The sequence below is a fragment of the Microbacterium sorbitolivorans genome (assembly GCF_003327285.1).
In the GTDB taxonomy this organism is placed as follows: Bacteria; Actinomycetota; Actinomycetes; order Actinomycetales; family Microbacteriaceae; genus Microbacterium; species Microbacterium sorbitolivorans.
The window spans coordinates 287,376-704,118 of record NZ_KZ848474.1 but is presented as its reverse complement, the minus strand read 5'-3'; the positions used below and the strand labels follow the sequence as shown (position 1 = coordinate 704,118).

Here is a 416,743-nt window from a genome sequence, read left to right as displayed (position 1 = left end):
TCTTTCGGATGGGCGAGTGTAGGAACTTCCATCTTCGGAAGACCTCGACCTCATTGCGGCGACCGCCACGCCGCCCGCGCATCCAGCCTCGCGCTACACCCTCAAACGCGAAGAGCCGCAAAACAGCCGATCGCGGGCGGGCGGGCGAAGACATCAATGAGACGTCTCGTAACCCTAGGGATTCAAGACATTGAGATGCCGCGATCTCCCGACGACTCGCAGAGGACACCGGCAAACGATATACACAAGACTTGTCACCAAATCCTGCATCAGACCCGGGTGTTACGCCCTCACCTGAACCGCTTGGAGCACAGCTTGAAATACGGGCGGGACTGGTCCCTCAGAACGAAGGGTCACAGTACGGTAGGCTTCCTGGTTCTTTCGTGCAGAAATCCCTGTGGAAGTTTCCAGCTCCTGCAGCGATGCTGTCCACGAGGGCCAGTTTTTATGCAGGTGGTCTTCAAGGTGGTCTTCCAAGATCGCTACCTGATTGCCGACTTTCTCCATCGGGAAATCCGCTTCTGGGTATCCAAAGTAGCGTAGGAGTTTTCTGTTCGAACTGATGTGTCCTTTTCGCTCCTCTTCAATCTTTTCGCTGGACTTTCCTGCGGAGCTTGCACGATCCTCAAAACCTAAGTCTGCATCAAACATGGCGTATACGGGAACTCCGAGCGTGCTGAGTATTGCGTGAGCCAAGGGGATGTTCATTTTCCCGGACACTGGAACGATGGAAATGCCGGCAGCTTCCAGGCTCCCTACGCCCTCGCGGTCTCCGAGACCGTAGAATACGGCGCACTCTGTTGTACCCTCGACGAGAAATACGCGATCGGCGAAGACCGCAATCGAAAGCTGATTCGAGATGGTGCCATCGAGTTGGCTTTCCACTGAGCTCGGCTTGATTATGCCGTTCAGGCGTGACTTGACTTCCTCCAGCGTGGCGGCGTGAATTGATACCTCAGGCTGTATGTCGCTGGATCGGGTTAGGCGACGCACCTGGTGGAACTTCTGCGCCTCAATAAAATATGGGCTGTGCGTGGCGTACATTACCTGGATCTGATTTGATTCGTCTTCTGTCAGTGTTCGAAGCACTTTAGCGAAAGCCTGGGCTTGGATTGGATGTTGGTATAGCTCCGGCTCCTCGATGGCGAGGCAGATCGCTCCTTCATCGCCGGCGGTTCCGGACTGCGCGAGCATCTGGAGCGCCGATATAAGAAGCGTGCGCTGAAAGCCGTGACCTTGGCGATCGATACTGGTTTCCGTCTCGCCGTCAACGATTGACAGTTGGAAGGTTGTTCGCGGAGCTTTAAGTTCTACGTCGGCTGGTCTTACAGAGACGGAGCGTCCAGGCGTATAACCTTTTACAACCCTGTTGAGCTCATTAGTGATTTTGCCAAGCTGTTCTCCGAATGCCCGATCATAGATAGCCTGCTGCTCGGCGCGGCTGCTCTCAACGATTTCTGCGACTTCTGCGTCGACAGTAGAGCGATCAATGGACCGCTCCAGAATCCTCCCAATCACGGTCGACTTCGCGTCTTGGGCCTCTTCGCTTGCGCGGAGGTCTGCGGTGACGAGTACAAAATCGAATAGGCCACTCATTTTCGAGTTGCTGTTAAACCCGAAGAAGTTTGTTTGAACCTCAGGAACGTTCTCGAGCTGATCGGGATGAGTTGACTCCCATGTCGTCATCGCATCATCGACCGCGGTCCCTGTGTTAGCAGATGGTAGGTCAAGTTCAGGGGAAGAGGCGCGGAGCTTCTTGTATGCGTCCCTCTTCGCAGTTGCGTTGGGAGTGTTGCGTATTTCGGTGAACGGTGCGTATCCCTTCGCGTTCGCGGAAAGCGTCTCGACCCCGTCAGGAGTGCGGGTCTTCCACGCGGTGAAGGTTTCCATATCCGTTGTGACATACTTTCCCAGAGCCTGCCGGTCGGTGGCTGTCAGTTCGGTAAAGACGACACGTACTTCGATCGCTGTATTGACTGCGCCGTACGAGCAGTCCTCTTCACTGAGGGACCCCGCCTTCGCCCCGTTGAAGAACCAATCTAGTGCTCGAAGGACAGTAGACTTCCCGGCGCCGTTGGGGCCGATGAACGTGGTGATGTCATCGAAGTCGATCTCAACATCCTTGAGGGATCGGAAGTTCTTGATGGTTACGTTTTTTATCTTCATCGCGCCTTATTATGGCGTAGCGCTAGACTTTTTGACTACGGCACGGGCCTGTGGCATCTGACCTGGATCGTGTCACTTTGGCGTGATTTAGTGCGTTGGGGCCTCGTGTTCGTTGATTTTCCGCGGGAGTTGGTGTGTGCGTTACGCACTAACAGCGTGGTCTCTATTCTGGGCCTTGACCCTCGATCGTGGACACGGTGTCGGTCCGGTTATGCGGCTCTTCTGGCTTCAGGTGGGGGTGACGGGGTCGAGGCCGCCGGCGACCAGGAGCATTCGGAGTCGGTAGTTGTCGTAGTTGGTGAAGCCGCGGGCAACGCGGCGGGCGAGTTCGATGAGGCCGTTCACGGCCTCGGTACCACCGTTGGATGATCTGTTCGTGGTCCAGTAGGCCAGGAACGCGGTCCGCCACTGGGTCAGGGTGCGGCCCAGGCGTGCGCTCTCGGGGATCGGGCAGGACGGGACCGAGTCGAGGGCGTGCTCGGCGAGCTGGCGCCCCTCGGCGAGGTCAGCGTGCCGGTAGGCGTCGCGGAGCTGCTGTGCGCACTGCCAGGCGACTTCGACCTCGACGTGTTCCTCTCTCACCGCGAACGCGTCCGCGAGTCGCTGCTTCTGCCGATCGGTGAGGTTCTCCCGTCCGGCGCGGAGGATGTTGCGGATCCCGTAGAGCGGGTCGCCTCGTCGTCCCCGGCGTTCGAGGGTGTTCTGTTGGGCGCGGCGGACCTCGTCCACGGCCTGCGTGCCGAGCTTGACGACGTGGAACACGTCCAGCACCGCGGTAGCGTCGTCGAGTTCGTCATCGAGTGCCTTTTTGTAGCCGGCGAACGGGGCCAATGTCGCGATCTGCACTGCGTCGCGGAACTGCTGACCGCGTTGTTGCAGCCAGTCGGCGTAGGCCTTCGCTGAGCGACCCGGCACCAGATCAAGCAGGCGCGCTCTCACTCGCCCTGACGCGTCGCGGGTCAGATCGACCATCCCGGTCAGCTCCTTCGGGCCCCGCCCGCCGTCTTCGACGGGCTTGGTGGAGACGTGATGCCAGAGGTGCTCATCGACGCCGAGGGTGCTCACACCCTGGAAGCGAGACTCGTCCGCCGCCCGCTTTTCCAGCACCGGCTTGACGTGCCGCCACAGGGTCTTCCACGACACCCCGAGCTGCCGGGCGATGCCCTGCACCGACGCGTTCTCCCGCCGCATCTGACCCACCGCCCACGAGATGGTTCGGGCCGTGAGCTGCGCACGGGTGCGGCAACAATCGCGTCTTGCTCGGTGAACGACTTCCGCGCGCACGCGTCATCGACGCACCGGAACCGGCGCTTGCGCCACCGGATACGCACCGGGACGGCGCCCATCGGCGCGTCGATCAACGTGAGCGTCTTGCGTCCGCGGGACTCAGCGACCTGCCCGCACCTCACACACCCGGCAACATCCGGCGGGGACTCGGCATCGATCATGAGCACCCCGTCACCGCAGCGCTCGACACCGGTAACGTGCAGCCCGCCGAGACCAGCGAGAAGATCGCAACGATCGCAATAGACAGCAGGAGATGGGCACGCAGCGGCGCACCCCGTAACATCAGACACGGGTCGAGGTCTCCGAACGGACAGGAAGCTTGGTCGCTACCAATCCTCGGGGCCTCGACTCACCTCACGCCGTCACACCACCGCCCGGCGCGTCGCCCCAGCCCCCCACCTGAAGTCAGGAGAGCCAGTTTAACCTATGAATAATCTGTTTATCGGATTTTCTGGACCTGTTGGATATAACTATAACAAGGGTGATCGGGCGGTGCGGCCTGAAGCTCCTAATGCCATTTTGGAAGACGTCATAGGGCTGTTGATTTGCTACGACAATCTATATTTTCTAAGTCGCGACTTCTGTCCGCGGGACATGTGGGATCTGCCTTACGTGAAATTCCTATCTGATGACAGTTCGTATCTTGATCGCGCAATAATCGCCTACGGACAAGGGGTCGAAATTCGGAATGAATTCGGTCGCATAGGGTGGGGTGATATCAGTGGGAAGTGGGCGGGTATTGTCAACAAAATGACGGGCGGAGACCTCTCGTACATTGATAACCATGCTGTGGGAGTGAAGCATGTCGAAGGGTTTCCGGGAGCAAATGGAAACTCGGCAGATGGTGACAATATTCTTTTCGATAAATTGATCGCCGAGTCGCTCGAGATTAAAAACCTGGATATCCTGACAAACACCATTGCTGCAGAGGCGGCGCACAAAAAAATTGATCCGAAGTTGACGGAGAATAAATTCTCCGACTGGCATGTTGGCGTAACGGGTGCGCTTGCGTCCTTAAAGGTGAGGAACTCTCTTGGAGTGGAGGGTGGATACGACGAGCGAATCGAAGAATTGAGGGGTGATTCGCATGTCAAAGAATTTCGCAAGTATATAAAGCAAGAAGTTGATGAAAATGTTGACGTTCAGGCTAAAGCTAAAGAAATTTCACTACATGCCCAAGAAATTGCAAACGAAGCGTTCTTGAAAAGCCGAAAGAAAACTCCTATCTACGAGACTGTAGGAAAAGCATCAATTGGTCTTTTAGGGAACATGATTGTCCCGGGCGTGGGAAGTCTTGTTTCCGGTAGTATAAAAGTTCGGGAAAGTTATGAAAAGTTTCTAACTAAGAGGAACACTGCCTGGGCATCGTTCGTAATCAACTTGGGCCGTAGTTCTTAGGAATTTCAACTCAATCGCTATGCCGGCTCTTCGGACATTCGGTGGGGTGAGGGTGGCCGCGTGATTGGCGCGTAGGGGTCGAGGTCCCCGAGGATCAGAAGCGCTAACCACCTGATCCACCACGAGGACCTCGACGTGCTTCACCCAAATTCGGGATGTGCTGACGCGCGCGCCGCTTCCTGCCCGTGTCCCCGCTGCGAGCTGCTGCTGGACCTCGACGGTGTCCACGTCGAGCACGTCGGCCGTCGTGACGGGCTGCTGATCGTGACGGTCTCGAGCCTGGTCGCGCCGACGGGGTGCCCGGCGCGAGCCGGGTGCGGGTCGTGTGGCGGCAGAGGGTCTGGCGGTGTGGCGACGAGCAGTGCGCGCGGAAGACGTTCGTGGAGCAGATCCCGTCCCTGGTCGCTCGGCGCGGGTCAATCACCCAGCGCGCTGTCTCTGGGCGGTCGGGCAGCTTCGCCGTGAGCACGCCACGATCCACGGGCTGGCCCGTCAGCTGGGGACATCGTGGAAGACCGTGTGGCGGGCCGTCGAACCCGAGCTTGTGAAGCTCGCCGCGGACGAGTCCCGCTTCGATGGCGTCACGGGCGATCTCACGTTTCCGTCTGCCGTCTCACGGCGGGCCACCTATCTCGCGACGTTCGAGCGACTCGGGCTCGAGTCGCTGGGCGGCGTTCCCGGCAGCTGGGCCGCCGCCTCGGGCTTCGACGCGGTCGCCGCCCTCCCCGACGACACCCCGCCCTTCGCCCTCATCGCCGCGAACGACATCGTCGCCACCGGCGCTCTTCGCGCAGCCCTCGTCCGGGGCTGGTCGGTACCGGGCCACATGAGCCTGACGGGCTGGGACGACAACGAGCAGAGCGCCTACCTCGTGCCCTCGCTCACGAGCGTCGTGCTCGACCGCGAGGAGCTCGACAAGAACTCGATGCGCCGGCTCATCGCCGCGGTCCGCGGGGAGAGCCCGCCCGCACCCGCGACAGGGCTGCAACGCGTCATCTGGCGCGAGTCGATCGGGGCACCGAGCGGCGTAGCAGACCTGGGATTTTCTACGTAAAGTAGAAGTATGTCCACCCTGCACACAATCGTTGTTATCGTCCACCTGATTGGCTTCGCCACTCTCTTCGGAGGGTGGGTCGTCGAGGCATTCAGCCAGCGTGGCATCACCAAGGTCATGCAGTGGGGCCTCGTGATCGCGCTCGTCGCGGGCCTCGCGCTCTCGGCACCGTGGGATCTCGGCTACGAGCCCAACTACATGAAGATCGGCGTCAAGCTGCTCGTCGTCATCGTCATCGGCGCCCTGCTCGGCATCGGCGGCGCCCGCCAGAAGCGCAACGGATCGGTGCCCGCCGGCCTCTTCTGGCCGATCGGTATTCTCACCGTGCTCAACGTGTGCCTCGCACTGCTGTGGCATTGATTACCACATAGCCGATTCACTGAGCGTTCTGCTCAGCATTGGATGCACAGGGAGCCCGCCGAACCGGCCCATACACCCGGTTCGCGCGGGCTCCCTGTGCATTTTGCTTAACCGTCAGGTATCGTTTAACGGTACGCACCGGCAGCCGCCGGTGTTTTTTTGATTCGGTTTTCAGGTTTTTTCATGTCTTCAGCTACGAGCACACAGCCGCTGAACTCACGCTCACGCGTGATCGCGGCGAGCCTGGTCGGCACCACCGTCGAGTTCTACGACTTCTACGTCTACGCGACGGCAGCGGTTCTGGTCTTCCCCACCCTCTTCTTCCCGAGCGCCAGCGAGACGGCCGGGCTCCTCGCGTCGTTCGCCGTCTTCGGTGCGGCGATGGTCGCGCGGCCCATCGGCGCCGCGGTATTCGGACACTTCGGCGACAAGATCGGCCGCAAGGCGACCCTCGTGGCGTCGCTTCTCACGATGGGTATCGCGACGTTCCTCATCGGCGTGCTCCCGACCTACGACATGATCGGCCTCGTCGCCCCGCTGCTCCTCCTGATCCTGCGCCTCGCGCAGGGCTTCGCCCTCGGCGGCGAGTGGTCGGGCGCCGCGCTCGTCGCGACCGAGAACGCCCCGGCCGGCAAGCGCGCCCTCTACGGCACGTTCCCGCAGCTCGGCGCCCCCATCGGTTTCATCATCGCGAACACGCTGTTCCTCGCGCTCAACGTCCTGCTCCCCTCGGGCGAGGGCGGCGCGAGCGACGCGTTCATGACGTGGGGCTGGCGCGTGCCGTTCCTGTTCTCGGCCGTCATGGTCATCGTGGGCCTCTGGGTGCGCCTGAAGCTCGTCGAGTCCGACGCGTTCAAGAAGGCGGAGAAGAAGGGCGAGATCAAGAAGGCCCCGCTCGGCTACGTGTTCAAGAAGTACTGGTGGCAGCTGATCCTCGGCACGTTCTTCATGCTGGCGACCTACGTGCTGTTCTACCTGATGACGAACTTCACGCTCACCTACGGCACCGCAGCCGCCGACGCCGCGACGCCGGGACTCGGCTTCAGCTACACGCACTTCGTGCTCATGCAGGTCTTCGGCGTGGTGTTCTTCGGCATCTTCACGCTCGTGTCGGGCCCGCTCGCCGACTCGATTGGCCGCCGCAAGCTACTCATCTGGGTCACCGCCGCGATCATCGTGCTCGGCCTCGTCTACACCGTCTTCCTGCTCCCCCGCGAGTCCGAGGCGTTCATGGGCGCGCTCGTCCAGGCGTTCCTCGTCTTCGGCTTCTCGCTCATGGGCATGACGTTCGGCCCGATGGGCGCCCTGCTGCCCGAGCTGTTCCCGACCTCGGTTCGCTACACCGGATCCGCGATCGCCTACAACGTCTCGTCGATCCTCGGTGCCGCCCTCGCCCCGATCATCGCGCTCGAGCTGTGGAAGGCCGCGGGCGGCAACCCGTGGCTCGTCGGCCTCTACATGTCGGGCGCCGGCGTGCTGACGCTCATCGCCCTTCTGCTCGGTAAAGAGACGAAGGACGTCGACCTCGACGCCAGCTAGTCTCACTAGTCGATCTGAGGGCCGGAGCAACCGCTCCGGCCCTCAGTCATTTCCTCACCAAACACGCGAGAATACCAAACGATGTCCGATACACGCCGCCGCTCCCCCTTCTCCCGTCCCCGCAAGGATGACGGGCCCCGCGCCACCTTCCGGCAGCTCCTGCCGTACCTCCTGGAGCATCGCGGCGTGATGATCGGCGTCGCCGTGCTCTCGGTCGTCGCGGCGGTCTTCACGCTCGTGCAGCCGCTGATGATCGGGCAGGTCATCGCGCGCGTCGAGTCGCAGGATCCCCTCGGCTGGCTCATCGTGCTGCTCGTCGTCTTCGTGCTGCTGCAGTCGGCGACGAGCGCCTACCAGCACTACCTGCTGCAGCGCGCCGGCACCGCCGTCGTGCTCTCGAGCCGCCGGCGGCTCATCCGGCGGATCCTGCACCTGCCCATTAGCGAGTTCGACGCCCGCCGCACGGGCGACCTCGTCAGCCGCGTCGGAACCGACACGACGCTGCTCTACGCCGTGCTCACGCAGGGCCTCGCCGACTCGGTCGGCAACCTGCTGATCTTCGTGGGCGCGCTCATCGCGATGCTCGTGATCGACCCGATCCTGCTTCTGACGATCGCCGTCGTGCTCGTCGCCGCGGTCGGCGCCGTGACGGCGTTCGCGGGCCGGATCCGCTCCGCGACCGCCGTGCAACAGACCCGCGTCGGCGAGCTCGCGAGCGGCATCGAGCGCGCCATCGGATCCATCCGCACCATCCGCGCGTCCGGCGCGACAGCGCGCGAGGAGGAGGCCGTCGCCGACAACGCCCAGGCCGCCTACCGCGCCGGCCTCGACGTCGCGAAGGCATCGGCCTTCGTCGTGCCCGTCGCAGGGCTCGCGATGAACGTCTCGCTACTCGTCGTGCTCGGCGTCGGCGGCCTGCGCGTCGCGACGGGTGCCGTCTCGGTCGCCTCGCTCGTGACGTTCGCGATGTTCCTCTTCCTCATGATCATGCCCCTCGGATCCGCCTTCGGCGCCCTCTCAAGCGTCGGCCAGGCGCTCGGCGCCCTCGGCCGGATCCAGGAGGTGCTCGACCTGCCGGAGGAGGACGCGAACGACACCGTCCGCACCGGATCCGCCGTCCCCGTCCTCGGATCCGGCGAGCCCGCGATCGCCTTCGAAGACGTGCGCTTCCGGTACCCGCAGAACGTCGTCGAGGCGCGGCGGGAGGCCGCCGCCGAAGTGCAGTCGTCGGCCGACGACGCGCACCTGGCATCGGATCTCGCGTCCGCGAGCGACGGCGACGTGCTCCGCGGTGTTAGTTTCGCCGTACCGGTCGGCTCGCGCATCGCGCTCGTCGGGCCGTCGGGCGCCGGAAAATCGACCATCCTGGCGCTCATCGAACGGTTCTATGACGCCACCGGCGGATCCATTCTGTTGCACGGCAACGACGTGCGCGACCTCCCGCGCGAGGCGCTTCGCGCGCAGTTCGGCTACGTCGAGCAGGATGCGCCGACGCTCGCCGGATCCCTCGCCGACAACCTGCGCCTCGCCTCGCCGAACGCGACCGACGCCGACTGCGAGCGCGCGCTGCGGGCGGTGAACCTCGGCCATGTGATTGACCGCGACCAGCGCGGCGTCGACACCCCGGTCGGCGAAGACGGCGTCATGCTCTCCGGAGGCGAGCGCCAGCGCCTCGCCATCGCGCGCGCACTGCTGTCGGCCCCGCCGATCCTGCTGCTCGACGAGTCGACGTCGTCGCTCGACGGCCTCAACGAACAGCGTATGCGCGAGGCGATCGACGCCGTCGCCCAGGGCCGCACCCTCATCGTCATCGCCCACCGCCTCTCGACCGTGATCGATAGCGACAAGATCGTGGTGCTCGAGAGCGGCCGCGTCGTCGGCGAGGGCACCCATGCAGAGCTCGTCGAGTCGACCCCGCTCTACCGCGAGCTCGCGGAGCACCAGCTACTGGTGTGAGGACCCCCAACTCATCAACTCTCCGACAAGTCTCACGTTGCCGTGGGCAGATTTGTCGGAGAGTTGATGAGGGGTGGGGGACGTGAGGAATTGCGGCCCCGATAGGCTCGCCTCATGAAGCGCACGCGAGGCCGCATCGTCACCATCGAGTCGGTGACCGAGCTGACAAGACGTCTCGACAGCGGCGTCGTTCGGCTGACGGGATGGCGGATCGTCGGGCTCGACCTGCGCCCCTTCTCCCGCCAGCTCGCGGCATGCGATACGTCGCGCACGACCTTCGCGGGCTGCACGATGAGCGCCGACGACGAGCAGCTCCACGCGATGCGTGGAGCACTGCTGCTGCCGAGTGTCGATGGCACGCCGATCGATCCGCATCGCGACCGGCTCTATCGACCCGACGAGCTGTTCGACACGGCCACATGGGCGACGTCGCTCGACGGCCGTGCGTATGCGTGGCGGCAGACGGCGACGGATCCGGATGCCGTTCTCGCCCGCGCGATGCACGACGAGGGCATCGACCAGGCACTCACCGAGTGGGTCGCGGGCCGGCAGATCGTCGGCGTCATGGGCGGGCACGACATGAGGCGCGGCGAGGATCGGTTCCGCGACGCGGCCATCCTTGGGCGCTCGCTCGGGCGCCACTTCACTGTCGCGACGGGCGGGGGTCCGGGTGCGATGGAGGCGGCAAATCTCGGCGCCGCCTTCGCGCGCGAGGACGGATCCGCGCTCGACGAGGCTCTCCGGATCCTCGCCGCCGCGCCCGGTTTCCGGCCGTCGGTTGACGAGTGGATCCGCGCGGCGCGGGACGCGCGCGACCTGCTCGCGGATCCCGTGCAGTCGCTCGGTGTGCCGACGTGGCACTACGGCCACGAGCCGCCAAACCTGTTTGCGACGACGATCGCAAAGTACTTCCGCAACGCGTTGCGCGAGTCTGTGTTGCTCGAGATCTGTAACCGCGGGATCGTCTTTCTGCCGGGTGCTGGCGGCACCGTGCAGGAGGTCTTCCAGGACGCGTGCGAGAACTACTACGCGGCTGACGAACGAGCCGTCGCGCCGATGGTGCTCGTGGGCCACGAGTATTGGACGCAGACGCTGCCCGCCTGGCCGCTACTTCGCGCGCTCGCGAAGGGCCGACCGATGGAAGCGCACGTTCACCTCGTCGAGAGCGTCGACGAGGTGGCTGAGGTCATCGGGGCGGCGTAGCGGTTCGCGCTACATCTCCTCGTGGGTGTTCGGGTCCGCGTCCCAGAGGCGACCGCGCTCGAGGGCCGACAGGCGCTCGATGTCGGCATCCGAGATCGCAAAGCCAAACACGTCGGCGTTCTCGAGCTGGCGGCCGGGATCGGCCGACTTCGGGATCGGCGTGGCCCCGAGCTGCACGTGCCAGCGCACGACAAGCTGCGTCGGCGTCACGCCATAGGCCTCGGCGAGCTCGCCGACGACAGGCTCGGCGAACAGCTCGCCGCGACGGGCGAGGGGGCTCCAGCTCTCGGTGCGGATCCCGTGTTCGGCGTGGAAGGCGCGCAACGGCGCCTGCGGGAAGAAGGGGTGGAGCTCGACCTGGTTGACAGCCGGCGCGACGCCGGTCTCGTCGATGAGTTCAGTCAGCATCGCCTCGGTGAAGTTCGAGACGCCGACCGAGCGCACGAGCCCCTCCTCGCGCAGCGCGAGCAGCGCGCGGTAGGTGTCGAGGTACTTGCCGACGCTCGGGTTCGGCCAGTGGATGAGGTGCAGGTCGATGCGGTCGAGCCCGAGCGTCTCGAGCGATTCGCGGGTCGAGGCGATGGCCTCGTCGTAGCCGTGGTGGCGCCCCGGGATCTTCGAGGTGACGATGATCTCGCCGCGGTCGATCGACGAGCGGCGCACGGCCTCGCCGACCTCGCGCTCGTTGCCGTAGTTGACGGCGGTATCAAGCACGCGGTATCCGTTGTCGAGGGCCGCCCCGATTGCGGCGATGCCCTCATCGTCATTCAGGTTGTACGTGCCGAAACCCACCTCGTCGAAGGGCTGCCCGTCGTTGAGAGTGATCTGCGGGATGGTGAGGCTCATCATCGTCCTTTCGGAAGGCTTAGTTCGTCCTTCGACTCTAAAGCCCCGGCGCACTTGCGCTCCCCACCTCGCGACATCAATGCTGTGAGGAGCGCTCCACGGCCTCACTCGTGACGCGCCTCCGAGACGGGCTCGTCGGATCCGGTTGTCGCGATCACACGCAGCCAAGCGACACGACGTCCCTCAATCGCCATCACTCGGATCATCGCGCCAGGCACCTGCACCGTGTCGCCAACGACGGCAAGGCGTCCCAGACGCTCGATCACGAGCCCCGCGATGGTGTCCGACGCGCCGCGCGGGAGCTCGAGGTTCGTCAGTTCCTCGACATCTTGCAGGTTCAGGCGGCCGTCGATCAGACCGTCCTCCGCGCTCGCGAGGCTGTCGGTGTCGTATTCGTCGAAGATCTCGCCGACAACCTCTTCCACGAGATCCTCGAGCGTGACGATGCCATCGGTGCCGCCGTACTCGTCCACCACAACGGCAATCTGGTCATTCTCGGCGCGCATACGAGTCAGGGTCGGCAAGACGCGCGCGGTCGATGGGAGATAGGGAAGCGCGCGCATCACCGAACTCAGTGGGCGCCCCGTGTCCCCCTGCTCGAACAGGTCGCGCACATGGACAAACCCGACGATGTCATCGATGGACGCCTCGAACACGGGGTACCGAGAGAAGGGGAGCGCTCGCACCGTCTCGATCGCTTCCGCGATCGACGACCCCACGGCCAGCCCGGTGATCTCCGGCCTCGGCCGCATGACCTCGCTGATCTGCCGCCCGCGCATCGAGAGCACGTCGTCGAGGATCCGTCTCTCGTCTTCCGGCAGCCCCTGGTGGCTCGAGACGATGTCGCGGATCTCTTCCTCGCTCATCTCGTCGGCCGTCTTGTTCGGATCCCCACCGAGCAAACGCACGAGCACGTTCGTACACACGGAGAGGAGCCAGATCACGGGCCGCATGATCGTCGCGAAGCCACCGAGAACGGGCGCGACCGCGTACGAGAACGACGCATTCCGCTGGATGGCGAGCCGCTTGGGCACGAGCTCGCCGAGCACGAGCGAGAGGAACGCAATAATCAGCGTCAAGACAACCGTCGATACGGTCCCCGCGAGCTGCTCGCCCATCCCCCACGACTCGAGCAGGGGCACGACAGACGGCGATATTGATGTTGCTCCGTACGCGGACGATGCGAAGCCCGCAACGGTCACACCGATCTGGACGGCGGAGAGGAAGGTGTTCGGGTTGCGCGCGAGCTCGGCGACCCGCTCACCGCGCCGCCCGCGGGCGGCGATCGCGGTGATCTGGCTCTCGCGAAGCGTCACGAGCGCCATCTCGGTGGCGGCGAAGACGCCGCCGATGAGCACAAAGATGACGACGAGCGCGATGTTCCAGAGCAGGTCGGTCATCGTGCGGCCGCCTGCCCGGGTCTATCGGGGTGAGACATGACGGGGCCCTCAGACGCTCTCGTCGACGCGCCGACGGTCGGCGCGGGTCTTGACGAGGCTCGCGATCGTCGCAACGGCGATGGTCGCGCCGATGAACGTCAGCGAGAACCAGATGGGGATCTCGGGGGCCCACTCGACGCCCTGGCCGCCGTTGATGAACGGCACCTCGTTGACGTGGAGCGCGTGCAGCACGAGCTTCACGCCGATGAAGGCGAGGATTACGGCGAGGCCCTGCGCGAGGTAGACGAGGCGCTCGAGCAGACCGCCGATGAGGAAGTACAGCTGTCGCAGACCCATCAGCGCGAACGCGTTGGCCACGAACACGATGTACGCCTCTTCCGTGAGGCCGTAGATGGCGGGGATGGAGTCGATCGCGAACACGAGGTCGATGAAGCCGATCGCGACGATCGTGAGCAGCATCGGCGTCACCCAGCGGCGCCCGTCCTTGCGGACGGTGAGCTTGTCTTCGTGGAACTCGTCGGTGACGGGCAGGATCCGGCGGACGAGGCGCATGAACGCGCTGTCTGCCGGGTTCGACTCGTGCCCGCCGCGCGCCTGGCGATACGCCAGGAACAGCAGGAACGCACCGAATACGTAGAAGATCCAGGAGAGGTTCGCGATGAGCGCGGCGCCCACTGCGATGAAGGCACCGCGCAGGATCAGCGCGATGACGATGCCGATCATCAGCACCTTCTGCTGATACGCGCGCGGCACCGCAAACCCCGTCATGATGATGAGGAATACGAAGAGGTTGTCGATCGACAGCGCCTTCTCGGTGAGGTAGCCGGCGAAGTACTCGCCGCCGAAGTCCCACCCGGATACGATGCCGAGCCCGACGCCGAACACGACCGCTAGGCCGATGTAGAAGGCCGACCAGCGCGCGGATTCGCCGATCGTCGGCTCGTGCGGCTTACGGACGTGTGCGAAGAATTCGTAGACGAAGAAAGCGATCGTGACGGCGATCGTGATGCCCCACGCGAGAGGGGTAACGTTCATGAAGGTCTCCTGAACCATGGCGTGCAAAACGTGACGTCAAGGTCTTCTCCATTCCCTGAAACGGGAACCGGTGACCCGGAGTGCGAATGCACTCGTAGTGACGAGCCGGCCGTATCGGAGTACTCCCCCTGCTGTCGCCCAGAATACACGACGCGACTTATGGGTCGGGCCGCGGGCGGCTCCTGCACCCGCCGATACTCCCGTGAGGTGAGCGACACAACAGAAGCATAGGTGACATTCTTACGCTGTCATCTTGCAAGGGGAGTACTCCCGACGCGACGTACCCGTCATCACGAGTCCACGGTCGGATTCCGGGTAGGTCGGCCCGTACGGGTGGAGGAGACCTTGACGTTCTGGCCGCGTGCCGCCCGTCGAGAGGTGTCTCCATGGTGTCGTTCTCCCGTCTCTTCGATCTCGCCTCAAGAGGTGCCGGGAAGGCATCGTCTTCGTCGCAGCGTCCTGCTCATGGTTCGAGCGGTAAGGATTGGCGCGACATGGTCCGCTCCGCAGCAGACGCTGTCACGGTTGATCGCCGCGCAGCCACCCCGTCGGCGGATGAATCGAGCCGTCCCCACGCGTCACCCGCGTCGACGGATCGGTACGCTCCTCCGGCGGCATCTCGCGTTTCATCCGAGATGTCGGGGCTGCTCGCCAAGGCCGGCAGGGGCGGACTCATCGCAACGGGCGTCGCAGGTGCGGGTGGTCTGCTCGCCGCTGTGGCTGGTGGGGCAATCATCAGCAGCGTCGCGGGCCCCTTGCTGGAGGCAGCCGGGCAGATGGGCGTCGACTTCGCAGGGCTCGCGGAAGGTGTGGATCTGGAGGCGATGGCGTCCGGTATCGACCTCGCTTCCCTCGCGGACAACTCCGGTGTTGGCGAATGGGCAGGCGGTGCCCAGGATGCCATCACGGGTGCGGGTGAGCAGATCAGCGGCTTCGGTGAAGGACTGTCGAATCTCGGCATCCCCGGATTCGGTGACCTCTTTGAGCGTTGACACGGTTCGTGTGGGTTCTCACCGATCCACAACGCACCGCGCTCGAGTCACTGATAGCCCAGGGGCACCACCGACAACAGCACTACCCCGAACACATCCAGATCTGACGTCGTAGAAGTTGACGTAGGCCATACCGTTCACGCGGTGGAGCGTTCTGCCCTGGCGTAGACGGTTCGTCATGTCTTGTTGGAGCGCACACAGGAGATCCGGGCGGGAGCGGTGGTTGGGCGCTGAAAAGGTTGCTACTCACATGCACCGCAAGCACGTTACGGCAGACCGCTTCAGCCGCGCCTTTGTCAACAGGCTCTAAATCGCATCGAGCCAGCCGATCACACGGTCATCGAACCAATCGGGGCGTTGCAACGGAATGCCGTGTCCGCATCCAGGGACAACAGAGAGCGTGCTGCTCGGAAGGGCCGCGTGGATGATGTGGGCCGAGTCGCGCATGAGACGGCGTTCACGCTCCCCGACCATGACAAGGGCTCGTCCGTGAAACTTCGACCATGCGGCTGGCAGCTCGAACCGTATGTTGGCTCCGACCGCGGCGAGGAGCGTCGTTTTCGTGATGTCAGAGCTGGTGCTGATGTAGTCCTCCATCAGATGAGGAGGGATGAAGAGCTCGCGGGCTTGCAGTTTTGCAAACCACCGTTGGCGGGCCAGGGGTGCGCTGACACCGAGCGCGGCGAGCGTGGCATTCGCAAACGGCATGGCCTTCGCCTGAGCGCTCACGACGATCGCTTGACTAACGAGGTCGGGGCGCGCTGAGGCCAGTTGGATGGCGAGCTGAGCTCCAAGTGAGAACCCGATGACGGTGACGGGCCGGTCGGGAACAGCGGTAGTTAACAACGTGGTGATCGCGGAAAGAGCGTGCGGGTGAGAGACGTACGGCTCAGCGGCCGACTTCCCGTGTCCCGGTAGGTCGGGAACAAGAACGGTGTAGTTCGATTCAAGCCGCTTCCGGAGGGAACCCCACATCCATCCGGCAACGCCACCACCGTGGAGGAGAAGCACGGGCGACGCGCCGTCAGGGCCAGATGACGTGAAGAACATGGTGCTCTCACCTTGCCAGAGGCCCGAGCGCACTTCGATCTCGGTGCCCTGCCGGAGACGATCGATCTCGGCGGGCTTGCTCTACTCGCGGATACAGTTTCAACATGGCCAGGATTCTCGTCACCGGAATGTCCGGCACAGGTAAGTCCACCGTGCTAGCCGAACTCGCAACGCGAGGCTGGCGCACGATCGACACCGACTACGACGATTGGACCGACGGTGATGGCGGCTTGTGGGATGAGGCTCGAATGCTAGACCTGCTGACGCAGGAACCGGATGTTGTGGTGTCAGGCACCAGCGAAAATCAGGGGCAGTTCTATGACCGCTTCGAACACGTGGTGTTGCTCAGTGCACCTGCCGATGTGTTGATTGATCGAGTACGTCGAAGGACGAACAACCCGTACGGGCGATCGGAAGAAGAACAGCAGCAGATCCGATCTCATGTGGTCGAGGTTGAGCCACTTCTCCGCCGCGGAGCAACGGCCGAGCTAGACGCCCGGCTCCCCGTCGAGAACCTCGCGGACGCGATCGAGAACTTGTGACGATTCGTGGTCGCGGCGGCGCGTCATCGCGACCGATCCGGCTTCTGGCCGGGACCGGACGCGATCGTATGGGTCTATACGGCACGTCGTTTAGGTCGGTCGACGCGATTTCGGTTCCCTCGATGCCGATAACGATGGCAGTCTCAACCGGTCAACGCATCACCAAACCTCGATGCGGAGACCATACCTTGTCCACTCGCGACCTTCGATACGCTCACCTTGTGCAGAGCCTTCCCGATGATCTGATCGCCCTCCCAGCCGGAAAGGTAACGCTTCACGATGCGCGACGCTCCGAGCATCGCACCGTGGCGCTGGAGGCGTTCTCTCTCGGCCGTACTCCCGTCACGGTCGACACCTGCGATCTGCCGCTCAGCGGGATCACGTGGAAGCAAGCCGTGAGTATCTGCAACGAGCTTTCCGAGGCGCATGGACTGTCGACGGCATATCGCATCTCAGGCGATGAGGTGCAGTGGAAGCTCGAGTCTGACGGCTTCCGCCTGCCCACAGAGGCCGAGTGGGAGTACGGGTGCCGCGCGGGCACGAAGGGTCCACACTACGGCCCGCTTTCCGGCGTCGCCTGGACCACTCTGGACGCGGGGGAGGGACCGCACCGCGTCGCCCTGAAGGAGCCCAACGCCTTCGGCCTGTACGACACTCTCGGCAACGTCTGGGAGTGGTGCTGGGACTACCTCGATCCCGCGCGCTATGGGAACTACCGGGTCTTTCGTGGCGGAAGCTGGGCTGACAAACCGTGGAGTGTCCGCGCGTCGGTCAGGCGAGGCAGCGCCCCGGATGCACTGCTGGAAGGCAGCGGGTTGCGACTCGCCCGAGGCGCCCTTCGCTCCGGTCGGGAAGTCCAGGGGTGGTCCGAAGCGAGAGATCGCGAACGAGCGGCAGTGTCTGGTCCTTTACCGCTCGGCTGGACGCCCTTGTCCCTGCCTGGTTCGCGCTAGGAAGATTTGGAATCCTGATACCGCCGTCGTTAACGACGCTCCGGGCCGTGCTGCTGAGGTATATCCAGTGCGACAGATGTGTCGCAAAAGTGCGCACTCGGGTCCTATTGGGAACCGTAAACGACGGTCCGGTAACTGTCCTGCTGTGGTGCCCCAGATTGGTACCTACCTCGCGACGGCGCGAGTGACTCCTTCCCGCGCATCAGTCCCTACTGCCACAACTAGAGCTACGGGATTAGCTCATTCTTTTCCAAAATCCCTGACATAGGTTTCGTGCCGAACCATCACGGTACCGTGCTTATGGTTGGAAGTGCGCTCTAGTCGATAGGTGGACGGGATGGGGTCGAGGAATGTGTCGCACCCATAGTGTCCTGGAATATTGCTTATTAGCAATGTATCCGGGAGGGCGGCAGCGAGTGCCTGGGAATAGATTTCCGCACCACCAAACACGAAGATCGACTCGACGTCTGACATCTCTCCGCACACCCTCAGTGCTTCATCGACGGAGGTGGCAACACCAACTGGCTCCCCAATGCTCCGAGAAGTAATTACGAGGCTGTGGCGGCCTGGGAGGGGGCGCCGATGAGGGGGTAGGGACTCATATGTCTTTCGCCCCATAATGAGCGCATTGATCATGTCCGGAGAAGATGTTCTAAGCGTGCGCTGCGCTGTGTATTTAGCCTCCCCTGGGATCTTCCAGGGCATTGAACCTCTTAGGCCGATGCCACGATCGTTATCGATCGCGGCGATCAGGATTACTGGCTTCATGTGACGAGCATACCGTCTGGTTCCCGTTCGTCTCCTTCAAATCCATCCTACTCGGGACCAGACGCTTCCAGAAGTGTGCGGTGCATGGGCGCTGGGAGCTTGCTCGCATGGTGTCGGAGGAGGAGTGGACGCCCGAGGTGATCGCGCAAGCAGAAGCGCATCGCGATTCCAACGTAATCTGATTCGGCAGCTGCAAGTTCACGCCGCTGAGAGGTCGATCGTCGACCGAGTCTCGGGTGTCAGGCGATGAGGACATCGCGGAGTCGGTCCTGGCTGGTGTCCCATCCGAGAACGTCGCGCGGGCGTGTGTTGATCTTCTCTGCGATCCGGTCGAGGTCGACCTGGGTGTACCGAGACAAGTCTGCTTGTTTTGGAAGGTACTGGCGCAGGAGCCGGTTAGTGTTCTCGTTCGAGCCCCGTTGCCAGGGTGAGCGGGGGTCGCAGAAGTAAACCTGGATGCCGAGCTCATGGGCGATTCGCTCGTGCTCGGACATCTCTCTTCCGCGGTCCCAGGTGAGCGACCGCAAGAGCCACGGCGGAAGATTCTGAAGGTTCCGGATCAGAGCGTCGCGTACGTCCGGGCCTTTGATCCCCGGTAGCTTCACTAAGCGAACTGCACGGGTGGAGCGCTCGACAAGCGTCGCTACGGCGCTGGGCCGGCGGCCCATCACGAGGTCACCTTCCCAGTGTCCGACCTCGTCACGTGTCTCAATGCGTGTCGGGCGATCATGGATCGAGACCATGTTCCGCAAGCGACCGCGTCCGTGTCCGGTGCGGCGCGACTGGCGCGACGTGCGGAGTCGACGGCCGGAGCGCAGGTGGACGCTCATCTCGGAGGGTAGGGCCGGGCAGGTGGCGGTGTAGAGGGTCCGATAGATCGCCTCGTGAGAGATCTGCATCGTCGGGTCGTCAGAGAAGTCCCGTCGTAGCCAGGCCGCGATTTGTTCCGGCGACCAGTCCTCATGCAGTTTCTGCTTCACGGCGGTGCGCAGCTCATCGTTCGCATCGAGCTTGCTGAGTTTGGGGCGTTGCGCGAGCTGCCAAGCGCGCTCATCTGCCTTGGCAGCCCTGTACTGGTCACGGCCGCCGTTCCGGGAGATCTCCCGCGAGATCGAGGAGTCTGACCGTCCGAGTCGAGCAGCGATCGTTCGAGCGGAATCACCGGCCGCGATTCCCCGGGAAATCTCCTCCCTCTGCGCCAGTGACAACCGCAGAGCAGCGCGACGGCGCGGTGCTGGGCGGATCCCACCAGAGTTTGCCAGGCGTCTCCGTACCGCTTCGCGGCTGCAGCGCACCGTTCTGGCAATCACGCGCATCGGCTCGCCCGCTCGCCATCTCTCCCACACGGCATCTTGCTCTTCCATGCTCAATGCCATCCCAACCGTCTCCTTCCGTCCAAGCGCATACTGCCATCACGGGTGATGCCTTGATCGGTTGAGACTGCCATCATTCATGGCCGGTGCTTCTTCCCGCCTGCGAAGCTGAACCGCCTCGTCCGCATCTCCGGATACAGAAGCGAAGCCCTGCGCGCGCCCACCCCGGCCGCGTGGCGCGGGCGGGCCCCGACCAGGGCGCGCAGGCCCGCGAATCCGAGCCCCCCTTATGCATTCCCGATGAATAACAGAAACATAACGGAACAGGCTTGCACCTCGTTACCTCGTCGTTATATGGTTCTTGCACGGTGATCGTTTTGCTGTGGCGGTCACCGGCATGTGATTGCAGGAACTCTTGGTGCAAGGGACAGGAGCCCGGTCGGGGCACACTCCGACCGGGCTCTTCCGCGTTTTCGAGACGGTATACGCATACACTTGAATGCATGTCTGATCGTCGTCTTGCCGTGGAGGCGTGGGAGAGCCTCTTTCGAGCGCAACACGAGATCTTCGAACGCTTCGCCAGTGACTTCACGCACGGCCCTCTCCACCAAGGCGAGTACGACGTGCTCCTCACTGTCACCCGCGCCCCCGAGCGCACGGCGCGGCTGCGCGACATCACGTCGAACCTCCTCATCAGCCAACCGAGCGTCTCGCGGCTCGTCGACCGCATGGTCGTGCGCGGGCTGGTGACGAAGTGTCCGGACCCGAACGACGGTCGCGGATCCCTCGTCACCGCAACCGAGATGGGTGCCCGCACGTTCCGCGAGGTCGCGCTCGCGCACGGCCGCCACATCGCCGAGCGCATGTCGGTGCTGTCGAACGACGAGCTCGACCAGCTCGTCGCGCTGACGCGGAAGCTCCGCGAGGGCCAGTAACGCCACGAGGGCCCCTGGGAATCCCAGGGGCCCTCGGCGCGCACGCAAGGCGTAACCGCGAAGCGTCAGCGCAAAGCGCAACCAGTATGCGTCAGCCCGTGTTCTGCAGACCGGCGGCGACGCCCGAGACGGCGAGCAGGAGCAGGCGCTGCACGTCGGGATCCACCGGGGTGTCCTTCGGGTTGTCACGCAAGGTACGCAGGGCGCGGAGCTGCAGGAGCGACAGCGCGTCAACGTAGGGGCTGCGCAGCTTGACGGCGCGCTGCAACACGGGCTTGTTCGAGATCAGCCCGTCGCCGCCCACGATCTTGACGACCCACTCGCGCGTAAGCGCGAGCTCGTCGGTGACGAGCGCGGCGAGGTCGTCGCGGTCGCCGAGGGCGAGGTACTCGCGGGCGATACGGTCGTCGGTCTTCGCGAGGCTCATGCCGACGTTGTCGATCATGGTGCGGAACAGCGGCCACTCGGCGTACGCCTTCTGCAGCTGGGCAAGGTCGCCGATGTCGGCAAGTGCCGTGCCGAGGCCATACCAACCGGCGAGGTTGATGCGGGCCTGCGTCCATGCGAACACCCACGGAATCGCGCGGAGGTCTTCGAGCGACTCGACCGACAGGCCGCGGCGCGCGGGTCGCGAGCCGAGAGCCAGCAGACCGATCTCTTCCATCGGCGTGACGGTCGCGAACCACGGCGCGAAGCCATCGGCCTTCACGAGCTCGAAGAAGCGGGCACGCGAGGTCGTTTCCATGCGCGCCGCGATGTCGGCGAAACGCTCGGCGGCACCGCGGTTGGTGTCCTCGTTCGAGGGCGCCGACGCGGTCAGGATCGCCGCGGCGACCTGGTCGATGTGGCGCTGAGCGATATCCGGGTCACCGTAGCGGGCGAAGATCACCTCACCCTGCTCCGTGAGCTTGAAGCGGCCGTCGACCGAGTGCGGCGGCTGCGCGAGGATCGCACTATTCGCCGGTCCGCCACCGCGTCCCAGGGCTCCGCCGCGACCGTGGAAGAGGGTCAGCTCGATGTGCTGCTCCTGCGCCCACTCGGCGATCTTCGCCTGCGCCTCGTAGAGCGCGAGGGTCGCGGCAACGGGGCCGACGTCCTTCGACGAGTCGGAGTAACCGAGCATGACCTCGAGCTTGCGTCCGGTAGCGGCGAGCCGCTCGGCGAACGCGGGGTGCTCGACGATCTCGGCGAGGATCCCGGGGGCCGCCTGCAGGTCATCGAACGTCTCGAAGAGCGGAACGACGTCGAGGACGGGCGGCGTGCCCTCCTCACCGACGGCGTAACGCGCGAGGCGATGCACGTTGGCAAGGTCATCGGCCGACTGCGTGAACGACACAACGTAGCGGCCTGCGGCGCGTGCGCCGAAGCGCTCCTGAAGGTGCGCGATCGAGCGGAACACGTCGAGCACCTCGACGGTCTGCTCGCTCTGCGGCTCACCGGCGTCGAGCTCGGCGAGGACCTTACGGTGTACCGCCGAGTGCTGGCGAACCTCGAGCTCTGCGAGGTGGAATCCGAAAGTCTTCACCTGCCAGATGAAGTCCTGCAGGGCGCCGTATGCGTGACGGGCGGCCCCCGCCTCGACCAGCGAGGTCTGCACGACCGCGAGGTCGTGGAGGAGTTCCTCCGGCGCGCTGTATGCGAGGTCGGCATTGCGCGTGCGCGTGGCCTCGATCTTGCGAGCGAGCATGAGCACGACGGCGCGGTGCAGCTCGTTCGGCGAGCGCTTCTCGATCTCGGCGGCAGCGTCTTCATCATTGCTGCGCAGGCGCGTCCAGAGCTGCTGGAGGGCGTCGCTCGGCGGGGTGGATTCGCGACCGAGAGTGAGGCCTCGGCCGACCTCGACGGCTGCGCCCTCGAGGCGCGTCAGGACGTGCTCGCTCGCGATGCCGGCGGCCTTGCGGGTGACCTTCGCGGTGACGAACGGGTTGCCGTCGCGGTCGCCGCCGACCCAGGTGCCAACGCGCACGAAGGGCTTCACGACCGGCTCTTCGAGGCCCGCGGTGCGGCGCTGAAGCGCGTCATCGATGTTGCGGTAGACCTCGGGAACCGAGGTGAAGAGCGTGTCGTCGAAGACCGCCATGATGTTGCGCACCTCGTCGACCGGGGTGGGCTTGTCGCGGCGGATCGGCGAGGTGCGCCACAGCGCATCAATCTCTTCGAGCATGTGGCGCTGGGTGCGGCGCTCTGCGGCACCGCCGCGAGGTCCGGCCGCGAGCTCGTCGACGAGGCCCGTCAGGCGACGGATGCTCGTCGAGATCGCGCGGCGGCGAGCCTCGGTCGGGTGCGCCGTGAAGACGGGGTGGAACACGAGGCCGTCGAGGCGGTCCTTCGCGTCGTCGACGCCAATCTCCTCGATCAACGCCGCGTATGCGCCCGCGACCGTGCCACGGGGGTCGCGCGACGGCACACCGTCGCGCTCGCGCAGGGTGCGCACACGCTGGCGTTCCTCGGCAAGATTCACGAGGTGGAAGTAGACGGTGAAGGCGCGGGCGACCTCGTCGGCGCGCTGAAGGTCGAACGAATCGACGATCTGGACGGCGCGGTCAAATGCGTCGGAGGCGGGGCTCGTATAGGCCTCGATCGTCGCGGCGCGCAGGCGCTCGACATCTTCGAACAGACCCTCGGATCCGCTCTCCATCAGGACGTGACCGAGCAACCGACCGAGCAAGCGCACGTCTGCGCGCATTGCGTCGGGGATCTCCTGCTCGGCCTCGAGACGGCCGACGACGTCGAGAACCTCGGTGGGAGTGGGGTTGTGCATGGTTCCACGGTAGTCCTCAGAGGCCCAATCACCGAACTCGAGACGTCAGATTTCGTCGCGTAAGGGTTTCGCCCCGGTACTCGCCCGCGCCTCGAGCTCCGGGGTGAAAACCGTTGCCTCGCGCCGAGCGATCCCCTCGATTTCCTGCTTGAGGTCGCGCCAGGCGCTCGCCCCAACTTCGCCAAGATCGACCGCCATGGTCGTGAGCGCGGGGCTCGAGTAGCGCGCGAACGGGATGTTGTCGAAGCCCGCGACGGAGATGTCATCGGGCACGCGCACGCCCTCCTCGGTCAGGCGACCGATGAGACCGAGCGCAACCAGGTCGTTGAACGCCATGACGGCCGTCGCGCCGAACTCCCGCACCGCCTCCCACGAGCGGTGCCCGTCGTCGAAGCCGCTGCCCGTGGGGATGTCGACGATCTCGACCTCGGGGTGCGCCGCGCGATACGTCTCGAGGCCGCGCTGCCGATCGTGGTTCGAGCGGGAGTGCTCGGGGCCCGAGAGGAACGCGATGCGGGTGTGCCCGAGCCCGCGCAGGTGATCCGCGAGGGTCTGGATCCCCGCCTCGTAATCGACGCGCGCGACCACCGCGTTCTCGCCCGTCGTGCGATTGATGACGGCCGCGGGGTGCACGCGCATGAGCAGCGCGAGCAGCTCGGGGCGGGTCATGCGCGGCGCGATCAGCACGAGCGCGTCGGTGCGATGGCGAATGTCGAGGGCGACGGCCGCCTCACCCTGCGTCTCCTCGAGGGTGTCGGCCACGAGCACGCGATACCCGTCGGCCGCGGCGGCACGGTGCACGCCGCGGAGCACGGCGTGATACATCGGGTTCGACAGATCGGGCACCACCACGCCGATCGTCTGGCTCGCGCCGAGCGACAGCGACCTCGCGGTCTGGCTGGGCACGTACCCGACCTCTTTGATGATGTCGCGCACGCGCTGCGCGATGTCTTCGTTCACGCTCGAGAAGCCGTTGATCACGCGCGAGACGGTCGCGTTCGAGACGCCGGCGAGCTCGGCGATGTCCGAAATCCGCATCGGCCGCACGGGGTTCTTCCGTATTCGCTTGTTTCCCATGCCTGTGCCTCCCGTGCAACTCGATCACATCGATTGCACCATGCCCCGCCGCCGATCTTCGGCGCGTCGACACGGATCGATGCATCATCATATAAGAAACCGATTACTTAGCTGGAGAACCCATGTCTCACACCCTCGAGGTCGGTAACGACGCCGACCTCCTGCCGTCGCTCACACTCGCGCTCGAAGACGAGGCGGCGACCGAGATCGTCCTCAACCCCGGCACGTACGTCGAGCACGTCGTGATCGCCCCGCGGCGAGCGCCCCTCGTCATCCGCTCGGCGACGGGAAACCCGGCCGACGTCGTGATCTCGTTCGGCCTGCGCCAGGGCGATCGCGACCGCACGGGCATGCCGTTCGTACAGGAGTGCGCGACGCTGACGATCGCCGCCGATAACGTCACGCTCCGCGACATCACGATCGAGAACACGTTCGATAAGCGCGTGGATCCGTCCCTCCCCGACCAGCAGGCGCTCGCGCTGCGCACGCTCGGTGACCGGATCCTCGTCGAGGGGTGCCACCTCCTCGGGCAGCAAGACACCGTGCTGCTCGACGCGCCGAGCTTCGCGGCGGTGCGCCGCGTGCACCTGCGCGATTGCCTCATCACGGGCGACGTCGACTTCGTGTACGGCCGGGCGACCGCGCTCATCGAGGGCGGCGAGATCCGCAGCGTCGCACCGGGCTACGTTGCGGCGCCGTCGACCGCGATAGAGAACGAGCGCGGCTTCCTCTTCTGGGGCGTGCGGCTCACGAGCGAGGCCCTCGAGCCCGGATCCGCACACCTCGGCCGCCCCTGGCACCCCGGCGGCAAGCCCGACGCGATCGGGCAGGCGATCTTCGCGCGCTGCGAGATCGGCGATCACATCTCGCCGGATCCGTGGACCGAGATGGGCGGGTTTGCGTGGGAGGACGCCCGGCTGGCCGAGTTCGAGAACACCGGCCCGGGCGCGCACGGCACCGGCCCGCAGCTCGATACCGCCCCGGATCCGGCCCGCTGGCTCGCGGATCCGGAACCCGCGGGCGCGGGCCGCGTCATCGTGATCTCGGATTCGACGGCGAGCCCGTACCCCGCCGAGCGCGCCCCGCGCGCCGGGTGGGCCGATCACCTGAGCGAGCTCACGGGCCGCGAGACGATCAACCGGGCGATCTCGGGCGCGAGCACGAAGAGCTTCATCGACGAAGGCTGGTGGGATCTCGCGCTCGCCGACCTGCGTGCGGGCGACGTCCTCGCAATCGGCTTCGGGCACAACGATCCGAAGCCGGATCATCGATTCGCGGATCCGTTCACGGCCCACCCCGCGAATCTGCGGCGGTTTATCGTCGCCGCGCGCTCGCGCGGCGCGACCCCCGTGCTCCTCACGCCGGTCGAGCGCCGCACCTTCGATGGCGGACGCCTGCGCTCATCCCACGGCGGCTACCCGCAGGCGGTGCGCGACGTGGCGCGTGCGGAGGGCGTCGCCCTCGTCGATCTCGGACGCGCGTCGGCGGCCCGCTGGCAGGAGCTCGGCGAAGAGAGTACAAAGGAGCTGTTCATGTGGGTCGAGCCGGGCGCCTACCCGTACTACCCCGACGGCGAGCGCGACGACACCCACTTCTCAGAAGTCGGCGCCCGCGTCGTCGCCGGAATGGTCGCCGAAGGCCTGCGCGACATCGGCGTCATCGACTAAAAGACGGAGGGGCGGACGCTCCATGCGTCCGCCCCACCCTTCACCCGACGAGCTCCCGATACGCCTCGAAATAGTTGATTCCGAGGAGCCGCTGCCCCTCCGCGGTCAGGTGCGTGGATCCGTCGTTGACGTGTCCAAGCGGGGGCGCGTCCGCGAAGCCCGTGTTCGGGATCCGCTCGGGGAGCCGGCGCAGGGCGTCGCAGACACCCTGGTGATCCGGGAACGCGCGCAGCCTGTCGCGCGGGAGCTGCCCGACGATGAAGGGCGCCCCCGCCGCGTCCGGGATCCGCCGGCGCAGCTCGGTCACGACGAGGTCGAGATCGGCGGCATACTCTCCCTCGCTCCGACCCCCGTCGCTCTCGCCCTGGTGCCACAGCACCGCGGCGATGCGGGGCTCGTTGATCACGGCGACGCGCGGATCGTCCGCCGCTTCGAGCACCTCCGAGATCTGCGCAAGAGCAATCTCAAAGAGGTTCGGCGCCCCCTCCTTCGTGAATCCCGGAAGCCACACGCCCGCATAACTGCCGTGCGAGCGCATGCCCGTGCCGCCCATGGTGATGGGCACGATCACGATGCGGTCGTCCGGTGGCAACATCTCGACGAGGCGGGAGGCGAACGGGCCCGCGGGCCCCATCCCCCCAGGCGGGTGCGCGCCGATCGGGGCGAGGGGCTCGCGTGCGGGCACGATCCGCCCCGCATCGGGCCCGGATCCGGGAAAGACGAGGATCCGCGGGTCGCGGGCGTCGCGACCGTCGGGTTCGTAATCGGTGTTGGATCCGTTGGCGTTCGACTGCCCGAGCAGAACGACGATGTGGGTCGTCACTTCATGCCCGTCGTCGCGATGCCGTTCACGAGGTACTTCTGCCCGATGAAGAAGAAAGCCACGACCGGCAGCAGCGAGACGACCGACATCGCGAACATCGGGCCCCACGAGCTGGATCCGGACGAGGACACGAATTCCTTGAGGGCGAGCGGCACCGTGAAGAGCTTCGGGTCCGTCAGGTACAGCAGCGGGCCGAAGAAGTCGCCCCAGCTCGAGATCGCGGTGAAGATGGCGACCGTCGCCATCGCAGGCACAGTCAGCGGCATGATCACGCTCCAGTAGGTGCGGAAGGCGCCAGCCCCGTCGATCTTCGCCGCATCCTGCAACTCCATCGGCAGGTTGCGCATGAACTGCACGAGCAGGAACACGAAGAACGCGTTGGTCGCAAAGAACGCCGGCACGGTCAGCGGCAGGTAGGTGTTGATCCAACCGAGCTGCGCGAAGATCACGTACTGCGGGATCAGTACCACCTGGCCCGGCAGGAGCATCGTCCCGAGCATCGCCGTGAAGAAGACTTTGCGACCGCGGAACCGTAGCCGGGCGAAGGCGTAAGCCGCCATCGAGCACGACAGCAGGTTTCCCACGACGTTGAAGAACGCGATGACGAGCGAGTTCCACAGGTACACGTGGAACGGCTGCGAGAGCGCGGTCCACCCCGTCGAGTAGTTGTCGACCTGCCAGATCGCGGGGATGAGGCCGGTGTCCGAGAAGACATCGGTGCTCGGCTTGAACGACGCCGAGATCATCCACAGCAGCGGGTAGAGCATGACGAGACCGAGACCGACGAGGATCACGTGGCGGGTGAAGCGGCTGCGCGGGGTTCCGGAGAGCTCCTCCTCGTATCCGCCGAGGCGCAGCTTCTGCGCGGCTCCGCGCAGGCCGGTGCGAATGAGCGAGGTGTCAGTCATCGTAAAAGACCCAATACTTGGAGACGAGGAAGTTCAGCGCGGTGAACGCCGCGATGACGACGAACATGATCCAGGCCATCGCCGAGGCGTAGCCCATATCGAAGCGCTGGAACCCCTGCTGGTAGAGGTAGAGGTTGTAGAACAGCGTCGAGTCGGCCGGTCCGCCCGAGCCACCGCTGAAGACGTAGCCCTGAGTGAAGACCTGTAGCGAACCGATGAGGCCGAGCACGAGGTTGAAGAACACGACGGGGCTCAGCAGCGGCGCCGTGATCGAGCGGAACTGGCGCCACGCGCCCGCGCCGTCGATCGACGCCGCCTCGTAGTAGCTGCGGGGGATCTGCCGGAGTCCGGCGAGGAAGATCACCATGGATCCACCGAAGCCCCAGATGCTGAGCGTGATGAGGGTGACCATCGACCAGTCGGGGTCGGTCACCCAGCCCGGGCCCTTGATACCGAAGACCGCGAGGGCCTTGTTGACGATGCCCTCGTATCCGAAGATCGCGCGCCACAGCATGACGACGGCGACGGATCCGCCGATGAGCGACGGCAGGTAGAACACCGAGCGGTAGATCGGCAGGCCGCGCACGCCGCGGTTCAGCAGCATCGCGACGCCGAGCGCCGCGATCAGGCCGAGCGGCACCGCGAACAGCGTGTAGAGCAGCGTGACCTGGGCCGACTTGACGATCTTCGGATCCTCGAACAGCCGGATAAAGTTCTCGAACCCGGTGAAATTCGGTACCTGCAGCAGGTTGTAGTCGGTGAACGCGAGATAGAGCGAGACACCGAACGGAATCACGGTGAAGAGCATGCCGATGAACCACGGCACGAGGAAGAGGTATCCGGCGATACCGTCGTCGTCGAGGCGCCGGCGCTTGCGGGTGCCCGTCACGGGCGGAACGGGTGCCGTCTCCTCGGCGGTCCGTTCGATGGCAGGAGCGACTGCGCTCATCGCCATCTCCTTTCTGGAAGGGTGCGGGCGCCGGAGCGCCCGCACGGAGAGGTCAGCCCGCCTGCGCGAGGGCGTCGGCGGCCTGCGTCATGAAGGCCTTCGCGGCGTCCTCGGGCGAGGTGCGACCGAAGGTGACCTCGGTCGTGATGGTTGCGAGGAGGTCGGATACGACGCTCGCACCGGCCGGCTCGAGGTAGAGCGGGTCGTGCTCTTCGGCGCTCAAGTCGGCGACGTACTCGACGAACTGCTGATCGGCGTCGCCCAGGGTCTCGCCGAGCTGCTTCGCGACCTCGGTATTGATCGGCACGCCGAGAAACGCGTCGCGCCCCGTGTACGAGTCGATGTCGTTCGTCAGGAAGTCGATGAGCGATGCTGCCTCCTCCGGGTTCTTCGAACCTGCGGCGGCCGCCCACACGAGAACCGGCGTCACCGACAGACCGGGGCGCACGCCCTCGGTCTCGCCCGGCAGGCGCACGAGCACGGCCTTGCCGTCGAGCACCTCGGAATACGACGAGAGCTGGTTCGCGGGCACGAGCGTCGCCGCGATCTTGCCCGATCCGAGGGGCGACTGCGCGGGCGAGAACGCACCCGTGTCGTCGGCGAGCTCGGCCGGTGCGAACACGCCGGTCTCGTTGTAGTCGACGACCTTCTCGAACCACGCCAGCATCGTCGCCTCCGAGACGGCGAGTTCGCCGTCCTGCGTGTACAGATCCTCGCCCTGCTGGCGCGCGAACGTCGTGACGATCGGCGGCCATCCCATGTTCAACAGGGATCCGTACACCTCTCCCCCGGATGCCTCGGTGATCGAGCGCGACCAGTCGGCGAAGTCGTCCCACGTCCACGTCTTGTCGTCGGGCAGCGGGATGTCGTACTCGTCGAGGATCGCGGTGTTCACGGCGATGCCGACCGCCCCTGCGCCCGTCGGCACGGCGTAGGTGTTGCCGTTCACGCGGTTCGCTTCGAGCAGGCTCTGGTCCATCGAGTCGAAGTCGATCTCATCGGCGTAATCGTCGAGGTTCAGCAGCGCATCGCGGGCGGTGTATTCGCCGAGATTGCGGCCGACGAGGAACATGACGTCGGGCGGGCTACCGGCGGCGTACTTGGTGTTGAGCTTGTCGAAGTAGCTGCCGACGTCTGAGTACTCGAGGTTCACGATGACGCCCGGGTTCTTCTCCTCGAAGACGTCGAATGCGGCCTCGTAGTTCGCGGCCTCCTCGGAATTGGCCCACGCCATGACGGTGAGCGTGACGTCGCCATCGGCGTCGCCTCCGCTTCCTCCTGCGGGGTTAACGGCGCAGCCCGTCATCGCCAGCGCCGCGACGGCGACTGACGAGACCGCTGCGATGCGGATCTTGGTGGGAGTCTTCATTGACCTGTCCTGTCTTCTGGCGGGGATGCCAACCATAAGTAACCGGTTACTCATGAACCGTGCGCTCATCGTAACCGCACTTTCACTCCGAGCGGAAGGGCTTTCGCGAAATTCGAGTAACCGGTTACTCTAAATCGAGAATCACGACCGAGAGGCACCCATGAGCGACGGATATCCGTTCAGCGGCGACGCGCGCCTGCGCTGGATCGATCTCCCCGGTGACGGCACGCCCGCGGTGTTCGTGCACGGTCTCGGGTGCCACGGCGCGGCAAGCTGGGCCGCATCCGCACAGCGCCTCGGCCGCCCCGCGCGCATCATCGATCTGCCCGGACACGGGCGATCCGATGCGCCCGAATACTTCGGATACACGCTCCCCGAGCTCGCCGACGCGGTCGCGGGAGGGATCCGCGATCTCGGCGAGCCCGCTGACATCGTCGGGCACAGCCTCGGCGGATCCGTCGCGGTCGCGCTCGCGCACCGGCACCCGGAGCTCGTGCGGCGCTCGGTGCTCGTCGAACCGGCAATCGACATCTACCCGGCAACGCCCGGCGACATCGCATCGACACCAGAAGACACGCTCGCCTCGGGCGGGTGGCGCGAGCTCCTGGCCCGCGAGGATCCCTGGCGCCGCGCCGACGTGAAGCTCACGGATCCGATCGCGCTCGTGCGCTGCGCCCGCGCGCTCGGCGACGAGCACGCCTCACGACTGCATGAGCAGCTCGCGAGCATGCCCGTGCCGACGACGCTCGTGCGCGGCGAGCTGCGCGACTACGCGGCGCTCGGCGAGATCACGGCGAGCGGGGTGCGTGACGTACGCATCGCCGGCGCGCAGCACTTCGTGATGAACGACCAGCCCGAGGCGTTCGCCGAGGTTCTGAGAGCGGCGCTGTCGTAAGGCCCGCTACCGTCGTCCCGCCGCGCGTTCGAAGGGGCCGGGAAGTTCTCGCAGCCTCATGAAGACGTCGATCTCGTCCTCGCTCTCGACGACGAACCCGAGTCTCTCGTAGAGACGACGAGCGGCGCTCCCCTGCAAGACGTTGAGCCGGGTGGCGCCGTGATGAGGCTCGTCGAGCACCGTCCGAAGAACAATGGTGCCGATCCCCCTGCTCTGCGCCTCCGGCGCAAGATAGAAGTGCTCGATCCAGCGGGCTTCGCCGTCCGGTCGGGTCGTGATCGACCCCACCTCTGCTCCATCCGCCATGACGATCCGGGTCCATGCGGGAACAAAGCTGGCGCGCATCCGCTCCCGAACCCGCACGTCGTCGTATCGACCGAGTCGTTCAAGATCGTGTCGCAGGACGACGGCGCGCAGCTCCACGAGCCAGTCGATATCGCCGGGGACACTCGGTCGCAAAGTCACATCCATCGGGTGCCAGCCTAGGGCGGTGCGGCGACGCGAACATGAGGACGGCGTTACGCTGAGCCAACTCGGGGGCTCAGGCACGGTCAAGACTGGTCGTACTCCCGAATCACAACGACCTCTCCCGCGTTGGCCGCGCCCAACGCGGTAAGGAGGGGCTCGAAATGTGCCTGACGTTCGTCGCCACCTCTGCGATCCCACGGAGAGATGTGAAGGGCATCCCGTGAGAACAGTTCTGCCTGCAGGTGTGCATGAATCATCGCGAGCAGCGGCCCCACCCGAGTGACCGTCTCAAACGGGTACCCGTCGCCATGAGCGAGCAGCACTTCTCCCGGGGGCAGGAGCCCCCACAGGTCATCGTTCGGACCGAACGAGACAGACCTCGTGCAAAACCACCCCCCGACACGGGCGTCGCCGAGAAAGACACTCGCTTCGTACCCAATCACAGCACCATCATCCTCCACCTGCAGGTGGCCTCCAAAGCATCCGGACTCACTTTGCGGACTGCCACCGGCGCATTCCGCAGTCGAGCAGGATTCCTCAGCGGAACATCATCGAACTCCTCGTCATGAGGCCCGCGCGTGCGCCATGGATCGCAGACCATGCAGTCTTGGCCAGTTCATAAATTGCATGAATGCCCCGGTTATGCCGGGCTGGTTCGCTGGTTCTCATGACCCCATCCGAATCCTCACGCAAGCACTTCCTGACGCCGGCCCGCGCGCCCCGCGTCACCGCCGTCACCGCCAGCCTCGCGGCTGTCGCCCTTGTCGCCGCAGGTTGCACGACCATCGGAGAGTCGGCGTCCGCCTCCGGCACCGAATCGGCGTTCTTCTCGGCGGACGAAGTGCACACCGTCTCGGTGGAGTTCGACGATGCCGACTACCGGGCGATGCTCGCGACCTACGCCGAGAGCGGGGATAAGGACTGGATGAGCGCGACCGTCACGATCGACGGCGAGACCTTCGAGAACGTGGGCCTGCGCCTCAAGGGCAACTCGAGTCTGCGCGGCATCGGGGGCACGACCGGTGGCCAGGACGCACCGGCCACATCGACCACCGACGACGAGGCGACGTCTGAAGACGACACCGCGACGGAAGACGACACCACGTCGGAAGACGACACCGCCGAGAGCGCGGCCCCGGACGAGCCGACGTTCGACGAGGGTGACGGCGACGGAACCGCCGATGACCCGGCCTCGCTCCCGTGGCTGATCCGCCTCGACAAGTATGTCGACGGGCAGCAGTACTCCGGCCGCTCCGACTTCGTCGTGCGCGGCAACAACACCGAGTCGTCGCTCAACGAGGCCGTCGCTCTTCAGGTGCTCGACGAGGCGGGTGTCGCCGCCGAGGAGGCCGCATACGTGCGGCTCAGTGTCAACGGTGGCGACGAGCAGCTTCGCCTCGTGCTCGATCTACCCGACGACGACGCGTGGAACGAAGACGAGTTCGGCGGCACCGGCATCACCTACAAGGCCGATGCGTCGGGCGACTACTCGTACCGCGGCGACGACTACACCGAGTACACCGACGCGTTTGACGTCAAGTACGACGCCGACGGCCTCTCCGAAGATGAGGAGTATGCGCCGCTCATCGAGTTCCTCGACTTCATCAACAACTCGACCGACGAGGAGTTCGCCGAGCAGCTCTCCGATTACCTCGACGTCGACTCGTTCGCCGACTACCTCGCGGTGCAGGACCTCGTCGCCAACACCGACGACATCGACGGCCCCGGCAATAACTCGTACCTCCACTACGACCCCGACACCGGCCTCATGACGGTCGTCGCGTGGGATCAGAACCTGTCATACGGCGGCATGGGCGGCGGCGGAGGCTTCGCCCCCGGTGGCGGCGGCGGAGACTTCGGCCAGCAGGGCGACGGAAACGCCCCCGAAATGCCCGAGGGCATGGAGCTACCGGACGGTGCGGAGATGCCCGAGGGCATGGATTTCCCCGAGGGCATGGAAATGCCCGACGACATGCCGCAGGGCGACACCGAGACGAATGGCGACGGCCAGACGACCCGCGGCCCCGGCGGCATGGGCCAGGGCAATATGGGCCAGGGCGGCGGCATGATGGGCGGCAACAACACGCTGTCGTCGCGCTTCCTCGAGAACGACGACTTCACGCAGCTGTACAACGACTCGCTCGCCGACCTCACCGAGTCGATCTACGACAGCGGCGACGCACAGGCATACCTCGACGAGCTCGTCGACCTGCTCTCCGAGCAGGCGAGCGACCTGATCGACGCCGACACGCTCCAGAGCGAGGCCGACTCGATCTCGCAGACGCTCTCGGGTGACACGGCGACAACTCGAGCGCCCGGCGCCGAAGTGACCGCGTCCCCCGAGGCCGACGAGTCGTAAACCCGTTCGGTGGCGCGGGGCTCCCCCGCCCGCGCCACCGTTCGCTTAGCCCCCCGCGTCGTACGTGGCGGTCCGCGTGACGGTCGCGTCACCGCCCGTCACCGTGACGGTGACCTCGCCCGCGGGGATCGCCGTCAGGCGCGAGTTGACCGACACGCTCGCCGTGTCTCCCGGCTGAACGCCCGCGAAGGTCTTGGATCCGTATGCCGTGTCGACCACGACGTCCACGGCGACGGCCGCATCGTTCGTGACGCGCACCGAGACGTACTGCTTGCCCGCGACCGTGCGCGTGGCGGCCTCGACCGTGACGTTGAGCCCCGGATCCTCGGGGCCGCCGAGCGCGTCGAGCGCCGCCTCCAGCGCGCCCGCCGCCTCGGCGAACTGCTCGTAGCTCGCGTCGGATCCGACGGCGCGGGCCGCGTCGAGCGCCGCGTTCACGGCCGCGACATCGTCGGCGGGGTAGGCATCCGGATCCACGGCCTCGGCACGCGCGATGAGCAGCGGCAGCTGGCGGGCGGGCCGCCACTCGAGCTGCGCGGTCGCGAGGTCGAGCACCCGCTGGGCCTCGTCGGCACGTTCCTGCGTGACGTCGCCCGCCGCGGCGACGGCGACCGCCCGGTCGAGCGCCTGGACGAAGACGGCGAAGTCGAACGAGACGTACCGTTCCTCGTCGGCGCGCAGGGCCTCGGCGGCCGCGATGGCGTCGCGGAGCGGCGTCAGGTCGACGTCGCCCTCGGGCGCGGGGTCGGGGCCGAACTCGAACCACTGCAGGTTCGAGACGTAGGCGTACTCCTGGCCCTCGACGGCGTCGGTGCGCATGACGACGATGAGGGTGTGGTCGTCTGACACCGGCTGGTCGAGCGCGGCCGTCGTCTCGACGTATCGGTCCCAGCCGCCGGTCTTCGGCAACTCGACGGATCCGATCCGCGACGCGTCGCTCACCTCGTCGAGGTAGAACTCGAGTCGGCGGTTATCGCCCACGCGCTCGTCGCGCGTCGAGGTGCTGACGGTCACGTGCGTGAGCGGCTCGGATCCGAATTGGCGGTCGCGGTACTCGAGCGTTCCGCCGTCCCACGTGCCGCCGACGTTTCCGGCGGGGGCGTCGCCGCCCTCCTTCTTCAGGCCACCGCCGTTGTCGGCATCGTAGGTTTCGGCCTCGACCCGCACGCGCGGCGAGATCGACTCGATCTCGAGCGCGCCGGCCGTGCGCTCGAGCGCCACGAACGCCGCGCGCAGCTCATCGTCGGTCGCGGCGGCGTTCGAGAGAACGTCTGCGGCGGATCCGCGGGCCGCGTCGAACGCGTCGAAGGACGCGGCCGAATAGGATCCGCGCACGACGAGAGCCGCCTCGGCGGCGAGCGCCTCGAGCTGCTGGCGCCAGCGCTGGTCGCGCTCGATCACGAACGAACCGAGCCCGGAGATGCCGTCGCCGCGCACGGCCGTGGCCGCCGCGCCGTCGAAGGCCGCGTCGGTGAAGTTCAGCGCGAACGAGGCGCGGCGGGCGTCGCCGATCGAACCGCCGAGGCTCAGCACGAGCGTCGAGGCGTCCTGCACGACCGCGGAGGACGTCACGGTCTCCGGCAGGCCCGCGAGCGCCAGCGCGCCGTCGGCGATGAGGTCGCGGCCCGCGGCGCCCGCGAAGCCGGCGCCCCTCACGGTGAGCGTCACCGAGGCGTCGAGCGCGCCGTCGTCCGCGGCCTTCAGCCGCGTCACGTCGGCGGTGACCGCGGCGTCGTCGAAGCTCACCTTGAGGGCGAACTCGCGCGTGCCGTTCGACGGCTTTCGCGAGAACGCGTCGTCCGAGATTGTCAGCGCGAGGTCGTCGATGCTGTCGAGCGGGGCGGATGCCTCGGCGGTGCCGGCGAGCTCGAGCGCCACGGTGCGGGATCCGGTGCGGGTCGCCACGAGGCTGAGGCCCGCGGGGAGGTGCTCGGCCGTGATGGCCGCCGAGAGATCGCCGCCGTCGGATCCGGCGAACGTGCCGTTCGCGATCCGCAGCTCGATGGTGTTGTCGATCGTGCCGTCGCCCGCGCCCGCCTCGCGGAACTCGCGAGACGACACCGAGATCGCGCTGATCGGGTCGTATACCGAGCTCGGCAGCTCGTCGCTCAGCGACGAGGAGGCGACCGAATCGGCCGCCCACTCCGAGGGATCCGTGCCCATCACGAAGGCCAGCTCGCCGCCCGCGGTGAGCTGGTCATACGTGACCCACGTGCGGTCGAACGGCTCGCCGTTCAGCGTCGCCGACTGCACGTAGAACGCGTCGGGCGCTACCCCGTCGGCCGAGATGTCGAGCGTGCGGCCCGTCGGGTAGCTGATGCGCACGTTCTCGAAGAACGGCGTGCCGATCTGGTACTCGTCGGATCCGGCGAGCACCGGGAAGAGACCGAGCGCCGCCGACACGAAGGTCGACGACATCGTGCCAGTGTCGTTGTCCATCGTGGGCAGGAAGCCCTGCGGGGTGTTCGTGAACACCTTCGTCTTGATCGGCGGGGTGAACTCGCCGCCGCCCGAGGGGTACTCGTGCGTAGATCCGGTCGCGATGTAGCGGTTCCAGGTTTCCTTCGTGTAGATGTTGCGCACCCAGTACTGCGTCTTCGACGGGGCGCCGACGTAGTTGAACAGGTACGGCGCCTGCAGATCGATCTCGTTCGCGTTGGCGTGCAGCATGCGCGAGCCGTCGTCGGGGGCCTGCTCGCCGAACATGAAGCTCAGCGCGCTCAGGGTCGTCTCCTCGCCACCCATCTTCTCGATGAGGCCGCCCATGTCGGGGGCGGCGTACCAGTGATACTGCCAGAGCGTGCCCTGGTAGACGTTGCCGGCCTCGAAACGCTCCGGATCCGCGGAGATCCAGGATCCGTTCGCGTCCTTCGGGAAGATCAGGCCCGTCTTCTCGCCATCAGCGAGGGTGACCGCGTCGTCCTTATAGATGTTCGTCCAGTTGGCGGCGCGCAGGCGATAGGCGCCGGCCTCGTCGGACTTGCCGAGCGCGTCGGCGATCGTCGCCATGGCCCAGTCGTCGTAGGCGGTGCCGAGGGTGTCGTCGACCTCGTTCGCGACATAGCCGCGGCGCTCGTTGTCTTCGTTCGCGTATCCGCCCTGAGACTGCGACACGAGGCCGGGCCACGCCTCCGCCAGACCGTCGAGGTGCGCGCCCTTGGCGATCGCGTCGGCGACGACGACGGCGGCGCGCTCGAAGCGCACCGTCGGAACCGAATGGGTGACTCCCGACAGCGACGAGGCGCCGCTGTTCGCGAAGGTCGCATACAGGTCGACGATCGACTGCGCCATGTCTCCGAAGACGTCGTGGTAGGCGATCGCGAGCACCTCGTACTTGCGGAAGTCGTCCCAGAAACCCCAGCCGTCGTAGTGCACGTAACCGTCGGCGTCGTGCACCTCGCCGTCAAGGCCGCGGTAGGTGCCGCTCGTGCTCGTCGCGTTCATGGGCGAGCCGAACATGCGGTACAGGTGCGTGTAGAACAGCTCCTGGAGCTCGCCGTCGGGGTCGCTCGTCGCAGACGCCGTCACGTCGACGCGGCCGAGCAGCTCGTTCCAGTCGGCGCGCGTCTCGTCGCGCACCTCGTCGAAACTGCGCTCGCCCATCTCGGCGGCCAGGTCGATCCGCGCCTGCTCGACGCTGATCGGCGAGACGGCGACCGTCAGGCCTACCTGCTCGCCCGCCGCCACATCGACGTCGATGACCGCGCCGATGTCGGTGCCGTCACGGTGTGCCGCGTCGCCGAGCGCGCCGTCACCGCCCCACGTGCGCACGCCGTCGACCTCGTCGGTTGTCTCGACGTAGTAATACATCTTGTAGTCGTAGCCATTGAAGTGCCCCGTGAAGTCGCCCGCGAGCGACGCCCGGCCGTCGTCGAGCATCACCACGTCGAGCGAGGCGCCCTTGCGACTCGTGAAGTTATTGCGCAGGTCGACGACGAGCGAAGCGGATCCGGCTGCCGGGAAGGTGAAGCGGTCCTGTCCCGTGCGCACGTCGGTCGTCGCCTCGGCGCGAATCGCGCCCTCGCCCGTCTGTAGGTCGACCGAGTAATAGCCGGGCGATGCCTCTTCGGCGTCGTGGCTGAACGTCTTGGCGTAACTGTCGGTCGCCGGGCGGCTCGAGTACGTCTCGTACGTCGGCACCACGAGCAGGTCGCCGCCGCCACCGGATCCGCCCACGCCGTTGAGGTTCGTGTGCGTGAAGCCCGCGATCTGGTCTTCGGCATAGTCGTAGCCCGAGTGCGAGCGGCCCGACACCGTCATCGGGTTGATCTTGACGATCGAGTTCGGCGCCTCGGCGCCGACGAGATCCTGCCCGAAGTCATCTTCGGTCGAGACGAAGGTATTGACGAGGGCGGCGTAATCGGTCGAGCCTTCGGCCACGGCCGGCGGCACCGCGGCGGTCAGCCCACCGCCGATGATGGCGGCCACGGCGCCTGCGGCGAGCAGGGAGCGGGAGCGGAGTGCAAGAGACATGGATCGGGGGAGTCCTCAATATCAGTGTGCTGGGGCGGGAATGTCCGACGCGCTCGCCTCGGCGAGGGCGTCTTCGCGCGCCTGCGCGATGAGTCGGGCGACCCTCTCGCGCTCGCGGCGGCGGTGTGCGATGCCCCAGAGAATGAGGGCGATCGCGAGGGCGATGACGACGAGCTGCGGCCAGGGCATGGCGGCGACCGAGATCTCCGCGCGGGCGGCCTCGGCGCGGTCGAAAGCGAGCTCGTCCGACACGGCCTCCGGCTCGGCCTCGACGATCACGTCGTAGGTGAAGAGCGGCCAGGCAGACCGGATCCGCACGGTGCCGCGGCGGGTCTCGCCTGGTGCGATCTCGGCGATCGCCTCGGCCTCGATGGTCTGGGATCCGAGCCCGAAGGGGCCCGAGACGGTCGCGGACGGCTGCGTCTGCAGCCGCGTGTTTCCGGTGTTCTCGATCTCGTATGCAACCTCGATGGTGCCGGGCGAGAAGGGGTTGATGTCGCCGTCGTACGTCGCGGTCGCGGCGGCGGCGAGCGCCGGGGCGAGCTCGCCCTCGACGCGGGTCATCACGCGGAAGCCGACGCGCGACTCGACCCCGATGGTGCCGGATCCATCGGAGAGCACGCTCGCGGCGACGCCCGCGGGGTGGTCGCCTGGGGTCGCGTCTTCCGGCACCGTGACGGTGAACGGTACGATCTCGGATCCGCCCGCGGCGACGACGACGCTCTCTGGCAGGTCGATCCACGTGCCCGCGTCGACCGACTCAGTGTCGGAGGGGAGCATGTTGAACCGGCCGGTGTCGGTGAAGTAGCCGTCGGCTGCCGAGAGCTGGAACTCGACGTCGGTCGAGCCGTGGTTCGTGACGACCATGTGCTCGGTGAGGGCCTCCCCCGGATCCGCGTCCCACTCGACCCACGCGCGCCCGTCTTCGCCGGCGTCGTCGCCGGGGCGCACCGACCAGGTGATCGGCTCGTCCTCCGTTGTCGCGGCGGCGGGGCTCGCGCCCAGGAGGGCGATGAATGATGCGGCCGCGAGCGCGGCGGCGATCGATATGGATCTCATGGGGACCTCCGAAGTGATGGGCGGGGCGGGCGCATGCCCGCCCCGCCCATCGGGTGACTTACTCGAACAGCGACAGCGTGATGGTCGACGAGTACGTGCCCGCGGGCACGTCCGCCGGCACGACGAGGTCGAGGTTCGCGGTCGCGCTGAACACGCCACCGCCGGCGTTCGCCTCGCTCGACTCGGCGAGGTACAGCAGCTCCTGGTCGACGAGACCCGGGTCCGACGGGGTGACGTCGCCACCGACCTCAACGTAGGCCTCACCCTCGCCCTCACCGGCGACGAGCTGCGGCGACCAGCCGAGGTGGCTCGCGGCGATCGTCTGGTCGTTGACGTCGTCGTAGAAGTCGCTCGCCGTGCCGACGACGTACCAGGCCGCGTCGGCGGGAACCTCATCGGCGGCGCGGGTGTCGGTGACCGTGACGGTGGGGAGCGTGCCGGTGAACACGCGCTCGAGCTCGGTCGAGCCGTTCTCCTCGAGGCTCGTCGAGGAGGCGGCGACCGTCATCGCGAGGGCGCCCTGGCCCTCGATCGGGTCGATCTGCACCTCGACGTCGACGCCCTGCGACTCGCCCTGCTCGGTCTCGGCCGCGAGCGCGGCGGATCCGGCGGAAACGAGCAGCGCGGCGCCGAAAGCGATTGCGCTTCCGCGCAGTACAACAGACTTCTTCATGTCTTTATCTCCTTGAAAGGGGTGCCCGCGGCGTCAGCCGCGGGCACCGAAAGTGGGTGTTAGCCAGCGGCCGAGTAGGGGGCCGTCTTGGTGACGGTCTGCTGCTCGCCATCGACGTCGGCGGTCGCGGTCACCGTCGCCTCGCCCGCCTCGATGGCGGTCGCGCGCGAGTTGATCGACGCGTTCGCCGAGGCGCCGGGCTGGACGTTCGTGAACGTTTTCGAGCCGAACTCGGTCTCGACGACGATGTCCACGGCGACCTCAGCGTTGTTGGTCACCTTCACCGACACGTACTGCTTGCCGGCGATCGAGCGGGTGCTCGCCGCGGCCTCGATGTCGAGCTCGTCGGCGGCCTCGTCGGCGCGGCTGAGAACGACCTCGTCGACCACGCTGTTGACCGGGCTGGCGGTGCCGTTGGCCTGGCTGCGCAGCGTGCGGACCGTGAGGGTGTCGTCGGTGACCTCGATCGCCGAGTAGTTGCGCACCTTCTCCTGGTTGCGCACCGACGACCACCACAGGTCGGTACCCGTGTTGACGTTGTAGTACTTCGAGCCACTGGCCGAGTTCGCGGTGACGTAGAGCACGTCGCCGGGGCCGGCCACGACGCTCTCGGAGGCCGCCTGCTCCTCCGGGTCGGCGATCTGACCGTCGTTGATGAGGTAGCTGCGCGTGTAGTGGTGGTCGTGACCCATCAGCACCATGTCGATGCCGAGTTCCGAGATCTTCTCGGGCATCGAGTTACGGCGGTCGATGATGTCGCTATCGGTGGCGTGCACGGCGGCCGAGTAGATCGAGTGGTGGAAGGCGAGGACCTTCCACTTGGCCTTGTCGCCCTGCTCGGCGACGACCTTTTCCATGAAGGCGTTGTGCGAGGCGTAGTCGCGGCTGTTCGAGTTGATGTTGATGAACAGCACGTCCTTGTAGATGAACCAGTAGTCGCCGCCCGAGGCGCTCGAGCTGCCGGCCGCACCCGACTCGAGGTCTTCGTTCGGGATGTTGAAGTGCTGCAGGTACGCCTTCGATCCGACGTCGTGGTTACCGTTCGTGGCGACGAGCGGGATCTCACGGATCTGCGTCGGGGCGAGGAACGAGGTGTACTCCGACTCGCTGCTGGCGGTGTTGACCTGGTCGCCCGCCGAGAAGAGCAGCTCGGCGTCGGGGTAGGTCTGCGTCGCGACGTTCACGGTATCGACCCAGCCGGCCTCGTCCGAGGCGAGGTTGCCCGATGCGCCCACCTGCGGGTCACCGAAGAAGAGGAACTCGAAGTCGCCCTCGAAGTCCTGCGTCCGGAAGTTCGACACCGTCGACCAGCCGGTCTCGTCGCTACCGACGCGGTAGGCGTACTCGGTGTTCGGCTCGAGGCCCGAGAAGTCGGCGTCGCGGAAGTACTCGCCGCTCGTCGTCTGGCCACCGTCGGTCGTCTCGACCGTGACGGCCGCCTCCGGGAAGACACCGTCCTGCACGTCGGCGGCCTTCGCGATCTGCGCCGTCTGCGGCACGTCGATGTCGGAGTACCAGGCGATGTTGCGGTCGGCCTCGGTGGAGCCGACGCCCAGCACGATGTCGGTGATCTCGGCCTGGCGGTCGGGCTGGTCTTCCACCGGGGCGAGCGACTGCCAGTCGAAGTAGATGTCGCTGCTCGTCTCGCGGTCCTGGTAGAGCGAGACGGCGATCTGGTTCTCGCCGGCGACGAGCGCCTCGGCGGGAATCTGGAACGTGCTCGTCACCGGGTTGCCGGCGCTCTCGCCCGCGTAGGTGAGGTTCTGGTTCTCGGCCTCGTCGACGCGGCCGTCCGCGAACCCGGCGACCATCTCGCCGTTGACGTAGACGCGCACGGCGTCGTCGTACGTCACGGTCGCCTCGAGCGACTCGAGGCGGGCGAGGTCGTCGGCCTCGAGGTCGACATCCGTGCGGAAGTGGTACGTCGGCACCGTGTTGGTCGAGCCCTCGAGCAGGTACTGCAGCAGCGTGTTCGCGACGAAGCCGCTTCCGAGGTCTGCCTCCCCGCGCTTGGATCCGAACGGACCCGCCGCCTGCTTCCAGTCGGCGAAGTCGGCCGTCGTCCACGCCAGCGAACCGTCGCCCGACGGATCCGTGCCGTTGTCGGAGTAGCTCCACGAGCTCTCGCTCGTCAGGTAGGTGTCGGGCAGCGGCGCGAGGCCGAACTCGAGGTAGTCGAGGTTGCCGACGTAGTTGGGGTAGCCGTCGGCCTCGCCCGTCTTCGGGTCGGCGTGCATGACGACGATGACCGTGTGCTGGCCCGAGACCTCGCGCAGCAGGTCGACCGTCGTCTCGCCGTATGCCTCCCAGTCGTTGCCCGTCGAGGGCAGCGCGACCGTGGCGACCTTGTTCTCGTCGGTCTTCTCGTCGAGGTACACGTCGATCGACGAGTTCAGGCCGCTGCGGCCCTCGTTGACGACGTAGCGCACCGTCAGCGTCGAGAGCGCCGACGAACCGAAGTCGACGTTGTCGTACGAGATCTCGGCGCCGTCGAAGGTGTTCTTGACGCGCGAGCCGCCCGAGGCGGCCCCGCTCGTCTCGACGCCGGTGTCGATCACGCGGCCGTTGATCTCGGTGCCGTTGTTCGTGCCGGTGTAGCTCTCGGCCTCGATGCGCACGGGCTCGGCCGCGGCGGCGATCGACGAGGATCCCTCCGGCGTCTCGGCCGCGGCGGCGGGGAGGGAGACTGCGGCGAAGGATCCGGCGGTCAGCGAAAAGAGAATCGCGCCGGTGACGGTGCGCCGAAGGACGCGGCGCTGTGGTGCCGCGGCGGGGGGACGCGGCATGCTGTCAGTGATCAGCAAGGGGGAGCTCCGATCTGAGCGTGAGAGGGATTGGTACGTTACAAAAACGCACCCGCAACACGTTGGAGAGGTCAGATGACCCCCACCCGACCCCCTCATGAACAACGAGTGTCGTTCACCTAACGACGAGGCGAAGTCGTCACTCTGCGAGGTTCAGGACGACGCCCGTCGTGCCGTCGGCGACGGATCCGAGACCCGCCGCGATCGCGCCCGCGACGCGCGCCGGCGTCGTCCCGGCGGCGTCGAGATCCCCGTCGGCCGGGGCCCCGGATCCGCGCGACGTCGCGCCCTCCCAGATGACGGCGGTCACGTTATCGGTCGGTTCTGGCAGCTGCGCGCCGACGATGAGGAACTGCTGGTCGAGCCACTGCGCCGTCAGGTACGAGAACACGTCGGACGTGCGCTCCCCCAGCCCGATCACGACGTCGGGCTCCACGGCGAGCGCGTCGTCGAACGCCGACTCGACGGTGATCGCTCCCCCGTCAGCCACGAACTCCTCGACGAGCGCGCCCTCGCGCTCGGCCGCCTCCCGCGCGGCGTCGGTCAGTGAGCGCGACTCGGCGTCGTCGCTCGACACGACAAGCGCGACGACCCAGCCCGCGAGATCCCGCGCCTCCGCGGGCGGATCCGCCTCGATTGTGCGGCCCGGCTCGGGAACCGGCGCGTACGGATCCACGGTCGGGGTTTGCTGGGCCGGGCTCGCGGTTGCCGGCGCCGGATCCGCCGTGTCCGGCGCCGTGCAGCCGGCGAGCAGCGCGACCACCGCGACTGCGATCGAACCGATGAAAACGCGAGACCTTAAACCCATCGCGCCAGTGAACACGCGGATCCGTCACGCGCGGTGTCGCGCGGGTGTCCGGAGGGTGAACGGGGCGGCCTCCTGCATGAAAAGGCGAGAGCACCCTCGGCAGCATCGAGGGTGCTCTCGCGGTCTGAGGGGAGCGGGTTACTCGGTCGCCGTGGCGTCGTCCGCCGGCGCGTCCGTCGGCATCTCGCCGTCGCCAGGGGCGGCGCCGTCGGGGAGGTCGCCGCCCGGGAAGCCGCCATCCGAGGATCCGTCCGCGGGGCCGCCGGACATGCCGGACGCGGCCTGCTGCGTCACGCTGTTCGCGTAGTCGTTGCTCGGGTCGCGGTAGATGGTGTGCACGTGACCCCATCCGGAGGTCGAGACGCCGTCGACGTCCGCACCCGCGGATCCCTGCTGCGCCTGGAAGGCGATGTAGACGTTCGGGCCCGAGATCGAGAACGAGATGCCGTCGCCCGTGCTCATGTCGTAGCTCGTCTCCCCGGACCACGCGATGACGGTGTCTTCGAGGGTCGCCTCGATCTTCGCGAGGGCGTCGGCCGTGGTCTCCTCGTCGGCCATTCCGGCCCAGTTCGCGATGAGATCGAGCAGGAGCTCGCGCTGCTCGTCGGTGAGGTCGGCGCCCGTCAGGCCGTCGCCCGTGCTGAAGTCGCACGTGTCGCCGGGAGCGCACATGCTGACGTCGCCCGAGGTCAGGGTCGCCTGTTGCTCGTCGGTCAGGCTGTCGAAGAACGCGAAGGCGTCGGTGTAGATGCCGTCGAAGGGCTGCACCTCGTTGCCCTCGGAGTCGGTGTAGACCGCGGGCTGCACGCCGAGGTGCGTCGGGGCGAAGGTGATCGCGTTCTCGGTGACCTCGAGGGTCGCGTTGATGCCGAGGTGGTGTCCGCCGAACTGCACCTCGAAGGCGTCGTCGCTCGTCGGGTCGCCGAAGAACGCGATGTAGTACTGGCCGAGCGAGGTCTCGGTGCTGCTCGAGTTCTCGAGCAGGTACTCGTCGCCGCCCATGATGCCGGTGATGGTCTCGTACGCCTCGTCGCTCAGGAGCGCCTCGAGCACCGCCATCGCCGCGGCGCGCTGCTCCGAGGTGAGGTCGTTGAGGTTCAGGCCCGCGCGCTCGACGAAGGTGGCGGGGAAGTTCGACCAGGACGTCGTCTTCGTCTCGTCGTCGTAGGCATAGAGCACGGTCTCGCGCTGCTCGTCGCTCAGGGTCGCGAGGAACGACTCGACCGCCGTCGAGACGCTCGAGATCGTCTCGCTCGTCGTCGCCGCGTCGTCGCTGTCACTCGAGTAGCTCGAGGCGGCCGTGCTGCTCGAGGTGCTCGTCGTGGTCGTCGTCGTCGCTCCCCCGGACGCCGCGGCGCACCCGGTGAGGATCATGCTGGCCGCGAGCGCGAGGCTTGCGGCGCCGAGGGTCAGCTTCTTCGTCTTTGCAGTCAGCATGGCGTTCTCCTTCGTCGGTTGCTGTCTGGATCCCATACAACGGGCCCGATATTCACGAACGATATGAAGCCCGCTAAGTGTCGATAAGACTTGCCGCGTCCCGCCACTCGAAGCCTCCGGGATGCGCGACACTTAAGCCATGACTAGTGCGGCGTCTCCCCAGGCCTTCACGCGAATCGACGGCAGCCCCGTGAGGGCCGTGGTCGTCGACGATGAGCGCAACCTCGCCGAGCTCCTCACCATGGCACTGCAGAACGAGGGGTGGCAGGTCGAGTCGGCGAACAACGGGCAAGACGGCCTCAACACCGTGCGCGAGTTCGCGCCCGACGTCGTGATTCTCGACATGATGATGCCCGGCATCGATGGCCTCGAGGTGCTGCGGCGCCTGCGCACCACCGGCAACGACGTTCCCGTGCTGTTCCTCACAGCGAAGGATGGCGTCGACGACCGCATCGAGGCGATCACCGCCGGCGGCGACGACTACGTCACGAAGCCCTTTAACCTGCAGGAGGTCGTGGCGCGCGTACGCGGAATGGCGCGGCGCTATGTGGGCGCGCGCAACGAAGACGAGCCCCTGGTCGTCGGCGACCTCGTGCTCGACGAGCGCAGCTACGAGGTGCAGCGCGGCGGGGTGCCCATCACGCTCACCGCGAAAGAGTTCGACCTGCTGCGCTACCTCATGCAGAACCAGCGCCAGGTGCTCACCCGCGCCCAGATCCTCGACAACGTCTGGAGCTACGACTTCGGCGGCAAGTCGGGCGTCGTCGAAATCTATATCTCGTATCTGCGCAAGAAGATCGACTCGCTCGGCCCCGCGATGATCCACACGGTGCGCAGCGTCGGCTACACGATCAAGCCGGCCACGCCGTGAGCCTGGCGGGCGCGATCCGCCGCTGGCCGCTGCGCCGCCGGCTCATCGTCGGCGTCACCCTGCTCGTGCTCGTCACGCTGCTGCTCTCGGCGGCCGCGACGGTCTTCGCGCTACGCGCCTCGCTCGACGAACGCCTCAACCAAGACGTGCAGGTGGGGCTCGACCTCGCGGTCAAACCCGGCCCCGGAGGTCCCGGCTCCGACGCACCCTCCGGATCCGGTCCCCGGCCCCGCATCGATACGCTGAGCGTCGTGTTCGGCAGCGACGGATCCGTCATCAGCTCGTCGTACGTCGGCCCCGACGGCGACGCCGTCTCGCTCACCGCGACGCAGCATCAGACGCTCTGGGACGCCGTCGAATCGACGACCGAGCCCGTTACCGTCGACCTCGGCGGCACCATCGGATCCTTCCGCGTCGCCGACCGCACCGTCGACGACAGCGTCGTGGTGTCGGGAAAGTCGACGCGCGACGTCACGGCGACCCTCACCTCGCTCGGCGCGATTCTCGGCGCCGTCACCCTCACCGCGATCATCATCGCCGCCGCCGGAATCGCGCTGCTCGTCAGCACGCTGACCCACCCGCTGCGGCGCATCGCCGACACCGCCGAGCGCGTCTCGCAGCGCTCGCTCGCCGAGGGTGCCGTGACGCTCCCCGAGCGCGTCGAGCTCGCCGATGATCCGCGCACGGAGGTCGGGCGGGTGGGCGCCGCGCTCGACGCCCTGCTCACCAACGTCGAAGACGCGCTCGGCGCGCGCCAGGAGAGCGAGGATCGCCTGCGCGCGTTCATCGCCGACGCCAGCCACGAGCTACGCACGCCGCTCGCGTCGATCCGCGGATACGCGCAGCTCGCGCTCGCCGACGGCGCGGATCCGGCACGGTCGCTCGACCGCATCGAGTCGGAGGCCGAACGTATGGGCCGCCTCGTCGACGACCTGCTGCTGCTCGCCCGCCTCGACGCCGGCCAGGAGCTGCGGCACGAACCCGTCGACCTCGCGCTCATCGCGATCGAGAGCGTCGACGACGCGCACGCCGCGGATCCAACCCGCGAGTGGCTCGTCGAGGTCGACGAGGCCGTCGAGATCGTCGGCGACCCGGGGCGGATCCGTCAGGTCGTCATCAACCTCCTCGGCAACGCGCGCATGCACACCCCGCCCGGAACCCGCGTGACGACGAGCGTCACCCACGACGACACCCACGCCCGCATCACCGTCGCCGACGAGGGCCCCGGCATCGCGCCCGACGTGCTGCCGCGCCTGTTCGACCGCTTCGCACGCGGCGGATCCGCCCGCGACCGCGCCTCCGGCGGCGCCGGCCTCGGCCTCTCGATCGTCTCCGCGATCGTGCAGGCCCACGGCGGCACCGTCGAGGTGTCGAGCGACACCGGCGGGGCTAGCTTCACGGTGGCGCTGCCGCTGTCCACCCCCTAGTTCCGGTCGCTCAATCTGCTGCTCCGGGGGTGCCGGAATGACCGATTGGGCGGCCGGAACCGGACGCGAGACGCTCCCGTCGCGCAAACGGCTGCTCCCGGGGTACCGGAACGACCGATTGCGCGACCGGAACCCGGGCAGCCAAGGTTCCCATTCGAAAAACTGCTCTTCCCCAGCCGGCAAAGGACCGATTCTCAAACCGGAACCGGACACCCCACGCTCCCGTTCGGATAACTGCTGCTCCCACACCAACGAACAGCAGATTTCCAAACCGGAACCCGGCCGCCCAAGGTTCCCGTTTGGGAAACTGCTCCTCCCCAGCCGATAAGGGACCGATTCTCAAACCGGAACGGGGCGCTCACCCGTGCCGCGCTCGACGATCCAGGTGGGCATCGTGATTTGCTGGCTGAAGCCCGATGGATCCGCGATGCGGGCGAGGGCGAGGCGGGCCGCGCGGCGGCCCACCTCTACCGGGTCGTAGGTGATCGCGGTGACGCCGATGACGTCGGCGGTGTCGAAGTCGTCGAATCCGACGAGTGCGGTGTGGTCGTCGTGGCGCCCGCGGAGGGCGCGGAGCGCCCCGATCGTCATGCGGTTGTTGCCGCAGATGAGGGCGGTCGGCGGCTCGGGCGCGTCCAGGAGCGATCCGACGATGCGCTCGAGCGACACCGTGCGGTCATCCTCGAGGCGCTCCCACGCCGAGGTGTCGGTCACGCCGGCCGACGCCATCGCGGCGCGATAGCCCGCGATGCGCTCGGCCTGCGAGTAGACCGACGCGGGGCTGCAGGCGTAGGCGATGCGCCGATGGCCGCGGGCGAGCAGGCGCCGCGTGGCCTCCTCGGTGCCGAACCTGTTGTCGAGCACGATCGAGTCGGCGACGACGTTTCGCGCCGGCCGGTCGATCGCGATGATCGGGGTGCCGAGTTGGCGCTCGCCCTCGAGGTGCGACTGGTCGGGCGACGCGGGCACGAGCACGAGGGCTCCGATCCGCTGGGCGAGCAGCGCGTCGGCGACCCGCTGTTCGCCCTCGGCGGTGTCGTCGGTTGTCGCGACGATGAGGGCGTACCCGTGTCCGGCGAGCTCGCGCTCCATGCCCTCGGCGATCTTGTAATAGAACGGGTTGCCGAGCTCGCCCATCATGAAGCCGACGGTGTTGGTGCCGCCGCGGCGCAGCCCGCGCGCGAGCGTGTTCGGCCGGAACCGCAGGCGCTTCGCCGCCGCGAGCACGATTTCGACGGTCTCGGGCGCGACCTGGTCGCGGTGATTGAAGACGCGCGAGACGGTCTTCGGGCTCACTCCGGCGAGCCGTCCGACGTCCTGCAACGTCGCGCGTTGGTGGATGGTCACGAGCAACTCCCTTGTGTACTAAAAGATACTTTAGTCGACGAAGGACATTAGTTCACCACGGGCTCCCGCCTTCCGCGTAATCACGGGCGTCGCCTGAAAAAACGGGAGGACACGATCGGACAGAAATTACTGAAGCGCTTTACAAAAGCGGATCAATTGTCCTACGCTGACATCACTCCGCCGCGGCCCTGAGCGTCGGTGCGATACCCCGTCATCAATGAGGAGACATCACATGGCTACACGCAAGGCAATGATTGCCCTGGCTGGAACGGCGGCGCTGGCGCTGACGCTCACGTCGTGCTCTGGCGGCTCGTCCGACCAGTCCGGCGACGACGGCGACTTCTCGGGCGACATCACGTTCCTGACCAACCGCACGGACCTCGAGGCCGACGGCACCTGGGACGCGTACGTCGCGGAGTTCCAGAAGACCTACCCCGACATCAACGTCACGGTCGAGGCGATCACCAACTACGCCGACGACGTCCGCACCCGCATGAGCAGCCCCAACGGCTACGGCGACGTGCTGCTGATCCCCGAGGTTCCCGCCGACCAATTCCCCGACTTCTTCGAGCCGCTCGGCACCGTCGACGAGCTGACGGACGACTACCGCTTCGTCTCGGAGAAGGCCTACGGCGGCGACGTCTACGGCCTCGCGCTCGGCGGCACCGCCAACGGCGTGATCTACAACAAGGACGTCTTCGAGGCCGCCGGCATCACCGAGCTGCCCACGACGGAAGACGAGTTCCTCGACGCGCTCGAGAAGATCGCCTCCGAGACCGACGCGACGCCCTTCTACACGAACTACAAGGACGGCTGGCCGCTCGGCGGCCAGTGGACGTCGAACATCGACGCGATCACGGGTAACTCCGGCGCGCAGAACGAGATGGCCCACGACAAGGCGCCCTGGACCGAGGGCACCGACATCTACGCGATCGACTCGCTGCTGTACGACGTCGTGGCCGCCGGCCTCAACGAGGCCGACCCGCTCACGACCAACTGGGAGCAGTCGAAGACCGACCTCGCGACCGGCAAGATCGGATCGATGGTGCTCGGCTCGTGGGCGATCTCGCAGCTGCAGACCGCCGCGACCGATGCCGGCGCGTCCGAGGACGTCATCGGATTCATGGCTTTCCCGTCGTCGAAGGACGGCGAGCAGTTCTCGACGATCGGCGGCGATTACAAGCTCGCGATCAACAAGAACTCGTCGCACAAGACCGCGGCCCACGCGTGGCTCGACTGGCTCATCGAAGACTCGGGCTTCACCGACTCGCAGGGCATGATCTCGGCCGTGAAGTCGGCCGACCTGCCCGATAACCTCTCCTCGCTCGAGGACGCGGGCGTGCAACTCATCGAGAACGACCCGGCGCCCGAGGGCGAAGAGGGGCTGCTGAGCTCGGTCGCCGACGCGTCGCAGGTCGACATCTGGGGCAACATCTACCGCCAGCAGCTCGTCGATGTCGCCCGCGGCCAGGCCGATGGCGACAAGGATTCCTTCTTCGCCGACCTCAACGAGCGCTGGGGATCCGCGGTCGACCAGCTCGCCGGCTAACGCCGCCAGCGGATCCAAAACCGGATCCCGCAAACGGATCCGGAAAACGGATCCCGAAAAACCTGCGGCCGGCGGGCGCCCCCAAGCCCGCCGGCCGCACCAGCCGTGCGCGAAAGAACCCAGGAGACGCAACATGAGCACACCCCCAGCCGTGAGCGAAGACGCCACGGTCACCCTCACGACGGGCGGTCGCGGCCGACGACCCCACCGGGGCACGGCCTCGGGGCGCCAGCTGCTGACGGCCCTCACGCCGTACCTCTTCGTGGCGGTCGCGGTCGGTCTGCTCATGCTGCTGACCTACGCGCCGGCCGCCAACATGATCTGGTACAGCCTCAACAACTGGACCGGTTTCGGCAAGGTCGACGACTTCGTCGGCCTCGATAACTACATCGAGGTCTTCACGAACCCGAAGATCTTCGCGGTGTTCGGGGTGAGCCTGTACTACTTCGTCGCCTCGTTCGTGCAGATGGCGATCGCGCTCTACTTCGCGGCGCTCCTCAGCTTCTCGACGCGCTTTTCGAACTTCTTCCGCGGAATCCTCTTCTTCCCGTACCTCATCAACGGCGTCGCCATCGGCTTCGTCTTCCTCTACCTGTTCCAGCCCGGCGGCACGCTCGACACCGTGCTCGGCTGGTTCGGGCTCGCGGATCCGCCGCAGTGGCTCGGCGACTCGTCGATCGCGAACTTCTCGCTCGCGTCGACGTCGGTCTGGCGCTACACGGGCCTCAACTTCGTGCTGTTCCTGGGCGCGATCCAGTCGATCCCGTCCGAGCTGTATGAGGCGGCCGAGCTCGACGGCGCCGGCAAGTGGGCGCAGTTCCGCTTCATCATCTTCCCGGGCATCCGCCGCATCATCGGGCTCTCGTTCATCCTCGCGATCTCGGGCAGCCTGTCGGTCTTCGAGATCCCCTACATCATGACGTCGGGCGCCAACGGCACGTCGACCTTCGTGATCCAGACGGTGCAGACGGCGTTCCAGTTCCGGCAGGTCGGGCTCGCGTCGGCGATGGCCGTCATCCTCCTCGCCATCGTACTGATCGTCACGTGGCTCCAGCGCAAGTTCTTCCCCGACGAGAAGGTCGACCTGACATGAAACGTGCACTCGCCCCCACCCTCAAGTACGCGTCGCTCATCATCGCCGCGGTGCTCGTGCTGCTCCCGCTCTCCGTCGTCCTCTTCGCCAGCCTCAAGACGAGCGAGGAATACAGCAACACCGGCCCGCTCACGCCGCCCGAGAACTGGTTCAACTTCTCGAACTTCGTGACGGCGATCGACAAGGCCGACATGCTGCAGGGTTTCGTCAACACGACGATCGTGCTGGCGATCTCGCTCACCGGAACGATCCTTATCGGCACCATGGCGGCATACGCCGTCGACCGCTTCGAGTTCCGCGGGCGCAAGCTCATCATGGGCCTGTTCCTCATCGCGACGCTCATCCCGAGCGTGACCAGCCAGGTCGCCACGTTCCAGATCATCAACGGCCTGGGCCTGTACAACACGAAGGCCGCGCTCGTGCTGCTCTTCATGGGCACCGACATCATCGCGATCTACATCTTCATCCAGTTCATGCAGTCGATCCCCGTCTCGCTCGACGAGGCGGCGCTGCTCGACGGCGCGAACCGCTGGACGATCTACTGGCGAATCATCCTGCCCCTGCTGAAGCCCGCCATCGCGACGGTCGTCATCATCAAGGGCATCGCGATCTACAACGAGTTCTACCTGCCGTTCCTCTACCTGCAGTCGGAGCCGCTCATCTCGACAGCGCTGTTCCGCTTCAAGGGCCCCTTCGGCGCGCAGTGGGAGCTCATCGCCGCCGCCACCATCGTCGTCATCATCCCAACCGTCATCGCCTTCATGTTCCTCCAGAAGTGGATTTACAAGGGCCTCGTTGCAGGAGCCGTCAAGTGACCGCCGTTTACCCCTCTCTCACCCGCCGCCCGCTCTCGGACGGCTGGCAGGTCCGCGCGGCGCGCGGGCCCGCCGAGGTTCCCGGATCCGCCGTGCCGGCAACCGTGCCGGGGGTCATTCACCTCGACCTCCTCGCGGCCGGGCTCATCCCGGATCCGTACCTCGACGACAACGAGTCGCGCCTCGCCTGGATCGGCCTCGTCGACTGGAGCTACGAGACGACCTTCGACGTCTCGGCCGCGCAGCTGGCGGCATCGGACCGCCACGAGATCGTATTCGAGGGAGTCGACACCGTCGCGACCATCAGCCTCAACGGCCGGGTGCTCGCCGAGGTCGCGAACCAGCACCGCCAGTGGCGCCTCGACGTGACGGACATCCTCGCCGAGGGCGCGAACACCCTCGCCGTCGACTTCCGCAGCCCCATCCGATACGCGAACGAGCAGAGCGTGATCCTCGGTTCGCGCGAGCGGCCCTACCCGCTGCCGTACGAGGCGATCCGCAAGTCGGCCTGCAGCTTCGGCTGGGACTGGGGCATCTCGACCGCAACGAGCGGCATCTGGCGCCCCGTGCGGTTGGAGTCGTGGTCGGCCGCGCGCCTGGATCGCGTGCTCGTGCGCGCCGAACCCGACGGATCCGGCGGGCTCGTCCGCGTGGACGCCGACCTCGTCCGCGCCAGCGCCGGCGCGCTCACGCTCGCCGTCTCGGTCGCGGGCGTCGAGCGCACCGTCGAGATCGCCGAGGGAGACGACGCCGTCTCGCTGACGGTCGAGCTCGAGCACGCCGAGCGCTGGTGGCCCGCGGGCCACGGCGAGCAGCCGCTCTACGACGTCGACATCGAGCTGCGCGCGGGCACGGATCCGATCGATTCCGCGTCGCGGAAGGTCGGCTTCCGCAGCCTGCGCTGGGACACCGAACCCGACGAGGCCGGCGCGCCCTTCCAGCTCGTCGTCAACGACCGCCCGATCTTCGTGAAGGGCGTCAACTGGATCCCCGATGACGCGTTCCCGACGCGCGTCGACCGCGACCGTTACCGCCGGCGCCTCGAGCAGGCGAAGGCCGCGAACGTCAACCTGATCCGCGTGTGGGGCGGCGGCATCTACGAGGCCGACGACTTCTTCGAGCTCTCCGACGAGCTGGGCCTGCTGACCTGGCAAGACTTCCTCTTCGCCTGCGCGGCCTACCCGGAGGAGGAGCCGCTGCGCGGCGAGATCGAGGCCGAGGCGCGCGACAACGTCGCCCGCATCGCGCACCACGCGTCGCTCGTGCTCTTGACCGGCAACAACGAGAACCTGTGGGGCTTCGAAGACTGGGGCTGGAACGAGCGCCTCGACGGCAAGACCTGGGGCGCGCACTACTACTACGAGCTGCTGCCTAAAACGATCGCCGAGATCGCCCCGCACGTGCCCTACGCGCCCGGCAGCCCGTTCAGCCCCGGCATGGGGTGGGACGGCGAGGCCCAGACCGGGCCGCACCCCAACGCCGAGACGCACGGCACCATGCACCTCTGGGAGCAGTGGAACCGCCTCGACTGGAGCACCTACCGCAACCACCGCCCGCGCTTCGTCGCCGAGTTCGGCTGGCAGGGTCCGCCCGCGTGGAGCACCCTGACGCGGTCGATCAGTGACGCCCCGCTGACGCCCGAGTCGCCCGGCATGATCGTGCACCAGAAGGCGATCGACGGCAACGCGAAGCTCACGGGCGGCCTCGTGCCGCACTACCGCAAGCCCGAAGACATGGAGACGTGGCACTGGGCGATGCAGCTCAACCAGGCCGACGCCGTGCTCTGCGCGCTCGAGTGGTTCCGCTCGCACGCGCCGTACACCGCGGGCGCCGTGGTCTGGCAGCTCAACGACTGCTGGCCCGTCACCTCGTGGGCGGCGATCGACGGCGATGGCCGCGAGAAGCCCCTGCTCTTCGCGCTGAGGAAGGCGTTCGCGCCCCGCGCCGTGTCGGTGCAGCCGTCGGGCGACGGCCTCGTCGTCGCGCTGACGAACGAGACGGCCGAGGCGTGGTCGGGCGACGTCGTGCTGCGGCGCGTGGGCTTCGACGGCACGGTCGCGGCATCGGTTTCGGTGCCCGCGTCGATCGACGCCTGGTCGACCGTGCGGGTCGACGTACCGGCCGAGCTCGCCGAGACCGACGCGGCCGTGGCGCTCACGGCCGAGGCGCTTGGCCAGCGCGGCGTGTGGTGGTTCGACGAGCCGCGCGACAGCGCGCTGCAGGATCCGTCGCTCTCGGCGACCGTGACCCGCGCGGGCGACGACGCGTTCGACGTCGCGATCACCGCCGGGGCACTCGCGCGCGACATCACGCTGCTCGTCGACAAGATCGCCCCGGACGCGGCGGTCGACCGCGGCCTCGTCACCCTCCTGCCGGGCGAGACGGGCGTGTTCCGGGTGTCCGGGATCCGCGAGCTCGCCGTCGAGCAGATCCTGCGCGCCGAGGTCACCCGCACCGCGAACCAGCTGGTGGTCGGTCGGTGAGCGCGGGCCTGCGCCTCGCCATCGACGCGGGCCAGACCGGCATCAAGGCGCGGGGCGCCGGCGCGGCCGATCGCCTCTTCCCCGGGGTGCGCACGCACGAGCCGCTCATCCCGCAGCTCGTCGCGGTCGTCGAGGCGCTCGCGGGCGATGACCCGATCGACAGCCTGTCGTTCGGGGTGTCCGGGCTGACCTCGGCGGAGGCCGACGCGGCCGCGCTGCTGGCCGCGCTTCCCGGATCCCGCCCCCGGCGGATCCTGCTCGCCCACGACTCGATCACCTCCTACCTCGGGGCGCTCGGCGACCGCACCGGAGCCGTCATCGCCTCGGGAACCGGCGCCGTCGCCCTCGCCGTCGGCGCGACGCGCATCGCGCGCGTCGACGGCTGGGGCAATATCATGGGCGACGCCGGCAGTGCCTACTGGATCGGCCGCGAGGCCCTCGACGCCGTCATGCGCGCGCACGACGGCCGAGGGCCCGCGACGGCGCTCGTGGGCGTCGTGCGCGAGCGATGGCCCGATCTCGAAGACGCCTACATCGATCTGCAGAGCGACCCCAACCGCGTGAGCGTCGTCGCGTCGCTCGCGGCGGCCGTCGACGCCCACGCCGGCACCGACGAGGTCGCGGCGCGCATCGCATGGCGCGCGGGCGCCGAGCTCGCCGCGTCCGTGATCGCGGGTCTCGCGCGGGTTGATGGCGGATCCGGCGCGGGGGTCGGACCTGCTTCCGGATCCGGCGCGGGGTTGAGCGCGGGGCACGGCGCCGCGGACCTCGATCGCGCGAGCGAGCCGACTTCCGGATCCGGCGCGGCTCGCTCGGGCGCGGCCGCGCCGTCGCGCGGTGAGCGCGCGGGATCCGGCGTCGCGGGGCGCGGGACGTCCGCGGGATCCGCTGACGAACCCGTCGCAGCGATCGGCGGGGTGTTCCGCTCGGAGCTGATCCGCGGATCCTTCGAGCGCGCGCTCGCGCACGGGCGGCCCAGCGCGCGGGTGGTCGCCGCAGACGGCGACGGGCTCGACGGCGCCGAGCGCCTCGCGGAGCTGCCGAGCGGGCACGCGCTGCACGCGGGCGCGTCGATCGCGGTCTCCGGATCCTGATGGTGCGCGCCCCGCGGCGCCGCTCGGCGTAGGGTTTTGACGTGCCCTCCTCAGTTCCCCACCTCAAGCGCGTCACGATCAACGACGTCGCGGAGCGTGCCGGCCTGTCGATCAGCGCCGTCTCGTTCGCGCTGAACGGGCGCAAGGGGGTCTCCGAGGAGACGCGCGAGCGGGTGCTCGCAATCGCCGACGAGATGGGCTGGCGTCCGACGAGCGCCGCGCGATCGCTCGCCGGGGCGTCGACGAGCGTCGTGGGCATGGTGCTGGCGCGCGACCCGCGGGCGCTTGGTATCGAGTCGTTCTATATGCGCTTCCTCTTCGGTCTCGAGGAGGAGCTCTCCAAGCGCGGATACGGCCTGCTGCTGCAGGTGGTGCCGTCGCCCGAAGAGGAGATCGCGACGCTCGACCGGTGGCGCCGATCGCGCCGGGTCGACGGCGTCGTTCTCGTCGACGTGCGCGACAACGACCCGCGGATCCGCATGTTCGAGGAAGACTCGTCGCTTCCGGTGCTCGTGGTGGGGGATCCGTCGGTCGCCGGCGGGCTGCCGAACGTCTGGACCGACGACGCCACCTCGATGCGCGAGTCGGTGCGATACCTGGCGGCGCTCGGGCACCGCCGCATCGCGCGCATCGCGGGAGCCGAGGGGCTCGCGCACACGCGGATCCGTGACGATGCCTACGCCGTCGAGATGCAAGAGCTCGGCCTCGAGGGGCTCATGCTGCGCACCGACTACACGGCGCAGGCGGGTGCGGCGGCCTTCCGGTCGGCGCTCACCTCGCCCGAACCGCCGACCGCCTTCGTCTCGGACAACGACATCATGGCCGTCGCGGGGCTCACCGTCGCGATGGAGCTCGGGCTGCGCGTGCCCGACGACGTGTCGATCATCGCGTGGGACGACTCGGTGCTTTGCGAGCACACCTTCCCCCGCCTGACCGCGCTGAGCCACGACGTCATCGGCTTCGGATCCCACGTCGGCCGCCGCCTCTTCGATGCGATCGACGGCCGCGCCGCCGGAGCCTTCCTAGATTCAACCCCGCGCCTGGTAACGAGGGCGTCAACGGGCCCGGCGAGGTCGCTCTAGCTGTTTCCCGTTCGGAAATCTGCTCCTCCCGGCCATTTCTAGAGCAGATTCCCGAACCGGAACCACGGCCTTGGCTGCTCCAGTCGCTCAAACTGCTCCTCCCGGCCCGCGGAGGGACAGATTGTGCGACCGGAAGCTACGCCCGCTTCCGCCCCAGCGCGAGGCCCAGCAGGGCGATGATCGCCGAGGCGAGCATCGTGAGGGCAAGGGGCAGGGTGGATCCGTCGCCGACGAGGGCGGCAACGATGCCGGCGAGCACGAACTGCAGCAGCCCGAGGAAGGCGGAGGCGGCTCCCGTCGCCGCGGGCGGAACGGCCGAGAGGGCGAGGGCCGTGGCGTTGCCGAACACGAGGCCCAGCGGCGCGATCGCGAGGAAGAGGGGAAGCATCAGCCACGCCGCGGGCGCGCCGGTAAGCGTCAGGACGAGGATCACGACCACCGCCGCGAGGCTGATCACGAGGCCCGCGGCCGTGAGCGCGCGGATCGAGAACCGGCGGGTCAGGCGCGACGAGATCGCCGTCGCGACGATGAGGCCGATCGCGTTGACCGCGAACGCCAGGCCGTACATCGGCGTCGAGAGCCCGATCATGTCCTGATAGACGAACGGCGAGGCCGAGATGTAGGCCATCATGACCGCCATGCTGAAACCGAAGGCGACCACGGGGCCGACGTATCCGCGACTGAGCAGCCCGGACCAGGATCCGCCGGTGCCGGCGACCCGCACCGCCTTCGGTCGCGATTCGCGCACGAAGGCGAGCGTTGCGGCGAGCGAGAGCACGCCGAGGGCTCCGACGATCGCGAGCAGGCCGCGCCACCCGATCGCGTCGGCCAGGAGGCTTCCGGTGAGGGGCGCGATGACGGGTGCGACGCCGCCGATCATCATCATGAGGTTGAGCGCACGGGCGGCGGCCGGGCCGGATTCGCGGTCGAGGATCATGGCGCGGCCGATCACCATCCCGGCGGCGCCACCGAGGCCCTGCGCGAGGCGGGCGATGACGAGAACCTCGATGCTCCCGGCCGCCACGGCAACAACGCTGGCGGCGATGAAGACCACGAGCCCGGTGAGCAGCGGCGTCATGCGCCCGATGCGGTCCGACCAAGGCCCGAAAAGCACCTGGCCGACACCCGCGCCCACGAGGAACGCGGTCAGCGAGAGCTGCACGCCGGTGGCGCTCGTCGCGAGGTCGCTCGTCATGGCGGGGAAGGCGGAGAGATAGAGGTCGGTGCCGAATGGGGCAACGGCCGCGAGCAACGCGAGTGCGATCAGGGTCGCTGTGCCGATCCCTCCGCCCTGCGATGGCGTGGTGGTTGTGCGCACGGGTTCGGTCGTCGTCATATAATTATGACAACATAACTATGTTTCTAAAGTCAAGTGAACGTAGGATGGACGCATGACCTCCTCCCGCGACGAAGACTTGATCGAGCTGGCCGACCGCATCGTGCACGTCGCCCGCAAGCTCAACGTGCGCATGCAGCAGGATCCGCAGATCATCACACTGACACCGCTCGAGGCACACGTCATGCGGCACATCGATCACAATCCCGGGATCACCTCGTCGCACCTCGCGGCCGACCTCGACCTGCGCACGAGCAACGCGAGCACGGTACTCCGCTCGCTCGTCGAGAAGGAGCTCCTGCGGCGCGAGAGCAGCACCGAGGATCGCCGCGTCGTGAGGTACGTGCTGACCGACACCGCGGCCGAGACCATCAGACGCCTCCATGAGCACTGGGTCGCGGGGCTCGGATCCGCCATCCCGGACTCGGTCGACCCGGGCGCCGCGCTCGAGATCCTGCGCCTGCTCGAAGACGCGCTCGAGTAAGGGGATCAATTATGTCGTCGCGTGAACGGGGCATTCCGTTCGCGCCCGAGCCCCCGCATAGGGTGGTCAGAGCACCGCATCCCCACCCCGAAACCAGAGGCCATGACGACAACGCATCCCTTCGACGCCATCACGAGGGCGAGCCTCGACCGTCCCGAGAGCCGAAAGTGGAGTCTGCATCCGGGCACCATCGGCGCGTGGGTTGCCGAGATGGACTTTGGGGTCGCGCCTCCCGTCGCCGAGGCGCTGCACCGCGCGGTCGACGACGGCACGCTCGGCTACCTGTCGCCGCCGCTCGCGGCCGAGCTGGGCGAGGCCACCGCGGGGTGGATGGCGTCCGAGTACGGCTGGTCGGTGGATCCGGATCGCGTGCACGCGGTCTCCGACGTCATGGCCGCGCTCGGCGTGGTGATGGCCGAGTACGCGCCGGCCGGATCCGCCGTGATCGTGCCGACGCCCGCCTACATGCCGTTCCTCAGCTTCCTGCCGTCGATCGGCCACCCCGTCATCGAGGTGCCGGGCGTCGAGGTCGACGGCCGGTGGAGCTACGACCTCGAGCGCATCGACGAGGCCTTCGCGTCGGGCGCCCGCACGCTGATCCTCTGTAACCCGCACAACCCGACCGGCACCGTGACGGGCCGCGACGAGCTCCTGGCGATCTCCGAGGTGGTCGAGCGCCACGGCGGCCGGGTCTTCGCCGACGAGATCCACGCCCCGCTGCGCTTCGACGGGCGTGAGTTCGTGCCGTACGCGTCGGTCTCCGAGGCCGCGGCCGCCCACACGATCACGGGCACGAGCGCATCGAAGGCCTGGAACCTGCCGGGCCTCAAGACGGCCCAGCTCATCACCTCGAACGACGCAGACCAGGCCACCTACGCCAAGCTCGGCTTCTCGGTGCCGCACGGCGCGGCGACGCTCGGCGTCGTCGCCTCGACGGCCGCCTACCGCCACGGCAAGCCGTGGCTTGACGAGGTCGTCGCCTACCTCGACGGCAACCGCCGCGCGCTCGCGACCCTCCTCGCCGAGAACCTTCCCGGATCCGTTTACCGCGCCCCCGAGGCGACCTACATCGGGTGGATCGACGTGGCCGCGCTCGGCCTGCCCGAGGCTCCCGCAGAGTTCTTCCGCGAGAAGGCCGGGGTGACCCTCACCGAGGGGCGCCTGCTCGGCCGCGGGTACGAAGATTTCGTGAGGATCGTGTTCGCGACGCCGCGGCCGATCCTGGCGGAGGCACTGACGGCGATGGGCGAGGCGGTAGCACGATGACGAACGAGCAGTACGGTTTCGAGACCCGCCAGGTGCACGCGGGCGAGATCATCGACGCCGAGGCGTCGGCCCGCATCACGCCGATCTACCAGACGGCGGGCTACCAGTTCGACAGCTTCGAAGACGGCGTCGAGCGGTTCGCGGGGCGCAGCACGCGCCGCGCATACTCGCGCAACGACAACCCGACCAACGTCGTCGCGGCCCGGCGGCTCGCAGACCTCGAGGGCGGCACCGACGCGGTGCTCGTCGCGAGCGGGCAGGCGGCCATCGCGGCGGCGCTCTTCGCCCTCGCGTCTGCGGGCGACCACATCCTCACGACGAAGAAGCTCTACGAGGGCACGCGCGAGATGTTCCGCGGGGCGCTCGTGCGCCAGGGCCTCTCGTTCGAGGCGATCGACGAATCGGCGACGGTCGACGAGTGGCTCGCGCGGGTGCGGCCGAACACCAAGGCGATCTACACCGAGTCGATTCCGAACCCGCTCGGCGAGGTCGTCGATCTCAAGAAGCTGGCCGAGGTCGCCGACCGCGCCGGCATCCCGCTCGTCGTCGACAACACCGTGGCGACGCCCTACCTGCAGCGCCCCTTCGAGTTCGGCGCGCACATCGTCATCCACTCGACGTCGAAGTGGCTCGCGGGCCACGGCGCCGTGATCGGCGGCGCGATCGTCGACGGCGGCCGCTTCGACTGGGCCGCGCACGCCGACCGCTTCCCGCAGCTGACCCAGCCCGGATCCCGCGGTGAACAGTCGTTCACCGATCGGTACGGATCCGGCGCGTACGGCGCCTACCTGCGCTCGGTGATCGTGCTCGAGTACGGCCCGACGGTGCCGCCGACGAGCACCTTCCTGTTGCTCCACGGCATCGAGACGCTCTCGCTGCGCATGGAGCGCCACGTGCAGAACGCGCAGCGCATCGCCGAGGCGCTCGAGGGCCACCCGGCGCTCACGGCCGTGCACTACCCCGGTCTCGCGGGCAGCCCGTACCGCGCGCTCTCCGACAAGTACCTGCCGGACGGCGCCGGATCCATCATCTCGATTGACCTCGCCGGCGGCCGCGAGGCCGCGCGCACGTTCGTCGACTCGCTCGAGCTCGTGAGCCACATGACCCACATCGGCGACGTGCGCACCCTCGCGATCCACACGGGCAGCACGATTCACGCGAAGCTCACCGAGCCCGAGCGCCTCGATCTCGGCATCACGCCGGGGCTCGTGCGCCTCTCGATCGGAATCGAGAGGGCCGACGACCTCATCCGCGACCTCACGCGAGCCCTCGACGCGACGCTCTGATACGTAGGGGTTCCGCCTGTGCACCCTGAGGGCGCGGTCGATGGGTGAGAGGCCTCCGAGCGCCATATGGAATCGCTCGGCGACGCGGCCCTGACCAGTCATCGACGATGGCGCCAACCATCTCAAGACGATTTGCAGCGGTGAGCTTCGCGCTGGCATGGGCGACGTAATGCCTCAGGACTCCGCGGAACCAATCCTGTGTGGTGACCCAGATCGATGCCGGGGCCCTCATCTCATCGCATCAGTCCACGCTGCGGACCCGCAAACGTCCCCTCACCCCGCCGCGACGATCTCCGGGTGTGCCTCGAGCAGCGCAACCTGCTCGGTCCAGGGCACGCCGACGATGCTCAGCACGACACGAACAACCGTGGAGGCGCCATCCTTCGACGTCAGCCGGCGCTCGCGGAGCGTCGCGCGCGCCGTCTCCTCCACAAGAAACGCGAGCACCCTGTCTGACATGTCACCGCGGAACGCGCCAGACTCGATACCGGCCTTGACGAGCGCGCGCACGCGACGGCGCAGCGGCGCCAGCGCCCGCACGGTGCCGAGAACGTGCGCGTTCTCGAGCGCGATGTTCGCGGCCGCCCGCACGGCGGAAGCCTCGCGCCACAGCCGCGCCGCGAGCCCCGCGATCGCAACCCGCGGATCCGGATCGTCGGTCTCTTCCGCCACCGCGTTGAACCGCTGGGCGCCGCGCGCGATCACCTCGTCGAGCAGGCTCTCGCGGTCGGGGAAATGCCCGTAGAGCGCGCGGCGCGACAGCTTTGCGGCCTGCGCGATCGCGTCGAGCGAGGCGTTCGGGTCGACCGCGAGCAGCGACTGCGCCGCGCCGATGAGCGCCTCGCGGTTGGCGGTCGCGTCGCTGCGGCGCGGCCGCACGGAGGCCGGCTTCGTCTCTGTATCGGTCATGACGGTGACATCAGCTTCGTCGACTCGATGGCCTTCGACAGGCCCTGCGTGAACGACATCAGCGGGCGCCGCAGCACGAGTCCCACGAGCAGCGCGGGGACAACGAAGAGCGCGAGCGTGCCGAGCGAGATCCAGAAGTCGCTCGCGTAGACGCCGGCGATGGCCGAGCGCATCGCGGCGACGGCGTGCGTCGCGGGCAGGAACGGCGAGATGTTCTGGAACCACTCCGGTAGCAGCTGCAGCGGGTACGCGCCACCGGATCCGGAGACCTGGATGACGAGCACCAGCACCGCGAGCGCCTTGCCCGCGTTTCCGAGCGCGACGACCGCCGTGTAGATCAGCAGCGTGAACACGAGCGATGTGACCCAGCCGGCGAGGATCAGCAGGAACGCGTTCGCCGGCTCGACCTGGATGAACAGGATGAGGCCGAGCGTCACGAGCGTGCTCTGCGCGAGCCCGATCAGGCCGAAGATGCCGTAGCGGCCGAGGTACTTCTTCGTCGGCGAGAGCTCCGGCCGGTCCGGCAGGGTGTCGGCGTTCACGTCGACGCGGATCGCGACCGTCATGAGCAGCGCACCGACCCAGAGCGCGAGCGCCATGTAGAGCGGCGCCATTCCCGCGCCGAAGCTGACGATCGGGAACACGGCCGTGCGGTCGACGCGCAGGGGCTGCGCGAGCGAGGTCGCCAGCACGCTCGGATCCGAACCGATGATGTCGTTCAGCGCGCTGAGGTCGCCGGTCTTGGCGGCGTCGGCGAGGGCCGCCTCGACCTTGTCGAACGTCTCGGCCGTCTCGGTGAGCGACTCCGAGATCCGCTGCGTGGATTCCTGCGCGCCCGTCAGGGTGTCGCGGAGGCCGCCGGCCGAGCCGGCCAGCCTGTCGGCCGCGGCCGACAGGTCGTCGCCGATCGACGAGACGTCCGCCCCGATCACCGAAAGCGTCGCGGCGAGCTCGTCGAGCTTCGGCTGTAGCGAGCCCGTGTACGAATCCTGCGCGCTCTGCAGCGCCTGCTTCGCGGCGTCGATCGACGCGGTGATCTCGTCGTGCTTCGCCTGGCGCTCCGCCGAGCCGTCGGCGATGTCCTGCCCCGCCTGGGCGACGCGGTCGTGCGCCGACTGCTGGGCGGCGATCGCGGCATCGATGCGCTCGAGCACCGCGCTGAAGGCGTCCTGCGCCTCGTCCGGCAGGATCGGGCGGATCTCGTTCTCGAGCCGGTTACGCAGCTCGGTGTAGTGGTCGATCTGGTCCTGCATGCGGCCTGCCAGCGTGTCGATCACCTGCACCTGGCTATCGCTGAGCTGCGCGCCCTGCGCGAAGAGCTCGTCGATGCGCGCGCCGACAGCGTCGTAGCCGGCGGCCGTGCGCGAGATCGCGTCGGAGAGCGCCTGCGTCGACGACGCGAGCACGTCGCCGAGCTCGTCGACCGCGGCCGCTCCGCCGCCCACCGCGCTCGACGCGTCCTCGAACGCGGATCCGGACGAGGTGATGAGCGACGAGGCCCCGTCGACGAGCGGGATCGTCGACTCGAGCAGGCTCGTGAACATGTCGGCCGTCTGCGCGCCGCCGCGCAGCTGCGTGGCCACGCCGCCGATGCGGGCCTCGAGGCGGGTGAGCGCCGCCTGCGTGTCGACGTCGGTGAGGTAGTCGGAGAGCGACGAGACGACGCTGAGCGCGATGTCGCTGAGCGTCTCGGTGAAGACCTCGTTGATCTGCTGCGAGACGCCGTCGGCGCCCTGATCGGTGATCTTCGGCGCGAGCGCGTTCTTCTTCTCGTTCGTGTAATACGCGAGGCTCGTGTGCTCGACGTCGTCCGAGTAGAACGTCATCATGTCGGTGCTGAACGATGCCGGCAACACGAGGGCGGCGTAGTACTCGCCCGACTTCGTGCCGTCGATCGCGTCGTCTTCCGTCGTGATGACCCAGTCGAGGTCGTCGTTGGCGCGAAGCTCAGAAAGAACCTTGTCGCCGATGTTGATGCGAATCGGGACGAGGTCGTTCAGGTAGCCCTCGTCGGCGCTCGCGACGGCGACCTTGAGGTTCTTCGTGTTCGAGAACGGATCCCAGCTGGCGATCACGTTGAACCACGTGAACAGCGACGGGATCACGACGAGGCCGAAGATGACGATCACGGCCATCACGCTCGAGGTGGCGCGCCGGATGTCGCGGCGGGTCAGGTGCAGGATGTCCCTCATGCGCGGTCTCCTCCGTCTGTGGCCGTCTCGGGTATGACGGATCCGTCGGCGCCCGCGGCAACGCGAGTGCGGGATCCTTCGCTCACCACCGCGCGGCGGAGCTCGTCGTCGCCGAGCGACGCGACCTCTCCCGCACGGGCGAAGCTCTGCTTGAAGTATTCGAGGGTCACGAGCACGCCGATCACGAGCAGGGTCCACAGCAGCCACACACCGAGCAGGCTCGCCTTGCCGCCCGGTACGAGCCAGGCGATGACGCCGATCACGACGAGGCCCGCGATGCCGGCGATCACGGTCGTGCGCAGCATCGCGGGATACCGGCGCGTGAACGGCTCGGATCGGCGGGCCAGCTCGTCGCGGTACTCCTCGCGGTCGGAAAGCGCGCGGATCAGGTCGGGCAGGCGGTAGCCGCCGCCGACGATCTGCACCTTCTCGCCGACCAGCAAATCGGTGGCGACGACCTCGCGGTTGAAGACCGCGTTGAGGCTGGCAAAGCGGCGGCGCACCACGAGGCCGACGATAAAGGCGCCGAGCACGAACACGGCGAGCACGCCGAGGAACTGCCAGTAGTCGCTGCCGTAGAAGCCGGCGATGGTCTCGCGCATCGCGTCGATACCGTAGGTGAAGGGCAGGAACGGGTAGATGGCGCGGAAGAACCCGGGCATCATCTCGATCGGGTACAGACCCGAGGCGCCCGGGATCTGCATGATCACGAACAGGATGCAGAGGCCGCGGCCGACGTGGCCGAACGCGACGCAGAGGGCGTAGACGATGCTGACGTAGGCGAGGGCGACGAGCACGCCCGTGCCGACGAACGCCGCCGCGCTCACCACCTGGATCCCGATGACGAGGTTTCCGATGCAGACGATCAGCGCCTGAATCACCGCAAAGATCGCGAAGAGGAAGAAACGACCGAAGTAGGCCTGCCGCACCGTGATGCCCTCGATGCCCTCGGTATCGACCTCCGTGCGGAAGATGACCATGAGCACGAACGCGCCGATCCACAGCGACAGGTTGGTGAAGAGCGCGGCCATGGCAGAGCCATAGGTCGCGATCGGGAAGACAACGTGTGTGGACACCTCGACGGGCGAGGCGACGAACTGCGCGATCTGGGCCGAGTCGAGGCCGGTGATCGTGCTGAGAGCGCTCCACTCCGACGCCGCGCTGAGGGCGGAGATGTCGGTGCGGGCCAGCTGCAGCTCGTCCTGGATCCCCGCGAGGTTGCCGTCGAGGGCCGTGAGCGCCTCGGAGGTCGAGACGAGCTGGGTGTCGAGCTCGGCCAGCAGCTGCTGCGCCTGGACGAGCTGGTCGCGCTGGCCGTCGATCGCGGCGGAGAACTCTCCCGCGCTCGTCGAGAGCGACGACATCGCGCTGTTGAGCGCCGGCACCGTCGAGGTGAGGGCCGAACGGAGGTCGGTCGCGGCGCCCTGCGCCTCGTTGACCGCCTGGGTGACGGAGTCGGCAGACGCCTGGATCGCGTCGGCCATGCCGCCCGCCGAGTCGTTGAGGTTCTGGAGGTCGGCGAGGAGCTGCTGATCGGTCTCGTTGCGCTGCTGGAGCGTGTCGATGACCTCGGTCAGCCGCTGGGTCGTGGCCTCATCGAGCTCGGCCGTGTCGACGATCTCCTGCAGGCGCGCGATCGCGGTGGCGTTCGCCTCGACGACGGCGCTGACCTGCTCGATGGCGCCGTCGACGCGGAGGCCCACCTTGTCGGCGACCTCGCCGAGGTCGGTCACGACGAGGTTCGCCGCGGCCGCGGCATCGGCGAGCTGCGTCGTGCCGTCGACGTAGGCCGAGGTCGCGGCGTCGGTGAACGCGATCACCTGATCCTGCGCCTCGGCGATGAGCGACTTCGCCTGCTCGATCGCGACCTGCACGTCGCCGAGCGTCGTGTCGACGTCGGAGAGCGTGGAAGACGCCGAGGCCAGCGAACCGCGGGATTCGTCGAGCGAGGCGGCCTGCCCGGTGAGTTCTTCGCGCGCCGAATCGATCGTCTGCGTCGCCTCGTCGAAGGCGTTGAGGGAGTCGGTCTTCGCGCCCTCCAGGCGCCCCTCGGTGTCGTCGCCGGCCTCCTTCAGCGCGTCGGAGACGGCCTCGGCGACCTGCTCGGTAAACGAGCTCGTGATCTGCGCGTCGAGCTGCGAGGCGCCGACGTCGGTGATCTTCGGCGCGATCGCGCTCGCCTTCTCGTTCACGTAGTACTGCAGCGCGGGCTGCGTGAACTCGTCGGTCGTAATGCTCACGAGGTCGGCGCTGAAGTCTGACGGGATGACGATCGTGGCGTAGACGTCGCCGCGCTTGACTGCGTCCTGCGCCTCGCCCTCATCCATAAAGACCCAGCCGAGCTCGTCGTTGTCCTTGAGCTTGGCGACGACCTCCTCGCCGACATCGAGCGGGCCGGTGAGGTCAGAATCGGCGCCCTCGTCGAGGTTGACGACGGCGACGTTTACGCTCGAGGTGTTCGAGTACGGATCCCAGAACGCGTTGATGTTGAACCACGCGTACAGCGCAGGCGTGATGAGCACACCGATGACGATGACCCACACCCTGCGCTGACGGACGAGTCGCATCGCGTCGCGCCCCAAGACCTGCAAACTCTTTCTCACGCGAACGAGTATACGCACAAGGTGCACATCGATGTGCAAGTTACTTTCAGGGTTGCGCCGCAGGGCGCGAGTTGGCCGATGTTCTATTTACAGCACATCGGGACGGTGGTACATTTTTCGAACAACACAACCATGTGTCATTTTTCGAACAAGATTGGGGTGGCCGACGTGAAGCTACAAACACCATCGGATCTCGCCCGCCTGGTCAAGAATGCCCGTGTCCAGCGCGACCTCACCCAGCAGGACGTCGCTGGCGCGGTCGGCATCACCCGCCAGTCTCTCGCCCGCCTCGAGCGCGGCGACGGCGGCACCTCTTTCAACACGGTGCTGCTCATCCTCGACTACCTCGGCATCCGCTTGGACGCCCTCACCGAACGCCGTACCAACGTTCCCGCCGCTGCCGCCACGGGGAGCGCCGCCGAGGCCGCGGCCGACGCGCTCGCGAAGCGCATAGCCTCCCGCGGACTCTCCGGGCACCTCACTATCCCCGGATCCGTCGTCGTTCCGCCGGGAGCGACGGAAGTCGGGCCCCCAGCCAATGCAAGAGGTGGCGAATGACCCGCGCCCTAGATGTGTACCTCTACGACATCCATGTCGCCACGATCACTCGACGAGGCGAGAACCTCCAACTTCGATACCTGCCTGCGTACGTCGAGTCGAAGAACCCCGTACCCATCTCCGTGACACTCCCCGTCCTCCTGGCGCCATTCGGAACCAGCGACGCCAAGAGGTTCCTCGACAACCTCCTACCCGATCGCGCCGACGTACGTTCCCGGTGGGCGCGAGAAGCAAAGCTATCCAGCGACAACACCTTCGACCTGCTCTCCGTCTACGGGGCCGATGTTGCCGGCGCACTTGAGTTTTATCCCGCAGGCGGGTTGCCGAGGCGCAAGGAAACCCTGACACCACTCACCGAGAACGAGATCGGCGACCGAATTCGGCAGATCCGCCGCGACGACACCGACTGGCTGCAACACCGCGCCATCGAAGAAGGCTTCTCGCTCGGCGGCGCGCAGGGGAAATTCGCGCTCGCTCTCCGCGATGGCCGGTGGTTCGAGCCCTCCGGAAGGCAGCCGTCGACACACATCTTCAAGCCTGGAATCCAGCCGCTGCCGGGCTCCGACGTTACCGAGCACATCACGCTTCAAGTCGCGCGCCTACTCGGAATCGACGCGGCCGCGTCCGTCATCGCCGAGTTCGACGGAGAGCACGTCCTCGTCGTAGAACGCTTCGACCGATTTGACTCCGGCGGCGCGATCGGCCGACTCCACCAGGAAGACCTTGCGCAGGCCACCGGAACTTCGCATATCCAGAAGTACGAGTCCGACGGCGGCCCCGGCTATCGCGAATTCTTCACAGTCTTCGACCGCAACCTCAACGCCGCCGATGCAAAGGATGCAAAGGAGCGGTTCGCAGAGCTACACGTGTTCTCTTGGATCGTCGGCCACAACGATGGCCATGCCAAAAACTACTCGCTCACCCACGTGCCCGGCCGAAGCGTGCTCTCCCCGTTCTACGACCTCAACAGCGCGCTCCCCTTTAAGCCGCGGGATCAAATCCTCACCCACGACCCCGCCTTCTTCGACAACATTGAACTCGCCTTCGGCGTCGACGGAGCGAACACGGTCGGCACGTTCAACGCCGACAGCATCCGGCGACTCGAGGCTGACGCTGGGCTCACCGAAGGACACCTGCGGGAGTTCGCCAGCCAAATCGCCGCAGACCTCCAGGCTGCCGTCGCGGTAGCGATCGATTCGCTCCCGGAACGCCTCAAAGAGCTCCCAGCGGTCGAGCTCTACCCGCACGCCACATACGCGCAGACGCGCCGAGTAGTCGACGTACTCAGGTAGCACGCCGAGGCATACGGAAGACAGTCCCCAGAAACGACGAAAACCCGCGGGATTCCGCGGGTTTTCGTTTTAGTTACTGTCTCAACACAGTGTGCGCCCGAAGGGACTCGAACCCCTAACCTTCTGATCCGTAGTCAGATGCTCTATCCATTGAGCTACGGGCGCCCGTTGCCGTGGCAACTCATATAACTTACCGCGATCCGCGGGGAAAAGCGAAATCGTTCCCCGCCGTCGGGCGTGTCTGAGCGTCAGCTGGAGCTATGCTTCTTTGCTCGCGCCTTCGTCTCACTCGAGAGCTTCTGCAGGTCGACGCTCATGAGCGCCTGCATGCGCGCCTCGCGCATCTTCTCGTAGTCGGGGTCGTCGTCGGGCCGCATGGCCTCGATGCGCAGGCGGTTGTCGATGTTGTTTTCGACATCGTGCCAGGCGGCGTCGCGCGCCTCCTCGACGATCTTGGTGATCTGTTCGTCGTCGACCGCGATGGCGCGCAGCTTCTTCGCGACGCCGGCGTACTGCTTGGCGCGGCGGCGCAGGTTGCGCACGTCGCGATCGCGGTAGTCGTGCGTGCCGTGGGGGTCGCTGTGCTTGCCCCAGGCCTTCGCGCGGGCCTTGCTCATCGTCGCGGCGGCCTCGTCCTGCTCCGAGGCGAGCGCCAGCAGCGCCTCCCGGGCGTCGCCACCGAAGACCTCGCGCGCAAAGTCGTCGCCGTCGACGATCGTGTCGACGAGGATGCGGTTCTTGACCTGGAGGCGCACGGCAGCGAGGGCGATCGATACGCCCTCGTCGACTGCGTCAGCGTTGCGCCACACGGCCCCTCCTCTTGGTCATGAATCAATCTTAGTGTCGCGCACCGCATTCACTTCGCGTTCATCGAATGAATGGAAACCGGTCACCCAAGTGGGGTTTCGTCGCCACACGTGACTTCTGCACTTCTCGACCCTGCAGGCGCCGCGACCTCCGTCGGCACGAGGATCGCCATTGATGGGCTCTCCCGCGTCTTCGGCGACGGCACGGGCCTGCAGCCCACGAGCATCGTCCTCGAGCCGGGCGAGTTCGTGAGCGTGCTCGGCCCCTCGGGCTGCGGAAAGTCGACCCTGCTGCGCTGCATCGCGGGCCTCGAGACCCCGCAGGCCGGATCCCTACGCTTCGACGACCGCGTCATCTTCGATGCCGCCGCCGGCGTCGACGTCCCCGCACGCAAGCGCCAGCTCGGCATGGTGTTTCAGGATCTCGCGCTGTGGCCGCACCTCAGCGCGTTCGAAAACGTCGCCTTTCCGCTACGCGTCGCCCGCGAACAGGGCGTCGCCGAGAAGGTCGACCGCGCCCTCGCGCTCGTCGGCCTGACCTCGTTCGGCGAGAAGATGCCCCACCAGCTGTCGGGCGGACAGCAGCAGCGCGTCGCCGTCGCCCGCGCCCTCGTGGCGCGCCCCGACGTGCTCCTCATGGACGAGCCGTTCTCGGCCCTCGACGCCGCCCTCAAGGTGCAGCTCCGCGAGGAGCTCTCGGATCTCGTGCGCGCCCTCGGTGTCACGACGATCTTCGTCACGCACGATCAGGAGGAGGCGATGAGCATCTCCGATCGCATCGTCGTTCTCGAGAGCGGATCCGTGCGGCAGGCGGCCTCGCCGCAGGAGGTCTACGAGACCCCCGCGGATCTCTTCGTCGCGAACTTCATCGGCACCTTCAACGCCCTCCCGCTCGGCCCCGTGTCGACGACCGGCCGCGTCGGCGTGCGCCCCGAGCGCGTGCGCGAGGGATCCGAGCCCGGCCGGATCCACATCGAGGCGACCGTCCTCTCGTCGACCTACCGCGGCGGATCCCACCACGTGCGCGCCGCCGTCGCCGGCGTCGACACCCCCTGGTCCTTTCCTTCCTTCCAGCCCCACAGCACGGGCGAAAAGGTCACCCTCAGCGTTCACGCCGACGACCTGATCTCCCTCCCTTAATTTCAAGGAAAACACCATGCTCCGTCGTACCCTGATCGCCGTTTCCGGCGTCGCCCTCGCCGCCGTCGCCCTCGCGGGTTGCGGATCCGTTGAAGAGACCACCTCCGCCTCGACGCCCGCCCCCGCGGCGGACGACTCGTCGCTCTTCTGGGAGGCCTCGGAGGGCCTCGAGGGCGAGGTCACCATCTACTCGGCCAACCCGCAGGGCCTGACCGACAACCTCGTCGCCGAGTTCGAGGCCGAGACGGGCGTCACCGTCAACGTCTTCGCCGGCGAGACGGGCAAGATCACCGCGAAACTCGACGCCGAGTGGGACAACCCGCAGGCCGACCTCGTCTACCTCGCCTCGTGGGCTCCGGCCGCGAAGTACGCCGACGCGGGCCGCACCCTCTCGTACCAGCCCTTCGGCTACGACACGATCATCCCCGAGTGGATCGGCCCGGACGACGCCTTCATCGGCCGCGACGGATCCGCCCTCACGCTCGTCGTCAACACGAACGTCATTGACGAGGTCCCGGCCGACTGGGCCGACCTGACGGAACCGGCCTACAAGGATCAGGTCATCATGCCCGACCCCCGCGAGTCGGGCACCGCCCGCGACCTCATCGCGGCGCTCGTCTCGTCGCAGGGCGAGGACGCGACGTGGGACCTTTTCGACGGCCTCTTCGAGAACGGCATGGTCGTGCAGGGCGCGAACGGCCCGGCTCTCGACGACGTGACCGCCGGATCCCACGGCGTCGTGTTCGGTGGCGTCGACTACTCGGCCTACTCGGCGATCGCCAAGGGCGAGTCGCTCGAGGTCGTGCTCCCCTCGTCGGGCACCACCGTCTCGCCGCGCCCCCTCTTCATCCTGAAGGACGCGCAGAACGTCGACAACGCGAAGGCGTTCGAAGACTTCATGTTCTCGCAGCAGGGCCAGGCCATCTCGTCCGCGGCCAACATGATCCCCTCGCAGTCCGAGGTCGCCGTCGCCGACGGCGCGAAGGCCCTGAGCGACATCACGCTGCTCGACTACACCCTCGACGACGTCGCCGCGAACGGCGCCGACGTGCTCGAGACCTTCGTCGAGCGCTACTTGAACTCGTGACCCTCAGCGTCACCAGGCCCGCCGCCCCGGCTCGTTCGGGGCGGCGGCGCCGCGTCGCGGGCTCGTCGCTCGGCCTCCTGCTGATCCTGCTCGTCGGCGTCGCTGCACCGCTCGTGGCGGTGCTCGTGCGCGCCGTCACCGGCTACGACGGCCAGCCATCCGCGCTAGGCGAGCTCGCGGATCCGGCGAACCTGCGGATCCTCACCAACACCGTCCTCCTCGGCGTGATGGTCGTCGCGTTCTCGACCCTGCTCGCGGCGCCGCTCGCGTTCGTCATGTCGTGGACGACGATGCGCGACCACCGCTGGATCGACGTCGCCATCATGATCCCGTTCATGACGCCGCCGTACGTCGCCTCGCTCGCCTGGCTCGACTTCACGCGCGTGAACGGACTCGCCGAGCAGCTCTTCGGATCCGTCGGCACCGCGATCAGCCGCGGCATCCAGACGCCCGCGGGCATGGCGCTCATCATGGCGTGCGAGGTGTTCCCCTTCCTCTACCTGATCCTGCGCAACCACCTCGACACGCTCCCGGCGAGCTCCGACGAGATGGCCCGCATCGCGGGTGCCTCCGCCTGGCAACGCTTCACGCGGATCCTCGCCCCGCTCACGTCGTCGAGCTTCTCGCTCGGAGCCCTGATCGTGTTCATCCGCGCGGCCGGCGAGTTCGGCGCGCCCGTCACGATCGGAAACCAGATCGGCTTCCCCGTCCTCGTGTCGAAGGTGTACGCCGACGTCACGATCGACCCGCTCGACTTCCCGAGCGCCGCCGCGTTCTCGAGCGTTCTGCTCGCCCTCGGCGTCACGGTGTGGGGCCTGCAGCAGTGGATCGGACGGAACCCCACCCCGTTCGGCGGCCGCGCCTCGCGCCGCACGACGGTCTCGCTCGGCCCCGCCCGCGTGGCCGGCTGGGCCTGGTTCGGCGTCGTCGCGCTGCTCGCGATCGTCATCCCCTACGTCTCGGTTGTGCTCGGTGCCATGACGATGCTGCGGTCGCAGTCGCTCTCGCTCAGCAACCTCACCTTCGACTACTTCGGCATCGTGTTGCGCCCGGGCGGCGGGCTCGAGGCGCTGCTCAACAGCGCCGGCTTCTCGCTCGTCTCGGCGACGCTCTCGACCGTGATCGGCGTCGCCGTCGCCCTCGTGATCGCGCGGCGCCGCACCGCGACCTCGCGTGTCATCGACATGCTCGCCGTCGCGCCCGACACCGTCCCGGCGATCGTTCTCGCGATCGGCTTCATCTTCTTCTGGAACGCCCGCTGGCTGCCGGCGACGCCCTACAACACGGGGTGGATGCTCGTCATCGCCTACACGATCATCTTCCTGCCGATGGTCGTGCAGAACGTGAAGTCGGCGCGCTCGGGCATCGACAACCGCCTCCTCGAGGCGGCCACGATGTCGGGCGCCGGGCCGTGGTCGAGCTTCCGCAGAATCACCCTGCCGTTGCTCGTCCCCGGCATCGTCTCGGGATGGCTCCTCGCCTTCCTGATCGGGATCCGCGAGGTGGTACTGTCGTCCCTCGTGCGCCCCGCGTCGATGGACCTGCTCTCGCCCTGGATCATCAGCGAGTTCGACCAGGGCCACCGCGCCGAGGCGATGGCAATGACCGTGATCGGCGTCGTCGGATCGACGATCGTGCTCGTCGTCATCGAGGCGTGGCGCCGGCGCCAGTCGGAGAAGCGCTTCGGATGATCCGCATCGCCCACGTCTCCGACCTGCACATCGGCGCCGAGCTCAAGGGCGCGGAGCTCTTCGACCCCGTCGAGGCGCCCTACGACGCGATCGAGGAGATGGTGGCCAGCATCGAGGACGGCGGATACGACGCGGTCATCATCGCGGGCGACGTGTACGACCGCGCCGCCGCCGGCAAGCGCCCCGTGCGCACCTTCCGGCGGATCCTCGAACGCTTCGAGGCCGCCGAGCTGCCGGTTGCGCTCATCTCGGGTAACCACGACGCGGAGGACAAGCTCTTCACCCGCACCGAGACGACGCCCAACACGTGGGTCGCGCGGGCGAAGGCCCCAACGACGCTCGTCTGGCACGACCTCGGCGTCGCGGTGCACGCGCAGTCGATCAAGGACCCGAACGAGCCGCGCGACCTCGCCGCCGGCTACCCCAAGCCCCTCGCGGGGCTGCGCAACATCGGCGTGCTGCACACGAGCCTCACGGGCGAGCACAGCCGCCGCGACATCGCGCCGACGACGCTCGAGGTGCTCGAGGCCAGGGGCTACGACTACTGGGCCCTCGGCCACGTGCACAACCGCATGCTCTTCGGCAACGCCGCCTACAGCGGCAGCCCCTACGGTCGCCGCAAGTCGGAGGCGGGGCCCCACGGCTACAACGAGGTGCGCCTGCGCTCCTCGGGCGTCAAGGTCGTGCCGGTCGACACGGCCCCGTTCACCTACTGAGGCGTGGGGGTGGAGGGGTGGGTCGCCAAGAAATGCCGCCTCGAGGCGGCATTTCTTGGCGACCCACCCCTTACTTCACACCAGCGCGGCCTCCGCGTGGACCGGCACGCGGTGCGGCAGGATCGCCGGGTGCACGCCCGCCATGCGCTCGAGCACCCGCACGACCTGGCCCGAGTAGCCGAACTCGTTGTCGTACCAGACGTAAAGAATCGCGCGGTTGTCGCCCGACGCGAGCGTCGCGAGCCCGTCGACGATGCCCGCCCGGTTCGTGCCCACGAAATCGCTCGAGACGGCGTCGGGGTTCTCGCTGAAATCGATCTGCTGGCGAAGCGGCGACGTCAGTGCCGTCTGACGCAGGTAGGCGTTGAGCTCGTCACGGGTCACGTCGCGACCCAGCTCGAGATTGAGGATCGCGAGCGACACGTTGGGCGTCGGCACCCGGATGGCGCTGCCCGTGAGCCGACCCTCGAGCTGCGGCAGCGCCTTCGCGACGGCCTTCGCCGCGCCCGTCTCGGTGATCACCATGTTGAGCGTCGCCGCGCGGCCGCGGCGCGCGCCCTTGTGGAAGTTATCGATGAGGTTCTGGTCGTTCGTGAACGAGTGCACCGTCTCGACGTGGCCCCGCTCGACACCGTAGGCCGCGTCGAGCGCCGCGAGCACGGGCGTGATCGCGTTGGTCGTGCACGAGGCCGCCGACACGATCGAGTCGTCCTCATCGATCCGGTCGCTGTTCACGCCGAAGACGATGTTCTTGATGTCGCCCTTGCCGGGCGCCGTCAGCAGCACGCGCGAGGCGCCCGGCGCGAGCAGGTGCCGCGAGAGGCCCTCCTCGTCGCGCCAGCGGCCGGTGTTGTCGACGACGATCGCGTCGTGGATCCCGTACCGCGTGTAGTCGACCGACGCCGGGTCGTCGGAGTAGATCACCTGGATCAGCGTGCCGTTCGCGAGGATCGTCTCGCGCTCGGCGTCGACCTCGATCGTGCCCGCGAAGGGCCCGTGCACGCTGTCGCGGCGCAGCAGTTCGGCGCGCTTCACGAGGTCGTCGGCGGATCCGCGGCGCACGACGATCGCGCGCAGGCGCAGCCCGTCGCCCGCCCCCTGGTGCGCGATGAGCAGCCGGGCGACGAGGCGCCCGATGCGGCCGAAACCGTAGAGCACGACGTCGGTCGGATCCGCGCGGGTCGCCTCGATCGCCTCCGCGAGCCGCTCACGGAGGAAGCCCGCGAGCGCGGCCGCATCCCAGGATCCGTTCTCGGCGTCGAACTCGCGCACGAGGCGTGCGACGTCGAGCGAGGCGGGCCCGCAGGGCACGCCCTCGAGCGCGGCGAGCATCGCGTACGTCTTTTCGGGATCCAGTATCTCGTCGCCCGTCTCGCGCGTGAAGCGATGCGCCTGCAGGATCTCGGCCGGCGAGCAGTTGATGATGCGGCGGCCGAGGAGGTTCGTCACGAGGCCATCCGCGCGGTAGAGCCGGCCGATCAGCGGGATCATCCGCTCCGCGATCTCCTCCTGCCGGTTCCATTCGATGCGGTTGGTGTCGTAGAGGGTGCTCACGCGATGGCTCTCTTCTTTGGGGGCAAGCGGAATACTTTCGACAATAGCGAAGGTAGTTTGCTCTTTAAGATCACACGCGATGGCAAGAATCATGTTTTTTGCGTAGAAGGTAAGACGCGCGACGTGGTCGCCACCGCGGTCATATTGCGACCGGATGGATAGGCTGGAAACTCCACACATGCCCGAAGGGACGCCATGCGCGACAGCTCTAACGACGACGGCCTCAATGCAACGATCCACCCCGACGGATCCGCAGTCCTCGTCGTCGACGAGACCCCCCACGCCATCTCGACGACCTCCGCAGAAGACGCGCGGCGCGAGATCGTGCACCTCACGGCGCAGATTGCCCGGCAGCTCGATACGCCCATCCGCGTGATCGTCACCGAGCCCGACGGAACCTGGCCGCTCGTCGTCGACGGCGACGAGCACGTCGAGTTCGCCGCCCCGGCCGGCGGATCCCCGAACGCGTACGGATCCGCGCCCGCGCGCCCCGCGGCGGCGGCACCGGCGGCACCGACCGAGCCCGCCCCGGCGCGCTCCGCGGCCGGCCCTGTTCGCGGATCCGCGAACCCGCGCCCCGCGCACGACGCCCGCGTCGTGCGGGCCGAGCGCGAGACGTTCCTGACGAGCGCGCACGACAACGACAACCGCGAGGATCCGGCGACGCGCGGCTTCCGCGGCGCGATGACCCGCATGGGCATCCGCATGGCGCCCGGCGCGGAGGAGCGCTCGGAGCGCACCGACCAGATGGACGTCGCACACCACTGGCCTGGCCCGCGCACGATCGCGGTCGTGAACGGTAAGGGCGGCAGCGGCAAGACGCCGACGACGATCCTGCTCGCGGCCGTTTTCGCGCGCTTCGGTGGCGCCGGCGTGCTCGCGTGGGACAACAACCAGACGCGCGGAACGCTCGGCTGGCGCACCGAGCAGGGCCCCCACGAGGCGACCCTGCACGACATGCTGGGCGCGTCGGACCACCTGCTGTCGGCGGACGCGCAGGCCGCTGACGTCGCCAACTTCGTACACCACCAGCGCCAGGACCGCTTCGACGTGCTGCGCTCGCAGCCCATCGCGCTCGCGTCGGAGCAGCGCGTGTCGGCCGAGGACGTCGACCGCATCTACTCGGTCGCGGCCCGCTACTACCGACTCGTGGTCATGGACTCGGGCAACGACGAGTCGGATCCGCTGTGGCAGCGCATGATCGACCACACCGACCAGCTCGTCGTCGCGACGACGACGCGCGACGAGCACGCCGAGGCCGGCGCCCTGCTGCTCGACGCCCTCACCGAGCGCGACGAGCGCTCGGCGGCGCTGGCGCGCAACGCGGTCGCGGTCGTGAGCCAGGCCGACCAGCGCTCGACGGCATCCGAGGTGCGCCGCATCGTCGACGGGTACAAGCAGCTGACGCGCGACGTCGTGCAGGTTCCCTTCGACCCGGCGATGATCGACGGACACCTGCACTACAGCGCGCTGCGCCCCGCGACCCAGCGTGCCTGGCTCGCGGCCGCGGCGTCGGTGGCGCGGGGCTTCCAGGGCGCCTAACCCCTAACTCTGCAATTCTCCGCGCGGTCATCTGTGATTCGCAGATGAACGCGCGGAGAATTGATGATCTGTTAGAGGCGCACGACCTCGGTCACCCGCAGCACGGCCTCGCCCTCGTCAGCACCCGCAGGACGCACCGATAACGAGCGACGCGGTCATGATGCGGTTCCTCATCTGGCTTGAGGTGTCGAGGAGGGCGTCGACGGCTGCCTCCGCCATCTCAGCAACGGGCTGCGCGACGCTCGTCAGCGTCGGCCAGCTGTAGACCGCGTCGATCGATCCGTCGAACGACACGATCGCGAGGTCTTCGGGCACCCGGATGCCGGCCTCGTGTGCCGCTTTGAGGACGCCCCGCGCCATCTGATCCGAGCTCACAAAAAGCGCCGGCGGCACATCGCCCGACCGCATCAGCCAGCGCATCGCCTCGTATCCGCCGTCGGGAGAGAACTCGCCGCGGCCGATCGGCCCCGGCGGCAGGGCGAGCCGCTCGAGCGTGCGTCGCCATCCCGTCTCGCGGCCGTCCTCCTCTGTGCCCGTCGCGCGCCCCACGACGAGACCGATCCTCTCGTGCCCGTGACCGACGAGGTGCTCGACAGCGATGCGTGCGCCGTCGACCAGATCGGGACCGACCGCGTCGCGCGATGGCGATGCGGCGCTGTGGTTGAGCAAGACGATCGGGATCCCCTGCAGATCGACATCGCGCAGATCCGGATCGTGTGTCGAGCTACAGAGGAAAATGCCGTCGACGAGCCGCGCCGAGAGGTACTCGAGGTGACGCCGCTCGGCGGCGAGCGACCCGTCCGCGTTGGCGGTCAGTAACGCATACCCGCGCTTCGCGGCCGCGAGCTCGACCTCGTGCGCGAGGTGGGAGAAGTACGGGTTCATCACGCTCGGCACGATCATGCCGAGCGTCTCCGTCGAGCCGAGCCGTAGCGCGCGGGCGGACGGATTCGGTCGGTATCCGAGCCGCGCGACGGCGTCGCGCACGCGCGCCTCGGTGTCGGGACCGACGCGCTTGGTGCCGTTGACGACGTAGCTAACCACCGCGGGGCTCACCCCGGCGAGCCGCGCGACATCGCTACGGGTCGCACGGCCGGACGGCGCCTGTGGTGGACTGGACACGAATGTCATTCTAGGTTCGCGAGCGGTGCCTCCGTCGCAATCGCTTCCGAGCTGGGAGCATCGCCGAGATCGGGGATCTCGAGCCGCTCTCCTCCGCGGAGCGCCGATTGATGCGCGATAATGCCTGGCAGCGTGTACCGCGCCGCCTCCCAGGCATGGACGGGCGGCAGCGTGCGCGTCGCCACCGCACGAGCAAAGTCGTCGACGAGGAAGTGGTGGCTGCCCTCGTGGCCGCTCGGGAGCCGTCGGAGCTCCTCCGGGAGCCGCGAGGCGTCGTGCACGGGCGCGAGCCCGGAGATGAACGCGTCCCGCAGGGCGGGATCCACGCCCGCCAGCGACGGGTCGTCGGGAGACATGGTCGGCTTCGTCTCCAACTTGTCGCTGACGTCCTCGTACCCTTCCTTGTTCTGCCAGACGGCAGCGTGTACGAGCTGTTCGAAACTCCCCTCCGTGCCGAAGTAGCGGAACCGCGACTCGCGGAGGTGTGACGGATAGCCGATGCGACGGAACTCGTTGATGCGCATGCTGCCGCCGCCGTCGAGCTCGAACAGAGCCGTCGCGTTGGAGAAATCGTTGTCGAACATGCTGATCTCCCGGTCAAAGACGCCGTCGCCGCGCTCGTCGCGCACGCCGATACAGCTCACGCTGGTCGCACGGCCACCGATCGCACCGAGCACGCCGCCGACCGAGTGGGTCGGGTAAAGCATCGGAGGGTAACTCGCGGTGCGCTTCCACTCCTCACCACCCGAATACTGGTATGCGGCATAGAAGCCGAGGTCCATGTCGTGCACATAATCGCCCTCGGCGTAGAAGATCCGCCCGAAGGATCCGTCGCGCCGACGCGCGCGAGCGTAGACGGTCGCCGGGTTGTAGTAGCTCGTCTCGCCCATCATGTAGGTCAGACCCGTCGCGCGGACCGCGTCGATGATCGCGCGGATCTCCTCCTCGGAGATCGCCATCGGAACGGCCGAGTAGACGTGCTTGCCCGCTTCGAGCGCGCGCACGACGAGGGGGCCGTGCGTCCAGCGCTGCGTGAAGATCGCGACGGCGTCGACGTCGCTGGCGAGCATCTCGTCGAAGCTCTCCATGGTTCCATCGAGTCGCTCTCGCTCGGCGAGCTCGCGTGCGCGCTCGGGTACGACATCGGTTACCCACACGCTCGAGACGAGCGGGTGGGCGCGGAAGAGCTTCGCGAACTGGCCGGAGAACTGTCCCGCGCCGACGATGCCTAGGGAGAAGGTCGTGAATGTCATACGCGGCAGTTTGTCACGGCTAGTTACACGAGTCAAGCATCATACTTTGCGTTAAATTCATCGATTAATCAGAGCTTATTTCACTACTTGTGCCAGAGTGGTGACTCGTGTAACTTAACGGTCATCCACCGACCATCGCATCACGACGGAGTATGAAGATGGCAACTACGACGATCGTCGTGGGCCGCGCTCGCGCACAGCGCGACGGCGGCGCACGACTCAGACGAGACCGGAGCGACTTCAAGGTCGCGCTGTTCTTCATCGCCCCCGCGTTCGTGGGGCTCATCGCGTTCTACGTCTTCCCCACGTTGCGCGGCCTCTACCTCAGCTTCACCGAGTACAGCATCCTCGGCTCCCCCGAGTGGGTCGGCACCGACAACTACGAGCGGCTCTTCGCGGATCCGCTGTTCTGGAACGCCCTCGTCGTCACTCTTCAGTACGTGTTCATCAACATCGTGCTGCAGACGACGCTCGCCCTCGGCCTCGCGCTGCTCATGCACCGCGTCGCCAGATCGACCTTGGTCCGCGGCATGCTCCTCATGCCCTACCTGATGGCCAACGTCATCGCGGCACTGCTGTGGTTCTGGATGCTCGACTACAACATCGGCATCGTCAACCAGGTCATCGACTGGCTCGGCATGCCCCGCGTCGCCTTCTTCGGGTCGCAGGAGTGGGCGATCCCGACCCAGGCCGTCATCAACACCTGGCGGCACATGGGCTACGTCGCGCTTCTCATCTTCGCCGGCCTGCAATCGATCCCGAACACCGTGTACGAGGCCGCGAGCCTCGACGGCGCGAATCCGTTCCAACAGTTCAGCCGTATCACGCTGCCCCTGCTGCGTCCGGTCCTCGCGCTCGTCCTCATCCTCACGATGACGGGGTCGTTCCAGGTGTTCGACACCGTCGCGGTCACGACGCAGGGCGGCCCCGTCAACGCGAGCCGCGTGCTGCAGTACTACATCTGGCAGAAGGCGTTCTCCGAGCAGGAGTTCGGATACGGATCCGCCATCGCCGTCATCCTCTTCCTCATCCTCGCCGCCGTCGCATTCATCCAGATGCGGGTGCTTCGCGGCAACGAGTCGGATCTGGCCTAAGGAGCTCCCGATGTCTGAAACCCGCGCTCTCGTCACCGGCTCCCGACGCCGCCCCCGCCGCTTCTCCCCGCGACAGATCGTCCCTTGGACTCTGCTCGTCCTCGCGATCGCCGTCAGTGTGCTTCCGTTCTACTGGGTACTGCGCACGGCGCTCTCGACGAACGGCGCCCTCGCAGCGAACTCAGCGAGCCTCCTCCCCGCCGACTTCAACGTCGGATCCTTCCTGCGCGTGTTCGGCCTCCAGTCGCCGGCCGAGGCGCTCGCAGAGGGCGGATCCGGTGCGTCGATCAACTTCTGGATCTACCTGCGAAACTCGGCGATCTTCGCGACCGTGACGACCGCATCCGCCGTGTTCTTCAGCTCCATGGCGGCGTATGCGTTCTCGCGCCTCAGGTGGCGCGGGCGCGACAAGGTCTTCGGCTTGTTCCTCGCGACGGTGCTGGTCCCGCCAATCTTCACGGCACTGCCGAACTTCCTCCTCGTACGCAACCTCGGCCTGCTCAACACCATGACGGGTCTCGTACTGCCGTTCCTGTTCATGACGCCCTTCGCGATCTTCTTCATGCGACAGTTCTTCCTGAGCATGTCGCGCGAGGTCGAAGAGGCCGCGATGCTCGACGGCGCGCGTCATTGGCGGATCTTCTTCCAGATCGTCCTCCCGAATGCCGCGGCCCCGCTCGCGACGCTCGCGCTGCTCACGTTCATGACGCAGTGGAACGAGTACTTCTGGCCGCTCCTCGTAGCGTCCGACGACAGCACCCGCGTGCTCACCGTCGGGCTCGGCGTCTTCAAATCTCAGTCCCCGCAGGGCGCGCCCGACTGGTCCGGCCTCATGGCCGCAACGCTGGTATCCGCCTTGCCCGTCCTGATCCTCTTCGCCATCTTCGGCAAGCGGATCGTCAACTCCATCGGATTCAACGGCACCAAGTGATGCCCGAAAGGAAGAACATCATGAAGAAGACACTCGGAGCGACGGTGCTCCTCGGAGCTTCGGCCCTCGCCCTCACGGCATGCGGCGGCGGGTCGGGCGGCGACGAGGGCGTCGTCGACTACTGGCTGTGGGACGCGAACCAGCTGCCCGCCTATCAGCAGTGTGCGGACGACTTCAACGCCTCGCAGGAAGACGTCACCGTCAAGGTCACGCAGACCGGCTGGGACGACTACTGGAGCAAGATCACGAATGGAATGGCCGCCGGGACCGCACCCGACGTGTTCACCGATCACCTCAGCAAGTACCCCGACTTCGTCAAGACCGAGCAGCTTCTCTCGCTCGACGAACTGGACGCCGACACATCGATCTACAACGACGGTCTTGCGGACCTCTGGGTGGGCCAGGACGGTAGCCGCTACGGTCTACCGAAGGACTGGGACACCGTCGCGCTGTTCTACAACAAGGAGATGGTCGCCGACGCCGGGCTCACCCAGGAGGACATGGCGAGCCTCGACTGGAACCCCGACGACGGCGGATCCTACGAGAAGGTCATCGCCCGCCTCACCGTCGACGAGAACGGCGTGCGCGGCGACGAGGCGGGCTTCGACAAGGACAACGTGGCCGTGTACGGCCTCGGCCTCAACGGCTCCGGCGAAGGCATGGGCCAGACCGAGTGGTCGTTCCTCACCGCCACGCTCGGCTGGACCCACACCGACCAGAACCCGTGGGGCACCCACTACAACTACGACCAGCCCGAGTTCCAGGAGACCTTCGAGTGGTGGGCGTCGCTCGCCGAGAAGGGCTACATGCCGCCGCTCGAGACGACGATCGGCGCGTCGATGGCCGACAACTTCGGTGCCGGCAAGAACGCGATCAACACCAACGGATCCTGGATGATCGGCCAGTACGCGGGTTACGAGGGCATCGATCTCGGCATCGCGCCGACACCCGTCGGCCCATCGGGCGAGCGCGCCTCGATGTTCAACGGCCTCGCCGACTCGATCTGGGCCGGCACCGAGAACCCCGAGGGGTCGCTCGCGTGGGTCGAGTACCTCGCCTCAACCGCCTGCCAGGACGTCGTCGCGGGGCACGCGGTCGTGTTCCCGGCGATCACGAGTTCGAGCGAGCTCGCGGCACAGGCCTTCGCCGAGAAGGGCGTCGACGTGTCGGCGTTCACGACCCACATCGACGACGGCACGACGTTCCTGTTCCCCATCGCCGAGAACGCCGCGAAGGTGGTCGGCATCATGAAGCCGGCATCGGATGCCGTGCTCACGGGCGACTCCCCCGCGAGCTCGTTCGACGACGCGAACGACCAGGTTAACGCCCTCTTCGAATGATCCCCGATGGGTGGCGCGGACCTCGTCCGCGCCACCCATCTCACCCGCCACGAAAGCGAGACCATGACCCCTCTCCACCTGCGCGCCGCCGGCGTCAGCGTCCTCGTCGCTGTCCACACGGGCGAGGCCGAGATCGTCCACTGGGGTGCCGACCTCGGCGACGATCTTCCCGCCCTGGATGCCCTCGCGGATCCCGTCGCCCACTCAGCCTTCGACGTCCCCGTCGTCGCCGGCATCGTGCCACAGGCATCGTCAGGCTGGCTCGGCCGCCCCGGCCTCCGAGGCAGCCGCGTCATCGACGGTCGCGCCGGGCGCGACTTCTCGCCCGCGCTACGTGTGACGTCGGCGGCGTGCGACGGCAGCACCGCCGAGATCGTACAGGCCGACGAGGCTGCAGGCATCGAAGTCACGTCACGCCTCACCCTGCATCCGTCGGGTCTGCTGGAGACACGCAACCAACTGCGCAACATCGGGGCCGCGCCGTACCAGCTCGACGAGCTCGCGGTCGCGCTGCCGGTGCCGAACGACGCGGCGGAGCTGCTCGATCTCACGGGACGCTGGTGCCGTGAGAACCATCCACAACGAAATGACATCCGTCGCGGGACGTGGGTGCGCTCGGGACGCCACGGACGCACGGGACACGATTCGTCGATCCTCGTCGCGGCAGGCTCCGCGGGCTTCGCCAATCGCACGGGGCGCGTCTGGGCGACACACCTCGCATGGTCGGGCAACCACGAGCAATTCTTCGACGCGCTCTCAGACGGACGCCACATGACCGGTGCCGCCGAGCTGCTCGGATCCGGCGAGGTGGTACTCGAGCCGGGCGAGGTGTACGAGACACCGTCGCTGTTCGCCGCGTTCTCGTCAGACGGGCTCGACGGTGCGACCGCGCGTTTCCACGACTGGATCCGCTCCCGTCCGCATCACGTCGCGGTCTCCGGAGACCGGCCGCGCCCCGTGATCCTCAACACGTGGGAGGCGGTGTACTTCGATCACCGGATCGAGCCGCTCATCGAGCTCGCGGAAGAGGCCGCCGACATCGGCGTCGAGCGCTTCGTGCTGGACGACGGCTGGTTCCGTGGCCGCACCGATGACCGCGCCGGCCTCGGCGACTGGTACGTCGACGAGGAGCGGTGGCCGGACGGCCTCACGCCCCTCATCGATGCCGTCACCTCGCGCGGTATGGAGTTCGGTCTCTGGGTCGAGCCCGAGATGATCAACCTCGATTCGGATGCGGCCCGCGCCCACCCGGAGTGGATCGTGGGACCGGATCGGCCGGATGGTCGTCGTCCACTCGAATGGCGGCATCAGCACATCATCGATCTCGTCGACCCGGCCGCGTGGCAGTACGTGTACGACCGGATCGACGCGCTCCTGCGCGAGAACGAGATCTCGTACCTGAAATGGGATCAAAATCGCGACCTGCCCGAGCATGGGCACGACGGGCGGCCGTCGACGCACGCGCAGACACGTGCCGCGTATCGGCTGTTCGCCGCGCTGAAGGAGGCGCACCCGAAGGTCGAGATCGAATCGTGCTCGTCGGGCGGTGCCCGCGCGGATCTCGGCGTGCTCGCGCACACCGATCGCGTGTGGGCTTCCGACTGCAACGACGCGCTCGAGCGGCAGACGATTCAGCGCTGGACGGGTGCCGTGCTGCCGCCGGAGCTCGTCGGTTCGCATGTCGGCCCCACGCACGCACACACGACGGGGCGCACGCACGACATCACGTTCCGTGTGATCACGGCGTTGTTCGGGCATTTCGGGATCGAGTGGGACATCCGCAAGGCGACCGCGCACGAGCGCGAGATCCTGCAACGCGGGATCCAGCTATACAAGCGGTTCCGGGGGCTCATACACTCCGGACGACGCGTGCACGCCGACGTCACCGAGCCGGCCCTCGCCGTGCATGGCGTCGTGGGCAACGACGAGGCGCTGTTCGCGGCGGTCATGCTGCGGTCACCCGTCGCCGAGATCCCCGGGCGTGTGCGGCTGCCCGGTCTGGACCCAGAACGCCGGTATCGCCTCGCCCCGCTCCTACCGACGACCGCGGACTTCCCGCGCACGACGGAGGGCGACGCCGAGAGCCCGTTCGTGCAGATCACGGGCCCGGCCTGGTTCGACGCCGGATTCGAGGCGACGGGACGCTTCCTGTCCGAGGTAGGCGTTCCCCTGCCCGTACTGCGCCCCGAACACGCGGTGCTCCTGCACGCCGAGGCAATTTAATCCGGGCCGGGCGGTGTAGTCCCGGATTCCCGGCACCTTAACTCCACTTTTCTCCCACAATTCTCCCCTCGTGGGCGTAGGAATTGTGGGAGAAAAGTGGAGCCGTTAGAGGCGCACGACCTCGGTCACGCGCAGGACGGCCTCGCCCTCGTCGGCTGACGCCTCGAGGTCGACCTCCGCGCGGATCCGCCAATCGTGGTTACCGGCGGGGTCGTCGATCGTCTGCTCGACGCGCCACACGTCGCGGCCCTCGGTGATCTCGCACAGCTGCGGCGAGCGCGCCGCGGCACCCGTGAGGATGTCTTCGTGCTCGTCGTAGTAGTCGTCGAGCGCGCCGGGCCAATCGGCGTCCGGATCCAGCTGCTCGAGCTCGTCGTCGTTCTCAAGCGCGGCGAGCTGCACGCGGCGGAACATCGCGTTGCGCACCAGCACCGTGAAGGCGCGCTTGTTCATGACGACCGACGGCGGCGCGGGCGGCACGACGGGCGTTCCGTCGTCGTCGAGGCCCGCCATGAGTGTCTCCCACTCGTCGACGAGGCTCGAGTCGACCTGTCGCACCATCTCGCCGAGCCACTCGACGATGTCGTCGAGCTCGGGCGTGCGCGCCTCCGGCGGCACCGTCTGGCGGATCGTGCGGTAGGCGTCGGACAGGTAGCGCAGCACGAGGCCCTCGCTCCGGCCCAGCTGGTACCACTGCACGAACTCGGCGAAGCTCATCGCGCGCTCGTACATGTCGCGGACGACCGACTTCGGCGCGAGGGCGAAGTCGCGGATCCACGGCTGCGAGCTCGCGAAGGTCTCGTATGCCTGCGTGAGCAGCTCTTCGAGCGGCTTCGGGTGCGTGATCGCCTCGAGCAGCTCCATGCGCTCGTCGTACTCGATGCCATCGCGCTTCATGGCCCCGACCGCCTCGCCACGCGCCTTGAACTGCTGCTGGCTGAGGATCTGGCGCGGGTCGTCGAGCGTCGACTCGATGACGCTGACGACGTCGAGCGCGTAGTGGCCGGTTCCGGCTCCGCCCTCGCCGTCTTCCGGATCCAAGAGCTCGAGCGCCGCGAGCGCGAAGGGGGACAGCGGCTGGTTAAGCGCGAAGTTCGGCTGCAGGTCGAGGAAGAGGCGGATCTCGCCCGCGGGCGTCACCTCGATCAGCTCGGCGTCGCGCAGGGTGCGGAAGATCGCGAGGGCACGGCGGGCGAGCGCGTACTGCTCCTTCTTCGGCTGGTGGTTGTCGAAGACGAGCGAGCGCACATTCTCGAACACGTCGCCGCCGCGGGCGATGATGTTGATGAGCATGGCCGACGTCATCTGCATGCGCGGGCTGAGCGCCTCGGGCTCGGCGGCGATGATGTTCTCGAAGCTCTGCTCGCTCCAGCTGACAAAGCCCTTCGGCGCCTGCTTCTTCTTGACTTTCTTGAGCTTCTTCGGGTCGTCGCCCGCCTTCGCGAGCGCCTGCGCGTTCTCGATCTCGTGCTCGGGCGCGAGCACGACGACGTTGCCGTAGGGGTCGTAGCCGGCGCGGCCCGCGCGGCCCGCGATCTGGTGAAACTCGCGCGCGCCGAGCCGCCGCATCCGGGATCCGTCGTACTTCGAGAGCTCCGTGATGAGGACGGTGCGGATCGGCACGTTGATGCCGACGCCCAGGGTGTCGGTGCCGCAGATGACGCGCAGCAGCCCTTTCTGGGCGAGCGTCTCGACGAGGCGGCGGTAGCGCGGCAGCATGCCCGCGTGGTGCACGCCGATACCCGCACGCACGAGGCGCGAGAGAGTCTTGCCGAAGTTGGTCGTGAAGCGGAAGTCGCCGAGCGCCGCGGCGATCTCGTCGCGCTGCTCGCGGGTCGTGATGTTGATGCTCGCGAGCGCCTGGGCGCGCTCCATGGCCGCGGCCTGGCTGAAGTGCACGACGTAGACGGGCACCTCCCTGTCCTGTAGCAGCTCCTCGACGACCTCGTGGGCGGGCTTCTTCTCGTAGCTGAAGTGCAGCGGAACGGGGCGCTCGGCGCCCGCCACGAGGCTCGTCGTTCGGCCGGTGCGGCGCGTGAGGTCGTCCTGGATATCCGTGGTGTCGCCGAGGGTCGCCGACATCAGCAGGAACTGCGCCCGCGGCAGAAGAAGCAGCGGGATCTGCCAGGCCCAGCCGCGGTCGCGGTCGCCGTAGTAGTGGAACTCGTCCATGACGACCTGGTCGACGTCGGCGTCCTCACCCTCGCGCAGGGCGAGGTTCGCGAGGATCTCGGCCGTGCAGCAGACGATCGGGGCGTCGGAGTTGACCGAGCTATCGCCCGTGACCATGCCGACGTTCTCGGCGCCGAACGTTTCGACGAGCGAGAAGAACTTCTCGCTCACGAGCGCCTTGATGGGCGCGGTGTAATAGGTGCGCCCGCCGCGGCCGATCGCGATGGCGTGCGCCGCAAGCGCGACGAGCGACTTGCCCGTGCCCGTGGGGGTCGCGAGGATCACGTTATTGCCGGCCGCGAGCTCCATCGCCGCCTCGTCCTGCGCCGGGTACAGCGAGATTCCCTGATCCGTCGCCCACTCGAGGAAGGCGTCGTAAAGGGCATCGGCATCGTCACCGGCCGACTGTGCGGCCTCAAGGAGAGAAGACATCACCCCCAGTCTGCCGCACGGGGCTGACCCGCGCCCGGGATCAGGAGGTGGGGTCGAGCTCCTGGTGCTCGACGATCCACTTCTGCAGGCGCGGGTAGACCCAGAAGCTATAGATGCCGAGCGTCACGATGCAGAGCAGGAACCACTTGATCCACATCCCGAACAGCCCGACCGCGGATCCGGTGAACCGCAGGCGCTGCCCGTTGATCCAGGTGTGCTTGGTCTTCCAGCGGTACGTCATGACGACCGCCCACGGATAGCAAATGCCGAGCGTCAACACCGTGACGAGAAACCCGCCGATGCCGACGCCGAGCCACCCGGCGGCGCCGCCGGTGAAACCGAACTGCAGGTATGGCAGGCGCTGGTTGTAGTTCATCGTGCTCCCCCTATTTCTTAGACGGTGTTGAGCATATCGGTATCGGGTAGCGGGCTCCGGTCGCCCAACCTGTCGTTCTTCCCGGGGCGGAGCGGCACCCCGTCGCTCAGGTCGCCCAGAATGCGCTTCGGGCGGCCCCGGAAGAGCAGATTGCGCGACCGGAAGCGGTCACGCAGCGATGTCGACCACGCGGGTCTCACCGAAAACTGGCGCGAGGGATCCCTGCGACCACGTCGCGACATCGGCCGTCAGGGCCGCGAGCTGGTCGGCGGGGATCCACGCCTCGAACACCGCGTGTTGGCCGTAGGCCGTCTCGCCGAGGGTCGCGTCATGGTGGGTGACCCACTCGCGCAACAGGTTTTCGAAGCGCCCCGCGTCGGCGTGGGCCACCTCGATCGTTGCCTGCGTGAGCGAGCGGCGGTAGACGAGCTGCGCGTGGTCGAGCGCCTCCGACACGGCATTGCCGTATGCGCGCACAAGCCCACCGGCGCCCAGCTTGATCCCCCCGAAATAGCGCGTAACGACCGCGACGAGGTCGGTCATGCCGCGGCGCTTCAGCACCTCCATCATCGGAACTCCGGCGGTGCCCGACGGCTCACCATCATCCGATGAGCGAGCCTGGTCACCCGTCGCCCCGGTGATCATCGCGACACAGTTGTGTCGCGCGTCCCAGAACCGTTTACGGATCTCGGCGATGAACTCGTCCGCTTCCGCGACGGATCCGACCGGCTCGAGGTGCGTGATGAAACGCGACTTCTTGATCTCAATCTCGTGCTCCACGCGGCGGGCGATCGTCGCGGGATAGTCGGCCATCTCCCCAGGGTATCGAACCGGAGCCCCCACCCCGCCAGCGATACACTCGACTTACAACGTTATAAGTGGCGAGGAAGGGGATCCACCGTGGCGGTCACACTGCATGACGTGGCGAGGCTCGCGGAGGTCTCGATCAAGACGGTCTCAAACGTCATCAACGACTACCCCCACATCCGCCCCGCGACCAGGCAGAAGGTCGAAAACGCCATCGCGGAGTTGGGTTACACCCCGAACCTCACCGCGCGAAATCTGCGCTCTGGTCGCACGGGCGCGATCGCCCTAGCGTTGCCGGATCTCGGGCTCGCGTACTTCGCCGAGCTTGCGGCGCAGGTCATCCAGGAGGCGGAGGCCGCCGGCGTCGCCGTGCTCGTCGAACAGACGGGCGCCGACCGCGACCGCGAGCTCGAGCTGCTGCGTGGGCCGCGGCGCAAGCTCACCGATGGGCTCATCTTCAGCCCGCTCGGAATGTCAGACGAAGACGTCGCAGCGCTCCGCGTCGACTATCCGCTCGTGCTCCTCGGCGAGCGCATCTTCGATGGCCCGACCGACCACGTCACGATGCGCAACGTCGATGCGGCCCGGGCCGCGACCGAGCACCTCATCGCGTCGGGCCATCGGCGCATCGCCGTCGTCGGCGCGCACGCGGGCGAGCTCGTCGGATCTGCGGCGCTGCGCATGAAGGGATATCGCGAGGCGCTCGAGGGCGCCGGGATCCCCTATGACGACGACATCGTCGGCTACACGACGCTCTGGCATCGCGCGAACGGCGCCGACTCGATGCGCGAATTGCTCGATCGCGGCGCGCACTTCGACGCCGTCTTCGGGCTGAACGACACCCTCGCCCTCGGCGCCATGCGCGTGCTGCAGGAGGCGGGCCGGCACGTGCCCGACGACGTCGCCGTCATCGGCTTCGATGGCCTCGACGAGGCAAAGTACTCGATCCCGTCGCTCACGACGGTGGATCCTGGTCGCGAGTGGATCGCCCGCACCGCCGTCTCGACGCTGCTCGAGCGCATCGCCGGCACCCCGGATCCGGAACCGCGCACCATGTTCGCCGACTTCCGGATCCTGGACCGCGAGTCCGCGCCGGCGTAGCCGCGCGCTGCGCCCTCCCGAACTGCGGAAATGACCCCCAACTGCGGAAGAATCCAAGGAATCCTTCCGCAGTACCGGGCCAACTCCGCAGCACGGGATCCGGGGAAGCGCGCCCGCGCCGGGTGCGCCACCCGCGCCACGCGCCCCCTCCCGCGGAAGCGACCCACAACTACGGAGGAATCCGCGAAGTTCCTCCGCAGATCGGGGCCATCCCCGCAGCACGGGATCCCACCGCGAGGCCAGGCCCGTACCCAGCCCATCGCGCCCGAACTCAAACTGCGGAAATGACCCCCAACTGCGGAAGACTCCGCGAGGTTCTTCCGCGGCACGGGGCTACCTCCGCAGTTGCGGCCCAGCAAGCGCCCCTCGCCCACGAAAACCAGTTGACACCGCACCCCTTCCCGCGCAACAATAACTTCTACAACGTTTACTACAACGTTGTAAACCTCGGATGATCCGGCCCTCCGGGACCGGTCTCGACATCGTGGTCACCCATTCCCGAGAGGACACAGCACAATGAAGTCACGGATCCTGGCCGTTGCGGGCGTCTCCGCCCTGGCCGTCAGCGCACTCGTCGGATGCTCGAGCGGAGGCAGCGACGGCGACGGATCGACGCTCACGTTCATGTTCCGCGGCAGCGACGCCGAGAAGGCGGCATACACGGAGGCGATCGAGGCGTTCGAGGCGGCGCACGAGGGCGTCGACGTCAAGATCATCATGACGACGGCCGACGAGTACGCGACGAAGCTCAAGGCCGCGATCGCCGGCAAGCAGGTCCCCGACGTGTTCTACGTCGACCCGGGCAGCATCCAGTCGTTCGTCGGCAGCGGCATCATCGCCGACATCACCGACGCCGTCGAGTCGTCCGACGCGATCGACCTCGACAACGTGTGGCCCTACGGCATCGACAGCTACCGCTTCGACGGCACCACCCAGGGAACCGGCGCGATCTACGCGCTGCCGAAGGACATCGGCCCGTTCTCGTTCGGCTACAACAAGACCATGTTCGAGGAGGCGGGCATCCCGCTCCCCGACGAAGACACGCCCTACACCTGGGACGAGTTCATCGACGTCGCGAAGCAGCTGACGAAGGACACCGACGGCGACGGCCAGCTCGACCAGTGGGGCACGGGCCTCAACGTCACCTGGAACCTGCAGGCGTTCGTGTGGTCGAACGGCGGCGACTGGCTGAACGAGGATCGCACGAAGGTCACCGTCAACGAGCCCGAGTTCGTCGAGGCGCTGCAGTACTTCGCCGACATGCAGAACGTCCACGGCGTCACGCCGTCGGCGGGCGACGCGCAGACGCTCGACACCTACCAGCGCTGGATGCAGGGCCAGATCGGCTTCTTCCCCGTCGGCCCGTGGGATGTCCCGACGTACGAGACCCTCGACTTCGATTGGGACCTCATCCCCTACCCTGCCGGATCCACGGGCGAGAGCGCGACCTGGACCGGCACGCTCGGCATCGCCGTCTCGGCGTCGACGTCGGCACCCGACCTCGCGGCGGAGCTCGCGATGTACCTGAGCGTCGACGCAGACGCCCAGCAGGCCCTCGTCGACGCGGGCGTGCAGATCCCGAACCTCATGGACATGGCCGACGAGTGGGTCACGTCGTCGACGCTTCCCCCGGCGAACAAGCAGGAGTTCCTCGACATCGCGAAGGACTACGGTCGCGCGCTGCCGGCGAACAACACCTACAGCGCCGAGTGGTACGACGAGCTGTTCAAGAACATCCAGCCCGTCCTCGACGGCGAGCAGACGGCGCAGGAGTACCTCGACGACGTCCAGCCCCGCATGCAGGAGCTCCTCGACAAGGCGAACGCCCAGGCCGGAATCGGTTGATCGCGACGGGCGCCGCCGTCCGCGGCGGCGCCCCCACCCGCTTCCTCGAACAGAGTTAGGTCCAGACGCATGACGACCCCCACCTCCCGCCGATCGCGGCTCCACCGCAAGGAGCACCTCGCGGCCCTCGCCTTCGTGGCAGCGCCCGTCATCGGCTTCATCGCCTTCATCGGCTACCCGCTGGTGTACTCGCTCTACACGTCGTTCACGTCGTGGAACGGCCTCGGCGCCCCCGTGCCCAACGGCCTCGACAACTTCGTCGAGATGATGGGCGACCGCTACTTCTGGCAGTCGCTCGGCAACACCGTGTTCTACATGATCGGCATCCCGATCGGCCTCGTCATCTCGCTGCTGCTCGCGCTCGCGCTCAACCGTCGCATGCGCGGACTCACCTTCTTCCGCACGGTCTACTACATCCCGGTCGTCTCGTCGCTCGCCGCCGTCGCGATCCTGTGGCAGTGGGCCTACAACGGCGACTTCGGCCTCGTGAACCAGGTGCTCGCGATCTTCGGCATCGACGGCCCGAACTGGCTGCAGAACGCCGCGACCGCGAAGCCCGCGATCATCATCATGGCGGTCTGGAAGGGCATCGGCTACTCGATGCTGCTGTACCTCGCGGCGCTCCAGTCGGTGCCGTCGCACCTGTACGAGGCGGCGTCGCTCGACGGCGCGGGCCCCTTCACGAAGTTCCGCTACATCACGATCCCGATGCTGAGCCCCGTGACGTTCTTCCTCGTCGTCACGAACATCATCGGTGGCGCGCAGATCTTCATCGAGATCAACATCATGACGCCGAACGGCGGCCCCGAGTTCTCGACGGCGTCGATCGTTTGGTACATCTGGCAGAAGGCCTTCAACTACCTCCAGATGGGCTACGCGACCGCGATGGCCCTCGTGCTCGGAGTGATGGTGTTCATCGTCACCGCCATCCAGTTCCGCATTAACCGTCGATTCCAGTTCTCGATCGACTGAGGCCCGCCATGACTCTTCACACTCCCGTTCAGCAGGATCCGACCGGCTCGACGATCGCGCAGGTCCTCCCCCGTGTTCCGAAGGATCGCCGCCGCGTCACCGGCCCGCGCCTCTCGCGCTCGTACCGCACGGTCAACGCGATCCTCATCGCCGTGCTCTCGCTCGGCGGCATCATCATGGTCGCGCCGCTCGTGTGGACCTTCAGCACGTCGCTCAAGACGAAGGAGGGCGTCTTCGCCCTCCCGCCCCAGTGGATCCCGGATCCGGTGGTCTGGGACAACTACGTTCGCGTGTGGAGCGCGGCTCCCCTCGCGAGCGGTATCTGGAACAGCATCATCGTGTCGGCGAGTGTCACGATCCTCGGCACGATTGCGTCGATGCTCGCGGCGTTCGCGTTCGCGAAGCTGCGCCTGCCGTTCAAGAACGTGCTGTTCCTCGTGCTGCTCGGCGCGATCATGATCCCGTTCCCGACGATCATGATCCCGCAGTTCTCGATGTTCGCCTCGGCGGGCCTCGTCGACACGCTCTGGCCACTGATCCTGCCCGGCATCTTCGGCAACATCGTGATGGTCTTCTTCCTGCGCCAGTACCTCGCGTCGGTTCCCGACTCGATCATCGAGGCGGCGAAGATCGACGGCGCGGGCTACCTGCGCATCTTCTTCCAGCTGATCTTCCCCGTGATCCGCCCCGCGGTCGCGGCGCAGTTCATCCTCTGGTTCATGGGCGTCTGGAACGACTACCTCGGCCCGATCATCTACCTGAACTCCCCCGAGAAGCAGACCCTGCAGCTCGTCATCGCGAGCCTCAACATGACGTACGCGAGCCAGACCGATTACCCGCTGATCATGGCCGGATCGTTTATCGCGCTGATCCCGGTTCTCGTCATGTTCGCCGTGTTCCAGAAGCAGATCATCGAGTCGATCGCGCTGACGGGATCCAAGGCATGAGCACCGCGATCGGGGCGCACGACCCCACCGTCGTGCGCGGCGACGACGGCCTCTGGTACATGTTCTCGACCGACGCCGCGGTGGACGACCGCGAGATCCCGGCGGGCGCGCACGTGCGCACCTCCGCCGATCTCGTGCACTGGGATCCGGCCGGCACGGCGCTCCCCGGCGTCCCCGCCGCGGTGCTCGCGCACACGGGCGCCGTCGGCCTGTGGGCGCCCGAGGTCGTGCGCTGGCCGGTCGGCGGCGACGACCGCCGCTGGCGCATGTACTACTCGGCATCGTCGTTCGGATCCCGCACCTCGGCGATCGGCCTGGCGACCGCGGCGAGCGCCGCGGGCCCCTGGACCGACGAGGGCATCGTCGTCTCGACCACGCAGGGCGTCGACGCCCACAACGCGATCGACGCCGCGATCGTCTTCGACCGCGACGGATCCCCGTGGCTCACCTACGGATCCTTCTTCGACGGGATCCGCACCCTGCCGCTCGACGCGGAAACGGGCCTGCCACGGGGCGGCGACGAGGTGCTCATCGCGCGCCGCTCGGCCGCGGTCGACGGCGCCGTCGAGGGCGCGTACATCGACTACCGCCCCGAGCACGACGACTACGTGCTCTATGTCTCGTACGACTCGCTCTTCGACAGCTACAGCATCCGCGTCGGCGTCGCCCGCGAGGTCACGGGCCCGTACCTCGACGCCGCGGGTCGCCCGTTGCTCGATGCCCCCGAGGGCGTCGAGGGGTCCGCCGGCACGAAGGTGCTCGGCGGCCTGAGGTTCCCCGGCCAGGTCGGCTGGAGCGCCCCCGGACACAACTCGATCTTCTTCGACGGCGACGCGCGCTTCCTCGTGCACCACGTGCGCCGCGCCGACGACGCGCGGGTGCACGAGGCGCAGATCCGCCGCGTTCACACGACGCGCGGCGGCTGGCCGATCGTCTCGCCGCACCCGTTCGCGGGCTACGAGGCCGAGCGCCTCGCGGCCCCCGAGGGCCTCGAGGGCGCGTGGAACGTCGTGCGCCTGAATCCGGAGCGCACCGGCGTGATCGATTCCGAGACCCTGCGGGTCAGCGGATCCCTGCGCACCGCGGCGGATCCGGTGGCCGGCGAGATCGTCCTCCACGCGGGCACCGACGTCGCGCTCGACGCGGTCGTGTTCGGCGCGACCGACGAGCGCACGGGCCGCGCCGTGCTCGCCTTCGGCGGCATCGACGGCGACGGCGTCGTCTGGATCGGATCGAAGGAGGCGGCGTCGTGATCGTCGAGGACGGCTGGGTCGACCGCATCATGACGTGGCTGCGGGCGCTGTCGGCGCTCATCGTCGTCAACTTCTTGATCATCGCCGGCACACTCGCAGGCGCGGTCGTGCTCGGCGCCCTCCCGGCGCTCGCGGCCGGATCCGTGTGCCTGACGCAGCTGCGAGACGGCGACGGATCCGGGATCGTGCGCCGCTTCGCCGCCGAGTACCGCGCCCGCTTCTGGCGCGCGAACGCGCTAGGCGCGCCCTTCGTGCTCGTCGGCGCGCTGCTCGTCGCCGACACGCTCGTGCTGCCTGCGCTGCCGCAGGCCGCCGCGACCGCGCTCGCGGTCTTCACCTGGGTCGCCGGCGCCTACACCGCAATCTCCCTCGTCGCGGCGCTCGCGATCGACGTGCGCTATCGCGACCGCATCGCGCCGACGCTGCGCTTCGCCGTGGGCCTGTCGCTCGCGTCGCCCCTCATGGCGCTCGTGCTCGCGGGATCTCTCGCCGTGATTATCGCGTCGCTCCTCGCGCTGCCGATGTTCATCCCGCTCCTCGGCCTCTCGATCCCGCTCTTCGTCGGCGGCTGGTTCGTCGACCACCGCCTCGCGCAGCTCGACGCGCACCACCCGCGCGCCGCCGCGCTCGCCCGCTAGCTCTTTTTCTCCACCGCCATGGCGCTTCCGCGCGCCCAAAAAGAAGGAACACCATGACTACCGCACAGATCACCGTCCACAGGGACGCCGTCGTTGCCCCGCTGAACCGCCGCATCTTCGGATCCTTTGTCGAGCACCTCGGGCGATGCGTCTACAACGGCATCTACGAACCCGAGCACCCCACCGCCAACGAGGACGGCTTCCGCCTCGACGTCGTCGACCTCGTGCGCGAGCTCGGATCCACGACGATCCGCTACCCCGGCGGCAACTTCGTCTCGGGTTTCCGCTGGGAAGACTCGGTCGGTCCGCGCGAGGAGCGCCCCGTGCGCCGCGACCTCGCCTGGCACTCGCTCGAGACGAACCAGGTCGGCGTCGACGAGTTCTCGCGCTGGCTGAAGCTCACCGGATCCGAGCTGATGATGGCGGTGAACCTCGGCACCCGCGGCATCGAGGCCGCGCTCGACCTGCTCGAGTACTGCAACCACCCGTCGGGCACGGCGCTCAGCGAGCAGCGCATCGCGAACGGCACCGTCGAGCCGCACGGCGTGAAGATGTGGTGCCTCGGCAACGAGATGGACGGCCCGTGGCAGACGGGCTACATGACGGCCGACGACTACGGCAAGCTCGCCGCCCGCACGGCGCAGGCGATGAAGGCCGCCGAGCGCGACCTCGAGCTCGTCGTGTGCGGCTCGTCCGGATCCGGGATGCCCACCTTCGGCGACTGGGAGCGCACCGTCCTCGAGCACTCGTACGAGCACGTCGACTACATCTCGTGCCACGCGTACTACCAGGAGCGCGGCGGCGACCTCGACTCGTACCTCGCCTCGTCGCTCGATATGCAGTACTTCATCGAGACCGTCGTGTCGACGGCCGACCACGTCGGCAACAAGCTGAAGTCGAAGAAGAAGATCAAGCTCTCGTTCGACGAGTGGAACATCTGGTACCTCGACGAGCACCGCGAGTCTGACGAGGTCAACGACGAGTGGCGCTACGCGCCGCGCCAGCTCGAGGACGTCTACTCGGTCGCCGACGCCGTCGTGCTCGGCAACCTGCTCATCACGCTGCTCGGTAACCACGACCGCGTCGCGAGCGCCTCGCTCGCGCAGCTCGTCAACGTCATCGCGCCGATCATGACCGAGCCGGGCGGCGCCGCGTGGCGCCAGACGACATTCTTCCCGTTCTCGGTGACGTCGCGCCTCGCGTCGGGCGAGGTGCTGCGCCCGCGCATCACGGTGCCGACGTACGAGACGGCCGCCCACGGATCCGCCCCGCTCGTCGACGCCATCGTCACCGCCGACGACGACCGCTCGGCCGTGTTCCTCGTCAACCGCAGCCAGACCGAGGCGATCACCGTCACGATCGACGTCTCGGAGCTCGCGGGCGCGGCCATCACCGAGGCCGTGACGCTGTGGGACGACGACGTGTACGCCAAGAACACGCTCGACAACCAGGAGCGCGTCGGCCTGAAGACCCTCGAGGGCGCGACCCTCGAGGACGGCACCCTCACCGTCGTGCTGCCGCCCGTGTCGTGGTCGGCCGTGGCGCTCGGGAATTGAGCCCCGCATGCGTTCCCGGATCCGCCGGATCCTGATTGGTGCCGTCGTCGCCTTCGCGGCGGCGGCACCGGCCGCATGCGCCCAGGCGCCAGCAGCGCCGGAGCTCTCGGGCGACGTGTTCGTGCACGATCCCGCGTACATCCGCGGCGACAGCGACGAGCCGAGCTGGATCTACTCGACCGGCAACGGACAGGTCGGCGACGGCAACATCCAGATCCGCCGCTCAGACGACGACGCCGAATGGGAGTACGTCGGCGAGGTGTGGAGCGAGAAACCCAAGTGGCTCACCGAGCAGGTCGAGGGCCTCGACAACCTGTGGGCGCCCGAGCTCTACGAGCACGACGGCACCTGGTACCTCTACTACGCCGCCTCCACCTTCGGAAGCGGTAGCTCGGTCATCGCACTCGCGACGAACACGACGCTCGATCCCGAGGATCCTGCGTACGAGTGGATCGACCAAGGTGAGGTCATTTCCAGCGCCGGCAAGCCCTACAACGCGATCGACCCGAACATCGTCGAGGATGCCGACGGAGAGCCGTGGCTCTCCTTCGGATCCTTCTCGAGCGGGCTCCAGATCGTCCCGCTCGAGTGGCCGAGCGGGCTGCTCTCCGGATCCGCGGATCCGGTAACGATCGCCGACCGCGGCCTGCTCGAGAACGCGATCGAGGCCCCAACAATCGTCGCCCACGACGACGCCTACTACCTGTTCGCGTCGCGCGGTTTCTGCTGCCGCGGCGTCGACAGCACCTACGAGATCATCGTCGGCCGCGCCGACAAGGTGACGGGCCCGTATCTCGACCAGGCCGGTTCCCCGCTACTCGAAGATGGCGGCACGGTCGTGCTCACGAGCGAAGGCGACAACATCGGCCCCGGCGGCCAGTCGCTCTCGGGCGACATGCTCGCCTTCCACTGGTACGACGGCGCGCAGGACGGCATGTTCCGGCTGGGCCTCCTGCCGGTGGAGTGGCAGGACGGCTGGCCGGCGGTCGCCTGGCCGGCCGTGCCCTAAGCGTCACGCCCGTTCTTCGGAGATGAGCCGCAATTGCGCCGGATCCACATGCTCCGGTCCGCAGCTGCGGCTCATCTCCGCAGATACGGCTCAGTCGTCGATCGCGCGCCGCAGGAAGTCGAGCCCTGCGTCCTTGAACTGGCGGGCACCGGGGGCGTTGAAGTGGTGGCGCTTCGGGATCTCGACGAAAGATCCGTCGGTCAGCAGGCTCGCGAGGTACCTCGCGTCCTCAAAGATGGAGTCGTCGGTTCCCGCCGCGACGAGGGTCGGCTGTTGCGGGGCGTCGCCCATATCGGGGTTCTCATCGCCGAAGCGCATCCCCTGCGCGAGCGCGACGAGCGCGCGCAGGTCGTTGCCCTCGACGCGCTCGGCGAGGCGCACGTAGTTCTGCGTCGCCGGATCCGTCACCGGGGTGCCGTCGGCGATGTAGGCGCGGGCCTGGTCGAGGTCGAGGCGGCCGAGCGGCCGCCCATCGGGGATCCCGCCGAGCACTGCCCGCTCGACGCGGTTCGACAGCTCGGCCGCGACGTGCCAGCCGACGCGGGCACCTAGCGAGTACCCGAGATAAAGAACCGGATCCACCATATAGACGTCGAGGATCGCCTCGACGTCGGCGACGAGCGACGGCATCGTGTAATCCTCGGCGTCGTGCGGCTTCTCGCTCTGGCCATGTCCGCGCTGGTCAACGGCGAGCACGCGGAAGCCCGCGTTCACGAGGCGGCTGACCCAGCCGGTGTTGACCCAGTTGTCCTGCGCACTCGAGGCAAAGCCGTGCACGGCAAGAACGACCGGCGCGTCCTCGTCACCCCAGGTGTAGGTCGCGAGGCGAAACCCCTCCTGGGACATGACGTATTGCGGTTTCGGCATCTCGGGAATCAGCGGGGTCTGCATATCTCCATTGTGCTCCTCGATTCTGTATTCACGCGCATGAATTCCCGCAAACGGCCCTCACGCCCTCTTCGCCGCGTACGGTAGTTCGGACGAGCCCCCAAACGAGAGGACGCCCATGGCTACTATCGAGCTCACCGACGACACCTTCGAGAAGGCCGTCACCTCCGACGGCATCACGCTCGTCGACTTCTGGGCCGAATGGTGCGGCCCGTGCCGCCAGTTCGGCCCCATCTTCGAGGAATCGTCGGAGCAGAACCCCGACGTCGTGCACGCCAAGGTCGACACCGAGGCCGCTCGCGGCATCGCTGCCGCAGCACAGATCACGTCGATTCCGACGCTCATGGCGTTCCGCGACGGCGTCCTGGTTTTCCGCCAGGCCGGCGCGCTCCCCAAGCCCGCACTCGAGCAGGTCGTCACGGCCGTCAAGGAGCTCGACATGGACAAGGTGCGCGCGCAGATCGCTGAGCAGGCCGACTGATCTCGGATCCCGCGCAGGGGCGTCCTCCAATTCGGAGGGCGCCCCTTTGCTCGCTCTCTCCAACACCTGTCGTGCCCGCCGCGCCGTACGATAATCGAGCGCCCATCCCGCTCAAGGAGGATCGATGACCGCACAGGACACCACGCAGGCATACGACGCCCTGCTCGCCGCACGCGACGTGATCGTGGCGACACGCACCGACTACGCGCGCGCTTCTGCGGAGTTCCGTTGGCCCGACGTCGGCGAGCGCTTCAACTGGGCGATCGACTGGTTCGACCGCATCGCGCGCGGCAACGAGCGCACGGCCCTCTGGATCGTCGAGGAAGACGGATCCGAGGCCAAGTACAGCTTCGCTGAGCTCGCGACCCGCTCGGATCGCCTGGCCCACTGGTTGCAGGCACAGGGGATCGGCGCCGGCGACACCGTCCTTCTCATGCTCGACAACCAGGTCGAGCTGTGGGAATCGATGCTCGCGATCATGAAGCTCGGCGCGATCGTCGTCCCGGCGACGACGGCGCTCGGATCCGCGGATCTCGGTGAGCGCGTCGCTCGCATCGCCGCGAGCGCGGTCATCACGGGCGCATCAGATACGGTGAAGTTCGCGGATCTCACGGGCGACTTCCTCCACATCGCCGTCGGCGGCGCCGACGGCTGGCTCGATTTCGCCGCCGCCCGCGAGCACGAGAACGCGGATCCGTTCGAGACGCAGACCGCACCGACGGATCCGCTGCTCATGTACTTCACATCGGGAACGACGTCGTCACCGAAGCTCGTGCAGCACACGCAGTACTCATACCCCGTCGGGCATCTATCGACGCTCTACTTCCTCGGACTCATGCCGGGTGACGTACATCTCAACGTGAGCTCGCCCGGATGGGCGAAGCACGCGTGGAGCAGCTTCTTCTCGCCGTGGCTCGCCGAGGCGACGATCTTCGTCTACAACTACACGCGCTTCGAGCCGGAGGCGCTCCTCGCCCAGATCGAGCGTGCCGGAGTCACGACGCTCTGCGCCCCGCCGACCGCGTGGCGCATGCTCGTGCAGCACGACCTTTCGGGCCGCGGCGGATCCTTGCGCGAGCTCGTCGGCGCGGGCGAGCCCCTCAACCCCGAGGTCATCACGCACGTGCAGCGCGAGTGGGGCCTGACGATCCGCGATGGATACGGGCAGACCGAGACGACCGCGCAGGTCGGGAACACCCCCGGATCCGATGTGCACTTCGGATCGATGGGGCGGCCACTGCCCGGCGTACCGGTCGTGCTGGTGGATCCGGCCACGGGCGAGACCGCCGACGAGGGCGAGGTCTGCCTCGATCTCTCGCAGAACCCCCGCAACCTCATGGCCGGCTACCGGGCCGACGCGGAGCGCACCGCCGCCGTCTTGGCCGACGGCTACTTCCACACGGGAGACATCGCCTCGCGCGACGCCGACGGTTACCTCACCTACGTCGGCCGGACCGACGACGTGTTCAAGTCGTCGGGTTACAAGGTGTCGCCGTTCGAGCTCGAGAGCGCGCTCATCGAGCATCCCGCCGTCGCCGAGGCGGCCGTCGTGCCCGCTCCCGATGAGACGCGCTTCACGGTGCCGAAGGCCTACATCGCCCTCGCCGCCGGGTGGGAGGAGAACGAGGCGACCGCCCTCGAGATTCTCGCCCACGCGAAGGCCACGCTCGCGCCGTACTTGCGGGTGCGACGCGTTGAGTTCGCGGAGCTCCCGAAGACCATCTCGGGCAAGATCCGTCGCGCCGAGCTGCGCGCCCGGGAGAACGGGTCCCGCCCCGAGGGCGAGTTCCGCTACGAGGACTTCGACGAGCTGCGCGCGGCGCGGGGCTGATCCGCCCGGGAAGACCTCCGGCGCGGTCAACATCCGGGGCATCGAAAGCCGTAGCAAGGGCCCCTCGCATAGACCGAAGCTAGGCGGCGGTCGCGACCCTCTCGAGCTCGTCGAACTCGCCCGCCCAATCGATCCCGTTCCCGTCGGGCAGGACGATCCGTGCTGTCCAGGCACGACCCTGCTCCGCGACGAAGTCGAGCGTCTCCCCCGGCACCACGACGTGCGCGCCGCCGAACCGGCGCGCATCGGCTGCGAAGACCCCGGGGCGTCAGCCCTCGGCGAGCCCCGGTTCGATGCCCTCGGCGGCCTGGGTGAGCGCGTCGAAGAAGCGCAGCACGGCGGCCCGGTCCTCGGGCGCCAACGACGCTATCGCGTCGAATCGTCGCGCGTGGCTGCGCCCGACCGACGCCCGGGCGGAGGCGCTCGTCGTCTCGGTCACCTCGATGGCGATACGGCGACGGTCCCCCGGGTGCGGCAGCCGTCGAATGTGGCCGCCCGTCTCGAGCCGGTCGGTGAGCTTCGTCGTGGCGGCGGGGCTGATCCGCAGGTGCGCCGCGATCATGCCCGGCGTCGCGATGATGCCCTGCCGCTGGGCCGCGATGAGGTAGCGCAGCGCGCGCATGTCGGTGTCGCCGAGACGCATGTATTCGCGCGCCTTCGCGCTCAGTTCCCGCTCCAGGCGGCTCCACGCACCCATCGCCTCGAGAACGGCGACGACCTGATCGAGATCATCGGGCGCGAGGTGAGCGCGCGCTACGATCTCGCCGTCGGGATCCATCAATCTCGGATCCACGAGGCTTCGCACCCTCTCGTCATCCCGCTCCACCCTTAAATCCTAATCCATGTTGTAATTACACCAAGAATACTATTTACTATGTGAAAGAAGCGAAAGGGGAAGGGACGTGACAACTCACGAGCGAGTCGTGCTGCTGAACGACGACGGTGCCAGCATCGGCGCGGCCGACAAAGGGGGTGTACATCATGCGGAAACTCCGCTACATCTCGCGTTCTCCTGCTACGTGTTCGATCCGTCGGGCGAGCGGATCCTCGTGACCCGTCGCGCCCTGACGAAACGCACCTGGCCCGGCACGTGGACGAACTCGTTCTGCGGCCACCCGCAGCCGTTCGAACCGATCGGCGACGCGGTGGTGCGGCGCGCATCCCACGAGCTCGGCATGGAGCTGACCGGCCTACGGCTCGCGCTGCCCGAGTTCCGCTATCGAGCCATCGACGCCTCCGGCATCGTCGAGAACGAGATCTGTCCCGTGTACATCGCGACGGCGGCAAGCGATCCGCTTGCGAATCCCGACGAAGTCATGGACCTGACCTGGGTGCGGACCGCCGATCTCCTCACCGCTGCGCGCGCCACCCCGTGGGCGTTCAGTCCCTGGCTGGTGGAGCAGCTCGAGCTCCTCAGCCTCGTCGCGCCGGAGTTCGCTTCCGTGCCCGAGTTCGCGCCCTTGCCGGCCCTGGAGGCACAGCCATGATCATCGCCGACCGGCAGAGCCTGACCGACGTCGACGAGCGCCTCGAGGCACTGCTCGCCGAGCGCATCGAACGTGCGGAATCGGCGGGCCACGCATACGGACGGCTCTGGACGCGGATTCGCGACGCGATCCGCGGCGGCAAGCGGATCCGCCCCCAGCTGCTCCTGCGCGCCCACGCCGCCCTCGGTGGCGGGGAGCCCCGCGGCGCCGTCACTGCCGCGGCCGCCTTCGAGCTGCTGCACACGGCGTTGCTGGTGCACGACGACATGCTCGACGGCGACCTGGTGCGCCGCGGCGAGACGAATCTGCAGGGCGCGTTCGTCGCCGAGGCGCTCGATGGCGGTTCCTCCGTCGAGGCCTCTACGGCCTGGGGCGGTGCCGCGGGCCTCCTGGCGGGCGACCTGCTCATCAGCGCCGTCCACTCGCTGCTCGCAGAGATCCCCGCTCCCCAATCGAGAGGGATCCAGACGCTCGTCGACGAGTGCCTCTTCGCGACCGCGGCGGGCGAGTTCGCCGATATCGGCCTCTCGGTCGGCACGCTGGAACCGACACCCGACGAGATCTCGCGCATGATGCGCAATAAGACCGCCGCCTACTCCTTCGCCGCTCCGCTGCGCGCCGGGGCTGTCCTGGCGGGTGCGGACGCCCGTATCGACGCCGAACTCGATGAGATCGGCACCCTGCTCGGCTTCGTCTACCAGTTGCGCGACGACCTGCTGGGCGTCTTCGGATCCGAGGAGCTGCTGGGAAAGTCCGTCGACGGCGATCTGCGGGAGGGCAAGCGCACACTGCTCATCGCGTACGCCGAGGGCACGGACGCGTGGGAAGAGGTGCGCCACTTGTTCGGCCGGCGATCGCTCGACGCCGACGATGCGCAGCGGATGCGCGCGGCGCTTATCGAGAGCGGCGCACGGTCGCGAGCCGAGCTGCTGCTCGCGCGGGAATGCGATGCCGCCATCCGTCGTATCGAGCGCTCGGCGCTTCCGGCGCCGCTCCGCGACGAGCTGGCACAGCTCGCGCGCCGCTGTGCGGAGCGGGAATCGTGACCGGGCTCGACCTCTACACCGGCACGGCACGCGTTTCGTCGGCGCGCGTGATCGGGGCGTACTCGACGTCGTTCGGCCTCGCGAGCCGCCTGCTCACGCGCCGCGTGCGCGCCGCGATCGCCGACATCTACGCGCTGGTGCGCGTCGCCGACGAGGTCGTCGACGGCCCGGCCGCCGAGGCCGGCGTCGACGCGGAGGAACGGCGGCGGATCCTCGACGAGCTCGAACGCGAAACGCTCACCGCGATGCGGCGCGGCTTCAGCGCCAACCTCACGGTGCACGCGTTCGCCGTCACGGCTCGCGAGACGGGTATCGCGGAGGAGCTCGTCGCCGCTTTCTTCTCGTCGATGCGCACGGATATCGATCCTCCGGCTGCGTTCGATGACGAGGCCTACCGCCGGTACATCCACGGGTCCGCGGAGGTCGTCGGCAGCATGTGCCTGCGAGCCTTCATGCTCGAGCGCGGCGCGACGACCGAGCGCCGCCCCGACGTCGAGGAGGGTGCCCGCCGACTGGGCTCGGCCTTCCAGAAGGTCAATTTCCTCCGCGACCTCGCCGATGACTGCGATCGGCTCGGCCGCTGCTACTTCCCCGGCGTCGATCCCGCCCGGTTCTCCGAGGAGGAGAAGCGCGCCATCGTCGCCGACATCGAAGCCGACCTCGCGGCCGCCCGCCGCGCACTCCCGCACCTCCCGCGCCGCGCACGCAGCGCGACGGGCGCGGCCCTCGGCCTCTTCGCCGAGCTCAACCGCCTGCTGGCGGCGGCGCCCGCCGAACGGATCCGTCGCGAGCGCCTCTCGGTGCCGCGCCGCACGAAGGCCGCGATCGTCCTGCGGGCGATCGCCGGAAGGGATCCGCGATGACCGCGCGGCGAATCGTCGTCATCGGCGGCGGCATCTCCGGTCTCGCGAGCGCCGCCCTGCTCGCGCGCGACGGTCACGATGTCACCCTGCTGGAGTCGCGCGACGAGCTCGGCGGACGCGCGGGGACCTGGCGCGAGGCGGGCTTTACCTTCGACACGGGCCCTTCCTGGTACCTCATGCCCGAGGTCTTCGACCACTTCTTCCGCCTGATGGGCACATCGTCGGCCGAGCAGCTCGACCTCGCGCGCCTCGACCCCGGCTACCGCGTCTACTTCGAGAACGACCCCGCGCCGTTCGATCTGCCCGCCGAGAACGCGCGGGAGGCGATCATCGGCTTGGATCCCGGCGCTCGCGACGGCCTCACGCGCTATTTCGACTCGGCCGCCGACACCTACGAGATGGCGACGAGCCGCTTCCTCTACACGAACTTCAATACGCTCGACGGCATCGCAGACCGCGAGACCCTGCGTCGCCTGCCGAGGCTCGCGCGCCTGCTCGCCCAGCCGCTCGACCGCTTCATCGCGGCGCACTCCGAGTCGCGGCGCGTACAGCAGGTGCTCGGCTACCTCTCGGTCTTCCTCGGCACCTCGCCCGCCGAAGCACCGAGCATGTACCACCTCATGAGCCACCTCGATGTCGACCAGGGCGTGCTGTACCCGCGCGGCGGTTTCGGCGAGATCATCGCCGCGATCACCCGGCTCGCGGAGCAGAACGGCGTGACGATCCTCACAGGACACCGCGCCGCGCGGATCCTCGTCGACGGGCGTCGGGCACGCGGCGTCGAAGCGCGCACTCCCGGCGGCGAGCGCAAGGTGTTTCCCGCCGACACCGTCGTCTCGACGACCGACGTGCGCGTGACCGAGCAGCTCCTGCCGCACCGCGCGCCGCGCCGCAGCGCTCGCTGGTGGCGGCAGCGAAATCCCGGCCCGGGCGCGGTCCTGGCGCTCCTGGGTGTCGAGGGTGAGCTCCCTCAACTCGCCCATCACACGCTGTTCTTCACGAACGCGTGGGAGGAGGGCTTCGACGCAATCTACGGCTCCGAACCCCGGATACCGGACCCGGCGTCGCTCTACGTGTGCCGGCCGAGCGCGACCGACGACTCCGTCGCGCCCGCGGGCCACGAGAACCTCTTCGTGCTCGTTCCCGTCCCGGCCGACACGAGCATCGGTGCGGGCGGCGACGCGCGCGTCGAGGCCGCAGCCGACACCGCGGTCCGACAGATCTCAGAGTGGGCGGGCGTCCCCGACCTCGCCGAGCGCATCGTCGTGCGGCGCACGATCGGGCCGGCCGATTTCGAACGCGAGTACGGATCCTGGCGCGGCGGCGCGATCGGCCCCGCGCACACGCTCCGGCAGAGCGCGATCTTCCGCGGCAGCACGAGGGCGCGGGGAGTGCGAGGGCTGCTGCTCGCCGGCGCGACGACGGTGCCCGGCGTGGGGCTGCCCATGTGCCTCATCAGCGCCGAGCTCGTGCTCAAGCGCGTGCGCGGCGACCGTTCCGCGGGACCGATCGGGGTGCGCGCATGAACTTCGTCTACCTGGCCGCGCTGCTCGTCAGCCTGGCCTGCGTCGTGCTCGTCGACGTGCGGTTCCGCCTGTTCCTCGGAAGCGATTGGCGGCGCGCGCTCGTCGTGCTCGCGATCGGGGTGGCGTTCTTCCTGGCCTGGGATCTCGCCGGTATCGGCCTCGGGATCTTCGTGCGCGGCGATGGACCGTTCATGACGGGTGTCCTGCTCGCGCCCGAGCTGCCCCTCGAGGAGCCCGTGTTCCTGCTGTTCCTCTGCGAGGTGACGATGGTGCTCGTGCTGGGGGCGGCGCGCCTGCTGGAGAGGAAAGGGGACCGGCCGTGACCTACCTCGTCCTCTCGTCGGTGTTCCTCGCGATCGCGGTCGCGCTCGGGGTGTTCGCGGCACGCCGCGGCGAGCGCGTGCCCTTCCTCGCGCTCGTCGCGGGCGGCCTCGCGATCCTCGCGCTGACGGCCGTCTTCGACACCGTCATGATCGCGGCGGGCCTGTTCACCTACGCCGACGCGCATCTGCTGGGCCCGCGCATCGGCCTGGCGCCGATAGAAGACTTCGCGTATCCGCTGGCTGCAGTCATCCTGTTGCCCACCCTCTGGTTCCGATGGGGTGGGAATGATGATCGCTGACCTCGTGTCCGTCTCGCGCCCGCTGAGCTGGATCAATACGGCCTTCCCGTTCGCGGCCGCGTACCTGCTCATGACGGGCAGCGTCGACGCGGCGCTCGTGATCGGAGCCGTCTTCTTCCTGATCCCCTATAACGTCGCGATGTACGGGATCAACGACGTCTTCGACTACGCCTCCGATGTCGCGAACCCGCGCAAGGGCGGGGTCGAGGGCGCGCTCCTGGATCCGGCCCGGCACCGTTCGGTCCTGGTCGGCGCAGCGCTCGCATGCCTGCCGTTCGTCGTCGCGCTCGTGGTGCTGGGGCCGCCTCTGTCCTGGCCCGTGCTCGCGGCGAGCCTCTTCGCCGTGGTCGCGTACTCGGCACCGCCCTTCCGGTTCAAAGAGATTCCCGTGCTCGACTCGATCACGTCGAGCGTGCACTTCTGCTCGCCCGCGCTGTACGGCATCGTGCTGGCGGGCGAGCTGCCCGGGCTGCGCTCGGGAACGATCCTCCTCGCCTTCTTCCTCTGGGGTATGGCGAGCCACGCGTTCGGCGCGGTGCAGGACGTCGTGCCCGACCGCGAGGGCGGGATCGCGTCGATCGCGACCGTGCTGGGTGCCGCCCGCACGGTGCGGCTGGCCCTCGCCCTCTGGACGGTAGCGGGGCTGCTCATGCTCACGACCGGGTCGCCCGGCGCATGGGCGTCTCTGCTCGCCATTCCCTATCTGCTCGCCGCGGGGCCCTTCGCGCGTGTCTCCGACGACGACTCGGGCCGCGCGAACCGCGGCTGGCGCCACTTCCTGTGGATCAACTACCTCTGCGGCTTCCTGGTGACAATGCTTCTCATCTGGTACGCCGCCACGACCGCCTCACCCTGGAGAACATCATGACCACCGTTCCCTACGCCTCCCCCGCATCGTCCTCCGGCGCCCCCTACGCCACCGCGCGCCAGCCGTACGACGCGATCCTGCTCGCCGGCTTCGGCGGCCCCGAGGGCCAGGACGACGTGATCCCGTTCCTGCGCAACGTCACGCGGGGCCGCGGCATCCCCGACGAGCGCCTCGAGGAGGTTGCCCATCACTACCGGCACTTCGGCGGCATCAGCCCCATCAACGCGCAGAACCGCGAACTGAAGGCAGCGATCGAGGCCGAGCTGGCCGCACGCGGTATCGACCTGCCGGTCTACTGGGGCAACCGGAACTGGGATCCGTACCTCGACGACGCCGTTCGCGCGGCGGCCGAGGCGGGCGACACCCGCCTCCTGGCCCTCGCCACGAGCGCCTACAGCTCGTTCTCGAGCTGCCGCCAGTACCGCGAGGACTTCGCCCGCGTGCTGGAGGAGACCGAACTCGCCGGCACCGTCACGATCGACAAGATCCGCCAGTTCTTCGACCACCCGGGCTTCGTCGACTCCTTCGTCGCGTCGATCGTGCGCGCGCTGGCCGAGTTCGCCGTCGACGGCGCCGAGAACCCACGGGTGCTGTTCACGACGCATTCGATCCCCACGGCCGACGCCCAGCGCTCCGGCCCCCGCGACCGCGACTTCGGCCCCGGCGGCGCCTATGAGGCGCAGCACCTCGCCGTCGCCGCGGAGGTCATGCGGCGGGTGGCCGCCCGGGACGACCGCTTCGCCGACGTCGCGTGGGAGCTCGTCTACCAGTCGCGGTCCGGCCCCGCCTCGCAGCCGTGGCTCGAACCCGACATCTGCGATCGCATTGCAGAGCTGCCCGCCGAGGGCGTCGGCGCGATCGCGATCTCGCCGATCGGCTTCGTCAGCGACCACATGGAGGTGAAGTGGGATCTCGACACGGAGGCCCTCGACGCCGCCGCCGAGCACGGGATCCGCGCGGTGCGCACCGCGACCCCCGGCACGGATCCCCTCTTCGTCGCCGGCATCGTCGACCTCATCGAGGAGCGGATCGCCGCCGTGGCGCCCGAGGAGCGCCCCGCCGCAACGCGACTCGGGCCGTGGTTCGACGTGTGCCGGCCGGGCTGCTGCGAAAACGTCCGCGCAGGCTTCAAGCCGGCCGCCGCGGGCGTGGCGCCCTGATGACGAGCATCGTGTGGTTCCGCGACGACCTGCGCGTCGCGGACAACCCCGCGCTCTCGGCCGCGATCGCCCGAGGCGGACCCGTCGTGGCGCTCTTCGTGTTCGACGAAGAATCTCCTGGGATCCGACCGCTCGGAGCGGCCGCGCGATGGTGGCTACACCACAGCCTCACCGCGCTCGCGGATAGTCTGCGTGAGCTGCGGGTTCCGCTCGTGCTCCGCCACGGCGGATCTGAGAGGATCGTCGCGGACCTCGCCGGCGAGACGGGCGCAGGCGCAGTGTTCTGGAACCGCCGCTACGGTAGGCCGGAGCGCGAGCTCGATGCCCGCATCAAGAAGAGCCTTCGGTCATCGGGGCGCGAAGCAACGTCGTTCGCTGCATCGCTTCTTTTCGAGCCGTGGACGATAGCGACGGGATCCGGTACGCCCTACCGCGTCTTCACCCCGTTCTGGAAGGCATGCCAGCGCGCGCCCGTGCCGCGGCGCCCGATGCCGGTGCCACCCGCGGCTTCGTCCCGCGCCGGCGACATCGATTCCGACCGCATCGCCGACCTGCTACCGCTTCCGCAGGGGCCCGACTGGTCTGGTGGCCTGGGCGCGACATGGCAGCCCGGCGAGCTTCACGCCCGACGCGCGCTCAACGCCTTCGCCAGCACAAGCCTTCGCGATTACGAGCGTTCTCGCGATGAGCCCGCGGCCGCCTCGACATCCCTGCTCTCCCCGCGCCTGCGCTGGGGAGAGCTGAGCCCTTTCGAGATCTGGCATGCGGTCGCGGGCGAACCGGATGCAGGCGCTTTTCTGTCGGAGCTCGGGTGGCGCGAGTTCGCCTGGCACACGCTGTTCTCGTTCCCCGAGCTCGCGAGCCGCAATCTCCGCCCGGAGTTCGATCATTTCCCCTGGCGATCTCGCGAGGATCCCGCGGTCCGCTCCTGGCAGCGAGGGCGCACGGGCGTGCCGCTTGTCGATGCAGGCATGAACGAACTCTGGCACACCGGCTACATGCACAATCGGGTGCGCATGGTCGCGGCGTCCTTCCTCGTCAAGAATCTGCTGATCGACTGGCGCGTGGGCGAGGCGTGGTTCTGGGACACCCTCGTCGACGCCGATGCGGCCAACAACCCCTTCAACTGGCAGTGGGTTGCCGGATCCAGTGCCGACGCGGCCCCCTATTTCCGCATCTTCAACCCGCTCGTGCAGCAGAAACGGTTTGACCCGCAGGGCCTCTATACGAGCCGGTGGGCACCCGATAGCGGCGCGGATCCGATCGTCGACATCGCGGAGAGCCGACGCGCGGCGCTGAGCGCGCTACAGGAGATGACGTCGATCGCAGGCTTATGCGATCGCGACGCCGATACCGAGCACGATCACTGAGAGCAGCGGGAACACACCCTGCTTGATCGATGCGGGGCGCTTGTCGGGCGCCGAGAGGAAGAGCACGAGGGCGGCACCGAGCATGGATCCGACGCCCGCGAACACGAGCGCGTAACCGACGGCGGTGTTGTCGCTCGCGAAGCTCACGATCACGCCGATCGCGGCGACGATCGCGAGGAACAGGTTGTAGAAGCCCTGGTTGAACGCGAGCGACTTCGTAACGACCGCCTCTTCCTCGGTCGTGCCAAACGTCTTCCGGCCCTGCGGCGCCGTCCAGAGGAAGACCTCGAGCACGAAGATGTACACGTGCAGCAGCGTGGCGAGGGCCGCGAGAACGAGTCCGGCGATGATCATGAGGGTTCAGCTTTCTGCGGGGGTGACTGTTCGCTATGCATATCGTTGCACGGAGCTATGACAAAGAACCGCCCCCTCGCGTATTCGCGAGGAGGCGGAGGTCGAAGTTCGCGGGTCTCAGAGCCCGAGCAACGAAAGCAGGTCAGTCACGAGACCGCCGAGCGAGCCGAGCAGGGACGAGAGAGGACCAGAAAGCATGTGTATCTCCATTCGATGATTCACCGTTCTCTTCGGAGCGGGTGCCCCGAGACCACAACTTCGTGCGGTGAGATCACGCTATGAAGCGCGCGTAACTCCGGTGTGTGTCGCGCGAGTCGAACGCGTGACGGCTCGCGGCCGCGCGACGCATGGAAGAAACACGCTCCCTGCGAAGCGCAGATCAACCGCGCGCGGGCGCCGGATCCGCCGGGCACGCGACCGGTTCAGGGTCGGCGGCACAGGCGACCGGATCCGGATCCGCCGCGCACGCCTCGTCGGCGGGCGCGCCGTCGGCCGTGACGCCGAGCTTGCGGTCGGGATCGAGCTTCACGAGGATCTCGTAGACGAGGCTCGCGAGCCGTTCGGCGCCGCCCTCGCCAAGCCCGGCGAGGACCTTCGTCTGCACAGCCTCGGTGTGGAGCGGAAGGGCCTCGCGATAGGCGGCGACGCCCTCCTCGGTGAGGATCGCGTTGGTCGCGCGCTTGTCGCCGGCACACGACGACCGCACGACGAGGCCCTTGCGCTCGAGGCTATTCACGACGCGGGAGAGGCGCGGGAGGGTGGCGTTCGTGCGCGCGGCGAGCTGGCTCAGCCGCAGCGTGTGGTCGGGCGCCTCGGCGAGCGCCTCGAGCAGCGTGAACTCGAACGATGTGATGCCCGAGTCGGCGAGCTGGCGATCGAGCTCGACGGGCAGGAGCTCGCCGAGCGCGCGGAGGCGCGCAATCGCCACCCGCTCGTCGTACCTCAGCTCCGCCATGCCCCGATTCTATCATTGGTTGTAGGTGCAAGTTTTATGTGATAGTTTCATCTACAACCAATCGATTCGGCGGGCAGCCGCCACACACAGGAAGAGTCACTCATGGCAACTTTCAGCATCATCGGCACCGGCAACATGGGCTCCGCGATCGGCGGCCTCCTCGCCGCGGGCGGCGCATCGGTTCAGCAGATCTCGCACGCCGACCTCGCACAGACCACCATCGAGGGTGACGTCGTCGTCCTCGCCGTTCCGTTCCCCGCCTTCGGCAACATCGTCGAGACGGTTGGCGCGCAGCTCGAGGGCAAGACGGTCGTCGACATCACGAACCCGCTGAACTTCGAGACCTTCGACTCGCTCGTCGTGCCGGCCGGCAGCTCCGCCGCCGCCGAACTCCAGAAGCTCCTCCCGAACAGCACCGTGCTCAAGGCGTTCAACACGAACTTTGCCGCGACGCTCGCGAGCAAGCAGCTCGCGGGTCAGACCACGACCGTTCTGGTCGCGGGCGACAACGCCGACGCGAAGGCCGCGTTCGTCGCCGCCGTCACCGCCGGTGGCGTCGTCGCGATCGACGCCGGATCCCTCTCGCGCGCCCACGAGCTCGAGGCCATCGGCTTCCTGCAGCTGGCCCTCGCCGCCTCGGAGAAGATCTCCTGGACCGGCGGCTTCAACGTGTCGAAGTAACGCCCACGCGAAGCAGAAGGCCCCGGGTGCTCCGATCGGGAGCATCCGGGGCCTTCTGCGCGCCCCGCGGATCCCTCAGTACGTCTCGATAGACGCCAGGATCGCGTCGAACTCGTCTTCGTGCGCGTCGAACTCCTCAGGGACGTCGGAGAAGACGATCGTGACGGGCCGATCGGAGTCGAGCACGAGGCCATACGTGTGCTGCCGCACGAGGCCCTGGCCATAGTCGGTCTCCGACGCGAAGCCGACGACCTCCGCCCCGTCGATCAATGCTGCCGGGAGCTCCTCGAACGTCGCCTCGTACCCCTGGTCCTCGGTGCCGGACTTGAGGGATTCGAGGAAGGACTCGGGATCGTCCGGATAGTTCTCAACCGGCGCGTTGACCATGATGGTCACGTTGCGAGGAGTGCTGGCCGTGCTCTCCGGGTCGGTGTAGATCAGCGCCTCATCGACGAACGGCAGCGACTCGGAAGACTCGATCAAGTTTGCCTGCGCTTCCCAGCCTTCCGGGACAGAGAAGGAGACGAACTCGCCGACGCGATCCGCGTCGTCCGCGTCGTCCGCGTCGTCATCATCCGCGGCGTCGCCCGCCGCCTCCTCCGCCGCCGGGGTCTCAGCCTCCTCGGCGGCACCGTCCGGCACCGACTCGCTCTCTTCCTGTGCGCTGCACCCGGTCAGGGTAAGGCCCGCAATGAGCGCGAGGAACGCGAGCTGGCCGGCGACGTGAGTGGGTCGCATACGCACAGCCTAGCCATGTGCGGGGGACCGGTTCGGCGCACCAGCAGACCGAAAGCTCATACCCGCACGTCCGGGCGCCCGCCCGGGTCTTTGCATGCTGGGGCGCCCGATCAGTGGGAAGCGTCGACTACCGCGATCCACTTGTTTAGTTCATCGACGGCACCGTTAAGGCTGAAGTCGAGCGCCGCAGACACTGCGGCCCGCTTGTAGCTACCAACCCAATGTAGGTATGCAGTGACGACAGGGGGCCACGAGCGGCTTGGCCCACCCACCCGCTCGGATTCTGCCGCCCGTGCTTCGAACACGGCTACGGCTGCGCTTCGCACGTCGGCGAGCGACGGATGGCCGGGGCGCTGATGTTCTCCGCGCGCACCGCATCAATGCCCTGCATGACGCTCACCACGACGACCCGACATTCGGATACCGATACCTCGCCGACGAGCCTCGGCGGGCCGGATGGCGGATGAGCCGGCGGACGGCGTGGAAGCTGTGCTCGCAGGCGGGGATCGTCTCGTCCGCGCAGCGCGGGCGGCGCGGGAGGGGCAAGAAGGCCGGCCCGCCGGTGTTCGATGATCACGTGCAACGCGTGTTCCGCGCCGATGCCCCGAATCGGCTGTGGCTCCCAGATATCACGGAGCATTGGACGGGCGAAGGCAAGCTTTACTGCTGCGCGATCAAGGATGGCCGCTGTCGGCGCCCCGCCAGAACGGCGAGTTCGAGCTGAGGGCGAGCAGGGTCGGTAGCCAGGCGCGAATACGGTCGAGCACCGCAACGCCCTCCTCGGGCGAATCGATCGCGACGTGCACGTGCATGCCACAGACAAGCGCCTGGCTCACGGGACGACCGTACTCCTCCACGATCGTCTCGATGCGCGTCGCCGGCGACACGTGCGGCGTGACCGGCACGGGCGAGCTCGCGAACGCGGCCGCCCGCGCGCCGGCGCCGCGCGCGGCGATGTCGGCACGGATCCGTCCCCGGGCGATCGCGTCGGCGATTTCATCGATCGTCTCGCAGGGCGGCGTGACGATCTCCAGCATCTCCTGCTGAAGCTCCTGTTCGAGAACGGGGCGCTCCCACCCCGATTGCCACTCGAGGATTTCCGGGGCGACGGCGGCGGGCCTTCCCGACTCATCGACCAGCAACAGTTCCTCTTCGACTCCGAGAGTTCTCATGGGTCCATTCCCGCACATCGCATCTGATTGTCCCGGGGGTCTTGACAACGGCGCCGTCGTCGATGTTTCAATGGACGCCTCGGGCCAGGAGGACACCATGACAGAACGATTCGCGGTCGGCGATCACGTCACGTGGAACTCCGAGGCGGGCCGGGTCTCGGGCACCGTCACGAAGGTTCACACCCGTGATTTCACGTACAAGGGTCATCCCCGTCGGGCGAGTTCCGACGAACCGCAGTACGAGATCAAGAGCGACAAGACCGATCACGTCGCCGCTCACAAGGGAAGCGCGTTGCGCCGCAGCGATGGCTGAACCGGTCTTCACGATCGGCCACTCCACGAGGCCCCTCGACAACTTCCTGTCCTTGCTCGGCGAACACAGGATCGATCTCGTCGTGGATGTGAGAAAGCTTCCCGGGTCGCGTCGATACCCGCACTTCGATGCCGACGGGCTCGCAGGGTCCCTTGGGGAGGCGGGTATCGGGTATGAGCGGGTCGAGTCGCTGACAGGCCGGCGGCCCGTCAGCCGTGACGTGCCGTTCGAGACGAACGCATGGTGGCAGAACCGCAGCTTCCACAACTACGCCGATCACGCCCTCTCGTCCGAGTTCCGCCAGGGACTGTCCGGGCTTCTCGAGGCGAGCATCGAGCACCGGCTCGCGCTGATGTGCTCCGAGGCGGTGTGGTGGCGATGTCACCGCAGGATCATCGCCGACCACCTCCTATCGCACGGTGTCGACGTCCAGCACATCCTGGGCGAGGATCACGCCGATCCCGCGACGCTCAGCACGGGCGCTGTCATCGGATCCGGCCGACGGGTCACGTACCCGGCGGTCACATAGAGGCCATACTCCCCGCACTCGCCACTGTCAACGCCCCTGCCCCGATGCTGCGAACGCACCATCATCGACAGGAGCCGGCCCGGTCCCGGGCGCGGCGCAACGACTGGAAGGACGCATCATGGGCATCGGATCGGGAATTGCACTCATCGCGATCGGCGCGATCGTGGCCTTCGCCGTGAACGTGGACCTGGGCGGCACGGTCGATCTCGACCTCATCGGCTACATCCTGATGATCGCAGGAGCGGTCGTCTTCCTCATCAGCCTCGTCCTCGTCCTGCGACGCCGAAGCACCGTCACGCAGCAACGCGTCAGCACGGATCCCGCGAGCGGCGACCAGATCGCGACGCGGCGCTCCACCGACAACGGCGACCCCCTGGTCTGATCCGGCGCCGCGGTCAGCCGAGGGCGACCCCGGCGCCGAGGATCACGACGGCGAGCAGCGGGAAGAACCCCTGCTTGACGGCCGCCGCACGCTTGTCTGCCGCCGAGAGGACGAGCACGAGCGCCGCGGCGAGCATGGAACCGGTGCCTGCGAAGACGAGCGCGTAACCGGGCACCGCATTCTCGCCGGCGAGCGCCGCGAGAACGAGCCCGGCGACGATCATGCGCGGTCCCGCCACGAGTGCTTCGGCTCGTACCCGAGTAGGCGACGCGCCTTGTCGATCGACAGCAGGGTCTCGTGGTCTCCGACGGCCTTCTTCAGCGGGACATCGGGGAAGACCTCGGCGAGAAGCTCGGAGTTGGGGCGCGTCATGACGGTATCGGCTGCCGCGATGATGAACTGGTCGAACCCCGCCGGCGCCACCTCGAGCGCGCGTTCCACGGCCTGTGCGCCGTCGCGGGCGTCGATGTAGCCCCAGAGGTTCCACTTGCGCTTCGTCGCATCATCGTCGAAGGAGCCGAACGCCTCGTAGTCCTCGGGGACCATCACGTTGGAGAAGCGCAGTGCCGTGATCGACAGATCGGGATACCAGCGCACGAGTTCGTCGGCCATGCGCTCCTCGAGCGTCTTCACGAGCGAGTAGACGCTCTCGGGGCGGGGCGCGTACTCCTCGTCGACGGGCGCGTAGGGCGGGTCGATGTCGAAGGGCAGTCCGAGGACCGTCTCACTCGAGGCGTAGACGATCTTCCGGATCCCGAGTCGCACCGCGGCCCAGAACACATTGAAGGTCGCGGTCATGTTGTTGTGGAACGTGGCAACCTCGCTGCGGATCCCCGGGGCGGGGATGGCGCCCAGGTGGACGACGGCGTCGACCGGTTCGCCGCGATCACCGCCGCTTCCGAAGGCATCGATGACCTGACCGTAGTCGGTCAGCTCAACCTGCAGGAAGCCGCTTCCGCGGGCCCCGATGGCGTCCAATCCCAGGACCTCGTGCCCGGCAGCGCGCAACTCGCGCGCTACGACCGTGCCGAGCTTGCCGCTGTATCCCGTCAGTGCGATTCGCATGTGTCAAGAATGACACGAACGCGGGGCGGCATGGCGTCCGTGGCGGGACCGCGACCTGAAGTCGTGGCAGCCTGCACCGGATGCTCCGCTTCCCAGGAGGCGAGCAGGACAAGGCGCTCGGCGGATGCCGACCCGGGCTCGGCCGTATATATGAGCATCCTCGCCCCGGGATCGGCGGTGATGGCGAACTCTTCGTAGACGAGTGTGAGCTCCCCCACGATCGGATGGCGGAAGCGCTTGGTACCTGCGCCGTGGGTGCGGACGTTATGCGCGCCCCAGAGCGTGCGGAACGTGTCGCTGCGCGTGGAGAGCTCGCCCACCAGATCTTGCAGGGCGCGGTTGTGCGGGTCAGCATGACGCCCGGTACCGTCGTGCGCGTGCCGGGCGGCACGAAGCGCTGGCACGGGGCGAAAGCCGACTCGTGGTTCAGCCACCTCGCGTTCATCACGCCCGGCGCATGGTCATCCTGCTCACCGCGGGGATCGTCCCCGCCGCGGTCCTCGGATCCGCCCTCAACTCGCGCATCCCTGATGCGATCGCCATGGTCCCCCTCGCGCTCCTCGCGCTCGCGGCGGGCGGATACCAGCTTCTCTCACGGCGGCCGCGTGGGGCCACCGACCGGCGCCTGCCCGCCGCCGGCCTGGTGTGCATCGGCGCCGCGGTGGGCCTCGCGTCGTCGGCGACCGGCACGGGCGGTCCGCTCATCCTGGTGCCGATTCTGCTGTTCCTCGGCGTGCCCGTGGTCACCTCCGTCGCCGCCGCGCAGGTGATCCAGGTGCCCCTCGTGATCTTCGCGACGGCCGGGTACGCGCTGCACGGAGACGTGGACTTCGCGGCCCGTACCCTCTTGGGCATCGTCGCCGTCGTCGGCGTGTATCTCGGCAGCCGGGTCGCGACGCGCGCGCCCGCGAACCGGATCCGTCTCTTCGCCGGCTCGAGCCTGCTCGTGATCGGCGCCGCCCTCCTGATCGTGAACGGCATCGGCCTCTTCACGGGCTAGCGAGAGCGCTGGCGCGGCATCAGCGCGCACCAACGGGATCCGTTCACCCGTGGTCGATCTCGATGTGCGAGATCGTGCATCGACGGCATCCGCAGGGTCGAGGGCCCGCCGGGCCCGGAGCCTGCCAGTGGGGCTCCGGGCCCGTTCTCATGGTGACCAGTCCTGCCGGATGCGTCAGGCGTTGATGCTCTTCTGCGGCTCCTGCTCGCGGATCGCCTCGCGTGAGGTGACGCTGATCTTGCGTGGCTTCGCCTTCTCCGCGATCGGGATCCGCAGGCATAGCACGCCGGCTGTGTAGTCGGCATCGACCTTCTCGGTGTCGAGCGAGTCGCCGAGCACGAGCTGGCGGCTGAAGACACCCCAAGGCCGCTCTGATGCGACCGCGTCGACCGCATCGGGAATGCGGCTGAGTCGTTCCGCCTTAATGGTCAGGACGTTACGTTCCACGTCGATGTCGAGCTTGTCCGGATCGATGCCGGGGAGGTCGAGTTCGACGACGAACTCGTCGGAGTAGGTGAGCAGACGCTGCGACTGTACGAGCGCAAGGGACTGCTCGCGCCCAGTCGCACGGCGGGCGGTACGCGCCGGTACAGTGAGGAAGACCTCTCGACCGTGCGACGAGTCATCGAGCTCGTGGAGGTCGGAGTGAATCTCGTGGGGATCCGCCACGTCCTCGAGCTGGAGGCTGCCAATCAGGCTCTGAGAGCCCGATTGGACGAGCTCACCGACTGAACGGCGCGAGGTATTCGCCTGAGACGAGATGTGGACCGTAGTACGAGGTGCCTCCGGAAACCTAGCTGGCGGTCCGATGTGCTCTGCCCACAGCGTTCGTAGCGTGGTCCTCGAACGAAAGGCGGACGCATGATCCGAGTCAGTGGGTTGACGAAGCAATACGGCAAGAAAGCCGCGGTGAAAGGCATCGACTTCACGGTCGAGCCGGGGCAGGTGACCGGGTTCCTCGGGCCGAACGGAGCGGGGAAGTCAACGACGATGCGCATGATGGTCGGCCTCGACCGCCCCACCGCGGGTTTCGCGGAAGTCAACGGACGCAACTATCGTGATCTCACCGCACCCCTGCGCGAGGCGGGCGTACTGCTCGATGCGCGGGCCGCGCACCGCCGCCGCACGGCGTACAAGCATCTGCTCGCCGTCGCCGCGACACACGGCATCGACAAGCGACGCGTGCACGAGGTCATGGGGATCACGGGAATCGAGCCTGTCGCCCACAAGCGCGTCGGCGGCTTCTCGCTCGGCATGGGTCAGCGGCTCGGAATCGCGACGGCGCTGCTGGGCGATCCGCCGACGATCATCCTCGACGAGCCGGTGAACGGGCTCGACCCCGACGGAATCCTCTGGATCCGCGAGTTGCTGCGGCGTCTCGCGGCCGAGGGCCGGACGGTACTGCTGTCGTCGCACCTGATGAGCGAAATGACGCAGACCGCCGACCATCTCGTGGTCATCGGACAGGGCCGGATCCTCGCGGACGGCCCCCTGCAGGAGGTCATTTCGAGCGTGACGCGGCCGAAGGTCCGCGCACGGACCCGCGAGCCGCAGCGGCTGGCGACCGCGCTTGTCGAGCTGGCCACCGGGCCGGGCGCCGCCGTCTCCGTCGTTGCGGACGGCACGGTCGAGATCGAAGGATTGAGCGCGGAGGATGTCGCCCGCGCCGCGGCGTGGCACGGCATCGTGTTCCACGAGCTCACGACCGTCGAGGGGTCCCTCGAAGAGGCGTACCTCGCCCTGACCGCGCACGACACCGAGTATCGCTCGGCCGCGATCGACTCGCAGACGAACGGAGCCACCCGATGAGCCCTCAGACCAGCCCTGCCCATAACCCCACCCGGCATGCCGACTCGGTCTTCGAGCGCGCACGCTTCAGCGGTCTGATTCGTTCGGAATGGGTGAAGACGGCGAGCCTCCCGTCGACGGTTCTCCTTCTCATCGGGATCCTCGCGGCGGGGCTCGGTGGCAGCATGTTCCTCGCGGTCACGCTCGAGTCGTCCGGTGTGCCCTCTGTGGCGTCACTGGAACAGACGGTGAATGACGTGCTTTCGCCGATGGTCATCCTGGGTCAGATCATTGCGGGTATCGTCGGCGTCATGTCGATCGGCGCCGAGTACTCGTCCGGCTCGATCCAGCCCACGCTGATCGCAAGCCCGCGGCGCCTTCCCGTGCTCGGCGCGAAGACCCTCGTGGTGTTCTCGATAGTCACCGTGGTGGGGCTCGTGACGGCCTTCGCATCGTGGACGGCGACCTATCCGTTCTATGCCGAGCATGGATTGGAGGCACGCCTCGATGCACCCGGCGTGCTGGTCGCGCTGCTCGGATCGGCCGCGTACCTCGGGCTCTGCGCCGTGTTCGGAGTGGGCATCGGCACTCTCCTGCGTTCGACGACGATCGGTGCGGTCATCGTGTTTGTCGTGACGCTGCTCGGCCCCATCCTGGCCTCCGTGCTGCCGTACGGCCTGTTCTCCCGCGTCGTGCGGGTGCTGATGCTCGGCAACGCCGGCGATGCGATGTCGCGTGTGCGTGATGCGCCGGGGCCGTTCCTCGATATCTGGACGGGCCACATCAGCGCCGGAGCCGGATGGATGATCGCCCTGGCGTGGACGGCGCTCGCGCTTACCGCGGGTGCCCTTGCTCTCATGAAACGCGACGCATGATCTCGCCCAGGGTCGAACTCGCGACCTACCTGGTGTTCGCCGCCGGGTTCGGATACTTGTCGGTCGAATCCGAGCTCGTGACGCCACCCTGGGCCATCGCACTGCTGTGTCTCGGCGGGGTCGCGACGGTACGCTTGCGCCGCCGCGACCCCACTGCCGCACTCGGTGTCGCGCTGATCCTCTTGCTCCTGTCCGCGGCCGGGGGAACGGGCGCGGAAGCGATTCTCGTCGGCTTCGCCCTGCTCGGCGCTGGGGCGATTCGCAGCGTCCGCTGGACCTGGACGGCCTACGGGTTCGCTGCGGCCACGGGAACGCTCGCCGCGCTGATCCTCTCCTTGCGCGTACGCTCCGGCCCGCCGATTCTCGGGCTCGCGCCACGGGTCGATCAGACGGCGTGGGCGACCGACTGGCTCAGTCTCAGCGCCGTCTTCATGGGAATCACGCTGATCACGACCCTCGCCGGGCTCAACATCGGCCATCGGCGCAGGCACATCGCCTCACTCATCGAACGCGCGGAGCAGATGCGGCGCGAGCGCGATCAGCAGGCGGACATCGCCCGCGCTCTCGAACGGGAGCGCATCGCGCGCGAAATGCACGACGTGATCGCCCACAGCCTCTCGGTGATGATCTCGCTCGCGGATGGCGCCAAGGCCGCTGCTCCGGGAAAGCCGGAGGAGGCCCGCCGGGTGATCGGACAGGTGGCCGATACGGGCCGGCGAACCCTCGGCGAGGTCCGCCGGCTGCTCGGGCAGGTGCGAAACGGGGCCGAGCCACAGGCCGATACGCCCTTGCTCGGCCCGGAACAGTTGCCTGAGCTTGTCGCGGACTTCGCCACCGCGGGTCTGCCAGTGCGCCTGGAACGGGAAGGACGGCTGCGCAGCGACACCGCTGTGGAACTCACCGTGTATCGGATTGTGCAGGAGTCTCTGACCAACGTGTTGCGCCATGCACGACAGGTGCGCAACGTTCTCGTCAGAATCGACGCGGGCGACGAAACGGAAGCCGATGAGGTCACGATCCTGGTGGAGGATCAATCGGCTCCCGTCCAGGGCCTGGAGTCACGGGTCGTGGGCACGAACGTCCCTGGCCGGGGCCTGCTCGGCATTCGGGAGCGCGCCGCGCTCTACGATGGCTTGGTGGAGGCAGGGCCGAGGGACGGCGGCGGGTGGCGAGTATTTGTGCGCCTGCGAACGGAGGAGAGATGACGGAGAGCGGCCCTGCGGCGCCTCCGCGGATCCGGGTGCTGCTGACAGATGACCAGGATCTCGTCCGGTACGGTCTCCGACTCGTGCTCGAGGCGGAACCCGACATCGCTGTCGTTGGCGAGGCCTCCGACGGGGCCGAGGCCGTGCGCGCGGTGGCGCGGCTCGCGCCGGATGTGGTGCTGATGGATGTCCGCATGCCGGGCGAGGGAGGCATCGAGGCCACCGAGCGGATCGCGCGGGAGTATCCCGACGTGCGCGTGCTCGTGCTGACGACGTACGACCTCGATGAGTTTGCATTCGGCGCATTGCGGGCCGGAGCAGCGGGTTTCTTGCTGAAGAACACCCGGCCAGAGGAACTCGTCGCCGCGGTGCGCACCGTACACGCCGGTGACGCCGTCGTCGCGCCGCGGATCACCGCGAAGCTGATCGATGTGGCGATTCCGCACCTGGCGGATCCCGATGCCGCGGCGGCAAACAGCGACGCCGAGAACGCCCTCTCGGAGCTGACCGCCCGCGAGCGCGAGGTGTTCGTGCTCATCGGAAAGGGACTGAGCAACGCCGAGATCGCCGACTCGCTCTATGTGAGCGAGTCGACGGTCAAGGCGCACATCGGCCGGATCCTCGCGAAGCTCCATCTCGCCGGCCGCGTTCAGGCGGTCATCCTCGCGTACGAACTGGGCGTCGTCGTCCCCCGTGGCTAGGACATCTCGCCCGGATCCGTCGTCGGCCGTCCCGTTTCACTACTTCGCGAGGAAGCTCGTCAGCGCGGCGTTCACCTCGTCGGCGTGGGTCCACAGCAGACCGTGCGGGGCGCCCTCCACCTCGACGTAGTCGGCCTCGGGCACCGCCTGATGGAAGCGGCGCGCGGTCGCGTCGATCGGGAGGATGTTGTCCTTCGTGCCGTGCAGGATGAGCGTGGGCTTCGCGGCGGCGCGCACAGCCTTCACATCGTCGCGGAAGTCCTCGAGCCACGCCGGCACGACCGCGTACGCGGCAACGGGTGCGCTGGTTACCGAGAGATTCCAATTGGCCTCGACGACGTGCTGGCTGATGCGAGTGCCGAGGTTCTCGTCGAGGTTGTAGAAGCCGCTGTAGAACTCGGTGAACCATGCATAGCGGTCGTTCTTCGCGGCCGCTGAGATGCCGTCAAAGACCTCCTGCGGCACGCCCTCGGGGTTGTCGTCTCGTTCGACGAGGAAGGGCTCGAGCGACGCGAGGAAGGCGAGCTTCGCCACTCGCTCGTGACCGTAGTTCGCAACGTAGCGCGCCAGCTCGCCGGTACCCATCGAGAACCCGACCAGGACCACCTCACGCAGGTCGAGCGTTTCGAGCACCGTGTTGAGGTCGGCGGCGAAGGTGTCGTAGTCGTACCCCGTGCCGACCTTCGACGACTGCCCGAAGCCGCGACGGTCGTATGTGATGACGCGGTAACCCTGCGCCAGCAGTTCGCGGGTCTGCCGCTCCCAACTGTGGCCGTTCAGAGGGTAACCGTGGATCAGGACGACCGGCTGCCCCTGGCCCTGGTCTTCGTAGTAGAGCTCGATGGGGGTCGTGTTCTCGGCGCCGACGGTGATGTAGCCCATGATGCTGTTCCTTTTCGCTCCCGGCGAGAACGGTCGTTCTCACTCGATGCCCCCACCATATGAGAACGATCGTTCTCATGTCAAGTAGACTGAATGCATGACCGAGTCGGAAGCACGCGAGAAGATCCTCGCCGCAGCAGAAGATCTCTATTACCGCAAGGGATACGCCGCCGTCGGAATGGACGAGCTGCGCACTGCCGCCGGCGTGTCGCTTCGACGCCTCTACGCACTTTTCCCGTCGAAGACCGACATCATCGCCGCCGTCCTACGACGCAAGCACGACGAGTGGGGATCAGGGTTGGCCGCCGCCGTACGCGCGGCCGGCGACGAGCCCCGTGCCCGGCTCCTCGCCGTCTACGGGCACCTCGAAGAATGGTTCTGCGCTGACGACTTCCGCGGCTGCGCGTTCATCAATGCCTTCGGAGAGCTCGGGGGCACCCACCCCGATGTCGCGCAGATCGTGCGCGAGCACAAGGCGTCGTTTCAAGAGCAGATGGCGACGCTCGCAACCGACGCCGGCGCGCAACCCGCGCTCGCATCCCAGCTCTCGATCCTCGCCGAAGGCGCTCAGACCACCGCGGCGATCTCCGGCGACCCGCAGGTCGCGGTGCAGGCGAGGAAAGCGGCGGAGACACTGATCGACGCATCGCTTCCACGGCCTTGAGTCGCAGGAGCGGCGACGATGAGGTCTGCGTGTTCGGCGGTGCGATCGTCTCCCTGCCACAGGTCCTCGCGGGACAGCGCGCTACCGATGTCCTCCACCCCGTCGATGCCGGGGACGAGCCCCGTGGCGAGTTCGATCTGATCCGCCGTCAGCGTGAAGACGCTCTTGTATGAGTCCTCGTAGGCGACGGTGAGCCAGTCGCCCTCCGCGGGCGTCCGGCCGTCCGCTGGGGGAGCGTCCGGTGACGGTTCCGTGCCCGGGGAGGCCGTCTGCGGCTGCACCGCCGCCGGTGTCGAGGTCGGGTCCGTGCTGGACGCGGGTTTCTCCGCGGTGCAGCCGGTCAGTGCGAGGAGCGCGACGATACCCGCCGCGGCGACGGTGAGGGGCTTCTTCATGACGCGTGTCCTCTCTGCTCTGTCGGCGCGGATCGCTCTTCGCGCCGGCATCGATCGCGCGTGCGGCTGCGGCTGCGTCGGTCGCGTCGACCGCCTCCCAGAGCTGGGACGTGGCATCGGAATTCATGTCGTCATTCTCCGTGTCGGTCATGGTGCATGCGGCGAGCGCATCAGCGCGTCCTGTGCGTTCTGCGCGTCGAGGAGGACGACGTCGGCGCGGGCGCCGGCGACGATATCGTGCGCGTCCGCGCCGACGAAGCCCGCGGCGCGGCTGGTCGCCAGTTCGACGGCGTAGCGCAGGTCGTCGTCTCGGCGCAGCCCGTGAAGCTGGGCGAAGGTGTTCGCGACCCCCGAGGATGTCGCCGTCGCCGTATGGCGACCGCAGGTCGCGGATGCCATCGGTGCCGAGCCCGATCCGCAGACCGTTCTCACGGATCCGGTCCAGGGGCAGCGGGGCGGAGCGCACCGGGGCGACGGTCGTCCAGCTGATGCCGAGCGTGCCGCCGTCGTGCAGGTGGATGTCGATGCCGCAGTCGCGTTTCGCCGCGATGCGGAACAGGCCATCGAGCTGGCCGAGCGGATCCCGGTCGATCGCGTCCGCGCTCGGGATGCCGTACTTCTCGCGCTCCGCGCGCTCGTGCGCGATGCGCCCCTGCGTCGTCGCCTCGCCGCCGTACAGGGCCCACGGCATGCCCCACCAGCTCTTGTCGATGTGAGCGTGCGTGTTGACGAGGCCGGGCAGGGCGAGCAGCCCACGGCCGTCGATCCTCTCCGCCGCTACCCCCGTGCCCGCCGGCACCACGCCCGTGATCTGATCGCCGTCGATCAGGATGTCTGCGGGGGCTCCGCCCCAGGGGCGCACGTTCTCGACCACGATCGTTATGGGAATTTGGTATACCAAATGCTGCGCGTTCCGTGCTCCCGAGATCCCTAGCGCACCGAGGGCATCAGGTTCAAGGGGATCCGCGCGGCGCGTCGAGGGATGCAGGATGGGTGGACGCATTCGCCGAATCGAAAGGACACACTATGCGCGCACTCGTCATCACGACCAACTACGGCACGGAGCAGGACGAGCTCCTCAGCCCGGCGAAGGCCCTCAAGGATGCCGGCGCCGAGGTCACCGTCGCCGCAACCGAGGACGCTCCGATCAAGACTCTGGTCTCGGACCAGGACCCCGGCGAGACCCTCACCCCGGACGCCGCGATCGGAGCCGTCTCGCATCGCGACTTCGACCTGCTCGTCATCCCCGGCGGAACCATCAACGCCGATTCGCTTCGCCTGAACGAGCCCGCGCAGGAGCTCGTGAAGGCATTCGCCGCGGACGGCAAGACGATCGCGGCGATCTGCCACGGCCCGTGGCTGCTCGTGGAGACCGGCTTGGTCTCGGGCAAGCAACTCACCTCGTATGCCAGCGTCGCCACGGACATCCGCAACGCCGGTGGACTCTGGCACGACCGTGGGCTGGTGACCTGCGACCACAACGGCTGGACGCTCATCACGTCCCGCTCCCCGCAAGACCTGCCGGCGTTCAACGCCGCACTCACCGCGCTGGCGCAGGCCTGACACGCAGCGAGCCCCGGAGCTGCACGGGGTGCAGTTCCGGGGCTCGTACGCGCCGTTTCGGCGGTCAGCGGTTCTGGGGGCTAGAAGTCCCAGTCGTCGTCCTCGGTGGCCTCAGCCTTACCGATGACGTAACTGGATCCGGATCCCGAGAAGAAGTCGTGGTTCTCGTCTGCGTTGGGCGAGAGGGCCGACAGGATCGCCGGGTTCACGTTCGTCGTCTCGGCCGGGAACATGGCCTCGTAGCCGAGGTTCATGAGGGCCTTGTTGGCGTTGTAGTGCAGGAACTTCTTGACATCCTCGGTCAGGCCGACCGAGTCGTAGAGGTCCTGCGTGTACTGCACCTCGTTCTCGTAGAGCTCGAAGAGCAGGTTGAACGTGTAGTCCTTCAGCTCCTGGCGGCGCTCCTCGGTCTCGTTCTCGAGACCCTTCTGGAACTTGTAGCCGATGTAGTAGCCGTGCACGGCCTCGTCACGGATGATGAGGCGGATCATGTCGGCCGTGTTCGTCAGCTTCGCGTGGCTCGACCAGTACATGGGCAGGTAGAAGCCTGAGTAGAAGAGGAACGACTCGAGCAGCGTCGAGGCAACCTTGCGCTTCAGCGGGTCGTCACCACGGTAGTAATCCATGATGATCTTCGCCTTCTTCTGAAGGTTCGGGTTCTCGATCGACCAGCGGAACGCGGCGTCGATCTCGGGCGTCGACGCGAGCGTCGAGAAGATGCTCGAGTACGACTTCGCGTGCACCGACTCCATGAACGCGATGTTCGTATAGACGGCCTCCTCGTGCGGGGTGAGCGCATCGGGGATCAGCGACACGGCGCCGACGGTGCCCTGGATCGTGTCGAGCAGCGTCAGACCCGTGAAGACACGCATCGTCAGCTTCTTCTCGTCCTCGGTCAGCGTCGCCCACGACTGGATGTCGTTCGAGAGCGGCACCTTCTCGGGCAGCCAGAAGTTGCTCGTGAGGCGGTTCCACACCTCAACGTCCTTGTCATCCTGGATACGGTTCCAGTTGATGGCCTGAACGTGATCCAGAAGCTGAAGCTTCTCAGTCATTCTTTTTCCTTTGTGTCTCAGGTCAGGGCGTTACAGCGTGCAGGAAACGCAGCCCTCGACCTCAGTACCCTCGAGGGCCATCTGGCGCAGGCGGATGTAGTAGATCGTCTTGATGCCCTTGCGCCACGCGTAGATCTGCGCGCGGTTGATGTCGCGCGTCGTCGCCGTGTCGGGGAAGAAGAGCGTCAGCGAGAGGCCCTGGTCGACGTGCTGCGTCGCCGCGGCGTAGGTGTCGATGACCTTCTCGTAGCCGATCTCGTACGCGTCCTGGTAGTAGTCCAGGTTGTCGTTCGTCATGAACGGCGCCGGGTAGTAGACGCGGCCGAGCTTGCCTTCCTTGCGGATCTCGATCTTCGACGCGATCGGGTGGATCGAGCTCGTCGAGTTGTTGATGTACGAGATGGATCCGGTCGGCGGAACCGCCTGCAGGTTCTGGTTGTAGATACCGTGCGCCTGGATCGACGCCTTCAGCTCGCGCCAGTCGTCCTGCGTCGGGATGTGGTGGCCCTCGAACAGCTCGACAACGCGAGCCGTCGCCGGCTTCCACTCCTGCTCGGTGTACTTGTCGAAGAACTCACCCGACGCGTACGTCGAGTTCTCGAAGCCCTCGAAGGTCACGCCGCGCTCGATCGCGATCTTGTTCGACGCCTGGAGGGCGTGGAACAGCACGGTGTAGAAGTAGATGTTCGTGAAGTCGATACCCTCTTCGGATCCGTAGAAGATGCGCTCGCGCGACAGGTAGCCGTGCAGGTTCATCTGACCGAGGCCGATGGCGTGCGACTTGTCGTTGCCGTCCTCGATCGAACGCACCGACTTGATGTGGCTCTGGTCGCTCACGGCGGTCAGGGCGCGGATCGAGGTCTCGACCGTCTGGCCGAAGTTCGGCGAGTCCATCGCGAGGGCGATGTTCAGCGAACCGAGGTTGCAGCTGATGTCCTTACCGATCTGGTCGTACGACAGGTCGGTGTTCAGCGTCGTCGGTGTGTTCACCTGCAGGATCTCGCTGCAGAGGTTCGACATGTTGATGCGGCCCTGGATCGGGTTCGCGTTGTTCACCGTGTCTTCGAACATCACGTACGGGTAGCCCGACTCGAACTGGATCTCGGCGACCGTCTGGAAGAAGGTGCGCGCGTTGATCTTCGTCTTCTTGATGCGCGGGTCGTCGACCATCTCGCGGTACTTCTCGGTGACCGAGATGTCGCCGAAGGGCACGCCGTAGACGCGCTCGACGTCGTAGGGCGAGAAGAGGTACATGTCCTCGTTGTTCTTCGCGAGCTCGAACGTGATGTCCGGGATCACGACGCCGAGCGACAGCGTCTTGATGCGGATCTTCTCGTCGGCGTTCTCGCGCTTGGTGTCGAGGAACTTCATGATGTCGGGGTGGTGCGCGTTGAGGTACACGGCACCCGCACCCTGACGCGCACCGAGCTGGTTCGCGTAGCTGAACGAGTCTTCGAGCAGCTTCATGACCGGCAGGATGCCGCTCGACTGGTTCTCGATCTTCTTGATCGGGGCGCCGGCCTCGCGGATGTTGCTGAGCAGCAGGGCCACGCCGCCGCCGCGCTTCGAGAGCTGCAGCGCCGAGTTGATGCTGCGGGCGATCGACTCCATGTTGTCTTCGATGCGCAGGAGGAAGCAGCTGACGAGCTCGCCGCGCTGCGCCTTACCGGCGTTGAGGAAGGTCGGGGTCGCGGGCTGGAAGCGGCCCGACAGGATCTCGTCGGTGAGCTTCAGCGCGAGGTCTTCGTCGCCGTCGGCGAGAGCGAGGGCGGTCATGACGACGCGGTCCTCGAAGCGCTCGAGGTATCGCTTGCCATCGAACGTCTTCAGCGTGTAGCTCGTGTAGTACTTGAACGCGCCGAGGAAGGTCTCGAAGCGGAACTTCTTCGCGTAGGCGAACTCGTTGAGCTTCTCAACGAACGAGAAGTCATACTTCTCGATGACGGCGCCTTCGTAGTACTGCTTCTCGACGAGGTAGTCGAGGCGCTCGCGCAGCGAGTGGAAGAAGACGGTGTTCTGGTTGACGTGCTGCAGGAAGTACTCCCGGGCGGCACGCTTGTCAGCCTCAAACTGAATCTTGCCGTCGGCGTCGTACAGGTTCAGCATCGCGTTCAACGCGTGATAGTCGAGACCCTCGAACGCGGGATTGTGCTTGAAGTCGACCTCGGTCGTCACTGCTGCTTCCACCATTTTTCCAATCCACGATTTACCCGAGCAACATCCTCGGCTGTGCCAAATAGCTCTACGCGATCCAAGTGCGGCACCCTGCACTTGCGACTGATGATGTCTCCACCAATGCAGTACGCCGAACCAAAGTTTGTGTTTCCGGTCGAGATGACCCCGCGGATCCACTTCCGGTTACCCTCGTCGTTCAGGAACCGGATGACCTGCTTGGGAACCGCGCCCTCACCGTTTCCCCCACCGTAGGTGGGAGAGATGAGAACGTACGGTTCGTGTACTTCAAGCGCCTCGTCGCGCTTGTACAACGGGATCCGCTTCGCTCGCATTCCCAGCTTCTCGACGAAGCGTTCCGTGTTTCCCGAAACACTCGAGAAGTACACGATGAGCGGCTCGGCCGGGGCCGAGCCACTCTGTGTAGAAGGAGCAAGACTCACTGTCGCGGTCATCAGCATCCATCCCCTCGCCGCAACAGCGGCATGATTACGCCAGGCGTGCGGCGAGTTCGTCAATCTTGTCGGGACGGAAGCCCGACCAGTGGTCGCCGTCGGTGACGACGACGGGGGCCTGCAGGTAGCCCAGCGACTTGACGTGCTCGAGCGCGTCAGCGTCCTCCGAAACGTCGGTCACCGAGTACTCGATGCCCTTCGCGTCGAGAGCGCGGTAGGTCGCGTTGCACTGCACGCAGGACGGCTTGCTGTAGACGGTAATCGCCATGAGTTCCCCTCCGAATGATCTGGTTACGCGGCAACTCGTGCCGTGCCTTCAATACTACATATAGAGGTCGATCGCGGGCTAGACCACAACCCATAGTAGTTACACGCGTGTCGTTTTCCACCGCGATGTCCACAGGTTATGCACTGAGTTGTGCACAGGCACCCCCCTCTCGAAACGCTCTCGGGACCCCCGAGATCATGCGCTTCGCGGCACTTCGCCGCGAAGTTGTCCACAGCTCGAACGCTACCTATGACCACTGACAAACGAAGGCCTGAGAAAGACCGTAGAGGGTGTGTCGCCGAGGGGCCGACCCCTAGATGTTGTGACGCTCCTAGGCTGGCCTACATGAGTGCAATCTTCGACCCCTCGCTCGCCCTCCCGAGCGACCTCCTCGAGCGGATCCGCGAGCGCGCCCCCGAGTTCGACCGCGACAACGTCTTCCCCGAGAAGGACCTCGCGGAGCTCGCGGACGCCGGCTACCTGCGGATCCTTCTCCCCACCGATCGTGGCGGATCCGGTGCCACCCTCGAACAGGCGAGCGCGGCACAGCAGCGGCTCGCGACGGCGGCGCCGGCGACGGCGCTCGCGATCAACATGCACCTGGTCTGGACGGCGGTCGCCCGGATCCTCCACGAGCGCGGCGACGACGCGCTCGGCCTCGTCGTCGAGGGCGCGGCGCGAGGCGAGGTCTTCGCCTTCGGCGTGAGCGAGGCCGGCAACGACGCGGTGATGTTCGACAGCCGCACGACCGCCGAGCGCACCGATGACGGCTATGCCTTTACCGGCACCAAGATCTTCACGTCGCTCGCGCCCGTGTGGACGCTGCTCGGCGTTCACGGCCGCGACGATAGCGACCCCGAGAACCCGAAGATCGTGTTCGGCTTCGTTGGCCGCGACGAGAACGTCGTCACGCGCGACGACTGGGACGCCCTCGGCATGCGCGGATCCCAGAGCCGCACCACAGAGCTCCACGGCGCCCTGGCGCCCGCCGACCGCGTGGTGAAGGTCATCGACATGGTCGATATCCCCGACGGCCTGCAGTTCGCGATCTTCGCCGCCTTCGAGCTCCTCGTCGCCTCCGTCTATACGGGCATCGCGCGACGGGCGATCGAGCTCGCGGCGGCGGCCGTGGCTGCGCGCGTGAGCAGCGCATCGGGCACCCCGCGCAGCGAGGATCCGGTCGTGCGCGACCGCATTGGAGACATGGCGCTGGCGTACGACGGCATCGTCCTCGAGCTGCGCGCCCTCACGCGCGACGTCGACGAGCAGGTCGATCACGGCGCCGCGTGGTTCCCGCTGCTGTCGGGAATGAAGGATCGCGCGACCGCGACGGCGCAGCGCATCGTCGACGACGCCCTCGCTCTGGCCGGCGGCGGATCCTTCCGCAACGCCAGCGAGCTCTCCCGCCTCGCCCGCGACGTGCGCGCCGGGGTGTTCCACCCGACCTCGCCCCGCGCCACCCGGCAGCAGGCAGCGGCCGCCTGGCTCGACGCGTAAGCGCAAAAAGGGCCGCCCCTCGCGGGGCGGCCCAAAAAGACACGTAAAACCACGAAAAGGTCACCCAACAGTTAAGTCCGGCGGTGTCCTACTCTCCCACAAGGTCCCCCTTGCAGTACCATCGGCGCTGAGAGGCTTAGCTTCCGGGTTCGGAATGTGACCGGGCGTTTCCCTCTCGCTAAAACCACCGAAACAACCAGCAACCAGCACGCGGTGCGTACGGTAAACCTGTTTCAGATAGCGAATATTCAACTATCAACAACCCCGCTAGCGGGATCAAGCTCTCGAAGAGATGAGATCATCCCCCGAGAACCACAAAGTGGACGCGAAACAACATACAGAAGATAAGTGTTTATCAAGTCATCGGCCTATTAGTACCAGTCAGCTACACACATTACTGTGCTTCCACATCTGGCCTATCAACCCAGTAGTCTGCTGGGAGCCTCTCGGACCGAAGTCCATGGAAGTCTCATCTCAAGGCCGGCTTCCCGCTTAGATGCTTTCAGCGGTTATCCATCCCGAACGTAGCCAACCAGCCATGCCCTTGGCAGGACAACTGGCACACCAGAGGTTCGTCCACCCCGGTCCTCTCGTACTAGGGGCAGATCCTTTCAAACTTCCTACGCGCGCAGCGGATAGGGACCGAACTGTCTCACGACGTTCTAAACCCAGCTCGCGTACCGCTTTAATGGGCGAACAGCCCAACCCTTGGGACCAACTCCAGCCCCAGGATGCGACGAGCCGACATCGAGGTGCCAAACCATGCCGTCGATATGGACTCTTGGGCAAGATCAGCCTGTTATCCCCGAGGTACCTTTTATCCGTTGAGCGACAGCGCTTCCACAAGCCACTGCCGGATCACTAGTCCCGACTTTCGTCCCTGCTCGACCTGTCAGTCTCACAGTCAAGCTCCCTTGTGCACTTACACTCGCCATCTGATTACCAACCAGATTGAGGGAACCTTTGGGCGCCTCCGTTACTCTTTGGGAGGCAACCGCCCCAGTTAAACTACCCACCAGGCACTGTCCCTGAACCGGATCACGGTTCGAAGTTAGATGTCCCAAATGACCAGAGTGGTATTTCAACAACGACTCCACCACCACTAGCGTGATAGCTTCACAGTCTCCCACCTATCCTACACAAGCCATACAGAACACCAATACCAAGCTATAGTAAAGGTCACGGGGTCTTTCCGTCCTGCTGCGCGAAACGAGCATCTTTACTCGTACTGCAATTTCGCCGAGTTCGTGGTTGAGACAGTTGGGGAATCGTTACGCCATTCGTGCAGGTCGGAACTTACCCGACAAGGAATTTCGCTACCTTAGGATGGTTATAGTTACCACCGCCGTTTACTGGGGCTTAAATTCTGAGCTTCACACCAAAGTGTTAACCCGTCCTCTTAACCTTCCAGCACCGGGCAGGCGTCAGTCCGTATACATCGTCTTACAACTTCGCACGGACCTGTGTTTTTAGTAAACAGTCGTTCCCCACTGGTCTCTGCGGCCCACACACCCTTTCAGCAGCAAGTGCCTATAAGTGCTGGGCGCCCCTTCTCCCGAAGTTACGGGGCCATTTTGCCGAGTTCCTTAACCACGATTATCTCGATCTCCTTGGTATTCTCTACCTAACCACCTGAGTCGGTTTGGGGTACGGGCGGCTAGAACCTCGCGTCGATGCTTTTCTCGGCAGCATAGGATCACCCACTTGATACGCATCACGTCTCAGCCTATATGACTCCCGGATTTGCCTAAGAGTCGGCCTACACGCTTACACTGGACACCATCTGCCAGCTGGGCTACCTTCCTGCGTCACACCTGTTAATACGCTAACCGCACCAGCATGGGGTCATGCGCTCCACCACCCGGCGACACCCGAAGGTATCAATGAATGGCTTTGGGCACTTAGCACCACTGGATTAGCTTGGGCGGTTCTTCGCCGGTACGGGAATATCAACCCGTTGTCCATCGACTACGCCTGTCGGCCTCGCCTTAGGTCCCGACTTACCCAGGGAAGATTAGCTTAACCCTGGAACCCTTGGTTATTCGGAGGACACGTTTCTCACGTGTCATTCGCTACTCATGCCTGCATTCTCACTCGTGTGGCGTCCACGGCTGGATCACTCCGCCGCTTCACCCACCACACGACGCTCTCCTACCCATCAACACGACTGGCCCGAAGGCAATCGCATGTGTCAATGCCACAACTTCGGTGGCGTGCTTGAGCCCCGCTACATTGTCGGCGCGGAATCACTTGACCAGTGAGCTATTACGCACTCTTTCAAGGGTGGCTGCTTCTAAGCCAACCTCCTGGTTGTCACAGCAACTCCACATCCTTTCCCACTTAGCACGCGCTTAGGGACCTTAGATGGTGGTCTGGGTTGTTTCCCTCTCGACGATGAAGCTTATCCCCCACCGTCTCACTGCTGCGCTCTCACTTACCGGCATTCGGAGTTTGGCTGACGTCAGTAACCTGTTGAGGCCCATCGGCCATCCAGTAGCTCTACCTCCGGCAAGAAACACGCAACGCTGCACCTAAATGCATTTCGGAGAGAACCAGCTATCACGAAGTTTGATTGGCCTTTCACCCCTATCCACAGCTCATCCCCTCAGTTTTCAACCTAAGTGGGTTCGGCCCTCCACGACGTCTTACCGTCGCTTCAGCCTGGCCATGGATAGATCACTTCGCTTCGGGTCTAGGACACGCGACTGAATCGCCCTATTCAGACTCGCTTTCGCTACGGCTACCCCACCCGGGTTAACCTCGCCACGTATCACTAACTCGCAGGCTCATTCTTCAAAAGGCACGCTGTCACCCCTCTAGGAGGCTCCAACGGTTTGTAAGCAAACGGTTTCAGGTACTATTTCACTCCCCTCCCGGGGTACTTTTCACCTTTCCCTCACGGTACTAGTCCGCTATCGGTCATCTGGAAGTATTTAGGCTTATCAGGTGGTCCTGACAGATTCACACAGGATTTCACGGGCCCCGTGCTACTTGGGATCCCCACAACCGCAGAACACGCATGTCGACTACGAGACTGGCACTCTCTCTGGTCCCGCTTTCAAACGGGTTCGTCTATACGCTTCTGTACGGCTAGAAGTTCGGCAGAACTTCTGAGTAGGTCCCACAACCCCGCACGTGCAACGCCTGCCGGCTTGAACACACGCACGGTTTAGCCTCATCCGCTTTCGCTCGCCACTACTCACGGAATCACTATTGTTTTCTCTTCCTGTGGGTACTGAGATGTTTCACTTCCCCACGTTCCCTCTACCCGCCCTATATATTCAGGCGGGAGTCACCAGAACACTCGCGCGTCTGGCGGGGTTTCCCCATTCGGAGACCCTGGGATCACAGCCCGCTTATCGGCTCCCCCAGGATTATCGCAGATTGCTACGTCCTTCTTCGGCTCCAGATGCCAAGGCATCCACCGTTTGCTCTTAAAGACTTGAAATCACATGAGCCACAGAATCGAAATATTCTATCTGTGTTCGCTTCTTTAAGATGCTCGCGTCCACTGTGTAGTTCTCAAAGTACAATCGCACCCCACCCGCCACAGGAAAACCTGTCTTGGCATGAGAGCGAGAAAGCTGCAACCCGAACCAGAACTCTAAGGAGCCCTCGTCCGTCGGCTGAGCCTTCAGGACCCAACAACGTGCATGCACCCCGACCCGAAAGCTTCCCCGTTCCAACCAAGCAAGCTTGGCGTACTAACAGAAACCCTCGTCTCGAGGTGCCTTGTCAAATGTTCTACCCATGAGCCCCAGAGCAACACATTCGGTCACTGACTGGGTTCTGAACATCCGAAGATGTTAGATGCTCCTTAGAAAGGAGGTGATCCAGCCGCACCTTCCGGTACGGCTACCTTGTTACGACTTAGTCCTAATTACCGATCCCACCTTCGACAGCTCCCTCCCACAAGGGGTTAGGCCACCGGCTTCAGGTGTTACCGACTTTCATGACTTGACGGGCGGTGTGTACAAGACCCGGGAACGTATTCACCGCAGCGTTGCTGATCTGCGATTACTAGCGACTCCGACTTCATGTAGTCGAGTTGCAGACTACAATCCGAACTGGGACCGGCTTTTTGGGATTCGCTCCACCTCGCGGTATCGCAGCCCATTGTACCGGCCATTGTAGCATGCGTGAAGCCCAAGACATAAGGGGCATGATGATTTGACGTCATCCCCACCTTCCTCCGAGTTGACCCCGGCAGTATTCCATGAGTTCCCACCATAACGTGCTGGCAACATAGAACGAGGGTTGCGCTCGTTGCGGGACTTAACCCAACATCTCACGACACGAGCTGACGACAACCATGCACCACCTGTATACCGACCACAAGGGGGCGACTGTTTCCAGCCGTTTCCGGTATATGTCAAGCCTTGGTAAGGTTCTTCGCGTTGCATCGAATTAATCCGCATGCTCCGCCGCTTGTGCGGGTCCCCGTCAATTCCTTTGAGTTTTAGCCTTGCGGCCGTACTCCCCAGGCGGGGAACTTAATGCGTTAGCTGCGTCACGGAGACCGTAGAAAGGCCCCCACAACTAGTTCCCAACGTTTACGGAGTGGACTACCAGGGTATCTAAGCCTGTTTGCTCCCCACTCTTTCGCTCCTCAGCGTCAGTTACGGCCCAGAGATCTGCCTTCGCCATCGGTGTTCCTCCTGATATCTGCGCATTCCACCGCTACACCAGGAATTCCAATCTCCCCTACCGCACTCTAGTCTGCCCGTACCCACTGCAAGCTAGAGGTTGAGCCTCTAGTTTTCACAGCAGACGCGACAAACCGCCTACGAGCTCTTTACGCCCAATAATTCCGGATAACGCTTGCACCCTACGTATTACCGCGGCTGCTGGCACGTAGTTAGCCGGTGCTTTTTCTGCAGGTACCGTCACTTTCGCTTCTTCCCTACTAAAAGAGGTTTACAACCCGAAGGCCGTCATCCCTCACGCGGCGTTGCTGCATCAGGCTTGCGCCCATTGTGCAATATTCCCCACTGCTGCCTCCCGTAGGAGTCTGGGCCGTGTCTCAGTCCCAGTGTGGCCGGTCACCCTCTCAGGCCGGCTACCCGTCGACGCCTTGGTGAGCCATTACCTCACCAACAAGCTGATAGGCCGCGAGCCCCTCCCGAACCGAAAAATCTTTCCCACCATTGACGATGCCGTCATGGTGCGTATTCGGTATTAGACGCCGTTTCCAGCGCTTATCCCAAAGTTCGGGGCAGGTTGCTCACGTGTTACTCACCCGTTCGCCACTAATCCACCTAGCAAGCTAGGCTTCATCGTTCGACTTGCATGTGTTAAGCACGCCGCCAGCGTTCATCCTGAGCCAGGATCAAACTCTCCAAAAAGAAAAAATGCACACCCACACGGGAAAACGTGTGAGCTGCGAGTTTGAAACTGACCAAAAGTAATGTCAACTGACATCAAATTGATCCAAAGGAATCTCTCAAAACTAGGGTTACCCCTAGCCCGAGGACATATTGGCATTTGACAAGTGCACGCTGTTGAGTTCTCAAGGATCAGACGCACCCGGCCCTCACCAATCAAGGTGAGCCCTCCGGGGCAACTTCACTAGTTTATCACCGTCCGTATTTCTGTCAAGTCCGACACGCCGCACTCGATGATCCGAGCGGGCTGTCAGCCTTAAAAACAACTTCAGGCGACAAGCTACTAACCTAATCACTCAAGCTGAGTGAAGCCTGTGAGCGTTGGATTCGAGAATCCTTCACCTTCGGGCTGCTAGGCATCAGATCGTAAGACCTGATCTGTAGCTTTTGTCGCCGTCTTGGGATGGGAGCCTAGTGGCTCAACCTCACCGCTTGGCGGCGACAAGGGATTACATTACGCGGATCCCGGGGGCCCAGCAAACGGACCCCGGGCCGGGCGTGTCGGGACCACCCCGGGTACGCGAAAGGGCCGGGGAGATCCCCGGCCCTTCGTCGCTGCTACATCACGCGCCGCGGAGGCGCTCCGCAAGGTAGCCGTACAGGTTGTCTAGCGAGACGCGCTCCTGGCCCATGGTGTCGCGGTCGCGGATCGTCACCGCGTTGTCCTCGAGCGAGTCGAAGTCGATCGTGACGCAGAACGGTGTACCGATCTCATCCTGGCGACGGTAGCGACGGCCGATCGCGCCGGCGTCGTCGAAGTCGACGTTCCAGGATCCGCGGAGCTCTTCTGCCACCTTGCGGGCAAGGGGCGAGAGCTTCTCGTTGCGGCTGAGCGGCAGCACGGCGATCTTGACGGGCGCGAGGCGCGGGTCGAGCTTCAGCACGGTGCGGGTGTCGGTGCCGCCCTTGGCGTTCGGCACTTCCTCCTCCTCGTACGCGTCGACGAGGAACGCCATCATCGAGCGGGTGAGGCCGAACGACGGCTCGATCACGTAGGGCACGTACTTCTCGCCCGACGCCTGGTCGAAGTAGGCGAGGTTCGAGCCCGAGTGCTCGATGTGGTTCTTCAGGTCGAAGTCGGTGCGGTTCGCCACACCCATCAGCTCGCCCCAGCCCTTGCCCTGGAAGCCGAAGTTGTACTCGAAGTCGATCGTGCGGTCCGAGTAGTGGGCGCGCTCGTCCTCGGGCACGTCGAACTGACGCATGTTCTCGGGGTCGACACCGAGGTCGATGAACCAGTTCCAGCAGGCCTCGACCCAGTGGTCGAACCACTCGGCGGCCTCGGCCGGCGGCACGAAGAACTCGATCTCCATCTGCTCAAACTCGCGCGTGCGGAAGATGAAGTTACCGGGCGTGATTTCGTTGCGGAACGCCTTACCGACCTGGCCGATACCGAACGGCGGCTTCTTGCGCGCCGCGGTGACGACGTTGGCGAAGTTCGTGAAGATGCCCTGCGCCGTCTCGGGGCGGAGGTAGTGCAGGCCGCTCTCGTCGTCGACGACGCCGAGGTAGCTCTTGACGAGGCCCGAGAACGACTTGGGCTCGGTCCACTGGCCGCGGGTACCGCAGTCGGGGCAGGCGATGTCGGCGAGGCCGTTCTCGGGCGCGCGGCCCTTCTTTGCCTCGAACGCCTCAATCAGGTGGTCCTCACGGTGGCGCTTGTGGCACTGCAGGCACTCGACCAGCGGATCCGTGAAGGTCGCGACGTGACCCGACGCCTCCCACACCTTCGACGGCAGGATCACCGAGCTGTCGAGGCCGACCATGTCGCCGCGTCCGCGCACGAAGGTCTGCCACCACTGACGGCGGATGTTTTCCTTGAGCTCGGTACCGAGGGGGCCGTAGTCCCATGCCGAACGAGAACCGCCGTAGATCTCACCCGCTTGGAACACGAACCCGCGGTGACGGGCAAGGGCGATAACTTTGTCGAGGCGAGACTGCTCGGCCACGGTGGCTCCAATGGTCGTCGGGGATGTCGTACGGCCAGACCGGCCGCCGCTACGCGTCACATCCTATCTGGGGCGCCTGCGTGACGTCGCTGGATTCACCGCCAGGGAAGCTCGCTATCGCCATCGGTGAGCGGACGCAGCTCGGGCGGTGGCGGCCACGGGAGGTCGAAGAGCTCATACGGCACATCGATCGCGCCGAAGTCGTCGGTCTTCACGACGATTCGACCGGGATGCCCGTCGAGGTCGGGACGAAACTCGACGAGCCGCACGCGGATCCCGCGACCCTCGCGCTCGAGGATCCACGGCTCGGCCATCCACGACAGGCTGGTGTTCTCAAGCGCGTCCTCCGCGAGATCCCAGTCGTCCGGATCCGTGAGCGGCGTCGCAAAAAGCGACATCGCCTGCCAGGCGTCGCCTCTCGGGCGGATCCAGCCGACGAGCTCGCCATCCGAGCTGCGGCGGTGCGGGATCCAGTCGTCGTCGATCGTCGTCATGTCGCCTTCTCCTGCGCGGCCGCGGCCGCGCGCTCGAGCCAGGCCGGGGTCTTGCCGGGGCGCGCGAGGGGGATCAGCTCGCCCGCCTCGCAGCACTCCACGAGCTGCCGGGCGCGGCGCTCGCGCGTGGGCTGCTGCTTCGCCGACGAGATCCAGTGGCGCACCGTCTTGCGATACCCCGGCGTCGCGGCGCCGAGAAACGCGACCGCCGCGGGCGACGCGTCGATAATCGCCTGCAGGTCTGCGGCGAACGCGGCGTCGTCTCGCTCGAAGCTATAGATGCCCGAATTGTCGTCGGTGCGGCGCTCGTAGGCGGCGAGGCCGGCGGGGTGCATACGGCCTTCTGCCAGAAGCCGCTCGACGTGCGCGATGTTGATCTTCGACCAGGTGCTCCGAGCCTTGCGCGGAGTCCACCGCTGGCGGCGCGATCCGTTGCCGTAGGGGTACGAGACCGAGTCGATCCACCCGAAGCACAGCGCCTCGGGCACTGCCTCGGCCCAGGTGAGGCCGCGCTCGGGCGCATCCCGACCCCTGAGCTCGATCCACAGCTCCGTCTCCGACGCGTGGTGTTCTTCGAGCCAGGCCCGGAACTCGCCCGCGTCGCGGAAGAACACGGGGGTCACGTCGTCAGCTCCCATGCGACGGCCTATTCGTCGGCGCCGAGGGGCTCGCGTCGCGCGGGGATCGGCTCCGTGTGCTCGCGACCCACGAGCCGGGCGCCGCGGAGGCGCTTCGCGAGGGCACCGGATCCGGCGACCGCCCACTCTCCCACGCGCACATTTCCGTCCTGGCCCTCGGTCGCGACGCCCGAGACGGTGAAGAGGCCGTAGGGCACCTGCTCGATGTCGACCGAGACGAGGTCGCCGTGTGCGAAGGCCAGCGGATCCGCGATCTCGCCGTGCAGCTGCGCCGGATCCGCCACGAGGGTGCGGAGCTCGGAGATCGGGGCGCGGGACGCGGATCCGTCCTTCGCCTTCGTCTGCGGGCCGGCGATCAGCCGGCCGCCGAGCCACAGATCGCCCGTCGGCGAGCTGAACACCCGACCGCTCACCTCGATGGCCCCGTACCGCGCCGTGGCCAGCACGACGGTGACGTGGTCGCCATCCTCGAGAGCGCCGAGCGCGGCCTTCAGGCCTGCGACGTCGCGGCGAGCGGGGAAGGTGAGAAACGATTCCATGTCACCGAGGGTACCGACCGCGCGCGTTACTCGGCCACAAGCACGAGCTTGCCGACGGTGCGGTTCGTCTCGCCGAGTTCGTGTGCCCGCGTAGCCTCGACGAGTGGGAAGGTGCCCGCGATGTGCGCCCTCAGTGCTCCCTGCCGCACGAGCTCGGCGATCATGAGCATGTCGCTCTCCGACGAGTCGACGAGCATGCGGGTCGCCTTTCGTCCGAGCCGCTCGGCATCGGCCGCAAACGACTTGGATCCGATCGGCAGCGTCGAGACGACGACGCCGCCCTCGCGCAGCACGCGGAGTGACCGATTCGAGTAGTCGTGTCCCACGGTGTCGAGCACCACGTCGATGTCGCGCGCCACGTCTTCGAACGGCTGCGCGTGGTAATCGATGCACTCGTCCGCGCCGATCTCGGTAAGGAAGGCGTGGTTCTTCGCGCTCGCGGTTGCGATCACATGGGCGCCCGCCCACTTCGCGATCTGCACGGCGACGTGACCGACGCCGCCCGCGCCCGCATGGATGAGAACGCGCTGGCCCGCGGTAAGGCCCGCGTACTTCGTGAGCGCCTGCCACGCCGTGAGCGAGACGAGCGGCAGCGCGGCCGCCTCGACGTGGCTGATCTCATCGGGCTTCTTCACGAGCACCCGAGCCGGAACGGCGACGTACTCGGCGTGCGTGCCGTGGCCGAAGGGGTACGACACCATGCCAAACACCTCATCTCCCACCTCGAAGCGCGCAACACCGACGCCCGTCTCGATGATCACGCCCGACAGATCCCAGCCGAGCGTAAAGGGAGGCTCGCCAATGAAGCCGCCCGTCGCGCGGTGCTTCCAATCGGTGGGGTTCACGCTCGCGGCGTGAACCCGGACGAGAACCTCGTTCGTCCGAGGCCGTGGAATCTCCCGCTCGACGGCCTCGAGAACCTCGGGCCCGCCGAGGCGAGACTGGGTGATCGCGATCATGGTGTCTGTGCTCATGCCTCCACAATGCGCGAGTAGGCCCACTCTCACCATGGCCTAAATAGCAAATAACGATAAGATCAGGCCATGCCCGTTACTCGCGTTGCTGTGCTCGCTCTCGACGGTGTGTATCCGTTCGAGCTGGGGATCCCGAGCCGCCTGTTCGGGGCCGCCGAGGGCCGATACACGGTCGCGACATGCAGCGTCGATGGCAACCCCGTTGCGACGCAGTCCGACTTCGACATCGCTGTCACCCATGGGCCGGAGCTCCTCGACACCGCCGACATCGTCGTGATCGCCTCGATCGCGCCACGACGGCTCCCCGCCGAGCTTCCCGAGGCGACACGCGCCGCGCTCGCCCGGATCCCCGACACCGCAAGAATTGTGTCCATCTGTACGGGCGCCTTCATTCTTGCGGCGGCGGGCCTGCTCGACGGGCGTCGGGCGACCACGCACTGGGAGCTCGCGTCCTACTTCTCTGCGCGCTACCCGGAGGTCGGGCTCGACGCAGACGTGCTCTTCGTCGAGGACGGCCGGATCCTCACCTCGGCCGGCGCCGCCTCCGGAATCGACGCGTGCCTCCACGTGATCCGGCAGGAGCACGGCTCGGACGTCGCGAGCCGGGTCGCGCGACAGTGCGTCGTGCCGCCCTTCCGCGAGGGCGGCCAGGCGCAGTACATCGAGCGACCGTTGCCGAAGCTCGAGGGAACGGGGCTCAGCGACGCACGCGCGTGGGCGCTGAGCAACATTGGAGAACCGTTCGGCGTCAAGGAGCTCGCCGCCGTCGCCGGGCAGAGCGTGCGATCGTTCACGCGCCACTTCACGGCCGAGGCCGGGGTGAGCCCCGGGCAGTGGGTCTTGCAGCAGCGGATCCTGGAGGCCCAGCGGCTGCTGGAGACGAGCGATCAATCGGTCGATCAGGTCGCCGCGAACGTCGGCTTTTCAACCGGCACGTCGCTCCGAAAGCACTTCCGGAATGCCCTCAGCACCACTCCGCGGGCGTACCGCAACGCGTTTCGCCCCGTCGGCGGCTAGCCCTCGAAGCGGTACGCGGCGCCCGCGTGGTCGTCGGCAAGGTGCGCGCCCTTGCCGCCGATGCGCTCGCGGAGCGTGAGCGCCGCGTCGTCCTCCGCGAGCAGGCCACGGCGGCGCAGCTCGGGCGAGACGAAGCGCGTAAAGCGCTCGAGGTCGGCGGGGCGCACGGCGGCCGAAATGTTGAAGCCGTCGACGCCCGACTCGTCCATCCAGCGCTCGAGCTCGTCGACGACGGTCGCGGGGGATCCGACGATGACGGGGCCGCGTCCGCCGATCGCGACGAACTCAGCGAGGTCACGCACCGTCCATTTCTTGCCGTCGGCGAGGGTCGTGAACGACGCGAGCGCCGACTGGTTGGCGTCGGTGACGATGTGCTCGAGCTCCTGCTCGGGGCGGGCCCCGGCGAAGTCGACGCCCGTCCACCCGCTGAAGAGCGCGAGGGCCGACTCGGTGTCGACATAGGAGGTGTACTCGTCGAGGCGCGCCTGCGCGGCCTCATCGGTCTCGTCGACGACGATCGTCGCGAGCGTGAAGATCTTGATCGCGTCGCGCGGGCGGCCGGCGGCCTCGAGGCCATCGCGCACGCCGTCGACCCACTTCTTCACGAGCTGCGTCGTGCCGCCCGAGAAGAAGATCGCCTCGGCGTGGTCGACCGCGAACTGCTGGCCGCGCTTCGACGCGCCCGCCTGGAACAGGAACGGGGTGCGCTGCGGGCCGGGGGCGGCGAGCGCCTCGCCCGGCACCCGGAAGTAGGTGCCATCGTGCGCGATCGGGCGCACCTTGTTCGGATCCACGAACACGTTCGCGTCGCGGTCTGCGACGACCGCGCCCTCGGCGAACGACCCCTCCCACAGCTTGTACATGACCTCCATGTACTCGTCGGCGCGGTCGTAGCGCTCGTCGTGCGGGATCTGCGCCTCGGTGCCGACGATGTTGCGCGCGGCCGAATCCTGGTAGCTCGTGACGATGTTCCACGCGACGCGACCGTTCGTGAAGTGGTCGAGCGTCGTCAGCGTGCGCGCGAGCAGGTAGGGCCGCTCGTACGACACCGACGCCGTGACGCCGAAGCCGAGCCGCTCGGTGACCGCGGCCATCGCCGGCACGGCGACGATCGGATCCAGGAGCGGGTACTGCACGCCGCCGCGCGCGGTCTGCGCGATGTCGCCGCCGTACACGTCGTACGCGCCGACGATGTCGGCGAGGAAGAGCGAGGCGAACCCGCCCTCCTCGAGCGTCTGGGCGAGCGAGGTCCAGTAGTCGAGGCGCTGGAAGTCGGCCACGCCCGAGTCGGGGTGGCGCCAGAGACCGGGCGACTGGTGCACGGGCACCAGCATGTCGAACGCGTTGAGCAGGATGGGGCGGGGCATCGGTTCTCCGGAGGTCTTAGGCGGCGCGCTCGGCGCGGATTTCGGCGCCGCGCGGATCCTTGGCCACGATCGTCGCCGTCAGCGAGATCGCCGCGATGAAGGTGAGGTAGCCGCAGATGAGCCACGGGGTGTTGCCGCCGAGCTCGAACAGCAGCGCGGCAATCATCGGCATGATGCCGCCGCCGATCACGGATCCGAGCTGGTAGCCCAGGTTCACGCCCGAGTACCGCACCTCGACGGGGAACTGCTCGGCGAACCACGCCGCCTGCGGTCCGTAGACCGCGTCGTGCGCGACGTTCATGCCGAGGATCATCAGCACGGGCAGGAGCGCGAGCGCGCCCGTCGACAGGTAACCGAAGAAGATCCAGCCGAACGCCGCGATGCCGATGAAGCCGAAGATCGTGACGGGCTTGCGGCCGACGCGATCCGACAGCCAGCCCCAGAACGGCGTCGTGAGAAGGCCGACGGCGGATCCGATCATCACCGCGTTGACGCCGGCCTCCTTGTCTCCGTGCGTATCGGCGAGATAACTCAGCACATAGACCGTGATGAGGAAGTAGACGCTGTTCTGCGCGATGCGCTGGGCGATCGTGACGAGCAGCGGGCGCCAGTGCGAACGGAACACGGTGACGACCGGAACGCGGTCGGTCGCGCCCGAGTCCTTCAGCTGCTGGAACTCCGGCGCGTCGCGGACGCCGAGGCGGATCCACAGACCGAGGACGACGAGGAACGCCGACAGGAGGAAGGGGATGCGCCAACCGAACGCCTCGAACTGCTCGTCCGTCGTGAACGCCTGCACGATCACGAACATGCCGGTCGCGAGCAGCATGCCCGCGGCCGATCCGATCTGCGTGAAGGATCCGAAGAAACCGCGTCGGCTCGACGGCGCGTGCTCGACCGATAGCAGGGCGGATCCGCCCCACTCGGCGCCGGCGGCGAGGCCCTGCACGAGTCGCAGCGCGACGAGTGCGATGGCGGCCCACCAGCCGATCGCGTTGAAGTTCGGCACGAGGCCGATGAGGGTGGATCCGATGCCCATCAGCAGCAGCGACGCGACGAGCAGCGACTTGCGGCCGATGCGGTCGCCGAGGTGACCCGCGACGATGCCGCCGAGCGGGCGGGCGAGGAAGCCCACCGCGAGCGACGCGAACGACGCCATGGTGCTCGCGAACGCGCTATCGGTCGGGAAGTACTGCTCGTTGAAGATGAGCGCGGCGGCGGTGCCGTAGAGGTAGAAGTCGTACCACTCGATCGTGGTGCCCGACAGCGCGGCGAGGAGGACCCGCCGCTTCTCGCGCGCCGTCGAGGTGGGCGCGGTGGCGGCGGCGGTCATGCCTTCGATCCCTTCGTGGCGTCGCCGATGGCGTTGAGGCCCTCGGGCAGCGTGCCGTTGATCCAGTAGTCACCGATCGCCCGCGCGCGGAACGAGATCGGGTTGTGCGTCGCGACCGTCTGCGCGTTGCGCCAGTGCCGGTCGAGGTTCTTCGAGGTGCTCGTGGCCGAGGCGCCGACCGTCAAGAACAGGTCCTGCGCCGCGCCGAGCGCGAGCTCGGGAACGCTGATCTGGGCGTGCTCGACCGCGACCTCCGACTGCACGATCTCGTCGGTCGCGGGGCCGTTGCCCCCGGCCGATGCGACGCCCTCGTCGAGCACGCGCGCGGCGTGTAGCACGACCGCCTCGGCGCTGAACGCCTTCGCGGCGATGCGGCCGATCGCCTCCTGAATCAGCGGATCCTCGCGGAAGGGCAGGCCGGATCCGGTGTTGAAGGTGCGCGCGCGGCCCGCGACGAGCGCGGCCGCGTCGCGGCGGGCCGCGTGCGCGATGCCCGCGAGCACCGCGAGGAGGATGAGCTGGAAGTAGGCGGCCTCGTGAACCGCGTCGCTGGATCCGGCAATGCGGTCGATGAGACCCGCCGGCTCGACGGCGACGTCGTCGAAGATCGTCGTGCCGGTGCCGGTGAGCTTCTGTCCGAACCCGTCCCAATCGTCCTCGATCGTGACGCCGGCAGCGTCCGTCGCGACGACGGCGAAGCAGCGGCCGTCCTCGCCCTCGAGGCCGGCCGAAACGCGCGTGTAGTCGGCGAAGATCGTGCCCGTCGAGTAGAACTTGCGGCCGTTGAGCACGGCACCGTCGGCCGTGCGGGTGAGCACGGTGTTGAGGCGGCCGAGGGCGTTGCCACCCTTCTCGGTGGAGGCGTTGCCGACGGTCGCGCCGGCGAGGACGCGCGGGTACCAGACGTCCTGGATCTCGCGCGGCTGGAAGCGCAACGAGTCGAGGAAGCCGAGGTGTGAGCGGTACTGGTGGGCGATGCTCGGATCCGCCTGCGCGAGGTCGATCAGCAACCGCATCGTCGTCTCGATGCTGACGCCGGGGCCGCCGTGCTCGCGCGGGACGCGCAGCGTGCCGAAGCCGACCTCGTTGAGGCGGCGGATCTCGGCGAACGGCATGACCCGCTCCTGCTCGCGCAGCGAGGATCCCTCGGCCAGCTCATCGAAGATCGGCTGGAACAGGGCGCTGAGCGACGCGTAGTCGTCGGGGATGACGTCGGTCTGGGTGCTGTGAGGCATGGCGAATCCTTCCACGGATGTCGTTTATTGTCATCGCGCGCACCGATTGTGACGACTTAGACCGTCACGAACTGTCATGTTCTGTCACGCGGCGTCACACAGCCACGAAACGCAACCGCTACACCCGTCGGATATCCTGCTCGGACATGAGTAAATCCCCGGAGTCCCGCGACAGACTGACCCGTCGCACACCAGGATGGGCCATCGTCGCCGCCCTGGCCTTCGCCGGCCTCAGCTCGGCCTTTATGTTCACGCTCGTCGTTCCGCTACAGGCAGAGTTGCCCGCGCTGCTCGACGCCCCGCGCGAGGAGACGACCTGGGTCGTCACCATCACGCTGCTTGTCGCGGCCGTCGCGACGCCCATCTCGGGCCGCCTCGGGGATATGTACGGCAAGCGGCGCATCATCCTCGCCCTGCTCGTCGCGCTCATGGTCGGCTCGCTCGTCGCCGCGCTGTCGCACTCGATCGTCGGCCTCATCATCGGCCGTGGCCTGCAGGGTCTCACGACGGGCGTCATCCCGCTCGGCATCGCCATCATGCGCGACGTGCTTAACCCCGCGCGCCTCGGAACGGCCGTCGCGTTCATGAGCGCGACCATGGGCGTCGGCGGCGCGATCGGTATGCCCGTAGCGGCATACGTCGCCGAAAACTTCGACTGGCACATGTTGTTCTGGCTCGCGCTCGCCCTCGGCGTGCTCGGCTTCATCGCCGTCGCCCTGCTGGTGCCGGGCGATACCCTGCTCTCGTCCGGGCGGCTCGACATCATGGGCGTCATCGGGCTCGCGGCCGGCCTCACGGGCCTGCTGCTCTTCGTGTCGCGCGGCGCCGATTGGGGCTGGGGGTCCCCCGCCGCGATCGGATCTGTCGCCGGCGGCGTTGTCGCCCTCGCGCTCTGGGGCTGGTACCAGCTGAAGACGACGGATCCGCTCGTCGACCTGCGGGTCGCCGCGCGCCCCGCGGTGCTGCTCACGAACCTCGCCGCAATCGGCATGGGCTTCGCGCTCTTCGGCTCGAACGTCTCGTTCCCCCAGATGCTCGAGCTGCCGGCCGAGACGGGCCACGGCTTCGGCCTCACGATGATGCAAGCGGCCCTCGTGATCATGCCGTCCGGACTCATCATGATGGTGCTGTCGCCGCTGTCGGGCCAGCTCGAGAAGATCTTCGGCCCTCGCCCGCTCTTCACGATCGGCACGGCGGCGATCGTCGTCGCCTATGTGTTCGTGCTGATCTTCCAGACCGAGGTCTGGCACATCGTCGTCGTCAACTGCATCATCGGCGTGGGCATCGCGTTCTCGTTCGCGGCGATGCCGATGATCATCATGCGCGCCGTGCCGGCGAACGAGACGGGCGTCTCGAACGGCCTCAACGCGCTCTTCCGCTCCGTCGGCACGTCGAGCGCCTCGGCCGTCATGGGCGGCGTGCTCGCGGCGATGACGACCGAGGTCGACGGGCACCCGCTGCCGACGAACGACGCCTTCCAGGTGTGTTTCTGGATCGCGATCGTCGCGGCCGTCGCCGCCACGATCCTGACGTTCTTCATCCCGAAGCAGAATCCCGAGGCTCACGCCTCGATTCCGCCGCGCGAGGGTTAAACGGCGGTAAAGAGGTAGCCGCGCTCGGCGTCAAAGCCGGAGATCGTGAGGCCGCGGTTCATCAGAACGGCGATCTCGCGGCGCAGGTTCATGCGCCACGCGTGCGCCTCGCGCGGGTCGTCGATGCGCATCTGCTCGACGTCGGTGGGGATCCGCAGGGTCTCGACGACGTCGTCGTCGGCCGGCTGCGGCGCGAGGTCGGCGAGCGCCCACTTCACGTCGAGGCGGTCGGACTCGTCGCCCGCGTCGCCGCCGCCGAAGATGCCGTACTGGTTGACGGCGTAGTTCGTGACGCGCGCGCCCAGAACCGTGAGGAAGAAGTGAGCGTTGCGCGCCACGAGCGGGTCGAAGGTCCACGTGACGTTGCCCACGCCGCGCGACAGCGCCCACTGGCGCTGGTGTTCCTTCAGCTCGCGGCCCCAGCCGCGCCCGCGGAACTCGGGCAGCAGCGCCGTGATGTGCGAGTGCATCGACCGCTTCGCCGGCTCGCCAAAGAACGCGACCGAGGCGCCGACCATGCGGCCGTCGTCGAAGAAGCCGACGGCGTAGTTGCCCGATTGCTGCAGCGCGCGCAGGGTTCCGGCATCGACGACCCGCTGGGATCCGCGGATCGCGTCGAGCACCCCCTGTGCCTCGAGGATCAGTTCAACGCTGTCTAGGTCGCGGATCTCACGCATGAACCCCAGCGTAGACCCCGCGGGCGCTTGCGCGCCTCGCGAGGGAGCCCTCCGCGCCGAATAGACTGAGTCGGGAGCGCCCACGAGAGGACCCCCATGACCGCTTCCACGATCCCCCACCTTGTCGACCACGCCAGCGTCATCGTGCATGGACCCGACCAGCCGGGAATCGTCGGCCAGGTCGCCGCGCTCGTCGCCCGTAACGGCGGAAACATCATCTCGCTCGACCAGTACTCGTCGAACGAGTCGGGCGGCGACTTCTTCCAGCGCATCGTGATGCACCGCGATAACCTCGCCGGCGCCCTGCCCGACATCGAGGACGACCTCGCTCGCACGCTCGAGCCCATGGGCCTGTCGTGGCGCCTGCGCGACATGTCGCAGCCCCTGCGCATGGCCGTGCTCGCGTCGAAGAGCGACCACTGCCTGCTCGACCTGCTGTGGCGCCACCGCCGCGGCGAACTGCCTGTCTCGATCCCGATGACGATCTCGAACCACACCGACGTCGCGGAAGACGTGCGCTCGTTCGGCATCCCCTTCATTCACGTACCCTCGCAGGTCGGCCCCGACAAGTCGAAATCCGAGGCCGAGATCCTCGCACTGCTGAAGGGCAACGTCGACTTCGTCGTGCTCGCCCGCTACATGCAGGTCATCTCGAGCGACTTCCTCGAGAAGCTCGGCGTGCCCGTGATCAACATCCACCACTCGTTCCTGCCCGCCTTCATCGGCGCCGCCCCGTACCGCAAGGCGAAGGAGCGCGGCGTGAAGCTCATCGGCGCGACCGCGCACTACGTGACGGAAGACCTCGACGAGGGCCCGATCATCGAGCAGGACGTCGTGCGCGTCACCCATGCCGACACCGCCACGACGCTCCAGCGCCGCGGCGCCGACGTCGAGCGCGCCGTGCTCAGCCGCGCCGTGACCTGGCACGCGGAAGACCGCGTGATCCGCCACGGCAACCACACGATCGTCTTCAACTAGGCGCGCCCAGGGGTCGTGTGACGGCGCGTACGTGGTTCGGCATCACGAGGCTCGTGATGGCGGCCGCCTGCGCGGTATCGCTCGTGCACCGGCAGCTGTGGGGCCTCAGCTCGCAGACCATCGCGGGGCAGAACTTCTTCGCATACCTGACGATTCAGTCGAACATCGCGTTCCTCGCGCTCGCGATCGTCGGCGGCGTGGTCGCGCTCCGGCGCGAGGAGGATCCGGGGTGGCTGACCGACATCCGCACCGCCGTGCTCAGCTGGACGATCACGGCCGGGCTCGTCTTCGCGATCCTCGTCTGGCAGGCGGGGCTGCGCGGCGTGCCCATGACGGTGCCGTGGTCTGACGTCGTCCTGCACTTTATTCTTCCCGTGCTCGCCATCGTCGGCTGGATCATCGGGCCCGGCCGACACCCGGCGCGCTGGCGCCTCGTGATCCTCGTCGTCGCCTACCCCATCGTGTGGGGAATCTTCACGCTGTGGCGCGGCTCGCGCATCGGCTGGTACCCGTACTACTTCCTCGACCTGCGCCAGGTCTCGGGCTTCGCCGAGTTCGCCCTCACGTGCCTCTTCGCGCTCGCGGTCTTCGCGGGCGTCGCGTCCGGGCTCATCGGGCTCAGCCGCTTCCACACGGTGAGGCCGCGCGAGCCGATCCATCACAACCAGCGCAAGCTGGATATGTAGCTCGGGTCAGCTTTCTTCCGGCACCGGCTCGGCGAAGATCGCGAGCGAGGTGCGCGCGATCTCGTGCACCTCGTCGTCCGCGAGGTCCGCGAGCGCGCGGGCATCGGATCCGCCGACGAGGCCGACGAGGATCGGCTGGCCGGTCACCGGCAGCAGGTTGATCCACGTGCGGATCACGGGCGGCCCGGCCGGGGCCTCGTCGCCCGATTCCGGATCCACGGGCTCGGGCGTCTCGGTCTCGTCGCCGATCGCGCCCGTCACCTGCCAGATGCCCGCCGTCGTGTCCCAGAACGGGGTCTCGTAGCGCAGCCACACCGACTCCATCTGCCCCATCTCGAGCGACGAGATGGATCCGCGGAGCTCGAACGGCAGCGGCGGGTCGAACTCGATCGCCTCGGACTGCAGCACGCCGAGCGGCACCGTGAGGATGACGCGGTCGACCGTGATCGACTCGCCCGAGGCGAATCGCACGCTCACGCCCTCGTCGTCGTAGCTGACGTTCGACACGACCGTCGAGAGCGTGACGTCGACCTCGCCAAGGGCGTCGTCGATGATCGGGGCGACGTCGCTCACGAGCGCCGTCAGCTGGTCGCCCGGGGCCGTCTGCGCGTACCATGCAGACGCCGTCTCGGGGTCGATGCCGGTAAAGGCGACGACCCCCGCGAGGGCCGCGCTCAGCTCGTCCGACACGTCGTCGCCCAGGGCCTCGGCGAGCGTCACGTCGGCGTCGGCATCGCGCGCCTTCGCGATCGCGTCGGCGATCGGATCCGTGCTCGGGGCCTCGCCCTCGCCTGCGGCGGTGATGCCCACGCGGGTGGCGACGTCGACGGATCCGACGCCCACGAGCGCGAGCTTCGCGGCGGCCTGGTCGTCGGGCGCGAACAGCCACGCGCCACGCTGCGGCGGCACGGGCCAGTCGCCGTCGACCTCGGTCGCGAGGCGGCCGCCCGTGCGGTCGCGCGCCTCGATCACCGTCACGGCGTAACCGGCCTCCGCGAGCGCGCCCGCGGCGGCGGATCCGGCGATGCCCGCGCCGACGACCGCGATGCGGTCGCCCTCGAACGCGATCTCGGCGACCTGCGCGCCGACGCGGCGGCCCTCGTCGGCGGCGCCGGCGACGGTGCCGGGCTTGTCGGTGCTCGTCGCCTCGCCGGCGAAGAACACGCGGTCGATGAGGGGCATCGCGAGCGCCGTGCGCGCGGTGCTCGTGACGCCGACGGGCGTAACGCTGCGGGCGCCGAAGGCGTACGGATCCGCCGCCCACTCGGTGCGGAACATCGCCGCGGCCTCGGGAATCTCGCCGACCGGGGTGGGATCGACCGTCGGCTCGGGGGTCTTCGTCGGCTGGACGGGAACCGGCTCGTGCTTGTCGGGCGTGCACGACGCAAGCAGGATGGCGAGGGCGCCGGCCCCGGCACCCGCGAACAGCGTGCGGCGTGTAATCCTCATCACCCGCAAGGCTACCCGGGCCGCGCCCCGCGCGCGCGAAACGATGTCGCGGCGCGGCCGAACATCCGATCCATCGTGGTGTTTATCCCGCGATGTTTGAGGGATTCTGTCGATTGACGCGCCATACATCGGATGTCTACCCTGGGGGTATCGACCCCAGGAGCGCCACGTGAGCACCATTGTCAACGCCGACACCATCGACATCCGCTTCCCGACGTCCGAGCACCTCGACGGCTCGGACGCGATGAACCCCGACCCCGACTATTCCGCCGCGTATCTGCGCGTCGAAACCGACGCCGGCGACGGCCTCGAGGGGCATGGCTTCGTCTTCACGATCGGGCGCGGCAACGACGTGCAGGCCGCGGCGATCCGCGCGCTCACACCGCACCTCGTCGGGCGAGACGTTGAGGGGATCCTCGACGACATGGGCGGCTTCTGGCGCGAACTGGTGTGGGATTCGCAGCTGCGCTGGCTCGGGCCCGAGAAGGGAGTCATGCACATGGCGATCGGAGCCGTCGTCAACGCGATGTGGGATCTGAAGGCCAAGCGCGCGGGCCTGCCGCTGTGGCAGCTGCTCGCCCGCATGACGCCGGAGGAGATCGTCGACCTCGTCGACTTCCGCTACCTCAGCGACGCGCTGACGCGCGAGGACGCGCTCCGGATCCTGCGGGCCGCCGAGCCCGGACGCGGCGAGCGCGAGGCGCGCCTGCTCGCGGGCGGCTACCCCGCCTACACGACGACGCCGGGCTGGCTCGGCTACTCCGACGAGAAGCTCGTGCGGCTCTGCCGCGAGGCGGTCGCCGACGGCTTCGGCATGATCAAGCTCAAGGTCGGCGGCAACGTCGAGGATGACGTGCGCCGCATGCGCCTCGCGCGCGAGGCTGTCGGATCCGGGATCCGCATCGCCGTCGACGCCAACCAGCGCTGGGACGTCGACGAGGCGATCGCCTGGATGGGCCGCCTCGCCGAGTTCGACGTCGCCTGGATCGAGGAGCCCACGAGCCCTGACGACGTGCTCGGCCACGCGGCGATCGCCCGCGGCATCGCGCCGATCCCCGTCGCGACCGGCGAACACTCGGGCGGCCGCGTGATGTTCAAGCAGATGCTGCAGGCCGGATCCCTCAGCGTGCTGCAGATCGACGCCGCGCGGGTCGCGGGCGTCAACGAGAACATCGCGATCCTGCTGCTCGCCGCGAAGTTCGGCGTGCCCGTCTGCCCGCACGCGGGCGGCGTCGGGCTCTGCGAGGCCGTGCAGCACCTGGCGATGTTCGATTTCGTCGCGGTCAGCGGATCCGCGGAGGGCCGCGTCATCGAATACGTCGACCACCTGCACGAGCACTTCGTGACCCCCACGAGCGTGTCGGACGGCGTCTACCATGCGCCCACGACCCCCGGAAACGGCATGGAGATGCTCGCCTCCAGCCGCAAGGAGTACACCTTCCATGACTGACGCGCTCTCGCTCCCCGCCCTCGGATACGGCGCCGCGAACCTCGGCAATCTGCACCGCGAGATCACCGACGACCAGGCGCACGAGGTTCTCGAGGCGGCGTGGGACGCCGGGATCCGGTACTTCGATACCGCCCCGCACTACGGCATCGGCACGTCGGAGCGCCGCCTCGGCGCGTTCCTCGCGACGAAGCCGCGGGACGAATACGTCGTCTCGACGAAGGCCGGGCGCCTGCTCGTGCCGAACGAGGAATACGCGGGCGAGCTCGACACGGCGCACGACTTCTTCGTGCCCGCGACCGTGCGGCGCCAGTGGGATGCCTCGGCCGACGGGATCCGCCGCTCGCTCGAGCAGTCGCTCGAGCGCATGGGGATCGACCGCATCGACCTGCTCTACCTGCACGACCCCGACCGCACCGAGGATCCGGATCGCGAGCTGGCCTCCGGATCCGACGGCATCAACGCCCTGAAGGCCGAGGGCCTCGTGCGCGCCTCGGGCGTCGGATCCATGTCGGCGGCGACGCTCGCGCGCGCGGCCGCGTCGGGCGAGCTCGACGTGCTGATGGTCGCGGGGCGGCTGACGCTTCTGGAGCAGCCGGCGCTCACCGACACGATCCCGGCGTGCGAGGCGACCGGGACCGGCATCGTCGCGGCGTCGGTGTTCAACTCGGGGCTTCTCGCCCGCGATAACCCCGCCGACAACCCGCGCTACGAGTACGGAGAGGCGCCCGCGGGGATCCTCGCCAAGGCTGTGCGCATCGCCGACGTCTGCCGCGCACACGGCGTACCCCTGCCCGCCGCGGCACTGCAGTACACGCTGCGCTTCGCGCCCGTGCGGTCGGTCGTCGCCGGATCCAGCCGCCCCGAGCAGATCCGCCAGAACGCGGAGTGGATGAACCTCGCGATCCCGGAGGATCTGTGGGCGGAACTCACCGCGGAGGGGTTGACGCCGTAGTAGCGCCCCCAAATCGTCAATTCTCCGCGCGGTCATCTGCGATTCGCAGATGACCGCGCGGAGAATTGCAGGGTTGGCGGGGAAGTGATGAATTGCGGCCACCCGGCGCGGCCACATCGGCCCGGTGCGGGTGCCGGCGGGGCGCTATGCCGCCGGGCGGAGGCGCAGGCCCTGCATGCCGCCGTCGACGGCGAGGGAGGTTCCGGTCGTGGATCCGGCGCGGGGGCTCGCGAGGTAGGCGACCGCGTCGGCGACCTCCTCAGCCGTGACGAGGCGCCCGTGAGGCTGGCGCGCGTTCAGCGCCGCGCGCTCGGCGGCCGGATCCTCGGCCGAGTCGAGCAGGCGCGCAACCCAGGGGGTGTCGGCAGTGCCGGGATTCACGCAGTTGACGCGGATGCCCTCGCGCAGATGATCGGCGGCCATTTGCAGCGTCAGCGACAGCACGGCGCCCTTCGTCGCGCCGTAGATCGCGCGCGCGGGGAGGCCCGCCGTCGCGGCGACCGAGCAGGTGTTGACGATCGCGGCGGCGTTCGACTCCCGCAGGAACGGCAACGCGGCGCGCGAGACCCGCACCGCGCCCACGACGTTCACGTCGAAGACGCGGTGCCACTCCTCGTCGTCGCCGTCCTCGATCGTGCCCTGGGCACCGATGCCGGCGTTGTTGACGACGATGTCGAGGCCGCGGAAGTCGGCGGCGGCCGCCGCGACGCCGGCGCGCACGCTCGCATCGTCGGTGACGTCGACCCGGTAGGCGTCGACGAGATTGTCCGTGATCGCGCGGTCGAAGATCGCCACGCGGGCTCCGTCCTCGCGCAGGCGTTGGGCGATCGCCGCGCCGATGCCGCTCGCGCCGCCCGTGACGACCGCCTTCAGCCCGGCGAAGACGTCGCTCATGCGAAAACCTGTTTCTGGGCGCCGAGGCCCTCGATGTCGAGCTCGACGACGTCGCCAGCCTTCAGGTACGGGAAGCGGCCCGACAACGCGACGCCCTCGGGCGTTCCCGTCATGATGACGTCGCCCGGCTCGAGCATGAGGAACTGCGACAGGTGCCACACGATGTAGTCCACGTCGAAGATGAGGTCCGACGTCGACGAGTCCTGCCTCGGCTCGCCGTTGACGAAGCTGCGCAGCCGCAGCTTCGCGGCGTCAACCTCGTCGGGCGTCACGAGCCATGGCCCGAGGGGCGAGAAGCCCGGGCCCGACTTCCCCTTGCACCACTGGCCGCCCGAGATCTCGATCTGCCACTCGCGCTCCGAGAGGTCGTTCGCGATCGTGAAGCCGGCGATGTGCTCGGCCGAACGCTCGGGGCCATCGAGGTAGCTCGCGCGCTTGCCGATGACGATCGCGAGCTCGACCTCCCAGTCGGTCTTCGAGCTATTCCGCGGGATCGCGACCTCGTCGTTCGGGCCGGCGATCGTGTTGGGCGCCTTCATGAACATGACGAGGTTCTCGGGCGGGGCGGATCCGGATTCCGCGGCGTGCGCCGCGTAGTTCATCCCGACGCAGTAGATCGCGCTGGGGCGCGCGATCGGGGCGCCGAAGCGCTCGCCCTCCGGATCCACGACGGGCAGGGATCCGGAATCGATCGCCTCCGAGACGCGGGCGCGGACGTCGGTCTCGAGGAAGGATCCGTCGATATCGGCCGTCAGCGGGCGGAGGTCGTAGGTGGTGTTATCGACGACGACAACAGGCTTTTCCGCGCCCGCTGCGCCACGTCGCGCAAATCGCATGAGTTCTCCGAACATCCGAGGTTTCGATCCGCTTCGCGCGGTTCACCCCAGAGATTACCACCAGAGGCGCCCTAAAGGTCAGATGTATTTAGCCCGTAGAACGCGCGGGCGGTGTCGCCAGCGAGCCCCCGCCACTCCGCCTCGCTCGAGGCGGCGCGGAGCGCGTCGACCGCGCGCGCGACGGGAACCCCGAACCCCACCTCGCCCGACACCGGCCAGTCGCTGCCGAACATCGCACGCTCCGCGCCAAAGGCGTCGAGCACCACGCGGTCAAAGACGCCGGCGACCTCGCCGAACGCGTCGCCCGCCTCGGCCGGAACGCCCGAGCACTTCACGAAGACGTTCGGCAGGCCTGCGAGACGCTCGATGCCTCGGCGCCAGGCGGATCCCTGCGCGCTATCCAGACCCTCGAGCACGGGCGGCTTACCGAGGTGCTCGACGACGACGCGCGTCTCCTCCGCGCGCGACGCCGCCTCGGCGAGCGCGTCGAGCTGGTGCCAGCGCACGCACGCGTCGAACGCAAGCCCGCGGGATCCGATCTCGCGGAGGTCGGCCGCGAACTCCGCCGACGCGATGATGTCGGTCGGGCCGTTCTGCAGCGACGGGCGCACGCCCACGAGCAGGCGCGCGCCCTGCAGCTCGTCGAGCTGGGCCTCGAGGTCGCCTCGGGCCATCTCGGCGTGGGCGACGATGCCGACGAGGCCCGGCCAGTCGAGGCTCGCGACCCAGTCGGCCTCGGCCCGGGCGAAGGCCGGGATCGCGTCGGTCTCGACGAAGATCCACTCGCCGATCCGCCCGCCAGCGGTGTCGATGTTGCCGGGCAGGAAGGCCCGATTAAGCGATGGCACCGCATCGAGCCATGGGTGTGGGATCTGCTCCGGATCCCAGACGTGCACGTGCGAGTCGAGAATCGTCATGCCTTGGCCTCCCTCAGCCATGCCTCCACGCCGGCGACGTGGGCGACGGTCAGTGCGTGGGCGAGCTTCGCGTCGCGATCCCTCAGCGCTCGGGCGATCGCGCGGTGCTCATCGATGGTGCGGGCGACGGCGCCCGCCTGGGTGGCGCCGCGCCAGATGCGCGCGCGTACGGTCGGGCCCGATATCGACTCGATGAGGCCCGCGAGGTAGGCGTTGCCCGATGCCCGGGCGATGCGGCGATGGAACTCGAGATCGTGCGCGACGAGCGCGTCGATATCCGGATCCGCCGGCACGGCGTCTATCAGGGCGTCGAGTTCGGCGAGTTGCTCGTCGCTCGCCGCGCGGGCCGCCTCCTCGGTCGCGGCGGGTTCCAGGATCCGCCGGACGGCGAAGATCTCGAGCACCGAATCGTCCCGGTGCAGGTCAACGACGAAGCTCATCGCCTCGAGGAGCAGGTTCGGCTCGAGGCTCGTCACGTAGGTGCCATCGCCGCGGCGCACGTCAAGCACGCGGATGACCTCGAGGGCCTTCACCGCCTCGCGGAGGGAGCTGCGCGAGAGCCCCAGCTCCTCGCTCAATTCCTTCTCGGGCGGGAGCTTGTCGCCGGGCACGAGCCTGCCCGTCACGATCATGTCTTTGATGCCCGCGATCGCCTGGTCTGTCACCGCCATGGTCGCGAGTCTAATCAGAGATCGGATGTTTCTGGCGACACGCTCGATTTCCGATCGCACCGCAACGCCGCTATCCTCGAACGCCTGGTGTCCGATTGTTTCATTGTCAACAATCGCCGTGATGCTGACCGACACAGACGATACGAAACGGGAGATGGTCGATGAACCGCTCAAGCCGAGCAGAGAAGAACACGACGAGGGGCGCCAACGAGCCGCGGCGCCTGCGCGTCGGCGATGTCCTGGTCGTGAAGCGCTCTCGCATCCGCACCGCCATCTCGGGAACCGTCGTCGGTAACTTCATGGAGTGGTTCGACTTCGGCATCTACGGCTACCTCGCCGTGACGATGACCGCCGTCTTCACCGAGGGCCTCCCCCGCGAGGCCGGCCTGCTCGTGACACTGCTCGGATTCGCGGTCTCGTTCCTCGTCCGCCCCCTCGGCGGCATGGTGCTCGGCCCGATCGGTGACCGCATCGGCCGCCAGAAGGTGCTGTTCTTCACGATGGCGATGATGGCCGCCGCGACCGCCCTCATCGGCGTGCTGCCGACCGCGGCACAGATCGGCCTGTGGGCGATCGTGCCGCTGTACCTGCTGAAGATGATCCAGGGCTTCTCGACCGGTGGCGAGTACGCAGGCGCGACGACCTACGTCGCCGAGTTCTCGTCCGACCGCCGCCGCGGCTTCTGGTCGTCGCTGCTCGACCTCGGATCCTACGTCGGCTTCGCGGCCGGTGCCGCGACCGTCGCCGTCACGACCCTCATCACCGAGGCGATCTCGGGCCCCGGAGCCATGCTCGACTACGGCTGGCGCATCCCGTTCCTGCTCGCGCTGCCCCTCGGCATCGTCGCGATCTGGTTCCGCATGCGGATCCCGGAGACCCCCGCGTACGAGGTCGCCGAGGAATCGGGCGAGACGACGAAGCAGGACAGCTCGGATCCGATGGCCCGCCACGGCATCGTCGGCATCATGCGCCACTACTGGCGCGAGATCCTCATCGCCATGGCGATCGTCGCCGCGACGAACACGTCGAGCTACGCCCTCACGAGCTACATGCCCGCCTACCTCGAGAACACCGTCGGCGTGAGCAACCTCATGGCCGCCATGGCGACCGTGCCCGTGCTGCTGGTTCTCGCGGTCGCCATCCCGCTCGTCGGCCGCCTCTCGGACCGCGTCGGCCGCAAGCCCGTATACATCGCCGCGTCGGTCACGACGCTCATCGTCATGGTGCCCGCCTTCGCCATCATGCAGATCGGGCAGGAGTGGGCCATCTTCATCGCCCTCGCGATGAACGCCGTGCCGCTCGCCCTGTGGGTCGGCCCCTCGGCCTCGGCGCTCCCGGCGCTGTTCCCGACGGCGTCGCGCTTCGGCGCGATGGCGATCGCATACAACCTGTCGGTGTCGCTCTTCGGTGGCACGACGCCGCTGTTCAGTGAGTGGCTGATTCAGATCACCGGCAACGCCTTCATGCCCGCGTTCTACGTCATGTTCTTCGGCGTCATCGGCGGTATCGCCGCGATCGGGATGACCGAGTCGGCCCGCCGCCCGCTCGTCGGATCCATGCCCAGCGTCGAGACGAAGCAGGAGGCGATCGAGCTCGTCGCGGGCCAGGACGACAACCCGCTTATCGACACGAGCACGATGCCGCTCGACCTCATTCCGACGCCCGGGGACAAGAAAGACGAACTCGCGAAGGCGTAGGCCCGCCGCAAAGACGGCTCGGATAGCGTGGACGCCATGAGCGAATACAAGGTCACCGAACTCGGCAGCATCGACCAGTGGGCCGGTAAGAACTTCGTCCAGGGCGAGCTCGGCGCCGACACCGTCGGCATCTCGGTCAACGCGACCGAGCCGGGCGACTCGTCGCCGTTCTGGCACTCGCACGCCGACACGGAAGAGATCTACATCGTGCTCGACGGGCAGGGCGAGATCTCGGTCGGCGACGACACCGTCGCCCTGAAGGCCGGCACCGTCGTGCGCGTCGCCCCGAACAGCAAGCTCGCGCTGCGGGCCCTCCCCGAGAGCGCCACGCCGCTCAAGTGGCTCTGCGTCCGCTCCGGCGCGAACACGATCGAGGCCATCGGAAACGACGCGACCCTCGACCGCGAGACCCCCTTCCCCTGGGCGAAGTAGTCACCACACGAGTAACGCGGGTCCCCCTCGGGGCCCGCGTTCTGCTCTTAGAAGGCACGAGTAAGGCGGGCCCTTTCCGACCCCGCCTTACGACCCGAGAAGCCCGTCGATCTCGGCGGCGGTCGGGATGCTCGGCGCCGCGCCCTCCCGCGTGACCGCGAGCGCGCCGGCCGCCATCGCGCGGCGCACCGCCGGATCCAGCCCGAGCCCGCCCGCGAGGCCCGCGGCCAGGGCGCCCGCGAACGCGTCGCCGGCGGCGGTCGTGTCGACGGCGTCGACGGGGAAGGGCTCGTGGATCCGCGACCCCTCGGCGGTCACGACGCTCGCGCCCGCGCCCGCGAGGGTGAGGATGGCGGCGCCGACGCCGCGCTCCAGGAACCAGCGGCTCGCGGCCGCCGGATCCGCCTCGCCCGTGAGCACGCGCGCCTCGCCCTCGTTGGGCGTGACGATGTCGACCGACGCCCAGATCTCCTCGGGCAGCGGCTGCGCGGGCGCGGGGTCGAGGATCACCGTCATGCCCCTCGCGTGCGCGGCGCGCGCCGCGTGCACCGCGACGTCGATGGGCGTCTCGAGCTGCAGCAGCATCACGCCGCCCGCTTCGCCCTCGGCCTCGAGCGCGCGATCGACGTCGGCCGTCGTGAGGCGTGCGTTCGCGCGCGGTACCACGACGATGTCGTTCTCGCCTCGGGCATCGACGCGGATGTGCGCGATACCCGTCCCCTCGCCCGGCACCTCGCGCAGAAACCGCGTGTCGACGCCCTCGAGCCCCTCGCGGATGAGGTTGGCAAACGGATCCGCGCCGACGCACCCGACGAAGACGCACCGCGCGCCCGCGCGGGAAACGGCGATCGCCTGGTTCGCGCCCTTGCCGCCGGCGGCCATCGAGAAGTCGGATCCGATGAGCGTCTCGCCGCGCTCGGGCGCACGCTCGACGAAGGAGGTCAGGTCGGCGTTCGCGCTGCCGACGACGATGACGGGGTGAGAGTCCATGCCCCGACAGTACGGTAGTCAGCCGCCCTACGGCGCGAGCCGCCGGAAGCGGTCGACCTGCCGGTTGCGCCCACCCGGGGATCCCCCACCCTCGACGCGGCCGACCTGCAGGATCGCGCGGGCGAGCACGTCGTCGGGCTGGGTGCGGCGCGCCTGGTCGTCGGCGAGCATCTCAACGAGCGCCTCGACCTCGCCCTCGGCGAGCGCGGCCATCGGGAACCACGGCAGCGCGGAATGCCACGCCTTGAACGACACGAGGAGTACCTCGTGGCGCTGCTCGACGTGGGCACGCTCGTGGGCGATGACGGCGTCGAGCTCGGCCGGGCCGAGCGAGTCGAAGAGGCCCCGCGAGAGCACGGTCACGGATCCGATGCCGCGCGGCAGGCAGTAGGCGACCGGCGCGTTGTCATCGAGCACGAGGGTGCCCTTGCGGTTCGGATCCGGCGAGCTCAGCAGCAGCAGGAGCTGCAGGTGGCGGCGGCGCTGCCGCTCGAAGCGCACGACCGTCACGACGAGGTGCGCGACGAGGTAGAGCGCGAGGAGCATCGCGGGGATCCCCGTGAGGATCGGGTACCCGGGGAAGAACGCGTCGCCGAGAAGCCACAGCGCGCCGATCATCGACAGCCCACCGGCGAGGGCGATGACCTGCCAGAGGAGGAGGGCGCGGGCGGGCGCGTGCGCGGGCCATTCGGCACGCGAGAGCACCATCGGCGCCGGCCAGGCCAGGAAAATGGCCACGAGCGCCAGCGCAACGGCAGAGCTCAGGGCCGGGACGGTCATAGGTTCAAGGTTACGCGCGCCGGAACTTCGGAGATGACCCCGAAATGCGGATCAGATTACGGTTCGCATCCGCAGTTGCGGCTCATCTCCGCAGAGACGGGCCGGGCCGGGACTACTTCGTGAGCAGCTCGCGCAGGTACTCGGCCTCTTCGGCCGAGACGCCGCCGACGAAGCGGGCGAGCACGGCGGTGCGGTCGCCGGATCCGACGAGCACCTCGTGCATGAGTTCGGCCTGGTGTTCGGCGCGGGAGGCGACGGCGCGGTAGCGGTGGGGGCGCACCGACTTATCCGGCGCGACGAGGCCCTTTTTCTCGAGGCGGGAGAGCACGGTGAGCACCGTCGTCGCGGCCATTTCGCGGCCGCGGCCTTCCTCAATCGCGTCCTTGATGTCGTACGCGGTCAGCGCCTCATCGGCGTCCCACAGCACGTCCATCACGCTGCGTTCCAGGTCTCCGAGCTTTCCCAAGCGCTCCCCCTCGTATCAGTGATGAACTCTCATTCTACCGCGTGTCGAAGTAAGATCTACACAACGTCGAAATAGTTCTACAAGCCGTAGAAAATGTCGTACGCTGGTGTCGACCACTTCTACACGTCGTAGAAAAGGAGTCCCGCGTGGATCCCCTAGACATTGCCCGCTGGCAGTTCGGCATCACGACCGTCTACCACTTCCTCATGGTGCCGCTCACCCTGGGCCTCGGCATGACCGTCGCCATCATGCACAGCATGTGGGTGAAGACGGGGCAGGATCGATTCCTGCGAGCCACCAAGTTCTGGGGCAAGCTCTACCTCATCAACTTCATCGTCGGCGTCGCCACGGGCCTCGTGCAGGAGTTCCAATTCGGCATGGCGTGGAGCGAATACTCCCGCTTCGTCGGCGACGTGTTCGGTGCCCCGCTCGCGATGGAGGGCCTGCTCGCGTTCTTCGTCGAGTCGTCGTTCCTCGGCGTGTGGATCTTCGGGTGGGGCCGGATCCGCAAGGGCCTGCACCTCGCGGCCCTCTGGTGTGCGGTCATCGGATCGTGGCTCAGCGCCTACTTCATCATCGTCGCGAACTCGTGGATGCAGCACCCCGTCGGCGTCGAGATGGGCGACGACGGCCGCCCCGTCATGACCGACGTCTGGGCCGTGCTCACCAACAACACCGCGATCGCGGCCTACACGCACACGATCTTCGGCGCGCTCGTCGTCGCCGGCATGTTCCTGCTCGGCATCAGCTGGTACCACCTGTGGCGCCGCCGCCACGACGGCGTCGACACCGTCGACGAGAACGGCCGTGTGATCGTCGGCGACGGAACCGCCCAGGGGCTCGACAAGAAGGGCCGCGACAAGGCCGATCACGGCCTGTGGATCTGGTCGCTTCGCCTCGGCGCGGTCGTCGCGATACTCGGCTTCGCCGGCACCGTCATCACGGGCGACGTGCAGGGCAAGCTCATGTACGAGCAGCAGCCCATGAAGATGGCGGCCGCGGAGGCCGCCTGCCACACCGGCGGATCCTTCTCGGTGCTCTCGATCGGCGACCCCGGCGGCACCTGCGACGACGTGACGGCGCTCATCGAGATCCCCGGCGTGCTCGGCTTCCTCGGCACGGGCGAGTGGGGCGCCGACATGCCCGGCATCAACGACCTCGAGCCCGAGTACATCGAGCAGTACGGCGCGACGCTGCCCGACAACCCCGTCTATGGCGAGCGCGCCGGCCAGACGATCGACTACGTGCCGACGATGTGGGTGACCTACTGGGGCTTCCGCCTCATGATCGGCCTCGGCGGCATCGTCGCGGGCGCAGCCGTCATCGCGCTGTGGCTGACCCGCAAGGGCACCGTGCCGCGGTCGCCGTGGATCATGCGCCTCGCGATCCTCGGCATCATCGCCCCGTTCGCAGCGAACATCGCGGGCTGGATCTTCACCGAGATGGGCCGCCAGCCGTTCGTCGTCGCTCCCAACCCCGACGCGACGGGCATCGACCAGGTGTTCATGTACACCGCCGCCGCGGTCTCCCCCGGTGTGACGGCCGGAGAGCTGCTCTTCTCGGTCATCGCCCTGACCCTTGTCTACGCCGTGATTCTCGTCTTCGAGCTGTTCCTGCTCGTGAAGTACGTGCGCGGCGGCGCGGCGAGCGCCATGCCCGAGCTGACCCACGACGATCACCACGACGACAAGACCGATCGCGACGACGTGCTCGCGTTCGCGTACTAAGGAAGGCCCGACATGGATATCCTCCCCATCATCTGGTTCGTCGCGATCGGCGTGCTCTGGATCGGCTTCCTCGCGCTCGAGGGCTTCGACTTCGGCGTCGGCATGCGCGTGCTCTTCGCGACGAAGAGCGAGAAGGAGCGTCGCACGATGCTCAACACCATCGGCCCCGTCTGGGACGGCAACGAGGTGTGGCTCATCACGGCGGGCGCCGCGATCTTCGCGGCCTTCCCCGCCTGGTACGCGTCGCTCTTCTCGGCCCTCTACGTGCCGCTGACGATCACCCTGCTGGCGCTGATCGCCCGCGCCGTTGCGATCGAGTTCCGCGGCAAGGTGCACGACCCGCGCTGGGCGCGCTTTTGGACGTGGTGCCTGGGTCTCGGATCCGCCGTGAGCGCCTTCTGCATCGGCGCGGCCCTCGCACTGACCTCGACCGGCCTGCCGATCGATGCCAACGGCGACCGCGTGGGCGGCCCGTTCGTCTGGCTCTCGTTCCCCGCGATCCTCGGCGGCGTCGCCGTCGTGTGCTTCGCGTTCGCGCACGGATCCGCGTTCCTCGCCCTCAAGACCGACGGCGAGATCCGCGAGCGCACGGCCCGGTTCAGCGCGACCTGGGGCCCCGTGCTGCTCATCCCCGCCGCGGGCTGGGCGCTGTGGGTGCAGTTCGCGCACGGCGGCGGCTGGTGGCTGTCGTGGGCGCTCGTCGTGCTCGCCGTCGCGAGCGCCGTGCACGCCTGGTTCTATGCGCGCAAGCGCCGCGAGGGCATGTCGTTCGCGGGCTACGTGGGCTTCATCGTCTTCGGTGCCGGCTCGATCTTCGCGGGCATGTTCCCGCAGGTGCTGCCGTCGACGATCGACGACGCGTTCAGCCTGACGCTGACGAACGCCTCGAACAGCCCCTACACGCTGACGGTCATGTCGGTCGTCGCCGCCATCGGCCTGCCGCTCGTGATCGCGTACCAGTCGTGGTCGTACTGGGTGTTCCGGAAGCGCCTCACGCCCGGCATGATTCCCGAGCCGCACATCGTGGTTCCCGCCATCCTGCGCGCAAAGTGACCCCGGATCCGGCATAGTCACACCATGGAGTCTCCTCGCCCGGACCTCGGTCCGGTACCGAAACCCGCCCTCGCGGCGCTCGGCATCCTCGCGGCCCTCAAGGCGCTCGGCCTCGTGCTCGTCGCGGGCGCGATCGCCGCGGGCATCGCGGGGCTCGCCGACGGCGACCTCGACGCCGGCTTCGTCGCGGCCCTTGGATCCGCGGGCGCGATCGTGCGCGCGCTCGCGGGCTGGGGCACGAAGGTCGTGGCGGCGCGCGTCGCGATCGCCGTGAAGCAGGACCTGCGCGGGCAGCTGTGGGACCGCATCGTCGGCGGCGACGCGGAGGGCGCCGAGGGCGCCGACTCCGACGCCGACCGGCCCGTGGATCCGGCCCGCATCTCCGAGGGCAGCGAGCGCGAGGGATCCGTCGCGGTGCTCGCGACCGACGGCCTCGACGACCTCGACGACTACTTCTCGCAGAGCCTGCCGGCCATGATCCAGGCGGTCGTCGTGCCGCTTCTCGTGGGCGCGCGGATCCTCGGCGCCGACTGGCTGAGCGCCCTCATTATCGTGCTGACGATTCCGCTCGTGCCGCTGTTCATGATCCTCATCGGCAAGCACACGCAGGAGAAGACCGACGAGGCCACGGGCTCGCTCGCGCGCCTCGCGAACCACCTGACCGAGCTCGCCCGCGGCCTGCCGGTGCTCGTCGGCCTCGGCCGGGTCGAGGAGCAGTCGCGCGCCCTCGGCGACATCCAGGGCGAGTACCGCCGCCGCACCCAGATCACCCTGCGCACCGCCTTCCTCTCGGCGCTCGCGCTCGAGCTCATCTCGACGATCTCGGTCGCGCTCGTCGCCGTCGTGCTCGGCCTGCGCCTCATGAACGGCACCGTCGGGCTCGAGGCCGCACTCCTCGCCCTCATCCTCGCGCCTGAATGCTTCCAGGCGATGCGCGAGCTCGGATCCGCCTTCCACTCCTCGCAGAACGGCGCGAGCGCGCTCGCGCGCGTCAAACGGATCCTCGGCGGCGCCCGCCGCGGCGACGTGCGCGGGGCGCGCCTGAACGTCGTCGCCCGGCAGGGCGGATCCGCCGTGCGGGCGCTCACACGGCCCGTTCCGGTCACGAGGCTCCCGGAGGGGTTCCCCTCGCTCTCCGAGGTCGTCGCCCAGCTCGCCGAGCCGGGCGAGCGCACCGCCGAGCACGCGCCGACGACGATCGTCGTGCACGAGCTGTGGGTGCGCCACGAGGGGCGCGAGAGCCCCACGCTCGAGCGCTTCTCGGCGCAGATCGGCGGCATCACGGCCGTTTCCGGGCCCAGCGGATCCGGCAAGTCGACGCTGCTGAAGGCCCTCGCGGGCGCGCTGCCCTCGTCGGCGCACGCGTCCGGCTGGATCGTCGGAGTCGACGCCGAGCGCACCGCCTACGCGCCGCAGACCCCGCGCGCGTTCACGGCGACGCCGTGGGACGAGCTCGCGCTGTACGGCGCCGAGGATCCGGGTGCCCTGCTCGCCGAGGTCGGCCTCGAACGCCGCGCCGACGCCGCGACCGCCGAGCTGAGCCCCGGCGAGCAGCGCCGCCTCGCGGTCGCCCGCGCCCTCGCGCGCGTCGACGACGGCGCGACCCTGCTGATCCTCGACGAGCCGACGGCGCACCTCGACCGCGAGTCGGCCGAGCTCGTGCGAGACGCGATCCGGTGCCGCGCGAAGCGCGCGACCGTCGTCCTCGCGACGCACGAGCCCGAGACGCTCGCGCTCGCCGACCGCATCGTCGGCGTCGCGCCCCTCGCCGACGAAGTGCTCGCCCCGATCGCGCCCGCACCCGTCGGGGTTCCACTATCGACCGGCCCCATCAAGATCGCCGGCGGCCCCGAGTCCCAGGCCATCGAGCTGCCGAAGTTGCGCGGCCCCGGCCACCGCGCCCTCTCGCGCGAGGGAGCCCGCGCCCGCCGCGAGATCGCATCCCTTTTGAGGCCCGACGCGCTCCGCTGGGCGCTCGGCGCGCTGCTCGCCTTCGTCACGACCGGAATGGGCCTCGCCCTCACGGCCGTCTCGGGCTGGCTCATCGTGCGCTCGAGCATCGAAGAGTTCATCATGTACCTGCTCGTCGCGATCGTCGGCGTGCGATTCTTCGGCATCGGCCGCGCCGTCAGCCGCTACGCCGAGCGCCTCGCGACGCACGCCGCGTCGTTCTCGACCGTCGACCGCCTGCGCCTGAAGCTGTGGCGCGGGGTCGCGGCCCGCGGCGCCGGATCCCGCCGCCTGCTCGAGGGCGGATCGCCCGTCGACTACCTCGTCACGATCGCCGACGACCTCCGCGACCAGCTGCCGCGCATCATCCCGGCGCTCGTCGCGGGGCTGCTCGCGATCGTCGGCATCGTCGTGACGACGGCGCTCGTCGCGCCCGGCCTCGCGGTTCCGGTCGCCCTCGCGCTGGTCTTCGCGACCGCGCTCGGCAGCGCGATCGCGGTGTGGGCCGCCCGCGGATCCATGCGCACCCGCGTCAAGGAGCGCTCGGCGCTCGCCCGCGGCACCGCGTCGCTCGCCCTCGCGGCCGACGACCTCCGCGCCAACGGGCGCGCCGTGCCCGCGATCGCGCGGCTCGATCGCGCGGCCGACCGGCTCGCGCGTGCGGAGCGCGGATCCGCCTGGTGTGCCGGGCTCGCCGACGCCGTCGTCGTGCTCGCCTGCTCGGCGCTCGCGGCCGGCGCTCCCCTGCTCGCGGGCGGGCTCGCGGCGGAGTTCGCGTGCGTCGTCGCGCTGCTCGCGCTCGCGGCCGTCGAGCCGCTGACGGGGCTCGTCGGCGCCTGCCACCGCCTGCCCGCGCTGCGCGAACTCGCCCTGCGCATCGCGCCGCTCGCCGAGGATCCGACCCCCGTCATGACGGGCGAGACGCCCATCCCGCGGCCCGTGTCGTCGGTCGTGCTCGACGACGTCGCCGCCGCGTATCCGGGCCAGGCGGTGCCCGTCTTCCGGCACGTGTCGGGCGAGGTCGCGCCCGGCGAATGGCTCGTCGTTTCCGGCCCCAGCGGATCCGGAAAATCGACCCTGCTGTCGGTGCTCATGGGCTCGCTCGCCGCCGCCGAGGGCGCCGTCTACGCCTCGGGCATCTCGCTCGCCCGCGCGGAGGCGGACAGCTGGCGGGACGCCGTCGCGTGGTGCCCGCAGGACGCGTACGTGTTCGACTCGCGGATCCGCGCGAACCTCGCGATCGCGCGATCGCGCGAGAACGCCCCCACAGACGACGAGATGACCGACGCGCTCGCACGCGTCGGCCTCTCGCTCGGGCTCGACACCCGGGTCGGTGCCGGCGGATCCGCGCTCTCGGGCGGCGAACGCCAGCGGCTCGCGGTCGCCCGCGCCCTGCTCACGAGCGCCGAGGTGATCCTGCTCGACGAGCCCGCCGCCCACCTCGACCGGCCCACCGCCGAGGCGATGATGGCCGACATCCGCCGCGCCACCGCCGACCGCATCGTGGTGCTGGTGTCGCACCGCCCCGACGCGCAGGCGCCGGAGGGTGCGACGGTGATTTCGTTGGGGTGAGTTACCCCAACACCTCGCGTCAGTCGCGCGTTGACACGCGCTTCGCGGCGACGACGACGTGGCTGACGGTGATCCCTCGCGCGGCGAGCGCCTCGTCGGCGGGTGCGGAAAGGCCGAACTCGTCGATGCCAACGATCTCGCCCGCAGGGCCCGCAATGTCGTGCCAACCGAACGAGGACGCGGCCTCGACGACGACGCGTGCGCTCAGGGACGCGGGCAGGATCAACTCGCGATACTCGGCGGACTGAGCGGTGAACCACTCGCGGCTCGGCATGGAGATGACGCGTGCCTCGATTCCCTCGGCGGCCAGCTCGTCTGCAGCGACCAACGCGACCGCAACCTCGCTGCCCGTCGCGATGAGCACGACGTCGGGCGTCGCGGTGTTCCGCACGATGTAGGCGCCGCGGCGCACTCCCTCGGCAACCTCTGCTGCTGGGATATCGAGCACGGGCACGCCCTGGCGGCCGAGCACAAGGCCCACGGGTTGCTCCTTCTCCAGAACCGCGGCCCAGGCGGCAACCGTCTCATTGGCATCGGCGGGCCGTACGACGGTAAAACCGGGGATCGCGCGCAACGAGGCGAGGTGCTCGATGGGCTGGTGCGTCGGGCCGTCCTGTCCCAGTGCAACCGAGTCGTGCGACCAGATGTACGTCACGGGCAGTTGCATGAGCGAAGCCAAGCGGATGGAGGGGCGCTGGTAGTCGCTGAACACGAGGAACGTGCCCGCGAAAACGCGCCAACCGCCGGCGAGGGCGATGCCGTTCATCGCGGCCGCCATGCCGTGTTCGCGCACGCCCCAGTGAATGTTCCGACCGCGCAGGGTGCCGAGCGAGGTCGACTCGGGCAGGAAGGATCCGCCACCTGTGATCGCCGTGCGGTTGGGCTCGGCCAGGTCGGCGGATCCGCCCCAGAGGCCGGGAACCTGGGCCGCGATGGCCTGGATCGCCGCGCCGGAAGCATCGCGCGTCGAGACTGATGCCCCGGGCTCGTACGTGGGCATCGCCGCCGCGAGACCGGAGGGGACTTCGCGCCGCAGGAAGGCCGCGTGGCGGTCTGCCCTTACGGGATCCGCCTCGCGCCATGCGCTGACGCGGGCGTCCCACTCGCGCCGCAGCTCAGCGCCCCGGGATACGACATCGTCGATGCCCGCGTGGACCGATTCCGGCACCTCGAAGGGTTCAAGATCGGAGCCGAGTGCCGTGCGCAGGTTCGCAACCTCGGCGCCGCCGAGGGGTGCACCGTGCGAGCCAGCCGTACCCACTGCGTTCGGGGCGGGGAACGCAATCTGCGACTTCAGGATCACGAGGCGAGGCTTATCGAGGGGGCGCTCGGCGCGGAGCGCGGCATCGAGACCCGCGACGTCGATGTCGCCGTCCGCCGCGAGGCCGACGGTGAGAACATGCCATCCCTGCGCCTCAAAGCGCTGGGCCACGTTTTCCGAGCTCGTGAGGCGGGTGTCGCCCTCGATCTGGATGTCGTTGTCGTCGTATACGACGGTGAGGTTTCCGAGGCTCATGCGGCCGGCGATCGCGCCGGCCTCATAGGAGAGACCTTCCTGCAGATCTCCGTCCGAGGCGAGCACCCAGACGTGCCGGTCGAAGGGTGAGCTCACGCCGTCCTCGTCGAACTCGGCGCGCTCGTGAGCGAATGCCATCGCGGTTCCCACGGCAGTGGCGAGGCCCTGACCGAGCGGGCCCGTCGTGGTCTCCACGCCCGCAGTGTGGCCGTACTCGGGATGACCGGGCGTTCGTGAGCCGAGGGTGCGGAAGGCCTTCAGGTCGTCGATCGTGACGTCGTAGCCGCTCAGGTGAAGCTGCGTGTAGAGCAGGATGCTCGCGTGACCGCAGGACAGCACAAAGCGATCGCGGCCGGCCCACTCCGGATCGCGCGGATCGTGGCGGATGTGGTTGCGGAAGAGCAGGGTGGCGACCGGCGCGAGAGCGATCGCGGTGCCGGGGTGACCCGAGGCGGCCTTCTCGACCGCGTCCGCCGAGAGTAGGCGGGCCGTCGTGACAGTCAGAGGGTCGATGAGTCCGCCCCATGCGGTCGAGGAATCGGTGGGAGCGTGCGTCGTTGTCATGAGCTTCCTTTCGTCCAAGTGATTATGACGTCATGATCTCTTGGGATGCAAGTCTCCCGTTTTTACGAAGATTCAACGAACCCTTGCGGTTTACCTCTGATTCATGTCATCATGTCGTCATAATCACTTTCTACCCGTGACGACGCGGTAGGGCAGCGAGGAGGCAGCCTTGGACAGTTCAACCGGCACGAGCAAGTACCGTGCCGTGCGTGACCACCTGGTCGAACGCATCGGCACGATGCGCGTCGGCGACCGGCTTCCGTCGGAGAAGGAACTCTGCGAGGAGCTCGGCGTGAGCCGCATCACCCTGCGGCACGCCGTCGACGGCCTCGTACAAGACGGTCGGCTCGCCCGCGAGCACGGACGCGGCACCTTCGTCAGCGCGCCCAAGCCGGGGATCCACTACCCCGAACGGTTCGCCGACATCGTCACCGGCTTCCACCGCCAGCAAACAAGCGCCGGGCACACGGTAGCAACCCGGGTGCTTCGCCAGGAGCTCGTGGCGGCCGACAACGAGATTGCGCGCTTGCTCGATGTGCCGTCGGGTGCACGGGTCGTCGAGCTTGTCCGCCTGCGCTTCGTCAACGGGCAGCTCCACCAGCACGTGGTCACGTACCTGCCCCACGACCGCTTCCCCGAGTGCGCCTCCGCCGACTTCACGACGGGATCGCTCTTCGACTACCTACACGAGAGATACGGAGTCGTGCTGTCGCGCAACGACATGCGAGTCGGGGTCGAGGAAGCAACGGCAGACGTCGCGCTCAACCTCGAGGTCGCGCCCTCTCTGCGGCTCCTCGCCGTCGCATCGACGGTGTATGACCAGGATGGTCACCCGGTCGCCCACGGAGTCGCCCGACACACTCCCCTCAATAGCGAGATCGAACTCAGCCTGCGCGTCGCGGGCCCGACGCCCCAGGAGGCATGACCCGAATGCTCACTTCTCACCTCAACGAGAGCACCCTCCTCTTCGCGGAAGAGCTCCCGGGCTGGCGCGACGCCATCGAACTCGTTAGCACGCCGCTGCTCGAGCAGGGCCGCATAAGCCGCGACTATGTCGACGCGATGCTCGAGTCGATCGCCGCGGGTGGAACGTACATCGATCTGGGATACGGCATCGCGCTGGCCCACGCCCGCCCCGAGCGCGGCGTGATCGAAACCGGCATGTCAGCGCTCTGGGTGCGCCCCGAGGTGTTGCTGAACGACGAAGAAGCACACCCCATTTCACTATTTGTATGCCTCGCTGCCGCCGACTCCACGAGTCACCTGGCGACGATGGCCGCCCTGGGAGAACTGCTCTCAGATGACGCCGCGCGGGATTCCCTCCTCGCGGCAACCACCACCGCCGATGCACTGGCGGTCCTCACGGCAGGAGAAAACCGATGACAAAGAAGTTCCTCGCAGTCTGCAGCACCGGCCTCGGCTCGAGCTTTATGGTCCACATGAACATCGAGAAGGTCCTTAAGGAGCTGGAGATCTCCGGTGTCACCGTCGATCACGCAGACCTCGGCTCGGTCGCAAACGGCGACGCAGACGCGGTATTCGTCGGCCGCGACATCGCCGATGCCGCCCAGCACCTCGGGGACGTCGTCGTCCTCGACAGCATCATCGACCTCGGCGAACTGCGCGAGAAGGTTGCCGCAGCAGCCCAGCGCCACGGCCTCAGCGCCTAGTCCCGCGGACACCTGACAAGGAAAGGAAGCATCTGACATGGATGCGCTCGTCGATGTCCTCCTAGACATCTTCACTCAGCCCTCGGTCATCGTCGCGCTGATCGCCCTCGTCGGCCTCGCCGTACAGGGCAAGTCATTCAGCGATGTGCTGAAGGGCACGATCCGCACGCTCGTAGGATTCCTCGTACTCGCGGCCGGAGCAGGCGTCGTCGTTGACGCCCTGGATCCGTTCGGCGTCATGTTCCAGCACGCGTTCAACGTGCAGGGAACAGTGCCGAACAACGAGGCGATCATCGCGCAGGTGCTCCTCGACTACGGCTCGGCAGCGGCGCTGATCTTCTTCTTCGGAATGATCGTCAACATCGTGCTCGCTGCGACCACGCGATTCAAGTACGTTTACCTCTCTGGGCACGTCGCGTTCTATATCGCCGGTATGTTCGCCGTGATCCTGGGCGTCGCTGGCTTCGAACCGTGGGCCGTCGTGCTGTGGGGCTCGCTCGCTCAGGGCATCTACATGGTCGTGTCGCCCGCCCTCGTGCAGCCCTTCATGCGCCGCGTGACCGGCAGCGACGACGTTGCGCTCGGTCACACCGGCGGCCTCGGCATCGCGCTCGGCGGCCTCGTCGCCTTGCTCACCCGCGGCAAGGGCGGTTCGAAGTCGACTGAGGACCTGAACTTCCCGAAGGGGCTCAGCTTCCTCCGCGACACGACGGTGATCGTGGCGCTCTCGATGGCCGTGATCTACATCATCGTGGGATTCTTCGCCGGCGCCTCGTTCATCGAGAACGAGCTGTCGGGCGGCCAGAACTTCACCGTCTACCTGTTCCTGCGCGCTGCGACGTTCTCGGCCGGAGTCTTCATTATCCTCGCGGGCGTCCGCGTCGTGCTCGCCGAGATCGTGCCCGCGTTCAAGGGCGTCTCCGAGAAGCTCGTAAAGAACGCAAAGCCCGCACTCGACGTGCCGATCGTGTTCACGTTCGCGCCGAACGCCGTGCTCGTCGGCTTCCTCGCCAGTTTCGTCGGCGGTATCGTCGGCATGCTCGGCATGGTCGCGCTCGGCACGACGATCGTCGTCCCCGGTGTCGTCGCGCACTTCATGACGGGTGCCGCCGCCGGTGTCATCGGCAACGCGGCCGGCGGTCGCCGCGGTGCCGTAATCGGCGCGTTTGTGAACGGACTCGCGATCACCTTCCTGCCGCTGTTCCTGCTCCCGGTCCTCGGCGAGATCGGGTTCTCCAACGCGACGTTCTCCGACTCCGACTACGGCGTGTTCGGCCTCCTCCTCGGCGGCCTCTCGCTCGCCGGCGGCCAGGTCGCGATCATCGTGGGCATCGTCGTCGCCATCGTGGCGCTCTACGTGATCAGCTTCGCGATGCGTAAGCGCGCGGTCGCCACCGTCCCGACGGCACAGAGCTAAGCGGGATCCCGCATACACACCACCCCGCGGGGCGCCTCCGGGCGTCCCGCGGCTTTTCTCGGAACAACCATGACTTCGCTACGTTTCCCGGTCAACGGGATCCTTTTCGACTGTGACGGCGTCCTCGTCGATTCGCTCGAGCCAGCCGCTGTCGCATGGGACCGATGGGCAGCTACTTACTCGCCTGGATACGACTTCCGCACGCAGGTAAGCCACGGGGTCCGCGCGGCCGACACTGTCGCTGAACTTGTCGCCCCCGACGTTTTGAGTGCCGCGATCGCCGCGCTGGAAGAAGAGGAGGTTCGCGGTGCCGACCTCACGAAGCCGATCGCGGGATCCGTGGCCCTCACCAGGTCGCTGCCCGCGCACGTCTGGGCGGTCGTCACCTCGGCGGCGCGACGCCTCGCCGTCGCGCGCCTGGCGGCCTCCGGGCATCCTATCCCCAAGGAGCTCGTCGCCGCCGAGGACGTCGAGGCCGGCAAACCATCACCTGATCCGTATCTGCTCGGGGCGCGCCTTCTCGGCCTGGATCCGGATACATGCGTGGTCTTCGAAGATGCCCCGGCCGGCGTGCTCGCTGCACGCCGCGCCGGGGTCCGCTTCGTTATCGGCGTCGGCGATCACTTGGAGGACGCCGAGGTGGACGCGCGCGTCGAGGATCTCAGCACCGTCCGATACCTCGACGGCGCAATCCACCTCGGCTAGGCTCTAATCGCGCTCGGCCAGGAAGAGGTCGACCTCGATGCTGCCGGTGTCTTCGACCGACACGAAGCCGAGGTCGGGGGCGGTCACGCCGAAGTCTTCGAAGGTGATCGGGATGCTGCCGACGATCTCGACCTGGTCGTCGTCCATCGCGACCTGCGCGTCGAACGTGACCGCCTGGGTGACGCCGTGAACCGTGATGTCGCCCGACAGGGTCGCGGTCGTCATGCCCGCCTCGAGCTCGACGGGGGTCGTCAACACGAAGGTCGCGGTGGGGTAGGTGTCGGTCTCGAGCGCGGTGTCGCGGAAGTAGCTGTCGCGATTGCTCGAATCGGTCTCAACACTCGCCATGTCGACCGTGATCTCTGCCGACTCGAGCGTGCCCGACTCGATATCCAGCGTTCCGGTCACCTGATCCGTGGATCCGCGAACCGTCACGTCCTGCCCCTGCAACACCTCGTCGACCTGGTACCCGGCCGTGGATCCGTCGGTCACCGTAATCGTGCCCGTGTATGACGCCATCTCGTCGGTCACCTCGCCCGTCGCCGACAGCGTCGGGGCAGGCGCGGTGTTGCTATTGGCCCACTGCGCATACACGCGCGGGCCGATCAACAACACCGCCACCGCGATCACGATGAATGCGATCGCCACGCCGATCCAGATCTTCGCTCGTTTTGCCATGCCTGCCTCCTGGGTCGATATCCAAACGTAGGGACAGAGTAAAAGAGCGTGTCTATCCCCGCGCGGGCAATATCCCCGGAGATCCCTATCACTTCGCTCTGGCGTGGCGGGGTGCGTTCCGGGGGCGCCGGTGCGCCCCCCGGGGCGCTGAGATTCTGACAATCGGGCGAGATTCGCCGGATCCGCAATAATCGTCAGAATCTCGACGGATCGTCAGAACCTCGCCGCACCACGTACGGCCCGGCGCCGTGCCTCGGGCGCAATACGGGCACGCGAGTGAGGCGTGCGCGCGGGCGCACGGCGCCGCGAGGTTCTGACAATCGCGCCAGATTCGCCGGATTCGTGGAAATCGTCAGAATCTCGACTCATTGTCAGAACCTCAGCGCGCAATGTGCGGCCCAGCACCGTGCGCGGGCCCGAAGTGGTGTGGGCGTGACGCGAAGCCCAGGCGCGGGACGCGCGCGGGCGCAGGGCGTCGCGAGGTTCTGACGATCGCGCGAGAATCGCCCAATCCACCAGAATCGTCAGAATCTCGGCCGATCGTCAGAACCTCGGCGCGCCGCGCGAGCGCGGCCGCGCCGCCCCTACAGCAGCCCGCGCAGTTCGTTCGCGTCGGACTCCCGGCCCTGGCCATCGAGCATGGTGGCGAGGCGCATGACGGCGCCGACGTACACTCCCGTGCCCTCCTCGCCGTTGGCGAGCGAGGTACGGTAGCGGGCCTCGGCGCGGGCGATCTCGCCGAGCTCCTCGAGAGCGACGGCCGCGTGCATGTTCGCGACCGCCGCGAGGCCGCCGCCGAACTCAGCGGCGCGATCCGCAGCTCCCTCGAAGACGGCGGCAGCTCCCGCGACGTCCTCCATCTGGCGCAGGCCGATGCCCCGCGAGATCTCGATGTCGACGCCCGCGCCGGCGTTACCGGCCGCGACCGCGATGGACTGCGCCTCGTCGAGATCCTCGGCGCCCTCGGCGTCGCCGAACTGCATGCGCGTCGCGCCCAGGTTGTGCAGGGCCTCGACGAGCGTCCACGGCTCTTCGTCGTCGAGCTTGCGGGCCGCCTCGACGGCCTCCTCGAAGGCCTCGACGGCGTCGGGGTCGCCGTGCTCGCGCTCGAGGTTGCCGAGCGCCGACTGCACGCTGACGATCGCGCGCGGCTGGCCGAGCTCGTCGGCGAGGCCGACGGCCTCCATGTACGAGCGGTAGGCGAGGCCGGGGTCTCCCGCCTCCTGCGCGACCTCGGCGAGCTTCATGAGCGTCGGCAGGATCTCGGCCGGCGCCGCCTCGGCGGCCGACTCGGCGCGGTAGATGTCCTCAAACGTCTCGAGCGCGGCCTGTGCGTACCCGGCGGCGTGCTGCGCGGATCCGAGCTGCCACGTGAGCGACGGGTCCGGTTCGCCCGAGCGCTCCGAGGCGCGCACCGCGAACTCGAGGCGCGCGACCGACTCGTCGAAGCGCCCCGTCTCGGCGAGCATGAGGCCGGCCGTGCGGGCGACCTCGGCGGCGTAGTCGGCCTTGCCCTCGGCCTGCGCCACGTCGGTCAGCAGGCCGTCGAGCAGCTCGATCGCCTCGTCGCGGCGGTCGGCGTGCGCGAGCCCAATCGCGCCGAGACGGCGAAGCTCGCTGGCCGGCTGACCTTCGGCACGCGGATCCTTCAGTGCGGCGAGCGCCGCCTCCCCCGCCTCCGGGCCGCGCTGCGAGTTCAGCAGCGTGACGATGCGGAGGGTCGAGAGGCGCACGAACAGCAGGAACGGATCCTCCTCCGTGAGCGACTCGAGAGCCGCGTCGACGGCGTTGAGGCGGCCGTCGGGGTCGTCGGCGTCGGGCTGTGCGCCGACGGTGAGGAAGGCCGAGAGCAGCCAGGCCCACGCGTCAGGTTCGTCGGCGCCACGGTCTAGCTCGTCAGAAATGGCGGCCGCAGCGCCCTCCTCGGCGCCCGGCGCGGCGAAGCGCCCGAGGCGCTCCTGCGCGTCGGCGAGCTCGCCCCAGCCGGCGGCGCGAAGCGCGTCGATCCGCCGGGCGAGGAGCTCGGCCACGCCGGCCTCGTCGCCGCGCTCGACGGCCGAGTCGATCCGGTCGCTCCAGACGACGGGCGCGAAGCGCGGATCCGTCAGCGCCTTCTCGCGCGCCTCCTCGACCGACACCGCGGAGGCTCCCCACATTTCGCGGCGGCGCGCGAGCGAGGCCCAGCCGCGGGCGTCGCTCGGGAGCGCCTCGTCCGCGACGGCCGCGGGCGTGTAGCCCTCGCCGCCGAAGGGGGCGGGGATCCGCTCGCCGCGCAGCGCCTTGCGGCTCGCGACCTTCGAGGCGGATCCGGTGGTCTGGTCGCGCTCGTCGAGCCGGGTCGCGAGCGCGTCGGCGGTTGCCCACGCGCGCTCGGCGAACTGAGCGGCCGTCAGCACGCCCTCGTGGCCGAGGAGGCGGCGGAGGCCGGCGTCGTCGGATCCGCGGACGGGCACGTCGCCGCGGCCCGCGTCGACCAGCGCGTCGAGCAGCACGGCGACGCGGCTGAGCGTGTGCATCGTGTTGCGCTCGTTGAAGGGCGCGGCGCCGATCGACGGCATGTGGCGCTCGATCATGTCGAGGCCGCGGGTGAGGTTGCCCGAGACGGCGAGGAACGGCAGGTGCTGCGAGAACATCATGCCGTCGGCGTGGTACTGGCGCACGAGGCGGTAAGCCGACGCGTGCATCGCGAGCGCCTCGTCGGTGCGGCCGGCGCGCAGCATCGGCAGGAGCATGGTCGCGTCGACGCGCTCGGGCTCCTCGCCACACGAATAGTTGCCCTCGTGGATCTCCTGCCACAGCGCCATCGCGCGCTCGGGGTCGCCCGAGGCGAGGGCCAAGTCGACGTCGCTCGAGCGCACGCAGGCGTCGCAGTGCGAGTGGTCGTCCTTCGGGTGCAGGTCGCGCTCGGTCGTGACGCGCTGCGCGAGCTCGATGTCGCCGGAGCTCAGCGCCAGGTCGCGGCGCACCTGCAACAGGCCGTGCATGCTGAGGCCCGCCTCGCGGAAGCGGCGCTCGAGGTCGTCGACGACGTTCTCGATCTGCGCGAGCGGGAAGCCCGAGTTCTGCGCGAGGTCGCTCGCCATCCACTTGCCCTGGAAGAGCAGGTCGGCTCCGTCTTCTTCGCCGAAGGGGTCGATCGGGAAGCGCGCCGGATCCGAGTCGTGCTTCGCGACGCACCACCCGTACGACGGAATCATGATCTCGGTGTCGTCGAGCCAGCTCGCCGCCGACGTCAGGCGCATGCGCGCCTTGTAGGCGAGATCCTCGTCGCCCTCCTCGTCGGCGAGGCGCACCGCGAGCTGGGCCGCGGCGAGGCGCTCGGGGCCCATGAAGATGTTGTCGAGGGCCTCAAGGGCCTCGGTTGCAGTCGTCGGCTCGCTCACAGCGCGCCCCCTTCGTGGTCGGTAAAGCCTGCGCTGAGCGACACCATGTCGCCGAGTGCCTGGGTGAGAATGCGTCGGTCGTTGGCCTGCAGCGGGCGCTGCGAGGCGAGGAGGGCCTGCACGTAGAGCAGGCGCACGGTGCGGCTCAGCACGAGCTCGTCGCCGAGGTGGGCGAGGCGCTTCACGAGCGGGCTGCGCCAGTTCAGGCACAGCTGCGCGGCCTGCGCCGCGGCCGGATCCGCCGAGCGGCGCTTGTCGATCAGGTCGCCGACGGATCCGACGATGCCGCCCCAGAGGCCGCCGCCGATATCGCCCTTCACCTGCTCGCGATCGATGCGGCGCTGCACTTCGGGATCCACGACGACGAGCGCCGGGAGCTCTTCGGGCGCGAATTGGCGCGTCGTGACGGCGCACCCGACGTCCGCCAGGGCGGTCGTCGCGCGGGTCTCGAGGTCGACCGCGCGGGCGCGATCATCGAGCGGCACGGGCGCGAGGTCGTCGAGGATGTCGTTGACGCTCGCGCGGCTGACGGGGAGGTCGAGCAGCACGGGCAGGCGGCGCATGATCGCGGCCTGGTGCACGTAACCGCCGTTGACGACGGGGTATCCGTCGCGCGCGACCGCCGCGATCTGGCGGAACTCGTCGACCGACTCGGTGTAGCGCGCCCCGCCGTAGCGCTCGGCGAGCTCGCCGATCGTCATGTCACCCGCCGACGTCTCGACGGGCAGCCACGGCAGCACGGTGCGGGCGAACTCGTCGTCGCCGAGGGTCATCGCCTTGAGCGCGAGGTGGTGCACGCCGAGGAAGCGCTGGAAGACCCACGGCTTCGCGCGCGCCTGCTCGAGGATCCAGGCGCGCACGGCGGATCCGATCTCCTCGCGCGTGTGCTCGAGCGCCGGGGAGTCGACGAACGACTCGCGCGACGCCGTCGGGGCGAGGCCCGTCGTGTCGAGCACGGCGCGGACGAAGAACGCCCACTCGGGCAGCATGTCGTCAACGTGCTCGCTCACGAGCATGCGGCCGAGGTAGACGGTGTTGGCCTGGCGCGCGCCGGGCGGCGGCGCGTAGGGCAAGACGTAGGCGACGCCGCGGGTCGCGGTGCCCTCGATGTTCAGCCGGATGGCGTCGAGGGGGCGCGCGCCCAGCACCTGCTCGCCGAAGGCGAGGAGCTGCTCGCGGTCGTCGGTCAGGAACTCGGGCTCGCGCGACACGCGCCGCCAGGATCCGGTCTCCTCCTGCACGCGCACCGCGACCGGCAGGTAGCGGCCGAAGTGATCGGCGAGCGCCGTCACCTGCTCGCGCGCGAGCATCGCCGCGTCGTCGGGGCGCGGCGCCAGCACGATCTCGGTGCCGATCGGCAGGGCGGCCGTCTCGGCCTCGCCGAGCTCGCGGATCCGGAACTCGCCGGAGGCGTCGCCGACCCACTCAATCGCGGGGGCGCCCTTCGCCGAACGGCTCGTGACGTGGATCCGGTCGCTCACCATGAAGCAGCTGAGCAGCCCGATGCCGAACTGGCCGAGGTAGCCCTCGCGGCGCTCGCCCAGCACGTCGTCGCGCTTCGAGCTGCGGCCCACGGTCGAGAGCAGCTCGGCCGCCTCGTCGGCCGTCAGGCCCACGCCGTCGTCGCGGAAGCGGAACTCCCCCGGCCCCGCCGGGACGATGTCGAGCGTGCCGGCCGGGGCCGACGGATCCAGGTCGTGCCGGGCGCGGATCGCATCGCGGCCGTTCTGCAACAGCTCGCGCAGGAACACCTGCGGGCTGGAGTAGATGTGGCGGCCGAGCAGATCGACCACGCCCCGAAGATCAACCTGGAAAGGACGTGCGGTCGTATCGGTCACTCGTCGATTATGCCGCGGATCCTTTTGCTCCCGGTAACAAACCCGGGCGGCGCGGGGGCGTGCATCGCAAGGCGGAGGAGGGAAGGCGCACCGAGGTGCGTCGACCGATCGACAACGCCGCGAGGCGCGCTCCCGCGCCGTTCGGTCACCAGATGGAGACGCGCTGGTCTGCTGGGAGCCAGAGCTCGTCGGACTCGGTCACGCCGAACGCCTCGTAGAAGGCGTCGATGTTGCGCGAGATCTGGTTGCAGCGGAACTCGTTGGGCGAGTGCGGGTCAACCGTCAGCAGGCGGATCGCCTCGGCGTCGCGGATCGCGAGCTGCCACACCTGCGCGAACGAGAAGAACACGCGCTGCGTGCCGGTGTAGCCGTCGATGACGGGCGACTCGGCGCCGGCGAGCGAGCGCTCGTAGGCCTTCAGCGCGATCGACAGGCCGCCGAGGTCGCCGATGTTCTCGCCGATCGTGAGGGCGCCGTTGACCGTGTGGCTGTCGTCGAGGGCCTTCGGCGAGAGCACGTTGTACTGCTCGATGAGGGCGCGGGTGCGCTCCTCGAACGCCGCGCGGTCGGCGTCGGTCCACCAGTTGTTGAGGGCACCGGATCCGTCGTACTGCGAACCCTGGTCGTCGAAACCGTGACCGATCTCGTGGCCGATGACCGCGCCGATGCCGCCGTAGTTCGCGGCCGCGTCGCGGTTCGGGTCGAAGAACGGGTACTGCAGGATCGCCGCCGGGAACACGATCTCGTTCATGAGCGGGTTGTAGTAGGCGTTGACCGTCTGCGGGCTCATGAACCACTCGTCGCGGTCGATCGGCTTACCGATCTTGCTGAGCTCGCGGTTGTGGCTGAACGCCGACGCGCGGCGCACGTTGCCGACGAGGTCGGCGGGGTCGATCTCGAGGGTCGCGTAGTCGATCCACTTCACGGGGTAGCCGATCTTCGGCACGAAGGTGTCGAGCTTCGCGAGGGCCTTTTCGCGGGTCTCGGGGGTCATCCACTCGAGGCTCGTGATCGACTCGCGGTAGGCCTCGACGACGTTCTGCACGAGCTCGTCCATCTGAGCCTTCGCCGCCGGCGGGAAGTGGCGCTCGACGTAGGCCTTGCCGATGACGTCGCCCAGGGCGCCCTCGGCGAGGCTCACGCCGCGCTTCCAGCGGGCACGCATCTCGGGAACGCCCTGCAGCGTCGTGCCGACGAACGCGAAGTTCTCCTCGATCAGGTCGTCGGTGAGGTACGGGGCGGCCGAGCGCACGATCTTCCAGCGCAGCCACGTCTTCCAATCGGCGAGGTTCTCCTCCGTGAGGAGCCCGCCGAGGCCCGTGAGATAGGAGGGCTGCATGACGTTGACCTCGGCGAAGGCGGCCTCGTCGAGGTCGCCGAGGAGCGCCTTGCGCCACGGCGCCAGGTCGATGCCGGCGAGCTCGACGGCGGCGTCCCAGCTCATGAGGTTGTAACCGGCGACGGCGTCGCGGCTCTTCACGTTGTCCCAGTGGTGGCTCGCGACGAGCGTTTCGAGGGCGAGGATCCGCTTCGCCGCCTCGGCGGGCTCGGCGATCTTCGCGAGCGCGAGCATGCGCTCGACGTGGGCGACGAACGCCTCGCGGATCGGCGCGAAGGAGTCTTCGCGGTAGTACTGCTCGTCGGGCAGCGAGATGCCCGCCTGCGTGAGGAACGGCACGTAGCGCTCGGGGTTGCCCGGATCCGGCTCGATGAAGACGCCGATGACGTTCGTCACGCCCTGGCGGTCGAGCTCGCTGACCGTGCGGAGGAACGCGCTCACGCTGTCGATGCCGTCGACGGCGGCCAGCTGATCCTGGATCGGCTCGAGGCCGAGCGCCGCGATGCGCTCGGTGTCCATGAAGCTCGAGAACACGTCGCCAACCTTGCGGGCCTCGGTGCCCTCGGCGGCCTGCTGCGCCTCCTCGACGATGACCCGCACGTCCTTCTCGGCCTGCTCGGCGAGCTCCATGAAGGATCCCCAGCGAGCCTTGTCGGAGGGGATCTCGGTGCGGTCGAGCCACGCGCCGTTCACGTGGCGGTAGAGGTCGTCTTGTGGACGGATGTCTGCGGAGAAGTCGTCGGATGCGATTCCGGAGGGAAGAGTCATGCCTCCACCCTAAGAGCGGCGCGGGCGGTGTGTCCCACTTGGTGTCATTCCCGCACAAAGTGGGACACGCCTCGGGGCATGTCCCAGTTGTGGCCGGAATGGCCCGCAGTAACGGGGGCACGCCACCATAGAGTGGCTGTGTGACCCGATCCCTCAACCGCTCGATCCTCGCGCTCGCGATTCCCGCCTTCGGGTCGCTCGTCGTCGAGCCGATCTTCCTCGCGGTCGACACCGCGATGGTCGGGCACCTCGGCGTCACGGAGCTCGCGGGCATCGGCATCGCGTCGAGCATCCTGCAGACCCTCGTCGGCCTCATGGTGTTCCTCGCCTATTCGACGACGCCCGCGGTCGCGCGGCTCTTCGGATCCGGAAACACCGCCGGCGCGATCTCGCGCGGTATCGACGGAATGTGGCTCGCGGTCGGGATCGGCGCGGCGCTCGCCGTGGTCGGCTATCTGCTCACGCCGTGGGCCGTCACGATGTTCCGGCCGAGCGGCGACGTGTTCGATCAGGCCGCGATCTACCTGCAGCTGAGCATGTGGGGTCTGCCCGCCATGCTCGTCGTCTTCGCCGCGACCGGCCTGCTGCGCGGCCTGCAGGACACCGTGACGCCGCTGTGGATCGCGGGCCTCGGCTTCGCCGGTAACGCGCTGCTCAACTGGGCGTTCATCTACGGTGCCGGGTGGGGCATCGCCGGATCCGCCGCCGGCACGATCGTCGCCCAGTGGGGGATGGTCGTGGCCTACGTCATCGTCATCGCGCGGCTCGCGAAGAAACACGGCGCGTCGTCGGCGCCGTCGCGCGGCGGGATCGGCGGCACGGCGAAGACCGGTGGCTGGCTGTTCCTGCGCACCGTCGCGCTGCGCGTCGGCCTACTGCTCACGGTCGGCGCCGCCACGGCCCTCGGCACGGAAGAGCTCGCGGGCTGGCAGATCGTGTTCACGGTGTCGTCGTTCGCGGCGTTCGCGCTCGACTCGCTCGCGATCGCCGCGCAGGCGCTGATCGGCAAACATCTCGGATCCGGCGAGGAGGATTCGGTGCGCTTCGTGCTGCGCCGGACGGTCGCGTGGGGCGGCGCGGGCGGCATCGTGCTCGGGGCGCTGATCGCGGCCCTCTCCCCCGTGCTCGGCGTCGCGTTCACGGGCGAGTGGTCGATGTCGTGGATGACCCTGCCTGCGCTCGTCCTCATGGGCGCGCTCATGCCGATCGCGGGCATCGTCTACGTGCTCGACGGCGTGCTCATGGGGGCGAACGACTCGCGCTACCTCGCGCTCGCGGGCGCCGTGAACCTCGTGCCGTTCGTGATCTACCTCGCGATCCTGCTGATGGCCGAGCCCCGCGGATCCTGGGGGCTGCTCTTCGTCGCCCTCGGCTTCTTCGGCGTGCTGATGGGCATGCGGTGGTGGACGCTAGGGCGCCGCGTCAAGGGATCCGCGTGGCTGGAGAACGCGGCGTAAACGGTTTCGATCCCGAGCAGGGTGAGGCCGTCGAGCGATCCGGAGTTGGCGTGCAGTGAAGAGACCTATCCTCGGCACATGGCTGAGACGTCACAGCAGTTCCGGCAGGGCAAGAGCTCCTGGCGTGAGCGGTGGGGAGACTGGGGAGCCGCATCGTCGCTCATGGCGATAGCGCTGTTGCTCGTCAGTACGTTGATGTACATACTGCCGGTGGATCTCGGCATGCCTCTTGTGAGCGCCGAAAGTTGGGTGATTATTGACCCTGGGTATCTCGTTCTCATGGGGTCACTTGTCGCGTTTTTGCTTTGTCACGCATCGCTCATTTCGCCGAGCAGGTCTCCCCAAGTTCTTCTTTGGGTGTCGGTCGTTTTCGGCGTTTTCGCCTTGATTCTCTCGTTCGCGACGACATCGATTTCAATGGTCGTCGCAAACACTGACTGGAGGATCGCGGCCTCCTGGTCCCGGCTGATCATATATATCCTGCCCTTTGGGATGACATTCGCCGCAGGATGGTTGTTGGTCAAACTGCGCCATAGCTCGACGCGGGTACGCCTCGTGGGGGTCGGAATTTGCGTAGTCGTGACCACCCTCCTGGTCGCGATCGTAGCTTTCGCACCTTCGCTGGCCGGCGACAACGTCTACGACGTCATATAAATGTGCCGGTCCGATCAGAAGGAGGGCGACATCACGAACTCATTGCGTCCGCGGCTTTACCATCGGGCGGCGCTGTTCACGTACATCGCCGGTTGGCTCGCGATCGTGTCCATGCTGCTGGTGTACCTCAGCACGGCAGAACGTTTCCGCACCCACGACCTTGCGCCAGTCCTCATCGGGCCATTGTTCGTCAAGCCCAGCGACTGGTTGCTCGGCGGCTTCCTCGTCGCAATCGCATGCTTCATCGCCACACCGATAATGAGAGCTCGCAGCGCTAGCGTTGCGCCGGACCGGCAACAACGAGGTGGTCCGGCTCTCCTGGGACGGGTCTTGTTGCACGTCGCATCCACAGCGATCATGCTTGTCGCGCTCTTCTACCTCGTTGTTGCACTCGCCTTTCCCGTCAGCTTCGAGCGGCTTACGCCAGGCAGCGAAAACGGCTGCACGGTCGTCGTAGAGAATCGGGATGGAATGGCGAGCAAATCAGGCCACCTTTTCCTGATTCCGGCGCAGTCGCATCGACTGATCGACACGGAACAGCATTGGTACTACGACGACCCAATGTTCGCCGATGGCGAGTGGTCGATCACCTGGGCTGGTGACACGGCGATCGTGGTCGCGCCCGACGACTCTGTCAGTTTCAACAGCAAGGGAAACTCGACGACACGAATCACATGCGAATAGAACGTGGGACCGCATAGATACTCCGCCGCCTCACGACACCACCGCCGGCGCGTGAGAAGAACCTTGCGCCCCCGTAACACAGCCGATGTCGGGGCGAAATCGCGGATCGACAGGGTGGGAGAAAGTCCACCACTCCATCCGTCATCGGAGGCACCATGTCGTATGTGAAACCCGCCGACCTCGCGCAGAGCATGATCGAGGCCGGCCAGTCGAAGGTCCTGATGTCGACGCGCGATACGCTCATCCGCGGGTACATGGGCGGCGCGATCCTGACCCTCGGCGCCGCGTTCGCCGTCACGGTCTCGACGCAGACCGGCGAGCCTCTCCTCGGCGCGATCCTCTTCCCCGTCGGCTTCATCCTGCTCTACCTGATGGGCTTCGAGCTTCTGACGGGCTTCTTCACGCTGACGCCGCTGGCGCTCATCGACAAGCGGCCCGGCGTCAACTTCGCCGGCATCATGCGCAGCTGGGGCCTCGTCTTCGTCGGTAACTTCGCCGGCGCCTTCACCGTGGCGGTCGCGATGGCGATCTACTTCACCTACGGATTCACCTCGGAGCCCAGCGCCGTGGGTGTCGCGCTGAGCGAGATCGGCCACGGCCGCACCGTCGGCTACGCCGAGCACGGCGCGGGCGGCATGCTCACCCTCTTCACCCGAGGCGTGCTCTGCAACTGGATGGTCTCGACCGGCGTCATCGCCGCGATGATGGCGAAGGACGTCGTCAGCAAGGCCCTCGTCATGTGGATGCCCGTCATGCTCTTCTTCTACATGGGCTTCGAGCACTCGGTCGTCAACATGTTCCTCTTCCCGACGGGACTGCTGCTGGGCGCCGACTTCACGATCAGCGACTACCTGATCTGGAACGAGATCCCCACCGTGCTCGGCAACATCGTCGGCGGCATCACCTTCGTCGGCCTCACGATCTACGCGACGCACGCCCGCACCGCCCCGAAGCGGGTCGCCCTCACGCGCCCCAACGGCAAGCGCTTCGCGGCACACCACACCCGGATCCCCGCCGGGCTCCTCGAGGAGCACACGCACTGAGACCGCGAAAAGGTGCGGCGGGCCGTAAAGCCCGCCGCACCTTTTGCGTGTGTCACACCCCCGCGTACCGCGCCGCGACGATCTGGGCGATGCGGGGCTCTGCGGATCCGTCGGGGGCGAGGCCCAGCGGATCCGTCACCACGTCGGCGCCCGCGGCCGCGACGAGGTTCGCGAAGTGGCCGGGGGCGAGCACGTAACTCGCAACGACGACGCGGCCATCGCCGCGCGCCTCGGCGACCGCGTCGGCGACCTTCGGCGTCGCACCGTAGGCGTAGCCGACGGTCACGGGCTGCGGGATCCGCGCCGCGAGCGCCGCGCGCACCTCCTCCACACGCGCGGCGGCCTCGGGCCGCGAGGATCCGGAGGCCGCGAGGACGACCCGGTCGCCGTCGCGGAGGCCCGCGGCCGCGAGGCGGTCGACGAGGATGTCGACGAGCAGCGGATCCGGCCCCAGCGTTCCGGTCGCGACGAGCCCCTCGCGCGAGGAGGCCGCGCGGCCGATGTCGACCGAAGTGTGGAAGCCGGGCGAGAGCAAGAGCGGCACGATGACGGCGGGGCCGTCGAACGAGGCCACGACCTCGTCGATCTGCGGGTATTGCACGTCGACGTAGGTCTCGTAGGTCGGCACGCCAACAAGCGACGCGGCGGCGCCGACGATCGCCGAGATCACGGCGCGGCCCTCGGGCGAATCGGTGCCGTGCGAGCAGCACACCAGGGCGGGTCGGGTCATACTTCCTCCTGCACATCGAGTCGATATCCACGCTTGACGACCGTGTGGATCAGCTTCGCAGCCCCGAGCGCCTCGCGCAGCCGCGCGATCGTCATCTCGAGCGCGTGCGCGTTGGGTGCCGACGCCGGGAGGGCGTCGAGCAGCGTGCGGCGCGAGACGACGGCCCCGCGAGCCTCGAACAGCACGCGCAACACCGCGACGCCGCCCGGCGAGAGCGGCACCAGGCGTCCGCCAATCACGGCGCCGGCGCTACGGATCGACAGCTCGCCCGCCGCGGTCGCGACGCGGGGGCTGCCGTCGCCGAGGTGCACGACGACGCCGCGGATGAGGGATCCGAGCCGCCCGCGCTCGGCGATGTACGCCGCAACCGACTGGTCGCGCAGCGGCTCCGCGGTCGCGGGGCCGACGGCGGCCATCATGAGCTCCCCGCGCCCGGCGCGCTCCCGGATCCGGTCGAGCGCGCCGCACTCGCGCGCCGACTGGATCCACTCGTATGCGGCCGGGCCCGACGTGAATACGACTGCGTCGACGGATCCGGCGGCCGCGGCGAGCGCCGAGGCGCGCACGGCCTGCGGATCCGCGGGCGGGCCCCAGCGGTAGACCGTGAGGCTCACGACCGAGGCGCCGTTCGCGAGGAAGAGTTCGTCGAGGCCGTCGGCCCCGGATCCGTGGTGCTGTACCGCGACGCGGCAGCCGGTGACGCCCTCGTCGACGAGGCGGTCGCCCAGCTCGGCCGCCGTCTCGGTCTGCGGAACCCAGGCGACCGCGAAACCCGCCTGTTGCACGGCGCCGCGGGCCTTCGCGCCGCGGGCGATGATCCGTGCCCCCGCGAGCACCCGCTCGAGGTCGTGAACGAGGCCGGCCTCGTCGGCGACCTCCATCCACGCGCGAAACCCGATGCCCGTCGTAGCGACGATGACATCGGGTGGGTTCGCGATCAGATCGCGGGTGCGGGCGAGGAGGGTGTCGTCGTCGGCATGGGGCACGATCGTGAGCGCCGGCGCCTTCATGACGCTCGCGCCGTGGCGTTCGAAGGCCGCGGTGATCTCGGCCGTGCGCCGGTCGGCGGTCAGCACGATGCGGCAGCCCTCGAGGGCTGCCGACAATCGCTCACCCGTCACGTCGATACCCTCCCCGTCTCCGCGGCGATCGTCGGGACCGCCGCCGGAAGCAGCAGGCCCGCGGCCGCCACCTCGCCGATGACGATCACGGCGGGGTTGCGCACGCCGGCGCTCTCGGCATCGTCGGCCGCCCGCGCGAGAGTCGTGCGGGTCGTGCGCTGGCGCTCGGTGTGCCCGTTCTCGACGAACGCGACGGGGCGATCGGCCGGCACGCCCGCGGCGAGCGCCTGCCCCGCGAGCGAGCGGAAGGCCGCGACACCCATGAGCAGAACCGTCGTCACCTCGTCGTCGGCGAGGGCGGCGCGGGTCGCGTCGGTGAGGTCGTGCTGGCCGTTGATGATGTGCACGCTCGAGGCGGTGCCGCGGTGGGTGACGGGGATTCCCGCGGCCTGCGGCACCGCGACGGCGCTCGTCGGCGCGGGAACGACCTCGACGGGAACGCCCGCGGCGAGGCACGCCGTGACCTCCTCGCCTCCGCGGCCGAAGACGAACGGATCCCCGCCCTTCAGCCGCACGACGCGGCGGCCCGCGCTCGCGCGGTCGACGATGAGGGCGTTGATCTCGTCCTGCGTCGCCGAGTGGTGGCCGGGCGCCTTGCCCACGTGGATGACCTCGACGTCGGGGTCGAGCTCGTCGAGCACCGCGACGGGACCGAGCCGGTCGGCGATCACGACGTCTGCCTCGGCGAGCAGGCGCCGGGCGCGGAGCGTCATGAGATCGACGGGGCCGGGGCCGCCGCCGACGAGCGCGACGCCGCCCGGGGCCGACTCGCGCACGCGGCGGAGATCCGCACCCCCGCGCTCGAGCAGCTCGCGGATCCGCGTGGAGACGCGCGCGGAGCGGCGCGGGTCGACGCCCGAGTCGCCGACGACACCGACGATGACGTCGCCGGCGCGCACCTCGGCCGTCATGCGGGCGCTGCCGTGGGATCCGTCGGAGGCGTTGACGCACAGGATCCGCTCGGTCTCGCACCACGCGGCGACCTGCGCGTCGACCTCGCGGTCGCCCGTCGCGGTGTGCACGAACCAGGCGCGGTCGACGTCTTCGCGCCGCACGCGGCGGGCGCGCCACGAGAGGCCGTGATCGTCGATCATTGTGCGCACCTCGGGGCTCAGCTCGGGCGCGACGACGACCACGTGCGCGCCCTCCGCGACGAGCCGCGTCAGGCGGCGGGCGGTGACGGATCCGCCACCCACGAGCACGGTCCGTCGGCCCGCGAGCGTTACTCCCAGCGTCATCGTCATGATGTCTCCTTCCACCGGATGAGGATGCGATCGCCGTCGACCCCGACGGGGAAGACGGGGATCGACCGGTCATCCTTGCCCTGCGTCTCGAGCACGACGCCCGTGCGCAGATCCCACGCCTGCTTGTGCAGGGGCGACGAGATCGTCGGCGCCTCGGTGCCGTCGACGAGGGTGCGCGAGCCGACGATGCCGCGCGAGAGCACGTGCGCGCCCGAGTACGGGTCGAGGTTCGAGACGGCCCTCACGGATCCGTCGCTCAGGAGGAACAGCGCCAGCTGCTCCCCCTCGATGAGGGCGGCGCGGCCGCGCTCGACCTCGAGGTCTGCCATCGTGCAGACGGGAATCCAGGTAGCGCTCATCGCCGCACCTCCAGTGTCGTTCCGGCAATCAGGACCGCACCCGACTCGCGCTCCTCCGCCGACGCGGGGCGCATCTGCCCGCGCTCGGCGACGTACGCGAGCGACGGATCCGGGGTCGCGGGGGCGTTGACGAACGAGTGGAAGCGGCGCAGCTTCTCCGGATCCTTGAGCGTCGCCGCCCACTCGTCCTCGTAGCTATCGACGTGGCGCGCCATCGCCGCGTCGAGGTCGTCGCAGATGCCGAGCGAGTCATCGAAGATGACCTCGCGCAGGCCGTCCATGCCGCCCTCGAGGTCGACGACCCACGGCGCCGTGCGCTGCAGGCGGTCGGCCGTGCGGATGTAGTACATGAAGAAGCGGTCGATCGCGCGGATGAGCTCGTCGTCGCTCAACCCCTCGGCGAGCAGGTCAGCGTGGCGGGGCGTGAAGCCGCCGTTGCCGCCGACGTACATGTTCCAGCCGTTCTCGCTCGCGATCACGCCGACGTCCTTGCCGCGGGCCTCCGCGCACTCGCGGGCGCAGCCCGAGACGCCGACCTTGAGCTTGTGCGGCGAGCGCAGGCCACGGTAGCGCAGCTCGAGGCGGATCGCCATCCCCACCGCGTCTTGCACGCCGAACCGGCACCAGGTGGATCCGACGCACGACTTCACGGTGCGGAGCGACTTGCCGTAGGCCTGGCCCGACTCGAAGCCGGCGTCGACGAGGCGCTCCCAGATGAGCGGGAGCTGCTCGAGGCGAGCACCGAACATGTCGATGCGCTGCGCGCCCGTGAGCTTCGTGTAGAGGCCGTAGTCGCGGGCGATCTCGCCGATCGCGACGAGCCCCTCCGGGGTCACCTCGCCGCCCGGCATGCGCGGCACGACCGAGTACGAGCCGTCCTTCTGCATGTTCGCCATGACGTGGTCGTTCGTGTCCTGCAGCGTCGCGTTCTCGCCGTCGAGCACGTGCGTGCCGACGAGACCAGACAGGATGCTCGCGACCGTCGGCTTGCACACGTCGCAACCGCGGCCGCGGCCGAAGCGCTCGATGGTGTCGCTGAAGGTCGTGATCTCCGCGACGCGGATGGCGTCGAACAGCTGCCGGCGCGACATGTCGAAGTGCTCGCAGAGCGCGTTCGACAGCGTCTTTCCCTGCGCGAGCAGCTCCTTGCCGACGAGCTTCTTCACCATCGGGATGCAGGATCCGCAGGTCGCGCCCGCGCGGGTGCACACCTTCACCGCGTCGGCGTCCGCGCACCCCTCGTCGCGGACCGCCTCGCGGATCCGCCCCGCCGACACCGACGAGCACGAGCACACGATCGCCTCGTCGGGCAGGTCGCCCGTGGGCGGCTCGACGCCGCCCGCCGGCACGAGGTACGCGGCCGGATCCGCACCGAGGGCGCCGCCGACGAGCGGGCGCAGGGATCCGTACGCGCTCGCGTCGCCGACGAGAACGCCGCCGAGCAGGGTCGAGGCGTCGTCCGAGAGGACGAGCTTCTTGTAGACGCCGCCGATCGGGTCGGCGTAGACGACGTCGAGCGCGTTCGGCGTCGACGCCATCGCGTCGCCGAAGCTCGCGACGTCGACGCCCGAGAGCTTGAGCTTCGTCGACTCGTCGTAGCCGGGGAAGACCGCCGCGCCGCCGCTCAGGCGGTCGGCGAGCACCTCGGCCATCGCGTAGCCGGGGGCGACGAGGCCGACGCTGCGGCCGTCGTAGTTCGCGACCTCGCCGATCGCGTAGACGAACGGATCCGCCGTCGCGCACGCGTCGTCGATGAGCACGCCGCCGTGCGCGTGCGAATCGATGCCCGCCTCGCGCGCCAGGGCGTCGTTCGGGCGGACGCCGACCGTGAAGATCACGACGTCGGCCTCCTCGTAGGATCCGTCGGGGAACTCGAGCGCCGCGACCTGTCCCGTGGCGGTCGGCGCGATGCGCGTCGTGCGCGACTCGCACCGCACGCCGATGCCGCGGGCCCGGATCAGGCGGCCCAGAACCTCGCCGCCCGAGCGGTCGATCTGCGCCGACAGCAGGTGCGTGCCCGAGTGGATGACCGTGCAGTCGGCGCCGAGGCCCTGCAGCGCGCCCGCCGCCTCGAGGCCGAGGAGGCCACCGCCGACGACGGTTCCGCGCACCGGACGCCCGAGCTCGGCCGCGCGGCTCTCGACGAACGACTCGATCGCCTCGAGATCCTCGATCGTGCGGTAGACGAAGCAGCCGTCGAGGCGCGCGCCGTCGATCGCGGGGCGGGCGGCGTAAGATCCGGTCGCCAGCACGAGCGCGTCGTAGTCGTACGAGGCGCGCGACTGGGTCCAGACCTTGCGGCCGTCGCGGTCGATGAAGGTGACGCGATCGCCCGTGACGAGCTCGACCCGCGGATCCGCGAACGGCGCCGCGTCGAGCTCGAGGTCATCGGCGCTCTTGCCGGCGAAGTACGAGGTCAGGCCGACGCGGTCGTACGGGCCGCGGGGCTCGTCGCCCAGCACCGTGATCTGCCAGGGGGTGTCCTGCCGCGCGAGCAGGCTCTCGACGAAGCGGTGCGCGACCATGCCCGCGCCGACGACGACGATCCGCCGGGCGGAGGTGGGGGTGACAGGTGCAGGGCTCATGTGGGCCAGATTAGAGACGGCGTGTTTCCTGGCCGCGGCCCAAATGTTTCGTCACGTAAACGGATGTCTCACAGTGGGGTTGGGTGGGTGTGAGGCCCCCAAACCTGCAATTCTCCGCGGCGTCGTCTGCGATTCGCAGACGACCGCGCGGAGAATTGCAGAGTTGTCGTCAGCCCGCGAAGGTCAGCCAGAGCAGCAGCGCGTTCAGCACGATGAGGAACACAGCGAAGATCGCGCCCAGCAGGGTCGTCCACCAGCGGTTGCGGTAGCTGCCAAGCACGCCCTCGCGCGCGGTCAGCCAGACGAGCGGCACGAGCGCGAACGGGATCCCGAACGACAGCGCCACCTGGCTGAGGATCAGCGCCTGCGTCGGATCGAACCCCACGCCCAGCACCACCAGCGCCGGAATCAGCGTCACCACCCGCCGCGCAATCAGCGGCACGCGCACGTGCAGCAGGCCGTGCATGATCTCGGATCCGGCGTACGCCCCTACCGCCGTCGACGCGAGCCCCGACGCGAGCAGGCCGACCGCGAAAACGGTGGCGACGGATCCGCCTAGGACCGCGGCGAGCGCCGCGTACGCCCCCTCGAGGCTGTCGGTTCCGGGCATGCCGGGCAGGTTCGCGGCGCCGAGCAGCAGGATCGCGAGGTTCACGGATCCGGCGATCGCCAGCGCGATCGTGACGTCCCACCGTGTCGCCCGGAGGAGGCGGGGGATGGTGTGGGTGCGGGTGCTGGCGCTGTTCCGGTCGCGCAAACTGCTGTTCGTTGGCGCGGGAAGGACAGATAGGGCGACCGGAGCGGCGGTGGCCGGCGCGAAGCGGTCGCGCGCCAGCGCCGAGTGGGCGTAGATCGCGTGGGGCATGACGGTCGCGCCGAGGATCGAGGCGGCGAGGAGGACGGAATCGGATCCGTCGAAGCGCGGCACGAGGCCCGCGATCACGGATCCGCCGTCGGGCGGCCCGAGGAAGACCCCGACCGTGAACCCGACGCAGATGATCGCAAGCAGCGCGATCACGACGAACTCGAAGGGCTTGGCGCCGCGGTGCGACTGGATCCAGAGGAGCAGCATCGAGATCACCCCCGTGATGACGCCGCCCGCGAGCAGCGGGATGTCGAACAGCAGCCACAGCGCGACGGCGCCGCCGATGATCTCGGCGATATCGGTCGCCATCGCGACGAGCTCGGCCTGCAGCCAATACGCGCGGCGCCCCGTCTTCGACGTGATGCGCTCGCCCAGCGTCTCGGCGAGGCTCTTGCCGGTGACGACGCCGAGCTTCGCGGAGAGGTACTGGATCAGCCACGCCATCCCGTTGCCGAGCACCACGACCCACACCAGCAGATACCCAAATCGCGCTCCGGCCGACATGTTCGTCGCGACGTTACCGGGGTCGAGATAGGCCACGCCCGCGACGAGGGCGGGTCCGAGCAGCCAGGCGCGTTTGGTGTTCATGCCACCCATGATGGCAGATTTTTAGGTGCACCGAAATTTATGACGCGAAACCCCGCACCTGGTTCCCACGGGGCGGGTGGGACGATGGATCCGTGACCGATGAACCGACCCACGGCGTGGGGCCCTGGCAGGGCGAGTGGCCGACCGACGAGCGCTACGACCCCGAGCTGCTCGCGAACGGCGACACCCGCAACGTCGTCGACGAGTACCGCTACTGGACGATGGACGCTATCGTCGCCGACCTCGATTCCAAGCGCCACGGATTCCACGTGGCGATCGAGAACTGGCAGCACGACATGAACATCGGATCCATCGTTCGCTCCGCGAACGCGTTCCTCGCCGAGGCGGTGCACATCGTCGGCCGCCGGCGCTGGAACCGCCGCGGCGCGATGGTCACCGACCGGTACCAGCACGTGATCCACCACCCGGACGTGGCGTCGTTCCGTGCCTGGATGGACGAGCGCGGGATCCCCATCATCGCCGTCGACAACGTCGGCGAGGCGCAGCCGGTCAACAAGGCCGAACTGCCGGAACGCTGCGTCTTCCTCTTCGGCCAGGAGGGCCCCGGCCTCACCGACGAGGCCCTCGAGGCCGCGTCATCGCACATCGAGATCACGCAATACGGATCCACCCGCTCGATGAACGCCTCGGCCGCCGGCGCGGTCGTCATGTACGAGTGGTGCCGCAGGTGGGCGTAGCCCGGCTGCGGCACGCGCCGAAGGCGCCAACAGGCACTGCGCCCCGCGTCACCCGCGCGAGCGGGGGACGCCGCAGGTGGGCGTAGCCCGGCTGCGGCACGCGCCGAAGGCGCCAACAGGCACTGCGCCCCGCGTCACCCGCGCGAGCGGGGGACGCCGCAGGTGGGCGTAGCCCGGCTGCAACTCATCAACTCTCCGACAAATCTGCCCTGGGTAACGGCAGAGTCGTAGGAGAGTTGATGAATTAGGCGGTCAGCCAGACCGCCGACGGGGCGCCGTCCGGGATTTCCACCGTGGATCCCGCAAGCTCCAGGCCCTCGACGCGCACGATCACGCGGGTGCCCACGTCGATTCCGCAGGCGGTGATGGCCTGCAGCAGCAGCGGATCCCGATCGAGCACCCGCAGCACCCGACCGTCGTGCCCCTCGGGCGCCTCGTCGAGGCGCACGAACGCAGGGCGGGTGACGGATCCGTCGGGTTGCGGGATCAGGTCGCCGTGCGGGTCGACCTCGGGATGCCCGAGTCGCGCGTCGACCTTCGCGAGCATGCGGTCGCTGATGGCGTGCTCGAGGACCTCGGCCTCGTCGTGCACCTCGTCCCATGTGTAGTCGAACTCGCGCACGAGCCACGTCTCGATGAGGCGGTGGCGGCGCGTCATCGCGACGGCGCGGGCGCGGCCGGTATCCGTGAGCGTCACGGCGCGGTAGGGCTCGTGGTGCACGAGACCGCTGGCGGCGAGCTTCTTGACCATCTCGGTCACGCTCGACGGCGCGACGCCGAGCTTGGCGGCGAGAACCGACGAGGTGATGGGGCGATCCTGCCACTCGGTGTGGGCGTAGATCGTCTTGAGGTAGTCGTCGGCGGCGGGGCTGGAGGGCATGCCTCCCAAACTACCTGCGTCCGCGGGCCGCCTTCGCGAACGGCCAGGTCTCGCCGGAGAGCTGCTCGCAACGCTCCCAGATCTCGGTACGCAGTTCCGGATCCAGGGAGGTTGCGGACGGTCGCTGGCGCTCCGTGCCGCCGCCGAACATGCGCGGCCCCCAGTACTCGCCGCCGCTGATCTCCGGATCCACGAGGGCGCGGACGATCGCCTCGGCGCCGGTCTCCTTGCTCGTCGCGATCGGCGCCTGCAGGCTGTCACGGAATCGCTTCCAGCGGCTCGGCTCGTTGACGCCCGTGATGGTCTCGGTGCGCCCGCCGATCGCGTAGCCCGGGTGGGCGACGACGCTCTCGACGGGAACCTCGGCGTCGCGCAGCCGCGCGTCGGCCTCGAACCCGAGGGCCTGCACGGCGACCTTCGACTGCACGTAGGCCTTCCAGGCCGAGTACTTCTCCTCGAGCTGCACGTCGGTGGGGCGGTACGCGCCCATCCGCGTCGACATGCTGCCGAGCCACACCATTCGCGGGGTGTGGCGCGGCGTCGCCGAGCGAGCGAGCGACACGAGCAGCTCGGCGCCGAGCACAAAGTGTCCGAGCGCGTTCGTCGAGAACACGAGCTCGCGCCCGTCGCGCGTGAGGGTGCGCTCGCGCGGCGTGTGCACGATGCCGGCGTTGAAGATCACGCCGTCGAGGCGGCGGCGATCGAAGAGCCCGCCGCGCAAGCTGGCGGCGGCCGACCGCACGGATCCGGGGTTTGCGACGTCGAGGATGAGCGTCTCGACGCTCGCTCCGGGCACGCGCGCCTCGAGCGCGTCGTGGGCGGCGGCGAGGCGGTTCGGGTGCCGGCCGCTCATGATGATGTGGGCTCCGGCGCGGGCGAGCTTCTCGGAGGCGAAGTAGCCGAGGCCCGCGTTCGAGCCCGTGATGAGGTAGGTCCGCCCGTCCTGAGGCGGAACCTCGAAGTGATCCCCCGCGTGTATGCCCACGGTGCAGAGCCTATTCCAGCGCCGCCCCGAGTGGGAGCGGCGCGCTGGCGGGAGGCACTCGCAGATATTCCCGAAGCGGCATACGCTGGCCTCATGCAGAATCGCGGCGATATCGAGTGCTGGCTGACCGACATGGATGGCGTTCTCGTCCACGAGAACCGCGCGATCCCGGGCGCCTCCGAGCTCCTGGCCCAGTGGGCGGCAAATGAGACGCCGTTCCTGGTGCTCACCAACAACTCGATCTTCACGCCGCGCGACCTGTCGGCGCGGCTCTCGGCGAGCGGCATCGAGGTGCCGGAGGAGCGTATCTGGACCTCCGCGCTCGCGACCGCCGCGTTCCTCAAGAGCCAGTCGCCCGGCGGCACGGCCTACGTCGTCGGCGAAGCCGGGATCCTGACCGCCATGCACGAGGCGGGCTTCATCATGACCGAAACGGATCCGGAATACGTCGTCATCGGCGAGACGCGCAACTACTCGTTCGAGGCGATCACCAAGGCGATCCGCCTCATCAACGGCGGCGCGCGGTTCATCTCGACGAACCCCGACGCGACGGGGCCCTCTGCCGAGGGTCCTCTGCCGGCGACGGGCGCGATCAACGCGCTCATCACGAAGGCGACGGGCAAGGAGCCCTACGTCGTCGGCAAGCCCAACCCGATGATGTTCCGCTCGGCGCTTAACCGCATCGGCGCGCACAGCGAGAACACCGGCATGATCGGCGACCGCATGGACACCGATATCGTCGCCGGAATCGAGGCCGGGCTGCACACCGTGCTCGTGATGACCGGCATCAGCGACGAGCGCGAGATCGACCGCTACCCGTTCCGTCCGAGCGAGATTCTCGGATCGGTCGCGGAACTCATCGAGCAATGACCGTGCTCTATATCGTGCTCGCGCTGAGCTGCGTCAGCGTCATCGTGATGGGCATCCGCGCCGTCAGCCGCATGAACAAGTCGGGCCGCGACGACGACGACATGTTCGGCCCGCGGCGCTAGGGCATGTCCCAGTTGAGGTGGGAATAGCAGCCTCATTCCCACACAAACTGGGACACGGGTCGGGGCATGTCCCACTTGAGGTGGGAATAGCGGGGCCATTCCCGCACAAACTGGGACACGCTCCGGGGCATGTCCCACTTGAGGTGGGAATAGCGGCCCCATTCCCGCACAAACTGGGACATGCCCCGAGGCGTGTCCCACATAGCGCCGGAACTCAGAGCAGCGCGAGCGCCGCGGCGCCGATGAGCGGGCCGTCGGCCCCGAGACCGCTGCGCACGACGCGCGTCGCCTGCGAGTAGGGCAGCTCGGCCCAGTTCGCGAGCGACGCCGCGACGAGCTCGACGTAATCGTCGGAGACGAAGCTGAAGCCACCCGAGATCGCGATGACCTCGAGGTCGAGAAGTGTCGATGCGTCGGCAAGCGCGCGGCCCACGGCCGCGGCCGAGCGCTCGATCGCGGCGCGCGCCGTGCGATCGCCCCGCGCGGCATCGGCCGAGAGCTGCTCGCCGGTCGTTCCCTGCCATCCGTTCAGCTGAGCCCAGCGCACGCTCGACGGCCCGGAGGCCACCTCCTCGAGCGTCAGCTCGCCACCCTGTTCGGCGGCGTGCGTCTGTCCGAGGTGGCCGGCGTTTCCGGTGAACCCGCCGATCGGTTGGCCGCCGATAACGATGCCTCCACCGACGCCCGTCGACACGACGATCGACAGCGACGCGGCCGTGCCGCGGGCGGCGCCCAGCCACGACTCGGCCATCGCGAGCGCCCCGCCGTCGTGGCGCAGCGTCACGTCGACCTCGCTCGCGCCCAGGTCGACGATGACGGCGTCGCGCACGGCCTCGACGAGGCCGAAGCCCGAGACGCCGCGCATGTTGACGGGGTCGATGGTCCCGGTCGCGAGGTTCACGGGCCCGGCGGATCCGATACCTGCGCCCGCGAACTCGGCGCCCTGGGGCAGGTGGTCGAGCGCGCGAGCGACGACCGTCGAGACGGCCCGCGACATGACTTCGGGCGTGATGTCGCGCCCCGTGGGAACGCGGTTGCGGCTCGCGTCAACCACCGAACCCGCGTCAGAGACGAGCCCGGCTTCGATCTTCGTGCCACCGAGGTCGATGGCGAGGGCGAAGCGGGTCACTGCGGGTCGAGCCCGAGGTCGCCGAGGTCGATGGCGGCGCGCCACTCGAGGCCCTCGGCCTCGATCGCGGCCTGCGCACCCGTGAGGCGGTCGACGATGACGGCGACGGCGACGATCTCGGCGCCGGCCTTGCGCAGGGCCTCGACGGCCTTGAGCGCCGACTGGCCCGTGGTCGAGGTGTCCTCGAGCACGACGACACGCTTGCCCTCAACCTCGGCGCCCTCGATCTGGCGACCGCGACCGTGGTCCTTCGGCTCCTTGCGCACGACGAACGCGTCGAGCGGCTTCTCCGAGGCGGCGGTCGCGTGCATGACGGCGTTGGCGATGGGATCCGCGCCGAGCGTCAGACCGCCGACGGCGACGACGCCATCGATGTCGCCGATGAGGTCGGCCATGATGCGGCCGATCGCGGGAGCCGCGCGGTGGTCGAGCGTGAGCTTGCGCATGTCGACGTAGTAGGTGGCCTTCTTGCCGCTCGAGAGCGTGAAGTCACCGTGGAACACCGCCTCATCCTTGATGAGGGCGATGAGCTTCTGGCGGTCGTTTTCGAGCGCGGGCGTGGATGCGATGGCCATGCGACCCAGTCTATTCTTTTCGCCCCGTAGGCTTGTGGCATGGCAAAGAAGGCACGTCAGCCGCTCGAGGAGTGGCTCGCATCGCACCCGTTGAGGAAGCCGGGCCTGTTCGGTGGCGAGGGCTATTCGCGCCGCGCCGTCGACGAGGTGACCGACAAGATCGTCGATCGCCTGCGGGCGGATCGTCAGTATATGGACCTCATCAAGAAGCTCGACTTCCCCCGTGCCCCACGCGCCGAGGCGTACGATATCGCGGCCGTCGACGACCTGTTCGACAACCTGAAGTGGGGCTCAGACCCCCGCCACTAGGCTTTTGGGCATGCGCATCGCCACCTGGAATGTGAACTCCGTCCGCGCCCGCGTCGAGCGCGTCGTCGCCTTCGCCCAGCGCGAGGGCATCGACGTCCTGCTGATGCAGGAGATCAAGTGCAAGCCCGAGCAGTTCCCGTTCCAGCCCTTCGAAGACGCGGGATACACGGTCGAGGCGCACGGCCTCAACCAGTGGAACGGCGTGGCGATCGCCAGCCGCCTGCCGATGGAGGACGTGCAGACGTCGTTCCCCGGCATGCCCGGTTTCAAGAAGGGCTACGAGGGCGATGACGCCCCCCTCGAGGCCCGCGCGATCTCGGCGCTCATCGAGGGCACGCGCCTCTGGAGCCTGTACGTGCCGAACGGCCGCGGGCTCGAGGATCCGCACTACGCCTACAAGCTGCGCTTCTACGCGGCGCTCGAGCAGTACGTGCGCGACGAGCTCTCGAAGGATCCGCAGCTGCCGCTCGCGTTGACGGGCGACTTCAACGTCGCCCCGTTCGACGCCGACAACGCGGATCCGTCGATCGTCGAGGGCGTGACGACGCACGTCTCGCCGGAGGAGCGCGCCGCGTTCTTCGCGCTCGGCGACGCGGGCCTCACCGACGTCGTGCGCCCGCTCGTACCCGAGGGCTTTACGTTCTGGGACTACAAGCAGCTGCGCTTCCCCCGTAATGAGGGCCTGCGCATCGACTTCATCCTGGGCTCGCCAGCGTTCGCCGACGCCGTCGAGGGCGCGTCGATCGAGCGCGACGAGCGCAAGGGCGAGGGCCCGAGCGATCACGTGCCGGTCGTCGTTGACCTGAACTTCGACGAGGATGACGACGACGATCTGCCGATGATCTTCGGCTAGGCCTCCGCGAAAGTACAAGATTTGCCCGAGCGCCTACGTTATTTCGTAGGCGCTCGGGCATTTCTTGTGCGCTCGGCTACGCGAGCCCGTTCTGGTACGCCCACACGACCGCGGCGACGCGGTCGCGGGATCCGGTCTTCATCAGGATGTTCGACACGTGCGTCTTCACGGTCGCGTCGCCGATGAAGAGCTCCTTCGCGATCTCGGCGTTGCTCATCGCGCGCGCGAGTAGGCGCAGGATCTCGGTCTCGCGCTCCGTGAAGGCGTCGAAGGTCGCGGATCCGGTAGCCGGCGCGGATCCGTGCCGCTCGATCACGCGGCGGGTCACCTCGGGCGCGAGCATCGCGTCGCCGGAGGCGGCGACGCGCGCCGCGTTCACGAGCTCCTCGGGGCCGGCGTTCTTCAGCAGGAACCCGCTCGCGCCGGCGTCGAGAGCTGCGAAGAGGTAGTCGTCGCGGTCGAAGGTCGTGACGATGACGACGCTCGCGCGGTGCCCGGCCTCGACGATCTGGCGGGTCGCCTCGATGCCGTCCATGTCGGGCATCTGCACGTCCATGAACACGACGTCCGGATCCGCGTCGGCGACGCGCTCGACGGCCTCGCGGCCGGTCGAGGCCTCCCCCGCGACCCGCACCCCGGATGCCTCGAGGATCATGCGGAAACCGGCCCGCATCGTGGCGTGGTCGTCGACGAGCAGAACGCTGGGTGAGGTCATGTCCCCCATCATTCCAGCGGCACCTTCACCCGCACGAGATATCCGCCGGAGTCGCGCGGGCCGGTCTCGAGGTGCGCGCCCATGGCGGTCGCGCGCTCGCGCATCCCGAGGGTGCCGAGCCCGGTGCGCGAGGCGAGCACGATGCGGCCCGTATTCGTCACCTCGAGCTCGACGAAGTCGGAGCCGTAGCGCAGCCGTACATCGGCCGTCACCCCGGGGCCCGCGTGGCGGCGGGCGTTCGTCAGCGCCTCCTGCGCGATGCGGTACAGGTTGATCTGCGCGAAGGCGGGCACGGGCCGCGGATCCCCGACGATCCGGAACGACGTCGGGGTGCCGGCGGCCTGCGACGACCGCACCAGCGGATCCAGCGATTCGAGCCCGATCGTCGACGGCGCCTCCTCGTCTTCATCGGTCGAGCGGAGGGTATCGAGCAGATGCCGCAGCTCACCGATGACCTGGCGCGACGACTCCTCGACGACCTCGAGCGCGCCCTTAGCGGCCTCGGGGTTCGCGTCGAGCACCGTACGTGCGGCGCCAGCCTGCACGCCCATCGCCGAGACGTGGTGGGCGACAACATCGTGCAGCTCGCGGGCGATGCGCACGCGATCGAGCGACACGGCCTGCGCGGCGGTGATCTCTTGCTGTTCCTCGAGCTCGCGCGTGCGCTCGCGCAGCGCGCGGCGAGCAAGCGCCGCCTCGTATGCGCGGTCGCCCATGACGTAGGCCGCCCCGAAGAAGACGAGGTTAATGAGCCACTGGATCATCATGTATGCCACGAGCGGCGACATCGCACCGATCGCGTTCGGCACGTCGTCGGACACGGGCTGGGTCGCCGAGCGGAAGGTCGCGATCAAGAGCCACACGAACATGACGGCGATGATGCCAAGGCGCACGATCTGGGCGCGGCGACGATCATCGACCCACGCCCCGACGGTGTACATCGCCAGGAACAGGGCTATCTGTCCGACATACATCTCGGTAGCGCCGGCTTCCATGCCGACGATGTAGACGACGTTGACGGCGATCGCGACGAGGATCGGGCGGCTCCTCCGCACGATGAACGGCAGCGAGAGAGCCGCGGCGTAGAGCAGACCCCATCGAATATCGAGGGCGGCGGTTCCGAACATCTGCGCGAAGAAGCCCAGGATGACGCTGACGATCGCGCCGACGAACAGGCCGAGCCCCGCCCAGATATCGCCGCGGCGCTCCGCCGCGGTCAGCGGATCCCGGGAGTAGGTCGCGGGCGCCGCCGCAGGCGCGACCGGCCGATCGAGCGTCGTTGTCATGCGACCTACGCTATGCGGATCCGCGGGCTCCCGCCTCCCCCGCGCGGCGGATCCGGTGCCGGGCACAGCAGAGCGCCCCACGGATCCGGGTTTTGGGGGAGAAAGTGGATCCGTGGGGCGCTGGTCTGTGGGGATGCTTAGGCGTGTGCCTTCTGCATGCGGGCGACATGACCGAGGAAAGCCGCGAGGTAGCCCTCGAGGAACGCCTTGGTGCCCTCGTTGGTGACGTCACCGTTCTCGATGAGGCCGGGGGTGACCTGGACGAAGCCCTCGGGCTGGCCCATGACGATCGCGTTGACGTGGCTCAGCACGGCCTTGAGGTGCTGCTGCGCCGCGGCGGTACCGATGCCACCGGGCGAGGCGCCGATGACGGCGACGGGGGTGCCACCGAACGAGAAGTCGCCGTAGGGGCGGCTGGCCCACTCGATCGCGTTCTTGAGAACACCCGGGATCGAGCGGTTGTACTCGGGGGTGAGGATGATGATGCCGTCGGCCGACTCGATCTGGTTCTTGAAGTCGCGCGCGACCTGCGGGAAGTCGGCCTCGAGGTCGGTCGAGAAGAAGGGCAGGTCCTTGATCGAGATCTCGAACGCCTCGACATCGGCGGGGAGAAGCTTCACGAGGGCTTCGGCGAGCTGGCGGTTGATCGAGGTCGAGCCGATGGATCCGACGATGTAGCCGATCTTCGTCACAGGGGTTCTCCTTGGGAGGTCTCAGGTAGTGCGGCGCGTGCGCGCCGTGGAGATGGAACCACGATAACGCGGCCTGTATTCCCATGAATCTATTTTTCCTGTGCGTCTCCCCCACGCGGGGGATGCACCGATCTCCCCCACGCGGCGGATGCGCGCCGCCCGCGGGATCCGTAGCGTCGTAGACAGATCACGACGAAAGGGATCCGAGATGCTCGAGATCAGTGGAATCACGAAGCGATACGGCGAGCGCACCGTGCTCGACAACGTGTCGTTCACCGTCGGCCGCGGCCGGCTGACGGGCTTCGTCGGCGGCAACGGCGCCGGCAAGACCACGACGATGCGCATCGCGCTCGGCCTGTTGTCGAAGGACGCCGGAACCGTGCGCCTCGACGGCGCCGAGCTCACGACCGAGCGTCGCCGCGGCTTCGGATACATGCCCGAGGAGCGCGGCCTCTACCCGAAGATGAAGGTGCTCGAGCAGATCACCTACCTCGCCCGCCTGCACGGCTTCGACAAGCGCGAGGCCACCGCGCGGGCCACCGACATCCTCACCCAGCTGGGCCTCGAGGAGCGCCTGAACGACGCCATCGAGGCGCTCTCGCTCGGCAACCAGCAGCGCGCCCAGATCGCCGCCGCGATCGTGCACGACCCCGACGTTCTCATCCTCGACGAGCCGTTCAGCGGACTGGATCCGATGGCCGTCGAGACCGTCGTCGGCGTGCTGCAGGAGCGCGCGCAGAGCGGCGCGGCCGTGCTTTTCTCGTCGCACCAGCTCGACGTCGTCGAGCGCCTCTGCGACGACCTCGTGATCATCGCGGGCGGCACCGTGCGCGCCTCCGGCGAGCGCGAGGCGCTCCGCCGCGAGCACTCGAGCAACCGCTACGAGCTGATCTCGTCGGGCGATGCCGGCTGGATCCGCGAGGAGCCCGGCGTCGACGTCGTCGAGTTCGACACCGGCCACGCCGTCTTCGATGTCGACGGCGACGAGACCGCCCAGCGCGTGCTGCGCCGCGCGGTCGCCGAAGGATCCGTTTCTACGTTCGCGCCCCAGCAGCCCTCGCTCGCGCAGATCTTCAAGGAGGTCGTCCGTTGAACGCCCAGCCCCTCTCCCTGCCCCAGGCCACGTACCTCGTCGCGGAGCGCGAGGTCACGACCCGCGTGCGCAGCAAGGCCTTCATCATCTCGACGCTGATCCTGCTGATCGGTATCGTCGTCGGCATCGTCGCGATGAACTTCTTCGCGAACCGTGACGAGAGCACCACTGTCGCGGCGCCCGCCGAGATCGCCGCGACGCTCGGATCCCTGCCCGGCGTCGAGGTCACCGAGGTGTCGACGGCGGCCGACGCCCGCGACCTCGTCGAGTCGGAGGAGGTCGACGCGGCGATCATCTCGGACGCCGACTCCCCCACCGGCACCGCGATCGTCGCGCTGACGGAGGCTCCGAGCGGCCTGGTCGAGGCGCTCTCGCAGCCGCCCGCGGTCGAGCTGCTGGATCCGAACGGCGGGCCGTCGCCGATGCGCTACATCCTCGCGATCGCCTTCGGCGTGGTGTTCATGATGTCGGCGATGTCGTTCGGCATGCCCGTCGCGACGAGCGTGGTCGAGGAGAAGCAGACGCGCGTGATCGAGATCCTCATCACGTCGATCCCGGCGCGGGCCCTGCTCGCCGGCAAGGTGATCGGCAACACGCTCCTCGCCCTCGCCCAGATCGTGTTGATCGTCGCGGCCGTCGCGGTGTCGCTCGTGGTGACGGGCCAGACTGACATCCTCGCGGGGCTCGGAAGCCCGCTGCTCTGGTTCGCGCTGTTCTTCGTGACGGGCTTCCTGCTGATCGCGACTCTGTTCGCCGCGACCGGCGCGATGGTGTCGCGTCAGGAAGACCTCAGCCAGTCGATCACGCCGATCATGTACATCGTGATGATCCCGTACTTCCTCGTCATCTTCTTCAACGACAACCCGCTGGTGATGACGATCATGTCGTACGTGCCATTCTCGTCGCCGGTGTCGATGCCGATCCGCCTCTTCTTCGGCGAGGCCGGCTGGTGGGAGCCGCTCATCTCGATCGTCATCTCGCTCCTCGCCTTCGCCGCCGTCATCGGCATCTCGGCGAAGATCTACGAGAACTCGCTGCTGCGGATGGGTTCCAAGGTGAAGTGGCGCGAGGCGCTTCGGGCATAGGACCCGCCAAGTCGTCAATTCTCCGCGCCGTCGTATGCGATTCGCATACGACGGCGCGGAGAATTGCAGTGTTGTGGGGATTGTGATGAATTGCGGCCCCAGGGTGAGCTGCGGGGGCGGCGGCGCTACGCCGCCGGATCCGTCACCGCGAGGCTGTCGCCCGCCGCCGCGACGTCGACGCGCACGGTGTCGCCGTCGTGGATCCGGCCCGCCAGAATCCCCTTCGCCAGCTGATCCTGCACCTGCTTCTGGATGAGGCGGCGCAGGGGCCGCGCGCCGAACGCCGGGTCGTAACCGCGCTCGGCGAGCCACGTGCGCGCGTCGGGCGTAACCGCCAGGGTGAGCCGGCGATCGGCCAGCCGCCGCTGCAGCAGGTCGATCTGTAGCTCGACGATCTGCGCCAGCTCGCCCTCGCCGAGGGCCGTGAACACCACGATGTCGTCGAGGCGGTTCACGAACTCGGGCTTGAACGAGCGCTGCACGAGCTCGAGCACCTGGGTGCGCTTGATGTCCATCGAGATCGTCGGATCGATGAGGATCGGCGAGCCGATGTTGCTCGTGAGGATCAGAATGACGTTCTTGAAGTCGACCGTGCGGCCCTGGCCGTCGGTCAGGCGACCGTCGTCCATGACCTGCAGCAGCACGTCGAACACCTCGGGGTGCGCCTTCTCGACCTCGTCGAGCAGCACGACCGAGTACGGCCGGCGCCGCACGGCCTCGGTCAGCTGGCCGCCCTGGTCGTAGCCGACGTATCCGGGAGGGGCACCGACGAGGCGCGAGACCGAGTGCTTCTCGCCGTACTCCGACATGTCGATGCGGATCATCGCCTGCTCGTCGTCGAAGAGGAACTCCGCGAGCGCCTTCGCGAGCTCCGTCTTACCGACGCCCGTCGGGCCGAGGAACATGAAGGATCCGGTAGGCCGGTTGGGATCCGACAGCCCGGCGCGCGAGCGACGGACGGCGTCGGAGACGGCCGCGACCGCCTCGCGCTGGCCGATGAGCCGCTTGCCGAGCTCGGCCTCGAGGTGCAGGAGCTTCTCGCTCTCCCCCTGCAGCAGGCGCCCGACGGGGATCCCCGTCCACGCCGCGATGACGCTCGCGATGTCTTCGTCGGTCACCTGGTCGCCGACCATGCGCTCGCCCTGCTGCTCCTCGGCCTCGGCCGCGGCGAGCTCGCGCTCGAGCGACGGGATCTCGGCGTAGAGCAGGCGCGACGCCTTCTCGAGCTGGCCCTCGCGCTGGGCTCGCTCGGCCTGGATCCGTGCCTCGTCGAGGCGGGTCTTCAGGTCGCCGACGCGGTTGAGCGACGCGCGCTCGGCCTCCCACCGCGCCTGCATCTCGTCGAGCACCTTCTGCTGCTCGGCCATCGTCTCGCGGAGGGTCGCGAGACGCTCCTTCGAGGCCGCGTCCTTCTCCTTCTTGAGCGCGAGCTCCTCGAGCTTCAGGCGGTCGACGTGGCGGCGCAGCTCATCGATCTCGAGCGGCGCCGAGTCGATCTCCATGCGCAGGCGGCTCGCGGCCTCGTCGATCAGGTCGATGGCCTTGTCGGGCAGCTGCCGGCTCGGGATGTAGCGGTGCGAGAGCGAGGCCGCGGCGATGAGGGCGCCATCGGCGATCGACACCTTGTGGTGCGCCTCGTAGCGCTGCTTGAGGCCGCGGAGGATCGCGATGGTGTCCTCGACCGTCGGCTCCCCCACGTACACCTGCTGGAAACGACGCTCGAGCGCCGCGTCCTTCTCGATGAACTCGCGGTACTCGTTGAGCGTGGTCGCGCCGATGAGGCGCAGCTCGCCGCGCGCCAGCATGGGCTTCAGCATGTTCGCGGCCGCGACGGATCCCTCGCCGCCGCCCGCCCCCATGAGCACGTGCAGCTCGTCGATGAAGGTGACGACGCGCCCCTCCGACTCGGTGATCTCCTGCAGCACGCTCTTCAGGCGCTCCTCGAACTGGCCGCGGTACATCGCGCCGGCCACGAGCGCCGAGATGTCGAGCGCGATGAGCTCCTTGCCCTTCAGTGACTCGGCGACGTCGCCCGCGACGATGCGCTGTGCGAGGCCCTCGACGACGGCGGTCTTGCCGACGCCGGGCTCACCGATCAGCACGGGATTGTTCTTCGTGCGACGGGTCAGCACCTGGCTCACGCGGCGGATCTCGCTATCGCGTCCGATCACCGGATCGAGCTTGCCGCTGCGGGCACGCTCGGTGAGGTTGATGCCGAACTGCTCGAGTGCGCTCTTCTGCTCTTCTTCTTGTGCCGCCATGTTTTACCTCCTGGGTGATCAAACTTGAGTAGGGTTGACTCAAGTTTAGCACCCGCGAGGTGTCAGTGTTAGATCCAGCCCTTTTCTTCCGCGAGCAACACCGCCTGCTGGCGGGTCTCGACGCCGAGCTTGCCGAGCACCACCGAGACGTGGTTGCGCACGGTGCCGGGCGCGAGCGAGAGCGTGCGGGCGATCTGACCGGTCGTCTCGCCGCGACGGCCGACGCGCAGCACGTCGAGCTCTCGGGGCGTGAGCGGGCAGCGCTCATCCGTCAGGGCGTCCGCCGCGATCTCCGGATCCACATAGCGGCCGCCCGCAGCGACCTTCCGCACGACCTGCGCGACCTCGTCGGCGCCGCGCGACTTGGGAAGGAAGCCCGCCACCCCCGAAGACAGGGCGCGCCGCAGCACGCCGGGGCGCGCGTGACGCGTGACGACGACGAAACGCGACGCGATGCGGCGGCTCAGCTGCGCCGCGACGTCGACGCCGTCGGCGCCCGGCATCTCGAGATCGAGCACGCACACGTCGGGCTCGAGCTCGACGGCCCTGGCGATCGCCTCGGTGCCGTCGGCGCACTCGGCGACGACATCGATGTCATCCTCAAGGCGCAGCAGCGCGGCGAGCGCCGATCGAATCATGACCTCGTCATCAGCCAGCAATACGCGAATCATCGTTCCTGCTCCCCCGGCACTCGCACCACGACGGCGAACTCGTGCGCGTCTCGACGAACGTCGAGGGTGCCGCCCGCCTCCGCGACACGGCGGCCGATCCCCTCCAGGCCGGATCCATCGGCGCCGTCCGCGTCGTCTCCCGTGCGATCGTTGACGATCTCGTAGCGCCAGCCGTCGGGCCTCGCCTCGAGCGCGAGACGCGCACGCCGTCCGCCGCCGTGCTTCAGCACGTTCGTCGTGGTCTCGCGGATGACGGGCCCGAGCACATCGGCGGGTGCCCCGTCCGCATCGACCGGTGCGTCGGCGGTCGCCGCGATCCCCGCCGCCTGCAGCAGATCGCGGGCATTCGCGATCTCGTCCGATAGCGGCACCGTGCGGAATCGGGTCGCCAGGTCCCTCGTGCCCTGCGTCGCCTCCCCCACGCTCACGCGCGCCGCCCGGATCTGCTCGAGCGCCGCGTCCGGATCCCGCCCCATGAGCTTCTCGGCGAGCTCGAGCTGCAGCGCGATCACCTGCAGGTGATGCCCCTGCAGGTCGTGCACATCGGTCGCCACGCGCAGACGCTCCTGGGTCGCCGCGAGGCGCGATTCGACGCCCCTCGCCCGATCAAACGCGACAAGCACATCCCACCACCACAGCGACGTGACGCTGGCCAGCGGCAGGATGACCGAGAAAGTCGCGCCCACCGCCCACGCCGCGGGATCCAGCGAGGTCGCCGCATTCGCCCGCTCGATGAAGGCGACCGCGAGGAGCACCGCAGTCGCGGCAACCACCACCCGCAGTCGCACGCCGCGCGGCCAGTTGAGAATCACGAGGGGCTGGAGCGCGAACGCGGCGCCCGCGAGCCAGCTCCCCGTTGTGATCAGCATCGCCACGGCAACGGCGGCGCAGACCGCAAGGGCGGGAAGGTATCGGCGCGGCAGGAGCGGACCCTGTTCCTCGCGGCGTCGGTAGGCGGTAAGGATCCAGAATGTGGCGGCGAGCCACACCACACCCAGGATGAGGGCGATCGGATCGACCTCGGTAGCGCCGGCCGGAGTGCCCCATGCGCTCGCCCATGCCGCGATGAGAAACACCTCGAACAGGAGCACCGCCGAGACGGTGTACCACCACGTCGCCCAGATACCCCGGGCCAGCTCGAATGACCCGCGACGGCGGGGATGGGGTTTGTTACGCACGCACCCCAGCGTATGCGCATGACACATGTCACGGGAGGCGCGTGAAGACCTCCCCGCATCGGGTGACAGCGCGACACTGTCGCGGGCCGCGGAGGCCAGGTGGACTGGAGTCATACACCGCGGGATAGCCCGCACCGCCGACCAGGAGCAGCATCATGAACCTCATCGCCACCTTCCAGGACCTCGTTTCTCGCGTTCCCGAACTCGTGCAGCCGCTCATCGTGGCGCTCGCCGGCGCCGTGCCCTTCGTCGAGGGCGAGGGGGCCGCCGCGATCGGCGTGATCGGCGGCCTCAACCCCGTCATTGCCGCCTTCGCCGCCGCGATCGGCAACTTCGCCTGCGTCGCGATCCTCGTCGTGCTCGGTGCGGGCACGCGCCGCGCGATCATCGAGCGTCGCGCGGCGGCGGTCACCGTTGGCGGCGGATCCGTTCCCGCGCCCGAGCCGGTGTCGCCCCGCAAGGAAAAGTTCCAGCGCGCGCTCGTTCGCTACGGCGTCCCGGGTGTGAGCCTGCTCGGCCCGCTGCTCCTCCCCACCCAGTTCACGGCCACGATGCTCGCGGCCGCCGGTGTGACGCGCGCTCGGATTCTCTTTTGGCAGGGCCTCGCGATTGCGCTGTGGACGACGGCGGTCACCCTCGTCATCACCGGCGTGATCTCGGTCGCGCAGTAGTCGCCCTCAGAGCACGGAGCGGTAGACCTCGAGCATGGCCGCCGTGCGCGACGATTGCAGGAACTCGCGACGCACCTTCTCGGTGGGTTCGGGCACGGATCCGCGGGCCGCATCGCGCTCGACGGCGCGGAGCGCGTGGGCGAGGGCCGCGATCCGGCCACGCTCGCTGTCGGCATGCTCGACGCGCCAGATGCCGCCGCCCATCTCGTCGGCGATATCGGGGTCGCTGATGACCGAGGGCGTGCCGAGCTGCGCGGCCTCGAAGGGCGTCATGCCCTGGGCCTCGAAGTCGATCGACGTCTGCACGAGCGCCGTCGCCGACGCGATGCGGGCGAGGGTATCGCCGTACGACATGCGCCCACGGAAGATGACCCGGTCGCGAAGCCCGCAGTCGCGGGCGAAGCGCTCGGCCTCGTCGCGCTGGAATCCGCTACCGATGATCTCCACCGGCAGGCGTATGCCGCTCTCGGCATACGCCTCGAGGAACGGCATGAGGCGTTTCTCGGGGCTCATGCGTCCGACCCAGACGAGGGCACCCGAGGGCGCGGATCCGCCGAGGCGCGCGAGCTGGTCGTCGTCGATGCCGTTCCACACGACGTGGACGCTCCGCGCGACGCCGTGCTCCTCGAGGCGGCGGGCGAAGTGCGACGACGGCGCCGTCACCGCGGCGGCCCCCGAGGCGAGCCCGCGGAGGTGGGCCCAACCGTCCCAGCCGCCACCGGATCCGGGGAGCTCGATGCGGCGCCACAGGTTGATCGCCGCGAGCACGGCGCGCGGGAACGGCGCGGTCGCGGCGATGCCGGCGTCGACACGGTTGTGCATCGTGTGAACGACGGGGATCCGCGCCCGCTCGGCGAAGCGGTAGCCGAGGAACGCGCCCCAGTAGTCGGCCTGCACGTGCACGAGGTCGGGCAGCGGCAGGCCGTCGTGGGTCGTGCGGCGCACGACGCCGCGATCGACCGCGCGTTCGACCGTCTTCCCGGGCCAAACGGCCGAGTATTCCCAGTCCGGCGGCACCCCGATCGCCGGCACATCGACACATACGTTGCCCGGCATATGTTGCTGGTTGAACCCATGCCGCCGCGGCGACACGATCGTGACGGCATGGCCGGCACGCTCGAGGTACTTCATCTGCAGACGCATCGCGACCTGCGCTCCGCCGCTTGTGGCGGGGTGCTGGTCGCCGAACATGACGACGTGCAGCGGGCGGATCATGCCGGGATCTGCTCTCCCCGATAGAGCGCCTCGAAGGTGTCGAGGGTGCGCGTGATGTCGTGGGCCGAGACCATCTCGAGCGACGCGCGCTGCATCGCCTCGTAAGCGGCGTCGTCCGCGCCCAGAACCCGGTCGAGCTTCTCGACGAGCTCGTCGATGTTCTCGGGCTCGAAGAGGTAGCCGTTCTCGCCCTCGGACACGAGGTGCGGCAGGGCCACGGCGTCCGCCGCGACGATCGGCAGCCCCGAGGCCATCGCCTCCATCGTCGCGATCGACTGCAGCTCGGCGATCGACGCGATCGCGAATACGCTCGCGCGCGTGAGCGCCGCGCGCAGCTCCTCGTCGCTCACGCGACCGTGGAAGACCACGCGGTCGCGGATCCCGAGCTCGTCCGCGAGCTTCGCGAGCGCATCGCGCTGGTCGCCGTCGCCGACGAGATCGAGGGTCGCGTCCGGGATCCGTGCGGTCGCGCGCACGAGATCCTCGACCCGCTTCTCGGCCGTCAGGCGGCCGACGAAGACGATGCGCTTCGCGTCGCGCGGCCCGATAACCGCGGTGTATTGGTGCATGTCGATGCCGCAGCTGATCGGGATCACGCCCGAGATGCCGAGCGTCGTCTCGAGGAAGTCGGCGGCCTTGCGCGTCGGGGTCGTGAGGGCCGAGACCATGTTGAAGGTGCGGCGGGCGTCGTCCCACGCGAGCTTCACGAAGAGCTTGTTGCCCCACTCGGGCAGGCGCGTCGAGTCGAGAATGTTCTCGGCCATCGTGTGGTTCGTCGCGATCACCGGAATGCCGCGCTTGCGCGCCTCGCGCGTCAGGCCGCGGCCGATGACGATGTGCGACTGGATGTGCACGACGTCGGGCCGCACCTCGTCGAGGACCTTGCGGGCGTAGTGCTTCGAGCGCCACGGCCAGATGAAGCGCAGCCACTCGTGGCCGATCCACAGCACCGAGGGCAGGCGGTGCAGCACGAGATCCTCGCCCTCGATCTTCTCGATGCGCGGCTTCTCGAGGGCATAGCGAACATTGGGGGCGCTCACGTGCACCGCGTGGCCGCGCTGCACGAGTCCGGCGGAGAGCCGCTCCGCGAAACGCGCCGCGCCGTTGATGTTGGGCGCGAACGTGTCGCAGCCCATAAGGATCCGGAGGGGTCGACGATCAGGCACGTGTCGACGCTACACGGTGCAGGTTAAGACTGCTCCGACCACCAGAGCAGAAGGCGCTTCTCGGCCTCCTCCTCGCCCAGCGGGCCCTCGTCGAGGCGCAGCTCGAGCAGAAACTTGTAGGCCTTGCCGACCTCGGGGCCGGGCGTGATGCCAAGCACCTGCTGGATCTGGTTGCCGTCGAGGTCGGGGCGGATCGCGTCGACCTCCTCGCGCTCGCGCAGCTCGGCGATGCGCGCCTCGATGTCGTCGTACGCGGTCGCGAGACGGCGGGCCTTGCGCTGATTGCGCGTCGTGACGTCGGCGCGCGTGAGGATGTGCAGGCGCTCGAGCTCGTCGCCCGCGTCGCGCACGTAGCGGCGCACGGCCGAGTCGGTCCAGGCACCCTCGGCGTAGCCGAAGAACCGCAGGTGCAGCTCGATGAGCTTGCCGACGGTCTGGATCGTCGCCGTGTCGAACTTCAGCTTCTGCAGGCGCTTCTTCGCCATGCGGGATCCGACGACGTCGTGGTGGTAGAAGCTCACGGCGCCGCCCGGCTCGAGCTTGCGGGTGCGGGGCTTGCCGATGTCGTGCAGCAGCGCCGCGATGCGCAGGGCCACGTCGGGCTCGGCGTCCGGATGGCGCTGGCGCTCGAGGTCGATCGCCTGCTGTAGCACCGTGAGCGAGTGCTCGAAGACGTCCTTGTGGTGGTGATGCTCGTCGACCTCGAGCTTCATCGCCGCGATCTCGGGCAGGAACTCGTCCGACAGGCCCGTATCGACGAGCACGCGGATGCCGCGTACCGGATCCGTCGTCTGCATCATGCGCACGATCTCGGACTGCACGCGCTCGGCGCTGACGATCTCGAGCGTGCCGCGCAGCTTCTCGATCGCGGCGCGCGTGCCCTCCTCGACGTCGAAGCCGAGCTGCGCCGCGAAGCGCGCCGCGCGCAGCATGCGCAGCGGGTCGTCGCCGAAGCTGACGGCCGGGTCGATCGGCGTGCGCAGGATCCCCGCGACGAGATCCTCGACCCCGCCCGTCGGATCCACGAGCCTCACCTCGGGAACGCGCAGCGCCATCGCGTTGACGGTGAAGTCGCGGCGCGTGAGGTCGCCCTCGAGGCTGTCGCCGAACGCGACGACGGGCTTGCGCGTGACGCCGTCGTAGCTGTCGGCGCGGTAGGTCGTGATCTCGACCTGCTCGCCCTGCACGCGCGCCCCGATCGTGCCGAACGCGCGGCCGATGTCCCACTGCGTCGACGACACCGGCGTGACGATCGCGAGGATCTCGTCGGGCTGAGCGTCGGTCGTGAAGTCGAGGTCGTGCGTCGCCCGGCCGAGGAGAGCATCGCGCACGGGCCCGCCGACAACCGCGAGATCGCGACCGGCATCGGCGAAGGCCTTCGCGAGGGTTGCGACGACCGGGTGCTGCGCGAGGTCACCGAGGCGGGCGAGTCCGGCGGCCATATTGAGCATGATTCCCAGGGTAATGGCGATGCCTGGGGGGAGACCCCCTGGGGCATGTCCCAGTTTGTGCGGGAATGACGGGGCTATTCCCGCCACAACTGGGACACGGGTTGGGGCATGTCCCACTTAGTGCGGGAATGAGAGGGCTATTCCCGCCACAACTGGGACACGCCTCGGGGTGTGTCCCACTTTGTGCGGGAATGACGGGGCTATTCCCGCACAAAGTGGGACACGCTTCGGGGTTACGCCGCCGACCAGCCGCCGTCCGAGGGGAGGATGACGCCGTTGAGGTTCGTCGAGTCGTCGCTCAGCAGGAACGAGATGCTCGCGGCGAGCTGCGTCGCCTGCGCGATCGAGGGGATCGCGGCCATGCCGCGCTGGATCCGCTCTGCGCCGAGCGCCGACGCGAAGCTGCTCTCGATTCCGGTGGCGACGGCTCCGGGGGCGACGGCGTTGACCCGCAGGCCCTTGAGGGCGTAGAGATACGCGGAACTCTTGGTCATGCCGACAACGGCATGTTTTGACGCCGTATATGCCGTACCGGCGGCGGATCCGCGGAGCCCCGCCTCGCTCGCGACGTTCACGATGTTTCCGGCGCCGCGCTCGAGCATGCCGGGGATGACGGCCTTCATGAGCTTGAAGGATCCGGTGACGTTGACCGCGAACACCCGATCCCACAGGTCCTGCTCGATCTCGTGCGCGGGCTGCATGCGGTCCATGATTCCGGCGACGTTGGCGAGACCATCGATCTGCTCGCCGGCCGCCTCGACGATCTGCGCGATCGCGGCGTCGTCGGTGATGTTGGCGGTGACCGTGACGATCTGCTGATCGGTGTGCTCGGCCGCGAACTCGCCGAGGCCCTTCTCGTTCATGTCGACGGCGATCACGCGACCGCCCTCGCGGGCGATACGACTGGCCGTCGCGCGACCGATGCCGCTGCCGGCGCCCGTCACGATGATCGTCTTGCCGTCGAAACGGCCGGGCAGAATCTTCTCGTCCCACTCCTGAAGCTGGGGACCCTGTGCGGCGTCAGCCATGACTTTTCCCTTCCTTGGAAACAACCGGACAAGCATGTCCGGTATTAGGCTACTCGTATGGCGAGCACAGGGGAAGTCCCGAAGAAAAACCGCGGGCCGGCCGCCGCGGCCGAGAATCGCCGCGCCCTCATCGACGCCGCCCGCACGCTGTTCGCGGAGCAGGGATTCTCGGTGCCCTTCAGCGCCATCGCGCGCCGCGCGGGCGTCGGCCAGGCGAGCCTCTACCGCCACTTTCCCGACAAGGAAACCCTCGGGATCGCGATCTTCGAGGAAAACCTCGGGCTACTCGAGGAGCGCTCCATCGGGCTGCACGAACTACTTGTCGCCGTCGCCGAGCAGGCGAAAGTCTCGGCGTCGCTGCTCGAGGTGCTCCTGACGTCGCGGTCGCCCCTCGCCGAGGAGCTCGCCGTGCGCCTCGCCTCGATCGTCACCAACGTCATCGCCCGCGAGAACCTGCGCGACGGCGTCACGCCCGTCGATATCCAGACCGGCGTGAGCATGGTCGCGTTCCACGCGGCGGCGGCCCCAACACCCGACGCCGCCGAGCGCGCGATCGCGATCGTCGAGCGCGGGCTGCGCGGATCCTGAGCCCCGCAGGCGCGGGATCCCTCGCGCCCGAGCCCGCGGATCCGTCGTGTGGGGCCCCGATTCCCGCACTATGCGGGACACGGTCCGGGGCATGTCCCACTTCGTGCGGGAATGAGGGCGCGATTCCCACCACAACTGGGACACGCCCCACAGCATGTCCCACTTAATGCGGGAATGAGCCCGCCATTCCCACCTCAACTGGGACACGCCCCACAGCATGTCCCACTTCGTGCGGGAAAAACCCCGCCATTCCCACCACAACTGGGACACGCCCCGAAGCGTGTCCCACAAAGTGCCAGAACTCAGCGCCCGAAGACAGCGACAATGGGGGAGTGCTGAACCCCGATCCCGCCCTGTGCCGCAGTCTCGCCGCCGACCTCGCCGCCGCCCGATTCCGCTCCGAACCGATGCGGGCCCGCTGGGGCGTCGAGGCCGACGATGCCATCGGTCGCACCCTGCGCACCCCGGCGCTCCGCGGGCTCGGCGACGCCACAGACGCGCAGGCCGTGCTCGCGCGACTGCTCATCTTCGGCATCACGCAGCCGACCATCGACGTCGATAACGCGCTACCACGCGTGAGCGCACAGGGCCTCGTCGACCTCGGCCTCGCCCGGCTCGACGGCGACGACACCGTGCCGACGGCGATCGTGCGGCCCCAGTCGTTCCACGACGACCGCGGCCCGGGCGAGTGGATCATCGCCGCCGACCTCGACGAGATCGCGACCGGCGGGGGAGCCCTCGCCGAGGATCACGTGCTCGGCGTCGGCGGCGCCTCCCTCACGCTCGCGGGGTTGCAGCTGCCGACGGCGGCGGGGCGGATCCTCGACCTCGGTACCGGCTGCGGCGTGCAGGCCCTGCGCGCCCGCCGATACGCCGACGAGGTCGTCGCGACCGACATCTCGTCGCGCGCCCTGCGCTTCACCGAGATGAACGCCGTCATCAACGACACGACGGGCCTCGACGTGCGCGGCGGATCGCTCTTCGAGCCGGTTGCGGGGGAGACGTTCGACCGCATCGTGTCGAACCCGCCGTTCGTCATCACCCCGCGCGTCAAGGGCGTGCCCGAGTACGAGTACCGCGACGGCGGGCTCGTCGGCGACGCGCTCGTCGAGCAGGTCGTCGCGGGCGTGGGGGAGCACCTCGTGCCCGGCGGCACGGCGCAGTTCCTCGCGAACTGGGAGACGAAGGGCGCGTCGGCGGGGCTCGACCGCGTGCGCGAGTGGGTCGAGGCGTCGCCCGTTCCGCTCGACGCCTGGGTCATCGAGCGCGAGTCGCTGAACCCGATCGAGTACGCCGAGATGTGGATCCGCGACGGCGGCACCGCGCCCGGATCCCCCGAACACGACGTTCTCCTGAACGCTTGGCTCGATGACTTCGCGGCGCGCGGCGTCACCGAGATCGGCTTCGGGTACGTGCTGCTGCGGCGCGCGGCGGCGGATCCGACCCTCGCGCGATACGAGCGCGTTCCGCAACCGATCCCGTCGGAGGGCGCCCTCGGATCCCACCTCGCCGAGGTGCTCGCGGCCCACGACGCCCAGGCGGCGCTGAGCGATGCGGAACTCCTGAGCAGGCACCTGACCGCCGCGTCCGACGTGACCGAGACGCGCCACTACCTGCCGGGCGCCGAGAATCCGACGGTGATCGAGCTGCGCCAGGGCGGCGGCTTCGGCCGGTCGGTTCAGGCGGATCCGGCCCTCGCGGGCCTCGTCGGCGCGAGCGATGGCGACCTCTCGGTCGGCCAGATCCTCGGCGCGCTCGCTCAGCTGCTCGAGGTCGACGAGCGGGCGCTCACCGACTCGGTGCTGCCGGCCGTGCGCGCCCTGATCGACGACGGTTTCCTCAGGCTCTAGCGAGGGTCGCCAAAAAATGCCGGTGCGCGACAGCGCAACCCGGCATTTTTTGGCGACCCTCACGAAGAATGACGCCCACACGGAGGACGGCGCCGCGGTTGTGGCGGCCCCGAGGAGTGGCAGTTATGCGTCGCGCAGCAACCCGTGCGACGGGGTGACCGTGAACTGGTGCGGCTCGACGAAGCCGGCGCGCGCGAAGGCCGAGGCGACGGCCTCCTTCGTCGCGGCGAGCTTGTCGGCCTCGACGACGGCGATCGCGGCGCCGCCGAAGCCACCACCGGTCATGCGGGCACCGATGGCGCCGGCCTCGAGGGCGGCGGTCACGGCGGTGTCGAGCTCGGGCACCGAGATCTCGAAGTCGTCGCGCATCGACACGTGCGAGGCGACGAGCAGGCCGCCGATCGCGCGCGGGCCCTCGGCCCGCAGGGTGTCGACGGTGTCGAGCACGCGCTGGTTCTCGGTGACGATGTGGGCGACGCGGCGGAAGGTGACGTCGTCGAGCACGCTGCGGGCGCGGTCGAGGTCGCCGACCGTGATGTCGCGCAGCGAGCTGACGCCGAGCTCGCGGGCGCCCTTCTCGCACGACTCGCGGCGCTCGCGGTAGCCGCCGGTCGAGTGGGCGTGCTTGACCTTCGTGTCGATCACGAGAATCTTCAGGCCCTCGCGCGCGAAGCCGAGCTCGACCTCCTGCGTCTCGAGCGTGCGGCAGTCGAGGAACGTCGCGGCGTCGGTCTCGCCCATGAGCGAGGAGACCTGGTCCATGATGCCCGTCGGGGCGCCGACGGCGTGGTTCTCGGCGGTGCGGCCGATCTTCGCCATGTCGAGGAGCGTGAGGCCGAGGCCCCACACGTCGTCGATCGCGCCGGCGGTCGCGCCCTCGATCGCCGCGGACGACGACAGGCCGGCGCCGACGGGCACCTCGGAGTTGATCGCGATGTCGAGGCCCGCGACGTCGTCGTGCTTCGCGTCGGCGCGCGCAAGCGCCGCCCACGCGACGCCCAGCGGGTAGGCGGCCCACTCGGGCACGGCACCGCTCGAGACGGCCTCACCGGGAGCGCCGCCGAACAGGGCGGGAAGCTCGACGAGGGCGACCTCGACGGGGTTCGGGTCGAACGTGCTGGCGACGCGGATGATGTTGTCGGAACGGCGCCCGACGGCCGCGTGGGTGCGGTGCTCGATCGCGAACGGGAGCACGAAGCCCTCGTTGTAGTCGGTGTGCTCGCCGATGAGGTTCGCGCGCCCGGGCGCGGACCAGACGCGCTCCGGCGCGGATCCGGTGAGCTGCTGGAAAAGTTCGGTCGCGTTCATCATCCGATGGCCTCCCGGAGTCGTTCTGCGCCCACCTCGGGCGGGATCTCGGCGGTCCAGGCGCCCATGGCGGCCTCGGATCCGGCGAGGAACTTGAGCTTGTCGGCGGCGCGGCGGGGCGACGTGAGCTGCAGGTGCATGCGCACGGTGTCGCGGCCCACGTTCACGGGCGCCTGGTGCCACGCCGCGATATACGGCGTGGGGGTGTCGTAGAGGCGGTCGACGCCGCCCAGGATCCGCAGGTAGACCTCCGCGAGCTCGTCGCGCTCGGCGGAGTTCAGCTCGGTGAAGTCGGCGGCGTGACGGCGGGGGACGAGGTGCACCTCGACGGGCCAGCGCGCCGCGAACGGCACGTACGCGAGCCAGTTCTCGGCCTCGAGCACGACGCGGGGGCCGGCCTGCTCGAAGTCGACGATCTGCTGGAAGAGGTCGTCGCCCTGCTTCTCGATCTGCTGCAGGAGCGTCGTCGTGCGCGGCGTGACGTAGGGGTACGAGTAGATCTGGCCGTGCGGGTGGTGCAGGGTCACGCCGATCTGCTCGCCGCGGTTCTCGAACGGGAACACCTGCTCGACGCCGGGGAGCGCCGAGAGCGCGGCGGTACGGTCGGCCCACGCCTCGATGACGGTGCGGGCGCGCGTGACGGTCTGGGTGCCGAAGCTACCGGTGCGCTCGGGGCTGAAGCACACGACCTCGCAGCGGCCGATGGCCGTGCGGGTGCGGCCGAGGCCGGGGGCCGCGAGGTCGTCGAGGCTCTGCGGGGCGTCGTCGCCCTGGGGCACGTCGCCGGTCGCGAGCGCGAGGGCAGGGCCGAGCGACGGCGACTTGTTCTCGAAGACGGCGACGTCGTACTGGCTGGGCACCTCGGACGGGTTGGTCTCGCTCTGCGGGGCCAACGGATCCAGCTCCGCGGGCGGCAGCATGGCGCGGTTCTGCCGGTTGGCGGCGACCGTGATCCACTCGCCCGTGAGGACGTCGCGGCGCATGTTCGCCGTCTCGGGGCGCGGGGCGAGGTCTCGCTCGTCGATCCGTCGCTCCGGGGGAAGCGTCGTATCGGGGTCGTCGAAGTAGATCAGCTCGCGGCCGTCAGCGAGGCGCGAGCTTCGCTTGACGACACCGCCGGTCAGTTCGATAACAGCGTCGATGGCGTTCGCAGTCACTTTTTCGCGCTTCCCTCGTTCTCAGCGAAGTTGGTGTCCTGACACTGATCCTATCGGCCCCGCGGCCCCCCAGATTCCACCGCGTGGGGCGCTTCCCAGCCGCGCGGCACCCGCGTCCGTAGAATCGTCTACGACGCCGCCCCCGCGGCACAGTGTTCACACCGCGCTTATGAATTCGTCATCTCTTTCCCCGTCCCCGGGCCGCCCCCGCCGCATCGCCTGCGTGCTGGCCGCCGCCGCGGCGCTCGTCGCGCTCGCGGATCCGGCGATCGCCGCCGACGGCAAACCCGCGGCCGGCGGATCCATCGAGATGACGCTCGCCGCAGGCGGCGTCGCGACCGCCGGATCCGTGAACGCGAGCTTCGTCCTCTCGGGCGACGACGACAGCGTCGTCGTGACCCGCGGATCCGCGCTCGGCTCGGCCGACGAGGTGCGCGCGTGGCTCACGGGCTCCGGATCCGCGCAGACGGCCGTCGACGAGGTCGACGTCGCGAGCGGGGAGACGAGCGCGACCGCGACGCTGGCGTTCGACGGGCTCACGGCCGGCGTCTACCCCGTCGCGGCGAAGTGGGACGACGCCGAGCAGCGCGCCGTCGTCTACGTGCCCGAGGAGGGCCAGGCCGGGGTCGCCCTCGTCGTCCCGATCACGGCGCCCGCGATCACGGCGGGGATCCTGTCGTCCGACGCGCTCGCCGAGCTGACGGCGGCCGACGGATCGCTCACCGCGCAACTCGACGCCGTCGACGGCACGGGCGCGATCCTCGCGATCGACCCCGCGATCCCGGCGGCCATCCGCGCGCTCGGCGAGAACGCCCCCGCTGCGGCAACCGAGTGGCTTGACCGCCTCATGGCGCTGCCCAACGACCGCTTCGCCCTGCAGTACGGCGACGCCGACGTGACGCCGCAGGTCGACGCGGGCCTCGACTCGCTCCTCCTGCCCTCGCACCTCGGCAACTTCCTCGACGCGTCCGCGGCGAGCGCGACGCTCAGCTCGCTGCTCGACATCGGCGATGCGCCGGAGAAGCTGTTCTGGCCGAGCCCCGGATCCGCCGACGACGACACCGTCGCGGCCCTCACGGGCGACTCCGACGCGCACGTGCTCGCCCCGGCGTCGAGCACGACGAACGACGAGCCCGCGCTCGGCGACTCCGTGCTCGCGTACGACGACGAGCTCGCGGCGGCGCTGCTGGCGGCGGCGCGCGAGGAGGATCCGGATCTGCAGGCCCTCGAGACCGAGACCGCGCGCGCCCAACTGTGGCTCGCGGAGCTCGACGCCGACGGCCCGCTCCTCGTGGCGTTCGACCGCGGCGAGACCGACGGCCTTGCCGCCGCGATCGAGACGGCAACGTCGCTCGCGGGCCAGCGCCCCGTGAGCCTCGAGGCGACGCTCGACGCGGCCGACGGATCCGTCGCCCTCGACGACACCGAGCCCGACACGTCGCGCATCGCGGCGATCGCGGGATACCTCGACGACCAGCCGGGCCTCACGACGATCTCGACGGCGCTGGCCGAGCCCGCGGCGTTCCTCGGTGAGACGCGCGCCGAGATGCAGCAGCTGCTCTCGGTGGCGTGGCAGGACGACGCCGAGGGGTGGAGCGAACGGGCCGAGGCCCTCGCCGTGCTGAACGACGACCGCGCCCACGCGATCGAGCTGCAGCAGCAGCAGCCCGTGCAGCTGCTCAGCGGATCCGCACCCATGCCGGTCTGGATCCGCAACGACCTGCCGTACCCGGCCGAGGTGACGATCGTCGCGGTATCGGACGACCCGCGCCTCGTGATCGAGCAGCGCACCGTCGTGACGGCGCAGGCCGACAGCGTCACGCGCGCGAAGATCGACGTCAAGGCGCGCGTCGGCTCGGGCGACGTCACGGTGCACTACACGCTCGAGTCGGCCTCGGGCACGCAGATCGGCCCGACGCGCGACGCCCCGGTGACGGTGCGGGCGAGCTGGGAGCGCGTCGGCCTCGGCGTTCTCGGCACGATCATCGTGCTGTTCCTCGGCATCGGCGCCGTGCGCCAGGTGCGCCGTCGCCGCCGCGACCGCACGGACGAGCCGGCCCCCACCGAGGCGTAGGCGGGGTCATTTACGGCCCCGGGATCTCTCCCGGGGCCGTTCGCTTAGTAGCTGGTGTAGAAGCCCGCCGCCACGATGCAGGTGTCGCCGAGCGCGTCGGTCGTGACGACCGAGGCCTGGCCCACGGCGAAGCCGTCCTCGCCCGTCACGACGACGTCGTGGTGCACGAGAATGTCGTCGTCATCGCGCGAGCTCTTGTCGCTCGAGCGCGTCTTGTAGGGCTCTGCCTTCACGAACTTGGCCGCGTCGCGGTCGGCCTTCTTCAGGTCGTCCCAGTTCTCGTTGCTGTACTCGACGGTGTCGTCGAACGAGCCCTTGCTGCTGAACATGAACGAGTTGTAGGCGTAGTCGAAGTCGTCGAGCTTGCCGTCGGAGCAGACCGCACCCGCCGGAATCAGGTCGGCGTCGTTCTCCTGAACCGCCTTCAGAAAGTCGTCGGTCAGTTCGTCGCCCGATGCCGAGCCGCAGCCCGTGAGCGCCGCAACGCTCAGTAGCACGATTGAACCGACGCCAAGAATGCGCTTCATAGAAATCTCTCCCCCTCAGGGGGCGTGCGAGTAAGGCACAACCCCCGATGTGTCTTAGAGCGCGCGAAAACTCGCGAGCCGCCGCAAAGATATACCGATCACTTCGGCCCCGTCAATTGCGTATTCATCTCAATAGACTGGCCGCGACGAACGCCGCGCGAGCACGGCGGAGCGGCCGGCCTCGCTCGACTAACTCGCCCTCAGATCGGCGAGGAACCCCGCGAGCTCTGCGGCCATATCGGTCGACGGATCCAGCAGGAATTGCGCCTGCAGGCCGTCGGTCGCGGCGATGATGAGCGTCGCGGTGCGCTCGGGATCGAGCGCGGCCCGCAGGGATCCGTCGGCCTGCCCCGCGCGGATCCGCTCGGTCAGCGTCTCGCGGAGGAACGCGTAGCGGTCGCGGAAGAAGTCGTGCGCGGGGTGCTGCGGATCCGCCGCCTCGAGCGAGAGCTGGGCGAAGAGGCGAACGAGCCCGGGAACCTCGGCGTTGTGGGCGACGACGCGCACGAGGTCGTCGAGGAAGTCGCCCGTGTTTCCGGCGTAATCGACCTCGTCGCGCTTCTCGAGGATCGCCGTGAACAGCTCGCCCTTGCTGTCGAAGTAGTGCAGGAGGCCGGCCTGACTGAGCCCCACGGCCTCGGCGATCTCGCGCACCGAGGCTCCGGCGTATCCGCGGCGGGCGACAACGTCGAGCGCAACCGAGAGAATTTCCTCGCGCTTCGCGACGCCTTTTGCGTATGAACCCCGTCGTGTCATGCCTCGATGATACAAACCAAGTGACGGTTGTTTTTCAAAACCAACCGGCGTATGGTTTTCGCAACACCCCTTCGACGCGATGGAGCATCACATGCCCGACATTTCGGACCTCACCCTCGAGGAAAAGGCCGCGCTCACGAGCGGCCTCGACTTCTGGCGCCTCGAGGCGATCGAGCGCCTCGGCATCCAGAGCATCATGGTCACCGATGGCCCCCACGGCCTGCGCAAGCAGGCCGGCGATAGCGACCACCTGGGCCTCAATGCCTCGGTGCCGGCCACCTGCTTCCCGCCGGCCGTCGGGCTCGGCGCGAGCTGGGATCCGGAGCTCGCCGCCCGCGTCGGCGCCGCGATCGGCACAGAGGCCGCGATCGAAGACGTCGCCGTCGTGCTCGGCCCCGGCGTCAACATCAAGCGCAGCGTGCTCTGCGGCCGCAACTTCGAGTACTTCTCGGAGGACCCGATTCACGCCTCCGACATGGGATCCGGCATTGTGCGCGGCATCCAGTCGCAGGGCGTCGGCACCTCGCTGAAGCACTTCGCCGCCAACAACCAGGAGACCGACCGCATGCGCGTGTCGAGCGACGTGGATCCGCGCCCGCTGCGCGAGATCTACCTGCGCGCGTTCCAGGGCGTCGTCGAGGACGAGCAGCCGTGGACGGTCATGTGCTCGTACAACCGCGTCAACGGCGTGTACGCGTCGGAGGATCCGTTCCTCCTCACCGAGGTCCTCCGCGACGAGTGGGGCTTCGAGGGCCTCGTCGTCAGCGACTGGGGCGCATCGAACGTGCGCATCGAGGGCATCAAGGCTGGCATGGACCTCGAGATGCCGTCGTCGGGCGGCCTCAGCGACCGCCAGCTCGTCGCCGCCGTCAAGGCCGGCGAGCTCGACGAGGCCGACCTCGACCGCTCGGCCGAGCGCGTCCTGAACCTCATCCGCCGCGCCACCGAGCGCGCCGCGGCCGCCGGATCCCTCGACGTCGACGCGCACCACGCCCTCGCCCGCGAGGCCGCCGGCCGCTCGATCGTCCTCCTCAAGAACGAGAACGGGATCCTGCCCCTCTCGCCCTCGCAGAAGGTCGCCGTGATCGGCGAGTTCGCCGAGAAGCCGCGCTACCAGGGCGGCGGATCCAGCCACATCAACCCGACCCGCGTCGACACCGCGCTGGAGCAGATCCGCGAGGTCGCGGGCGACGTTACCTACGCGCCGGGCTACGTGCTGCCGGAGGCCCCCGAGGGCATCGGCATGTCGGGCGGCAAGGCCCCGAAGCAGCCCGAGTCGGTTCTCGCCGAGCTGCGCGAGGCCGCCGTCGCCGCCGCGAAGGATGCCGAGATCGCACTCGTTTTCGTGGGCCTCCCCGACGAGGACGAGTCGGAGGGCTTCGACCGCGACCACATCAACCTGCCGGACGAGCACCTCGCGCTCGTCGACGCCGTCGCCGCCGCGAACCCGAACACCGTCGTGGTGCTGTCGAACGGCGGCGTCGTGGCGCTGCCCTTCGCCGACCGCGTCCCCGCGATCGTCGAGAGCTGGCTGCTCGGCCAGGCCGGCGGATCCGGCGTCGCCGACGTGCTCTACGGCGCCGTCAACCCGTCGGGCCGTCTCGCCGAGTCGTTCCCGTACCGCCTCGAGGACACCGCCGCGTTCACGTCGTTCCCCGGCGAGGGCCAGCACGTGCGCTACGGCGAGGGCATCTACGTCGGCTACCGCTGGTACGACGCCCGCAAGATCGACGTCGCCTACCCCTTCGGCCACGGCCTGAGCTACACGAGCTTCGCCTACGGCGACGCCACGGCCCGCTGGACCGACGAGGGCATCGCGATCTCGGTCGACGTGACCAACACGGGCGACCGCGCGGGCCGCGAGGTCGTGCAGGCGTACGTGTCGCTCCCCGGATCCGCCGTCGACCGCGCGCCGCGCGAGCTCAAGGCGTTCCAGAGCGTCGAGATCCAGCCGGGCGAGACCGTGACGGTCGAGCTGCTGGCCCGCAAGCGCGACCTGCGCTACTGGGAGGAGCGCGTCTCGAGCTGGATCCTCGAGTCGGGCGACTACGTCGTCGAGGTCGGATCCTCGAGCCGCGAGCTGCACGCCTCGGCAACCGTGTCGGTCTCGGGCGACGCCCTCGTGATCCCGGTCACGCGCGACTCGTCGGTGGGCGACGCGTTCGCGCACCCCGTCGCGGGCCCGATCGCCCGCGCCGAGATCTCGGCGAGCCCCTTCGGAGCCATCATGATGACTGACGGCGAGCTCAACCCCATGGGTAACGACATGCCGCTCAGCCGCCTCGTGAGCTTCGGCGTTCCCGCCGAGCTCGTGACGCGGATCCTGGCGGCGGGGGCGTAACTCCTCATTCCGGCCACAAGTGGGACACGCCTCGGGGCGTGTCCCACTTAGTGCGGGAATGAGGCCGCCATTCCCACCACAACTGGGACACACCCCAGGGCATGTCCCACTTAGTGCGGTTATGGCGGCGCTATTCCCACCACAACTGGGACACACCCCAGGGCATGTCCCACTTAGTGCGGTTATGGCGGCGCTATTCCCACCACAACTGGGACACACCCCAGGGCATGTCCCACTTCGTGCGGGAATGAGGCCGCCATTCCCACCACAACTGGGACACGCACCAAAGCGTGTCCCAGTTGTGGCCGGAATTACGCCGCCGTCACCAGCGACTCGTAGCGCACGGGGTGGGCAAGGGCCTCGCCCCGGGCGATGCGGTCGAGCTCGGCGATCTGCTGGTCGATCATGCGGTCGACCTCGGTGCCGACGGATCCGGCGATGTGCGGCGTGAGGAACGCGTTCGGGTGGTCGTAGAGCGGGTGATCCGCCGGCAGCGACCACGGCACCGTCACGTCTAGGTAGGCGTAGAGGTCGCCGCGCAGCACGCGTGCGGTCAGCGCTTCCTGGTCAATCACGTCGCCGCGCGAGGTGTTGATGAGGGCGGATCCGGCCGGCATCGAGTCGATGAGCGCGGCCGAAATCATCCCGCGGGTCGCCGGGAGCGACGGCGCGTGCACCGTCACGACGTCGCTCGTCGCGCACAGCTCCTCGAGCGTGACCGAATGCGCGCCGATGGCCTCGACTTCCGCGGAAGACAGGGTCGGGTCGAACAGCACGACCTCGAGGTCGAACGGGCGCAGCAGCTCCACGACGCGGCGTCCGATACGCGATGCGCCGACGACTCCGACACGGCGGCGATAGCTGCCGACGACGCCAAGCCCGGCTTGGTCGATGAGGCGGCGTTGCTCGCGGTAGTCGCGCGCGATCTGGACGACCCGCTTGTTCGCCATGAGGATCGCCGCGAGCGTGAACTCGGCGACGGGCACGGCGTTGGCGTCGACGGCCGAGCTGACCTCGATGCCGCGCTCCCAGATCTCGGGGGTGAACTGCTCCTTCACGGATCCGGCGATGTGCAGGATCCGGGTGAGGTTCGGGGCCGCGTCGAGAACCGCCGCGTCGATGAGGGGCGTGCGCCAGCCGGTCACGAGCACCTCGGCGACCTTGAGGGCTGCTCGCGCCTCGTCGGTGTCGAAGCTGTCGATGGTCGCGATCAGCTCGCCGTGGGCCGCGAGTTCGCGGGCGAGGTGCGCCTCGGACTCGGGCGTGAAGGCGCCGGATCCGACGGCGCTGAGCACGCGGGGCAGGGTGGACATGAGCGGTCCTTACGGGGTAACGGGGCGCAGGGCGGGGCGCAGCGAGTAGCGCGATCCGGCCCAGACGACGTAGAGGCAGGCGGCGGCCGTGAGGCCGATCCCGAGGGCGGGGGCCTGCGTGATGACGGCGGCCTGCACGGCGATGACGGCGAACGAGGCGAGCGTGAACGGCCAGCGGCGCACCGCGATCAGTAGCGAGATCCGCACCACATCGCGGATCCGCGCCTTCGGATCCTCGGCGATCGCGGCGAAGCCGACGATGCCGGTCGCGAGCGCGAGCAGAGCGACGATCACGAGCAGGGGAGCGGCGATGGCGCCGGGGCCGGTCGGCACGAGCACGAACACGTCGACGGCCGCGACCACGACGATCGCGACGACGAGCGCCGAGAGCGCGAGCGACTGCTTCCACGTGCGGCCGAGCTGGCGGAAGAAGGTGCGGAACACCGAGGGCTCGCCGTCGGCGTGCTCGCGGAACGTGCCGAAGGCCGCCGCGATCCCCATGCCGGCCGGCACCGCCGCGAGGGCGAGCACCGGCCAGGCAAGCGAGGGATCCGTCGTCACGAGCAGCACCAGGAACGGCAGCGCCACGAGAGCGAGCGAGAAGTTGATGCCGAGCGCGAGGTGCACGACGCCGAAGAGCGTCGAGTACACGCTGTGCGGGATGCGCTTCATCGTCAGCCCTTCATGCCGCTCGTCGCGATGCCCTCGACGAAGAACCGCTGGCCGAGCAGGAAGATCACGGCGATCGGCACGACCGAGATCACGAGGCCCGCGAAGAGCACGCCGTAGTCGGTGTCGTAGAGGCTCGAGACGAAGTTCTTCAGACCCAGCTGCATCGTCCACAGGCTCGAGTCGCGCAGGTAAATCAGGGGGCCGAGGTAGTCGTTCCACGTGTTGACGAACGTCAACAGCGACAGGCTCGCGATCGCGGGAACCGACAGCGGCAGCATGATGCGCCACCAGATGCCGTACTCGCTGAGGCCGTCGAGGCGCGCGGCCTCGGACAGGTCCTCCGGCACGGTCTCGTAGAACTGCTTCATGAGGAAGACGCCGAACGCGCCGAACGCCTGCAGCAGGATGATCGACCAGAGCGTGTTCGCGACGCCCGCGTTCGACAGCAGGATGAACTGCGGGATCATGTACGACTGCCACGGCACCGCGATGGTCGCGACGTAGAGCAGGAAGAGCAGGTTGCGGCCGGGGAAGGTGATGCGCGAGAAGCCGTAGGCGGCGAAGGATCCGGTGAGCACCTGCAGGGCCGTGACCGTCACCGAGAGGATCAGGGTGTTGCGGATCCAGGTGCCGATGTCGCTTCGCGTCCAGATCTCGACGTAGTTCTCCCAGACGAAGACTTCGGGGATCCATCGCACCGGAACCGAGAACACCGAGTTGGCGTCCTTGAGCGAGCTCATCACCATCCAGAAGAACGGGGTGAGCATCGCGGCGGCGGCGACGATGAGGACGGTGTAGAGCACGACGCGTCCGGCGATCCGACCACCGGATCCGGCGGGGCGCGGGCGGTGGCCCGGCTCGACCGAGAGCCGCGCGCGCCTGGGCTGCGGGCTGACGAGGGTCATCGTTTCACTCATCGCGCACTCTTCCTCTGGTTCCACATGAACTGCACGATCGTGACGATGATGCAGAGCAGGAACAGCACCACGGACGCCGCCGAGGCGTAGCCGAAGTCGTTCTCTTCAAAGCCCTTGCGGTAGATGAACTGGCTGATCACCATGGTCGACTGGCCGGGGCCGCCGTTCGTGAGCACGAGGATCAGGTCAAAGATCTTGAACGAGTTGATCGTCAGCATGACGGTGACGAAGAACATCGTGGGGCGCAGGCTCGGCAGGGTGACGTTCCAGAAGCGCTCGAAGACGTTCGCGCCGTCCATGCGGGCCGCCTCGTGCAGCTCGCGCGGCACCGTCTGCAGCGCGGCGAGGAAGAGCACCATGTAATAGCCCATGTCGCGCCACGTGCTGATGATGACGACGGCGGGCATCGACCAGTTCGCCGAGGTGAGCCACCCGGGCGGGTTCGAGATGCCGATGGCGCGCAGGATCTCGTTGATGGGGCCGTAGTCGGGGCTGAACAGCAGGTTCCACACGAGCGCGATCGCGACGATCGACGTGATGTAGGGGAAGAAGGCGGCGGTGCGGAAGAAGGCGACGCCGCGCAGCTTGTTGTTCAGCAGCAGCGCCAGCCCGAGCGAGACGACGATCGTCAGCGGGATGTGCATCACCGAGTAGTAGAGGGTGTTGACGAACGACGTGCGGAAGCTCGCGTCCTTGGCGAGGCGCACGAAGTTGTCGATGCCGATGAACTGGCTGGATCCGAAGATGTTCCAGCTCGTCAGCGACATGTAGAACAGCACGATCACGGGCACGACCGTGAGCGTGGCGAAGCCGAGGAAGTTCGGCAGGATGAAACTCCACCCGAGAAGGGTGTTCCGCATCCTCAGGCGGGATCGCCGGCGCGTGGCACGCTGTGGCGTCGCGGTGGTGGTCATGGTGCTCCTCGAGGGGGATCCCGGGCCCCCTCGTCGCGAGGGGGCCCGGGGAAAGGGGTGTTAGCCGACCTCGCTCGCCACGCGGCTCTCGGCCTCGGCGATTGCGTCGTCAACGGACGTCGACTCGGAGAGGATCGCCGAGTGCATGTCGTTCAGGATGTTCTGGACCGCGGCGGTCTTGTTCGATGCCGGGTTCTCGGGGAGCGTCTCGTGGGTCTGCACGGCGAACTTCGACAGCTCGTCCTGCGGGGCGCCCTCCGTGGCGAAGTAGGCGTCGACGACCGGGTCGGTCAGCAGCGCCGGGGTGATACCGATCTCGGCGAGGGCCGTCGCGGCCTCCTCGCTCGCGGCGAAGGCGAGGAATTCCTTGGCCGCGTCGACCTTGTCCTCGTTGATGTTCGCGTTGATGCCGAAGCCGGTCGGGTCGCCGAAGGTGACGGGGGTCGCGTCGGTTCCGGTCGTCGAGGCGTCGAGCTGCGGCGCGGGAGCGATGCCCCACTCGAAGTCGTCGGCGTCGCCCGAGGCCTGCTGCGCGATGAGGGTCGCGACGAACCACGAACCCATGGGCAGCATGGCCGTCTTCTGCTTGCCGAACTCGCCCTGGTAGGTCAGCTGGTTCGCGGTGACGGTGTTGAACGACTCCTGCGCGCCGTCGTCCTGCAGCTTGAGCACGCGCTCGTAGAACGGCTTCATGTAGCCGTAGTCGCCGGCGAGGATGTCGGCGCCGTTCTGCGCGTTGGCGAAGCCCTGCAGGGTCGACTGCCAGCTGTGCTCGTAGGCACCCTTGGCGCCGTCGAGGTTCGCGGTGAGCTCCTCGGCCGCGGCGTCGTAGTCGTCCCAGGTCCAGGATCCGTCGGGGGCGTCGACGCCCGCCTGCTCGAAGAGGTCCTTGTTGTAGAAGAGAACCCACGAGTCCTGGCGGTAGGGGGTCGCGTACGCGGTGCCGTCGACGGTGTACGAGTCGGCGCCGCCGATGCCGTCGGGCAGGGCAACGTCGGACACGTCGAGCAGCTGGCCACCCTCCTGGAAGGTGGTCAGGAACTTGACCTCCTTCTGCGTGATGATGTCCGGGCCCTTGCCGGCCGCGAGGTCGGTCGTGAGGAGGGTGTTGTACTCGGCGGGGTCGTAGTCCTTGACCTCGACGGTGACGTTCGGGTTCTTCTCGTGGAACGCGTCGGCGAGAAGCTGGAACTCGGGGGTCGTCGCGACGCTCCACGCCGAGAGCGTCAGGGTGAGGGATCCGTCCTCGGCGACGCCGTCGCTCGAGTTTCCGCCGCCGCTCGAACATCCGGCGAGGGCGAGGGCGCCGATCGTGAGACCGGCGGTAACGGTGATGATGCGCTTCATGGTGCTGCTCCTTCGCTGCAGGGAATTGCTGGGGGAAACTGCTGTGGGTTCAGGGGAGGGTGACGTGGGTGGTGTGGCCGTCGGGCCACGTGATGACCACGGCGTCGTGGTCGATCGAACAGCTCGCCTCGGCGGGTGTGCCGGTCGCGAGCACGAGCTCGGTGGCGAGCCAGCCGGCGCCGAGGGGTTCCTCGATCACCGGAACGGCGGTGGCGGATCCGAGCGGGCTCGCGCCGTCGCGGCGCACGACGCTCGCGTCGGCCGCGCGGCCGATCGGGCGGATCCGGCTGGTGAGCCCCGCGGCGCGGGCCCCGGATCCGACGGTTTCGGATCCGGGGGTCTCGATCTCGGCGCCGGCGACCGGCCAGCCGCCCCAGCGGATCCGCAGCTCGCCCGCCGCGTCGTCGACGCGCGCGAGGCGGATCTCGTGGGTTCCGCGCGAGACCGTGACGGCGGTCACGCGGCCGAGGACCTCCGCGTCGCCCGCGAGGCCGGATCCGTGGCGGACCTGGCTGTCGTCGAAGGCGATCGTGTGGGCGCGCCAGGTCGAGACGCCGATCGCGGCGCCCTCCTCGACGCGGGTGCCGATGAGCTCCATCGCGGCGCGGTGCGTGGCGCGCCCGGCGGCGTCGACGAGGGCGATCGACTGCTCGAGCGGCTCGCGCCAGCCGCGCTCGTCGAGGAGCGGGCTCGTCGCGGTCGAATAGGCCATGCGCGCGTAGAGCGGCGAGTCGGCGATGAGGACGCCCTCGTAGGCGTGGTCGGTGCCGTGGTTGGCGACGCGCACGATGCCGTCACCCGCGCTCACGGCCCAGCCGGGCGCCGCGATCGCGCGGACGAAGTCGCCCCGCTCGGCGGGGAGGGGCTCGGCGGGGGCCGCCCACACGGGGTGATCGGCGGGGAGGGCGAGGCCGAGGAGGCCCTTCGAGGCCCAATAGGGCGAGCCGGGGCCCGAGTATGCCTGCGCGAGCTGGCGCCACTCGTCGTGCCAGCCCATCGTCAAAACGCCGTCGACGATCGCGCCGCGCTCGTCGAAGTGGCGCACGATCTTCTCGGCCGCGTGGCGCAGGGCGCCGGCCGAGACCGAGGGAACCTCGGCGAAGACGCCGGCCCAGAAGGGCGCCGCGGCGGCGAAGCGGTAGATGAGGCTGCGGCCCTCGAGGAGGGGGGATCCGTCGGCGCCGACGAGGTGGATCGCGTCCTGCAGGAAGCGGTCGAGTGCCGCGGCGTCGCGGACGACGCGGTCGCCGGCGAGCTCGGCGGCGCCCGTCATGCGCGCCCACAGCACGGGGTAGAGGTGCAGCGCCCAGCCGACATAGTGGTCGTAGCTGCGCTCGTCGCCGTCGGACATCCAGCCGCCCTCGCGGCCGAAGCTGTCGTGCAGCGCGAGGTCGGCCTCGACGTCTTCCGGCGACCACGGGCCGCCGACCGAGCGCAGGAAGGTCTGCACGACGAGGCGGAACCACAGCCAGTTGGTGCGGGGGTAGGTGTCGTCGCCGACGGCGGGGGAGAGGTAGTCGATGACGCGGGCCTGCGTGGTCTCGTCGAGGCGGTCCCAGATCCAGGGGCGCGTCATGTCGAGGATGAGGGCGAGAGAGGCCGCCTCGACCTTCGCCTGTCCGTGCTCCTCGAGGCGCACCCAGCGATCGGGGGCCTCGGGGTCGACGCCCGAGCGGATGCCCTCGGAGTAGAAGTCGATGAGGTGGTCGACGCCCTCGCCGCGCTCGCCCGCGATGCGGAAGCCCGCGAGGAGGAAGGTGCGGGCGAAGCCCTCGAGGCCGTCGATGTCGTGGCCGTAGCCGCCCTCGGCGCCGGGAGGTGTGATGCGTCCGCGGCCCGTCGAGGCGTGCGCCATCGCGCCCTCGAGCAGGCGATCGGCGAACGCGGCCCAATCGGCGCGGGTCCAGCTGGCGGTCTCGGAAGCCACGGAATTCTCCTTTGAATGCGAGGTGTTCCCTGAGCGTATCAATCAGATTCGATCCACGTGACGCTTCTCTGAATCGTTATGAGCGTTTATGATCACTTTCATGACTCGTCCCCTCACGCGCGCCCTCGCCGCGCTCGCCCGCGTCAACGACGACGCCCTGCCCGACGCCCTCGCGGGGCTCGTCCGCGGCGGACTGCCCACCGGATCCCTCGCCGACGCCGACCCCACGACGCTCGCCGCCTTCCGCGGCCGGGCCGAGGCCGAGCTCGGCACGCCGTGGCCGCAGCCCCTCGCGCGCAACGCGGCGCGCTTCCACCTCGACGGCAACCGCATCGACTGGGAGCACCCGGCCTTCGCGCGCCAGCACCGCCTCACGCGCGTCGCCGTGCTCGCGGCCGCGACGGGCGAGGAGCAGTGGATCGACGAGACGCTCGACGGCGCGATCGCGCTCTGCGAGCAGTCGTCGTGGTGTTGGCCGGCGCACGACGACACCCTCGCGCGGCACGGATCCGTGCTCGCGACCGTGACCGATCCCTACGTCGACCTCGGCGCGGGCGAGGCCGTCGGCCAGCTCGCCTGGCTCGACGCGATCGCGGGCGAGCTCGTCGAGCGGCGCTACCCCGGCTTCCGCGCGCGGCTCGCGCACGAGGCGCGCACGCGGGTGCTGGATCCGTTCGTCGCCCGCCGCGATTGGCGCTGGATCGGCGAGCCGGGGCACGTCAACAACTGGAACCCGTGGATCCACGGCAACGTCATCGCCGCCGCGCTGCAGTTTCTCGACGGCGGCGAGCGCGCGCACGTGCTCTCGCTCGCGATCGAGGGCATGGACCACTACGTCGCGGCTCTGCCCGACGACGGCGCGATCGACGAGGGCTACGCCTATTGGTGGAACGGCGCGTGCCGCCTCGTCGAGGCGCTCGACCTGATCGCGCACGCGACGGGCCTCGACGCGACCGGCGCGCTCACGAACGTGCGCGAGACCCTCGCCTTCCCGCACCGCATGCACCTCGGGGGCGAGTGGTTCATCAACGTCTCGGACGCGCAGGCGCGGCAGACGGATCCGCAGCCCTGGCACGCGCTCTACCGCGCCGCGGCGCGCATCGGCGCGCGGGACGCGGCCGAATTCGCGGCGCTGCACCGGGATCCGGCCCGCCCCGCCGTCGCGGAGGTCGACGGGCTCGGGCGCGCGGTGCGCGGCATCGCGGATCCGGCCTGGCTCGCGGCCGGCCCCGGCGCGGATCCGCAACCGGCGCGCGTCTGGCTGCCGTCGACGCAGATGCTGGTGGTGCGCGACGACGATCTCGCGGTCGCGACGAAGGGCGGGCACAACGCCGAGAGCCACAACCACAACGACGTCGGCTCGGTCATCGTCGCCTCGGGCGGCGTGCCCGTCGTCGTCGACGCCGGCCGCCCCACCTACGACGCGCGCACCTTCAGCGACGCCAGGTACGAGCTGTGGATGATGCAGAGCGAGTGGCACGGCGTGCCCTTCGTGAACGGGCGCGGGCAGCTGCCGGGCGCCTCGTACGCCGCGCGCGACGTCGCCGTCGGCGAGCGCTCGATCACGATGGACCTCGTGGGCGCGTATGACGTGCCGGGGTTGGCGTCGTGGATCCGCACCGTCACGCACGACGGATCCATCACGATCGCCGACTCGTGGGAGCTCGAGGGCGGGGCGGCCGAGTTCCGGCTGCTGCTGGCCGGATCCGTCGAGCTCGGTGCCGGATCCTGCACCGTCACGCCCGTCGACGGGGCGCCGTCCGTCGTGATCGAATGGGACGGCGCGGCGCCCGCCCGGCTCGTCGAGCAGGCGCTCGAGGATCCGATGCTCACCCGCTCGTGGGGCGCGCGGCTCACGCGCCTCGACATCGATGTGACCGGGCTCTCTGCCCTGACGGTGCGCATCGCGAAGGACCCCTCATGACCGACCAGAACGCCCCCCTCGCGGCCTCGCGCCGCGACCTGATCCTCGACCTGCTTGCCCGCACCGGATCCGTGCGCGTGAAGCAGCTGCAGGACGAGTTCGGCGTCGCGCCCGTGACGCTGCGGCGCGACCTGCAGCAGCTCGAGGAGGAGGGGCTGCTCGTTCGCGTGCACGGCGGGGCGGTGCCGCCGGCGGGAGGGATGGCGCCGCGCGCGCTGCCCACGACCGCGACAATCGGCGTGCTGGTGCCGTCGCTCGACTTCTACTGGCCGCAGATCGTGCGGTCGATCGAGGCCGCGGCGCGCGAGAAGGGCATGTCGATCCTGCTGCGCGGTGCCTCGTACGAGCTGCAGGACGAGCGGCCCGCGCTATCGCGCATGCTCGAGCAGCAGGAGCTCTCGGGACTCATCGTCGCGCCCAACACCGACACGGAGTTTTCGCCCGACGTTATCGACTGGCTCACGGCGAGCGGCGTGCCGTTCGTGCTCGCGGAGCGCGACGCCGTGCGCCGCCCGACGGGCGAACCCGTCGAGTCGGTCACCACGGATCACGCGCTGGGCGCCGTCCTCGCGGCTCGCCACCTCGCGCAGCTCGGGCACCGCAAGGTGGGGCTGCTGATCTCGCGCAACTCGCCCACCTCGCGCAAGATCATCGCGGGCTGGACCAACGCGTGCCGCGAGCTCGGGCTCACCCCCGCCGAGCACGTCGAGCGGATCCTGCCCGCCCGCACCGACCCCGGCTTCTCGGCGGCGGTCGACGGGATCCTCGACGCCGTTCTCGCGGCCGGCGTCACGGCGCTGCTCGTGCACTCCGACCGCGAGGCGATGGCGATCGTCGACCTGGCGCTCGCGAAGGGGCTCTCGGTTCCGGGTGACCTCTCGGTGATCGCCTACGACGACGAGTTCGCCGAGCTCTTCACCCCGGCGCTGACGGGCGTGGCGCCGCCGCGCGCGGCGCTCGGGCGCGCGGCGCTCGACCTGCTGCTGGCCCGCATCGCGGATCCGGCCCGCCCCGCCCACCGCATCACGCTGAGCCCGGCGCTGAACGTGCGCGAGTCGACGGCCCCGCCCTCGCCCCTCCTCCGCTGAGCGTGTCCCAGTTTGTGCGGGAATAGCGGCCCTATTCCGGCCACAAGTGGGACACGCTTCAGGGCGTGTCCCAGTTAGTGCGGGAATAGCGACCCTATTCCCACCTCAAGTGGGACACGCTTCGGGGTGTGTCCCACTTAGTGCGGGAATGACCGCCCTATTCCCACCACAAGTGGGACACGCTTCAGGGCGTGTCCCAGTTCGTGCGGGAATGACGGTCCCATTCCCACCTCAAGTGGGACACGCCCCGGGGTGTGTCCCACTTTGTGCACGCTGGAAAGATCGTTTGTGATCGCTATGCGATAAATGTTCCTTGACGATCGTTTCGATCTATCGGTTGACTGAGTCGCGCAACGTCCGGTTGCCGCGCCCATTGTCGGGCGCTCAGGTTGAGCGGCAGTGGTGCCGCTTTCCACACGGAGAGATGCGACATGACATCGATCAGACGATCACACACGCGTGCCCACGCTTGGCACACACGACAGCTACCGGCAATAGGCGCGGCGACCGCGCTCGTGCTGCTCGGCTGCGTCGTCCCGCCAGCTGCGGCGGCCGACCCGGCGGATCCCGTCAGCGTCACAGTGTCGGGATCCGACATCGCCGCCGCCGCGGAGAACCGCAACGGACTCACGTTCAAGGGCTTCGGAGTGCTGTCGGCAAACTCGACGAGCGCACTGCTCATGGACTACAAGGCGGAGCACCCGGAGAAGTACTGGGAGCTGCTGACGACGCTCTACGGCGGCGACCACCCCATCATGAACACGGTCAAGATCGAGATGGGCAACGACCGCAATACCTCGACGGGGCCGAACGCGGGCACGATGCGCACCCGCGACGAGTATCCGAATGTCGCGCGCGAACCGGGTTTCCAGCTCGCCGCCGACGCGCAGCTCGTTGCCGAGGGCGACATCCACCTCAGCATCCTGCGGTGGGCAACCCCGACCTGGGTGAAAGACAAGAACGACGAGTACACCTGGTTCAAGAACACGGCGCTGGCCGCGTACCGCGAGTACGGCATCATGGTCGACTCGATCAACCCCGACTACAACGAGACCCACGATCCCAACGAGGGCGTGTTCATCGACTTCTCGCAGAAGCTCGCCGATGACGAGACCGGGTACGACGGGGCAACGGCAGACGACCCGAACAACGGGTTTGCGTCGGAGGAAGAACGAGACCTCTTCCACGCGATCCGCACGATCGCGGGCGACACGGTCGGAACCCCGCCCGTCGACTTCGGCAACCAGCTCACGGATCCGGACGACTCCACGCTCCGCGATGCCGTCGACATCGTGGGTTTCCACTACAGCAGCGCCGACGACGCGAACGGCAACATGACGCGCGCCGCCGACGAGCTCGACATGGAGGTATGGAACTCCGAGGGGCAGGCGACCTTCTCGAACTCCGCAGATCGCCCGAACAACACGAACACCGACGGCGTCGGCGGATCCGGAACCGGGCTCGGCGGCACCGGCGGACCGCTCGAAATGGGCAACTGGATTACGACGGGCTTCGACGCCGCCCGACGGACGATGACGATCTACCAGCCGGCGATCGGCTCGTTCTACGACGGCTTCCAGTACTCGTCGAAGGAGCTCGTGAGCGCCCGCGACCCGTGGTCGGGATGGCTGTACTACGACGCGGGCCTTGCCGTCCTCCAGCACTTCACCCAGTTCGCCGATCTCGGATGGGAGAGCCAGGAGGGGGAACCCGATGCCGCGGGGATCTGGCGCGCGATCCCCCAGGCGTCGGCGAGCGAGCTCGGCCGCGGCAACCCGCCGAGTGGTGCCGGGGCCGGCGGCGCGTCGTACACGACGCTCGCGGCTCCCGACGCGTCGGACTTCTCGACCGTCATCATCAACGACAGCTCGTTCCCGCGAACCTACGAGATCTCCGCCGACGATCTGAACCTGGGCGACGACGAGACGATGGAGGTGTGGGAAACCCGCGCCGCAGACGCCGGCCAGGCATACGACGCCAACTACGTCGCGCCGATCGCCGAGCTCGCACCGAGCGCTGACGGCGTGTACACCGTCGAGGTCGCACCCTGGTCTGCCGTGACCGCCACGACGCTCGATCTGGCAGAGGAATCCGGCGGCGCCCTCCAGCCTCGCGACGGTGCGGGTAACCGCCTGCCGCACACCGACGAGTACACGAACGACGGCGGCCGCGACGTGCTCGACACCGACGCAACGGGCAAGAACAACGGCGTCACCGACGACGATGTGATCTACGCCGACGACTTCGACTATGACGACGAGGGGTCGATCCTGACGTACGACCCCGCGTCCGGAACACTCGTCGATTCGGGGCGGAGCTACCTCGAATCGCGAGGCGGTGCGGCAAAGCCGGAAGGCACGCCCGCCACGGCGAACGAGCGAGACGGCGCGACGCCGCGATACTCCAACGACACGAATGGTGCGTTCGAGTCCGTCGCCACCGACGATCCCGAGCACGGCCGCGTGCTGCGCCAGCAGATCGGATCCGGGATGGCCGGATCCGCGTGGAACGGCGGCGACCCCAAGACGACGATCGGCGACTTCCGATGGGCGAACTACACGGCCTCGGTCGATGTGCTCTTCGAGCAGGGATCCGGCCGGTACGCGTCGATCGGCGCCCGCGAGCAGGGCGGCACCGCGAACGGACAGAACGTGTCGGCCGCGGAGCTGCGCATCGATCCCGACGGCGCGTGGTCGCTCATGCGATACGGATCCACCGTCGCGAGCGGCAAGGCCGCCGACGTTCCCGAGACCAACTTCCAGACCGGGTCGGACGTGTGGAACACGCTCGCCGTGCGCGTGGCAGACGACACCTACTCCGCGTTTATCAACGGCGTGCAGGTGGCAGAGTACGTGGATCCGGCGCCGCAGGCGACGGGACGGGTTCAGCTCGGGTCCGGTTTCACGTTCACCCAGTTCGACAACCTGCAGGTCACCCCGATCGACGGATACACGCCGTATTACGCCGATGTCATCGATGGCATGCACCAGACCAGCTGGGACAACGTCTCGGATCCGGTCATCGCCTTCAACGACCAGTGGATCCACGAGAACGGCCAGGGCATGTTCGAGTGGCAGCGTACGCGATCGGTGAGCACCGGCGCCGGCGCCACGATGAGCTACACGTTCACGGGTACCGGCATCGATATCCTCGGCGGCGGCAACGCCGAGGCGCGCCTCGACGTCACCGTCGACGGCACGCGGGTACTGAGCGATGCGCCAACCATGGCGTCCGGGTCGGAGCGCACCGCGTTCCGCCTACGCGGGCTGAGCAACGCCGAGCACACGGTCACCTTCGAGGTCGCAAGCGACGAGGCGTTCAACGTCGATGCCGTCGGCGTGATCACGCACGCCAGCGACTCGTCGCAGGTCGATACCGCGGCGCTCTCCGACGCGCTCGACAGGGCTGAGAACGTCGATCTCACCGACTACTCGGACGAGAAGCGGGCCATCGTCGAGGCCGCAATCTCGGCCGCGCAGGCGGCACTCGGGGATCCGGTCGCGTACGGGCTCGACGCCGAGGGCGCTTCCGCGCTCGCCGACCGGCTGGATCGCGCCCTGGAGCAGCTCATCGATGTCGAACGGATCGGCCTGGCCGGTGCAATCGGCGTGGAGAAGGGGCTGCCCGAGACCGTCACGGTATCGGGAGTGGAGTACAGCGTCGAGTGGGACGAGGAGTCGCTCGAGACGCCCCGCACGCCGTACGAGCAGGTCTCGGTGCGCGGCATGATCGACGAGCGCACCGCCGTCGAGGCCTCCTACGAGGTCGTCCCGGACGGGATCCGCTACTTCATCGACTCCGGCGCAGGGGAGCACTCGCCGCAGTACGACGCCGTCTCGTCGTCGTACTCCGAGCTGCTCAATGGTGTCGCCGACAGGGCATCGGGGAACGCTGAGGAGTGGGGCTACCTCGCGGACGGTGTCACGGTAAAGACCGGTGTGGACGCGAACGACAAGTACTCGACCGGCCTCTGGCAGGCGGGGACAGACCTGGGCTATCGTCTGCCGCTCGAGGCTGGCGAGTACACGCTGACGGCCGGATTCACGGAGTGGTGGGGCGTCACCCGCCCCATGATCCAGTCGGTGTCGGTGAACGGCGAGGAACTTGCGTCGAGCGCGATTGATCTCTCCGGTTCGCACAACCGCACCTCCGGCGAGCTCACGTTCACCCTGACGGAGCCCGCCGTGGTCGACTATGTCGTCACGAGCCGCGGCGCCGGCAACTCGGATCCGGTCATCTCGTGGCTCGCGGTCGCGGGCGCCGTGCCGGAACCCGAGAACACCCTCACGCTCGAGCCGTCGATCACCACGCGCACCCTGGGCAAGAGCATCGCCCTCGTGTCGACGGTGCGCAACGGCGCCGACGTCTATGCCGACATCACGGTCGATACCCCCTACGGGAGCCGGACCTTCAAGCACGTGAAGCCCGGCAAGAGCGTCTCGGTGAGCTTCAACACCCACTCGGCGCAGATGCCGGCGGGCACGGTCGAGGTCTCCGGGGTGGGTGAGGACGGCACGGAGTACACCGACTCAGTCGCCTACGACGCCGTCGGCTAGCCCGCCGCGCCCCTTCGAAGCGTGTCCCACTTAGTGCGGGAATAGCGACGCTATTCCGACCACAAGTGGGACACGCTCCAGGGCATGTCCCACTTTGTGCGGGAATAGCGGCCCCATTCCCTCCACAAGTGGGACACGCTCCGCGGCATGTCCCACTTTGTGCGGCAATCACGGCCCCATTCCGGCCACAACTGGGACACGCTTCGGGGTGTGTCCCAGTTAATGCAGGAATAGCAGCGCTATTTCCTCCACAAGTGGGACACGCCCCGGCAGCACCTAGCCCCGGCGCACCGCGACACCGCGCGGGGCGAGGGTCGCGGATCCGTAGAGGTAGTCGCCGTCCGGCAGGTCGACGAACGAGTCGGTGCGGTTGATATAGAACTCGAATCGCCCGTTCTCGCCCTCGCGGGCGACGAGCTCGACCTTGCCGCGCAGGGCCGCGGGCAGCTCCGACGCGACGCCGGCGCCCTCGAGCAGCGTCGGAAGCAGGTGCACGAGGCCGGCGACGCCGAGGCGCGTCGAGACGTAGGCCGCGGATCCGGATCCGACCGGCCGGCGGGTCACCGCCGCGCCCAGCTCCTCCTCGTCCTCGTAGCTCGCGAGGATCTCGACGTCGTCGGCGACGATGTCGATCGGCTCGCTCCAGAGGGATCCGGTGGTGCCGTTCGAGAGCGAAACGGTCTCGTCTTCCCAGAGCGGGCGGAACTCCTCCACGCGGATGCCGAGCATCTCGCGGAAGGCTCCGGGGTAGCCGCCGAGCCAGACGTGGTCGTTCTCGTCGGCGATGCCCGAGAAGTAGGTCGTGACGAGGTGTCCGCCGCCCTCGACGAACGCGGTGAGGCGATCGCGCAGCTCGGTCGTCACGGCGTACAGCACCGGCGCGATCGCGAGCTTGTAGCCGTCGAGGTCCATCGCGGAGGGCACGACGTCGACGCGCAGGCCGAGCTCCGTCAGGGCCTTCCACCACTCGAGCGCCTCGCGGCGGTAGTTGAGCTTCTCGCTCGGGTGCGAGTCGAGCTCGGCCGCGCGCCACGCCTCCCAGTCGAAGACGATGGCGACATCGGCCTTCGCGCGATCGGATCCGACGACGTCACCGAGGCTCTGCAGGATCCCGCCGAGCTTGACGACGTCGCGGAAGACTCGGGTGTCCTCGCCGCCGTGGGGCACCATCGACGAGTGGAACTTCTCGGCGCCCGCCGCCGACTGGCGCCACTGGAAGTAGCAGACCGCGTCGGCGCCGTGGGCGACGTGCGTGAGCGAATCGCGGATCAACTCGCCGGGTCGCTTCGGGCGGTTGATGGGCTGCCAGTTGACGGCGCTCGTCGAGTGCTCCATGAGGAACCACGGGCGGTGCCGCGCGAAGCCGCTCGTGAGCGCAGCCGAGAAGGCGAGCTCGTCGCGGCCCTCGACGACGTAGTGGTCGTTCGAGACGAAGTCGATCTCGCGCGCCATCTTGTCGTAGTCGAGGTGGCGGGTCTCGCCGACGACCATGAAGTTGGTGGTGACGGGGATGTCGGGCGTCAGCTCGTTCAGGACCTCGCGCTCGGCGACGAGGTGGGCGATGAGGGCGTCGGACGAGAAGCGTAGGAAGTCGATCTGCTGCGTCGGGTTGGGGAAACTCGCGGCGAGGCGCGGCGGGAGGACCTCGTCGAAGGATCCATACCTCTGCGACCAGAACGCAGTGCCCCAGGCGTGGTTGAGGCCGTCGATCGCCTCGTAGCGCTCGATGAGCCAGGCGCGGAAGGCGTTCGCGGCGTCGTCCGAGAAGTCGTATGCGTTGTGACAGCCGAGCTCGTTGTTGACGTGCCAGGCGACGACGCCGGGGTGGGATCCGTAACGCTCGGCGAGTTTCGTCACGAGCGTGAGCGCGTGTTCACGGAAGATGGGCGAGGTGGGGCGCCAGTGCTGGCGCGCCCCCTGCGAGAGCACATTGCCCTCGGCCGTCACCGGCAGCACCTCGGGGTGCGCCGTCGTGAGCCACGGTGGCGGCGAGGCCGTCGCGGTCGCGAGGTCGACACCGATGCCGTTCGCGTGCATCAGGTCGATGACGTCATCGAGCCACTCGAAGTCCCACGTGTCGGGGCCCGGCTGCAGCCTCGCCCACGAGAAGATCGCGACGGAAACCACGTCGACTCCGGCCTGCTTCATGAGGCGCACATCTTCGTCCCACACCTCCCGCGGCCACTGGTCGGGGTTGTAGTCGGCACCGAACGAGATGCGAGGGGTCGTTCCCTCGGGGGTGCGGAGCCAGCGGTGGTTCTGCATAGGGTCCCTTTCCACACTGATGGGTCGCCAGAAAATGCGGGTCGCGCGTGCGCGACATCCGCATTTTCTGGCGACCCTAGGGCGTAGCTCCTACTTAATCGCACCTGTGATGCCCTGCGCAAAGGCGCGCTGCAGCACAAGGAACACGATGATCGTCGGGAGGGAGGTCAGCAGCACCGCGAGCATCAGTACGCCATAATCGGTGACGTATCCGGCGGTGAGGTTGGCGATCAGCATCGGCATCGTCTGCACGGCGTTGTCGAGCAGGATCACGCGCGGCCACAGGAAATTGTTCCACGAGGTCATGAACGTGATGACGGCCGCGGCCGCGAAGGTCGACTTCATGGTCGGCACATAGATGCGGAAGAAGATCGACAGCTCGTGCAGGCCGTCGATGCGCGCGGCCTCGATGATCTCGTGCGGGAACGACCTCGACGCCTGCCGGAACAGCAGGATCAGCAGGGGAGTCGAGATCGCAGGCACGATGACGGCGAAGAGCGAGTTCACCATGCCCACGTTCGCGAACAGCCGGAACAGCGGGATCATCACGGCGGCGAACGGAATCATCATCGCGAGCATGATGATCGCCATCACGATGTCCTTGCCGCGCGAGTGATAGACCTCGAAGCCATAGCCCGCGACGGAACACACCACGAGGGCGAGCACCGTCGTGCCGATCGCGATGAGGGCCGAGCTCGTCATCGCCGCGCCCACGTCCTGCGTCCCGAAGAGCGACGAGAAGTTCGCGAAGAGGTGGGATCCCGGGATCAGACGGGATCCCAACACGTCCTTCGTCGTGTTGGTCGCCGACACCAGCATGAAATACAGCGGGAAGAGCGAGAACAGGGCGAAGAGCGAGAGGAACACGTAGCCCGGCACGCGACGCCAGCTAAACCGCGCCTTCCGCGCGGTTGGTACAGAAGCGGTCGGTACAGAAGTGGTCGAGACAGAGCCGGTCGGCAAAGAAGCACTAGTCACGCTTGTCACCCACCCTCATCTGAATGAACGCGAGCACGGCGACCATGATGAGGATCACGTACGAGATCGCGGCACCGTATCCGACGTTGGGGTTCTTGAGGAACGACAGCTCGTAGAGGTAGTGCGACATCGACATCGACTGGTAGGCGGGACCGCCGTTCGTCAGCGACCACGACTCGTCGAAGAGCTGCAGGGTTCCGTTGATCGACATGATCGCCGTCAGCACGATCATGGGCTTTAGCTGCGGCACCGTGACGAACCAGAAGGTCTTGAACGAGCTGGCGCCGTCGACGCGGGCCGCCTCGAGCGTCGAATAGTCGACGTTCTGCAGGGCCGCGAGGAAGAAGATCATGTTGTAGCCGGTCCAGCGCCACAACAGGCCGATGATGATGACGAAGCGTGCGGTCCAGCCGTCGCCGAGCCAGTTGAGCGGCTGCTCCATGAGCCCGAGCGACATGAGGGTGTCGTTGACGAAACCGTCGGTCGCGAACAGCGTGCGGAACACGAGGGAATACGACACGAGCGACACGGCGCACGGCAGGAAGATGGCGGTGCGCCAGAACGCCTTGAACTTCAGCTTCGGGTCGTTCAGCAGGTTCGCGAGGATCATCGCGAGCACGAGCATGATCGGCACCTGGATCACCAAGTAGAAGAACGTGTTGAACACCGTGAGCTTGAAGATCTCGTCGCTCAGGAGGCGTTCGAAGTTCAACCAGAACGGATCCGCCCACGTCAGCCGCGACCCGCGCCCGGTCTGGAACGAGAGGAACAGCGCCTGGATCATCGGCACGAAGCTCATCAGGGTGATGAGCGCCGCGGCGGGGAGCAGGAAACCCCAGCCAGTGAGGTTCCAGCGCCGCTGGGTGTGAAGCCAGGGCCGCTTGCGCCCCTGGTAGGAATTGCGCGGGGATCCGCGCATCCGGCGCTTGCCGCCGGTCACGATCGCTTCAGTGGCCACGACCTACACTCGCTTTCGTTCGGAGGGAAAGAGAACATGCGGGGCTGGGCGGATCCGCGGATCCGCCCAGCCCCGGGCACGTTCGTCAGCCCATCGCGAACTCGACGTTCTTCTGCGCCTCTTCGAGCGCCGCGTCGACGTCTTCGCCGCCGATCACGTTGGTGATCGCCGTGCTGACGGCGTCGCGACCCTCGTAGTAGTAGGCGCCGGTGTTGTTGCTCGGCACCTGCTCGCCGTACTCGACGACCTGCTGGAAGATCGGCTGGCCGCCGAAGAACTCGCTCGGCTCGGCGTAGACATCGCTGCCGGCTGCGGGGATCCAGTTCGCGACCGCGCCCGCCTTCGGAAGGATCGTGTCGTAGAGCTCGGTGGATCCGGCGAAGGTCGCGCTGAGGAAGTCGGCGGCGAGCTCAGAGTTACCGGACGAGCTCAGCGCCCACGAGGATCCGCCGTTTGCAGAGTAGTTCGTCGCGCCCGCGACGTCGTCGAGGCGGGGGAGGTTCGTGATGCCCCACTTGCCCGACTGATCCTCGGCGCCCTGGATCGAACCGATGATCCAGATGCCGTTGATTGTGCCGGCGACGTTTTCGTTGACGAGGGTGCCGATGTACTCGTCCCACGAGTTGACCTCGGTGATGAGGCCCTGGTCGACGAGATCCTTGTAGACATTCACGACGTCGCGCAGGGCGTCGTTGTCGGCGATCGTCGGGTTGCCGTCGGCGTCGAAGAGACTCTCACCCGCCGACTGCAGCAGCATCATCGGGATGTCGGCCTCGCCGGCGATGCCGGAGAGGAGCGGCTTGCCGGTCTTGTCGAGCACCGTCTTGGCGTTGGCCATCCACTCGCTCCACGTGATGTCGGTGAAATCATCGATCGTGAGGCCGGCCTCCTCGAGGATGTCGGTACGCAGCGCCGTGATGGCGGTTCCGCTGTCGAAGGGCACGCCGTAGTTGACGCCGTCGTAGGTCGAGAACGCCGTCACGCTGTCCGGAAACTCCGAGAAGTCGATATCGGATCCGGAATAGTCGGCGAAGAGGTCGGGGTAGTTGATGAGGTTCTTCTGGAATGCGTTGTTCTGCATCAGGAAGAAGTCGGGCAGCTCGTCGGTCTGCTGCGCCTGCGCGATCGTCGTGAGCTTCGCCTGCAGGTCCTCCCACGGTGTCTCGATGATCTCGAGCTCGAAGTCGGGGTGATCCTGCTGGTAGATCTTCTCGGCCTCTTGCAGCGAATAGATGTTGAAGGCCGGATCCCAGGCCCACACCGTGAGCTTGTTGTCCTCACCGGATCCGCCACCGCCGTTGCCGCCATCGCCACCCGAGCAGCCCGCCATCGCGAGCGCGGGAACGACCGCCAATCCCACGACGGCCGCAATCCTGGTCGTTGTCTTCTTCATGGGAACGTGCCTTTCCAAGAGTTTCGATCGCACGGGCGAGACCGCAGACCGAAGCGGCCTCCTTGCCGCTTTGACTCGAGATTGGCGCAGTTCGCGATGTGCCCACAAGGCTCGTTACGCAATCGTGACAGCGCTTACCCGAGGCCCCGTGTGTCGAAACAACCAGGGCCGGGGAATACCCGCGCCGTACCATGGGTTAGAGCACTCAGACACACGCCCAAGGGAGGCTCTTCACGTGCGAGACGTCATCATCATCGGATCAGGCCCGGCTGCATGGACCGCCGCGATCTACACCGCGCGCGCGAGCCTCAAGCCCGTGGTCATTGCGAGCCAGGTCGAGGTCGGCGGTGAGCTGATGAATACGACCGAGGTCGAGAACTTCCCCGGCTTCCCCGAGGGCGTCATGGGCCCCGACCTCATGGCCAAGATGCAGCAGCAGGCCGAGAAGTTCGAGACCGAGGTCGTCTACGACGACGCGACCGAGCTCGACCTGTCGGGCGAGGTCAAGAAGGTCACGCTCAGCTCGGGTGACGTGCTCGAGGCGCGCAGCGTGATCTTCGCGACCGGATCCGCGTACCGCAAGCTCGGTATCGCGCGCGAGGACGAGCTGTCCGGACACGGCATCTCGTGGTGCGCGACCTGCGACGGCTTCTTCTTCCGCGAGAAGGAGATCATCGTCGTCGGTGGCGGCGACTCGGCGATGGAGGAGGCCAACTTCCTCACGAAGTTCGCCTCGAAGGTTCACCTGGTCCACCGCCGCGACGAGTTCCGTGCGTCGAAGATCATGCAGCAGCGCGTCTTCGACAACGAGAAGATCGAGGTGCACTGGAACAGCGAGATCGCCGAGCTTCAGGGCGCCAGCGGCCTGACCGGCGTCGTGCTGAACGACACCGTCACGGGCGAGAAGACCGAGCTCGCCGTCGACGGCCTGTTCATCGCGATCGGTAACGACCCGCGCACGCACCTCGTGCACGACAAGCTTGAGCTGACCGAGGAGGGCACCATCGCCGTCCAGGGTCGCAGCTCGCGCACGTCCGTTGCCGGTGTCTTCGCCGCGGGCGACGTCATCGACCCGACCTACCGTCAGGCCATCACGGCGGCCGCCAGCGGCACCGTCGCGGCCCTCGACGCCGAGCACTACCTCACGGCCCTCGACGACGTCGAGCCGGCCCTCGCAGCAGCCTAAATAAGGAGATCATCATGGCAGCTCAGGTCACTACCTCCGCCACGTTCGAAGAGGACGTTCTCAAGGCCGACGGCCCCGTGCTCGTCGACTTCTGGGCCGAATGGTGCGGTCCGTGCCGCATGGTCGCGCCCGTCCTCGACCAGATTCAGGCCGAGAACGCCGACAAGATCAAGATCGTCAAGCTCAACGTTGACGAGAACCCCGACCTCGCGATGAAGTACCAGATCACGTCGATCCCGGCGATGAAGGTTTTCTCGGGCGGCGAGGTTGCCACCACGATCATCGGCGCGAAGCCGAAGCAGGCCCTCGAGCAGGACCTCGCCGAGTTCCTCGCGTAAGCCTCTCCCAGAAGTGCCCGTCCCTCTCAGGGGGCGGGCACTTCTGCATTGCGGCTAATACCAGAACGACAAGTGCGCCGCGCGGTCCGTGCGCAGCGCCTCAGACAGCTCGCGGATCTTCGCACTCTCGCCCGTGACCCGGCCGGCTGCGGCGAGTTCCTCGAGCCGCACATCACCGAGATAGGCCGCCGATAGCGCGCCGATGTCGATCGTCACCTGAGCGCTCTCGCCGTCGCTGAGCGGCGCGACCTGCAGCCCCTGCCCGCCGAGCTGCAGCAGCGTCCACGCACCGCCCGCGAGCCCCAGCGGATCCGTGACCTCAAGCCGCACCCCGACCGGCCCCGCAAGCGGCCGCCGCGCGAGTGCCTCGGGCACATCGAGGATCCGGATCCAGCCGTGATCGCGCACCGTCCGCCTGATCGCGCGGCGGTCGGCGACGAGCCAGGGGAGCGGCTCGTCGAGGGGCTGCAACTCGGCCGTGACGGTGCCGACGAGGTCGTAGCTCAGCGCGAAGCGCCAGAGCGCTGCACGCGCATCGGCGGTCGCGGCAACGAGGTGGATGACGCGCAGCACGTGGGACGAGTGGTCCGGCCCGTCGCCAATCGAGAACGCCATCGCCCCGACGAGGGTGCCGTCGACGTCGACCGCGCGCGCTCCGCGGATGTCGCGCGGCTTCTCGGCGTCGGGCTCAAGGCCGGCCGCGTCCCACCAGTGTCCCTCCCACACGTCGGTGTCGCCGATGCGGTCTGCGCGGGTGCCCTCGTGGAGGTCCGCGAGGTCGCGCGCGAGCTGCTCGCGGTCGACGAACAGGATCCGGGCCGCGGGATCCGTATGTCCCCACCCGGCGCGCCGGGTGTCGATCGAGTAGCTCTGCACCGACGCGGCCGGCCCGAAGCCGTAGCGGCCGTAGATTGTGGCCTCCGTCACCGTGAGGCCCGCGAGAGCGTATCCGGCGCCCTGGGCGGCACGGAGCTCTCCCTCGAGCATGTTTCGAGCGATGCCTCGTCGACGATGCGTGGCGGCGACCGTCACGCTCGTGATCGCCCACATCGGCGTCTGCCCGCCGGGGATCGTCATCGAGGTCTCCCACGACCTCGCGGTCGCGACGGGGTAGGGCTGCGCGGCGGTCTCGTCATAGACGGCAACTGCGCGACACCTGTCGAGAAGGTTTCGCTCGGCGTCGATCGCCTCGTTCGTCGGCTCGGGTCCGAGGAAGCCGCGCTGTTTCGCGCGCAGATAGTCGGCGAGGTCCTCCTCGCCGACGGCGCGATAGGTCAGGCCCTGAGCCGCGAGGTTCTCGCGCGCCGTCACGTCGATGGGAACGTTTTGTGCGTTGTTCTGGCTCACCCTACGAGGGTACGCGCCAGCGCGACCGTCGGGTCGCTAGATCTCGCGAACGACCGAATCCCAGCGGCGGTGCGTGTTCTCCGAACTCAGCATCCCGATGACGGCGCGATTGAGCTCGGGATATTGCTCCGCAATCATGCGCAGGATCCGCTGGTTGCGCGCGTGGGTCGGGCGCAGGCCGCCGTCGGCGACGATGTGCTCGGCACGCAGCGTGAACACCACGAGCTCATCGATCGTCGGGAGCTCCTCCATGAAGTCCCACGGATCCTCGCCGGCGCGCAGACGCTCGAGCTGAAGCGACTTCAGCTCGTCGGCGGCCTCGGCGCGCAACACCTCGACGCTCGCGCGGCGGGGGAGGAGGGGGTCGGGGTTCGTCACCCCTCCAGGCTACGCGCTGTTACTGCTCGTAGCCCGATTCTCCGAGCTCGCTCAGGATGCGGTTCAGATCCTGAATCGTGGCGAAGCTGATCTTGATCGAGCCCTGGCGGGCCGTCAGATCGATCTTGACCTTGGTGTCGAGGCGGTCGCCGAGCTTGTCGGAGACCTCGTCGAGGTAGGCGCGGCGGGCGCCCTGCTTCGGCTTGGCCTGCTTCTTGGGCTTCGCGCCGGTCTCGAGGATGCGCTTCGCGACGGCCTCGGTCGAGCGCACCGAGAGCTCTTCGTTGACGATCTTGTCGGCGAGCTTCGCCATGGCCTCGGAGTCGCCATCGAGCGAGAGAATCGCGCGCGCGTGGCCCGCGGTGAGGACACCGGCCGCAACGCGCTCCTGGACGCCCTCGGGAAGGCGCAGGAGGCGGATCGTGTTGGAGATCTGCGGGCGCGAGCGGCCGATGCGGTCGGCCAGCTGATCTTGCGTGATGCCGAAGTCGTTGATGAGCTGCTGGTAGGCCGAGGCCTCTTCCAGCGGGTTCAGCTGCGCGCGGTGGATGTTTTCGAGCAGCGCGTCGCGCAGCAGGTCTTCGTCGGCGGTGTCGCGGACGATCGCGGGGATGGCCTCGAGGCCCGCCTCGCGCGATGCGCGGGTACGGCGCTCACCCATGATGAGCTCGTAGGTGCCGTCCTTCTTGTCGCGCACAACGACGGGCTGCAGCACGCCGAACTCGCGCACCGAGTGGACGAGCTCGGCGAGGTCGTCGGCATCGAAGAGCGTGCGCGGCTGGCGCGGGTTCGGAACGATCTTGTGCGGGTCGACCTGGATCAGGTGGATCCCGGGCACCTCGGCGAGCTGCGGATCCGGTTCGGCGGCGGGCTTCTTGGCGGCGGGCTTCCGTGCCGCGGGCTTCTTCGCGGCCGGCTTGCGCACCGGCTCGGCCTTCGCGACGGGCTCTTCGCTCGCCGGAACGGGAAGCGGGCTAACGGTTCGCGAGAAGAAGACGTCGGCGGGACGTTCCTTAGATTCCGTACCGGTTGGGATGAGCGCGCCGATCCCTCGGCCCAGCCCCGTGCGCTTCGCCATCAGAATTAACCCTTCCTGCGCGGCGCACCGCGCCCTACGATTTCGACCGCAGCTTCCTTGTATGCGATCGCACCTGCGGATGATTCATCGTACGAGATGACGGTCTGCCCGAAGCTCGGCGCCTCGGAGACGCGCACAGATCGGGGGATGACGGTCTTCAGAACTTCCTTAGGGAAGTGCTCGCGCACCTCGTCGGCGACCTGGTGCGACAGGCGCGTGCGGGCGTCGAACATCGTCAGCAGGATCGTCGAGACGCGCAGGCGCGGGTTGAGGTGCTTCTGGATCATCTTGACGTTGCCCAGGAGCTGGCTCAGACCCTCGAGGGCGTAGTACTCGGCCTGGATCGGCAGGAAGACCTCGTGGGCCGCACTGAAGGCGTTAATCGTGAGCAGGCCCAGCGAGGGCGGGCAGTCGATGAAGACGAAGTCGAGCGGCTCGTCTAGGCTTTCGAGGTATTCCTCGAGCGCGGTGTCGAGGCGCTTCTCGCGGGCGACCTGCGAGACGAGCTCGATCTCGGCGCCGGCGAGGTGAATAGTGCTCGGCACGCAGAAGAGGCGCTCATTCTCGGGGCTCTGCTGCACGGCATCGGCGATGGCGACGTCGTTAATGAGGACGTCGTAGATGCTCGTCACCTCGGCGGTGTGGGGTACGCCGAGGGCGGTCGAGGCGTTGCCCTGCGGGTCGAGGTCGATCACGAGCACGCGGCCGCCGAGCGCGGCGATCGCGGCGGCGATGTTGACGGTGCTGGTCGTCTTGCCGACGCCGCCCTTCTGGTTCGACACCGTGAGCACGCGGGTCTTGCCCGAGAACTCGATCTCGACGTCGTCGAGCTGACGGCGACGCGAGCTCAGATCCTGCAGCTGGCGCATGATCGGGCTGTCATCGAAGGCGGCGGCGATGCCGCTGGAGTTTTGGCTCACGCGCATCCTCTCGGTTCCCAGGTCAACTCTTCCAGCCTAACCGTTACCCCCAATTTTCCGCGGGAAATCGCGGAGAATCTCGGCGCATGTTTCACGTGAAACGGTCACTGCTCCGCATTGGGCGATGTTTCACGTGAAACATCGTCGTCAGCGGGCGGGATCGGCGACGATCTCCGCTTTGAAGCCGGCGGCGTTCTCGAGCCAGCCGGCGTAATGGTCCGGCCCGCCGGCGTGCGGGTAGCGGTCGACGTAGAGCGGGCTCCACCCGTGCTCGGTGGCGGATTTCATAATCTCGTCGACGCGTGCCGCGGTTCCGCCGAGGAACGCGAGGTGATTGAGCCCGGGTCGCCGGCGATCGTGCTCGGTCGAACTGAGGTTGGGGGAGAGGGTGAGCGTGAGGTAGGCACCGCCGGCCGACCATGACTCCCCCTCGGGCCAGCGCTGCGTGCGCTCGAATCCGAGCTCGGTCAGGAGCCAGCCCCACTCGGCCAGCGCCTCGTCGAGGTCTGCGACCCAGAGTTCGATGTGGTGGATACCCGGCATGTGGTTCAGTCTTGCAGAGTGTGCTGGTGGTGGCGAGGGCGATGTTTCACGTGAAACATCCCTCGGCTCGATGTGATGATGTGCCGGTGGCCGGAAACGTCGCGGGGCTGCAGGTGTTCTTCCACCCCACACGGCCTCTTTGCTCCACGCCGCAGCCATCCCGGCTTATCGACGCGCAACTCACATAGACGCTCGAGGTCGGCCAGGTTTGGCGCTTCACCTGAAACACCAAACCTGCCGTTGCGATGGCGCGCCAGTAGTCGCTACATCGAGGGGCGCGCCTCGGCGGAGCCTTCCGCTCAACTAATCTCTAGCTCGACGCCACGGCCATCGCGACACATCAACGCGCAGATCGTATAGGCGTTGGAGACCCATCAGGCTCGGTGTTTCACGTGAAACATCCTCGCCCACAACCGCGCCACCACTGCTCACATTGCCATCGATCCTTAGTACTGCCGTGCGCCGAGAGCGCCCGCTTACGCTCCACACGATCGCTTCACACCATACCCCTCACCATGCGCCACTTCGCCTCAGACTTCGCGTCGGACTTGATGGTCACACTTGCCGTGCTTGGCGACTGCCGTTTCCGTGGGCCCGGTGCGGTTACGCTCCGCATGGTCGCTCCACCACATTCCTCACCGTGTGCGACTGCGCGCCAGACGTCGCGTCGGCCTCAAGGGTCGCGCACGTCGGGCTTGGCTACTACCGTTGCCAAGTGCTCGCTGCGATTCACACTCCACACCGCCGCTCCACCACGCACCTCACCGTGCGCGACTTCGCGCCGGACTTAGCAGTCACGCGCACGCCGGCCCAGGCAACTGCCGCTTCCTTGTACCCACCGTGATTCGCACGCAAGGAGCACCTTCACTGGCCATATACCGGAAAGGCGACGCCCTCACCTACGCTTTTTTACTAGTCACTTGGGTGGTGACACGGGTCCGGGTTCCTCCATCCAAGCCGCCGACGTCCCGCCGCCTAACGACAGCGAAGCCGCACTCGGCGCGACGCGCTCAGTGCTGACACGTGGAATAGCTGCATGCGGTTCCTTGCTCCCTTCCGCCCAGACCACCACTCACACCGCCATGCACCGCCGCCTGCGCTGACGCCTGCACTGGCACCACGCGCGTCGGCGCCTCCTCCCGCTCGTGGGCGATCCGCCAATGACGCCACCTATGGTGGCCGTGGCCCGCTTCTTCTACGCCCAGGCTCCCATTTGCGCGATGGTGCCTCGTGCCAAGCATCCATGCCACCAACTCCAACGTCCCACCGCACCGACTTCGCCGAGTCGATGCGTGACGCTCCTGGTCGTACACGGGGGGCTACGTCGGCCCGAGCACGTACGTCACCGCGTACCGGAGGAGGAGGAGGAGCAGGCCTAGCCACACGTGCGGGTGACTCCTTCCGGTCACGCGAAGTGGAAACGACGAGGCATGATGAGTAGGCGCAGCCGTGGGCGGCGCGGGGTATCGGCGGCGCCCACGTTCGCTCCGCCGCGAGCCGGGACACTGTTCAAGCGTCAGTGGCAGGCGGCCGCGGACGCGCCGAGTGATCCTCGCTGGGAAGTGGGACGGACTTTTAGCCGCTATAGGCTCGAGCCAAACGCGTGCCATGTTTCACGTGAAACATCGGCCGAGCCAAGCCTGTTCCACCCGGCGCGTGACACCGAGCACGACCATCATGAAGGAGGAAGGTCCACGACTTCGCGCGGCGCGTATGGCACACCTCGTGAGCCGCGACGTGCGTAAACCTCGAGGGTCACCGTGGACCTGCGAGCCTCGCCACATGGAGCATAGTTTTCGGACGACCGGCTTGCGCACAACGAATCTCACCCCGATCACAGCGCGCCCGTGTCCCAAGTCAGCGAGAGGCGCCCCGTTCCCGCACCACGCATCCCGCGGGCGAGCGCCCGACAATTCCGGGGTCGTCCCGACGCGCGTAGGCCCCTGACCGCCAATCGTCATGATCCGGCTACTGCTCCAGCGCGATGTTTCACGTGAAACGTTGCGGTCAACGAAGCCTCCTGGGTACGCTCCACCTCCCACAGAATGCGATTCCGCACCAAAGGCAGCGGGGGCGAGACCCGCTGGCGAGCGAGACGTGCGTCCAAGCTCGTAGCCTCTGCGCAGTGCGGCAAGTTCGCGATTCACCACAACTTTGCTGCGGAGTCGTCGCACACGTCTGTCTAGCCGCACGGAGACGGCGCCAACGAGCAGACGTTGATGAGGAGGGCCCGCGCGTCTGACGGACGAGTAAACGCGGGAACGAGCTCCGAGCACCCGTGGCGGGATCTGACTCCAGATAGGCGATGATCACGGATGTGCGCGCGGCGAATTGCAGCCTCCAGACGCAGACTGACGAGGGCGCGGCTGTTGCTAGCGATGCGCTCAAAAGGCTCGATTCCGTCGGCAGTCATGCGGGGCGCCCGATCGCGTCTGATGCCGGCATCAGTTCGGGAGCGAGCAACGACCTGCCGTGCGCGTCATGCGATACACCTCCAAATGGGTGGCCCTCACGTGTGTGCGTGCGATCGACCGCGGGCCAACGCAGAGCGATAGCGGTGCGGCTGCCGCTCACTCTGCCCGGCTCTGAGCCAGCCCCGCCGGCCACTACAGAGCACCCGCTCGTGACCGACCGACCGTTGGGGCGGTCGCACTCACCGCCCCCGTCCTTGCATGAATGAGGCGATGTGGATCTCGCAGCGCGGTCACCCGGGTGCGTGGCAGCCACCGGCCGCGCTCTACGACGACCGACATCGTCGCGGCCCGCGGAAGTGGGGGAGTGGTCGTGAAGTCCCGGCCGCACAATTGCGCGGCGCACCGACGGACTCTGGTGTCTGCCGAATAGCGCCCCGATCGAGAGTTGGCCAGGTGAGAGAGGTCACCGGACTGCGACAACCAGAGCCATCCACCCACTGCAAGCGAACCCGGACCACATGTCGATAGACGGCGTAGATGTCAACGCAGCACGTGCCCAGCCTTGCGCCCAATCACGCCGCGAGCATGATCGACACCTCCCCATCCGACACACCGTGACCCCCGGCGTCTTGCCGGGTGGGACTACCTGCCGAGCTCCGATAGCCAGAGCGCCGATACGCCGCAAGCTACCCGGACCGCGACTCGGTCCACGGCGCCGATGCAAGTGCGGGGATCGCGAGCCTCGGATCGCGCGGCATGCAAGACTCACGACGATGGTGCGCCGGATCGATCGGTGCACCATTGATGCGGCCGATCCGCGATACGGTCCGCTCTACCTCGCAACGACATCGACCCCGCACGAGGGAGGGAAGCCTCGTGTGTTTCACGTGAAACATCGCGTCAAGCGAATGCACGACCGTAGCCGCTCGCCGGAGCGCGACACCGACACGAGCACCCGCACAGCATGCAACACATCCTGGCTCACGTCGACGGATCCGCCCCGATGTTTCACGTGAAACGCACCGCGCGAGCGGACGCCGGGTGCTCACGCCTCCCCAATGTCACCCGGCTAGTTTAACGACATGACCTACCGCGCGCTCGAGCAGTACCTTGCTGCCCTCGGTCTGGGCGCAGCTTCCGTCACACCCGAGGATCAGAGTGGCGACTACGAGTCTGGCCGGGTTCATCTGCCGGACGGGGAGTGGCACATCCGCACGGCACGCATCACCCCGAAGAAGCCCGGAGCCTTTGTCGCGTTCTGGCACCGTGCCATGAGCGGCACCACGAGACCCTTCCGCGGCGATGAGGTCGGCGCGGGACTCCTCGTATTCGTGACGGACGGCGATCACCGCGGAGCGTTCCGCTTCACGGCGGCTCATCTCGCCGAGCTCGGTGTGACTGCCGGGCGAACCGCGGGGAAGCGCGGCTTCCGCGTCTACCCCGAGTGGTGCGCAGAGCTGAATCGTCAGGCAGAACGCACGCAGCGGGCGCAGGCGCCGGCGTTCCACCCCTATTGAGCGGTGGCCTGCCGCGCAGGAGCCGATCCACGCGTTTCACGTGAAACATTCGAGGCAACCGCGCATCTCTCGCTCCAGCACCGCGACGGGCTGTGCCGATCGCACACTGCTAGCGACACCGAGTGCCACTCAGCTACCTAAGCGCGGCGCGCTTCATGTGGGGACGCTCGCCAGTTACATCGCCAACGCATACCGACACCACAAGCGGCGCGTAGCCACACCACAGCACGCCCATAGCGTCGAAGCAATCTCCCGGAGGCACCCACAGACGCCGCTAAGGAGCCTCCGCGGCCCAGAGACGCACTTGCACGCAGGACGGCCGCGCACGACGCCCACAAAACCATCCCCAGCGCCGCATACGCCCCCTGAGCCCCACAGGCCCCGCAATCGCCTCCACGAGCGCTACAAGGGCATCAAAGCGCGCTCAGGCGCCCCAGAGGGCGCCCCAAGGCCCGCAAACGGATACACAGCCCCCTGCGCCACCCCGCAACAACAACGGCGCCCCTCCACCCGAACCCGGGGGAGGGGCACCGAGGCCACCCCGCACCGCCTACTCGAAGTAGGCCCGCAGCGCGTCGCGCACGAAGGCGGCGCCGGCGGATCCGCCGTAGTTCGCCGCGAAGCGCTCGTCGGCCACGTACATCTCGCCGAGCCCGAGCACGTACGCGCGCAGGTCGCCGCCCTCGTGCGCCGGGGTACCCGGCACCGAGCTCAGCCACTCCACGTGACGCGACGCGAGCTCCTGCGCGGCGGGCGAGGACGGATCCTCGCCGCGCTCGGCGGCGGCGACCCAGTCGGCGGAGAGTCGCCCAACGCGCTCCTGCCACTCCTTCTGCCCGTCGGATCCGAGCCCGCGCCACCAGGCATCGCTCCGTGCGTATGCATCCTTGCCCCATCGGTCCTCGACCTCGTCGCGGTAGCGCGTGTGGTCAAAGCCCTCGAAGACGTTCTCTTCCATGAGATCCCTCTCTGCTCCGTCCATCGCCGCGCCCTCGAGCGCTGCGATGGTGCGTTCGACGGCACCGATCTGATCCGTGATCCGACGTCGCTCGCTCCGCAGCACCGCGAGGTGATCCGAGAGGATCCGTGCCTCGCCGGCCGATTGCTCGTCCTGTGCGTCGAGCACGGCGCGAATCGCGTCGAGTCCGAGGCCCAGCTGTCGCAGCAGGAGAACCCGCTGCAGCCGCACGAGCGCGGCGTTGTCGTAGTAGCGGTAGCCGTTGTGGCCGACGCGACTGGGGGAGACGAGGCCGATGCTGTCGTAGTGGCGCAGGGTGCGAGACGTCGTCCCGACCGCCCGCGCCACGTCGTGAATCGTGTACTCCACGACTTCTCCCTTCGATACCGTGTCGCACCACTGCGGTGCGACGTCACTCACGCTAGGCGTTGACGCAGCGTCAAGGTCAAATCAATGTTCCACGTGAAACATCACTGCCCGCCCGCGTATGCCACACACCAGCTCGGCACGATGCGGAACATGCGGATGTCGTCGCCCCAGCTGCGCGGGTCGCTGTCGTAGTGGCGCGTCCAGTGTGCGATGATCTCGTCGAAGAGCGGATCCGATTCGTCGAGCCGCTCGACGGATCCGTGGGTGAAGAACCCCAGCCGCTCGCCGTCTATGTACGCGGCGCTCACCGCGGGGCGTGCGGCGAGGTGCCGCGCCTTCGCGGAGCGGCCGTCGGTGCCGAAGGTCCAGGATCCGTGAATGAAGTGACCGTCGACCGCGCTCACGCGCGGCTCGCCCTTCGCGGTCACGGTCGCGAGGCTCAACACGCGCATGCCCTCGAGCTGGGGGAGGAGCTCGCTTGCCGCGAGCGAATGGTCGTCGGAGATGATCTCCTGGAGGTGGCTCGTGCCGCCCTCTCGCGACGCCGTCAGAAGCGCCTGCAGCCGTTCGATCTCGCCGGGTGTTTCGTACATGGATCCGTGCCCTTCGCCAGTGTCGTTTCGCCGCCGCACGCGCAGGTGTCACGCGCATGAACGGCGCATAGCCTCTTGGGTTCAGGCTACTCGCGAACGAAAGATACCCACAGGTCTTCCCACAGGTACCCACACCCCGTTTACACGCGTGTTTATGCGGATATCTCGAGATCGACCGTTCACGATCCACAAAGTTATCCACAGGCGCGCGGCCCACCTGTGGATGATTGAATATCCAATACTCTGTTCACCTTTGCGCCCCCTTTAGCAACCATGGTTGACACGATCGTTTAAGCAACGTAGGTTGACAGTATGGAATCGACACGAACGGCCCGGGCGGCCGCCGACACGACGGATCCGCGAGCCGGCCTTCGCGCGGTCGCATCGCTCCGCACGCTCGCCGATTCGCTCGAGCTGCGCCAGGTCGAGGCGGCGCTGCGCGCGGGCATGACATGGCAGCAGATCGCCGACGCCCTGGGCGTCACGCGCCAGGCGGTGCACAAGAAGTACTCCAAGAGAATCGACCCGACGATCGAGGTACCCCGGAGGTCATCATGAGCAAGCTCACCCAGATACTCGCGACGACGTACAGCGTGACGATCAACGCGAGCGAGGAGGCGTCGCGCTTCGGCGTGCACGCCGCCGACATCGACCACATCTTCCTCGCGCTCGTGATCGACGAGGGCACCGCCGGGCAGGTCCTGCGCCGCGCCGGCATCACGCTCGACGCCGCCCGCGGGGCAGTAGCGGCCCAGCATCGCGAGCACCTCGAGAGCCTCGGCGTGCAGGCCGAGTTGCCGGGAGACGGGAAGATTCGCCTGCTCGAGCAGGGTGGCATCGAGTGGACGGAGCGCGCGACGGCCCTCATTTCCCGCGCCAGCGGGAAGGGCAAGGCGGGCGACGCCATGGCGATCCTGCGCGAGGTGCTGACCGAGCCCAGCGGCACGATCGAGGACGTCCTCGCGCGCCTCGGCACCGCGCCCGACGATCTCCTCCGTCTGCTCGATGATGCGTCGGGGATCCGGGAGCGCGATGCGGATCCGGCGCGGCGCCTCGGGCGAACGCACCGCGTTTTCGTGCCGGCGACGCCCGCCGACGCGTGGGCGCTCGTTTCCGACGCCGCGCGGCTACCCGAATGGGACGCGACCCTCGTGAGCGTGACCGAAGAGGAGGGCTCGTGGGTGGGCACGTCGATCAGCACGCGCGCCGACGGAAAGCCGCTGAAGGTGAGGCCCGGCACGGAACGCCAGCTCATCGAACGAGTCTCCGCCGTCGATCACCGCGTTGAGTGGCTTTTCACGTATCCGGATGCCCCCACCGCGAACCAGCGCTCGATCATCGTCGCTCTCGAGGAGGCCGCCGGCGGCACGCAGGTGACCGTCGACGCCGCATGGATCCGCGGATCCGGCCCGCGGGGGATCCGGCGCGCCATCGCGCCCGTGACACGTTTCGTTGCCCGCCCGCTCGTGCGCCTCGCCCTGTGGTTCCAGGTCACGCATCTCACGGGTGGAATCAGCCGCGCACTGCGCTGACCCCGCACGCAAAAGTGCCCCTCACGCTCGTTCGAGCGGAGGGGCACCTAAGCGCAAAAACTAGGCGCGCACGAGCGCCCGGAACACGCGGGTCGGCTCGTCGATGACGCCCTCGCCGATGACCTCGACGCGGGTCTCGGAGAGCTTGTACTTGCGGATCACCTTCGACGCCTTCTCGATCTCGGCCTCGACGCTCTGACCCTTCAGCAGGATCAGCTCGCCGCCGTCGCGCGCGAGCGGCGCGGTCCAGGGGATCAGCGTGCGCAGGGCCGAAACGGCGCGGGCCGTCACGGCGTCGAGGTACTCGTCGTAGCGACCGGCATCCTCGGCACGGGCGCGCTCGACGTGCACGTTGTCGAGCCCCAGATCGGCGACCTGCTCGTTGAGCCAGGCGCAGCGGCGCTCCATCGGCTCGATGAGGATCCACTCGATGTCGGGGCGCGCAATCGCGAGCACGATACCGGGCAGCCCGCCACCGGATCCGACGTCGCCCACGCGGCCGCCGGCGGGGAACAGCGGCGCCGCGATGGCCGAGTTGAGGATGTGCCGGTTCCAGAGCCGCGGGAGCTCCTGCGGCCCGATCAGGCCCCGCTCCTCGCCGTGCTCGGCGAGGTTCGCGGCAAACTTCCGCGCGAGATCGATGCGGTCGCCGAACAGCGGTGCTGCCGACGAGGGCTCGAGTTCGAGGGTCATGCCTTGCGCACCACCGTGTGGCGGTCGTTGCGGTCGCCGTACGACTCCGAAACGTATCCGCGCTCGGCGACGATGTCGTGCACGACCTTGCGCTCGTACGAGCTCATCGCGGGCAGCGAGGCCTGCGATGCGCCCTCGTCGAGGCGCGCGATGGCCTGGTCGACGAGCTGCGCGAGCTGCGTGCGGCGCACGTCGCGGGATCCGCCGATGTCGAGGATCAGGCGCGAGAACTCGCCCGTCTCGCGCTGCACGGCGATGCGGGTGAGCTCCTGCAGGGCCTGCACGACATCCGGATCCGTGAGCGGCTTGAGCGACTCGTCATCGCTCTCAATCGACACGTAGGCGCGGCCCTGGCGCACGTCGAGCTCGAGGTCACCGTCGACATCGGCGATGTCGAGAAGACCCTCGATGTAGTCGGCGGCGATGTCGCCCTCGCGCTCGAGCTGCGAGACGGTGGGCTCGTCGTTGTGCACGGTCACTTCGCGGCCTCCCCGGAGTCATCCGCCGGTGCGTCTTCCGCGCGGGCTGCGTTGTTCTTCGCGGCCTGCTGCTTACGGCGCTCGGCCGCCAGCTGCGCGTCGCGCTTGGCGCGCTTGGCGCTCTTCGGCTGTACGCGCTTGGCGCGCTCCTTGCGCTCGAGCTCGGCCTTGCGGGCGAGCTCTTCCTGCTCGATCTCGTACTCGGCGATCGTGACGACCTTGCCGTGCGAGTTGACGGCCTTGCCGCGCTTCGCGAGGCGCTCGTCGCGCGCGATGGCGGCGGGGGATCCGGGGGTCGGGTTCTCGCGGATGATGTAGAACTGCTGTCCCATCGTCCAGAGGTTGTTGAAGAACCAGTAGCTGACGACACCGAGCGGGAAGAAGACACCCGAGAAGATCATCGCGAAGGGGATGATGTAGAGCATGATGCGCTGCATCTGGTACGCCTGACCCTGGCGGGCCTCGGGCGAGAGGTTCTTCGACACGATCTGCAGCTGCGTGATGAACTGCGTCGCGATCATCATCGCGACGAGCACGACCATGAGGATGACGGGTCCAACGAGGCCGTCGTTGAAGTTGTCGATGAGAGTCTTCGACAGCGGCGCACCGAAGAGCGTGGCCTGCTCGAACTGGGCGACCTTGTCGGCCGTGAAGAGCCACTCGTTCTTACCGCTGGATCCGTTCGCGTACCAGGTCGCGATGTCGCGAAGGGTCCAGAACAGCGAGAGGAAGATCGGCATCTGCACGAGCAGCGGCAGGCAGCCGGAGACGGGCGAGGTGCCGTGCTTCTTGTACAGCTCCTGCGTCTCGCGCATCTGCGCCTCGCGCGAGAACTGGTCCTTCTTGCCGCGGTACTTCTCCTGGATCTTCTTCATCTGAGGACCCAGCTCCATCATCTTTCGCTGGCTCTTGATCTGCTTGACGAAGAGCGGGAAGATGCAGAGTCGCACGACGACGACGACGCCGAGAATAGACAGAACCCAGGCCAGGCCGCTGTCCACCGGCATGCCGAGAGACGTCCAGAGCCAGTGCCAGCCGACGAGGATGGCCTCGATCACCCAACGAATGGGGAAGAGGATCCACCCGAAGAAATCACCCACGGAAAGTCAGTCCTTTCGGCGCGGCATCACAAAGCCACGCGGAGTCAGGTCATACGAAAAGTCTGGATGAGGACGGACGTCGTCCTCGCCACCCGCTGCCCACGGGTGGCAGCGTGCGATGCGTGCGAGCGCAAGCCCCGTGCCCTTGACGAGGCCGTGTTGTTGCACGGCCGTCAAGCCATAGGCGGAACACGAGGGGTAGTACCGGCACACATCGCCGTAAAGCTTCGAGATTGTCGCCCGGTAACCGATGAGGAACGCGACCCCGAGGTTACGAGGAACGCACACGGCTCCGGATATGCGAAACCGCGCCGACCCCATGGCCGACGCGGGCAGAACACTCACGCCGCGGCCTTGCGCTCAAGACCACGAACGACGTCGTGCCGCAGGTCGGCATACGCCGCCTCGGCACTCGCGGGAAAGGCTCGGATCACCACGTCGGCTCCCGGACGCAACCGCGGCGTCGCCTCAAGACAGATGGCCTTGAGGCGACGCCGAACGGTGTTGCGCGTCACGGCGTTGCCGACCGCCTTGCTGACAATGAAGCCGAAGCGAGGCGGGCGAGACTCACCCGTGTCGATCACGTGCACCACATGAAGCGCGCCCGCACGTCGCGAACCCCGGCGGACGATCGATCGATAATCGATCCCGCGGGTGATTCGCTGAGTACGGGCGAGCACTCTGGGCGCTCCGTGTAGGAAATTACGCCGAAAGCTCGGTGCGGCCCTTGCTGCGGCGCGCGTTCAGGATCGCGCGGCCGGCGCGGGTACGCATGCGGGCGCGGAAGCCGTGCTTCTTGGCGCGGCGGCGGTTGTTGGGCTGGAAAGTGCGCTTGCTCATCGCTGATCACTCCGGGGATCGGGGTCACCGGAACGTGGTTTGCCGGAGACGTCTTACAGAAATGCCCACACGGGGCACAAGTCAACCGAATAAGACTACGTCGACACGCACGTCGGGCGCAAACTGCACCAGCAAGCTGTCAGTATCCCCACAGCCGCGCCGCACGGATGCGTTGTTAACAACGAAAATTCTTCCTGGCGTTTGCACAGACGGCCCGGTATGGCTAGCGTATTCGAAGTTATCCACAGGCTGTGAGTTAAGGGGAAAGACGGATGCTCGACGTCCCGGACGTACCGATCTGGCGCCTCGTGCTCGCCGAGCTCGAGAGCGATGATCGCATCACTCCGCAGCTGGAGGGCTTCCTCAATCTCGCTGTCGCGCAGGGCGTTATGGGCGGTGCCCTGTACCTCGATGTTCCGAACGATCTGACGGCCGGGCAGTTCACCAAGCGCATGCGCGAGCCGATCATGGACGCGCTCGCGAAGCTCGGCGACGACGTGACGAGCTTCCGCGTCGTCACGAACCCCGAGCTCGCCGACCAGCCCTTCGTGCCCGAGCCGCACCCCCTCGCGGAGCAGCCGGCCGAGCCGGCCCGCACCTCGGAGCGCGGCCCCCGCCCGTTCGAGCAGCCCCAGGCGCAGCCGCGCAGCGAGACGCGCCTGAACCCGAAGTACACCTTCGACAACTTCGTCATCGGCCAGTCGAACCGGTTCGCCCACGCGGCGGCCGTCGCCGTCGCCGAGGCGCCCGCGAAGGCATACAACCCACTCTTCATCTACGGTGACTCGGGCCTCGGCAAGACGCACCTCCTGCACGCGATCGGCGACTACGCGCAGAACCTCTTCCCCGGGGTGCGCGTTCGCTACGTGTCGAGCGAGGAGTTCACGAACGACTTCATCAACTCGATCGCGAACAACCGCGGCGCCGCGTTCAACGCCCGCTACCGCGATCTCGACATCCTGCTGATCGACGACATCCAGTTCCTGCAGGGCAAGGCCGAGACGCAGGAGTCCTTCTTCCACACCTTCAACACGCTCCACGACCACGACAAGCAGGTCGTGATCACGAGTGATGTCGCGCCCCGCCTGCTGACGGGCTTCGAGGACCGCATGCGATCGCGCTTCGAGTGGGGCCTCATCACCGATGTGCAGGCACCCGACCTCGAGACCCGTATCGCGATCCTCCGTAAGAAGGCGTCGAGCGAGCGCATCTACATCCCCGAGGATGTCATCGAGTACATCGCCTCGCGCGTCTCGACCAACATCCGCGAGCTCGAGGGCGCCCTGATCCGCGTCTCGGCCTTCGCGAGCCTCAACCGCTCCGAGGTGACGAAGGAGCTCGCCGAGGGCGTGCTGCGCGACATCGTCGACAAGCCCACCGACACGGTCGTCTCGCCGAGCGACATCATCCAGGCCACGGCCGCCTACTTCAAGCTCTCGGTCGACGACCTCTCGGGCCCCGGGCGCGCGCAGGCGGTCGCCCAGGCGCGACAGATCGCAATGTACCTGTGCCGCGAGCGCACCAACCTTTCCCTCCCCAAGATCGGCCAGCTCTTCGGCGGTCGCGACCACACCACGGTCATGTACGCGACGAAGAAGATCACCGAATTAATGAAGGAGAAGCGCCAGGTCTACAACCAGGTGCAGGAGATCACGGCGCAGCTCAGCCGCCGCTGATCCGTTAAGGAAGGAAACTTCTCCACAAGTTATCCACAGAACCCCCGGGTTAACTCCCGGGGGTTTTTGGCGTCTTTCCGTGGATCCGGGGGCCTGGATCCACGGGCGCGGTCAAAATCTCTCCACATAAAGTGGTTGACAACGCCCCGTCGCGGTATTAACGGCGACGATGGGTGTGGATAAGTTGTGGATAACTGTGGAAACATGCCGCGTTAACTGTGGGGGACACGCCCTGAGTTTGTGAACAGTGCTGTGAAGGCCGCTTCGGCACCCTCTCGAGGTTCCACGATTCATCCGCAGCCCGTCCACAGATCACAACGGTGTAGTTTCCTACTCCCTCGAGGGATCCACAGAGTTATCCACAGTCTCCACAGGTGTTAACGACGTTAAGAGATTTATTTCTCTGTTAAGGGCGATCCGATCACCACAGGCCTGACCGGCCATGCGGGTGTCAGCGGAAACCACTAGCATTGGATCCCCGCGTACCCGCATCTTGAGAGGGAGATTTCCGTGAAGTTCCACGTGAACCGTGACGTCTTCAGCGAGGCTGTCTCGTTCGTCGTCAAGCTGCTTCCGCAGCGCAACCCGCAGCCGATCCTGGCGGGTGTGCTGATCGAAGCAACAGCCGACGGTGCCCTCTCGCTGTCCGCCTTCGACTACGAGGCCTCGGCCCGTACGACGATCGAGGCGCAGATCGACGAGCCCGGCACGATCCTGGTTCACGGCCGACTCCTGAACGACATCGCGAGCCGCCTCCCGAGCGCGCCGATCGAGATCTTCACCGAAGACGACGGCAACGTCGCGGTCGTCTGCGGCCCCGCCCGCTTCGCCCTCGCGTCTATGCCGGTTGAGGAATATCCCGCGATCCCCGAGGTCACGGGCGAATCCGGGCTCGTCCCCGGCGAGGACTTCGCGACGGCCATCTCGCAGGTCGCCTTCGCCGCCTCGCGCGACGACGTCACCCCGGTGCTCACGGGCGTGCAGCTCGCGGTCGCGAACAACTCGCTCACCCTCGTCGCCACCGACCGCTACCGCGTCGCGACGCGTGCGATCGACTGGGACGGCGGCCAGGCCGAGGCCCAGGCGCTCGTGCCGGCCCGCACGCTGAACGAGGTCGGCAAGACCTTCTCGCACGGCGGCAACATCTCGATCGCCTTTTCGGGCGAGGCAGACCGCGAGATCATCGCGTTCACGGCGGGCAACAAGACGGTGACGTCGCTGCTCATCAAGGGCAACTTCCCGCCCGTGCAGCGCCTGTTCCCCGAGCAGACGGGCCACTACTCGGTCGTCTCGACGAGCGAGCTCACCGAGGCCATCCGCCGCGTCGCGCTCGTGCTCGACCGCTCGGCCCCGCTGCGCTTCACCTTCGGCCCGACCGAGGTCACGATGGACGCCGCGGGCGGTGACCAGGCCCGCGCGACGGAGTCGGTCGACGCGACCCTCACGGGAGGCGACGAGGTGACGCTGGGCCTCAACCCCCAGTACCTCCTTGAGGCTCTCGGCGCGGTCAAGAGCGAGTTCACTCGCATCACGTTCACGTCGAGCGACAACGCGAACAAGCTCAGCCCCATCCTCGTGACCGCGCAGACGTCGGTCGAGGAAGCGGCTCACGACAGCTTCAAGTACCTGCTCCAGCCCAACCTGTTGCTGCGGTAATTGCGTTGATCGTCGAGCACCTCAGCCTCGTCGACTTCCGCAACTACGCCGAGGCCGAGCTCGAGCTCCGAGCGGGCATGAACCTGCTGGTCGGCCGCAACGGCCAGGGCAAGACGAACCTGGCCGAAGCGGTCGCCTACCTCGCGACCCTCGGATCCCACCGCGTTTCCGCCGACGCACCCCTGGTGCGCGACGGCAAGAACGCCGCGTTCGTCCGCGCGCGCCTCGCGCACGGATCCCGCCGGGTGATGCTCGAGCTGCAGATCAACAAGCAGGGGTCGAACAAGGCGCGCGTCTCGGGCAACCCCGTGCGCACGAACGAGCTGCCGCGCTACGCGCAGGTCGTGTTGTTCGCGCCGGAAGACCTGACGATTGTGCGCGGGGACCCGTCGGCCCGCCGGCGCTTCGCCGACCAGCTTCTCGTGCAGCGCACCCCGCGCATGGCGGGCGTGCTCGCCGACTACGACCGAACGCTGCGCCAGCGCACGACGCTGTTGAAGTCGGCGCGCGCCCGCGGCATGAAGGTCGAGCAACTGACGACGCTCGAGGTCTGGGATGACAAGCTCATCTCCCTCGGCGCCCAGATCATCGACGCGCGCGACCGGCTCGCGAATGACCTCACGGATCCGCTGAAGGCCGCGTACGCGGCGATCGCCGGCGACGACCACGCGCCAGAGATCGCGTGGGCGACGACGATCGCGGGCGCGGACCCGGAAGAAGACGAGATCGACGGGCACGCGGGCTCCGGATCCACGGAGGAGCAGTTCCGGCAGGCGCTGCTCGCGAAGCGCGCGCAGGAGATCGACCGCGGGCTGACGCTCGTGGGCCCGCACCGCGACGACCTCGTGCTGCGGCTGCGGGGCCTGCCCGTCAAGGGATACGCCTCGCACGGCGAGAGCTGGTCGGTCGCGCTGAGCCTGCGGCTCGCGGCGGCCGAGTTGCTGCGCGCCGAGTCGCCGGGCGGCGACCCGATCCTCATCCTCGACGACGTCTTCGCCGAGCTCGACGCCGCGCGCCGGTCGCGCCTCGCGAGCGTCGTCTCGGGCTACGAGCAGGTCATCGTGACGGCCGCGGTCGCGGGCGACATCCCGGATCCGCTGCGCGAGAACGCCGTGCGCATCGAGGCCGGCCGCGTGCTCGGCCTGCTCGCGGATCACCCGCTCGAGGAGGGCGCGGCGTGAGCGACGAGCGCCCCGCGGGGGTTCCCGAGACGATCGCGACGTACCTGCGGTTGCGCGGGCTGCCGCTCAGCAAGGCCGCGCGCCGCAAGCGCCAGCGCCGCGGGGATCCGGACGGGTCGCAGCCGTTCACGAAGGGGCGGGATCCGGGAACGATCGGCGACGCGATCTCGGCGCTGACGACCTCGAGCGGCTGGACGCCGCAGCTCGAGCGCGAGGAATTGGCGCTGAACTGGGAGACGATCGCGGGCCCGGAGAGCGCGGATCACTCGCACATCGAGACGTTCGCGCAGGGCCTCGTGGTGGTGCGATGCGACTCGACGGCGCGGGCGACGCAGATGCGGATGATGCGCGCGGCGTTCCTCACGCGCATCCTCGAGCTGTACCCCGAGGCGGGCGTCAAGGAGATCCGCTTCTTTGGGCCGGACGTGCCCACCTGGAAACATGGCTTCAGACGCGTTCAGGGGCGCGGTCCGCGCGATACCTACGGTTGAGATGGGATCCGACCCGTGCGGAGGGTTTTTCTCGCGCTAACGGGCCGTCTACGCCGGTTTTCTCGCCTGCAGAGGGTAGACTAAGGGAGTCTGTCCAGACGTGAAGGAGCGACCCCTCTATGACCAGCGAGACCCCTCAGAACGAGCCCGAAATCGGCGTCGAAGAGGCATCCGGTGGCTCCCACAGGGTTGAAGGCGAATATAGCGCCGATGCCATTCAGGTTCTTGAGGGTCTCGAGGCGGTGCGCAAGCGCCCCGGCATGTACATCGGATCCACGGGTCCGCGCGGTCTGCACCACCTCGTCTACGAGATCGTCGACAACTCCGTCGACGAGGCGCTCGCCGGCTACTGCGACACCATCACGGTGACCCTGCTCGCCGACGGCGGCGTGCGATGCGTCGACAACGGCCGCGGCATCCCGGTCGCGATCCACAAGACCGAGGGCAAGCCGACGCTCGAGGTTGTGCTCACGGTGCTGCACGCCGGCGGTAAGTTTGGCGGCGGCGGATACGCGGTGTCGGGTGGTCTGCACGGCGTCGGTTCGTCGGTCGTGAACGCGCTCTCGACGCGGCTCGATGCCGTCGTCAAGCGCGACGGATACGTCTGGTCGCAGGCCTTCTCGGGCGGCGGTCACCCCGAGGGAACCATCGCGAAGGGCGAGGCGACCGAAGAGACCGGCACGACCATCACCTTCTGGCCCGACGCCTCGATTTTCACCGAGACGGTCGAGTTTGACTACGAGGTGCTGCGCACGCGCTTCCAGCAGATGGCCTTCCTCAACAAGGGCCTGAAGATCGAGCTCTACGACGAGCGCGACGGCGCGACCGAAGAGGTCGACAACGCCGAGGGCGAGCCCGAGACGCAGCAGCGCCACGACGTGTTCCACTATGAGAACGGCCTCATGGATTACGTCGACTACCTCAACAACGCCCGCAAGGCCGAGCGCGTGCACGAAGAGATCATCAGCTTCGAGTCGGAGGACACCGACCGCAAGATCTCGGCCGAGGTCGCGATGCAGTGGACGACGTCGTACAACGACAACGTCTTCACCTACGCGAACACGATCAACACCCACGAGGGTGGCACGCACGAGGAGGGCTTCCGCGCCGCGCTGACGAGCCTCATCAACCGATACGCGCGCGCCAATAACCTCCTCAAGGAGAAGGACGACAACCTCACGGGCGACGACGTGCGCGAGGGCCTCACGGCCGTCGTCTCGGTCAAACTCGGCGAGCCGCAGTTCGAGGGCCAGACGAAGACCAAGCTCGGCAACACCGAGGCCAAGGGCTTCGTGCAGCGCATCGTCACCGACGAACTCGGCGACTGGTTCGAGCGCAACCCGCAGCAGGCGAAGACGATCATCCGGAAGGCGATCGACGCGGCCTCGGCGCGCATGGCCGCCCGTAAGGCGCGCGAGACGGCGCGCCGCAAGAGCGTCTTCGAGTCCGCCGCGATGCCCGACAAGCTGAAGGACTGCACGAGCAAGGATCCGTCGATCTCGGAGATCTTCCTCGTCGAGGGTGACTCAGCAGGCGGATCCGCGGTCGACGGCCGCAACCCGCTGACGCAGGCGATCCTGTCGCTGCGCGGCAAGGTGCTGAACGTCGAGCGCGCGCGCATCGACAAGGCGCTCGGCAACAAGGAGATCCAGGCGATGATCCAGGCCTTCGGCCCGGGCATCGGCCCGGAGTTCGACATCGAGAAGGCGCGCTATCACAAGATCGTGCTCATGACCGACGCCGACGTCGACGGTCAGCACATCACGACGCTGCTGCTCACGCTGCTGTTCCGCTACATGCGCGGGCTCATCGAGGCCGGCTACGTGTTCCTCGCGATGCCGCCGCTGTACCGCCTCAAGTGGACGAACGCCGACCACCAGTACGTGTACTCGGACCGCGAGCGCGACGAAGCACTGGAATTGGGCCGCGAGCGCGGCTGGCGCCTGCCGAAGAGCACCGAGGGCGGCGTGCAGCGCTACAAGGGTCTCGGCGAGATGAATGCCGAGGAGCTGTGGGACACCACGATGAACCCCGAGACGCGCACCCTCCAGCAGGTGACGATCGACGACGCGGCCGCGGCCGACGAGATCTTCGCCGTTCTCATGGGCGACGACGTCGAGTCGCGCCGTAACTTCATCCAGCGCAACGCGAAGGACGTCCGCTTCCTCGACATCTGATCGAGCGCGGATAGAGAGATACAGACATGACTGACGAAGAACGTCCCGACGTCAACGAAAACCACAACCACGGCCGGATCGACCAGATCGATCTGCAGGAGGAGATGAAGCGTAGTTACCTCGACTACGCGATGAGCGTGATCATAGGTCGCGCGCTCCCCGACGTGCGCGACGGCCTGAAGCCCGTGCACCGACGCGTGATCTACGCGATGTACGACGGCGGCTACCGCCCCGACAAGTCGTTCTCGAAGTGCGCCCGCGTCGTCGGCGACGTAATGGGTCAGTACCACCCGCACGGCGACAGCGCGATCTACGACACCCTCGTGCGCCTCGTGCAGCCGTGGGCCATGCGCTACCCGATGGCGCTCGGCCAGGGTAACTTCGGCACCCCGGGTAACCAGGGCGCCGCCGCCCCGCGTTACACCGAGACGAAGATGGCCCCGCTCGCGCTCGAGATGGTGCGCGACATCGAAGAAGACACCGTCGACTTCGAGGACAACTACGACGGCCGCACGAAGGAGCCCACCGTACTGCCGGCGCGGATCCCGAACCTGCTGGTCAACGGATCCGTCGGTATCGCGGTCGGTATGGCGACGAACATCCCGCCGCACAACCTGCGCGAGGTCGCCGACGGCGCCCTCTGGGCGCTCGACAACCCCGAGATGCCGCGCGAGGAGATCCTCGCGGGCCTCATGCAGCGGATCCCGGGCCCCGATTTCCCGACGAAGGCGCTGATCCTCGGCAACAAGGGGATCCAGGAGGCGTACCGCACGGGTCGCGGATCCATCCCGATGCGCGCGGTCGTCAACGTCGAAGAGATCCAGGGCCGCACCTGCCTCGTCGTGACCGAGCTGCCGTACCAGGTCAACCCCGACAACCTCGCGGTGAAGATCTCGGAGCTCGCGCGCGACGGACGCGTGCAGGGCATCGCCGACATTCGCGACGAGACGTCGGGCCGCACCGGCCAGCGACTCGTGGTCGTGCTGAAGCGCGACGCCGTCGCGAAGGTCGTGCTCAACAACCTCTACAAGCACACCGACCTGCAGTCGAACTTCTCGGCCAACATGCTCGCGATCGTCGACGGCGTGCCGCGCACGCTGCCGCTCGACCGCTTCATCACGCTGTGGATCGCCCACCAGCTCGAGGTCATCGTCCGCCGCACGCAGTTCCGCCTGCGCAAGGCCGAAGAGCGCATGCACATCCTGCGCGGATACCTCAAGGCGCTCGACGCGCTCGACGAGGTCATCGCGCTGATCCGCCGCTCGCCCACGGTCGACGAGGCGCGCGAGGGCCTGAAGGACCTGCTCGAGATCGACGACATCCAGGCCGACGCGATCCTGTCGATGCAGCTGCGCCGCCTCGCGGCCCTGGAGCGCCAGAAGATCATCGACGAGGCCAACGAGCTCGAGGCGAAGATCGCCGACTTCAAGGACATCATCGCGAGCGAGCCGCGCCAGCGCGACATCGTCAAGACCGAGCTGACCGCGATCGTCGACAAGTACGGCGACGACCGCCGCACCCAGATCGTGCACGGCTTCGACGGCGACGTCTCGATGGAAGACCTCATCGCGCAGGAAGAGGTCGTCGTCACGATCACGCGCGAGGGCTACGTCAAGCGCACGCGCAGCGACCTGTACCGCAGCCAGCACCGCGGCGGCAAGGGCATCAAGGGCGCGCAGCTGCGCGCCGACGATGTCGTCGAGCACTTCTTCGTCACGACGACGCACCACTGGATCCTCTTCTTCACGACCGCGGGCCGCGTGTACCGGGTGAAGGCGTACGAGCTTCCCGAGGCCGGCCGCGACGCGAAGGGCCTGCACGTGGCGAACCTGCTCGCGCTGCAGCCCGAGGAGCAGATCGCCGAGGTCATCGAGCTCAAGACGTACGAAGACACCGAGTACCTCGTGCTCGCGACCCGCAACGGCCTCGTCAAGAAGACGCGCCTCAGCGAGTACGACTCGAACCGCCAGGGCGGCATCATCGCGATCAACCTGCGCGAGGGCGACGAGCTCGTCGACGCGATGCTCGTGAACGGCGACGACCACCTGCTGCTCATCAGCCGCAAGGGCATGTCGCTGCAGTTCCCGGCGTCGGACGACTCGCTGCGCCCGCTCGGACGCTCGACGTCGGGCGTGAAGGGCATGTCGTTCCGCGAGGGCGACGAGCTGCTCTCGGCCTCGGTCGCGCGCCCCGGAACCTTCGTATTCACCGTGACTGACGGCGGCTGGGCCAAGCGCACGGCCATCGAGGAGTACCGCCAGCAGGGCCGCGGCGGCCTGGGTATTAAGGTCGCCAAGCTCCACGACGACCGCGGCGAGCTCGCCGGAGGCCTGATCGTGGAGGAAGACGACGAGGTTCTCGTCGTTCTCGCCAAGGGCAAGGTGGTACGCTCGGCCGTTGCCGAGGTGCCCGCGAAGGGACGTGACACGATGGGAGTCGTGTTCGCCCGTCCCGACAAGGGCGACCAGATCCTCACGATCGCTCGCAACAGCGAGCGTGGCCTGGGTGAGGACGAGGCAGAAGAAACCGAAACCCCTGAAGGTGGCGAATGAGCACGGTAGCTGACAAGCTGGCGAAGAAGTCCCCGCAGAAGAGCTCCTCGAAGCAGGTGCGGCTGCGTCTGGTGTACATCGACTTCTGGTCGGCGGTCAAGCTGTCGTTCCTGGTCGCCATCGCGATCGCGATCGTCACGCTCGTGTTCTTCGTGCTGCTGTTCCTCGTGATCGAGTCGACGGGCCTCATCGCCCAGGTCGACGAGTTCATCGGCAGCTTCAGCGGCGGACGCTTCTCGATCGCCGCGACCGTGGGCCTGCCGCAGGTCTTCGCGTTCGGCTCGGTCGTCGCGATCCTGAACCTCATCGTGGTGACGGTCATGGGTGCCATCTCGGCCGGAATCTACAACATGTGCGTCAAGATCACGGGCGGCCTGCTCGTGGGGCTGACGTCTAACTAAGCCTGAGCGCGGCGCCCCGGACCCTGTGGGTTCGGGGCGTTTTGCTTTTGCTCTTGTGTGCACGGATGTCGGAGAAATCACGGGAGTCGGAGGGTTTGGGCTGGGGCTTCCGAGTTTGGTGATTCTTCCGAGTTCGGTGTCGGGGCGGGGCTGCGCGGCGGCCCTGAATGTCGGAGAAATCACGAGGCTCGGAGGCTTTCGGGCAGGATCCCCGAGTCTCGTGATTTCTCCGAGGCTGGTGCTCTGTTCCGCCGGCAGCGCGGCTAGCCGCGGGCGCCGCGGGCGCCCGGATGTCGGAGAAATCACGGGAATCGGAGGTTTTGGCACAGGATCCCCGAGTCTCGTGATTCTTCCGAGTTTGGTGGCGGCGGATCCGGCGTCGGTGGGCGCGGATCCGGGGTGCAGCTCTCGGAGTCGCGTCCGTTCGTATATGAGGGCGGGCGGTACGAATATCGGAGAAATCACGAGTATCGGACCTTTGCGCTGAGGATCCCCGAGTCTCGTGATTCTTCCGAGTCTCGTGGCGGATCCGGCGCTGCGCGCGGCGCCGATGACGGATCCGGCGGGCGCGCGGCCCATGCGGCGGAGGCCGCAGGGTGGCACGAGTATCGGAAAAATCACGGGAGTCGGAGGTCTTGGGGCAGGGGCTCCGATTTTCGTGATTCTTCCGAGTTTGGTGGGCGGGCGTACACGCCGCGGGCGCCCCGGATGTCGGAAAAATCACGAGAATCGGAGGCTTTGGGGCAGGATCCCCGAGGGGCGTGATTCTTCCGAGTCTCGTGGCGGCGGATCCGGCGCCGGCGGGCGGCGCGGATCCCGGGTTTTTCGGGGTTCGCGGGCGCGCGGAACGATACACAGGCCGAATATGCGCTGATCTCTCCACAAAATGGCGGATCGGCGCGAGGCGCGTGCGGGCAACGGCGCAGAGTGTCTGCATGGAGTTGTACGAATACCTCTGGGCACACGGCGGCGTCGCTCGCATGTCGGCACTCATCGACGCAGGAATCCGGCGCAGCGAGATCCGGCGCGCGATCGCGGAGGGGCGCATCGATAGGATTGCGCGCAGCTGGGTGGCGCTGCCCGATGCGGATCCGGCGCTCGTCGCTGCGGCGCAGATCGGCGTGACGATCACGTGCGTTTCGCAGGCAGAGCGCTACGGCCTGTGGACTTTCGGCACCGACGAACCTCACGTCGCGGCGCCACCGAACGGCCGGCTCAATCGCCCGACGACAGCGCACGTGCACTGGAGCAAGCCGCTCATGGACCGCTCACCCGATGTCCTCGAGGACGGCATCATCAACACCCTCGCCGTCGTCGCCGCCTGCCAACCGTTCGAGAAGGCGCTCGTCGTCTGGGAATCAGCGGCGCGCAAGGAACTCGTCGTGCACGAAACGCTCGATCGGCTCCATTTCGGCCCGCAGGGCCGGCGGATCCTCGACGAGATGAGCTGGTATTCGGATTCGGGAATCGAAACGGTCGTCATCCCGCGGCTGCGATGGCTGCGGGTGCCGATGCGCCGCCAGATCTCGATCGCGGGGCACCGCGTGGACCTGCTGATCGGCGATCGCCTCGTGCTGCAGATCGACGGCGGGCATCACGTCGACGCCCAGCGCACGGAGGATAACCGCCACGACGCGCAGCTCATGCTCATGGGCTACCACGTGATCCGCGTCAGCTACATCCAGATCGTGAACCGCTGGCACGAGGTGCAGGACATGATCGCCACCGCCGTCGCACAGGGTCTCCACAAGATCCGCTGACGCCACGAGACTCGGAGAAATCACGAGAGTCGGAGGGTTTCGGGCAGGATCCCCGAGCCTGGTGATTTTTCCGAGATTGGTGCGCCCGGATCCGGGGCCGAAGGCGGTTCCCGGGGGCGCGTGGGTGCCACGGGATTCGGAGAAATCACGAGAGTCGGAGGGATTCGGTCAGGATCCCCGAGTTTCGTGATTCTTCCGAGCTTCGTGCCAGGATCCCTTCGTGGCGCACCAGGTCCGGCGAATCTCGGCCAGAGTCTCCGCGTCTCGTGAGTGTTCTGGCCGCGGGGATTTGGCGGCGTGGAGCGTGCGCGCGGCGCACCAGAGTCGGAAGAATCACGAGGGTCGGAGGTTTGCGCACTGAGTCCCCGAGTTTCGTGATTTCTCCGACTCTCGTGCGCGGGGATCCGGCGCGTGGCGCACGGGGATCGGAAGAATCACGAGAATCGGAGAGTCTCGCCCAGGATCCCCGAGTTTCGTGATTTATCCGACTCTCGTGACGCGCTGCGCGTGCGCTGCGCGCCCAGCGCACGCCCCGTACCCACCCCACAACCCCGCGACGCGCCCGGGGTGCGGCGCCGGTTTGGGCTCCGCCGGGCGATCGAGTATTGTTTTAAAGGTTGACGGCCGTAAGGTCAGATGCGGGGCTATAGCTCAGGCGGTTAGAGCGCTTCACTGATAATGAAGAGGTCCCAGGTTCAAGTCCTGGTAGCCCCACCACCACGAGGGCCCGAGCGAATTGCTCGGGCCCTCGAGTCGTTTTAGCCGAGGTCGTTGTCGGCGAGCCAGCCCTCGGCGATCGTGGCCGCGGGCGACTCGTCGTCGACCGACTGGGCGTTGAGGGCCACGAGGTCCTCCGCCGTCAGGGCCGCCGAGACCTTGTTGATGATCGCGGCCGCGTCGTCGTCCACGGCGTCGGACACCACGGGAACGACCTGCGAGGCGAGGAACAGGCCCTCGGGATCCTCGAGGGTCACGAGGTCGCCGCTCGCGAGCGCCGGATCCGCCGAGTAGAGGTCGACGAGCTGCACCTGGTCGTCGCGCAGCGCCTTCACGGTGAGGGGTCCGCCGGAGTCCTCGATCGGGGTGAACGCGACGTCGACGCCGTAGACGCTCTTCAGGCCCTTGGGGCCGTAGGGGCGCACCTCGAGCTCGGAGTTTCCGCCGAGCGTCAGGCCGTCGATGCCGGCGAGGTCGGCGATGCTCGTGAGGCCGTTCTCGTCGGCGAAGCTCTTGGTCACGACGTACGAATCCTGGTCGCTCGCCGACGACTGCTCGAGCACGCGCACGCCGTCGGGCATGGCTTCGGCGAGGGCGTCATACACGGCCTGACTCTCGGTCGCGGTTGCGTCGGCGTCGAGGTACTGCAGCAGGTTGCCGGTGTACTCGGGGAAGACGTCGATCTTGCCGTCCTCGATCTCGGGCATGTAGACCTCGCGCTGGCCGATGCGCATCTGGCGGTCGACGTCGTATCCGCCGGCCTCGAGCGCCTGCGCATAGATCTCGGCGATGATCTCGTTCGAGTAGTAGTCCTGCGAGCCGACGACGAGCGCGGATCCGCCGTCCGATCCGCCCGAGTTATCCAGCGGATCCGCGGACGAGCACGCGACCAGCGCGCCCGCCCCGAAGAGGGCGAGCCCGACCGTCGAACCGACGCGGAGCAGGGTCTTATTCATCATGATGCTGTCCTTCTCGATGGGGATGCAGTAGGAAAGGCGTGCCGCGCCGCGAGGCGCTGCACGGCGGCGAAAACGAGCTCGAGCGCGAGCGCGAGCAGAATTACTAGGAGAGAACCCGCGAGCATCTGCCCGTAATCCTGCGTCTTGAGCCCGGTGAAGAGATATCGGCCGAGGCCGACGTTGGCGGTGTAGGCGGCGAGGGTCGCGGTGGCGACGACCTGTAGCGTCGCGGCGCGCGCCCCGCCGACGATGACGGGCAGTGCGAGCGGGATCTCGACGCGCCAGACGACCTGGGACCCGCTCATTCCGATCGCGCGCGCCGCCGAGGTCGTCTCGGCGGGCACGCTCTGGATCCCCGAATAGGCGCCGGCGAGAAGCGACGGCACGGCGAGGATGACGAGGGCGACGAGCGGCGGCCCGATGCCGATGCCGAGCCAGAGCCCGACGATGGTGAGCACACCGATCGTCGAGAGCGCGCGGGCGGATCCGGCCACCGCCCCGATCACGGCGCCCCCGTATCGCGTGCGGCCGAGCAGGGCGCCGGTCGGGAGCGCGATGACGCCGGCGATCGCCAGCGCGAGGGCAGTGAGCAGCAGGTGCTGCCCGATGCGCATGGGGATCCCGCCAGACCCCTGCCAGTGGCCGGGATCGGCGAGCCACGCGATGGCGTCGGCGAAGAGGTTCATGCGCGCGCCCTTCGCCAGGGTGCGAGGACCCGGCCCGTCAACAGGAGCAACCCGTCGAGCGCGAGCGCGAGGGCGGCGGTGACGAGGATGCCGGTCGCGACCTCGCTCGTGATGCCGCGCTGGAAGCCATCGGTGAGGAGGCTACCGAGGTTCGAGATGCCGACGAGCGCTCCGATGGTCGCGAGACTGATCGTCGAGACGGTCACGACTCGCACGCCGGCGAGGATCACGGGGAGCGCGAGCGGGAGGTCCACGCGCCAGAACATGCCGATAGGGGAATATCCGATTGCGGTGGCCGATTCGCGCACGGACGTATCGACGGAACGGAATCCATCGACCACGCTGCGCACGAGAAGGGCGGTTCCATATACGGCAAGCGTGATGATCATATTCGTGCTCGAGCGCAGCGGAACCCCGAGGAGGACGGGGATCACGATCAGCATCGGCAGCGCCGGGATCGCGTAGAGCAGTGCTGCGGCGCTCGTGAGGGATCCGCCGAGCCGTGGCCGCCTTTGTGCGAAGCGCCCGAGCGGCACGGCGATGAGGATCGAGAGCGCGATGGCGGGCAGGCTTAGGGCGAGGTGCTCGCCGATCAGTGAGAGCACCTGAGGCCAGTTCTGCGACAGCCAGGTCATCAGTCGATAACCCCGAGCGGTCGCCCGAGCGGGTCGAAGACGATGCGGCGACCGTCGACATCGCGCGTCGAGAGGGGCGTCTCGCCCGCGGATCCGCCGATAAAGTCGCGCACGAAATCGTCGGCGGGGTGGGTGAGGATCTCCTCGGGGGATCCGTGCTGGGCGATGCGACCGCCGCGCACCGGATCCGTGCGGAACACGACGACGTTGTCGCCGAGACGGAACGCCTCGTCGATATCGTGCGTGACGAACAGGATCGTCTTGCCGAGCTCGCGCTGGAGCCGCAGCAACTCCTCCTGCAGGTCGCGGCGCGCGAGCGGGTCGACGGCGCCAAAGGGCTCGTCCATGAGCAGGATGTTGGGATCCGTCGCGAGCGCCCGCGCGACGCCGACGCGCTGCTGCTGCCCGCCCGAGAGCTGGGCGGGGTAGCGGCGCCCGAGTTCCGGATCCAGGCCCACGAGCGCGAGCATTTCGCCCGAACGGGCGAGTGCGTCGCGCTTCCGTTCGCCGTTCAGGACCGCGACGGTTGCGACGTTCTCGGCGACGGTTCGGTGGGGAAGGAGCCCGCCGTTCTGGAGGACGTATCCGATCGATCGGCGCAACTGCACGGGGTTGCGCGCGGCGACCTCGTCGCCGTCGATGAGCACGCGGCCCGAGGTGGGCGCAACCATGCGGTTGACCATGCGCAGGAGTGTCGTCTTGCCGCAGCCGGAGGGCCCGACGAACACCGTGATCTGGCGCGACGGAGCGGCAAGCGCGAAATCCTCGACAGCGGGACGGCCATCGCCGTACCTCTTTGTTACTGCGTCGAATTCGATCATCGATGTCGTCTCCATTCGGGCCGCGCTCGCCGCGTGGCTCAGTCGGGTCGGCCGTCGGCTTCGAGAAGCCTGAGCCAGATCTCGCTCATCGTCGGGTAGGCGGGCACCGCGTGCCACAGGCGGTCGATCGGCACCTCGCCGACGATCGCGATCGTGGCCGCATGCAACAACTCTGCCGCATCCTGGCCCACGAAGGTCGCTCCGACGACGATGTTTTTCGCGTTGTCGATCACGAGCTTCGCGCGGCCGGAGTAGTCGTCGGCGTGCAGCGCGGATCCGGCGACGCGGCCGAGATCGTATTCGACCGCCCGCACATCGAGGCCCGATTCGCGCGCCTGGCGCTCGGTGAGGCCGACCGCAGCGAGCTCCGGATCCGTGAACACGACGCGCGGGACGGCCGCGTTGTCGGCGGTCGCGACGTGCGCGCCCCAGGGCGCGTCGTCGAGCGCGGATCCGTTCAGCCGCGCGGCGATCGCCTCGCCGGCGGCGCGCGCCTGGTACTTGCCCTGGTGGGTGAGGAGCGCGTGGCCATTGATGTCGCCGACCGCGTAGAGCCAGTCGGTTCCGTCGACGAGCAGGGTGTCGTCGACGGCAAAATCCTCGGGCACGCCGACGGTGTCGAGGCCGAGATCGAGCGTGTGGGGGCGGCGACCGGTCGAGACGAGGATCTCGTCGGCTTGCAGCTCGGATCCGTCGTCGAGCGCGACGGTCACGACGCCGTCGCCGGCGCGGTCGACGCGGGTGGGTGAGGATCCGATCCTCACGTCGACGCCCTCGGCGCGGAGGGCATCGGCGATGAGCTTGCCGGCGAAGGGCTCCTCCTTCGAGAGGAGGGGGCCGCGCGAGAGCAGGGTGACCCGTGAACCGAGCGAGGCGAAGGCGAGCGCGAGCTCGGATCCGGCGACCCCGCCGCCCCACACGACGAGGCGCGGCGGCACGTGATCAGCGGAGGTCGCCTCGCGGGTGCCCCACGGATCCGCGTCCGCGAGGCCGTCGACGTCGGGGAGGACGGGCACGGATCCGGTGGCGAGCGCGACCGCGCGGGCGGTATAGACGCGGTCGCCGACCCGCACGCGACCGGATCCGTCGAGCCGCCCGCGGCCGCGGATCAGGTCGATTCCGGCGGAGGCGACCCAGTCGGCCTGGCCGGAATCGTCCCAATTGCTGGTGAAGCTGGTGCGGCGGGCGAGGACGGCGGCGGCGTCGAGGGATCCGGCCGCGGCCTCGCGGGACCCGGCGACGCGGCGCGCGGCCCGCAGGGCGGATCCGCTACGGAGGAGGGCCTTCGAGGGCATGCATGCCCAGTAGGAGCACTCGCCGCCGACGAGGTCTTCCTCGACGATGGCGGCGCGGATGCCGCGCTTGGCGGCGTAGTCGGCGACGTTCTCGCCGACGGGGCCACCGCCGATGACGATCAGGTCGTAGTCGTGCTCGGTACTCATGCGATCTCCTTCTTCAGCATCATGCTCAGTCGGATGGCCGAGACCAGGAAGAACACGGCCCCGATCGCCGCGTACCCCGCGGCACCCGCAATCATTGCACTTCCCTGGAGGCCCTGGAAGAGGAACCCGGCTCCGGCGAAGACCGAGATGCCTCCGAGAACATCTGAGCGACCTGTCCACCGCCGCGGCCGAGGAACAGTTCAACGTGGCCGGCATCGGCAAGGCGGTAGCTCATGATTCTGCGCGACGGAGCGAGGATCAACGATTACCTCGTGAGGCGGCCTCGGTGGCGGCGACGCTCGCGGAGTCTTTCGAATCGGTGTTAGACCGCTGAGAACACGACTCGCCGATTTTGCGGGCGCTCAGCGCAGCCGGTAAGGTTGTTCGAGTTGGGCACACGTGCCTAGCGGGGCCTTAGCTCAGTTGGTAGAGCGCCTGCTTTGCAAGCAGGATGTCAGGAGTTCGAATCTCCTAGGCTCCACCGTTCCCCCGGTCGGCCCAGCCGACCGGGGGCTTTGCATTGTTGGACTGTGCCCCTCAGATCAGCTCCATCACCGGCCCCACGTGCACCGCCGCGTAGATCCGATTGTGGAGCGCGTTCGCCTGTTCCGAGGTGAGCGTGCGATCGATGGGGCGCAGCAGGATCCGCACGAGCAGGTTCACCTGCCCCGCTTCGATGCCGAGGCGGATCCGCGCGGCCGCGGGCAGTTCGTCGTGCGCCGTGCGGCTCAGCACGTCGAGCGATTCGGCGACGTCGGCGTCGTCGCCGAGCGCGACGCGCACCCGGTCGCCGAGAGTCTCCTCGTCCTCCTCCTCGGCGACGACGATTGAGATGTCGCGCCGTGCGAGCGGCAGCGGCGACACGTGCTGCCATGGATCCAGTGTCAGCATCTGCGACGCGATGCGTGGATCCGCGGCGCGCAGGTACCGGATGTCGGATATGCCCTTGCGCAGCATGAGCGCGCGCTCGAGCCCCATGCCGAGCGCGAGCCCCGACCATCGTTCGGGATCGAGCCCGGATCCGCGGAGCACGTGGGGGTGGATCCGCCCGCACTCGGCGAGCTCCAGCCACTCGCCGCCGTGGAGCACGTCGATCTGCCGGCCGCCGACCGTGTACGGGTGCTCGACGTCGGTGACCTTCCACTCCGCGCCGGGCAGCACGGTCTCGACGAGCCGGGCGATCATGTCGAGCATGTCGCGGTCGTCGGTGTCGGGTGCGCTGCGGATCCGCCAGAGATCGACCTGGTGCGGCTCGCCGGCGTGGCTGCGGTCGACGGCGTCGCGCCGATAGACGAGACCCGGGGCGACGATCAGCTCGTCGACGTTGGTGCGCTCGCCGTAGCGCTCGAGCGCCGTCGGCAGCTGTGCGCTCGTGTGGCTACGCAGCATCACGGTCGAGCTGATGTAGCGCGTGTATCGCCGGGCGCGCGTGACGTCGCCCGGTTCGTAGCCGAGCCGATCGTAGTTCTCGCGCACCGGCACGATCGGCGAATCGCGCACGTAGCGGACGGTGCTCCGCCACTCGGCGCTGAGGGCGCCGACGATGTCGTCGAGCAGCACCTGGATGGCGTGGGGTCCTTGCGCCGGATCGGTGAGGTCGCGCAACGTCAGGGCGCGCGTGATGAGGTCGGGGGTCAGGTAGTCGGCGTGCGACATGCGATGGTCTCCGTGAGAAAGTTAAGCGGGTCGGTGGGAGATTCCCCCGGCCGCGCCTGCGGAGACCGAGTGCGCTAGCAGCGCGCGTCGAGTGCCCCGCGGCTATTTCCCGGCCGGGGGCATCGAAATCGCATGTACCTGATCACAGTTCCATCCTCTGCAGTTCGGGCGATCGCCCGCGTCAGACCGCCCGCCGTGCGCGCACGGCGGCGGCGAGCTGCTCGAGGGCGGTGGCCGAGGCGTCCCAGCCCATGCAGGCGTCGGTCACGCTCTGCCCGCGCACGAGAGCGGCGGGGCCGACGGTCACGTCGAGCTTCTGGGCGCCGGCGACGAGGTTGCTCTCGAGCATGACTCCGGCGAGGGCGTGCGAGCCCGCGGCGATCTGGGCGGCGAGCTCGCCGGCGACCTCGGCCTGGCGCACGTGATCCTTTCCGCTATTGCCGTGGCTCGCGTCGACGACGAGGTGGGTGCCGCGGCCGGCGGCGTCGAGGCGCTCCGACGCGCGCCGCACGTGCTCGGCGTCGAAGTTGGGGCCGTCGGCGCCGCCGCGCAGGATGATCGAGGTGTCGGGGTTGCCGGTCGTCGAGACGAGGCTCGCGCGGCCATCGGATCCGATGCCGAGGAAGGCCTGCGGCGCCGACGCTGCGGATGCGGCATCGAGCGCGACCTGCAGCCCGCCGTCGGTGCCGTTCTTGAAGCCGATCGGCATCGAGAGGCCGCTCGCGAGCTGGCGGTGGATCTGGCTCTCGGTCGTGCGGGCGCCGATGGCTCCCCACGAGATGAGGTCGGCGGTGTACTGGGGGCTGATCGGCTCGAGGAACTCGGTGGCGCAGGGCATGCCCATGCCGGTGACGTCGCGCAGGAAGGCGCGGGCCATGCGCAGGCCGGTCTCGATGTCGTGGCTGCCGTCGAGGTGCGGGTCGTTGATGAGGCCCTTCCAGCCGACGGTGGTGCGGGGCTTCTCGAAGTAGGCGCGCATCACGATGAGGAGGTCGTCGCGGTGGTGCTCGGCCTCGGCGGTGAGGCGCTCGGCGTATTCGAGGCCGGCCTCGGGATCGTGGATCGAGCAGGGGCCGACGACGACGAGCAGGCGGTCGTCTTCGCCGTTCATGATGGCGCGCACTTCGTCGCGGGCGCGGGCGACGAGGGCGGCGCGCGCGTCATCGATGGGCAGCTCGCTCGCGATCTCGTCGGGCGAGGGGAGGGTGGCGCTGCTCGCGACGTGAACGTCAGAGGTGGAATCGAGGGTCTTCATGGTGGGGATCCTGTCCTGATGAGGGAGCGGACCCACGCAGAGCCCGCCGAAACGGCGAAAGCCAGAGCAAATGCTCTGGCTTGTCGGCTCTGAAGGTGTTGGTACGCGCTACGTCAGCGCCGGCCCTCCAGAGCCGACTCAAAATACGCATACCAACGGGTGATCATGAGAGAGACACTACCCCATCGGCCCGGTGCGCGCGTCGAGCTCGTACCCGAGACGTAAGGACGCGTGTTCCGGATGCGGCGGGAGCAACGAGAACTAGCATGGACGCCATGACCGAACAACACCGTGTGACCGCGCCGACGCCGTCGCCCGGCGAGAAGCTCAAGGGCCCGGCCTCGTACTTTCCGAGCATCGAGAAGACGTACGGCCGACCCGTCCAAGAGTGGCTCGACCTCGTTGCGGATCGCCTGGACTCGCAGCGCCACATGGAGGTCGTCGACTGGCTCAAGTCCGAGCACGGCATGGGTCACGGGCACGCCAACGCGATCGTCGCGTATGTGAAGGCGAAGCTCGCCGACTGACGCGGGTTCGTCGCTACCTTCGCTCTACGAGCCCGGTCTTGCTACATTGTGTGCCATGGGTTTGATCATTTCAGGCGCGACGTTCGACGCGCCTTGCTACACCTTTCGTGACCGCCGCGCCTGACGGCGCGTTGATGGTCATGTAAACGCTCTCGCGCGTCGTTCCCGGATGTCCTGCACCCGGAAGCGCGTCCGCTGTGCTCTCGCACGCCCGCTGACGGGTGCTCCCTTCCTTCGAACGGAGCGCGCATATGCGACCCCACGCCCATACGGGTGGCCGTCACGAACTCGGCCAGAACTTCCTCATCCACCGTCCGACGATCGAGCACCTGACCGCACTGGTGTCGAGAACCGACGGATCCATCCTTGAAATCGGCGCCGGGGATGGCGCCCTCACCGAACACCTCGTTCACCTCGGACGTGATGTACGTGCCATCGACATCGATGCCCGTCGCGTGGCACGCCTCCGTTCGAGGTTGCCCGGAGCGGCCGTTCACGTCGGCGACGCCTTGCGCGAGCCTTTCGACCGTCGCGTCCTCGTCGGGAACATCCCGTTTCACCTCACGACGCCCATCCTGCGGCGGATGCTGAGTCACGGCAGCTGGAGTGAAGCCGTGCTGCTGACGCAATGGGAGGTGGCGCGCAAGCGCGCCGGGGTCGGCGGTGCCACGATGATGACCGCCCAGGCCGCACCGTGGTTCACTTTCCGCCTCGAGGGCCGAGTAGCGGCTCGGCATTTCCGTCCGATGCCCGCCGTCGACGGCGGCATCCTGGTGGTCGCGCGTCGCCCGCGCCCCCTGATCCCCTCGCGCGACCGGCGCCGGTATGAGGCGTTCATCGGCGCGGTTTTCCGCGGGCGGGGGAGAGGCATGCAGCAGATCCTGCGTGGATCCGGGCACTCCGTTTCGTCGGCGCAGCGCGCGTTGAGCGAGGCGGGCGTCTCCCGGGCTGCTCTGCCGCGCGATCTCCGCGGCGAGCAATGGGCCGTGCTGTGGAACCGGCTCGAGGCGGGTCCTCGAGGTGAAAAAATGTGAGGATGGCACGTTCATCGCATGGATCCCGGTCGCGCATCACGGATCGGGACGTCGACATCGACACGGTTGCCGCGCGCGTGCGGGAGCGCGTGTACGTGACCTTCGCCGTGTTGGCCGTGCTGCTCACGCTGAACCTGCACCCGGAGCAACTCACCGCGGGGTCGGCGGCCCTGAGCATGACGATCACGACGGGCGGAACGGTCGTCGCCGCGTTCGTCGCCGAGGTCATCGCGCACCTCGCGGTGCACGCGGAGCTGGCCCGCGGCGAGACCCTCAAACACATGGCGTCGACGAGCCTCGGCACCGTAACGGTGATCGTGATCCCGTTGCTCCTTCTGGGTGGAGCGGGGCTCGAGTGGTGGAGCGTGCACACCGCGCTGCTGTGGGGCGCGGGCGTGCTCGTCGCCTCACTCGTCGTGATCGGGTGGCTCGGGCTGCGGCGCACCCGCATCGCGTGGTGGCAGAAGTTGCTCGCCCTGGTCATGCTGGCCGGCGCGAGCTCGCTTGTGATCGCGATCAAGCTTCTCGCGCACTGATAACGCCCCTACCGGGTCACGCGCCAGCCTCCTGGTGCGCGATGCGCGCGTCGAGCACGCTGCCGAGGTGCTCGATCGACCACTCCTCGAGCGCCTTCAGTGGGGCGCGGAGGCTCTGTCCGACGTCGGTGAGCGCGTACTCGACCTTGATCGGAACCTGCGCGGTCACGGTGCGCGAGACGAGGCCGTCCTCTTCGAGGCTGCGCAGCGTTTGCGTCAGCATCTTCTGCGAGATGCCCTGGATCCGCCTGCGGAGCTCCGAGAAGCGCACGGCGTCGTCGCCGAGCGCGCCGACGATGAGGACCGTCCACTTGTCGCCGATGCGATCGAGGATCCGCCGGGTCGGGCAGTCCTGCTGGTAGGGATTTCCCACGAGGGTCGATGTGGTTACCAAAAAGTGCCTACTTCCCGAAGGGTTTCTAGTCACTTATCGTAACTAGTGGACATCAACCCCCACAAGAAGGAGTCTCATCGTGGCATCCATCCTCGTCATCGGCGGCACGGGCTACGCCGGATCCCACATCGTCAGCGAGGCGGTCTCGCGCGGCCACGAGGTCACCCTCGTCAGTCGCAACGAGCCCGCCGAGAAGATCGACGGCGTCACCTACCGAACAGGCGACCTCACTGAGCAGGTACCCGACCTCACCGGGATCGATGTTGTGGTTGCGGCGCTCTCGCCGCGTGGATCCAACGAGGGCGCGCTTCGCGGCGCATACGGATCCCTCGCGAAGGCGGCCGCCGAGGCCGGTGCGCGCTTCGTCGCGATCGGCGGCTTCAGCTCGCTGCGCCCGGCCGAGGGCGCCCCGCGCTTCGCGGAGGCGGGCGAGATCCCCGCGGAGTTCGCTGCGGAGGCGACCGAGATGAACGCGATCCTGGGCGACCTGCTTGCCGACGACTCGCTCGGTGAGTGGGTCTTCGTCAGCCCCGCCGCGGAGTTCGGCGCCTACGCCCCCGGCGAGAAGCTCGGTCACTACCGCACCTCGCACGAGGTCGCCCTCTTCGACGCCGACGGCACCTCCGCGATCAGCGGCGCCGACTTCGGCGCGGCGGTCGTCGACGAGATCGAGAAGCCCACGCTCCAGCGCGGGCAGATCAGCTTCGCGTACTGATCCTGAAAAGCGAGGGGGCGGTGTGAACTGTTGTTCACGCCGCCCCTTTTCGCGTCATGTGGACTATCCGGCGGTACCCCGCATTCGGGAGCGATGGCGCGTCCTGGGATGATGAGGGATCGCTCTACGGAAGGAACCCGTCATGCCTGCTCTGCACATTCGGCGTTCGATCGGCCCGGCGGAGTATCCGGCGCTCGTGGCGATCTGGCGGAGTGCCGTGGACGCGACGCACGACTTCCTGTCGGACGCGGATCGAGACGAGATTCACTCCAAGCTCGCGTCCGACTACTTTCCCGCCGTTCTCCTGTCGGTCGCGGAGCGCGAGGGTCGCCCGGTGGGGTTCTCCGGCGTGCTCGACGGGGCGCTGGAGATGCTGTTCGTGGACGCCGCGGAACGCGGCACCGGGGTCGGCTCCGCGCTTCTCACGCACGCGATCGCGGAGCAGGGTGTCACCCGGGTCGATGTCAACGAACAGAACGCCTCGGCTGCGGGCTTTTACGCCCACCGCGGATTCGAGGTCGTCGGCCGCAGCGAGACCGATGAGGCGGGTCGCCCCTACCCGCTGCTCCATCTGAGGCTCGGATCCCTCTGATGTCGTGACCCGTCGTCCGGGATCACGACGCGCGTTCGTTCGTCGCGCGGTGCGATCGATCAGGCGGGCGCGGGAATGTCGGCGCCGTGCAGTGCGGCGACGAGGCCGCGGAGCTCGGGCACTGCCTCGGCCTCGGTGAGCGACGATTCGAGCGTCGCATCGTGCGTGGGGCGCGCGCGGGCGAGCAGGGCGTCGCCATCCTGCGTGAGCTCGGTGTAGATGCCGCGGCGGTCGTCGTCGCAGAGGATCCGCGTGAGGAGGCCGCGATCTTCGAGGCGCGAGACGAGTCGGGTCGTCGCGCTCGATGACAGGGCGGCGGCGCGGGCGAGCTGTTGCATGCGCATGTGCCAGCCGTCCTGGCGGCTGAGGGCGTCGAGCACCGTGAACTCGACGACGGAGAGGTCGTGTTCGGCCTGGAGCGCGCGCTCCAGGCGAGTCTCGATGAGGCCGTGCAGGGCGACGAGGGTGCGCCAGCCGCGCGCGCGGATCTCCACCGCGTTGTCCGAGATGCCCATTGCTCCCCCTTCTGCCGCGCCGCGATGCGCGGGTCGCCTGTGTCCATGATACCCGACTTGCGCCGATAGAACGCGTCTGCAACTATTATTGATTGCACGTGCAACGATTGCGAACGCAATAGTTGTTCACGCACGGCAACGCATCGTCTTTCGAAGGGATCCTTCATGCCCGCCGCTCTCTACGCCCTGGCCCTCGGTGGCTTCGGGATCGGACTCACGGAGTTCGTCATCATGGGCCTCCTGCCCGAGGTGGCCGCCGACCTCGGCGTCACCGACACCACCGCCGGCACCCTCATCTCGGGCTACGCGCTTGCGGTCGCGGTCGGCGGCATCCTGCTCACGGTTGCCCTCAGCCGCGTCGAGCGGCGCACGGCGCTGCTCGGCCTGCTGATCCTCTTCATCGCGGGCAACCTCGTCACGGCGCTCGCCGGCAGCTACGAGCTCGCGATGATCGGGCGCATCATCGCCGCGCTCTGCCACGGCGCGTTCTTCGGTATCGGGGCGGTCGTCGCCGCCGATCTCGTGGATCCGAGCCGCCGCGCGGCGGCGATCTCGATCATGTTCGCGGGCCTCACGATCGCGAACGTCGCGGGCGTGCCCTTCGGAACCTTCGTGGGGCAGGCGATGGGCTGGCGCGCGACGTTCTGGTTCATCACCGCGATCGGGGCGGTCGCCTTCGTCGCGATCGCGCTGCTCGTGAAGCGCACACCGGCGTCGGGCGGGTCGATCCTGGCGGAGTTCGCGCTGTTCCGCTCGGGTCAGGTGTGGCTGTCTATGGCCGTCACGGTGCTGGGCTACGGCGGCATGTTCGGCGCCTTCACCTACATCGCCTTCACCCTCACGGAGGTCTCGGGCTTCGCCGCTTCGACGGTGCCGTGGCTGCTCGTCGTGTTCGGGGTGGGCCTGTTCATCGGCAACCTCGTCGGCGGCCGCGCGGCCGACCGCAACCTCGCCCTGACCCTCGCGGTGCTGCTGGGCGTGCTCGCGGTCGTGCTCGTGTTCTTCGCCGTGACGGCGGGCAACCAGGTCGCGACGATCGTGTCGCTCGCCCTCATGGGCGGATTCGGCTTCGCGACGGTTCCGGGTCTGCAGATGCGCATCATGAACTACGCCGCCGGGGCGCCGACGCTCGCGTCGGGCACGAACATCGCGGCCTTCAACATCGGCAACGCGTTCGGCGCGTGGGCGGCGGGCCTGGCGCTCGCGGCCGGCCTCGGATACACCTCGCCGCTCTGGGTGGGCGCGGGCATCACAGCGCTCGGCCTCGTGGTGCTGCTCGCCGCCGCCTTCGGCCGCGGCGGCGAGTTCGCCCGGGAGGCGCGCGAGTTGGTCGCGGCCTGATCCTCCTACGAGAAAAGAGAAACACTCATGACAACCATCCCCACCATCACGCTTCACGACGGCACGGCGATGCCGCAGCTCGGCTTCGGCGTCTTCCAGGTGCCCGACGAGGGCGCGCAGGCGTCGGTCGCGACGGCCCTCGAGGCGGGTTATCGCTCGATCGACACGGCCGCGATCTACGGCAACGAGGCGGGTGTCGGCCGCGCGATCGCCGAGTCGGGCCTCGACCGCGACGACGTGTTCGTCACGACGAAGCTCTGGCTCGATGGCCTCTCGCGAGAGGGCGTGCGCCCGGCGCTCGAGGCGAGCCTCGAGCGGCTCGGTCTCGAGCGCGTCGACCTGTACCTGATCCACTGGCCGGCCCCCGCGACCGACGCGTATCTCGCGGCGTGGGAGGGCATGGAGGAGATCCGGGAGCTCGGTCTCGCGCGTTCGATCGGGGTATCGAACTTCCTGCCCGAGCATCTCGACCGCGTCGCCGCGCTCGGCGGATCCGTGCCGACCGTGAACCAGATCGAGCTGCACCCGGCGCTGCGGGCGGCGGACATCGAGGCGGCGAACCGGGCGCGCGGCATCGCGACGGAGGCGTGGAGCCCGCTCGGTCAGGGATCCGTGCTCGGCGAGCCGGCGATCGCGGCGGTCGCCGCGGCGCACGGCGTGACGCCGGCGCAGGTGGTGCTGCGCTGGCACCTGCAGCAGGGGCGCATCGTGATCCCGAAGTCGGTGACGGCGTCGCGGATCCGCGAGAACCTCGACCTCTTCGGCTTCGAGCTGACGGCGGACGAGCTCGCGGCGATCGACGGCCTCGACCGCGACGGCCGCACGGGACCGCACCCGGCGGAGTTCAACGGGTGATCCCCCGCATAATCGAGGGATGACGAAAACGTTCGAGGAACTCATCCACGAGGGCGCGACCGCCGATGTGTCGGGCTGGGACTTCTCGTGGCTCGATGGCCGGGCCACCGAGGAGCGCACGCCGTGGGGCTATGCGCGGCAGCTCTCGGAACGGCTGGGCCGGGCGACGGCGTCTCTCGACATCCAGACGGGCGGCGGGGAGGTGCTCGCGGAGGCCAGGTCCTTCCCGCCGACGGCCGTCGCCACCGAGTCGTGGCCGCCGAACGTCGCGAAGGCGACCCGCCTCCTGCACCCGCGGGGCGTGGTCGTCGTCGCGGATCCGGACGAGCCTCCGCTGCCGTTCGCGGACGGGGCATTCGACCTGGTGACGAGCCGCCACCCGGCGACGATCTGGTGGGAGGAGATCGCCCGCGTGCTACGCCCGGGCGGCACGTACTTCGCCCAGCACGTCGGCCCCGCAAGCGTGTTCGAGCTCATCGAGTTCTTCCTCGGCCCGCAGCCGCGGGCGCGGCACCACCGGGATCCTGACGCCGAGGCCGCCGCGGCGCGCGCTGCGGGGCTGGAGATCGTCGACCTCAAGACCGCCCGACTGAAGATCGAGATCTACGATGTCGCGGCGGTCGTGTACCTGCTGCGGAAGGTGATCTGGTGGGTTCCGGGGTTCACCGTTGAGGGGTACATCGATCGGTTGCGGGAGTTGCACGAGGTGATCGAGCGGGATGGGGTTTTTGTGGCTTGGTCGACGCGGCATTTGGTGGAGGCGCGGCGGGGTCTGATGTAGGAACAGGTGGCATCAAACGTGGCTAGGCGAGAGGGCTGGCCTGGGAGCGGATCTCGATTCTCATCGCACCCACCCGTGACACCCACCCCGCACAGGCGTAGCGTGAAACCACGTCCATCAGGGAAGAGGGTGCGGATATGCGTGTCATCATCATCGGGGGAGGGCTCGCGGCGGCGACCGCCGCGGAGGGGCTGCGCGAACGGGGCTTCGACGGGCAGATCGACGTCGTCACCGCCGAAACCCATCGCCCGTATCAGCGGCCGCCGCTGTCGAAGGGGTATCTGCTCGGATCCGAGGGGCTCGACGAGGTCTACGCGCACCCCGTGGGCTGGGAGGCCGAGCACGACGTCACCCTGCACGTCGCGGATCCGGCGGTGCGGATCGCCGACGGCGTCGTCGCGCTCGAGAGCGGCGCGGAGCTCGGCTTCGACCGCCTGATCCTCGCGACCGGAGCATCGCCGCGCCCGCTGGACGTTCCGGGCGCCGACGCCGCAGGCGTGCGCATGTTGCGCACGATTGACGACGCCGACGGTCTGCGCGCCGATCTCCTGGGCGGCGGGCGCCGCGTGGTTCTGATCGGATCCGGCTGGATCGGCCTCGAGCTCGCCGCCGCGGCGCGCGAGCTCGGCAATGACGTGACGATCGTCTCGCCCGATCGCGTGCCGCTCGCGAAGGCGCTCGGCGACGAGATGGGCGAGATGTTCCTCGAGCTGCACCGCGAGCACGGTGTCACCTTTCTGCCCGAGCGCCGCGTGACCGCGGTCGAGGCGGGTGAGAACGGATCCGTCGTCGCGGTGCGCACGGACGACGAATCGATCCCCGCCGATCTCGTGATCGTCGGCATCGGCGCGGAGCTCAACACCGCGCTCGCCGAGGAGGCGGGCCTCGCGGTCGACAACGGCGTGCTCGTCGACGAGCGCATGAACACCTCGGTTCCCGGGATCCTCGCGATCGGCGACATCGCGAACGCCCTGCACCCCGTGCTCGGCGAGCGGATCCGGACGGAGCACTGGGCGACCGCGATCGCGACCGGCAAGATTGCCGCGTCGACGATCACGGGCGGCGACGCGACGCTCGACGGCGTTCCCTACTTCTTCACCGATCAGTACGACCTCGGCATGGAGTTCTCCGGATATGCGCCGCTCATGACGGGCGCGCACCTGGTGATCCGCGGCGACCGTGCGGGCCGCGAATTCATCGCGTTCTGGGTCGCGGATGGCCGCGTCGTCGCGGGTATGAACGTCAACGTCTGGGACGTCAACGAGCAGGTGCAGCACCTCATCCGTGAACGCGTCGAGATCGATGAGGCGCAGCTCGCGGATCCGTCGGTGCCGCTGGAGGAGCTGTAGCGCCGGTGTGCTCTGAACGTCGGCAGGGCAAGATGACGTGATGAGCTCCTACGTCCGTCCCTCCGTCGACGCCCCGGTGTTCCGCGATGCCGACGGTCAGGTGATCGACTACGGGAACCGGTGGCATGGCTCGCCGCCGGAGGACACCTATTCGGTCGAGACGCATCCCGAGCGATTCGCGCCGCTGCACGCGATCGCCGACGCTCTCATCGCGCACCTCCGCGAGAACTATGACGTCGAGATCGATGAGGATGCCGCGACGGCGACGGATCTGATGCGTCCGTCGTTCCACGACGCGGTGCGTGCCGTGCGGATCCGACCGAATGACCCGGCGTGTGCGCCCCTGACGTTCGTGCTCACCACGTACCCGGGAATCTCCGTGCATGCGGGCCTGCTGCACGACTTCCCGTACCCGATATGCGGTTGCGACGCCTGCGATTCGAACTGGCAGTTCGAGGCCGATGACCTCGAACAGCTCGTGTTCGCCGTCGTCGCGGGCACCTACCGGGAGACCGTCGAACGCGGGCTCCGTCCCTGGGTGGAGTACGCATACACGTACCCCGACGACGGCGCGAGGTCCGGCCGATCACGCGCCCGCGACTATCCCGCGGAGCGTCTCAGAGCCGCGACCCCTCTTCTTCGCGATGTCCCCGATGGGTGGGCGGCCTGGCCGCGGTCCGTAGCCTAGGCTGGGCTCTCCCCGCGGGGGTCGAACGGGCAGAGCCGAGCGGGGCGGGGTAACGGCGGCCGAGATGCGAGAATCAAGTAATATCTCCGTGTCCGAAGAAGGAGCGTCGTGTGCTGGCTGAATGATCTGCAGAGCCAATCTGAGCCGAGCAAACCCGCCTTCGTGAATGGTCCGCGCGACGTGATCGACGCCCTCGGAGTGCGTCGCGTGTTCGATCGTCATCGTGCTGATGTCAGTCGCCGAGAAAAGATCTCGCAATGAAGGTGTTTGATACGACCGCTCCTTGGGGCCGGGGCCGTGCGCGAGACGAGGCGCAACCTGAGACAATGCTCGATCGAGGCGTCTGCACCATAGTGACGCCTGAGGATGGATCGTGCATCACCAGAGAGGCAGAGCCGCATGCCGGATGCAACTGAACGTACCGCCGAGAAGTCGGTTCTCGATCAGAGCTACGCGCTACTCGAGTATCTCTCTGCTGTCGCACGCGAGATCGGCCCGAAGCCGGTACGCGACATTCGCTCGAATGAGACCGTGGTGTGGCCCTCCGCGGTACCTGTCCATCGCGCGGTGGCCGTAGGGCCCGGGGAAGACCGCCCGGCGTGGCTTTCGGTCGCGCGCGTACCGGCACCGCCAGTGCTCGATGTTCCTAGCGGTCTCATCGGTCTCGTCGGGCCCAAGGGAGCGCTGGAATCCGCGAGTTCCGAGCCGCGATTGTTGGAGCAAGCGGCAAAGCAGCGCGTTGAATCCCGTGTCATCGAGGAGCTCGGGCCGCCGGACCGAGGTGCCGACGAGGAGGTGCTGCAACGACGTCGAGAGCTTCGTGAGCAGCTCATGAAGGGCGTTCGAGATGCCTTCGACAAATGGGTAGCGGGCACATGGGTTACGTGGGCGGAGACGCACCGACCGACGTTTGCGGCGAGGGATCTCTACACCCGCCTGTATGAGCTACACCTTCGCGCGGAAGCAGACGCAGCAACGCACGAGATCATCTGGGGCCAGCTTGTTCTCGGCGTACGCACCGAGAACGAGTCGATCGTATCGCCGATGCTCACATCGCGGGCGATCATCGAGGTCGACCCGCAGGATGCGACGATTCGGGTGATTCCCGAGCAAACGGTTGAACTTGAGCTCAACGCCGTCGAAGGAACCGGCCTCTCTGGGCTCGAAGCCCTGACGAGGCTACAGGCGACGCTGCGAGACACACCGCCAAACGTCTGGGACGACGACGAGCGCTTGGCAACGCGCCAGCAGATCGTCGCCCCCATGGGCCTCGACGCCAGCCTTGTGGAAGACGTCGACTTTCCCGCGCCCGCGGCGGCACCGCGTCTGAACGACGGGTGGGTGCTGTTTCTCCGCCGTCGGCCGATGCGGCAGGAGCGCTTCTACGACGAGCTCGCGCACAAGATCCGTGCTGAGAATTTCTTGCCGGAAGGCCTCGCATCGGTAGTGGCAGACAGCGATCGCGTGGACGACGCCATTCTAGGAATGGGGCGCACCGTCGTGTCGAACGATGGCACCGCCGAGCGGCTTCTGATGCCACTGCCCGCGAACGCTGAGCAAGCTCGCATTGCGCAGCAGCTTGCTACCTCGCGCGGTGTGACTGTCCAAGGACCTCCCGGAACGGGAAAGTCGCATACGATCGTCAATCTTGTCTCGCACCTGGTTGCTCAGGGGAAGCGTGTGCTCGTCACTGCTGAGAAGGAGCAGGCGCTGACGGTTCTACGCGACAAGATTCCCTCCGAGCTACGTGACCTGTCGCTCGCGGTTCTCGGGTCGACGCCGAGCGCAATGGAAGATCTGCGCAGTTCCGCCCAGGCGATGCAGGATTCGCTCTCGTCGCTCGATGTCGCGACTGAGGAACGGCGGATCGCAGAGCTCGGTTCCACCGTTGATGTTCTCCGCGAATCGATTGTGCGCACCGATGCAGCTCTGGTTCGCGCCCTCCAGAGTGAGCAGAGCGAGTACCTGCTGCCCGCTGGGTCGGCACGCGCGCCGCAGGTCGCGGAGTGGCTGGCCGAACGCCGCCATCTTGACGTTGTCGCCGACAGGGTGCCTACGGATGCGTCGTTCCCCGTCAGCACCGACGAGCTCGCTGAGCTCCGCGACACCCTGCGGGTTGTCTCGGCGGAGGAGTCTGCTGCAGCCGTGCTCGACCTGCCGGAGGCGGACTGGCTCCCTACGGCCGCGGATCTGCACGAACGACTGTCGCGGCGGGAGACATTGCGTACTGCCGTAACGTCTCTCGAAGATCAGGGTCTGCGTGTCGACGCGCTCGACGCGCTCTCGCTCGATTCAATGCGGGAGAACTCCCAGTGGTTCCGAGAGAGTGCGGTCTACCTCCGGACGATCTCTGGATCGTGGCAGGATCAGTTCGCGGCTGCCGTGAGGTCGAACGATCCGGCGGCGAGCTGGGTGATGCAACACAACGTAGCTGTGCGTCAGAAGCTCGGTATGGCTCGAGACCTTGCGAGCCGGCTGACGGGACACATCGTCGATGTACCAGACGGGAATCCGGCGGAGCAAGTCCCTCTGCTGCAGGCGTGGAGCGAACGTGTCGCCGCTGGCAAGAAGCTTCCGCTCTTCGCGTCGAAGGAACTCAAGGAATTGGCCGCCGCGGTCCGTGTCGACGGGAGCGCTATCACGACGCCCGCTCAGCTGGAACTCGTACGCACCGAGGTGGAGCTACGTGCGATGAAGCGCGATGCGTATGTGACGATGTCGCAGACGTACGCGGCCTGCCAGATACCCGTCCCTCCGCAGGACGGCGCATTCGTCTTTGTCGCCCCTCAGCTTGCTTCGAGCGTTGACGCAATCCATCACTGGTGGACCAACGCCGCTCCTGCGTTGATGGAACGTGTCGGACAGTTCGCCACGACTCGGCCGGGCATACTCACGTCGGAAGCCCTCGAGATGATGGCGGGATTGCTCGATCGTGCCGCCGCGCGCGTCGAGGAGCGTCAGTTGTCTGCCGAATTGGACCGTCTTGCAGCGCGCGTCCAGGAGGCAAGCCGGGCGGATCATGCTTCTCCGCTCTGGGGAAATCTATACACCGCGCTTCAGCTCGCGCAGGTTGACCGGTGGGGCGATGCGCTCGATGAGGCACAGAGGCTCGCCGGAGTGCGTGCACGGGTACTGCGCGCCGATGAGCTTCGACGACGAATCGCGGATGCCGGAGCGCCGCGTTGGGCCCGGTCGATCGCTGAGTCGCGGGGAGCGCACGAGACGATCGGAGAGATCGAGGACGCTCCGCTCGCATGGGATCGCGCGAAGGCTCGTACCTGGCTTGCCAACCTGCATTCAACGACCGACATCGATGAACTGATGGAGAAGTCGCACACTGATTCACAGGAGCTGCAACGGACGATCGTCGATCTTGCAAGTCGGTCCGCCCGCACTGAGCTGAAGAACAACAGTAAGGACCGTCAGAGGCGCGCCCTCGAGACGTGGCTCAGCGCCGTTAAGCGCGTGGGTAAGGGAACCGGCAAGAACGCGCCGCGCTTTCAAGCAGCGGCGCGGGAGGCGCTCCCGGCGGCGATGGGAGCCGTTCCGGTCTGGATCATGCCGATCTATCGTGTGCTCGAAAACTTTGACCCGCGTGTGTCAGACCTCTTCGATGTCGTCGTGGTCGACGAGTCTTCGCAGTGCGATTTGCTCTCGCTCGGTGTGCTGGCCCTCGGCAAGAAGACCGTGGTCGTCGGTGATGACAAGCAGACGACACCCGCGCGAGTGGGAATCCAGACCGATCGCATCGCCGCATTACAGGACCAGCACCTACGCGGCATGCCCGAGGCCAAGCTCCTCACCCTGGACGACTCCCTCTATTCGATTTCTGGGCGAGCGTTCCCGTCCACGATCGCGCTCAAGGAGCACTTCCGGTGCGTGCCGGAGATTATCGGGTTCTCGAATCGATACTACGGCGGACAGATTCTCCCGCTGCGCGAGGTCGGCGTCCCCCAGATCGGTGAGCCGTTGCGCGTCATCCACGTCGAGGACGCTGTCTCCATGAAATCCGGCACGAGTCGTGTGAACTATGACGAGGCGAAGGTGATCGCGGCGCAGATCGCGCAGTGCGCCAACGATACGGCTTATGACGGACTCACCTTCGGCGTCGTCACCATGATGAGCGGCCCGCAGGCGCAGATCATCCAGGATCTGATTCGCGAGGAGATCGGCGACGCTGAGTTCGAGCGTCGGCGCCTTCGTGTCGGCAACCCGCCCCTGTTCCAAGGTGACGAGCGGAACGTGATGTTCGTATCGATGGTTGCTCATGACGCATCGTACGCGGCAACCTCGCCGATGTATTCGCAGTGGGCCAACGTTGCAGCGTCGCGTGCTCAAGACCAGCTTTGGATCGTCCACAGCATGGATCCCTCGACGTTGAACCATGCGGATCAGCGCCGTGCGATGATCGAGTACGCACAGGGTCATCACCGTGGCGAGGAAGCAGATGATCTCTACGCGCGCACAGAATCGAAGTTCGAACGTGATGTACTCACGAAGCTTCTCGAGCGCGGGTTCACCGTGGATCCTCAACACCGAGTGGGTAGCTACCGAATCGACATGGTCGTGAATGTCGCCCGAGGTGAACGCCTAGCGATCGAGTGCGACGGCGACGCCTTCCACGGCCCTGAAAAGTGGGATGAGGATGTTCGCCGCCAGCGCGTGCTCGAGCGCCTCGGATGGACGTTCTGGCGCATCCGGGCCTCGAAGTACTACCTGGACCCCGAAGCGGCGCTCGAGCCCCTGTGGCAGAGGCTCGAGGAGATGCGGGAGCGAGCCGAAGGCACAGAGAAACTTGCGCGTGTGCGGCAAGAAGCTCGTGATGCGAAGCGGCTAGCTGAGCTCCGTGCCGACGCGGCGCAAGATGCGGCGACCCAGAACGGCCGCGTGAGCACCGACAGCGTCGAAGAGCTATCACCGAGCGATGTCGTGGTCGTCGGAATGGAGCGGATTGAGCTCACCGAGATCGTCGAGACATCTGATGAGGATGACTCGACGACCTTGCCGCAATCGCAGAGCATGCAGCAGCAAGGCGGCCCGCTTACGCCTACGGTTTCGAACATCCGAGAGTGGGCCCGCGAACAGGGACACAGTATCGGTGAGCGAGGCAGAATCCCGGATCATGTTCGCGATGCCTACCTCGAGGCACATTCGGTCAGGGCAGTGCCTGAGCCAACGCTGCCTGGCCTATCCGTCCCGCGCCTAACTGGCGAGTCCAAGCGGTTGATGCGTGGTGTCGGCGGGGCGCAGCCGACCGAGATGCAAAGTGCAGAAGAACCGGCCCTTCTCATGCTCGGAGGAAACGCCGCCGATGCGGCCGCGGCATGGGGCGGAGGTCTGCCGTACCAGCTCGATACCCAGGGAAACGTACAGTCGCTCAATGGCGGGCGGACACTCGCTGACGTGATTGGTGCGGATCGGGCAGCCGTCGTCCGGGACCTGATGTGGGCAGTTCGGCCGAGCGGTGGTCGATTCAAGGTCGATCAGCGAGGCACAATGGCCACCCTCGTGGACGGAGATCCTGTGTATGTCTGCACGGTCACGCGGGCCGGCTGGTTTCCCTCCCACTGGAAGAAGGGCTGAAGTTCCGAGACATCACAACCGCTCGCGGCGTGTTCGCCGACACGCACATGTACCTACGCAGCGTCTCATCCGCGACCGCGTCGAGATATGCGAGACGCGCCTCGTGGATCCGTCGGCGCCGCTGGACGATTTGTAAGGCCACGCCCCTCGCAGACCATCGTTGATCGCGGTCTGGGCCGGGTTTCGACAGATATCACCAATATGTCGCGGTGTGGATCTGAAAGGAATAGCGTGGGAGACGAGCCCACCGGCTCCCCAATCGAACCCGGCCCCACAAGAAAGAGGTTCCTACAGTGAAGGCAGCACGTTTCTACGATCGCGGTGACATCCGGATCGAAGACATCACCCCTCAGCCGCTCGAAGCCGGCACGGTGCGCATCGATGTCGCATGGTGCGGTATCTGCGGCACCGACCTGCACGAGTATCTTGAGGGACCCATTTTCGCCCCCAAGCACGGGCATCCGCACCCGATCTCGGGCGAAGACGCGCCCGTGACCCTGGGTCACGAGTTCTCCGGCGTGATTTCGGAGCTGGGCGAGGGCGTCGATGACCTGGCCGTGGGCGACCACGTGGTCGTCGAGCCCTACATTCTGCGCGACGATGTCTACACCGGCCCCGAGTCGGTGGACTACCACCTCTCCGAGGACATGAACTTCATCGGCCTCGCCGGCCGCGGTGGCGGGCTCTCCGAGAACATCGTCGTCAAGCGCCGGTGGGTTCACAAGATCGACTCGTCCGTCGCGCTCGACGAAGCCGCTCTCATCGAGCCGCTCTCCGTCGCCTTCCACGCCGTCAAGCGTTCCGGCGTCAAGGCCGGGCAGACCGCGGTCGTCGGCGGCGCCGGTCCCATCGGCCAGCTGACCGCCGCCGTGCTGCACGCCATCGGCGTCAAGGTGATCATCTCCGAGCTGTCCGGCCTGCGCCGCCAGAAAGCCCTCGACGCCGGGGTGGCCGACGTCGCGCTCAACCCCGCCGAGGTCGACGTCGTCGCCGAGGTCAAGAAGCTCACCGACGGCAAGGGCGCCGATGTTGCCTTCGAGTGCACCTCGGTCCAGGTCGTCTTCGACACGCTCATGGACACGGTACGGCCGACGGGAGTGATCGTGGTCGTCTCGATCTGGGGCAAGAAGGCATCCTTCGACATGCACAAGCTCGTCATGAAGGAGATCGACGTCCGCGGCACCATCGGCTACGTCAACTCCCACCCGGAGACGATCGCGCTCGTCGAGTCGGGCAAGATCGACCTGAAGCCGTTCATCACGGGCAAGATCGGTCTCGAGGATCTCGTGGACAAGGGCTTCGACACCCTCATCAACCACAACGAGACCGCCGTGAAGATCCTTGTCTCACCCAGCGGCAAGGGGCTCTGAGGCCACGCCCTCACTCACGCGCCGTGGGGCACCGGCTGTTCGGTGCCCCACGGCGCTCGTGGCGGCGCACCCCACCGGGATGCTCGCGCGGTTGACGGCCGAGCTGGTGAGAGAGGTCTTTGGCCTCGAGTGCATCTTTGTGCCGGATCCCGTCGCGGGTAGCCCGCTGGCCGTGCCGCTCGGGTCGGCGCCATTGCCGTGAGGACGGGTTACGCCCGCGCCGCCGGCCACGCCGGATCCGCCCACGGATATCCGGGCCGGTAGAGGTCGCGCGGGGGAGTGAGGCCCTCGCGCTCGCCGAGGAGGTCGCCGAAGGCAAACCAGTCGCCGGCGTCTCGGCGTGCGGCGTTCGCGACAAGGCGGGTGCGCTCGCGGGCCTCCTCGACGCGGAGCTGCCCGCTCGCGACGGCGACGCGGATCCACCAGGCGGCGTCGACGGCCGCGGCGACCCGCTCCTCGGGGGTTGCCGCGACGCGCTGGGCGCGCTCCGCGCGCGCGAGCTCGGTGGGCCACTCGGGGTCGGCAAACAGGAGCCCGGGGTTCCACTCGAAGGGGTTCGCGCCTCGGGCGACGGCGCGCGGGGCCGCGAACCCGATGAGCCAGAGCTCCTCGCCCGTCACGGCGTTCGGATCCGGCTCGGGCGCCTCGGGAACGGGGGTCGAGGTCGGCGTGTATCCGGATCCGCCGCGGTCGCGATCGTTGCGCTTTTTGAGGTTGCGCCAGCCCACGAGCCCGTAGCAAACGAAGACGAAGACGATGAGCCCGCCGATGACCCAGGGGTTCGGGTCGCCGCCGATTCCGTAGCGCATCAGTCAGCCTGGCGGAGGCGCCAGATCTCGTCGTTCAGGCGCTTCGCCCACCCGGATCCGGGGAACACGTCGGGGTTCTGCGCGGCGAGGTTCGTGTCGGCGGCGAGGGCGCTCGCGAAGAGCATGCGCGAGGCGGGAAGCTCGGCGTCCCACTCGAGGAACGACCAGGGGCTCTGGCTCGAGAGCAACGCCTCCTGTCGACTGGCGTCGTGCTCGTCGGTCTCGGCCTCGTTGATGCCGCCCTGCGAATTCCAGAACCAGCGACCGACGTGGAACGACCGACCGAGCGCGTCCCAGGATCCGTAGTGCTCGCGAATCTCGGGGACGATCATGAGCAGGAAGTCGGCGGCCTCGGCGTCGGAGAGGTACCCGGTCGTTGCGCCGGCGCGCACCAGCATCGCGAAGCGCACGAGATCCCACGCGAGGAAGTCGACGGTCGTGATTTCGCGATCGTTCGCGCGCACGCGACGGGTGCGCCACAGGGTCTCGGCGCCCTCGTTGGAGTGCTTCGCGTTCTCGGCGAGGTCGGCCTCGTACTCTTTTGCCTCGGTGTCGGTGAGCGCCGTCACCATGGCGATCTCCTCGCCGAAGTCTGCGCGGTGCCCCGACGTCAGTAGGTCATAGAGAGCAATGAGCATCGAGGCTCGATCGGTGACGCCCCAGGCCTCGGCGAGCACGGCGCGCTCGTTGTCGGCGTCGCGGAAGCGCAGCTCATCGTTGTTGGACCCGCGGCAGAGCGCGTAGGGTGCGGCGATCGACATAGCCCAGTGCTCGGGGCGCTCGCTGAAGGAGGCGGCGCCCTGCGACCAGTGCGGGGTGTGGTGCTCGGTGAGCGACTGGTTGGTCGCGGCCTGCGCACGCTCGCGGTCGGCCCGGATCTTGCGACCGGCGTTCCGGGCGCGCACGAACGTGATGACGATCGCCCCCGCCACCGCTATCGCAAAGAGGACATAGAAGAGCGGGGAGCTGGAGGTAGGCACGGGGTCTCCTGAGTCGGCCGAAAGCTCCGCTCATTCTTACACGGCACTCGCGCGTGTACGCGTGGCGTTGTGGCGATCGCCCAGGTAGCGTGGCGCCATGGGCTTCTTCGATTTCTTCCGACGCCGTCCTGAGACAGACGAGACCCCGGAGCAGGATCCGGCGGCGCGTCCCCAGATCGATCCCGATGCCCTCGTCGAATCTGCGCGCCAGGCCATCGCACCGGGCTTTCTCGACAGGTTCGACGTCGTCGAGCGGGTCGCCGAGGAGTTCGAGCTGGATCCGCGCGACAAGACGGTGAAGGACGTGGTCGACCGCGTCTGGGCGGAGCGGCTCGAGGAGGAGAAAAGGTGGGGCGAGGGCGACTCCGACTATGACCGCGTCGAGCGGGCGTTCGCGAAGCTGAACGAGGCGGGGCTCGTCGCGCGCATGGACTTCACCTGTTGCAACACGTGCGGCACGAACGAGATCGGCGACGAGCGCACGGCGCTCGACGAGCCGGGCGAGGCATACCCGTACCGCGAGGAACAGTACGTGTTTTTCCACCAGCAGGATTCGGACAGGCTCGCCGAGCAGCCGGCGCAGCTGCTCCTCACCTATAGTGCGTGGCGCGCGGCGCGCGACACGGATCCGGAGCTGCTTGCGGCGGCGCGCGCGGGCGACAGCGGCGCCGAGCAGCGGATCCACGAAGAAACCGACCGCAAGGTCGGCGAGATCGTGTCGGCGGCGCTCTCGGAGGAGGGGCTCGAGGTGTCGTGGAACGGCGACCCGGGCCAGCGCATCGCGGTCGGGATCACCGACTGGCGTAAGCCGCTACCGCGCTAAGCACCTTGTATCAGGCCGCTTCGGCGCGCTTACGCTCGCGGTAGGCCTTGGCCTTCATTCGGCTTCCGCAGCTCGACATTGAGCACCACTCGCGGCGCCGGCCGCGCGAGTGGTCGAGATAGATCTGCGTGCACCCGTCGCGGCCGCACTCGCGGAGCAGGTGAGTTTCGTCGCCGCCGGCGATCTCGATCGTCTCGCGGGCGAGCTGCGAGAGGGCCTGTGTGATGTCCCCGTCGGAACTCCAGCGCTCGGATCCGAGCCGGATCTGCAGGGGAGGCCGGGCGGCGTACGAGTTGACGAGCTCGATCGCGTCGTGCGGCATGGGCTGGGCGTGAAGGCGCGACCAGATGAGGGCGTAGCCGGCCTCGCGCAGCTCGAGGGCGGAGGCGAGGTCGTCATCGGTGGATCCGACGCCGCCGGAAACGAGCCCGGATTCGTCGAACCAGGCGTCGAGCGACGCGGGCGAGGTGAGGAACTCGTAGGGCTCGTCGATTCGCCGTGCCCGCAACGTGCCGATGAAGTCGAGGGCGCGGGTGCCGCAGGGGAACTCGTGGACCATGCGGCAAGTTTATCGCGTTACCTGCTTGACAGGTGACATTTTCGGGTGGCATGCTCGTTACCAGTTAAACCGGTAACTCTCGAAGGAGACCCCCATGTCGAAGCCCATCTACACCGCAGTCGCCACCTCGTCGGGAGAGGGCCGCGAGGGCCAGGTCGCGACGAGCGACGGCACGCTCGACCTGCAGCTCGCAATGCCGGGCACCAACCTGCCGGGCACGAACCCCGAGCAGCTTTTCGCGGCGGGCTGGTCGGCCTGCTTCCACTCGGCGCTCCAGCTGACGGCGAAGAAGAACAAGGTCGCGCTCGACGACTCGGCGGTCGTGGCCGAGGTCACGCTCTCGAGCGACCCGGAGAAGGGCTTCGGCCTGAGCGGCATCCTGCGCGTCGAGGCGTCGGGCGTCTCGCAGGACGAGCTCGAGAAGCTCGCCCACGAGGCCGACCAGACGTGCCCCTACTCGAAGGCCGTGCGCGGCAACATCGACGTCACGGTCGAGGTGACGGCGGGCTAAGTACCGTCACGCACCGATGCCCGTATCCGCAGGTCGTGGATCCGGGCATCGGTGGTGTTGTGCGAGGTGGTTACCACCAACCTCAGTCGGCGTCGCCGATGAGGGCCTCGGCCTCCTCGAGGGCGCGATCCTCGTCGCTCTGCTCGGGGTGGCGCTTGTTGGCGGCCGAGAGGGGCCTGCGCAGCGAAAAGAACAGCACGAGCGCGACGACGAGGGCGGCGGCGCCGAAGACGTAGGCCCAGCTCCAGCCGAAGCTCTGGCCGAGGGCCGACGCGAACGGGGGAGCCATGGCGCCGCCGAGGAAGCGGATCCCGGAATAGGCCGACGAGGCCACGGGGCGCGGGAGGTCGGTCGACTCCATCGACGACTCGGTCAGCACGGTGTTCATGATGCCGAGCACGAGGCCCGAGAGCACGATCAGGGCGATGAGCACGGGCACGTACTGCTGCAGGAAGACGGCGAGCAGCGTGATGACGAGCAGTGCCGCGAGCCCGGCACCGATGACCTGGGTGCGCTGGAAGCGGGCCGTCAGGGCGGGGGCCGCGAACACCGAGGTGATGGCGAGGCCGATGCCCCAGCCGCAGAAGGTGAGGCCGATGCCGAGGGCGCCGAAGCCGAGCGGGTAGGGCGAGACGGCGAGGATCACGAAGAAGGCCATGTTGTAGAAGATGGCGATCAGCCCGAACGACAGCAGCGACGGGTGGCGCAGGCCGCGGAAGGCGGCGAGGGGGCTCGTCTTGCGCTTCGGCACGGATCCGGACTTCAGCATGACGGCGATCGCGACGAACGCGATGAGCATGAGCACGGCGGTGCCGATGAAGGGCGCGCGCCACGACAGGGAGCCGAGCAGGCCGCCGACGAGGGGGCCGAGCGCCATGCCGACGCCGAGGGCGGCCTCGTAGAGGATGATCGCGCCCTCGGCCTCGCGGGCCTCGGAGATGATCGTCGCGAGGGCGGTCGAGATGAAGAGGGCGTTGCCGAGGCCCCAGATGGCGCGGAAGGCGATGATCCACGGCACCGAGGGCGAGAGGCCCGAGGCGAGGGCGAAGACGACGATGAGTCCGAGCCCGAGGAGCAGGGTGTTCTTGGCGCCGAGGCGGCCCGAGACCCAGCTCGAGAAGAACATCGCGATGGCGGTGATGAGCAGGTACGAGGTGAACAGGAGCGAGGTCTGCGAGGCGCTCGCGTGCAGCTCCTCGGCGATCGCGGGGAGGATCGGGTCGACGAGCCCGATGCCCATGAACGAGACGGTTGCGGCGAAGGCCACGGCCCAGACGGTGGCGGGCTGGTGCCACCAGCCGGTGTGCTTCGCGGCGGCGCTCATTCGGCGACCCCCGTCGCGCCGGTGCGTGCCTGCGAGGTAAGACCGTCGAGGATCCGGACGGCCTTCTGTAGGGTGCCGTGGTCGTCGTCGCTGAGCTCGGCGAAGCCGGGCAGAAGCTGCTCGACGATGGTGCGCGAGCGCTCGGCAAGGAGGGCGCGGCCGGCGTCGGTGATGGTGACGAGGGTCACGCGCGAGTCGTCGGGGTCGGTCGTGCGTGCGACGGCGCCGGAGTCGGCGAGTCCGTGAAGGATCTTCGTCATTGCAGGCTGCGAGAGGTGCACCTCGGTGGCGAGATCGCCGACGCGGCGGGGTCCGGAATCGACGAGCAGGGCCAGGGTGCGGTACTGCGAGGGCGAGTGCTGGCCGGGGGCCTGGGTCGCGGCGATGCGGTTGAGCTGCCAGATCTGCTCGAGCAGAGACCTCAGGGTTGCCCCGGCGTCGGGGGCGCGTTCGATGTCGTTCACGCCCCCAACTGTATCACCAAGTTATATAACTTAGAAAAGTATTTTTCACTCGGTTGGAAACTGCACCCTCGTGAGCCGTTGCGTGAGGTCCCAGACCCGCCTCGCGTCGTCGGCGTTGCGCAGGCGCGAGTAGGGCCTCTGCTCGGTGGGAGCACCGCCCAGGCCGCGGAGCCCGCTCGGGCCGAAGAACTTCCCGCCCTGATCCCCCGGGGTGGTCGCGGCCATCAATGCGGGCAGCCCCGCGCTCGCGACGGTACCGAGGATCCCGACCCGAGACAGGAAGGTGATCAGCCCGCGGGCGCGGACGGCGCGGGTCCGACCGATCTCGGGGCGCACGTCGAGCAGACTCGTCGGCGCGACACCCGGGTGGGACAGGTTCGCGGTGATGCCCCACCCCGCCTCTCTGCTGCGCCGGTCGAGCTCCAGGCCGAACAGGCCGAACGCGATCTTGGAGTGCGAGTAGGCGCCCATGCTGTCGTAGGAGCGCTCCCAGTTCGGGTCGTCCCAGTTCACGTCGCCCTGGTTTGCGGCGATGCTGATCTGCAACGTGACGCGGGCCTCGCCCGCCCGCAGTAGGGGGAGGAGGTGACCGATGAGAGCTGCGTGGCCGAGGTGATTGGTACCGAATTGCAGCTCGAAGCCGTCCTTCGTGGTCTGTCGCTCGGGCGGGTGCATGATGCCGGCATTGCCGATGAGCACGTGAATCGGATCGCCCTCGCTCCTCAGCGTCTCGCCGACGGCCGCGACCGACTCCAGCGACGACAGATCCAGATCCCGCAACGACACGACCGCCTCCGGCGCGTGTTCGTGGATCGTTGCTAGTGCCGCGTCGCCCTTGCGCGGGTTGCGCACGGGGAGGATCAGCTCGGCACCTGCGGTTGCGAGACGGGTCGCAATGACGAGCCCCATGCCGTCACTTCCGCCCGTGAGGACGATCCTCTTGCCGGTCAGGTCTGGGATGGCGAAATCGAGCGGCCTGCGTGCCATGGCATTCTTCTTCCTCGTGGTGGTGGGGCAGAACCAGCCTGCGCCGTCGGCGACGCCGTATCCAGGACCTCCCGATCAGTGGCTACCGGATCACCGTTCGCGGACAATAGAGGCGACGAGAGGAATCTCATGGAGACGGACCGCACCGCGCTCGCGGAGTTCCTGCGTCATCGGCGCGAGGCACTGCAGCCAGAAGACGTGGGGTTGCCGCGCGGGCTACGGCGGCGCACCAACGGGTTGCGGCGCGACGAGATCGCGGCGCTATGCCACATGTCGCCCGACTACTACGCGCGGCTCGAGCGTGGACGCGGGCCACACCCGTCCGAGCAGATGACCGCCTCGCTCGCGCAGGGCCTACATCTGACCATTCCCGAGCGCGATCACCTGTTTCGCCTCGCGGGCCACGCACCCCCGATGCCCGGATCCGCGACCGAGCAGCACGTCTCGCCGGGGCTGTTGCGGATCCTCGACCGCCTGGAGGACACACCAGCCGAGATCGTCACCGAGCTCGGGGAGACGCTACGGCAGACGCCGATCGGTGTCGCCCTCACCGGCGACCTCATGTCGTATCGCGGCCCCGCCCGTAGCATCGGATACCGCTGGTTCACCGACCCGGACACGCGATCTCGGTATGCTCCGGAAGACCACGAACGGCTGGGTCGGGCGTTCGTATCGGGTCTGCGCGAGGTCATCGCCCGGCGTGGTCCCGAATCGCACGCGGCCCTCCTCGCGGAGCGTCTGCGCGGCGAGAGCGCGGAGTTCCTCGCGCTATGGGAGCGCCACGAGGTGGGCATCCGACCCGCGTCCGCAAAACGCTTCCTTCATCCGGAGGTCGGGCTCGTGGAACTGGAGTGCCAGACGCTGGTGGATCCGGAACAGTCCCACCTTCTGCTCGTCTACACCGCCGTACCGGGGAGCGAGAGCTACGAGAAGCTGCGCCTCCTATCCGTCATCGGAGACACGCGTCGTTGACGCATCGCGTCGTCGCTCGTTAGCCGATCGTCACCGAGGTGATGTCGACGGGCGTCTTCGGGGCGCCGTCGCCGAGGCCGCTCTCGGTGCCGTCGGCGGCAGCCTCCGCGACGAGAGCGGTGCTCGCCTCGTCCATGTGGCCGAAGACGGTGTAGTCGGGTCCCAGCGCGGTGTCCTCGTAGACGAGGAAGAACTGCGAGCCGTTGGTGTTGGGCCCGGCGTTCGCCATCGCGACGGTGCCGGCCTCGTAGGTCTCGGATCCGTCGAGCTCGTCGGGGTACGAGTAGCCGGGGCCGCCCGTGCCGGTGGCGGTCGGGTCGCCGCACTGCAGCACGAAGATGCCCGAGGTCGTGAGGCGGTGGCACGTCGTGTCGTCGTAGTAGCCCTGCTCGGAGAGCGAGACGAAGCTGTTCACGGTGCAGGGGGTACGGTCGCCGTCGAGGGTGACGGTGATGTCGCCGATCGAGGTCGAGATGACGGCCTGCTCGGCGTCGACCGGATCCGCGCTCGGGACGTCGACCTCCTTCGAGGCGCTGCCGCCCTCGACGTACTGGCAGGTGCCGTCGGCCGCGGGCGTCGCGGTATCGGTGGGCTCGGCCGACGTCGTCGCGCATCCGGAGAGGAGCGCCAGCGAGAGGGCGGCGAGGGGGAGGGCTGCAAGCAGGCGTGTACGCATGAGTCGAGATTATGGGATGGTCAGAAGCTTCGCCTGAGCCATCGCGAGGGCGGCGATGGTCTCGCCGTCGGTGATCTCTCCGGTCGTCGACATCGTGAGGGCCTCGGCGAGCGGCACCCAGCGATTCGCGGTGATGCCCTCCTCGGCGCGGTGGGCGGTGGCATCGGCCCCGTCGCGCAGGCCGCGGGCGATGAAGACGGTCTCGCGGGCGTTGCATATGCCGTTGAGGGCATACATCACGCCGGCCTCGATCCACTCGTCGGCCTCGAGCCCGGCCTCCTCGAGCAGCTCGCGGCGGGCCGCGACGAGCGGATCCTCGCCGTCGGTGCCGCCGGAGACGATCTCCCACGAGTCGCCGACCGTGTAGCGGTTGATGTGCACGAGCAGCACCTGTTTGGACTCGTCGAGCGCGACCACGAAGGCCGACTCGTTCTGGAGGTCGACGACGCCGAAGATGCCATCGGATCCGTCGGGCCGGGTGACCTCGTCCTCCCGCACCCGGATCCACGGGTTCTCGTAGACGGTGCGGCTCGTCTTTGTCTGCCAGCTCATGCGGGCGTCCCAGGGCTATTGATGGAGATCGTGACGTGGGTGGTGACGTGCTGCACGACGGATCCGACGCCGATCCATGCGTTCGCGACGGTCTCGAGAACGCGGGCGAGGTCGGCGTCGAGGCGGGTGGCGCCGTGGTCGAGGCCGTCGTAGACGCCCTCGGACTTGGCCTTCTCGATCGCCTCGAGGATGGGGGTGAGGTGATCGCCCTCGGATCCACCATCGAGCAGCGGGTACAGCGACCAGTGCGCGCGGGCGCGCACGCCGGTCGCCTCCAGGGCCACGGGATCCGCCCCGAGCGCGCGCACCCCGGAGGGGAGCTCGCAGGTCATGCCGGCGGGGCACCCGCGCGAGAGCATCAGGGCGACCGAGAGGTGCGCGCCCGACGCGGCGGCCGCGGCGACGACGTCGCGGACGTACGAGATCACGCGCTGCTCGGATCCGGTTACCCAGGTCGAGATGTCGTCGGTCTCGATCGTGAGACCGTCGGCATCGGCGGATCTCAGGGCGCCGAGGATGATGCTCACGTAATCGGAGTCGTAGACGGAGAGGGTGAAGCGGGCGCCGACGCCGTAGGCCTCGGGCGTGATGTCGGAGAGTTCGGTCACGGGCCCAACGATAGTAGGCTGTTGCGCACACGGGAGTCCGGTAGGCCGGGCTGAGAGGAAGGTCATCAACCTTCGACCGTCGAACCTGATCTGGATCATGCCAGCGCAGGGAGACACTCTTGACATACCCGTGCCATCCTTCAGATTCAAGGGGCACGCTCATGCAGCACCACATTGTTCGTACGTCGTTCGCGCTGGCCGGAGTAGGGGCGCTCGCGCTCGCCGGATGCGCTTCTACGTCACCCGCTTCCGACTCCTCGGACGGGGAGCACACCGTCTCGATCGCGCTCGACTGGTCGCCGAACACCAACCACACGGGCATCTACGTGGCGAAGGAACTCGGCTACTTCGACGAGGCGGGGATCGACGTCGAGATCCTTCCCTACGCTTCGACCCCGGTGGCGCAGCTCGTGTCGGCGGGCGAGGCCGACTTCGGCATCGTGGGCCAGTCTGACGTGCAGACGTCGCGGGCGGCGGGGCTCGACGTGGTGTCGGTTTACTCGATCGTGCAGTCGGACACGGGGCGCCTCGTCTACCTCGCGGACAACGAGGACATCTCGAGCCCGGCCGACCTCGACGGCAAGGTCTTCGGCGGATTCGGCGTGCCGCTCTACTCGGCGTTCATGGCGTCGACGATTCAGGGAGCGGGTGGCAAGGGCGAGTTTGACGAGGTCATGCTCGACACGGGCGCGTACGAGGCGCTGAAGAACGGCTCGATCGACTTCACGTCGTCGGTCATGACGTGGGAGGACATCGAGGCCGAGATCGAGGGGCACCCCTACGCGGCGTTCCGGTACCAGGACTACGGTGTGCCGGAGCAGCAGGCGATCGGCATCGCGTCGAGCGACGCGTACCTCGAGTCGAACCACGACGACGCGGCGGCGTTCGTGAAGGCGGTGCAGAAGGGCTTCCAGTACGCGATCGACAACCCGGACGAGGCTGCGGACCTGCTGATCGAGGCGAACCCCGACGTGCTGGGGACGGCGAGCGAGCTCGTGCACAAGAGCACCGAGCTGATGGCGACCGACGGCTACTACTACGCCGACGGCGTGACGGTCGGCGCCGCGGTTCCGGAGGACTGGAACGCGCTCGGCGACTACATCGTGGAGATCGGGTACCTGGTCGACTCGAATGGCGAAAAGATCACGGAATCGCCGGACTGGAGCGAGTACTACACGAACGAATTCGTCGAGTGAGGCGGGCGGCTGTTTTGAAGCAGGCGCTGTCTGCGGCGCTGCTGCCGGCTCTCGCGTTCCTCCTGATCCTGGGGGCGTGGCAGCTGATCTCGCAGGCGGGTCTGGTGCCGGCGGACATGCTGCCGGCACCGACGCGGATCCTGTCGGCGGGCGCCGAGCAATCGGGCGCGCTGCGGCGCAACGCGCTCCCGACGCTGTTCGCGACGATCGCGGGATTCGCGCTATCGGTGACGACTGCGTTCGTGATCGCGACGGTGCTCGATTTTTCGCGGATCCTTCGCTCGGCGCTGCTGCCGCTACTCATCGTGAGCCAGACGCTGCCGCTCATCGCGCTGGCGCCGCTCGTGGTGCTGTGGTTCGGCTTCGGGCTGTGGCCGAAGGTGCTGCTGGTGGCGTTCGTGACGTTCTTCCCGATGGTGGTGGGTTTCCTGCGGGGCTTCGAGGCGGCGGATCCGGAATCGGAGCACCTCGTGAGGTCGATGGGCGGTTCGCGGGTCACGGTGTTCCGGTTGATTAGGGTGCATGCGGCGATTCCGTCGTTCTTCTCGTCGCTGCGGATCTCGATCACCTACGCGGTGGTGGGGGCGATCTTCGCGGAGTACGCGGGGGCGGTCTCGGGTCTCGGCGTTTATATGCAGCAGCAGAAGAACGTGTTCCGAACCGACCTGGTGCTGGCGGCGGTGGTGGTGTCGACGATCATCACGCTGGCGCTGTACGGGCTCGTGGTGCTGATCGAGAGGGTGTGCGTGCCGTGGGTGCGGGTCGAGCAGGGGAGTAAGCGATGAGTCTCGTGGTGTCGTCGCTGTCGCTGGCGTTCGGCGAGCACCGGGTGCTGTCGGACGTGTCGTTCGAGATCGCGCCGGGCGAGATCGTGGCGCTGGTGGGCCCGTCGGGATCCGGAAAATCGACTCTGCTGTCGCTCCTCACGGGGGCACTGTCGCCGGACTCGGGGTCGATCAGCTTCGACGGATCCGAGGTCGCGGGGCGCTCGCGACCGTTTGCGTACATGCCGCAGCGCGACGTGCTGCTGCCGTGGCGGCGGATCCTCGACAACGCGGCCCTCGGGGTCGAGGTCGCGGGGGCGTCTCGGGCGTCGGCGCGTTCGGCGGTGGCGCCGCTGTTTTCGCGCTTCGGGCTCGCGGGCACGGAGAAGCTCTTCCCGCGCCAGCTGTCGGGAGGGATGAGGCAGAGGGTCTCGTTCCTGCGGACGGTGGCGCAGGACAAGCCGGTGCTGCTGCTCGACGAGCCGTTCGGGGCGCTGGACGCGATCACGCGCGACGAGCTGCAGAGGTGGCTTCTCGAGATCTGGGCGGAGAACGGGTGGAGCATCCTGCTCATCACGCACGACATCCGCGAGGCGGTGCGGATGGCCGACCGGGTTCTGGTGCTACCGCGTACGGCGGGGCCGCTGGCGGATCCGGTCCACGTGACGCGGGAAATCCCGCGGATCGACGGATTCGTCACGGATCCGCGGGTGCCGGCGCTGGAGGAGGAGCTGCACTCGCGGCTGCGTCGGGCGTGAGGACCGGTGGCGGACCGTGTTCGTGAGGCTGGGCTGACGGGCGGCGTGGGTTCTTGCGGCCGTTCCGGCTCGTCTCGTTCGGTGAACGTGGGGCTCGGGCCTGTTGGCAGGTCGCGTCAGCGAGTGTGATCGGGGGCGCGAACTCGGGCGACCGGGGCATCGGGCTCGTTCCACCGGAACAGCACGAGGTGCCATAGCCCGGGGCGTTTTCGCGAGGGATCGATCAGGCCGTTCGCGCCGGCCCCGAGAAGCCGGTCGCGCACGGTCCAGGAGGGCGGGGTACCGCCGGCGTCGGTGATGTCCTGCCAGGGAGCGGTGGCGTCCGCGAGGCTGACGCCGTGCCGCGCCAGGGCAGTGGGGTCGCGCAGGTCGACGATGCGCGAGGCGTCGACGTCGATCTCTACGATCTCTCGTGCCGTCGAACGGGCGCCCGCGTGGGCGATCATTGTGGCCTCGACGCCGTCGACGGAAGAGCTGAGGTACAGCGTCGGCTCGTGGGGGCGGGAGTAACGCCCCGCCGTGCGCGACCCCGCGATCGCGAAATCGCGGAAGTTCGGGTCGATGGCGCGGTAGAACGTGCCGCAGATAGGGGGAGCGAATATCGACCCGGTGCCCGTCATAGTGCCAGCATCGCATTTCTCTGTGGGCCGCTGTCGGGCAAGGGTGTGTGCGGTGGGTACGGGGTGGGGCTTGTCGGAAGGTGTTGTCGCCGCGGTATCGCGCGCCCGTGTTGCGTTGTTTATCCCGAAGTCCAGGGCGGTGGGTCGGCAGGGTCGCGTGAGTCTTCAGGCGTGGGGTCCCACATGTGGTTCGGCGGGGGCGCTGATGGCGAAGGCGGTGCTGACGGAGATGTTGATGCCGATGGCGACGGTGATGCCGCTGGTGGCGACTGCGACGGTGACGTCATCTGTGTCGGTGCGGGTTCCGCTGCGGGTTCTTCCCGGAAGAATACCCGGCTCGGTGGCTCGGTCTCGTAGGAGTACCCGGAGGGGCTTGTCCACTTGATCACCCCGTCGTCAAGTTGCTTCATCTGCCAGTCGGATTGATGCTTCATCACGTGGTGCGCCTCGCAGAGACAGGCGAGGTTAGACATCGTTGTTCGGCCGCCTTCGGCGAAGGCGTGGGTGTGGTCGATGTCGGCTCGGCGTGCGGGGGTGGTGCAGCCGGGGAATCGGCAGGTGAGGTCTCGTCCGATGAGGGTGCGTTTCTGCCAGGCGGTGGGCCGGTAGTGGTCGATGTGTTCGACCTGGCCGGTGTCTGGCCGGTAGAAGAGCCTGTCCCACCCAGGCGGCGCACCGGCGAGGTGTCGTGCGGTGTCGGGGGAGATGAGCGTTTCAGCGTCGAGCCAGGCAGCTCCGTCGTCGGGGTCGAGGATCATGGTTGCCAGGATCGTGACCTGCACCTCGGCGCGGATGTGGGTGAGGGTCTCGGTGGTGCCGGCCCGGTGGAGGTCGTGTCCGGTGGGTTCGGCGCCGAGGAGGAGGTCGATGAACAAGTCGGTGCGGAGCTGATCGAGGGAGCGGTGATCGGTCGCCGCCGTTACCGCCTCCGGGGTGAGGGCCCCCGAGCGCGCTCCGCCAGTGCTGGTTTCGGGCACGGTGCCATCGGCAGCAGATCGACATTCCGATCAGCATCCTCGCCGCGACCCTCGGCGTTCCTTACCAGCGGCTCCGCCGACTCGAGATCGGCACCCGCGCTGACCCCGAACTCGAACAACGCGCAAGCCTCGCCCTCGCTCAACTCAGCCCACCGGAGACCACTTGACAGCAATAGGAGCATCCACACAGCGGGACGTCACCCCCGAGATCGTGCTCGTGCGCGGCGCCTGGGGTGGAGCCTGGATCTGGCGCCGCGTTCTGGCGCCGCTTCGCGACGCGGGGTACGACGTGCATGCGGTGACGCTCACCGGGACGGGGATCGCGCGCATTTGCGTACGGCCGATATCGGGTTGCAGACGCACGTGCAGGATGTGGCCAACCTCGTCGAGACCGAGGAACTGCGCCGACCGCTGCTGGTGGGCCACAGTTACGGCGGAATGGTGATCACCGGTGCGGCTGCGGCACTGCGGTCCACGCAGCATCCGCGGGTCAGTGGGCTCGCATATGTCGACGCCATGTCCCGCTCCCCGGCGAAGGGTGGGGAGTTGCGCACTCGCCTGAGATTGCGGCAGCTCGCCAGGCCGCAGCGGCACTGCACGGCAACGCGCTGCCTTCGCCCGATCCTTCCGACGGATTCGCACTGAGCATTCGTGATGCCCAATGGCTGCGCCGGCGGCACGTGCATAATCCATTCGGCATGTATCGCGAACCGCTGGATTACGACGCGAACCTGGTGCAGTCCCTGCCCCGGCTCTTCGTCGACTGCTCCGCGCCGGCGTACCCGACGATTGACCCGATACGGCAGCGAGTGCGGCAGTCACCGGGCTGGCAGGTGGTTGAGATCGCGACGGGGCACTTCCCGATGGTGAGTGAGCCGGAGATTCTCGTGCGTCACCTGCTCGGATTCGCCGGCTCGGATTCGCCGGCTCGGTGTAGCCGACGGGGTTGGTGCAGAGGCGCACATTGCAGGCTTGACAGTGCGCTCCTCGCTACAAGCGAGACGGCGTCGTGCTGCCGCAGATCGAGGAGTAACCCCCCATACCCTTCACCGAGGGCGACCCGCCCGACTATCGATAAACCTGATAGTCATTCACACCATTACCAGCTTGGTCGAAACATGTTCGGCATGACCAGGTAACCGGATCGTGTACGTGGCCTCGACATGATGGTCCTCCAAGGCGATGGAGGAGCGAGATGACGTGGGATCCCACATTCCCCAGACGGGTGCCGACCCGTCGGCCCGAAGGGCACCAGCCGCGTGCATCTCGATGGTCGGCTGCGTATGTGGAGCCGCTCTCGGAAATCGTATCCGACTACATCGCCGTGCAGATCCACGATGGAGCTGAGAGCCCGGCCGAGCACTTCATCCGGCTTGCGGAGAGCAGCGCGGATGCGACCGACAGCAACCGCCCGGACGCCTTCGAAATTCTCAGCACGGCGGACCGCGGCGAGTTCTGGGATCTCATCTTCGTCGGCTACTGGACGGACCCGACCCGGCACGCGCGCTGGAGTGAAGGATCCGCGCTCGGCCGCTGGTTCCGTGACCTCGATCCCGAGACGATCGACTACGGAGCGTGGCGGGAGTGCATCGTCGTCCCGGCGAGCCGGGTCGAGACCGTGTACTCGTCACCCGAGCGCGAGTTCGGTCTGGCGGCATGCGCCGGCATCGAGCTCGAGTCGACCACGACGAACGGATACTTCGGTGCGGCGCGCGACCGGATGCCGATCTCGGCGATCGACACGTTGGAGCCGTCGACGGACTATCCTCGGCGCCCCCGTCCTGTCCCGAGTGCGCGGCGCAGGGTCCGAGCAGAACTCGGCGCCAACGTGTGCGCGATCCGAAGCGGGCAGTATTGGGAGAGCGCCACGGGGGAGCAGCTCGAGGACTACGAGTCCGTGCTCGAGCCGCGGCTCCTGAGCGGCATGAAACACCTCACCGACAACCAGGATGCTACGGGGACGCTGTCTCTGCGCATTCTTCGTAGCACCGGGACGCTGGATGCGCCGCCGCGTCGCGAGACGAGCGTCGTCGGCTACTTCCGGAGTTTGGACGACCTGGAGACCTGGGCTGCCGGGCATCCGACGCATCATGCGATCCACCGCCACGCGATCGAGAAGAACCGCCAGTACGGCGACTCGAGGACCGTCACCACGTGGCATGAGGTCTTCGTCCTCTCGGACGCGCACCACTTCGAGTACGTCAACTGCGATCCAGCGACGGGCGTGCTGCCGTACGCGCGGCGCCTCTGGACGATCTCCGATGACTAGTCGCCCGGCGATCAACCTGCGCAAGCACGATCTCAACCTTTTCGTCGTGTTCGCGGCGCTGATGCAGGAGCGCAGCGTCAGCCGCGCCGCGCGCAGTCTCAACATGAGTCAGTCCGCGGTCAGCGCTGCGTTGGCGCGGCTGCGCGGCACCTACGAGGACCGGCTGTTCGTTCGCGTCCAAGGCGGGGTCGAGCCCACGCTTCGGGCGCTGCGGATGAACGGCGCCGTCCAGGAGGCGCTCAGGGCGATCGAAGTCGCGGTCGGCGGCCAGAAGGCGTTCAACCCGGCGAAGGACACGTTCCAGCTGCGGATTGGAATGTCCGATGATCTCGAGGCGGTCGTGATGACGCGCCTGCTCACGGAGATCAGCCCGGAGAGTCCCGGGATGTCGGTCTTCAGCGTGCTCACGACCCGCCTGCTCCTGCCGAGATTGCTGGAAACGGGTGAAGCCGACATGGGAATCGTCGCCAACTCCGCCTGGAACAGCAGCCTCCGCCACCGCGTCCTCTTCCAGTCCGGATATCTCACGGTGTACGACAGCGCTCAGGTCGGCCAGACCGGCGCGCTGTCGCTGGCCGACTATGTGGCTCTTCCGCACATCATGATCTCGGTGGACGCGACTCGCGGCATCGTCGATAGCGAACTCGAAAAGCTCGGGATGCGACGCCACAGGGTCGCATCCACCGCGCACTTTGCGATGGCGCCTCTCCTGCTGCGCCGGACACCCGCCGTATCGACGATGCCCGCACACGTCGCCCATGTCTTCGCGCAGGAGTTCGGTCTCACGGTCGCCGACCCGCCCATCGAGTTCCCGCCGTTCGAATTGGCCGCTGTCTGGCATCAGACCAGGGATTCCGACCCCGAGGTCGGTTGGATGGTCGACACGATCAGCGCCCTCACGTCATCCACGAGCACCCCAAGGAGCATTCCATGACCCGCGTGGCAGTAGTACAGGCCGGTTCCGTCGCGTTCGACCCGAGCGCGACGGCCGAGAAGGCGGTCGGCCTCGTCAACGAGGCAGCGGACGCCGGCGCACAGCTGCTCGTCTTTCCGGAGGCATTCGTCGGAACCTATCCGAAGGGGTTGCGCTTCGAGAGCCCGATCGGGCGTCGCACCGAGCAAGCACGCGACGAGTTCGAGCGGTACTGGTGCGGCGCCGTCCGCGTCGATGGGCCGGAAGTGGCCCGCATCGCCGAAGCAGCAGCGGAGCGTTCGATTTTCGTCGTGCTCGGAGTCGTCGAACAAGACGGGCGCACGCTCTATTGCACGGTCGTCTACATCGACGAACACGGTCGGATCGTCGGCAAGCATCGGAAAGTGATGCCGACAGGAACCGAACGGCTCATGTGGGGATTCGGCGATGGATCGACGCTCCAGGCCGTCGACAGCCCGGCTGGCCGCCTCGGCGCCGTCATCTGCTGGGAGAACTACATGCCCCTCCTGCGTGCCGCGATGTACGCCCAGGGCGTGGAGGTCTACTGCGCTCCGACCGCCGACGATAGAGACTCATGGCTGCCGACGATCACGCACATCGCGCTCGAGGGCCGGTGCCACGTGCTCTCGGCATGCCAGGTGATGCGACGCTCCGACTTCCCCGACGACTACGATCCCGCGTTCGGCGTCGAGCCCGACGACATCCTCATGCGCGGTGGCAGCGCGATCATCTCGCCGCGGGGCGACGTTCTCGCCGGGCCCGTCTACGACGAGGAGACGATCCTCTACGCGGAGGTGGATCCGGCCGAGGTCGTGCGGATGAGCTTCGACTTCGACGCCGTCGGTCACTACGCCCGTCCTGACCTCTTTGCACTCCACGTCGACACGTCCAGCCGCACACCGGTGGTCCTCGAGGAGCGATCACTCACCCCCGCAGTTTGACCACCCGAGAACGGAAGAAACGACATGCTTGACCAGACAACCACCACTCCGGTGCAGCGCCGCTCATTGCGCGCTGCAGCAATGGGGAACATCCTCGAGTGGTTCGATTGGACCATCTACGCGGTCTTCTCCACCTACCTCGCCACACACCTGTTCGACAGTGCTGACCCGGCATCCGCGCTTCTGGCCACTCTTGCCGTGTTCGCGGTCGGGTTCCTCGCACGACCCATCGGTGCCCTGTACTTCGGTCGGCTCGCGGACCGTCTCGGACGCAGGTTCGTCCTTGTCGCCACCATCAGCACCATGTCCGTGTCGAGCCTGATGATCGCGCTCATCCCCGACTTCGCGTCGATCGGCGTCTGGGCCTCCGTACTTCTCGTCATCGCCAGACTCCTCCAGGGGTTCGCGCACGGCGGTGAGTCCGGAGTCTCCTACACCTACGTATCCGAGATCGCGCCCGCCGCTCGACGCGGACTCTGGTCGAGCTCGGTCTTCGTCGGCGTGACGGTCGGCGTCATGTTCGCCACGGTGCTCGGCGCGGGCTTCAACGCCGCGATCGGCCAGGCCGCGGTGGCGGAATGGGGGTGGCGTCTTGGTTTCGTTATCGGTGCCCTCTTCGGTCTTGTCGTTCTGTTCCTGCGTCGCAACGCTGCCGAGACGGAGGAGTTCCAGGCCGTGCAGGCGGAACCTTCGACCGGCGACACCTCGCGCGATGGCGTCGTGTGGACCAAGGGCCGCCGCGTCGCCGCCAGCATGCTCGTCATCCTTCTGGCCTGTGGACACAACTGCGCGTACTACGTCTGGGCGATCTTCGCATCCTCATTCGCCATCGCCGACCGTGGGATGGACCCCACTGCTGCCTTCACCGCGAGTCTGTGCGCACAAGCCGTCGCGATCGTCGCGCTCATCGGCTGGGGTGCGCTCTCGGATCGGATCGGACGCAGGCCGCTGGCGATCGCCTTCGGTGTTTCGGCCATCCTGTTCTTCTATCCGCTGTCGCAACTCATCAGCGATCAGCCCTGGACCCTCTTCGTCGCTCAAGCGGCCGGCATGAGCATCTGGGCGATGGGTGCCGGAATGTATCCCGCCTTGATCTCCGAGCTCTTCCCCACTCGCATCCGCGCGACCAGCGTTGCGATCGGCACGTCGATCTCGGTTGCAGTCTTCGGCGGAACCGCACCGTACCTGTTGACCTGGACGGGGCAGATCGGGGCGTCGTGGGTCTTCTGGGTGTGGACATCGGTCCTCGCGGCGCTCGCCATCGTGGGGGCGCTCGTGATGAAGGAGACCCGAGGAACGGACATGGATTCCGTGGGTTGGCCGTTCCGCAGAGGCGGCGCGACGAGTGCGTCCGATCAGACGCCCGGGGCGCCGATCGTGCTCTCGCGCACCACGAGCTGAGCGTCGTACATCCGCTCGGTGGGCCCGGTTCCGGACACGATCAGTTCGAGCGCGTCTTCTGCCATCTCCCGTAGCGGCTGATGCACCGCAGTGAGCGGAGGCCACGTGAACTGTGCGTCGGGAGAGTCGTCGAAGGATGCCACGGCGATCTCGTTCGGAACGTGGATGCCCGCTCTGTGCAACCCCAGCAGTGCACCGATCGCGATCTGGTCAGAACTGGCGAAGATCGCGGTCGGTCGCTCGGGGAGTTCGAGCAGCTGATCGATCGCTTCGCGGCCGGAGGTGCGGCTGAAGTCCGCGGGGATGTGGGGGCCGAGCGTGAGATCGCGCGATGTCATCGCGTCTGCCCATCCCGAATATCGGCGGGGGTCGCCGTCTGCTGGTCCGAGATACGCGATCCGGGCATGACCGCGATCGATGAGATGGGTCACCGCCGCGCGGACACCACCGTACAGATCGATCGAGAATGTCGGCATGCCAGGCACCGAACTCGGTTGATTGAGCAGCACGGCCTTCAGCCCCGACCGCTCCACGGCGGCGACATCCGCCGAGTGCAGGCCGGTGGCGACGAGCACGGCATCGACCTGGTGCGACGCGAGCCGCTCGAGCGCAACTCCGACCTGACCGGCCCGGGCGCTCACCGTGATCACCGTGGCCTTCCTCGCTGCCGCGGCCCGCTCGACTTCCAACGCGAACGAGGCGAAGAGCGGGTTCGCGATGCTCGGAACGATGAACCCGAGCAGATCGCTGCGTCCTCTGCGCAGCGCCCGTGCGGCCGCGTTGGGCTTGTATCCGAGACGATCGACCGCGTCGAGCACGCGGTCTCTGGTGGCAGGCGAGACGTTCTTGGGGCCGTCGTTGAGAACGTAACTGACGACGGGAACGCTGACCTGCGCCAGTCGCGCGACGTCTTCACGCGTCACGCGGCGCCGCGCACCCTCAGTCTTTTGCTCCACCATGTGGTTGTCTCGTTTCCTTCGACCGCCGGCCGTGAATGCGCCACGCCCCGCGACGCCATTGTGGCACGCGGGGCGCGGACGATGCGGGTTCAGGCGGTCGGAGCGTCTCCGAAGTCCTCGATCACGAGGCGTGCGCCACCCTGGCGAGCCGATTCGTTCGCGACGATGCCCGGCAGCGTGAAGCGAGCCGCGACCCAGGCATTGACCGAGGGCAGTCTGCGCGCGTTGACGGCGCTGACGAACTCGTCGGCGAGGAAGTGGTGGCTTCCCTCGTGGCCGTTCGGCAGCCCCTCGTATTCGGCGGGGAGGTTCGATCGGTCGTGCACCGGCGCGTGACCGGAGACGAATGCGTCGCGCAGATCGGGGTCGACGTGTTCGAGGGCGCGGTCGGTCGTCGAGAGCGTCCGCTGCGTCTGCAGCAGCTCCGTCACGTCTTCGAAGTCGCGCTTGTTCTGCCACACCGACTGCCGGGCGAGCTGCTCGAAGCTGGCGTCGGTGCCGAAGAAGCGGAACCGGGACTCGCGGATCTTCGACGGGTACCCGACTCGGCGCATCTCGTTCGTGCGCATGGCGCCGCCGTCCGCGAGCTCGAACAGGGCGCTCTGGTTCGAGAAGTCGTTGTCGAACGCGCTGATGGAGCGGTCGAATACGCCGTCGCCGAGCGTGTCACGGATTCCGACGCAGCTGACGCTGACCGCGTGGGTCTGCCACGCGCCGAGCACACCGCCGATCGCGTGCGTGGGGTAAAGCATCGGAGGGTAGCTGGCCGTGGACTGCCAGTTCTCGCCGCCCGAGTGCTGGTACGCCTTGTAGAAGCCCAGGTCCATGTCGTGCATGTAGTCGCCCTCGGCGTACACGAGTCGGCCGAACGCGCCCTCGGCGATCTTGCCGCGCGCGAAGACGGTCGCGGGGTTGTAGTAGCTGGTCTCGCCCATCATGTACGTCAGGCCGGTCTCTTCAACGGCCTTGATGATCTCGGCGATCTCGTCACGGCTGATGGCCATCGGCACCGCCGAGTAGACGTGCTTTCCGGCGCGAAGCGCCTGCACGACGAGCGGGCCGTGGGTCCAGCGCTGGGTGAAGATGCCGACCGCATCGACGTCGCTTTCGAGCAGCGCTTCGAAGGAGGGATACGTGCCGTCGAGGTCGAACTGATCCGTGAGCGCCTGTGCTCGATCCGGCAGTAGATCGGTGACGTACACCCGGGATACGCCCGGGTGGAGCTTGAACAAACTGGCAAAGCTGCCGGAGAACTGTCCGGCACCGACGATGCCCATAGAGAAACTCATGCGCTGGTCCTTAGAGGTGATCAATCAGCAGGGGACGTCCCTGTCCACGGATAGCGTAACGGTAAAAGTTTCTTCGAAGCAACTCTGTGCTGCTCGCCGTTTATATGCGGAAAATCAATAGTAGAAATCAGTTCTTGACTCATCGGATGCCACGTGTAAACTTCGAGGGGCCCGGTGCATGACCGCCGCCCGGCAGTCACCCGCCCTCACCAGACCAGCAGCTTGTCAAAGGAGACACCATGCACTCACGATTGATGGCGCTCACAGCATCCGCCGTGGTCGTCGCGCTCAGCCTCGCCGGCTGTGCGAGCGATACAGGCGCCAAGCCGCAGAAGGATTCGAAGCTCACCATCTGGACCATCGAAGACAAGCCGGACCGCCTTCAGGCCCAGGAGAAGATGCTCGATGCATTCTCCGCCTCCGACGATGTCGACTACGAGCTCGTCCCGATCGCCGAAGACCAGCTCTCCAGCGCCCTGACGGCCGCAGCCGCCGCGAATGAGCTGCCCGATCTTGTCTCCGCGCTCCCGCTCTCGAACGTTCACCAGTTCGCGAACGACGATCTGCTCGACACCGAAGCGGCGGCGGAAGTGGTCAAGAAGCTCGACGCTGGCACGTTCAACAAGGCAGCACTCGACCTGACCCGCTCCGGTGACACGCAGCTCGCCGTTCCGAGCGATGCGTTCCCGCTGATGCTCTTCTACCGCACCGACCTGTTCAAGGCCGCGGGTCTTGATGCTCCGACGGATTACCCCTCGGTGCTAGAGGCAGCCAAGAAGCTCAACGGCAACGGCGTCGCCGGTATCTCCGCTGCCACGTCGGCCGCGGAGCAGTTCACCTCGCAGACGATCGAGAGCTTCGGATTGTCCAATGACTGCCAACTGGTCAACGGCAAGGGCGACCTCGCACTTGACAGCGACAACTGCAAGACCGCATTCGGCCTGTACACCGATCTGATGAGCAAGTACTCGGTCGCTGGCGAGCAGGACACCGCGACGACGCGTGCCAGCTACTTCGCCGGCCAGGCCGCCATGGTCGTGTGGTCGTCGTTCCTCCTCGATGAACTGGCCGGCCTGCGCAACGACGCACTCCCGACATGCGATCAGTGCGCTGCGGACCCGCGTTGGCTCGCGAACAACACCGGTGTCGTCGGCGGCCTCCAGGGCCCCGACGCCTCCAGCCCAGCCACCTACGGCGAGGTCGTCTCGTTCGCCATCATGCGGGACGCTGCTCCCATCACGAAAGACCTCGTGAGCTGGTTGATGAGCGACTCGTACACCGACTGGATCTCGGTCGCTCCGGAGGGCAAGATCCCCGTGCGTACCGGGGCCGAGCCGGGCTCGACCGAGTACGTCGATGGCTGGGCTGACCTCGAGACGGGCGTGGATACGCGTGAGAAGCTGAGCGCGCTGTACTCGCCCGAGGTGCTGGACACGGTCGTCGGTGCAACGAAGGACATCGTGCGCTGGGGAATGACGGAAGGTCAGGGTGGCCTGGCCGGAGCCATGACGACCCAGCGGGTTCTGCCGACGCTCTTCTCCGATCTCATCGCATCGGGTGGATCGCTCGATGATGCCCTGGTGAGTGCAACCGACAAGGCCGAGCAGATCAAGTCCGGCCTCGGCGGCTGATCATCAGCGGGTCGGCGCGGAGCCTGAATGCTTCGTGCCGACCCGTGACCGCACGCAACCCAGACGACGACAGAAGAAGGAGCTGAGATGAGCGCAACGACCACGACCGCGCTGCCCGGCCAGAAGCCCCCAGGAGCCCGAGCCACCCGCGCGCGCTCGAAGCGCGACGGTCTCACCCGCCGAGATGCCCGTGACGGACTCATCCTCGTGGCGCCGACCCTCCTCGTCGTCGTCGTGATGGTGTTCCTGCCGCTCGCATGGTCGTTCGTCATCGCGTTCCAGAAACTGCGCCTGGTGAACATCGGCTCGCAGGGACTGTTCGAGGCGTTTACGTTCGAGAACCTCGCTCTGGTGCTCGGGTCGAAAGAGCTCTGGTCGAGCCTGTGGATCACCGTGCTCTTCACCGCCGGCTCGGTGATCGGCTCTGTCGTCGTCGGGCTCATCGCCGCGCTCGCACTGCGCAAGCCGTTCCGGGGGCGCACATTCATCCGAGCGAGCATGCTGCTGCCCTACATCGCCCCGGTCGTCGCCGTCACCTTCGTGTGGCGCATCATGCTCAACCCATCGTTCGGCATCGTCAACTCGGTCGGCCGTGACCTGCTGGGGTGGACCGACCCGATCCCGTTCCTCACTCAGAAAGAGGGGATGCTCGGCATCCTCGGCGCCCAGATTCCCGTGCCGACCGCGCTGCTGACGGTGATCGCCTTCCAGATCTGGCGCTTCTTCCCGTTCGCGTTCCTGTTCATCATGGCCCGCATGGAGTCCCTCCCGGCCGAGATCGAAGAAGCCGCATTGGTGGACGGCACGACCCCCTGGCAGAAGTTCATCCACGTCGTTCTGCCTCAGCTCCTGCCGGTGATGAGCGTGCTAGTGATCCTGCGCACCATCTGGACGTTCAACGAGTTCGACAGTGTCTTCCTGCTCACCGGTGGAGCCGCCGGCACGGGTGTCGCCAGCATCCGGGTGTACGAACTGCTCACAGTGCAGCAGAACGTCGGTGCGGCGTCCGCGCAGTCGTTGGTCCTCGCGGCACTGCTCGTCGTCGCCCTCGGTGTCTACGCCGCGATCCTCAAGAAGTCCGGGAGCCGATTCGAATGACCACCCCCGTGCGCACCCGTCTGACGAGTGACTCCATCCAGCGCGCCGTGCTGAAGATCGCCCGGCCCATGACGATCGTCGTCCTGCTCATCGTCTGCCTCTTGCCGTTCTGGTACATGTTCGTGCTGTCGATGCGTCCTATCGAGCATCTCCTCCGCGACCCGTCACGTCTGTGGCTCACGTTCGACGAGCTGTCGCTGACCAGTTATCTCAAGGTGCTGCTGCCGACGTCCGAGGGCGGGCAGGGCTTCGGCACGTTCATCGCGAACAGCGGCTTCGTCGCCGCAGGCTCCGTGCTGCTCGCGCTGGCACTCGCGATCCCGGGTGCCTATGCCATCGCGCGCCTGCCGTTCTTCGGGCGGCGGCAGATCAGCGTTTTGTTCCTCGCGGCGTACCTGTTCCCCTCGATCATCATCGCGATTCCGTTGTTCGCTGTGTTCACCCGTATCGGTCTGCGCGGTTCGCTGGTCGGCCTCATCCTCGTGTACGCCGCGCAGACGATCCCCGTCGCGATCTACATGCTGCGCAATTACCTCGAGAGCGTGCCCGTCTCCGTTGAGGAGGCCGGCCTGATGGACGGCCTGACTCGATTCGGGGTGATGCGACGCATCAGCCTGCGTCTGTCGCTGCCCTCGATCATCGCGACCGGCCTGTTCGTCTTCATGATCGCGTGGAACGAGTTCCTGTTCGCCTTGCTCTTCCTCGTCGATCGCCCAGCACAGTGGACGGTCTCGCTCGGGCTGTCCCGTCTGTCGGGTGCGGTCGAGGTGCCGGCGACCGTCCTCATGGCAGGTTCGGTGGTTCTCACGTTGCCCATCGTCATCCTCTTCTTCGCGACAGAGCGCCTTCTCACCGGTGGACTCACCGCCGGCGCCGAGAAGGGCTGAGCGCCCATGTCCACCGCATCCGCACCGGAAGGCCCTTTTTCAGTGAGCACCACTATCAATATCGCCGTCATCGCCGGCGATGGCATCGGCCGCGAGGTCACAGTCCAGGCGCAGAAGGCTCTGGATGCTGCGATCGCTTTCGAGGACGCGTCGATCGCGTACCGTGACTTCACGCTCGGCGCCGACCACTACCTCGAAACGGGGGAGCTGCTGCACGACGCGACGCTCGAGGCGATCGCCGAGAGTGATGCGATCCTGTTCGGCGCCGTCGGGGGAGTGCCGGGCGACCCGCGGCTGGAGAGCGTGAGCATCGAGCGGAGCCTGCTGCTGCGGCTGCGCTTCGCGTTCGACCAGTACGTCAACCTGCGCCCCGCCCGCATCCACCCCGGCATCGGCAGCGTGCTCGGCCGCGATGCCAGAGCGGACTTCGTCATCGTGCGCGAGGGGACCGAGGGCGCCTATTCCGGCTCCGGTGGGCTCGTGCGCGGCGGCACAGCTCAGGCGATCGCGACGGAGGTGTCGGTCAACACCGCGTTCGGAGTCGAACGCGTGCTGCGTTACGCCTTCGATCTGGCTAGGACCAGAGACAAGCGCCTGACGGTCGTGCACAAGAACAATGTGCTCGTCCACTCCGGCGCGTTGTGGGCACAGGTGCAGGCCGATGTCTCGGCCGAGTACCCCGATGTCACGGTCGACTACCTGCACGTGGATGCTGCGACCATTCACCTCGTGCAGCATCCGGAGCGTTTCGACGTCATCGTCACGGACAACCTCTTCGGTGACATCCTCACCGACCTCGCGGGTGCGATCACGGGCGGCATCGGGCTCGCGGCCTCCGGCAACATCAACCCCGATGATCGGTTCCCCTCGATGTTCGAGCCCGTCCACGGATCGGCGCCCGACATCGCCGGCAAGCAGCTCGCGGACCCGACCGCCGCGATCCTGTCGGCCGCGATGCTTCTCGACCATGTCGGTCTGCCGGTTGCGGGACAGCGCATCCGTGCCGCCGTCGACCTCGACATCGAGCATCGGCAAGACGTCGGCATCCGCTCGACCGACCAGATCGGCGACAGCATCGCTGCACGGATCGCGTCCGCCAGCTGAGCAATCCGCAGGGCCGAAAGGTCATCTAGTTGTATTTCCCCGACAGGTTGTGAACGCGTGACATAGCGAAGACCTCCGGCCAGGATGTGGGTTACCACACTCACATTTCTAAACCGGAGGTCTTCATGACTCACGCTAATGCTCCGTTGACTGCTGAGGGGCGACGACGCCTTGCCCTGTTGATAACTCGGGATGGATGGTCGCTTCGCCGCGCGGCCGAGCGGTGTCAGTGCTCGCCCGCGACGGCGAAGCGGTGGGTCGATCGGTACCGGGCAGGGTTGCCGTTGACGGACCGCAGCTCCCGGCCCATCTCCTGTCCGAATCGGTTGCCGAGGCGTACGGAGCGTCGCATCATCGCGTTACGTTTCACCCGCCGGTGGGACCCGCATCGCATCGCATATCACTTGCGGGCGCTACGGCATCACCTGGATCCACGAGGCCCACGAACACGAGGCGATCCTCGACGCGATCGAGAGCGGCGACGCCGAGCGCGCCCGCGAGCTCGACGAGAACCACATTCGTTCATTCACCGACCACGTCGTCACACGACTGAAGGAGCACGATGAGTGGAGGGGATCGTCGCGATCCCCACCACGCCGTTCAGCGAAGGGCGCGTCGACGACGACGCATACCGGATCATCCTCGACAGGATCCTCGACGCGGGGGTAACGACGCTCACGCCCAACGGAAACACCGTCGAGTTCTATGCCCTCACCGCCGAGGAGCGCCGCGCCGTCATGGAGGCCTGCGGCGAGCACACCCGCGCCCGACGCCAGCGCCGACAACGTCAGCATCGTCAAGGAGGCCCTCGCCCAGCTCGGTGTCATCGAGAGCGACGTGCGCCCGCCGAGCTCGCCCGTGTCCGCCCGGCCGCCGAGCGTGTCCGCGCCATCCTTGACGACTGGGCCCGCGATTACGACCTCGAGACGGGATCCGCGCGATGAAGATCACCCGCCTCGCCCGCTTCCCGCAGTGCGCCATTGGGCTCGCCGCCCTCTCGGCCATCGATCACGCCCTCTGGGACATCTCGGCCATCGCCCTGAACGTCCCCGTCTATCAGCTCCTCGGCGGCCGCGTCCGAGACCGCGTGCCCGTCTACTGCGGTCTCTACACCGCCCCCCGACGCCGACGTCGCGCGCGACCGCACCGCCGAGCTCAACGAGCTCTACGGCCTCACCTCCTTTAAGCTCAGCCCCTGGCGCGGCGACATCCACGCCCAGCGCTGGGGCCTCGTCGTCACCGAGACCGCGGACTACTTCGGCGAGGTGCGCGCCGCGGCGGAACCGCGTTGGGACTTCGCCTTCGACGCACACGCCCAATTATTCGAGCCGTATCGCGCGATCGAGCTCGGCAACGCCCTCGCTCCCTACCAGCCAATGTTCTTCGAGGAGCCGATCCGCCCCGAGCACATCCCCTCCTGGCGCCACCTCCGCGAGCAGCTGCGCGTTCCGCTCGCGACCGGCGAGAGCCTCTACAGCCCGCACGAGTTCCTCGCGCTGCTGACCGCCGGCGGCGTCGACTAAACCGCCGGATCCGCCGGGGTATCGAGGGCCCGCACCTCGAGCCCCGCGGCCGTCGCGAGCACCGCGAGCGATCCGTCGATTAGCTGCAGGTCGCGCAGCGTGAGCTGGCGAGGGGTGAGCCTTCCAGCGTCGTCGAGGTCCGTGGCGATGTGCTCGAAAAGCGAGGCCGAGCGCGTGTATATGCGCTTCGTGGCATGTTCGCCGAGCCCGCGCCTCAGCTCGTTCATCGAGGCGATGAGCACCTGCCCCGCCTCGCCGACATCGTCGCCGCCCGACCCATCGATCACCTCGAGGTGCGCGCTGTCGACGAGCAGGTCTCGGGCGTACGAGTGCGCCGCGTTGGCAGCGTACCACCACTGCTGTTCGACCCCGCCGAGGGATCCGGGAACCCGCAGCATCGCCCGCTTCGGCTCGGTCGCCGCCGCCAGCGCCTGAAAGCTCGCATCGAGATCGCGCGCCGCCGCGCCCAGCGGAACCTCGTATGCCGAATCGCGTATACGAAGGATTGCCGGGCCCACGAGCTTCGACAGCGCCTCGACGACCTCGCGCGTCGCGACCCTCACGACCCGCCCCGTGCGCAACGGCAGCACGAAGATCACCGTCAGCACCGCCGCGCCCGCGCCCACGACCGTCTCGAAGAGCCGCAGCCCCAGCAGCTGCTCCGAGTACTCGTCGAGCTGTACGTAGAGCTGGGCGATGAGGATCGTGAGCGCCGCCGTGAAGAACGCGTAGCTGATCCGCATCATGTACATGCCCACGAACAACGTCACGAGGATCACCGCGATCGCCACGTACGGCCTCTGGCCCACGAGGTGCGCCAGCACCGCGCCCAGCACGACGCCAATGACCGTTCCGATCACGCGGAAGACGCCCTTACGCACGTGCTCGGCCGCGTTGTTCGCGCCCATGAATGTCACGAACGCCGCGATCACCGCCCAGTAGAAGCGTTCCTGCGACACGATCGCGCCCACCAGGATCGCGACGACGCCCGCGACCGTCATCTGGATCCCGAGCCGCACCGACGGGTGAAGTCCCCGATGCGAGCCCTCCTCCGATGCCGTCGCGCTGACCTTCGACGAGCCGGGCAGCCAACCGCCCGCCAGCGTCACGGCCGGCAGGAACTCCTCCGTGACCGGCCGCGCCGAGTGCTCGAAGCGCTGGTTCTTCAGTACGTGAATCACGCGGGCGAAGTCGCTCACGCTCGTCACGAAGCGGTGCAGGACGACCCGCGCGTCGCCCTCGATGCTCGACGCGTGGATCCATTCGGCGAGCCGCTCGCCCGCCTTTTCGACGCCGGCCGCGTCGCGGCGGGCGATCGCGAGGAACGGATCCCGCGCCAGCGCGAGCGCCTCGGCCGGGACGTCGAGCCGCGTCATCGCGCGGGCGAAGCGCGCCGCGTTCGCGAGCGAGAGCTCGGCCGTGAACACGAGCCGGTGCAGCTCGCGCGCCGTCGTCCCGACCGGCAGGCGCGGCGACTCGGCGAGCTGCGCGTCAATCATGAGCGCCGTCTCATTGAGGCGGATCAGTTGGTTCACCTGCTGCTTGCGGAGCGCCTCCGAGCCCGGGTGATCGAGCAGGTCGACCGTCGTCGCCGCGACGACGTCGGCCCGGCGGAGGAAGGATCGGCGCAGCCGCTGCACCGCCGTCGCCCGGCTGGGCAGGAACAGCGTCACGTAGCTGAAGATTGCCGCCGCAGCGCCGATCGCGAGCGCGCCCGCGATCCAGCCGAGGCCCGAGAGATCCGTGAGGCGCCCCAGGAACATGCCGAGGAAGTCGCCCATGAACAGGCCCTGCCCGATCGTGAACCCGTTCGCGCCGAAGCGGCGCAGGAAGCCCGTTGATCCGAGCACCAGCACCATCGCGATGAGACCGATCGTGCCGTAGGGCGCGAGCCCGAGGCCGATCACGATGCCCGCGAAGAGCGAAGCCGGCAGCACCAGGAGCGCGCCGATGCCCTGCCTCGCGGTCGCGTACATCGGCCCGATGAAGGTCGAGATCATGCCGACCATCGCGCCGGCCATGAGCATCATGACGCCCGCCGCGCGGTTGATTGTCTCGGCGCCGGGCGTCGGCGCCGGGACGGTCAACGGGTGCGCGGTCTGCACGTAGATCCACTCGGCGAGCAGCGCGAGCCCGACCGAGATCACCGCCTGGGTCGCCGTCCGCAGGCGGGTGAGGCCCGGATCCGACGCGAGGAAGCGGTCCAGCCACTCTCCCGTGGCGAGGCGTGCGGGGCGGGGAGTCGGCGTGTGCATTCTGGATCCAGTTTAGTGACGCCTCCATCCGCAGTACGTGGGCGGTGCGGCGATACCCTGGCCTCGTGAACATCAGGGGGTACGAACCGCGCGACCTCGAGCACCTCGTCGAGGTGTGTGTGCGCACCGCGGATGTCGGCGGAGATGCCACGGGCATGCTCGACGACGACCTGTTGTGGGCCGAGATCTACCTGTTGCCGTACCTCGATCGGCATCCCGATCTCGCCTTCGTCGCCGAGAACGACGCCGGTCGTGCGGTCGGATACATCATCGGCACGGACGACACCGACGCCTTCGACGCGTGGTTCGCGCGCACCTGGTGGCCGTCGCGCCGCGCGACGTACTCCGGATCCGCGAACCCGCGACAGCGGGAGCTCGTCGCCGTCGCCGACGCGCGCAGGGCGGGGTCGGCGTTCGCGAACGTGTACCCCGCCCACCTGCACATCGATTTGCTGCCCGAGACGCAGGGGAAAGGCATGGGGCGGATGCTCATCGCCCGCCTCGCCGACGCGCTCGCGGCGAGGGGCGTGCGCGGCCTGCACGCCGTCGCGTCGTCGGACAATGCCGGTGCGGTCGCGTTCTACCCGCGGCTCGGCTTCGTGGAGCTCGACGCGGATCCGGGGGCGCGGGCGTTCGGGCTCGACCTGACGCACTGAGCATCCGGCACGTCACAGCCTTCGTTCATCAAACGGCTCGAAACACGCGTAAAGTCGACAGAGGTCAGGCTTACCTAAGTCGACCCTCCCTCGAACGAAAGACCCCGCCATGCGCCGCGCTCCTCTCGCCCTCGCATCCCTCGCCGTCGTCGCGGCGCTCGTCCTCTCCGGCTGCACGAGCACCGGCAACGAAACCGCCGACAAGGGCGGCCAGGAGCAGGCCGCAGGTGGCGGCGGGGCCGGCGACAACAAGTCGGGCATCGCGACGGGCCAGGAAGGCTTCCAGAACGTTCGCGCCCTGACGAGTGAGCTCGGCACCGACGCCGCGCCCGGCGAGTTCCCCCGCACGGTCACCAACATCACCGAGAACGAGACGGTCGGCGAGACCGAGATCCCCGCGAAGCCCGAGCGCGTCGTCGTGCTCGACACCGGCGAGCTCGACAACATGATCGCCCTCGGCATCGAGCCGATCGCCTACGCGCACTCCGAGTCGATGACGGCCATGCCCGACTACCTCGACACGGGCGACGCCGTCGACCTCGGCGCCTACGAGTCGCTCGACCTCGAGCAGCTGAAGAACCTCGAGCCCGACCTCATCATCGGCACCTCGCTGCGCATCGACGACGACGGCCTCAAGGCCAAGCTGCAGGACATCGCCCCCACGGTTCTCGCCGTGCGCCCCGGCGTGACCTGGAAGGAAAACTTCACGCTCTTCGCCGCCGCCGTCGGCGAGGAGGAGAAGGCCGCCGAGATCATGGCCGACTACGACGCCCACGTCGCCCAGGTCGGCGAGGACGTCGTCGAGGCCAACGGCGGCGAGTCGCCCAGCATCTCGATGCTGCGCTTCATGGCCGGCCGAATCCGCCTCTACGGCAACGACTCGTTCATCGGCGTGATCCTGCAGGACGCCGGCCTGAAGCGCCCCGAGATGGAAGACATCGACGAGCTCGCCGCCGAGATCTCGCCCGAAGAGGTCACCCTCGCCGCCGGAGACTGGCTCTTCTGGGGCACCTACGGCGAGGCTGATTCGACCGACCAGGCCGCCGTCGTCGACGGACCCCTCTGGGGCGAGATTCCCGCCGTCAAGAACGGCGGCGTCGTCGAGGAGATCAACGACGACATCTGGTACCTCGGCCTCGGCACGCTCGGCGCCGACCTCGTTCTCGACCAGCTCGACGACTTCGCCGCAGCGGCCAAGTAACGCGTGACCCAGACCCGTACGACCCGCAGGGGGCGCACGCCGATCGTCTTCGTGGCGACGGCGACGCTCCTTGTCGCGTCCGCGGCGCTGAGCCTCGCGATCGGCGCCCGCGCGCTCTCGCTCGCCGACATCTGGAATGGGCTCACCGGATCCGACCCCGTCGCGAGCGCCGTGATCTGGCAGATGCGCTTCCCACGCACTCTGCTCGGGATCCTCGTCGGCGCCGCCCTCGGGGCGGCCGGCGTGCTCGCGCAGGCCGTGACGCGCAACCCGCTCGCGGATCCGGGGCTGCTCGGTATCTCGTCGGGCGCCGCCGTGTCGATCGTCGCCGGAAGCGCGTTCCTCGGGATCGGCGGGGGAGCGGGCCGCATGGCCCTCGCGGTCGTGGGCGCCGCCCTCGCGACCCTCGTCGTCTTCGCCTTCGCCTCGCGCAGCCCCGAGGGGCTGAGCCCCGTCAGCATGACGCTCGCGGGCATGGCGATCACCGCCTGCCTCGGCGCCGTCGTCTCGGCGATCGTGCTGCTCGATGCCGAGTCGATGGACCAGTATCGCTTCTGGCAGGTCGGGTCCCTCGGGCTCCCGGATCCGCAGCTCCTCGCGATCGGCGCCGGGGTCGCGCTCGCGGGCGCGGTGCTCGCGATCGCGATTTCCGGATCCCTCGGCGCCCTCGCCCTCGGCGACGACACCGCCAGCGCCCTCGGCGTGAAGGTCGGCCGCACCCGCGTGCTCGCCGGCCTCGCGGTCGTGCTGCTGTCCGGAATGGCCGTCTCGCTCGCCGGACCCATCGGCTTCATCGGCCTCATCATTCCCCACGCGGCCCGCGCCATCGTCGGCAACGACGTGCGGCGCACGCTCGCCCTCTCGGCCCTGCTCGGCCCCCTGCTGCTGACGGTCGCCGACATCATCGGCCGCGTCGTCGTGCGCCCCGCCGAGCTGCAGGTCGGCGTCGTGACCGCCGTCATTGGAACGCCCGTGTTCATCTGGCTCACCCGCCGCATGCGCACGAAGAAGGGGTCGTGATGCGTCTCAAGCCCCGTGCCTCCGTCGCGCTGGCGATCGCTATCGCCTCGCTCGTGCTCCTCGCCGTCGCCACCGTCGCGATGAGCGTCGGCGACCGCCCGACCGCCCCCGCCGATCTCGTGCGCGCGCTCTTCGGATCCGGTGAAGAGAACGTCATCTACGCGGTGCGCGAGGTGCGCCTCCCGCGCGTCGTGCTCGCGCTCGTGGTCGGCGCCGCCTTCGGCATCGCCGGCGGCCTCAGCCAGGGCGTGCTGCGCAACCCGCTCGCGAGCCCCGACGTGCTCGGCGTCTCGGCCGGAGCCTCGGTCGCCGCCGTCGGCGTGATGGCGATCGGATCCCTCGGCGGCCCGATCGGCATCGTCCCGATCCCCGTCGCCGCCCTCCTCGGCGGCTTCGGCGCCGCGGCGCTCATCGCGCTTCTCGGGTTCGGGGTCGGCTTCCGAGGGCGTTCGCTGCTGCTCGCCGGCATCGCGCTCTCGACCGCGCTGACGGGCATCACGCAGTACCTCCTCACCCGCATGGACGTCTCGGGCGCGCAGAGCGCGGCCGCCTGGCTCACGGGATCCCTCAACGCCCGCGGCTGGGCCGACGCCCTGCCCGTCATCGTCGGCGTCGCGATCGTGGTGCCGATCGTGCTGATCCTGGGCCACAGCGCCCGCGCCCTCATCTTCGAGGACGACCTCACCCGCAATTGGGGGATCAACGGATCCGTCGTGCGCGTCGCCCTGCTCGCCTGCTCGGTGTCGCTCGCCGCGCTCGCGACGAGCGCGGGCGGGCCGATCGGCTTCGTCGCCCTCGTCTCGGGCCAGGTCGCGCGGCGCGCGGCACGGGTCGCCGACATCCCGCCGATCCTGTCGGGGCTCATCGGCGCGATCATCGTGCTCGTCGCCGACACCGCCGCCCGCACCGTCTTCCCCGTACAGCTGCCGGTCGGTGTGCTGACGGCGATCGTCGGCGCCCCTTACCTGCTCTATCTCCTGCAGCGACCGCGTCGCGGAAAGGGTGCCCTGTGAGCCTCTACCCGGAATCGCGCCTGACCGGCGAGGGTCTGCGCCTCTCCTACGGCGAGCGCAACGTCGTCGAGAACCTCTCGGTCGGGTTCCCCGACGGCAAGGTCACGGTCATCGTCGGCGCAAACGCGTGCGGAAAGTCGACCGCGCTGCGCGCGTTCTCGCGGCTCATGAAGCCCGAGGGCGGCGTCGTGACGCTCGACGGAAAGTCGATCGCCGACCGCCCCTCGCGCGAGGTCGCGAAGACCCTCGGCCTGCTGCCGCAATCGCCCATCGCGCCCGAGGGGCTCAGCGTGCGCGACCTCGTCGCGCGCGGGCGGCACCCGCATCAGTCGTGGTGGAAGCAGTGGAGCGACGACGACAAGATCGCCGTCGACGCCGCCCTCGAGGCGACGGGGATGCTCGACCTCGCCGATCGCGACGTCGACGAGCTCTCGGGCGGCCAGCGCCAGCGCGCCTGGATCGCCATGGCCGTCGCCCAGGAGACCGACCTGTTGCTGCTCGACGAACCCACGACCTACCTCGACATCGCGCACCAGCTCGACGTGCTCGACCTCGTCGCGCGCCTCAACCGCGAGCTCGGCCGCACCATCGTGATGGTGCTGCACGACCTGAACCTCGCGATCCGCTACGCCGACCACATCGTGGCGATGCGCGGCGGCAAGCTCATCGTCGAGGGCCCGCCGGAGGAGATCATCACGCGCGAGTTCCTCGCCGAGGTCTTCGGCGTCGCGGGCGAGGTCGTGATGGATCCGATCATGGGCCACCCCGTCGTCCTGCCCCACTCGACGATCGCGCGGTAACCACCCCACTGGGTCGCCACAAATCGTCGTCTCAAGCCACGCTCAGGCGACAATTTATGGCGACCCACGTGTTGTGTGGCGACCCACGTGGTGTGTGGCGACCCACGTGGGGGTTACGCGCCCCAGGTCACCGGGACCGAGAGGCGCACGCGGTTCGGGTCGCCCGACGGATCCTGGATCCGCTGCGATAGCAGGCGCGCGGCGACGTCGCCGAGGACGCGGCCGTCGACGTCGATCGCGGGCACGCCCGCGAGGCCGAGCGCCTCGACGATCGCGCGCTCCGAGCTCACGACCGGGGGAGTCTCGCCGGCGACGAGATAGACGTGCTGGATCCCGAGCCCGAGGGCGGTGGCGTAGGGGATCACGGCGTCGGGACGCAGTTCTCGCACCTGCCGCGCGGCCTCGGCCCCCGCCGCGAAGGTGGGCGGGAACGGTCCGACGACCTCGAGCGACACCCCCACGCGCTCGGCCGCGGCGCGCACCGCCGCCGTGCGCTGGGCGTCCTGCCACGAGTTACCGGGGCCTCCGACGTAGACGAGGCGCCGGCGCCCCGTGCGCGCGAAGTGCTCGACCACAAGGGTGAAGGCTGAGGCGGTGTCGGCGACCGCCGACGACATGCCCTCGATCTCGCGGTCGACGAGCACGGCGGGCTTCGTCGCCGCGGCCCTCACGATGTCGTCGCTGCCGCCCGGCGCCACGATGATGAAGCCGTCGACCTGGCGCGCGAGGCGCCCGAAGGTCGTGAGGCTCTCGCCCGCCGCGAACGAGTGCACCGCGACCGTGACCTGGCGGCCCTCGGCGTCGGCGCGGGCCTGCGCCCCGCCGATGATGGGGGCGAAGAAGCTGTTGTCGAGCGTCGGCACGACGAGCGCGATCACGCCGGTGCGGCCGCCCGCGAGGAAGCGCGCGGCGCTATTGGCGACGTAGCCGAGCTTCTCGGCGGCGTCCTGCACCGTCGCGACGGTCTCTGGCAGGAGCATCTCGGGGCGCGAGAGCGCGCGCGAGACCGTCGATTTTGACACTCCCGCGAGGCGGGCGACGTCGGCGATTGTGGCCACGGGGCACTCCTCGGGAGATCGATCGCTGTGCAACGAACCGGTTGCATGATCAAGAATACCCTCCCCGTTCTTTCCTTGAAACAAAACGCGAGTATCATCGCTATCGTGCATGCAACCGTTTGCACGTTACGACGTTCGAAAGGCGAGAGATGAGAAGCCGGGTCACCACCTCGCTCCTGCTGTTGCCGGGGCTCGCGTTCCTGCTGATCGGCTTCCTCGTGCCGGCGCTCGCGATGCTCTTCGCGCCCCCGGGCACCGCCACCTCCGAGATCTTCGTGCGCCTCGGCGAGATGCTCGTCGATCCGTTCTTCCTCACGATCATCGGCCGCACGCTGCTGCTCGCCCTCATCGTCACGGTCATCTGCGTCGTGCTGGGCTTCCCGATCGCCTACTTGCTCGCCCGCACGAACTCGCGCTGGTCGGGCGTGCTGCTGGCGCTCGCGATCTTCCCGCTCATGCTGAGCAACGTCGTGCGCACCTTCGGCTGGCTCGTGATTCTCGGATCCAATGGCGCGATCGGCAAGCTCCTCACCACCCTCGGCCTCGTCGACCAGGCGCCGCAGCTGCTCTACACGCCGCTCGCGATCGTGCTCGGCATGACGCAGCTCTTCCTGCCCCTCGCGATCGTTACCTGCTACTCGGCCGTGACGCAGGTGAACCCCGGCCTCGACGACGCCGCCCGCGGCCTCGGCGCGAGCCGCGGCCGCACCTTCCGCGACATCGTCCTCCCGCTGTCGCTCCCGGGCATCGTCGTCGCCGCGACCCTCGTTTTCGCCGGATCCGTGACCGCGTACACGACCCCGTACCTGCTCGGCGGATCCGGTAACCGCATGCTCGCGACCCAGCTCTTCACGTACTCGAGCGTCACGATCGACTGGGCCGGCGCGAGCGCGACGGCCATCATCATGACGGTCCTCGTGTTCGTCGTCTCGGGCATCTCGAGCCTCGTCGGGCGGAAGGGAGCGACCGCGTGAACACCCGCCACCCCGTCGCCGCGACCCTGGCGGTCGCCGGCTACATCATCATGATCGTCCCGATCCTCTTCGTCGTCGCGACGGCGTTTACGAGCAGCGAGACGCTGAGCTTCCCGCCGCAAGGCTTCTCGATGCGCTGGTTTGGCGAGGCGCTGAGCTACCAGCCGTTCGTCGGATCCCTCGTAACGAGCCTCGAGATCGCGTTGCTCGCGACGCTGCTCGCGCTCGCGGTCGGGGTGCCCGTCACGCTCGCGATCCACCGCGGATCCCTGCCGGGCAAGGGCCTCGTCGAGAACCTCTTCCTCTCGCCGCTCATCGTGCCCGAGCTCGTCGTGGGACTTGCGCTCTTCCAGCAGCTCATCGTCACCTTCCGCGTCGACAACTGGCCCGTGCTGCTCATCGGCCACACCGCCCTGCTGCTGCCCTACGCCGTGCGCGTCACGGGCGCGACGCTCGCCGGCACCGACGCCTCCCTCGAGGAGGCCGCGCGCGGCCTCGGCGCGAGCCCCATGCGCACCTTCTGGACGATCACCATGCCCATGCTCCGCCCCGGCATCTTCTCGGCGGCGCTGTTGAGCTTCATCACCTCGTTCAACAACGTGCCACTGTCGCTGCTGCTGCAGAGCCGGAAGACTCAGACGCTTCCCGTCACGATGCTCGACTACGTGCAGCAGAGCTACGACCCCATGGTGGCCGCGATCTCGACCATCATCCTCGCAGTCACCATCGTCATCGCCGTCATCGCCGAGCGCACCGTCGGCTTCGCCAAGATCTTCGGAGGCATCAACTCATGAACGCCGCTCAGTTCGAGAACGTGACGCAGGTCTTCGGCGACTTCACCGCCGTCGACGGCATCGACATGGCGATCCCCGCCGGCAAGCTCACGACCCTGCTCGGTCCCTCGGGCTGCGGCAAAACGACGTCGCTGCGCATGCTCGCCGGGTATACGCGCCCCACCGCGGGCCGGATCCTCATCGACGGCGTCGACGTGACCCGCACGGCGCCCGAGAAGCGCGGGCTGGGCATGGTGTTCCAGTCGTACGCGCTGTTCCCGCACATGACGGTCGCCGACAACGTCGCCTACGGCCTGAAGCTGCGCCGCACGCCGCGCGCCGAGCGCGACGCGCGCGTCGCCGAGGCCCTCGAGCTCGTCGGCCTCGCGCACCTCGCGGGCCGCAAGCCGAAGGCTCTCTCGGGTGGTCAGCAGCAGCGCGTCGCGCTCGCCCGCGCGATCGCGATCCGCCCCAAGCTCCTGCTGCTCGACGAGCCCCTGTCGAACCTCGACGCGCGCCTGCGCGTGCAGATGCGCTCCGAGATCCGGCGGATCCAGGCCGAGACCGGCCTCACCGTCGTGCTCGTCACGCACGATCAGGACGAGGCGCTCGAGATGAGCGACGAGATGATCCTGATGCGCGCCGGCAAGATCATGCAGCAGGGCGCGCCCGCCGAGGTCTTCGGATCCCCGAAGAACCGTTTCGTCGCCGACTTCCTCGGCTACGAAAACTTCGTCCGCACCGCGGGCGGCCTCGTGACGGTGCGCCCCGAACACGTCGAGATCGTGCCCGGCACGGTCTCGCCCGCGGGCGGACTCGCGCTTCCCGCCATCGTCACCGACGTCGCCTACCGCGGCGTCGACCAGATCATCACCGTCGTCTCGCGCGATGACGGCGGCGAGATCACCCTCATGTCGGACGTGCGCGCCGACGCCGCGCCCCGCGTCGCCGTCGGCGACGACGTGGTCGTCACCGCCCCCGAATCCCGCCTCATCTCCATTGAGAACTGAGAGAACTGAAAGGCTCCGCATGTCTCGCACCACGCCCCTTCGCCTCATCGGCCTGTCGACGCTCGCCGTCGGCACGATCGCCCTCGCGGGCTGCTCCGCGAGCGGATCCGGATCCGACGACGACGTGCTCGTCGTGAGCACCTTCCCCTTCGGTGTCGAGCAGCTGCAGGAGGCCGTGATCGACCCGTTCACCGAGGCCACCGGCATCGAGGTCGAGGTCGCGACCGGCTCGAACGCCGACCGCCTCTCGCAGCTCGAGCTCGCGAACGGCGTCAACCCCGACGTCGACGTCATGCTGATCAGCGACTACTACGCGGCCCTCGGCCAGGAGAAGGGCCTGTTCCAGCAGGTCGACGACGCCAAGGTGCCGAACCTCGACGCGATCGCCGACTTCGCGAAGGAAGACGCCTACGCGGGTCCCGCCTACAGCTACCAGCTCAACGGCACGCTCTACCGCACCGCCGAGGTCACGGCCGAGCAGGCCGCCGACTGGAACCTCTACGGCGACAGCGAGTTCGCCGGCCGCCTCGCGATGCCCGACATCTCGGTGACCGCCGGCCAGCTGACCGTCAGCGGCATCGCCGCGACGCTCGGATCCGGCCCCTACGACGTCGACACGGCGTTCGAGACCCTCGGATCCTGGGCCCCCGGGATCCTGCAGTTCTACAGCTCGTCGACCGAGGTCACGAACCTCATCTCGCAGGGCGAGATCGCCGCGGCCGTGTCGCTCAACGGCTTCGCGACCGATCTCGTCGCGGCCGGCGACGACGTCGCCTGGACCGCCCCGAGCGCGGGCGCGTACATGGCCACGAACCGCGCGATGATCCCCGAGGGCGCGGCTCACGTCGACGCCGCCGAGCAGTTCATCGACTACCTGCTGGGCGCCAAGGCGCAGACCGCGTCGGCCGACCTCGTGGGCGACCTGCCGGTGAACCCGGACGCCGAGATCCCCGACGAGCTGACGGCCGTCGTCGGCGACATCGCGACGGATCCGGTCGCCGCCGGCTACTCGACGCTCGACCCCGCCGAGCTCGTCCCCACGCGTGACGAGTGGGTCGACCGCTTCGCCCGCGAGGTGACGAGCAAGTGACGCTGCCCGAGGGGTGGATCCGGCGCCTGCCGAAGGTCGACCTGCACTGCCACCTCATCGGCACCGTGCGCGCGACGACCTTCGCCGAGCTCGCCCGCCGCGAGAAGCTCGAGCTGCCCGCGGATCCCGAGCGCATCTTCGCCGACATCAACTCGCTGCCGCCGGATCCGGCGCTCTACCGCAACACGGTCATCCCCGTGCCGCAGGGGCGCTCGGCCGACGAGCCCGAGGTGTCGTACTCGCTGTTCCAGGCGTCGAAGTGGGTCATCGAGACGCTGCGCAGCGCCGACGACCTCACCCGCATCGTCTATGAGGCGTTCGAGGACGCGCACCGCTACAGCAACACGCGCCACCTTGAGCTGTTCTTCGACGACGTGCCCGAACACCTCGAGGGCCTCGGCTACGCGGGCAGCGTCGAGGCGTACGCCGAGGGCATCCGCATGGCCGAGCGCGACTTCGGCATGACGGGCCGCATGATCAAGGGCATCGACCGCTCCAAGAGCGGCGAGGAGGCGCTCGCGCGCGTGCGCGAGGTCGTCGACAACCCGCACGAGTACGTCGCCGGCATCGGCCTCGATAACCTCGAGACCGCGGGCCCGCCCGAGCGCTTCGTCGACGCGTACCGCCTCGCGGGCGAGGCCGGCCTCGGCCGCACGGCGCACTCGTCGGAGCATTCGCCGACGGCGCAGAACACCATCACCTGCCTCGACGATCTCGGTTGCGACCGCATCGACCACGGGTACTACGTGCTCGAGGATCCCGAGGTCGTGGCGCGTATGCGCGACGAGCAGGTGACCTTCACGGTCGGATCCACCACCTCGCGCCGCTCGTGGCGCCCGTGGCGCCGCGCGTCGATCCGCGCAATGCTCGATGAGGGGTTGAACGTGATCCCGTGCTCGGACGACCCCGGCATGTTCCCGACGACGCTCGCGAACGAGTACCGGATCCTCGACGAGCAGATCGGCGCCACGCACGCGCAGCTGAGCCGCATGGCGCTGTCGGCGGTCGATGCGAGCTGGCTGCCGGATCCGGAGCGCGCGGCGCTCCGCGCCCAGGTCGCGGCCGACATCGCATCGCTCGACGCGGAGTACGCCCTGCCCTAAGGTTGGGTCGCCAAAAAACGTCGCCTGCGCCCCCGGCGCGGCGACGTTTTTTGGCGACCCACTTTTGGGTGAGCGGGCCGGTTGTGCGGATGTGGCCCCGTAGTGCGGAACAATCCTGGCGGGGAGTCCGCAGTTCGGGGCCAGCTCCGAAGTTGCGGGCCAGCGCGGCGGGCCACCGGGCCCGGGAGGCCCCGGCTCAGCGGCGCGACGGATCCGGCACGCTCGCCAGCAGCTCGCGCGTGTAGTCCTCTTCCGGCTCGCCCAGCACCTGCGACACCGGCCCGAGCTCCACGAGCTTTCCGCGCCGCAGCACCGCGACGCGGTCGCTCAACAGGCTCACGACCGCGAGGTCGTGGCTGATGAACATCGCCGACAGCCCCGTGTCGGCCACGGTCTCGCGCATGATCTCGAGCACGCGCGCCTGAATCGTCACGTCGAGCGCGCTCGTGGGCTCGTCGGCGATCAGGAGCACCGGATCCGAGATCAGCCCGCGCGCGATCGACACGCGCTGGCGCTGCCCTCCGGAGAGCTGGTGCGGGAAGCGCTGCGCGAACGACGCCGGCAGCTTCACGCGCTCGAGGGCATCGCGCACGGCGCGCTCGGTGTCGGCCTGCGAGCGGCCCGCGAGCCGCAGGGGCTCGCCGATCGACCAGCCGACGGATCGGCGCGGGTTCAGCGACGAGGCCGGATCCTGGAACACGATCCCGACCTTCGCGTACAGCGCCCGGCGCTCGCGCGCGGACAGCGCGGCGGGATCCTTGCCGCCGATGAGCACGGATCCGCCCGCCGGCGCCACGAGGCCGGCGATCGCGCGGCCGAGGGTCGACTTTCCGGATCCGGATTCGCCGACGACGCCGAGCACCTCGCCGCGGCGGATGTCGAGGCTGACGCCGTCGAGCGCGAGGCGATCGTGCCCGTACGACACCGTGAGGTCGTGCACCGCGACGAGAGCCTCGGTGGAGGCGGAGTCGCGAGCGACCCGGGCGCGCCCCTCGGCGAGGCTCGGCACGGCGGCGAGGAGTTCCCGCGTGTAGGGCTCCTGCGGCCACGTGATGACGGAAGAGGCGGGGCCCTGCTCGACGGGCACGCCGCCGTTCAGCACGACCACCTCGTCGGCGAGCTCGCCGACAACGCCCATGTCGTGCGTGATGAGCAGCACGCCGAGGTCGAGCTCGCGCACGAGCCGCCCGAGCAGGTCGAGGATCCCTCGCTGCACCGTCACATCGAGCGCCGTGGTGGGCTCGTCGGCGATGAGCAGGCGCGGGGATCCGCTGAGCGCCATCGCGATCAGCACGCGCTGCAACTCGCCGCCGGACACCTCGTGGGGGTGCGAGGCGAGGATCCGCCGCGGATCCCGCAGCTCGGCCTGCGTGAGCAGGTCGGCCGCGCGCTCCGCGGCGGCGGCGCGGGAGCGGATCCCCTCGCGCACCCGCAGCAGGTCGCGGAAGACCCGACCGATTTTCGCGGTCGGGGTGAGGGAGCGCATGGGCTCCTGGAACACGACGCCGACGCGGTGCGCGCGGATGTCGCGCAACCGTGCGTCGCCGGCGCCGACGAGCTCCTCGCCCTCGAGGCGGGCGCTGCCCGTGACGGTCGCGCCGTCGGGCGCCATCCCGATCGCCGAGAGCGAGGTGACGCTCTTTCCGGATCCGGATTCGCCGACGAGCGCGGTGATGCGCCCGGGGCGGGCCGACAGGCTGACGCCGCGCACGACCTCCCGGTCGCCGAAGGCGACGCGGAGGTTCTCGAGGGTGAGGAGGTCGTTCGTCATTCGCCGAGCGTCACCGTGAGGTAGTTCGGGTAGGCGGGGAACTCGCCGATCTCGAAGTTCGTAACGCCGGATCCGTGCAGGAACGAGTTGCGCGAGTAGACGAGCGGGACGACGGGCGCGTCGGCGAGGATCTGCTTGTCGATCTCGACCCACGCGGCGTTCGCCTCGTCGGCGTCGGTGATCGACAGGGCGGCCTCGATCGCGGCGTCGACGTCGGGGTTGCTGTAACGGGCGAGGTTGTAGTTGCCGTTACCGATCTGGTCCGACGCGAACAGCGGCTGGATGTTGGCGCTGGCCGCAGGGATGTCGGGCTGCCAGCTCGACAGCGTCAGGTCGTAGCCCGTGCCGTCACCGGCGGGGATCTCGGCCGACCAGGCGGCCGAGTCGAGCGTCTGGATCGTCACCTCGATGTCGGCCTTCGCGAGGCCCTGCTGGATCGCCTCGGCGGCCGCGACCTGGTCGTCGCGGATCACGAGACGCAGGTTGAGGTCGGTGGCGTTCGCCTCGGCGAGCAGCTCCTTGGCCTTCTCGACGTCGCCCGCGGGGTCATCGCCGTAGAGGCTGAAGTCTTCGCGGCCGGCGATGCCCGGCGTGATGAGCGTCGTGGCGTAGTCGCCCGAGATCTCGCCGCCCTTGGCCGTGAGGTACGCGGTCTTGTCGACGGCGTACTCGATGGCCTCGCGCACCTGCGGATCCTGCAGCTGCTCGGATTCGGTGTTGAGCGCGAGGTACTCGAGGGCGCCGGGGCCGCTCGTGACGAGGCGGTCGCCGACCTTCGGGTCGTTCTGCGCCTGCACGAGCTGCGCGGGCGGGACGAAGGTCGCGAGGAACGAGTTCTTCGAGTCTTCGCGGTCGGCGATGAGCGACTGCGCGACGACGGAGGAGTCCTGCGCGAGCTTGAAGACGATCTCGTCGGGGCCGCCGGCGCGGGCCTCGTCGGTGGCGGGATCCCACTCGGGGTTCTTCGTCATCACGATCTCGTTACCGGCCTTGTACGACGAGACCGAGTAGGGGCCGCTGGCGACGGGCGCCTGCGCGTAGGAGGCGGGGTCGCCCGAGTCGAGCGGAACCGGCGCGAACGCGGGGGTCGACGCGACCCACGGGAAGTCGCCGTACGCGCGGTTCAGGTGGAAGACGATGGTCTTGTCGTCGGGCGTCTCGATCGAGTCGAGGTGCTTGCCGTCGAACGGACCGGCGTAGTCTTCAGCGCCCTCGAGAACGGCCTTGTGGTAGGTCAGGCCGCCCGAGAGCTCGGTCGCGAACGAGCGCTCGAGGCCGTACTTGACGGCCTCCGACGTGATCGGGGTGCCGTCCTCGAACGCGAGGTCGTCCTTGAGCGTGAAGGTCCAGGTCTTGCCGTCGTCCGAGGGAGTGCCGGTGTCGGTCGCGAGGTCGGGGATGACCTCGGTCGTGGCGTCGGGGCTGACGCTCCACGCCGTGAGGCGGCGGGCGTTGAGGCCGAGCGAGGTGATGGCGAGGCTCTGGCTCGTCGCCGGGTCGAAGCTCATGTCTTCGGCGGTCGTGTAGATCGTGAGCGTGCCGCCCTCGATCGCGGTGGGCTCGTTCCCCGCGGATCCGGTGTTCGAGTCGCCTGCCGAGCAGGCGGTCACGGCCATCGCGCCGGCCACGAGAACCGTGGGGGCGAGGAGCAGGCGGCTGGTCGGTTTGCGAATCATGGGGTCGTCACTTTCTGTCGGGGAGTGCGAAGCGTGCGTCGAGGCGCCGCGAGGCGGCGGTCGAGGAGCGGGCCGAGCAGGTCGGCCGCCAGGTTGGCGATCACGATGAGCGCGGCGCTGAAGAGCGTCGTGCCCACGATGATCGGCAGGTCGACGGTGCCGGTGGCACCGATAAGCAGGAGGCCCATGCCGGGCAGGCCGAAGACGCGCTCGGTGATGACGGTGCCGCCCAGCAGGGCGCCCACGTCGAGTGCGGTCAGGGTCATGACGGGCAGGGCGAGGTTGCGCAGCGCGTAGCCGTCGATGCGGCGCTCGCCGAGGCCCGCGGCGCGGGCGGTGCGGGCGTAGTCGAGGCCGAGCTGCTCGATCATCGACGAGCGCACGAGGCGCGCGTACACGGCGCCGTTGAGCACCGCGAGCGTGATCCACGGCAGCACGAGGTGCGTCGCCCAGCCGATGGGGTCGTCGGTCAGCGCGACGTAGTCGCCCGAGGGCAGCAGGTTGAACTGGAAGGCGAAGATCAGCAGCAGCAGGAGGCCGACGACGTACGACGGTGCCGAGGCCGCGAAGACCGCGCCGCCCGTGATCGCGCGGTCGATGACCGTGCCCTGCTTGCGGGCCGCGAGGGCGCCGAGGCCCACGCCGACGATCGTCTGCAGCACGACCGCGCCGAGCGCGATCGAGACCGAGACGGGGAAGCGCTCGATGATGAGCGACGTCACCGACTGGTGCATCTGGAACGAGTAGCCGAGGCACGGCGCGGCGCAGTCGATGACGACGCCCGCGGATCCGAATGAGCGGCCCGTGAAGATGCCGCCCATGAAGGTCAGCATCTGCTGCCACCACGGGTCGGAGAAGCCCATGAACTCGCGGGCCGCCTCGAGGTTCTCGGGGCTGCACGGCTTGCCGCACATCGCGAGCGCCGGATCCGCCGGGCCGAGATAGAAGATCGCGTAGGTCAGGGCGACGACGACGAAGAGCACGGCGACGCCACGGATCGCGCGGAGGAGGCCGCTCATCGTCCTGCCTTCCGGGGGTCGAGGGCGTCGCGGATCGCGTCGCCGAGGATGTTGAAGGCGAAGGTCACGATGAAGAGCGCGCCTGCGGGGAAGATGAGGAACATCGGGTCGACCGTGACCCAGTTGATGGCGTCGCCGATCGAGCGGCCCCAGCTCGGGGTGGGCGGTAGCACGCCGACGCCCAGGAACGACAGCGTCGCCTCGGCCGCGATGCGGCCCGGCAGCGAGATGCACGAGTAGATGATGATCGTCGGCGTGACGTTCGGCAGCACCTGGTGGCGGAACACGTGCCCGAATCGGGCGCCCATGACGCGCGATGCCACGACGTACGGCTGGCGCGCGATCACGCGGGTCTCCGCGGCCACCACGCGCGCGATCGTCGGCCACCCGAAGAGGCCGAGCACGCCGATCAGCATGAGCTCGCGCGGGGCGTCGACGGGGAAGATCGCCGAGAGCGCGATCGCGAAGATGAGGAAGGGGAAGCCGAGGGTCACGTCGGTCGCGAAGCCCACGACCTTTTCGGCCCAGCCGCCGCGGGCGCCGGCGATGATGCCGAGCACGACGCCGATGAGGGTCGCGATGACGGTGGATCCGAGGCCGATGAGCAGCGAGGTGCGCGCGCCGTAGACGACGAGCGAGAACAGGTCGCGGCCCGTGCCGGGCTCGACGCCGAACCAGTGCTCCGCGCTGACCCCGCCCAGGATGCCGTTCGGCGCCGTCGTCGACGACAGGGCCTCGGGGTGGTAGGTGAAGGGGTCGTTGCCCGACAGCGCGGCGACGAGCGGCGCGGCGGCCGCGCCGACGACACTGATGACGATCACGATGAGCGCCGTCAGCGGGGCGGGGCGGCGCAGCCGGTGCCAGAGCTCGGAACGGCGCGCCGGCTCCTCAGGCGCGGCGGGCTCGCCGAGACCTGCGGCCTCCTGGGTCGTCATCCGAGAGTGTCTCCTTCAGCGTGTATCGCTTCATCTTGCGTTCGCCCGGGCCTCTGGCCAAATTCCGGCGTAACACCCGTCATACAACGCGTGCGTCCGCCGCGCCATTCCCGGCGCCCCGAAAAACGTAGAATCGGCCCGTGCCCGACATCGACCTCCTCACCCTCGCGTTGCTCGTGCTCGCGGGCTTCGCCGCGGGGTGGGTCGACGCGGTCGTGGGCGGCGGCGGCCTCATTCAGCTGCCGGCGATGCTGCTGGTGCCCGGCATCACGCCGCTCCAGGCGCTCGCGACGAACAAGGTCGCGAGCATCATGGGCACGTCGGTCGCGGCGGTCACCTTCGCGCGCCGATTGAAACCGGATCCGCGAACGGCCGTGCCGCTCGCCGTCTCGGCCCTCGCGGGGGCCGTGATCGGCGCCGTCATTGCCACCTATATTCCCGAAGAGGCATTCACCCCGATCATCCTCGTCGTGCTCATAGCCGTCGGGGCATTTACGATCCTGAAGCCCCAGATGGGCATCCACGCGAAGCAGCGCTGGCACGGCGCGAAGCACATCGTCGGCGCCGCCGCGATCGGCCTGGCCGTAGGCGTCTACGATGGCGCGCTCGGGCCGGGCACCGGATCCTTCTTCGTGATCCTGCTCGTGAGCGTGCTCGGCTACGCCTTCATGCCCGCCTCCGCGCTCGGCAAGGTCGCGAACTTCTGCACGAACCTCGGCGCGCTGATGTTCTTCGTCCCGACGGGCCACGTCATCTGGCACTTCGGCCTCATCGTCGGCGCCGCAAACCTCGTCGGCGGCTACATCGGCGCCCGCACGGCGCTCGCGCGCGGCAATAAGTTCGTGCGAATCGTGTTCATCGTCGTGGTCGCGGCGCTCGCCGTGAAGCTCTCGATTGATGTGGTCAGCGATTGGTAGCATGGCCGCCGTGCGCTTCAGGGGGAAGAACTCGTTTGTCAGGCTGTTGAGCGGTCTTGCCGCAGCGGTGGTGCTCGGCGGCGTGATGGCGGCCGCGCCGCACGCGCTGGTCGAGCCGGCCGCCGCGGCCACGTCTCCGGATCCGGATTCGAGCCGGCCGGTGTATCGGTTCTGGAGCGAGGGGTACGGCAACTCTCACTTCTACACCCTCGACTACGACGACGCGCAGAACCTGCACAGCACCGACGGCTGGTGGACGTACGAGGGGACCGACTTCCGGGTCTGGCCCCTCGAGAACGGGTCCTGCCCCGAGGCGACAACGCCGGTGTACCGGTTCTGGTCGCCAAAGTTCACCTCGCACTTCTACACCGTCAGCGGCTCGGAGGCGGATGCGCTTCGCCAGGGCGACCCGAATTGGGATGCCGAGGGAGTTCGTTTCTGCGCCGCGTCCGAGCCCGGGCCGGGGCTCACCGCGGTGTACCGGTTCTGGAGCTCGGCGTTCAACAAGCACTTCTACACCGCAAACGCGTCGGAGGCCGAGCGCCTCAGGACGAGCGACCCGAAGTGGGCGTACGAGGGCATCGAGATGTATGCGCCGACGAGCGGGGCCGCGTCGCCGCCGGTCACGGGCGAGGCGGCGCCGCGTATGGGCTGCCAGGCACCCGACATGTCGTCGGCCATCGCCGCACACGATGCGGCGCGGATCGTGCGGCTCTTCGGCGGCGCGGGCACCTTCCGCGACGCGGTCGCGAGCGGCAGGGCCAGCTGCGTCCCCCTCGATGATCCGGCCCTGCCCTGGGTGCTCGTCAACAAGCAGAACCCCGTCTCGCCGATCGATTACGTTCCGGCGTCGCTGACCGGGGGACTGCGCACGGAGGTCGCCGGATCCTACGCAGACATGCAGCGCGACGCCGCGGGCGCGGGCGCCGGAAGCATCGGTCTGACGAGCGGCTATCGCTCCTACTCGACTCAGGCGGGCATCCACCGATACCAGGTGGGCAGGCTGGGCGTCGAAGACGGCGAGCGCTTGGCGGCGAGGCCCGGATATAGCGAGCATCAGCTCGGCCTCGCGGCCGACGTGGTCGCCTGCGGCGGTGGCGGCTGCGGATCCCTCTACGATTTCGCGGGCACGTCACAGGAGCGGTGGGTGCGGGAGAACTCGTGGCGCTACGGCTGGATCGTGCGCTACGAGCAGGGCCAGACCGCGACCACCGGCTACAACGCCGAACCGTGGCACCTGCGCTACATCGGCACCGAGCTCGCACGGGCTTACCACGACGGCGGGTACCGCACCCTCGAGTCGTTCCTCGGGGCGCCCTCCGCCCCGAATTACTAGGTCGCCACGATTACCCTCAAATCATGAATGCGGATCGGGCACCACGCGGCCTCTTTGGTGGGCTTCGGCGCGCGCTGTGGAACGACCCCGCGAAGCGGCGCATGACCGAGCAGATGCCGATCATCGACGACCGCGTCGCGCAGATGATCCTCGACCTCGCGATGCGGGTCGCCGAGATCATGCTGTCGATCGGGGCGAGCGCGAAGGAGGTCACGCTCGCGGCCCTGCGCATTACCCACGCGTACGGGCTCAAGAGCGTGCACGTCGACGTCACTTTCAACTCGGTCATGCTCTCGGATCATCGGGGAGGCACGGGCGACCCCATCACGCTGATGCGGGTCGTGCGCTCCGCGGCGCCCGACCACGCGAAGCTCCAGCGGATGCAGGCGCTCGTCAACGACATCGAGCACGGCATGCCGCTGAACGAGGCGACGACCGAGTTCCACGCGATCCGGCGGATCCCCTTCCACTACCGCCCCGCAGTCGTGGTGCTCGCGCAGGCGATGCTCGGCCTCGCCGTCGCGCTCATGTATGGCGCCGGCTGGTTCACGATCGTGCTCGCCCTGCTCGCCTCCCTCGCCGTTGCCCTGACGCAGCAGGGCCTCGCGAAGCTGCGGATCCCGCTGTTCTTCAACCAGGTGGGCTGCGCCCTCGTGCTCGTCGTGTTCGTCGTCGCCGTCACGTGGCTCGGCTGGCAGGGCGTGCCGCTCTTCGACGACGTGCTCCCGACCGTTCTCATGGCGTCGGGAATCGTGCTGATGCTCGCGGGCCTCGCCGTCGTCGGCGCGACGCAGGACGCGATCGACGGCTTCGCGCTGACGGCGGGCGGTCGCCTGCTCGACCTCGCCGTCATGACGATGGGCCTCGTCGTCGGCATCCTCGTCGGCCTCGAGAGCGCGCGGCGCCTCGGCCTCGGCCTGCCGCTGCCGAGCGAGACGGTCGTGGCCTTCGGCGCCCCGCTCGGCCACGCCGTGGGCTCGCTACTCATCGCCGTCGCGGTCGCGATCATCAACGGAGCGAGCACGAGCATCATCCTCGTGAGCGGCGCCCTCAGCACCGTCGCCTGGGCCGGCTGGTACCTGCTCGCGACCGTGCTCGGGCTGCCGGGTTTCGCGGCCGTTTTCGGCGGCGCGCTGCTCGCGAGCTTTATCGGATCCGTCGTCGCCGACCGCCTCGCGGTGCCATCGATCGCGGTCACGACCGCCGCGATGGTGCCGATGGTGCCCGGCACCGCGGTGTTCCGAGGCCTCCTCGGCCTCGTCAGCGTCGACGGGCAGATCGAGGCGTTCATGCACGCCTTCGACTCGCTCTTCACGGCCGTCATGACGGGCATCGCGCTCGCCTCGGGCGCCACGCTCGGCATCATGATCGGCGCGCCCCTGCGGCTCCGCCTCGGCGACCGCACCGTCGCCATGCGCTCGAAGGCCCGCCCCGCGACCGCCGCCGGCGGAACGGCGGCCTTCGAGGTGGTGCGCACCGAGCCCATCGAGCACGAACTCGACGAGATCCCGGTCGCCGACACCGCGGATCCGCACCCCCTGACGAAGCCGTACGAGGCGGGGGAGTAGGGGCCGAGGCGTCAATGTCTGCGCCAATTCCTCACTTTCGCCACACCTCATCAACTCTCCGACAAATCTCCCCGCAGCAACGGAAGATTCGTCGGAGAGTTGATGATCGGTTGGGAAAGTGAGGAAACACCACGGACCCGGGACCGGTGAGCGTGCACGACGTGAGGATGCCCCACGCGATACCCTGACCTCATGACGCGGATCCTCGTGGTGAACGGCCCTAACCTCAACCTGCTCGGCACGCGCAAGCCCGAGATCTACGGATCCGCGACCCTCGACGACGTCGTGCGGGTCGCGCGGGAGGCGGCCGAGCTGCAGGGCATCGAGATTCGCGACGTGCAGTCGAACTCCGAGGGCGCGCTCATCGACGCGATCCACGAGGCCCGCCTCGACTGCGATGGCATCGTCATCAATGCGGGTGCCTACACGCACACGTCGATCGCCATCCGCGACGCCCTCGAGGCGGTGTCGCTGCCGTTCGTCGAGGTGCACATCTCGAACGTCCACGCGCGCGAAGACTTCCGGCATCACTCGTACCTCAGCGGCCTCGCGAGCTGTGTGATCGCGGGGGCGGGGATCCAGGGCTACGCCTTCGGCGTGCACCACCTGGCCGCGATCATCGCGTAACAACACGAATGGCCGGGATCCCTAAGGATCCCGGCCATTCGCGTGTCAAGACTTACGCGTCGGGCGTCGACACTGCCTCGTCGGCGACCCAGAGCTCGTCTTCGGCGCTGAGCGTCTTCCACGCCACGACGAAGATGCCGATGGCGGCGGCGACGCCGAGCACGGCGGCGATCACGGCGCCCGCCGACGACTTCTTCTTCGGCGGTGCGACGACGATCTGCTTCTTGCCGAGCTTGGCGGCGGTCGCGTCGTACGCGCCGATCGCGCGGCCCACGACGCCACCGGCGGCGGGGATGACGCGCGAGTCGAAGAACTGCTTACCGCGGCCGTAGCCCTCGCGGACGTAGGGGGTGGCGCGGTCGACGTAGGGCTCGACGTACTCCTGGTACTTCTTCTTCGCCTCCGGCGTGATCACCTCGCGGTTGATCTCGCGGAGCTGGCGCCCGGCGGCGCGAGCCACCTCGGCGGCCTCCGCGGCGACCTCGCGCTGCGCTGCGAGGACGCTATTCGCGGTGCCCTGCAGCTTGCGGAGTTCCTTCTTGCGCTTCTTGCTAAGGCTAACGCTCACTGTGGTGTGCCCTTCCGCATCGTTGACGTGCTTTCTTTCATCCTGCCATGAGCTGCTATGTCTCGGCGATGACTTGGCGCATCTCTGAAAGAATGGTTCACATGACTCAGCACACCGCCGTCGCCACCGTTCACACGAACCACGGCGACATCGTCATCAACCTGTTCGGCGACCAGGCCCCGGCCACGGTCGACAACTTCATCGGTCTCTCGACCGGTGAGAAGGAGTGGACCGACCCGCGCACGGGCGCAAAGGGCGATGGTCCCCTCTACAAGGACGTCATCTTCCACCGCATCATCCCCGGCTTCATGATCCAGGGCGGCGACCCGCTCGGCCAGGGCATCGGCGGCCCGGGCTACAACTTCGATGACGAGATCCACCCCGAGCTCAACTTCAACGAGCCCTACATCCTCGCGATGGCGAACGCGGGCAAGCGCCCCAACTCGTTTGGCGGCTACAGCGGCACCAACGGTTCGCAGTTCTTCATCACGACCGACCCGACGCCGTGGCTCATGGGCAAGCACACCATCTTCGGTGTGGTTGCAGACGATGCCTCGAAGGCCGTCGTCGACGCGATCGCCGCCGTGCAGACCGGTGCGAACGACCGCCCGGCCGAAGACGTCGTGATCGCCTCGATCGACATCGAGAAGCTCTAAGCATCTCCCCTTACGAAGCTCTGCCGGACAGGACCCCTTAGCAGTGACCGACACCTCAGGCGCATCGCTCCGCGATAACCCCGACAACTACTGCTATCGGCACCCTGACCGGCAGAGCTTCGTGCTGTGCCAGCGGTGCACGCGCACGATCTGCACCGAGTGCATGACCCAGGCGTCCGTGGGCTTCATCTGCCCCGAGTGCCTCAAGGAACAAAAGAAGAACCGCACCCCCGCACAAAAGCGCGCGCAGCGCCGCTGGGGTACCGGATCCGGATCCCGCGCGGGCGCGGTCTCGTTCGGATCCTCGTCGACGCGCGGCACGACGACGATCTTCGCCGTGACGGCGCTCGTCTACCTGCTGCAGATGCTCGGATCCGTCGTCCCGGCCATCAAGGTGCAGAGCTGGCTCTTGTTCTGGGCGCCGTACCTGTACCCGAGCCTCTCCGGCGTCTTCGAGCCGTGGCGCATCCTCACGGCCGCGTTCGTGCACGGCGGCCTCTGGCACGTCGCGCTCAACATGCTCACGCTGTGGATGGTGGGGCGCAGCCTCGAGCCGGCGCTCGGCACCTGGCGCTTCGTCACGACCTACCTGCTGAGCGCGGCGGGCGGATCCGCCGGCGTCGCCCTGCTGGGATTCGGTACGCCCGTCGTCGGCGCCTCGGGGGCCCTCTTCGGCCTCTTCGGCGCGCTGATCGTGATCGGACGCGCCGTGGGCGCGAACCTCTCGGGCCTCTACATCACGCTCGGTATCAACCTCGTGCTCGGCTTCGTTCCGGGCTTCAACATCGCCTGGCAGGCGCACATCGGCGGCCTGATCGTCGGTGCCGCGATCGGTTTCATCTTCACGCGCACGCGCCGACCGAAGCAGAGGTGGCTCCAGATCGGCCTCCTCTGCCTCGTCGGCGTCATCGTCGCGGCCGCGTTCGTCCTTCCGCTCTTCGGCGTCTACGCGCAGCTCGCCTGACCGGCTACGAGGCCGGGCTCGCCAGCCGCGCGCGCAGCGCCGCGAGCTGCTCGCGGAGCGCGTCTGGGATCCGGTCGCCGAAGGTGTCGTAGAACGCCTCGGTCATGTCGGCCTCGGCGAGCCAGCCCTCGGCGTCGATCGCGAAGAGCTCGTCGAGGTCTGCCTGCGGCACGTCGATCCCGTCGAGGTTTAGCTCCTCGGGTAGGCGACCGATGGGGCTGTCGACGGCGGGCGCCGCGCCCTCGATGCGGCGGACGACCCACTCGATGACGCGCGAGTTCTCGCCGAAGCCCGGCCACAGGAAGCGGCCGTCGGTGCCCTTGCGGAACCAGTTGACCTGGAAGATCGCGGGCGGCGAGGCGACCTCGCCCATCTCCACCCAGTGCGCGAAGTAGTCGGCCATGTTGTAGCCGCAGAACGGCATCATCGCGAACGGATCCCGGCGCAGCTCGCCGACGGTGCCCTCGGCGGCCGCGGTGCGCTCGGACGAGATCGTCGAGCCCATGAACACGCCGTGGCCCCAGTCGAACGCCTCGACGACGAGCGGCACGTTGCTCGCGCGGCGGCCGCCGAACAGGATTGCGTCGAGCGGCACCGCCTCCTCCCAGTCCGGCGCGATCGACGGCGACTGCGCCGCCGAGACCGTGAAGCGCGAGTTGGGGTGCGCCGCGGGGCGGCCCGAATCCGGCGTCCAGTCGTCGCCGCGCCAGTCGATGAGGTGCTCAGGCGCCTCGTCGGTCAGGCCCTCCCACCACACGTCGCCGTCGTCGGTCAGGGCGACGTTAGTGAAGATCACGTCGCGGTGCAGCGTCTCGACCGCCGTGATGTTCGTCGAGACGCCCGTTCCGGGCGCGACGCCGAAGAAGCCGGCCTCGGGGTTGATGGCGTAGAGGCGCCCGTCCGAGCCGGGGCGGATCCACGCGATGTCGTCGCCGAGGGTCTCGACGCGCCAGCCGGGCACGGTGGGGCGCAGCATCGCGAGGTTCGTCTTGCCGCAGGCCGACGGGAACGCCGCCGCCACGTGGTAGGCGCGACCCTCGGGCGAGACGACGCGGATGAGCAGCATGTGCTCGGCCATCCACCCGTCGTTCCGCCCCTGAACCGACGCGATGCGCAGGGCGAAGCACTTCTTCGCGAGGATCGCGTTTCCGCCGTAGCCCGACCCGAACGACATGACCTCGAGGGTGTCGGGGAAGTGCACGATGTACTTGTCGTCGTTCGACGGCCAGGCGACGTCCGGCGTGCTGCCGTCGAGCGGTGCCCCCACCGAGTGGATCGTGCGCACCCACGGGCTCCCGCCCGCGATCAGCTCGGTGACCTCGGCGCCCACGCGCGTCATGATCGAGATCGACGCGACGGCGTAGGGGCTGTCGGTGATCTGCACGCCGATCTGCGAGAGCGGCCCGCCGACCTTCCCCATCGAGAACGGCACGACGTACATCGTGCGGCCCTCCATGGATCCGTCGAAGAGGGCCGTCAGCCGGCCCCGCATCTCCGCCGGATCCGCCCAGTTGTTCGTCGGCCCCGCGTCGTCCCTCGAGTTCGACGCGATGAAGGTGCGCGACTCGAGGCGGGCGACGTCGCGCTCGTCGCTACGGGCGAGGTAGCTGCCGGGGCGGAGGGTCTCGTCGAGCTTGATGAGGGCGCCGGAGTCGACCATGTCGGCGAGGAGCGCCTCGCGCTCGACGTCCGATCCCTCGACCCAGTGGATCCGGTCGGGGCGGGTGAGGTCCGCCGTCTCCTCGACCCAATTGAGCAGCTCGGCGAAGGCCGCGGTGGCGTGGGTGGGCGTCACCCCGTATGCGTCGATGCGTGTCGTAGAAAGGGTCTGGGCGGTGTCGATGAGGACCAATGCGCTCTCCTGAGTCGTCGTTGGCTAGGTAACGTCAGGACGAGTATTTCTCATAATAGATCCATCTTTTCTCGATTTGAGGAAGCAAGATTTGCGGTTCTTGTCATCTCGTAAAGTCGACGAAACCGCCGTTCTCCACAAGTTCTCCACAGCTCGGGGATGGTTTTCCCCACCTCGACCCCATCTGTCCACCTCTTAAGGGCGGTTCTCCACGCGTTCTCCACGCTCAAAGGCCGGTTTTCCCCGGAGTTATCCACAGATCTATCCCCAGCTGGGGAGAATCACACCCGTGTTATTCACACCGGGGGATGGGCCTGTGGAGAATTACACGCGTGTGATTCGTGCCGTGGGCGCGCGAAAAACCCCGCCCGGAGGATCCGAGCGGGGTCGTGAAGAAGAGGGGTTAGCGCCAGCGGGTGGCCATGATGAGGCCGATGAAGGCTAGGCCGCCGCCGATGGCGAGGTTCCACGCCCCGATGTCGGGGATCGGAAGGGTGCTGCCCGACATGTAGAACACGAGAACCCAGGCCAGGCCCAATAGGAAGAAGGTAGCCATGACCGGCTTGAACCACACGGGGTTCGGCAGGGGCTCACCCGGGACGTGGGTGATCTCGTCTTCTTCGTCGTGCTTCTTGCGCGCCATAGGGATCAGTCTACGGGAAGATCGCACGGCGCCCAGAAGCTCGACAGAGTCGGGCACCCCCAGTCCCCCCGGGGGCACCCGGCCCTGGTCTGTTACTCGGCCGGGGGCATCAGCACCGAGTCGATGAGGTAGACGGTGGCGTTCGCAGTCTGCACGCCACCGCACAGCACGGTCGCGTCGTTGACCATCCATTCGTCTCCCGAGCCCGTGACCTCGAGGTCCGCGCCCTGCACGGTCGTGTGCGTGCCGGCGATGTCGGCCGGCTCGATCTGCCCCGGGATGACGTGGTACGTCAGCACCGAGGTGAGCAGGTCGGCGTCGGTGGAGAGCATGTCGATCGTCTCCTGGTCGACCGCGGCGAACGCGTCGTCGACCGGGGCGAAGACGGTGAACTCGTCGCCGTTGAGCGTGTCCACGAGGTTCACGTCCGGGTTCAGCTGCCCGGAGACCGCCGAGACGAGCGTCGTCAGCAGCGGGTTGTTCGACGCGGCCACGGCGACCGGGTCCTGCGACATGCCCTGGACGGATCCGGGCCCGTCCGGGACCATCGACGCGTAGTCGGCACAGGCCGGGCCGACGAGGTTCGCCGCAGGGTCCATCTCGCCGTTCGTCGCGTCCTCTGTCGGCGTTTCGTCAGCGGGGGTCTCCGCGGGCATCGTCTCGGGAGCCTCGGACGCCGTGGCGTCGTCGTTCTCAGGGGCGTCGTCGCCGCCGGACATACATCCCGTCAGGGCGATTGCTGCCGCGAGCGTGAAGGTGATTCCGCCGCCGATTCGAAGGCTGTTGCGCAACATGGGGTCCTCCTGGTTTGAGATTTGCGCCGTGTGGCGCTCCCGCCGGACTGGCGGTTACAGGGCATTCGACGTCGCGTACGAATCGGATGGGAAGAATTTCTCTCGTGCCCGAATGTCAATCCGAAACGGCGGACGCATCGAATACCTCTGCGTAACCAGCGGAGGATCTCATGACACTCGTCATCATCGGCTTTCTCGGAGGCCTCATCACGGGCATCTCGCCCTGCATCCTGCCGATCCTGCCTGTCGTGTTCCTCACGGGCGGAGCGCAGTCGGCTCAGGTCGGAGCGGACGGTGAGCCGTCGGCGGCCGGTCGATCACGCCCCTATCTCGTGATCGCCGGACTGATCGTCAGCTTCACGGCCGTGACGCTCATGGGCTCGCTCGTGCTCGGCTCACTGGGCCTACCGCAGAGCTTCCTGCGGTGGGCGGGGATCGTCGTCCTCGCGGTGCTCGGCGTCGCCCTGATCGTGCCACGCCTGGAGCAGCTCCTCGAACGGCCGTTCCAGTGGATCCCTCGCCGCGAGGTCTCGAACGAGCGGGGCGGGTTCGGGGTCGGCCTCGCGCTCGGAACCGTCTTCGTGCCGTGCGCAGGTCCGGTGCTGGCGGCAATTATCGTGGCCGGATCGACCGGCCGCATCGATGCGGGGACCGTCGTGTTAACGGTCTCGTTCTCGCTAGGAGTGGCGATCCCACTCCTCGTGTTCGCACTCGCCGGTCGAGGCGTGGTGCGCCGGATCCGGGCGTTCCGCAATCGAGAGCGCGGGCTGAGGATCACCGCGGGAATCGCGATGCTTGCCCTTGCGGGCGGGCTTGTCGTCGACGCACCCGCATTCCTGCAGCGCCTCATCCCGGACTATACCGCCGTCCTCCAGCAGCCGCTGGCCGAGGACGAGGCCGTGCAGGAGGCGCTGAGCCTGGGCGGGCTCGTGACAGACGAGAACCGGCAGCTCGACGAGTGCCTCGGTTCCGGCGACGAGCTCGCGTCCTGCGGCCTCGCGCCGGAGATTCGCGGCATCGACGGATGGTTGAACACCCCGAACGGAGAGCCCGTCTCGCTCGACGAGCTGCGTGGTGAGGTGGTGCTCATCGACTTCTGGGCGTACTCGTGCATCAACTGCCAGCGCAGCATCCCGCACGTCACCGCTTGGGACGACGCGTACCGCGACGCCGGGCTGCGGGTCATCGGCGTGCACTCCCCGGAGTACGCCTTCGAGAAGGATCGCGGCAACGTCGAGGCCGGCGCGCGCGACTTCGGCATCGAGTACCCCGTTGCGCTCGACAACAGCCTGGCCACGTGGACCGCGTACCGGAACCGCTATTGGCCCGCGCACTACCTCATCGACGCCACGGGTACCGTGCGGCACATCGCCTTCGGCGAGGGTCACTACGATGTCACCGAGAAGCTCATCCGCGAGCTCCTGCTCGATGCTGACCCCGACGCGGTGCTCCCCGACGCGACCGATGTCGCTGACGAGACGCCCGACATCGGTTCCACGACTCCCGAGACATTCCTCGGTGCGGCGAAGGAACACACCTTCGGCGGCACCGAGGAATATCGGCAGGGGGAGCGGGCCTACGCGCTGCCCGACGAGCAGGCGGCGGACACGTTCGCGCTGGATGGCGTGTGGGAAATCGGAACGCAGGCGGCGACGCCTGCGGGAGAAGACGGTACCGTCCGTCTTCGCTACCGCGCGGACGAGGTGAGGATCGTCGTGGCGGGGGAGGGCACGCTCGGCGTCGACGTTGACGGCGAGCGATCGGAGGTCGACGTGTCGGGTACGCCCCGCTCCTACCCGTTGCGCGCGTCGGGGGGATCCGCCGAGGGAACGATCGAGGTGCGGGTGCCGCCGGGGGTGGACGTCTACTCGTTCACGTTCGGGTGACGCGATACCGGACTCGCGCGGCTTTCACGGCCGAGCGGCGGAGGAATAGGGCATGCTGATCTCTATGACCGAAAGCAGCGAGGCCGCGCCTGATGCACGGGCCGATGGCGGCGACGCCGTCGACGAGCTGCTGAGACGGATCGCGATACGGGACAAGGGCGCTTTTGCTGCGCTCTACGACCAGTTCTCGTCGCGAGTCTTCGGACTCGTGATGAGGATCGTGATCGATCGAGCGCAGAGCGAGGAGGTGTTGCAGGAGGTGTTCCTCGAGATCTGGGAGAAGGCCGACCGTTTCACCGCGACGCGAGGTCGGGGGCAGGCATGGGTCTTCATGATCGCTCACCGGCGGGCCATCGACCGCGTGAAGTCCGCGCAGGCGAGCGCCGATCGCGATGTGCGAACGGGACGTCGGGATCTTGAGGTTCCCTTCGACGCCGTGGCGGAGGACGCCGAGGTGCGCGTGGAGGGTGAACGCGCACGGGCGGCCCTCGACCTGCTACCCGACGCTCAGCGTGAGGTCCTGTCAATGGCCTACTTCGACGGCTACAGCCAAAGCGAGATCGCGACGACGCTGAGCACGCCACTCGGCACGGTCAAGACGCGAATGCGTGATGGAATTGCTCGCCTGCGGAAGACGATGGGGGTGGCGGGATGATGACGGATGAAGAATTCGAGGAGCTCGCGGCTGCGGATTCCGTGGGCGCACTGAGCGATGATGAACGACGCCTGCTCGAGCTCGAGGCCGCCCGCGATCCTCGGCGCGCCGAACAGCTTCTTGAGGCGCGGCTGGCCGCGGCTGCATTCGCGGAGACGGTCCCGGCTGTAGATCCGCCGGCGCGGATCCGCGCACAGCTCCTTGACGCTATCAACGACGAGCCTCCTGCTCGGAGCCGGCGTCGTCGCCCGTGGTTCGTGCTCGCGGCCGCCGTGGCGGGGCTTGCAGTCATCGGCGGTGGCTTCTACGCTGTTGCGACCCAGTTCATGCGTCCGGGCGCTGTAGTCGCGCTTGACGAGATCGAAAGTGCCACCGACGCAGCCTCGGCCAGCGCCGATCTGCCGAGCGGCGGCGAGATGACGCTGCACTGGTCGGAAAGCTTGGGGCAGGCTGTCATGACTGCCGAAGATCTTCCCGACCTCGCAGACGACGAGCAGTACGAGATGTGGTTCGTCCGCGCAGAGGGCCCGGTATCCGCCGGTCTCGTTGACCACGATGGCGCTCACCCCACGGCGCTGATCGACGTCGAGATGCAGGAAGGCGATATCTTCGCGGTGACGGTAGAGAAAACGGGCGGGTCGGAGTCAGGCGCGCCGACGAGCGATCCGCTCGTTGTTATCGAGACGTCTTAGCCTTCGGCCCCATCTGATGTCCCCGACTCGTTTGCCTCGGCCGCCGGCGCGCACACCCGCAGCGTCACGGTCGAGTGGATGTCGACATCGCCCGCCGCGGGGTTCTGCGTTTCGACGATGAGGGGGTCGCCCGCCTCGCAGCCGTCGTCGACCGTCTGCTCAACCGTCAGCCCGAGATCCTCGAACGACTTCTTCGCAAACTCGTAGGGCATATCGGTGAGGTCGTTGATCGTGACGCGGCCGGTCGCGACCGTGAGGTCGACGCGGGAGCCCTCGAGCACCTCGTCGCCCTCGGCGACCTTGTCGCCGTTGACCTCGGCGGAGAGCACCGTGCCGGCCTGCGCGTCGGGGTCGTTCGTCGGCATGATGCGGCCGAGCTGCAGGCCGTCGTGGCCGTCGAGCGCCTTCCGCGCCGCGTCTTCGGTGCCGCCGATGATTGACGGGATCGCCGCCATGAGCGGACCGTCCGAGACGAGGATGTCGACGTGCGTGCCGAGTTCGAGCGAGGTGCCGGGAGCCGGTCGTGTTTCGATGACGGTGCCCTCCGGCAGGCTGTCGCTCGGCTGCGTCGACACCTTCACCTCGAGCCCATCGTCGGCGAGCTCGCGCTCGGCGGCCGACGCCGTCCAGCCGGTCACGTCGACGACGTCAACGGTGTCGGCGGCCCGCAGGTCGAGCGGATCCGATTCGATGACCCAGAAGGCGAGGGCCGCGACCAGCGCGATGATGAGCGCGATCGCCGCCCACACCCACGCCGTCGGCGGGCCCGACTGCGTGCGCGCCACGCCGTTATCGCTCGAGAGCTCGGCGAAGGTGTGCTCGATCTCGTTCTGCGCGCGACGGTGCTCGCCGTAGAGCTCGTCGGTGAGGTTCGTCATCTGCCGGCGCGACATCGTGCGCCCGTCGAGCGCGGCGTCGAGCGCCTCGCGGAACGTCGCCGCATCGGGGTAGCGCTGCGCCGGATCCTTTGCGAGCGCGCGCATCACGATCGGGTCGAGCTGTGCGGGCGCCTCGGGGTAACGCTTCGTCGGCGGCACGGGCGCCTCGCGCACGTGCTGGTAGGCGACCGAGACGGGGGAGTCGCCGACGAACGGCGGCCGGCCCGTGAGGAGCTCGTAGAGCACCACGCCGGTCGAGTAGAGGTCCGCGCGCGCGTCGACGGGCTCGCCCTGCGCCTGCTCGGGCGAGAAGTACGCGGCGGTGCCGAGGATCGTCGTGGTCTCCGCGACCGTCGCCGACGTGTCGCTCACGGCGCGCGCGATGCCGAAGTCCATGACCTTGACCTGGCCGTCGTCGGTCACCATAACGTTGCCGGGCTTGATGTCGCGGTGCACGACGCCCGCGCGGTGCGAGTACTCGAGCGCCTCGAGGATCCCGTCGACGTAGCGCGCCGCGTCGTCGGCCGAGAGCGGGGCCTCGGCCGCGATCTCGCGCAGCAGGCGCCCGCGAACGAGCTCCATCACGATGAAGGGCGTGTGCGTGATGCCGCCCGCCGGATCGTCCTCGAGATCCTCGCCCGCGTCGTAGACGCGCACGATCGAGGCGTGCGCCATGCGGCTGGCAGCCTGCGCCTCGAGGCGGAACCGGGTGCGGAACGTGTTGTCACGCGCAAGCTCGCGGTCGAGGATCTTGATCGCGACCGTGCGGCCGAGCGTGAGGTCGTAGCCGCGGTGCACCGTCGCCATGCCGCCGCGACCGATCAGCGAATCGACGCGATAGCGGCCCGACAGGATCCGCTCTTCTGGCGTTTGCACGGCCTGAGTCGGCTCGTCAGTCACGTTGTCGCCTCTCCCCCGGGACAGATCATGCTACCGGAAGCGCCCCGCGACTCCGGGGCACTCGCGGCTCCCGTTAGGGCTGGCCCGCGTTGCCGTTGCCCGCGTTTCCGGTGCCGGCGTTGCCGTTGCCGTTGTTCGAGCCGCTGTTCGCGTTGTCGCTCGAGTTCGACGAATCGGTGGGCTCCTCGGTCGGGGTCTCGGTCGGCTCGGTCGTCGGCTCCTCGGAGGGCTCCGGCGCGGCGACCGTCTCCTGCGGCGTCATCACGGCGGGCGAATCCGAGTCGCGCTCGGTGTCGCCGTTGCGGCAGATGGCGGTGTACGAGGCGCTCACGAGCTGCGCGTCCTCGTCGATGACGACCTGCGTCACGTATCCGTCGGCGCCGAAGACGCGCTCGGTCGCGGTCGGGTCGTCGCCCGTGTGGGTCGCACCCGTGAGCGTCACGCGGAAGCCCGCGAGGTCGCCCGTGCCGGTGGGGCACGTGAACGAGTTGTTCCAGCTCAGCTGCACCGTGGATCCGCGCACGAGCTCGTCGGTGTCGAACTGCGGCGCGTCGGTCGGAGCGGGAATCGAGATGAGCTCGTCGTACACCGAGGCGGTCACGACAGTGCCCTCCTCGACGAAGCCGCGCGAGTCGAGCTTGTAGATCTTGCCAACGTCGTCCGCGGTCGAGGCGGCCTCGCCCGTCTCACACTTGAGCGTGATCTTGGCTTCCTGGTCGTGCAGGGCCTGTGAAGCCTCGTCGCAGGTCATGCCCTCGAGGCCGAGAGCCTGCATGTCGACGAGGATCGACGTTGCCGATGGCGTGGGCGTCGGCTCCTCCGACTCGGTCGCGGCCGGCGTGGGATCCTCGGCCGCGGGCTCGTCGTTGCCGCCGAACTGGCCGGAGAGGACACCGTAGGCGGCGCCCGCGATCACGACGACGAGCAGGATAATGAGCGCGATCAGCGGGCCCGTCCAGGGGCTGCGCTTCTTCTTCGGCTTCGGGGCCTGCTCGCCCATCGGCAGCGGCGACGTCGTCGGCATCATCTGCGTCGCGCCGCCCGCGGCGCCCAGCAGCTGGGTGACCTCATCGGCCGCCACGCCGCCCGCGTTCGCGAGCATGGGCGCGGCCGCGATCGCGGCGTTGATGTCGCCGCGGCGCAGGGCGTTGCACGCGCGCGAGACGGCGGCCGCCGAGGCGGGGCGCTCGTCGGGCTTCTTCGCGATCATCGACATCACGAGCTGGCGCACGGGGGCCGGCAGGCGCTCCGACAGGGGCGGCGGCGCGTCGTTGATCTGCGCCATCGCGATAGCGACCTGCGACTCGCCCGTGAAGGGGCGACGGCCCGCGAGGCATTCGTACGCGACGATGCCGAGCGAGTAGATGTCGGTCGCCGGGCTCGCCGGGTGACCCGACGCCTGCTCGGGCGACAGGTACTGCACGGTGCCCATGACCTGGCCGGTAGCCGTCAGCGGCACCTGGTCGGCGATGCGGGCGATACCGAAGTCGGTGATCTTCACGCGGCCGTCGGGCGTGATCAGCAGGTTGCCCGGCTTGATGTCGCGGTGTACGAGGCCCGCGGCGTGGGCCGCCTGCAGCGCCGACGCGGTCTGCGAGATGTAGTCGAGGACGGTGTCGGCCGGCAGCGCGTGGTCGCGCTCGAGGCGCGTCGACAGCGCCTCGCCGGGCACGAGCTCCATCACGAGGTACGCGGATCCGTTTTCCTCGCCGTAGTCGAAGACGCTCGCGATGCCCTCATGGTTGACGAGGGCAGCGTGCCGGGCCTCGGCGCGGAAGCGCTCGAGGAAGCCGGGATCCCCCATGTACTCGTCTTTAAGGATCTTGATCGCGACGGTGCGGCCGATGACGTGGTCAGTGGCTTCCCACACCTCGCCCATTCCGCCGATCGCGATGCGCGAACTCAGCTCGTAGCGTCCGCCGAACGTCACACCCTGGGTTGGCCTCATTGTGCGAGCACCGCCTCCATGACCTTCTTCGCGATGGGAGCCGCGATCGAATTTCCATCTCCTGATTGACCCTGCCCGCCGCCATCGGCCACCATCACGGTGACCGCGACCTCAGGATCGTCTGCGGGAGCGAACCCCGTGAACCATAGCGTGTATGGGTCACCTTCGCCGTTCTCCGCCGTGCCCGTCTTACCGGCAACGTCAACGCCTTCTATTCTTGCATTTGACGCCGCGCCGCCCGCGACGGATGACACCATCATCTCGGTAACGTCTTTGGCGACATCCGCATCGATCGGCGTGCCGTACTCGCTCGGCTCGAACTTCTTCTGCACCGAGAGGTCGTCGCCGACGACCTGGTCGACGAGCAGCGGGTTCATCTCGACGCCGCCGTTGGCGATCGCCGCGGTGTACATGTTCACCTGCAGCGGCGTCGCCGTGATCTGGTTCTGGCCGAAGCCGAGGCGGGCCGTCTGGCCCGCGTCGAGGTCGGTGCCGATCGTCGACGCCGTGGTCGATAGCGGCAGATCGAACGACGAGTTGAAGCCGAACTTCTCGGCCTGCTCGCGGATCGCGTCGTCACCGAGCGCGATCGCGAGCTGCGCCATCGGCACGTTGCAGCTGTACTTGATGGCGTCCGCCAGCGTGACCTTGTCGGACGAGCTGCCGCCGCACGTGCCGTACGGTGCGTTGCCGATCTCGCGCGTCGTGCCCTTCGGCGTATACGTCGCGGTGTTGTCGAACGTGCTGTCCATCGTGTAATCGCCGGACGCGAGGGCCGCCGCCGCGACGACGAGCTTGAACGTGGATCCAGGCTGGTAGAGCTGGTCGATCGCCTTGTTGCGCAGCGGGTCGCCCTCGGCTGCCGCATATTCGTTGGCGGCCGCGTTCGCCGCCGTGCCGTCGTGGGAGGCGACCGCGTTCGCGTCGTAACCCGGCGTCGAGACGAGGGCCAGGATCCGGCCCGTCTTGGGATCCGAGACGACGACCGCGCCGTCGTACCCCTGCGAGGTCAGCGCCTCGTATGCGACCCGCTGGATGTCCGGGTCGAGCGTCAGCTCGATCGAGGATCCGCGGGCCTCCTTGCCGGTCACGATCTGGTTCAGGCGCGCGAGGAAGCTGGTGGGTGCGAGGCCCGAGAGCTCCTGCGTCATCGACTGCTCGATGCCCGTGGCCGAGTTGAGCGCGGGGTTGAACCAGCCGGTGATGCCGGCCCAGATCTCGGAGTCGTCGTACACGCGCTGGTAGCGGTACGTGTCGTTCGTCGCGGTCGAACGAGCGATCTGCTCGCCGCCCGCGATGATGGGTCCGCGGCGCACGTCGTACGAGTCGTACAGGGTGCGCTTGTTGCGCTCATCGCCCGTGAGGGCCTGCGCCTGCACGACCTGGATGACGCTCGTCGAGACGAACAGCGCCAGGAACATGCAGATGACGATGAAGCTCAGTCGACGGATTTCCTTGGTCATTAACCGATCACCGCCCGGGGTTGCCGGCGAACCGCGTCGCTGACGCGCAACAGGATTGCGACGATCAGCCAGTTCGCGAGAAGAGAGGATCCACCCGCCGCGAGGAAGGGGGTCGTGAGGCCCGTGAGCGGGATGACGCGGGTCACGCCGCCGACCATGATGAACACCTGGAGGGCGATCGTGAAGCTCAGGCCGACCGAGAGCAGCTTGCCGAAGTCGTCCTGGCCGGCGACGCCCACGTGGGCGCCGCGGCTCGCGAAGATCAGGTAGAGCGCGAGGATCGCGAAGACGCCCACGAGGCCCAGCTCCTCGCCGAGGCTCGGGATGATGTAGTCGCTTCCGGCGACGGGCGTGATGTCGGGGCGGCCCTGGCCGAGGCCCGTTCCGAACATGCCGCCGTGCGCCATCCCGAAAAGGCCGTTCACGAGCTGGAAGCTGGCGTTCGCGCTGGCGTTGTAAAGGTCGTCGTCAAGCGCATGGAGCCACTGCTCGAAGCGCCCGTGCACGTACGGCATGACGAACGTCGCCGCGACCGCGCCGGCGCCGGCGAGGAAGACACCGATCAGCACCCATCCGGTCTTGCCCGTCGCGACGTAGAGCATCGCGACGAACATGCCGAAGATGAGGATTCCGGTGCCCAGGTCGCGCTGCAGCACGATGATCGCCATCGAGATGAGCCAGATCACGAGCAGCGGGCCGAACTCGCGCGCCCGGGGGAACGTGAAGCCGAGCACCCGCTTGCCGGTCGACGTCAGCGACTCGCGCGTGCGCACGAGGTAGCCCGCGAAGAAGATCGCGAGGCAGATCTTCGCGATCTCGCCGGGCTGGAAGTTGAAGCCGAAGATGCTGATCCAGACGACCGCGTTACCGCCGCCGTTGAGGAACGGGATGAACGGCAACGCCAGCAGGATGATGCCGAGGAAACCGAAGATGTAGGTGTACTTGAACAGCACGCGGTAGTTCGCGAGCGACCAGACGAGGCCGATGCAGAGCGCGATCGACAGCGCCGCGTACAGCATCTGGTGCTCGCCCGCGTTCGACGTGCCCACGTTCCAGTGGGCGACGTACGCGAGGTCGAGGCGATAAATCATCGCCGTGCCGATACCCGTGAGCATGAGCGCGACGGGCACGAGGAACGGGTCGGCCTGCGACGCGCGGATCCGCAACACGATATGCAACGCGAACGCGAGGACGCACATAATGCCGACGACCCCGAGCACCTTCGTGTCGAGCTCGCCGATCGCGCCGAACTGCACGAGGACGAACGCCCCGAGGGTTAGCGCCATGGCGAAAATCAGCAGCACGAGCTCGCGGTTGCGGAGCTGCTGCGGCTTGCGCATGCGCCGGAGCGCGCGCTTTACGCCCCGGTCGGGGGCCTCAACGTCTGTCACTTGTCACCTCCATCGTCGGGCACGAGGGCGCGCAGATTTGCGACAATCTGCTGCGCCTGCTCGAGCGACGCCGCCGGAATCGTGTCCTGAGCCTGGAGCAGCCAGGCGTTCGGCACATCGACCAGCGGAATTTCCGTGTCTTCGTACACCGTTGAGAACGAGATCGGCCCGATCGACTGGTGGATCCCCTGATAGATCACCACGCTGTCGTCGTCGGTACCGACGTAGTAACGCGTCTGCGTCCAGTCGTAGAATGCCCAGCCCGCGCCGAAGATCGCCGCGATGAGCAGCACGATCGCGGTGAAGCCGACGATGCGGCGACGGCGCGCGCGGCGCTTGTCCTCCTCGATCAGCTCCTCGAGGTACTCGGTGTCGGGCTCGAAGTGGCTCGGCTCGTTCGCCGCGGCGCGCTGCGGGTGCAGCCAGCCGGTAGGCAGGAGCGACCGCGACGCGGCGATGCCGACGCCGTTAGGGTTCGACGCGGATCCGACGATCGTCGGGGTGCCGGTGTACAGGGGGTGCTGGCCGCCCACGTCGACGATGACGAGGGTCACGTTGTCTGGGGCGCCACCGTCGAGCGCCTGCTTGAGCAGGGCGTCGGCCGTGCGCGCCGGGGGCATGTGCCGGCCGAAGACCTTCGCGACGTGCGACTCGTCGACGACACCGGAGAGGCCGTCGGAGCACAGCAGCCAACGGTCGCCGGGGCGCGTCGGCATGATGAAGGTGTCGACCTCGGGGTTCGCGTCCATGTCGCCGAGCACGCGCATGAGCACCGAGCGGCGCGGGTGGTAGCGCGCCTCCTCCGGCGTGATGCGGCCCGTCTCGACGAGGCGCTGAACGAAGGTGTGGTCGGTCGTGATCTGCGTCAGGGCGCCGTCACGGAAGAGGTAGATGCGGCTATCGCCGATGTGGCCGATGACGGCGTACTCATCGACCATGATGATGCCGCTCACGGTCGTGCCGAGCCCCGCGAGCTGCGGGCGCTCCTGCGCCGCCTCGATGAGATCCTGCGCCGTCGACGTTATCGTCGTGCGCAGGGCGACCTCGGCCTCGGCCGTCGTGTCGTAGTGGTGGTCGAGGTGCTGGAGCCGGTCGATCGCGATCGCCGAGGCGACGTCACCGCCGGCGTGACCGCCCATGCCGTCCGCGACGACAAACAGGTTCGAGCCCGAATAGCCCGAATCCTGGTTGTTGGAACGCACGCGACCCGTGTGGCTGATCGCGGCGCTGGAGCCCTGGAAGACCATTCCCGGGGTTATCCTCGCAACTCAAAGGTCGTCTGGCCGACCGTAATCGGGGCGCCGATTCGCACCGCGACCGGGGAATTCGGCGTGACCTTCGCGCCGTCGTGGAAGGTGCCGTTCGTCGAATCGAGATCCTGAATCATCCACTGATCCGCGTATCGCACGAGGCGCGCATGATGGCTCGACGTGTAGTCGTCGCGGATCACGAGGCCCGACTCGGCCGAGCGGCCGATCGTCAGCGGATCCGAACCGAGGGGAATCTCGAGGCCCGCGCGGGGGCCCGCCGTGATGACGATGCGGTTCGCCGACGCGGCCGTCGCCTGTTGCGAGGCGGGCGCCGGGGGAGGCGTATCGACCGCGACGGGGCGCGGGGCCGCGGACGCTGCGACCTGCGGCGGATGCTCGAGCTTGCGCACGCGGCCGCCGAACACGTCGGCGCGGAGCGCGAAGATCAGCACGAAGACGAACACCCACAGCAACAGCAAGAAGCCGTACTGCAGAACGAACAGAGTCAGCTCGCTCATCGCTGCCCCCTCTGGAAGTCGTCAATAATCTGCGTGGCGTTCTGCTGGCCGGCCAGCACCTGGCGGCCCGCGTGAGACGCGAGCACACGGAACACAATATTCGTCCGGCCGATCGTGATCGTCTGACCGTCGGCGAGAAGCGCCTTCGACACCATCTGGCCGTCGAGCCGGGACCCGTTCGTGGATCCGAGATCGTGAACCATGCCGCGCTTGCCGTCCCACAGCACCTCGACGTGGCGGCGGCTCGTGCCGGCGTCGGCGAGGGGGATGTCGGTGTCGGATCCGCGGCCGATGACGGTGCGCGCACGCGTCACGGGATAGCGGCGGCCGTCAATATCGAGCGCCGCCTGCCAGACGACGTCGCCCTGCACCGCCGAGGAGGTCACTTGAAGGGTGCCCGCCTGTACATCGTCCGACGTGCGGAGCGAGACCGTCAGCGGGCCCGAAAAGGTGTAGCCCTGCGATGTGCCGTGCTCCTGAGCCTTCGCGTGCAACTCCTGGCGAAGCGCCGCCCCCAGGCCCGACAGCCGCTCGGCGTCGGCGGGGCTCAGCAGAACCTCGTACGAATTCGGCGCCAGAATGCGGTCGCGGCCGATGACCTGGGCCGACGTATCCATCTCGCGACGAAGCGCCGCGACGATCTCCACAGGCTGGACGCCGCTACGGAAGGTCTTCGCGAAAGCGCCGTTTACGGCGCGCTCGAGGCCCCTTTCGAAGCTGTCAAGCAATCCCACAGTGCTCCTTGGGGTCGGACGGGCGGATAGCGTCATGGTACTTGGAGGCCCTGACATCCCGAATCCAACCTCAGGATGATTCCACAGAAACCACGCGCGGGCGACACGCTTTCGCGGTGGGCCGTGGCGCCATGCTATGCTGACGAGGTTGGGTATCACCCGGCAAAAACTTCACACGCGCAAGTGGCGGAATCGGTAGACGCGCTGGCTTCAGGTGCCAGTGTCCTTACGGACGTGGGGGTTCAAGTCCCCCCTTGCGCACTCGAAATCGGGTCCCCCTGGTCGCGGCTGTTGCCGCTTCCAGGGGGATTTCTCGTTGTCTCTATCGCGGGGGCGACCCCGCGGGGCCCGGTGTGCGGCGCTGCGCGCGCACGGGAGTCGGAAGAATCACCAGACTCGGGGATCCTGGGCGGAAGGCTCCGAGTCTCGTGATTTCTCCGAGGTTCGTGGCGCGGGGTGGTGCGCTGTGCGACGCTTTGCGCGCACGGGAGTCGGAGGAATCACCAGACTCGGGGATTCTGGGCGGAAGGCTCCGAGTTTCGTGATTTCTCCGAGACTCGTGGCGCCCGCGTGGGGCGCACGGGCGTCACGCTCGGTCATCGCGGAATGAATTGGGGGCCGCCCGGCGATAGTGATCGCATGAGCAGATTCGTGCAGCAACAGGTCATTGGTGATCCCATCGAGCTCGAGATCGTGGAGCGCGACGAACCTCACGCGGGGCCGGGGGAGGTGCGGGTGCGCGTGCGTGCCGCCGGACTCAATCCCGTCGATTGGAAGGTCGCGGCCTCGCCCGAGGTCGCGGGATACTTCGGCGTGACGGCCCCCTCCGGCTTCGGAAACGACTTCGCCGGCGTGATCGACGAGGTCGGCGACGGGGTCGATGACTTCGCGGTCGGCGATCGGGTCTTCGGAGGGGCACGCGGCCGCGCGCTCGCCGAGCACGTGATCGTGCGGGTCGGATCCGACACCCTCGTGCGCACCCCCGATGCGGTTTCCGACGAGGTCGCCTCGACTCTCGCGATCGCGGGCCGCACCGCGGCCGCGACCCTCGCGGCAGTCGGCGTGACCGCACCCGGCGCCGCACCCGCACCCGACGCAACCGCACCCAACACAGCCCTCACCCTCCTCGTCGGCGGGGCCGCGGGCGGCGTCGGTGTGTTCGTCGTGCAGCTCGCCGTCGCGGCCGGCGCGACCGTCATCGCGACCGCCTCGCCCGCGAACCACGACTTCCTGCGCGATCTCGGCGCGATCCCCACCACCTACGGCGAGGGGCTCGCCGACCGGATCCGCGAGCTCGCGCCCCGCGTCGACGCCGCGATCGACCTGCAGGGCACCGCGACCGTCGAGGCGGCGCTTGAGCTCGGCGTCGCCCCGGAGCGCATCGCGACCATCGCCGCGGGCCCGACGCCCCCGGGAGGTGCGGTCGCGACTGGCGGATCCGACGCTGATCCGGGCGCGCTTGCGCGGATCGCGGACGCGATCGCGGCGGGATCGCTCATCGTCCCGATTCAGCAGGTTTTCCCACTCGAGGGCATCGACGAGGCCATCGCGGTGCTCCGCGGCGGCCACGTGAGGGGTAAGGTCGTCGTCACCGTCTGACCCGCGTGGCCCCGCGCCGCTTCGGAGATTGGGCGTGTCCGAGACGGCGCGGATGCGGCCATGTATCCTGGAATGAGACGTCCTCTCTCGGTCGTCCGGCCCTCACTGTTTCCCCCCAACGGTGAGGGCTGTTTCTTTTTCCGGCGGGTAAATCTTCGCTAAACCCTGTTGTAAAGCAGGTTTCGTGAGCTAGCGTTGGGCACGTCGGCACGAAATTGTGACGGCATTCGCTCCAAAAGGAATGGCAGTACATGAGCACGCAGGGCACCGTGAAGTGGTTCAACGCTGAGAAGGGCTTCGGCTTCATCTCCCCCGACGAGGGCGGCCAGGACGTCTTCGCGCACTTCAGTGCAATCAAGATGGACGGTTACCGCTCGCTGGAGGAAAACCAGCGCGTGGAGTTCGACGTGACGCAGGGCGACAAGGGCCTCCAGGCCGAGAACATCGTCGCTATCTGAGACTTTCAGACCCGGGCCTCGCACCTCCTAGAGATGCGGGGCCTTTCTGTATGCGGTCAACGGCGGCGCTTGCGGTCCTTCGCGAGCGTCGTCGCCTCTTCCGCGTCGCGCCTCGCGCGGCGGGAGGCGTCGAGCGCCTCGATCGGATCCTGCGCCTGGCGGGCGAACGCGAGCTCGCGCCGCGCGCTGTCGAGCCGCACCCGCGCGTCGATCTCGGCGCCCGTGACGACTGCCTCCGCGCGGGCGAGGGCGCTGCGCGCGGCGGCGAGGGATCCGGGGAGCGCGCTTCGCGCCCCGCGCAGCTGCTGCTGCTGCGTGCGCGAGTCGGCGAGGGCGATGTCGAGCTGGTCGCGCAGGCGAGCGATGCGCTCGTTCGCCGCGACGGGGCGGCGCTCCGCGATCTGCATCGCCGAGTCGAGCGCGGCCGACGAAACGCGGATCGCCTCGGCGAGCTTCGGCGCGTGCGCCGGATCCGCCGCCAGCTGCGTGCCGGCGGCCGCGCGGATCGCGGCGGCGGCGCCGAGCTGCTCGTCGCCGACCGCGAGGGTCGCGTGCTGCACGAGGCGGTGCGTCTCCTCGAGGAGCTGCGAGGCGTTCTCCGCCCGCGCGAGCGCCTTCTCGCACGCCGTGAGGTCGTCGCGCGCCGAGAGCGCCGGATCCGCTGCCTTCTCTTCCGCGGCGCGGAGGTGCTCGCACGCCTCGGCGAGGGCATCGCGGGCGGCGGTGTCGGCGTCGGCGGCGTCCTCCCACTCGCTCTCGTCGGCGATGCGGGCGAGCTCCTCGCGCAGCGCCGAGGGGTCGCCCATGCGCTCGGAGATCTCGTCGAGGCGCTGGCGGGCGACCTCGACCTGCTCGGCCGCGGTGGTGTTCTTCGCGAGCCACGCTTCGTTCTCGGCGCGGGCCTTCGTGATGACGTCGAGCGCCTTCTGTACCGCGATCGTCAGTCGCCTCGACTCGGCGACCTGGTGCGGTGGCAGATTGCCCTCGGCGGTCACGGCGCTATAGGCGGCGAAGGCGTCGTCGCGCGTGTGCTGCGCCGTGAGGCGCGCGCGGCGGAGCGAGGCCGGCGGCCGGCCATCGTAGAGCGCGCTCGACATGCCGATCTCGAGCTCCAGCTCCTCCGTCGCGTCGTCGAGACGCACGACGAGCGCGCCGAGGTCAGCGAGCGCGCGCTCCGCACGGATCCGGGCGCGCTTGCCGCGGCGCGCGATGCGCACGACGACGACGAGGAGGATGACGACGACGGCGATGGATCCGAGCGCGATCAGCGCCGGTACGCCCCATTCGGCGACCAGCTCGGTCGTGGTCTCGAGCATCGCTTACCCCAGCAGGACGTCGCGAAGATCGGCCGGGCGGTCGAGGGCGAGGATCGACCCCGCCTCCTCCTCGGGCGATCCGAAGCCCCAGCGGGCGAAGATAACGGGCACGTCGAAGCCGCGGGCTCCGTCGATGTCGTGGTGGCGGTCGCCGATCAGGACGGGGCGTGAGACGTCGACGCCGCGGGCGCGCATGTCGTCGAGGGCGCGGCCGAGCACGTCGGCCTTCGTGTCGTTGACGCCGGGCGTCGGCGTGGCACCGTGCACCGCGACGAAGAGGTCGGTGAGGTCGAAGTGCTCGAAGATCGCCTCGATCTGGTTGCTGGGCTTCGTGCTCGCGGTGGTCTGCGGCACGCCCGCGGCGTGCACCTCGCGGATCACGTCGACGACGCCGTCGTAGAGGCGCACGGAGTTGGCGTAGCCCTGCTCGCCCGCGAGGCCGCGGTAGCGCGCGACGGCGACCACCGCCTCGTCCTCGGAGAGGCCGGCGAGCTCCTGGAACGACTCGAGCATCGGCGGGCCGATCCAGCGATTGACCTGGTCCGCGGGGATCGACGGCTTCCCGAGTTCGCCGAGAACGATCTCGATGCGCGGCAGGATGCCGGCAGAGGCATCCGCGATCGTTCCGTCAACATCCCACAGCACACACGAAAAACGCGAACTCCCCATGGCCCCCATGCTAGCCGAGCCCGGGGGAGGGGCCTCCGGTCAGAACAGGGTGGGGACGCCCGAGTCGATGCCCTTCATGCGCTCGTAGTCGAGCACGAGGCACCGGATCCCGCGGTCTTCCGCGAGCACGCGCGCCTGCGGCTTGATCTCCTGGGCGGCGAACACGCCGCGGATCCCCGTGAGGAGCGGATCCCGGCCCAGTAGGTCGAGGTAGCGCGTCAGCTGCTCGACGCCGTCGATCTCGCCGCGGCGCTTGATCTCGACCGCGATGGGCACGCCGTCGGCGTCGCGGATCATGAGGTCGACCGGGCCGATCGCGGTCGGGTACTCGCGGCGCACGAGGCTGGATCCCTCGGCGACGAGGTCGACCTGCTCGGCGAGGAGGCGCTGGAGGTCGGCCTCCACGCCGTCCTTAATAAGGCCGGGATCGACGCCAAGCTCGTGGGTCGTGTCGTGGATGATCTCGTGGATCCGCACCGTGAGGGTGTCGCCCGTCTTCTGGTGCGTGACCTTCCACGCCTCGATGACGCCGGCGCTCGCGAGCTCGTCGTCGACCTCGATCTGGTCGAGCCGGCACGGCGGGCTCATCCAGTTGAGGGGCTTGTAGCTGCCGCCGTCCGAATGGATCAGCAGGGATCCGTCACCCTTGTGCATGAGCACGCGGGTCGCGAGGGGCAGATGAGCGTTGAGTCGCCCCGAATAGTCAACGGAGCACTGAGCAATGACGAGGCGCACATCTTGACATTAGCGCCGAGGTAGTACTCACTTCCCGATAAACTAGACAAAACCCGCCGCCCGACGCACGACGACGAGGAGTCCTCACTGATGATCGCGATCCTTGTCGTCTTCGGGATCGCCAGTGTCGTGCTCGTGCCGCTTACGCGGATCCTGGGGGCGCGCGTCTTCTACGCCGCGGCGCTCGTGCCGATCGCCGGCATGATTCACGCCCTCGTGCTCGGGCCCCGGGTCTTAGACGGAGACATTCCGTTCGAGGCATATAGCTGGATCCGGCCGCTCGGCGTCGAGGTCTCGATGCGCATGGACACGCTCGGCTGGGTCATGACGCTTATCGTCACCGCCGTCGGCGCGCTCGTGATGATCTACTGCCGCAACTACTTCCGCGGATCCAAAGAGGGCGTCGGGCGCTTCGCCGGCGTGCTGATGGGCTTCGCCGGCGCGATGTACGGCCTCGTCCTCACCGACGACCTCATCGTGCTCGTGATGTTCTGGGAGATCACGAGCGTGCTCTCGTATCTTCTGATCGGCCACACGTACTCCCGCGCGGCCTCGCGTCGTGCGGCGCTGCAGGCGCTCCTCACGACGACGCTCGGCGGCCTCGTGATGTTCGTCGGCGCTGTGATCCTCACGGTCGTCGCCGACACGACGAGCATCGACGCGATCCTCGCGGCCGCCCCGACGGGGCCGCTCGTCGACGCCGCGCTCGTGTGCCTGCTCGTCGGCGCGCTCAGCAAGTCGGCCATCTTCCCATTCCACTTCTGGCTTCCCGGCGCCATGGCGGCGCCGACGCCCGTGAGCGCGTACCTGCACGCGGCCGCGATGGTGAAGGCGGGCATCTACCTGCTCGCGCGCTTCGCCCCGGCCTTCGCCGAGGCGGGCCCCTGGCGCCCGATCCTCGTGACCCTCGGCATCTTCACGATGCTGCTCGGCGGCCTGCAGGCGCTGCGCGAGGTCGACCTCAAGCGCGTGCTCGCCTACGGCACCGTCAGCCAGCTGGGCTTCATCTCGGTCGTCGTCGGCTACGGCGCCCGCGACACCGCCCTCGCCGGCATCGCGCTCGTCGTCGCGCACGCGATGTTCAAGGCCGCGCTCTTCCTCATCGTCGGCATCATCGACCGCCAGCTCGGTACCCGAGACATCGACAAGCTCAGCGGCGTCGGTCGCCAGGCGCCGACGCTCATGGTCGTCTCGATCATCGTCGCCGCGTCGATGGCGGGCGTGCCGCCGCTCTTCGGCTTCGTCGCGAAGGAGGCCGCTCTCACGAGCCTCCTCGACGAGGCGATCGGCGGATCCGCGTGGGCGCTGGTCGCGCTCGTCGGCATCGTCATCGGAAGTATGCTCACGACGGCATATGCGATCCGCTTCGTGTGGGGCGCCTTCGCGCGGAAGAAGAACGCCGACGGCGGCTTCTGCGACGACACCGCCTGGCCGGATCCGCCTATCGGCTTCATGTTCAGCCCGATCGCGCTCGCGGCGGCGACGCTCGCGGGCGGCTTCGCGGCGCCGTTCCTCGGCACGCTGCTCGAGCCGTACGCCGACCTCGCGGGCGAGGGGCACTATCACCTGGCGCTCTGGCACGGCCTCGAGCCCGCCCTCGGGATGTCGGCCCTCGCGATCGGCCTCGGCGTGCTCGTCTTCTGGCTGTCGATCCGCACGGGCTGGGACCGCAAGCCGAAGCTGCTGCCCTTCCACGCCTCCGACGTCTACTACGTCGTCACCCGCGCGATCGACCGCCTCGCGGTCTTCGTCACGGGCGTCACCCAGACCGGATCCCTGCCGATCTACGTCGGCACGATCTTCGTCGTGCTCGTCGGCGCCGAGGCGGCCGTCTTCTTCTCGGGTGGCGAGTGGTCGTTCTCGCTCGACGCGTGGCAGCACCCGGTGCAGCCGATCGCGGCGGCGCTCATGATGATCGCCGGAATCGTCGCGGTGCGCGCCCGCAAGCGCTACACCGGCGTCGTGCTCGTCGGCGTCACGGGCCTCGGCATGGTCATCTTCTTCGCCTTCCTCGGCGCCCCCGACCTCGCGGTGACGCAGGTGCTCGTCGAGTCGGTCACGCTCGTGGCCTTCACGCTCGTGCTGCGCCGCATCCCCTCGCGCATGGGCAGCCATAACGGATCCGGTCACCCGATCCTGCGCGCCGTCACCGGCATCGCGGTCGGCGCGACCATGGCGGTCGTCGCGGTCGCGGCCGCGGGCGCGCGGATCCACGAGCCGATCTCGACCGAGTGGGCCGAGCTCGCCTACCAGATCGGCCACGGCAAGAACGTCGTCAACGTCGCCCTCGTCGACCTGCGCGGCTGGGACACCATGGGCGAGCTCAGCGTGCTCGTGCTCGCCGCGACCGGCGTCGCCTCGCTCGTGTTCGTCACGGCGCGCGCCGACCGGCTCGTGGCCGCGCGCGAGAAGATCAAGAAGCACATCCCGAAGCGCGCGCGGCGCGGCGTGCGCCACCGGCCGCTCGTCGAGACGCCCGAGGGGCTGCGGCTCGAGCAGGGCAACCACCGTAGCGGGCGCCGCGCCTGGCTCGTCGGCGGCACGACTCTCGCGTCGGAGACGCGCTCGATGATTCTCGAGGTCATCGTGCGGATCTTGTTCCACACGATCATCGTGATTTCGATCTACCTGCTCTTCGCGGGCCACAACCTGCCGGGCGGTGGCTTCGCGGGCGGCCTCGTTGCGGGCCTCGCCCTCGTGATGCGATACGTCGCGGGCGGCCGCTATGAACTGGGTATCGCCGCCCCGACCGACGCCGGTCGGCTGCTGGGCTTCGGCCTGTTGCTCGCGGTCGCGACGGCCGCGGCCCCCATGCTCGCGGGCCTCAACCCGCTGACGCGCGCGGTGTGGGAGGCCGAGATCCCGGTCATCGGCCACATCGAGTTCGTCTCGTCGACGTTCTTCGACATCGGTGTCTACCTGGTCGTGATCGGCCTCGTGCTCGACGTGCTGCGCGCGCTCGGATCCGAGGTCGACCGCCAGATCAGCGAGGGCCACGCGACGGAAGGAGCGCGCTCGTGACCGTATCCGCGACTCTCGTCATCGTCATGGCGGTGCTGTACGCCGCCGGCGTCTACGCGATGCTCGAGCGCAGCCTGACGCGCGTGCTCATCGGCTTCCTACTGCTCGGCAACGCGACGAACCTGCTGCTGCTCATCTCGATGGGCTTCCCCGGCGTCTCGCCGTTCTACGGTGCCGCGGGCGCGAGCGACCCGCTGCCGCAGGCGCTCATGCTGACGGCCATCGTCATCACCTTCGCCGTGAGCGCCTTCCTGCTCGCGCTCATCTATCGCTCGTGGCAGCTCGGCGAGGCCGACACGGTCTTCGATGACGAGGAAGACGTCTCGCTGCGCGTCCGCGCGGAGGAGACGGAGGACGCACTCGACGTCGAGGAGGAGTCGGCCGAGACGGGCGACGAGGAGACCACCGACTTCACCGACGGACTGGTGGAGCCGATCACCGCCGCGTACGACCTCAACCGTGGCGAGGAGCCGACCCCGTGAGCCTGCTCGTCCCCCTCTTCGTCATCCTCCCGCTCGCGGGCGCGGCGCTGACCCTGCTGCTCGGGCACCGAAGCCGCGCGCAGGTTCTCGTCTCGGTCGTGACGCTCTCGGCGACCTTCATTCTCGCCGCTGTCATGCTCGTGACCGTCGACTCGGGCACGCCCCTCGCCGTCTCGGTGGGCGGCTGGCCGCTGCCGTTCGGCATCGTGCTCTACGTCGACCGGCTCGCCGCGATGCTCGTTGCGGTCTCGAGCGTCGTTCTCCTCGCGGTGCTGTTGTTCTCGGTCGGGCAGGGTGCCGCGGATGGCGACTCCGAGACGCCGATCTCGATCTTCCACCCGTCATACCTGATCCTGTCGGCCGGTATCTTCAACTCGTTCATCGCGGGCGACCTCTTTAATCTGTACGTGGGTTTCGAGATCCTGCTGGTCGCCTCGTACGTCTTGATCACTCTCGGATCCACCGAATCCCGCATCCGCACCGGCACGGTATACATCGTCGTCTCGCTCGTATCGAGCATCGTCTTCCTCTCGGCGATCGCCGTGATCTACGCCTCGCTCGGCACCGTCAACATGGCGCAGATCGCCGAGCGCATGGACGAGATCGCGCCCAATGTGCAGATGATGCTGCACGTCATGCTGCTCGTCGGCTTCGCCGTCAAGGCGGCCGTCTTCCCGCTGTCGTTCTGGCTTCCCGACTCCTACCCGACGGCCCCGGCCCCCGTCACGGCCGTCTTCGCGGGCCTGCTGACGAAGGTCGGCGTCTACGCGATCATCCGCACCGAGACGCAGCTCTTCGCGGGTAGCGACCTCAACCTCGTGCTCGCGATCGTCGCGATCGCGACGATGGTTATCGGCATCCTCGGCGCGATCGCGCAGGCCGAGCTCAAGCGGATCCTGTCGTTTACGCTCGTGAGCCACGTCGGCTACCTGATCTTCGGCATCTCGATCGGCACGGCCGAGGCCATCGGCGCGACGGCCTACTACGTCGTGCACCACATCGTCGTGCAGACGACGCTGTTCCTCGCGGTGGGGCTCATCGAGCGCTTCGCGGGCTCCACCTCGATCGTGCGCGTCAAGGGCCTGCTCAAGGCGGCGCCCCTCATCGCGGTGCTGTACTTCATCCCGGCGCTCAACCTCGGCGGCATCCCGCCGTTCTCGGGCTTCATCGGCAAGTTCGCCCTCTTCGAGGCGGCCGCCGACGTCGGCACCGCGGTGATGTGGGTCGCGATCGGCGCCGGCATCCTGACGTCGCTGCTGACGCTCTACGCGCTCATGCGCGCGTGGAACCTCGCGTTCTGGCGCGGGGGCGAGGAGGCCGCAGACCTCGAGGCCGAGGCCCGCTTCAGCTACCTGTCGAGCGCGCCGGCGGCCGACGAGCAGCGCGAGCGCCGCGTGATCCCGAAGGTCATGACGGGCGCGACGCTCGGCATGGTCGCCGTCACGGTCGCGCTGACGGTGTTCGCCGGGCCGCTCTACGAGGTGTGCGAGCGTATCGGCGAGGCCCTCCTGCAGCCCATCTCGCTCGTAGAACTCGTCGACGTGGAGCAGACGACATGACGACACCACGCGCACAGGTCAAGCGGCTGTGGGTGCAGCTGCCCTTCTTCATCTGGCTCGTCCTGCTCTGGATGCTGCTGTGGGGGCAGTTCACGTTGCTCGCCGCGTTGACGGGCGTCATCGTCGCCGTCGTCGTGACGAACGTCTTCCGGCTGCCGGCGGCGGAGCTCAGCGGCCGCGTCAACATCTGGTGGCTCGCCGTCGCGGTCGTGACCTTCGCCGGGCACCTCGTTGCCGGAGCGCTGCAGGTGGCGTGGCAGGCGCTGACGCCGAGGCCCACGCCGACGGCGATCATCCGCAGCCCCCTGCGCATCGACGACGATCTCATCATGACGCACGTCGCCGTGGCGCTGTCTCTCGTTCCTGGTAGCACCGTGATCGAGTCCGACCGCACCAACCGGGTGCTGTTCATGCACGTGCTCGGCGTGACCTCGGCCGAGGACGTCGAGAAGTTCCGCCGCGACGCGCTCGGATGGGAGAAGCTCATCGTGCGCGCCGTCGGATCCCGCGAACAGCTGCGCCTCGTCATGAGCGACGCGCCGCTCTTCACCGAGCGCCGATTGGAGGAGGGCCTGTGACCGTCAACTCCGTTCTCATCGCCGCGATCGCGGTGGTCTTCGCGGCCGCCGCGCTGCTCGCGATCATCCGCATGATCAAGGGCCCGTCGATCCTCGACCGCGCCATCGCGAGCGACGTGCTGCTGAGCGAGGTGCTCTGCATCCTCGGCGCCGAGGCCGTGATCAACAAGCACATGTACACGCTGCCGATCATGCTCATGATCTCGGCGACCGGCATCCTCGGCACCGTCGCGGTCGCCCGCTTCGTGGCCCGCCGCGACCGCGCCAAGCTCAGGGAGGACGAGCGATGACCGACACCATCGCCCTCGTGCTGGTGCTGCTCGGGTCGATCCTGAGCCTCACCGCCTCTATCGGGCTGCTGCGCTTCAGCGACGTGCCCGCCCGCCTCCACGCCGCCACGAAGCCTCAGGTACTCGGCGTCATCCTCATCGCGCTCGGCGTCGCGGTTGCGCTGCACACGTGGCCGGCCGTCGCCTTCCTGATCCCGATCGTCGTGATCCAGCTCGCGACGGCGCCGATCTCGGCGCACATGGTCGCCCGCCAGGCCTATCGCAACGGCAGCATCGACCACAACACCCTGCTCGTCGACGAGCTCGCAGACGATATCGAGGCACAGCACGACGCCGGTTAAGGCGCCGCGCCTACGCTGATCGAATGGGATCCGACAAAAAGAAGGCCAAGAAAAAGGGCCCGAAGAAGAAGTGCTGCAAGTCGAAGCCGCGCTGTAAGCGCTGCCCGATTCGCATGCTCGCCGAGGGGCGGCTGGATCCCGACCTCGCCCGCGAGCTCTTCCGCAACGAGCGCAACCGCGAGCAGGCGAAGAAGGCGAAGCTGAAGGTGTAGCTCCGCTCAGCCCTGCTCGTCGCCGCCGCCCTCGAGCATCCAGGTCACGCCGAACGGGTCGATGACCTCGCCGAACCAGGATCCCCACGGCGCCTTCTCGAAGGGCATTGATCGGGATCCACCTTCGGAGAGCCCGCGGAAGAAGCCCTCGAGTTCGTCGCGATCGTCGCCGTAGAGGCAGATGACGACCTTCGGGTTGTCGGCGGACCGTTGCTGCTCGCCATCGGCGACCATGATCGTGACGCCGCCTCCGACCTCGAGCTGCCCGTGCATGACCCAGTCGGGGTCGCCGCCCATGCCGTCTATCGGCAGGTCGCGGTAGTGAGTGATGGTCGTCTCGCCGCCGAGAATGTTCTGGTAGAAGGCGAGCGCCTCCGTCGCGCGGCCGTCAAGCATGATGTACGGCGCCTGCTTGAATCCCATGATGACCCCTCCCGATGATTGCCGGGACCGGTTGTCCCGGACGAAGCGATCATGACACAGGCGGGCGACATCCGGAAGGGGCCAGCGCGGGCTACCGCAGCGCCGGCAGCACGATCTCACCGCCGCGCACGTTGACGCCGTCCGTCAGTGGACGATCCCACTGGTCCGCCGCGAGGCGCCGCACGTACGGCAGAGTCGCGTTCGTCAGCGCCCGCGTCGCCGTCTCCGGCACCGCGCCGGGCATGTTGGCGACGCAGTAGAAGAGCGAGTCGTGCACCCGGAACGTCGGGTCGTCGTGCGTCGTCGGGCGGGATCCCTCGAAGCACCCGCCCTGGTCGATCGCGATATCGACGAGCACGGATCCAGCGCGCATCCCGCGCACCATCTCGTCGGTGACGAGCTTCGGGGCGGCGGATCCGGGGATCAGCACGGATCCGATCACGAGATCCGCGGACGCGACCGCGTCGGCGATCGCGAGCGGCGTCGAGACCCGGGTCGAGAGACCGTTGCCGTAGCGTGCCTCGAGCTCGCCGAGGCGGTGGGTGTCGACGTCGAAGACCGTGACCTGCGCGCCGAGGCCGAGGGCGTTCGCCGCGGCGTTCTCGCCCGCGACGCCGCCGCCGATCACGACGACGCTCGCGCGCGGAACCCCGGGGACGCCGCCCAGCAGGGTGCCGCGGCCGCCCTGCGAGTGCATGAGGTGGTAGGCGCCGACCGAGACCGACAACCGCCCCGCGATCTGGCTCATCGGGGTGAGCAGGGGCAGGGATCCGTCGGCGCGCTGCACCGTCTCGTACGCGATGGCGGTGGTGCCGGCGGCGACGAGCGCGTCGGTGAGCGGGCGGTCGGCGGCGAGGTGCAGGTACGCGAAGAGCGTGAGGTCGTCGCGGAGGAAGCTGTACTCGCTCGCGACGGGCTCCTTCACCTTCAGCACGAGGTCGGCGCCGTTCCAGGCCTCGGACGCGGAGCCGACGATTCGCGCGCCCGCCGCCGCGTAGTCGGCGTCGGCGATTCGGGATCCGGAACCCGCGCCCGCCTGCACGAGCACCTCGTGCCCGTCGCGGACGAGCGCGTCCGCGCCGCTCGGGGTGAGTGCGACGCGTTCCTCGTTGTTCTTGACCTCGGTGGGTACCGCGATTCTCATCATGACCTCCTCGTCAGACACCTTGTGGGTGTGAGATGAGCATCGCAGATCGCGGCGCGAGTGCCTACGTTTTTGCCGAACGCCTACGTTATTTCATGTGCGTTCGGGGAAAGCTTGTACTTTCGGCGGGCATGGCGATGGCCCCGGAACCAGGAGGTTCCGGGGCCATCGCCATGCAGGATCAGTCGGTGCCGGTGTCGAACGCGGCCGACTCGCTGACGCTGTCGAGCGTCTCGTTGTCGATCGGCGTGACGCTCTTGGCGATCTGCTTCGCCTCGCCCTGCTCGAGCTGGCCGATGAGCTCTGCCGTCGTGCCGCCGATGAGGCCGCGCGAGACGTAGTTCTCGAGGCGTGCGCGGCTATCCGCAATGTCGAGGTTGCGCATGGTGAGCTGACCGATGCGGTCGCCGGGGCCGAAGGCGGCGTCCTCGACGCGCTCCATCGACAGCTTCTCTCCGGCGTACGACAGCGAGGGGCCGGCTGTGTCGAGGATCGAGTAGTCCTCGCCGCGGCGCAGGCGGATCGTCACGGTGCCCGTGATCTCGGTGCCGACCCACTTCTGGATCGACTCGCGCAGCATGAGCGACTGCGGCTCGAGCCAGCGGCCCTCGTACATGAGGCGACCGAGGCGGCGGCCCTGCTCGTGGTAGGTCGCGAGCGTGTCCTCGTTGAGGATCGCGTTGGCGAGGCGCTCGTAGGCGATGAACAGCAGCGCCATGCCCGGGGCCTCGTAGATGCCGCGGCTCTTCGCCTCGATGATGCGGTTCTCGATCTGGTCGCTCATGCCGAGGCCGTGGCGGCCACCGATCTCGTTCGCCTTGAGGACGAGCTGCACGGCGTCGGCGTACTCGGTGCCGTTGATCGCGACCGGGCGGCCCGCGTCGAACGTGACGGTGACGTCTTCCGTCGCGATCTCCACCGACGGATCCCAGAACTTGACGCCCATGATCGGCTCGACGGTCTCGAGCGAGACGTTGAGCTCCTCGAGGGTCTTCGCCTCGTGCGTGGCGCCCCAGATGTTGGCGTCGGTCGAGTAGGCCTTCTCGGCCGAGTCGCGGTACGGGTAGCCGTGCTCGACGAGCCACTCGCTCATGCCCTGGCGGCCGCCGAGCTGGCTGACGAACTTGGCGTCGAGCCACGGCTTGTAGATGCGCAGGCGGGGGTTGGCGAGCAGGCCGTAGCGGTAGAACCGCTCGATGTCGTTGCCCTTGTACGTGGATCCGTCGCCCCAGATGTCGACGCCGTCCTCGCGCATCGCGCGCACCAGCAGCGTGCCGGTGACGGCGCGGCCGATCGGGGTCGTGTTGAAGTAGGTGCGTCCGGCCGAGCGGATGTGGAAGGCGCCCGTCGCGAGGGCCGAGAGACCCTCCTCGACCATGAGCGGCTTGCAGTCGATCAGGCGCGACTTCTCGGCGCCGTACTCGAGCGCGCGAGCGGGGATCGACGCAATGTCGTCCTCGTCGTACTGGCCGAGGTCGCCGGTGTAGGTAAAGGGGACAGCTCCGGCATCGCGCATCCACGCCACTGCACAGGAGGTGTCGAGACCTCCGGAGAAGGCGATCCCGACGCGCTCACCGACGGGGAGGTTCTCAAGAACGTTCGACATGTGGTCAATTCTAGTCGGGGAGCGGCTTGTGACCGACCGAGTGCGGTTCGCACCTTATGGATCCGCTGGGCGGGCCCCCGCGGATCCGCGGGCCCGGCGCCTTCCGCGCTTCTTCCTCGCGTTTCCTCCGCGGGGTAAAATGCCTGCGGAGCCAGAGATTTCGTTGTGGCGAGGGGGGTACACGTGGGTGAGCGAGCGGAACACCGCGCGGGCACGAAGAAGCGCGGTCGCAAGGCCGGGAACATCGTGCTCGGCGCGCTGGGCGGCGTGCTCGTACTGGGTGGCGTCGCGCTCCTCCTCGGCGTCTGGCTGATCCCCGACACCGTCGAGCAGGGTTATGGCGCGCTGAAGTCGGGCTACCGCGGCACCGTCGACAAGGTGCAGGAGCAGGTCTTCGACGAGTACCCGACGGTCGAGCTCGGAGTGACCGGCGACGAGGCCGACCTCGACATCGCCTGCAACGCTGGCGATACCTACCACACCTTCACGATCATGAAGTCGTACGAGCGCGACGGCGTTCCCACGACGGCGGCCGCCCACAACAACTGCGGCGGCGACGTGCTGCTGCCGTGGAACGAGGGTCAGAAGATCAACATCGAGGGCGACGGCATGGATGGCCTCTACGAGATCATCGACATCCGCTACACCCCGAAGATCTGGGCCACGACGGAAGACCTCATCGGCCTGCAGGGCGATCTCGCGCTGCAGACCTGCTTCTATGGCGAAGACCGCATGAAGTTCATCGGCCTCGTCAAGGTCGAAGACAGCTGATCTCAGGGACCTTTTCCTCCGCCCGATAGACTGAGAATCCAGCACCCGAATCTCAGGGGGATAACGCATGCCCGGAATCGTGATCATCGGCGTCCAGTGGGGCGACGAGGGTAAAGGTAAGGCCACAGACCTGCTCGGCGAACGCACCGAGTGGGTCGTCAAGTTCAACGGCGGCAACAACGCAGGCCACACCGTCGTCATCGGCGACGAGAAGTACGCGCTGCACCTGCTGCCGTCCGGCATCCTTTCGCCGGGCGTTACGCCCGTCATCGGTAACGGCGTCGTCGTCGACCTCGAGGTGCTCTTCCAGGAGATCGAGGCGCTCGAGTCGCGCGGCATCGATACCTCGAAGCTGAAGATCTCGGCCAACGCGCACATCATCACGCAGGCGCACCGCACCCTCGACAAGGTGCAGGAGCGCTTCCTCGGCAAGCGCCAGATCGGCACGACGGGCCGCGGTATCGGCCCCGCGTACGCCGACAAGATCAGCCGCGTCGGCATCCGGATCCAGGATCTCTTCGACGAGTCGATCCTGCGCCAGAAGGTTGAAGGCGCGCTCGAGCAGAAGAATCACCTGCTCGTCAAGATCTTCAACCGTCGCGCGATCACCGCCGACGAGATCGTTGACGACCTGCTCAGCTACGCCGAGCGCGTGCGCCCCATGGTGGTCGACGCGAGCCTGCTGCTCGACGAGGCCCTCGAGCGCGACGAGGTCGTGGTCTTCGAGGCCGGTCAGGCCACGATGCTCGACATCGACCACGGCACCTACCCGTTCGTGACCTCGTCGTCGGCGACCGCCGGTGGCGCGTCGACCGGATCCGGCGTCGGCCCGAACCGCCTCGACCGCATCGTCGGAATCGTTAAGGCCTACACGACCCGCGTCGGCGCAGGTCCCTTCCCGACCGAGCTCTTCGACGAGCAGGGCGAGTGGCTGCGCCAGGCGGGCTTTGAGTTCGGCACCACCACCGGTCGTTCGCGCCGTGTCGGCTGGTACGACGCCCCGATCACGCGCTACGCGACCCGCATCAACGGCATCACCGACCTCGTCGTGACGAAGCTCGACGTGCTCACGGGTCTCGAGGAGATCCCCGTCTGCGTCGCCTACGACGTCAACGGCACGCGCGTCGACGAGGTGCCCGTCAACCAGAGCGACTTCCACCACGCGAAGCCGATCTACGAGACCTACCCCGGCTGGTCCGAGGACATCACGGGCGCCCGCACCTTCGAGGATCTGCCCCAGACGGCGCAGGACTACATCCTGAAGCTCGAGGACATGAGCGGCACCCGCATCTCGGTGATCGGCGTCGGCCCCGGCCGCGACCAGGTGATCGTGCGCCACGACCTCGTGGACTGACGCTTTCGCGTACGAACGGCGCCCCTCGCGGGGCGCCGTTCGGCGTTTGCGGGATGGCGCTGTGTCGTTCCGGCGCGTGAGAGTGGCACAAACGCATCCCTGGGGGGCACGTGCGAGGCGTGCGGGATGGCGTTGTGTCGTTCTGAGGCGTGAGAGTGACACGATCGCATCCCTTGGGCGACGTATCGCCGTGCACTTGTCCTTGCGGGATGCCGTTGTGTCGTTCTGAGGCGTGAGAGTGACACGATCGCGTCCCTTGGGCGACGTATCGCCGTGCACTTGTCCTTGCGGGATGCCGTTGTGTCGTTATGGGACGCGAGAACGACACGATCGCATCCCGCGGGCGGTTACGCCAACGCGGATCCGTTTACCGCGCGGTCGGGGACGGCGCCCGCGATGACCTGGCGGGCCTGATCGACCGTGTCCATCGCCTGCACGTGGCGGGCCGCCGCCGTCATTCCCGCCGAATGGGGCGTTGCGACGACGTCGGGGCGGCGCGCGAGGTGCAGGGGCGGGGTCTGGTCGAGCCCGGATCCGACGTCGAGGCCCGCGCCGCGGAGGATGCCCGCATTGAGCGCGCGCTCGAGCGCGGACTCGTCGACGAGTTCGCCGCGCGAGAGGTTGAGGAAGATCGCGCCGCGCTTCATGGATCCGAACGCGGCATCGTCGAAGAGGCCGCGCGTCTCGGGGATCGACACCGCGAGGCACGCGACGACGTCGGAGGTCGCGAGGAGGTCCGCGAAATCGAGGCGTTCGTATGGCGCCTCGGCCGACGGATCCGCGTACGCGACCCGCATGCCGAGCGCGGTCGCGAGGCGCGCGAGCTCGCGGCCGATGCGGCCCATGCCGACGATGCCGAGCGTCGCGCCGCCGAGTTCGAGCCCCTGCCGGGTGGGCTGCTCGGTTCCGGCGAGGAACGCCTCGCGGGCCCGCGTCATGTCGCGGGCGACGTCGATCGCGAGGGCGATGGCGTGCTCCGCGACCGCCCGTTCGAAGCCCGACGAGGTGTTTGCGACGATGACCCCGGCGCGGGTGGCGGCGTCGACGTCGATCGTGCTGACGTCCATGGCGCCGCGGATGACGGCGCGGATCCGCGGATCCATCTGCGCGAAGAACGCGGCGTCGACGCCGACGGATCGGTGCGCGATGACGATGTCGCATCCGCGCGTGACGTCGGCGAGGGCCGCCTTCTCGATGACCTCGCCCGTGTCGTTCCGCACGACCTCGCCGAGCGCCTCGAGGGCGGCGAGCGCTCCGGGGCTGTAATACCGCTCGAGTTCGTCGGCGGTGTAGGCGAGGTAAATGCGGGGGCGATGAACGTCAGCGGTCATGCGGGAATCGTATCGAGTCAGCGCGCCGCAGCGACGAGCAGCTCGGCGAGGCGCTCGGGGCGCGAGAACTGTGGCCAGTGCCCGGATCCGATCACCACGACCTCGACCTGCTCGATCTGCCTGAACTCTTCCGCGAAGACCGGCCACTCGGCGAGGCTCGCGGCGAGCTCCTCGGCGTCGACGGATCCCATGAGCAGCGTCACCGGGATCCGGAACCGCGCGGGGTTCGCGAGCGCGATCGGATCCGTCGTCACGCCCGGCGGCACGCTACGCGCGCCCGCCTCGATGCGCGCGCGGAGGTTCTCGCCGAGATCGGCAATGTCGGGCGCATCGAACGCGTCCCAGCCGGGGAAGGGGACCGCCCCGTCAACGACCTCGAACTCGCTGATGCCGAACCCATTCGCCGGCGGAACCGTGTCGACGAACACGACGCGCGCGACGCGGTCGGGTCGGGCGTCGGCCGCGCCCCACACGACGTTGCCGCCGCCGGAATGACCGACGAGCACCACCGGATCCGGGGCCGCATCGATGCGCTCGGCGACCGCAGCGACCCAGTCGGCGATGCCGAGGTCGGACGCCTCGCCGAGCCCGGGCAATGTGAGGCTTTCGACGGTGTGGCCGGCGGCCTCGAGCGCGTGTGGGATGCCGCCCCACGAGGCGCCGTCGAGCCAGAGTCCGGGAACGAGCAGGATCCGCATGGCGCCAAGGCTAATCGCGGGCCGCGCGGCGCGCGACCCCTTCCGGCGCGGTCGGCACCGGATCCGGCGGGATCTATGCCGCCTTGGGTGACCGGACCCCGTGCGGTCGAGCGCTTTAAGTCCCTCTCGCTGGCAACCGATGATCATTGCCTGTCGATACAACCTCCTTTCGCGTCGCTGCGTAGATTCCACGCTAAGGAGGACCACTGACAAACGAAGCCCACTTCCCCATCTGACTGAGGGAGAATCGACAACATGACTCCCGCAGAACTCGCGAAGACCGTCGACCACACGCTGCTCAAGCCCGAGGCAACCCGCGCCGACGTCGAGGCGACCATCGCCGAGGCCGCCGAACTCGGCACCTACTCGGTGTGCCTCTCGCCCAACATGCTTCCCGTGACGGTGCCCGAGGGGCTCAAGGCCGCCGTCGTGTGTGGCTTCCCGAGCGGCAAGCACGCCAGCGAAATCAAGGCGGCCGAGGCGCGACTCTCCGCGGCGCAGGGTGCCGACGAGGTCGACATGGTCATCGACGTGGGTGCCGCGATCGAGGGTCGTTACGCCGATGTCGAGGCCGACATTCGCGCCGTGCGCGAGGCGGCACCCGGCGTCGTGCTGAAGGTCATCATCGAGTCGGCTGCGCTGAACGACGAGCAGATCGTCGCCGTGTGCGAGGCATCGCGCTCGGCGGGCGCTGACTTCGTGAAGACGTCGACCGGATTCCACCCGGCCGGCGGCGCCTCGGTGCACGCGGTCGAGCTCATGGCCCGCACCGTGGGCGGCGAGCTGGGCGTGAAGGCATCGGGCGGGATCCGTTCGTGGGACGACGCGACGGCGATGATCGCCGCCGGCGCCACCCGCCTCGGCCTGTCGAGCACCCGCGCGGTTCTCGCGGGCGAAAAGGCGAGCGGCACGTACTGACGGCCCTACGGGGATGGCGTTGTGTCGTTGTGACGCCTGAGAACGACACGACGGCATCCCCGTGGCCGACACGGCCGCTTCCGGGATGCGTTCGTGTCGTTGTGGGTGCTGAGAATGGCACGACGGCATCCTTGTGGGCTCGGGCAAGCGCTGGGCGCGATGCGTTGGTGTTGCTCGGCGGGATGGCGTCATGCCGTTCTGGCGCCTGAGAACGACACATCGGCATCCCGCTGACCGCCTCAAGAACGACCCCACGCCCCACGGATCCACCTTTTGGCGGATAGGCGGCGGCGCTTCCGCTCACTAGGCTCGAACGGGTGAGTTCAGCGGATCCGCGGGTCGAGTTCGCGACCGGCGCGCGCCTGCGTGTCTGGTCGCGGGTATGGCGCTACCTGGTGGTCGTGCTGTTCTCGCTCATCGGCTGGATTGGGATATACGCGCTCTTCGCCGTCGACGTCGAGGAGGGCGCGGTCCCGGATTCGGCGCCGTTCTGGGCGTTGGCGATCATCGATCCCGTCATCTGGCTCATCGCGATGGGGCTGTTGCCGCTGCGACGGCGGATCCCCGCGACGGTCGCGATCACGACCGGCCTGATGTCGTCGTTCTCGGTCATGACGTCGATGGGCCCGGCCCAGCTCGCGGCGGCGTCGAACGCGACGCATCGCCGGTGGGCGCCCATCGTCGCGGGGTTTGTCGCGGGCGTTCTCGGGTCGACGATCTTCAGCCGTTTCGTGCCCGAGAGCGTGGGCGAGGAGTTCCCGTGGTGGGCGGATGTCGCCGGATCCGCGCTCGGGTTCGCGGTCCCCGTCACCTTTGGTCTCTACATCGGAGCGCGTCGTGCGCTCATCGCGTCGCTCCACGAACGCGCGCTCGAGGCCGAGCGCGAGCGCGAGCTGCAGATCGAGGCCGCCGAGGCGGGGGAGCGCACCCGCATCGCGCGCGAGATGCACGACGTGCTCGCGCATCGCATCTCGCTCGTCGCGATGCACGCCGGCGCCCTCGCGTACCGCGAAGACCTCTCGCGCGAGCAGGTGCGCGACACGGCGGTGCTGGTGCAGGACAATTCGCGCCGCGCCCTCACCGAGCTGCGGCAGGTGCTCGGGGTGCTGCGGGCCACCGGATCCGAGGGGGTCGAGCCCCCGCAGCCGACGCTCGAGACCCTGCCGACCCTGCTGAACGAGGCGCGCGCGGCGGGCGCGGTGATCGAGTCGACCGGATCCGTCGAGGGCGCGCCGCCCGAGCTCGTCTCGCGCACGGCGTTCCGCGTCGTGCAGGAGGCGCTGACGAACGCGCGCAAGCACGCGGCCGGCGCGGTGATCCGGGTGCGCGTCGACGGACATGCCGGCGGCCTCCTCGCCGTCGAGGTCGCGAACGGGCGCGGGGCGCCCGCCGCGATTCCCGGATCCGGGGTCGGCCTCGCGGGGCTCGCCGAGCGCGTCGAGCTCGCGGGCGGCACCCTCGAATACGGATCCGATGAGGCGGGCGGCTTCGCGGTGCGGGCCTGGCTGCCGTGGGAGGAGTGCGATGAGTGACCGGATGCGCGGGCGGAACGCGATGACTAACCCCATACGCGTCGTCCTCGTCGACGACGACGCGCTTGTGCGCGCAGGGCTGAAGATGATGCTCGGCGGCGCGAGCGACATCGAGATCGTCGGCGAGGCCGAGAACGGCCGCGACGGCGTGCAGCTCGTCGCGAAAATGCGGCCCGATATCGCGCTCATGGACATCCGCATGCCGGTGCTCGACGGGCTCGCGGCGGTGCGCGAGATCGTGGCGAGCGGATCCGCGACCCGCGTGATCGTGCTCACGACGTTCGACGCCGACGACATGGTGCTGACGGCGCTGGGCGATGGCGCGGCGGGCTTCCTCCTGAAGGACACCCCTCCCTCCGACCTCGTCGACGGCGTGCGCCGCGTGGCGCGGGGCGAGCCGATGCTCTCGCCGAGCATCACCCACCAGCTCATCGCGGCCGCGACGCGCTCGCACGCGCCTGATGCCGACGCCCGCGCGCTCGCCGAATCGCTCACGCAGCGCGAGCGCGAGGTGGCCCTCGCGGTGGCTCGCGGCCTGTCGAACGCCGAGATCGCGGCGGAGCTGTTCCTCGGCGTCGCGACCGTGAAGACCCACATCGCGCACCTCTTCACGAAGCTCGAGGCGAGCAACCGCGTGCAGCTGGCGCGCCGGATCCACGACGCGGGACTTCGCTAGACCTGGCGGGCACTGGCCCGCTAGCCTGGCCGCATGGCATCCGCATACCTTCGGTATCCGCACATCCATCGCAACCAGATCACCTTCGTCGCCGCTGACGACGTGTGGGTCGCTCCGATCGAGGGCGGCCGTGCCTGGCGCCTCACGAGCGATCACGCACCGGTTCGCCAGCCGCGATTCTCGCCCGATGGCGAGCACATCGCCTACATCTCGCACCGCGACGGCCACCCCGAGCTGATGGTCGCGGGCCTCGCGACCGGGGAGGTGCGCCGCCTGACGTATTGGGGCGGCCAGGTCATGCAGAACTTCGGCTGGACCGACGATGGCCGCGTGCTCGTCGGCTCGAGCGCCGGCGAGTCCGAGACCCGCCACATCGTCACGAAGGCCGTCGCACTCGACGGCACCTTCGAGCGCCTCGAGATCGGCATGGCGTGGGGCGTCGCCCTGCACGCCGACGGCCGCCAGGCGCTCGTCACCCCCGGAAGCCGCCCGCCCGCGTGGTGGAAGCGATACCGCGGCGGCAACGCGCCCCGGCTCTGGATCCGCGAGGCGGGCGGGCAGTGGATCCGCACGCTCGGCGGCGACGAGGCATCCATCGTCGACCCCATGTGGATCGGCGACCGCCTCGCCTTCGTCTCGGACCGCGCCGCGCGCTTCCCCGACCGCGCATCCGAGCAGGCGAACATCTGGATCCTCGACGGCGACGAGCCGCGCCAGGTCACCTTCCAGACCGAGGCCGACGGGTACGTGCGCGACGCGACGACCGACGGATCCCGGATCGTCTGGGCGAGCCGCGGGCGGATCCGCGTGCTCGATTCGCTCGACGCCGCCCCGCGCACGATCGAGATCGACGTGCCGGGAGCCGCACCCGAGCCGATCGCGCTCGACCCGAGCGAGAACCTCACCGAGCTCGCGCCCGACCACACCGCCGACGGCAGCGTCGCAATCTGGCGCGGCAAGCCGTTCTGGCTGACGCATCGGCAGGGCCCCGCCCGCGCGCTGCCCGGCGCCGAATCGGGCGTCCGCGCCCGCGAGGCGGTCGTGCTCGGATCCACCGGTAAGGTCGCGTACGTCACCGACATCGAGGGCGAGGACGGGATCCAGATCGTCGGATCCGACGACTCGTTCCCGATCCTCACGGGCCAGCTCGGCCGCGTGCTGCACCTCGCGGCGTCACCGAAGGGTGACGCGCTCGCGGCGATCTCGCACGACGGGTCCGTGCGCCTGATCGACGTCGACGCCGCGTCCGCGCGCGAGGTAGCGCGCTCGCCGCAGGGCGAGGCGATGAACCCGCGCTTCTCGCCCGACGGCCGCTACCTCGTGTGGTCGCAGCCGACGGGCGGCGAGGGCGAGCTACACGCGCTGTGGCTCATCGAGACGACCGAGGATTCGGAGCCCGTGCGCCTGACCGACGGCCGCTTCCACGACCACTCGCCCGACTTCACGCGCGACGGCAAGCACCTCGTGTTCCTCTCAAACCGCACCTTCGACCCGGTCTACAACGCGCAGGCGTTCGACCTGTCGTTCGCGGGCGCGACGCGGCCCTGGCTGCTGCCGCTGTCGGCGACCGAGCCCGCCCCGTTCGGGCCGAGCGCCGAGGGGTGGAGCTTCGCCGCCGATAAGCGCAAGCTGCGCCAGACAGCCTCGCCCGACCTCGACGCAGAGGGCGCCGACCAGCGCGTCATGCCGTTCCCGGTGCCGTCGGCCGAGTACCGCGACCTGCGCGCGATCGCCGGTGGCGTCGCCTGGATCGCCGAGGGCGCCGACGTCGGCCGCCTCGGATCCCGCCGCGCGGGCGTGCCGGGCGAGAAGCAGCAGAACCGCCTCGAGCGCTGGTCGTTCGACGACCGCGAGGTCGTCACGGTCGTCGAGGGCCTCGACGAGTTCGCGGTCTCGGGCAACGGCGAGCGGATCCTGGTCCGGAAGGACGGCGACGCGCGCCTCGTGCGCGCGACCCGCAAGGCCGACGGGGGCGAGGATCCGATCGCGGTCGACCTCAGCCGCCTGCGGTTCCAGCTCGACCAGACCGCCGAGTGGCTGCAGATGTTCGACGAGAACGCCCGCCTCATGCGCGACCACTTCTGGCGCGACGACATGGACGGCGTCGACTGGGCGGCCGCGACCGCCCGCTGGCGCGAGGTCGTGCCGCTCGCCTCGACGCACGACGACCTCGTCGACATCATGTGGGAGCACGTCGGCGAGCTCAACACCTCGCACGCCTACGTCATGCCCGCGTCTCCCCTCGGCGACGAGTCGAAGAAGCTCGGCTTCCTCGGCATCGACGCCTCGCCCGCCGCGGACGGCTGGCGCATCGACCGGATCCTGCCCGGCGAGTCGAGCGACCCCGGCGCCCGCTCGCCGCTGCTCGCGGCGGGCATCGGCGCGCGCGTGGGCGACGTGATCACCGAGATCGACGGGGCGCCCGTGGATCCGACCCTCGGCCTCGGCGCCTCGCTCGTGGGGGCCGCCGACAAGCCCGTCGAGGTGGCGCTGCTGCGCGACGGCGAGACCCGCCGCGTTGCGGTCGTGCCGCTCGCCGACGAGCAGGCCCTGCGCTACCAGGACTGGGCGCGCTCGCGCCGCGAGTACGTCGCCGAGAAGTCGGGCGGGCGCCTCGGCTACCTGCACGTGCCCGACATGCAGGCGCCCGGATGGGCCCAGCTGCACCGCGACCTGCGCACCGCGAGCGCCGCCGAGGGCGTGGTCGCCGACGTGCGATACAACCGCGGCGGGCACACGAGCCAGCTCGTTATCGAGCGGCTCGCCTCGCGCGTCATCGCCTGGACGCACGCGCGCCAGTTCGACGAGATGGTCGCGGATCCGGATCGCGCCCGCCGCGGACCGGTCGCGTTCGTCGCGAACGAGTTCTCCGGATCCGATGGCGACATCGTCAACGCCCGCGTGCAGGCGCTGGGGCTCGGCCCCGTCATCGGCGCGCGCACCTGGGGCGGCGTCGTCGGCATCGACAGCCGCTTCGACCTCGTCGACGGCACCCGCGTCACGCAACCCCGCTACGGCTACTGGCTCGAGGGCAAGGGCTGGGGCGTCGAGAACCACGGCGTCGACCCCGACATCGAGGTGATCCACGACCCCGCGGACCTCTTCAGCGACGCGGATCCGCAGCTCGACCGCGCGATCGCGGAGCTCCTCGCGGCGCTCGAGGAGACCCCGGCCGCGGTCAAGCCCGAGCTGGGCGAGCCGAAGGTGCGGTGAGGCTCGGGGCGGCGGGCACCTACCCCGCCGCCTCGAATGCGTCGCGGTCGTCCTCGCTCAGCAGCTGGCGCGAGATGAACGTCAGATCGAGGCCCTCGATGGGGTCGTCGCCGTCGCGCGACGCCTCCTCACGCGCGCGGGCATCGCCCGAGGTGTCGTTGTCGAGATCGGTCAGCGTCGCGTAGAACAGCGTCGGCTCGGGGCCCGCGTAGCTCATGTCGATGCGCGACGAGCCGTACTCCCACAGCGACTGCGTGCGCGGATCCGCGCTGCCGTAGAGCGACTCGAGCACGCTCTCGGCGACGGATCCGTCGGGCTCGTTGAGCGGGTAGAGCGAGTAGTACATGCCGTCGCTGGCGAGGACCTCGTCGATGATCGCCATCGCGCGGACCTTCTCGTCGTAGTCGTGGATCGGCTGCTCGGTGCGCCACACGGGCGAGAGGTACTGCTGCAACAGCGACTCGCCGCCGTAGCCGTTGCGCTCGCGGCGCGTCGAGGCGTCGGAGATCTGCACCCACGTATAGCCGAGCTCGGCGCTTAGCCGGTCGCGGATCTGCTGCGACAGTGCGTCGGTGCTCGCGATGACCTCCTCGAGCGACGGCGCGCTCAGCACCGCGCGCTCGTCGAGGCCCTTGATACCGGGGTAGGCGAGCAGCTCGCGATCCTCCTGGCTCAGCGTGCCCGTGACGTCGCCCGCGGTCGCGGGGAACATCGCGCCGAGCGCCGCGGCCGTGCCCGAGTTGAAGACGAGCGCGACCGAGAGCGCGACGGCCGCGAGCAGGCGGCCGCGCGGCACGACGAACGCCGCCGCGATCATGAGCGCGACGACGAGTTGCGCGAACAGCACGCCGGGCGACAGCACGAGCTGTGCCTCGCCCGCGAGCAGCGACAGGCCGAGCATCAGCGCGAACAGGGCAGATCCGCAGACCGCCACCCAGCCGAGCGGGTGCGCACGCGGCCCGCGCGGGCGCGGCTCGGGCGCGACGATGTCGCCGATGAACGGCCGATCGGGGAAGCGCCGCTCGTGACGATACCCGCCCTCCGGCGGGAGCGGCGGGGCGCCCTCGCTACCGGCGACGTAGTCGCGGCCGAGGCGCCTATTCGAGCGGGCGCGGGCCTCGGATGACGTCACCATGGTTTCTCCACCCCGGATCCCGAGCCGCCGCCCTCTTCGTTCTGCCGCTGCTGCTCGTCGCGCTGGCGCTGGCCCTCCTGCAGCCGGTCTTCGATGTCGCCGAGCGAATCGTCGTCCTGCGGCTCCTGCTCCTCGGGATCCTGCTCCGGCGGCGGGTCCTGCTGCGGCGGATCCTCCATCTTCTCGCGCAGGCGCTGCTCGGTGTCGTCGAGCTCCTGGTCGGGGTCGCGCGACGGATCCGGCGACTGGTCGCGGGCCTCGTCCGAGCGGCACTCCTTCGGCGTCTCGAGCGTGATCGTGAGCGCCTCGCTGTAGAGCTGCGTGGCCCAGTCGGGGTTGACGCCGCGCGCCTGGTCGCCCATGAGCTCGATCACGAGGCCGAGGTTCGTGCGCACGGGGCACACGTTGAGGCCCGTCGCGAGCCCCAGCGCCTCCTCGAAGCTCGCGCGCGAGTCGGTGAGCCGGTCGGCGTCGGCGAGGGCGACGCCCTTGTCGTAGGGCGCCTTCCACTCCTCGAACCAATTGAACGGCTCGAGCTTCTCGGCGCGCGCGATGCCCGCCGGGCCGTCCTCCTGGATGTGCGCCGCGATGGCGCCCTGCGCGAAGACATACAACGAGAGCCACTTGCCCACAAGGGCGAGCGCGAGCAGCACGACCGGGATGCTCGCGATCCCGATCCACATGCGTGCCTGGCGGCGACGATTGCTCATGTAGCCCTCCGCACGTCGGTGATGGTCTGGCGCACGCGCCGCGCGGCGCCCGCGAGCTCCCACGCGAGGAGGCCCGCGATCGCAAGGGCGAGGATCCACGAGAGCTCCGTGCGCGCGCCGACGCTCGCGGAATCGGTGAGCGACGCCGACACCCGCGGCGGATCCGGCAGCTCGAGCGGCGTATCGGGGGAGCGGTGCGCGTACGTAACGCCCAGGTCGGCCGCCACGGTCGCGAGGTTCTCCTCGTCGATCACCGAGAGCGCGTCGGATCCCTCGTATTGCAGGTACTCGGTCTCGCCCTGTTCGGCGACGTTGCCCGTGTCGACCGGCATGCGGCCGCCCTCGGCGGTGCCGTATCCGAACACCTCGCCGCCCGCGACGAGGCTCGACGCCCCGGCGAACGACGTCGGCGGGGTCTCGGCGGTCTGCTCGCCGTCGCCGAAGTAGAACACGAACTGCGCCCGCGCGGACGCGGCGGCCGTCACGGTCGACGCCTGCGCGAACTCGTCGGACGCGGCCTCCTGCGCCGTCAGCACCTGCGCGAGCAGGGAGGCGGCGACGCCGATATCGGATCCGCGGGCATACGCCGTCGTCGGCGGCGTCAGCACCTCGAGAGCCGACATGACGGCGTCGACGTCGGTCGTCAGCGGCAGGCGCTGCGACGCCGAGTTGTCGAACGTGATGAGCGAGAACCGCGCGCCCGGGTAGGCGTCGATCAGCTGCTGCACGTCGGCGCGCACGCCGTCGAGGCGCGGCCCGCCGTTCCAGTCTTCCGCGACCATCGAGGTCGTGCTGTCGACCACGAGGACGACGTCGACGTCGGCGACGACCTGCTGCGCGGATCCCTCCGGGATGCCCGGGCGCAGCGCCAGCAGCGCGCACGCGAGCACGAGGAACAGGCGCGGGATCCAGCGGGCCCGGCCGTCGCGGTCGGCGATGAGCCGCCACGCGACGAGCCCGAGCGCCGCGAGGGCGACGACCGCGATGAGGGCGGGGTGGGCGATGGGGAGGAAACTCATGCGCGAACCCTCCACAGCACGATCAGGAGCGCCCCGACGGCGGCGCAGAGGCCCGCGATCCAGGGAGCCGGGGCGTCGGTCCAGACGACGCGCTCGTTCTGCTGCGTCACCGCCGCGTCTTGCTTCTCGACCTCGGCCACGATGTCGCCGACGGTCGTCTCGCCCCGCAGGGCGTAGGCCTTACCGCCCGTCGACTCGGCCGCCTGCACGAGGTCGTCGCTGAGCGGCGAGGCGTCTTGGATCGGGTTCAGCGCGAAGACGCGGATGTTGTTGCGCGCCGCGTAGTCGGCCGATTGCGCGAGCGTCATGATGGCTGCGCCCTCGAGCTCGTTGTCGGTCGCGAGGATGATCGACCGCGAGCGGTCCTCGCCCACGCGGTCAAACCGCAGCGCGCACGCCGCGAGCCCGTCGCCGATGAGCGAGGATCCGGGGCCGTCGAGCGTGCCCACCCAGTGCTCCGGCACCTCGCCCGTCGACGTGCCCCAGTCGATGCTGTCGCGCAGCGACTGCAGGTGCGTGCGCACGAAGCCATAGTCGTCGGTCAGCGGAAAGACCTGCACGGGCGAGGCGTTGAAGATCGTGAGGCCGATGCGCTCGCCCTGGAAATCGTCGAGCAGCTCGTCGAACACGTCGAGGATCTCGATGTCGACGTCGCTCATCGACCCCGACACGTCGAGGCAGAGCATGACGTCGCGGTTGTGGTTCTCGGGCGTCACCCGCTGAACCGACATCGGCTTGGCGGCGATCGCGCCGCCCACGAGGATGCCGGCCACCCCGAGCACGCAGACGGCGGCGAGCCCGGCCGCGCGGATCCGGGCCGCGCGGCGCACGGACTCCATTCCGCGGATCCGCTCGGCGCGCGCGACCGGCGCGCCCGCGCCCGCGCGGGGAGCGCGGCGCCAGAACAGGCCGGCCGCGATCGCGACGAGCGCGACGCCGGCGGCGACGAGGATCCACCAGGGATTGTCTAGTGCCATCCGGTCACCACCCTGCGCGCGGCCTCGGCGCTTGCGACCGGATCGATCGGCGGGCCCTCGGCGTAGAGGCTCGGATAGAAGTGGCGGCGCACGGCGTCGATGAGGTCGGGGCTGAGGCCCCGCGCCTGCAGCTCGGCGAGCGGGAGCACCGGCGTCTCGACGCCGGTGTAGTCGTTGACGAAGGCGCGCGTGATGCGGCTGAGCTCGGCGTTCGCCTCGCGCGGCGGTAGCTCGCGCGCCGCGTAGCGCCGGGCCACCTCGTCGATCTGGGCGAGGTGCTCGAGGCGCAGCGCCTCGAGGCGCTCGTCGAGCGGGGCGAGGCGCACCGGCTTCTCGCGGCGCGGTCGCGTGAGCGCCCACACCGTCCACCCCGCGGCCGCGAGCACGACCAGCACGGCGACGGCCAGCGCCAGCCACCACCACTCGTACTGCACGGGCGGGTACAGCTCAGGAACCTCGGACACGGGGCCTCCTCGCGAGCATGCGCAAGACCTGCGGCACGGCCGTGTCGGCGTGGGCCAGCTCGACGTGGCTGACCTCGAGGCTGTCGAGCAGCCCGTCGCGCGCCGCGTCATCGCGCCGGCGCTGCTCGGCGATCTCGGCGAGCACGTTCTTATTGCCGCGCAGGTGCGCCGGGACGACCCAGCGCGTGCGCGCGTCGACGGCGCCGCGCGGCACGACCGGATCGGCGTCGCGCACCGACACCCACACCACATCGTGCTGCGCCTGCAGGCGGCGCAGCAGCTTTTCTTCGCGCTCGTCGAGCGGAGCCTCACCCGCCACAACCACGACGATCGAGCGCCGCTTCACGGTGCTCACGATCGCCGCGAGCAGCGCCGCGCGGTCGCTCGCGGCCCGCGTGTCGGCGGTGCGGTCGCGGATCTCGCGCAGCGCGAGCTCGAGCGCGCCCTCCGACCGGCGCGCCGGCAACCGCCGGGATCCGCCCTCATCGGCCAGGATCATCGACAGGTCGTCGCCGTGCCGGTGCGAGAGCAGCCCGATCGCACCGACCGCGAGGATCGCAAGCTCGGACTTCGGCCGCTCGTCCGGCGACAGCGACGCCATGTCGAGGCCCGTGTCGACCGCGAAGACGACCGAGTGCATGCGCCGCGCCCGCGAGCGCTTCACGAGCAGCTCGCCGTGACGGGCCGTCGCCTTCCAGTCGACGTCGCGCACGTCGTCGCCGAACTGGTAATCGCGCAGGTCTTCGAAATCCATGCTGCGCCCGCGCACGAGCGACGCGTACGCGCCGTCGAGCGGGTGCGCCGAAGCGAGCCGCGTGTGCACAAACAGGCGGCTGGCGACGGCGGGCAGCAGAGACGTCATGAGATCAGGGGGTCGGGACCGCCGCGAAGATCTGGTCGATGAGATCCTCGCTGCGCACGCCGTCGGCCTCGGCCTCGAAGGTCAGCAGCACGCGGTGACGCAGGATGACATGGCGCAGCGAGCGCACGTCTTCCGGCAGCACGTGCGAGCGGCCCTGCAAGAGCGCGAACGCGCGCGTCGCCTGCAGGAACGCGATCGAACCGCGCGGGCTCGCGCCGTACTTGATGTAGCGCGCGTTCTCCTCGCCGATGTAGCCCGCGGGGTTGCGCGTGACGTACATGAGGCCCACGATGTAGCGGCGAATCGCGTCGCTCACGTGCACGCGCGCCGCCGTGCGCTGCAGCGTCTCGACGTCGGCGAGCGACGCCGACGGCGCGAGGTGCTTCGCCGGATCCAGAACGCCCGAGTCGATGCGCGATAGTACCTCGAACTCTTCCTCGGGGCTCGGGTACGACACGATCTCCTTCAAGAGGAAGCGGTCGAGCTGCGCCTCGGGCAGCTCGTACGTGCCCTCCTGCTCGATCGGGTTCTGCGTCGCGATCACGAGGAATGGCTTCGGCAGCGCGTGCACCTCACCGCCGATCGTCGTCTGGCGTTCCTGCATCGCCTCGAGCATCGCCGACTGCGTCTTCGCGCTCGAGCGGTTGATCTCGTCGAGCAGCACGAAGTTCGAGTGCACGGGGCCCAGCACCGTGCGGAACGACGACGCCTGTGCGTCGTAAATCTGCGTGCCCGTGATGTCGCTCGGAAGCAGATCGGGCGTGCACTGGATCCGTCGGAAACTCGCCTGGACCGTGTCGGCGAGCGACTGCGCCGCCGTCGTCTTCGCGAGACCGGGGACCGACTCGAGCAGAATGTGCCCGCCCGCGATCAGCGCGATCAACAGGCTCGCGCGCAGGCGTTCCTGCCCCACCATCTTCGCGGCATACGCGCCCGAAACTCGCGCAATAATGCCGTTCGCGACCTGGAGTTCGCCCTCGGTGAGCGGGGTGTTCTGATCGGTCATGCGGATCCCTTCCGTCTACTTCCACGCTATCTGCCGCGTCTGACAAACGAAGAACCCAGATAGCATTTCGACATGACCGATGCGACTTCCGACCCGATGGCCGAGCTGCTCCGCCTGCGCGCCAGCATCGACAACATTGACGCCGCGCTGACCTATATGCTCGCCGAGCGGTTCCGCTGCACCAAGCAGGTCGGCGCGCTCAAGGCCTCACACGACCTGCCCGCGAGCGATCCCGCCCGCGAGGAGCGCCAGACCGCGCGCCTCCGCCAGCTCGCCGAAGACGCCGATCTCGATCCCGCGTTCGCCGAGAAGTGGTTCAACTTCGTCGTCGCCGAGGTGATTCACCACCACATGCAGGCGAAGAACGCCGGCTAACTAGCGGATCCTGGCCGCTACGCGACCGCACCCGCGGGCCCGCAATCCCGCGGATCCACTGCGTGGATCCGCCCGCCAGGCCCGAGCCAGCGGGCCCGCGGGTGCGGTCGCTTCGCTCCGCACAATAGGGTGCGAGTGCGAGTGCATGCGCGGGGAGTGGGGAGTGGGCGTGCGGTCGCTTCGCTCCGCACTTTTGGGTCGCCACAAAATGTCGCCTCGCGGGGCCCCGAGGCGACGTTTTTTGGCGACCCTACCTAAGGGGTAGCGCTACCGCTCGAGGTGGCCCGCGATGCGGCGGCGGAGTTCCTCGTCGGCCGCGTTCGAGATCACGATGAGGCCGTCGAGCTCCTCGCGCACGCGGCGGTACGCCGTCTGGCGTTCGGCGGCCGTCGCCGACTGGTCGACCGCCACGTTTAGCATGTGCTGCGCGCGGTCGAGGCGCTGGCGCTCGGCCTCCGTGAAGCCGCTCGCGCGCACGCGCCGCGCCTCCTGCTCCGCGACGTCGAACGCGACCTCGAAGTCGTGCACGGCGTCGCGGTACTCGGCGTAGGTCTCGGCGTCCACGCGCTCGTTCGCCGAGTCCGGGCGCAGCGAGTCGGCGACCTTCTTCGCGCGCAGGAACGCGCCGGTGTGCGGGTCCCGCCCGTCGCTCATGGTTGGGAAGGCGATGAGTTTCGCCGCATCGAGCTCGTAGTCGAGCCAACGCCGCGACACCTCGTCGTGCGTGTCCATGAGGCGTTGGATCCGCCGCGCGCGATCCGCGGCGTCGGCCTTCTCGATCGCCGCCGGATCCGTCGACGCCGTCAGCGACTTCGCCCGAGCCTTCGCCTCGATCAGCTCGAGCTTGCGCTTGTGGCGGAGCTTCTGCTGCTTCGACGTCCAGCTGCCCAGCGCGCTGAAGCCGCTCCCGATCGCCCCGCCGAAGACGAGCAGGAGCCACCAGTAGCTGCCGAGGAAGTGGAACAGCGCATCCATGACCCCCAGCCTATGCCGACGGGCCCGCGGCGCGAGGACGCCGCGGGCCCATCGGGTATCAGACCGTTGCCCGGCGGAGGGTGGCGTAGGTGCCGAGCGCCAGGACAGCCGTGAGGGCGAGGCCGCCGAGGGTCACGCCGAGGACGCCGATATCGACGAACCAGGTGACGACCGCGACCCACCACTGCATCTTCGTGATGAGGAAGATCGCGAAGGTGACGAGCAACGCCAGCGCGACGCCGATCGACACGACGGCGAACGTCCCGAAGCGCTTCCAGATCGTGGCCATCCAGAACCCGATGACGAAGAGGAACATCGTCACGGTGAAGTAGATGAGCCAGCCGACGATCCATCCCGATTCGAAGAGATAGGGCAGATACGCGATGTGCCCGTTCATCCAGTAGCCGTCGCTGAGCACCTCGAAGCCTGCGAGCAGGATGAAGATCGACGCCATCATGGCGCTCGCGATCACCCCCAGGATCAGCGTCCCCACGAAGAACTCGCGCCGCGTGATGCTCATGGCCTGCGAGAACGGGAACGCGAGCGTCATCGCCTGCACTCCGAGCGCGACGAAGTACCACAGCGGCGCCTGCGCGGAGCCGACGATGCGTGTGCTCTCGAAGGGGATGAGCGGGATGATCATGAGCGATATCGCCACGGCGCCCGCCAGGACGATGAGGGGGACCCAGACGAGCGACTGGGTGTTGATGAGCTGCAGGCGCACGACGCCCAGCGTGCGGTTGGTGAGGGGCCGCGGGGCGGCCGTTGCGGTGGTCATCGCAGGGCTCCTTCTGTCTCGCTGGTGTTCTGGTGCTGGGTGAGGCGCACGATCAGCTGCTGGAGCGGAACCGGCGCCAGCTCGAGGCCCGACGCCTCGACCGCGCGGCGCTCGTCTTCAGTCAGGGTGCCGAGGAAGGTGACGCTCGCGACGCGGCCCAGGCCCTCGCGGTGCAGCACCTCGCGGCCCGCGACGAGGGACTCGACCGCCTCGGCGTCGCCGACGACGTTCGTCGCGCGCTCGCGCGCCTCCTCCGCCGACTGATCCATGATGATTCGCCCCGCATCGATCACGATCACCCGCTCGATCAGGTGCGAGATCTCGTCGATGAGGTGACTCGAGAGGATGATGGTGCGCGGGTGCTCCGCGTAGTCCTCCAGCAGGCGGTCGTAGAAGATCTGGCGGGCCACGGCGTCGAGGCCGAGGTACGGCTCGTCGAAGAACGTGATCTCCGCCCGCGACGCGAGGCCGATGATCACGCCGACGGCCGAGAGCTGGCCGCGCGAGAGCTTCTTGACGACCGTCTTGAGCGGCACCTGGAAGTCGGCGATCAGCCGCTCGCACAGGTCCTGATCCCAGTTCGGGAAGAACATCGCGGCCGAACGGAACGCGCTGCGCGCCGTTGCCTCGTCCGGGTACTTCTGACTCTCGCGCACGAAGCACATGCGGCTCAGAACGCGCGGGTTCTCATACGGATCCTCGCCGAAGACCCGCACGGATCCGCTCGTCGCGAAGTTCTGCGCCGTCAGGATCGACATCGCGGTCGTCTTCCCCGCGCCGTTGCGGCCGAGGAAGCCATAGATCGTGTTCCGCTCGATGTCGAAGCTGACGCCGTCGAGCGCGGCGGTGTCCTTGTAGGTCTTGGTGAGGTCGCGGACCTGGATGACGGTGTCCATCAGTTGTCCTTCGTTCGAAGCTCGGAAGTCTGGGCCGCGCGCTCGCTGATGAGCTGCGCGACATCGTCGGCGGAAAGCCCGAGCTTCCGGGCCTCCGCGATGAGAGGGGCGACATAGGTATCGGCGAAGGCAGCCTTGCGCTCGCCGAGCACCTTGTCGCGGGCGCCGGGGGCGACGAACATGCCGATGCCGCGGCGCTTGTACAGGATCCCGTTGTCAACCAGCATGTTCACTCCCTTGGCGGCGGTGGCCGGGTTGATGCGTGCGAACGCCGCGATCTCGTTCGTCGACGGCGCCTTGTCTTCCTCCCGGAGCGTGCCGTCGACGATCTGATCTTCGACCATTTCGGCGATCTGCACGAAGAGCGGCTTGCTCTCGTCCATGCGTCCTCCTGAGGTGTGGTGGTTCGTTACTCAACTAACTAACCATGCAAGTGGGGCGGTGTCAACCCCGGACCCCAATGGGTCGCCAAAAAATGTCGCCTGCAACGCAGTTGCGGCGACATTTTTTGGCGACCCATTGAAGGGAAGAGCGCCGGATCCCGAAAGGGGTCCGGCGCTCTTATCAGCCGAAGAGGGCGAGGAGGATCGTGGATCCGCCGCCGCCCACGATCAGGGCGGCGACGACGATCCAGGCTATTCCGCGGATCCGGCGATTGCGGCGCGTGAGGCGGCCGTAGTCTTCGTCGGAAATGCCTTCGTAGGAGGGGTCGCTCACGCGGGCTCCACGACCGTCTCGCCAAAGTACTTCGGCAGCGTCTCGGTCGACATGGCGCGGAGCTCGGCGGCCGTGTACGAGAAGACGTCCTGGATCTCGAGGACGGGCTCGGTGTCGGTCACGCCGATGCGCAGCACCGGGTAGCCGCGACCCTCGCAGAGACCGCGGAACTTCACGTCCTCCTCGCGGGGAACCGTGACGATGACGCGACCCGTCGACTCCGAGAACAGAGCCGCCGTCAGGTCGAGGCCATCGCGACTCATCAGCTCGTTGAGCCACACGCGGGCGCCGACGCCGAAGCGCATGACTCCCTCGGCGAGGGCGAGCGCGAGGCCACCCTCCGACAGGTCGTGAGCGCTCGAGACCATCCACTCGTCGCGCGCGCCCTGCAGCAGGCCCGCGAGTCGCTTCTCGCCCGCGAGGTCGACCTTCGGGGGCAGGCCGCCGAGGTGGCTGTGGATGACGTCGGCCCAGGCCGAGCCATCGAGCTCATCGGCGGTGGTGCCGAGGAGGTAGATGTTCTCGCCCGCGTCCTGCCATCCGCTCGGGATACGGCGCGAGACGTCGTCCATGATGCCGAGCACGCCAACGACGGGCGTCGGGTGGATCGGGGTCTCGCCCGTCTGGTTGTAGAACGACACGTTGCCGCCGGTGACCGGAACGCCGAGCTCCATGCAGGCGTCCGACAGGCCGTCGACGGCCCGCTCGAACTGCCACATAACCTCGGGGTTCTCGGGGCTACCGAAGTTCAGGCAGTCGGTGACGGCCGTGGGCACGGCGCCCGTGACGGCGACGTTGCGGTACGCCTCGGCGAGGGCGAGCTGCGCGCCCGCGAACGGGTCGAGCTGGCAGTAGCGGCCGTTGGCGTCGGTCGCGATCGAGAAGCCGAGGCCCGACTCCTCGTCGACGCGGATCATGCCCGCGTCGTCCGGGAACGACAGCGCCGTGTTGCCGAGCACGTAGTAGTCGTACTGGTTCGTGATCCAGCTGGTGTCGGCGAGGTTCGGGCTCTTGATGAGCTTCTCGAACTGCTCGGCGGCCTCTTCCGGCTTCGAGATGCGCGGGAGCTTCGCGGCCGAGTCGGCCTGCAGCGCGTCGATCCAGGTCGGGTACGCGACGGGGCGGTCGTAGACCGGGCCGTCGACCGCGACGGTCGAGGGATCCACGTCGACGATGACCTCGCCCTCCCACGTGATGATGAGGCGGCCGTCGCCCGTGACCTCGCCGAGCACGCTCGTCTCGACGTCCCACTTGTTCACGACGGCCATGAAGGCGTCGAGCTTCTCGGGCGTCACGATCGCCATCATGCGCTCCTGCGACTCGCTCATGAGGATTTCCTCGGCGGTGAGTGAGGGGTCGCGCAGCAGGACGTTGGTGAGCTCGACGTTCATACCGGATCCGCCGTTCGCGGCGAGCTCGCTCGTCGCGCACGAGATGCCGGCCGCGCCGAGGTCCTGGATCGCCTCGACGAGCTCGTCCTTGTAGAGCTCGAGGCAGCACTCGATGAGCACCTTCTCGGCGAAGGGGTCGCCGACCTGAACGGCCGGGCGCTTAGTCGGGCCGCCGTCGCTGAACGAGTCGGACGCGAGGATCGACGCGCCGCCGATGCCGTCGCCACCCGTGCGCGCACCGAAGAGCACGACCTTGTTGCCGGCGCCGGTCGCGTTCGCGAGGCGGATGTCCTCGTGGCGCATGACGCCGACCGCGAGGGCGTTGACGAGGGGGTTCGCCTGGTAGACGGCGTCGAAGACCGTCTCGCCGCCGATGTTCGGCAGGCCGAGGCAATTGCCGTACGACGAGATGCCCGAGACCACGCCGTGCACGACGCGGGCCGTGTCGGGGTCATCGATCGCGCCGAAGCGCAGCTGGTCCATGACGGCGACGGGGCGCGCGCCCATCGAGATGATGTCGCGGACGATGCCGCCGACGCCGGTCGCGGCGCCCTGGAACGGCTCGATGTACGAGGGGTGGTTGTGCGACTCGACCTTGAAGGTGACGGCCCAGCCCTCGCCCACGTCGACGACGCCGGCGTTCTGGCCCATGCCGACCATGAGACGTTCCTTCATCTCATCGGTCACCTTGTCGCCGAAGCGGCGCAGGTACTTCTTCGAGCTCTTGTAGGAGCAGTGCTCGCTCCACATGACCGAGTACATGGCCAGCTCGCCCGACGTGGGGCGGCGGCCGAGGATCTCGCGGATCTGCTCGTACTCGTCGGGCTTCAGGCCCAGAGCGCCGTACGGCTGCTCCTTGTCCGGCGTTGCGGCGGCGTTCTCGACAGTGTCGGCGACGTGTTCGGTAGTCACGCGTGAGCTCCATGAGTCAGTGGGGCAAGATTCCTTCCATTCTAGGCGCGCGGGCCGGATTCCCCGCCCTCGCCTCTTCCGGCGCCGCATCGCAGTGGATATCGTGTGACGTGACAGGAGCGCGACTTGGCGCTCCGGCGAGTGGGGAGCTGGCTATGTCACGTAATTCCGCTTGGTTCGTGGGCGTCGTCGCCCTCGTCGGTTTGGCCGCGGCTGGGTGCGATTCGTCGGCGCCGGCCGCCGACCCGGATCCGGATCCGACCGCGACGGATCCGTCCGAAACCGCATCCGCGGATCCGGTCGAAACCGAAACCCCGGATCCCGAGATCGCACCCGTTTTCGTGGGTGACGATCTCGAAAAGGTGATCCTCGATGCCGACCAGGTCGCCGCCATTTTTCCGAGCGTCACGGGCGTCGGCGAGGTGAGCGACTACGACCCCTCCGTCGGCGAGACCGAGGGCCAGATCGGCGACCCGGCCACGTGCATGCCGCTCCTGTGGAGCTCCGACTGGGCGCTCACGGTCGGGGTGCGCAGCACCGCCTGGACGGGCACCGACGCCGAAGCCCGCTACGGCTCGGAGTACGCGGTGCAGGCGCCGAGCATCCGGCAGGCCGAGGACAGCCTCGAGTGGTTCCACGCCGCCAGCGAGAGCTGCACGACCTTCACGCCTCGCGAGGACATCACCGACATCGTCTACGAGTGGACGCCGGGCGCGGAGGAGACGCGCGACAACGTCGACGTTATTGTCGGCACGCTCGCGGGTGGCGACGGCGCCACCGCTAGTCTCCAGGTGCAGGCTCGCGCCGGCAACGCCCTCGTGAGCATCTCGGTGCCCGCCGAGGACGGCGCGGATCCGCAGGCGATTGCGACGTCCGTCGCCGACGCGCTCGAGAGCGCGATCGGCGAGCTCACGGTCGGCGCCGCGTCGCTGCCCGCCGCCCCGGCCGCCGACGGCGCCACTCCGCTCGCCGACTGGCAGGCCGGATCCGGCGGCATCGGCCCGATCCGCATCGGCGACACCATCGACGACGTGCAGGCGGCCGTCGACTGGCTCGACGAGCCCGTCGAGGGCGAAAACTACTTCGTCAATGCCAACCAGACCTCCTGGTCGCAGCAGGTCGACGGCGGCACCCTCGGGATCACCTTCACCGACGACCGCGTGAGCGCCGTCACGGTGCAGGCCGACTACGACTACTCGGCCGAGGTCGCGGATCCGGACGGCAGCGCCCTGCCGACGGCGGGCGGGGTGCGCATCGGCGACACCGCCGTCGCGGCGAGCGAGGCGTTCCCCGGCGGGACCGTCACCTACAAGCTCGCGCCGGGCGTGCAGCAGTACGGCTTCGCCGACGCTTCGGGCATGCTCATCAGCTTCTCGGCCCCCGGGCTCGCGAACCAGGACGACGAGTTCGGCACCTACACCCTCGAGAACGGCATCATCACGTCGATCGCGGTCGAGGACACGACGACGCGCGTCAGCATGTACGAGACGTACACGGCGGCGTCGGGGGAGTGAGGCCGGGCCCCGGGCAGACGCCAGGACCGCGCGCTACCCTCGCCCCATGCGCCGGATCCTGCTCGCCGCCGCCGCGATCGTCACGATCACGGTCGGGCTCGGCGTGCATGCGATCGGATCCGGCTTCGCGGCCGACGCCGCGGGCGACGCGCTCTACGCGATCCTGATCTACCTGCTCGCGGCGTTCGCGCTGCGCCGCGGGGCGTGGATCCTCGCCCTCGCCTGGTGCGTCGGCGTTGAATTCTTTCAGCTGACGGGGTGGCCGGCGGCGTGGGGATCGCCGTGGACGCTGGTCTTCGGATCCGGCTTCGCGTGGACCGACCTCGTCTTCTACGCGGTGGGCGTCGCGCTCGCCGCGGGCGTCGATCGGGTCTTACTCGCGCGCCGGGTTCGCCGTGATTCCGGCGATCGCCGTGCGGTATGAGCGCTCGATGACCCCGCGCAGCACGTCGAGGTCGCAGGCCTCAAGGTCTTTGACGTAGAGGCATCCGACGCCCGAGGTGTGGGGGCCGAGCCCCGCGAGCGCCTCCGCGTGCGCGTCGATCCCATCGGCCAGGTAGATCGACATGGCCGCTTTCCGCGGCGCGAAGGCCGCCGCCGGCGCATCGCCCTCGCGCCCGGACGCATAGCGGTAGTGGTACGTGCCGAAGCCGACGATCCCGCGGTCGACCACCGGATCCCTGCCCGTGATCTCGCGCATCATCGCCAGCAGCGTGACGGCGTCGCGCCGGCGCGCGGCGGGCGTGACATCGGCGAAGGTCTCGTCCATGGGCTATCCCGCGAACACCACGCGGAAGCGCTCGCACACCATCGGCATGTCGCTCGCGAAGGGGCGGGCGAGGTCGACATGCTGCTCGTAGAAGTCGCGGTGGATGCGGCGCCACGACTCGAGGCTGCGGTCGTCCTCGCCCTCCGCGCGGGCATGCTCGTCCGTGACCTCGTCGAACGGCACGACCTCGACGGAATTGGTGACGGTGACCGCCCGCGGGTGCCCGGATCCGTCGAGAATGATGTCGTATTCTCCGGCGGCGGGGAGGGGTTCGCCCTCCGCCTCGTACTCCCACAGATAGCTCGCGGTGCCCGTCTTCACGCCCGCGAGCACGAGCGCGAGCAGGCTATCGGCATGCTCGGGCGTCGCGCCGAATCCCCAGATGCGATCGGCTGCGGGCGGATCCTCCGGCAGCTCCGGCGCCGCCGCCCGCGCGGCGGCCCAAAATGTGGCAATACGACTCATTTGCCCAGTGTAGGCGCGGTCTGCAATTGCGGAAGTGGCCCCTTAATACGGAGGAATGTGCCCTGTGCCTCCGCAGCTGGGGGTCACCTCCGCAGTTGGGGCTCGGCGCGCGCTGGCGTCGGGCACACCTGTGCCCGAGTGGCCCCGAAGTGCGGAGGTGGTCCCGAACTGCGGAAGGCAGGGGCTTGTGCTTCCGCACTTACGGGTCATCCCCGTAGTTAGCGCTCGGCGTACTTCAGGCCGGGCACCCCTTTCCCTCTTGGCCCGGAATTGCGGAGTTGGTCCCTTACTGCGGAGGAATGTGCCTCGTGCCTCCGCACTTAGGGCTCATCTCCGTACTTGCGGGCTGAGTGTCCCTGGTCCCGAAGTGCGGAGATGGCCCCATCCTGCGGAAGGGGATGCCACCTGGATCCGTAATTGCGGGCCATCTCCGCACTTGCGGGTCAGGGGTGGGGCATGAGGTGATGACCCCGGTGGTGTGTGCTGCAGTGCGGTGCTCCTGACAGCCGCGGTGCAGCAAGCCTCAGCGGGGCTTCTGGCGCCGAAGTGCGGAGGTGGTCCCTTACTGCGGAAGAAAGGGGCAGGTGGGTCCGCAGATCGGGGTCAATTCCGCAGTTGCGGGCCGCAGGGCCGCACAGCCCAGGGCCCAGGGCCGCAGGGCGCCCCGCCCCTCACGCCAGCTTGTGGACCGGGCACTCCGCGGGTGCGGCGGCAGCCGCGGGCCGCGCGTCGATCCCGAACAGGGTCTCGACGGCGGCGAAGACCGATTCGGCATCGCCGGATCCGGCGGCGTCCTTCGCGCGGACGGTCGGGGTGTGCAGCAGCATGCCGGTGAAGTGGCGGAGGGCCTCCGCAACCTCGTCGGATCCGCCGCGCTCGAGCTCGCGCTCGAGCACGCTGAAGACATGCTTGCGCAGCGCGACGACGGCGGGCTGGGCGCTCTGCTCGCGGGTCTCGCCGACGAACTTCGCGGTGGCGTCGCGCACGATCTCGCGGGCGGCGTCGGTCGCCTGCAGCTCCTCGAGGGGGGCGTGCACGCGGATGGTCTCGAGGTCGAGCAGCGTCACGCCCGGCACGGTCGCGACGTCGGGGTGCACGTTGCGGGGCAGGCCGAGGTCGATGACGAACGAGGATCCGGAGTAGTCGCCGTCGCGCAGGGTCTGCGCCGACAGCACCGGCTCCTCGCGCGAGGTGCAGGTGACGACCATGTCGGCGCCCGCGGCGGCGTAGGCGAAGTCTTCCTCGCCGAAGACCTGCGTGAGGCCGTGCTTGGTGGCGAACTGGCGGCGGCTCGACGGCGAGTAGACCGTCACGTCGCGCACGCCGCGGTCGCGCAGCGCCGCGAGGGTCGCGGCGGCGTAGGCGCCCGTGCCGACGAGCAGCACGTCGAGCTCAGACCAATCGACGATGCGGCTGTCGGCGAGCTCGAGCGCGAGGCGCACGAGCGAACGGCCGGCGCGGCCGAGCGCGGTGGTGTTCTTGACGGTCTTCTGCGTCTCGGTCGCGCGCTGGAAGAGGCGCTCGAGCTCGCTCGTGGTCGTGCCCTGCTTGCGGGCCTCGTCGAGGGAGCGGCGCACCTGGCCGCCGATCTCGCCCTCGCCGACGACGACCGACTCGAGGCCGGAAGCGACGGCGAAGAGGTGCTCGACCGTCTGCTTGCCCTGCGTGACGATCTGCGAATCGTGAAGCTCGGCGAGCGGAACGCCCGTCGCCTCGGAGAGCGCGACTCGGGCAGCGGCGACGGCGGCATCGGGGGACGCGGTGTCGACGTATGCCTCGACGCGGTTACACGTAGAGACGACGACGGCACCTGCGACCGACGGATGCTCGGCGATTGCCGGGGCGAGGGGCGCAGTGTGGCCGCTCAGACGTTCGAGCACCTCGAACGGAGCGGTCTGATGACTCGCAGAGACACACAGCAGCACAATTCACTATTCTACAGCGTGTCGAAGCCAGATCTGAATGATTCCAGAGAAGATAGGTGACCCTAATCTCGTCTGAACGGTCATGGATCCGCTCTATATTGGGGCCATGAGCATCGACCGCGCCCCTCGTCGCGTAGCCGCGCTGCCACCCGCGATCCGCATTCTGGTGGTGCTGGCCTGCTCAGTTATCGCGCTCGGCGGAATGTGGCTGGCGCGCGACGTGATCGGCCCGCTCGCGATCGGCGCCGTGATCGTCATCATCTGTTATCCGCTCGGCACCGCGATCACGCGCTGGGGCGCGCCGCGCTGGGTCGGATCCACGGCGGTGATCCTGCTCGGATACGTGATCCTCGGCGTGCTCGCGGCGCTGCTCGCCTTCGCGATCACCGAGTTCGTGCGGCTCGTGACCGAGCTGATGCCCGACCTCACGCGCCTCACGCAGCAGGTCTATATGTGGCTGCGCGACCTGGGCGTCGACGCCGAGATCGGCACGCAGATCTCGGCGATGCTGAACACCTCGCGCCTCATCGACGTCGCCACGTCGCTCTCGGGTAGCGTCATCAGCGTCGTGACGGCGCTGTTCTTCGTGCTCGCCTACGTGATCTTCATGAGCGTCGACGTCTCGCGCTATGCCCGGGCCGAGCATGCGTTCGGCCCGCAGGTGCGCCCCGTGCTCGACCGGATCCGCTCGTACTGCGCCGGTGTCCGCCGCTACTTCGTCGTCAACGCGGTCTTCGGCCTCATCGTCGCGGTCGTCGACACGATCGCGCTCTACATCCTCGACGTCCCTGCACCGCTCGTGTGGGGGATCCTGTCGTTCGTCACGAACTTCATCCCGAACGTCGGCTTCATCCTGGGTCTCGTGCCGCCCGCGCTCATCTCGCTCGTCACCAACGACTGGGTGACGTCGCTCATCGTCATCGCGGTCTACATCGTCGCGAACGTCACGCTCCAGGTGCTCGTGCAGCCGAAGTTCGTGAGCGACGCCGTCGGCATTACCCTCACGCTGAGCTTCTTCTCGGTCGTGTTCTGGACCGTCGTGATCGGGCCCCTCGGCGCGATCCTCGCGGTGCCGCTGACGCTGCTCGTGAGGGCGTTTATCCTCGAGTCGGATCCGGCGCATAGCTGGTTGCGCTGGCTCACGGGCGACGATGAGGCGGCCGCGAAACCGTGGCGGGATCAGACCGCCAGATAACGCGTCGGATGCAGGTGCCATGATGGAGTCATGGCCCACGAAGCTCCCCTGGTAGCCGCCCTGCGCGGTACGCGTCCCGATCGTCTGCCCATCTGGTTCATGCGCCAGGCGGGTCGTTCGCTTCCCGAATACCGCGAGCTGCGCGTCGGAACGCACATGCTCGACGCATGCCTGACGCCCGACATGGCCGCCGAGATCACGCTGCAGCCCGTGCGCCGCCACGATGTGGACGCCGCGATCTTCTTCAGCGACATCGTCGTGCCGCTCAAGATGGCCGGCATCGAGGTCGAGATCGTCCCGGGCCGCGGCCCGGTCTTCGAACACCCCGTGCGCACCGCCGCCGACGTCGACCGCATCACGAGCATCCCGGCGTCGGCGGTCATCGACGCGTCCGAGCCGATCCGCGAGGCCGTGCGCATCACGACCGAGGAGCTCTACGGCCGCGGCACCCCGCTCATCGGCTTCGCCGGCGCGCCCTTCACGCTCGCGGCCTACCTCGTCGAGGGCGGCCCGTCGAAGGAGCACATGCGGGCCCGCGCGATGATGCACTCGGATCCGGAATCGTGGAACCGCCTCGCCGGCTGGCTCGCCGAGATTTCGGCGGCGTTCCTCGGCATCCAGGTCGAGGCGGGCGCGCAGGCGATCCAGCTCTTCGACTCGTGGGCCGGCTCGCTCTCGCGCGCCGATTACCGCGCCTTCGTGCAGCCGCACTCGGCCCGCGCCCTCGGATCCGTCGCGGGCGTCCCGCGGATCCACTTCGGCGTCGGAACCGGCCCGTTCCTCGACGACATGGCGCTGGGCGGCCTCGCCGATGCCGTGGGCGTCGACTGGCGCACCTCGCTCGCCGACGCTGCAGCGATCGTCGGCCCGAACACGACGCTGCAGGGCAACATCGACCCCGCCATGCTGCAGGCGCCGTGGGAGGTCCTCGAGACCCACGTCCGCGACGTCGTGGAGTCCGGCCGCGCGGCCCGCGCCCACGTCGTCAACCTGGGCCACGGCGTGCCGCCGGAGACGGATCCGGCCGTGCTGACCCGCATCGTCGAGCTCGTCCACTCGCTGTGACCGGCGACGCGCAATACGACATCGCCGGCCTCGCCGAGCGCGCGGCGGGGCGCCACGTCGTCGTCGTCGGCGCGGGCGTCTCGGGCCTCGTCGCGGCGCGCGAGATGGCGCGGCTCGGGATCCGGGTGACGGTTCTCGAGGCCGCGGGCGTCGCGGGCGGCGCGATCCGCTCGGGCGAGGTCGCGGGGATCCGCCTGGATCTCGGCGCGGAGAGCTTCGCGACCCGCGGCGGGCACGTGCAGACGCTCGTCGACGAGCTCGGGCTCTCGGGCGATGTCGTCGAGCCCGACCACTCCGCGGGGGGCGCGTGGGTCGCGGGCGTCCCCGGCGTCGGATCCGCGCCGCTGCCGAAGGGCGGGATCCTCGGGATCCCCTCGAACCCGTTCGCGGAGGACGTGCGCCGGGTGATCGGCTGGGGCGGCGCGTGGCGCGCCTACCTCGACCGCGTGCGGCCGAACCTGCGCATCGGGCACGCGACCTCGCTCGGCCAGCTCGTGCGCTCGCGCATGGGCGCCAAGGTGTTGGACCGCCTCATCGCGCCCGTCACAAGCGGCGTCTACTCGGCGTCGGCCGACGACATCGACCCCGCGATCGCGGCCCCCGGCCTCAACGTCGCGCTCACCCGCACCGGATCCCTCGCGGGCGCCGTTCTCGAGCTGCAGGAGCAGCGCAAGTCGGCCCCTGGAGGCGCCGTCAAGGGCCTGCGCGGCGGCATGGGCCGCCTCGTCGAGGCGCTCGCCGCCGACATCGCCGAGCGTGGGGGAGAGGTGCGCACGGGCGTCGCCGTCACCGAGATCGTCGCGGGCGACGACACCGAGTGGCGCGTCGTGACCGACCTCGTCGAGGACGAGGAAGCCGGCCCACTCGCGCTCGACGCCGACGCCGTCATCGTCGCGACCGAGGAGGCCCCCGCGCGGCGCCTGCTCGCGCCGCTCGTCGGATCCGGTCTCGCGGCGACGCCGCCCGTCGCCGGCCCCGCCGTCGCGATCGTCACGCTCGTCGTCGACCTGCCCGCCCTCGACGCCGCGCCGCGCGGCACGGGCGTGCTCACCGTCCCCGGATCCCATCGCGCGAAGGCGCTCACCCACGCGACCGCGAAGTGGGCGTGGGTGCGGGAGGCCGCAGGCGACGGAACGCACGTCGTGCGGGTCTCGTTCGGCAGTATCGCCGAGGATCCGGCGACCGACGGGCTCGCCCCGGACCAGCAGGCCGAGCTCGCCCGCGATCAGGCCTCGAAGCTGCTCGGGGTCGAGATCCCCGCGGCGGCGATCCGCGGATCCCGGATCGAGCGATTCCAGCAATCGCAACCCGCGGCGACCCACGGGCACCGCGAGCAGACCGAGAAGGCGCGCGACGCGATCCGTGCCGTTCCGACGCTCGGCGCCGTCGGCGCGTGGCTGTCGGGCACCGGGCTCGCGCAGGTCGTTCCCGACGCCAAGACAGAAACAGACCGGGTTCGCCGCGCGGTATTGTTCCGCGACCAGTAACGTAGTGCAAGCGAAGATCGACACGACGAGGGGGATCCCCATGCGAGGAAAGATCGGGCTGGTTATCGGCCTGGGTGCCGGATACGTGCTCGGCACGCGCGCCGGGCGCGCACGCTACGAGCAGATCAAGAAGCAGGCCGAGAAGATCTGGGAGCTGCCGCCCGTGCAGAAGCAGGTCGACAAGGTCAAGGCCGCGGCAAAGCGCCTGCCGGGCGCCGCCGTGCAGTTCGTGCAGTCGAAGACGGGCACGGCGCCGGAAAGCAAGGGCCAGTAATGACCGATCAGAAGAAGGCACCCCTGCGCGACCGCGCCGACGACAGCCTCTTCACCCTGATCGGTGACGTGCCGGACCTGGTGAAGAACCTCGTCAAGGCCGAGCTCGAGGCTCTCAAGAAGTACGTCGGCACGCTCGTCAAGCACGGCGGATGGACGCTGATCTTCGCGATCGCCGCGCTGTTCTTCCTGTTCTGGACCGTGCCCGCGTTCCTCGCGTTCCTCATCATCCTGCTCGACCTGTGGATGCCGCTCTGGGCCTCGGCGCTCATCGTGCTCGGCATCGGCGTCGTCATGATCGCCGTGTGCGGGCTCTGGGCATACGTGCGCCACGTGCGCGCCATCATGAAGCTCGAGTCGCCCGGGGCCGCGGCCAAGGCCGACGCCGCCATCGTGAAGGAGTTCTCGGATGAGTTCTGAGCACGCCCCGACCGTCGTCCCCAGCGGTATCAACGACCCGGTGCAGCTCGCCCGCGCCGAGCTGAAGGCCGCGCTCGCCGCGATCGAGATCAAGGCCAACTACCCCAAGCGCATCAGCGAGGCCTCGAGCCGCATCGCCGCGAAGGCCCGCACGATCGCCGAGAAGAAGCCCGTCGTGGCGCTCACAGGCATCATCGTCGGATCCGCCGCGCTCGGTACGGCGGTGTGGGGAATCGCGCGGAGCATCTCCCGCTAGAAGCGCCGCGGCCCGCTCGGAGAGAGCGGGCCGCGGCGCTGTGTTTATTGGCGCGGTTCCCGCGCGTGCGGCGTTCCGCCGCAGATTGGGTCGCCAAAAAATGCCGGGTGTCGCGTACGCGACCCGGCATTTTTTGGCGACCCAACCAGCCTGAGCGCTCCGATTGGCCGTTGTCAGCTGTCCGGAGGATGATGGGGGTATGTCAGATTTCGAAGCTCCCTCCGGTGACAACTACAGCCTGTGGACCGTCTGGCGTCGCCAGCCGCAGAACCCCGTGACGAGTGACGACAGCGCCGAACTTCAGGCCGCCGTCGACGAGCTCGCCGCGCAGGGCGTGACGGTTCGCGGCTTCTACGACGTCAGCGCGATGCGCGCCGACGCCGACCTCATGGTCTGGCTCCACGGCGCCGTCGCGGAAGACCTGCAGGCCGCCGTGCGCCGCCTGCGCCGCACCGCGCTGCTCGAGAACCTCGTCATCAGCTGGAGCGGCATGGCCGTGCACCGCGACAGCGAGTTCAACAAGTCGCACGTTCCCGGCTACCTCCGCGGCGAGCACGCCCGCGAGTGGCTCGTGGTGTACCCGTTCGTGCGCAGCTACGACTGGTACCTGCTTCCCGGCGAAGAGCGCAGCAAGATGCTCGCCGACCACGGCCGCAAGGGCGCCGCGTACAAGAGTGTCGTCGCCAACACGATGCCGGCGTTCGCGCTCGGCGACTACGAGTGGATGCTCCCGATGGAGTCGGACGTGCTGACCGATCTCGTCGACATGATGCGAGACCTGCGCTACACCGACGCCCGCCTGCACGTGCGCGACGAGCTGCCCTTCCACACGGGCCGCCTCATTTCTGTCGCCGACGTTGCCGAGGTCGTGCGGTAACGACGATGAATGCCACGCAGCCGATCCGCCTCGGCACCCGCCGCAGTCGCCTCGCGGTCGCCCAGTCGGGCCTCGTCGCCCGCGAGCTCGAGCGCGTCTCCGGACGCCCCGTCGAGCTCGTGCAGATCACCTCGGAGGGCGACACCAACCGCGCGTCGCTCGCGTCGCTCGGCGGCGCCGGAGTGTTCGCGACGAGCCTCCGCGAAGCCCTGCTCGCGGGCGAGTGCGATCTGCTCGTGCACTCGCTGAAGGACCTGCCGGTCGAGCAGGCCCCCGGCCTGATCATCGCGGCCACGCCGGCGCGCGTCGACCCGCGCGACGTCGTCATCACGCGCGACGGCACCCCGCTCGCGGAGCTGCCGAAGGGATCCCGGGTGGGGACCGGATCCCCGCGCCGCGTCGCGCAGGTGCTGCGCGCGAACCCGGGTGTCGATGTCGTCGACATCCGTGGCAACATCGACTCGCGCATGCAGCAGGTGCGCGACAGCACGCTCGACGCCGTCGTGCTCGCCGCCGCGGGCCTGACGCGCGTCGACGCCGACGGCGGCGAGACCCCGACGGTCGCCGGCCTGTATGTCGAGGCGCAGAACCTGCCGGGCTGGCCGACCGCCGCCGGGCAGGCGTCGTTGGCGGTCGAGACCGCCGCAGACGCGGATCCGCAGCTGCTCGCCTGGATCGGCGAGCTCGACGCGCCGCTCACGCGCTTCGCCGTGACGCTCGAGCGCGCCATCCTCGGCGGCATCGAGGCGGGCTGCCACGCACCCGTCGGAGCGCACGCCTGGACGAGCGATTCGCACGTGCACGTGCGGGTCGATGTGTACGGTGCCGATCATCACGAAGACGTCACACTCGACCACTCGGAGCCCATTGCGGCATTCGAATCCCTGATTGAAGGGTATATTCAGGCACGTGGCAGCGGTGCAGCTGCCGGCAGCTCGGATCTTCTGGTTCGAGCACGGGAGATCGGAGACGGTCTCGCGCGTCGGCTGCTCGAAAACGGGGCGGCTGACATTGTGACAAGAGAGGCAGCCCCCACTACATGACGAAGGACGTCAAGGCCGATAAACCGCTTACCGGTTGGCGAGTTCTCGTTCCCCGCGGCGGCCCCTGGGGCGACAACGCCGCGGCGCTTCTGCGCAACAAGGGAGCCATTCCGGTCGTTTCGCCGCTCATCAACTTCGCTCCTCCCGAGGACAGTTCCGAGCTCGAGCGCGTCATCGCCGAGCTCTCGATCGGCCGCTACGACTGGCTGACCGTCACGAGCGCGACGACGGTCGATGTGCTGCACGCGTACGGCGCGAAGATCCCCGCGACGACCAAGGTCGCCGCCGTCGGTGAGACGACCGCCGCGGCGCTCGCGGCCGTCGGATACCCCGTCGACCTCGTCCCCGAGGCCGACAACTCGGCGACCGGGGTCGCGCTCGCGATGATCGGGCTCGAGAAGGAGCCGGTGAAGGTTCTGAGCCTGCGCTCCGAGCTCGCGAAGCCCGAGCTGTCGGTGCGCCTCGCCGACGCCGGTCACGACGTGACCGCCGTCGTCGCCTACCGCACGGTCGGCGTGCCCGCGACCGAGCGCGCCGAGCGCGACGTCAACAACGGCCGCATCAATGCGATCCTCGTGACCAGCGGATCCGTTGCCGAGCAGGTGCGCGCGCAGTTCCCGTCGATCCCGGATCAGACGGTCATCGCCGCGATCGGCCCGCGCACGGCGCAGGACTCGCGCGACATCAATCTCCCGATTCGCGTGATCGCGCCCGAGCGCACGATCGAGAGCCTCATCGAGGCGCTCAGCGAATACCGCGTGCCCGAACCCACGACGGCCGCGCTGCAGGTTCCCCCGACCGACGTGCTTCTGCTGCCGCTCGATCGGAACAACGAAGAAGGCAAGTAGTCCCCATGGTGTTCCCCACGCATCGCCCCCGCCGCCTGCGCCAGTCGGCGCCGGTTCGCCGCCTCATGGCCGAGAACCACATCGTGCCGTCGCAGCTGGTCCTGCCGCTGTTCGTGCGTGAGGGGATCCAGGATCCGCAGCCGATCTCGTCGATGCCCGGCCAGAGCCAGCACACGCTCGACTCGCTGCGCCGCGTCGCGGTGGAGGCGGCCGAGGCGGGCGTCGGCGGCGTGATGCTGTTCGGCGTGCCCGCGGTGCGCGATGCCGTGGGCAGCGGGGCCGACGACCCCGAGGGGATCCTCAACGTCGCCACCGAGGCGCTCCAGCGCGAGGTCGGCGACGCCCTCGTCGTGCAGACCGACCTCTGCCTCGACGAGTTCACCGACCACGGCCACTGCGGCGTGCTGCGCGAGGACGGCGCCGTCGACAACGACGCGACGCTCGAGCGCTACGTGTCGATGGGCATCGCGCAGGCGCGCGCCGGATCCCAGCTGCTCGGGCTCTCGGGCATGATGGACGGCCAGGTCGCCGCGATTCGCTCGGGATTGGATGCCGAGGGCTTCACCGACACGATCATCATGGCGTACTCGGCGAAGTACGCCGGCGCGTTCTACGGCCCCTTCCGCGAGGCCGTCGACTCGCAGCTGAAGGGCGACCGCCGCACGTACCAGATGGATCCGCCCAACGCCCGCGAGGGCGTGCGCGAGGCGCTGCTCGACGTCGAAGAGGGCGCCGACATCGTCATGGTGAAGCCGGGCCTGCCCTACCTCGACGTGCTCGCCGAGGTGCGCTCCGCGGTCGACGTGCCTGTCTGGGCGTACCAGGTCTCGGGCGAGTACTCGATGGTCGAGGCCGCCGCAGAGCGCGGCTGGATCGACCGCCGCGCCACCATCCTCGACTCGCTCACCGCGTTCAACCGCGCGGGCGCCGACGCCGTGCTGACGTACTGGGCGACGGAGGCCGCCGGCTGGATCCGCGAGGGGCTGTAGGGGGTCCGCCTCCCGCGGTTCGCGCCGCGTACCTTGTAATGCATGCATCAATGTATACTTGAGGCGTGATCGAACTTCCCTGGAGCAACATCGGCGCGACGACGATCGCTGATCGCGTCGCCGGATCCCTCGCCCGCCGCATCGCCGAGGGTGAGATCGAGCCGGGGGAGGTCCTGACCGAGGTTGAGGTCGCCGCCGAGTTCGAGGCGAGCCGCACGCCCGCGCGCGAGGCGATGCTCAAGCTCGAGCGCTGGGGGCTCGTGCGCCTCGCGCCCAAGAAGGGCGCCGTCGTGACGAACCCGTCGGCGCGCGAGCGCCGCGAGCTGCTCGCGGTGCGATCGATGCTCGAGGCGAGCGCGGCGGCGTCGATCGCCGCGGATCCGGCGGCGCGCGAGCGCCTCGCCACCCTCCTCGACGAGAACCTGCGGGGGCAGGTCGCCGCGCTCGCGGATCCGGAGCGCTTTGCCCT

General features: G+C 68.2%; 372 protein-coding genes, 4 tRNA genes, 3 rRNA genes, 6 pseudogenes and 1 riboswitch (1 of these 386 running past the window's edge). Of the genes and pseudogenes, 198 read left to right on the top strand and 187 right to left on the bottom strand.

The annotated features are described in order from the left end of the window. Nucleotides 1–282: 282 nt before the first annotated feature. Entirely contained in the window at nt 283–2,166 is a 1,884-nt protein-coding gene (locus tag DTO57_RS08930; protein WP_114117837.1) for an ATP-dependent nuclease, read from the bottom strand. A gap of 228 nt (nt 2,167–2,394) precedes the next feature. Then, nucleotides 2,395–3,743 (bottom strand): annotated as a pseudogene (locus DTO57_RS08925) (ISL3 family transposase). 136 nt (nt 3,744–3,879) lie between these two features. Here DTO57_RS08925 and DTO57_RS14375 point away from each other — a divergent pair. The 6 genes from DTO57_RS14375 to DTO57_RS08900 all read left to right on the top strand — a co-directional run bounded on the left by DTO57_RS14375 (nt 3,880) and on the right by DTO57_RS08900 (nt 10,963). Further along, complete coding sequence (locus DTO57_RS14375; protein WP_162785720.1) at nt 3,880–4,851, top strand: hypothetical protein; 972 nt, start codon at nt 3,880–3,882, stop codon at nt 4,849–4,851. A 517-nt stretch (nt 4,852–5,368) separates the two neighbouring features. Beyond that, nucleotides 5,369–5,905 carry a substrate-binding domain-containing protein gene (locus tag DTO57_RS08920; protein ID WP_162785719.1) on the top strand — a complete coding sequence of 179 codons (537 nt, stop codon included), beginning with the start codon at nt 5,369–5,371 and terminating at the stop codon, nt 5,903–5,905. A gap of 9 nt (nt 5,906–5,914) precedes the next feature. After that, the gene (locus tag DTO57_RS08915; RefSeq protein WP_114117835.1) at nt 5,915–6,265 is read left to right on the top strand and encodes a Fe-S protein; all 351 of its coding nucleotides are present in this window, start codon (nt 5,915–5,917) and stop codon (nt 6,263–6,265) included. 183 nt (nt 6,266–6,448) lie between these two features. Beyond that, nucleotides 6,449–7,804, top strand: a complete 1,356-nt coding sequence (locus DTO57_RS08910) for an MFS transporter (protein WP_114117834.1) — start codon at nt 6,449–6,451, stop codon at nt 7,802–7,804. 81 nt (nt 7,805–7,885) lie between these two features. Next, on the top strand, nt 7,886–9,760 hold the full coding sequence (locus DTO57_RS08905) for an ABC transporter ATP-binding protein (protein WP_114117833.1): 1,875 nt from the start codon (nt 7,886–7,888) through the stop codon (nt 9,758–9,760). A 114-nt stretch (nt 9,761–9,874) separates the two neighbouring features. Beyond that, nucleotides 9,875–10,963 carry an LOG family protein gene (locus tag DTO57_RS08900; protein ID WP_114117832.1) on the top strand — a complete coding sequence of 363 codons (1,089 nt, stop codon included), beginning with the start codon at nt 9,875–9,877 and terminating at the stop codon, nt 10,961–10,963. Between the two features lie 9 nt (nt 10,964–10,972). Here the strand turns inward: DTO57_RS08900 and DTO57_RS08895 are convergent, their stop codons facing one another. From DTO57_RS08895 to DTO57_RS08885, 3 genes are all read right to left on the bottom strand, one after another. After that, nucleotides 10,973–11,809, bottom strand: coding sequence for an aldo/keto reductase (locus tag DTO57_RS08895; RefSeq protein ID WP_114117896.1), 837 nt, complete (start codon nt 11,807–11,809; stop codon nt 10,973–10,975). Between the two features lie 104 nt (nt 11,810–11,913). After that, nucleotides 11,914–13,209, bottom strand: coding sequence for a hemolysin family protein (locus DTO57_RS08890; protein ID WP_114117831.1), 1,296 nt, complete (start codon nt 13,207–13,209; stop codon nt 11,914–11,916). A 48-nt stretch (nt 13,210–13,257) separates the two neighbouring features. Continuing rightward, nucleotides 13,258–14,244, bottom strand: coding sequence for a TerC family protein (locus tag DTO57_RS08885; RefSeq protein ID WP_114117895.1), 987 nt, complete (start codon nt 14,242–14,244; stop codon nt 13,258–13,260). A gap of 635 nt (nt 14,245–14,879) precedes the next feature. Here DTO57_RS08885 and DTO57_RS14695 point away from each other — a divergent pair. Beyond that, on the top strand, nt 14,880–15,236 hold the full coding sequence (locus DTO57_RS14695; RefSeq protein ID WP_229730641.1) for a hypothetical protein: 357 nt from the start codon (nt 14,880–14,882) through the stop codon (nt 15,234–15,236). Nucleotides 15,237–15,542: 306 nt separating this feature from the next. Here the strand turns inward: DTO57_RS14695 and DTO57_RS08875 are convergent, their stop codons facing one another. After that, entirely contained in the window at nt 15,543–16,286 is a 744-nt protein-coding gene (locus DTO57_RS08875) for an alpha/beta fold hydrolase (protein WP_114117894.1), read from the bottom strand. Between the two features lie 104 nt (nt 16,287–16,390). Here DTO57_RS08875 and DTO57_RS08870 point away from each other — a divergent pair, with 104 nt between their 5' ends. Beyond that, nucleotides 16,391–16,828, top strand: a complete 438-nt coding sequence (locus tag DTO57_RS08870; protein ID WP_114117829.1) for an AAA family ATPase — start codon at nt 16,391–16,393, stop codon at nt 16,826–16,828. 221 nt (nt 16,829–17,049) lie between these two features. Then, complete coding sequence (locus tag DTO57_RS08865) at nt 17,050–17,781, top strand: formylglycine-generating enzyme family protein (protein WP_229730639.1); 732 nt, start codon at nt 17,050–17,052, stop codon at nt 17,779–17,781. A gap of 240 nt (nt 17,782–18,021) precedes the next feature. Here the strand turns inward: DTO57_RS08865 and DTO57_RS08860 are convergent, their stop codons facing one another. Next, the gene (locus DTO57_RS08860; protein WP_082943283.1) at nt 18,022–18,549 is read right to left on the bottom strand and encodes a dihydrofolate reductase; all 528 of its coding nucleotides are present in this window, start codon (nt 18,547–18,549) and stop codon (nt 18,022–18,024) included. 239 nt (nt 18,550–18,788) lie between these two features. Then, nucleotides 18,789–19,925 (bottom strand): IS30 family transposase, encoded by a 1,137-nt coding sequence (locus tag DTO57_RS08855; RefSeq protein WP_114117828.1) that lies wholly within the window; start codon nt 19,923–19,925, stop codon nt 18,789–18,791. A gap of 440 nt (nt 19,926–20,365) precedes the next feature. Between DTO57_RS08855 and DTO57_RS08850 the strand changes: the two genes are divergently transcribed. Then, nucleotides 20,366–20,797: a MarR family winged helix-turn-helix transcriptional regulator gene (locus DTO57_RS08850; protein WP_114117827.1), complete on the top strand. Its 432-nt coding sequence runs from the start codon at nt 20,366–20,368 to the stop codon at nt 20,795–20,797. Nucleotides 20,798–20,888: 91 nt separating this feature from the next. Here DTO57_RS08850 and DTO57_RS08845 read toward each other — a convergent pair whose 3' ends face one another. Both DTO57_RS08845 and DTO57_RS08840 read right to left on the bottom strand, forming a co-directional pair. Then, a complete protein-coding gene (locus DTO57_RS08845) occupies nt 20,889–23,558 on the bottom strand; it encodes a phosphoenolpyruvate carboxylase (protein WP_114117826.1) in 2,670 nt (889 codons plus the stop codon). A gap of 45 nt (nt 23,559–23,603) precedes the next feature. Continuing rightward, nucleotides 23,604–24,635 (bottom strand): LacI family DNA-binding transcriptional regulator, encoded by a 1,032-nt coding sequence (locus tag DTO57_RS08840; protein WP_114117825.1) that lies wholly within the window; start codon nt 24,633–24,635, stop codon nt 23,604–23,606. 122 nt (nt 24,636–24,757) lie between these two features. Here DTO57_RS08840 and DTO57_RS14565 point away from each other — a divergent pair, with 122 nt between their 5' ends. Further along, nucleotides 24,758–26,302, top strand: coding sequence for a pectinesterase family protein (locus DTO57_RS14565; RefSeq protein ID WP_222843245.1), 1,545 nt, complete (start codon nt 24,758–24,760; stop codon nt 26,300–26,302). A 40-nt stretch (nt 26,303–26,342) separates the two neighbouring features. Here the strand turns inward: DTO57_RS14565 and DTO57_RS08830 are convergent, their stop codons facing one another. The 4 genes from DTO57_RS08830 to DTO57_RS08815 are packed head-to-tail and all read right to left on the bottom strand — an operon-like array spanning nt 26,343 to nt 30,351. After that, complete coding sequence (locus DTO57_RS08830; RefSeq protein WP_162785718.1) at nt 26,343–27,125, bottom strand: sialate O-acetylesterase; 783 nt, start codon at nt 27,123–27,125, stop codon at nt 26,343–26,345. Further along, nucleotides 27,122–28,033 (bottom strand): carbohydrate ABC transporter permease, encoded by a 912-nt coding sequence (locus DTO57_RS08825; RefSeq protein ID WP_114117823.1) that lies wholly within the window; start codon nt 28,031–28,033, stop codon nt 27,122–27,124. Before DTO57_RS08825 ends, DTO57_RS08830 begins: the two co-directional genes overlap by 4 nt. Next, the gene (locus DTO57_RS08820) at nt 28,026–28,982 is read right to left on the bottom strand and encodes a carbohydrate ABC transporter permease (protein WP_114117822.1); all 957 of its coding nucleotides are present in this window, start codon (nt 28,980–28,982) and stop codon (nt 28,026–28,028) included. Before DTO57_RS08820 ends, DTO57_RS08825 begins: the two co-directional genes overlap by 8 nt. A gap of 52 nt (nt 28,983–29,034) precedes the next feature. Further along, nucleotides 29,035–30,351 (bottom strand): ABC transporter substrate-binding protein, encoded by a 1,317-nt coding sequence (locus DTO57_RS08815; RefSeq protein ID WP_162785717.1) that lies wholly within the window; start codon nt 30,349–30,351, stop codon nt 29,035–29,037. A 160-nt stretch (nt 30,352–30,511) separates the two neighbouring features. On the opposite strand from DTO57_RS08815, the gene DTO57_RS08810 reads away from it, so the two are divergent. After that, nucleotides 30,512–31,246 (top strand): alpha/beta fold hydrolase, encoded by a 735-nt coding sequence (locus DTO57_RS08810; RefSeq protein WP_114117820.1) that lies wholly within the window; start codon nt 30,512–30,514, stop codon nt 31,244–31,246. A gap of 6 nt (nt 31,247–31,252) precedes the next feature. Here DTO57_RS08810 and DTO57_RS08805 read toward each other — a convergent pair whose 3' ends face one another. Next, the gene (locus DTO57_RS08805) at nt 31,253–31,717 is read right to left on the bottom strand and encodes a GNAT family N-acetyltransferase (protein ID WP_114117819.1); all 465 of its coding nucleotides are present in this window, start codon (nt 31,715–31,717) and stop codon (nt 31,253–31,255) included. 664 nt (nt 31,718–32,381) lie between these two features. On the opposite strand from DTO57_RS08805, the gene DTO57_RS08795 reads away from it, so the two are divergent. Beyond that, complete coding sequence (locus DTO57_RS08795) at nt 32,382–34,073, top strand: CotH kinase family protein (protein ID WP_162785716.1); 1,692 nt, start codon at nt 32,382–32,384, stop codon at nt 34,071–34,073. 45 nt (nt 34,074–34,118) lie between these two features. Here DTO57_RS08795 and DTO57_RS08790 read toward each other — a convergent pair whose 3' ends face one another. The 6 genes from DTO57_RS08790 to DTO57_RS08765 form a co-directional block, all read right to left on the bottom strand. After that, on the bottom strand, nt 34,119–38,546 hold the full coding sequence (locus tag DTO57_RS08790) for a glycoside hydrolase domain-containing protein (RefSeq protein WP_114117816.1): 4,428 nt from the start codon (nt 38,544–38,546) through the stop codon (nt 34,119–34,121). Between the two features lie 21 nt (nt 38,547–38,567). After that, nucleotides 38,568–39,605, bottom strand: coding sequence for a hypothetical protein (locus DTO57_RS08785; RefSeq protein WP_114117815.1), 1,038 nt, complete (start codon nt 39,603–39,605; stop codon nt 38,568–38,570). A gap of 58 nt (nt 39,606–39,663) precedes the next feature. Then, entirely contained in the window at nt 39,664–40,278 is a 615-nt protein-coding gene (locus DTO57_RS08780; protein WP_114117814.1) for a hypothetical protein, read from the bottom strand. 59 nt (nt 40,279–40,337) lie between these two features. After that, complete coding sequence (locus tag DTO57_RS08775; RefSeq protein WP_162785715.1) at nt 40,338–43,064, bottom strand: fibronectin type III domain-containing protein; 2,727 nt, start codon at nt 43,062–43,064, stop codon at nt 40,338–40,340. Nucleotides 43,065–43,221: 157 nt separating this feature from the next. Further along, nucleotides 43,222–43,890 (bottom strand): BMP family ABC transporter substrate-binding protein, encoded by a 669-nt coding sequence (locus DTO57_RS08770; protein ID WP_162785714.1) that lies wholly within the window; start codon nt 43,888–43,890, stop codon nt 43,222–43,224. 138 nt (nt 43,891–44,028) lie between these two features. Then, nucleotides 44,029–45,327 (bottom strand): DUF3500 domain-containing protein, encoded by a 1,299-nt coding sequence (locus tag DTO57_RS08765; protein ID WP_114117811.1) that lies wholly within the window; start codon nt 45,325–45,327, stop codon nt 44,029–44,031. Nucleotides 45,328–45,466: 139 nt separating this feature from the next. On the opposite strand from DTO57_RS08765, the gene DTO57_RS08760 reads away from it, so the two are divergent. Together DTO57_RS08760 and DTO57_RS08755 are read left to right on the top strand one after the other, a co-directional pair. Beyond that, nucleotides 45,467–46,198 (top strand): response regulator transcription factor, encoded by a 732-nt coding sequence (locus tag DTO57_RS08760; protein ID WP_114117810.1) that lies wholly within the window; start codon nt 45,467–45,469, stop codon nt 46,196–46,198. Continuing rightward, nucleotides 46,195–47,625 carry a sensor histidine kinase gene (locus DTO57_RS08755; RefSeq protein ID WP_229730637.1) on the top strand — a complete coding sequence of 477 codons (1,431 nt, stop codon included), beginning with the start codon at nt 46,195–46,197 and terminating at the stop codon, nt 47,623–47,625. Before DTO57_RS08760 ends, DTO57_RS08755 begins: the two co-directional genes overlap by 4 nt. Before the next feature lie 339 nt (nt 47,626–47,964). Here the strand turns inward: DTO57_RS08755 and DTO57_RS08750 are convergent, their stop codons facing one another. Next, nucleotides 47,965–48,972, bottom strand: a complete 1,008-nt coding sequence (locus DTO57_RS08750; protein ID WP_114117890.1) for a LacI family DNA-binding transcriptional regulator — start codon at nt 48,970–48,972, stop codon at nt 47,965–47,967. 232 nt (nt 48,973–49,204) lie between these two features. Between DTO57_RS08750 and DTO57_RS08745 the strand changes: the two genes are divergently transcribed. From DTO57_RS08745 to DTO57_RS08720, 6 genes are all read left to right on the top strand, one after another. After that, a complete protein-coding gene (locus DTO57_RS08745; protein ID WP_187346612.1) occupies nt 49,205–50,521 on the top strand; it encodes an ABC transporter substrate-binding protein in 1,317 nt (438 codons plus the stop codon). A gap of 133 nt (nt 50,522–50,654) precedes the next feature. After that, entirely contained in the window at nt 50,655–51,614 is a 960-nt protein-coding gene (locus DTO57_RS08740) for a carbohydrate ABC transporter permease (protein ID WP_114117809.1), read from the top strand. Next, complete coding sequence (locus tag DTO57_RS08735) at nt 51,611–52,429, top strand: carbohydrate ABC transporter permease (protein WP_114117808.1); 819 nt, start codon at nt 51,611–51,613, stop codon at nt 52,427–52,429. Before DTO57_RS08740 ends, DTO57_RS08735 begins: the two co-directional genes overlap by 4 nt. Beyond that, nucleotides 52,426–54,912: a glycoside hydrolase family 2 protein gene (locus tag DTO57_RS08730; protein ID WP_114117807.1), complete on the top strand. Its 2,487-nt coding sequence runs from the start codon at nt 52,426–52,428 to the stop codon at nt 54,910–54,912. The genes DTO57_RS08735 and DTO57_RS08730 overlap by 4 nt, the downstream gene beginning before the upstream one ends. Continuing rightward, nucleotides 54,909–56,006, top strand: a complete 1,098-nt coding sequence (locus tag DTO57_RS08725; RefSeq protein ID WP_114117806.1) for an N-acetylglucosamine kinase — start codon at nt 54,909–54,911, stop codon at nt 56,004–56,006. Before DTO57_RS08730 ends, DTO57_RS08725 begins: the two co-directional genes overlap by 4 nt. 41 nt (nt 56,007–56,047) lie before the next feature. After that, entirely contained in the window at nt 56,048–57,088 is a 1,041-nt protein-coding gene (locus DTO57_RS08720) for a LacI family DNA-binding transcriptional regulator (RefSeq protein ID WP_114117805.1), read from the top strand. A gap of 136 nt (nt 57,089–57,224) precedes the next feature. Here the strand turns inward: DTO57_RS08720 and DTO57_RS08715 are convergent, their stop codons facing one another. After that, on the bottom strand, nt 57,225–58,424 hold the full coding sequence (locus DTO57_RS08715) for a multidrug effflux MFS transporter (protein WP_114117804.1): 1,200 nt from the start codon (nt 58,422–58,424) through the stop codon (nt 57,225–57,227). A gap of 55 nt (nt 58,425–58,479) precedes the next feature. Here DTO57_RS08715 and DTO57_RS08710 point away from each other — a divergent pair, with 55 nt between their 5' ends. The 3 genes from DTO57_RS08710 (at nt 58,480) to DTO57_RS08700 (ending at nt 61,460) form a co-directional block, all read left to right on the top strand. Further along, nucleotides 58,480–58,908: a MarR family winged helix-turn-helix transcriptional regulator gene (locus DTO57_RS08710; protein WP_114117803.1), complete on the top strand. Its 429-nt coding sequence runs from the start codon at nt 58,480–58,482 to the stop codon at nt 58,906–58,908. Between the two features lie 102 nt (nt 58,909–59,010). After that, complete coding sequence (locus DTO57_RS08705; protein WP_114117802.1) at nt 59,011–60,174, top strand: MalY/PatB family protein; 1,164 nt, start codon at nt 59,011–59,013, stop codon at nt 60,172–60,174. Continuing rightward, nucleotides 60,171–61,460 carry an O-acetylhomoserine aminocarboxypropyltransferase/cysteine synthase family protein gene (locus tag DTO57_RS08700; RefSeq protein WP_114117801.1) on the top strand — a complete coding sequence of 430 codons (1,290 nt, stop codon included), beginning with the start codon at nt 60,171–60,173 and terminating at the stop codon, nt 61,458–61,460. Before DTO57_RS08705 ends, DTO57_RS08700 begins: the two co-directional genes overlap by 4 nt. 273 nt (nt 61,461–61,733) lie before the next feature. Here DTO57_RS08700 and DTO57_RS08695 read toward each other — a convergent pair whose 3' ends face one another. From DTO57_RS08695 to DTO57_RS08685, 3 genes are read right to left on the bottom strand one after another with little or no spacing between them, the layout of a single operon-like run. Beyond that, nucleotides 61,734–62,369, bottom strand: a complete 636-nt coding sequence (locus tag DTO57_RS08695; protein WP_114117800.1) for a TetR/AcrR family transcriptional regulator — start codon at nt 62,367–62,369, stop codon at nt 61,734–61,736. Beyond that, nucleotides 62,366–64,561 carry a YhgE/Pip domain-containing protein gene (locus DTO57_RS08690; RefSeq protein ID WP_114117799.1) on the bottom strand — a complete coding sequence of 732 codons (2,196 nt, stop codon included), beginning with the start codon at nt 64,559–64,561 and terminating at the stop codon, nt 62,366–62,368. The genes DTO57_RS08695 and DTO57_RS08690 overlap by 4 nt, the downstream gene beginning before the upstream one ends. Beyond that, complete coding sequence (locus DTO57_RS08685) at nt 64,558–67,164, bottom strand: YhgE/Pip domain-containing protein (RefSeq protein ID WP_114117798.1); 2,607 nt, start codon at nt 67,162–67,164, stop codon at nt 64,558–64,560. The genes DTO57_RS08690 and DTO57_RS08685 overlap by 4 nt, the downstream gene beginning before the upstream one ends. A 159-nt stretch (nt 67,165–67,323) precedes the next feature. On the opposite strand from DTO57_RS08685, the gene DTO57_RS08680 reads away from it, so the two are divergent. Both DTO57_RS08680 and DTO57_RS08675 read left to right on the top strand, forming a co-directional pair. Beyond that, entirely contained in the window at nt 67,324–67,722 is a 399-nt protein-coding gene (locus tag DTO57_RS08680; protein WP_162785713.1) for a helix-turn-helix transcriptional regulator, read from the top strand. Continuing rightward, a complete protein-coding gene (locus tag DTO57_RS08675) occupies nt 67,719–69,014 on the top strand; it encodes a HipA domain-containing protein (protein WP_114117796.1) in 1,296 nt (431 codons plus the stop codon). The genes DTO57_RS08680 and DTO57_RS08675 overlap by 4 nt, the downstream gene beginning before the upstream one ends. Nucleotides 69,015–69,106: 92 nt before the next feature. Here the strand turns inward: DTO57_RS08675 and DTO57_RS08670 are convergent. After that, nucleotides 69,107–69,179 (bottom strand) — tRNA-Arg (locus DTO57_RS08670). An 83-nt stretch (nt 69,180–69,262) separates the two neighbouring features. After that, nucleotides 69,263–69,823, bottom strand: a complete 561-nt coding sequence (locus DTO57_RS08665) for an asparagine synthase (RefSeq protein ID WP_114117795.1) — start codon at nt 69,821–69,823, stop codon at nt 69,263–69,265. A 108-nt stretch (nt 69,824–69,931) separates the two neighbouring features. Here DTO57_RS08665 and DTO57_RS08660 point away from each other — a divergent pair, with 108 nt between their 5' ends. From DTO57_RS08660 to DTO57_RS08645, 4 genes are read left to right on the top strand one after another with little or no spacing between them, the layout of a single operon-like run. After that, a complete protein-coding gene (locus DTO57_RS08660) occupies nt 69,932–70,960 on the top strand; it encodes an ABC transporter ATP-binding protein (RefSeq protein ID WP_222843243.1) in 1,029 nt (342 codons plus the stop codon). A gap of 16 nt (nt 70,961–70,976) precedes the next feature. Continuing rightward, nucleotides 70,977–72,047 carry an extracellular solute-binding protein gene (locus DTO57_RS08655; protein ID WP_114117793.1) on the top strand — a complete coding sequence of 357 codons (1,071 nt, stop codon included), beginning with the start codon at nt 70,977–70,979 and terminating at the stop codon, nt 72,045–72,047. Further along, nucleotides 72,044–73,738: an ABC transporter permease gene (locus DTO57_RS08650; RefSeq protein WP_114117792.1), complete on the top strand. Its 1,695-nt coding sequence runs from the start codon at nt 72,044–72,046 to the stop codon at nt 73,736–73,738. The genes DTO57_RS08655 and DTO57_RS08650 overlap by 4 nt, the downstream gene beginning before the upstream one ends. Next, nucleotides 73,735–74,454 (top strand): metallophosphoesterase family protein, encoded by a 720-nt coding sequence (locus DTO57_RS08645; RefSeq protein WP_114117791.1) that lies wholly within the window; start codon nt 73,735–73,737, stop codon nt 74,452–74,454. The genes DTO57_RS08650 and DTO57_RS08645 overlap by 4 nt, the downstream gene beginning before the upstream one ends. Nucleotides 74,455–74,529: 75 nt before the next feature. Here DTO57_RS08645 and DTO57_RS08640 read toward each other — a convergent pair whose 3' ends face one another. Beyond that, nucleotides 74,530–76,008, bottom strand: a complete 1,479-nt coding sequence (locus DTO57_RS08640; RefSeq protein ID WP_268235377.1) for a glyceraldehyde-3-phosphate dehydrogenase — start codon at nt 76,006–76,008, stop codon at nt 74,530–74,532. Nucleotides 76,009–76,203: 195 nt separating this feature from the next. Between DTO57_RS08640 and DTO57_RS08635 the strand changes: the two genes are divergently transcribed. After that, nucleotides 76,204–77,550, top strand: coding sequence for a MinD/ParA family ATP-binding protein (locus DTO57_RS08635; protein ID WP_114117789.1), 1,347 nt, complete (start codon nt 76,204–76,206; stop codon nt 77,548–77,550). Nucleotides 77,551–77,667: 117 nt separating this feature from the next. Here DTO57_RS08635 and DTO57_RS08630 read toward each other — a convergent pair whose 3' ends face one another. Continuing rightward, a complete protein-coding gene (locus tag DTO57_RS08630) occupies nt 77,668–78,681 on the bottom strand; it encodes a LacI family DNA-binding transcriptional regulator (RefSeq protein ID WP_114117788.1) in 1,014 nt (337 codons plus the stop codon). After that, entirely contained in the window at nt 78,678–79,925 is a 1,248-nt protein-coding gene (locus DTO57_RS08625; RefSeq protein ID WP_114117787.1) for a Gfo/Idh/MocA family protein, read from the bottom strand. Before DTO57_RS08625 ends, DTO57_RS08630 begins: the two co-directional genes overlap by 4 nt. 158 nt (nt 79,926–80,083) lie before the next feature. Between DTO57_RS08625 and DTO57_RS08620 the strand changes: the two genes are divergently transcribed. From DTO57_RS08620 to DTO57_RS08605, 4 genes are all read left to right on the top strand, one after another. After that, nucleotides 80,084–81,019, top strand: coding sequence for a carbohydrate ABC transporter permease (locus tag DTO57_RS08620; RefSeq protein ID WP_114117786.1), 936 nt, complete (start codon nt 80,084–80,086; stop codon nt 81,017–81,019). 10 nt (nt 81,020–81,029) lie between these two features. Next, nucleotides 81,030–81,950: a carbohydrate ABC transporter permease gene (locus DTO57_RS08615; protein WP_114117785.1), complete on the top strand. Its 921-nt coding sequence runs from the start codon at nt 81,030–81,032 to the stop codon at nt 81,948–81,950. Between the two features lie 20 nt (nt 81,951–81,970). Beyond that, a complete protein-coding gene (locus DTO57_RS08610; RefSeq protein WP_114117784.1) occupies nt 81,971–83,290 on the top strand; it encodes an ABC transporter substrate-binding protein in 1,320 nt (439 codons plus the stop codon). Between the two features lie 63 nt (nt 83,291–83,353). Further along, complete coding sequence (locus DTO57_RS08605) at nt 83,354–85,513, top strand: alpha-galactosidase (RefSeq protein ID WP_114117888.1); 2,160 nt, start codon at nt 83,354–83,356, stop codon at nt 85,511–85,513. 105 nt (nt 85,514–85,618) lie between these two features. Here the strand turns inward: DTO57_RS08605 and DTO57_RS08600 are convergent, their stop codons facing one another. The 3 genes from DTO57_RS08600 to DTO57_RS08590 all read right to left on the bottom strand — a co-directional run bounded on the left by DTO57_RS08600 (nt 85,619) and on the right by DTO57_RS08590 (nt 89,306). Continuing rightward, nucleotides 85,619–88,117, bottom strand: a complete 2,499-nt coding sequence (locus tag DTO57_RS08600; protein WP_114117783.1) for a DEAD/DEAH box helicase — start codon at nt 88,115–88,117, stop codon at nt 85,619–85,621. Nucleotides 88,118–88,157: 40 nt separating this feature from the next. Further along, the gene (locus DTO57_RS08595; protein WP_114117782.1) at nt 88,158–88,493 is read right to left on the bottom strand and encodes a DUF898 family protein; all 336 of its coding nucleotides are present in this window, start codon (nt 88,491–88,493) and stop codon (nt 88,158–88,160) included. Between the two features lie 168 nt (nt 88,494–88,661). Next, the gene (locus tag DTO57_RS08590) at nt 88,662–89,306 is read right to left on the bottom strand and encodes a YigZ family protein (RefSeq protein WP_114117781.1); all 645 of its coding nucleotides are present in this window, start codon (nt 89,304–89,306) and stop codon (nt 88,662–88,664) included. 108 nt (nt 89,307–89,414) lie between these two features. Here DTO57_RS08590 and DTO57_RS08585 point away from each other — a divergent pair, with 108 nt between their 5' ends. The 8 genes from DTO57_RS08585 (at nt 89,415) to DTO57_RS08550 (ending at nt 98,621) form a co-directional block, all read left to right on the top strand. After that, the gene (locus tag DTO57_RS08585; protein ID WP_373285676.1) at nt 89,415–90,401 is read left to right on the top strand and encodes a LacI family DNA-binding transcriptional regulator; all 987 of its coding nucleotides are present in this window, start codon (nt 89,415–89,417) and stop codon (nt 90,399–90,401) included. A gap of 516 nt (nt 90,402–90,917) precedes the next feature. Further along, nucleotides 90,918–92,246: an ABC transporter substrate-binding protein gene (locus tag DTO57_RS08580; protein WP_114117779.1), complete on the top strand. Its 1,329-nt coding sequence runs from the start codon at nt 90,918–90,920 to the stop codon at nt 92,244–92,246. Between the two features lie 69 nt (nt 92,247–92,315). Further along, entirely contained in the window at nt 92,316–93,218 is a 903-nt protein-coding gene (locus DTO57_RS08575) for a carbohydrate ABC transporter permease (protein WP_114117778.1), read from the top strand. A gap of 8 nt (nt 93,219–93,226) precedes the next feature. Further along, nucleotides 93,227–94,165, top strand: a complete 939-nt coding sequence (locus tag DTO57_RS08570) for a carbohydrate ABC transporter permease (protein WP_222843242.1) — start codon at nt 93,227–93,229, stop codon at nt 94,163–94,165. Continuing rightward, complete coding sequence (locus DTO57_RS08565; protein WP_114117777.1) at nt 94,162–95,418, top strand: arabinan endo-1,5-alpha-L-arabinosidase; 1,257 nt, start codon at nt 94,162–94,164, stop codon at nt 95,416–95,418. The genes DTO57_RS08570 and DTO57_RS08565 overlap by 4 nt, the downstream gene beginning before the upstream one ends. Beyond that, nucleotides 95,415–96,056, top strand: a complete 642-nt coding sequence (locus tag DTO57_RS08560; protein ID WP_114117776.1) for a YesL family protein — start codon at nt 95,415–95,417, stop codon at nt 96,054–96,056. The genes DTO57_RS08565 and DTO57_RS08560 overlap by 4 nt, the downstream gene beginning before the upstream one ends. A 53-nt stretch (nt 96,057–96,109) precedes the next feature. Beyond that, a complete protein-coding gene (gene arfA / locus DTO57_RS08555; RefSeq protein WP_114117775.1) occupies nt 96,110–97,612 on the top strand; it encodes an arabinosylfuranosidase ArfA in 1,503 nt (500 codons plus the stop codon). Nucleotides 97,613–97,619: 7 nt separating this feature from the next. Then, a complete protein-coding gene (locus DTO57_RS08550; RefSeq protein WP_187346611.1) occupies nt 97,620–98,621 on the top strand; it encodes an arabinan endo-1,5-alpha-L-arabinosidase in 1,002 nt (333 codons plus the stop codon). 90 nt (nt 98,622–98,711) lie between these two features. On the opposite strand, the gene DTO57_RS08545 is transcribed toward DTO57_RS08550, so the two are convergent. Then, nucleotides 98,712–99,512 (bottom strand): alpha/beta fold hydrolase, encoded by an 801-nt coding sequence (locus DTO57_RS08545; RefSeq protein ID WP_114117774.1) that lies wholly within the window; start codon nt 99,510–99,512, stop codon nt 98,712–98,714. 115 nt (nt 99,513–99,627) lie between these two features. Here DTO57_RS08545 and trxA (DTO57_RS08540) point away from each other — a divergent pair, with 115 nt between their 5' ends. Together trxA (DTO57_RS08540) and DTO57_RS08535 are read left to right on the top strand one after the other, a co-directional pair. Beyond that, nucleotides 99,628–99,990, top strand: a complete 363-nt coding sequence (trxA, locus tag DTO57_RS08540; RefSeq protein WP_114117773.1) for a thioredoxin — start codon at nt 99,628–99,630, stop codon at nt 99,988–99,990. Between the two features lie 124 nt (nt 99,991–100,114). Beyond that, nucleotides 100,115–101,821, top strand: a complete 1,707-nt coding sequence (locus DTO57_RS08535; protein WP_114117772.1) for an AMP-binding protein — start codon at nt 100,115–100,117, stop codon at nt 101,819–101,821. Between the two features lie 79 nt (nt 101,822–101,900). On the opposite strand, the gene DTO57_RS14770 is transcribed toward DTO57_RS08535, so the two are convergent. Further along, nucleotides 101,901–102,035 carry a hypothetical protein gene (locus tag DTO57_RS14770; protein WP_268235375.1) on the bottom strand — a complete coding sequence of 45 codons (135 nt, stop codon included), beginning with the start codon at nt 102,033–102,035 and terminating at the stop codon, nt 101,901–101,903. A gap of 54 nt (nt 102,036–102,089) precedes the next feature. Further along, the gene (locus DTO57_RS08530; RefSeq protein WP_229730635.1) at nt 102,090–102,647 is read right to left on the bottom strand and encodes a MarR family winged helix-turn-helix transcriptional regulator; all 558 of its coding nucleotides are present in this window, start codon (nt 102,645–102,647) and stop codon (nt 102,090–102,092) included. Between the two features lie 76 nt (nt 102,648–102,723). Here DTO57_RS08530 and idi point away from each other — a divergent pair, with 76 nt between their 5' ends. The 9 genes from idi to DTO57_RS08490 are packed head-to-tail and all read left to right on the top strand — an operon-like array spanning nt 102,724 to nt 110,763. Beyond that, the gene (gene idi / locus DTO57_RS08525; RefSeq protein ID WP_114117770.1) at nt 102,724–103,308 is read left to right on the top strand and encodes an isopentenyl-diphosphate Delta-isomerase; all 585 of its coding nucleotides are present in this window, start codon (nt 102,724–102,726) and stop codon (nt 103,306–103,308) included. Further along, nucleotides 103,305–104,354, top strand: a complete 1,050-nt coding sequence (locus tag DTO57_RS08520) for a polyprenyl synthetase family protein (RefSeq protein WP_114117769.1) — start codon at nt 103,305–103,307, stop codon at nt 104,352–104,354. Before idi ends, DTO57_RS08520 begins: the two co-directional genes overlap by 4 nt. Next, nucleotides 104,351–105,217, top strand: a complete 867-nt coding sequence (locus tag DTO57_RS14370; RefSeq protein WP_229730633.1) for a phytoene/squalene synthase family protein — start codon at nt 104,351–104,353, stop codon at nt 105,215–105,217. The genes DTO57_RS08520 and DTO57_RS14370 overlap by 4 nt, the downstream gene beginning before the upstream one ends. Beyond that, the gene (gene crtI, locus DTO57_RS14365) at nt 105,214–106,743 is read left to right on the top strand and encodes a phytoene desaturase family protein (RefSeq protein ID WP_162785711.1); all 1,530 of its coding nucleotides are present in this window, start codon (nt 105,214–105,216) and stop codon (nt 106,741–106,743) included. Before DTO57_RS14370 ends, crtI begins: the two co-directional genes overlap by 4 nt. Continuing rightward, on the top strand, nt 106,740–107,066 hold the full coding sequence (locus DTO57_RS08510; protein ID WP_114117768.1) for a lycopene cyclase domain-containing protein: 327 nt from the start codon (nt 106,740–106,742) through the stop codon (nt 107,064–107,066). The genes crtI and DTO57_RS08510 overlap by 4 nt, the downstream gene beginning before the upstream one ends. Continuing rightward, nucleotides 107,063–107,365 carry a lycopene cyclase domain-containing protein gene (locus tag DTO57_RS08505; RefSeq protein WP_114117767.1) on the top strand — a complete coding sequence of 101 codons (303 nt, stop codon included), beginning with the start codon at nt 107,063–107,065 and terminating at the stop codon, nt 107,363–107,365. The genes DTO57_RS08510 and DTO57_RS08505 overlap by 4 nt, the downstream gene beginning before the upstream one ends. Then, nucleotides 107,355–108,233 (top strand): prenyltransferase, encoded by an 879-nt coding sequence (locus tag DTO57_RS08500; RefSeq protein WP_114117885.1) that lies wholly within the window; start codon nt 107,355–107,357, stop codon nt 108,231–108,233. The genes DTO57_RS08505 and DTO57_RS08500 overlap by 11 nt, the downstream gene beginning before the upstream one ends. Then, the gene (locus DTO57_RS08495; RefSeq protein ID WP_114117766.1) at nt 108,230–109,393 is read left to right on the top strand and encodes a ferrochelatase; all 1,164 of its coding nucleotides are present in this window, start codon (nt 108,230–108,232) and stop codon (nt 109,391–109,393) included. The genes DTO57_RS08500 and DTO57_RS08495 overlap by 4 nt, the downstream gene beginning before the upstream one ends. Further along, nucleotides 109,393–110,763: a cryptochrome/photolyase family protein gene (locus tag DTO57_RS08490; RefSeq protein WP_114117765.1), complete on the top strand. Its 1,371-nt coding sequence runs from the start codon at nt 109,393–109,395 to the stop codon at nt 110,761–110,763. Before DTO57_RS08495 ends, DTO57_RS08490 begins: the two co-directional genes overlap by 1 nt. Here the strand turns inward: DTO57_RS08490 and DTO57_RS08485 are convergent. Both DTO57_RS08485 and DTO57_RS08480 read right to left on the bottom strand, forming a co-directional pair. Beyond that, nucleotides 110,725–111,117, bottom strand: a complete 393-nt coding sequence (locus tag DTO57_RS08485; protein ID WP_114117764.1) for a DUF1304 domain-containing protein — start codon at nt 111,115–111,117, stop codon at nt 110,725–110,727. The genes DTO57_RS08490 and DTO57_RS08485 overlap by 39 nt on opposite strands. 379 nt (nt 111,118–111,496) lie before the next feature. Then, nucleotides 111,497–112,072: a MarR family winged helix-turn-helix transcriptional regulator gene (locus tag DTO57_RS08480; RefSeq protein ID WP_114117763.1), complete on the bottom strand. Its 576-nt coding sequence runs from the start codon at nt 112,070–112,072 to the stop codon at nt 111,497–111,499. A 102-nt stretch (nt 112,073–112,174) separates the two neighbouring features. On the opposite strand from DTO57_RS08480, the gene DTO57_RS08475 reads away from it, so the two are divergent. Further along, nucleotides 112,175–112,753 carry an NADPH-dependent F420 reductase gene (locus DTO57_RS08475; protein ID WP_114117762.1) on the top strand — a complete coding sequence of 193 codons (579 nt, stop codon included), beginning with the start codon at nt 112,175–112,177 and terminating at the stop codon, nt 112,751–112,753. A gap of 75 nt (nt 112,754–112,828) precedes the next feature. Here DTO57_RS08475 and DTO57_RS08470 read toward each other — a convergent pair whose 3' ends face one another. Next, nucleotides 112,829–113,491 carry a hypothetical protein gene (locus tag DTO57_RS08470; RefSeq protein ID WP_114117761.1) on the bottom strand — a complete coding sequence of 221 codons (663 nt, stop codon included), beginning with the start codon at nt 113,489–113,491 and terminating at the stop codon, nt 112,829–112,831. A 674-nt stretch (nt 113,492–114,165) separates the two neighbouring features. Further along, complete coding sequence (locus DTO57_RS08460) at nt 114,166–114,663, bottom strand: carboxylate-amine ligase (RefSeq protein ID WP_162785710.1); 498 nt, start codon at nt 114,661–114,663, stop codon at nt 114,166–114,168. 97 nt (nt 114,664–114,760) lie between these two features. On the opposite strand from DTO57_RS08460, the gene DTO57_RS08455 reads away from it, so the two are divergent. The 3 genes from DTO57_RS08455 to DTO57_RS08445 all read left to right on the top strand — a co-directional run bounded on the left by DTO57_RS08455 (nt 114,761) and on the right by DTO57_RS08445 (nt 115,887). After that, nucleotides 114,761–114,976, top strand: a complete 216-nt coding sequence (locus DTO57_RS08455; protein ID WP_114117759.1) for a hypervirulence associated TUDOR domain-containing protein — start codon at nt 114,761–114,763, stop codon at nt 114,974–114,976. After that, nucleotides 114,969–115,505 (top strand): DUF488 domain-containing protein, encoded by a 537-nt coding sequence (locus tag DTO57_RS08450; protein WP_114117758.1) that lies wholly within the window; start codon nt 114,969–114,971, stop codon nt 115,503–115,505. Before DTO57_RS08455 ends, DTO57_RS08450 begins: the two co-directional genes overlap by 8 nt. Before the next feature lie 118 nt (nt 115,506–115,623). After that, on the top strand, nt 115,624–115,887 hold the full coding sequence (locus tag DTO57_RS08445; protein ID WP_114117757.1) for a DUF6458 family protein: 264 nt from the start codon (nt 115,624–115,626) through the stop codon (nt 115,885–115,887). A gap of 13 nt (nt 115,888–115,900) precedes the next feature. Here the strand turns inward: DTO57_RS08445 and DTO57_RS08440 are convergent, their stop codons facing one another. The 3 genes and pseudogenes from DTO57_RS08440 to DTO57_RS08430 form a co-directional block, all read right to left on the bottom strand. Further along, a complete protein-coding gene (locus DTO57_RS08440; protein ID WP_114117756.1) occupies nt 115,901–116,125 on the bottom strand; it encodes a DUF1304 family protein in 225 nt (74 codons plus the stop codon). Next, nucleotides 116,107–116,952, bottom strand: coding sequence for an NAD-dependent epimerase/dehydratase family protein (locus tag DTO57_RS08435; RefSeq protein WP_114117755.1), 846 nt, complete (start codon nt 116,950–116,952; stop codon nt 116,107–116,109). The genes DTO57_RS08440 and DTO57_RS08435 overlap by 19 nt, the downstream gene beginning before the upstream one ends. After that, nucleotides 116,937–117,302 (bottom strand): annotated as a pseudogene (locus tag DTO57_RS08430) (MmyB family transcriptional regulator); the annotation flags it as partial. The pseudogene DTO57_RS08430 and the gene DTO57_RS08435, both read right to left, overlap by 16 nt. A gap of 107 nt (nt 117,303–117,409) precedes the next feature. On the opposite strand from DTO57_RS08430, the gene DTO57_RS08420 reads away from it, so the two are divergent. Next, complete coding sequence (locus DTO57_RS08420) at nt 117,410–117,952, top strand: sulfite exporter TauE/SafE family protein (protein WP_114117754.1); 543 nt, start codon at nt 117,410–117,412, stop codon at nt 117,950–117,952. 174 nt (nt 117,953–118,126) lie between these two features. On the opposite strand, the pseudogene DTO57_RS08415 reads toward DTO57_RS08420, so the two are convergent. Continuing rightward, a pseudogene (locus DTO57_RS08415) lies at nt 118,127–118,456 on the bottom strand (Hsp20/alpha crystallin family protein); the annotation flags it as partial. Here DTO57_RS08415 and DTO57_RS14820 point away from each other — a divergent pair. From DTO57_RS14820 to DTO57_RS08390, 5 genes are all read left to right on the top strand, one after another. Then, nucleotides 118,346–118,684: a MerR family transcriptional regulator gene (locus tag DTO57_RS14820; RefSeq protein WP_308420519.1), complete on the top strand. Its 339-nt coding sequence runs from the start codon at nt 118,346–118,348 to the stop codon at nt 118,682–118,684. The pseudogene DTO57_RS08415 and the gene DTO57_RS14820 overlap by 111 nt on opposite strands. A gap of 129 nt (nt 118,685–118,813) precedes the next feature. Then, nucleotides 118,814–119,761, top strand: coding sequence for an ATP-binding cassette domain-containing protein (locus DTO57_RS08405; protein WP_114117752.1), 948 nt, complete (start codon nt 118,814–118,816; stop codon nt 119,759–119,761). Further along, the gene (locus tag DTO57_RS08400) at nt 119,758–120,615 is read left to right on the top strand and encodes an ABC transporter permease (protein ID WP_162785708.1); all 858 of its coding nucleotides are present in this window, start codon (nt 119,758–119,760) and stop codon (nt 120,613–120,615) included. The genes DTO57_RS08405 and DTO57_RS08400 overlap by 4 nt, the downstream gene beginning before the upstream one ends. Beyond that, nucleotides 120,612–121,820, top strand: a complete 1,209-nt coding sequence (locus DTO57_RS08395; protein ID WP_114117750.1) for a sensor histidine kinase — start codon at nt 120,612–120,614, stop codon at nt 121,818–121,820. The genes DTO57_RS08400 and DTO57_RS08395 overlap by 4 nt, the downstream gene beginning before the upstream one ends. After that, on the top strand, nt 121,817–122,521 hold the full coding sequence (locus DTO57_RS08390) for a response regulator (protein WP_114117749.1): 705 nt from the start codon (nt 121,817–121,819) through the stop codon (nt 122,519–122,521). The genes DTO57_RS08395 and DTO57_RS08390 overlap by 4 nt, the downstream gene beginning before the upstream one ends. A 39-nt stretch (nt 122,522–122,560) precedes the next feature. On the opposite strand, the gene DTO57_RS08385 is transcribed toward DTO57_RS08390, so the two are convergent. Then, complete coding sequence (locus DTO57_RS08385) at nt 122,561–123,403, bottom strand: alpha/beta fold hydrolase (protein ID WP_114117748.1); 843 nt, start codon at nt 123,401–123,403, stop codon at nt 122,561–122,563. Nucleotides 123,404–123,500: 97 nt separating this feature from the next. On the opposite strand from DTO57_RS08385, the gene DTO57_RS08380 reads away from it, so the two are divergent. Continuing rightward, the gene (locus tag DTO57_RS08380) at nt 123,501–124,067 is read left to right on the top strand and encodes a TetR/AcrR family transcriptional regulator (protein WP_114117747.1); all 567 of its coding nucleotides are present in this window, start codon (nt 123,501–123,503) and stop codon (nt 124,065–124,067) included. On the opposite strand, the gene DTO57_RS08375 is transcribed toward DTO57_RS08380, so the two are convergent. Continuing rightward, the gene (locus tag DTO57_RS08375) at nt 123,971–124,462 is read right to left on the bottom strand and encodes a hypothetical protein (RefSeq protein ID WP_114117746.1); all 492 of its coding nucleotides are present in this window, start codon (nt 124,460–124,462) and stop codon (nt 123,971–123,973) included. The genes DTO57_RS08380 and DTO57_RS08375 overlap by 97 nt on opposite strands. A gap of 147 nt (nt 124,463–124,609) precedes the next feature. After that, the gene (locus tag DTO57_RS14690) at nt 124,610–124,861 is read right to left on the bottom strand and encodes a hypothetical protein (protein WP_229730631.1); all 252 of its coding nucleotides are present in this window, start codon (nt 124,859–124,861) and stop codon (nt 124,610–124,612) included. A 627-nt stretch (nt 124,862–125,488) separates the two neighbouring features. On the opposite strand from DTO57_RS14690, the gene DTO57_RS08365 reads away from it, so the two are divergent. After that, a complete protein-coding gene (locus tag DTO57_RS08365; protein WP_114117745.1) occupies nt 125,489–126,025 on the top strand; it encodes a type 1 glutamine amidotransferase domain-containing protein in 537 nt (178 codons plus the stop codon). An 80-nt stretch (nt 126,026–126,105) separates the two neighbouring features. Here the strand turns inward: DTO57_RS08365 and nrdF are convergent, their stop codons facing one another. The 4 genes from nrdF to nrdH are packed head-to-tail and all read right to left on the bottom strand — an operon-like array spanning nt 126,106 to nt 129,975. Then, a complete protein-coding gene (gene nrdF, locus DTO57_RS08360) occupies nt 126,106–127,080 on the bottom strand; it encodes a class 1b ribonucleoside-diphosphate reductase subunit beta (RefSeq protein ID WP_114117744.1) in 975 nt (324 codons plus the stop codon). Between the two features lie 30 nt (nt 127,081–127,110). Then, entirely contained in the window at nt 127,111–129,270 is a 2,160-nt protein-coding gene (gene nrdE, locus DTO57_RS08355) for a class 1b ribonucleoside-diphosphate reductase subunit alpha (protein WP_114117743.1), read from the bottom strand. Continuing rightward, a complete protein-coding gene (nrdI, locus tag DTO57_RS08350) occupies nt 129,252–129,707 on the bottom strand; it encodes a class Ib ribonucleoside-diphosphate reductase assembly flavoprotein NrdI (protein WP_114117883.1) in 456 nt (151 codons plus the stop codon). Before nrdI ends, nrdE begins: the two co-directional genes overlap by 19 nt. 34 nt (nt 129,708–129,741) lie before the next feature. Beyond that, the gene (gene nrdH / locus DTO57_RS08345; RefSeq protein ID WP_114117742.1) at nt 129,742–129,975 is read right to left on the bottom strand and encodes a glutaredoxin-like protein NrdH; all 234 of its coding nucleotides are present in this window, start codon (nt 129,973–129,975) and stop codon (nt 129,742–129,744) included. Between the two features lie 345 nt (nt 129,976–130,320). On the opposite strand from nrdH, the gene DTO57_RS08340 reads away from it, so the two are divergent. Further along, a complete protein-coding gene (locus DTO57_RS08340) occupies nt 130,321–131,472 on the top strand; it encodes an acyl-CoA dehydrogenase family protein (protein ID WP_114117741.1) in 1,152 nt (383 codons plus the stop codon). A 75-nt stretch (nt 131,473–131,547) separates the two neighbouring features. Here the strand turns inward: DTO57_RS08340 and rrf are convergent. The 8 genes from rrf to DTO57_RS08300 form a co-directional block, all read right to left on the bottom strand. Beyond that, a 5S ribosomal RNA gene (rrf, locus tag DTO57_RS08335) occupies nt 131,548–131,664 on the bottom strand. Between the two features lie 159 nt (nt 131,665–131,823). After that, nucleotides 131,824–134,920 (bottom strand): 23S ribosomal RNA (locus tag DTO57_RS08330). A 373-nt stretch (nt 134,921–135,293) separates the two neighbouring features. After that, nucleotides 135,294–136,817 (bottom strand): 16S ribosomal RNA (locus DTO57_RS08325). The 16S, 23S and 5S rRNA genes sit together here, the layout of an rRNA operon. 602 nt (nt 136,818–137,419) lie before the next feature. Continuing rightward, complete coding sequence (locus tag DTO57_RS08320) at nt 137,420–138,805, bottom strand: glycine--tRNA ligase (protein ID WP_114117740.1); 1,386 nt, start codon at nt 138,803–138,805, stop codon at nt 137,420–137,422. 95 nt (nt 138,806–138,900) lie between these two features. After that, on the bottom strand, nt 138,901–139,299 hold the full coding sequence (locus DTO57_RS08315; protein ID WP_114117739.1) for a hypothetical protein: 399 nt from the start codon (nt 139,297–139,299) through the stop codon (nt 138,901–138,903). Beyond that, on the bottom strand, nt 139,296–139,937 hold the full coding sequence (locus DTO57_RS08310; RefSeq protein ID WP_114117738.1) for a YdeI/OmpD-associated family protein: 642 nt from the start codon (nt 139,935–139,937) through the stop codon (nt 139,296–139,298). The genes DTO57_RS08315 and DTO57_RS08310 overlap by 4 nt, the downstream gene beginning before the upstream one ends. 8 nt (nt 139,938–139,945) lie before the next feature. Then, nucleotides 139,946–140,476: a hypothetical protein gene (locus tag DTO57_RS08305; RefSeq protein ID WP_114117737.1), complete on the bottom strand. Its 531-nt coding sequence runs from the start codon at nt 140,474–140,476 to the stop codon at nt 139,946–139,948. 26 nt (nt 140,477–140,502) lie between these two features. After that, nucleotides 140,503–141,450: an NADP-dependent oxidoreductase gene (locus DTO57_RS08300; RefSeq protein WP_114117736.1), complete on the bottom strand. Its 948-nt coding sequence runs from the start codon at nt 141,448–141,450 to the stop codon at nt 140,503–140,505. A 69-nt stretch (nt 141,451–141,519) separates the two neighbouring features. Between DTO57_RS08300 and DTO57_RS08295 the strand changes: the two genes are divergently transcribed. Next, a complete protein-coding gene (locus tag DTO57_RS08295) occupies nt 141,520–142,467 on the top strand; it encodes a GlxA family transcriptional regulator (RefSeq protein ID WP_114117735.1) in 948 nt (315 codons plus the stop codon). On the opposite strand, the gene DTO57_RS08290 is transcribed toward DTO57_RS08295, so the two are convergent. From DTO57_RS08290 to DTO57_RS08280, 3 genes are read right to left on the bottom strand one after another with little or no spacing between them, the layout of a single operon-like run. Further along, on the bottom strand, nt 142,464–143,834 hold the full coding sequence (locus DTO57_RS08290; protein ID WP_114117734.1) for an LLM class flavin-dependent oxidoreductase: 1,371 nt from the start codon (nt 143,832–143,834) through the stop codon (nt 142,464–142,466). The two genes, DTO57_RS08295 and DTO57_RS08290, sit on opposite strands and share 4 nt — an antisense overlap. 16 nt (nt 143,835–143,850) lie before the next feature. After that, a complete protein-coding gene (locus tag DTO57_RS08285) occupies nt 143,851–145,167 on the bottom strand; it encodes an MFS transporter (RefSeq protein ID WP_114117733.1) in 1,317 nt (438 codons plus the stop codon). Beyond that, a complete protein-coding gene (locus DTO57_RS08280) occupies nt 145,164–146,402 on the bottom strand; it encodes an acyl-CoA dehydrogenase family protein (RefSeq protein ID WP_114117732.1) in 1,239 nt (412 codons plus the stop codon). The genes DTO57_RS08285 and DTO57_RS08280 overlap by 4 nt, the downstream gene beginning before the upstream one ends. 146 nt (nt 146,403–146,548) lie before the next feature. Here DTO57_RS08280 and DTO57_RS08275 point away from each other — a divergent pair, with 146 nt between their 5' ends. Continuing rightward, a complete protein-coding gene (locus DTO57_RS08275) occupies nt 146,549–147,994 on the top strand; it encodes an MFS transporter (RefSeq protein ID WP_114117731.1) in 1,446 nt (481 codons plus the stop codon). Here DTO57_RS08275 and DTO57_RS08270 read toward each other — a convergent pair. Next, nucleotides 147,991–148,671 carry a GNAT family N-acetyltransferase gene (locus DTO57_RS08270; RefSeq protein ID WP_114117730.1) on the bottom strand — a complete coding sequence of 227 codons (681 nt, stop codon included), beginning with the start codon at nt 148,669–148,671 and terminating at the stop codon, nt 147,991–147,993. The genes DTO57_RS08275 and DTO57_RS08270 overlap by 4 nt on opposite strands. Nucleotides 148,672–148,767: 96 nt before the next feature. Here DTO57_RS08270 and purU point away from each other — a divergent pair, with 96 nt between their 5' ends. Both purU and DTO57_RS08260 read left to right on the top strand, forming a co-directional pair. Further along, nucleotides 148,768–149,649, top strand: coding sequence for a formyltetrahydrofolate deformylase (purU, locus tag DTO57_RS08265; protein WP_114117729.1), 882 nt, complete (start codon nt 148,768–148,770; stop codon nt 149,647–149,649). A gap of 17 nt (nt 149,650–149,666) precedes the next feature. Beyond that, nucleotides 149,667–150,335: a Pr6Pr family membrane protein gene (locus DTO57_RS08260; RefSeq protein WP_114117728.1), complete on the top strand. Its 669-nt coding sequence runs from the start codon at nt 149,667–149,669 to the stop codon at nt 150,333–150,335. Between the two features lie 6 nt (nt 150,336–150,341). On the opposite strand, the gene DTO57_RS08255 is transcribed toward DTO57_RS08260, so the two are convergent. Continuing rightward, nucleotides 150,342–151,784 carry a flavin monoamine oxidase family protein gene (locus tag DTO57_RS08255; RefSeq protein WP_114117727.1) on the bottom strand — a complete coding sequence of 481 codons (1,443 nt, stop codon included), beginning with the start codon at nt 151,782–151,784 and terminating at the stop codon, nt 150,342–150,344. Between the two features lie 169 nt (nt 151,785–151,953). Here DTO57_RS08255 and DTO57_RS08250 point away from each other — a divergent pair, with 169 nt between their 5' ends. Beyond that, a complete protein-coding gene (locus tag DTO57_RS08250; RefSeq protein ID WP_187346610.1) occupies nt 151,954–153,234 on the top strand; it encodes an enolase C-terminal domain-like protein in 1,281 nt (426 codons plus the stop codon). Continuing rightward, nucleotides 153,227–154,186, top strand: coding sequence for an aldo/keto reductase (locus DTO57_RS08245; protein ID WP_114117726.1), 960 nt, complete (start codon nt 153,227–153,229; stop codon nt 154,184–154,186). Before DTO57_RS08250 ends, DTO57_RS08245 begins: the two co-directional genes overlap by 8 nt. Before the next feature lie 144 nt (nt 154,187–154,330). On the opposite strand, the gene DTO57_RS08240 is transcribed toward DTO57_RS08245, so the two are convergent. The 4 genes from DTO57_RS08240 to DTO57_RS08225 all read right to left on the bottom strand — a co-directional run bounded on the left by DTO57_RS08240 (nt 154,331) and on the right by DTO57_RS08225 (nt 157,504). Further along, a complete protein-coding gene (locus tag DTO57_RS08240; protein WP_114117725.1) occupies nt 154,331–155,080 on the bottom strand; it encodes an SDR family NAD(P)-dependent oxidoreductase in 750 nt (249 codons plus the stop codon). Next, nucleotides 155,077–155,916 (bottom strand): fumarylacetoacetate hydrolase family protein, encoded by an 840-nt coding sequence (locus DTO57_RS08235; protein WP_114117881.1) that lies wholly within the window; start codon nt 155,914–155,916, stop codon nt 155,077–155,079. Before DTO57_RS08235 ends, DTO57_RS08240 begins: the two co-directional genes overlap by 4 nt. A 71-nt stretch (nt 155,917–155,987) precedes the next feature. Then, nucleotides 155,988–156,833: an amidohydrolase family protein gene (locus DTO57_RS08230; protein ID WP_162785707.1), complete on the bottom strand. Its 846-nt coding sequence runs from the start codon at nt 156,831–156,833 to the stop codon at nt 155,988–155,990. Continuing rightward, on the bottom strand, nt 156,830–157,504 hold the full coding sequence (locus DTO57_RS08225; protein WP_114117723.1) for a FadR/GntR family transcriptional regulator: 675 nt from the start codon (nt 157,502–157,504) through the stop codon (nt 156,830–156,832). Before DTO57_RS08225 ends, DTO57_RS08230 begins: the two co-directional genes overlap by 4 nt. Nucleotides 157,505–157,665: 161 nt before the next feature. On the opposite strand from DTO57_RS08225, the gene DTO57_RS08220 reads away from it, so the two are divergent. Together DTO57_RS08220 and DTO57_RS08215 are read left to right on the top strand one after the other, a co-directional pair. Next, a complete protein-coding gene (locus tag DTO57_RS08220) occupies nt 157,666–159,201 on the top strand; it encodes an MFS transporter (protein WP_114117722.1) in 1,536 nt (511 codons plus the stop codon). Between the two features lie 36 nt (nt 159,202–159,237). Further along, nucleotides 159,238–159,633: a cupin domain-containing protein gene (locus tag DTO57_RS08215; protein ID WP_162785706.1), complete on the top strand. Its 396-nt coding sequence runs from the start codon at nt 159,238–159,240 to the stop codon at nt 159,631–159,633. Between the two features lie 87 nt (nt 159,634–159,720). Here DTO57_RS08215 and DTO57_RS08210 read toward each other — a convergent pair whose 3' ends face one another. The 3 genes from DTO57_RS08210 to DTO57_RS08200 all read right to left on the bottom strand — a co-directional run bounded on the left by DTO57_RS08210 (nt 159,721) and on the right by DTO57_RS08200 (nt 161,869). Beyond that, nucleotides 159,721–160,623: a ribokinase gene (locus tag DTO57_RS08210; protein ID WP_114117720.1), complete on the bottom strand. Its 903-nt coding sequence runs from the start codon at nt 160,621–160,623 to the stop codon at nt 159,721–159,723. 27 nt (nt 160,624–160,650) lie between these two features. After that, the gene (locus tag DTO57_RS08205) at nt 160,651–161,403 is read right to left on the bottom strand and encodes a M56 family metallopeptidase (RefSeq protein ID WP_114117719.1); all 753 of its coding nucleotides are present in this window, start codon (nt 161,401–161,403) and stop codon (nt 160,651–160,653) included. A 112-nt stretch (nt 161,404–161,515) separates the two neighbouring features. Further along, nucleotides 161,516–161,869: a BlaI/MecI/CopY family transcriptional regulator gene (locus DTO57_RS08200; RefSeq protein WP_114117718.1), complete on the bottom strand. Its 354-nt coding sequence runs from the start codon at nt 161,867–161,869 to the stop codon at nt 161,516–161,518. A gap of 146 nt (nt 161,870–162,015) precedes the next feature. On the opposite strand from DTO57_RS08200, the gene DTO57_RS08195 reads away from it, so the two are divergent. The 3 genes from DTO57_RS08195 to cydC are packed head-to-tail and all read left to right on the top strand — an operon-like array spanning nt 162,016 to nt 168,171. Beyond that, complete coding sequence (locus DTO57_RS08195; RefSeq protein WP_114117717.1) at nt 162,016–163,596, top strand: cytochrome ubiquinol oxidase subunit I; 1,581 nt, start codon at nt 162,016–162,018, stop codon at nt 163,594–163,596. 12 nt (nt 163,597–163,608) lie between these two features. Continuing rightward, nucleotides 163,609–164,649: a cytochrome d ubiquinol oxidase subunit II gene (gene cydB, locus DTO57_RS08190; protein WP_114117716.1), complete on the top strand. Its 1,041-nt coding sequence runs from the start codon at nt 163,609–163,611 to the stop codon at nt 164,647–164,649. A gap of 24 nt (nt 164,650–164,673) precedes the next feature. Next, entirely contained in the window at nt 164,674–168,171 is a 3,498-nt protein-coding gene (gene cydC, locus DTO57_RS08185) for a thiol reductant ABC exporter subunit CydC (protein WP_114117715.1), read from the top strand. Nucleotides 168,172–168,190: 19 nt separating this feature from the next. Here cydC and tkt read toward each other — a convergent pair whose 3' ends face one another. Continuing rightward, entirely contained in the window at nt 168,191–170,251 is a 2,061-nt protein-coding gene (tkt, locus tag DTO57_RS08180) for a transketolase (protein ID WP_114117714.1), read from the bottom strand. Between the two features lie 169 nt (nt 170,252–170,420). Here tkt and DTO57_RS08175 point away from each other — a divergent pair, with 169 nt between their 5' ends. The 5 genes from DTO57_RS08175 (at nt 170,421) to DTO57_RS08155 (ending at nt 174,043) form a co-directional block, all read left to right on the top strand. After that, nucleotides 170,421–171,176: a GntR family transcriptional regulator gene (locus tag DTO57_RS08175; RefSeq protein ID WP_114117713.1), complete on the top strand. Its 756-nt coding sequence runs from the start codon at nt 170,421–170,423 to the stop codon at nt 171,174–171,176. Then, on the top strand, nt 171,173–171,634 hold the full coding sequence (locus tag DTO57_RS08170; RefSeq protein WP_114117712.1) for a PTS sugar transporter subunit IIA: 462 nt from the start codon (nt 171,173–171,175) through the stop codon (nt 171,632–171,634). Before DTO57_RS08175 ends, DTO57_RS08170 begins: the two co-directional genes overlap by 4 nt. Continuing rightward, entirely contained in the window at nt 171,631–171,921 is a 291-nt protein-coding gene (locus DTO57_RS08165; RefSeq protein ID WP_114117711.1) for a PTS sugar transporter subunit IIB, read from the top strand. The genes DTO57_RS08170 and DTO57_RS08165 overlap by 4 nt, the downstream gene beginning before the upstream one ends. Nucleotides 171,922–171,958: 37 nt before the next feature. After that, a complete protein-coding gene (locus tag DTO57_RS08160; RefSeq protein WP_114117710.1) occupies nt 171,959–173,338 on the top strand; it encodes a PTS ascorbate transporter subunit IIC in 1,380 nt (459 codons plus the stop codon). A 69-nt stretch (nt 173,339–173,407) separates the two neighbouring features. After that, nucleotides 173,408–174,043, top strand: coding sequence for an HAD-IA family hydrolase (locus tag DTO57_RS08155; RefSeq protein WP_114117709.1), 636 nt, complete (start codon nt 173,408–173,410; stop codon nt 174,041–174,043). Nucleotides 174,044–174,046: 3 nt separating this feature from the next. Here the strand turns inward: DTO57_RS08155 and DTO57_RS08150 are convergent, their stop codons facing one another. From DTO57_RS08150 to DTO57_RS08135, 4 genes are all read right to left on the bottom strand, one after another. Continuing rightward, complete coding sequence (locus tag DTO57_RS08150; protein WP_114117708.1) at nt 174,047–174,721, bottom strand: YceI family protein; 675 nt, start codon at nt 174,719–174,721, stop codon at nt 174,047–174,049. Between the two features lie 584 nt (nt 174,722–175,305). Next, nucleotides 175,306–178,104, bottom strand: a complete 2,799-nt coding sequence (locus DTO57_RS08145) for a hypothetical protein (protein WP_114117707.1) — start codon at nt 178,102–178,104, stop codon at nt 175,306–175,308. After that, nucleotides 178,101–179,942, bottom strand: a complete 1,842-nt coding sequence (locus DTO57_RS08140; RefSeq protein WP_114117706.1) for an HSP90 family protein — start codon at nt 179,940–179,942, stop codon at nt 178,101–178,103. Before DTO57_RS08140 ends, DTO57_RS08145 begins: the two co-directional genes overlap by 4 nt. A 145-nt stretch (nt 179,943–180,087) precedes the next feature. Beyond that, nucleotides 180,088–182,049, bottom strand: a complete 1,962-nt coding sequence (locus DTO57_RS08135) for a M13 family metallopeptidase (RefSeq protein ID WP_114117705.1) — start codon at nt 182,047–182,049, stop codon at nt 180,088–180,090. A gap of 140 nt (nt 182,050–182,189) precedes the next feature. Here DTO57_RS08135 and DTO57_RS08130 point away from each other — a divergent pair, with 140 nt between their 5' ends. From DTO57_RS08130 to DTO57_RS08115, 4 genes are all read left to right on the top strand, one after another. After that, nucleotides 182,190–183,506 carry an MATE family efflux transporter gene (locus DTO57_RS08130; RefSeq protein ID WP_114117704.1) on the top strand — a complete coding sequence of 439 codons (1,317 nt, stop codon included), beginning with the start codon at nt 182,190–182,192 and terminating at the stop codon, nt 183,504–183,506. A gap of 78 nt (nt 183,507–183,584) precedes the next feature. Next, entirely contained in the window at nt 183,585–184,160 is a 576-nt protein-coding gene (locus DTO57_RS08125) for a hypothetical protein (RefSeq protein ID WP_114117703.1), read from the top strand. A 105-nt stretch (nt 184,161–184,265) separates the two neighbouring features. Then, entirely contained in the window at nt 184,266–184,844 is a 579-nt protein-coding gene (locus tag DTO57_RS08120) for a hypothetical protein (RefSeq protein ID WP_162785705.1), read from the top strand. Nucleotides 184,845–184,999: 155 nt separating this feature from the next. Continuing rightward, complete coding sequence (locus tag DTO57_RS08115) at nt 185,000–185,887, top strand: formate/nitrite transporter family protein (protein ID WP_114117701.1); 888 nt, start codon at nt 185,000–185,002, stop codon at nt 185,885–185,887. Between the two features lie 52 nt (nt 185,888–185,939). Here the strand turns inward: DTO57_RS08115 and DTO57_RS08110 are convergent, their stop codons facing one another. From DTO57_RS08110 to DTO57_RS08085, 6 genes are all read right to left on the bottom strand, one after another. Continuing rightward, on the bottom strand, nt 185,940–186,617 hold the full coding sequence (locus DTO57_RS08110; protein WP_114117700.1) for a sirohydrochlorin chelatase: 678 nt from the start codon (nt 186,615–186,617) through the stop codon (nt 185,940–185,942). Beyond that, the gene (locus DTO57_RS08105; protein ID WP_308420509.1) at nt 186,614–187,738 is read right to left on the bottom strand and encodes a uroporphyrinogen-III synthase; all 1,125 of its coding nucleotides are present in this window, start codon (nt 187,736–187,738) and stop codon (nt 186,614–186,616) included. The genes DTO57_RS08110 and DTO57_RS08105 overlap by 4 nt, the downstream gene beginning before the upstream one ends. Next, nucleotides 187,735–188,982 (bottom strand): uroporphyrinogen-III C-methyltransferase, encoded by a 1,248-nt coding sequence (cobA, locus tag DTO57_RS08100; protein ID WP_114117699.1) that lies wholly within the window; start codon nt 188,980–188,982, stop codon nt 187,735–187,737. The genes DTO57_RS08105 and cobA overlap by 4 nt, the downstream gene beginning before the upstream one ends. Continuing rightward, nucleotides 188,979–189,341, bottom strand: coding sequence for a nitrite reductase small subunit NirD (nirD, locus tag DTO57_RS08095; RefSeq protein WP_114117698.1), 363 nt, complete (start codon nt 189,339–189,341; stop codon nt 188,979–188,981). The genes cobA and nirD overlap by 4 nt, the downstream gene beginning before the upstream one ends. Further along, nucleotides 189,338–191,926, bottom strand: coding sequence for a nitrite reductase large subunit NirB (nirB, locus tag DTO57_RS08090; protein WP_187346609.1), 2,589 nt, complete (start codon nt 191,924–191,926; stop codon nt 189,338–189,340). The genes nirD and nirB overlap by 4 nt, the downstream gene beginning before the upstream one ends. A gap of 169 nt (nt 191,927–192,095) precedes the next feature. Next, on the bottom strand, nt 192,096–193,379 hold the full coding sequence (locus tag DTO57_RS08085; protein ID WP_229730492.1) for an Nramp family divalent metal transporter: 1,284 nt from the start codon (nt 193,377–193,379) through the stop codon (nt 192,096–192,098). Nucleotides 193,380–193,471: 92 nt separating this feature from the next. On the opposite strand from DTO57_RS08085, the gene DTO57_RS08080 reads away from it, so the two are divergent. Then, nucleotides 193,472–194,077: a TrmH family RNA methyltransferase gene (locus DTO57_RS08080; protein WP_114117696.1), complete on the top strand. Its 606-nt coding sequence runs from the start codon at nt 193,472–193,474 to the stop codon at nt 194,075–194,077. Between the two features lie 244 nt (nt 194,078–194,321). On the opposite strand, the gene DTO57_RS08075 is transcribed toward DTO57_RS08080, so the two are convergent. Further along, nucleotides 194,322–194,957: a metal-dependent transcriptional regulator gene (locus DTO57_RS08075; protein ID WP_114117695.1), complete on the bottom strand. Its 636-nt coding sequence runs from the start codon at nt 194,955–194,957 to the stop codon at nt 194,322–194,324. A 10-nt stretch (nt 194,958–194,967) separates the two neighbouring features. Beyond that, nucleotides 194,968–195,942, bottom strand: coding sequence for an SDR family NAD(P)-dependent oxidoreductase (locus tag DTO57_RS08070; RefSeq protein WP_229730491.1), 975 nt, complete (start codon nt 195,940–195,942; stop codon nt 194,968–194,970). A gap of 93 nt (nt 195,943–196,035) precedes the next feature. Here DTO57_RS08070 and DTO57_RS08065 point away from each other — a divergent pair, with 93 nt between their 5' ends. Both DTO57_RS08065 and DTO57_RS14765 read left to right on the top strand, forming a co-directional pair. After that, nucleotides 196,036–196,812 carry an HAD-IIA family hydrolase gene (locus tag DTO57_RS08065; RefSeq protein WP_114117694.1) on the top strand — a complete coding sequence of 259 codons (777 nt, stop codon included), beginning with the start codon at nt 196,036–196,038 and terminating at the stop codon, nt 196,810–196,812. Further along, nucleotides 196,809–196,934 (top strand): hypothetical protein, encoded by a 126-nt coding sequence (locus DTO57_RS14765; protein WP_268235367.1) that lies wholly within the window; start codon nt 196,809–196,811, stop codon nt 196,932–196,934. Before DTO57_RS08065 ends, DTO57_RS14765 begins: the two co-directional genes overlap by 4 nt. A 214-nt stretch (nt 196,935–197,148) precedes the next feature. Here the strand turns inward: DTO57_RS14765 and DTO57_RS08060 are convergent, their stop codons facing one another. Continuing rightward, a complete protein-coding gene (locus DTO57_RS08060; RefSeq protein ID WP_114117693.1) occupies nt 197,149–198,063 on the bottom strand; it encodes an ROK family protein in 915 nt (304 codons plus the stop codon). Further along, complete coding sequence (pyrE, locus tag DTO57_RS08055) at nt 198,060–198,638, bottom strand: orotate phosphoribosyltransferase (RefSeq protein ID WP_114117692.1); 579 nt, start codon at nt 198,636–198,638, stop codon at nt 198,060–198,062. Before pyrE ends, DTO57_RS08060 begins: the two co-directional genes overlap by 4 nt. Nucleotides 198,639–198,677: 39 nt before the next feature. Here pyrE and DTO57_RS08050 point away from each other — a divergent pair, with 39 nt between their 5' ends. Together DTO57_RS08050 and DTO57_RS08045 are read left to right on the top strand one after the other, a co-directional pair. After that, nucleotides 198,678–198,947 (top strand): hypothetical protein, encoded by a 270-nt coding sequence (locus DTO57_RS08050; protein ID WP_114117691.1) that lies wholly within the window; start codon nt 198,678–198,680, stop codon nt 198,945–198,947. Between the two features lie 10 nt (nt 198,948–198,957). Further along, entirely contained in the window at nt 198,958–199,800 is an 843-nt protein-coding gene (locus DTO57_RS08045; protein ID WP_114117690.1) for an exodeoxyribonuclease III, read from the top strand. 76 nt (nt 199,801–199,876) lie between these two features. On the opposite strand, the gene DTO57_RS08040 is transcribed toward DTO57_RS08045, so the two are convergent. From DTO57_RS08040 to DTO57_RS08030, 3 genes are all read right to left on the bottom strand, one after another. After that, nucleotides 199,877–200,515, bottom strand: a complete 639-nt coding sequence (locus DTO57_RS08040) for a response regulator (protein WP_114117877.1) — start codon at nt 200,513–200,515, stop codon at nt 199,877–199,879. An 8-nt stretch (nt 200,516–200,523) separates the two neighbouring features. Next, entirely contained in the window at nt 200,524–201,801 is a 1,278-nt protein-coding gene (locus DTO57_RS08035; protein WP_114117689.1) for a sensor histidine kinase, read from the bottom strand. Between the two features lie 137 nt (nt 201,802–201,938). Beyond that, nucleotides 201,939–202,493 carry an NADPH-dependent FMN reductase gene (locus DTO57_RS08030; RefSeq protein WP_114117688.1) on the bottom strand — a complete coding sequence of 185 codons (555 nt, stop codon included), beginning with the start codon at nt 202,491–202,493 and terminating at the stop codon, nt 201,939–201,941. 208 nt (nt 202,494–202,701) lie between these two features. Here DTO57_RS08030 and DTO57_RS08025 point away from each other — a divergent pair, with 208 nt between their 5' ends. Together DTO57_RS08025 and DTO57_RS08020 are read left to right on the top strand one after the other, a co-directional pair. Further along, nucleotides 202,702–203,586 (top strand): ABC transporter ATP-binding protein, encoded by an 885-nt coding sequence (locus DTO57_RS08025; protein ID WP_114117687.1) that lies wholly within the window; start codon nt 202,702–202,704, stop codon nt 203,584–203,586. Beyond that, nucleotides 203,583–204,671, top strand: a complete 1,089-nt coding sequence (locus tag DTO57_RS08020; protein WP_114117686.1) for an ABC transporter permease — start codon at nt 203,583–203,585, stop codon at nt 204,669–204,671. The genes DTO57_RS08025 and DTO57_RS08020 overlap by 4 nt, the downstream gene beginning before the upstream one ends. A 125-nt stretch (nt 204,672–204,796) precedes the next feature. Here the strand turns inward: DTO57_RS08020 and DTO57_RS08015 are convergent, their stop codons facing one another. The 3 genes from DTO57_RS08015 to DTO57_RS08005 all read right to left on the bottom strand — a co-directional run bounded on the left by DTO57_RS08015 (nt 204,797) and on the right by DTO57_RS08005 (nt 208,781). Further along, a complete protein-coding gene (locus DTO57_RS08015) occupies nt 204,797–206,932 on the bottom strand; it encodes an ATP-dependent Clp protease ATP-binding subunit (RefSeq protein WP_114117685.1) in 2,136 nt (711 codons plus the stop codon). Between the two features lie 68 nt (nt 206,933–207,000). Next, complete coding sequence (locus DTO57_RS08010; protein ID WP_114117684.1) at nt 207,001–207,603, bottom strand: response regulator transcription factor; 603 nt, start codon at nt 207,601–207,603, stop codon at nt 207,001–207,003. After that, on the bottom strand, nt 207,600–208,781 hold the full coding sequence (locus tag DTO57_RS08005) for a sensor histidine kinase (protein WP_229730490.1): 1,182 nt from the start codon (nt 208,779–208,781) through the stop codon (nt 207,600–207,602). The genes DTO57_RS08010 and DTO57_RS08005 overlap by 4 nt, the downstream gene beginning before the upstream one ends. Before the next feature lie 155 nt (nt 208,782–208,936). Between DTO57_RS08005 and DTO57_RS08000 the strand changes: the two genes are divergently transcribed. Next, entirely contained in the window at nt 208,937–209,452 is a 516-nt protein-coding gene (locus DTO57_RS08000) for a small multidrug efflux protein (RefSeq protein ID WP_114117682.1), read from the top strand. A 6-nt stretch (nt 209,453–209,458) separates the two neighbouring features. Here DTO57_RS08000 and DTO57_RS07995 read toward each other — a convergent pair whose 3' ends face one another. The 4 genes from DTO57_RS07995 to DTO57_RS07980 form a co-directional block, all read right to left on the bottom strand. Beyond that, complete coding sequence (locus DTO57_RS07995; protein ID WP_229730489.1) at nt 209,459–210,667, bottom strand: glycosyltransferase family 4 protein; 1,209 nt, start codon at nt 210,665–210,667, stop codon at nt 209,459–209,461. Further along, nucleotides 210,664–211,803 carry a glycosyltransferase gene (locus DTO57_RS07990; protein WP_114117681.1) on the bottom strand — a complete coding sequence of 380 codons (1,140 nt, stop codon included), beginning with the start codon at nt 211,801–211,803 and terminating at the stop codon, nt 210,664–210,666. Before DTO57_RS07990 ends, DTO57_RS07995 begins: the two co-directional genes overlap by 4 nt. A 53-nt stretch (nt 211,804–211,856) precedes the next feature. Beyond that, nucleotides 211,857–213,284 (bottom strand): CCA tRNA nucleotidyltransferase, encoded by a 1,428-nt coding sequence (locus DTO57_RS07985; RefSeq protein WP_114117680.1) that lies wholly within the window; start codon nt 213,282–213,284, stop codon nt 211,857–211,859. 233 nt (nt 213,285–213,517) lie between these two features. Then, entirely contained in the window at nt 213,518–214,312 is a 795-nt protein-coding gene (locus tag DTO57_RS07980) for an SDR family NAD(P)-dependent oxidoreductase (protein WP_229730488.1), read from the bottom strand. Between the two features lie 57 nt (nt 214,313–214,369). Here DTO57_RS07980 and DTO57_RS07975 point away from each other — a divergent pair, with 57 nt between their 5' ends. Both DTO57_RS07975 and DTO57_RS07970 read left to right on the top strand, forming a co-directional pair. Then, nucleotides 214,370–214,900, top strand: a complete 531-nt coding sequence (locus DTO57_RS07975; protein WP_114117678.1) for a TetR/AcrR family transcriptional regulator — start codon at nt 214,370–214,372, stop codon at nt 214,898–214,900. Between the two features lie 332 nt (nt 214,901–215,232). Then, a complete protein-coding gene (locus DTO57_RS07970) occupies nt 215,233–216,750 on the top strand; it encodes a DUF7059 domain-containing protein (protein ID WP_229730486.1) in 1,518 nt (505 codons plus the stop codon). 123 nt (nt 216,751–216,873) lie between these two features. Here DTO57_RS07970 and galK read toward each other — a convergent pair whose 3' ends face one another. Beyond that, nucleotides 216,874–218,058: a galactokinase gene (galK, locus tag DTO57_RS07965; RefSeq protein WP_187346615.1), complete on the bottom strand. Its 1,185-nt coding sequence runs from the start codon at nt 218,056–218,058 to the stop codon at nt 216,874–216,876. Next, entirely contained in the window at nt 218,058–219,215 is a 1,158-nt protein-coding gene (gene galT / locus DTO57_RS07960; protein WP_114117676.1) for a galactose-1-phosphate uridylyltransferase, read from the bottom strand. The genes galK and galT overlap by 1 nt, the downstream gene beginning before the upstream one ends. Before the next feature lie 223 nt (nt 219,216–219,438). Here galT and DTO57_RS07955 point away from each other — a divergent pair, with 223 nt between their 5' ends. Continuing rightward, a complete protein-coding gene (locus DTO57_RS07955) occupies nt 219,439–221,289 on the top strand; it encodes a DUF6049 family protein (RefSeq protein WP_114117675.1) in 1,851 nt (616 codons plus the stop codon). 44 nt (nt 221,290–221,333) lie between these two features. Here the strand turns inward: DTO57_RS07955 and DTO57_RS07950 are convergent, their stop codons facing one another. Together DTO57_RS07950 and DTO57_RS07945 are read right to left on the bottom strand one after the other, a co-directional pair. Then, nucleotides 221,334–221,816, bottom strand: coding sequence for a hypothetical protein (locus DTO57_RS07950; protein WP_114117674.1), 483 nt, complete (start codon nt 221,814–221,816; stop codon nt 221,334–221,336). Nucleotides 221,817–222,005: 189 nt separating this feature from the next. After that, complete coding sequence (locus tag DTO57_RS07945) at nt 222,006–222,572, bottom strand: TetR/AcrR family transcriptional regulator (RefSeq protein WP_114117673.1); 567 nt, start codon at nt 222,570–222,572, stop codon at nt 222,006–222,008. A 91-nt stretch (nt 222,573–222,663) separates the two neighbouring features. On the opposite strand from DTO57_RS07945, the gene DTO57_RS07940 reads away from it, so the two are divergent. Then, entirely contained in the window at nt 222,664–224,913 is a 2,250-nt protein-coding gene (locus tag DTO57_RS07940; RefSeq protein WP_229730484.1) for a glycoside hydrolase family 3 C-terminal domain-containing protein, read from the top strand. Nucleotides 224,914–225,224: 311 nt separating this feature from the next. Here the strand turns inward: DTO57_RS07940 and DTO57_RS07935 are convergent, their stop codons facing one another. The 6 genes from DTO57_RS07935 to DTO57_RS07910 form a co-directional block, all read right to left on the bottom strand. Beyond that, nucleotides 225,225–226,226: a hydroxyacid dehydrogenase gene (locus DTO57_RS07935; RefSeq protein ID WP_114117671.1), complete on the bottom strand. Its 1,002-nt coding sequence runs from the start codon at nt 226,224–226,226 to the stop codon at nt 225,225–225,227. A 9-nt stretch (nt 226,227–226,235) separates the two neighbouring features. Continuing rightward, on the bottom strand, nt 226,236–226,898 hold the full coding sequence (locus DTO57_RS07930) for a DUF624 domain-containing protein (RefSeq protein WP_114117670.1): 663 nt from the start codon (nt 226,896–226,898) through the stop codon (nt 226,236–226,238). Between the two features lie 2 nt (nt 226,899–226,900). After that, nucleotides 226,901–227,815, bottom strand: a complete 915-nt coding sequence (locus tag DTO57_RS07925) for a carbohydrate ABC transporter permease (RefSeq protein ID WP_114117669.1) — start codon at nt 227,813–227,815, stop codon at nt 226,901–226,903. Further along, on the bottom strand, nt 227,812–228,675 hold the full coding sequence (locus tag DTO57_RS07920) for a carbohydrate ABC transporter permease (RefSeq protein WP_229730482.1): 864 nt from the start codon (nt 228,673–228,675) through the stop codon (nt 227,812–227,814). The genes DTO57_RS07925 and DTO57_RS07920 overlap by 4 nt, the downstream gene beginning before the upstream one ends. A 114-nt stretch (nt 228,676–228,789) precedes the next feature. Further along, complete coding sequence (locus tag DTO57_RS07915; protein ID WP_114117667.1) at nt 228,790–230,076, bottom strand: ABC transporter substrate-binding protein; 1,287 nt, start codon at nt 230,074–230,076, stop codon at nt 228,790–228,792. Nucleotides 230,077–230,125: 49 nt separating this feature from the next. Then, a complete protein-coding gene (locus DTO57_RS07910; protein ID WP_114117666.1) occupies nt 230,126–232,003 on the bottom strand; it encodes a DUF2264 domain-containing protein in 1,878 nt (625 codons plus the stop codon). A 100-nt stretch (nt 232,004–232,103) separates the two neighbouring features. Here DTO57_RS07910 and DTO57_RS07905 point away from each other — a divergent pair, with 100 nt between their 5' ends. The 3 genes from DTO57_RS07905 to DTO57_RS07895 all read left to right on the top strand — a co-directional run bounded on the left by DTO57_RS07905 (nt 232,104) and on the right by DTO57_RS07895 (nt 239,571). Beyond that, a complete protein-coding gene (locus tag DTO57_RS07905; protein WP_162785704.1) occupies nt 232,104–233,927 on the top strand; it encodes a heparinase II/III domain-containing protein in 1,824 nt (607 codons plus the stop codon). After that, entirely contained in the window at nt 233,924–235,015 is a 1,092-nt protein-coding gene (locus DTO57_RS07900; RefSeq protein ID WP_114117664.1) for a substrate-binding domain-containing protein, read from the top strand. The genes DTO57_RS07905 and DTO57_RS07900 overlap by 4 nt, the downstream gene beginning before the upstream one ends. A 431-nt stretch (nt 235,016–235,446) precedes the next feature. Further along, nucleotides 235,447–239,571, top strand: a complete 4,125-nt coding sequence (locus DTO57_RS07895; RefSeq protein ID WP_114117663.1) for a 3-keto-alpha-glucoside-1,2-lyase-like domain-containing protein — start codon at nt 235,447–235,449, stop codon at nt 239,569–239,571. A 276-nt stretch (nt 239,572–239,847) separates the two neighbouring features. Here the strand turns inward: DTO57_RS07895 and DTO57_RS07890 are convergent, their stop codons facing one another. From DTO57_RS07890 to DTO57_RS07875, 4 genes are all read right to left on the bottom strand, one after another. Next, complete coding sequence (locus DTO57_RS07890) at nt 239,848–241,836, bottom strand: beta-galactosidase (RefSeq protein ID WP_114117662.1); 1,989 nt, start codon at nt 241,834–241,836, stop codon at nt 239,848–239,850. A 90-nt stretch (nt 241,837–241,926) separates the two neighbouring features. Next, on the bottom strand, nt 241,927–242,715 hold the full coding sequence (locus DTO57_RS07885) for a carbohydrate ABC transporter permease (protein ID WP_229730480.1): 789 nt from the start codon (nt 242,713–242,715) through the stop codon (nt 241,927–241,929). A 91-nt stretch (nt 242,716–242,806) separates the two neighbouring features. Beyond that, complete coding sequence (locus tag DTO57_RS07880; RefSeq protein WP_229730479.1) at nt 242,807–243,772, bottom strand: carbohydrate ABC transporter permease; 966 nt, start codon at nt 243,770–243,772, stop codon at nt 242,807–242,809. A gap of 85 nt (nt 243,773–243,857) precedes the next feature. Continuing rightward, nucleotides 243,858–245,165 carry an ABC transporter substrate-binding protein gene (locus tag DTO57_RS07875; protein WP_114117661.1) on the bottom strand — a complete coding sequence of 436 codons (1,308 nt, stop codon included), beginning with the start codon at nt 245,163–245,165 and terminating at the stop codon, nt 243,858–243,860. A gap of 235 nt (nt 245,166–245,400) precedes the next feature. On the opposite strand from DTO57_RS07875, the gene trxB reads away from it, so the two are divergent. Together trxB and trxA (DTO57_RS07865) are read left to right on the top strand one after the other, a co-directional pair. Then, on the top strand, nt 245,401–246,351 hold the full coding sequence (trxB, locus tag DTO57_RS07870) for a thioredoxin-disulfide reductase (RefSeq protein WP_114117660.1): 951 nt from the start codon (nt 245,401–245,403) through the stop codon (nt 246,349–246,351). A gap of 14 nt (nt 246,352–246,365) precedes the next feature. After that, nucleotides 246,366–246,689 (top strand): thioredoxin, encoded by a 324-nt coding sequence (gene trxA / locus DTO57_RS07865; RefSeq protein WP_114117659.1) that lies wholly within the window; start codon nt 246,366–246,368, stop codon nt 246,687–246,689. Nucleotides 246,690–246,743: 54 nt separating this feature from the next. Here the strand turns inward: trxA (DTO57_RS07865) and DTO57_RS07860 are convergent, their stop codons facing one another. The 5 genes from DTO57_RS07860 to DTO57_RS07840 all read right to left on the bottom strand — a co-directional run bounded on the left by DTO57_RS07860 (nt 246,744) and on the right by DTO57_RS07840 (nt 250,955). Continuing rightward, the gene (locus DTO57_RS07860; protein ID WP_114117658.1) at nt 246,744–248,036 is read right to left on the bottom strand and encodes a GNAT family N-acetyltransferase; all 1,293 of its coding nucleotides are present in this window, start codon (nt 248,034–248,036) and stop codon (nt 246,744–246,746) included. Between the two features lie 36 nt (nt 248,037–248,072). Continuing rightward, entirely contained in the window at nt 248,073–248,414 is a 342-nt protein-coding gene (locus DTO57_RS07855) for a tryptophan synthase subunit alpha (protein WP_114117657.1), read from the bottom strand. A 19-nt stretch (nt 248,415–248,433) separates the two neighbouring features. Continuing rightward, nucleotides 248,434–249,492, bottom strand: coding sequence for a ParB/RepB/Spo0J family partition protein (locus tag DTO57_RS07850; protein WP_114117656.1), 1,059 nt, complete (start codon nt 249,490–249,492; stop codon nt 248,434–248,436). Between the two features lie 5 nt (nt 249,493–249,497). After that, complete coding sequence (locus tag DTO57_RS07845; RefSeq protein WP_114117655.1) at nt 249,498–250,418, bottom strand: ParA family protein; 921 nt, start codon at nt 250,416–250,418, stop codon at nt 249,498–249,500. A 141-nt stretch (nt 250,419–250,559) separates the two neighbouring features. Continuing rightward, on the bottom strand, nt 250,560–250,955 hold the full coding sequence (locus tag DTO57_RS07840) for a VOC family protein (RefSeq protein ID WP_114117654.1): 396 nt from the start codon (nt 250,953–250,955) through the stop codon (nt 250,560–250,562). Between the two features lie 3,496 nt (nt 250,956–254,451). Between DTO57_RS07840 and DTO57_RS07835 the strand changes: the two genes are divergently transcribed. Further along, on the top strand, nt 254,452–254,886 hold the full coding sequence (locus tag DTO57_RS07835; RefSeq protein WP_114117653.1) for a MepB family protein: 435 nt from the start codon (nt 254,452–254,454) through the stop codon (nt 254,884–254,886). Between the two features lie 550 nt (nt 254,887–255,436). Here DTO57_RS07835 and DTO57_RS07830 read toward each other — a convergent pair. Both DTO57_RS07830 and DTO57_RS07825 read right to left on the bottom strand, forming a co-directional pair. Beyond that, on the bottom strand, nt 255,437–256,213 hold the full coding sequence (locus DTO57_RS07830) for a MerR family transcriptional regulator (protein WP_114117652.1): 777 nt from the start codon (nt 256,211–256,213) through the stop codon (nt 255,437–255,439). A 101-nt stretch (nt 256,214–256,314) separates the two neighbouring features. Beyond that, nucleotides 256,315–256,806, bottom strand: a complete 492-nt coding sequence (locus DTO57_RS07825) for a pyridoxamine 5'-phosphate oxidase family protein (protein ID WP_114117651.1) — start codon at nt 256,804–256,806, stop codon at nt 256,315–256,317. A gap of 312 nt (nt 256,807–257,118) precedes the next feature. Between DTO57_RS07825 and DTO57_RS07820 the strand changes: the two genes are divergently transcribed. Continuing rightward, nucleotides 257,119–257,364: a hypothetical protein gene (locus DTO57_RS07820; protein ID WP_114117650.1), complete on the top strand. Its 246-nt coding sequence runs from the start codon at nt 257,119–257,121 to the stop codon at nt 257,362–257,364. Further along, a complete protein-coding gene (locus DTO57_RS07815) occupies nt 257,361–258,338 on the top strand; it encodes an SRPBCC family protein (protein ID WP_162785703.1) in 978 nt (325 codons plus the stop codon). Before DTO57_RS07820 ends, DTO57_RS07815 begins: the two co-directional genes overlap by 4 nt. A 60-nt stretch (nt 258,339–258,398) precedes the next feature. On the opposite strand, the gene rsmG is transcribed toward DTO57_RS07815, so the two are convergent. Genes rsmG through rpmH form a run of 6 tightly spaced genes read right to left on the bottom strand, consistent with a single transcriptional unit; the run spans nt 258,399 to nt 261,450 of the window. After that, nucleotides 258,399–259,031: a 16S rRNA (guanine(527)-N(7))-methyltransferase RsmG gene (gene rsmG / locus DTO57_RS07810; protein ID WP_114117648.1), complete on the bottom strand. Its 633-nt coding sequence runs from the start codon at nt 259,029–259,031 to the stop codon at nt 258,399–258,401. Next, entirely contained in the window at nt 259,028–259,510 is a 483-nt protein-coding gene (locus DTO57_RS07805) for a Jag family protein (RefSeq protein WP_114117647.1), read from the bottom strand. The genes rsmG and DTO57_RS07805 overlap by 4 nt, the downstream gene beginning before the upstream one ends. After that, the gene (gene yidC, locus DTO57_RS07800; protein ID WP_114117646.1) at nt 259,507–260,610 is read right to left on the bottom strand and encodes a membrane protein insertase YidC; all 1,104 of its coding nucleotides are present in this window, start codon (nt 260,608–260,610) and stop codon (nt 259,507–259,509) included. The genes DTO57_RS07805 and yidC overlap by 4 nt, the downstream gene beginning before the upstream one ends. Nucleotides 260,611–260,616: 6 nt before the next feature. Continuing rightward, a complete protein-coding gene (gene yidD / locus DTO57_RS07795; protein ID WP_114117872.1) occupies nt 260,617–260,931 on the bottom strand; it encodes a membrane protein insertion efficiency factor YidD in 315 nt (104 codons plus the stop codon). A gap of 20 nt (nt 260,932–260,951) precedes the next feature. Then, on the bottom strand, nt 260,952–261,290 hold the full coding sequence (gene rnpA, locus DTO57_RS07790) for a ribonuclease P protein component (RefSeq protein WP_114117645.1): 339 nt from the start codon (nt 261,288–261,290) through the stop codon (nt 260,952–260,954). A gap of 22 nt (nt 261,291–261,312) precedes the next feature. Next, entirely contained in the window at nt 261,313–261,450 is a 138-nt protein-coding gene (gene rpmH, locus DTO57_RS07785; protein WP_114117644.1) for a 50S ribosomal protein L34, read from the bottom strand. A gap of 272 nt (nt 261,451–261,722) precedes the next feature. On the opposite strand from rpmH, the gene dnaA reads away from it, so the two are divergent. From dnaA to DTO57_RS07740, 9 genes are all read left to right on the top strand, one after another. Beyond that, entirely contained in the window at nt 261,723–263,126 is a 1,404-nt protein-coding gene (dnaA, locus tag DTO57_RS07780) for a chromosomal replication initiator protein DnaA (protein WP_114117643.1), read from the top strand. 510 nt (nt 263,127–263,636) lie between these two features. Next, a complete protein-coding gene (gene dnaN, locus DTO57_RS07775; RefSeq protein ID WP_114117642.1) occupies nt 263,637–264,782 on the top strand; it encodes a DNA polymerase III subunit beta in 1,146 nt (381 codons plus the stop codon). A 5-nt stretch (nt 264,783–264,787) separates the two neighbouring features. Next, the gene (gene recF / locus DTO57_RS07770) at nt 264,788–265,963 is read left to right on the top strand and encodes a DNA replication/repair protein RecF (RefSeq protein ID WP_114117641.1); all 1,176 of its coding nucleotides are present in this window, start codon (nt 264,788–264,790) and stop codon (nt 265,961–265,963) included. Further along, nucleotides 265,960–266,454 (top strand): DciA family protein, encoded by a 495-nt coding sequence (locus DTO57_RS07765; protein WP_114117640.1) that lies wholly within the window; start codon nt 265,960–265,962, stop codon nt 266,452–266,454. The genes recF and DTO57_RS07765 overlap by 4 nt, the downstream gene beginning before the upstream one ends. Before the next feature lie 119 nt (nt 266,455–266,573). Continuing rightward, the gene (gene gyrB / locus DTO57_RS07760) at nt 266,574–268,631 is read left to right on the top strand and encodes a DNA topoisomerase (ATP-hydrolyzing) subunit B (protein ID WP_114117639.1); all 2,058 of its coding nucleotides are present in this window, start codon (nt 266,574–266,576) and stop codon (nt 268,629–268,631) included. 26 nt (nt 268,632–268,657) lie between these two features. Beyond that, nucleotides 268,658–271,183, top strand: a complete 2,526-nt coding sequence (gyrA, locus tag DTO57_RS07755) for a DNA gyrase subunit A (protein WP_114117638.1) — start codon at nt 268,658–268,660, stop codon at nt 271,181–271,183. Beyond that, on the top strand, nt 271,180–271,584 hold the full coding sequence (locus DTO57_RS07750; RefSeq protein ID WP_114117637.1) for a DUF3566 domain-containing protein: 405 nt from the start codon (nt 271,180–271,182) through the stop codon (nt 271,582–271,584). Before gyrA ends, DTO57_RS07750 begins: the two co-directional genes overlap by 4 nt. 935 nt (nt 271,585–272,519) lie before the next feature. Next, nucleotides 272,520–273,344, top strand: coding sequence for a type IV toxin-antitoxin system AbiEi family antitoxin domain-containing protein (locus tag DTO57_RS07745; protein ID WP_114117636.1), 825 nt, complete (start codon nt 272,520–272,522; stop codon nt 273,342–273,344). A gap of 640 nt (nt 273,345–273,984) precedes the next feature. After that, nucleotides 273,985–274,061: transfer RNA gene (locus DTO57_RS07740), tRNA-Ile, on the top strand. Nucleotides 274,062–274,102: 41 nt separating this feature from the next. Here the strand turns inward: DTO57_RS07740 and DTO57_RS07735 are convergent. The 5 genes from DTO57_RS07735 to DTO57_RS07715 are packed head-to-tail and all read right to left on the bottom strand — an operon-like array spanning nt 274,103 to nt 278,604. Then, entirely contained in the window at nt 274,103–275,017 is a 915-nt protein-coding gene (locus tag DTO57_RS07735; protein WP_114117871.1) for an ABC transporter substrate-binding protein, read from the bottom strand. Then, complete coding sequence (locus DTO57_RS07730; RefSeq protein WP_114117635.1) at nt 275,017–275,706, bottom strand: ABC transporter permease; 690 nt, start codon at nt 275,704–275,706, stop codon at nt 275,017–275,019. Before DTO57_RS07730 ends, DTO57_RS07735 begins: the two co-directional genes overlap by 1 nt. Next, entirely contained in the window at nt 275,703–276,341 is a 639-nt protein-coding gene (locus DTO57_RS07725; protein WP_114117634.1) for an ABC transporter permease, read from the bottom strand. The genes DTO57_RS07730 and DTO57_RS07725 overlap by 4 nt, the downstream gene beginning before the upstream one ends. Next, complete coding sequence (locus DTO57_RS07720; RefSeq protein ID WP_114117870.1) at nt 276,341–277,162, bottom strand: ABC transporter ATP-binding protein; 822 nt, start codon at nt 277,160–277,162, stop codon at nt 276,341–276,343. Before DTO57_RS07720 ends, DTO57_RS07725 begins: the two co-directional genes overlap by 1 nt. Nucleotides 277,163–277,200: 38 nt before the next feature. Beyond that, nucleotides 277,201–278,604, bottom strand: coding sequence for a dihydrolipoyl dehydrogenase family protein (locus DTO57_RS07715; protein WP_114117633.1), 1,404 nt, complete (start codon nt 278,602–278,604; stop codon nt 277,201–277,203). A 408-nt stretch (nt 278,605–279,012) separates the two neighbouring features. Between DTO57_RS07715 and DTO57_RS07710 the strand changes: the two genes are divergently transcribed. Beyond that, nucleotides 279,013–279,085: transfer RNA gene (locus DTO57_RS07710), tRNA-Ala, on the top strand. A 56-nt stretch (nt 279,086–279,141) separates the two neighbouring features. Here the strand turns inward: DTO57_RS07710 and srmL are convergent. Beyond that, nucleotides 279,142–280,260 carry a PheS-related mystery ligase SrmL gene (srmL, locus tag DTO57_RS07705; RefSeq protein WP_114117632.1) on the bottom strand — a complete coding sequence of 373 codons (1,119 nt, stop codon included), beginning with the start codon at nt 280,258–280,260 and terminating at the stop codon, nt 279,142–279,144. A 181-nt stretch (nt 280,261–280,441) separates the two neighbouring features. Next, complete coding sequence (locus DTO57_RS07700) at nt 280,442–281,515, bottom strand: 3-deoxy-7-phosphoheptulonate synthase (RefSeq protein WP_114117631.1); 1,074 nt, start codon at nt 281,513–281,515, stop codon at nt 280,442–280,444. Between the two features lie 275 nt (nt 281,516–281,790). Here DTO57_RS07700 and DTO57_RS07695 point away from each other — a divergent pair, with 275 nt between their 5' ends. The 3 genes from DTO57_RS07695 (at nt 281,791) to DTO57_RS07685 (ending at nt 283,612) form a co-directional block, all read left to right on the top strand. After that, on the top strand, nt 281,791–282,042 hold the full coding sequence (locus tag DTO57_RS07695; RefSeq protein WP_114117869.1) for a DUF4287 domain-containing protein: 252 nt from the start codon (nt 281,791–281,793) through the stop codon (nt 282,040–282,042). Between the two features lie 251 nt (nt 282,043–282,293). Next, nucleotides 282,294–283,076: a 23S ribosomal RNA methyltransferase Erm gene (erm, locus tag DTO57_RS07690; protein ID WP_114117630.1), complete on the top strand. Its 783-nt coding sequence runs from the start codon at nt 282,294–282,296 to the stop codon at nt 283,074–283,076. A 2-nt stretch (nt 283,077–283,078) separates the two neighbouring features. Further along, on the top strand, nt 283,079–283,612 hold the full coding sequence (locus tag DTO57_RS07685; RefSeq protein WP_114117629.1) for a hypothetical protein: 534 nt from the start codon (nt 283,079–283,081) through the stop codon (nt 283,610–283,612). A 16-nt stretch (nt 283,613–283,628) separates the two neighbouring features. On the opposite strand, the gene DTO57_RS07680 is transcribed toward DTO57_RS07685, so the two are convergent. Beyond that, nucleotides 283,629–284,006, bottom strand: a complete 378-nt coding sequence (locus DTO57_RS07680; protein WP_114117628.1) for a winged helix-turn-helix transcriptional regulator — start codon at nt 284,004–284,006, stop codon at nt 283,629–283,631. Nucleotides 284,007–284,085: 79 nt separating this feature from the next. On the opposite strand from DTO57_RS07680, the gene DTO57_RS07675 reads away from it, so the two are divergent. Further along, complete coding sequence (locus tag DTO57_RS07675; RefSeq protein WP_114117627.1) at nt 284,086–284,721, top strand: NAD(P)-dependent oxidoreductase; 636 nt, start codon at nt 284,086–284,088, stop codon at nt 284,719–284,721. 142 nt (nt 284,722–284,863) lie between these two features. Beyond that, a complete protein-coding gene (locus DTO57_RS07670; RefSeq protein ID WP_114117626.1) occupies nt 284,864–285,313 on the top strand; it encodes an acetyltransferase in 450 nt (149 codons plus the stop codon). Between the two features lie 59 nt (nt 285,314–285,372). Here DTO57_RS07670 and DTO57_RS07665 read toward each other — a convergent pair whose 3' ends face one another. Then, on the bottom strand, nt 285,373–285,828 hold the full coding sequence (locus tag DTO57_RS07665; protein ID WP_114117625.1) for a MarR family winged helix-turn-helix transcriptional regulator: 456 nt from the start codon (nt 285,826–285,828) through the stop codon (nt 285,373–285,375). 165 nt (nt 285,829–285,993) lie between these two features. On the opposite strand from DTO57_RS07665, the gene DTO57_RS07660 reads away from it, so the two are divergent. The 7 genes from DTO57_RS07660 to DTO57_RS07630 all read left to right on the top strand — a co-directional run bounded on the left by DTO57_RS07660 (nt 285,994) and on the right by DTO57_RS07630 (nt 297,795). After that, nucleotides 285,994–287,169, top strand: a complete 1,176-nt coding sequence (locus DTO57_RS07660) for an MFS transporter (RefSeq protein WP_114117624.1) — start codon at nt 285,994–285,996, stop codon at nt 287,167–287,169. Between the two features lie 27 nt (nt 287,170–287,196). Continuing rightward, nucleotides 287,197–288,024 (top strand): aldo/keto reductase, encoded by an 828-nt coding sequence (locus tag DTO57_RS07655; RefSeq protein ID WP_114117623.1) that lies wholly within the window; start codon nt 287,197–287,199, stop codon nt 288,022–288,024. 19 nt (nt 288,025–288,043) lie between these two features. Beyond that, nucleotides 288,044–288,805, top strand: coding sequence for a class I SAM-dependent methyltransferase (locus DTO57_RS07650; protein ID WP_114117622.1), 762 nt, complete (start codon nt 288,044–288,046; stop codon nt 288,803–288,805). Nucleotides 288,806–288,942: 137 nt separating this feature from the next. Continuing rightward, nucleotides 288,943–290,154 (top strand): NAD(P)/FAD-dependent oxidoreductase, encoded by a 1,212-nt coding sequence (locus DTO57_RS07645; RefSeq protein WP_114117621.1) that lies wholly within the window; start codon nt 288,943–288,945, stop codon nt 290,152–290,154. Nucleotides 290,155–290,194: 40 nt separating this feature from the next. Next, nucleotides 290,195–290,842 (top strand): DUF6226 family protein, encoded by a 648-nt coding sequence (locus DTO57_RS07640; protein WP_114117620.1) that lies wholly within the window; start codon nt 290,195–290,197, stop codon nt 290,840–290,842. A 399-nt stretch (nt 290,843–291,241) separates the two neighbouring features. Then, nucleotides 291,242–296,425, top strand: coding sequence for an AAA domain-containing protein (locus DTO57_RS07635; protein ID WP_162785702.1), 5,184 nt, complete (start codon nt 291,242–291,244; stop codon nt 296,423–296,425). A gap of 293 nt (nt 296,426–296,718) precedes the next feature. Then, on the top strand, nt 296,719–297,795 hold the full coding sequence (locus DTO57_RS07630) for a 2,3-butanediol dehydrogenase (RefSeq protein WP_114117618.1): 1,077 nt from the start codon (nt 296,719–296,721) through the stop codon (nt 297,793–297,795). A gap of 209 nt (nt 297,796–298,004) precedes the next feature. Here the strand turns inward: DTO57_RS07630 and DTO57_RS07620 are convergent, their stop codons facing one another. Both DTO57_RS07620 and DTO57_RS07615 read right to left on the bottom strand, forming a co-directional pair. Then, a complete protein-coding gene (locus DTO57_RS07620; RefSeq protein WP_114117617.1) occupies nt 298,005–298,604 on the bottom strand; it encodes a hypothetical protein in 600 nt (199 codons plus the stop codon). Further along, nucleotides 298,604–299,584 (bottom strand): DUF1266 domain-containing protein, encoded by a 981-nt coding sequence (locus DTO57_RS07615; protein WP_162785701.1) that lies wholly within the window; start codon nt 299,582–299,584, stop codon nt 298,604–298,606. Before DTO57_RS07615 ends, DTO57_RS07620 begins: the two co-directional genes overlap by 1 nt. A 97-nt stretch (nt 299,585–299,681) precedes the next feature. Between DTO57_RS07615 and DTO57_RS07610 the strand changes: the two genes are divergently transcribed. Continuing rightward, nucleotides 299,682–300,407 (top strand): DUF6891 domain-containing protein, encoded by a 726-nt coding sequence (locus DTO57_RS07610; protein WP_114117615.1) that lies wholly within the window; start codon nt 299,682–299,684, stop codon nt 300,405–300,407. Between the two features lie 10 nt (nt 300,408–300,417). On the opposite strand, the gene DTO57_RS07605 is transcribed toward DTO57_RS07610, so the two are convergent. After that, nucleotides 300,418–300,966: a CGNR zinc finger domain-containing protein gene (locus DTO57_RS07605; protein WP_114117614.1), complete on the bottom strand. Its 549-nt coding sequence runs from the start codon at nt 300,964–300,966 to the stop codon at nt 300,418–300,420. 94 nt (nt 300,967–301,060) lie between these two features. Between DTO57_RS07605 and DTO57_RS07600 the strand changes: the two genes are divergently transcribed. Beyond that, the gene (locus DTO57_RS07600; RefSeq protein ID WP_114117613.1) at nt 301,061–301,477 is read left to right on the top strand and encodes an organic hydroperoxide resistance protein; all 417 of its coding nucleotides are present in this window, start codon (nt 301,061–301,063) and stop codon (nt 301,475–301,477) included. A gap of 82 nt (nt 301,478–301,559) precedes the next feature. Here the strand turns inward: DTO57_RS07600 and DTO57_RS07595 are convergent, their stop codons facing one another. From DTO57_RS07595 to DTO57_RS07585, 3 genes are read right to left on the bottom strand one after another with little or no spacing between them, the layout of a single operon-like run. Next, nucleotides 301,560–302,801 (bottom strand): MFS transporter, encoded by a 1,242-nt coding sequence (locus tag DTO57_RS07595; protein ID WP_114117612.1) that lies wholly within the window; start codon nt 302,799–302,801, stop codon nt 301,560–301,562. Further along, entirely contained in the window at nt 302,798–303,265 is a 468-nt protein-coding gene (locus DTO57_RS07590) for a MarR family winged helix-turn-helix transcriptional regulator (protein ID WP_114117611.1), read from the bottom strand. The genes DTO57_RS07595 and DTO57_RS07590 overlap by 4 nt, the downstream gene beginning before the upstream one ends. A 45-nt stretch (nt 303,266–303,310) precedes the next feature. Further along, nucleotides 303,311–304,252 carry an SDR family oxidoreductase gene (locus DTO57_RS07585; RefSeq protein WP_114117610.1) on the bottom strand — a complete coding sequence of 314 codons (942 nt, stop codon included), beginning with the start codon at nt 304,250–304,252 and terminating at the stop codon, nt 303,311–303,313. Nucleotides 304,253–304,381: 129 nt separating this feature from the next. Between DTO57_RS07585 and DTO57_RS07580 the strand changes: the two genes are divergently transcribed. Continuing rightward, entirely contained in the window at nt 304,382–305,224 is an 843-nt protein-coding gene (locus DTO57_RS07580) for a helix-turn-helix transcriptional regulator (RefSeq protein ID WP_114117609.1), read from the top strand. 19 nt (nt 305,225–305,243) lie between these two features. On the opposite strand, the gene DTO57_RS07575 is transcribed toward DTO57_RS07580, so the two are convergent. Genes DTO57_RS07575 through DTO57_RS07565 form a run of 3 tightly spaced genes read right to left on the bottom strand, consistent with a single transcriptional unit; the run spans nt 305,244 to nt 307,060 of the window. Next, complete coding sequence (locus DTO57_RS07575) at nt 305,244–305,900, bottom strand: peptidylprolyl isomerase (RefSeq protein WP_114117608.1); 657 nt, start codon at nt 305,898–305,900, stop codon at nt 305,244–305,246. A gap of 9 nt (nt 305,901–305,909) precedes the next feature. Next, nucleotides 305,910–306,452: an NUDIX domain-containing protein gene (locus DTO57_RS07570; RefSeq protein ID WP_114117606.1), complete on the bottom strand. Its 543-nt coding sequence runs from the start codon at nt 306,450–306,452 to the stop codon at nt 305,910–305,912. Continuing rightward, complete coding sequence (locus DTO57_RS07565) at nt 306,449–307,060, bottom strand: Ykof family thiamine-binding protein (protein WP_229730477.1); 612 nt, start codon at nt 307,058–307,060, stop codon at nt 306,449–306,451. The genes DTO57_RS07570 and DTO57_RS07565 overlap by 4 nt, the downstream gene beginning before the upstream one ends. A 19-nt stretch (nt 307,061–307,079) precedes the next feature. Further along, a riboswitch (TPP riboswitch) is annotated at nt 307,080–307,189 on the top strand. 32 nt (nt 307,190–307,221) lie between these two features. Between DTO57_RS07565 and DTO57_RS07560 the strand changes: the two genes are divergently transcribed. Genes DTO57_RS07560 through DTO57_RS07550 form a run of 3 tightly spaced genes read left to right on the top strand, consistent with a single transcriptional unit; the run spans nt 307,222 to nt 309,778 of the window. Beyond that, nucleotides 307,222–308,256 (top strand): ABC transporter substrate-binding protein, encoded by a 1,035-nt coding sequence (locus DTO57_RS07560; RefSeq protein WP_114117605.1) that lies wholly within the window; start codon nt 307,222–307,224, stop codon nt 308,254–308,256. After that, on the top strand, nt 308,253–309,041 hold the full coding sequence (locus DTO57_RS07555) for an ABC transporter permease (protein WP_114117604.1): 789 nt from the start codon (nt 308,253–308,255) through the stop codon (nt 309,039–309,041). The genes DTO57_RS07560 and DTO57_RS07555 overlap by 4 nt, the downstream gene beginning before the upstream one ends. Then, a complete protein-coding gene (locus DTO57_RS07550; RefSeq protein WP_114117603.1) occupies nt 309,038–309,778 on the top strand; it encodes an ABC transporter ATP-binding protein in 741 nt (246 codons plus the stop codon). The genes DTO57_RS07555 and DTO57_RS07550 overlap by 4 nt, the downstream gene beginning before the upstream one ends. Nucleotides 309,779–309,894: 116 nt before the next feature. Here DTO57_RS07550 and DTO57_RS07545 read toward each other — a convergent pair whose 3' ends face one another. Continuing rightward, on the bottom strand, nt 309,895–310,398 hold the full coding sequence (locus DTO57_RS07545) for an RES family NAD+ phosphorylase (RefSeq protein WP_114117602.1): 504 nt from the start codon (nt 310,396–310,398) through the stop codon (nt 309,895–309,897). A 119-nt stretch (nt 310,399–310,517) separates the two neighbouring features. Further along, entirely contained in the window at nt 310,518–311,375 is an 858-nt protein-coding gene (locus tag DTO57_RS07540; protein ID WP_114117601.1) for an HNH endonuclease signature motif containing protein, read from the bottom strand. A gap of 211 nt (nt 311,376–311,586) precedes the next feature. Here DTO57_RS07540 and DTO57_RS14855 point away from each other — a divergent pair. The 5 genes and pseudogenes from DTO57_RS14855 (at nt 311,587) to DTO57_RS07515 (ending at nt 316,920) form a co-directional block, all read left to right on the top strand. Then, nucleotides 311,587–312,020: pseudogene (locus DTO57_RS14855) on the top strand (alpha/beta fold hydrolase). A gap of 640 nt (nt 312,021–312,660) precedes the next feature. Beyond that, nucleotides 312,661–313,644: a phenylacetaldoxime dehydratase family protein gene (locus DTO57_RS07530; protein WP_222843238.1), complete on the top strand. Its 984-nt coding sequence runs from the start codon at nt 312,661–312,663 to the stop codon at nt 313,642–313,644. After that, a complete protein-coding gene (locus DTO57_RS07525) occupies nt 313,637–314,578 on the top strand; it encodes a LysR substrate-binding domain-containing protein (protein ID WP_162785700.1) in 942 nt (313 codons plus the stop codon). The genes DTO57_RS07530 and DTO57_RS07525 overlap by 8 nt, the downstream gene beginning before the upstream one ends. Beyond that, the gene (locus DTO57_RS07520) at nt 314,575–315,519 is read left to right on the top strand and encodes a carbon-nitrogen hydrolase family protein (RefSeq protein WP_114117599.1); all 945 of its coding nucleotides are present in this window, start codon (nt 314,575–314,577) and stop codon (nt 315,517–315,519) included. Before DTO57_RS07525 ends, DTO57_RS07520 begins: the two co-directional genes overlap by 4 nt. Nucleotides 315,520–315,543: 24 nt before the next feature. Then, on the top strand, nt 315,544–316,920 hold the full coding sequence (locus DTO57_RS07515) for an MFS transporter (RefSeq protein WP_114117598.1): 1,377 nt from the start codon (nt 315,544–315,546) through the stop codon (nt 316,918–316,920). Here DTO57_RS07515 and DTO57_RS07510 read toward each other — a convergent pair. Both DTO57_RS07510 and DTO57_RS07505 read right to left on the bottom strand, forming a co-directional pair. Further along, complete coding sequence (locus tag DTO57_RS07510; RefSeq protein WP_114117597.1) at nt 316,875–317,879, bottom strand: LacI family DNA-binding transcriptional regulator; 1,005 nt, start codon at nt 317,877–317,879, stop codon at nt 316,875–316,877. The genes DTO57_RS07515 and DTO57_RS07510 overlap by 46 nt on opposite strands. A gap of 89 nt (nt 317,880–317,968) precedes the next feature. After that, nucleotides 317,969–319,168, bottom strand: coding sequence for a Gfo/Idh/MocA family protein (locus DTO57_RS07505; RefSeq protein WP_114117596.1), 1,200 nt, complete (start codon nt 319,166–319,168; stop codon nt 317,969–317,971). 254 nt (nt 319,169–319,422) lie between these two features. Here DTO57_RS07505 and DTO57_RS07500 point away from each other — a divergent pair, with 254 nt between their 5' ends. The 9 genes and pseudogenes from DTO57_RS07500 (at nt 319,423) to DTO57_RS14550 (ending at nt 325,411) form a co-directional block, all read left to right on the top strand. Beyond that, nucleotides 319,423–320,799 (top strand): ABC transporter substrate-binding protein, encoded by a 1,377-nt coding sequence (locus DTO57_RS07500; protein ID WP_162785699.1) that lies wholly within the window; start codon nt 319,423–319,425, stop codon nt 320,797–320,799. Between the two features lie 87 nt (nt 320,800–320,886). Continuing rightward, the gene (locus DTO57_RS07495) at nt 320,887–321,897 is read left to right on the top strand and encodes a carbohydrate ABC transporter permease (protein ID WP_114117594.1); all 1,011 of its coding nucleotides are present in this window, start codon (nt 320,887–320,889) and stop codon (nt 321,895–321,897) included. Then, nucleotides 321,894–322,784, top strand: coding sequence for a carbohydrate ABC transporter permease (locus DTO57_RS07490; RefSeq protein ID WP_114117593.1), 891 nt, complete (start codon nt 321,894–321,896; stop codon nt 322,782–322,784). Before DTO57_RS07495 ends, DTO57_RS07490 begins: the two co-directional genes overlap by 4 nt. Before the next feature lie 42 nt (nt 322,785–322,826). Beyond that, nucleotides 322,827–323,888, top strand: a complete 1,062-nt coding sequence (locus DTO57_RS07485) for a 3-isopropylmalate dehydrogenase (RefSeq protein ID WP_114117592.1) — start codon at nt 322,827–322,829, stop codon at nt 323,886–323,888. A gap of 125 nt (nt 323,889–324,013) precedes the next feature. Further along, nucleotides 324,014–324,307: pseudogene (locus DTO57_RS07480) on the top strand (helix-turn-helix domain-containing protein); the annotation flags it as partial. Then, the gene (locus DTO57_RS14850) at nt 324,210–324,557 is read left to right on the top strand and encodes an FCD domain-containing protein (RefSeq protein WP_114117866.1); all 348 of its coding nucleotides are present in this window, start codon (nt 324,210–324,212) and stop codon (nt 324,555–324,557) included. The pseudogene DTO57_RS07480 and the gene DTO57_RS14850, both read left to right, overlap by 98 nt. After that, nucleotides 324,455–324,832, top strand: a complete 378-nt coding sequence (locus tag DTO57_RS14500; RefSeq protein WP_187346608.1) for a dihydrodipicolinate synthase family protein — start codon at nt 324,455–324,457, stop codon at nt 324,830–324,832. Before DTO57_RS14850 ends, DTO57_RS14500 begins: the two co-directional genes overlap by 103 nt. Further along, nucleotides 324,829–324,915: pseudogene (locus tag DTO57_RS14810) on the top strand (hypothetical protein); the annotation flags it as partial. The gene DTO57_RS14500 and the pseudogene DTO57_RS14810, both read left to right, overlap by 4 nt. Before the next feature lie 28 nt (nt 324,916–324,943). Next, the gene (locus DTO57_RS14550; protein WP_342352693.1) at nt 324,944–325,411 is read left to right on the top strand and encodes an enolase C-terminal domain-like protein; all 468 of its coding nucleotides are present in this window, start codon (nt 324,944–324,946) and stop codon (nt 325,409–325,411) included. Here the strand turns inward: DTO57_RS14550 and DTO57_RS07460 are convergent. Next, entirely contained in the window at nt 325,408–327,666 is a 2,259-nt protein-coding gene (locus DTO57_RS07460) for an FUSC family protein (protein ID WP_114117591.1), read from the bottom strand. The genes DTO57_RS14550 and DTO57_RS07460 overlap by 4 nt on opposite strands. Nucleotides 327,667–327,731: 65 nt before the next feature. On the opposite strand from DTO57_RS07460, the gene DTO57_RS07455 reads away from it, so the two are divergent. The 5 genes from DTO57_RS07455 to DTO57_RS07435 all read left to right on the top strand — a co-directional run bounded on the left by DTO57_RS07455 (nt 327,732) and on the right by DTO57_RS07435 (nt 332,356). Beyond that, nucleotides 327,732–328,322, top strand: a complete 591-nt coding sequence (locus DTO57_RS07455) for a GNAT family N-acetyltransferase (protein WP_229730474.1) — start codon at nt 327,732–327,734, stop codon at nt 328,320–328,322. Between the two features lie 109 nt (nt 328,323–328,431). Next, nucleotides 328,432–329,523 (top strand): ABC transporter substrate-binding protein, encoded by a 1,092-nt coding sequence (locus DTO57_RS07450; protein WP_114117590.1) that lies wholly within the window; start codon nt 328,432–328,434, stop codon nt 329,521–329,523. Between the two features lie 3 nt (nt 329,524–329,526). Then, nucleotides 329,527–330,543 (top strand): FecCD family ABC transporter permease, encoded by a 1,017-nt coding sequence (locus tag DTO57_RS07445; protein ID WP_114117589.1) that lies wholly within the window; start codon nt 329,527–329,529, stop codon nt 330,541–330,543. After that, the gene (locus DTO57_RS07440; RefSeq protein ID WP_114117588.1) at nt 330,543–331,556 is read left to right on the top strand and encodes a FecCD family ABC transporter permease; all 1,014 of its coding nucleotides are present in this window, start codon (nt 330,543–330,545) and stop codon (nt 331,554–331,556) included. Before DTO57_RS07445 ends, DTO57_RS07440 begins: the two co-directional genes overlap by 1 nt. Continuing rightward, nucleotides 331,553–332,356, top strand: a complete 804-nt coding sequence (locus DTO57_RS07435; RefSeq protein WP_114117587.1) for an ABC transporter ATP-binding protein — start codon at nt 331,553–331,555, stop codon at nt 332,354–332,356. The genes DTO57_RS07440 and DTO57_RS07435 overlap by 4 nt, the downstream gene beginning before the upstream one ends. A 113-nt stretch (nt 332,357–332,469) precedes the next feature. Here the strand turns inward: DTO57_RS07435 and DTO57_RS07430 are convergent, their stop codons facing one another. Further along, nucleotides 332,470–333,414 carry a LacI family DNA-binding transcriptional regulator gene (locus DTO57_RS07430; RefSeq protein WP_114117586.1) on the bottom strand — a complete coding sequence of 315 codons (945 nt, stop codon included), beginning with the start codon at nt 333,412–333,414 and terminating at the stop codon, nt 332,470–332,472. A 149-nt stretch (nt 333,415–333,563) separates the two neighbouring features. On the opposite strand from DTO57_RS07430, the gene DTO57_RS07425 reads away from it, so the two are divergent. The 5 genes from DTO57_RS07425 to DTO57_RS07405 are packed head-to-tail and all read left to right on the top strand — an operon-like array spanning nt 333,564 to nt 338,364. Then, nucleotides 333,564–334,388, top strand: a complete 825-nt coding sequence (locus tag DTO57_RS07425) for an ABC transporter permease (RefSeq protein ID WP_114117585.1) — start codon at nt 333,564–333,566, stop codon at nt 334,386–334,388. Then, entirely contained in the window at nt 334,385–335,182 is a 798-nt protein-coding gene (locus DTO57_RS07420) for an ABC transporter permease (RefSeq protein WP_229730472.1), read from the top strand. The genes DTO57_RS07425 and DTO57_RS07420 overlap by 4 nt, the downstream gene beginning before the upstream one ends. Then, nucleotides 335,179–336,171, top strand: a complete 993-nt coding sequence (locus DTO57_RS07415) for an ABC transporter ATP-binding protein (protein ID WP_114117584.1) — start codon at nt 335,179–335,181, stop codon at nt 336,169–336,171. Before DTO57_RS07420 ends, DTO57_RS07415 begins: the two co-directional genes overlap by 4 nt. 19 nt (nt 336,172–336,190) lie before the next feature. Beyond that, a complete protein-coding gene (locus DTO57_RS07410) occupies nt 336,191–337,261 on the top strand; it encodes an ABC transporter substrate-binding protein (RefSeq protein ID WP_114117583.1) in 1,071 nt (356 codons plus the stop codon). Further along, nucleotides 337,258–338,364, top strand: a complete 1,107-nt coding sequence (locus tag DTO57_RS07405; protein WP_229730470.1) for an adenosine deaminase family protein — start codon at nt 337,258–337,260, stop codon at nt 338,362–338,364. Before DTO57_RS07410 ends, DTO57_RS07405 begins: the two co-directional genes overlap by 4 nt. A 196-nt stretch (nt 338,365–338,560) precedes the next feature. On the opposite strand, the gene DTO57_RS07400 is transcribed toward DTO57_RS07405, so the two are convergent. From DTO57_RS07400 to DTO57_RS07385, 4 genes are read right to left on the bottom strand one after another with little or no spacing between them, the layout of a single operon-like run. Further along, nucleotides 338,561–340,135: an ATP-binding cassette domain-containing protein gene (locus tag DTO57_RS07400; protein WP_114117582.1), complete on the bottom strand. Its 1,575-nt coding sequence runs from the start codon at nt 340,133–340,135 to the stop codon at nt 338,561–338,563. Further along, complete coding sequence (locus DTO57_RS07395) at nt 340,132–341,811, bottom strand: ABC transporter substrate-binding protein (RefSeq protein ID WP_114117581.1); 1,680 nt, start codon at nt 341,809–341,811, stop codon at nt 340,132–340,134. The genes DTO57_RS07400 and DTO57_RS07395 overlap by 4 nt, the downstream gene beginning before the upstream one ends. After that, nucleotides 341,808–342,830: an ABC transporter permease gene (locus tag DTO57_RS07390; RefSeq protein WP_114117580.1), complete on the bottom strand. Its 1,023-nt coding sequence runs from the start codon at nt 342,828–342,830 to the stop codon at nt 341,808–341,810. Before DTO57_RS07390 ends, DTO57_RS07395 begins: the two co-directional genes overlap by 4 nt. Beyond that, entirely contained in the window at nt 342,827–343,765 is a 939-nt protein-coding gene (locus tag DTO57_RS07385) for an ABC transporter permease (RefSeq protein ID WP_114117579.1), read from the bottom strand. Before DTO57_RS07385 ends, DTO57_RS07390 begins: the two co-directional genes overlap by 4 nt. A gap of 140 nt (nt 343,766–343,905) precedes the next feature. Here DTO57_RS07385 and DTO57_RS07380 point away from each other — a divergent pair, with 140 nt between their 5' ends. The 4 genes from DTO57_RS07380 (at nt 343,906) to aroQ (ending at nt 348,213) form a co-directional block, all read left to right on the top strand. Further along, nucleotides 343,906–344,682: a sulfite exporter TauE/SafE family protein gene (locus tag DTO57_RS07380; RefSeq protein ID WP_114117578.1), complete on the top strand. Its 777-nt coding sequence runs from the start codon at nt 343,906–343,908 to the stop codon at nt 344,680–344,682. A gap of 10 nt (nt 344,683–344,692) precedes the next feature. Further along, the gene (locus DTO57_RS07375; RefSeq protein ID WP_162785698.1) at nt 344,693–346,018 is read left to right on the top strand and encodes a D-alanyl-D-alanine carboxypeptidase family protein; all 1,326 of its coding nucleotides are present in this window, start codon (nt 344,693–344,695) and stop codon (nt 346,016–346,018) included. Between the two features lie 23 nt (nt 346,019–346,041). After that, nucleotides 346,042–347,586, top strand: coding sequence for a threonine/serine exporter family protein (locus DTO57_RS07370; RefSeq protein WP_114117576.1), 1,545 nt, complete (start codon nt 346,042–346,044; stop codon nt 347,584–347,586). Between the two features lie 192 nt (nt 347,587–347,778). After that, nucleotides 347,779–348,213: a type II 3-dehydroquinate dehydratase gene (aroQ, locus tag DTO57_RS07365; RefSeq protein WP_114117575.1), complete on the top strand. Its 435-nt coding sequence runs from the start codon at nt 347,779–347,781 to the stop codon at nt 348,211–348,213. A 52-nt stretch (nt 348,214–348,265) separates the two neighbouring features. Here the strand turns inward: aroQ and DTO57_RS07360 are convergent, their stop codons facing one another. Continuing rightward, nucleotides 348,266–348,781, bottom strand: coding sequence for a DNA helicase (locus DTO57_RS07360; RefSeq protein WP_114117574.1), 516 nt, complete (start codon nt 348,779–348,781; stop codon nt 348,266–348,268). A 101-nt stretch (nt 348,782–348,882) separates the two neighbouring features. On the opposite strand from DTO57_RS07360, the gene DTO57_RS07355 reads away from it, so the two are divergent. Continuing rightward, nucleotides 348,883–349,437 (top strand): peptidylprolyl isomerase, encoded by a 555-nt coding sequence (locus DTO57_RS07355; protein ID WP_114117573.1) that lies wholly within the window; start codon nt 348,883–348,885, stop codon nt 349,435–349,437. Nucleotides 349,438–349,480: 43 nt separating this feature from the next. After that, on the top strand, nt 349,481–350,401 hold the full coding sequence (locus DTO57_RS07350; RefSeq protein WP_114117572.1) for a rhomboid family intramembrane serine protease: 921 nt from the start codon (nt 349,481–349,483) through the stop codon (nt 350,399–350,401). 4 nt (nt 350,402–350,405) lie between these two features. Here the strand turns inward: DTO57_RS07350 and DTO57_RS07345 are convergent, their stop codons facing one another. The 3 genes from DTO57_RS07345 to DTO57_RS07335 form a co-directional block, all read right to left on the bottom strand. Then, the gene (locus tag DTO57_RS07345; RefSeq protein ID WP_373285663.1) at nt 350,406–352,211 is read right to left on the bottom strand and encodes a phosphoenolpyruvate carboxykinase (GTP); all 1,806 of its coding nucleotides are present in this window, start codon (nt 352,209–352,211) and stop codon (nt 350,406–350,408) included. Between the two features lie 445 nt (nt 352,212–352,656). Continuing rightward, nucleotides 352,657–352,896: a cell division protein CrgA gene (locus DTO57_RS07340; protein WP_114117570.1), complete on the bottom strand. Its 240-nt coding sequence runs from the start codon at nt 352,894–352,896 to the stop codon at nt 352,657–352,659. A gap of 92 nt (nt 352,897–352,988) precedes the next feature. After that, nucleotides 352,989–353,690, bottom strand: coding sequence for a fasciclin domain-containing protein (locus tag DTO57_RS07335; RefSeq protein ID WP_229730469.1), 702 nt, complete (start codon nt 353,688–353,690; stop codon nt 352,989–352,991). 170 nt (nt 353,691–353,860) lie between these two features. On the opposite strand from DTO57_RS07335, the gene DTO57_RS07330 reads away from it, so the two are divergent. The 3 genes from DTO57_RS07330 to DTO57_RS07320 all read left to right on the top strand — a co-directional run bounded on the left by DTO57_RS07330 (nt 353,861) and on the right by DTO57_RS07320 (nt 356,923). After that, the gene (locus tag DTO57_RS07330) at nt 353,861–355,576 is read left to right on the top strand and encodes a cytochrome c biogenesis protein DipZ (protein WP_114117569.1); all 1,716 of its coding nucleotides are present in this window, start codon (nt 353,861–353,863) and stop codon (nt 355,574–355,576) included. 64 nt (nt 355,577–355,640) lie between these two features. Further along, complete coding sequence (sigK, locus tag DTO57_RS07325) at nt 355,641–356,231, top strand: ECF RNA polymerase sigma factor SigK (RefSeq protein WP_229730467.1); 591 nt, start codon at nt 355,641–355,643, stop codon at nt 356,229–356,231. Next, the gene (locus DTO57_RS07320; RefSeq protein ID WP_114117567.1) at nt 356,228–356,923 is read left to right on the top strand and encodes an anti-sigma factor; all 696 of its coding nucleotides are present in this window, start codon (nt 356,228–356,230) and stop codon (nt 356,921–356,923) included. Before sigK ends, DTO57_RS07320 begins: the two co-directional genes overlap by 4 nt. Here the strand turns inward: DTO57_RS07320 and pknB are convergent. The 7 genes from pknB to DTO57_RS07285 form a co-directional block, all read right to left on the bottom strand. Next, on the bottom strand, nt 356,920–358,701 hold the full coding sequence (pknB, locus tag DTO57_RS07315; RefSeq protein WP_268235366.1) for a Stk1 family PASTA domain-containing Ser/Thr kinase: 1,782 nt from the start codon (nt 358,699–358,701) through the stop codon (nt 356,920–356,922). The genes DTO57_RS07320 and pknB overlap by 4 nt on opposite strands. 73 nt (nt 358,702–358,774) lie before the next feature. Further along, a complete protein-coding gene (locus DTO57_RS07310) occupies nt 358,775–360,649 on the bottom strand; it encodes a protein kinase domain-containing protein (RefSeq protein WP_114117566.1) in 1,875 nt (624 codons plus the stop codon). Continuing rightward, entirely contained in the window at nt 360,646–362,112 is a 1,467-nt protein-coding gene (locus DTO57_RS07305; RefSeq protein WP_114117565.1) for a peptidoglycan D,D-transpeptidase FtsI family protein, read from the bottom strand. Before DTO57_RS07305 ends, DTO57_RS07310 begins: the two co-directional genes overlap by 4 nt. Continuing rightward, complete coding sequence (locus DTO57_RS07300; RefSeq protein ID WP_373285656.1) at nt 362,112–363,503, bottom strand: FtsW/RodA/SpoVE family cell cycle protein; 1,392 nt, start codon at nt 363,501–363,503, stop codon at nt 362,112–362,114. Before DTO57_RS07300 ends, DTO57_RS07305 begins: the two co-directional genes overlap by 1 nt. Further along, complete coding sequence (locus DTO57_RS07295) at nt 363,500–364,750, bottom strand: PP2C family protein-serine/threonine phosphatase (RefSeq protein WP_114117564.1); 1,251 nt, start codon at nt 364,748–364,750, stop codon at nt 363,500–363,502. Before DTO57_RS07295 ends, DTO57_RS07300 begins: the two co-directional genes overlap by 4 nt. 8 nt (nt 364,751–364,758) lie before the next feature. Beyond that, nucleotides 364,759–365,271 (bottom strand): FHA domain-containing protein FhaB/FipA, encoded by a 513-nt coding sequence (locus DTO57_RS07290; protein WP_114117563.1) that lies wholly within the window; start codon nt 365,269–365,271, stop codon nt 364,759–364,761. After that, on the bottom strand, nt 365,268–366,005 hold the full coding sequence (locus DTO57_RS07285; protein WP_114117562.1) for an FHA domain-containing protein: 738 nt from the start codon (nt 366,003–366,005) through the stop codon (nt 365,268–365,270). The genes DTO57_RS07290 and DTO57_RS07285 overlap by 4 nt, the downstream gene beginning before the upstream one ends. Before the next feature lie 177 nt (nt 366,006–366,182). Between DTO57_RS07285 and DTO57_RS07280 the strand changes: the two genes are divergently transcribed. The 3 genes from DTO57_RS07280 (at nt 366,183) to cspE (ending at nt 368,062) form a co-directional block, all read left to right on the top strand. Continuing rightward, nucleotides 366,183–366,266 (top strand) — tRNA-Leu (locus tag DTO57_RS07280). 378 nt (nt 366,267–366,644) lie between these two features. After that, nucleotides 366,645–367,604: an NADP-dependent oxidoreductase gene (locus DTO57_RS07275; RefSeq protein WP_114117561.1), complete on the top strand. Its 960-nt coding sequence runs from the start codon at nt 366,645–366,647 to the stop codon at nt 367,602–367,604. A 251-nt stretch (nt 367,605–367,855) separates the two neighbouring features. Beyond that, on the top strand, nt 367,856–368,062 hold the full coding sequence (gene cspE, locus DTO57_RS07270; RefSeq protein ID WP_114117560.1) for a transcription antiterminator/RNA stability regulator CspE: 207 nt from the start codon (nt 367,856–367,858) through the stop codon (nt 368,060–368,062). 56 nt (nt 368,063–368,118) lie between these two features. On the opposite strand, the gene DTO57_RS07265 is transcribed toward cspE, so the two are convergent. Genes DTO57_RS07265 through nucS form a run of 3 tightly spaced genes read right to left on the bottom strand, consistent with a single transcriptional unit; the run spans nt 368,119 to nt 370,782 of the window. Further along, on the bottom strand, nt 368,119–369,378 hold the full coding sequence (locus tag DTO57_RS07265; protein ID WP_114117559.1) for a hypothetical protein: 1,260 nt from the start codon (nt 369,376–369,378) through the stop codon (nt 368,119–368,121). Between the two features lie 3 nt (nt 369,379–369,381). After that, complete coding sequence (locus tag DTO57_RS07260; RefSeq protein WP_114117558.1) at nt 369,382–370,047, bottom strand: HAD hydrolase-like protein; 666 nt, start codon at nt 370,045–370,047, stop codon at nt 369,382–369,384. Between the two features lie 39 nt (nt 370,048–370,086). Continuing rightward, nucleotides 370,087–370,782, bottom strand: a complete 696-nt coding sequence (gene nucS / locus DTO57_RS07255) for an endonuclease NucS (protein WP_114117557.1) — start codon at nt 370,780–370,782, stop codon at nt 370,087–370,089. A 90-nt stretch (nt 370,783–370,872) separates the two neighbouring features. Between nucS and DTO57_RS07250 the strand changes: the two genes are divergently transcribed. From DTO57_RS07250 to DTO57_RS07220, 7 genes are read left to right on the top strand one after another with little or no spacing between them, the layout of a single operon-like run. Then, entirely contained in the window at nt 370,873–373,803 is a 2,931-nt protein-coding gene (locus tag DTO57_RS07250) for a Na+/H+ antiporter subunit A (RefSeq protein WP_114117556.1), read from the top strand. Further along, a complete protein-coding gene (locus tag DTO57_RS07245; protein WP_114117555.1) occupies nt 373,800–374,285 on the top strand; it encodes a Na(+)/H(+) antiporter subunit C in 486 nt (161 codons plus the stop codon). Before DTO57_RS07250 ends, DTO57_RS07245 begins: the two co-directional genes overlap by 4 nt. Beyond that, nucleotides 374,282–375,844 (top strand): Na+/H+ antiporter subunit D, encoded by a 1,563-nt coding sequence (locus DTO57_RS07240; protein WP_114117554.1) that lies wholly within the window; start codon nt 374,282–374,284, stop codon nt 375,842–375,844. Before DTO57_RS07245 ends, DTO57_RS07240 begins: the two co-directional genes overlap by 4 nt. Beyond that, on the top strand, nt 375,841–376,422 hold the full coding sequence (locus DTO57_RS07235; protein ID WP_114117553.1) for a Na+/H+ antiporter subunit E: 582 nt from the start codon (nt 375,841–375,843) through the stop codon (nt 376,420–376,422). Before DTO57_RS07240 ends, DTO57_RS07235 begins: the two co-directional genes overlap by 4 nt. Continuing rightward, nucleotides 376,419–376,712: an MrpF/PhaF family protein gene (locus DTO57_RS07230; RefSeq protein ID WP_229730465.1), complete on the top strand. Its 294-nt coding sequence runs from the start codon at nt 376,419–376,421 to the stop codon at nt 376,710–376,712. The genes DTO57_RS07235 and DTO57_RS07230 overlap by 4 nt, the downstream gene beginning before the upstream one ends. Then, nucleotides 376,709–377,053: a monovalent cation/H(+) antiporter subunit G gene (mnhG, locus tag DTO57_RS07225; protein ID WP_114117551.1), complete on the top strand. Its 345-nt coding sequence runs from the start codon at nt 376,709–376,711 to the stop codon at nt 377,051–377,053. Before DTO57_RS07230 ends, mnhG begins: the two co-directional genes overlap by 4 nt. Nucleotides 377,054–377,076: 23 nt before the next feature. Then, nucleotides 377,077–377,265 (top strand): hypothetical protein, encoded by a 189-nt coding sequence (locus tag DTO57_RS07220; RefSeq protein WP_114117550.1) that lies wholly within the window; start codon nt 377,077–377,079, stop codon nt 377,263–377,265. A 6-nt stretch (nt 377,266–377,271) separates the two neighbouring features. Here DTO57_RS07220 and DTO57_RS07215 read toward each other — a convergent pair whose 3' ends face one another. From DTO57_RS07215 to argG, 3 genes are all read right to left on the bottom strand, one after another. Next, a complete protein-coding gene (locus DTO57_RS07215) occupies nt 377,272–377,688 on the bottom strand; it encodes a VOC family protein (RefSeq protein WP_114117549.1) in 417 nt (138 codons plus the stop codon). Nucleotides 377,689–377,779: 91 nt separating this feature from the next. Then, on the bottom strand, nt 377,780–378,832 hold the full coding sequence (ald, locus tag DTO57_RS07210; RefSeq protein ID WP_114117859.1) for an alanine dehydrogenase: 1,053 nt from the start codon (nt 378,830–378,832) through the stop codon (nt 377,780–377,782). A 181-nt stretch (nt 378,833–379,013) separates the two neighbouring features. After that, nucleotides 379,014–380,438: an argininosuccinate synthase gene (argG, locus tag DTO57_RS07205; RefSeq protein WP_114117548.1), complete on the bottom strand. Its 1,425-nt coding sequence runs from the start codon at nt 380,436–380,438 to the stop codon at nt 379,014–379,016. Between the two features lie 183 nt (nt 380,439–380,621). Between argG and DTO57_RS07200 the strand changes: the two genes are divergently transcribed. Together DTO57_RS07200 and DTO57_RS07195 are read left to right on the top strand one after the other, a co-directional pair. After that, nucleotides 380,622–381,209 (top strand): hypothetical protein, encoded by a 588-nt coding sequence (locus tag DTO57_RS07200; RefSeq protein ID WP_114117547.1) that lies wholly within the window; start codon nt 380,622–380,624, stop codon nt 381,207–381,209. 67 nt (nt 381,210–381,276) lie between these two features. Beyond that, complete coding sequence (locus DTO57_RS07195; protein WP_114117546.1) at nt 381,277–382,563, top strand: adenylosuccinate synthase; 1,287 nt, start codon at nt 381,277–381,279, stop codon at nt 382,561–382,563. Between the two features lie 347 nt (nt 382,564–382,910). On the opposite strand, the gene DTO57_RS07190 is transcribed toward DTO57_RS07195, so the two are convergent. Beyond that, nucleotides 382,911–383,894 carry a 2-hydroxyacid dehydrogenase gene (locus tag DTO57_RS07190; RefSeq protein ID WP_114117545.1) on the bottom strand — a complete coding sequence of 328 codons (984 nt, stop codon included), beginning with the start codon at nt 383,892–383,894 and terminating at the stop codon, nt 382,911–382,913. 17 nt (nt 383,895–383,911) lie between these two features. Continuing rightward, nucleotides 383,912–384,592: an alpha/beta fold hydrolase gene (locus DTO57_RS07185; RefSeq protein WP_114117544.1), complete on the bottom strand. Its 681-nt coding sequence runs from the start codon at nt 384,590–384,592 to the stop codon at nt 383,912–383,914. 255 nt (nt 384,593–384,847) lie between these two features. On the opposite strand from DTO57_RS07185, the gene deoC reads away from it, so the two are divergent. The 4 genes from deoC (at nt 384,848) to DTO57_RS07165 (ending at nt 390,931) form a co-directional block, all read left to right on the top strand. Next, entirely contained in the window at nt 384,848–385,510 is a 663-nt protein-coding gene (gene deoC, locus DTO57_RS07180) for a deoxyribose-phosphate aldolase (RefSeq protein ID WP_114117543.1), read from the top strand. Nucleotides 385,511–385,827: 317 nt separating this feature from the next. Continuing rightward, the gene (locus DTO57_RS07175) at nt 385,828–387,042 is read left to right on the top strand and encodes a sensor histidine kinase (protein ID WP_114117542.1); all 1,215 of its coding nucleotides are present in this window, start codon (nt 385,828–385,830) and stop codon (nt 387,040–387,042) included. A gap of 22 nt (nt 387,043–387,064) precedes the next feature. Continuing rightward, entirely contained in the window at nt 387,065–387,718 is a 654-nt protein-coding gene (locus DTO57_RS07170) for a response regulator (protein WP_114117858.1), read from the top strand. 33 nt (nt 387,719–387,751) lie between these two features. Then, the gene (locus DTO57_RS07165) at nt 387,752–390,931 is read left to right on the top strand and encodes a S41 family peptidase (RefSeq protein ID WP_114117541.1); all 3,180 of its coding nucleotides are present in this window, start codon (nt 387,752–387,754) and stop codon (nt 390,929–390,931) included. 19 nt (nt 390,932–390,950) lie between these two features. Here DTO57_RS07165 and DTO57_RS07160 read toward each other — a convergent pair whose 3' ends face one another. Genes DTO57_RS07160 through DTO57_RS07130 form a run of 7 tightly spaced genes read right to left on the bottom strand, consistent with a single transcriptional unit; the run spans nt 390,951 to nt 397,104 of the window. After that, nucleotides 390,951–392,066, bottom strand: a complete 1,116-nt coding sequence (locus DTO57_RS07160; RefSeq protein WP_114117540.1) for a hypothetical protein — start codon at nt 392,064–392,066, stop codon at nt 390,951–390,953. Then, nucleotides 392,060–392,776: a hypothetical protein gene (locus DTO57_RS07155; RefSeq protein ID WP_162785697.1), complete on the bottom strand. Its 717-nt coding sequence runs from the start codon at nt 392,774–392,776 to the stop codon at nt 392,060–392,062. Before DTO57_RS07155 ends, DTO57_RS07160 begins: the two co-directional genes overlap by 7 nt. After that, a complete protein-coding gene (locus DTO57_RS07150) occupies nt 392,773–393,795 on the bottom strand; it encodes a vWA domain-containing protein (protein WP_114117538.1) in 1,023 nt (340 codons plus the stop codon). The genes DTO57_RS07155 and DTO57_RS07150 overlap by 4 nt, the downstream gene beginning before the upstream one ends. Next, nucleotides 393,792–394,772, bottom strand: coding sequence for a VWA domain-containing protein (locus tag DTO57_RS07145; protein WP_114117537.1), 981 nt, complete (start codon nt 394,770–394,772; stop codon nt 393,792–393,794). Before DTO57_RS07145 ends, DTO57_RS07150 begins: the two co-directional genes overlap by 4 nt. Then, nucleotides 394,763–395,236, bottom strand: a complete 474-nt coding sequence (locus DTO57_RS07140; protein WP_114117536.1) for a hypothetical protein — start codon at nt 395,234–395,236, stop codon at nt 394,763–394,765. The genes DTO57_RS07145 and DTO57_RS07140 overlap by 10 nt, the downstream gene beginning before the upstream one ends. Beyond that, nucleotides 395,220–396,098: a DUF58 domain-containing protein gene (locus DTO57_RS07135; protein ID WP_114117535.1), complete on the bottom strand. Its 879-nt coding sequence runs from the start codon at nt 396,096–396,098 to the stop codon at nt 395,220–395,222. Before DTO57_RS07135 ends, DTO57_RS07140 begins: the two co-directional genes overlap by 17 nt. A 4-nt stretch (nt 396,099–396,102) precedes the next feature. Further along, complete coding sequence (locus DTO57_RS07130; RefSeq protein WP_114117534.1) at nt 396,103–397,104, bottom strand: AAA family ATPase; 1,002 nt, start codon at nt 397,102–397,104, stop codon at nt 396,103–396,105. A gap of 72 nt (nt 397,105–397,176) precedes the next feature. On the opposite strand from DTO57_RS07130, the gene DTO57_RS07125 reads away from it, so the two are divergent. Beyond that, nucleotides 397,177–397,479 (top strand): chorismate mutase, encoded by a 303-nt coding sequence (locus DTO57_RS07125; RefSeq protein ID WP_114117533.1) that lies wholly within the window; start codon nt 397,177–397,179, stop codon nt 397,477–397,479. A gap of 267 nt (nt 397,480–397,746) precedes the next feature. Here the strand turns inward: DTO57_RS07125 and DTO57_RS07120 are convergent, their stop codons facing one another. From DTO57_RS07120 to purL, 6 genes are all read right to left on the bottom strand, one after another. Then, nucleotides 397,747–398,454, bottom strand: coding sequence for a hypothetical protein (locus tag DTO57_RS07120; protein WP_114117532.1), 708 nt, complete (start codon nt 398,452–398,454; stop codon nt 397,747–397,749). A 58-nt stretch (nt 398,455–398,512) separates the two neighbouring features. Continuing rightward, nucleotides 398,513–399,232, bottom strand: a complete 720-nt coding sequence (locus DTO57_RS07115; protein WP_114117531.1) for a hypothetical protein — start codon at nt 399,230–399,232, stop codon at nt 398,513–398,515. Then, entirely contained in the window at nt 399,229–400,128 is a 900-nt protein-coding gene (locus tag DTO57_RS07110; protein ID WP_114117530.1) for an ABC transporter ATP-binding protein, read from the bottom strand. The genes DTO57_RS07115 and DTO57_RS07110 overlap by 4 nt, the downstream gene beginning before the upstream one ends. Beyond that, nucleotides 400,128–400,511: a GntR family transcriptional regulator gene (locus tag DTO57_RS07105; RefSeq protein ID WP_114117529.1), complete on the bottom strand. Its 384-nt coding sequence runs from the start codon at nt 400,509–400,511 to the stop codon at nt 400,128–400,130. The genes DTO57_RS07110 and DTO57_RS07105 overlap by 1 nt, the downstream gene beginning before the upstream one ends. 181 nt (nt 400,512–400,692) lie before the next feature. Beyond that, the gene (locus DTO57_RS14495) at nt 400,693–400,845 is read right to left on the bottom strand and encodes a hypothetical protein (RefSeq protein ID WP_187346607.1); all 153 of its coding nucleotides are present in this window, start codon (nt 400,843–400,845) and stop codon (nt 400,693–400,695) included. Next, on the bottom strand, nt 400,842–403,148 hold the full coding sequence (gene purL, locus DTO57_RS07100; protein WP_229730463.1) for a phosphoribosylformylglycinamidine synthase subunit PurL: 2,307 nt from the start codon (nt 403,146–403,148) through the stop codon (nt 400,842–400,844). The genes DTO57_RS14495 and purL overlap by 4 nt, the downstream gene beginning before the upstream one ends. Before the next feature lie 155 nt (nt 403,149–403,303). Here purL and DTO57_RS07095 point away from each other — a divergent pair, with 155 nt between their 5' ends. Both DTO57_RS07095 and DTO57_RS07090 read left to right on the top strand, forming a co-directional pair. Beyond that, complete coding sequence (locus tag DTO57_RS07095) at nt 403,304–404,662, top strand: hypothetical protein (RefSeq protein WP_162785696.1); 1,359 nt, start codon at nt 403,304–403,306, stop codon at nt 404,660–404,662. A 46-nt stretch (nt 404,663–404,708) separates the two neighbouring features. After that, nucleotides 404,709–405,086 carry a DUF2809 domain-containing protein gene (locus tag DTO57_RS07090; protein ID WP_114117526.1) on the top strand — a complete coding sequence of 126 codons (378 nt, stop codon included), beginning with the start codon at nt 404,709–404,711 and terminating at the stop codon, nt 405,084–405,086. On the opposite strand, the gene DTO57_RS07085 is transcribed toward DTO57_RS07090, so the two are convergent. The 3 genes from DTO57_RS07085 to DTO57_RS07075 all read right to left on the bottom strand — a co-directional run bounded on the left by DTO57_RS07085 (nt 405,036) and on the right by DTO57_RS07075 (nt 407,821). Further along, entirely contained in the window at nt 405,036–405,431 is a 396-nt protein-coding gene (locus tag DTO57_RS07085; protein WP_114117525.1) for a DUF1801 domain-containing protein, read from the bottom strand. The two genes, DTO57_RS07090 and DTO57_RS07085, sit on opposite strands and share 51 nt — an antisense overlap. A gap of 3 nt (nt 405,432–405,434) precedes the next feature. After that, nucleotides 405,435–405,896, bottom strand: coding sequence for an ASCH domain-containing protein (locus DTO57_RS07080; RefSeq protein ID WP_114117524.1), 462 nt, complete (start codon nt 405,894–405,896; stop codon nt 405,435–405,437). A 671-nt stretch (nt 405,897–406,567) separates the two neighbouring features. Beyond that, nucleotides 406,568–407,821 carry a glutamyl-tRNA reductase gene (locus DTO57_RS07075; protein ID WP_114117523.1) on the bottom strand — a complete coding sequence of 418 codons (1,254 nt, stop codon included), beginning with the start codon at nt 407,819–407,821 and terminating at the stop codon, nt 406,568–406,570. A 106-nt stretch (nt 407,822–407,927) separates the two neighbouring features. Between DTO57_RS07075 and DTO57_RS07070 the strand changes: the two genes are divergently transcribed. The 11 genes from DTO57_RS07070 to DTO57_RS07020 all read left to right on the top strand — a co-directional run. Beyond that, nucleotides 407,928–409,016 (top strand): AI-2E family transporter, encoded by a 1,089-nt coding sequence (locus DTO57_RS07070; protein WP_162785695.1) that lies wholly within the window; start codon nt 407,928–407,930, stop codon nt 409,014–409,016. 30 nt (nt 409,017–409,046) lie between these two features. Further along, nucleotides 409,047–410,081: a uroporphyrinogen decarboxylase gene (gene hemE, locus DTO57_RS07065; RefSeq protein ID WP_114117521.1), complete on the top strand. Its 1,035-nt coding sequence runs from the start codon at nt 409,047–409,049 to the stop codon at nt 410,079–410,081. Beyond that, nucleotides 410,078–411,568, top strand: a complete 1,491-nt coding sequence (hemG, locus tag DTO57_RS07060) for a protoporphyrinogen oxidase (protein WP_114117520.1) — start codon at nt 410,078–410,080, stop codon at nt 411,566–411,568. Before hemE ends, hemG begins: the two co-directional genes overlap by 4 nt. 40 nt (nt 411,569–411,608) lie before the next feature. Then, entirely contained in the window at nt 411,609–411,842 is a 234-nt protein-coding gene (locus DTO57_RS07055) for a YtxH domain-containing protein (RefSeq protein WP_114117519.1), read from the top strand. Beyond that, on the top strand, nt 411,842–412,261 hold the full coding sequence (locus DTO57_RS07050) for a phage holin family protein (RefSeq protein ID WP_114117518.1): 420 nt from the start codon (nt 411,842–411,844) through the stop codon (nt 412,259–412,261). Before DTO57_RS07055 ends, DTO57_RS07050 begins: the two co-directional genes overlap by 1 nt. Then, entirely contained in the window at nt 412,251–412,517 is a 267-nt protein-coding gene (locus DTO57_RS07045; RefSeq protein WP_114117517.1) for a hypothetical protein, read from the top strand. Before DTO57_RS07050 ends, DTO57_RS07045 begins: the two co-directional genes overlap by 11 nt. 199 nt (nt 412,518–412,716) lie before the next feature. Next, nucleotides 412,717–413,394 (top strand): hydrogen peroxide-dependent heme synthase, encoded by a 678-nt coding sequence (hemQ, locus tag DTO57_RS07040; protein WP_114117516.1) that lies wholly within the window; start codon nt 412,717–412,719, stop codon nt 413,392–413,394. A 5-nt stretch (nt 413,395–413,399) separates the two neighbouring features. Next, nucleotides 413,400–414,437, top strand: a complete 1,038-nt coding sequence (gene hemC / locus DTO57_RS07035) for a hydroxymethylbilane synthase (RefSeq protein WP_114117515.1) — start codon at nt 413,400–413,402, stop codon at nt 414,435–414,437. Further along, complete coding sequence (locus tag DTO57_RS07030; protein ID WP_114117514.1) at nt 414,434–415,285, top strand: uroporphyrinogen-III synthase; 852 nt, start codon at nt 414,434–414,436, stop codon at nt 415,283–415,285. Before hemC ends, DTO57_RS07030 begins: the two co-directional genes overlap by 4 nt. Before the next feature lie 5 nt (nt 415,286–415,290). Then, entirely contained in the window at nt 415,291–416,274 is a 984-nt protein-coding gene (gene hemB, locus DTO57_RS07025) for a porphobilinogen synthase (RefSeq protein ID WP_114117513.1), read from the top strand. Between the two features lie 65 nt (nt 416,275–416,339). Next, nucleotides 416,340–416,743: the 5' portion of a GntR family transcriptional regulator gene (locus DTO57_RS07020; protein WP_114117512.1), read on the top strand. The gene runs 256 nt beyond the window's last position; only the first 404 of its 660 coding nucleotides appear in the window; its start codon is at nt 416,340–416,342; its stop codon lies off the right edge, out of view.

What these genes read in the sequence shown, in the direction of transcription:
- DTO57_RS08470 (WP_114117761.1), bottom strand. Translation starts at nt 113,491, where the DNA reads ATGCGACCCACTCACGTCGCCGGCCAGCTCGCGTTCCTCGCGCTCATT.
- DTO57_RS08735 (WP_114117808.1), top strand. Translation starts at nt 51,611, where the DNA reads ATGAAACGTGCACTCGCCCCCACCCTCAAGTACGCGTCGCTCATCATC.
- DTO57_RS08110 (WP_114117700.1), bottom strand. Translation starts at nt 186,617, where the DNA reads ATGACCCGACCCGCCCTGGTGTGCTGCTCGCACGGCACCGATTCGCCC.
- DTO57_RS08780 (WP_114117814.1), bottom strand. Translation starts at nt 40,278, where the DNA reads ATGAAGAAGTCTGTTGTACTGCGCGGAAGCGCAATCGCTTTCGGCGCC.
- DTO57_RS08115 (WP_114117701.1), top strand. Translation starts at nt 185,000, where the DNA reads ATGTCGTATGTGAAACCCGCCGACCTCGCGCAGAGCATGATCGAGGCC.
- DTO57_RS07835 (WP_114117653.1), top strand. Translation starts at nt 254,452, where the DNA reads ATGACCTACCGCGCGCTCGAGCAGTACCTTGCTGCCCTCGGTCTGGGC.
- DTO57_RS08230 (WP_162785707.1), bottom strand. Translation starts at nt 156,833, where the DNA reads ATGACGATTCTCGACTCGCACGTGCACGTCTGGGATCCGGAGCAGATC.
- DTO57_RS07095 (WP_162785696.1), top strand. Translation starts at nt 403,304, where the DNA reads ATGTCACGTAATTCCGCTTGGTTCGTGGGCGTCGTCGCCCTCGTCGGT.
- DTO57_RS07700 (WP_114117631.1), bottom strand. Translation starts at nt 281,515, where the DNA reads ATGAAGACCCTCGATTCCACCTCTGACGTTCACGTCGCGAGCAGCGCC.
- DTO57_RS07980 (WP_229730488.1), bottom strand. Translation starts at nt 214,312, where the DNA reads ATGGCTGACGCCGCACAGGGTCCCCAGCTTCAGGAGTGGGACGAGAAG.
- DTO57_RS08905 (WP_114117833.1), top strand. Translation starts at nt 7,886, where the DNA reads ATGTCCGATACACGCCGCCGCTCCCCCTTCTCCCGTCCCCGCAAGGAT.
- DTO57_RS08785 (WP_114117815.1), bottom strand. Translation starts at nt 39,605, where the DNA reads ATGAGATCCATATCGATCGCCGCCGCGCTCGCGGCCGCATCATTCATC.
- purU (WP_114117729.1), top strand. Translation starts at nt 148,768, where the DNA reads ATGACCGCTTCCACGATCCCCCACCTTGTCGACCACGCCAGCGTCATC.
- DTO57_RS14375 (WP_162785720.1), top strand. Translation starts at nt 3,880, where the DNA reads ATGAATAATCTGTTTATCGGATTTTCTGGACCTGTTGGATATAACTAT.
- cydC (WP_114117715.1), top strand. Translation starts at nt 164,674, where the DNA reads ATGGAGTCTCCTCGCCCGGACCTCGGTCCGGTACCGAAACCCGCCCTC.
- DTO57_RS07750 (WP_114117637.1), top strand. Translation starts at nt 271,180, where the DNA reads ATGAGCACGGTAGCTGACAAGCTGGCGAAGAAGTCCCCGCAGAAGAGC.
- nrdH (WP_114117742.1), bottom strand. Translation starts at nt 129,975, where the DNA reads ATGGCGATTACCGTCTACAGCAAGCCGTCCTGCGTGCAGTGCAACGCG.
- DTO57_RS07185 (WP_114117544.1), bottom strand. Translation starts at nt 384,592, where the DNA reads ATGCGGATCCTGCTCGTTCCCGGACTCTGGCTCGACGGCGCCTCGTGG.
- DTO57_RS08915 (WP_114117835.1), top strand. Translation starts at nt 5,915, where the DNA reads ATGTCCACCCTGCACACAATCGTTGTTATCGTCCACCTGATTGGCTTC.
- DTO57_RS08155 (WP_114117709.1), top strand. Translation starts at nt 173,408, where the DNA reads ATGACTTCGCTACGTTTCCCGGTCAACGGGATCCTTTTCGACTGTGAC.
- DTO57_RS08435 (WP_114117755.1), bottom strand. Translation starts at nt 116,952, where the DNA reads ATGCGAATCGCACTGACGGGATACAGCGGCAAGCTCGGCACGGTCGTA.
- aroQ (WP_114117575.1), top strand. Translation starts at nt 347,779, where the DNA reads ATGACGCGGATCCTCGTGGTGAACGGCCCTAACCTCAACCTGCTCGGC.
- DTO57_RS07985 (WP_114117680.1), bottom strand. Translation starts at nt 213,284, where the DNA reads ATGCTCAATATGGCCGCCGGACTCGCCCGCCTCGGTGACCTCGCGCAG.
- erm (WP_114117630.1), top strand. Translation starts at nt 282,294, where the DNA reads ATGCGACCCCACGCCCATACGGGTGGCCGTCACGAACTCGGCCAGAAC.
- DTO57_RS08045 (WP_114117690.1), top strand. Translation starts at nt 198,958, where the DNA reads ATGCGCATCGCCACCTGGAATGTGAACTCCGTCCGCGCCCGCGTCGAG.
- DTO57_RS08655 (WP_114117793.1), top strand. Translation starts at nt 70,977, where the DNA reads ATGCTCCGTCGTACCCTGATCGCCGTTTCCGGCGTCGCCCTCGCCGCC.
- DTO57_RS07170 (WP_114117858.1), top strand. Translation starts at nt 387,065, where the DNA reads ATGACTAACCCCATACGCGTCGTCCTCGTCGACGACGACGCGCTTGTG.
- DTO57_RS07195 (WP_114117546.1), top strand. Translation starts at nt 381,277, where the DNA reads ATGCCCGGAATCGTGATCATCGGCGTCCAGTGGGGCGACGAGGGTAAA.
- DTO57_RS08010 (WP_114117684.1), bottom strand. Translation starts at nt 207,603, where the DNA reads ATGATTCGCGTATTGCTGGCTGATGACGAGGTCATGATTCGATCGGCG.
- DTO57_RS08760 (WP_114117810.1), top strand. Translation starts at nt 45,467, where the DNA reads ATGACTAGTGCGGCGTCTCCCCAGGCCTTCACGCGAATCGACGGCAGC.
- DTO57_RS07495 (WP_114117594.1), top strand. Translation starts at nt 320,887, where the DNA reads ATGAGCGCAACGACCACGACCGCGCTGCCCGGCCAGAAGCCCCCAGGA.
- nirB (WP_187346609.1), bottom strand. Translation starts at nt 191,926, where the DNA reads ATGAGCCCTGCACCTGTCACCCCCACCTCCGCCCGGCGGATCGTCGTC.
- DTO57_RS07610 (WP_114117615.1), top strand. Translation starts at nt 299,682, where the DNA reads ATGGGCTTCTTCGATTTCTTCCGACGCCGTCCTGAGACAGACGAGACC.
- DTO57_RS07845 (WP_114117655.1), bottom strand. Translation starts at nt 250,418, where the DNA reads ATGCGCGTGAGCCAAAACTCCAGCGGCATCGCCGCCGCCTTCGATGAC.
- cydB (WP_114117716.1), top strand. Translation starts at nt 163,609, where the DNA reads ATGGATATCCTCCCCATCATCTGGTTCGTCGCGATCGGCGTGCTCTGG.
- tkt (WP_114117714.1), bottom strand. Translation starts at nt 170,251, where the DNA reads ATGACAACGACGCACGCTCCCACCGATTCCTCGACCGCATGGGGCGGA.
- DTO57_RS08545 (WP_114117774.1), bottom strand. Translation starts at nt 99,512, where the DNA reads ATGCAGACCCCGCTGATTCCCGAGATGCCGAAACCGCAATACGTCATG.
- DTO57_RS14765 (WP_268235367.1), top strand. Translation starts at nt 196,809, where the DNA reads ATGACCGTGCTCTATATCGTGCTCGCGCTGAGCTGCGTCAGCGTCATC.
- DTO57_RS07220 (WP_114117550.1), top strand. Translation starts at nt 377,077, where the DNA reads ATGGGATCCGACAAAAAGAAGGCCAAGAAAAAGGGCCCGAAGAAGAAG.
- DTO57_RS08390 (WP_114117749.1), top strand. Translation starts at nt 121,817, where the DNA reads ATGACGGAGAGCGGCCCTGCGGCGCCTCCGCGGATCCGGGTGCTGCTG.
- DTO57_RS07925 (WP_114117669.1), bottom strand. Translation starts at nt 227,815, where the DNA reads ATGAGTGAAACGATGACCCTCGTCAGCCCGCAGCCCAGGCGCGCGCGG.
- DTO57_RS08635 (WP_114117789.1), top strand. Translation starts at nt 76,204, where the DNA reads ATGCGCGACAGCTCTAACGACGACGGCCTCAATGCAACGATCCACCCC.
- srmL (WP_114117632.1), bottom strand. Translation starts at nt 280,260, where the DNA reads ATGTCGCACGCCGACTACCTGACCCCCGACCTCATCACGCGCGCCCTG.
- DTO57_RS08240 (WP_114117725.1), bottom strand. Translation starts at nt 155,080, where the DNA reads ATGAGCGACGTCTTCGCCGGGCTGAAGGCGGTCGTCACGGGCGGCGCG.
- DTO57_RS07660 (WP_114117624.1), top strand. Translation starts at nt 285,994, where the DNA reads ATGCCCGCCGCTCTCTACGCCCTGGCCCTCGGTGGCTTCGGGATCGGA.
- DTO57_RS08790 (WP_114117816.1), bottom strand. Translation starts at nt 38,546, where the DNA reads ATGTCTCTTGCACTCCGCTCCCGCTCCCTGCTCGCCGCAGGCGCCGTG.
- DTO57_RS08160 (WP_114117710.1), top strand. Translation starts at nt 171,959, where the DNA reads ATGGATGCGCTCGTCGATGTCCTCCTAGACATCTTCACTCAGCCCTCG.
- DTO57_RS07425 (WP_114117585.1), top strand. Translation starts at nt 333,564, where the DNA reads ATGAGAAGCCGGGTCACCACCTCGCTCCTGCTGTTGCCGGGGCTCGCG.
- DTO57_RS07825 (WP_114117651.1), bottom strand. Translation starts at nt 256,806, where the DNA reads ATGTACGAAACACCCGGCGAGATCGAACGGCTGCAGGCGCTTCTGACG.
- DTO57_RS08600 (WP_114117783.1), bottom strand. Translation starts at nt 88,117, where the DNA reads ATGTCTTCTCTCCTTGAGGCCGCACAGTCGGCCGGTGACGATGCCGAT.
- DTO57_RS07900 (WP_114117664.1), top strand. Translation starts at nt 233,924, where the DNA reads ATGACCGACCAGAACGCCCCCCTCGCGGCCTCGCGCCGCGACCTGATC.
- DTO57_RS08450 (WP_114117758.1), top strand. Translation starts at nt 114,969, where the DNA reads ATGGCTGAACCGGTCTTCACGATCGGCCACTCCACGAGGCCCCTCGAC.
- nrdI (WP_114117883.1), bottom strand. Translation starts at nt 129,707, where the DNA reads ATGACCGCGACAGTGAGTCTTGCTCCTTCTACACAGAGTGGCTCGGCC.
- DTO57_RS08065 (WP_114117694.1), top strand. Translation starts at nt 196,036, where the DNA reads ATGCAGAATCGCGGCGATATCGAGTGCTGGCTGACCGACATGGATGGC.
- hemB (WP_114117513.1), top strand. Translation starts at nt 415,291, where the DNA reads ATGGTGTTCCCCACGCATCGCCCCCGCCGCCTGCGCCAGTCGGCGCCG.
- DTO57_RS08285 (WP_114117733.1), bottom strand. Translation starts at nt 145,167, where the DNA reads ATGACCGCCGCCGCCACCGCGCCCACCTCGACGGCGCGCGAGAAGCGG.
- DTO57_RS07045 (WP_114117517.1), top strand. Translation starts at nt 412,251, where the DNA reads ATGAGTTCTGAGCACGCCCCGACCGTCGTCCCCAGCGGTATCAACGAC.
- DTO57_RS08315 (WP_114117739.1), bottom strand. Translation starts at nt 139,299, where the DNA reads ATGACGACGATCGACGACGACTGGATCCCGCACCGCCGCAGCTCGGAT.
- DTO57_RS08460 (WP_162785710.1), bottom strand. Translation starts at nt 114,663, where the DNA reads ATGAGAACTCTCGGAGTCGAAGAGGAACTGTTGCTGGTCGATGAGTCG.
- DTO57_RS08510 (WP_114117768.1), top strand. Translation starts at nt 106,740, where the DNA reads ATGAACTTCGTCTACCTGGCCGCGCTGCTCGTCAGCCTGGCCTGCGTC.
- DTO57_RS08405 (WP_114117752.1), top strand. Translation starts at nt 118,814, where the DNA reads ATGATCCGAGTCAGTGGGTTGACGAAGCAATACGGCAAGAAAGCCGCG.
- DTO57_RS07265 (WP_114117559.1), bottom strand. Translation starts at nt 369,378, where the DNA reads ATGCTCGAGACCACGACCGAGCTGGTCGCCGAATGGGGCGTACCGGCG.
- DTO57_RS07155 (WP_162785697.1), bottom strand. Translation starts at nt 392,776, where the DNA reads ATGAGCAATCGTCGCCGCCAGGCACGCATGTGGATCGGGATCGCGAGC.
- DTO57_RS07605 (WP_114117614.1), bottom strand. Translation starts at nt 300,966, where the DNA reads ATGGTCCACGAGTTCCCCTGCGGCACCCGCGCCCTCGACTTCATCGGC.
- DTO57_RS08275 (WP_114117731.1), top strand. Translation starts at nt 146,549, where the DNA reads ATGAGTAAATCCCCGGAGTCCCGCGACAGACTGACCCGTCGCACACCA.
- DTO57_RS07355 (WP_114117573.1), top strand. Translation starts at nt 348,883, where the DNA reads ATGACTCAGCACACCGCCGTCGCCACCGTTCACACGAACCACGGCGAC.
- DTO57_RS08895 (WP_114117896.1), bottom strand. Translation starts at nt 11,809, where the DNA reads ATGAGCCTCACCATCCCGCAGATCACTCTCAACGACGGGCAGCCCTTC.
- DTO57_RS07460 (WP_114117591.1), bottom strand. Translation starts at nt 327,666, where the DNA reads ATGCACACGCCGACTCCCCGCCCCGCACGCCTCGCCACGGGAGAGTGG.
- DTO57_RS07695 (WP_114117869.1), top strand. Translation starts at nt 281,791, where the DNA reads ATGACCGAACAACACCGTGTGACCGCGCCGACGCCGTCGCCCGGCGAG.
- DTO57_RS07895 (WP_114117663.1), top strand. Translation starts at nt 235,447, where the DNA reads ATGACATCGATCAGACGATCACACACGCGTGCCCACGCTTGGCACACA.
- nrdF (WP_114117744.1), bottom strand. Translation starts at nt 127,080, where the DNA reads ATGACTGAGAAGCTTCAGCTTCTGGATCACGTTCAGGCCATCAACTGG.
- DTO57_RS08015 (WP_114117685.1), bottom strand. Translation starts at nt 206,932, where the DNA reads ATGGCGGCACAAGAAGAAGAGCAGAAGAGCGCACTCGAGCAGTTCGGC.
- hemQ (WP_114117516.1), top strand. Translation starts at nt 412,717, where the DNA reads ATGTCAGATTTCGAAGCTCCCTCCGGTGACAACTACAGCCTGTGGACC.
- DTO57_RS07920 (WP_229730482.1), bottom strand. Translation starts at nt 228,675, where the DNA reads ATGCGGAACACCCTTCTCGGGTGGAGTTTCATCCTGCCGAACTTCCTC.
- DTO57_RS08205 (WP_114117719.1), bottom strand. Translation starts at nt 161,403, where the DNA reads ATGACCGTCCCGGCCCTGAGCTCTGCCGTTGCGCTGGCGCTCGTGGCC.
- DTO57_RS07730 (WP_114117635.1), bottom strand. Translation starts at nt 275,706, where the DNA reads ATGAACCTCTTCGCCGACGCCATCGCGTGGCTCGCCGATCCCGGCCAC.
- DTO57_RS07450 (WP_114117590.1), top strand. Translation starts at nt 328,432, where the DNA reads ATGCGCCGCGCTCCTCTCGCCCTCGCATCCCTCGCCGTCGTCGCGGCG.
- DTO57_RS08675 (WP_114117796.1), top strand. Translation starts at nt 67,719, where the DNA reads ATGACCCGCGCCCTAGATGTGTACCTCTACGACATCCATGTCGCCACG.
- DTO57_RS08385 (WP_114117748.1), bottom strand. Translation starts at nt 123,403, where the DNA reads ATGGGCTACATCACCGTCGGCGCCGAGAACACGACCCCCATCGAGCTC.
- DTO57_RS08875 (WP_114117894.1), bottom strand. Translation starts at nt 16,286, where the DNA reads ATGTTCTTCACGTCATCTGGCCCTGACGGCGCGTCGCCCGTGCTTCTC.
- argG (WP_114117548.1), bottom strand. Translation starts at nt 380,438, where the DNA reads ATGTCGAACGTTCTTGAGAACCTCCCCGTCGGTGAGCGCGTCGGGATC.
- DTO57_RS07645 (WP_114117621.1), top strand. Translation starts at nt 288,943, where the DNA reads ATGCGTGTCATCATCATCGGGGGAGGGCTCGCGGCGGCGACCGCCGCG.
- DTO57_RS08595 (WP_114117782.1), bottom strand. Translation starts at nt 88,493, where the DNA reads ATGAACTACAACCAGCGCCTGCCATACCTGCAGTTCGGTTTCACCGGC.
- DTO57_RS07815 (WP_162785703.1), top strand. Translation starts at nt 257,361, where the DNA reads ATGAGCAAGCTCACCCAGATACTCGCGACGACGTACAGCGTGACGATC.
- gyrA (WP_114117638.1), top strand. Translation starts at nt 268,658, where the DNA reads ATGACTGACGAAGAACGTCCCGACGTCAACGAAAACCACAACCACGGC.
- DTO57_RS08705 (WP_114117802.1), top strand. Translation starts at nt 59,011, where the DNA reads ATGACGACAACGCATCCCTTCGACGCCATCACGAGGGCGAGCCTCGAC.
- crtI (WP_162785711.1), top strand. Translation starts at nt 105,214, where the DNA reads ATGACCGCGCGGCGAATCGTCGTCATCGGCGGCGGCATCTCCGGTCTC.
- rpmH (WP_114117644.1), bottom strand. Translation starts at nt 261,450, where the DNA reads ATGAGCAAGCGCACTTTCCAGCCCAACAACCGCCGCCGCGCCAAGAAG.
- DTO57_RS07290 (WP_114117563.1), bottom strand. Translation starts at nt 365,271, where the DNA reads ATGAGCGAGCTGACTCTGTTCGTTCTGCAGTACGGCTTCTTGCTGTTG.
- DTO57_RS07410 (WP_114117583.1), top strand. Translation starts at nt 336,191, where the DNA reads ATGTCTCGCACCACGCCCCTTCGCCTCATCGGCCTGTCGACGCTCGCC.
- DTO57_RS07510 (WP_114117597.1), bottom strand. Translation starts at nt 317,879, where the DNA reads ATGGTGGAGCAAAAGACTGAGGGTGCGCGGCGCCGCGTGACGCGTGAA.
- DTO57_RS07745 (WP_114117636.1), top strand. Translation starts at nt 272,520, where the DNA reads ATGGAGTTGTACGAATACCTCTGGGCACACGGCGGCGTCGCTCGCATG.
- DTO57_RS08890 (WP_114117831.1), bottom strand. Translation starts at nt 13,209, where the DNA reads ATGACCGACCTGCTCTGGAACATCGCGCTCGTCGTCATCTTTGTGCTC.
- DTO57_RS07335 (WP_229730469.1), bottom strand. Translation starts at nt 353,690, where the DNA reads ATGTTGCGCAACAGCCTTCGAATCGGCGGCGGAATCACCTTCACGCTC.
- DTO57_RS07190 (WP_114117545.1), bottom strand. Translation starts at nt 383,894, where the DNA reads ATGACCGCTGACGTTCATCGCCCCCGCATTTACCTCGCCTACACCGCC.
- nirD (WP_114117698.1), bottom strand. Translation starts at nt 189,341, where the DNA reads ATGAGCGCTACCTGGATTCCCGTCTGCACGATGGCAGACCTCGAGGTC.
- DTO57_RS08310 (WP_114117738.1), bottom strand. Translation starts at nt 139,937, where the DNA reads ATGGGAGCTGACGACGTGACCCCCGTGTTCTTCCGCGACGCGGGCGAG.
- DTO57_RS08075 (WP_114117695.1), bottom strand. Translation starts at nt 194,957, where the DNA reads ATGCCCTCCAGCCCCGCCGCCGACGACTACCTCAAGACGATCTACGCC.
- DTO57_RS08645 (WP_114117791.1), top strand. Translation starts at nt 73,735, where the DNA reads ATGATCCGCATCGCCCACGTCTCCGACCTGCACATCGGCGCCGAGCTC.
- DTO57_RS08000 (WP_114117682.1), top strand. Translation starts at nt 208,937, where the DNA reads ATGAACCTCATCGCCACCTTCCAGGACCTCGTTTCTCGCGTTCCCGAA.
- DTO57_RS07905 (WP_162785704.1), top strand. Translation starts at nt 232,104, where the DNA reads ATGACTCGTCCCCTCACGCGCGCCCTCGCCGCGCTCGCCCGCGTCAAC.
- DTO57_RS07395 (WP_114117581.1), bottom strand. Translation starts at nt 341,811, where the DNA reads ATGATTCGCAAACCGACCAGCCGCCTGCTCCTCGCCCCCACGGTTCTC.
- DTO57_RS08550 (WP_187346611.1), top strand. Translation starts at nt 97,620, where the DNA reads ATGCGTTCCCGGATCCGCCGGATCCTGATTGGTGCCGTCGTCGCCTTC.
- DTO57_RS08500 (WP_114117885.1), top strand. Translation starts at nt 107,355, where the DNA reads ATGATCGCTGACCTCGTGTCCGTCTCGCGCCCGCTGAGCTGGATCAAT.
- DTO57_RS08930 (WP_114117837.1), bottom strand. Translation starts at nt 2,166, where the DNA reads ATGAAGATAAAAAACGTAACCATCAAGAACTTCCGATCCCTCAAGGAT.
- DTO57_RS07735 (WP_114117871.1), bottom strand. Translation starts at nt 275,017, where the DNA reads ATGAATAAGACCCTGCTCCGCGTCGGTTCGACGGTCGGGCTCGCCCTC.
- DTO57_RS08365 (WP_114117745.1), top strand. Translation starts at nt 125,489, where the DNA reads ATGCGCGCACTCGTCATCACGACCAACTACGGCACGGAGCAGGACGAG.
- DTO57_RS07940 (WP_229730484.1), top strand. Translation starts at nt 222,664, where the DNA reads ATGCCCGACATTTCGGACCTCACCCTCGAGGAAAAGGCCGCGCTCACG.
- DTO57_RS08420 (WP_114117754.1), top strand. Translation starts at nt 117,410, where the DNA reads ATGGTCATCCTGCTCACCGCGGGGATCGTCCCCGCCGCGGTCCTCGGA.
- DTO57_RS07720 (WP_114117870.1), bottom strand. Translation starts at nt 277,162, where the DNA reads ATGATCGAATTCGACGCAGTAACAAAGAGGTACGGCGATGGCCGTCCC.
- DTO57_RS08245 (WP_114117726.1), top strand. Translation starts at nt 153,227, where the DNA reads ATGACTGACGCGCTCTCGCTCCCCGCCCTCGGATACGGCGCCGCGAAC.
- DTO57_RS08620 (WP_114117786.1), top strand. Translation starts at nt 80,084, where the DNA reads ATGGCAACTACGACGATCGTCGTGGGCCGCGCTCGCGCACAGCGCGAC.
- DTO57_RS08220 (WP_114117722.1), top strand. Translation starts at nt 157,666, where the DNA reads ATGAACCGCTCAAGCCGAGCAGAGAAGAACACGACGAGGGGCGCCAAC.
- DTO57_RS07055 (WP_114117519.1), top strand. Translation starts at nt 411,609, where the DNA reads ATGCGAGGAAAGATCGGGCTGGTTATCGGCCTGGGTGCCGGATACGTG.
- DTO57_RS07915 (WP_114117667.1), bottom strand. Translation starts at nt 230,076, where the DNA reads ATGAAGCGCATCATCACCGTTACCGCCGGTCTCACGATCGGCGCCCTC.
- DTO57_RS08475 (WP_114117762.1), top strand. Translation starts at nt 112,175, where the DNA reads ATGGCAACTTTCAGCATCATCGGCACCGGCAACATGGGCTCCGCGATC.
- DTO57_RS08520 (WP_114117769.1), top strand. Translation starts at nt 103,305, where the DNA reads ATGATCATCGCCGACCGGCAGAGCCTGACCGACGTCGACGAGCGCCTC.
- cspE (WP_114117560.1), top strand. Translation starts at nt 367,856, where the DNA reads ATGAGCACGCAGGGCACCGTGAAGTGGTTCAACGCTGAGAAGGGCTTC.
- DTO57_RS07820 (WP_114117650.1), top strand. Translation starts at nt 257,119, where the DNA reads ATGGAATCGACACGAACGGCCCGGGCGGCCGCCGACACGACGGATCCG.
- DTO57_RS07595 (WP_114117612.1), bottom strand. Translation starts at nt 302,801, where the DNA reads ATGAGCGCCGCCGCGAAGCACACCGGCTGGTGGCACCAGCCCGCCACC.
- DTO57_RS07655 (WP_114117623.1), top strand. Translation starts at nt 287,197, where the DNA reads ATGACAACCATCCCCACCATCACGCTTCACGACGGCACGGCGATGCCG.
- DTO57_RS07585 (WP_114117610.1), bottom strand. Translation starts at nt 304,252, where the DNA reads ATGGCACGCAGGCCGCTCGATTTCGCCATCCCAGACCTGACCGGCAAG.
- DTO57_RS07165 (WP_114117541.1), top strand. Translation starts at nt 387,752, where the DNA reads ATGGCATCCGCATACCTTCGGTATCCGCACATCCATCGCAACCAGATC.
- DTO57_RS07400 (WP_114117582.1), bottom strand. Translation starts at nt 340,135, where the DNA reads ATGACGAACGACCTCCTCACCCTCGAGAACCTCCGCGTCGCCTTCGGC.
- DTO57_RS08225 (WP_114117723.1), bottom strand. Translation starts at nt 157,504, where the DNA reads ATGGCGGTGACAGACCAGGCGATCGCGGGCATCAAAGACATGATCGTG.
- DTO57_RS07600 (WP_114117613.1), top strand. Translation starts at nt 301,061, where the DNA reads ATGTCGAAGCCCATCTACACCGCAGTCGCCACCTCGTCGGGAGAGGGC.
- hemC (WP_114117515.1), top strand. Translation starts at nt 413,400, where the DNA reads ATGAATGCCACGCAGCCGATCCGCCTCGGCACCCGCCGCAGTCGCCTC.
- DTO57_RS07030 (WP_114117514.1), top strand. Translation starts at nt 414,434, where the DNA reads ATGACGAAGGACGTCAAGGCCGATAAACCGCTTACCGGTTGGCGAGTT.
- dnaA (WP_114117643.1), top strand. Translation starts at nt 261,723, where the DNA reads ATGCTCGACGTCCCGGACGTACCGATCTGGCGCCTCGTGCTCGCCGAG.
- DTO57_RS08395 (WP_114117750.1), top strand. Translation starts at nt 120,612, where the DNA reads ATGATCTCGCCCAGGGTCGAACTCGCGACCTACCTGGTGTTCGCCGCC.
- DTO57_RS08300 (WP_114117736.1), bottom strand. Translation starts at nt 141,450, where the DNA reads ATGAGCACAGACACCATGATCGCGATCACCCAGTCTCGCCTCGGCGGG.
- DTO57_RS08210 (WP_114117720.1), bottom strand. Translation starts at nt 160,623, where the DNA reads ATGGACTCTCACCCCGTCATCGTCGTCGGCAGCGCGAACGCCGACCTG.
- DTO57_RS08150 (WP_114117708.1), bottom strand. Translation starts at nt 174,721, where the DNA reads ATGGCAAAACGAGCGAAGATCTGGATCGGCGTGGCGATCGCATTCATC.
- DTO57_RS07685 (WP_114117629.1), top strand. Translation starts at nt 283,079, where the DNA reads ATGGCACGTTCATCGCATGGATCCCGGTCGCGCATCACGGATCGGGAC.
- hemE (WP_114117521.1), top strand. Translation starts at nt 409,047, where the DNA reads ATGGCCCACGAAGCTCCCCTGGTAGCCGCCCTGCGCGGTACGCGTCCC.
- DTO57_RS14565 (WP_222843245.1), top strand. Translation starts at nt 24,758, where the DNA reads ATGTCTCACACCCTCGAGGTCGGTAACGACGCCGACCTCCTGCCGTCG.
- DTO57_RS07330 (WP_114117569.1), top strand. Translation starts at nt 353,861, where the DNA reads ATGACACTCGTCATCATCGGCTTTCTCGGAGGCCTCATCACGGGCATC.
- DTO57_RS07390 (WP_114117580.1), bottom strand. Translation starts at nt 342,830, where the DNA reads ATGAGCGGCCTCCTCCGCGCGATCCGTGGCGTCGCCGTGCTCTTCGTC.
- DTO57_RS08850 (WP_114117827.1), top strand. Translation starts at nt 20,366, where the DNA reads ATGTCTGATCGTCGTCTTGCCGTGGAGGCGTGGGAGAGCCTCTTTCGA.
- DTO57_RS07890 (WP_114117662.1), bottom strand. Translation starts at nt 241,836, where the DNA reads ATGCAGAACCACCGCTGGCTCCGCACCCCCGAGGGAACGACCCCTCGC.
- DTO57_RS14695 (WP_229730641.1), top strand. Translation starts at nt 14,880, where the DNA reads ATGTCGGGGCTGCTCGCCAAGGCCGGCAGGGGCGGACTCATCGCAACG.
- DTO57_RS08870 (WP_114117829.1), top strand. Translation starts at nt 16,391, where the DNA reads ATGGCCAGGATTCTCGTCACCGGAATGTCCGGCACAGGTAAGTCCACC.
- DTO57_RS07715 (WP_114117633.1), bottom strand. Translation starts at nt 278,604, where the DNA reads ATGAGTACCGAGCACGACTACGACCTGATCGTCATCGGCGGTGGCCCC.
- DTO57_RS08380 (WP_114117747.1), top strand. Translation starts at nt 123,501, where the DNA reads ATGACCGAGTCGGAAGCACGCGAGAAGATCCTCGCCGCAGCAGAAGAT.
- DTO57_RS07385 (WP_114117579.1), bottom strand. Translation starts at nt 343,765, where the DNA reads ATGACGACCCAGGAGGCCGCAGGTCTCGGCGAGCCCGCCGCGCCTGAG.
- DTO57_RS14690 (WP_229730631.1), bottom strand. Translation starts at nt 124,861, where the DNA reads ATGGCATCCGCGACCTGCGGTCGCCATACGGCGACGGCGACATCCTCG.
- yidD (WP_114117872.1), bottom strand. Translation starts at nt 260,931, where the DNA reads ATGGGGTCGGCGCGGTTTCGCATATCCGGAGCCGTGTGCGTTCCTCGT.
- DTO57_RS07275 (WP_114117561.1), top strand. Translation starts at nt 366,645, where the DNA reads ATGAGCAGATTCGTGCAGCAACAGGTCATTGGTGATCCCATCGAGCTC.
- DTO57_RS08855 (WP_114117828.1), bottom strand. Translation starts at nt 19,925, where the DNA reads ATGGCATTGAGCATGGAAGAGCAAGATGCCGTGTGGGAGAGATGGCGA.
- DTO57_RS07580 (WP_114117609.1), top strand. Translation starts at nt 304,382, where the DNA reads ATGGAGACGGACCGCACCGCGCTCGCGGAGTTCCTGCGTCATCGGCGC.
- DTO57_RS07950 (WP_114117674.1), bottom strand. Translation starts at nt 221,816, where the DNA reads ATGAAGCGCATTCTTGGCGTCGGTTCAATCGTGCTACTGAGCGTTGCG.
- DTO57_RS07975 (WP_114117678.1), top strand. Translation starts at nt 214,370, where the DNA reads ATGGCGAGCACAGGGGAAGTCCCGAAGAAAAACCGCGGGCCGGCCGCC.
- DTO57_RS08400 (WP_162785708.1), top strand. Translation starts at nt 119,758, where the DNA reads ATGAGCCCTCAGACCAGCCCTGCCCATAACCCCACCCGGCATGCCGAC.
- DTO57_RS08085 (WP_229730492.1), bottom strand. Translation starts at nt 193,379, where the DNA reads ATGAACACCAAACGCGCCTGGCTGCTCGGACCCGCCCTCGTCGCGGGC.
- DTO57_RS08125 (WP_114117703.1), top strand. Translation starts at nt 183,585, where the DNA reads ATGGCTGAGACGTCACAGCAGTTCCGGCAGGGCAAGAGCTCCTGGCGT.
- mnhG (WP_114117551.1), top strand. Translation starts at nt 376,709, where the DNA reads ATGACCGACACCATCGCCCTCGTGCTGGTGCTGCTCGGGTCGATCCTG.
- DTO57_RS08810 (WP_114117820.1), top strand. Translation starts at nt 30,512, where the DNA reads ATGAGCGACGGATATCCGTTCAGCGGCGACGCGCGCCTGCGCTGGATC.
- DTO57_RS07310 (WP_114117566.1), bottom strand. Translation starts at nt 360,649, where the DNA reads ATGAGGCCAACCCAGGGTGTGACGTTCGGCGGACGCTACGAGCTGAGT.
- DTO57_RS07930 (WP_114117670.1), bottom strand. Translation starts at nt 226,898, where the DNA reads ATGAAGCGCATCCCGCACAGCGTGTACTCGACGCTCTTCGGCGTCGTG.
- DTO57_RS08695 (WP_114117800.1), bottom strand. Translation starts at nt 62,369, where the DNA reads ATGACCGATACAGAGACGAAGCCGGCCTCCGTGCGGCCGCGCCGCAGC.
- DTO57_RS08270 (WP_114117730.1), bottom strand. Translation starts at nt 148,671, where the DNA reads ATGCGTGAGATCCGCGACCTAGACAGCGTTGAACTGATCCTCGAGGCA.
- DTO57_RS08710 (WP_114117803.1), top strand. Translation starts at nt 58,480, where the DNA reads ATGACCTCCTCCCGCGACGAAGACTTGATCGAGCTGGCCGACCGCATC.
- DTO57_RS07340 (WP_114117570.1), bottom strand. Translation starts at nt 352,896, where the DNA reads ATGGCGCGCAAGAAGCACGACGAAGAAGACGAGATCACCCACGTCCCG.
- DTO57_RS08630 (WP_114117788.1), bottom strand. Translation starts at nt 78,681, where the DNA reads ATGACATTCGTGTCCAGTCCACCACAGGCGCCGTCCGGCCGTGCGACC.
- DTO57_RS08280 (WP_114117732.1), bottom strand. Translation starts at nt 146,402, where the DNA reads ATGCCTCACAGCACCCAGACCGACGTCATCCCCGACGACTACGCGTCG.
- DTO57_RS08770 (WP_162785714.1), bottom strand. Translation starts at nt 43,890, where the DNA reads ATGGGTTTAAGGTCTCGCGTTTTCATCGGTTCGATCGCAGTCGCGGTG.
- DTO57_RS08495 (WP_114117766.1), top strand. Translation starts at nt 108,230, where the DNA reads ATGACCACCGTTCCCTACGCCTCCCCCGCATCGTCCTCCGGCGCCCCC.
- DTO57_RS08825 (WP_114117823.1), bottom strand. Translation starts at nt 28,033, where the DNA reads ATGACTGACACCTCGCTCATTCGCACCGGCCTGCGCGGAGCCGCGCAG.
- DTO57_RS07725 (WP_114117634.1), bottom strand. Translation starts at nt 276,341, where the DNA reads ATGACCTGGCTGTCGCAGAACTGGCCTCAGGTGCTCTCACTGATCGGC.
- DTO57_RS07635 (WP_162785702.1), top strand. Translation starts at nt 291,242, where the DNA reads ATGCCGGATGCAACTGAACGTACCGCCGAGAAGTCGGTTCTCGATCAG.
- DTO57_RS07320 (WP_114117567.1), top strand. Translation starts at nt 356,228, where the DNA reads ATGATGACGGATGAAGAATTCGAGGAGCTCGCGGCTGCGGATTCCGTG.
- DTO57_RS08575 (WP_114117778.1), top strand. Translation starts at nt 92,316, where the DNA reads ATGACGACCCCCACCTCCCGCCGATCGCGGCTCCACCGCAAGGAGCAC.
- DTO57_RS07145 (WP_114117537.1), bottom strand. Translation starts at nt 394,772, where the DNA reads ATGGCACTAGACAATCCCTGGTGGATCCTCGTCGCCGCCGGCGTCGCG.
- DTO57_RS08745 (WP_187346612.1), top strand. Translation starts at nt 49,205, where the DNA reads ATGGCTACACGCAAGGCAATGATTGCCCTGGCTGGAACGGCGGCGCTG.
- arfA (WP_114117775.1), top strand. Translation starts at nt 96,110, where the DNA reads ATGACTACCGCACAGATCACCGTCCACAGGGACGCCGTCGTTGCCCCG.
- DTO57_RS08295 (WP_114117735.1), top strand. Translation starts at nt 141,520, where the DNA reads ATGCCCGTTACTCGCGTTGCTGTGCTCGCTCTCGACGGTGTGTATCCG.
- DTO57_RS08235 (WP_114117881.1), bottom strand. Translation starts at nt 155,916, where the DNA reads ATGCGATTTGCGCGACGTGGCGCAGCGGGCGCGGAAAAGCCTGTTGTC.
- DTO57_RS07500 (WP_162785699.1), top strand. Translation starts at nt 319,423, where the DNA reads ATGGCGCTCACAGCATCCGCCGTGGTCGTCGCGCTCAGCCTCGCCGGC.
- DTO57_RS08445 (WP_114117757.1), top strand. Translation starts at nt 115,624, where the DNA reads ATGGGCATCGGATCGGGAATTGCACTCATCGCGATCGGCGCGATCGTG.
- DTO57_RS08900 (WP_114117832.1), top strand. Translation starts at nt 9,875, where the DNA reads ATGAAGCGCACGCGAGGCCGCATCGTCACCATCGAGTCGGTGACCGAG.
- DTO57_RS08305 (WP_114117737.1), bottom strand. Translation starts at nt 140,476, where the DNA reads ATGGAATCGTTTCTCACCTTCCCCGCTCGCCGCGACGTCGCAGGCCTG.
- DTO57_RS08845 (WP_114117826.1), bottom strand. Translation starts at nt 23,558, where the DNA reads ATGCACAACCCCACTCCCACCGAGGTTCTCGACGTCGTCGGCCGTCTC.
- DTO57_RS08885 (WP_114117895.1), bottom strand. Translation starts at nt 14,244, where the DNA reads ATGAACGTTACCCCTCTCGCGTGGGGCATCACGATCGCCGTCACGATC.
- DTO57_RS07085 (WP_114117525.1), bottom strand. Translation starts at nt 405,431, where the DNA reads ATGGACGAGACCTTCGCCGATGTCACGCCCGCCGCGCGCCGGCGCGAC.
- DTO57_RS07520 (WP_114117599.1), top strand. Translation starts at nt 314,575, where the DNA reads ATGACCCGCGTGGCAGTAGTACAGGCCGGTTCCGTCGCGTTCGACCCG.
- galK (WP_187346615.1), bottom strand. Translation starts at nt 218,058, where the DNA reads ATGAACGCGACCGAACTTTTCCAGCAGCTCACCGGATCCGCGCCGGAG.
- DTO57_RS07525 (WP_162785700.1), top strand. Translation starts at nt 313,637, where the DNA reads ATGACTAGTCGCCCGGCGATCAACCTGCGCAAGCACGATCTCAACCTT.
- DTO57_RS08805 (WP_114117819.1), bottom strand. Translation starts at nt 31,717, where the DNA reads ATGGATGTGACTTTGCGACCGAGTGTCCCCGGCGATATCGACTGGCTC.
- DTO57_RS07560 (WP_114117605.1), top strand. Translation starts at nt 307,222, where the DNA reads ATGCAGCACCACATTGTTCGTACGTCGTTCGCGCTGGCCGGAGTAGGG.
- DTO57_RS07945 (WP_114117673.1), bottom strand. Translation starts at nt 222,572, where the DNA reads ATGACACGACGGGGTTCATACGCAAAAGGCGTCGCGAAGCGCGAGGAA.
- DTO57_RS07545 (WP_114117602.1), bottom strand. Translation starts at nt 310,398, where the DNA reads ATGACGGGCACCGGGTCGATATTCGCTCCCCCTATCTGCGGCACGTTC.
- DTO57_RS08860 (WP_082943283.1), bottom strand. Translation starts at nt 18,549, where the DNA reads ATGAAGCCAGTAATCCTGATCGCCGCGATCGATAACGATCGTGGCATC.
- DTO57_RS07415 (WP_114117584.1), top strand. Translation starts at nt 335,179, where the DNA reads ATGAACGCCGCTCAGTTCGAGAACGTGACGCAGGTCTTCGGCGACTTC.
- DTO57_RS08795 (WP_162785716.1), top strand. Translation starts at nt 32,382, where the DNA reads ATGACCCCATCCGAATCCTCACGCAAGCACTTCCTGACGCCGGCCCGC.
- DTO57_RS07440 (WP_114117588.1), top strand. Translation starts at nt 330,543, where the DNA reads ATGCGTCTCAAGCCCCGTGCCTCCGTCGCGCTGGCGATCGCTATCGCC.
- DTO57_RS07120 (WP_114117532.1), bottom strand. Translation starts at nt 398,454, where the DNA reads ATGGATGCGCTGTTCCACTTCCTCGGCAGCTACTGGTGGCTCCTGCTC.
- DTO57_RS07295 (WP_114117564.1), bottom strand. Translation starts at nt 364,750, where the DNA reads ATGGTCTTCCAGGGCTCCAGCGCCGCGATCAGCCACACGGGTCGCGTG.
- DTO57_RS08590 (WP_114117781.1), bottom strand. Translation starts at nt 89,306, where the DNA reads ATGGCCGACTATCCCGCGACGATCGCCCGCCGCGTGGAGCACGAGATT.
- DTO57_RS07105 (WP_114117529.1), bottom strand. Translation starts at nt 400,511, where the DNA reads ATGGACGAGAGCAAGCCGCTCTTCGTGCAGATCGCCGAAATGGTCGAA.
- DTO57_RS08025 (WP_114117687.1), top strand. Translation starts at nt 202,702, where the DNA reads ATGCTCGAGATCAGTGGAATCACGAAGCGATACGGCGAGCGCACCGTG.
- DTO57_RS07080 (WP_114117524.1), bottom strand. Translation starts at nt 405,896, where the DNA reads ATGAGTCGTATTGCCACATTTTGGGCCGCCGCGCGGGCGGCGGCGCCG.
- DTO57_RS07935 (WP_114117671.1), bottom strand. Translation starts at nt 226,226, where the DNA reads ATGTCCACCCTGCCCCGCGTGCTCAGCGCCGTCGGATCCGGCGCCTTC.
- DTO57_RS07990 (WP_114117681.1), bottom strand. Translation starts at nt 211,803, where the DNA reads ATGGGCTGCGACACGTTCGCGCCCAACATCAACGGCGCGGCGCGTTTC.
- DTO57_RS08715 (WP_114117804.1), bottom strand. Translation starts at nt 58,424, where the DNA reads ATGACGACGACCGAACCCGTGCGCACAACCACCACGCCATCGCAGGGC.
- deoC (WP_114117543.1), top strand. Translation starts at nt 384,848, where the DNA reads ATGACTCCCGCAGAACTCGCGAAGACCGTCGACCACACGCTGCTCAAG.
- DTO57_RS08565 (WP_114117777.1), top strand. Translation starts at nt 94,162, where the DNA reads ATGAGCACCGCGATCGGGGCGCACGACCCCACCGTCGTGCGCGGCGAC.
- DTO57_RS07370 (WP_114117576.1), top strand. Translation starts at nt 346,042, where the DNA reads ATGAATGCGGATCGGGCACCACGCGGCCTCTTTGGTGGGCTTCGGCGC.
- DTO57_RS08485 (WP_114117764.1), bottom strand. Translation starts at nt 111,117, where the DNA reads ATGATCATCGCCGGACTCGTTCTCGCGGCCCTCGCCACGCTGCTGCAC.
- DTO57_RS08775 (WP_162785715.1), bottom strand. Translation starts at nt 43,064, where the DNA reads ATGCCGCGTCCCCCCGCCGCGGCACCACAGCGCCGCGTCCTTCGGCGC.
- DTO57_RS08135 (WP_114117705.1), bottom strand. Translation starts at nt 182,049, where the DNA reads ATGACTCTTCCCTCCGGAATCGCATCCGACGACTTCTCCGCAGACATC.
- DTO57_RS07090 (WP_114117526.1), top strand. Translation starts at nt 404,709, where the DNA reads ATGCGCCGGATCCTGCTCGCCGCCGCCGCGATCGTCACGATCACGGTC.
- trxA (WP_114117773.1), top strand. Translation starts at nt 99,628, where the DNA reads ATGGCTACTATCGAGCTCACCGACGACACCTTCGAGAAGGCCGTCACC.
- DTO57_RS07665 (WP_114117625.1), bottom strand. Translation starts at nt 285,828, where the DNA reads ATGGGCATCTCGGACAACGCGGTGGAGATCCGCGCGCGCGGCTGGCGC.
- DTO57_RS08165 (WP_114117711.1), top strand. Translation starts at nt 171,631, where the DNA reads ATGACAAAGAAGTTCCTCGCAGTCTGCAGCACCGGCCTCGGCTCGAGC.
- DTO57_RS08815 (WP_162785717.1), bottom strand. Translation starts at nt 30,351, where the DNA reads ATGAAGACTCCCACCAAGATCCGCATCGCAGCGGTCTCGTCAGTCGCC.
- DTO57_RS08615 (WP_114117785.1), top strand. Translation starts at nt 81,030, where the DNA reads ATGTCTGAAACCCGCGCTCTCGTCACCGGCTCCCGACGCCGCCCCCGC.
- DTO57_RS08040 (WP_114117877.1), bottom strand. Translation starts at nt 200,515, where the DNA reads ATGACCTCACCCAGCGTTCTGCTCGTCGACGACCACGCCACGATGCGG.
- DTO57_RS08215 (WP_162785706.1), top strand. Translation starts at nt 159,238, where the DNA reads ATGAGCGAATACAAGGTCACCGAACTCGGCAGCATCGACCAGTGGGCC.
- DTO57_RS07620 (WP_114117617.1), bottom strand. Translation starts at nt 298,604, where the DNA reads ATGCGCTACGGAATCGGCGGCGACCCGAACCCCTGGGTCATCGGCGGG.
- DTO57_RS08625 (WP_114117787.1), bottom strand. Translation starts at nt 79,925, where the DNA reads ATGACATTCACGACCTTCTCCCTAGGCATCGTCGGCGCGGGACAGTTC.
- DTO57_RS08490 (WP_114117765.1), top strand. Translation starts at nt 109,393, where the DNA reads ATGACGAGCATCGTGTGGTTCCGCGACGACCTGCGCGTCGCGGACAAC.
- DTO57_RS07110 (WP_114117530.1), bottom strand. Translation starts at nt 400,128, where the DNA reads ATGGACACCGTCATCCAGGTCCGCGACCTCACCAAGACCTACAAGGAC.
- DTO57_RS07490 (WP_114117593.1), top strand. Translation starts at nt 321,894, where the DNA reads ATGACCACCCCCGTGCGCACCCGTCTGACGAGTGACTCCATCCAGCGC.
- pyrE (WP_114117692.1), bottom strand. Translation starts at nt 198,638, where the DNA reads ATGGCCATCGCATCCACGCCCGCGCTCGAAAACGACCGCCAGAAGCTC.
- DTO57_RS07995 (WP_229730489.1), bottom strand. Translation starts at nt 210,667, where the DNA reads ATGATCCGCCCGCTGCACGTCGTCATGTTCGGCGACCAGCACCCCGCC.
- DTO57_RS07575 (WP_114117608.1), bottom strand. Translation starts at nt 305,900, where the DNA reads ATGCGTACACGCCTGCTTGCAGCCCTCCCCCTCGCCGCCCTCTCGCTG.
- DTO57_RS08480 (WP_114117763.1), bottom strand. Translation starts at nt 112,072, where the DNA reads ATGGCGGAGCTGAGGTACGACGAGCGGGTGGCGATTGCGCGCCTCCGC.
- DTO57_RS08605 (WP_114117888.1), top strand. Translation starts at nt 83,354, where the DNA reads ATGACCCCTCTCCACCTGCGCGCCGCCGGCGTCAGCGTCCTCGTCGCT.
- DTO57_RS08255 (WP_114117727.1), bottom strand. Translation starts at nt 151,784, where the DNA reads ATGAGGATTACACGCCGCACGCTGTTCGCGGGTGCCGGGGCCGGCGCC.
- DTO57_RS07150 (WP_114117538.1), bottom strand. Translation starts at nt 393,795, where the DNA reads ATGAGTTTCCTCCCCATCGCCCACCCCGCCCTCATCGCGGTCGTCGCC.
- DTO57_RS07570 (WP_114117606.1), bottom strand. Translation starts at nt 306,452, where the DNA reads ATGAGCTGGCAGACAAAGACGAGCCGCACCGTCTACGAGAACCCGTGG.
- rsmG (WP_114117648.1), bottom strand. Translation starts at nt 259,031, where the DNA reads ATGACCCTCGAACTCGAGCCCTCGTCGGCAGCACCGCTGTTCGGCGAC.
- DTO57_RS08570 (WP_222843242.1), top strand. Translation starts at nt 93,227, where the DNA reads ATGACTCTTCACACTCCCGTTCAGCAGGATCCGACCGGCTCGACGATC.
- ald (WP_114117859.1), bottom strand. Translation starts at nt 378,832, where the DNA reads ATGAGAATCGCGGTACCCACCGAGGTCAAGAACAACGAGGAACGCGTC.
- DTO57_RS07305 (WP_114117565.1), bottom strand. Translation starts at nt 362,112, where the DNA reads ATGACCAAGGAAATCCGTCGACTGAGCTTCATCGTCATCTGCATGTTC.
- DTO57_RS07670 (WP_114117626.1), top strand. Translation starts at nt 284,864, where the DNA reads ATGCCTGCTCTGCACATTCGGCGTTCGATCGGCCCGGCGGAGTATCCG.
- DTO57_RS07875 (WP_114117661.1), bottom strand. Translation starts at nt 245,165, where the DNA reads ATGAAGAAGACAACGACCAGGATTGCGGCCGTCGTGGGATTGGCGGTC.
- sigK (WP_229730467.1), top strand. Translation starts at nt 355,641, where the DNA reads ATGACCGAAAGCAGCGAGGCCGCGCCTGATGCACGGGCCGATGGCGGC.
- DTO57_RS08535 (WP_114117772.1), top strand. Translation starts at nt 100,115, where the DNA reads ATGACCGCACAGGACACCACGCAGGCATACGACGCCCTGCTCGCCGCA.
- DTO57_RS07250 (WP_114117556.1), top strand. Translation starts at nt 370,873, where the DNA reads ATGATCGCGATCCTTGTCGTCTTCGGGATCGCCAGTGTCGTGCTCGTG.
- DTO57_RS08820 (WP_114117822.1), bottom strand. Translation starts at nt 28,982, where the DNA reads ATGAGCGCAGTCGCTCCTGCCATCGAACGGACCGCCGAGGAGACGGCA.
- DTO57_RS08610 (WP_114117784.1), top strand. Translation starts at nt 81,971, where the DNA reads ATGAAGAAGACACTCGGAGCGACGGTGCTCCTCGGAGCTTCGGCCCTC.
- DTO57_RS08290 (WP_114117734.1), bottom strand. Translation starts at nt 143,834, where the DNA reads ATGCCCCGCCCCATCCTGCTCAACGCGTTCGACATGCTGGTGCCCGTG.
- DTO57_RS08740 (WP_114117809.1), top strand. Translation starts at nt 50,655, where the DNA reads ATGAGCACACCCCCAGCCGTGAGCGAAGACGCCACGGTCACCCTCACG.
- DTO57_RS08765 (WP_114117811.1), bottom strand. Translation starts at nt 45,327, where the DNA reads ATGCTGACTGCAAAGACGAAGAAGCTGACCCTCGGCGCCGCAAGCCTC.
- DTO57_RS07840 (WP_114117654.1), bottom strand. Translation starts at nt 250,955, where the DNA reads ATGCCGGGTATCCACCACATCGAACTCTGGGTCGCAGACCTCGACGAG.
- DTO57_RS07050 (WP_114117518.1), top strand. Translation starts at nt 411,842, where the DNA reads ATGACCGATCAGAAGAAGGCACCCCTGCGCGACCGCGCCGACGACAGC.
- DTO57_RS08910 (WP_114117834.1), top strand. Translation starts at nt 6,449, where the DNA reads ATGTCTTCAGCTACGAGCACACAGCCGCTGAACTCACGCTCACGCGTG.
- DTO57_RS08170 (WP_114117712.1), top strand. Translation starts at nt 171,173, where the DNA reads ATGACCCGAATGCTCACTTCTCACCTCAACGAGAGCACCCTCCTCTTC.
- cobA (WP_114117699.1), bottom strand. Translation starts at nt 188,982, where the DNA reads ATGACGATGACGCTGGGAGTAACGCTCGCGGGCCGACGGACCGTGCTC.
- DTO57_RS07215 (WP_114117549.1), bottom strand. Translation starts at nt 377,688, where the DNA reads ATGGGATTCAAGCAGGCGCCGTACATCATGCTTGACGGCCGCGCGACG.
- DTO57_RS08035 (WP_114117689.1), bottom strand. Translation starts at nt 201,801, where the DNA reads ATGACAACGACGCTCGATCGGCCGGTCGCGCCTGCGGCGGCGCCCGCG.
- DTO57_RS08700 (WP_114117801.1), top strand. Translation starts at nt 60,171, where the DNA reads ATGACGAACGAGCAGTACGGTTTCGAGACCCGCCAGGTGCACGCGGGC.
- DTO57_RS07115 (WP_114117531.1), bottom strand. Translation starts at nt 399,232, where the DNA reads ATGACCACCGCAACGGCCGCCCCGCGGCCCCTCACCAACCGCACGCTG.
- DTO57_RS07515 (WP_114117598.1), top strand. Translation starts at nt 315,544, where the DNA reads ATGCTTGACCAGACAACCACCACTCCGGTGCAGCGCCGCTCATTGCGC.
- DTO57_RS07850 (WP_114117656.1), bottom strand. Translation starts at nt 249,492, where the DNA reads ATGGCGAAGCGCACGGGGCTGGGCCGAGGGATCGGCGCGCTCATCCCA.
- nrdE (WP_114117743.1), bottom strand. Translation starts at nt 129,270, where the DNA reads ATGGTGGAAGCAGCAGTGACGACCGAGGTCGACTTCAAGCACAATCCC.
- DTO57_RS07640 (WP_114117620.1), top strand. Translation starts at nt 290,195, where the DNA reads ATGAGCTCCTACGTCCGTCCCTCCGTCGACGCCCCGGTGTTCCGCGAT.
- DTO57_RS07505 (WP_114117596.1), bottom strand. Translation starts at nt 319,168, where the DNA reads ATGAGTTTCTCTATGGGCATCGTCGGTGCCGGACAGTTCTCCGGCAGC.
- gyrB (WP_114117639.1), top strand. Translation starts at nt 266,574, where the DNA reads ATGACCAGCGAGACCCCTCAGAACGAGCCCGAAATCGGCGTCGAAGAG.
- DTO57_RS07070 (WP_162785695.1), top strand. Translation starts at nt 407,928, where the DNA reads ATGAGCATCGACCGCGCCCCTCGTCGCGTAGCCGCGCTGCCACCCGCG.
- DTO57_RS08375 (WP_114117746.1), bottom strand. Translation starts at nt 124,462, where the DNA reads ATGAAGAAGCCCCTCACCGTCGCCGCGGCGGGTATCGTCGCGCTCCTC.
- DTO57_RS08340 (WP_114117741.1), top strand. Translation starts at nt 130,321, where the DNA reads ATGAGTGCAATCTTCGACCCCTCGCTCGCCCTCCCGAGCGACCTCCTC.
- DTO57_RS07125 (WP_114117533.1), top strand. Translation starts at nt 397,177, where the DNA reads ATGACCGATGCGACTTCCGACCCGATGGCCGAGCTGCTCCGCCTGCGC.
- DTO57_RS07135 (WP_114117535.1), bottom strand. Translation starts at nt 396,098, where the DNA reads ATGACGTCTCTGCTGCCCGCCGTCGCCAGCCGCCTGTTTGTGCACACG.
- DTO57_RS08455 (WP_114117759.1), top strand. Translation starts at nt 114,761, where the DNA reads ATGACAGAACGATTCGCGGTCGGCGATCACGTCACGTGGAACTCCGAG.
- DTO57_RS07160 (WP_114117540.1), bottom strand. Translation starts at nt 392,066, where the DNA reads ATGGTGACGTCATCCGAGGCCCGCGCCCGCTCGAATAGGCGCCTCGGC.
- DTO57_RS08050 (WP_114117691.1), top strand. Translation starts at nt 198,678, where the DNA reads ATGGCAAAGAAGGCACGTCAGCCGCTCGAGGAGTGGCTCGCATCGCAC.
- DTO57_RS07650 (WP_114117622.1), top strand. Translation starts at nt 288,044, where the DNA reads ATGACGAAAACGTTCGAGGAACTCATCCACGAGGGCGCGACCGCCGAT.
- DTO57_RS07235 (WP_114117553.1), top strand. Translation starts at nt 375,841, where the DNA reads ATGACGACACCACGCGCACAGGTCAAGCGGCTGTGGGTGCAGCTGCCC.
- DTO57_RS08690 (WP_114117799.1), bottom strand. Translation starts at nt 64,561, where the DNA reads ATGAGGGACATCCTGCACCTGACCCGCCGCGACATCCGGCGCGCCACC.
- DTO57_RS07260 (WP_114117558.1), bottom strand. Translation starts at nt 370,047, where the DNA reads ATGGGGAGTTCGCGTTTTTCGTGTGTGCTGTGGGATGTTGACGGAACG.
- DTO57_RS08840 (WP_114117825.1), bottom strand. Translation starts at nt 24,635, where the DNA reads ATGGGAAACAAGCGAATACGGAAGAACCCCGTGCGGCCGATGCGGATT.
- trxA (WP_114117659.1), top strand. Translation starts at nt 246,366, where the DNA reads ATGGCAGCTCAGGTCACTACCTCCGCCACGTTCGAAGAGGACGTTCTC.
- DTO57_RS08580 (WP_114117779.1), top strand. Translation starts at nt 90,918, where the DNA reads ATGAAGTCACGGATCCTGGCCGTTGCGGGCGTCTCCGCCCTGGCCGTC.
- DTO57_RS07550 (WP_114117603.1), top strand. Translation starts at nt 309,038, where the DNA reads ATGAGTCTCGTGGTGTCGTCGCTGTCGCTGGCGTTCGGCGAGCACCGG.
- DTO57_RS07130 (WP_114117534.1), bottom strand. Translation starts at nt 397,104, where the DNA reads ATGACCGATCAGAACACCCCGCTCACCGAGGGCGAACTCCAGGTCGCG.